The 455,852-nt window shown below is 70.4% G+C and carries 382 protein-coding genes, 9 tRNA genes and 6 pseudogenes; 196 read left to right on the plus strand and 201 right to left on the minus strand.

Features of this window, described 5'->3' with window-relative positions; genetic code table 11:
* Positions 1 to 48: 48 nt before the first annotated feature.
* Positions 49 to 525, minus strand: coding sequence for a hypothetical protein (locus EHO50_RS04110; RefSeq protein WP_128428405.1), 477 nt, complete (start codon positions 523 to 525; stop codon positions 49 to 51).
* 406 nt (positions 526 to 931) lie between these two features.
* On the opposite strand from EHO50_RS04110, the gene EHO50_RS04115 reads away from it, so the two are divergent.
* Genes EHO50_RS04115 through EHO50_RS04130 form a run of 4 tightly spaced genes read left to right on the plus strand, consistent with a single transcriptional unit; the run spans position 932 to position 5,249 of the window.
* Positions 932 to 3,076, plus strand: coding sequence for a PhoH family protein (locus tag EHO50_RS04115; protein WP_128428406.1), 2,145 nt, complete (start codon positions 932 to 934; stop codon positions 3,074 to 3,076).
* 15 nt (positions 3,077 to 3,091) lie between these two features.
* Complete coding sequence (ybeY, locus tag EHO50_RS04120) at positions 3,092 to 3,589, plus strand: rRNA maturation RNase YbeY (RefSeq protein ID WP_128428407.1); 498 nt, start codon at positions 3,092 to 3,094, stop codon at positions 3,587 to 3,589.
* Entirely contained in the window at positions 3,586 to 4,893 is a 1,308-nt protein-coding gene (locus tag EHO50_RS04125; protein WP_128428408.1) for a hemolysin family protein, read from the plus strand. The genes ybeY and EHO50_RS04125 overlap by 4 nt, the downstream gene beginning before the upstream one ends.
* On the plus strand, positions 4,890 to 5,249 hold the full coding sequence (locus EHO50_RS04130; RefSeq protein ID WP_128428409.1) for an MmcQ/YjbR family DNA-binding protein: 360 nt from the start codon (positions 4,890 to 4,892) through the stop codon (positions 5,247 to 5,249). Before EHO50_RS04125 ends, EHO50_RS04130 begins: the two co-directional genes overlap by 4 nt.
* On the opposite strand, the gene EHO50_RS04135 is transcribed toward EHO50_RS04130, so the two are convergent.
* Positions 5,211 to 6,659 (minus strand): MFS transporter, encoded by a 1,449-nt coding sequence (locus EHO50_RS04135; protein WP_128428410.1) that lies wholly within the window; start codon positions 6,657 to 6,659, stop codon positions 5,211 to 5,213. The two genes, EHO50_RS04130 and EHO50_RS04135, sit on opposite strands and share 39 nt — an antisense overlap.
* Before the next feature lie 148 nt (positions 6,660 to 6,807).
* Here EHO50_RS04135 and EHO50_RS04140 point away from each other — a divergent pair, with 148 nt between their 5' ends.
* The 3 genes from EHO50_RS04140 (at position 6,808) to EHO50_RS04150 (ending at position 9,099) form a co-directional block, all read left to right on the plus strand.
* Positions 6,808 to 7,632, plus strand: a complete 825-nt coding sequence (locus tag EHO50_RS04140; RefSeq protein WP_128428964.1) for a helix-turn-helix transcriptional regulator — start codon at positions 6,808 to 6,810, stop codon at positions 7,630 to 7,632.
* 29 nt (positions 7,633 to 7,661) lie between these two features.
* Complete coding sequence (locus EHO50_RS04145) at positions 7,662 to 8,015, plus strand: cytidine/deoxycytidylate deaminase family protein (RefSeq protein ID WP_128428411.1); 354 nt, start codon at positions 7,662 to 7,664, stop codon at positions 8,013 to 8,015.
* Positions 8,016 to 8,298: 283 nt separating this feature from the next.
* Entirely contained in the window at positions 8,299 to 9,099 is an 801-nt protein-coding gene (locus EHO50_RS04150; protein WP_128428412.1) for a VOC family protein, read from the plus strand.
* A gap of 50 nt (positions 9,100 to 9,149) precedes the next feature.
* On the opposite strand, the gene EHO50_RS04155 is transcribed toward EHO50_RS04150, so the two are convergent.
* From EHO50_RS04155 to EHO50_RS04165, 3 genes are all read right to left on the minus strand, one after another.
* Entirely contained in the window at positions 9,150 to 10,250 is a 1,101-nt protein-coding gene (locus tag EHO50_RS04155) for a carbohydrate kinase family protein (RefSeq protein ID WP_128428413.1), read from the minus strand.
* Between the two features lie 228 nt (positions 10,251 to 10,478).
* Positions 10,479 to 11,768 carry a glucarate dehydratase family protein gene (locus EHO50_RS04160; RefSeq protein WP_128428414.1) on the minus strand — a complete coding sequence of 430 codons (1,290 nt, stop codon included), beginning with the start codon at positions 11,766 to 11,768 and terminating at the stop codon, positions 10,479 to 10,481.
* Positions 11,765 to 12,703: a 5-dehydro-4-deoxyglucarate dehydratase gene (locus tag EHO50_RS04165; RefSeq protein WP_128428415.1), complete on the minus strand. Its 939-nt coding sequence runs from the start codon at positions 12,701 to 12,703 to the stop codon at positions 11,765 to 11,767. Before EHO50_RS04165 ends, EHO50_RS04160 begins: the two co-directional genes overlap by 4 nt.
* A gap of 121 nt (positions 12,704 to 12,824) precedes the next feature.
* Here EHO50_RS04165 and EHO50_RS04170 point away from each other — a divergent pair, with 121 nt between their 5' ends.
* The gene (locus tag EHO50_RS04170; protein WP_128428416.1) at positions 12,825 to 13,619 is read left to right on the plus strand and encodes an IclR family transcriptional regulator; all 795 of its coding nucleotides are present in this window, start codon (positions 12,825 to 12,827) and stop codon (positions 13,617 to 13,619) included.
* 186 nt (positions 13,620 to 13,805) lie between these two features.
* Positions 13,806 to 14,990 (plus strand): MFS transporter, encoded by a 1,185-nt coding sequence (locus tag EHO50_RS04175; protein ID WP_128428417.1) that lies wholly within the window; start codon positions 13,806 to 13,808, stop codon positions 14,988 to 14,990.
* Positions 14,991 to 15,082: 92 nt separating this feature from the next.
* Here the strand turns inward: EHO50_RS04175 and EHO50_RS04180 are convergent, their stop codons facing one another.
* From EHO50_RS04180 to EHO50_RS04205, 5 genes are all read right to left on the minus strand, one after another.
* Positions 15,083 to 16,075 carry an adenosine deaminase gene (locus tag EHO50_RS04180; protein ID WP_164904745.1) on the minus strand — a complete coding sequence of 331 codons (993 nt, stop codon included), beginning with the start codon at positions 16,073 to 16,075 and terminating at the stop codon, positions 15,083 to 15,085.
* 20 nt (positions 16,076 to 16,095) lie between these two features.
* A complete protein-coding gene (locus EHO50_RS04185; RefSeq protein ID WP_128428419.1) occupies positions 16,096 to 17,001 on the minus strand; it encodes a ribonuclease Z in 906 nt (301 codons plus the stop codon).
* Between the two features lie 52 nt (positions 17,002 to 17,053).
* Positions 17,054 to 17,407 carry a histidine triad nucleotide-binding protein gene (locus tag EHO50_RS04190; RefSeq protein WP_128428420.1) on the minus strand — a complete coding sequence of 118 codons (354 nt, stop codon included), beginning with the start codon at positions 17,405 to 17,407 and terminating at the stop codon, positions 17,054 to 17,056.
* 350 nt (positions 17,408 to 17,757) lie between these two features.
* Positions 17,758 to 20,976 carry a S41 family peptidase gene (locus tag EHO50_RS04200; protein ID WP_246101010.1) on the minus strand — a complete coding sequence of 1,073 codons (3,219 nt, stop codon included), beginning with the start codon at positions 20,974 to 20,976 and terminating at the stop codon, positions 17,758 to 17,760.
* Between the two features lie 74 nt (positions 20,977 to 21,050).
* Complete coding sequence (locus EHO50_RS04205) at positions 21,051 to 21,608, minus strand: hypothetical protein (protein WP_164904746.1); 558 nt, start codon at positions 21,606 to 21,608, stop codon at positions 21,051 to 21,053.
* A gap of 150 nt (positions 21,609 to 21,758) precedes the next feature.
* On the opposite strand from EHO50_RS04205, the gene EHO50_RS44485 reads away from it, so the two are divergent.
* Positions 21,759 to 22,307, plus strand: coding sequence for a hypothetical protein (locus EHO50_RS44485; protein WP_181449547.1), 549 nt, complete (start codon positions 21,759 to 21,761; stop codon positions 22,305 to 22,307).
* Here EHO50_RS44485 and EHO50_RS04215 read toward each other — a convergent pair.
* The 5 genes from EHO50_RS04215 to hrcA all read right to left on the minus strand — a co-directional run bounded on the left by EHO50_RS04215 (position 22,249) and on the right by hrcA (position 26,851).
* Positions 22,249 to 22,641 (minus strand): VOC family protein, encoded by a 393-nt coding sequence (locus tag EHO50_RS04215; RefSeq protein ID WP_128428423.1) that lies wholly within the window; start codon positions 22,639 to 22,641, stop codon positions 22,249 to 22,251. The genes EHO50_RS44485 and EHO50_RS04215 overlap by 59 nt on opposite strands.
* A 20-nt stretch (positions 22,642 to 22,661) precedes the next feature.
* Positions 22,662 to 23,411 (minus strand): 16S rRNA (uracil(1498)-N(3))-methyltransferase, encoded by a 750-nt coding sequence (locus EHO50_RS04220; RefSeq protein WP_128428424.1) that lies wholly within the window; start codon positions 23,409 to 23,411, stop codon positions 22,662 to 22,664.
* On the minus strand, positions 23,408 to 24,493 hold the full coding sequence (locus EHO50_RS04225) for a nitronate monooxygenase (RefSeq protein ID WP_128428425.1): 1,086 nt from the start codon (positions 24,491 to 24,493) through the stop codon (positions 23,408 to 23,410). Before EHO50_RS04225 ends, EHO50_RS04220 begins: the two co-directional genes overlap by 4 nt.
* 204 nt (positions 24,494 to 24,697) lie before the next feature.
* On the minus strand, positions 24,698 to 25,834 hold the full coding sequence (dnaJ, locus tag EHO50_RS04230) for a molecular chaperone DnaJ (RefSeq protein ID WP_128428426.1): 1,137 nt from the start codon (positions 25,832 to 25,834) through the stop codon (positions 24,698 to 24,700).
* Positions 25,835 to 26,851 (minus strand): heat-inducible transcriptional repressor HrcA, encoded by a 1,017-nt coding sequence (gene hrcA, locus EHO50_RS04235; RefSeq protein WP_128428427.1) that lies wholly within the window; start codon positions 26,849 to 26,851, stop codon positions 25,835 to 25,837.
* A gap of 162 nt (positions 26,852 to 27,013) precedes the next feature.
* On the opposite strand from hrcA, the gene EHO50_RS04240 reads away from it, so the two are divergent.
* Together EHO50_RS04240 and EHO50_RS04245 are read left to right on the plus strand one after the other, a co-directional pair.
* Positions 27,014 to 27,748 (plus strand): MBL fold metallo-hydrolase, encoded by a 735-nt coding sequence (locus EHO50_RS04240; RefSeq protein ID WP_128428428.1) that lies wholly within the window; start codon positions 27,014 to 27,016, stop codon positions 27,746 to 27,748.
* Positions 27,749 to 27,791: 43 nt separating this feature from the next.
* Entirely contained in the window at positions 27,792 to 28,607 is an 816-nt protein-coding gene (locus tag EHO50_RS04245) for a DUF3097 domain-containing protein (RefSeq protein ID WP_128428429.1), read from the plus strand.
* On the opposite strand, the gene EHO50_RS04250 is transcribed toward EHO50_RS04245, so the two are convergent.
* The 3 genes from EHO50_RS04250 to EHO50_RS04260 form a co-directional block, all read right to left on the minus strand.
* Positions 28,585 to 29,175, minus strand: a complete 591-nt coding sequence (locus EHO50_RS04250; RefSeq protein ID WP_128428430.1) for a Uma2 family endonuclease — start codon at positions 29,173 to 29,175, stop codon at positions 28,585 to 28,587. The two genes, EHO50_RS04245 and EHO50_RS04250, sit on opposite strands and share 23 nt — an antisense overlap.
* Before the next feature lie 104 nt (positions 29,176 to 29,279).
* Positions 29,280 to 30,512 (minus strand): radical SAM family heme chaperone HemW, encoded by a 1,233-nt coding sequence (gene hemW, locus EHO50_RS04255; RefSeq protein WP_128428431.1) that lies wholly within the window; start codon positions 30,510 to 30,512, stop codon positions 29,280 to 29,282.
* Between the two features lie 42 nt (positions 30,513 to 30,554).
* Positions 30,555 to 32,495, minus strand: coding sequence for a SpoIIE family protein phosphatase (locus tag EHO50_RS04260; protein WP_128428432.1), 1,941 nt, complete (start codon positions 32,493 to 32,495; stop codon positions 30,555 to 30,557).
* A 192-nt stretch (positions 32,496 to 32,687) separates the two neighbouring features.
* Between EHO50_RS04260 and EHO50_RS04265 the strand changes: the two genes are divergently transcribed.
* Together EHO50_RS04265 and EHO50_RS04270 are read left to right on the plus strand one after the other, a co-directional pair.
* Positions 32,688 to 36,770, plus strand: coding sequence for a HAMP domain-containing protein (locus tag EHO50_RS04265; RefSeq protein ID WP_425472126.1), 4,083 nt, complete (start codon positions 32,688 to 32,690; stop codon positions 36,768 to 36,770).
* 12 nt (positions 36,771 to 36,782) lie between these two features.
* Positions 36,783 to 37,343 (plus strand): response regulator, encoded by a 561-nt coding sequence (locus EHO50_RS04270; protein ID WP_128428434.1) that lies wholly within the window; start codon positions 36,783 to 36,785, stop codon positions 37,341 to 37,343.
* Between the two features lie 98 nt (positions 37,344 to 37,441).
* Here EHO50_RS04270 and EHO50_RS04275 read toward each other — a convergent pair whose 3' ends face one another.
* Positions 37,442 to 39,316: an AMP-dependent synthetase/ligase gene (locus EHO50_RS04275; RefSeq protein ID WP_128428435.1), complete on the minus strand. Its 1,875-nt coding sequence runs from the start codon at positions 39,314 to 39,316 to the stop codon at positions 37,442 to 37,444.
* 273 nt (positions 39,317 to 39,589) lie between these two features.
* Entirely contained in the window at positions 39,590 to 41,458 is a 1,869-nt protein-coding gene (lepA, locus tag EHO50_RS04280) for a translation elongation factor 4 (protein ID WP_128428436.1), read from the minus strand.
* Positions 41,459 to 41,703: 245 nt separating this feature from the next.
* Between lepA and rpsT the strand changes: the two genes are divergently transcribed.
* Positions 41,704 to 41,970 carry a 30S ribosomal protein S20 gene (rpsT, locus tag EHO50_RS04290; RefSeq protein ID WP_128428438.1) on the plus strand — a complete coding sequence of 89 codons (267 nt, stop codon included), beginning with the start codon at positions 41,704 to 41,706 and terminating at the stop codon, positions 41,968 to 41,970.
* 218 nt (positions 41,971 to 42,188) lie between these two features.
* Here rpsT and EHO50_RS04295 read toward each other — a convergent pair whose 3' ends face one another.
* The 11 genes from EHO50_RS04295 to leuS form a co-directional block, all read right to left on the minus strand.
* Positions 42,189 to 42,587 carry a nuclear transport factor 2 family protein gene (locus EHO50_RS04295; RefSeq protein ID WP_128428439.1) on the minus strand — a complete coding sequence of 133 codons (399 nt, stop codon included), beginning with the start codon at positions 42,585 to 42,587 and terminating at the stop codon, positions 42,189 to 42,191.
* 83 nt (positions 42,588 to 42,670) lie between these two features.
* Positions 42,671 to 43,066: a nuclear transport factor 2 family protein gene (locus EHO50_RS04300; RefSeq protein ID WP_128428440.1), complete on the minus strand. Its 396-nt coding sequence runs from the start codon at positions 43,064 to 43,066 to the stop codon at positions 42,671 to 42,673.
* 287 nt (positions 43,067 to 43,353) lie between these two features.
* Entirely contained in the window at positions 43,354 to 44,343 is a 990-nt protein-coding gene (gene holA / locus EHO50_RS04305) for a DNA polymerase III subunit delta (protein ID WP_181449548.1), read from the minus strand.
* A 211-nt stretch (positions 44,344 to 44,554) separates the two neighbouring features.
* On the minus strand, positions 44,555 to 44,800 hold the full coding sequence (locus EHO50_RS04310) for a hypothetical protein (RefSeq protein WP_128428442.1): 246 nt from the start codon (positions 44,798 to 44,800) through the stop codon (positions 44,555 to 44,557).
* 128 nt (positions 44,801 to 44,928) lie between these two features.
* Positions 44,929 to 45,768, minus strand: coding sequence for an arylamine N-acetyltransferase family protein (locus EHO50_RS04315; RefSeq protein ID WP_128428443.1), 840 nt, complete (start codon positions 45,766 to 45,768; stop codon positions 44,929 to 44,931).
* A 4-nt stretch (positions 45,769 to 45,772) separates the two neighbouring features.
* Positions 45,773 to 48,625 (minus strand): ComEC/Rec2 family competence protein, encoded by a 2,853-nt coding sequence (locus EHO50_RS04320; RefSeq protein WP_246101011.1) that lies wholly within the window; start codon positions 48,623 to 48,625, stop codon positions 45,773 to 45,775.
* Entirely contained in the window at positions 48,622 to 49,620 is a 999-nt protein-coding gene (locus tag EHO50_RS44490; protein ID WP_246101012.1) for a ComEA family DNA-binding protein, read from the minus strand. Before EHO50_RS44490 ends, EHO50_RS04320 begins: the two co-directional genes overlap by 4 nt.
* Positions 49,621 to 50,401: 781 nt before the next feature.
* Positions 50,402 to 51,247 carry a DegV family protein gene (locus tag EHO50_RS04340; protein WP_128428444.1) on the minus strand — a complete coding sequence of 282 codons (846 nt, stop codon included), beginning with the start codon at positions 51,245 to 51,247 and terminating at the stop codon, positions 50,402 to 50,404.
* 93 nt (positions 51,248 to 51,340) lie between these two features.
* Positions 51,341 to 52,084, minus strand: a complete 744-nt coding sequence (locus EHO50_RS04345) for a hypothetical protein (protein WP_128428445.1) — start codon at positions 52,082 to 52,084, stop codon at positions 51,341 to 51,343.
* Positions 52,085 to 52,191: 107 nt separating this feature from the next.
* Positions 52,192 to 52,320 (minus strand): hypothetical protein, encoded by a 129-nt coding sequence (locus EHO50_RS45555; RefSeq protein WP_281288150.1) that lies wholly within the window; start codon positions 52,318 to 52,320, stop codon positions 52,192 to 52,194.
* Positions 52,321 to 52,347: 27 nt separating this feature from the next.
* Entirely contained in the window at positions 52,348 to 55,242 is a 2,895-nt protein-coding gene (leuS, locus tag EHO50_RS04350; RefSeq protein ID WP_128428446.1) for a leucine--tRNA ligase, read from the minus strand.
* A gap of 469 nt (positions 55,243 to 55,711) precedes the next feature.
* On the opposite strand from leuS, the gene EHO50_RS04360 reads away from it, so the two are divergent.
* Together EHO50_RS04360 and EHO50_RS04365 are read left to right on the plus strand one after the other, a co-directional pair.
* Positions 55,712 to 57,028 (plus strand): ferric reductase-like transmembrane domain-containing protein, encoded by a 1,317-nt coding sequence (locus tag EHO50_RS04360; protein ID WP_181449550.1) that lies wholly within the window; start codon positions 55,712 to 55,714, stop codon positions 57,026 to 57,028.
* On the plus strand, positions 57,025 to 58,635 hold the full coding sequence (locus EHO50_RS04365) for an NADH-quinone oxidoreductase subunit NuoF family protein (RefSeq protein WP_128428448.1): 1,611 nt from the start codon (positions 57,025 to 57,027) through the stop codon (positions 58,633 to 58,635). Before EHO50_RS04360 ends, EHO50_RS04365 begins: the two co-directional genes overlap by 4 nt.
* A 126-nt stretch (positions 58,636 to 58,761) precedes the next feature.
* Here the strand turns inward: EHO50_RS04365 and EHO50_RS04370 are convergent.
* Positions 58,762 to 58,834, minus strand: a tRNA-Ala gene (locus EHO50_RS04370).
* Between the two features lie 112 nt (positions 58,835 to 58,946).
* Here EHO50_RS04370 and EHO50_RS04375 point away from each other — a divergent pair.
* Positions 58,947 to 60,155 (plus strand): glycosyltransferase 87 family protein, encoded by a 1,209-nt coding sequence (locus EHO50_RS04375; RefSeq protein ID WP_425472127.1) that lies wholly within the window; start codon positions 58,947 to 58,949, stop codon positions 60,153 to 60,155.
* 6 nt (positions 60,156 to 60,161) lie between these two features.
* Here the strand turns inward: EHO50_RS04375 and EHO50_RS04380 are convergent, their stop codons facing one another.
* From EHO50_RS04380 to EHO50_RS04420, 8 genes are all read right to left on the minus strand, one after another.
* Complete coding sequence (locus EHO50_RS04380; RefSeq protein WP_003976229.1) at positions 60,162 to 60,395, minus strand: hypothetical protein; 234 nt, start codon at positions 60,393 to 60,395, stop codon at positions 60,162 to 60,164.
* A 440-nt stretch (positions 60,396 to 60,835) separates the two neighbouring features.
* A tRNA-Ala gene (locus EHO50_RS04390) sits at positions 60,836 to 60,908 on the minus strand.
* A gap of 104 nt (positions 60,909 to 61,012) precedes the next feature.
* Positions 61,013 to 61,684 carry a histidine phosphatase family protein gene (locus tag EHO50_RS04395; RefSeq protein WP_128428450.1) on the minus strand — a complete coding sequence of 224 codons (672 nt, stop codon included), beginning with the start codon at positions 61,682 to 61,684 and terminating at the stop codon, positions 61,013 to 61,015.
* Positions 61,681 to 62,127 (minus strand): ribosome silencing factor, encoded by a 447-nt coding sequence (gene rsfS / locus EHO50_RS04400; RefSeq protein ID WP_128428451.1) that lies wholly within the window; start codon positions 62,125 to 62,127, stop codon positions 61,681 to 61,683. Before rsfS ends, EHO50_RS04395 begins: the two co-directional genes overlap by 4 nt.
* Before the next feature lie 107 nt (positions 62,128 to 62,234).
* Complete coding sequence (locus EHO50_RS04405; RefSeq protein WP_128428452.1) at positions 62,235 to 63,944, minus strand: LCP family protein; 1,710 nt, start codon at positions 63,942 to 63,944, stop codon at positions 62,235 to 62,237.
* A 25-nt stretch (positions 63,945 to 63,969) separates the two neighbouring features.
* The gene (gene nadD, locus EHO50_RS04410) at positions 63,970 to 64,608 is read right to left on the minus strand and encodes a nicotinate-nucleotide adenylyltransferase (RefSeq protein ID WP_128428453.1); all 639 of its coding nucleotides are present in this window, start codon (positions 64,606 to 64,608) and stop codon (positions 63,970 to 63,972) included.
* 89 nt (positions 64,609 to 64,697) lie between these two features.
* The gene (locus tag EHO50_RS04415) at positions 64,698 to 64,862 is read right to left on the minus strand and encodes a hypothetical protein (RefSeq protein ID WP_128428454.1); all 165 of its coding nucleotides are present in this window, start codon (positions 64,860 to 64,862) and stop codon (positions 64,698 to 64,700) included.
* A gap of 131 nt (positions 64,863 to 64,993) precedes the next feature.
* Positions 64,994 to 65,155, minus strand: coding sequence for a hypothetical protein (locus tag EHO50_RS04420; RefSeq protein WP_093909385.1), 162 nt, complete (start codon positions 65,153 to 65,155; stop codon positions 64,994 to 64,996).
* A gap of 134 nt (positions 65,156 to 65,289) precedes the next feature.
* On the opposite strand from EHO50_RS04420, the gene EHO50_RS04425 reads away from it, so the two are divergent.
* On the plus strand, positions 65,290 to 66,399 hold the full coding sequence (locus EHO50_RS04425; protein ID WP_128428455.1) for a M48 family metallopeptidase: 1,110 nt from the start codon (positions 65,290 to 65,292) through the stop codon (positions 66,397 to 66,399).
* Positions 66,400 to 66,548: 149 nt separating this feature from the next.
* Here the strand turns inward: EHO50_RS04425 and EHO50_RS04430 are convergent, their stop codons facing one another.
* From EHO50_RS04430 to proB, 5 genes are all read right to left on the minus strand, one after another.
* A complete protein-coding gene (locus EHO50_RS04430; protein ID WP_128428456.1) occupies positions 66,549 to 67,619 on the minus strand; it encodes an SCO2583 family membrane protein in 1,071 nt (356 codons plus the stop codon).
* A gap of 121 nt (positions 67,620 to 67,740) precedes the next feature.
* Entirely contained in the window at positions 67,741 to 68,316 is a 576-nt protein-coding gene (locus tag EHO50_RS04435; RefSeq protein WP_484422062.1) for an SCO2584 family spore wall biosynthesis protein, read from the minus strand.
* A gap of 167 nt (positions 68,317 to 68,483) precedes the next feature.
* Positions 68,484 to 69,770, minus strand: coding sequence for a glutamate-5-semialdehyde dehydrogenase (locus EHO50_RS04440; RefSeq protein WP_128428458.1), 1,287 nt, complete (start codon positions 69,768 to 69,770; stop codon positions 68,484 to 68,486).
* A 119-nt stretch (positions 69,771 to 69,889) separates the two neighbouring features.
* Entirely contained in the window at positions 69,890 to 70,354 is a 465-nt protein-coding gene (locus tag EHO50_RS04445; RefSeq protein WP_128428459.1) for a hypothetical protein, read from the minus strand.
* 303 nt (positions 70,355 to 70,657) lie between these two features.
* Positions 70,658 to 71,764: a glutamate 5-kinase gene (proB, locus tag EHO50_RS04450; protein ID WP_128428969.1), complete on the minus strand. Its 1,107-nt coding sequence runs from the start codon at positions 71,762 to 71,764 to the stop codon at positions 70,658 to 70,660.
* A gap of 212 nt (positions 71,765 to 71,976) precedes the next feature.
* Between proB and EHO50_RS04455 the strand changes: the two genes are divergently transcribed.
* On the plus strand, positions 71,977 to 73,386 hold the full coding sequence (locus EHO50_RS04455; RefSeq protein ID WP_128428460.1) for a polysaccharide pyruvyl transferase family protein: 1,410 nt from the start codon (positions 71,977 to 71,979) through the stop codon (positions 73,384 to 73,386).
* Between the two features lie 305 nt (positions 73,387 to 73,691).
* Positions 73,692 to 75,764, plus strand: coding sequence for a hypothetical protein (locus tag EHO50_RS04465; protein WP_128428461.1), 2,073 nt, complete (start codon positions 73,692 to 73,694; stop codon positions 75,762 to 75,764).
* On the opposite strand, the gene EHO50_RS04470 is transcribed toward EHO50_RS04465, so the two are convergent.
* The 15 genes from EHO50_RS04470 to EHO50_RS04540 all read right to left on the minus strand — a co-directional run bounded on the left by EHO50_RS04470 (position 75,733) and on the right by EHO50_RS04540 (position 100,162).
* Positions 75,733 to 76,959, minus strand: a complete 1,227-nt coding sequence (locus EHO50_RS04470) for a glycosyltransferase family 2 protein (protein WP_128428462.1) — start codon at positions 76,957 to 76,959, stop codon at positions 75,733 to 75,735. The two genes, EHO50_RS04465 and EHO50_RS04470, sit on opposite strands and share 32 nt — an antisense overlap.
* A gap of 248 nt (positions 76,960 to 77,207) precedes the next feature.
* Positions 77,208 to 79,292: a hypothetical protein gene (locus EHO50_RS04475; protein ID WP_128428970.1), complete on the minus strand. Its 2,085-nt coding sequence runs from the start codon at positions 79,290 to 79,292 to the stop codon at positions 77,208 to 77,210.
* A 157-nt stretch (positions 79,293 to 79,449) separates the two neighbouring features.
* Positions 79,450 to 80,949 (minus strand): bifunctional cytidylyltransferase/SDR family oxidoreductase, encoded by a 1,500-nt coding sequence (locus tag EHO50_RS04480; protein WP_128428463.1) that lies wholly within the window; start codon positions 80,947 to 80,949, stop codon positions 79,450 to 79,452.
* Between the two features lie 182 nt (positions 80,950 to 81,131).
* Positions 81,132 to 81,869, minus strand: coding sequence for a hypothetical protein (locus tag EHO50_RS44795; protein WP_246101014.1), 738 nt, complete (start codon positions 81,867 to 81,869; stop codon positions 81,132 to 81,134).
* Positions 81,870 to 82,390: 521 nt separating this feature from the next.
* A complete protein-coding gene (locus EHO50_RS04490; protein WP_128428464.1) occupies positions 82,391 to 83,950 on the minus strand; it encodes an alkaline phosphatase D family protein in 1,560 nt (519 codons plus the stop codon).
* A 167-nt stretch (positions 83,951 to 84,117) separates the two neighbouring features.
* The gene (locus EHO50_RS04495; RefSeq protein WP_128428465.1) at positions 84,118 to 85,602 is read right to left on the minus strand and encodes an FG-GAP-like repeat-containing protein; all 1,485 of its coding nucleotides are present in this window, start codon (positions 85,600 to 85,602) and stop codon (positions 84,118 to 84,120) included.
* A gap of 92 nt (positions 85,603 to 85,694) precedes the next feature.
* Positions 85,695 to 87,233 (minus strand): FG-GAP-like repeat-containing protein, encoded by a 1,539-nt coding sequence (locus tag EHO50_RS04500; protein WP_128428466.1) that lies wholly within the window; start codon positions 87,231 to 87,233, stop codon positions 85,695 to 85,697.
* Between the two features lie 70 nt (positions 87,234 to 87,303).
* Positions 87,304 to 88,686, minus strand: coding sequence for an FG-GAP-like repeat-containing protein (locus tag EHO50_RS04505; RefSeq protein ID WP_128428467.1), 1,383 nt, complete (start codon positions 88,684 to 88,686; stop codon positions 87,304 to 87,306).
* Between the two features lie 265 nt (positions 88,687 to 88,951).
* Positions 88,952 to 90,397 (minus strand): GTPase ObgE, encoded by a 1,446-nt coding sequence (obgE, locus tag EHO50_RS04510; RefSeq protein WP_128428468.1) that lies wholly within the window; start codon positions 90,395 to 90,397, stop codon positions 88,952 to 88,954.
* A 125-nt stretch (positions 90,398 to 90,522) separates the two neighbouring features.
* Complete coding sequence (gene rpmA / locus EHO50_RS04515) at positions 90,523 to 90,777, minus strand: 50S ribosomal protein L27 (protein ID WP_010041940.1); 255 nt, start codon at positions 90,775 to 90,777, stop codon at positions 90,523 to 90,525.
* 14 nt (positions 90,778 to 90,791) lie between these two features.
* A complete protein-coding gene (gene rplU / locus EHO50_RS04520; RefSeq protein WP_004931419.1) occupies positions 90,792 to 91,112 on the minus strand; it encodes a 50S ribosomal protein L21 in 321 nt (106 codons plus the stop codon).
* A 266-nt stretch (positions 91,113 to 91,378) separates the two neighbouring features.
* Positions 91,379 to 95,590: an Rne/Rng family ribonuclease gene (locus EHO50_RS04525; protein WP_128428469.1), complete on the minus strand. Its 4,212-nt coding sequence runs from the start codon at positions 95,588 to 95,590 to the stop codon at positions 91,379 to 91,381.
* A gap of 262 nt (positions 95,591 to 95,852) precedes the next feature.
* Positions 95,853 to 96,635 carry a TIGR03936 family radical SAM-associated protein gene (locus tag EHO50_RS04530; protein WP_128428470.1) on the minus strand — a complete coding sequence of 261 codons (783 nt, stop codon included), beginning with the start codon at positions 96,633 to 96,635 and terminating at the stop codon, positions 95,853 to 95,855.
* 48 nt (positions 96,636 to 96,683) lie between these two features.
* Entirely contained in the window at positions 96,684 to 97,796 is a 1,113-nt protein-coding gene (locus EHO50_RS04535; RefSeq protein ID WP_128428971.1) for a hypothetical protein, read from the minus strand.
* Positions 97,797 to 98,089: 293 nt separating this feature from the next.
* Positions 98,090 to 100,162 carry a TIR domain-containing protein gene (locus EHO50_RS04540; protein ID WP_128428471.1) on the minus strand — a complete coding sequence of 691 codons (2,073 nt, stop codon included), beginning with the start codon at positions 100,160 to 100,162 and terminating at the stop codon, positions 98,090 to 98,092.
* Between the two features lie 375 nt (positions 100,163 to 100,537).
* On the opposite strand from EHO50_RS04540, the gene EHO50_RS04545 reads away from it, so the two are divergent.
* The 4 genes from EHO50_RS04545 to EHO50_RS04560 all read left to right on the plus strand — a co-directional run bounded on the left by EHO50_RS04545 (position 100,538) and on the right by EHO50_RS04560 (position 103,465).
* On the plus strand, positions 100,538 to 100,918 hold the full coding sequence (locus EHO50_RS04545; protein WP_128428472.1) for a type VII secretion target: 381 nt from the start codon (positions 100,538 to 100,540) through the stop codon (positions 100,916 to 100,918).
* Between the two features lie 65 nt (positions 100,919 to 100,983).
* Entirely contained in the window at positions 100,984 to 102,600 is a 1,617-nt protein-coding gene (locus tag EHO50_RS04550) for a WXG100 family type VII secretion target (protein WP_128428473.1), read from the plus strand.
* A gap of 17 nt (positions 102,601 to 102,617) precedes the next feature.
* Positions 102,618 to 103,058 carry a protease inhibitor I42 family protein gene (locus tag EHO50_RS04555; RefSeq protein WP_128428474.1) on the plus strand — a complete coding sequence of 147 codons (441 nt, stop codon included), beginning with the start codon at positions 102,618 to 102,620 and terminating at the stop codon, positions 103,056 to 103,058.
* Entirely contained in the window at positions 103,055 to 103,465 is a 411-nt protein-coding gene (locus EHO50_RS04560) for a hypothetical protein (protein WP_246101015.1), read from the plus strand. Before EHO50_RS04555 ends, EHO50_RS04560 begins: the two co-directional genes overlap by 4 nt.
* A 286-nt stretch (positions 103,466 to 103,751) precedes the next feature.
* Here the strand turns inward: EHO50_RS04560 and EHO50_RS04565 are convergent, their stop codons facing one another.
* The 14 genes from EHO50_RS04565 to EHO50_RS04630 all read right to left on the minus strand — a co-directional run bounded on the left by EHO50_RS04565 (position 103,752) and on the right by EHO50_RS04630 (position 125,937).
* Positions 103,752 to 104,567, minus strand: coding sequence for a S1 RNA-binding domain-containing protein (locus EHO50_RS04565; RefSeq protein WP_128428475.1), 816 nt, complete (start codon positions 104,565 to 104,567; stop codon positions 103,752 to 103,754).
* Positions 104,568 to 104,947: 380 nt separating this feature from the next.
* A complete protein-coding gene (locus EHO50_RS04570; RefSeq protein ID WP_128428476.1) occupies positions 104,948 to 107,575 on the minus strand; it encodes an NACHT domain-containing protein in 2,628 nt (875 codons plus the stop codon).
* A 255-nt stretch (positions 107,576 to 107,830) separates the two neighbouring features.
* Complete coding sequence (locus EHO50_RS04575; protein WP_181449551.1) at positions 107,831 to 109,888, minus strand: restriction endonuclease; 2,058 nt, start codon at positions 109,886 to 109,888, stop codon at positions 107,831 to 107,833.
* Positions 109,889 to 110,231: 343 nt separating this feature from the next.
* Positions 110,232 to 112,196, minus strand: a complete 1,965-nt coding sequence (locus tag EHO50_RS04580) for a TIGR03960 family B12-binding radical SAM protein (protein ID WP_128428477.1) — start codon at positions 112,194 to 112,196, stop codon at positions 110,232 to 110,234.
* 88 nt (positions 112,197 to 112,284) lie between these two features.
* Entirely contained in the window at positions 112,285 to 113,787 is a 1,503-nt protein-coding gene (locus EHO50_RS04585) for a CYTH and CHAD domain-containing protein (RefSeq protein ID WP_128428478.1), read from the minus strand.
* 165 nt (positions 113,788 to 113,952) lie between these two features.
* A complete protein-coding gene (gene rodA, locus EHO50_RS04590) occupies positions 113,953 to 115,152 on the minus strand; it encodes a rod shape-determining protein RodA (protein ID WP_128428479.1) in 1,200 nt (399 codons plus the stop codon).
* Positions 115,149 to 117,410 (minus strand): penicillin-binding protein 2, encoded by a 2,262-nt coding sequence (mrdA, locus tag EHO50_RS04595; RefSeq protein ID WP_128428480.1) that lies wholly within the window; start codon positions 117,408 to 117,410, stop codon positions 115,149 to 115,151. Before mrdA ends, rodA begins: the two co-directional genes overlap by 4 nt.
* Positions 117,411 to 117,574: 164 nt before the next feature.
* A complete protein-coding gene (gene mreD, locus EHO50_RS04600; RefSeq protein ID WP_128428481.1) occupies positions 117,575 to 118,267 on the minus strand; it encodes a rod shape-determining protein MreD in 693 nt (230 codons plus the stop codon).
* A gap of 14 nt (positions 118,268 to 118,281) precedes the next feature.
* Positions 118,282 to 119,235, minus strand: a complete 954-nt coding sequence (mreC, locus tag EHO50_RS04605; RefSeq protein ID WP_128428482.1) for a rod shape-determining protein MreC — start codon at positions 119,233 to 119,235, stop codon at positions 118,282 to 118,284.
* A 228-nt stretch (positions 119,236 to 119,463) separates the two neighbouring features.
* On the minus strand, positions 119,464 to 120,483 hold the full coding sequence (locus EHO50_RS04610) for a rod shape-determining protein (protein WP_004931372.1): 1,020 nt from the start codon (positions 120,481 to 120,483) through the stop codon (positions 119,464 to 119,466).
* Between the two features lie 269 nt (positions 120,484 to 120,752).
* A complete protein-coding gene (ndk, locus tag EHO50_RS04615) occupies positions 120,753 to 121,166 on the minus strand; it encodes a nucleoside-diphosphate kinase (RefSeq protein WP_128428483.1) in 414 nt (137 codons plus the stop codon).
* A gap of 86 nt (positions 121,167 to 121,252) precedes the next feature.
* Positions 121,253 to 121,609 (minus strand): DUF4233 domain-containing protein, encoded by a 357-nt coding sequence (locus tag EHO50_RS04620; RefSeq protein ID WP_128428484.1) that lies wholly within the window; start codon positions 121,607 to 121,609, stop codon positions 121,253 to 121,255.
* An 8-nt stretch (positions 121,610 to 121,617) separates the two neighbouring features.
* Positions 121,618 to 123,120, minus strand: a complete 1,503-nt coding sequence (gene folC, locus EHO50_RS04625) for a bifunctional tetrahydrofolate synthase/dihydrofolate synthase (RefSeq protein WP_128428485.1) — start codon at positions 123,118 to 123,120, stop codon at positions 121,618 to 121,620.
* Positions 123,121 to 123,312: 192 nt separating this feature from the next.
* Positions 123,313 to 125,937, minus strand: a complete 2,625-nt coding sequence (locus tag EHO50_RS04630; RefSeq protein WP_128428486.1) for a valine--tRNA ligase — start codon at positions 125,935 to 125,937, stop codon at positions 123,313 to 123,315.
* A gap of 136 nt (positions 125,938 to 126,073) precedes the next feature.
* Between EHO50_RS04630 and EHO50_RS04635 the strand changes: the two genes are divergently transcribed.
* The gene (locus EHO50_RS04635) at positions 126,074 to 127,054 is read left to right on the plus strand and encodes a hypothetical protein (protein ID WP_128428487.1); all 981 of its coding nucleotides are present in this window, start codon (positions 126,074 to 126,076) and stop codon (positions 127,052 to 127,054) included.
* Positions 127,055 to 127,126: 72 nt separating this feature from the next.
* On the opposite strand, the gene clpX is transcribed toward EHO50_RS04635, so the two are convergent.
* The 5 genes from clpX to EHO50_RS04660 all read right to left on the minus strand — a co-directional run bounded on the left by clpX (position 127,127) and on the right by EHO50_RS04660 (position 131,859).
* Positions 127,127 to 128,413: an ATP-dependent Clp protease ATP-binding subunit ClpX gene (clpX, locus tag EHO50_RS04640; RefSeq protein ID WP_093908449.1), complete on the minus strand. Its 1,287-nt coding sequence runs from the start codon at positions 128,411 to 128,413 to the stop codon at positions 127,127 to 127,129.
* 181 nt (positions 128,414 to 128,594) lie between these two features.
* Entirely contained in the window at positions 128,595 to 129,275 is a 681-nt protein-coding gene (locus EHO50_RS04645; RefSeq protein WP_128428488.1) for an ATP-dependent Clp protease proteolytic subunit, read from the minus strand.
* 50 nt (positions 129,276 to 129,325) lie between these two features.
* On the minus strand, positions 129,326 to 129,931 hold the full coding sequence (locus EHO50_RS04650; RefSeq protein WP_128428974.1) for an ATP-dependent Clp protease proteolytic subunit: 606 nt from the start codon (positions 129,929 to 129,931) through the stop codon (positions 129,326 to 129,328).
* Between the two features lie 246 nt (positions 129,932 to 130,177).
* A complete protein-coding gene (gene tig / locus EHO50_RS04655) occupies positions 130,178 to 131,572 on the minus strand; it encodes a trigger factor (protein ID WP_128428489.1) in 1,395 nt (464 codons plus the stop codon).
* 210 nt (positions 131,573 to 131,782) lie between these two features.
* Positions 131,783 to 131,859, minus strand: a tRNA-Pro gene (locus tag EHO50_RS04660).
* Between the two features lie 165 nt (positions 131,860 to 132,024).
* On the opposite strand from EHO50_RS04660, the gene EHO50_RS04665 reads away from it, so the two are divergent.
* Positions 132,025 to 132,095 (plus strand) — tRNA-Gly (locus EHO50_RS04665).
* Between the two features lie 82 nt (positions 132,096 to 132,177).
* On the opposite strand, the gene EHO50_RS04670 is transcribed toward EHO50_RS04665, so the two are convergent.
* Together EHO50_RS04670 and EHO50_RS04675 are read right to left on the minus strand one after the other, a co-directional pair.
* Positions 132,178 to 134,328, minus strand: coding sequence for a protein kinase domain-containing protein (locus tag EHO50_RS04670; RefSeq protein WP_128428490.1), 2,151 nt, complete (start codon positions 134,326 to 134,328; stop codon positions 132,178 to 132,180).
* 79 nt (positions 134,329 to 134,407) lie between these two features.
* Positions 134,408 to 134,602, minus strand: coding sequence for a hypothetical protein (locus tag EHO50_RS04675; protein ID WP_030044846.1), 195 nt, complete (start codon positions 134,600 to 134,602; stop codon positions 134,408 to 134,410).
* A 539-nt stretch (positions 134,603 to 135,141) separates the two neighbouring features.
* On the opposite strand from EHO50_RS04675, the gene EHO50_RS04680 reads away from it, so the two are divergent.
* Positions 135,142 to 136,353 (plus strand): acyltransferase family protein, encoded by a 1,212-nt coding sequence (locus tag EHO50_RS04680; RefSeq protein ID WP_128428491.1) that lies wholly within the window; start codon positions 135,142 to 135,144, stop codon positions 136,351 to 136,353.
* A 30-nt stretch (positions 136,354 to 136,383) separates the two neighbouring features.
* Here EHO50_RS04680 and EHO50_RS04685 read toward each other — a convergent pair whose 3' ends face one another.
* The gene (locus tag EHO50_RS04685) at positions 136,384 to 136,857 is read right to left on the minus strand and encodes an HD domain-containing protein (RefSeq protein ID WP_128428492.1); all 474 of its coding nucleotides are present in this window, start codon (positions 136,855 to 136,857) and stop codon (positions 136,384 to 136,386) included.
* 465 nt (positions 136,858 to 137,322) lie between these two features.
* A complete protein-coding gene (locus EHO50_RS04690; protein ID WP_128428493.1) occupies positions 137,323 to 138,504 on the minus strand; it encodes a PP2C family protein-serine/threonine phosphatase in 1,182 nt (393 codons plus the stop codon).
* A gap of 243 nt (positions 138,505 to 138,747) precedes the next feature.
* Here EHO50_RS04690 and EHO50_RS04695 point away from each other — a divergent pair, with 243 nt between their 5' ends.
* Positions 138,748 to 139,959 (plus strand): GNAT family N-acetyltransferase, encoded by a 1,212-nt coding sequence (locus EHO50_RS04695; protein WP_246101049.1) that lies wholly within the window; start codon positions 138,748 to 138,750, stop codon positions 139,957 to 139,959.
* Between the two features lie 48 nt (positions 139,960 to 140,007).
* Here EHO50_RS04695 and EHO50_RS04700 read toward each other — a convergent pair whose 3' ends face one another.
* Entirely contained in the window at positions 140,008 to 140,817 is an 810-nt protein-coding gene (locus EHO50_RS04700) for an Fpg/Nei family DNA glycosylase (RefSeq protein ID WP_128428495.1), read from the minus strand.
* 235 nt (positions 140,818 to 141,052) lie between these two features.
* Entirely contained in the window at positions 141,053 to 141,538 is a 486-nt protein-coding gene (locus EHO50_RS04710; RefSeq protein WP_164904747.1) for a ribose-5-phosphate isomerase, read from the minus strand.
* A 217-nt stretch (positions 141,539 to 141,755) separates the two neighbouring features.
* Between EHO50_RS04710 and EHO50_RS04715 the strand changes: the two genes are divergently transcribed.
* Complete coding sequence (locus tag EHO50_RS04715) at positions 141,756 to 143,222, plus strand: amino acid permease (RefSeq protein ID WP_128428497.1); 1,467 nt, start codon at positions 141,756 to 141,758, stop codon at positions 143,220 to 143,222.
* A 142-nt stretch (positions 143,223 to 143,364) separates the two neighbouring features.
* Here the strand turns inward: EHO50_RS04715 and EHO50_RS04720 are convergent, their stop codons facing one another.
* On the minus strand, positions 143,365 to 145,542 hold the full coding sequence (locus EHO50_RS04720) for a serine/threonine-protein kinase (RefSeq protein WP_246101016.1): 2,178 nt from the start codon (positions 145,540 to 145,542) through the stop codon (positions 143,365 to 143,367).
* A gap of 276 nt (positions 145,543 to 145,818) precedes the next feature.
* Between EHO50_RS04720 and EHO50_RS04725 the strand changes: the two genes are divergently transcribed.
* A complete protein-coding gene (locus tag EHO50_RS04725; RefSeq protein ID WP_128428499.1) occupies positions 145,819 to 146,544 on the plus strand; it encodes a hypothetical protein in 726 nt (241 codons plus the stop codon).
* A gap of 135 nt (positions 146,545 to 146,679) precedes the next feature.
* Here EHO50_RS04725 and EHO50_RS04730 read toward each other — a convergent pair whose 3' ends face one another.
* Positions 146,680 to 147,261 carry a biotin transporter BioY gene (locus EHO50_RS04730; RefSeq protein ID WP_128428500.1) on the minus strand — a complete coding sequence of 194 codons (582 nt, stop codon included), beginning with the start codon at positions 147,259 to 147,261 and terminating at the stop codon, positions 146,680 to 146,682.
* A gap of 428 nt (positions 147,262 to 147,689) precedes the next feature.
* Here EHO50_RS04730 and EHO50_RS04735 point away from each other — a divergent pair, with 428 nt between their 5' ends.
* The 8 genes from EHO50_RS04735 to EHO50_RS04775 all read left to right on the plus strand — a co-directional run bounded on the left by EHO50_RS04735 (position 147,690) and on the right by EHO50_RS04775 (position 156,518).
* Entirely contained in the window at positions 147,690 to 148,928 is a 1,239-nt protein-coding gene (locus EHO50_RS04735) for an ROK family transcriptional regulator (protein WP_128428501.1), read from the plus strand.
* A 237-nt stretch (positions 148,929 to 149,165) separates the two neighbouring features.
* Entirely contained in the window at positions 149,166 to 150,233 is a 1,068-nt protein-coding gene (locus EHO50_RS04740; protein ID WP_128428502.1) for an ABC transporter substrate-binding protein, read from the plus strand.
* On the plus strand, positions 150,230 to 151,090 hold the full coding sequence (locus EHO50_RS04745; protein ID WP_425472128.1) for an ABC transporter permease: 861 nt from the start codon (positions 150,230 to 150,232) through the stop codon (positions 151,088 to 151,090). The genes EHO50_RS04740 and EHO50_RS04745 overlap by 4 nt, the downstream gene beginning before the upstream one ends.
* Entirely contained in the window at positions 151,066 to 151,782 is a 717-nt protein-coding gene (locus tag EHO50_RS04750; RefSeq protein WP_128428504.1) for an ABC transporter ATP-binding protein, read from the plus strand. The genes EHO50_RS04745 and EHO50_RS04750 overlap by 25 nt, the downstream gene beginning before the upstream one ends.
* A 221-nt stretch (positions 151,783 to 152,003) precedes the next feature.
* Positions 152,004 to 153,344, plus strand: a complete 1,341-nt coding sequence (locus EHO50_RS04760) for an LLM class flavin-dependent oxidoreductase (protein ID WP_128428505.1) — start codon at positions 152,004 to 152,006, stop codon at positions 153,342 to 153,344.
* A gap of 12 nt (positions 153,345 to 153,356) precedes the next feature.
* Positions 153,357 to 154,253, plus strand: a complete 897-nt coding sequence (locus EHO50_RS04765; protein WP_128428506.1) for a TauD/TfdA dioxygenase family protein — start codon at positions 153,357 to 153,359, stop codon at positions 154,251 to 154,253.
* A gap of 120 nt (positions 154,254 to 154,373) precedes the next feature.
* Positions 154,374 to 155,768, plus strand: coding sequence for an amino acid permease (locus tag EHO50_RS04770; RefSeq protein WP_128428507.1), 1,395 nt, complete (start codon positions 154,374 to 154,376; stop codon positions 155,766 to 155,768).
* Positions 155,769 to 155,876: 108 nt separating this feature from the next.
* Positions 155,877 to 156,518 (plus strand): superoxide dismutase, encoded by a 642-nt coding sequence (locus tag EHO50_RS04775; RefSeq protein ID WP_128428508.1) that lies wholly within the window; start codon positions 155,877 to 155,879, stop codon positions 156,516 to 156,518.
* A 131-nt stretch (positions 156,519 to 156,649) separates the two neighbouring features.
* On the opposite strand, the gene EHO50_RS04780 is transcribed toward EHO50_RS04775, so the two are convergent.
* The 3 genes from EHO50_RS04780 to EHO50_RS04790 form a co-directional block, all read right to left on the minus strand.
* The gene (locus EHO50_RS04780; protein WP_128428509.1) at positions 156,650 to 157,429 is read right to left on the minus strand and encodes an SAM-dependent methyltransferase; all 780 of its coding nucleotides are present in this window, start codon (positions 157,427 to 157,429) and stop codon (positions 156,650 to 156,652) included.
* A 12-nt stretch (positions 157,430 to 157,441) separates the two neighbouring features.
* The gene (locus tag EHO50_RS04785) at positions 157,442 to 158,071 is read right to left on the minus strand and encodes a histidine phosphatase family protein (RefSeq protein WP_128428510.1); all 630 of its coding nucleotides are present in this window, start codon (positions 158,069 to 158,071) and stop codon (positions 157,442 to 157,444) included.
* Positions 158,072 to 158,286: 215 nt separating this feature from the next.
* The gene (locus EHO50_RS04790; protein ID WP_128428511.1) at positions 158,287 to 159,747 is read right to left on the minus strand and encodes an FGGY-family carbohydrate kinase; all 1,461 of its coding nucleotides are present in this window, start codon (positions 159,745 to 159,747) and stop codon (positions 158,287 to 158,289) included.
* A gap of 185 nt (positions 159,748 to 159,932) precedes the next feature.
* Between EHO50_RS04790 and EHO50_RS04795 the strand changes: the two genes are divergently transcribed.
* The 10 genes from EHO50_RS04795 to EHO50_RS04840 all read left to right on the plus strand — a co-directional run bounded on the left by EHO50_RS04795 (position 159,933) and on the right by EHO50_RS04840 (position 170,693).
* A complete protein-coding gene (locus EHO50_RS04795) occupies positions 159,933 to 161,354 on the plus strand; it encodes an ABC transporter substrate-binding protein (RefSeq protein WP_128428512.1) in 1,422 nt (473 codons plus the stop codon).
* Between the two features lie 4 nt (positions 161,355 to 161,358).
* Positions 161,359 to 162,246 (plus strand): carbohydrate ABC transporter permease, encoded by an 888-nt coding sequence (locus EHO50_RS04800; RefSeq protein WP_128428513.1) that lies wholly within the window; start codon positions 161,359 to 161,361, stop codon positions 162,244 to 162,246.
* The gene (locus tag EHO50_RS04805; RefSeq protein ID WP_128428514.1) at positions 162,243 to 163,073 is read left to right on the plus strand and encodes a carbohydrate ABC transporter permease; all 831 of its coding nucleotides are present in this window, start codon (positions 162,243 to 162,245) and stop codon (positions 163,071 to 163,073) included. Before EHO50_RS04800 ends, EHO50_RS04805 begins: the two co-directional genes overlap by 4 nt.
* Positions 163,070 to 164,164: an ABC transporter ATP-binding protein gene (locus EHO50_RS04810; RefSeq protein ID WP_128428515.1), complete on the plus strand. Its 1,095-nt coding sequence runs from the start codon at positions 163,070 to 163,072 to the stop codon at positions 164,162 to 164,164. Before EHO50_RS04805 ends, EHO50_RS04810 begins: the two co-directional genes overlap by 4 nt.
* The gene (locus EHO50_RS04815) at positions 164,161 to 165,015 is read left to right on the plus strand and encodes a DeoR/GlpR family DNA-binding transcription regulator (RefSeq protein ID WP_128428516.1); all 855 of its coding nucleotides are present in this window, start codon (positions 164,161 to 164,163) and stop codon (positions 165,013 to 165,015) included. The genes EHO50_RS04810 and EHO50_RS04815 overlap by 4 nt, the downstream gene beginning before the upstream one ends.
* Positions 164,993 to 166,072: an ABC transporter ATP-binding protein gene (locus EHO50_RS04820; protein ID WP_128428517.1), complete on the plus strand. Its 1,080-nt coding sequence runs from the start codon at positions 164,993 to 164,995 to the stop codon at positions 166,070 to 166,072. The genes EHO50_RS04815 and EHO50_RS04820 overlap by 23 nt, the downstream gene beginning before the upstream one ends.
* Positions 166,069 to 167,097, plus strand: coding sequence for a 2-hydroxyacid dehydrogenase (locus EHO50_RS04825; protein WP_128428518.1), 1,029 nt, complete (start codon positions 166,069 to 166,071; stop codon positions 167,095 to 167,097). Before EHO50_RS04820 ends, EHO50_RS04825 begins: the two co-directional genes overlap by 4 nt.
* 269 nt (positions 167,098 to 167,366) lie before the next feature.
* A complete protein-coding gene (locus tag EHO50_RS04830) occupies positions 167,367 to 168,791 on the plus strand; it encodes an FGGY-family carbohydrate kinase (RefSeq protein WP_128428519.1) in 1,425 nt (474 codons plus the stop codon).
* 40 nt (positions 168,792 to 168,831) lie between these two features.
* Positions 168,832 to 169,920, plus strand: a complete 1,089-nt coding sequence (locus tag EHO50_RS04835) for a glycerophosphodiester phosphodiesterase family protein (protein ID WP_128428520.1) — start codon at positions 168,832 to 168,834, stop codon at positions 169,918 to 169,920.
* 542 nt (positions 169,921 to 170,462) lie between these two features.
* A complete protein-coding gene (locus EHO50_RS04840) occupies positions 170,463 to 170,693 on the plus strand; it encodes a hypothetical protein (protein ID WP_128428521.1) in 231 nt (76 codons plus the stop codon).
* 3 nt (positions 170,694 to 170,696) lie between these two features.
* On the opposite strand, the gene EHO50_RS04845 is transcribed toward EHO50_RS04840, so the two are convergent.
* The gene (locus tag EHO50_RS04845) at positions 170,697 to 171,335 is read right to left on the minus strand and encodes a mycothiol-dependent nitroreductase Rv2466c family protein (RefSeq protein ID WP_128428522.1); all 639 of its coding nucleotides are present in this window, start codon (positions 171,333 to 171,335) and stop codon (positions 170,697 to 170,699) included.
* A 137-nt stretch (positions 171,336 to 171,472) separates the two neighbouring features.
* Between EHO50_RS04845 and pepN (EHO50_RS04850) the strand changes: the two genes are divergently transcribed.
* Both pepN (EHO50_RS04850) and EHO50_RS04855 read left to right on the plus strand, forming a co-directional pair.
* Positions 171,473 to 174,067: an aminopeptidase N gene (gene pepN, locus EHO50_RS04850; RefSeq protein WP_164904748.1), complete on the plus strand. Its 2,595-nt coding sequence runs from the start codon at positions 171,473 to 171,475 to the stop codon at positions 174,065 to 174,067.
* 209 nt (positions 174,068 to 174,276) lie between these two features.
* Entirely contained in the window at positions 174,277 to 175,335 is a 1,059-nt protein-coding gene (locus tag EHO50_RS04855; protein ID WP_128428523.1) for a hypothetical protein, read from the plus strand.
* A gap of 80 nt (positions 175,336 to 175,415) precedes the next feature.
* Here EHO50_RS04855 and EHO50_RS04860 read toward each other — a convergent pair whose 3' ends face one another.
* Complete coding sequence (locus EHO50_RS04860; RefSeq protein WP_128428524.1) at positions 175,416 to 175,643, minus strand: hypothetical protein; 228 nt, start codon at positions 175,641 to 175,643, stop codon at positions 175,416 to 175,418.
* Positions 175,644 to 175,721: 78 nt separating this feature from the next.
* On the opposite strand from EHO50_RS04860, the gene pdxR reads away from it, so the two are divergent.
* Positions 175,722 to 177,143 (plus strand): MocR-like pyridoxine biosynthesis transcription factor PdxR, encoded by a 1,422-nt coding sequence (gene pdxR, locus EHO50_RS04865; RefSeq protein ID WP_128428525.1) that lies wholly within the window; start codon positions 175,722 to 175,724, stop codon positions 177,141 to 177,143.
* 16 nt (positions 177,144 to 177,159) lie between these two features.
* Here the strand turns inward: pdxR and EHO50_RS04870 are convergent, their stop codons facing one another.
* The 4 genes from EHO50_RS04870 to EHO50_RS04885 all read right to left on the minus strand — a co-directional run bounded on the left by EHO50_RS04870 (position 177,160) and on the right by EHO50_RS04885 (position 182,211).
* Positions 177,160 to 178,326 (minus strand): glycosyltransferase, encoded by a 1,167-nt coding sequence (locus EHO50_RS04870; protein ID WP_128428977.1) that lies wholly within the window; start codon positions 178,324 to 178,326, stop codon positions 177,160 to 177,162.
* Positions 178,327 to 178,399: 73 nt separating this feature from the next.
* Positions 178,400 to 179,626 (minus strand): serine hydrolase domain-containing protein, encoded by a 1,227-nt coding sequence (locus tag EHO50_RS04875; protein WP_181449552.1) that lies wholly within the window; start codon positions 179,624 to 179,626, stop codon positions 178,400 to 178,402.
* A gap of 101 nt (positions 179,627 to 179,727) precedes the next feature.
* The gene (locus EHO50_RS04880) at positions 179,728 to 181,518 is read right to left on the minus strand and encodes a TIGR03767 family metallophosphoesterase (RefSeq protein ID WP_128428526.1); all 1,791 of its coding nucleotides are present in this window, start codon (positions 181,516 to 181,518) and stop codon (positions 179,728 to 179,730) included.
* 231 nt (positions 181,519 to 181,749) lie between these two features.
* Positions 181,750 to 182,211: an NUDIX hydrolase gene (locus EHO50_RS04885; RefSeq protein ID WP_181449553.1), complete on the minus strand. Its 462-nt coding sequence runs from the start codon at positions 182,209 to 182,211 to the stop codon at positions 181,750 to 181,752.
* A gap of 226 nt (positions 182,212 to 182,437) precedes the next feature.
* On the opposite strand from EHO50_RS04885, the gene EHO50_RS04890 reads away from it, so the two are divergent.
* Positions 182,438 to 185,725 (plus strand): S8 family serine peptidase, encoded by a 3,288-nt coding sequence (locus EHO50_RS04890; RefSeq protein WP_128428527.1) that lies wholly within the window; start codon positions 182,438 to 182,440, stop codon positions 185,723 to 185,725.
* A 49-nt stretch (positions 185,726 to 185,774) separates the two neighbouring features.
* Here the strand turns inward: EHO50_RS04890 and EHO50_RS04895 are convergent, their stop codons facing one another.
* Both EHO50_RS04895 and EHO50_RS04900 read right to left on the minus strand, forming a co-directional pair.
* Positions 185,775 to 186,530, minus strand: coding sequence for a hypothetical protein (locus EHO50_RS04895; RefSeq protein WP_246101017.1), 756 nt, complete (start codon positions 186,528 to 186,530; stop codon positions 185,775 to 185,777).
* 1 nt (position 186,531) lies between these two features.
* Positions 186,532 to 187,059: an RNA polymerase sigma factor gene (locus EHO50_RS04900; protein WP_128428528.1), complete on the minus strand. Its 528-nt coding sequence runs from the start codon at positions 187,057 to 187,059 to the stop codon at positions 186,532 to 186,534.
* Between the two features lie 309 nt (positions 187,060 to 187,368).
* On the opposite strand from EHO50_RS04900, the gene EHO50_RS04905 reads away from it, so the two are divergent.
* On the plus strand, positions 187,369 to 188,385 hold the full coding sequence (locus tag EHO50_RS04905) for an aspartate-semialdehyde dehydrogenase (RefSeq protein ID WP_128428529.1): 1,017 nt from the start codon (positions 187,369 to 187,371) through the stop codon (positions 188,383 to 188,385).
* 24 nt (positions 188,386 to 188,409) lie between these two features.
* Here EHO50_RS04905 and EHO50_RS04910 read toward each other — a convergent pair whose 3' ends face one another.
* Positions 188,410 to 188,886, minus strand: coding sequence for a DUF1203 domain-containing protein (locus tag EHO50_RS04910; RefSeq protein ID WP_128428530.1), 477 nt, complete (start codon positions 188,884 to 188,886; stop codon positions 188,410 to 188,412).
* A gap of 112 nt (positions 188,887 to 188,998) precedes the next feature.
* Here EHO50_RS04910 and pepN (EHO50_RS04915) point away from each other — a divergent pair, with 112 nt between their 5' ends.
* A complete protein-coding gene (gene pepN, locus EHO50_RS04915; RefSeq protein WP_128428531.1) occupies positions 188,999 to 191,575 on the plus strand; it encodes an aminopeptidase N in 2,577 nt (858 codons plus the stop codon).
* 115 nt (positions 191,576 to 191,690) lie between these two features.
* On the opposite strand, the pseudogene EHO50_RS44800 reads toward pepN (EHO50_RS04915), so the two are convergent.
* From EHO50_RS44800 to EHO50_RS04930, 4 genes and pseudogenes are all read right to left on the minus strand, one after another.
* Positions 191,691 to 191,843 (minus strand): annotated as a pseudogene (locus EHO50_RS44800) (LysR family transcriptional regulator); the annotation flags it as partial.
* Positions 191,844 to 191,869: 26 nt separating this feature from the next.
* Positions 191,870 to 192,790, minus strand: a complete 921-nt coding sequence (locus EHO50_RS04920; RefSeq protein WP_128428532.1) for a LysR family transcriptional regulator — start codon at positions 192,788 to 192,790, stop codon at positions 191,870 to 191,872.
* Positions 192,791 to 192,804: 14 nt separating this feature from the next.
* A complete protein-coding gene (locus tag EHO50_RS04925) occupies positions 192,805 to 193,761 on the minus strand; it encodes a DMT family transporter (RefSeq protein WP_128428533.1) in 957 nt (318 codons plus the stop codon).
* A 35-nt stretch (positions 193,762 to 193,796) separates the two neighbouring features.
* The gene (locus EHO50_RS04930; protein ID WP_128428534.1) at positions 193,797 to 194,765 is read right to left on the minus strand and encodes an EamA family transporter; all 969 of its coding nucleotides are present in this window, start codon (positions 194,763 to 194,765) and stop codon (positions 193,797 to 193,799) included.
* Positions 194,766 to 194,860: 95 nt separating this feature from the next.
* Between EHO50_RS04930 and EHO50_RS45955 the strand changes: the two are divergent.
* Together EHO50_RS45955 and EHO50_RS04940 are read left to right on the plus strand one after the other, a co-directional pair.
* Positions 194,861 to 194,956, plus strand: a pseudogene (locus EHO50_RS45955) (hypothetical protein); the annotation flags it as partial.
* The gene (locus tag EHO50_RS04940) at positions 194,953 to 195,465 is read left to right on the plus strand and encodes a MarR family winged helix-turn-helix transcriptional regulator (protein WP_128428535.1); all 513 of its coding nucleotides are present in this window, start codon (positions 194,953 to 194,955) and stop codon (positions 195,463 to 195,465) included. The pseudogene EHO50_RS45955 and the gene EHO50_RS04940, both read left to right, overlap by 4 nt.
* 33 nt (positions 195,466 to 195,498) lie before the next feature.
* Here the strand turns inward: EHO50_RS04940 and EHO50_RS04945 are convergent, their stop codons facing one another.
* Positions 195,499 to 196,992 (minus strand): FAD-dependent monooxygenase, encoded by a 1,494-nt coding sequence (locus EHO50_RS04945; protein ID WP_128428981.1) that lies wholly within the window; start codon positions 196,990 to 196,992, stop codon positions 195,499 to 195,501.
* Positions 196,993 to 197,144: 152 nt separating this feature from the next.
* Between EHO50_RS04945 and EHO50_RS04950 the strand changes: the two genes are divergently transcribed.
* Positions 197,145 to 197,732, plus strand: a complete 588-nt coding sequence (locus EHO50_RS04950; protein WP_128428536.1) for a TetR/AcrR family transcriptional regulator — start codon at positions 197,145 to 197,147, stop codon at positions 197,730 to 197,732.
* 117 nt (positions 197,733 to 197,849) lie between these two features.
* Here EHO50_RS04950 and EHO50_RS04955 read toward each other — a convergent pair whose 3' ends face one another.
* From EHO50_RS04955 to EHO50_RS04965, 3 genes are all read right to left on the minus strand, one after another.
* Positions 197,850 to 198,107, minus strand: coding sequence for a hypothetical protein (locus EHO50_RS04955; protein ID WP_031476771.1), 258 nt, complete (start codon positions 198,105 to 198,107; stop codon positions 197,850 to 197,852).
* An 85-nt stretch (positions 198,108 to 198,192) separates the two neighbouring features.
* Positions 198,193 to 200,337 carry a 4-alpha-glucanotransferase gene (gene malQ, locus EHO50_RS04960; RefSeq protein ID WP_246101018.1) on the minus strand — a complete coding sequence of 715 codons (2,145 nt, stop codon included), beginning with the start codon at positions 200,335 to 200,337 and terminating at the stop codon, positions 198,193 to 198,195.
* A complete protein-coding gene (locus EHO50_RS04965; RefSeq protein WP_128428983.1) occupies positions 200,338 to 200,559 on the minus strand; it encodes a hypothetical protein in 222 nt (73 codons plus the stop codon). It abuts the gene before it with no gap.
* Positions 200,560 to 200,807: 248 nt separating this feature from the next.
* On the opposite strand from EHO50_RS04965, the gene EHO50_RS04970 reads away from it, so the two are divergent.
* The 4 genes from EHO50_RS04970 to EHO50_RS04980 are packed head-to-tail and all read left to right on the plus strand — an operon-like array spanning position 200,808 to position 203,549.
* A complete protein-coding gene (locus EHO50_RS04970) occupies positions 200,808 to 201,341 on the plus strand; it encodes a PadR family transcriptional regulator (RefSeq protein WP_128428537.1) in 534 nt (177 codons plus the stop codon).
* Entirely contained in the window at positions 201,338 to 202,036 is a 699-nt protein-coding gene (locus tag EHO50_RS04975; RefSeq protein WP_128428538.1) for an ABC transporter ATP-binding protein, read from the plus strand. The genes EHO50_RS04970 and EHO50_RS04975 overlap by 4 nt, the downstream gene beginning before the upstream one ends.
* Positions 202,033 to 202,188 carry a hypothetical protein gene (locus EHO50_RS43870; protein ID WP_164904749.1) on the plus strand — a complete coding sequence of 52 codons (156 nt, stop codon included), beginning with the start codon at positions 202,033 to 202,035 and terminating at the stop codon, positions 202,186 to 202,188. Before EHO50_RS04975 ends, EHO50_RS43870 begins: the two co-directional genes overlap by 4 nt.
* Positions 202,185 to 203,549 (plus strand): FtsX-like permease family protein, encoded by a 1,365-nt coding sequence (locus EHO50_RS04980; RefSeq protein WP_128428539.1) that lies wholly within the window; start codon positions 202,185 to 202,187, stop codon positions 203,547 to 203,549. The genes EHO50_RS43870 and EHO50_RS04980 overlap by 4 nt, the downstream gene beginning before the upstream one ends.
* Positions 203,550 to 203,665: 116 nt before the next feature.
* Here EHO50_RS04980 and EHO50_RS04985 read toward each other — a convergent pair whose 3' ends face one another.
* Positions 203,666 to 204,202: an HNH endonuclease gene (locus EHO50_RS04985; protein ID WP_030049754.1), complete on the minus strand. Its 537-nt coding sequence runs from the start codon at positions 204,200 to 204,202 to the stop codon at positions 203,666 to 203,668.
* Positions 204,203 to 204,519: 317 nt separating this feature from the next.
* On the opposite strand from EHO50_RS04985, the gene EHO50_RS04990 reads away from it, so the two are divergent.
* The gene (locus EHO50_RS04990; RefSeq protein WP_128428540.1) at positions 204,520 to 205,614 is read left to right on the plus strand and encodes a mechanosensitive ion channel family protein; all 1,095 of its coding nucleotides are present in this window, start codon (positions 204,520 to 204,522) and stop codon (positions 205,612 to 205,614) included.
* A 12-nt stretch (positions 205,615 to 205,626) separates the two neighbouring features.
* Here the strand turns inward: EHO50_RS04990 and EHO50_RS04995 are convergent, their stop codons facing one another.
* Together EHO50_RS04995 and EHO50_RS05000 are read right to left on the minus strand one after the other, a co-directional pair.
* On the minus strand, positions 205,627 to 205,887 hold the full coding sequence (locus EHO50_RS04995; protein ID WP_128428541.1) for a hypothetical protein: 261 nt from the start codon (positions 205,885 to 205,887) through the stop codon (positions 205,627 to 205,629).
* Positions 205,888 to 205,931: 44 nt separating this feature from the next.
* A complete protein-coding gene (locus tag EHO50_RS05000; RefSeq protein WP_128428542.1) occupies positions 205,932 to 206,861 on the minus strand; it encodes a LysR family transcriptional regulator in 930 nt (309 codons plus the stop codon).
* A gap of 125 nt (positions 206,862 to 206,986) precedes the next feature.
* Here EHO50_RS05000 and EHO50_RS05005 point away from each other — a divergent pair, with 125 nt between their 5' ends.
* The 14 genes from EHO50_RS05005 (at position 206,987) to EHO50_RS05070 (ending at position 226,591) form a co-directional block, all read left to right on the plus strand.
* Positions 206,987 to 208,267 (plus strand): MFS transporter, encoded by a 1,281-nt coding sequence (locus EHO50_RS05005; protein WP_128428984.1) that lies wholly within the window; start codon positions 206,987 to 206,989, stop codon positions 208,265 to 208,267.
* Between the two features lie 160 nt (positions 208,268 to 208,427).
* The gene (locus EHO50_RS05010; protein ID WP_128428543.1) at positions 208,428 to 209,639 is read left to right on the plus strand and encodes an ROK family transcriptional regulator; all 1,212 of its coding nucleotides are present in this window, start codon (positions 208,428 to 208,430) and stop codon (positions 209,637 to 209,639) included.
* 151 nt (positions 209,640 to 209,790) lie between these two features.
* The gene (locus tag EHO50_RS05015) at positions 209,791 to 211,128 is read left to right on the plus strand and encodes an ABC transporter substrate-binding protein (protein WP_128428985.1); all 1,338 of its coding nucleotides are present in this window, start codon (positions 209,791 to 209,793) and stop codon (positions 211,126 to 211,128) included.
* A gap of 8 nt (positions 211,129 to 211,136) precedes the next feature.
* Positions 211,137 to 212,078, plus strand: a complete 942-nt coding sequence (locus EHO50_RS05020; protein ID WP_128428544.1) for a carbohydrate ABC transporter permease — start codon at positions 211,137 to 211,139, stop codon at positions 212,076 to 212,078.
* A gap of 2 nt (positions 212,079 to 212,080) precedes the next feature.
* Entirely contained in the window at positions 212,081 to 212,971 is an 891-nt protein-coding gene (locus tag EHO50_RS05025) for a carbohydrate ABC transporter permease (protein WP_128428545.1), read from the plus strand.
* 7 nt (positions 212,972 to 212,978) lie between these two features.
* The gene (locus tag EHO50_RS05030; protein WP_128428546.1) at positions 212,979 to 214,244 is read left to right on the plus strand and encodes a 6-phospho-beta-glucosidase; all 1,266 of its coding nucleotides are present in this window, start codon (positions 212,979 to 212,981) and stop codon (positions 214,242 to 214,244) included.
* On the plus strand, positions 214,235 to 215,203 hold the full coding sequence (locus EHO50_RS05035; protein WP_128428547.1) for an N-acetylglucosamine kinase: 969 nt from the start codon (positions 214,235 to 214,237) through the stop codon (positions 215,201 to 215,203). Before EHO50_RS05030 ends, EHO50_RS05035 begins: the two co-directional genes overlap by 10 nt.
* A gap of 199 nt (positions 215,204 to 215,402) precedes the next feature.
* Positions 215,403 to 216,860, plus strand: a complete 1,458-nt coding sequence (locus EHO50_RS43875; protein WP_164904750.1) for a hypothetical protein — start codon at positions 215,403 to 215,405, stop codon at positions 216,858 to 216,860.
* 14 nt (positions 216,861 to 216,874) lie between these two features.
* Positions 216,875 to 217,975, plus strand: coding sequence for a glutamate ABC transporter substrate-binding protein (locus tag EHO50_RS05045; protein WP_128428548.1), 1,101 nt, complete (start codon positions 216,875 to 216,877; stop codon positions 217,973 to 217,975).
* A 56-nt stretch (positions 217,976 to 218,031) separates the two neighbouring features.
* Positions 218,032 to 219,363, plus strand: coding sequence for a coiled-coil domain-containing protein (locus EHO50_RS05050; RefSeq protein WP_128428549.1), 1,332 nt, complete (start codon positions 218,032 to 218,034; stop codon positions 219,361 to 219,363).
* 22 nt (positions 219,364 to 219,385) lie between these two features.
* The gene (locus EHO50_RS05055; protein WP_128428550.1) at positions 219,386 to 221,926 is read left to right on the plus strand and encodes a serine/threonine-protein kinase; all 2,541 of its coding nucleotides are present in this window, start codon (positions 219,386 to 219,388) and stop codon (positions 221,924 to 221,926) included.
* 3 nt (positions 221,927 to 221,929) lie between these two features.
* Positions 221,930 to 223,492, plus strand: a complete 1,563-nt coding sequence (locus tag EHO50_RS05060; protein WP_128428551.1) for a PP2C family protein-serine/threonine phosphatase — start codon at positions 221,930 to 221,932, stop codon at positions 223,490 to 223,492.
* 110 nt (positions 223,493 to 223,602) lie between these two features.
* Positions 223,603 to 224,949, plus strand: coding sequence for a vWA domain-containing protein (locus EHO50_RS05065; RefSeq protein WP_128428552.1), 1,347 nt, complete (start codon positions 223,603 to 223,605; stop codon positions 224,947 to 224,949).
* A gap of 103 nt (positions 224,950 to 225,052) precedes the next feature.
* A complete protein-coding gene (locus EHO50_RS05070; RefSeq protein ID WP_128428553.1) occupies positions 225,053 to 226,591 on the plus strand; it encodes an FHA domain-containing protein in 1,539 nt (512 codons plus the stop codon).
* Between the two features lie 69 nt (positions 226,592 to 226,660).
* On the opposite strand, the gene EHO50_RS05075 is transcribed toward EHO50_RS05070, so the two are convergent.
* Positions 226,661 to 227,656 carry a methyltransferase domain-containing protein gene (locus EHO50_RS05075; protein WP_128428554.1) on the minus strand — a complete coding sequence of 332 codons (996 nt, stop codon included), beginning with the start codon at positions 227,654 to 227,656 and terminating at the stop codon, positions 226,661 to 226,663.
* Positions 227,657 to 227,766: 110 nt separating this feature from the next.
* Between EHO50_RS05075 and EHO50_RS05080 the strand changes: the two genes are divergently transcribed.
* The 4 genes from EHO50_RS05080 to EHO50_RS05095 all read left to right on the plus strand — a co-directional run bounded on the left by EHO50_RS05080 (position 227,767) and on the right by EHO50_RS05095 (position 229,922).
* Positions 227,767 to 228,180, plus strand: a complete 414-nt coding sequence (locus EHO50_RS05080; RefSeq protein ID WP_128428555.1) for a globin — start codon at positions 227,767 to 227,769, stop codon at positions 228,178 to 228,180.
* A gap of 82 nt (positions 228,181 to 228,262) precedes the next feature.
* Positions 228,263 to 228,904, plus strand: coding sequence for a FadR/GntR family transcriptional regulator (locus tag EHO50_RS05085; protein WP_128428556.1), 642 nt, complete (start codon positions 228,263 to 228,265; stop codon positions 228,902 to 228,904).
* Positions 228,905 to 228,969: 65 nt separating this feature from the next.
* Positions 228,970 to 229,281: a four-carbon acid sugar kinase family protein gene (locus tag EHO50_RS05090; RefSeq protein WP_246101019.1), complete on the plus strand. Its 312-nt coding sequence runs from the start codon at positions 228,970 to 228,972 to the stop codon at positions 229,279 to 229,281.
* Complete coding sequence (locus EHO50_RS05095) at positions 229,266 to 229,922, plus strand: GntT/GntP/DsdX family permease (protein ID WP_246101020.1); 657 nt, start codon at positions 229,266 to 229,268, stop codon at positions 229,920 to 229,922. Before EHO50_RS05090 ends, EHO50_RS05095 begins: the two co-directional genes overlap by 16 nt.
* 6 nt (positions 229,923 to 229,928) lie before the next feature.
* Here EHO50_RS05095 and EHO50_RS05100 read toward each other — a convergent pair whose 3' ends face one another.
* The 4 genes from EHO50_RS05100 to EHO50_RS44620 form a co-directional block, all read right to left on the minus strand.
* Positions 229,929 to 230,597 (minus strand): DUF8010 domain-containing protein, encoded by a 669-nt coding sequence (locus EHO50_RS05100; RefSeq protein ID WP_128428558.1) that lies wholly within the window; start codon positions 230,595 to 230,597, stop codon positions 229,929 to 229,931.
* A complete protein-coding gene (locus EHO50_RS05105) occupies positions 230,594 to 231,013 on the minus strand; it encodes an acyl-CoA thioesterase (RefSeq protein ID WP_128428559.1) in 420 nt (139 codons plus the stop codon). Before EHO50_RS05105 ends, EHO50_RS05100 begins: the two co-directional genes overlap by 4 nt.
* A 6-nt stretch (positions 231,014 to 231,019) precedes the next feature.
* Positions 231,020 to 232,684: an energy-dependent translational throttle protein EttA gene (ettA, locus tag EHO50_RS05110; protein ID WP_128428560.1), complete on the minus strand. Its 1,665-nt coding sequence runs from the start codon at positions 232,682 to 232,684 to the stop codon at positions 231,020 to 231,022.
* A gap of 205 nt (positions 232,685 to 232,889) precedes the next feature.
* Positions 232,890 to 233,204 (minus strand): hypothetical protein, encoded by a 315-nt coding sequence (locus tag EHO50_RS44620; RefSeq protein WP_220096415.1) that lies wholly within the window; start codon positions 233,202 to 233,204, stop codon positions 232,890 to 232,892.
* Between the two features lie 296 nt (positions 233,205 to 233,500).
* Between EHO50_RS44620 and EHO50_RS45775 the strand changes: the two are divergent.
* Positions 233,501 to 233,717: pseudogene (locus tag EHO50_RS45775) on the plus strand (Tn3 family transposase); the annotation flags it as partial.
* On the opposite strand, the gene EHO50_RS05125 reads toward EHO50_RS45775, so the two are convergent.
* Both EHO50_RS05125 and EHO50_RS05130 read right to left on the minus strand, forming a co-directional pair.
* Positions 233,636 to 234,247 carry a DinB family protein gene (locus tag EHO50_RS05125; RefSeq protein WP_128428561.1) on the minus strand — a complete coding sequence of 204 codons (612 nt, stop codon included), beginning with the start codon at positions 234,245 to 234,247 and terminating at the stop codon, positions 233,636 to 233,638. The pseudogene EHO50_RS45775 and the gene EHO50_RS05125 sit on opposite strands and share 82 nt — an antisense overlap.
* 99 nt (positions 234,248 to 234,346) lie before the next feature.
* Positions 234,347 to 235,657 (minus strand): MFS transporter, encoded by a 1,311-nt coding sequence (locus tag EHO50_RS05130; protein ID WP_128428562.1) that lies wholly within the window; start codon positions 235,655 to 235,657, stop codon positions 234,347 to 234,349.
* Between the two features lie 89 nt (positions 235,658 to 235,746).
* On the opposite strand from EHO50_RS05130, the gene EHO50_RS05135 reads away from it, so the two are divergent.
* Complete coding sequence (locus EHO50_RS05135; RefSeq protein WP_128428563.1) at positions 235,747 to 236,727, plus strand: winged helix-turn-helix domain-containing protein; 981 nt, start codon at positions 235,747 to 235,749, stop codon at positions 236,725 to 236,727.
* Positions 236,728 to 236,973: 246 nt separating this feature from the next.
* On the opposite strand, the gene EHO50_RS05140 is transcribed toward EHO50_RS05135, so the two are convergent.
* The 6 genes from EHO50_RS05140 to EHO50_RS05165 all read right to left on the minus strand — a co-directional run bounded on the left by EHO50_RS05140 (position 236,974) and on the right by EHO50_RS05165 (position 244,920).
* A complete protein-coding gene (locus EHO50_RS05140) occupies positions 236,974 to 237,714 on the minus strand; it encodes a VOC family protein (protein ID WP_128428564.1) in 741 nt (246 codons plus the stop codon).
* A gap of 93 nt (positions 237,715 to 237,807) precedes the next feature.
* Positions 237,808 to 238,341 (minus strand): chloramphenicol phosphotransferase CPT, encoded by a 534-nt coding sequence (gene cpt / locus EHO50_RS05145; RefSeq protein ID WP_128428565.1) that lies wholly within the window; start codon positions 238,339 to 238,341, stop codon positions 237,808 to 237,810.
* 72 nt (positions 238,342 to 238,413) lie between these two features.
* On the minus strand, positions 238,414 to 239,832 hold the full coding sequence (locus EHO50_RS05150) for a Cys-Gln thioester bond-forming surface protein (protein ID WP_128428566.1): 1,419 nt from the start codon (positions 239,830 to 239,832) through the stop codon (positions 238,414 to 238,416).
* A gap of 273 nt (positions 239,833 to 240,105) precedes the next feature.
* Positions 240,106 to 240,570, minus strand: coding sequence for a single-stranded DNA-binding protein (locus EHO50_RS05155; protein ID WP_128428567.1), 465 nt, complete (start codon positions 240,568 to 240,570; stop codon positions 240,106 to 240,108).
* Positions 240,571 to 240,891: 321 nt separating this feature from the next.
* Positions 240,892 to 243,309, minus strand: coding sequence for a YfjP family GTPase (locus tag EHO50_RS05160; RefSeq protein WP_128428568.1), 2,418 nt, complete (start codon positions 243,307 to 243,309; stop codon positions 240,892 to 240,894).
* Positions 243,310 to 243,312: 3 nt separating this feature from the next.
* Positions 243,313 to 244,920 (minus strand): dynamin family protein, encoded by a 1,608-nt coding sequence (locus EHO50_RS05165; RefSeq protein WP_128428569.1) that lies wholly within the window; start codon positions 244,918 to 244,920, stop codon positions 243,313 to 243,315.
* Between the two features lie 322 nt (positions 244,921 to 245,242).
* On the opposite strand from EHO50_RS05165, the gene EHO50_RS05170 reads away from it, so the two are divergent.
* Positions 245,243 to 245,315 (plus strand) — tRNA-Arg (locus tag EHO50_RS05170).
* Positions 245,316 to 245,378: 63 nt separating this feature from the next.
* On the opposite strand, the gene EHO50_RS05175 is transcribed toward EHO50_RS05170, so the two are convergent.
* A complete protein-coding gene (locus EHO50_RS05175; RefSeq protein ID WP_164904751.1) occupies positions 245,379 to 246,155 on the minus strand; it encodes an SDR family oxidoreductase in 777 nt (258 codons plus the stop codon).
* Between the two features lie 120 nt (positions 246,156 to 246,275).
* A complete protein-coding gene (locus EHO50_RS05180) occupies positions 246,276 to 247,232 on the minus strand; it encodes an NAD-dependent epimerase/dehydratase family protein (RefSeq protein ID WP_128428570.1) in 957 nt (318 codons plus the stop codon).
* Between the two features lie 105 nt (positions 247,233 to 247,337).
* Between EHO50_RS05180 and EHO50_RS05185 the strand changes: the two genes are divergently transcribed.
* On the plus strand, positions 247,338 to 248,297 hold the full coding sequence (locus EHO50_RS05185) for a D-2-hydroxyacid dehydrogenase family protein (protein ID WP_128428571.1): 960 nt from the start codon (positions 247,338 to 247,340) through the stop codon (positions 248,295 to 248,297).
* 43 nt (positions 248,298 to 248,340) lie between these two features.
* Here the strand turns inward: EHO50_RS05185 and EHO50_RS05190 are convergent, their stop codons facing one another.
* The 5 genes from EHO50_RS05190 to EHO50_RS05210 all read right to left on the minus strand — a co-directional run bounded on the left by EHO50_RS05190 (position 248,341) and on the right by EHO50_RS05210 (position 251,821).
* Complete coding sequence (locus EHO50_RS05190) at positions 248,341 to 248,937, minus strand: DUF2087 domain-containing protein (RefSeq protein ID WP_128428572.1); 597 nt, start codon at positions 248,935 to 248,937, stop codon at positions 248,341 to 248,343.
* Between the two features lie 98 nt (positions 248,938 to 249,035).
* Entirely contained in the window at positions 249,036 to 249,896 is an 861-nt protein-coding gene (locus tag EHO50_RS05195; RefSeq protein ID WP_128428573.1) for a tyrosinase family protein, read from the minus strand.
* Complete coding sequence (locus EHO50_RS05200) at positions 249,880 to 250,377, minus strand: tyrosinase family oxidase copper chaperone (RefSeq protein WP_128428574.1); 498 nt, start codon at positions 250,375 to 250,377, stop codon at positions 249,880 to 249,882. The genes EHO50_RS05195 and EHO50_RS05200 overlap by 17 nt, the downstream gene beginning before the upstream one ends.
* A 101-nt stretch (positions 250,378 to 250,478) precedes the next feature.
* Positions 250,479 to 251,090 carry a vitamin K epoxide reductase family protein gene (locus tag EHO50_RS05205; protein WP_425472130.1) on the minus strand — a complete coding sequence of 204 codons (612 nt, stop codon included), beginning with the start codon at positions 251,088 to 251,090 and terminating at the stop codon, positions 250,479 to 250,481.
* Entirely contained in the window at positions 251,084 to 251,821 is a 738-nt protein-coding gene (locus tag EHO50_RS05210; protein ID WP_128428576.1) for a glycoside hydrolase family 16 protein, read from the minus strand. The genes EHO50_RS05205 and EHO50_RS05210 overlap by 7 nt, the downstream gene beginning before the upstream one ends.
* Before the next feature lie 233 nt (positions 251,822 to 252,054).
* Here EHO50_RS05210 and EHO50_RS05215 point away from each other — a divergent pair, with 233 nt between their 5' ends.
* The 4 genes from EHO50_RS05215 to EHO50_RS05230 all read left to right on the plus strand — a co-directional run bounded on the left by EHO50_RS05215 (position 252,055) and on the right by EHO50_RS05230 (position 254,020).
* Positions 252,055 to 252,447, plus strand: a complete 393-nt coding sequence (locus EHO50_RS05215) for a hypothetical protein (protein ID WP_246101021.1) — start codon at positions 252,055 to 252,057, stop codon at positions 252,445 to 252,447.
* A 473-nt stretch (positions 252,448 to 252,920) separates the two neighbouring features.
* The gene (locus tag EHO50_RS05220) at positions 252,921 to 253,256 is read left to right on the plus strand and encodes a hypothetical protein (RefSeq protein WP_128428577.1); all 336 of its coding nucleotides are present in this window, start codon (positions 252,921 to 252,923) and stop codon (positions 253,254 to 253,256) included.
* 62 nt (positions 253,257 to 253,318) lie between these two features.
* Positions 253,319 to 253,639 (plus strand): hypothetical protein, encoded by a 321-nt coding sequence (locus EHO50_RS05225; protein ID WP_128428578.1) that lies wholly within the window; start codon positions 253,319 to 253,321, stop codon positions 253,637 to 253,639.
* 60 nt (positions 253,640 to 253,699) lie between these two features.
* Complete coding sequence (locus tag EHO50_RS05230; RefSeq protein WP_062714413.1) at positions 253,700 to 254,020, plus strand: hypothetical protein; 321 nt, start codon at positions 253,700 to 253,702, stop codon at positions 254,018 to 254,020.
* 359 nt (positions 254,021 to 254,379) lie between these two features.
* Here the strand turns inward: EHO50_RS05230 and EHO50_RS05235 are convergent, their stop codons facing one another.
* Positions 254,380 to 254,682, minus strand: a complete 303-nt coding sequence (locus EHO50_RS05235) for a hypothetical protein (protein WP_128428989.1) — start codon at positions 254,680 to 254,682, stop codon at positions 254,380 to 254,382.
* Between the two features lie 392 nt (positions 254,683 to 255,074).
* Between EHO50_RS05235 and EHO50_RS05240 the strand changes: the two genes are divergently transcribed.
* From EHO50_RS05240 to EHO50_RS05275, 8 genes are read left to right on the plus strand one after another with little or no spacing between them, the layout of a single operon-like run.
* The gene (locus EHO50_RS05240) at positions 255,075 to 256,214 is read left to right on the plus strand and encodes a glycosyltransferase (RefSeq protein WP_128428579.1); all 1,140 of its coding nucleotides are present in this window, start codon (positions 255,075 to 255,077) and stop codon (positions 256,212 to 256,214) included.
* Entirely contained in the window at positions 256,211 to 257,677 is a 1,467-nt protein-coding gene (locus EHO50_RS05245; protein ID WP_128428580.1) for an exopolysaccharide biosynthesis polyprenyl glycosylphosphotransferase, read from the plus strand. Before EHO50_RS05240 ends, EHO50_RS05245 begins: the two co-directional genes overlap by 4 nt.
* A gap of 6 nt (positions 257,678 to 257,683) precedes the next feature.
* The gene (locus EHO50_RS05250) at positions 257,684 to 259,063 is read left to right on the plus strand and encodes an O-antigen ligase family protein (protein WP_425472131.1); all 1,380 of its coding nucleotides are present in this window, start codon (positions 257,684 to 257,686) and stop codon (positions 259,061 to 259,063) included.
* The gene (murJ, locus tag EHO50_RS05255; RefSeq protein ID WP_246101022.1) at positions 259,060 to 260,949 is read left to right on the plus strand and encodes a murein biosynthesis integral membrane protein MurJ; all 1,890 of its coding nucleotides are present in this window, start codon (positions 259,060 to 259,062) and stop codon (positions 260,947 to 260,949) included. The genes EHO50_RS05250 and murJ overlap by 4 nt, the downstream gene beginning before the upstream one ends.
* On the plus strand, positions 260,939 to 261,742 hold the full coding sequence (locus tag EHO50_RS05260) for a polysaccharide deacetylase family protein (RefSeq protein WP_128428581.1): 804 nt from the start codon (positions 260,939 to 260,941) through the stop codon (positions 261,740 to 261,742). The genes murJ and EHO50_RS05260 overlap by 11 nt, the downstream gene beginning before the upstream one ends.
* Positions 261,739 to 262,878 carry a glycosyltransferase gene (locus EHO50_RS05265; RefSeq protein ID WP_128428582.1) on the plus strand — a complete coding sequence of 380 codons (1,140 nt, stop codon included), beginning with the start codon at positions 261,739 to 261,741 and terminating at the stop codon, positions 262,876 to 262,878. The genes EHO50_RS05260 and EHO50_RS05265 overlap by 4 nt, the downstream gene beginning before the upstream one ends.
* The gene (locus EHO50_RS05270; protein WP_128428583.1) at positions 262,878 to 263,549 is read left to right on the plus strand and encodes a YveK family protein; all 672 of its coding nucleotides are present in this window, start codon (positions 262,878 to 262,880) and stop codon (positions 263,547 to 263,549) included. The genes EHO50_RS05265 and EHO50_RS05270 overlap by 1 nt, the downstream gene beginning before the upstream one ends.
* Positions 263,546 to 264,661 carry a GNAT family N-acetyltransferase gene (locus EHO50_RS05275; protein ID WP_128428584.1) on the plus strand — a complete coding sequence of 372 codons (1,116 nt, stop codon included), beginning with the start codon at positions 263,546 to 263,548 and terminating at the stop codon, positions 264,659 to 264,661. The genes EHO50_RS05270 and EHO50_RS05275 overlap by 4 nt, the downstream gene beginning before the upstream one ends.
* Here the strand turns inward: EHO50_RS05275 and EHO50_RS05280 are convergent.
* Together EHO50_RS05280 and EHO50_RS05285 are read right to left on the minus strand one after the other, a co-directional pair.
* Positions 264,658 to 265,950, minus strand: coding sequence for a glycoside hydrolase family 26 protein (locus EHO50_RS05280; protein ID WP_128428585.1), 1,293 nt, complete (start codon positions 265,948 to 265,950; stop codon positions 264,658 to 264,660). The genes EHO50_RS05275 and EHO50_RS05280 overlap by 4 nt on opposite strands.
* A gap of 138 nt (positions 265,951 to 266,088) precedes the next feature.
* Positions 266,089 to 268,008 carry an AMP-dependent synthetase/ligase gene (locus EHO50_RS05285; RefSeq protein WP_128428586.1) on the minus strand — a complete coding sequence of 640 codons (1,920 nt, stop codon included), beginning with the start codon at positions 268,006 to 268,008 and terminating at the stop codon, positions 266,089 to 266,091.
* Between the two features lie 153 nt (positions 268,009 to 268,161).
* Here EHO50_RS05285 and EHO50_RS05290 point away from each other — a divergent pair, with 153 nt between their 5' ends.
* Positions 268,162 to 268,767: a chorismate mutase gene (locus EHO50_RS05290; protein ID WP_128428992.1), complete on the plus strand. Its 606-nt coding sequence runs from the start codon at positions 268,162 to 268,164 to the stop codon at positions 268,765 to 268,767.
* A 16-nt stretch (positions 268,768 to 268,783) separates the two neighbouring features.
* Here the strand turns inward: EHO50_RS05290 and EHO50_RS05295 are convergent, their stop codons facing one another.
* From EHO50_RS05295 to iolC, 9 genes and pseudogenes are all read right to left on the minus strand, one after another.
* Positions 268,784 to 270,367 (minus strand): vWA domain-containing protein, encoded by a 1,584-nt coding sequence (locus EHO50_RS05295; protein ID WP_128428587.1) that lies wholly within the window; start codon positions 270,365 to 270,367, stop codon positions 268,784 to 268,786.
* A gap of 144 nt (positions 270,368 to 270,511) precedes the next feature.
* Positions 270,512 to 271,378 carry an ABC transporter permease gene (locus EHO50_RS05300; RefSeq protein ID WP_128428588.1) on the minus strand — a complete coding sequence of 289 codons (867 nt, stop codon included), beginning with the start codon at positions 271,376 to 271,378 and terminating at the stop codon, positions 270,512 to 270,514.
* Positions 271,375 to 274,026: a CocE/NonD family hydrolase gene (locus EHO50_RS05305; protein WP_128428589.1), complete on the minus strand. Its 2,652-nt coding sequence runs from the start codon at positions 274,024 to 274,026 to the stop codon at positions 271,375 to 271,377. The genes EHO50_RS05300 and EHO50_RS05305 overlap by 4 nt, the downstream gene beginning before the upstream one ends.
* A gap of 186 nt (positions 274,027 to 274,212) precedes the next feature.
* Positions 274,213 to 275,616: an APC family permease gene (locus EHO50_RS05310; RefSeq protein ID WP_128428590.1), complete on the minus strand. Its 1,404-nt coding sequence runs from the start codon at positions 275,614 to 275,616 to the stop codon at positions 274,213 to 274,215.
* A 206-nt stretch (positions 275,617 to 275,822) separates the two neighbouring features.
* On the minus strand, positions 275,823 to 277,325 hold the full coding sequence (gene mmsA / locus EHO50_RS05315) for a CoA-acylating methylmalonate-semialdehyde dehydrogenase (RefSeq protein ID WP_128428591.1): 1,503 nt from the start codon (positions 277,323 to 277,325) through the stop codon (positions 275,823 to 275,825).
* 14 nt (positions 277,326 to 277,339) lie between these two features.
* Positions 277,340 to 279,223 carry a 3D-(3,5/4)-trihydroxycyclohexane-1,2-dione acylhydrolase (decyclizing) gene (iolD, locus tag EHO50_RS05320; RefSeq protein ID WP_128428592.1) on the minus strand — a complete coding sequence of 628 codons (1,884 nt, stop codon included), beginning with the start codon at positions 279,221 to 279,223 and terminating at the stop codon, positions 277,340 to 277,342.
* A 107-nt stretch (positions 279,224 to 279,330) separates the two neighbouring features.
* Positions 279,331 to 279,441 (minus strand): annotated as a pseudogene (locus EHO50_RS44805) (5-deoxy-glucuronate isomerase); the annotation flags it as partial.
* A 19-nt stretch (positions 279,442 to 279,460) separates the two neighbouring features.
* On the minus strand, positions 279,461 to 280,342 hold the full coding sequence (locus tag EHO50_RS05330; protein WP_128428593.1) for a Cgl0159 family (beta/alpha)8-fold protein: 882 nt from the start codon (positions 280,340 to 280,342) through the stop codon (positions 279,461 to 279,463).
* On the minus strand, positions 280,339 to 281,289 hold the full coding sequence (iolC, locus tag EHO50_RS05335) for a 5-dehydro-2-deoxygluconokinase (RefSeq protein WP_128428594.1): 951 nt from the start codon (positions 281,287 to 281,289) through the stop codon (positions 280,339 to 280,341). Before iolC ends, EHO50_RS05330 begins: the two co-directional genes overlap by 4 nt.
* A gap of 151 nt (positions 281,290 to 281,440) precedes the next feature.
* On the opposite strand from iolC, the gene EHO50_RS05340 reads away from it, so the two are divergent.
* From EHO50_RS05340 to EHO50_RS05350, 3 genes are all read left to right on the plus strand, one after another.
* On the plus strand, positions 281,441 to 282,358 hold the full coding sequence (locus EHO50_RS05340) for a sugar phosphate isomerase/epimerase family protein (protein WP_128428595.1): 918 nt from the start codon (positions 281,441 to 281,443) through the stop codon (positions 282,356 to 282,358).
* A 380-nt stretch (positions 282,359 to 282,738) separates the two neighbouring features.
* The gene (locus EHO50_RS05345) at positions 282,739 to 282,939 is read left to right on the plus strand and encodes a helix-turn-helix transcriptional regulator (RefSeq protein ID WP_128428596.1); all 201 of its coding nucleotides are present in this window, start codon (positions 282,739 to 282,741) and stop codon (positions 282,937 to 282,939) included.
* A 60-nt stretch (positions 282,940 to 282,999) separates the two neighbouring features.
* On the plus strand, positions 283,000 to 283,620 hold the full coding sequence (locus EHO50_RS05350; protein WP_128428597.1) for a GNAT family N-acetyltransferase: 621 nt from the start codon (positions 283,000 to 283,002) through the stop codon (positions 283,618 to 283,620).
* Between the two features lie 72 nt (positions 283,621 to 283,692).
* On the opposite strand, the gene EHO50_RS05355 is transcribed toward EHO50_RS05350, so the two are convergent.
* Positions 283,693 to 284,736, minus strand: a complete 1,044-nt coding sequence (locus tag EHO50_RS05355) for a zinc-dependent alcohol dehydrogenase family protein (protein ID WP_128428598.1) — start codon at positions 284,734 to 284,736, stop codon at positions 283,693 to 283,695.
* Between the two features lie 52 nt (positions 284,737 to 284,788).
* The gene (locus tag EHO50_RS05360) at positions 284,789 to 287,062 is read right to left on the minus strand and encodes an MMPL family transporter (RefSeq protein WP_128428599.1); all 2,274 of its coding nucleotides are present in this window, start codon (positions 287,060 to 287,062) and stop codon (positions 284,789 to 284,791) included.
* A gap of 169 nt (positions 287,063 to 287,231) precedes the next feature.
* On the opposite strand from EHO50_RS05360, the gene EHO50_RS05365 reads away from it, so the two are divergent.
* From EHO50_RS05365 to EHO50_RS05375, 3 genes are all read left to right on the plus strand, one after another.
* Positions 287,232 to 287,915 carry a TetR/AcrR family transcriptional regulator gene (locus tag EHO50_RS05365; RefSeq protein WP_128428600.1) on the plus strand — a complete coding sequence of 228 codons (684 nt, stop codon included), beginning with the start codon at positions 287,232 to 287,234 and terminating at the stop codon, positions 287,913 to 287,915.
* Positions 287,916 to 288,124: 209 nt separating this feature from the next.
* Positions 288,125 to 288,364, plus strand: coding sequence for a heavy-metal-associated domain-containing protein (locus tag EHO50_RS05370; RefSeq protein WP_128428601.1), 240 nt, complete (start codon positions 288,125 to 288,127; stop codon positions 288,362 to 288,364).
* A gap of 74 nt (positions 288,365 to 288,438) precedes the next feature.
* Entirely contained in the window at positions 288,439 to 290,700 is a 2,262-nt protein-coding gene (locus tag EHO50_RS05375) for a heavy metal translocating P-type ATPase (protein ID WP_246101053.1), read from the plus strand.
* A gap of 679 nt (positions 290,701 to 291,379) precedes the next feature.
* On the opposite strand, the gene EHO50_RS05380 is transcribed toward EHO50_RS05375, so the two are convergent.
* From EHO50_RS05380 to EHO50_RS05390, 3 genes are all read right to left on the minus strand, one after another.
* On the minus strand, positions 291,380 to 292,669 hold the full coding sequence (locus EHO50_RS05380) for a citrate synthase (RefSeq protein WP_128428602.1): 1,290 nt from the start codon (positions 292,667 to 292,669) through the stop codon (positions 291,380 to 291,382).
* Positions 292,670 to 292,933: 264 nt separating this feature from the next.
* Entirely contained in the window at positions 292,934 to 295,189 is a 2,256-nt protein-coding gene (recD2, locus tag EHO50_RS05385) for an SF1B family DNA helicase RecD2 (RefSeq protein WP_128428603.1), read from the minus strand.
* A gap of 65 nt (positions 295,190 to 295,254) precedes the next feature.
* Positions 295,255 to 295,620: a cupin domain-containing protein gene (locus EHO50_RS05390; RefSeq protein WP_128428604.1), complete on the minus strand. Its 366-nt coding sequence runs from the start codon at positions 295,618 to 295,620 to the stop codon at positions 295,255 to 295,257.
* A 228-nt stretch (positions 295,621 to 295,848) separates the two neighbouring features.
* On the opposite strand from EHO50_RS05390, the gene EHO50_RS05395 reads away from it, so the two are divergent.
* From EHO50_RS05395 to EHO50_RS05445, 12 genes and pseudogenes are all read left to right on the plus strand, one after another.
* Entirely contained in the window at positions 295,849 to 296,868 is a 1,020-nt protein-coding gene (locus tag EHO50_RS05395) for a LacI family DNA-binding transcriptional regulator (protein ID WP_128428605.1), read from the plus strand.
* Positions 296,865 to 298,418 (plus strand): sugar ABC transporter ATP-binding protein, encoded by a 1,554-nt coding sequence (locus tag EHO50_RS05400; RefSeq protein ID WP_128428606.1) that lies wholly within the window; start codon positions 296,865 to 296,867, stop codon positions 298,416 to 298,418. The genes EHO50_RS05395 and EHO50_RS05400 overlap by 4 nt, the downstream gene beginning before the upstream one ends.
* A complete protein-coding gene (locus EHO50_RS05405) occupies positions 298,408 to 300,357 on the plus strand; it encodes an ABC transporter permease/substrate-binding protein (RefSeq protein WP_128428607.1) in 1,950 nt (649 codons plus the stop codon). Before EHO50_RS05400 ends, EHO50_RS05405 begins: the two co-directional genes overlap by 11 nt.
* Positions 300,358 to 300,452: 95 nt before the next feature.
* Complete coding sequence (locus EHO50_RS05410) at positions 300,453 to 301,355, plus strand: ribokinase (RefSeq protein ID WP_128428608.1); 903 nt, start codon at positions 300,453 to 300,455, stop codon at positions 301,353 to 301,355.
* Positions 301,352 to 301,741, plus strand: coding sequence for a D-ribose pyranase (gene rbsD / locus EHO50_RS05415; protein WP_128428609.1), 390 nt, complete (start codon positions 301,352 to 301,354; stop codon positions 301,739 to 301,741). The genes EHO50_RS05410 and rbsD overlap by 4 nt, the downstream gene beginning before the upstream one ends.
* Before the next feature lie 240 nt (positions 301,742 to 301,981).
* On the plus strand, positions 301,982 to 302,368 hold the full coding sequence (locus EHO50_RS05420) for a DUF937 domain-containing protein (protein WP_128428610.1): 387 nt from the start codon (positions 301,982 to 301,984) through the stop codon (positions 302,366 to 302,368).
* A 97-nt stretch (positions 302,369 to 302,465) separates the two neighbouring features.
* The gene (locus EHO50_RS05425; RefSeq protein ID WP_128428611.1) at positions 302,466 to 302,864 is read left to right on the plus strand and encodes a CU044_2847 family protein; all 399 of its coding nucleotides are present in this window, start codon (positions 302,466 to 302,468) and stop codon (positions 302,862 to 302,864) included.
* Positions 302,865 to 302,867: 3 nt separating this feature from the next.
* Positions 302,868 to 305,060 (plus strand): VMAP-C domain-containing protein, encoded by a 2,193-nt coding sequence (locus EHO50_RS05430; protein WP_128428612.1) that lies wholly within the window; start codon positions 302,868 to 302,870, stop codon positions 305,058 to 305,060.
* On the plus strand, positions 305,057 to 306,007 hold the full coding sequence (locus tag EHO50_RS05435; protein WP_128428613.1) for an AAA family ATPase: 951 nt from the start codon (positions 305,057 to 305,059) through the stop codon (positions 306,005 to 306,007). The genes EHO50_RS05430 and EHO50_RS05435 overlap by 4 nt, the downstream gene beginning before the upstream one ends.
* A 3-nt stretch (positions 306,008 to 306,010) precedes the next feature.
* Positions 306,011 to 309,490: an SAV_2336 N-terminal domain-related protein gene (locus EHO50_RS05440; protein ID WP_128428614.1), complete on the plus strand. Its 3,480-nt coding sequence runs from the start codon at positions 306,011 to 306,013 to the stop codon at positions 309,488 to 309,490.
* Between the two features lie 84 nt (positions 309,491 to 309,574).
* Positions 309,575 to 309,745: a hypothetical protein gene (locus EHO50_RS43880; protein ID WP_164904752.1), complete on the plus strand. Its 171-nt coding sequence runs from the start codon at positions 309,575 to 309,577 to the stop codon at positions 309,743 to 309,745.
* A gap of 84 nt (positions 309,746 to 309,829) precedes the next feature.
* Positions 309,830 to 310,694, plus strand: a pseudogene (locus EHO50_RS05445) (maleylpyruvate isomerase family mycothiol-dependent enzyme).
* A 126-nt stretch (positions 310,695 to 310,820) separates the two neighbouring features.
* On the opposite strand, the gene EHO50_RS05450 reads toward EHO50_RS05445, so the two are convergent.
* A complete protein-coding gene (locus EHO50_RS05450) occupies positions 310,821 to 311,867 on the minus strand; it encodes a LacI family DNA-binding transcriptional regulator (protein WP_128428615.1) in 1,047 nt (348 codons plus the stop codon).
* 297 nt (positions 311,868 to 312,164) lie between these two features.
* Between EHO50_RS05450 and EHO50_RS05455 the strand changes: the two genes are divergently transcribed.
* The 3 genes from EHO50_RS05455 to EHO50_RS05465 are packed head-to-tail and all read left to right on the plus strand — an operon-like array spanning position 312,165 to position 315,300.
* On the plus strand, positions 312,165 to 313,322 hold the full coding sequence (locus EHO50_RS05455; RefSeq protein ID WP_128428616.1) for a Gfo/Idh/MocA family protein: 1,158 nt from the start codon (positions 312,165 to 312,167) through the stop codon (positions 313,320 to 313,322).
* The gene (locus tag EHO50_RS05460) at positions 313,319 to 314,470 is read left to right on the plus strand and encodes a dihydrodipicolinate synthase family protein (RefSeq protein ID WP_128428617.1); all 1,152 of its coding nucleotides are present in this window, start codon (positions 313,319 to 313,321) and stop codon (positions 314,468 to 314,470) included. Before EHO50_RS05455 ends, EHO50_RS05460 begins: the two co-directional genes overlap by 4 nt.
* 32 nt (positions 314,471 to 314,502) lie before the next feature.
* Positions 314,503 to 315,300, plus strand: coding sequence for a sugar phosphate isomerase/epimerase family protein (locus EHO50_RS05465; RefSeq protein WP_128428994.1), 798 nt, complete (start codon positions 314,503 to 314,505; stop codon positions 315,298 to 315,300).
* A 48-nt stretch (positions 315,301 to 315,348) separates the two neighbouring features.
* Here EHO50_RS05465 and EHO50_RS05470 read toward each other — a convergent pair whose 3' ends face one another.
* Positions 315,349 to 315,951 (minus strand): DinB family protein, encoded by a 603-nt coding sequence (locus EHO50_RS05470; RefSeq protein ID WP_128428618.1) that lies wholly within the window; start codon positions 315,949 to 315,951, stop codon positions 315,349 to 315,351.
* Positions 315,952 to 315,966: 15 nt separating this feature from the next.
* Here EHO50_RS05470 and EHO50_RS05475 point away from each other — a divergent pair, with 15 nt between their 5' ends.
* The 3 genes from EHO50_RS05475 (at position 315,967) to EHO50_RS05485 (ending at position 318,600) form a co-directional block, all read left to right on the plus strand.
* Positions 315,967 to 316,830 carry a hypothetical protein gene (locus tag EHO50_RS05475; protein ID WP_128428619.1) on the plus strand — a complete coding sequence of 288 codons (864 nt, stop codon included), beginning with the start codon at positions 315,967 to 315,969 and terminating at the stop codon, positions 316,828 to 316,830.
* A gap of 166 nt (positions 316,831 to 316,996) precedes the next feature.
* Positions 316,997 to 317,593 carry a dihydrofolate reductase family protein gene (locus tag EHO50_RS05480; protein WP_128428620.1) on the plus strand — a complete coding sequence of 199 codons (597 nt, stop codon included), beginning with the start codon at positions 316,997 to 316,999 and terminating at the stop codon, positions 317,591 to 317,593.
* A 74-nt stretch (positions 317,594 to 317,667) separates the two neighbouring features.
* A complete protein-coding gene (locus tag EHO50_RS05485) occupies positions 317,668 to 318,600 on the plus strand; it encodes a bifunctional helix-turn-helix transcriptional regulator/GNAT family N-acetyltransferase (protein WP_128428621.1) in 933 nt (310 codons plus the stop codon).
* 11 nt (positions 318,601 to 318,611) lie between these two features.
* On the opposite strand, the gene EHO50_RS05490 is transcribed toward EHO50_RS05485, so the two are convergent.
* Together EHO50_RS05490 and EHO50_RS43885 are read right to left on the minus strand one after the other, a co-directional pair.
* Positions 318,612 to 320,762 (minus strand): caspase, EACC1-associated type, encoded by a 2,151-nt coding sequence (locus EHO50_RS05490; RefSeq protein ID WP_164904753.1) that lies wholly within the window; start codon positions 320,760 to 320,762, stop codon positions 318,612 to 318,614.
* A gap of 8 nt (positions 320,763 to 320,770) precedes the next feature.
* A complete protein-coding gene (locus tag EHO50_RS43885) occupies positions 320,771 to 321,157 on the minus strand; it encodes an effector-associated constant component EACC1 (RefSeq protein ID WP_164904754.1) in 387 nt (128 codons plus the stop codon).
* A 237-nt stretch (positions 321,158 to 321,394) separates the two neighbouring features.
* Between EHO50_RS43885 and EHO50_RS05495 the strand changes: the two genes are divergently transcribed.
* Positions 321,395 to 322,195, plus strand: a complete 801-nt coding sequence (locus EHO50_RS05495; protein WP_128428623.1) for a sugar phosphate isomerase/epimerase family protein — start codon at positions 321,395 to 321,397, stop codon at positions 322,193 to 322,195.
* 127 nt (positions 322,196 to 322,322) lie between these two features.
* On the plus strand, positions 322,323 to 323,561 hold the full coding sequence (locus EHO50_RS05500) for an MFS transporter (protein ID WP_128428624.1): 1,239 nt from the start codon (positions 322,323 to 322,325) through the stop codon (positions 323,559 to 323,561).
* On the opposite strand, the gene EHO50_RS05505 is transcribed toward EHO50_RS05500, so the two are convergent.
* From EHO50_RS05505 to aroA, 3 genes are all read right to left on the minus strand, one after another.
* Positions 323,542 to 324,123: an RBBP9/YdeN family alpha/beta hydrolase gene (locus tag EHO50_RS05505; RefSeq protein ID WP_128428625.1), complete on the minus strand. Its 582-nt coding sequence runs from the start codon at positions 324,121 to 324,123 to the stop codon at positions 323,542 to 323,544. The two genes, EHO50_RS05500 and EHO50_RS05505, sit on opposite strands and share 20 nt — an antisense overlap.
* 332 nt (positions 324,124 to 324,455) lie before the next feature.
* Entirely contained in the window at positions 324,456 to 325,097 is a 642-nt protein-coding gene (locus EHO50_RS05510) for a GNAT family N-acetyltransferase (protein ID WP_128428626.1), read from the minus strand.
* Between the two features lie 13 nt (positions 325,098 to 325,110).
* Positions 325,111 to 326,349 (minus strand): 3-phosphoshikimate 1-carboxyvinyltransferase, encoded by a 1,239-nt coding sequence (gene aroA, locus EHO50_RS05515; RefSeq protein WP_128428627.1) that lies wholly within the window; start codon positions 326,347 to 326,349, stop codon positions 325,111 to 325,113.
* Between the two features lie 474 nt (positions 326,350 to 326,823).
* On the opposite strand from aroA, the gene EHO50_RS05520 reads away from it, so the two are divergent.
* Both EHO50_RS05520 and EHO50_RS05525 read left to right on the plus strand, forming a co-directional pair.
* Complete coding sequence (locus EHO50_RS05520; RefSeq protein ID WP_128428628.1) at positions 326,824 to 328,704, plus strand: glycoside hydrolase family 3 protein; 1,881 nt, start codon at positions 326,824 to 326,826, stop codon at positions 328,702 to 328,704.
* A 159-nt stretch (positions 328,705 to 328,863) separates the two neighbouring features.
* A complete protein-coding gene (locus EHO50_RS05525) occupies positions 328,864 to 329,505 on the plus strand; it encodes a hypothetical protein (protein ID WP_246101023.1) in 642 nt (213 codons plus the stop codon).
* Positions 329,506 to 329,558: 53 nt separating this feature from the next.
* Here the strand turns inward: EHO50_RS05525 and EHO50_RS05530 are convergent, their stop codons facing one another.
* The 4 genes from EHO50_RS05530 to EHO50_RS05545 all read right to left on the minus strand — a co-directional run bounded on the left by EHO50_RS05530 (position 329,559) and on the right by EHO50_RS05545 (position 335,749).
* The gene (locus tag EHO50_RS05530; RefSeq protein WP_128428630.1) at positions 329,559 to 329,948 is read right to left on the minus strand and encodes a cupredoxin domain-containing protein; all 390 of its coding nucleotides are present in this window, start codon (positions 329,946 to 329,948) and stop codon (positions 329,559 to 329,561) included.
* A 79-nt stretch (positions 329,949 to 330,027) separates the two neighbouring features.
* Complete coding sequence (locus tag EHO50_RS05535; RefSeq protein ID WP_128428631.1) at positions 330,028 to 333,750, minus strand: ABC transporter ATP-binding protein; 3,723 nt, start codon at positions 333,748 to 333,750, stop codon at positions 330,028 to 330,030.
* 92 nt (positions 333,751 to 333,842) lie between these two features.
* Positions 333,843 to 334,898, minus strand: a complete 1,056-nt coding sequence (locus tag EHO50_RS05540) for an esterase-like activity of phytase family protein (protein ID WP_128428632.1) — start codon at positions 334,896 to 334,898, stop codon at positions 333,843 to 333,845.
* A gap of 53 nt (positions 334,899 to 334,951) precedes the next feature.
* Entirely contained in the window at positions 334,952 to 335,749 is a 798-nt protein-coding gene (locus EHO50_RS05545) for a serine hydrolase (protein ID WP_246101024.1), read from the minus strand.
* 174 nt (positions 335,750 to 335,923) lie between these two features.
* Between EHO50_RS05545 and EHO50_RS05550 the strand changes: the two genes are divergently transcribed.
* A complete protein-coding gene (locus EHO50_RS05550) occupies positions 335,924 to 336,352 on the plus strand; it encodes a nucleotidyltransferase domain-containing protein (protein ID WP_246101025.1) in 429 nt (142 codons plus the stop codon).
* Here EHO50_RS05550 and EHO50_RS05555 read toward each other — a convergent pair.
* Positions 336,318 to 336,632, minus strand: a complete 315-nt coding sequence (locus EHO50_RS05555; protein WP_128428995.1) for a hypothetical protein — start codon at positions 336,630 to 336,632, stop codon at positions 336,318 to 336,320. The genes EHO50_RS05550 and EHO50_RS05555 overlap by 35 nt on opposite strands.
* Positions 336,633 to 336,640: 8 nt before the next feature.
* Positions 336,641 to 336,784, minus strand: a complete 144-nt coding sequence (locus EHO50_RS43890; protein ID WP_164904755.1) for a hypothetical protein — start codon at positions 336,782 to 336,784, stop codon at positions 336,641 to 336,643.
* A gap of 106 nt (positions 336,785 to 336,890) precedes the next feature.
* Here EHO50_RS43890 and EHO50_RS05560 point away from each other — a divergent pair, with 106 nt between their 5' ends.
* Both EHO50_RS05560 and EHO50_RS05565 read left to right on the plus strand, forming a co-directional pair.
* Positions 336,891 to 337,685 carry a helix-turn-helix domain-containing protein gene (locus EHO50_RS05560; protein WP_128428634.1) on the plus strand — a complete coding sequence of 265 codons (795 nt, stop codon included), beginning with the start codon at positions 336,891 to 336,893 and terminating at the stop codon, positions 337,683 to 337,685.
* Entirely contained in the window at positions 337,678 to 337,899 is a 222-nt protein-coding gene (locus tag EHO50_RS05565; protein ID WP_128428635.1) for a DUF397 domain-containing protein, read from the plus strand. The genes EHO50_RS05560 and EHO50_RS05565 overlap by 8 nt, the downstream gene beginning before the upstream one ends.
* Here the strand turns inward: EHO50_RS05565 and EHO50_RS05570 are convergent.
* A complete protein-coding gene (locus tag EHO50_RS05570) occupies positions 337,896 to 338,630 on the minus strand; it encodes a DUF899 domain-containing protein (protein ID WP_128428636.1) in 735 nt (244 codons plus the stop codon). The genes EHO50_RS05565 and EHO50_RS05570 overlap by 4 nt on opposite strands.
* A 149-nt stretch (positions 338,631 to 338,779) precedes the next feature.
* Between EHO50_RS05570 and EHO50_RS05575 the strand changes: the two genes are divergently transcribed.
* The 3 genes from EHO50_RS05575 (at position 338,780) to EHO50_RS05585 (ending at position 342,494) form a co-directional block, all read left to right on the plus strand.
* On the plus strand, positions 338,780 to 341,107 hold the full coding sequence (locus EHO50_RS05575) for an ArnT family glycosyltransferase (protein ID WP_425472133.1): 2,328 nt from the start codon (positions 338,780 to 338,782) through the stop codon (positions 341,105 to 341,107).
* Positions 341,108 to 341,314: 207 nt separating this feature from the next.
* On the plus strand, positions 341,315 to 342,124 hold the full coding sequence (locus EHO50_RS05580) for an endonuclease I family protein (protein ID WP_128428637.1): 810 nt from the start codon (positions 341,315 to 341,317) through the stop codon (positions 342,122 to 342,124).
* Between the two features lie 127 nt (positions 342,125 to 342,251).
* Positions 342,252 to 342,494, plus strand: a complete 243-nt coding sequence (locus EHO50_RS05585; RefSeq protein WP_128428638.1) for a DUF2147 domain-containing protein — start codon at positions 342,252 to 342,254, stop codon at positions 342,492 to 342,494.
* A 4-nt stretch (positions 342,495 to 342,498) separates the two neighbouring features.
* Here the strand turns inward: EHO50_RS05585 and EHO50_RS05590 are convergent, their stop codons facing one another.
* Genes EHO50_RS05590 through EHO50_RS05600 form a run of 3 tightly spaced genes read right to left on the minus strand, consistent with a single transcriptional unit; the run spans position 342,499 to position 346,685 of the window.
* The gene (locus EHO50_RS05590; protein WP_128428639.1) at positions 342,499 to 344,199 is read right to left on the minus strand and encodes a thiamine pyrophosphate-binding protein; all 1,701 of its coding nucleotides are present in this window, start codon (positions 344,197 to 344,199) and stop codon (positions 342,499 to 342,501) included.
* Positions 344,196 to 345,176, minus strand: a complete 981-nt coding sequence (gene speB / locus EHO50_RS05595; RefSeq protein ID WP_128428640.1) for an agmatinase — start codon at positions 345,174 to 345,176, stop codon at positions 344,196 to 344,198. Before speB ends, EHO50_RS05590 begins: the two co-directional genes overlap by 4 nt.
* Positions 345,177 to 345,230: 54 nt before the next feature.
* Complete coding sequence (locus tag EHO50_RS05600) at positions 345,231 to 346,685, minus strand: sodium:solute symporter family protein (protein ID WP_128428641.1); 1,455 nt, start codon at positions 346,683 to 346,685, stop codon at positions 345,231 to 345,233.
* A 128-nt stretch (positions 346,686 to 346,813) separates the two neighbouring features.
* On the opposite strand from EHO50_RS05600, the gene EHO50_RS05605 reads away from it, so the two are divergent.
* The 3 genes from EHO50_RS05605 to EHO50_RS05615 all read left to right on the plus strand — a co-directional run bounded on the left by EHO50_RS05605 (position 346,814) and on the right by EHO50_RS05615 (position 349,938).
* Positions 346,814 to 348,316 (plus strand): PucR family transcriptional regulator, encoded by a 1,503-nt coding sequence (locus EHO50_RS05605; RefSeq protein ID WP_128428642.1) that lies wholly within the window; start codon positions 346,814 to 346,816, stop codon positions 348,314 to 348,316.
* Positions 348,317 to 348,407: 91 nt separating this feature from the next.
* Positions 348,408 to 349,199 (plus strand): phosphatase, encoded by a 792-nt coding sequence (locus EHO50_RS05610; protein ID WP_128428643.1) that lies wholly within the window; start codon positions 348,408 to 348,410, stop codon positions 349,197 to 349,199.
* 133 nt (positions 349,200 to 349,332) lie between these two features.
* A complete protein-coding gene (locus tag EHO50_RS05615) occupies positions 349,333 to 349,938 on the plus strand; it encodes a VTT domain-containing protein (RefSeq protein WP_128428997.1) in 606 nt (201 codons plus the stop codon).
* Between the two features lie 21 nt (positions 349,939 to 349,959).
* On the opposite strand, the gene tesB is transcribed toward EHO50_RS05615, so the two are convergent.
* The 4 genes from tesB to EHO50_RS05635 all read right to left on the minus strand — a co-directional run bounded on the left by tesB (position 349,960) and on the right by EHO50_RS05635 (position 353,254).
* Positions 349,960 to 350,826, minus strand: a complete 867-nt coding sequence (gene tesB, locus EHO50_RS05620) for an acyl-CoA thioesterase II (RefSeq protein WP_128428644.1) — start codon at positions 350,824 to 350,826, stop codon at positions 349,960 to 349,962.
* A gap of 46 nt (positions 350,827 to 350,872) precedes the next feature.
* Positions 350,873 to 352,030 carry an acyl-CoA dehydrogenase family protein gene (locus tag EHO50_RS05625; RefSeq protein ID WP_128428645.1) on the minus strand — a complete coding sequence of 386 codons (1,158 nt, stop codon included), beginning with the start codon at positions 352,028 to 352,030 and terminating at the stop codon, positions 350,873 to 350,875.
* 103 nt (positions 352,031 to 352,133) lie between these two features.
* A complete protein-coding gene (locus tag EHO50_RS05630; RefSeq protein WP_128428646.1) occupies positions 352,134 to 352,628 on the minus strand; it encodes a pyridoxamine 5'-phosphate oxidase family protein in 495 nt (164 codons plus the stop codon).
* Between the two features lie 29 nt (positions 352,629 to 352,657).
* Positions 352,658 to 353,254, minus strand: a complete 597-nt coding sequence (locus EHO50_RS05635; RefSeq protein ID WP_128428647.1) for an SACE_7040 family transcriptional regulator — start codon at positions 353,252 to 353,254, stop codon at positions 352,658 to 352,660.
* A 96-nt stretch (positions 353,255 to 353,350) separates the two neighbouring features.
* Here EHO50_RS05635 and EHO50_RS05640 point away from each other — a divergent pair, with 96 nt between their 5' ends.
* The 10 genes and pseudogenes from EHO50_RS05640 to EHO50_RS05685 all read left to right on the plus strand — a co-directional run.
* Complete coding sequence (locus tag EHO50_RS05640; RefSeq protein WP_128428648.1) at positions 353,351 to 354,967, plus strand: carboxyl transferase domain-containing protein; 1,617 nt, start codon at positions 353,351 to 353,353, stop codon at positions 354,965 to 354,967.
* Between the two features lie 50 nt (positions 354,968 to 355,017).
* Positions 355,018 to 356,961 (plus strand): acetyl/propionyl/methylcrotonyl-CoA carboxylase subunit alpha, encoded by a 1,944-nt coding sequence (locus EHO50_RS05645; RefSeq protein WP_128428998.1) that lies wholly within the window; start codon positions 355,018 to 355,020, stop codon positions 356,959 to 356,961.
* Positions 356,958 to 357,899, plus strand: coding sequence for a hydroxymethylglutaryl-CoA lyase (locus tag EHO50_RS05650; protein ID WP_128428649.1), 942 nt, complete (start codon positions 356,958 to 356,960; stop codon positions 357,897 to 357,899). Before EHO50_RS05645 ends, EHO50_RS05650 begins: the two co-directional genes overlap by 4 nt.
* 6 nt (positions 357,900 to 357,905) lie before the next feature.
* Complete coding sequence (locus tag EHO50_RS05655; RefSeq protein WP_128428650.1) at positions 357,906 to 359,066, plus strand: acyl-CoA dehydrogenase family protein; 1,161 nt, start codon at positions 357,906 to 357,908, stop codon at positions 359,064 to 359,066.
* Positions 359,067 to 359,259: 193 nt separating this feature from the next.
* Positions 359,260 to 360,303, plus strand: coding sequence for an ABC transporter substrate-binding protein (locus EHO50_RS05660; RefSeq protein WP_128428651.1), 1,044 nt, complete (start codon positions 359,260 to 359,262; stop codon positions 360,301 to 360,303).
* Between the two features lie 110 nt (positions 360,304 to 360,413).
* The gene (locus EHO50_RS05665; RefSeq protein ID WP_128428652.1) at positions 360,414 to 361,223 is read left to right on the plus strand and encodes a siderophore-interacting protein; all 810 of its coding nucleotides are present in this window, start codon (positions 360,414 to 360,416) and stop codon (positions 361,221 to 361,223) included.
* A gap of 151 nt (positions 361,224 to 361,374) precedes the next feature.
* On the plus strand, positions 361,375 to 362,817 hold the full coding sequence (desA, locus tag EHO50_RS05670) for a lysine decarboxylase DesA (protein WP_128428653.1): 1,443 nt from the start codon (positions 361,375 to 361,377) through the stop codon (positions 362,815 to 362,817).
* The gene (locus EHO50_RS05675) at positions 362,801 to 364,084 is read left to right on the plus strand and encodes a lysine N(6)-hydroxylase/L-ornithine N(5)-oxygenase family protein (protein WP_128428654.1); all 1,284 of its coding nucleotides are present in this window, start codon (positions 362,801 to 362,803) and stop codon (positions 364,082 to 364,084) included. Before desA ends, EHO50_RS05675 begins: the two co-directional genes overlap by 17 nt.
* On the plus strand, positions 364,081 to 364,623 hold the full coding sequence (locus EHO50_RS05680) for a GNAT family N-acetyltransferase (protein WP_128428655.1): 543 nt from the start codon (positions 364,081 to 364,083) through the stop codon (positions 364,621 to 364,623). The genes EHO50_RS05675 and EHO50_RS05680 overlap by 4 nt, the downstream gene beginning before the upstream one ends.
* Positions 364,620 to 366,389: pseudogene (locus EHO50_RS05685) on the plus strand (IucA/IucC family protein); the annotation flags it as partial. The gene EHO50_RS05680 and the pseudogene EHO50_RS05685, both read left to right, overlap by 4 nt.
* 160 nt (positions 366,390 to 366,549) lie before the next feature.
* Here EHO50_RS05685 and EHO50_RS05690 read toward each other — a convergent pair.
* Positions 366,550 to 368,070, minus strand: coding sequence for a beta-N-acetylhexosaminidase (locus EHO50_RS05690; RefSeq protein ID WP_246101027.1), 1,521 nt, complete (start codon positions 368,068 to 368,070; stop codon positions 366,550 to 366,552).
* A gap of 158 nt (positions 368,071 to 368,228) precedes the next feature.
* Here EHO50_RS05690 and EHO50_RS05695 point away from each other — a divergent pair, with 158 nt between their 5' ends.
* Complete coding sequence (locus EHO50_RS05695; RefSeq protein ID WP_128428657.1) at positions 368,229 to 369,113, plus strand: DUF4429 domain-containing protein; 885 nt, start codon at positions 368,229 to 368,231, stop codon at positions 369,111 to 369,113.
* 52 nt (positions 369,114 to 369,165) lie between these two features.
* Here the strand turns inward: EHO50_RS05695 and EHO50_RS05700 are convergent, their stop codons facing one another.
* Positions 369,166 to 370,731: a purple acid phosphatase family protein gene (locus EHO50_RS05700; RefSeq protein WP_128428658.1), complete on the minus strand. Its 1,566-nt coding sequence runs from the start codon at positions 370,729 to 370,731 to the stop codon at positions 369,166 to 369,168.
* Positions 370,732 to 370,917: 186 nt separating this feature from the next.
* Here EHO50_RS05700 and EHO50_RS05705 point away from each other — a divergent pair, with 186 nt between their 5' ends.
* Positions 370,918 to 371,175, plus strand: a complete 258-nt coding sequence (locus tag EHO50_RS05705; RefSeq protein ID WP_055521645.1) for a hypothetical protein — start codon at positions 370,918 to 370,920, stop codon at positions 371,173 to 371,175.
* A 12-nt stretch (positions 371,176 to 371,187) separates the two neighbouring features.
* Positions 371,188 to 373,005 (plus strand): glutamine--fructose-6-phosphate transaminase (isomerizing), encoded by a 1,818-nt coding sequence (glmS, locus tag EHO50_RS05710; RefSeq protein WP_128428659.1) that lies wholly within the window; start codon positions 371,188 to 371,190, stop codon positions 373,003 to 373,005.
* Between the two features lie 172 nt (positions 373,006 to 373,177).
* Here glmS and EHO50_RS05715 read toward each other — a convergent pair whose 3' ends face one another.
* A complete protein-coding gene (locus tag EHO50_RS05715; protein ID WP_128428660.1) occupies positions 373,178 to 373,744 on the minus strand; it encodes a GPR1/FUN34/YaaH family transporter in 567 nt (188 codons plus the stop codon).
* Positions 373,745 to 373,893: 149 nt separating this feature from the next.
* On the minus strand, positions 373,894 to 374,421 hold the full coding sequence (locus EHO50_RS05720; protein WP_128428661.1) for a universal stress protein: 528 nt from the start codon (positions 374,419 to 374,421) through the stop codon (positions 373,894 to 373,896).
* Positions 374,422 to 374,768: 347 nt separating this feature from the next.
* Between EHO50_RS05720 and EHO50_RS05725 the strand changes: the two genes are divergently transcribed.
* From EHO50_RS05725 to EHO50_RS05745, 5 genes are all read left to right on the plus strand, one after another.
* Entirely contained in the window at positions 374,769 to 375,068 is a 300-nt protein-coding gene (locus EHO50_RS05725) for a hypothetical protein (RefSeq protein ID WP_128428662.1), read from the plus strand.
* A gap of 395 nt (positions 375,069 to 375,463) precedes the next feature.
* On the plus strand, positions 375,464 to 376,690 hold the full coding sequence (locus tag EHO50_RS05730) for a GlxA family transcriptional regulator (protein ID WP_128428663.1): 1,227 nt from the start codon (positions 375,464 to 375,466) through the stop codon (positions 376,688 to 376,690).
* A 96-nt stretch (positions 376,691 to 376,786) separates the two neighbouring features.
* Positions 376,787 to 377,389 (plus strand): oligoribonuclease, encoded by a 603-nt coding sequence (orn, locus tag EHO50_RS05735; RefSeq protein ID WP_128428664.1) that lies wholly within the window; start codon positions 376,787 to 376,789, stop codon positions 377,387 to 377,389.
* Between the two features lie 107 nt (positions 377,390 to 377,496).
* Positions 377,497 to 377,569, plus strand: a tRNA-His gene (locus tag EHO50_RS05740).
* 90 nt (positions 377,570 to 377,659) lie between these two features.
* Positions 377,660 to 378,175 (plus strand): GNAT family N-acetyltransferase, encoded by a 516-nt coding sequence (locus tag EHO50_RS05745; RefSeq protein WP_128428665.1) that lies wholly within the window; start codon positions 377,660 to 377,662, stop codon positions 378,173 to 378,175.
* A 228-nt stretch (positions 378,176 to 378,403) separates the two neighbouring features.
* On the opposite strand, the gene EHO50_RS44810 is transcribed toward EHO50_RS05745, so the two are convergent.
* Both EHO50_RS44810 and EHO50_RS05755 read right to left on the minus strand, forming a co-directional pair.
* A complete protein-coding gene (locus EHO50_RS44810) occupies positions 378,404 to 378,685 on the minus strand; it encodes a hypothetical protein (RefSeq protein WP_246101028.1) in 282 nt (93 codons plus the stop codon).
* Positions 378,686 to 378,692: 7 nt separating this feature from the next.
* The gene (locus EHO50_RS05755; RefSeq protein WP_128428666.1) at positions 378,693 to 379,748 is read right to left on the minus strand and encodes a LacI family DNA-binding transcriptional regulator; all 1,056 of its coding nucleotides are present in this window, start codon (positions 379,746 to 379,748) and stop codon (positions 378,693 to 378,695) included.
* Positions 379,749 to 380,120: 372 nt separating this feature from the next.
* Between EHO50_RS05755 and EHO50_RS05760 the strand changes: the two genes are divergently transcribed.
* From EHO50_RS05760 to EHO50_RS05780, 5 genes are all read left to right on the plus strand, one after another.
* Positions 380,121 to 381,446, plus strand: coding sequence for an ABC transporter substrate-binding protein (locus tag EHO50_RS05760; RefSeq protein ID WP_128428667.1), 1,326 nt, complete (start codon positions 380,121 to 380,123; stop codon positions 381,444 to 381,446).
* Positions 381,443 to 382,471: a carbohydrate ABC transporter permease gene (locus EHO50_RS05765; RefSeq protein WP_128428668.1), complete on the plus strand. Its 1,029-nt coding sequence runs from the start codon at positions 381,443 to 381,445 to the stop codon at positions 382,469 to 382,471. Before EHO50_RS05760 ends, EHO50_RS05765 begins: the two co-directional genes overlap by 4 nt.
* Positions 382,468 to 383,379 (plus strand): carbohydrate ABC transporter permease, encoded by a 912-nt coding sequence (locus EHO50_RS05770; protein ID WP_181449557.1) that lies wholly within the window; start codon positions 382,468 to 382,470, stop codon positions 383,377 to 383,379. The genes EHO50_RS05765 and EHO50_RS05770 overlap by 4 nt, the downstream gene beginning before the upstream one ends.
* A 142-nt stretch (positions 383,380 to 383,521) precedes the next feature.
* Positions 383,522 to 384,952: a GH1 family beta-glucosidase gene (locus EHO50_RS05775; RefSeq protein WP_128428669.1), complete on the plus strand. Its 1,431-nt coding sequence runs from the start codon at positions 383,522 to 383,524 to the stop codon at positions 384,950 to 384,952.
* 159 nt (positions 384,953 to 385,111) lie between these two features.
* Positions 385,112 to 386,677, plus strand: a complete 1,566-nt coding sequence (locus EHO50_RS05780) for an oxidoreductase (protein WP_128428670.1) — start codon at positions 385,112 to 385,114, stop codon at positions 386,675 to 386,677.
* A gap of 123 nt (positions 386,678 to 386,800) precedes the next feature.
* Here the strand turns inward: EHO50_RS05780 and EHO50_RS05785 are convergent, their stop codons facing one another.
* From EHO50_RS05785 to EHO50_RS05795, 3 genes are all read right to left on the minus strand, one after another.
* Complete coding sequence (locus EHO50_RS05785) at positions 386,801 to 388,276, minus strand: glycoside hydrolase family 18 protein (RefSeq protein ID WP_128428671.1); 1,476 nt, start codon at positions 388,274 to 388,276, stop codon at positions 386,801 to 386,803.
* Positions 388,277 to 388,383: 107 nt separating this feature from the next.
* Positions 388,384 to 389,802 (minus strand): HAMP domain-containing sensor histidine kinase, encoded by a 1,419-nt coding sequence (locus tag EHO50_RS05790; RefSeq protein ID WP_128428672.1) that lies wholly within the window; start codon positions 389,800 to 389,802, stop codon positions 388,384 to 388,386.
* Positions 389,799 to 390,503: a response regulator transcription factor gene (locus EHO50_RS05795; protein ID WP_164904756.1), complete on the minus strand. Its 705-nt coding sequence runs from the start codon at positions 390,501 to 390,503 to the stop codon at positions 389,799 to 389,801. Before EHO50_RS05795 ends, EHO50_RS05790 begins: the two co-directional genes overlap by 4 nt.
* Positions 390,504 to 390,649: 146 nt before the next feature.
* On the opposite strand from EHO50_RS05795, the gene EHO50_RS05800 reads away from it, so the two are divergent.
* Positions 390,650 to 391,180: a hypothetical protein gene (locus tag EHO50_RS05800; protein WP_128428674.1), complete on the plus strand. Its 531-nt coding sequence runs from the start codon at positions 390,650 to 390,652 to the stop codon at positions 391,178 to 391,180.
* A 29-nt stretch (positions 391,181 to 391,209) separates the two neighbouring features.
* Here the strand turns inward: EHO50_RS05800 and EHO50_RS05805 are convergent, their stop codons facing one another.
* Both EHO50_RS05805 and EHO50_RS05810 read right to left on the minus strand, forming a co-directional pair.
* On the minus strand, positions 391,210 to 392,079 hold the full coding sequence (locus tag EHO50_RS05805; protein ID WP_128428675.1) for a spermidine synthase: 870 nt from the start codon (positions 392,077 to 392,079) through the stop codon (positions 391,210 to 391,212).
* A gap of 78 nt (positions 392,080 to 392,157) precedes the next feature.
* Positions 392,158 to 392,595 (minus strand): hypothetical protein, encoded by a 438-nt coding sequence (locus tag EHO50_RS05810; RefSeq protein ID WP_246101054.1) that lies wholly within the window; start codon positions 392,593 to 392,595, stop codon positions 392,158 to 392,160.
* 266 nt (positions 392,596 to 392,861) lie between these two features.
* Between EHO50_RS05810 and EHO50_RS05815 the strand changes: the two genes are divergently transcribed.
* Positions 392,862 to 394,340: an NsdA family TPR-like regulatory protein gene (locus EHO50_RS05815; protein ID WP_128428676.1), complete on the plus strand. Its 1,479-nt coding sequence runs from the start codon at positions 392,862 to 392,864 to the stop codon at positions 394,338 to 394,340.
* Between the two features lie 40 nt (positions 394,341 to 394,380).
* Here EHO50_RS05815 and EHO50_RS05820 read toward each other — a convergent pair whose 3' ends face one another.
* Positions 394,381 to 394,977 (minus strand): histidine phosphatase family protein, encoded by a 597-nt coding sequence (locus EHO50_RS05820; protein ID WP_128428677.1) that lies wholly within the window; start codon positions 394,975 to 394,977, stop codon positions 394,381 to 394,383.
* A gap of 186 nt (positions 394,978 to 395,163) precedes the next feature.
* On the opposite strand from EHO50_RS05820, the gene EHO50_RS05825 reads away from it, so the two are divergent.
* From EHO50_RS05825 to EHO50_RS05855, 7 genes are all read left to right on the plus strand, one after another.
* Complete coding sequence (locus EHO50_RS05825) at positions 395,164 to 396,198, plus strand: phosphatase PAP2 family protein (RefSeq protein ID WP_128428678.1); 1,035 nt, start codon at positions 395,164 to 395,166, stop codon at positions 396,196 to 396,198.
* A complete protein-coding gene (locus EHO50_RS05830) occupies positions 396,149 to 397,306 on the plus strand; it encodes a hypothetical protein (protein WP_128428679.1) in 1,158 nt (385 codons plus the stop codon). The genes EHO50_RS05825 and EHO50_RS05830 overlap by 50 nt, the downstream gene beginning before the upstream one ends.
* The gene (locus tag EHO50_RS05835) at positions 397,297 to 398,901 is read left to right on the plus strand and encodes a hypothetical protein (RefSeq protein ID WP_128428680.1); all 1,605 of its coding nucleotides are present in this window, start codon (positions 397,297 to 397,299) and stop codon (positions 398,899 to 398,901) included. The genes EHO50_RS05830 and EHO50_RS05835 overlap by 10 nt, the downstream gene beginning before the upstream one ends.
* Complete coding sequence (locus tag EHO50_RS05840) at positions 398,898 to 400,235, plus strand: AAA domain-containing protein (RefSeq protein ID WP_128428681.1); 1,338 nt, start codon at positions 398,898 to 398,900, stop codon at positions 400,233 to 400,235. The genes EHO50_RS05835 and EHO50_RS05840 overlap by 4 nt, the downstream gene beginning before the upstream one ends.
* A gap of 160 nt (positions 400,236 to 400,395) precedes the next feature.
* Positions 400,396 to 400,761, plus strand: a complete 366-nt coding sequence (locus EHO50_RS05845) for a hypothetical protein (protein ID WP_128428682.1) — start codon at positions 400,396 to 400,398, stop codon at positions 400,759 to 400,761.
* A gap of 151 nt (positions 400,762 to 400,912) precedes the next feature.
* Positions 400,913 to 401,488 carry a bifunctional DNA primase/polymerase gene (locus tag EHO50_RS05850; protein WP_128428683.1) on the plus strand — a complete coding sequence of 192 codons (576 nt, stop codon included), beginning with the start codon at positions 400,913 to 400,915 and terminating at the stop codon, positions 401,486 to 401,488.
* Positions 401,479 to 401,552 (plus strand) — tRNA-Lys (locus EHO50_RS05855). Before EHO50_RS05850 ends, EHO50_RS05855 begins: the two co-directional genes overlap by 10 nt.
* 135 nt (positions 401,553 to 401,687) lie before the next feature.
* Here EHO50_RS05855 and EHO50_RS05860 read toward each other — a convergent pair.
* Positions 401,688 to 403,100 (minus strand): M6 family metalloprotease domain-containing protein, encoded by a 1,413-nt coding sequence (locus tag EHO50_RS05860; RefSeq protein WP_164904757.1) that lies wholly within the window; start codon positions 403,098 to 403,100, stop codon positions 401,688 to 401,690.
* Between the two features lie 345 nt (positions 403,101 to 403,445).
* Between EHO50_RS05860 and EHO50_RS05865 the strand changes: the two genes are divergently transcribed.
* The gene (locus EHO50_RS05865) at positions 403,446 to 405,278 is read left to right on the plus strand and encodes a putative bifunctional diguanylate cyclase/phosphodiesterase (RefSeq protein ID WP_128428685.1); all 1,833 of its coding nucleotides are present in this window, start codon (positions 403,446 to 403,448) and stop codon (positions 405,276 to 405,278) included.
* 27 nt (positions 405,279 to 405,305) lie between these two features.
* On the opposite strand, the gene EHO50_RS05870 is transcribed toward EHO50_RS05865, so the two are convergent.
* The gene (locus tag EHO50_RS05870) at positions 405,306 to 406,412 is read right to left on the minus strand and encodes an LLM class flavin-dependent oxidoreductase (protein ID WP_128428686.1); all 1,107 of its coding nucleotides are present in this window, start codon (positions 406,410 to 406,412) and stop codon (positions 405,306 to 405,308) included.
* 393 nt (positions 406,413 to 406,805) lie between these two features.
* Positions 406,806 to 407,111: a MazG nucleotide pyrophosphohydrolase domain-containing protein gene (locus EHO50_RS05875; protein ID WP_128428687.1), complete on the minus strand. Its 306-nt coding sequence runs from the start codon at positions 407,109 to 407,111 to the stop codon at positions 406,806 to 406,808.
* 304 nt (positions 407,112 to 407,415) lie between these two features.
* Here EHO50_RS05875 and EHO50_RS05880 point away from each other — a divergent pair, with 304 nt between their 5' ends.
* The 9 genes from EHO50_RS05880 to EHO50_RS05915 all read left to right on the plus strand — a co-directional run bounded on the left by EHO50_RS05880 (position 407,416) and on the right by EHO50_RS05915 (position 417,337).
* The gene (locus EHO50_RS05880) at positions 407,416 to 408,843 is read left to right on the plus strand and encodes an amidase (protein WP_128428688.1); all 1,428 of its coding nucleotides are present in this window, start codon (positions 407,416 to 407,418) and stop codon (positions 408,841 to 408,843) included.
* A 91-nt stretch (positions 408,844 to 408,934) separates the two neighbouring features.
* The gene (locus EHO50_RS05885; RefSeq protein WP_128428689.1) at positions 408,935 to 410,338 is read left to right on the plus strand and encodes a type I glutamate--ammonia ligase; all 1,404 of its coding nucleotides are present in this window, start codon (positions 408,935 to 408,937) and stop codon (positions 410,336 to 410,338) included.
* Positions 410,339 to 410,340: 2 nt separating this feature from the next.
* Positions 410,341 to 411,534, plus strand: coding sequence for a saccharopine dehydrogenase family protein (locus EHO50_RS05890; RefSeq protein ID WP_128428690.1), 1,194 nt, complete (start codon positions 410,341 to 410,343; stop codon positions 411,532 to 411,534).
* Positions 411,531 to 412,883: a lysine N(6)-hydroxylase/L-ornithine N(5)-oxygenase family protein gene (locus EHO50_RS05895; protein WP_128428691.1), complete on the plus strand. Its 1,353-nt coding sequence runs from the start codon at positions 411,531 to 411,533 to the stop codon at positions 412,881 to 412,883. Before EHO50_RS05890 ends, EHO50_RS05895 begins: the two co-directional genes overlap by 4 nt.
* A complete protein-coding gene (locus tag EHO50_RS05900; protein ID WP_128428692.1) occupies positions 412,880 to 413,281 on the plus strand; it encodes a cupin domain-containing protein in 402 nt (133 codons plus the stop codon). The genes EHO50_RS05895 and EHO50_RS05900 overlap by 4 nt, the downstream gene beginning before the upstream one ends.
* Positions 413,274 to 414,905, plus strand: a complete 1,632-nt coding sequence (locus tag EHO50_RS05905; protein ID WP_128428693.1) for a class I tRNA ligase family protein — start codon at positions 413,274 to 413,276, stop codon at positions 414,903 to 414,905. Before EHO50_RS05900 ends, EHO50_RS05905 begins: the two co-directional genes overlap by 8 nt.
* 76 nt (positions 414,906 to 414,981) lie before the next feature.
* On the plus strand, positions 414,982 to 415,773 hold the full coding sequence (locus tag EHO50_RS43895) for a hypothetical protein (RefSeq protein ID WP_164904758.1): 792 nt from the start codon (positions 414,982 to 414,984) through the stop codon (positions 415,771 to 415,773).
* A gap of 5 nt (positions 415,774 to 415,778) precedes the next feature.
* The gene (locus EHO50_RS43900; RefSeq protein WP_164904759.1) at positions 415,779 to 416,081 is read left to right on the plus strand and encodes a PqqD family protein; all 303 of its coding nucleotides are present in this window, start codon (positions 415,779 to 415,781) and stop codon (positions 416,079 to 416,081) included.
* 2 nt (positions 416,082 to 416,083) lie between these two features.
* The gene (locus EHO50_RS05915) at positions 416,084 to 417,337 is read left to right on the plus strand and encodes an MFS transporter (protein ID WP_164904760.1); all 1,254 of its coding nucleotides are present in this window, start codon (positions 416,084 to 416,086) and stop codon (positions 417,335 to 417,337) included.
* 66 nt (positions 417,338 to 417,403) lie between these two features.
* Here EHO50_RS05915 and purB read toward each other — a convergent pair whose 3' ends face one another.
* Genes purB through EHO50_RS05930 form a run of 3 tightly spaced genes read right to left on the minus strand, consistent with a single transcriptional unit; the run spans position 417,404 to position 421,083 of the window.
* Positions 417,404 to 418,711: an adenylosuccinate lyase gene (purB, locus tag EHO50_RS05920; RefSeq protein WP_167517969.1), complete on the minus strand. Its 1,308-nt coding sequence runs from the start codon at positions 418,709 to 418,711 to the stop codon at positions 417,404 to 417,406.
* A 16-nt stretch (positions 418,712 to 418,727) separates the two neighbouring features.
* On the minus strand, positions 418,728 to 420,563 hold the full coding sequence (locus tag EHO50_RS05925; RefSeq protein WP_128428697.1) for an AfsR/SARP family transcriptional regulator: 1,836 nt from the start codon (positions 420,561 to 420,563) through the stop codon (positions 418,728 to 418,730).
* A gap of 46 nt (positions 420,564 to 420,609) precedes the next feature.
* The gene (locus tag EHO50_RS05930; RefSeq protein ID WP_128428698.1) at positions 420,610 to 421,083 is read right to left on the minus strand and encodes an NUDIX domain-containing protein; all 474 of its coding nucleotides are present in this window, start codon (positions 421,081 to 421,083) and stop codon (positions 420,610 to 420,612) included.
* 257 nt (positions 421,084 to 421,340) lie between these two features.
* Between EHO50_RS05930 and EHO50_RS05935 the strand changes: the two genes are divergently transcribed.
* Positions 421,341 to 422,642, plus strand: a complete 1,302-nt coding sequence (locus EHO50_RS05935; RefSeq protein WP_164904762.1) for an MFS transporter — start codon at positions 421,341 to 421,343, stop codon at positions 422,640 to 422,642.
* A 6-nt stretch (positions 422,643 to 422,648) separates the two neighbouring features.
* Here EHO50_RS05935 and EHO50_RS05940 read toward each other — a convergent pair whose 3' ends face one another.
* Positions 422,649 to 423,866 (minus strand): GNAT family N-acetyltransferase, encoded by a 1,218-nt coding sequence (locus EHO50_RS05940; protein ID WP_128428700.1) that lies wholly within the window; start codon positions 423,864 to 423,866, stop codon positions 422,649 to 422,651.
* Positions 423,863 to 424,855, minus strand: a complete 993-nt coding sequence (locus EHO50_RS05945; RefSeq protein ID WP_164904763.1) for a methyltransferase — start codon at positions 424,853 to 424,855, stop codon at positions 423,863 to 423,865. The genes EHO50_RS05940 and EHO50_RS05945 overlap by 4 nt, the downstream gene beginning before the upstream one ends.
* A gap of 236 nt (positions 424,856 to 425,091) precedes the next feature.
* Here EHO50_RS05945 and EHO50_RS05950 point away from each other — a divergent pair, with 236 nt between their 5' ends.
* Complete coding sequence (locus EHO50_RS05950) at positions 425,092 to 426,084, plus strand: nucleoside hydrolase (protein WP_128428702.1); 993 nt, start codon at positions 425,092 to 425,094, stop codon at positions 426,082 to 426,084.
* A gap of 9 nt (positions 426,085 to 426,093) precedes the next feature.
* On the opposite strand, the gene EHO50_RS05955 is transcribed toward EHO50_RS05950, so the two are convergent.
* On the minus strand, positions 426,094 to 426,534 hold the full coding sequence (locus EHO50_RS05955) for a hypothetical protein (protein ID WP_128428703.1): 441 nt from the start codon (positions 426,532 to 426,534) through the stop codon (positions 426,094 to 426,096).
* Positions 426,535 to 426,769: 235 nt separating this feature from the next.
* Between EHO50_RS05955 and EHO50_RS05960 the strand changes: the two genes are divergently transcribed.
* The 4 genes from EHO50_RS05960 to prs all read left to right on the plus strand — a co-directional run bounded on the left by EHO50_RS05960 (position 426,770) and on the right by prs (position 430,134).
* Positions 426,770 to 427,732, plus strand: a complete 963-nt coding sequence (locus EHO50_RS05960) for a nucleoside-diphosphate kinase (RefSeq protein WP_128428704.1) — start codon at positions 426,770 to 426,772, stop codon at positions 427,730 to 427,732.
* 136 nt (positions 427,733 to 427,868) lie between these two features.
* On the plus strand, positions 427,869 to 428,522 hold the full coding sequence (locus EHO50_RS05965) for a ribose-5-phosphate isomerase A (RefSeq protein WP_128428705.1): 654 nt from the start codon (positions 427,869 to 427,871) through the stop codon (positions 428,520 to 428,522).
* A complete protein-coding gene (locus tag EHO50_RS05970) occupies positions 428,522 to 429,193 on the plus strand; it encodes an orotidine 5'-phosphate decarboxylase / HUMPS family protein (protein WP_128428706.1) in 672 nt (223 codons plus the stop codon). Before EHO50_RS05965 ends, EHO50_RS05970 begins: the two co-directional genes overlap by 1 nt.
* Positions 429,190 to 430,134, plus strand: a complete 945-nt coding sequence (prs, locus tag EHO50_RS05975) for a ribose-phosphate diphosphokinase (protein ID WP_128428707.1) — start codon at positions 429,190 to 429,192, stop codon at positions 430,132 to 430,134. Before EHO50_RS05970 ends, prs begins: the two co-directional genes overlap by 4 nt.
* 73 nt (positions 430,135 to 430,207) lie before the next feature.
* Here prs and EHO50_RS05980 read toward each other — a convergent pair whose 3' ends face one another.
* From EHO50_RS05980 to EHO50_RS43905, 4 genes are all read right to left on the minus strand, one after another.
* Positions 430,208 to 430,828 carry a histidine phosphatase family protein gene (locus tag EHO50_RS05980; protein WP_128428708.1) on the minus strand — a complete coding sequence of 207 codons (621 nt, stop codon included), beginning with the start codon at positions 430,826 to 430,828 and terminating at the stop codon, positions 430,208 to 430,210.
* Between the two features lie 2 nt (positions 430,829 to 430,830).
* Positions 430,831 to 431,715, minus strand: coding sequence for a metallophosphoesterase family protein (locus tag EHO50_RS05985; RefSeq protein ID WP_128428709.1), 885 nt, complete (start codon positions 431,713 to 431,715; stop codon positions 430,831 to 430,833).
* Between the two features lie 130 nt (positions 431,716 to 431,845).
* On the minus strand, positions 431,846 to 434,104 hold the full coding sequence (asnB, locus tag EHO50_RS05990) for an asparagine synthase (glutamine-hydrolyzing) (RefSeq protein WP_128428710.1): 2,259 nt from the start codon (positions 434,102 to 434,104) through the stop codon (positions 431,846 to 431,848).
* A gap of 85 nt (positions 434,105 to 434,189) precedes the next feature.
* Complete coding sequence (locus EHO50_RS43905; RefSeq protein ID WP_164904764.1) at positions 434,190 to 434,345, minus strand: hypothetical protein; 156 nt, start codon at positions 434,343 to 434,345, stop codon at positions 434,190 to 434,192.
* A 112-nt stretch (positions 434,346 to 434,457) separates the two neighbouring features.
* Here EHO50_RS43905 and EHO50_RS05995 point away from each other — a divergent pair, with 112 nt between their 5' ends.
* Positions 434,458 to 434,886, plus strand: coding sequence for a GNAT family N-acetyltransferase (locus EHO50_RS05995; protein WP_246101030.1), 429 nt, complete (start codon positions 434,458 to 434,460; stop codon positions 434,884 to 434,886).
* 8 nt (positions 434,887 to 434,894) lie between these two features.
* On the opposite strand, the gene EHO50_RS06000 is transcribed toward EHO50_RS05995, so the two are convergent.
* Together EHO50_RS06000 and EHO50_RS06005 are read right to left on the minus strand one after the other, a co-directional pair.
* Complete coding sequence (locus tag EHO50_RS06000) at positions 434,895 to 435,626, minus strand: maleate cis-trans isomerase family protein (protein WP_128428711.1); 732 nt, start codon at positions 435,624 to 435,626, stop codon at positions 434,895 to 434,897.
* Between the two features lie 10 nt (positions 435,627 to 435,636).
* Positions 435,637 to 436,449: a maleate cis-trans isomerase family protein gene (locus EHO50_RS06005; RefSeq protein ID WP_128429002.1), complete on the minus strand. Its 813-nt coding sequence runs from the start codon at positions 436,447 to 436,449 to the stop codon at positions 435,637 to 435,639.
* A 207-nt stretch (positions 436,450 to 436,656) separates the two neighbouring features.
* Between EHO50_RS06005 and EHO50_RS06010 the strand changes: the two genes are divergently transcribed.
* Positions 436,657 to 437,652 (plus strand): D-2-hydroxyacid dehydrogenase, encoded by a 996-nt coding sequence (locus tag EHO50_RS06010; protein ID WP_128428712.1) that lies wholly within the window; start codon positions 436,657 to 436,659, stop codon positions 437,650 to 437,652.
* Between the two features lie 50 nt (positions 437,653 to 437,702).
* Positions 437,703 to 439,103, plus strand: a complete 1,401-nt coding sequence (locus EHO50_RS06015; protein ID WP_128428713.1) for an amidase — start codon at positions 437,703 to 437,705, stop codon at positions 439,101 to 439,103.
* Here EHO50_RS06015 and EHO50_RS06020 read toward each other — a convergent pair.
* Positions 439,084 to 439,578 (minus strand): DUF3830 family protein, encoded by a 495-nt coding sequence (locus tag EHO50_RS06020; protein ID WP_128428714.1) that lies wholly within the window; start codon positions 439,576 to 439,578, stop codon positions 439,084 to 439,086. The two genes, EHO50_RS06015 and EHO50_RS06020, sit on opposite strands and share 20 nt — an antisense overlap.
* Before the next feature lie 47 nt (positions 439,579 to 439,625).
* On the opposite strand from EHO50_RS06020, the gene ehuB reads away from it, so the two are divergent.
* The 6 genes from ehuB (at position 439,626) to EHO50_RS06050 (ending at position 443,881) form a co-directional block, all read left to right on the plus strand.
* Complete coding sequence (gene ehuB / locus EHO50_RS06025) at positions 439,626 to 440,558, plus strand: ectoine/hydroxyectoine ABC transporter substrate-binding protein EhuB (protein ID WP_181449558.1); 933 nt, start codon at positions 439,626 to 439,628, stop codon at positions 440,556 to 440,558.
* Positions 440,555 to 441,277 carry an ectoine/hydroxyectoine ABC transporter permease subunit EhuC gene (ehuC, locus tag EHO50_RS06030; RefSeq protein WP_128428715.1) on the plus strand — a complete coding sequence of 241 codons (723 nt, stop codon included), beginning with the start codon at positions 440,555 to 440,557 and terminating at the stop codon, positions 441,275 to 441,277. Before ehuB ends, ehuC begins: the two co-directional genes overlap by 4 nt.
* Complete coding sequence (gene ehuD, locus EHO50_RS06035; protein ID WP_128428716.1) at positions 441,274 to 441,924, plus strand: ectoine/hydroxyectoine ABC transporter permease subunit EhuD; 651 nt, start codon at positions 441,274 to 441,276, stop codon at positions 441,922 to 441,924. Before ehuC ends, ehuD begins: the two co-directional genes overlap by 4 nt.
* A gap of 10 nt (positions 441,925 to 441,934) precedes the next feature.
* Positions 441,935 to 442,711, plus strand: coding sequence for an ectoine/hydroxyectoine ABC transporter ATP-binding protein EhuA (gene ehuA / locus EHO50_RS06040; protein ID WP_128428717.1), 777 nt, complete (start codon positions 441,935 to 441,937; stop codon positions 442,709 to 442,711).
* 207 nt (positions 442,712 to 442,918) lie between these two features.
* Positions 442,919 to 443,677 (plus strand): IclR family transcriptional regulator, encoded by a 759-nt coding sequence (locus tag EHO50_RS06045; protein ID WP_128428718.1) that lies wholly within the window; start codon positions 442,919 to 442,921, stop codon positions 443,675 to 443,677.
* Positions 443,678 to 443,804: 127 nt separating this feature from the next.
* Positions 443,805 to 443,881: transfer RNA gene (locus EHO50_RS06050), tRNA-Lys, on the plus strand.
* Positions 443,882 to 444,265: 384 nt separating this feature from the next.
* Here the strand turns inward: EHO50_RS06050 and EHO50_RS06055 are convergent.
* From EHO50_RS06055 to EHO50_RS06075, 5 genes are all read right to left on the minus strand, one after another.
* Positions 444,266 to 445,936: an AMP-binding protein gene (locus EHO50_RS06055; RefSeq protein WP_128428719.1), complete on the minus strand. Its 1,671-nt coding sequence runs from the start codon at positions 445,934 to 445,936 to the stop codon at positions 444,266 to 444,268.
* A gap of 67 nt (positions 445,937 to 446,003) precedes the next feature.
* Complete coding sequence (locus EHO50_RS06060; RefSeq protein WP_246101031.1) at positions 446,004 to 446,519, minus strand: DUF3592 domain-containing protein; 516 nt, start codon at positions 446,517 to 446,519, stop codon at positions 446,004 to 446,006.
* Positions 446,520 to 446,625: 106 nt separating this feature from the next.
* A complete protein-coding gene (locus tag EHO50_RS06065) occupies positions 446,626 to 447,231 on the minus strand; it encodes a lytic polysaccharide monooxygenase auxiliary activity family 9 protein (protein WP_128428720.1) in 606 nt (201 codons plus the stop codon).
* Positions 447,232 to 447,372: 141 nt separating this feature from the next.
* Positions 447,373 to 448,509, minus strand: coding sequence for an SPFH domain-containing protein (locus EHO50_RS06070; protein WP_128428721.1), 1,137 nt, complete (start codon positions 448,507 to 448,509; stop codon positions 447,373 to 447,375).
* 29 nt (positions 448,510 to 448,538) lie between these two features.
* Positions 448,539 to 449,984, minus strand: coding sequence for a peptidoglycan-binding protein (locus EHO50_RS06075; protein ID WP_128428722.1), 1,446 nt, complete (start codon positions 449,982 to 449,984; stop codon positions 448,539 to 448,541).
* Between the two features lie 185 nt (positions 449,985 to 450,169).
* Here EHO50_RS06075 and EHO50_RS06080 point away from each other — a divergent pair.
* From EHO50_RS06080 to glxA, 4 genes are all read left to right on the plus strand, one after another.
* Positions 450,170 to 450,243 (plus strand) — tRNA-Lys (locus tag EHO50_RS06080).
* 512 nt (positions 450,244 to 450,755) lie between these two features.
* Positions 450,756 to 451,472: a FadR/GntR family transcriptional regulator gene (locus EHO50_RS06085; protein ID WP_128428723.1), complete on the plus strand. Its 717-nt coding sequence runs from the start codon at positions 450,756 to 450,758 to the stop codon at positions 451,470 to 451,472.
* Positions 451,473 to 451,796: 324 nt separating this feature from the next.
* Positions 451,797 to 453,803, plus strand: coding sequence for a glycosyltransferase family 2 protein (locus tag EHO50_RS06090; RefSeq protein WP_128428724.1), 2,007 nt, complete (start codon positions 451,797 to 451,799; stop codon positions 453,801 to 453,803).
* Positions 453,800 to 455,737, plus strand: a complete 1,938-nt coding sequence (gene glxA, locus EHO50_RS06095) for a radical copper oxidase GlxA (RefSeq protein WP_128428725.1) — start codon at positions 453,800 to 453,802, stop codon at positions 455,735 to 455,737. Before EHO50_RS06090 ends, glxA begins: the two co-directional genes overlap by 4 nt.
* The last annotated feature ends 115 nt before the right edge of the window (positions 455,738 to 455,852 follow it).

Consider the following 455,852-nt stretch of genomic DNA (forward strand, 5'->3'; position numbering starts at 1 on the left):
GCCGGGCGTCAGACGCCGGGACCGCGCTCCGTCAGCGCGTCACGCGCCTCAGTCGAACACGAACGGGCCCGGCGACTGCGGCCCGGTCGCCGTGCAGGTGATGGTGATGCCGAAGACGGTCATCTGCAGCGAGCCGCCGAAGGCCTCCAGGCTGTCGCCGGAGGCCACGGTGCCGCTGAGCGGACCGACCTGGACGGGGTCACCGGCGGCCATCGCCGGGTTCTCAGTGCCGGTGAAACTGGTGGTGCCGCCGCTCGCCTTCACCAGGGTGAGTGTCGAGGAGATCGAGTCCTCCCCGAGCGCTATCGGCGCGGTGATCGCGGAGGAGTTGACGGTGATGGTGGCGGCGGTGCCGTCCTGTGTCGCCGTGAGGGTGGCCTCGCCACCGCCGAAGCTGCCGCAGTCGGCGGTGATCGTGGCGGTGCCGGGGGCGACGGCGAGGGCGGCGGGGGCGAAGGCGAGGCCGGTGACCGCGAGTACTCCGGTCACCAGTGCCGCACCTGCTCCGATGCCTATGCGTCTCATGGGGATCCGCTCCGTTTCGAGGTGGGGGAATTCCTGGTGTGGGGGTGGGGGAATTGCTCGGCAGGTGGATGCGGACACACTGCGTGGGCAGCTGAAGTGCACAGTTGACGTGGAGAATCGAATCTGACGGTCCGTCGGAACCGCCGTTTCCATTGATGCGCGTGGGACGAGGGTCGGCAAGGGTGATTTCCGGCCTCAACTACCGACGAGTCATCTACCGGGCGCCGCATCCCAAGCGGAGCGTCACGCGATCCGTACTGGCCGTGAAGCCCTGCGCCCGTGAACCCTCCCCGGCGAAAAGGCCTACGGCCTTGTCAGTCCCCCGGCGTACCCTGGAAATCGCCAGGCCGCCCAAGTGGCAGGCGAGTCGTATCGAGGAGGACGAGCAAGGCCTACGAGCCGGCCCATGACTCAGACACCCACAGCTCAGACACCCGCGCACGGGCAGGCGAGAGCACAGTTCACCGTCCCCGCCCAGCACCCCATGGTGACCGTGCTGGGGTCCGGCGACTCGCTTCTGCGCGTGATCGAGAAGGCCTTCCCGGCGACCGACATACACGTCCGGGGCAACGAGATCAGCGCGGTCGGCGACGCTCACGAAGTCGCCCTCATCCAGCGCCTGTTCGACGAGATGATGCTGGTGCTCCGCACCGGGCAACCGATGACGGAGGACGCAGTGGAACGCTCGATCGCCATGCTCAGGGCAAGCGAGAACGGAGAGAGCGACGGCCAGGAGACCCCAGCCGAGGTTCTGACCCAGAACATCCTCTCCTCGCGCGGCCGCACGATCCGCCCCAAGACCCTCAACCAGAAGCGGTACGTCGACGCGATCGACAAACATACGATCGTCTTCGGAATCGGTCCCGCCGGTACGGGCAAGACGTACCTCGCCATGGCCAAGGCGGTGCAGGCCCTGCAGTCCAAGCAGGTCAACCGCATCATCCTGACCAGGCCTGCGGTGGAGGCCGGTGAGCGGCTGGGGTTCTTGCCGGGCACGCTGTACGAGAAGATCGACCCGTACCTGCGGCCTCTTTATGACGCGCTGCACGACATGCTGGACCCGGACTCGATTCCTCGGTTGATGGCGGCGGGGACTATCGAGGTGGCGCCGCTGGCATATATGCGGGGACGCAGCCAACCTGTGTTTACGAACGTGCTGACACCGGACGGCTGGCGCCCCATCGGCGACCTCCAGGTCGGTGACCTCGTCATTGGATCGAACGGTGAGCCGACCCCGGTTCTCGGCGTCTACCCGCAGGGGGAGCGGGACATCTACCGCGTCACCGCCCAGGACGGTTCCTGGACGCTGTGCTGTGGCGAGCACTTGTGGACAGTCAGGACACGTGACGACGCGCGTCGCAACAAGCCTTGGCGGGTCCTGGAGACTCAGGAGATGATCGGCAACCTGCGGGCGGCGCACTATCGCCGGTACGAGCTGCCGCTGCTCACCTCTCCGGTCGAGTTTCCTGAGCGCGAGGTTCCGATGGATCCGTATGCGTTGGGATTGCTGCTCGGGGACGGATGCATCACGGGCAAGATCACCCCTACGTTCACCACAGCGGATCCGGAGCTCGTCTCCGCGCTGGAAGTAGCCCTTCCAGGGGTGAGGCTGCGGCACAAGGGACGGTATGACTACTTCCTCATCCGGGACAGGAAGCCCGGCGCCCCGGGGGGCCGGGTACCGAATCCAGTCACAACGTCGCTGCGCTCGCTGGAACTCCTCGGCACCCGATCGGTATCGAAGTTCGTTCCGGACGACTACCTCTTCAACACGGCCGAGATCCGCCTCGCCGTTCTCCAGGGGCTCCTCGACTCCGACGGCGGCCCGGTGACGCAGAAAGACCGCACCTGCCGGATCCAGTTTTCGACCGCGTCCATCCTCCTCCGCGACGACATCATCGCCCTGGTCCAGTCGCTTGGCGGCGTCGCATACGCCCGGCGTCGTTTGGCCAAGGACCGCAAGCAGGGCACAGCCCTGGCGGCACACCGCTACGACAGCCACGTCATCGACATCCGCCTCCCCGAGGGCATCGAGCCCTTCCGCCTCGCCCGCAAGCGGGACAGGTACCACGCGGCCGGAGGGGGCGGTCGCCCGATGCGGTTCATCGACAGCATCGAGCCCGCGGGTCGTGAGGAGACCGTCTGCATCCAGGTGGCGGCGGAGGATTCGCTGTACGTCACCCAGGACTACCTGCTGACGCACAACACCCTCAACGACGCCTTCATCATTCTCGACGAGGCCCAGAACACCAGCCCCGAGCAGATGAAGATGTTCCTCACCCGTCTCGGCTTCGACTCGAAGATAGTCATCACCGGTGACGTGACCCAGGTCGACCTCCCGGACGGCACCAAGTCCGGTCTGCGGCAGGTGCAGGACATCCTGGAGGGCCTCGAGGACGTCCACTTCTCCCGGCTCTCCTCCCACGATGTCGTCCGGCACAAGCTCGTCGGCCGTATCGTCGACGCGTACGAGTTGTACGACAGCAAGCACGGCACCCAGAACGGCTCGCACAAGGGCCGGGGCGGCAAGGCCGGGCACAAGGGGAAGTAGAGACACAGCACGACCATGTCGATCGACGTCAACAACGAGTCCGGAACCGAGGTCGACGAGCAGGCGATCCTCGACATCGCCCGCTACGCGCTCGCGCGGATGCGCATCCACCCGCTCTCCGAGCTCTCGGTGATCGTCGTGGACGCCGACGCCATGGAGCAGCTTCATATCCAGTGGATGGACCTGCCCGGGCCGACCGATGTCATGTCCTTTCCGATGGACGAGCTGCGGCCGCCGTCCAAGGACGACGACGAGCCTCCGCAGGGGCTCCTCGGTGACATCGTGCTGTGCCCCGAAGTCGCCGCCAAGCAGGGGGCGGAAGCGCCCACGCAGCACTCCATGGACGAGGAGCTCCACCTGCTCACCGTCCATGGAGTGCTGCATCTGCTCGGGTACGACCACGAGGAGCCCGACGAGAAGGCCGAGATGTTCGGTCTGCAGGCCGCCATCGTGGACGGCTGGCGTTCGGAGAAGGGGCTGACGGGGCCCTCCCCGGCCCCGACCGTGTCATGAGCCTCCCCCTCGTCCTCGGTGCGATCGCCCTGGTGGTCGTCGCCTGGCTCGCCGCCTGCGCGGAGGCGGGCCTGGCGCGCGTCTCCAGCTTCCGCGCCGAGGAGGCCGTACGCAGCGGCCGGCGCGGCAGCGAGAAGCTCGCGCTCGTCGCCGCCGACCCGACCCGCTATCTGAACGTGGCGCTGCTGGTGCGCGTGGCCTGTGAGATGGCCGCCGCCGCGCTCGTCACGTACGCCTGCCTCCAGGAGTTCGACAGCACCACCGAGGCCCTGCTGGTGGCGATAGCGGTCATGGTGCTGGTGTCGTACGTCGCCGTCGGGGTGTCCCCGCGCACCATCGGCCGCCAGCATCCGCTGAACACGGCGACGGCGGCGGCGTATGTGCTGCTGCCGCTCGCGCGGATCATGGGTCCGATCCCGTATCTGCTGATCCTCATCGGTAACGCCCTCACGCCCGGCAAGGGCTTCCGCCGCGGCCCGTTCGCCTCCGAGGCGGAGCTGCGGGCGCTGGTCGACCTCGCCGAGAAGGAGTCGCTGATCGAGGACGATGAGCGCCGTATGGTGCACTCGGTCTTCGAGCTGGGCGACACGCTGGTGCGCGAGGTCATGGTCCCGCGCACCGACCTGGTCGTGATCGAGCGCTACAAGACGATCCGTCAGGCCCTCACCCTCGCCCTGCGCTCCGGTTTCTCGCGTATCCCGGTCGTCGGGGAGAGCGAGGACGACGTGGTGGGGATCGTGTATCTGAAGGACCTGGTCCGCAAGACGCACATCAGCCGGGACGCGGAGAGCGAGCTGGTGTCCACGGCCATGCGGCCCGCCGCCTTCGTCCCGGACACCAAGAACGCCGGCGACCTGCTGCGCGAGATGCAGCAGGAGCGCAACCACGTGGCCGTCGTCATCGACGAGTACGGCGGAACCGCCGGCATCGTCACCATCGAGGACATTCTCGAGGAGATCGTCGGTGAGATCACCGACGAGTACGACCGTGAGCTGCCGCCGGTGGAGGAGCTGGGCGAGGACCGTTACCGGGTCACCGCCCGCCTGGACATCACCGACCTCGGCGAGCTGTACGGCCTCGACGAGTACGACGACGAGGACGTGGAGACGGTCGGCGGGCTGCTGGCGAAGGCGCTGGGCCGGGTGCCGATCGCCGGGGCGTCGTCGCTGGTCGAGCTGCCGGACAGCCGTGAGCTGCGGCTGACGGCGGAGGCGGCGGCCGGGCGGCGGAACAAGATCGTGACCGTGCTCGTGGAGCCGGTGGCCCCCGCCGGGTCCCTTCAGGAGGAGACGAAGCCGGAGTGACCCCTCAGGAGCTGCGCACGTTCTGCCTGTCGTTCAACGCGACCGTGGAGGACTTCCCGTTCAACCCGGAGACCTCGGTCTTCAAGGTGCTGGGCAAGCTCTTCGCCCTGACGAACCTGGACGCGCGGCCCCTGACGGTCAATCTGAAGTGCGACCCGGATGACGCGGTACGCCTGCGCGGTGAGTACCCGGGCCTGATCGTCCCCGGCTGGCACATGAACAAGCGGCACTGGAACACGGTGACGGTCGACGGCGAGCTCCCGGACCGTCTCGTCCGGGAGCTCGTCGAGGACTCGTACGACCTGGTCGTGGCCGGTCTACCGAGAGCCGACCGGCTCCGCCTCGACCGCCCCTGAGCCGGCCGACCGCCAGGTCCGCAGGCCGAGTGCGATCAGGGCCGCGCCGACCAGGAGGATCGCCGCGTCGATCCCCATGACCAGGCGGGTGCCGGACAGCAGGTCGTCGGAGGTCGTCGCGAGGACGCCCAGCAGCGGGATGCCGATGGTGATGCCGACCTGCTGGGTGGAGGTGACCAGGCCGGTGGCCAGGCCCTGTTCCTCGTCGGGGACGCCCGAGGTGACCGTCAGGCCGTAGGAGATGATCGCGGCCACGTGGGGCATGCTCGCCAGCGAGACGGCGACCGCGGCGAGCCAGACGGACCAGCTGTGCTCGTTCAGGAACAGCAGGGCGATCATGAAGGCGCCCTGGCCGGTGAGCCCGGCGACCAGGGTGCGGCGGGCGCCGAGCCGGCTGACGACCCTGGGGGTGAGCGAGCCGGCGATCACCGCCATGATCCCCTGGACGCCGAAGACCAGGCCCGTCTCCCAGGCCGACAGATGCAGGATCTCCTGCAGGTACAGGGTGAGGACGAACACCACCGTCGACATCATCGAGAAGGTGATCAGCCCGCCCAGGTTGCCCCACGCCACCGTGCGGCGGCGCAGCATGGAGAGGGAGACCAGGGGGGCGTCGGTGCGGGACTCGACCACCGCGAAGGCCGTCAGGAGCGCGATGCCCGCGATCAGCGTCACGACGACGTCGGCGCGGCCGAAGCCGTGGTCGGCGGCCGTCGTCAGGGCGTAGATCAGGGACAGCAGACCACCGGTGACGGTGATCGCGCCGGGCACGTCCAGGTGCGGGCGGTCGGGGGTACGGGACTCGGGCAGCAGGCCGGGCGCGAGCGGCAGCACGATCAGCGCGAAGAGGGCGAGCAGGCCCATCGTGGAGCGCCAGCCGAGCGCGTCGGTCAGGACGCCGCCCGCGACCACGCCGATGGTGAAGCCGAGGGACATCAGCGTCCCGGAGATGCCGAGGGCGCGGTCCCGGGCGGGGCCCTCGGCGAAGGTGGTGGTCAGCAGGGACATGCCGGACGGGACGATGACCGCCGCGCCGAGGCCCTGCAGGGCGCGTCCCGTGAGGAACGACGCCGGGTCCCAGGCGAACGTCGCGAGCAGTGAGGCCGCGGCGAACAGGACGAGTCCGGTGAGGAACAGTTTGCGGCGGCCGTACAGGTCGCCGATGCGGCCGAACAGGAGCAGGAAGCCGCCGGACGGCAGCGCGAACGCCGTGACCGCCCACTGCAGTGCCGACTGGCTCATGCCGAGGTCGGCGCCGAGGACGGGGAGGGCGACGTTCAGGACGGAGAAGTCGAGCGCGACCATGAAGTTCGCGGCGCACAGGACGAACAGGATGAGTTTGTCGCGCGTCGATAATCGGGGGGTGTCGCGCGGCGGGGACGTCGGGGGACTGGTGGGATCGATCGCCATGGGCTAGAGCCTGGGGGTGGTGGAATAGCCGTGGGGAGCGGGAAGTTGTCCTGGTGGTGGCACCACCAGCCAACAGGATGAGGGGGATCCTTTCGTGTCGAAGGGCACGCTGAAGAGCCAACGGCAGCGCGAGTTACGCGAGTTCCTGATGAACAGGCGGGCCCGGGTGACACCGGCCGAGGCGGGACTGCCGGACGGCGGAGCGCGGCGCCGTACGCCGGGGTTGCGGCGCGAGGAGGTCGCCGTGCTCGCCGGGGTGGGCGCTTCCTGGTACCAGTGGTTGGAGCAGGGGCGGGACATCTCGGTGTCGCCCCAGGTGCTGGACGCGGTGGCCCGTGTGCTGCGGCTGAGCGACGCCGAGCGCCGGCATCTGTATCTGCTGGCGGGGCTGAATCCGCCGGCGCCCGAGGTGGCTGCGCCGGCGCCGCAGGACATGTGCGACGGGCTGCGGCGGCTGATCGACGCGTGGATGCCGCATCCGGCGTACATCATGGACAAGTACTACAACGCCGTGCTGCACAGCGAAGCGGCCGCTGCGGTGCTGGGCATGCGGCCCGGCGAGAGATGGAACTGCCTCATCGAGTTCTTCGCGAACCCGATGTACCGGTCGCGGCCGAGGAACTGGGACGCGAACGCCCGTACGCTCGTGGCGCAGTTCCGCGCGGCCTGTTCGGCCTCTCCCGACGACGAGGGGTTCCAGGCCGTACTGGCCGAAGCTAAGGCGTCCAGCCCGGAGTTCAGCACGCTGTGGGAGTTGCGGGACATCGAGGACGCCGGGCAGATCCGCACGGAGCTGGACCATCCGCTGGTCGGGCTGCTGTGCCTGGAGTCGACGGTGCTGCAGATGCCGGTGCGGCCGGATCTGTCGATCGTCCTGCACACGCCGCTGGACGAGGCCGACACGGCGGCGAAGTTGGAGTGGCTGGCGTCGCCGGAGGGGCGGCGCGGGGCGATGTACCCCGTGGCCGGTTAGGCCGGCAGGTCGCTACGTATGCTCAGGTCATGACCGACAACAGCGCGCTCGACCCCGAGGACCGCAAGATCATCACCCTGGCCCGTTCCGCGCGGGCCCGCAACGGTGTGCCCGAGGGGGCGGCCGTACGGGACGAGACCGGCCGTACGTATGTCGCCGGGACCGTTGCCCTGGACTCCCTGAAGCTGAGCGCGCTGCGGACGGCGGTGGCGATGGCGGTGGCGTCGGGGGCGAAGTCGTTGGAGGCGGCGGCGGTGGTGACGGAGGCGGAGTCGGCGTCGGCGGAGGATCGGGCGGCGGTGCGGGATCTGGGCGGGGCTGGGACGCCGGTGTTGGTGGCGGGGCCGGACGGGGTGGTGCGGGTTACCGTGACGGCGGGCTGAGGTCGGGGGTTCCTCGCCCCCGCCGCCCCTACCCGTCCCGTCCCCGGGGGCTGCCGCCCCCGGACCCCCGCTTCGGCCCTGAACGGGCCTCGTCCTCAAACGCCGGACGGGCTGAAATACCTGGACGGGCGTTGAGAAGTGATCGCCCGCGCCGGGCTGGAATACCTGACCGGTGCCCAGAGAGTGACCGCCCCGCACTCCCCCGACGTGTTCCCATCCGACGCGCGAGTGTCAGTGGCCGGTGCCACGCTGGGGGCATACCGGTCTGCGAAAGGGCATCGTCATGATCACCACTGACCTCTCCCCCGGCTCCCCCTGTTGGCTCGACCTCGGTGCCCCGGACGTCCGGGCCGCCGCGGCCTTCTACGGTGCGGTGCTCGGCTGGGAGTACGAGTCCATGGGGGAGGCGGAGGACTTCGAAGGCGGGATGTTCAAGAAGGACGGCAAGACCGTCGCCGGGCTCGGCAAGCTCACCGAGGAGGGGGCGCGTTCGGCCTGGATGATCTACTTCACCGTCACCGACGCGGACGCCACGACGCAGGCGGTGGAGCGGGCGGGCGGCACCGTGCGGGTGGCGCCGCGGGACCTCGACGACTGGGGTCGGATGGCGCAGTACAACGACCCGCTGGGCGGCCAGTTCGCCGTCTGGCAGCCGGGGAAGAACTCGGGCTTCGAGCTGGCGGACGAGCCGGGCTCGCTGTCGTGGACCGAGCTGTACACGAGTGACGCCGCGGGTGCGAAGGAGTTCTACGGCGGTGTCTTCGGCTGGCAGTACAGCGACATGGAGCTGCCGGGCGGTGGGGGCGCCTACACCCTCATCACACCGGACGGGCTGCCCGAGGAGCGCATGCAGGGCGGGCTCATGGAGCTGCCCGAGGAGAACCTCGTGCTGGCGAACGGGCGGCCGTACTGGCACCCGGTCTTCAACGTCACCGACTGCGACGCCGCGGTCGCCAAGGTCACCGAGAACGGCGGCAGCGTGCAGATGGGCCCGGAGGACGCGGAGGGCGTCGGCCGACTGGCGGTCTGCGTCGACCCGGCGAACGCGGACTTCGTGGTGCTGACGCCGGCCACGCCGAGCTGACCCCGCAGCGCCGCGTGCCCCCCGGCAGGGCGCTGCGTCCGGGCCGGGCGTCACGCCGAGCGGCGGAAGCCGATCGTCGGCACTGCCCGCCGCAGCGGCCAAGGTCTCCCCTGTTCCTCCGGCACCAGATCCGCCAGGAACGCGTACCGGCGCAGGGCCTCGGGGTCCTGCCGGTCGAGGGACTGGACCTTGCGCCACCAGGCGCCGATCTCGGCCCAGCCGGGGGCGGACAGGGAGCCGCCGAACTCCTGGACCGAGAGGGCCGCCGTCAGGCCCGCGAAGGCGAGGCGGTCGGCCAGGGGCCAGTCCGCCAGGGTGCCGGTGACGAAGCCGGCCACGAAGACGTCGCCGGCGCCGGTCGGGTCGAGCGCCTCGACGGCGATCGCGGGGACCTCGGCCGTCTCCCCGGTCCGTCCGTCCACCGCGTACGCGCCCTCCGCGCCGAGGGTGACCACGGCGACCGGGACGTACGCGGTAAGGGCGTGGGCCGCCTCGCGCGGGCAGTCGGTGCCCGTGTACCGCATCGCCTCCTGGGCGTTCGGCAGGAACGCCTCGCAGTGCTCCAGGTCGGCCAGCCCAGCCAGGTCCCACGCCCCCGTGTCGTCCCAGCCGACGTCGGCGAAGATGCGGGCGCCCTTGCTCGCGGCCTGCGCGATCCAGGGGGCCCGCTTGCCCGGGACGAGGGAGGCGACTGCGGCACGCGCGCGTGGCGGGCAGTCGGGGGCGGGCTCCTCCGGGGGCGGCTCGTGGCCGTGGGAGACCATCGTGCGCTCCCCCTCGTACGCCATCGAGACCGTCACCGACGAGTGCCAGCCCGGCACCGTGCGCGACGGCGAGAGGTCGATGCCCTCGCCGTGCTCCAGCGCGTCCCAGCAGTACTCGCCGTAGTGGTCGTCGCCGAAGGCCGCCGCGAGTGAGGTCCGCAGGCCGAGGCGGGCCAGCGCCGTCGCCATGTTGGCCACGCCGCCGGGGCTCGACCCCATCCCGCGCGCCCAGGACTCGGTCCCGCGCACCGGGGCCGAGTCGAGGCCGGTGAAGATGATGTCGAGGAAGACCGGGCCCGTGAGGTACACGTCCCAGGGCGGGTCGGCGGTCGTGCGCAGGCCGGCGAGGGGGTCGACCTGGGCCCGGCGGTACGGCGCCCCTGTCATGGACGACTTCCCTGCCTTGGACGACTTCCCTGCCCTGGACGACGGCCCCTGGGGCGAGGGTCCCTTTCCGTTGGGCGCGGTGGGCGTGGTCACGGTGCGCTCCCTGACGTGGTGCTGATCTGGCCAGTGTGCACCACAGCACCGACAACGCCACCTCACCACTGACAACGCCACCGCGATCCGGCCCGAGCCCCGCTGGACGAACTCACCGGGGCGGCAGGCGAGCCGCTACCAGCGAGGCACCGACGGCGTCACCCAGCCGGGGTCGGCGACCCGCATCGCGGCCGCGTCGTCGCGGTCCCGGAGCGAGCCGTCGTCTTCCAGCCACCGCCGGTGCAGCTCCGCCAGCTTCTCGCGGTCCAGCTCGACACCGAGGCCGGGCGCGTCGGGCACGGCGAGCTTGCCGCCCTCGAAGGTGAGGCGCTCGGTGAGGACGTCCTCCAACTGCCAGGGGTAGTGGGAGTCGCAGGCATGGTGGAGGTTCGGGACGGTCGACGCCACGTGGGTCATCGCGGCGAGGGAGATGCCGAGGTGGGTGTTGGAGTGCATGGACACCCCGACGCCGAAGGTGCGGCAGATCGCGGCCAGTTGCTGGGTGTTGCGCAGCCCGCCCCAATAGTGGTGGTCGGAGAGGACGACCTGGACGGCGTCCCGCGTGAACGCCTCCTTGATCTCCGCGAACGTCGTCACGCACATGTTGGTCGCCAGCGGCACGTCCGTGCGCGCGGCGACCTCGGCCATGGCGGCCGTGCCGAGGGCCGGGTCCTCCAGGTACTCGAGGACGTCCCCGAGCTCCCGCGCCACCCTCAGCGAGGTCTCCACGGACCAGGCCCCGTTGGGGTCGAGGCGCAGTGGGTGCCCGGGGAAGGCCTCCGCGAGGGCCCGTACGGCCGCGATCTCCTCGTCCGGCGGAAAGACACCGCCCTTGAGCTTGAAGGAGGTGAACCCGTACCGCTCGGTGAACTTCCGCGCCTGCTCGACGACCCCGGCCGGGTCGACGGCGGCACCCCAGTCGTCCTTCTCGGCCGCGACGCCCTCCGGGTGGTCGGCCCACTTGTAGAAGAGGTACGCGCTGTACTCGACCGCGTCGCGCACCTTGCCGCCGAGCAGCGCGTGCACGGGCAGCCCGAGCGCCTTGCCGAGCGCGTCGAGGCAGGCGACCTCGAAGCCGGAGACGACGGACAGCCGCAGTTTGTCGGCGGTCTGGACGCCGCGCAGCCCGCCGACGTCGACCTGCCCCAAGACCCGGGACTGATCGACGGCCACCTCGTCGGCGACGACGAACAGGCCGTTGAGGTCATTGACTTGACGACCGATCAGCTTCTTGGCGAAGGGGCGGGCCAGCTCAAGGTACTTGGTGTCGCCGTACGTCTCACCGACGCCGATGGCCCCTCCCGCCGTCTCGACCTCGACGATCAGGCGGGGTGTGTACGGCTGGTGGACGCCCTGGGTGTTCAGCAGCGGCGGGTCGGCGACCAGGATCGGCGTCAGGCGGACATCGGTGATCGTGAGGTTCACAGTGCGGCTCCTACGAGGTCGAGTCCGGCGGCGAGCAGGGTGCGGAGGTCGGCCAGGTCGGCGGCCGACGGGTCGGTGAGGGGGGCGCGTACGGGGCCGACGGGGCGGCCGCGCAGCCTGGCCGCTGCCTTCACCAGGGAGACGGCGTATCCCGGCACCCGGTCGCGGAGTTCGACGAGCGGGACGTAGAAGTCGCGCAGCAGCTTGTCGACCGTGCCGTGGTCGCCGCCCTGCAGGGCGGCGAAGAAGGTGTTCGCGATCTCGGGGGCGAAGGCGTGGACGGCGGAGGAGTAGGCCGGGACGCCGACGGCGGCGTAGGCGCGGGCCTGGATCTCGGCGGTGGCGGCGCCGTTGAAGAAGAGGAAGCCCTCGGGGGCGGCGAGGGTGAGGCGCTGGAGGCGGTCGAGGTCGCTGTGGCCGTCCTTGAGGCCGATGACGTTCGGGGTACGCGCGATGCGCTTCAACGACCCGGCGGTGAAGGCGACTTGGCCGCGCTGGTAGGCGACGAGGGGCAGCCGGGTCCGGGCCGCGAGCTGCTCCAGCTGGGCGACCAGGCCGTCCTGCGGGGCGGCGACGAGGTAGTGCGGCAGGACGAGGAGGGCGTCGGCGCCGGCCTCCTCGGCGATGCGGGCGAACCGGGCGGCCTGCGCCCAGCCGTAGCCGGTCCCGGCGACGACGGGCACGCGCCCGCCCGCTTCCTCGACGGCGATCGAGACGACCTGCCGGTACTCGTCCTCGTCCAGCGAGAAGAACTCGCCGGTGCCGCAGGCGGGGAAGACGGCGCCGGGGGCGGTGGCGATCTGGGCGGCGACATGGGCGCGGAAGCCGTCCGGGTCCAGCGAGCCGTCCTCGTGGAAGCTCGTGAGCGGGAACGACAGCACCCCTTGCGCCATGCCGTCCCGCAAGCGCCGGACCGTGTCCGTCTCGAGACTCACCGAGCCCACCTCGCTATCTCCCCATGTAGACATCATCCACGTATGAAAATGGAGATTAGATACGCGAACGGTGACAGTCAATGGCGCGGTCGATCCGATTCGAGCCGATTACGATCGCCCCATGTCAGAGACAGGCGGCGTCCGCGAGGTGAAGTCCGCGGCGCGGACGGTCGAGTTGCTGGAGCTCCTCGCCGCGCGCGGCGACCGCCCCGCACGCCTGCAGGAGCTGGCGGACGCCCTGGAGGTGCCCCGCAGCTCCATGTACGCGCTGCTGCAGACCCTGATCTCCCGCGGCTGGGTCCGCACCGACGTCACCGGCTCGCTCTACGGCATCGGCATCCACGCCCTGCTCACCGGCACCAGCTACCTGGACTCCGACCCGCGCGTCCGCGTCGTACGCCCGTACCTGGACGAGGCGTCCGAGGCGCTGGGCGAGACGATCCACATGGGGCGGCTGGACGGCCGGGACGTGGCGTATCTGGCGACGCGGGAGTCGCACGAGTACCTGCGGACGATCAGCCGGGTGGGCCGCCGCCTCCCGGCGCACGCGGGAGCCCTGGGCAAGGCGCTGCTGGCCGAACGCCCCGACGGCGACCTGCCCGAGGGCCCGTACGAGTCCCTCACCCCCAACACCCACACCACCCGTGAGTCCCTCGCCGCCGATCTCGCCGAGGTGCGGGCGCGCGGCTACTCGGTCGACCGCGAGGAGGGCGTCCTCGGCATCGTCGGCTTCGGCTTCGCCCTGCGCTACGACTCCCCGGCCCAGGACGCGATCAGCTGCTCGGTGCCGGTGGCCCGGCTGTCGGCGGGGCATGAGGAGCGGATCGTCGCGGTGATGCGGGAGATCAGGGCGAAGATCGAGGCGACGGTTCCCGGCGGGGTCGGCGGCAGCGGGTCGGTGCACTGGCGCAGCTGAAGCGCCAGGCGAGGGCACCTTCTACCCGCACTATCCCTCCCCAAACAGAACGTGCCCCAGATCACACCCCCCTCCCTTCTTCACTCCTGTCCCTGCTTGATACAAATTCCTCGCGCGTTCCTGTCCGTCGACGGCCTGCGCCCTCCCCTCTTCGAGCCGCTTCTTTCGCATGCCCTGGGAACGCCCGTGTTCGCCCCCCGCACCACCCCCTGGCCCCTCGTTGCCCTTTTCACGGCCGGGTACCTCGCCCCGTATCTGCTGCCGACGGTCGTCGGCAGGCTCGACTCCGGGCTTCCGCTCTCCCCCACCCAGGCGGGCGCCGTCGGCAGCGCGCTGCTGCTGAGCTCGGCGTCGGCGGGGTTCGCGCTGGCCTCCCGCGTCGAACGGATCGGGGCGCGGACCCTGGCACGCATCGGACTCGTCCTCGCCGTCGTCGGCTACGGCGGGGCGGCGCTCACCCACGCCGTACCGGCCGTCGTGCTCGGCACGCTCGTCGGCGGGTTCGGCTCGGGTACGGCGACGGCGGTCGCCGCCACCGGAATCGCCGCCCTGCGCGACCCCCACCGAGCCACCACCCTCGGCCTCCTCGGCGTCTCCGCCCTCGCGGGCGCCGTCTATCTGACGGTCCCCCACCTCGGCCCCGGGCACGGCCTCCCGCTCGCCGCGATCGCCCTCACGGCGCTCGCCGTAGGGCCGCTGACGGGACGGCTCCCCGCCGCCACGGCCACCTCACGACAGGGCTGGGACACCTCCCCCGTCCCCCACCGCCGCCAGGGCCTGATGCTCGCCGCCTGCATGCTGTGCTGGTCCCTCGCCCAGAACTCCCTCTGGGGCGTCAGCGGCCGAATCGGCCTGAACCAGGCGCATCTGACGGAGGCCACGGTCGGCGCGGTGTTCGCCGTGGCGCTCGGCGCCGGGCTGCTGGGCGTCACCGGGGCGGGCGCGCTCGGCCCGCGCCTCGGCCGCGCGCTGCCCATCGGCGCGGGCACGGCCCTCATCGCGGCCTGCATCGCGCTCAGCGCGTCCGCCACCGACCTGACGACCTTCGCCACCGGCGAGATCGCCTGGAACACGCTCTACCCGATCGTCCTGTCGTACGTCATCGGCCTCGCCGCCTCCCTCGACACCCGCGGCCGCTGGGCGGTGCTCGTCGGCTCGGCGTCGTCGCTGGGCACGGCGGCGGGCCCGCTGACCGGAAGCGTGCTGTCGGCGCAGGCCGGGTTCCCGGTCATGGGCGCGGTGCTGGCGGTCGGGCTGCTGGTGATCGCCGTACCGATGACGGCGGTGGCGCTGGGCACGGGCAGGCGCCCGATGCCGGTGGTGGAGATCGCGGTGGAGGCACCTGCCTACGACAAGGCAACAGCAGCCTGAGCGCCCTGAAGGGGCGCGGGGCTGTGCTGGATTTGCGGCTACCGCCACGTGGGCGCGACCAGCCCCCACCGGCCCGCAGCGTCGTCACTCACCTACGAGAACTCGTACGCCTCGACCTCCGCGAGATACCTCTCACGCCTCGCCTCGTCATCCTCCAGGAAGGCCGCCAAAAAGGAGTTCCGAGCCAGCTCGCGCAGCCGGTCCTCGGTCAGGCCCAGCGCCGAGCGCACCGCGTCGAAGTTGTCGCCGGCGTACCCGCCGAAGTAGGCCGGGTCGTCGGAGTTGACCGTGCACATCAGCCCGGCGTCCAGCATGGCGGGCAGGGGGTGCTCGGCGAGGACGTCGACGGTCCGCAGCCGCACGTTCGACAGCGGACACAGCGTCAGCGGCACCCGCTCCCGCACCAGCCGCTCGACCAGCGCCGGGTCCTCCATGCACCGCAGCCCGTGGTCGACGCGCTCGACGCCGAGGACGTCGAGGGCCTCGGTGATGTAGGCGGGCGGCCCCTCCTCACCCGCGTGCGCGACGCGCCGCAGGCCGAGGGCGGCGGCGGCCTCGTACACCTCGCGGAACTTCACCGGCGGGTGGCCGACCTCGGCCGAGTCCAGGCCCACGCCGACGATCCGGTCGAGATACGGCTCGGCGGCCCGGAGCGTCTCCATGGCCGACTCGGCGGAGTCGTCGCGCAGGAAGCACATGATGAGCCGCGTGGAGACGCCGTGGTTGGCCTCACTGCTCCCCAGCGCCCGCCACAGCCCCTCGACGACCGTCCCCAGCTCCACCCCCCGCTTGGTGTGGGCCTGCGGGTCGAAGAAGATCTCCGCGTGCCGCACGCCCTGCGCGGCGGCGCGGGCGAGGTAGGCGTTCGCGAGGTCCTCGAAGTCCCGCTCGGTGAGCAGGACGGCCATGAGCTCGTAGTACAGGTTCAGAAAGGACTGGAGGTCCTCGAACTGGTAGGCCTTGCGGAGCTCGTCGGTGTCGCCGTAAGGCAGCTGGACGCCGTTGCGTCCGGCCAGTTCGAAGGCGAGCTCGGGTTCGAGGGTGCCTTCGATGTGGAGGTGCAGTTCTGCTTTGGGGAGGGACATCGAAGCATCGTACGGCGGTCTCATCGACGTTTCGGTAGCGGCACCCGGAGCAGGTCGTGTGCGACCGTCAACTCCCCGTCGAAACCGGCGTCCCGTGCCTGCCGCTCGAACTCGTCGGGCTCGGTGTAGCGCTGACTGAAGTGGGTGAGCACGAGATGCCGTACGCCACAGTCGAGCGCGACGCGGGCGGCTTGACCGGCGGTCAGGTGACCGTGCTCGACGGCGAGTTCGACATCCTCGTCCAGGAAGGTGGACTCGATGACGAGCATGTCGCAGCCGTCGGCCAGGGTGTACACCCCGTCGCACAGCCGAGTGTCCATGACGAACGCGAACCGCTGCCCGCGCCGCACCTCACTGACGTCGTCGAGGCAGACCCCGCCGAGCACCCCCTCCCGCTGGAGCCGCCCGACGTCCGGCCCCTTGATGCCGTGCGCGGCGAGCCGTTCGGGCAGCATGCGGCGGCCGTCGGGCTCGACGAGGCGATAGCCGTACGACTCCACGGGGTGCGACAGCCGGGCGGTCTCCAGCCGGTAGCCACCGGTGTCGGTTATGACGCCGTCGGCGCTGACCGGGGCCTGCGCGAGGTCGACGGTCTCGCGGTAGGCGGTGGCGTAGCGCAGCCGGTCGAAGAAGCGCTGGCCGGAACGCGGGTAGTGGGCGGTGACGGGATGCGGAACCTTGTCGAGGTTGATCCGCTGGATGACGCCGGCGAGGCCGAGGGAGTGGTCCCCGTGGAAGTGGGTGACGCAGATCCGATTCAGGTCGTGCGCGGCGACTCCGGCACGCAGCATCTGCCGCTGCGTGCCCTCGCCGGGGTCGAAGAGGATGCCCTCCCCGTCCCACCGCAACAGATAGCCGTTGTGGTTCCGGTGACGGGTCGGCACCTGGCTCGCTGTCCCGAGGACAACCAATTCACGCACGGACAAGGCGACTTCGACCTACTTCGAGTTCTTTCGACTTACTTCGACTTACTTCGACTTATCCGGGGGGCCACTGCAGGCCGCGGCCGCCGAGGATGTGGGCGTGGGCGTGCCAGACGGTCTGGCCGGCGCCGGGACCGGTGTTGAAGACGATGCGGTAGCTCTCCAGCTTGTCCTCGTCGGCGACGGCCTGGGCCTCGCGCAGGACGTCCGCGGCGAGGGTCGGTTCGGCGGTGGCGAGGGCGGAGGCGTCCCGGTAGTGCGCCTTCGGGATGACCAGGACGTGGGTGGGCGCCTGGGGGTTGATGTCCCGGAACGCGACGGTCGTGTCCGTCTCCCGCACGATCGTCGCCGGGACATGTCCCTCGGCGATCTTGCAGAACAGACAGTCGTCCTGCGGCTCCCCTGCCATGCGTTGCCTCCTGACGCCGGGTGATCTCTTACGGGGGCATGCTATCGCCGGGCCGCCAGGGTTCCTCGCCCCCGCCGCCCCTACCCTTCCCGTCCTTGAAGGGGCTCCGCCCCTTCGACCCCACCAGGGGGCTCCGCCCCCTGGACCCCCGCTCCTCAAACGCCGGAGGGGCTGAGTTTTCCAGCCCGCCCGGCATTCGAAGACGAGGGGGCTTCACCTCTCAGCGCCGGCCAGCATCATCCAGCCCGTCCGGCGTTTGAGGACGAGGCCCGTTCAGGGCCGAAGCGGGGGTCTGGGGGCCGCAGGCCCCCAGGGACGGGACGGGTAGGGGCGGCGGGGGCGAAGAGGGCTCAGTGGTCCGGCAGCGGTGGCGCTGACTTCGCCGGGCGTTCCTCCAGCCCCGCCAACGCGATCCGCACCGCCTCGTCCAGCTGAGCATCCCGCCCCGCCACCCAGTCCTGCGGACGCTGCACCACCTCCACGTCCGGATCGACCCCGTGGTTCTCCAAGTCCCAGCCGTACCCCTCCAGCCAGATGGCGTACTTCGGCTGGGTGATCAGCGTGCCGTCGACCAGCAGATACCGACTGTCGATCCCGATCACACCGCCCCACGTCCGCGTCCCCACCACCGGCCCCAGCCCCAACGCCTTGATCACCGCGTTGACGATGTCCCCGTCGGAGCCGGAGAACTCGTTCGCCACCGCCACCACAGGCCCCCGCGGGGCGTCCGCCGGATAGCTGTACGGGCGCATCCCGCGGGGCACCTCCCACCCCACGATCCGGCGTGCCAGCTTCTCCACGACCAGTTGCGAGGTGTGCCCGCCGCCGTTCTCCCGGATGTCCACGACGAGCCCCTCCCGGGCCACCTCGACCCGCAGGTCGCGGTGGATCTGGGCCCAGCCCGGCGCCTGCATGTCCGGCACATGGAGGTAGCCGAGCCGCCCGCCGGACTTCTCGTGGACGTACGCCCGCCGGTCCGCCACCCACGCGTGGTACCGCAGGGGCTCCTCGTCGGCGATCGGGACCACGACCGCATGCCGTACGTCCCCACCCCCGGTCGGCGAGATCGTCAGCTCCACGGCCTTACCCGCCGTACCGACTAGCAGCGGCCCGGGCCCGGTCACCGGATCCACCGGCACCCCGGCGACCGCCACGATCGCGTCCCCGGCCCGCACCGCGACCCCCGGCGCGGCCAGCGGCGCCCTGGCCTCGGGGTCGGACGTCTCGGACGGCAGGATGCGGTCGATCCGCCAACTGCCGTCCGGATGGCGGGAGATGTCGGCGCCGAGCAGCCCCTGCCGGGCCCCGCCGCCGTACCCGCCGCGCGACGCGACGTACGCGTGCGAGGTGCCCAGCTCGCCCTGTACCTCCCACAGCAGATCCATCAGGTCGTCGTGGGTGGCGACCCGGTCGAGCAGCGGGCGGTAGCGGTCCAGCACCCCCGTCCAGTCCACGCCGTTCATGTCCGGCCGCCAGAAGTGGTCGCGCATGATGCGGCCGGTCTCCTCGAACATCTGCCGCCACTCCGCCGACGGGTCGACGCTCTGCCGTACGCGCGTCAGGTCCACGGTGATGTTCGAGTCGCTGTCGTCGTCGCCGGAGGCCCGCCGGTCGCTGGGGACGACCTTGAGCCTGCCGTCGGTCCACAGCAGCAGCCGCTTGCCGTCGCCGCTGACCTCGAAGTGGTCGGCGTCGTCGGCGAGATGCTCCACGCGCCGCTGGAGCAGGTCGTAGCGCTCCATCTCGGTCTTGGGCTCGGGGTCGTCGGGTGTGGCCCGGGAGGCACCGAGGGCGCCGCGTACGGGATGCCGTAGCCACAGCACTCCGTCCTTCGCGGCCCGCAGATTGGTGTAGCGGGCGGCCTCGACCGGGAACGGCACGATCCGGTCGGCGAGCCCTTCGAGGTCGATCCGGGTGGCCGGGGTGCCCTCGCTGTCGGGTGTCTCGTCCTTGTCGGGCGCGTCGAAGGGGCGTCCGTGCCGCTGCGGACCGAAGGGGGACGGGGTCGTCGCCGCCAGGGTGATCAGGTGGGGGCGGGAGCCGACCACGAAGGCGAGGTCGAAGACGTGCTCGTCGTAGACGGGGTCGAAGGCCCGCGTCGACAGGAACACCAGGTGCTTGCCGTCCTGGGTGAACGCGGGCGCGTAGTCCTGGAAGCGCAGCGGGGTCGCCTCGGAGACCGACAGGTCGGTGGTGTTGGCGAGTTTCAGCTGGCTCAGCGGGCGCGGGCCGGGGTGCGACCAGGCGAGCCAGGCCGAGTCGGGCGAGAAGACCAGCCCGGAGACGTCCCCGTCCTCGCTGCGGTCGACCTCGCGGACCTCGCCGGTCTCCCGTTCGACGAGCAGCAGCCGCCCGTCGTGTGCGGCGACCGCCGCCCGGCTCCCGTCGGGCGCCATGGCGAGCTCCAGGACCCGGCCCAACTGCCCGGCGCCGAGCCTGCGCGGTGTGGCCCCCGGTGCGAGCCCGGTCGCGGGCGCGAACTCCAGCGCGTCGTCGCCCTCCGCGTCCGTCACCCACACCACCCACTCCTCGCCCTCCGCCCGGAAGGTGCGCGGCAGCCGGGCCCGTACGCCGGGCTCGGCGGCGAGCGCACGGGCGGGACCGGAGCGATGGGTGACCCAGTGCACGGCGCCCCGGACACAGACCGCGCTGCCGCGCGCGGTGTGGTCGGGCGCCGCCGCCCCGAACGAGCGGGCGGCGTTCAGCGGGTAGGGCTGCCGGTCGGTGCGCTGCCCGCCGAGCCGGATGTCGAGCGGGCGCGGCTCGGCGCCGTCGAGGTCGTCCAGGAGCCACAGTTGCCCGGCGCAGGCGTACACGACCCGGGTGCCGTCGCTCGCGGCATGCCGGGCGTAGAAGCCCTCGAGGGGCGTGTGGCGGCGTAGATCGGACCCGTCGGCGAGGGACGAGTACACGGCCCCGACGCCCTCATGGTCGGAGAGGAACGCGATCCGCTCCCCCACCCACGTCGGGTACTCGATGTTCCCGTCCAGCTCCTCGTGAAGCCGTACGAAGTCACCGTCGCCCTCGGCTCCCCGATCGATCCACAACTTGCCCGCCGTACCGCCCCGGTAGCGCTTCCAGCGCGCCGCCTCCAGCCCCATCGGCGCCGACGCGAGCACCAGGTGGGGCCCGTGGACGACATCGGCGACGGGGCCGTACGGCAGCACGGTGGCCGGTCCGCCGTCGAGCGGGACCGTGTGGGCCCAGGTGCGGCGGCTGCCCGCCTGGCCCTGGGCGCTGATCGCGAGGACCTCGCCGTCAGGGGTCCAGCCTCGCACCCGGGTCTGCCAGCTGCCCCAGTACGTGAGGCGCTTCGAGGGGCCCCCGTCGACCGGCGCGATGTGCACCTCGGGGGCGCCGTCACGGGTGGAGGTCCAGGCGACGGTCGTACCGTCGGGCGAGATGCGCGGCAGGCTGACCGGCACGTTGTCGGCACTGACCCGCCAGGCCCGGCCACCGTCGAGGGGGGCGAGCCATACGTCGTCCTCGGCGGTGAAGGCGACCAGGTCGCCGTGCAGATGCGGATACCGGAGATACGAAGACGATCCGGGCGTCACGGACTGAGTCACCCGATCACCATAAGCAGGGGCAGCGTCCGGGGACAGACCTTTGGATCACTTGCCCAACTCCCGGCCGGGTGCGCTCACTTGCCCTCCGGCCAGCAGTTCGGGCGCTCCTGGCAGTAGACGGTCTTGGTGACGGTCACCGTGACCGTGGGCCCGGGCTGCTGTCCGTTGCCGGGCGGGTTGACGGGCGAGGGCGTGGCATTGCAGTTGCCCAGCCCGTTGACGTGGAACCACTCCTTGCCGTCGATCTTGGCGACGAGGTCGCCGCGCACACAGGCGCCGCTGACGGCCCGGGTGATCCTGCCGGTGACGGTGATGTCCTTGCCGTCCTTGGTCTCGCCTTCGCAGTCGACCTTGACCACGGTGTTCTCGCTCGCCGTCGGCGCGGCGGAGCCACCGTTGCCTTTGCCGTCCGCGTTGTCGTACGAGCCCGTGCAGTTGAGCCACTGCACGTCGGCCTTCTGCCGCTCCAGCTCCGCGGTCACGGTCTGGTCGGTCGTGAAGGCCACGGTCGCACTGCTCAGCCCGCCCGGATCACAGGCGACCGCCCCGCCGACGGCGACCACGGCGAGACCCGCCACGCCTGCCACGCGCACCACATGCGTGCGACGACCTGCGCGACCCGTGCGCTCCATGCGACCGGCGCGATCCCAAATCCTCCTGAACGCCCCCATGGACGGCAGCCTGCCACTGTCCCCGCCGACGCGGTAGAGCGCATACGGCCACTGACTGCTCTCGCACGTCACAATCGAGCTGTCGCTCAACCCACCCTGCCCGGAGGACCGTTGCCCCCCTCACGGATCCCCGCCCGCGCCCTGCCCGCGCCGCGCACCCCGGACGACGCCGATCAGGTCGGCGCGGACACGGTGACGGACCCGGCGGGACCGCCCGCGCCACCGCGCCGGCGCCGGGTGCGAATGCTCGTCGACGTGGTCGACCATCCGGATGAAGTCGCCTATGTGACAGCCCTGTTCGAGGAGCGCGGCTGGGCCGTACGCCTGGCGGAGGGCGACGAGGCGGCGCCCGGCGTGGCGCACCGCACCACGCTGGTCGTCGAGGTCCGCCTGCACGGAGCCCGCCTCGGCGCCCTGCGCACGGCCACCCGCGGCATCTCCAACGGCTACTCGTACGTCGGATGCGTGGCGACCGGCCCCGGGCGGCTGCTCAATCTGCGCGAACCCGGTGTGGTACGCGGGATCGTCGACGAGGCGACGGCCCGCCGACTCCTGCCAGGGGGCGCGGAGTTGGACGGCTGGGAGCTGTTCGACGCCGTCCTCAGCCGCGCAGCAGCAGCCACTCCTGCAGCTCCACCAGGTTCCCCTCCGGGTCCTTGAGGTGGGCGACGCGCATGCGGTCGGTCATCGGGGCGGGGCCGTGCAGGAGGGTCGCACCGCGTGAGGTGATCCGCTCGCAGCAGGTGTCCAGATCGTCCACCCGCAGCACCACCAGGGAGCGGTGCCCGTTGGCGGCATCACCCAGCTCGCCCAGCACCTCGGCCATCATCGCCCGGTCCTGAAGGGCGATGCCCGCCGAGCCGACGGCGGGGCTGAACTTCTCGTACGGCCCGTTCGTCGCCCCCGACTGCGGCTTGAGGCCGAGGACGTCGGCGTAGAAGCGGTAGCAGGCGGCGAAGTCGCCGACCAGCAGCCGTACTTGGGCGAGTTCCAAGGCGAACGTCCCTCCCGGGGTCAGGACCAGCGGCCGGTGCGGCCGAGGAGCAGTGCCGTCGCCGCGGTTCCGGCGGTGGAGGTGCGCAGGACGGTACGGCCCAGACGGTACGCCTTGGCGCCCGCCTCCTCGAAGAGGGCCAACTCCTCGGGGGCGACGCCGCCTTCGGGGCCGACGACGAGCACGATCTCGCCCTCGGCGGGCAGCTGGGCCGTCGCCAGCGGCTCGCTGCCGTAGTCGCGGTCCTCGTGCAGTACGGCGGCGAAGTCGGCCTGGGCGAGGAGGGCCGCGACCTGCTTGGTCGTAGCCGCGTCCGCGACCTGGGGGAAACGCACCCGGCGTGACTGCTTGCCGGCCTCACGGGCGGTGGCCCGCCACTTGCCGAGGGCCTTCGCGCCCCGCTCGCCCTTCCACTGCGTGATGCACCGGGCGGCCGCCCAGGGCACGATCGCGTCGACGCCGGTCTCGGTCATGGTCTCGACGGCCAACTCACCGCGGTCCCCCTTGGGAAGGGCCTGGACGACGGTGATACGGGGCTGCTGCGCGGGTTCCTCGGCCACCGCACCCAGCCGCAGAACCAGCCGGTCCTTGCCCTCGGTGTCGACCACCTCGCACTCGGCCCAGCGACCGTCGCCGTCGGTGAGGACGACGGCCTCCCCCGCCCGCAGCCGCTTCACGGAGACGGCATGCCGTCCCTCGGGCCCGTCGAGCACGTACTGCTGCCCGTCCCCGGCCGGGAGGTGCTCGACCACGAACACGGGAGCGGTCATGAGCCCGCACCGCCCTTGGGCAGAGCCGACAACGCTGTCGCCGCGGCGTCCAGCTCGGCGGCCAGCACCTCCACCAGCTGCCCGGCGGGCAGTTCACGCGCCATCCGGTGCCCCTGCCCCGCCCACAGGGCCATGCCCTGCGCGTCGCCGGACGCGGCGGCCTTCTTGCGCAGGGGCGAGGTGAGGTGGTGGACCTCGGGATAAGCGGCGGGGGCGTACGGCCCGTGCTCGCGCAGGAAGCGGTTGACGAGGCCGCGGGCGGGCCGCCCGGAGAAGGCGCGCGTCAGCTCGGTCCGTACGAACAGGGGGTTGGTCAGCGCCTGCTTGTGCAGGGCGTTGGCGCCGGACTCCGGGGTGGCGAGGAACGCCGTCCCGAGCTGGGCGGCACTGGCGCCGGCGGCGAGCGCGGCGGCGATCTGGCTGCCGCGCATGATGCCGCCGGCGGCGACGATGGGCAGGCTCACGGCCTCACGGACCTGCGCGATGAGCGACAGCAGCCCGATGCCGGTGCCGTCGGTCTCGGGGTTGTCGCGATGCGTGCCCTGGTGGCCGCCGGCCTCGATCCCCTGCACGATCACGGCGTCGGCACCGGCCCGCTGCACGGCGAGGGCCTCGTCCGGGGTGGTGGCGGTGACGAGGGTGAAGGTCCCGGCACGCCGAAGCGACTGCAGCACCTCACTGCTGGGCGCACCGAAGTGGAAGGAGACGACGGGCACGGGATTGTCGAGCAGCACGGCGAGCTTGGCGTCGTACCCGTCGTCCCGCCCGCTGTCCGGGTCCCCCAGCTCGATCTCGTACCAGGCGGCCTCGCCGGCGAGCTGATGGGCGTAGACGTCGACCGCGGCCGCGTCGGCATACTCGGGCTGCGGCATGAACAGATTGACCCCGAAGGGCCGCCCGGTCAGCCCCCGCAGCTGCTTGATCTCCTGGTACATCCCGTCGGCGGTTTTGTACCCGGCGGCGAGAAACCCCAGCCCACCGGCCTCGGACACGGCAGCAGCGAGCTGCGGCACGGAGACGCCGCCTGCCATGGGGGCCTGCACGATCGGAAGCGGGAAGAGATCGGTCAGTGCGGAGGACATGACGGCATGTTGTCACGTCCTCCGAACAAGTCCGAATCGACCCTTCCCCTTGGCATAGGCCAACATATTCCCAAGGGGAACAGCACGGGCTCAGCGCCCGTTGAACGCATCCTTCAGCCGCGAGAACAGCCCCTGCTGCCCAGGCTGACTGTGCCTGCCCGGGGGCCGACCCCCGGACCCCCAGCAGCGTCCCCGCAGCTCACGTCAGCGCCCGTTGAACGCATCCTTCAGGCGCGAGAACAGCCCCTGCTGCCCAGGCTGGAACTGCCCCGTCGGCCGCTCCTCGCCCCGGAGCTTGGCGAGCTCGCGCAGCAAGCGCTCCTGTTCGGGGTCCAGCTTGGTCGGTGTCTGTACCTCGACGTGCACGATGAGGTCGCCGCGGCCGCCGCCGCGCAGGTGTGTGACTCCGCGGCCGTGCAGCGGGATCGACTGGCCGGACTGCGTACCCGGCCGGATGTCGACCTCCTCCAGGCCGTCCAGCGTCTCCAGCGGCACCTTCGTGCCGAGCGACGCCGCCGTCATCGGGATGGTCACCGTGCAGTGCAGGTCGTCGCCGCGCCGCTGGAAGGTCGGGTGCGGGAGTTCATGGATCTCGACGTAAAGGTCACCGGCCGGACCGCCGCCCGGGCCGACCTCGCCCTCACCGGCGAGCTGGATCCGTGTGCCGTTGTCGACACCGGCCGGGATCTTGACCGTCAGGGTGCGGCGCGAGCGCACGCGGCCGTCGCCCGCGCACTCCGGGCACGGCGTCGGGACGACGGTGCCGAAGCCCTGGCACTGCGGGCAGGGGCGGGACGTCATGACCTGGCCCAGGAAGGACCGCGTCACCTGCGACACCTCACCGCGGCCGCGGCACATGTCACACGTCTGGGCGGAGGTGCCGGGGGCAGCCCCCTCACCGTTGCAGGTGTTGCAGACGACGGCCGTGTCGACCTGGATGTCCTTCGTCGTACCGAAGGCCGCCTCGTCGAGCTCGATCTCCAGCCGGATCATCGCGTCCTGGCCCCGCCGCGTACGCGACCGCGGACCGCGCTGGGACGCCGTACCGAAGAACGCGTCCATGATGTCCGAGAAGTTCCCGAAGCCGCCCGCGCCGAAGCCGCCGGCTCCCGCGCCGCCCGCCTGGGACAGCGGGTCGCCGCCCAGGTCGTAGACCTGCTTCTTCTGCGGGTCCGACAGCACCTCGTAAGCGGCGTTGATCTCCTTGAACCGCTCCTGGGTCTTCGGATCCGGATTGACGTCCGGGTGCAGCTCGCGCGCGAGCCGCCGGAAGGCCTTCTTGATCTCTTCCTGCGACGCGTCGCGACGCACGCCGAGAACGGCGTAGTAGTCCGTGGCCACTTACGACTCCGCCAGGATCTGTCCGACGTACCGTGCCACTGCGCGTACCGCTCCCATCGTTCCCGGGTAATCCATGCGGGTCGGTCCGACCACGCCGAGCTTGGCGACTGCCTCGCCGCCCGAACCGTAGCCGACCGACACGACAGACGTGGAGTTGAGTCCCTCATAGGCGTTCTCGTGCCCGATGCGCACGGTCATGCCCGAATCCCCCGCCTCGCCAAGGAGTTTGAGGAGTACGACGTGCTCCTCCAGGGCCTCCAGGACGGGCCGGATGGTGAGGGGGAAGTCATGCCCGAAGCGGGTGAGATTGGCGGTGCCGCCGATCATCAGCCGCTCCTCGTTCTCCTCGACGAGCGTCTCCAGGAGGGTGGAGAGCACGGCCGAGACGGTGCCGCGGTCCTCTATGTCGAAGGCCTCGGCAAGGTCCTCGACGAGCCGCGGCACATCGGTGAAGCGCCGCCCCGCGACCCGACTGTTGAGCCGCGCGCGTAGATCCGCGAGCGAGGCCTCACCGAAGGGTGCGGGACAGTCGATCATCCGCTGCTCGACCCGTCCGGTGTCCGTGATCAGCACGAGCATCACGCGCGCGGGCGCGAGCGACAGCAGCTCGACGTGCCGGACGGTGGACCGGGTCAGCGACGGGTACTGCACGACGGCGACCTGCCGGGTGAGCTGCGCGAGCAGCCGCACGGTCCGCGCCACGACGTCGTCGAGGTCTACGGCGCCCTCCAGGAAGTTCTGGATGGCGCGCCGCTCCGGCGGGCTCATCGGCTTGACGCCGGCGAGCTTGTCGACGAACAGCCGGTAGCCCTTGTCGGTCGGGATCCGCCCGGCGCTGGTGTGCGGCTGGGCGATGTAGCCCTCGTCCTCCAGGGCCGCCATGTCGTTGCGAACGGTCGCCGGGGAGACGCCGAGGTTGTGCCGCTCGGTGAGCGCCTTAGAGCCCACCGGCTCCTCGGTCCCGACATAGTCCTGGACGATGGCGCGCAGCACCTGAAGCCTGCGTTCACTCAGCATCCGCGCACACCTCCAGTTTCGTCCCCTTGGCGCCTTGCCTGGCACTCTGTCCGCCCGAGTGCCAGCCGTCCCCGGCCCAGTGTACGGCGGTGGGGTACACCCCGGGCAAGGCCGGTCCAGCACCACCGTGCCGGACGGTGGTGTCTTGGTTAGCGTCGCCGTATGACGGTGACTTGGGAAGAGCTGGGGTGGGAGCGGCTGGCGGCCGGGGTGGGGCGGTGCCGGCTTCCGGGCTGGGACTGCACGGCGGGGCTGGTCGTCGGGGAGGGCGGCGCGCTGATCGTCGACGCCGGGTCGAGCCTCGCTGAGGGCGTGCGGTTGCGGACGCAGGCGCAGTGGCTCGCCGGTCACCGTGTGACTCATCTCGCGCTGACGCATCCCCACTTCGATCATGTCTTCGGGGCGGCGGCGTTCGCCGGCGCGCAGGTCTACGGGGCGGTGGGCCTGGACACGGTGTTCGCACACGAGCGGGCGGAACTGCGCGCGGACGCCGTACGCAACGGCCTGGACCAGGACGCGGCGGACGAGGCGATCGACGCCCTGGTCCACCCGCACCACCAGGTGAGCGGCGAGTGGACCCTCGACCTGGACGACGGCCGCCAGGTCCTGCTGGCGAACGTGGGCCCGGCCCACACGGCCCATGACCTGGTCGTGCTCGTGCCGGGCGCTCCCGGCTCCGCCGAGGTGGTCTTCTGCGGCGACCTGGTGGAGGAGTCCGGCGAACCCCAGGCCGGCCCCGACGCCGTACCGTCGCACTGGCCGGCGGCCCTGGACCGCCTGCTGGACCTGGGCGGCGAGGACGCGCTGTACGTGCCCGGTCACGGAGCGGTGGTGGACGCCGAGTTCGTACGACGCCAGCGCGACACCTTGGCGGCCCGATTCGGCGTGTCGCTGTGATTCCGCGGGACGCGCGGGCGGGGCTTCTCCTATCGTCACTCGAATGCGCCAGTACTCACCCGACCTCACCCCACCCTGGAAGAAGCCCAAGCCCGTCCCCGAGGTCCCGGCGGAACCGGGCCTGGTGGTGGAGGAGCCCGGCACCGGTTTCTGCGGCGCGGTGATCCGTTGTGAGGCGGGCACGGTGACGTTGGAGGACCGCTTCGGCAAGCATCGGGTGTTCCCGCTGGAGCCGCGCGGGTTCCTGCTGGAGGGCAAGGTGGTGACCCTCGTCCGGCCGACGTCCTCCGCTCCGGTGCGCCCCACCCGTACCGCATCCGGTTCGGTCGCCGTCCCGCAGGCACGCGCGCGCGTGGCCCGCGCCGGCCGTATCTATGTCGAGGGCCGGCACGACGCCGAGCTGGTCGAGAAGGTGTGGGGCGACGACCTGCGCATCGAGGGCGTGGTGGTGGAGTACCTGGAGGGCGTCGACGACCTGCCGTCGATCGTCGCCGACTTCGCGCCCGGGCCGGACGCGCGGCTGGGTGTGCTGGTGGACCACTTGGTGCCGGGCAGCAAGGAGTGGCGCATCGCGGAGGCGGTGACGAGCGAGCACGCGCTGGTCGTCGGCCACCCGTACATCGACATCTGGGAGGCGGTGAAGCCGTCGTCGCTGGGGATCGCGGCGTGGCCGCGGGTGCCGCACGGGCAGGACTGGAAGACCGGGGTGTGCCGGGCGCTGGGGTGGCCGTCGGAGAACACCGGGGCGGTGTGGCAGGCGATTCTGGGGCGGGTGGGGTCTTACAAGGACCTGGAGCCGGAGTTGTTGGGGCGGGTGGAGGAGCTGATCGACTTCGTTACGGGTAGCGGTGGGGCTTGACGTCAGGAAGCGTTCCGAACTCGCTGGTGTCCAGTTCGACCCCCAGAGCCTCCAACGGGACTGGATCGCCGAACTTGATGATCTCCTGGCTGAGGTAGTCGGCGTCGTCACCCTGGCCCGCGGGCTTCGTCAGCAGCACGCAGTGCCCCATGATCGGGTCGAGAATTAGGTAGGTGGGGATCTTCCCGGCGGCATAGATCGAACGTTTGATCACATAGTCCTGATGGACGCTGGACTTGGAGACGACCTCCACGACCATCGTGACCAGCTTGGAGGGCAGCAGACGGCCCGAGTCGGGTAGGGCGTCCCGCTCCACGACCACCAGGTCCGGTACCGGCTCGCTGGCCTCGTCCAGGATGTCCACGTCCTGGGTCTGAAGGCGAAACCAGTGCTGTCGCGGGATCTGGTCCTGGACATCGGCAACGATCATGTTGTGCACGATGTCAGGGCTGGCCATCATCACGATTACCCCCCGGAGGAGCTCCATCTTGACGCCCTCAGGGGGCTCAAGCTCCTCGAAGATCTTCACCATGCCGGTGGTCATCGGTCGGTCGTCCACAGCGGTCATCTCCGCAGCCCTCCGGTTTCCGCCACCGTGCAATTACGGGAGCAGCCTACGAATCAGGTTAGGGATCGAACCGGCGTTCCGCACCGATTCACTCGCCCGAGTGATCAGTCCACCAAATCCCTGACCACCGCATCCGCCAGCAACCGCCCCCGCAACGTCAGCACCGCACGCCCCTCCCCATACGGCCCCTCCTGCAACAGCCCCTCCCCCAACGCCCGCCGAGAAGCCGCAAGCCCCTCCTCCCGCAGCAGCTCCAGCGGCACCCCCTCCCGCAGCCGCAGCTCCAGCAGGATCCGCTCGACCCTCCTGTCCTCCTCCGACAACAGCTCCCGCCCCGCCCCCGGCGACCGCCCCGCCGCCAGAGCCGCCGCATACGCCCCCGGATGCTTCACGTTCCACCACCGCACCCCGCCCACGTGCGAGTGCGCTCCCGGCCCCGCGCCCCACCAGTCGGCGCCCCGCCAGTACAGCTCGTTGTGCAGGCAGCGGCCGGCCGCGGAGGTCGCCCAGTTAGAGACCTCGTACCAGTCGAAACCGGCCGCTGTGAACGTCTCCTCGGCGATCAGGTACCGGTCCGCGTGGACGTCGTCGTCGGTCATCGGGACCTCGCCCCGGCGGATACGACGCGCCAGCTGCGTGCCTTCCTCGACGATCAGGGCGTACGCCGACACATGGTCCGGCCCGGCACCGATCGCCGCCTCCAGGGACGCCCGCCAGTCGTCGTCCGACTCGCCCGGTGTGCCGTAGATCAGGTCCAGATTGACGTGCTCGAAGCCCGCCGCACGGGCCTCCGCCACACAGGCCTCCGGGCGCCCCGGCGTGTGCGTGCGGTCCAGCACCTTCAGCACATGCTGCCGGGCGCTCTGCATGCCGAAGGAGATCCGGTTGAAGCCGCCCCGGCGGAGGGTGGCCAGATACCCCGGGTCCACCGAGTCCGGGTTCGCCTCCGTGGTGATCTCCGCGTCCGGCGCCAGGCCGAACTCGTCACGGATCGCCCCCAGCATCCGTACGAGGTCGTCGGCGGCCAGCAGCGTGGGCGTACCGCCGCCGACGAAGACCGTGCGGACCTCGCGCGGGTCGTCGCCGAGGACCTTGCGGGCCAGGCGGATCTCGTCGATGAGGGTCTCGGCGTAGTTGTCGCGGGACGCCAGGACGCCGCCCGTGCCGCGCAGCTCGGTCGCCGTGTAGGTGTTGAAGTCGCAGTAGCCGCAGCGGGTCGCGCAGTACGGGACGTGCAGGTAGAAACCGAGGGGGCGGTCGGCGGACCCGGTGAGCGCGGACGCGGGGAGCGTGCCGTCGTCGGGGACGGGCTCGCCGTCGGGGAGTGCGGAGGGCATGGGTTCCATTGTCCAGCACGCGCGCGTACTCCCCGGAACCCGCTACTCGGCCTGCAGTACCAGCAGCGCCAGATCGTCCTCCGGCGGACGGCCGCTGAACTCGTGCACCAGCCTTCGGATGCGTTCCGCGATCAGCTCGGCGTTCAGGCCCGTGCACCCGGCGAGCGCGGTCGCGAGGCCGTCGCCGTCGTCGAACTGGCGGGAGCCGCTGCGTCGCTCCGTCACCCCGTCGGTCACGCACAGCAGGGTGTCGCCGGAGCGCAGCTCGAAGGTCTCGCTGGTGTACGTCGCGTCCTCGACGACCCCGAGGAGGGTCTGCGGGTGCGCGGCCGTGTGGACCTCGCCGCCCGCGCCCAGCAGCAAGGGGAGCGGGTGTCCGGCGGAGGCGAGGGTGCAGCGGATGCCGCCGTCGAACGGGGTCAGTTCGCCGTAGAGCAGGGAGAGGAAGCGGGTCTGCGGGCCGTCGCCGGGTGGGACCGGGCCGACCAGGGCGCGGGCGGCGGCGTCGGCGGCCTCCGTGGCGTCGTCGAGGAGGAGCTGGTTGAGGCGGTCGAGGACGTCGGCGACGCGGTAGCCCTCGCGGGCGAGGAGCCGCAGCCAGGGCCGGGCGATGCCGATCACCACGGCCGCCTCGGGGCCCTTGCCCTGGACGTCGCCGATGGCGAAGCACCAGCGGCCGTCGCCGGCCGGGAAGAGGTCGTAGAAGTCACCGCTCGGGCCGCCCTTGTCGCACGGCTCGTACACCAGGGCGCTGGCCACCCCGGGGATCTCCGCGACGGCACCGGGCAGCAGACCGCGCTGCAGGACCCGGCTGATGGTGGCCTGCCGGGCGTACTGGCGGGCGGCGCCGATGGCGAGGGCCACCCGGCGGCTGAGGTCCTCGACGAGCCCGGTGACCTCGTCGGGGAAGCGCATGAGGTCGGCCCGCCCGATGACCAGCGTGCCCAGCGGGCGGCCGCCGGCGATCAGGCGGTACGCCAGCGCCGTGCCGCGCACCCCGCGCGCGCCGAGCGCCTCACCGGGCCAGGGATAGGGGACGGGCCCGGTGCGGTGGTTGTCGGGGGAATGCGGCGGCTCCTTCTCCAGGGCGCGGCGGAGTTCCTCGATGAGGTTCTCGGAGCCGTGCCAGACCCGGGCCAGCCGGGGCCCGGTGCCCACGACGGCGTCCGCCGTCCAGCCTCCGCCGCCCTCGGCGTCACCGGATCGGGGGTATCCCCAGCGTCCGGCCATCTCGTCCTCCAGCCACACCGCGCACCAGTCCGCCAGCCGAGGCACGATCAGCTGGCCGGCCAGCGCGGCGACCAGGTTCTCGTCGAGCTGCCCGGCGAGCAGGTCGGAGGCCTCGGCGAGGAACGACAGGGCGCCCCGGTTGAGCCAGTCCCGGTCCCGCTCGGCGCGCTGGGGCTCCGGGGCGAGGATCTCGGCGACGCGCAGCCCGCGCTCCAGCGCACGCTCCTCGGCGTACGCCTCGACGTCGTCCCTGGCCGCGATGGGGTCCTCGGCGGGCAGCCGCGCCCACACGATCTTGGCGCCGGTGCGATAGGTGACGCCCCAGGACTCGGCGAGGCGGGACACCAGCCGCAGTCCGCGCCCGTACTCCGGTGTCTCGTACGGCGCCTCGATCTCCGCGTCGCGCGGGGCCCGCGAGGGGTGGTGGTCGAGGACCTCGACGACGAGGGCGCCGGTGTCCTCCTCCAGTCGGCAGGTGAGCTCGACATCGGTACCGGCGTGCACGACGGCGTTGGTGACGAGCTCGCTGACGGCCACGACGGCGTCGTCGACGAGACGTTCGGTGAGGTGCTCGGTGCCGGGGATGCCGGAGGCGGCCCATTCGGTCAGGGTGTTGCGCACGAGGGTGCGGGCGGAGCCCGGGGAGAGCGGGCTGCCGGGGAGGGTGGTGCGGGTCTCGGGGTGCCCCGGCTCGTGCGCAGGCGCACCACAGGCACGGGTAACGGTCTCCCGTTGTGCCGGAATGGCCCCCATGGACAGCTCCCCGAACGGTTCGGACGAATACGCCTCAGTCGACGCCGACAGAGTGACAGACTGGCCACGCCCATAAGCACCGAGTTACCGAAGTGGGCCGCCATGAGTGAGAACCGTGCTACGCGTGTGCTCGAAGACGGACAGAAAGACGGTCAAATTCGAGCATCGGATCTACGCCCGCTGCTCGCCGCGATGACCGCGGCCCGAGACGGCGACTTCCGCAGGCTGCCGGAGGCCGGTGAGGGAGTGGTGGCCGAGCTGACGGCGGTCTTCAACCAGATCATGGACCGCAGTACGCACTTCAACCGTGAAGTGCAGCGGGTCAAGCGGGAGTTGGTACGCCACGGCCGACTCGACGAGCGGCTCTCGGCGAGCCCGGGGCCGGGCGACTGGACGACCCGCGTCAACGACGTCAACCACGTGCTCGACGCCTTGGTGGCCCCGGCGGCGAACGCGACGCGTGTGCTCGACGCGGTGGCCGGCGGCGACCTCACCCAACGGGTCGATCTGCACGACGGCAGCCGCCAGTTACGCGGCGACCTGCGCCGCCTGGGCCGGGCCGTGAACAAGATGGTCGACCAGCTCTCCCTGTTCACCGGCGAGGTCACCCGCGTCGCCCGCGAGGTCGGCACCGAGGGCCGGCTGGGTGGCCGGGCCAAGGTGCAGGGCCTGTCGGGCAGTTGGCGGGACGTGACCGAGGCCGTCAACACGATGGCGTCCCGGCTGACGGCCCAGGTGCGTGACATCGCCCTGGTGACCACGGCGGTGGCCCGCGGCGACCTGACCCGCACGGTCACCGTCGAGGCGACCGGCGAGCTGCTCGAACTGAAGCTGACCGTCAACACGATGGTGGACCAGCTCTCCGCGTTCGCCGACGAGGTGACGAGGGTCGCCCGTGAGGTGGGCACGGAAGGGCAGCTGGGCGGGCGGGCTCAGGTGCGGGGCGTCTCCGGCGTCTGGAAGGACCTCACCGACAACGTCAACTTCATGGCGTCGAACCTGACCTCCCAGGTCCGCAACATCGCCCAGGTGACGACGGCCGTGGCCAACGGCGACCTGAGCCAGAAGATCACCGTCGACGCCCAGGGCGAGATCCTGGAGCTCAAGTCGACCATCAACACGATGGTGGACCAGCTCTCCGCCTTCGCCGACGAGGTCACGCGCGTGGCCCGCGAGGTCGGCACCGAAGGAAACCTGGGCGGGCGGGCTCAGGTGCGGGGCGTCTCCGGCGTCTGGAAGGACCTCACCGACAACGTCAACTTCATGGCGGACAACCTGACCTCCCAGGTCCGCAACATCGCCCTCGTGTCCACCGCCGTGGCCCAGGGCGACCTCGGCAAGAAGATCACGGTCGAGGCGAAGGGCGAGATCCTCGAACTGAAGTCGACCATCAACACGATGGTGGACCAGCTCTCCGCCTTCGCCGACGAGGTGACGAGGGTCGCCCGCGAGGTCGGCACCGAAGGAAACCTCGGCGGTCAGGCCCAGGTCCGAGGCGTCTCCGGCGTCTGGAAGGACCTCACCGACAACGTCAACTTCATGGCGCTGAACCTGACCTCCCAGGTCCGCAACATCGCCCAGGTGACGACAGCCGTGGCCAACGGCGACCTGTCGAAGAAGATCACCGTCGACGCCCGCGGCGAGATCCTCGAACTCAAGGACACCGTCAACACGATGGTGCAGCAGCTGCGCGCCTTCGCCGACGAGGTCACCCGCGTGGCCCGCGAGGTCGGCACCGACGGCCGGCTCGGCGGGCGGGCGCAGGTGCTGGGCGTCTCCGGGGTCTGGCGGGACCTGACCGACAACGTCAACTACATGGCCGACAACCTCACCTCACAGGTGCGGAACATCGCCCAGGTCACCACGGCCGTCGCCAACGGCGACCTCTCCAAGAAGATCGACGTGGACGCGCGCGGCGAGATCCTGGAGCTGAAGACCGCCATCAACACGATGGTCGACACCCTGTCCTCCTTCTCCTCCGAGGTCACCCGCGTGGCCCGAGAGGTCGGCTCCGAGGGCCAACTCGGCGGTCAGGCCCGGGTCGAGGGCGTGTACGGCACCTGGAAGCGCCTGACGACGAACGTGAACGAGCTGGCGTCGAACCTGACCACCCAGGTCCGCGCGATCGCCGAGGTCGCCTCCGCCGTGGCCCAGGGCGACATGTCCCGCTCGATCACGGTCGAGACGCGCGGCGAGGTCGCCGAGCTGAAGGACAACATCAACCTGATGGTGGCCAACCTCCGCGAGACGACCCGCGCCAAGGACTGGCTGGAGTCCAACCTGGCCCGCCTCGCGGCCCTGATGCAGGGCCACCGCGACCTGATGGAGGTCGCCGACCTGCTGCTGCGCGAGCTGACCCCGCTGGTGAACGCCCAGTACGGCGCGTTCTTCCTGGCCGACCCGGACGAGGAGAGCGCCGCGCTGCGCACCACGATTCCCGCGAAGGGGCTGGCCTTCATCGCCGGGTACGGCTCGGCGCAGGGCGCGACCGTCGAGACCGGCGGACTCCCGGTGCACGGCCTGGTCCGGCAGGCGGCCCGCGAGAAGAAGCGGATCCTCGTCGAGGAGGCCCCGCCGGACTACATCAAGATCAACAGTGGGCTCGGTGAGGCGGCCCCCACCAGCGTCGTCATCATCCCGATCCTCTTCGAGGACAAGCTCCTCGGCGTGATCGAGCTGGCGTCCTTCTCCCGCTTCTCCGACGTGCACCTGGCGTTCTTCGACCAGTTCGTGAACACCATCGCCGTGGCGATCAACACGATCATCGCCAACTCCCGTACGGAGTCACTGCTCGGCGAGTCCCAGCGCCTGGCCATGCAGCTCCAGGAACGCTCGGACGAACTCCAGATGCAACAGGCGGAGCTGCAGCGCTCCAACGCCGAACTGGAGGAGAAGGCAGCACTGCTGGCGACCAGCTCCCAGTACAAGTCGGAGTTCCTGGCCAACATGTCCCACGAACTGCGCACCCCGCTGAACTCCCTGCTGATCCTGGCGAGGCTGCTCTCGGACAACCCGGACGGCCACCTCTCCGACCAGGAGGTGCAGTTCGCGACGACGATCCACCGCTCCGGCTCCGACCTGCTCCAGCTGATCAACGACATCCTGGACCTGTCGAAGATCGAGGCGGGCCGGATGGACGTACGCCCGAAGAAGCTGCCGCTCATCAAGCTCCTGGACTACGTCCACGCCACCTTCCGCCCCCTGACCCTCGACCGGGGACTCGCCTTCGAGGTGTCGGTGGGCGAGGACGTGCCGCGCGAGATGTACTCGGACGAGCAGCGCCTGCAGCAGATCCTGCGCAACCTGCTGTCCAACGCGATCAAGTTCACCGCGACGGGCCGGGTCGAGCTGCGGGTGAACCGGGTGAAGGACCCCGAGCACCACTACGTCCACGAGGGCGACGAGGTGATCGCGTTCGCGGTGACCGACACCGGTATCGGCATCGCGGCGGAGAAGCTCCCGGTGATCTTCGAGGCGTTCCAGCAGGCCGACGGCACGACCAACCGCAAGTACGGCGGCACGGGCCTCGGTCTGTCCATCAGCCGGGAGATCGCGGGCCTGCTGGGCGGCCGTATCGTCGCCGAGAGCGAGCCCGGCAAGGGCTCCACGTTCACGCTGTACGTCCCGGTCGTCAGCCCCGGTCACGCGGCGACCGGCCCGGTGCCCGAGGACCGTCCGCTGCCGGTGCCGGAGCAGCTGTCGGCCGAGCGCTTCTCGACCACCCACGACGCGGACGACTCCTGGCCGACGCCGACCAAGCTGGAGGCGTGGCAGACGGGCCGGGCGGGCCAGGTGCTCCCGGGCCGACGGGTGTTGATAGTGGACGACGACATCCGCAACGTCTTCGCGCTCACCCATGTCCTGGGCCGGGTCGGCATGCCCGTCCTGTACGCCGAGAACGGCCGCGAGGGCATCGAGACGCTGGAGCGGAACCCGGACGTCGAACTCGTCCTGATGGACATCATGATGCCGGAGATGGACGGCTACGAGACGATCTCCGCCATCCGCCGCACCCCGCGCTGGACGGACCTGCCCATCGTCGCGCTGACCGCGAAGGCCATGCCCGGAGACCGGGAGAAATCCATCGCGCGGGGCGCCAACGACTACGTACCGAAACCGGTGGACGTGGATCAGCTCCTGACCGTCGTCTGCGACCTCCTGGACCCCGAGGGCGCGGAGCGGCAAGAGCGTGCCGCGGAACCGGACACCACCACAGCGCCGGGACCGAGCACTTCCGACGAGGAAGAGGTCGTCCCGCCGACGATCACCGAATGAGGCCACTTCACCATGAGCGCTGAGGCAACGACCGACGAGCGTGCCGGCATCCTCCTCGTCGACGACATGGAGGACAACCTGATCGCGCTGGAGGCCGTCCTGGGGTCCCTCAACGAGCCGCTCGTGCGCGCGCGTTCGGGCGAGGAGGCGATGAAGGCGCTGCTACGGCAACGCTTCGCGCTGGTCCTGCTCGACGTCCGCATGCCAGGCATGGACGGCTTCGAGACCGCCACGAACATCAAACGGCTCGACCAGACCAAGGACGTCCCGATCATCTTCCTGACCGGCGCGGAGGACGAGCCCGGCTACGCCTTCCGCGGCTACGCGACGGGCGCCGCGGACTACTTGACCAAGCCGTTCGATCCGTGGGTACTGCGCGCGAAGGTCAGCGTCTTCCTCGACCTGCACCGCAAGAACCAGCAGCTGGAGCGCCTGCTGAGCCGCGAGCACGTACACAGCCGAGAGCTGAGCGCTCAGCTGGCGGCTTTGGAGGACCAACTCTCCGGTGACACTCCCGCGAACCTGACGGACCTGCGCGCCAGGGTCCACGAGATACGCCGACTTGTCGGTTAGGGATGCGCGTCCCGCCCCGAAGGGGCGCGGGAACTGCGCGAGCAACCACGTACCACCCGCAGCCGCCGGCAGTCCTCCGCCACCCCTCCGTTACGGCGCTACGCCTCGCGCGTACCCGCGTACATCTCCTCGATCAGCCCCTTGTACTCCCGCTCCACCACCGGCCGCTTCAACTTCAGGCTCGGCGTGATCTCCCCGTGCTCCACATCGAGGTCCCGCGGCAGAAGCCGGAACTTCTTGATGGTCTGCCACTTCTGAAGCCCCTCGTTGAGCTTCCTGACGTACCCGTCGACCATCTCGACGGTGACCGGGGCGGCGACGACCTCCGCGTACGACTTCCCGGCGAGCCCGTTCTCCTCGGCCCACGCCAGGATCGAGGGCTCGTCCAGCGCGATCAGCGCCGTGCAGAAGTTCCGGTCGGCCCCGTGCACCAGGATGTTGGACACGTACGGGCACACCGCCTTGAACTGCCCCTCGACCTCGGCCGGCGCGATGTACTTGCCGCCCGACGTCTTGATGAGGTCCTTCTTGCGGTCGGTGATGCGCAGGTACCCGTCCGGGGACAGCTCGCCGATGTCGCCGGTGTGGAACCAGCCGTCACTCTCCAGCACCTCGGCGGTCTTGTCGGGCAGCCCGTGGTAGCCCTCCATGATGCCGGGACCCCGCAGCAGGATCTCCCCGTCCTCGGCGATGCGGACCTCCGTGCCGGGCAGCGGCTTGCCGACCGTGCCGGTGCGGTACGCCTCACCCGGGTTCACGAAGGACGCGGCCGAGGACTCCGTGAGCCCGTAGCCCTCCAGGATGTGGATGCCGGCGCCGGCGAAGAAGTAGCCGATCTCCGGGGAGAGGGCGGCGCTGCCGGACACACAGGCGCGCAGGTTGCCGCCGAAGGCCTCACGGATCTTGGCGTACACGAGCGTGTCCGCGACCTTGTGCTTGGCGGCGAGGCCGAACGGCGCGGAGTGGGTGCCGGTGCGCCGGAAGTTGTCCTGGGTGACCTTGGCGTACTCGCGGGCGACCCCGGCGGCCCACTGGAAGATCTTGTACTTGGCGCCGCCGGCCGCGCGGGCCTTGGCGGCGACCCCGTTGTAGACCTTCTCGAAGATGCGCGGGACGGCCGCCATGTACGTCGGCTGCACGACCGGCAGATTCTCGATGATCTTGTCGACACGGCCGTCGACGGCGGTGACGTGGCCGACCTCGATCTGCCCCGAGGTGAGCACCTTGCCGAAGACGTGCGCGAGCGGCAGCCACAGGTACTGCACGTCCTCGCTGCTGATCAGCCCGGTCGCGGCGGTCGCCTTCGCCATGTACGACCAGTTGTCGTGCGGCAGGCGTACGCCCTTGGGACGGCCGGTGGTGCCGGAGGTGTAGATGAGGGTGGCCAGCTGGTCCTTGGTGATCGCGCCGACCCGCTCCTTGACCAGGTCGGCGTCCTTCTCCAGCCGGGCCGCGCCGCGCTTCTCCAGCTCGTCGAGGGTGAGGATCCAGTCGGCGGTCTCGACGCCGGCCGGGTCGATGACGACGACGTGCGTGAGGTACGGCAGCTCGGCGCGCTTCTCCTGCGCCTTGGCCAGCTGGGACGCGTCCTCGGCGATGAGCACGCGGCTCTCGGAGTCGGCGAGGATGAACGCCGACTCGTCGGCGTTGGTCTGCGGATACACGGTGGTGGTGGCTGCGCCGGCGCACATGATGCCCAGGTCGGCGAGGATCCACTCGATCCGGGTCGAGGAGGCGAGGGCAACCCGCTGCTCGGGCTGGACGCCCAGCTCGATGAGGCCGGCCGCGATCGCGTAGACCCGCTCGGCGGCCTGCGCCCAGCTCAGCGACTTCCACTCGTCCGGGCCCTCACCCGAGGCAGCCGGTACGGGATGGCGGTATGCCTCGGCGTCCGGTGTCGCCGCCACGCGCTCCAGGAAGAGGGCCGCCACGGTCGGCGGACGGTTCTCGATCAGTGTCTGTGTGTCGCTCACGACATCCTCCGGGGGCCCGCGACTGTGCGGCTGGCTCAAAAGCCGGCTCTTCGGTCGGCTCATAACGGCGGTTTTCACTCGCGAGCCGTTGTTTAACTCGCGAGTAACTATCGAGCAGGGATCAGAGTAAAGGCCGACCGGCCACCGCGTAAGGGGCAACGGCCTGTCACTTCATCCAGAGACCTACCCGCTGTACGCGCAGGGGCCCGCCGCACTTGCGTACGACGGACCCCTGATGCACCGGTTTGCCAGGCCACCCTGTGTTACCGGCGGTTACTTCTTGCCCTTGCCCGACCCCGCGCTGTCATCGCTGCTCAGCACGGCGATGAAGGCCTCCTGCGGAACCTCCACGGAACCCACCATCTTCATCCGCTTCTTGCCTTCCTTCTGCTTCTCCAGCAGCTTGCGCTTACGGGAGATGTCGCCGCCGTAGCACTTGGCGAGGACGTCCTTGCGGATGGCGCGGATGGTCTCGCGGGCGATGACCCGGGAGCCGATGGCGGCCTGGATGGGCACCTCGAAGGCCTGCCGCGGGATGAGCTCGCGCAGCTTGGCGACGAGCCGCACACCGTAGGCGTACGCGGCGTCCTTGTGGGTGATCGCGGAGAAGGCGTCCACCTTGTCGCCGTGCAGCAGGATGTCGACCTTGACCAGGCTGGAGGTCTGCTCGCCCGTGGGCTCGTAGTCCAGCGACGCGTAACCACGCGTCTTCGACTTCAGCTGGTCGAAGAAGTCGAAGACGATCTCCGCGAGCGGCAGGGTGTAGCGGATCTCGACCCGGTCCTCGGACAGGTAGTCCATGCCGAGGAGGGTGCCGCGCCGGGTCTGGCACAGCTCCATGATCGAGCCGATGAACTCGGTCGGCGCCAGGATCGTGGCGCGCACGACCGGCTCGTACACCTCGTTGATCTTGCCCTCGGGGAACTCGCTCGGGTTGGTGACGGTGTGCTCGGTGCCGTCCTCCATCACGACCCGGTAGACCACGTTGGGCGCGGTGGCGATGAGGTCGAGGCCGAACTCGCGCTCCAGCCGCTCACGGATCACGTCGAGGTGCAGGAGTCCCAGGAAGCCGACGCGGAAGCCGAAGCCGAGCGCGGCGGAGGTCTCCGGCTCGTAGACGAGGGCGGCGTCGTTGAGCTGGAGCTTGTCCAGGGCCTCGCGCAGCTCCGGGTAGTCGGAGCCGTCCAGCGGATACAGGCCGGAGAAGACCATCGGCTTCGGGTCCTTGTACCCGCCGAGGGCCTGGGTGGCGCCCTTGGCCTGGCTGGTGACGGTGTCACCGACCTTGGACTGGCGGACGTCCTTCACACCGGTGATCAGATAGCCCACCTCGCCGACGCCGAGACCGTCGGCGCCGAGCATCTCGGGCGAGTTCGTCCCGATCTCCAGCAGCTCGTGCGTGGCACCCGTCGACATCATCTTGATGCGCTCGCGCTTGTTGAGCTGGCCGTCGATGACACGGACGTACGTGACCACGCCCCGGTAGGAGTCGTAGACCGAGTCGAAGATCATCGCGCGGGCGGGGGCGTCCTTGACGCCGACCGGCGCGGGGACCTCCTTGACCACCCGGTCGAGCAGGGCGTCGACACCGACACCGGTCTTGGCGGAGACCCGCAGCACGTCGTCCGGGTCGCACCCGACCAGGTTGGCGAGCTCCTCGGCGAACTTCTCGGGCTGCGCGGCCGGCAGGTCGATCTTGTTCAGTACGGGGATGATCGTGAGGTCGTTCTCCATCGCCAGGTAGAGGTTGGCGAGGGTCTGGGCCTCGATGCCCTGGGCGGCGTCGACGAGGAGGATGGTCCCCTCGCAGGCGGCGAGCGACCGCGAGACCTCGTAGGTGAAGTCGACGTGCCCCGGGGTGTCGATCATGTTGAGGATGTGCGTGTTGCTCTTGTCGTGGGTCGGAGCCCACGGCAGCCGCACCGCCTGGGACTTGATCGTGATGCCGCGCTCGCGCTCGATGTCCATCCGGTCGAGGTACTGAGCACGCATCTGCCGCTGCTCGACCACACCGGTCAGCTGGAGCATCCGGTCGGCGAGCGTGGACTTGCCGTGGTCGATGTGCGCGATGATGCAGAAATTGCGGATCAGAGCCGGGTCGGTACGGCTCGGCTCGGGCACATTGTTAGGGGTCGCGGGCACGCAGGGTCCTGTCTCTTGAGGCGCCTTATGCCTCGGGTCGGATCGATACGTAGCTTCCATGGTCCCACGGGCGGCGACCGGCGACCGTTTTGGGCCGTCGGCCGGGCCACTGGTAGTCTGGGTGGCTGTGTCTCATGCCCTCTCAGCGCGAGGCACAACTCCAAGAAATCACCTGGTACGGGACCCGGATCCTTCCTTGTACGGAATCCTCCTGGCCCCGTGCCTGAACCTGAAAAGGCTCATCAGTGGCGAACATCAAGTCCCAGATCAAGCGGATCAAGACCAACGAGAAGGCTCGGCTGCGCAACAAGGCCGTCAAGTCCTCCCTGAAGACCGCGATCCGCAAGGCCCGTGAGGCCGCTGCCGCGGGTGACCTCGAGAAGGCCACCGAGTACCAGCGCGCTGCCGCGCGTCAGCTCGACAAGGCCGTCTCCAAGGGCGTCATCCACAAGAACCAGGCTGCCAACAAGAAGTCGGCGCTGGCTTCGAAGGTCTCTGCTCTCAAGGGCTGACACTTGATTTGATCGCCGGAGGGACTCGAGCGGGCCCTCTCTCATCCGCTCCCGTCCGGCACCCCGAGCCTGTACGCGGCCTGCGTTCGCCACGCGGGTACGGGCTCAGAAGCTTCAACCGAAGGCCCCGGCACCTCGCCCTTCCCCAGGGCGGGCGCCGGGGCCTTCGGCATGGCTGCGTCACGATCACATGGCTGCGTCACGGCACCATGGCCGGCTCACGACCAGAAGTCGTTGCCCTTGTCGATGTCGGCGACGCACTCGTCGAGATCGGTGATCTTGTCGCCGACGATCCGGAAGACGATGCCGCCGTCCTCGTCGATGTGCTTGTCGCCCCGGTCAGCGGTGAAGCGGTGCACGGACATGGCGTGCCCGCGGCCGTCGACGAATATGCCGCGCAGCTCGACCTGGAACGACCCGCCCGTCTCCGAATAGAGCCGGCCGTAGTAGCCGTCGAGGATCGAGTCGATCCCTTTGAAGTCCCCCGACAGCGGATGGGAGCCGGGCACGTGGTGCGCACAGTCCCCGGTCATCATGGAGCGCAGGGTGTCCATGTCTCCGCGTTGGAAAGCTTCGTAGCCCTTGCGGACGAGCGCTGCGTGCGGATGTTCAGCCATGGCTGTCGCCACCTCTCCATCGCATGGATGCGTTACGGCTGATACCCCTGATTGTCCTCTGCGATGGTGGCGAGGCCAGTGGATCACGACCAGAAGTCGTCGAGCTTGTCCAGTTCGTCGAAGCACTCGTCGAGGTCGGTGACCTTGTCCCCGACGATCCGGAAGACGATGCCGCCGTTCAGCTCGATGTGCTTGCCCCGGCGCTCAGCCGTGGAGCGGTGCAGGGACATCGCATGGCCCCGACCGTCGACGAGGACGTTCCGTAGCTCCGCCCGCAACGTCCCGTTCGTCTCCTCGAAGAACCGCCGCAACACGTCGAGGATCGCGTCCTGCCCCTTGTAGTCGCCCGACAGCGGGTTATTGCCTGGGAAGTGATACGTGCAGTCCCCCGCCAGCAGCCCACGCAGGCCGTCCAGGTCGCCGCGTGTGAAGGCCTCGTAGCCCTTGCGGACGAGCGTCGCGTGCGGGTGTTCAGCCATGGCCGTCGCCACCTCTCCATCACATGGATGCGTTACGGCTGACACCCCGATTCTCCTCTTCACCGACGTGCAGTCGACTCGATCACGTCGATCAGTCACGTCGATCAGTCCGATCACGTCGATCGCCTCAAGGCGGAGGAGGGCAGTGCCGCTGCTGGGGGCCCCGGCTCGAAGAAGCTTGGGGGAGGGCATGGAACCTCGGGTGGGCTCGGAGGGCTCGGAGGGCTCGGAGGGGCTGGGAGGGCGTGCCAAGCACCCGGCGGCCCCGGCAGGATCCGCCGGTCGGCCTAGGCCCGCCCCCGCGACCGCGCCGCTCGCGCGATGGCGACGACGGCCTTCTCCAGGGCGTACTCCGGGTCGTCCCCGCCACCCTTCACGCCGGCGTCGGCCTCGGCGACCGCCTGCAGCGCGACCGCCACTCCGTCGGGCGTCCACCCCCGCATCTGCTGCCGGACGCGGTCGATCTTCCAGGGCGGCATGCCCAGCTCGCGAGCGAGGTCGGCGGGGCGGCCGCCGCGCGCGGAGGACAGCTTGCCGATGGCCCGTACACCCTGCGCGAGTGCACTGGTGATCAGGACGGGTGCCACGCCGGTGGCAAGGGACCACCGCAGCGCCTCCAGCGCCTCGGCCGCCCGCCCCTCCACGGCCCGGTCGGCGACGGTGAAGCTCGACGCCTCGGCGCGGCCGGTGTAATACCGCCCGACGACGGCCTCGTCGATCGTCCCCTCGACATCGGCGACCAGCTGACTCACCGCGGACGCCAGCTCCCGCAAATCGCTCCCGATGGCGTCGACCAGCACCTGGCAGGCCTCTGGGGTCGCGGACCGCCCGGTCGCCCGGAACTCACTGCGCACAAACGCCAGCCGGTCCGCCGGCTTGGTCATCTTCGGGCAGGCCACCTCCCGCGCCCCCGCCTTGCGCGCGGCGTCGAGCAGCTTCTTGCCCTTGGCCTGACCGGCGTGCAGCAGCACCAGGGTGATCTCCTCGGCCGGCGACACCAGATACGCCGTCACGTCCTTGATCGTGTCCGCCGACAGATCCTGCGCATTGCGCACGACCACGACCTTGCGCTCCGCGAACAGCGAGGGGCTGGTCAACTCGGCCAGCGTGCCCGGCTGCAACTGGTCCGGGGTCAGCTCCCGCACATCCGTGTCCGCATCGGCGGCCCTGGCCGCAAGCACCACCTCCCGCACGGCACGATCGAGCAGCAGCTCCTCCTGACCCACGGCTAGGGTCACGGGAGCGAGGAGGTCGTCAGTCGCACTCTTCCTGGCCATCGCGACAAGCATGGCACGGGCCACTGACAACGCGGCTCGCCCGGGTCACCACCAGCCCGCACCTGCCCCTGGGCTTGCGCCTGGGCCTGGGCCTGGGCCTGGGCCTGGCGCAACGGCACGGGCACCGCACCGGCACCGGCACCGGTAGCGGGCAGGACGAGCGGCGCCGCCCAGCGCTGCCCCTTCTATCTACAAGGCTGCAGCGATCGGCCTACGGCTCCTCCCGCCAGCCGTCCCACTCCCCCGCGAACTCGTCCAGCTCCCCCGGGTCCAGCCGCCCTTCCTCGTCCCGCAGCACCACCAACCACTGCGCATCCTCGGCATCGTCCTCCCCGGCCAGCGCATCCCGCACCAGCCGCGGCTCCTCATCGATCCCGAACCGCGCCCCGAGCGCCTCCGCGGCCTGCTCCGCCGCGTCACGATCGGGTAGCACCAGCACATGTCTCACATCGCTCACGGAGCAATTCTCAGACACCCTCGAGAGACGAACCTGTGCCGGGTCCCGGACGAGCCGCTCCGTGGCCCCGAGTGGCCCGAGTAGCCCCGCGGTAGCGCCGAGCGGCCTGGGTGGCCCCACTCCCCGAATCAGCCGCCACGGTCGGGCTTGCGCACCGTCGGCACCTGATCCAGCTCGATCCCGAACCGCTCCCGGTACGCCCGCAGCACCTCCTCGTCCGTGCCCAACTCCCGCTCCTCACGTGTCCCGTCGGCCGCCGTCGCCTTGAGCGCGCGCCCGCTGAGTGTGATCCGCCCTCCCTCCTCCGTCACCCGCGAGCACACCAGCGACTGCGTGAAGTGCGAGCTCGGCGAGGTGCTGTGCCACCACGCCCCGGCCACGAAGTCGCCGAGCACCCGTGGCCGCCGCTCCAGCCGGTACTCCGGTCTGCCGTCCATGACGACGTCCAGGTCCGCCGCCTCCGCCACGTCGTGCCCGCCACGTACCCCGGCCGCGTCCGGCCCGGCCTCGACGATCCGGAACACACCCGCCGGATCCACCTGCTCACCCCGCGCCTCGAACGCCAGCGGATAGTGACTGTGCGCCCCGAAACCGACGTCCGCCAGCCATGTGCCCCCGTCCACCGTCCGCACCTTCAGCGCCATGTGGTCGTAGGGAATCCCGAGCCGCCCCTCCTTCCCGTGGACCCGCGCCGCGAGCAGCGTCACATCGAAGCCCAGCGCGGTGAGCAACGCCCCGAACACCCCGTTCAGTTCGTAGCAGAACCCGCCCCGTCCAGCCCCCACCACCTTGTCCAGCAGCCGCTTCTCCTCCAGCACGAGCTCCTCGCCGAGGTGGATCGACAGGTTCTCGAAGGGCACGGTCTGCAGATGGCGCAGATGCAGCTCGCGCAGCACGTCCACGGTCGGCCACGCCGGGTGCTCGCCCCCCAGGCGGCGGAGATAAGCATCAACCTCAACGGAATCCATGCCCTCAGTCTCCCGCCACCCGCAGCTCCGCGCCCGTACCCGCGACCGCCAGCGCCCCGTCCTCGTCCGTCCGCAGCACCACAGCGCCCTGCGCCCGCAGCGCCGCGACAGTGCTGGGAGCCGGATGTCCGTAAGGGTTGTCCGCACCGCAGCTGATCAATGCCAGCCGCGGCGCCGCCCTGCGTATGAGCTCCGGGTCCTGGTACGCCGAGCCGTGGTGAGCGACCTTGAGCACGTCCACCCCGCCCAGCAGCGCCCCCGCCGGTGACCTCAACAACGCCCGCTGGGCCGGGGGTTCCAGATCCCCGAGCAGCAGGAGCCGCAGCCCGGCCGAACGGACGAGCAGGGTGACACTGGCGTCGTTCGGCCCGTCCGGGGCCAGGGCGGGCTGTGCCGGCGGCCAGACGACCTGCCAGCTCAGCGCCCCGGTACGCCGCTCCTCCCCGGCGGCGGCCCGCGTCACGGGAATGCGCCGGGCGGCCGCCTCCCTGCGTACGAACTCCACCTGATCCACGGGCTCTTCGTGCCCCGTCGTCTCGATGGCACCCACCGCGCGCCCACGCAGCACGCCGGGCAGGCCCGCCACATGATCGGCGTGGTAGTGGGTCAGCACGACGAGCGGGATCCTGGTGATGCCGAGCGTGCGCAGGCACCGGTCGACCAGCGTCGGGTCGGGTCCGGCGTCCACGACCACGCCCGTCCCCTCGCCCGCCGCGAGCACCGTCGCGTCGCCCTGCCCCACGTCGCACATCGCGAACCGCCACCCGGGCGGCGGCCACCCCGTGACCACCCTGGTCAGCGGCGGTGGCTGCAGGACCACCAGCAGGAGCAGCGCGCCGCAGACACCGCACCACCAGGGGTGCCGCAGCAGTCGCCGGCCGATGAGCAGGGAGACCACCGTGGCGAGGGCGAGCAGCGCCGCACCGGTCCAACTGCCGGGCCAGTCCACGCCGGCCCCGGGCAGCGCGGCGCCCGTCCGGGCGACGTCCGCGATCCACCCGGTCGGCCAACTCGCGCACCAGGCCAGCACCTTGGCCAACGGCATCGCCGCCGGTGCCGCCGCCAACGCCGCGAAGCCCAGCACCGTGGCCGGCGCGATCGCGAACTCCGCGAGCAGATTGCACGGCACCGCCACCAGGCTCACCCGAGCCGACAGCACCGCCACGACCGGCGCGCACAGCGCCTGCGCGGCAGCCGCGGCCGCCAGCGCCTCGGCCAACCGTGGCGGCACCCGGCGCCGCCGCAGCGCAGTGCTCCAGCGGGGCGCGAGGGTGAGCAGGGCGCCCGTGGCCAGCACGGAGAGCAGGAAGCCGTAACTGCGGGCCAGCCAAGGGTCGTACAGCACCAGCAGCAGTACGGCCGTCGCCAGCGCCGGGATCAGTGATCTGCGCCGTCCGGTCGCCAGGGCCAGCAGCGCTACGGCCCCGCAGGCCGCGGCCCGCAACACGCTCGGGTCCGGTCGGCACACGACGACGAACGCGAGAGTGAGCGCTCCGCCGAGCAGCGCGGTCGTCCGCAGGGAGATGCCGAGGCGGGGCGCGAGCCCACGGCGCTCGACCCGCTGGGCCAGGCCTGGCGGGCCGATGAGCAGGGCGAGGATGATCGTCAGGTTGCTGCCGGAGACGGCGAGCGTATGCGCGAGGTCGGTCTCCTTGAACGCCTCGTCCAGCTCCGGAGTGATCCGCGAGGTGTCACCCACCACCAGCCCCGGCAGCAGCGCCCGCGCGTCCGTCGGCAGCCCGTCGGTCGCCTCCCGCAGCCCGGCCCGCAACCGCCCCGCCAACCGCTGCGCCCCCGACGGCTCCCCCACCACCTCCGGCACCCCCGGATCCCGCACCCGCAGTACGGCAGCGATCCGGTCCCCGTCGGCCAGTGCGGGCGCCAGCGTCGCGGTCACCCGCAGCCGCGTGGAGGGAAGGAGCCCCAACCAGGGCGAACGTCGGTCATCAGCGGGCTGCGACGCCCCGCTGACGATCCCAGACCCAGGAGGCCTCGGCGCCCCGTCGGGGTGTCCAGACCCAGGGAGTCTCGGCGCCCCGTCGACGTCCCCAGCCCCAGACCCAGCCCCAGCCCCAGGGGACCTCGACGCCCCATTCACGTCCCCCGCCCCAGAAGACCTCGACCTCGCGTCGACGATCATCAGCACCGGCGCCCGCGTCACCACCGCCGTGCCGTGCGCCTCCTCTACGCGCCGTACGTCCGCGTTGATCAGCACGGAGGTCGGCGCCATGTGATCCCCCTTGACCCGGGGCCGGGTGAGCCGGGGGTCGGAAGTGATCTCGACCTCGGCGGTCACGGTGGCGTACTCCCGCGCCAGCCCGGGCACCGGCCCACGCCGCAGATCGGCCCCGTGCAGCCCGGCGGAGACAGCGGCCGCGGCCACGCAGAGCAGGACAGCGGCGACGGAAATGCGCGGCCAAGCGACCGAGGTACGCGGCCAGGTGAGTCGCAGGGGCGTTGAACCCTGCCTACGCGGCCGAGTGAAGTGCCCCGGCACAGAGTCCCGTCCTGGCACGGAGTCCCGCGCGGGCACAGAGTCCTGCCCGAGCACGGAATCCACCCCAGACACGGAATCCACCCCAGGCCCCGCCGCCCGACCATGACCCACCCCACCGCCCCGCACCAGCAGCAGTACGCCCGCCGCGACCAGGCATACGACCGCCGCACCGCCCACCCACACCGTCGGGGCGTCCAGCATCAGCGCCGCCGTCGCCCAGGCGGCGAGCGCAGGTGGGACGAGTCGGAGGTCCGTCGGCCCTTCCTGTCGGGGGTGGGAGGCACCCAGCCGGTTTCCGGAGGCAGCGTGAACGGCGGCGCGGGAAGGCGCGAGGTCGGGTGCGCGGACGTCGTGCCTCATGGCTGCACGAGATTCCGCAGATCGGCGAAACGACGGTCGCCGATGCCATTGACCTCACGCAGCTCGTCCACCGAACGGAAGCCACCGTGCTGGGTGCGGTAGTCGATGATGTGCTGCGCCAGCACCGGACCGACGCCCGGGAGGGTGTCGAGCTGGTCCACGGTGGCCGTGTTGAGGGAGACCGGCCCGGCAGGTGCGGCTCCCGCGACCGCCGCACCGCCCGAGCCCGTGCCCGCAGCTGCCCCGGGGGCGGCAATCGGCCCACCGACGATCACCTGCTCGCCGTCCACCAGGAACCGGGCCCGGTTGAGACCGTCGGTGTTCGTGCCGGGACGCACCCCACCGGCCACGCGCAGCGCGTCGGCGACCCGCGAGCCCGCCGGCAGGCGATGGATCCCCGGCTCACAGACCTTGCCACTGACGTCCACGACAATCTCCGCCGCAGCCGTACCCACGGCACCCGGCGCATCGGTCGCCGACGCACCCGCGACGGCCTCCGCACCCGGCTCCCCTCCTCCGTACTGGGCCGCCGCCCGCACCACCTCGGGCGCCCGCACGGACTGCGTCCGACCGGCCCAGAAGTGCTGCACGGCGAACCCGGCGGCGAGAACGAGCACCACGGTGAGCGCGACCACGCCCCGCCGCTCCAGCCCACACCTCGCCTGCAACCACACCGGCATCCGCTCCCGCAAAGCCGGCCCGACCCGCGCCCGCCAGTCCCCAGCGCCCGCTTCACCAGCCCCGGCCCCGGCACTGGCGGTGGCATCGGCGATGCAGGCACTGGCACCCGCGCCGGCATCCGGCATGTCCGGGCCAACTGCCGTGTCATCGCGCCGAACATCGGAGTCCAGCAGCGCACCGGAGCCCAGCTGCACATCAGCCCGCAGGACATCCGGACCGGTCGCCACATCGGCCCGCGGAACATCCGGACGCCTCGCCGCATCAACACGCGGCACACCCGAGCCCCCGGACCAGTCGCCGTACAGATCGTCCATGCCGACGCCCGCCCGAGCGCCCAGCGCGCCGCTCAGACCCGCTTCCGACTCCTCAGCCCCTGCACGCCAACCGGGCTCCTCCCAAGCGAGTCCACGCTGCTCACGCGGCTCACGCGGCTCACAGGGCTCATGCGGATCACGCAGCTCACGTGGACCACGAGGTCCCCGCCACGCAGGCTCCTCCCCCGCCCCTGAACCCGGGACATACTCCTCCCCCCTCAGCGGCGGCCCCGCTCCCGACTCCCGCCATTCCCCGGCCCGTTCAGCGAAAATCACCTCCGCCCTGCGCCGCAACTCCTCCGCCGACGCATGGCGCTGCCGTGCCCGCCCCCGGACATGCATGCGTCGTCGGGGGCGAGCGCGGCCGTCGGAGTGGGGGCCGCGGCCCGGGCCGCTGGTTGCCGTCGTGGTGCGTGTGCGTGATCGAAGTGCCATGCGACGAGGATCGGGCACCCGCCCCCACCCGCGATGATCTTGCTCAATTCCCGGGGATTACCGCCCAGTTGTGGATAACTCCGCCACCCACACGAGTGACGCACCCACCCGAAGAGCCCGCCACCCCGGCCAATCCGCCCCCACCACGAACCGCCACCGTGGCCAGACCTTCACCACGCCGAATCGGCCACCGCGGCCGAAGCCTCACCGCGCCGAATCCGCCACCGCAGCCAAAGCCCTCACCACACCGAATCCGCCACCGTGAACGAGCCCTTCGCCGCGACCGACCCCTCCACCACAGCCAGCCCCTTCACCGCGGCCAAACCCTTCACCACAGCCAAACCCTTCACCGCGGCGAAACCACAACCCCCAACAACCCAGGCCCCGTATGCGCCCCGATAACCGCCCCGACCTCACTCACATGCAGCTCAGCCAACCCCGGCACCCGCGCCCGCAAACGATCCGCCAGCGCCGACGCCCGGTCGGGGGCGGTGAGATGGTGCACCGCGATGTCGACCTGCGCGCTGCCCGCCCGCTCGGCCGCGATCTCCTCGAGGCGGGCGATCGCCTTGGACGCCGTCCGTACCTTCTCCAGCGGTCCGATCCGGCCGCCCTCCAGCTGCAGCAGCGGCTTCACCGCGAGCGCGGACCCCAACAACGCCTGCGCGGCGCCGATACGGCCACCGCGGCGCAGATAGTCGAGGGTGTCGACGTAGAAGTAGGCGGCCGTGCCCCCGGCCCGCTTCTCCGCGGCAGTGACGGCCTCGTCCACCGTGCCGCCGCTCTCCGCCGCCTCGGCCGCGGCGAGCGCGCAGAACCCGAGGGCCATGGCGATCATGCCGGTGTCCACGACCCGCACCGGCACCGGTGCCTCGCGCGCCGCGAGGACCGCCGCGTCGTAGGTGCCGGAGAGCTCGGCGGACAGGTGCAGGGAGACGATGCCGGTGGCGCCGGACTCGGCGACCTTGCGGTAGTGCTCGGCGAAGACCTCAGGGCTGGGACGCGAGGTGGTGACGGGGCGTCGCTTCTGCAACGCCTGGGCGAGGGAACGGGTCGAGATCTCGGTGCCCTCGTCCAGCGCCTGGCCGCCGACGACCACGGTCAGGGGTACCGCGGTGATGCCGTGGCGCTCCATCGTCCGTGGCGGCAGGTAGGCCGTTGAATCGGTGACGATCGCGACATGGCGGGACATGAGCTGGAGGTTACCTGGCGTAGCGCCCGGGCGGCAGTCCGACCCCGTCCACCTGGGAATGCCTTGACCGGATCAGCGCGTGCTCAGTCGTCCTCAAGTCGTGCTCTCGGGGCGGGGTTTCTTCTGCCAGGGGTACGTCGGGCGAGGGCCGGGCGGCGTGATGGCGGGCCGCGTAGGCTCCTCGGCCCGCTGCGGCTGAGGGCTGTCCGGCCACGTCTGTTCGGTCGTCGCGGCGGCCTCGGCGGCGGGGGCCTCCGGCCACGGGGGCGGCGGCGTCGACGACGAGGGCTCCGTCGTCTGCCAGTGCCGCAGGGCGCCGGTCTCCACGTCGATCTGCGCGCTGAGGCCGTCCAGGTCGTCGTCGGCGAAACGGTGGGCCCGGTCGCGGGCCGCCCAGCGCAGCGCGTCCGCGGACTGGACGATGCGCTCGGTGCGCTCGCGCAGGTCGGGCAGCCGCTCGGCGAGCGTGGCGCGGTCGGGCTCGGACTCCAGGCGCCGCAGTTCGGCGTCCAGTTCATGCCCGTGCGCGCTGAGGCGCCGGAAGAGGCCGAGGGACTCCTTGAGGGACTCGTCCTCGGCCGCGCCCGCGTGCAGCGCGTCCTGGGTGGCCCGCATGGAGGTGCGCAGCTTCAGCCGCAGCTGGGCGAGCTCGCCGGCCGGGCCGGGCTGGGCGAAGGACTTGGCCCGCAGGGTGTGGTCCTCGACGGTGCGCCGGGCGTGGGTGATGGTCTCGTCGACCCGTCGCTTGGCGGCGCCGACCACCTTCACGGTGGCATACGCGCCGAGCACGACGAAGAGCACGAAGAGCAGGGCGAAAACTGCGATCACTGCTTCCACGAGCTCCTCCTCAGACCGGCCGCGACACACACCGCGTCACTCTTCAACGGTAAACGCAGCAGGCAGGCCCGGAGTTCCAGCAGAACCCCGAACCTGCCCGTAGAGGATCACCCCGAGCCGATCACCATGCTCACGGCAGCACCTGAGCCGTCGCCCGAGCTCACGGCAATCACCGAGCTCACGGCGATCACCGAGCTCACGGCGATCACCGACTTCACGGCGATCACCGAGCCCACGTCCGAACCGGCCCAACCGCCCAAGGGCTACGCCGGAACGATGTTCACCAGCTTCGGGGCCCGCACGATCACCTTGCGGATCCCTGCGCCGTCCAGCGCCGCCACGACCTTCTCGTCGGACAGCGCGACCTTCTCCAGCTCCTCCTCGGAGATGGCCGGCGAGACCTCCAGGCGGGCCTTGACCTTGCCCTTGATCTGCACGACACAGGTCACGGTCTCGTCCACGACGTACGCCGGGTCGGCCACCGGGAAGTCCTGGTGCACCACCGAGTCCTCGTGGCCCAGCCTGCGCCACAGTTCCTCGGCGATGTGCGGGGCCAGCGGCGCGGCCATCAGCACCAGTGCCTCGGCGACCGAGTGCGGCAGCGCTCCGCCCGCCTTGGTCAGATGGTTGTTCAGCTCGGTGACCTTGGCGATCGCGGTGTTGAACCGCATGCCCTCCAGGTCCCCGCGCACCCCGTCGATCGCCTTGTGCAGGGCACGCAGCGTGTCCTCGTCGGGCTCGGCGTCGACCACCGTCACCTCACCGGTGGTCTCGTCGACGACGTTGCGCCACAGCCGCTGCAGCAGCCGGAACTGGCCCACCACCGCGCGCGTGTCCCACGGCCGGGACACGTCCAGCGGGCCCATCGCCATCTCGTACAGGCGCAGCGTGTCGGCGCCGTACTCGGCGCAGATCTCGTCCGGAGTGACCGCGTTCTTCAGGGACTTGCCCATCTTGCCCAGCAGCCGGGAGACCTTCTCGCCCTGGTAGTAGTACGCGCCGTCGCGCTCCTCCACCTCGGCGGCCGGCACCGCGATGCCACGGCTGTCGCGGTAGACGTAGGCCTGGATCATGCCCTGGTTGAACAGCTTGTGGAACGGCTCCGCGGACGAGACGTGCCCCAGGTCGAACAGGACCTTGGACCAGAAACGGGCGTACAGCAGGTGCAGTACGGCGTGCTCGGCGCCGCCGACGTACAGGTCGACGCCGCCGTGCGGCTGGCCCTCGCGCGGGCCCATCCAGTACTGCTCGATCTCCGGGTCGACCAGCTGCTCGCTGTTGTGCGGGTCCAGGTAGCGCAGCTCGTACCAGCAGGAACCGGCCCAGTTGGGCATGGTGTTGGTCTCACGCCGGTACCGCTTCGGGCCGTCGCCCAGGTCCAGCGTGACGTTGACCCACTCCTCGTTGCGCGACAGCGGCGTCTCGGGCTCGGTGTCGGCGTCGTCCGGGTCGAAGGTGCGCGGCGAGTAGTCCTCGACCTCGGGCAGCTCCAGCGGCAGCATCGACTCGGGCAGGGAGTGGGCGATGCCGTCCTCGTCGTAGACGATCGGGAAGGGCTCGCCCCAATAGCGCTGACGGCTGAACAGCCAGTCGCGCAGCCGGAAGTTGACGGTGCCCTCGCCGATGCCCTTGGACTCCATCCACTCGGTGATGCGCGCCTTGGCCTCGGCGACGCCCAGGCCGTCCAGGGAGATACCCTCACCGGTGGAGTTGATGATCTTCGCGTCGTAGGACGAGAAGGCGTCCTCCCACGTCGAGGTGTCCGTACCCCGTCCGTCCGTCGGCTCGACGATGCAGTGGATCGGCAGCTCGAAGGCGCGCGCGAACTCGAAGTCGCGCTGGTCGCCGGCCGGTACGGCCATGATCGCGCCGGTGCCGTAGCCCATCAGGACGTAGTCGGCGATGAAGACGGGGATCTTGTCGCCGTTGACCGGGTTGGTCGCGTACGAGCCGATGAAGACGCCGGTCTTGTCCTTGGCCTCGGCCTGGCGCTCGACGTCGGACTTCGAGGCGGCCTGGGCGCGGTAGGCGGCGACGGCCTCGGCCGGGGTCGCGTGACCGCCGGTCCAGACGTCGTGGGTGCCCTCGGGCCAGGCGTCCGGGGTGAACTTCTCGACCAGCGGGTGCTCGGGCGCCAGCACCATGTAGGTCGCGCCGAACAGGGTGTCCGGGCGCGTGGTGAACACGGTGATGCGCTCGCCGTCGATCGGGAAGTCGACGCGGGCGCCCTCGGAGCGGCCGATCCAGTTGCGCTGCTGCAGCTTGATGGCCTCGGGCCAGTCCAGCTCGTCCAGATCGTCCAGCAGCCGGTCGGCGTAGGCGGTGATGCGCATGTTCCACTGGCGCAGCTTGGCCTTGAAGACCGGGTAGTTGCCGCGCTCGGAGCGGCCGTCGGCGGTGACCTCCTCGTTGGCCAGGACGGTGCCCAGGCCGGGGCACCAGTTGACCGGCGCGTCGGAGGCGTACGCCAGGCGGAACCCGCCCAGGACGTCGGCGCGCTCGGCGGCGCTCAGCTCGCTCCACGCACGCGTGCCGCCGTCAACGCTGCCGTCGGCACTCGGTACGGCACGCTCACCGGACTCGAAGGCGGCGACCAGCTCGGAGATCGGGCGGGCCTTCTTGGCCTCGTCGTCGTACCAGGAGTTGAAGATCTGCAGGAAGATCCACTGGGTCCACTTGTAGTAGTCCGGGTCGATCGTGGCGAACGACCGGCGCTTGTCGTGGCCCAGGCCCAGCCGGCGCAGCTGGGACTTCATGTTCTCGATGTTGGCCTCGGTGGACACCCGCGGGTGCGTGCCGGTCTGCACGGCGTACTGCTCGGCGGGCAGGCCGAAGGCGTCGAAGCCCAGGGTGTGCAGGACGTTGTGGCCGGTCATGCGCTGGAAGCGCGCGAAGACGTCGGTGGCGATGTAGCCCAGGGGGTGACCGACGTGCAGGCCCGCACCGGAGGGGTACGGGAACATGTCCATGATGAACTTCTTGGGCCGGGCGACGATCTCGGGGTCGCCCGCCAGGTCACCCTTGGGGTTCGGCGCCGCGTACGTGCCCTCGGCGTCCCAGAAGTCCTGCCAGCGTGCCTCGATGTCGGCCGCCATGGCGGCCGTGTAGCGGTGCGGCGCGGCCACCTCGGCGGCGGCAGCGGGGTTCGTCTCGCTCATGATCCTCAAAGCTCCATCGATCGTCTCTGCCAGCGGCTGCGGTTCTCCGGAAACGAAAAATCCCCTCGCACAGGAGGGGACGCCGCGCCGATTCCGACCATCCGATTCGCCCGGTGGTCGGGACTGATCAGCGCGGCCCGCTAAGCAGAAGGCGTACGGCACGCATGGCGTCAGGGTACCGCAGCGCCGGAGCGCGTCGCGACGGACTTCCGGTGGGGGTCGCCACAGGCTCAGACAGGGGGCGCGCGTGAACAACGGCGCCCCCGGTTCCGTACCTGAGAGTTGTGAAGACCTCGAAAAGCTGAGCAACGTTCAATTGTTACCTGGCGTAACAGTCGCTATGGGACATCGCCAGTCCCTCGCAGCCCGTAGATAACAACGCAATAACTCAAACGCCGTACCCCCCGGTATGGAGCCACTTAGAGTGCGGCAGCGGGACCGCCTTCCCGAACCGCTCGGAGTTGCCCCCATGAACCCTCGTCGTAGTAACAGTTCGCTCCCCAGGACGGGCCGGTCGGCCTACGGGGTGGCGACCGCTGCTGTTCTGCTGCTCATACCCCTGGTCGTGCTGCTCGGCGGCACCTGGCTCCAGGAGTTCCTCAACTTCGGCGCCGGCGTCCTGTCGCTCGTCTGCCTCACCTGCTCGGTGATCTGGGGCCTCGTCGCCCAGGACCGGATGATCCTCAACACCCGCCAGCGGATCATCGCGCAGGGCATCCACCGGGTGACGGCCGTGGCCTCGATCGCGTTCCTCCTGGTGCACATCGGCGTGAAGCTGGCACTGGACCACGCCAGCCCGATCGCCGCCCTGATCCCGTTCAGCCTCGTGTTCTTCGGCGGCGACGAGATCCCGGGCAGCGCCTTCCTCATCGGCCTGGGCTCCCTGGCCGCCCTGCTCATGATCTTCGTGGGCGTCACCGGCGCCCTGCGCAACCAGTTCGCCTCCCCGGCGCCGGTCGCCGCCCGCTGGCGCGCGATGCACATGCTGGCCTACCCGGCCTGGTGCGCGGCCCTGATCCACGGCCTGTTCGCCGGCCGCCCCGCGAAGACGTTCTTCATGGTCTGCTACGAGCTGTGCGTGGTCGCCGTCGCCGCGGCCCTCGCGCTGCGCGCCTCCCCGCGCCCCGTCAAGCGCAAGTTCGCCGACCGGCTCGCCCAGATCATCGGCAACGAGCCGGGGGCGCGCGAGGACCTGGAGGAGAGCCGCGCCCGGGCGGCGTCCGGGTCCGCGCTGCCGGGCTACGAGAACCAGCGCCCGTCACGGTCGGCGCGCGACGAGCGGACGGGCCCCCTGCCCGGCATGCCCTCCCAGGCCCCCGCCTCGGCGGAATCCACGGGCGGCTTCGCCGCCGCCTACCGCGCGGTCTCACCCCGCTCCCAGGGCCGGCAGCAGCCCTACATGGCCGACCAGACCTCACGCATGGACCTGCCCCTGGACATGCAGCCGACGGAGGCGATCCCACGCATCGACGGCTCGGGCAGCACCTCGGGCAGCTGGCCGATCCCCTCCCCGCCGCCCGTGGGCGAGGCGCCCCCGTCGTCCTACGACCCGCTCAACGACACGGGATACAACATCCCGGTCTATGGCAATTCGGGCGCCGCGGGCTACGGCTCGAGTGATGTGTACGACACCTCTGAGACGAACGCCGTCTTCGGTACGTACAACCAGAACGACACGTACAACAACAGCGGTCCCGCCACTGAAACATTCCCCGGTGCCTCCTACGACTTCGACGCACCGGGTTCGGGCGAACCTTGGAACACGCCTTCCGGAGGCTTTAAGTGAACGAGGCCCTGCCCGACGTGCCCGAAGTCCGCGTGGTCGGTCTTCCCCAGCTCACGTCGGGCTTCGACCTTGTCGAAAGACTCGATCTGCCCATGCATCTGAAGGTGCACGGGCCGCTCGAACCGATGGGCGGCGAGCAACTCGCGAAACTCGCCGAGAACATCAACCTCAAGGGCCGCGGCGGCGCGGGCTTCCCCTTCCACAAGAAGCTGCGCTCGGTCGCCGAGGCGGCGATCAAGCGCGGCGTACGGCCGGTCGTCGTCGTCAACGGCAGTGAGGACGAACCGGCCTGCCGCAAGGACACGGTGATGATCAACCGTGCTCCGCATCTCATCCTGGACGGCGCGCTGCTGTGCGCCGAGGCCCTCGGTGCCCGCACGCTCGTGGTGGCGGTCACCCGGGAGTCCACCCAGCGCTCCATGGAGGCCGCCCTCGCCGAACGCGGCCTCAGCAACAGCCGCCGCTCCGCTCTACGCGCGTTCGTGCAGCGCAACCCGGTGCGCATGGTCACCGGCGCCGCCGCCTCCGTGATCCGCTCCATCGACGGCGGCCCGGCGATCCCCTCCGGCCGCAAGGTCAGCGCCTCGCAGAACGGCGTCGGCGGCGCCCCGACCCTGCTGTCCAACGCCGAGACGTTCGCGCAGCTGGCGATCGCCGCCCGCATCGGCCCGGAGCGCTACGGCAACACCGGTCTCTACGACGAGCCGGGCACCGTCATGCTCACGGTCTCCGGCGCGGTCGCCCGCCCCATGGTCATCGAGGTCCCCACGGGCGTGCCGCTGCGCTACGTCCTCCAGCTCGCCGGCGCCCCGCCCGTCCCGCAGGGCGTGCTGACCGGCGGCTACCACGGCAAGTGGATCGACGCGGCGACGGTCAACGAGGCGATCGTCTCCCGCAACTCCCTGGACGCGGTGGGCGGTTCGCTGGGCGCCGGCGCGATCCTGCCGATCACTCAGGAGACCTGCCCGCTGGGCGAGTCGCTGCGGGTGGCCCAGTGGCTGGCCGAGGAGAGCGCGGGCCAGTGCGGCCCCTGCTACCTCGGTCTGCCGGCCGCCGCGCGCGGCATGGAGGACATCCTCAACGGCGGTGGCCCCGCCGCCCTGGAGGCGCTCAAGCAGGTCGCCAAGAACGTGAAGCGGCGCGGCGCGTGCTCGCACCCGGACGGCTCCGCGATGTTCCTGGAGTCGACCATCAAGGCGTTCACCGACGACCTTGCGGCACACGTCCTCGGCAATGGCTGCGGACGGCCCGTGGAGGGCGTTCTGCCGCTCTTCGAGGGCGGCAGGGCACCGTCGGGCATTCCTGGCGGCGCCGAGGCGGAGGAGAACGGCCCCAGCCGCCAGAAGATCTACGTCGACTGGACGCTGTGCCGCGGCCACGGCCTGTGCGCGGACATCCTGCCGGAGGTCTTCCAGCTCGGCGCCGACGGCTTCCCGACCGTCGCCCAGGCGAAGGTGCCGCGCTACGCCGAGGCCAAGGCCCTGCGGGCGGTGCGCCGTTGCCCCGCCCTCGCCCTGCGCATCGAGGAGGACACGCGCTCGCAGGAGTCGTCGCGCAACCTGCCGGTCCTCTCCCAGGGCCGCGGCAGGCGCGCGTTGGGACGCTGAGTCCGGGCACGCGCGCGTGAAGGGGCCTTCCTCCGCGGACGGCCCCTCAATCGCCCCTGAAACCAGGGGTCTCCGCAAACGAAAAAGATCCCGCCGGATCAAAACCCATCCGGCGGGATCTTGCTGTGGAGCTAAGGAGAATTGAACTCCTGACCTCCTGCATGCCATGCAGGCGCTCTACCAACTGAGCTATAGCCCCTTGCTTTCTTCCGGCGGGTCTCCCCGGCGGCGACGCCAACATTACCGGTCGACCTCGCGCAGCACCAAATCGTTTCCGGGCCGCGCCAATACGACCACTAATGTCGGATTCCGTGACCGTGATCGCGCCCTCCGGAGTCCGCCCCCGTGTGCCGGTCGCCCTGGGCGCCTGCCTGGTCTCCTTCGCCGCGTTCTGGGTGGCCCAGCGGGCCGCGCACGTCTCGATGATCGACCTGATGGTGTACCGGGCCGAGGGCGCGACCGTAAGGGCCGGAGGCGACCTGTACGCGCTGCGGACGACGGCCGCCCGACTGCCGGCCACCTACCCGCCGTTCGCGGCCCTGCTGTTCACCCCACTGACGTTTCTCGACACGGCGACCATGCGCACCCTGGGCACGGCCGGGAACCTCACGCTGCTCGTGGTGTTCGTCCGGCTGTCGCTGCGTCTGGTCGGGCACGCGCGCGTGGAGAGCGTGTGGTGGGTCGCGGCGGTGACCGTGTGGTGCGAGCCGGTGTGGACGACGCTGCGGTACGGGCAGATCAACCTGCTGCTCGCCGTCCTGGTGCTGTGGGATCTGTCACGGCGTCCGGGAGAGCGCTGGGCCGGCGTCGGCCTCGGGCTCGCGGCGGCCGTCAAGCTGACGCCCGCGCTCTTCGCGGTGTTCCTGCTCCTCACCGGTGTCGTGGCCCGGCGCCGATACGGCCCAGGCGGCCCCTGGCTGCGGCACGCGCGCGTGGCGGCCGTCTGGTTCACGGGGGCGACCCTGCTGGCCGCGGCCGTACTGCCGTACGACTCCTGGCGCTTTTGGAGCCGCATGGTGTTCGCGGCGGGGCGCGTCGGGCACGCCGAGGACACCGCGAACCAGGCCCTGCGCGGCGTTCTCGCGCGACTGCTGCACACTCCGGAGCCCGGGGCCGCCTGGGTCGCCGCGGCGGCCGTGGTGGGCGTGGCAGGGCTGGGCGTGGCCGTGGCGGCGGAGTTGCGTGGGCAGCGGGCCTGGGCGGTGACCTCGTGCGCGGTCACGGCACTGCTCATCAGCCCGGTGTCCTGGTCGCACCACTGGGTGTGGGGCCTGCCGGTCGTCCTGCTCCTCGGCACGCACGCGTACCGGGCCGCCGCCGTGAGCGCGCTGCTGGTCTTCTGCTCGTACGCCCTGTGGTGGGTGCCGCACGGCCCGGGGCGGCACGAACTGCACCAAAACGGCATCGAGTTGATGTTGTCCGCCCTCTATGGAACGGCGGGTTGCCTTTTCCTCGCGATCGCCGGGGCCGCCCTCAGGAGCCCCGGCCTCGGTCAGGCCCTGCCGAAGCTCAAGCCGTGACGAAGGTCAAGCCGTGACGAAGGAATAGAAGCGCTTGAGCGTGCAGTGTTCTTCGAGGAGACGGCCGTAGATCGGTTCGCCCTCGAGTTCACGGTACGTCTCGATCGGATCGCCTTTTATGATCAGCGCCCGCGCGCATTCCTCGCACCAGTACTGGTAGTCGGGGTTCACCGGTTCCATGTCACGGACGATCGGCGTTCCGCTGCCGCACCAGTCGCACTTTCGCCTGTGTGCACCCATCGATCAGCTCCAGCTGTGGCCGCAGGCCGTGCACACGTAGGAAATTCCGCCGTTGTCGCCAAGGAGCTGGGCGACATGGACGGAGCCGCAGGAAGGGCAGCTGAGGCGGGTGATCGTATCCCGAGTCAATGCTGCTTCGAAGAGGTGACCGACCTCTTCGAGGATGCTCGCAGGCATCGCTACTCCCTCCCGTCGGGCCGCGCTCCCTTCCGGCCGTTTGATTCTGCCACGGCCGGACCAATACGGTCAGCGACGCCTCAGTACCAGTCCGGACACGGCAGCCTCCGCGACCCGTACGAACCGTGCGAACACGCACCCCAAAGCGCCTCCTGAGAGGTATACGCCTCCGAGGCCCAAGTGACTCAAGACGGACCCGAACAGTTCGGATACCAGAAGATCCCGCCGATCGAAGGGATCGGCGGGATCTTGTTGTCTCGCTGTGGAGCTAAGGAGAATTGAACTCCTGACCTCCTGCATGCCATGCAGGCGCTCTACCAACTGAGCTATAGCCCCTGGCGTTCCTCCCGCTCGGGCGGGCGAACAAGAAGAACTCTAGCCTGCGACCTGCCGGAAAGTGAAATCCAGGTCCCGGGTCGTCCCGGCCGGGACCTCCGGCGTCAGTCGTCGTCGCCGAGCACCGGCTCCGGCAGCGTGCCGGCGTTGTGCTCCAGCAGGCGCCAGCCGCGGGCGCCCTCGCCCAGGACGGACCAGCAGCAGTTGGTGAGGCCGCCGAGGCTCTCCCAGTACCGGGCCTCCAGGCCCAGGAGGCGGCCGATGGTCGTACGGATCGTGCCGCCGTGGCTGACCACGACGAGCGTGCCGTCGTCGGGGAGCTTCTCGGCGTGCCGGAGGACCACCGGGGCGGCGCGCTCGGCGACCTCGGTCTCCAGTTCGCCGCCGCCGCGGCGCACCGGCTCACCGCGCTTCCACGCGGCGTACTCCTCGCCGTACCGCTCGATGATCTCCTCGTGCGTCAAGCCCTGCCAGACGCCCGCGTAGGTCTCGCGCAGGCCCTCGTCGTGCGTCACCTCCAGGCCGGTGAGCGCGGCCAGCTCGGCGGCCGTGTTCGCGGCGCGCTGGAGGTCGGAGGCGATGATCGCGTCGGGCTTGAGGGAGACGAGCAGCCGGGCGGCGCGGCGGGCCTGGGAGATGCCGGCCTCGGTGAGGGCGACGTCGGTGGTGCCCTGGAAGCGGCGCTCCACGTTCCAGGACGTCTGGCCGTGCCGCCACAGGATGACGCGGCGGCCCCGGCCGGGCCGGCCCGTGGTCACCTCGCCGGTGGCGCTCACCGCCACTCACCACCCAGCTCGGCGGCCTCCTCCGCGGCCTGCAGCTTGGCGTGCTCCGCGGCCTTGCCGCGGGTGGCCTTGGCGTCCTCGGGCAGCTCGAGCTCGGGGCAGTCCTTCCACAGTCGCTCCAGCGCGTAGAAGACGCGCTCCTCGCTGTGCTGGACGTGCACGACGATGTCGACGTAGTCGAGCAGCACCCAGCGGGCCTCGCGGTCGCCCTCGCGGCGCACCGGCTTGGCGCCGAGCTCCTTGAGGAGCCGCTCCTCGATCTCGTCGACGATCGACTTGACCTGGCGGTCGTTGGGCGCGGAGGCCAGCAGGAAGGCGTCCGTGATCGACAGGACGTCGCTGACGTCGTAGGCGATGATGTCGTGCGCGAGCTTGTCGGCGGCCGCCTGGGCGGCGGTGGTGACGAGCTCGAGGGAACGGTCGGTAGCGGTCACTACAAGGCTTTCGGTCGGCGGACACTTGACATCAAGGGTCTCACGGACCGCCGACAGCACCCCACGTGATTATCGGCTCACGTGGGGTGCCCCGGGTGTTGTGCCCGCTAAGAGGCCGACGGTTCGTAGTCCTGGCCGAGGACCACCGAGACGTCCGCGTTCGCGGACACGTCGCCCTTGGCGACCGCTGCGGAGGACAGGCCCAGGGTCTTGGCGACCTCGGTGGCGTTTTCCTTGTCGGCGGCGTCGGCGTAGACGACCTCGGACGTGGCCGCGGTGGACGCCGAACCGCCCTCCAGGAAGGTGAAGCCGCCGTTCAGCAGCACGACCCGGGCCTTGTCGGTGTTGCCCTTGGCGCCGCTGGCGTTGCGGACGGACACGCGCACGGCGGCGTCCTTGTCGGGGCTCTTGGCGGTGCCGCCGAGGACGTCCTTGACGACACTGGCGCTCGCCTGTGCGCTCAGCGTGCCGTCGGTCTGGACGGGCAGCAGGGCCGTCTTGTAGTCGCCGCCCTTGGCGAGGTCGGCGAGCTTGGCGAGGAAGGCGCCGAGGTCCTTGTCGGTCAGCGGCGGCTCGATGATCATCCCGAGCGTCTGCACGGTGGTCGTCGCACCCTGCGTGTCCGAGGTCAGCTTGCGCAGCACGGCCTGCATGACCTGCCCGAACCGCTCCAGCTGGGCGTTCGGGGCCTCGCCCGAGCCGCTGTAGGTGGCGTAGGCGACGGCCATCTTGCCGCTGAGGGACTGGTCCTGGCCCTTGCGTACGAGGGGCGCGGCGCCCTTGGACTTGGCGGCCGGGTCGGGCACGTCGACGTTGGTGTCGACCTCGATGTTGCCGACCAGGTCGACGAGGTTCTGCAGATACGGGGTGTCCAGCCGCCAGGTGCCCTGGATCTCGGTGCCGAGGACGGTGTCGATCGCGTCGCGCGTCCCGGAGGAGCCGTCGTCGTCGACCGACTTGGCGAGGGTGGTCGTGCTGCCGTCGTCGCCGGTCAGGGCGAGGGAGTTGGGCAGCAGGACGGTGGTGCCCTGCTTGGTGGTGGTGTTGTCGACGAGCAGCGCCGTGGAGGTGCCGCCCTTCTTGGTGTTGTGCAGATGGACGACGATCACGTCCCGCTTCTGGGCGCCCACGGCCGTCGCCGTGCCCTCCTTGCTGTCGGACGACGACAGACCGGGCAGCTTCCCGGCGTACCAGAGGTAGCCGACGCCGCCGGCCGCGGCGACCGCCAGGACGACCACGAGCGCGATCACACGCGCGCGTGCCCGTCGCCGGGCCTCCTCGCGCCGCTCGGTGCGGTTCTCGGTGAACTTCAGCCAGTCGATGACGTCCTCGGAGTCCGAGTCGGGCTCCTCGACGAAGGCGAACTGCTCGGTGCGGTAGTCCCGGTCCCCCCGGTCCTGGGCCATCGGCTCCTCGACCGGCCCGGCCTGGTGCGGGATGTACGCGGTCTGCTCGGCGACGCGGTGCTGCTGCCCACTGGTGGCGGTACGGCCGTACGGGTCGTACGGCGCCGAGTGCCCGCCGGCCTGCTGCTGGTGGTGCGTGCCGGTGCCGTACGGGTCGTAGCCGGGCGTGGTCGGCTGCTGGCCGGTGTCGCCGCTGCCGTAGGGGTCGTACGGCGGGGCCGGCTGCTGTCGGCCGGTCGCGTACGGGTCGTAGCCGTACCCCTGCTGTGCGTAGGGGTCGTACGACTGCTGGGGCGGCTGCTGCGGTGGCGGGACCTGTCGGTACATCGGCCGCCCGTACTCGTCGTAGCCGACGAGTTCGTACTGGTCGGCCTCGTATCCTGCGGCCCCCGCGTCGTATCGGTCGTTCACCGGTAGCCCCTCTCGGCTCACTGCCTCACTCGCCGCGGTACAGCTCACGTTTGTCGATGTAGCGCACGACTCCGTCGGGCACCAGATACCAGATGGGATCTCCCTTTGCGACTCTCGCGCGGCAATCGGTGGACGAGATGGCCAGCGCGGGAACCTCGACCAACGACACGCCGCCCTCCGGGAGCCCGGAGTCGTCGAGGTGGTGGCCGGGCCTGGTGACCCCGATGAAGTGCGCGAGGGAGAACAACTCTTCCGAGTCCCGCCAGGTCAGGATCTGGCCCAGGGCGTCGGCGCCGGTGATGAAGAAGAGGTCGGTGTCCGGGTTGAGCACGCGCAGGTCACGCAGGGTGTCCACGGTGTACGTCGGGCCGCCGCGGTCGATGTCGATGCGGCTGACGGAGAACTGCGGGTTCTCGGCGGTGGCGATGACCGTCATCAGATAGCGGTCCTCGGCCGGGGAGACGTGCCGGTGGCTCTTCTGCCACGGCTGGCCGGTCGGCACGAACACGACCTCGTCGAGGTGGAACTGCGCGGCGACCTCACTGGCCGCGACGAGGTGGCCGTGGTGGATCGGGTCGAACGTTCCACCCATGACGCCGAGGCGGCGCTTGCCGGGGTTCGTGGGGCCGCTTCCGGGGCCGGTAGGCATGTCCTGCTCTCCCATGCGTGCAGACCCTACCGGCCCCGCCTGAGGGGCCTCGGCCGACAGCTGCGGCAACTGCCCGGGCGGACCGGGAAAGGCCTGGTCGCAGCTCAGCGGTCGCGGTTGAAGCGGGTCGTGATCCACAGCAGGAGCAGCAGGATGACGAAGGCGCCACCCCCGGTGAGCCACGGGCTGATGCTGTCGTGGTTGCCCCCGTGCTCCTCGCCCTCGGCGGCGAGGGTGACCAACTGGGCAGCGGCGCTGTGGAAGCTCATCTTCGGCGTGACCTATCGGGTGTGGGCGGGATAAAGATGTCGGCCCATCGTAAGCGGGCGCCATGACGGCGATCACGCCGACTCCACCGTTGGGGCGCCTGCGACGGCCCGCGGGGAACCTTCCCGGGGGCTCACTCGTCCTTCCGCCTGTAGCCCCGCAACAGGAACCACGCGGTCAGCACACAGCCCACGACCATCACGATCAGTACGACCCGGAGCAGATTCCCCGCCCCCTGCTGCTCGGCTGCGCTCGCGGCCTCGGTGAGCCAGGCGGCGGCGGGGTTGTGCTCCATGGCGCGGAACTCCTTCGCTGTAGTGCCCGTCCACGGTAACTCCGCCTAGGCTGGGCTCTGCTTCGGGGGTGCAAAGGGCGGAACAAGGCTCAGCAAAGGGCCGCAGAGAGCCATAGAGAGCCATCCACACGCACATGGGGGAAGACATGTCCGACGGCCACGAGCACAACGGGCACGAGAACGTACCGAGCAGGCAGCGCAGGCGCTTCCCGGGGATCTCCTCGCGCGCGTACGAGCACCCGGCGGACCGTTCGGCCCTGGTGGCCCTGCGCAAGCTCAGCGGCTTCGACACGGTCTTCAAGGCCTTGAGCGGCCTGCTGCCCGAGCGCAGCCTCAGGCTGCTGTTCCTGTCCGACTCGGTGCGGGTGTCGGAGCAGCAGTTCGCGCACCTCAACGACATGCTGCGGGACGCCTGTTACATCCTGGACCTGGAGAAGGTCCCGCCGATGTACGTCAACCAGGACCCGGTGCCGAACGCGATGTGCATCGGCCTGGACGAGCCGATCATCGTGGTCACGACGGGGCTGCTGGAGCTGCTCGACGAGGAGGAGATGCGGGCGGTGGTCGGCCACGAGGTGGGCCACGCCCTCTCCGGCCACTCGGTCTACCGCACGATCCTCCTCTTCCTGACCAGCCTGGCCGTCCGGGTCGCCTGGATCCCGCTGGGCAACATCGCGATCATGGCGATCGTGACGGCGCTGCGCGAGTGGTTCCGCAAGTCGGAGCTGTCCGCCGACCGGGCCGGCCTGCTCGTCGGCCAGGACCTCCAGGCCTCGATGCGCGGCCTGATGAAGCTCGCGGGCGGCCACCATCTGCACGAGATGAACGTGGACGCCTTCCTGAAGCAGGCCGAGGAGTACGAGGCGGGCGGCGACCTGCGCGACTCGGTCCTGAAGATCCTGAACGTCCTGCCCCGCTCCCACCCCTTCACCACGGTCCGCGCGGCCGAGCTGAAGAAGTGGGCCGAGTCCCGCGACCACCAGCGGATCATGGACGGCCACTATCCGCGCCGCTCGGAGGACAAGGACACGTCGGTCACCGACTCCTTCCGCGAGTCGGCGTCCCACTACGCCACCCACGTGAAGTCCTCCAAGGACCCCCTGATGAAGCTGGTCACGGACATCGCCGGCGGCGCGGGAGACCTGGGCGGCCGGGTGCGAAGGGGCTTCGGCGGCTTCACAAGCGCCCCACCGAAGGACGAGCCGAGGCGCGACGACACGGACGACGAAGGATCCGGCAGCTGAGCTATTCAGCCCGTCCGGCGTTTGAGGACGAGGCCCGTTCAGGGCCGAAGCGGGGGTCTGGGGGCCGCAGGCCCCCACCGGGGTCGAAGGGGCGGAGCCCCTTCAAGGACGGGAAGGGTAGGGGCGGCGGGGGCGATAAAACTCCCCGCTCAAACCTTCGGCTGGGCCCCCGCCGCCAGCGACCCGCACAGCGCCGTCGCCCCGCCCGTGGCGTACGGGTCGGTCCCCGCCGGCCCGCCCTCCTTCGCCGTCTGCCCCGCCAGCAGCGGATGCAGCCGGTTCGTGGAGTCCTCGGCGCAGGACAGCGGCCCCGCCTGGACATAGGACACGACCAGCTGGACCTGATTCAGCCGCAGGTCCTCACGGTCGAACCGGAACTGCAGCTCCCGACGCACGGTGAAAAGTGAGGCCTGATCCGCACCGGCCCCCACCGCCCGCAGCGCGTACACAAACGTGTGATCGGCCGTGACCTCCAGCGTCGAGGAGTCGGTCTCCGCGGCCTGCAGCGTCCCCTGCACCCGGATCTTGCGATCGGCCAGCTCGGCCTGAGCCGGATCGAACCGAACCAGCCACCCGGTCGGCGCATGCCGCCCGTCCGCGGCCGGATGGCGGAAGCTCTGGTCGAACTGGTCCAGTTGGTCGGGATCGAGCAGGACCCGCACCGGACGGACCTGGTCCCCGGTGAGCACCTCGGGGTACAGCGAGGACCGCACGATGTAGTCCTTGGCGATACTCAGCGCGTTCGTCACCTGACTGTCCGAGAAGTGCGCGGTACGCCGCGCGGCCGGCAGCGGTATGCCCTCCGCGCCGATGCGGAACTGCGCGGCGGGACTCTGCGCGTACAGGTGGTCGGTGTCGCTCGCCCCGGGCACCTTGCCCTGCGGGGCGAGCGGGATGACGGTCATCCGCAGGGGCTCGGCGGGCGGCCCGGAACTCGCGGGGTTCTGATAGGGGTGCCGTACACCCATATAGATCGCCGTACCGAAGGCAACGGCGATCAACAGGACCAGGATCAGCGCCTGCCGGGACAGGCCCCGGCGCAGCGGTGGACGGCGGCGTACGGCGGGCGCGTGGTCGGCGATGCGCTCCTGCGCGGAGAACTCCTGAAGGCGGGCAGCACGGACGAACGACTCGTCGAAGACGACGGATCGGTACTCGTCCTCACCACCTCCGGGGCCGCCCTCGGGTGCCCCCTCGGGTGGGTCTCCAGGCCCTCCCATATCTTCAGGGTAGGTCGCGGGGAGCTCCGGTAAACGCCCTGGTACACGACAAGTTCTGACAGGTTCTCACCAGGATGGTGAGGCAGCTCTCAGCAATGCTCAGGCCCTCGAACAGCTCCGTTCAGGGCGTGCGCGGGATGGCCGAAATGGCGGGCTGGGAGTGATCGGCGGAGGCGGAGGGAGCCGCTCCGCTGCCCTGTTCCAGCCCGGTGGACGCGGGCGGCGGGACCTGGTCCCGGTTGCCGGAGGAAGCGCCGCGGTAGACCGCCGTGAAGGCCAGCGCGACCATGCCGATCCCCATCACGAGGGCGAGCACCCAGGCGACGGGACGGTGCCAGCGGACCTGCTTGCCGTATGCCCAGGGGGCGCCGTAACGGTCCTCGAGTATGTCCGTGTCGTCCAGATCGTCGAGCTCGGGATCATGGCCGAAACCGGTGCGGCCGTCGGGGCCGTACCCGTCGTCGAACCGCTCGCCCCGGCCGTGTGCCCGGCGCGCTTCCGCCTCGGAGGCCTCCGCTCTCGCCTGGGCGGCGGCCAGGAGGCGCTCGACGGCAGTCGGCTCGTGCACCACGGCCGCCCGTACGAAGGCCTCGTCGAAGACCACGGAGGCGAACTCTTCGTCCGACACCCCGCGGTCGTGGTCGTCGTCGGGCTCCCAGCCGTCAGGGAACGGCGTGCCCCCCACGTCCTCCGGCACGGATCCAGAGTAGTCCTGGGGGGTCAATTTGGGCAGACGGTATGGAAATTCATCCGCCTTGTGAGACACCTCTGGTGCGGCACGGGGGCAGTCCGGGAGCGCGTGTCGGGCGCATATGCCCTGGCCGCGCGCCCCGCGCCGGGGAGTCCTTCAATGCGCCGGGCGACTCAGCGCCGTACGTGCCCGTCCCCGGTGACGATGTACTTCGTGCTGGTCAGTTCCGGCAGTCCCATCGGACCGCGGGCGTGCAGCTTCTGCGTGGAGATGCCGATCTCCGCGCCGAAACCGAACTGGCCGCCGTCCGTGAAGCGGGTGGAGGCGTTCACCGCGACCGTCGTGGAGTCGACCAGCTGGGTGAACCGGCGGGCGGCCTGCTGCGAGGTGGTCACGATGGCCTCGGTGTGCCCGGAGGTCCACAGGCGGATGTGCTCGACGGCCTTGTCCAGCGAGTCCACCACCGCGGCGGCGATGTCGTACGACAGGTACTCGCTCTCCCAGTCCTCGGTCGTGGCCTCGACGACGGTCGCCTTGGAGTCCTTGGCGTACGCCAGCACCCTCTCGTCGGCGTGCACGGTCACCCCGGCCTCCGCGAGGGCGTCCAGGGCGCGCGGCAGGAACTCGGGGGCGATGTCCTGGTGGACCAGGAGGGTCTCGGCGGCGTTGCAGACGCTGACCCGCTGGGCCTTGGAGTTGATCAGGATCTCGACGGCCATGTCGAGGTCGGCGTGGGCGTCGACGTACACATGGCAGTTGCCGGTGCCGGTCTCGATGACGGGGACGATCGACTCCGACACGACGGTCTGGATCAGCGAGGCACCACCGCGCGGGATCAGCACGTCGACGAGGCCGCGGGCGCGCATCAGCTCGCGCACGCTCTCGCGGCTCTCCCCGGGCACCAGCTGCACGGCGTCGGCGGGCAGCCCGGCCCCGCCCACGGCATCCCGGATCACCCGGACGAGGGCGGTGTTCGACTCGTACGCCGAGGCCGAGCCGCGCAGCAGCACGGCGTTGCCGGACTTCAGGCAGAGGGCGGCGGCGTCCACGGTGACGTTCGGGCGGGCCTCGTAGATGATCCCGACGACGCCCAGCGGGACGCGGACCTGGCGCAGGTCGATGCCGTTCGGCAGCGTGGACCCGCGGACGACCTCGCCGACGGGGTCGGGCAGGGCGACGACGTCCCGCACGTCGGCGGCGATGGCCCGCACCCGCTCCGGCGTGAGCGTCAGCCGGTCGATGATCGCCTCGCTGGTGCCGGCCTCGCGGGCCTTGGCGATGTCCTTGGCGTTGGCCTCGACGATTTCGCTCGTACGGACCTCCAGGGCGTCCGCGATGGCGAGCAGCGCGTCGTCCTTCTCGGCCCGCGGGAGGGGGGCGAGGTCGGCGGCGGCGGCCTTGGCGCGGTAGGCGGCCTGGGTGACCGGGGACATGGAGTCGTACGGCGAAAGCGTGGTCATGAAAGAAGGGTAGTGCGACCGGGGCCGGCGTCCTTCCGCTGTCCCATCTCCCGAGACGGAACCGATACGCGCCTCTCGTCCTCTTTTGCCCCGACGTGCCGCCGGACCCCCACGTGGCGCTAGAAGGGATGGACGCCGACGGGGGTCGCCGGTGGCGGCCCGTACCCTTCCGCGATCCGCTGGTGGTAGGTCTCGCGGTCGATGACCTCCAAGCCGACGATCTCCCAGGCCGGCAGCCCCGCGCTCTGTCGGTGCTCGCCCCACAGGCGCAGGGCGACGGCGGCCGCGTCGTGCAGGTCGCGGGCCTCTTCCCAGTAGCGGATCTCGGCGTGGTCGTGGGCGTACCTGCTGGTCAGCAGAAAGGGGTGGTCGTGGGCGAGCTGTTCGAGGGCGCGCCGCAGCTCCTTCAGCGGGGCCTCCTGGCCGGAGACGCTGAGGGTGACGTGCCACAGGCGGGGCAGGTCCTCGGGCTCCTCGTAGCGGTCGCCGGCCGAGACGCTGGTCAATGCGCGCTCCTCACCGGCCGCACGGGACGAGGCCCCAGCGGCACTGCGGGGCGCCGTCCCAGGGCGCACTCGTCTCACAACGGCCTCCTCCACGCAGTGACCGACTCGGTGGTCGTACGGAATGTCCCTGAGACAAAGTTGAGCAGGCCGCAAGGTCTCGCGGGGCGCTTTTGCGGAACGTCCACCTCAGGGCGACTCGTATTGCAGGGCGTTCACCCCGTTTTCGGCCGGGGGTCCGGGGGTTGGCCCCCGGGGCAATGCAGCGCGGAACGTCCACCTCAGGGCGACTCGTATTGCAGGGCGTTCACCCCGTTTTCGGCCGCGCCGTCACCAGGTGGTACTCGACGTCACCGAGCACCACCCCACGTCACCGGACCGCGCTCAGGGGTGCAGGATCACCAGGTCGTCCCGGTGGACGACCTCCCGCTCGTACTCCGCCCCCAACTCCCGAGCGAGTTCCCGCGTCGACCGCCCGAGCAGTTGCGGGATCTCCTTGGCGTCGAAGCTGACGAGCCCGCGGGCGATCGCGCGCCCCGTGCTGTCGCGCAGCTCGACCGGGTCGCCCGCGCTGAACTCGCCCTCGACCGCGGCGATTCCGGCGGGCAGCAGCGACTTGCGGCGTTCGACGACCGCCCGTACCGCGCCGTCGTCCAGCGTCAGCGAGCCCTGCGGAGTGGACGCGTGCTGGAGCCACAGCAGCCGGTCGGCGGAGCGCTTGCCGGTGGCGTGGAAGTAGGTGCCGGTGTCGCCGCCGGAGAGGGCCTCGGCGGCGTGGATGGCGCTGGTCAGGACCACGGGGATGCCCGCGGCGGCCGCGATCCGGGCCGCCTCGACCTTGGTGACCATGCCGCCGGTGCCGACCCCGGCCTTGCCCGCGCTGCCGATCTCGATCCCGGCCAGATCCGCCGGCCCGCGCACCTCCGCTATCCGCGAGGTCCCCGGCTTGCTGGGGTCGCCGTCGTAGACGCCGTCCACGTCGGACAGCAGCACCAGCAGATCCGCCCGCGCCAGATGCGCCACCAGGGCGGCGAGTCGGTCGTTGTCGCCGAAGCGGATCTCGTCCGTGGCGACGGTGTCGTTCTCGTTGACGATCGGGAACGCACCCATCGCGAGGAGCTTGTCGAGGGTGCGCGAGGCGTTGCGGTGGTGGGCGCGGCGGCTCATGTCGTCGCTGGTCAGCAGCACCTGGCCGACGCGGACGCCGTAGCGGGCGAAGGAGGCGGTGTAGCGGGCGACGAGGAGGCCCTGGCCGACGCTGGCGGCGGCCTGCTGACGGGCCAGGTCCTTGGGGCGCCGGCGCAGGCCCAGCGGGGCGAGTCCGGCCGCGATGGCACCGGAGGAGACGAGGACGATCTCCCGCTCCCCGCCGCTGCGGCTCTTGGCGAGGACGTCGACGAGCGCGTCGACCCGGTCGGCGTCCAGGCCGCCGGACGCGGTGGTCAGCGACGAGGACCCCACCTTGACGACGATCCTGCGGGCGTCGCGCACACCCTGCCTTGCCCCTGCCACCTGTGCTCTTTTCCCTCGCATACGTCCGGTTCCCTGCTCGGCAATCTACGCGAAGTGGATCGTGCGGCGCGCGGGGATTCCAGCCCCCGGACAGGCGAGCGGTAACTGTTTGCTCACGGGTCGCATACGGCAAAAAGGTTGCGTTGGTTGCCTATAGAAAACAACGACAGTGCAAACTTATTTTGAACGCTGTGTCACACAATGCCCATCATGGTCACCGCGAGAAGCGCATCCTGCTCCGCTCGGGTAAGAGCCCCTACGACGTCGTTTCCGTGGAGGAGGCCCTCCACCGGGACGTCATCGCCACCAACTCCGGCAACCTGATCTTCAGCGACGCCACCCACAAGATCCTCGAGACCCCGCACACCGAGGTCGTCTCGAACGGCATCCGCACCGAGGTCTCGGCGGCGGACCGGATCAACGAGGAGTACGACGCGTTCGTCGTCCCGCTCGCCAACGCGTTCCGGCCTTCCTTCGAGGCGCAGTTGAAGCGGCTGACGCGGCTGATCACCAAGCTGAAGATCCCGGTGGTCGTGGTCGGCGTCGGCGCGCAGGCCGGGCTCGGCTACAACGCGGCGCGCCTGAAGGGCATCGAGCCCTCCGTGCGCGAGTTCGTCTCCGCGGTGCTCGACCGCAGCGCCTCGATCGGAGTCCGGGGCGAGTTCACCGAGAAGTACCTCAAGGACCTGGGCTTCCGGGACGTCGAGGTCATCGGCTGCCCCTCGCTCTTCATGTACGGCAAGGAGCTCACCGTCACCAAGCGGGAAGCCTCCCTCGGCGCCGGCTCCCGGATCGCGGTCAACGGCTCGCACAACGCGGTGAAGTCACAGGGCCTGGAGCGGGTCATCACCCGCGCCCACGCCCGCTACCCGAACCTGCGCTTCATCGGCCAGAACATCAGCGACGCACGGCAGTTGCACTGGCGGGACCTGTCCGACCCGAACGGCCTGGTGACGGCGATGCCGACGCACCCCGAGCACCCGATGTACCGGGAGGACAAGGTCCGCGTCTACGTCGACCCGGTCACCTGGATCGACGACCTGCGCGCCTTCGACTTCTCCTTCGGCTCCCGCATCCACGGCAACATCGCCGCGCTGCTCGCCGGCACACCGGCGACGGTGCTGTGCGGCGACTCGCGCACGCTGGAGCTGTGCCGCTACTTCGGCATCCCGCACCGCCGGATCGACAAGCTGCCCGAGGACCTGGACCCGGCGTCGCTGTACGAGGAGGCCGACTTCGGCGCCTTGACGAGCGGCCACCAGGAGCGGTTCGAGCGGTTCACGGGGTTCCTGGACCGCAACGGCCTGGACAACACGTTCACGCACGGCGACGGCGGCGCCGCCTTCGAGGAGCGCATGCGGTCGCTGGCCTTCCCGGCGGGCATCCGCCCCTGGAACGACGCCGACCTCGCCTCGCTCACCACCAGGTTCGGCTGGCTGCAGAGCCGTATCAGCGAACTCACCACGGACAACGACCGGTTGAGACGCGAGATGGCCCGCGCCGGCAAGGGAGGCGGGGCGCTTCCGGCGGCGTCCGTCTACCGCCGGGCCCGCCGGGTGGTGGGCGGGCCGATCCGGCGGGCGCTGCAGTCGGGACGCTAGGCCCTGTCGTTTGGATCAGGCCGGCTGTGAGGTGCAGTGCCTTCAGCCGGCCCGAGCGGGGTCTGGTGCGTGCAGCTGCAAGGCGGAGGAGGGAGTCGACGCGGAGCGTCGGCGAGTGACGACAACGCGGCAGATGCGCGTGCCAGACCCCGCGACGCCGGGATGATCCAAACGACAGGGCCTAGGGGCAGGGTTCCGGCAGCTTCGGCCACTCCAAACCATCCGGACACTCGCGTGTCGTCCGGAGGTCGGTGCGCGTTAACCCGGGCGCACCACGTCCCGCCCCGACCTTGGAGTGACCGCAGTTGCCCACACCCCTGTCCCGCCTCCCGGTGAGAGCGCTCGTCACGGCTCTCCTGGCCGCCGCCTTCGGTGCCCAGGCCGTGGCGGCGCTGCGCCCGCACGTCCCGCTGCTGCTCGCGGCGACGGTCATGTCCCTGGCCGTCGAGGCTGTGCTGTTCCGCTGGCAGCGCGGCATGCTGTCGGTGTTCGCCAAGTCGCACGCGGACATCACCGTGCGGCATGTGCTGCGGGACCTGCTGCTGGTGGTGGGCCTGCTGCGGCTCGGCGAGCAGCACCGGGAGACGGTGTACGCCCCGCTGGTCGCGGGCCTCCTCGCCTTCTACGCGTTGCACTGCGCGATCCAGGCGGTCTCGGTGCTGGTCCGCCGCACCCGCACCCTGCCGGTGGTCACCCGCAACATCGACGCCCGCGCACTGCGCCTCTCCCCCGCCCCGCCCCTTCTGCTGCGCCGCCCCGGCCACCGCCTGCTGGTCTTCGGCTTCCCGGCCACGGCGGGCCTGCTGACCACGGTGGCCACCGACGATCCCCGCTGCGCGGCCCTCGGCATCGCGCTGTCCCTCGGGCTCGCCCTGCTGGGCCTGCACGACCTTCTCGTACGGCTGCTGCCGAGCCGTCGTCCGGCGGGCGAGCGGGAGGCGCTGGAGTGGCTGGACGCCTGGCTGGCCGAGTACCGGCCGACGGTCGGCCTGTACTTCTCCGGCGGCGCGTCCTCGGCGTACCAGGCGAACATGTGGCTGGAGCCGCTCGCGAAGCTGGACGGCCGTCCGCTGATCGTGCTGCGGGAGCGGTTCATGGTGCAGAAGATCGCGCCGACCGACGTCCCGATCCTGTGCCTGCCGAAGGTCTCCACCCTGATGCACCTGGAGCAGTCCACGCTCCGGATGCTCATCCACCCCTCCAACTCCGGCAAGACCTCCCAGGTCCTGCGCATCCCCACGCTCAAGCACACCTTCGTCAACCACGGGGAGAGCGACAAGCTGTCGTCCTGCAACCCGTACGCGAAGGCCTACGACGAGGTGTGGGTTGCGGGGCCCGCGGCGCGCGAGCGGTATGCGTACGCCGAGGTCGGCGTCGAGGACAAGGACATCGTGGAGATCGGCCGCCCGCAGCTGGATGCCGTACAGCCGTACGCGGGCCCGCCGAGCGGGGACCGCGACGGAGCCGCCGACGGGCACCGCACGACCGTCCTTTACGCGCCGACCTGGGAGGGCTGGGACGGCAACCCCGGCAACACCTCGGTGATCGAGGCCGGCGAGAACCTCGTACGGGCGCTGCTCGCGGACCCCGGCGTACGGCTGCTGTACAAGCCGCATCCGCTGACGGGGTCGGTGGATCCGCGCGCCGGGGCGGCCGATCTGCGCATCCGCGAGGTGATCAGGGCGGCGAACCGGGAGCGGACGGGGGAGCGCCCGCGCGACACCGGCGAACTCGCCCTTCTCGCACAGGAGCTGGACGCCCTGACCACGACCGTCGTCCGGGCGAGCGCCGATCAGGTCGAGCGGATGATGCTCCAGTCCGCGCCGGAGCCGGGGCGGGCGGAGGCGGTGGCACGGGCCACGGCGGCCTGGGAGGAGGCGTACTGGGCCTCGCTGCCGGAGTGGGAGCACCAGGTCGTGACGGACGCGCGGCCGGCGCTGTACGCCTGCTTCAACCGGGCCGATCTGCTCATCAGCGATGTGTCGAGCGTGATCAGCGACTTCCTGGCGAGCGGCAAGCCGTACGCCGTGGCGAACACCAGTGGCCTCGCGGAGGACGTGTTCCGCAAGGCCTTCCCGACCGTGCGCGCGGCGACCGTGCTGACGCCGGACGCGGCCGGGGTGCCGGAGCTGCTGGATGCGGTCCGGCACCCGGAGAAGGACCAACTCGCCGAGGCGCGGGAGGAGTTGAAGCGGCATCTGCTGGGGCCGGCCGAGCCCACGTCACAGGTGCGCTTCAACGAGGCCGTACAAGCGCTGTGTTCGGCCGCGCAGGAGCACCGGGAACGGATGGAGGAGCGGCTGGCGGCGGAGCTCCCTGCCGAGATCCCGGATCAGCGACGGTCCCTCACGCGGGAGCAGCCCGCCCACCCGGCGTAGCCTCGCGCGAGGACTTCAGCATCCGCCGCGCCTTGCGCACCGCCCGCCGCAGGAACGAGTCCACGCCGCCCTCCCGGTAGCCGGGGAAGGCGCGGGCCTCGCGCGGTTCGGCGAGGTACACGGAGTCGGGTATTCCGGCCGCCGCGTCCCGGAAGTGCGGGTAGGCGAGGTAGACACGGCGGCCCTTCTTCTCCAGGAGGGCCGCCGCCTGCTTCTTGGCCTTGATGAACTCCACGACGGGCAGCAGGAGTTCGGGGCGCTGCTCGGCGACCAGGTGCAGCCGCAGGCGCTCCTCGACCTTGAGGCGGCGGGCGATGTCCGGCGTCCAGTGCGCGTCCATCAGGGGCTTGGCCAGTTCCAGCTTGTGCTGCCTGACCTTCTCGCTGTCCTTGGCGTACTTGGGCCCGAACTGCGGCAGCAGGGTGATGAGGAAGGGGCGGACCATGAGCAGGTCGCGCCGGTCGCCCGCGGGGACGTGCTCGGCTATCAGGTTCATCAGGGCGCGCGCGGAGTCGAAGCGCAGGGTGTAACCGCCGGTCTTGGTCACGTGCTTGCCGTCGTCGCGGCCCACCAGGTAGTAGCAGGTGTAGTCGGCGACCACGGAGATGCCGTCGGCCCGTAGATAGGCCTCCATCGTGAACAGGGCGTCCTCGCCGGTCCACAGGGACTCGTCGAAGCGCATGTTGTGCCGGGTCAGCAGTTCGCGGCGGAACAGCTTCTGCGCGCTGAGCGTGAACTTGATGTTGGAGGAGAAGACGTCTGTCCGGTCCAGCGTCTTGCCCCACATCGACTTCGGCGCGGTGCGGTTGACGCCCTCGACCCGGCCGAGGACGACGTCGGTGCCGTTCTTGTCGCCCATCGCGACCATGCGCTCCAGGGCCTCGGGGCCCAGCCGGTCGTCGGCGTCCAGGAAGAAGACGTAACGCCCGGCCGCCTTCCCCAGACCGACGTTGCGCGGGCCGCTGGGGCCACCGGAGTTGTCCTGCTGGATCACGGTCACCGGCATGGGGGCGCGGGCCGCGAATTCCTCCAGGCACTCCCCCGTGCCGTCCGTCGAGCCGTCGTCCACCGCGATGACTTCGATGCGCCCTGGGTCGATGGTCTGTGCCTCGACGGACGCGAGGCACTCGACCAGGTACGGCATCGCTTCGTACGCCCCGATGATCACAGTCACATCAGGCTGCGTGACGGTCACGTTTCCCCCTTGTCAACGGGATATTTCCCCCGTATCGCATCATTCGCTACCTAGTAGACGGCTGGGCGTTGCAAGCGGTTGCCTCACGGCCATGGTTTGGTGAGTCAGATCACAAAAGGGAACTGACATGGAGTCACGCTATTCGGGCAACGTAAGAGGCCCACTAGAAACGGCGCGGCCCCCGAGGATTCGCTCCTCGGGGGCCGCGCCGTGAACCTTTCAAATGGCCTTGCAAGTGGCCTTGCGGGTCAGGCCGTCACATCGTCCTCGGCCGCCGACAACCGCTGCCCGGGTACGGCCGCCAGGTCGCCTTCGGCGGCTCCGGCCGCCGCCCGTGACTCCTGGCCGACGTTGCGCGCGTCGGCCTTGATCGCGAGGTTCGCCACCGCGGTGTTGAACTGCTCGATGGACGTCGGCTCGTCCGGTCCGAGCAGGTACCGCTTGAGGTCCCCCCGGTCCTCGGCCAGCGGGTCGGCGGACGGGTCGCGTACGGCGTCCAGCAGGCCGCCCAGCTCGGCTGCGCTGTTGGACAGGATCGTCGCGGCGCGCACCGCCGTGTTCTGCCGCTTGAACTCCTCCACGCCCAGCTCGGCGGAGTCCGTGACGGCGTACGGCTTGCCGCTGGCGATGAAGTCGGAGACCACGCTGGAGATGTCGGAGACCATCGCGTCGGAGACGTTGAAGCAGTCGTACAGGCGCGGCTCGGCGCCCGTGATCAGGCGGTGCTCGTGGCTGCCGAAGGAGCGCCAGTACGCGGTGTTCCACTCGGTGCGCAGCCGGGCGATCTCCTCGTGCTTGGCGACGTCGACCAGCCCGTCGCGGGTGGCCTCGGCCTCGTCGCCCTTGCTGTTGCCGCTGCCCTTGCCCTTGCCCTTGCCGGACAGCTCGGCGAGGCGGGCCTCGATGCGGGCGAGCTCGGCCTTGGCGGCGGTCTGCGCGGCGGCGTCGGCCGTGAAGCGCGGGTCGGTGGCGCGCTCGGTGGCGGCCTGCTGGACCAGCGCGGCGATCCGCTGGTGGGCGGCCTTGGCCTCGGCGCTGACGGTGCCGGTGAAGGGGTGCGGCTTGTACAGGACGCGGACCGGCGGGTCGGCCTTGACCAGCTTCTTCACGATGTTCTCGCCGGCCAGCACGATCGAGGTGTTGCCGGGGTTGCCGTCCCAGCCCTCCCAGGTGGGGGCGTAGAGAACGGTCGGGATCCGGCCCTCGGGCACGCCCTGCCAGGTCTGGATCGGCGCCAGCTGCGGGCGGCCGACCTCGACGATGTCCTCGTCGCGGACACCGACGTCGGCTATGGCGTACCGGTCGCGGCCGGCGCGCCCGGCGGTCCACACCTCGTCGTAGACCTTGCTGTACGGGTTGACGCTGGCGAGCTTGTCGCTGTCGCCGTGGCCGATGAAGACGTGCTTCATGGTGGGGACGCGCAGCAGGTGGATGTTCTTGCCGACGTTCGCGGCGTACAGCGCGACGCGCACGTTCGACAGGTCCAGGTTCATCAGGTGCACCCCTCCGGGCACGCAGATGACGGGGACCGTGGTGGGCGCCAGGTTGTTCAGGATGACCCGCTCGCGCAGGATGATCAGCGGCTTGGAGTCCAGCTGCTCCATGGTTTCCAGCCACATGTTGACCTGGTACGCGGAGTCCTTGGAGCCGGAGAAGTACAGCACCGTCTCCGGCCGGTACTCGGCCAGCCAGTCGTCGACGGCGGCCAGGACCTTCTCCGCGTTCGGCGGGGTCTTCGCGCCGCGGACGTACGGGACGAGCGCCAGCACGTACAGGCAGCCCAGGCCCACCGTGACGCCGATGCCGATGAAGCCGGCGACGGCCGACTCCAGGGACGCCGAGACGAGGATGCCCGCGACGGCCGCGAGATCGAGGTGCAGCATCTTCTCCGCGGAGCGGTGCAGCAGCCGGCGCGGCGGGGCGTCCGGGATACGGATGCGCGAGGCGAGGTCGATGTTGCGGGTGGCGACCGGCATACGGCGGCGGTTGCGGATCAGGGTGACCAGCGCGCCGTGCGGGGCCTGGAGGCCGTAGAACGCTATGAAGCAGGCGATCGCGCCGTAGTAGATCAGGTCGTCCGCGAAACCGAGCCGGGCCAGCAGCAGGATCAGCAGCAGTTGTCTGATCAGGAAGCGGATCGACAGACCGGCCCGGACCTTGCTCAGGCGGTTGACCAGATAGCTGCTCTTGCGGTGCAGATAGTGGTCCGCCAGGTACGTCACGGCGGCCGCGGCCGCGAAGGCGGGGACGCTCGGGACGAGCGCGGCCAGCATGAGCGCCGGGAAGCCCAGGATCATGAGGGCCGCCGCGGCCAGCTCGGCCGGGCTGCCCACCCGGGCGACGCGAATAGCGGTGGATATCACGGAGAACCTGCTCAGGGAGAGGGGCCGGTCTGAAGGAGTGAGAGGGGTGAAGGACTCAGGCCCCTGTGAATTCTTCGTGAACGAAGAATCGCAGAGGCCTGAATTCCCTACGGCTATTAACTGCTGATTATGCCACGCCGTCCTGGCGGTCCAGAACACTGGCCAGCGCCTGCTCGAAGCCGGACGCCTTTCCGGCGGGCGCCGTCGGGTCCTGCTGGCGGACGTCGATCACATGGCCGGTCAGCTCGGAGAGCAGCACGTCGAGGGAGGTCCGGGCGACGGCCTCGGAGGAGAGCAGGCTGCCCGCGGGCTCCTGGCCGAAGGCCTTGGTGCGCATCGGGGTGGCGGTGCGCTCCGGGTTGATGCAGTTGACGCGGATGCTGTCGCCGGCCCACTCGTCGGACAGGGCCTGGGTGAGGTTCACCATGGCGGCCTTGGTCGAGGAGTACAGGCTGTACTCGGCGCGACCGCGGGTGTAGCTGCTGGACGTGTACAGCAGCAACTGGCCCTTGGTCTCGGACAGGTACTTGTACGAGGAGCGCGCGATCTGCACCGGGGCCAGGTAGTTGACCTTCAGCGCCTCCTCGATGGTGGCGTTGTCGGTCTCGGCGAGCTTGCCGATGCGCAGCACGCCCGCCGTGTTCACGACGTAGTCGATGCGCCCGGTCTCGGCGTACGCCTTGGACAGCGCGTCGTCGACCTCCTCCGGGTTCTCCACGTGCGTGCCGGTGGTGGAGCGGCCCAGCGCGTACACCTTGGCGCCGTAGGACTCGGCGAGTTCGGCGATGTCCTTGCCGATGCCGTACGAGCCGCCGAAGACGACGAAGGTCTTGCCGGTGAGCAGCTGGCGGTAGGCCTCCTCGCTGACCTGCTCGGGAGCGGCGGTGGAGGCCAGCTGGAAGAGCTTGTCGGCGATGAAGACGTCGACGGGCTGGGTGACCTTCATGTTGTACTCGTCACCCGCGACGACGTGGATCGGCACGTCCGGCAGGTACTTGAGCACGACGGAGCAGTCGTCCGTGGCCTGGAAGTTGGGGTCACCGGCGGCGACCTCGTAGGCCCGCTTGATCGTGGACAGCTTGAACGCCTGCGGCGTCTGGCCGCGGCGCAGCCGGGAGCGGTCCGGGATCTCGGTGATGAACTCGCCGTCCTCGCCGTGCGTGCGGGTCACGATGATGGTGTCCGCGGACGGGATGGCGACGTCGACGGCCTGGAAGCGCTCCAGCGCCACGACACAGTCGTCGATGACGCGCTGTGACAGCAGGGGGCGTACGGCGTCGTGGAAGAGGACGTTGAGGTCCTCGCCCTCGGCCAGGCCCTCGCCGAGGGCGTCGATGGCGCGCTCGGTCGTCTCGTTCCGGGTCGAGCCACCCTCGATGATCTTCTTCACCTTGGTGAACCCGGCCTTGGCGACGACCTTCTCGATGTCCGGCACATAGCCGGGCGCCATCAGCACGATGATGTCGTCGATCGAGTCGGCCTTCTCGAAGGTGGTCAGCGTGTGCTCGATGACTGCCTTGCCGGCGATCTTCAGCAGCTGCTTGGGGATCGACAGACCCACCCGCTGACCGGTACCACCGGCCAGGATCACTGCGGTGGTACGGGGCTTGGCTATGTGCTGGGACACAGGTGACCTACCTTGTGGCGACTGGGAACTTCGAAATGGTCCCACTTGGGGTTACCGCAGTGCAAGGTGAGCGTCCCCGGCTGCATATGTGCGCGCAACCTGTCATTCACCTTGTACGCATGGTCATTGTGGAGGGTGCCCTCCGGGCGTCCTGGCGAATTGCTGTGAGTAACCGCACAGGTTCACCGAAGCCGTAGCCGCTTGAGGCAGCGGTGGCCGAGTACCCGCACCAGCTCCGCCGACGACGTCTGGTGAACCGTACGCGACTTGGCGGGCGCGGTGTGCCGTACGGGCGCGGCGGCCGCGGCGGCGAGAGCCCCGTACAGGGCCTGCGCGGCGGCCTCGGGGGCGATGCGCGGCTCCGCGCCGGTCAGGGTCGCGGACTTCTGCACGGCGGACAGCTGCACCGCGGACAAAAGGCGCATGTCGCCGAGGATCCGTACCCCGGTTCTCTCGATACTCTCCGCCATCTCCGCGCCGATCCCGGCGGCGGCTTCGACGGCCCACTGCGGAGTGCGGATCTTCACGTCGCCGGGACCGGGAGTGCACGTGTTCTTCATATGCATCACGGCGCCGTTCCGGACGAGCTGTGAATAGAGCTCCTCGGGCAGTTCATTGGTGCGGAATTCCTTATTAAGATTCCGCAGCATTTCGGTCTCGGCGAGGGTGAGTGACCGATTCGCGGCATCCGGAACGGGCCGCAGAAGATGCGCGGGCAGTCCGAGCAGCGCCTCGAAGGTGCGCATCAGGCCCTCCCGGTCCCGGTCGTCGACCACGACGACGGTGACCCACTCCGGGCCGACCACGCGGGCCCAGCGCTCGACCAGCCGGTCGTGCCGGTGCCGGCGCCAGAAGCTGGGGTTGGGCTTCTCGTACGGCGGCTTCCTGAGCATGTGCCGCAGCCAGTCCTCGTAGCCCATGCGCAGGCCGTTCTGCGTGCACGCGGTCGCCGCCGAGCTGTGCGACGATCCGCTCGATCGTCGCGTCGTCCGGGGCGTCGGCGAAGAACTCGCTGCTGATCACGGACGTACGCCGCCCCGAGGCGCGCACCCGCTCCAGCAGCCGTTCCCAGTGCCGCGCGGTGGGCGCGGTGTCGCCCATCATCCCGGTGCGGGCGCAGGCCGCCAGGACCGCCTCCATGGGATGCCGGGTGCCGGCCGGCCACTCGACGCCGTGCCGGGCCATCTCCTCCCGCGCCTCGAACAGCGCGCCCTGGATCGAGGTGGTGCCCGTTTTGTGCGGGCCGATGTGCAGCAGGCGGGTGCCGGTGGGCAGCGGGGTGATCACGCCGCCGTTCGCAGGGATTTCATCTCTCGTACAGTCCGTCTCCATGGTCAGAGGACGGTAAGAGCACTTCCTGAGACTGTGCTGAGAGTGACCTGGGACACGGATGAGTCCCAGGTCCCATCAGGAGTGACGGGTGTTGCCGGTGTGACAGGAGCTACACGACCTCGACGCCCGGCTGCCCCGCCTCGACCCGCAGCGACGCGAGCGTGCTCGGCGTAGCCGTCTGCTGGCGGACCGTGTCCACGATCCGCACCTGCGCGTCGATGCCGTCGCGGCGGATGTCGAAGAGGTGGTAGCCGCGGTGGGCGTCGAGCAGCTTCCAGTGCGGGTTGTCCGGCAGTCGCGGGTCCCACTCCCGGTGGAAGGCGGCCTGGTCCTGGTCGCCGTTGCTGGAGATGGACGTCCCCACGAACTCGGCGCCCACGACGGCGGAGTCCGGATCGGCGTAGTCCTCCTTGAGGTCGCTGATCATCGTGAGGTGGCGGTCGCCGGTGAACACGACCGGGTTGCGGACCTGCTTCAACTCCTGCATCAGGGCGTTGCGTTCGACCTGGTAACCGTCCCAGGCGTCGTAGTACCAGAGCTTGCCCTCGCCGACCTTGAGGTCGGTCTCGGCCATCATGATCTGGGAGCCGATCATGTTCCAGCGGGCCGGCGAGTGGCGCAGTCCGTCGAGCAGCCACTGCTTCTGCTCGGCGCCGAGCATGGTGAGCGAGGGGTCCTGGGCGCCTTCCTGGCTGGTGGCCTGGTCGCTGCGGTACTGCCGGGTGTCCAGCACGCTGAGCCGGGCGAGGCGGCCGAACTCCAGGCGGCGGTACATCTGGATGTGCGGGCCGTTCGGGATGGCGCTCGCCCGGACCGGCATGTGCTCGTAGTACGCCTGGTAGGCCGCGGTGAGGCGGGCCACGAAGGCGTCGTGCGGCTGCTTGTCGGGGTCCTGCGGGATCTCGCCGGCGAAGTCGTTGTCGACCTCGTGGTCGTCGAAGGTGACCACCCAGGGCGCGTTCGCGTGCATCGCGGCGAGGTCCGGGTCGGTGCGGTACTGGGCGTACCGGTTGCGGTACTGGACCAGGCTGTACGGCTCACCCGTGCCCTCGTGCTTGCGCAGGGCCGTCGCCGAGGGTGTGGACTCGTAGATGTAGTCGCCGACGAACAGGACGAAGTCGGGGTCCTGGGCCAGCATGTCGGCGTACGGCGTGAAGTAGCCGTGCTGCCAGTTCTGGCAGGAGGCCAGGGCCATGCGCAGCCGGCCGCCGGAGCTGTGCGGGTGGGGCGCGGTGCGGGTGCGGCCGGTGGGCGAGATCTGGCCGCTCGTGCGGAAGCGGTACCAGTAGGTACGGCCCGGGCGCAGCCGCCGTACATCCACGTGAACGCTGTGCCCCAGCTCGGGCCGGGCCTGGGCGACACCGCGGCGCACCGGTTTTCCGAACTGCTCGTCCTCGGCGATCTCCCACTCGACCGACACGACGCGGTCGGGCATGCCCCCGCCGTTCAGCGGGTCCGGGGCGAGCCGCGTCCACAGCACGATGCCGTCGGGCAGCGGGTCGCCGGAGGCGACGCCGAGGCTGAACACGCCGTCGGGCAGCGGTGTTTCGGCGGCTCGGGCGGCGGTCGGCAGCCACAGCTGGGCGGAGGCCGCGGCGCCGAGCACCGCGGCGCCCGCGGTCAGAAAACGACGTCGGTCGGGCGATACGGATCCGGAAACACCGGTCATCGGCGAACTCCCCTGTCTCGCTGGCCTCTTGGACACTTTGGATGCTCACGCCCGTGGGCGGTCTGTCGGCTGAACTGCGAGCTTCGCGTGCATGACAAATAGGAAGACAACAGAAGACCCGTTGCGGCACGGGAACGTGCCCTTGCCACAACGGGTCTGGCGGTGGATCAGGAGTTGAACCCGGAGCCGAGCTTCGCGTTCGCCGCGACCGTGCCGAGGGTGCCGGCGCCGAAGGTGACCGAGCCGGTCGGGGTGATCCCGGCCGACGTCGACTTGAACACCCACACCGACCCGGCGTTCGCGTTCTCCCCCGGTGCGCCGACGACGAGTTCGGCGCGGCCGTCCTGGTCGGCGTCCACGAGGTGGGTGGTGCGGCCGAAGGCGTCGTTGGTCTCCGCCGCGCCCGGCACACCGGTGGTGTCCTGGTTGACCCCCGTGGCGCCGGTGCCGGTCAGGCCGCTCGCGCCGCCGCGCAGCACGATGGCCCCGCCGGCGTTGCTCAGCCCGCTGAAGTCCTCGCCGGGAACGCCCGTCGAGACATCGGCGTACCCGTCGCCGTTGACGTCGGCGACCGAGACGTCGGAACCGAAGCCGTCCATCCGCTCGGCGGCGCCCGGGACTCCGGCGCTGTCCTGGTTGACGTACATCGCCTTGGTACCTATGGGCCCGCTCGCGGAGCCGGGGACGAAGGCGACCCGGCCGCCCAGGGGGATCGGGGTGTCGAGGTCGCTGTCGTAGCCGTCGACGGGGCGGCCGACCACGATGTCCTCGTAGCCGTCGCCGTTCACATCACCCAGGCCGAGCGACTCGCCGCCCTGCACCCGCCAGCCCCTGCTGTCGCGGAGCACGACCCCCTCGGCGAGGCCGTCCCGCGCGCCCTGCCAGTAGGTGATGCGGCGGGCGTCGTACTCGTCGCCGTCGTTCATGGTGGCGACGACGTCGTCGATGCCGTCACCGTTCACGTCACCGGTGGCCAGGTCCAGGAAGCGCGGGTCGGAGTCGTCCTGGACGATCTGCTCCCCGCCGCTCGCCGAACCGTCCCGCCCGAAGGGCCCCTTGACGACCCGCAACTTGATGAGGCTCTCCACGACGACCAGGTCCGGCGCCCCGTCACCGTTCACATCACCGACGGTGAGCTCGTCCTTGGCGCTGAGCCGGTCGTAGGTGTTGTGCCCGTACGCCAGCGCCGCCCCGCCCGACAGCCCGTTCGCCCCGCCCCAGACGACCTGCACGAGCCCGGTCTCGGCGCCGCCTTCGACGGAGTCCTCGCCGGTGACACCGACGATCAGGTCCGCGTACCCGTCCCGGTCGAGGTCGGCGGTGCTGACCGCGCTGCCGAACCGGTCGTCGGTCTCGGCGGAGTCGGTGACACCGGCCGTGTTCTGGCTGATGACCTGCTTGGAGGCGGTGTTGAGCCCGCTCGCCGAGCCGTACACCACGGCGACGTACCCGGCGCGCGTCTTGCCGTCGACGGTCGCCTCGGGCGCCGCCACGGCGAGGTCGGCGTAGCCGTCGCCGTTGAAGTCGTCCTGGGGCTTCGCCGTGGCGGACGGAGTGTCCCCGGCGGCGTGGGCGGCGGGCAGCACGGCCGCTCCCGTCACCGCCATGACGACGGCGAGTCCCGTGCGCCAGGTTCCCTTACGCCTGTTCATGGTGCTGTCTCCTGTCGTTTTCGTGGGGGGATGGTCGTACGGAGAGTGGTCGTCCTACGGGGATGTATGCGTCGTACGAGACGTCATCGCCGTCAGTCCGCCAGTGAGGCACCGAACTTGGCCCCGGTCGCGGGCAGGCCCATGGTGGCCGAACCGAAGGAGAAGGAGCCGTTCGCGGTGATGCCTGCGGAGGTGGCCGAAAAGACCCACACCGAACCGTTGCCGGCGTTCTCGGCGGGGTCGCCCACCACCAAGCCGTCCTTCTTGTCGGCGTTGGCGTCGACCAGTGCGGTCTCGGCGCCGAAACGATCCAGCTTCTCGGCGGTGCCGGGCACGCCGCTGGTGTTCTGGCTGAACGCCTTGTATCCGGTGGCGGTCAGGCCGTTCGCACTGCCGCGCAGCACGAGCACGGTGCCGGCGTCGGTGAGGCCGTCGAAGTCCTCGCCGGGCAGCCCGGTCGCCACGTCGAGGTAGCCGTCGCCGTTGGTGTCGCCGATGGACAGGCCCGAGCCCATGCCGTCCCCGCGCTCGGCCGCGCCCGGCACACCGGCCGTGTCCTGGTTGATCCACACCGGCTTGCGGGTACTGGAGACTCCGCCCGGGCCGCCGTAGACGACGGCCAACGCGCCGCCCTTCGTGGGCAGTTCGACATCGCTGTCGTAGCTGTCGCTGGAGTGACCGACGACGATGTCTCCATAGCCGTCCTTGTTCAGGTCGCCGACCTCGACGTCCTCGCCGCCCACGAGGCGGCCCTGAGCGTCCTTGAGCATGCCCTTGTAGGTGAAGCCGTCGGCTCCGCCCAGCAGCAGCTCGACCCCCCGCGAGTCGGACTCGTCGACGAAGGTGGACTGCACGGCGAGGTCGGCGATGCCGTCGCCGTTGACGTCGCCGGCCGTGATCCCCTGGTAGTTCTGGGGGTCCTCGGGATTGATACGGAAGTAGTCCTTCTTCGCGGGCCCACCATCGCGGTCGAACGGGCCGTGGAACACCGTGCCGTCCGGGCTGTCCGCCCCGTCGGGCTCCCCGCTCATCCAGGTGTCGTTGCTCAGGGTCACCAGGTCCGGGTGCTTGTCGCCGTCCACGTCCCCGACCGTGAACTGGCCGCTCCAGGGGCCCATCGGGGCCCAGGTGAGCCTCGTCGAGGTCGCCGAAAGTCCGTTGGGTCCACCCCAGTTGACCTCGACCGCATAGCCGTCTTCGACATCCATCACGTAGGCCTTGAGGGACGAGAGCAGATCGGCGTATCCGTCCCCGTCGAGGTCCGCGCTCTGGAGGTTCGTACCGTACAGGCCCTCCCACGACTCCGGGTCAGGTACGCCCGGCCCCTTCAGTACCTGTCTGCGGGACATCGACAGGCCGCTCGCGGAGCCGTACAGCACGCTCACCGACCCGGCGCCGGCCTGGGTGTTGACGGTGGTGCCCGGCGCGCCGATCGCCAGGTCGGGATACCCGTCCCCGTTGAAGTCGTCGTGCAGCCGCTCGGCGCTCGGCGTAGCGGCCCCTGCCCCGGCCTCGGTGGCGGCGTTGACGGCGGGCACCGCCAGCGCACCGGCGACGACCGCGACGCCGGTGGCGAGGACGAGGCGTCTGCGGCGGGTGAGGGGAGTACGGCGGTGGGAATGCGAAGCCATGTGATTCCTGACGCGGGGAAGACGGGTGGGTTGGTGTGAAGGGGCTGATCAGCGGGGGAACCCGGGATGATCAGCGCGGGAACCGGTGACCGAGCCAGGCCCCGCTCGCGACCGTCCCGAGGGTGCGGGCACCGAAGGCGAAGGAGTTCTTGGCCGTGACTCCGGTGGGGCCGGACCGGAAGACCCACACGCCACCGGCGTACGAGTCCTCCGCGAACGCGGCAACGACGGGCTCGGCCCGCCCGTCGCCGTTGCCGTCGACGAGATGCACGCGCTCGCCGAAGCGGTCGCCCTTCTCGGCGGTGCCGGGAACGTCCGGACTGTTCTGGCTGAGGAGTTTGCCGCCGGCGCCGGTGGGTCCGTCCGGTCCGCCGGGTACGACGACGAAGGCGCCGGCCTGCGTCAGCGTGCCCAGGTCCTCGTGCGGGTTGCCGGCCAGGACGTCGCCGTAGCCGTCGCCGTCGATGTCGCCGACCGCGAGGTCATGGCCGAGCATGTCCTCGGGCTCGTCGACGCCGGGCATGCCGGGGGTGTCCTGGGTGATGCTCCGAGGGGCGACGGAGTCGGCCGGGCCGTTCGCCGTGCCGTAGAGGAACCTGAGCCGTCCGCCGCCCATGACGATGTCCTCGCGGTGGTCGCCGTTGACGTCGCCGACCGCCAGGGAGTAACCGGGTCTGATCTTCTCGCCCTGTGCGTCCTTGAGAACGACCAGCGGCCGCAGACCGTCGCGGCTGCCGCGCAGGAAGTTCAGGTGCTCGCCGCGATCGCCCTGGTCGTCCCCGTCGAAGGAGCGGGCGACGGTGACGATGTCGGTGATGCCGTCGCCGTCCACATCACCGGCCACCACGTCGACCAGGTCGAGGTCACCGTCGACGAGCTCCACCCCGGTCACCTCGGCGGGCACACCGTCACGCCCGAAGGGTCCGTACTCCACGCGGCCGTTGTCGAGCAGGTCCTGACGCCCGTCGCCGTCGAAGTCGCCGGTGACGGTCCCGCCGCCGCTCTGGTACCGGCCGTCGCCGACGGCGGGCCGCACCTTCCCCGAGGTGAAGCCGCCGGGGCCGCCCCACAGCACGGTCCGGCTGCCCTGCCGGGCGATGCCGCCCTGCTCCCACTGCTCACCGTCGGCCGACACCTGCAGGTCGCTGTATCCGTCGCCGTCCAGGTCGGCGATCACGAGGTCCGAGCCGAAGCGGTCACCGGCCTCGACGGTGCCGGCAATGCCGGCGGAGGCCTGCGTGTACACCTTCTCGGCAGTGCCGCGGAGCCCGTTCGCGGACCCGTACAGCACGGCGACGTAGCCGGCCCTGGCCTTGCCGTTCACAGTGGCGTTGGGAGCGGCGACGGCCAGATCGCCGTACCCGTCGCCGTTGAAGTCCTGCCGCACGGTGGCGGTCGCCGCCTGGGCGTACCCGGACGGCAGCACACCGGCGCTCGCAGCCACCAGGGCCACAGCTATGGCAACGGTACGCCGCGTCCTGAACGAAACAGCCTCGACCACGTCGACTCCGGGAATCCGATGGGCAGTTGACGGTGGCGAGGTCCCGAAAATCCAAGATCCTCATCCACGCCGCCCAGTACGACTCACAGAGGGACGAAGGGGTTGCCCTGAGATACGCCGGAAATCTTCCCGGCGTTAACCGATCCAGCCAAAGCGAAGGGCCGGGGGCAGCAGCCCCCGGCCCACAGTCACGACGACGCCACGCGCCTGCTCAGAATCAGAACGGCTCGAAGTCGTCGAACTCCTGCGCCGCTTCATCACGCTCGGCCTGCCTGTCACGCCGACGCTGCGCGGCAGGACGCGGCTCCTCGAAGCGATGGTCCTCGCCCCGGCGACCCAGCATCTCCGCACCGGCCACCACGGTCGGCTCCCAGTCGAAGACGACGGCGTTGTCCTCGGGCCCGATGGCGACGCCGTCGCCGGAGCGGGCCCCCGCCTTCATCAACTCCTCTTCCACACCGAGGCGGTTGAGCCGGTCGGCGAGGTAGCCGACGGCCTCGTCGTTGTTGAAGTCGGTCTGCCGCACCCAGCGCTCGGGCTTCTCGCCGCGCACCCGGAACAGCGGCTCGCCGCCGATCTCCTCGCGGGTCACGGTGAAGCCCGCGTCGTCGACGGCCTTCGGCCGGATCACGATCCGCGTCGCCTCTTCCTTCGGCTTCGCGGCCCGCGCCTTGCCGACCAGTTCGGCCAGCGCGAACGACAGCTCCTTCAGCCCGATGTGCGCCACCGCCGACACCTCGAAGACCCGGTACCCACGGGCCTCCAGATCCGGGCGCACCATCTCGGCGAGGTCCTTGCCGTCCGGTACGTCGATCTTGTTCAGGACGACGATCCGCGGCCGGTTGTCCAGCCCGCCGTACTCCCGCAGCTCCGCCTCGATGATGTCCAGGTCGGAGACAGGGTCGCGGTCGGACTCCAGCGTCGCGGTGTCCAGCACGTGCACGAGTACGCTGCACCGCTCGACGTGCCGCAGGAACTCCAGGCCGAGGCCCTTGCCCTGGCTGGCGCCGGGGATGAGCCCCGGGACGTCGGCGATGGTGTACACGGTCGAACCGGCGGTCACCACGCCGAGGTTCGGCACGAGGGTCGTGAAGGGGTAGTCCGCGATCTTCGGCTTGGCTGCGCTCAGCACGGAGATCAGCGAGGACTTGCCGGCGCTCGGGTATCCGACGAGCGCCACGTCGGCGACGGTCTTCAGCTCCAGGACGATGTCCTGGAGGTCGCCCGGCTCACCGAGCAGCGCGAACCCGGGCGCCTTGCGCCGCGCGGAGGCGAGGGCCGCGTTGCCGAGCCCGCCCCGGCCGCCCTGCGCGGCGACGTACGACGTGCCGTGGCCGACCAGGTCGGCGAGGACGTTGCCGGCCTTGTCGAGGACGACGGTGCCGTCCGGGACGGGAAGGATCAGGTCCTGCCCGTCCTTGCCCGACCGGTTGCCGCCCTCGCCGGGCTTGCCGTTGGTGGCCTTGCGGTGCGGGGAGTGGTGGTAGTCGAGCAGGGTCGTGATCGACTGGTCGACGGTCAGGATGACGTCGCCGCCACGCCCGCCGTTGCCGCCGTCGGGCCCGCCGAGGGGCTTGAACTTCTCACGGTGGACGGAGGCACAGCCGTGACCTCCGCTACCCGCGGCGACATGCAGTTCGACGCGGTCCACGAAGGTGGTCATGGGGTGTGCCTCCAGAACGTGCGGGAATGTCTACTACGTAACACGCGAAAGGCGGACCCGCCTTCCCACCTGGGAAGTGAGGTCCGCCTCGCGAAGCGTTCGGTCGAAGCCTTGAGTCAGGGGACTCAGGCGACCGGAACGATGTTCACGACCTTGCGGCCACGGTGGGTGCCGAACTGCACCGAACCGGCCTGCAGGGCGAACAGCGTGTCGTCGCCGCCACGGCCGACGCCCGCGCCGGGGTGGAAGTGGGTGCCGCGCTGGCGGACCAGGATCTCACCCGCGTTGACGACCTGACCGCCGAAGCGCTTCACGCCGAGCCGCTGGGCATTCGAGTCGCGACCGTTCCGGGTGGACGATGCGCCCTTCTTGTGTGCCATCTCTCCTCAGTCCCTTACTTCGCAGCCGCGGGGATCTCAGTGACCTTGATCGCCGTGTACTGCTGGCGGTGGCCCTGACGACGGCGGTAGCCGGTCTTGTTCTTGTAGCGCAGAATGTCGATCTTCTGGCCCTTGTGGTGGTCCACGACCTCGGCCTGGACCTTGATGCCGGCCAGCACCCACGGGTCGCTGGTCACAGCGTCGCCGTCGACAACGAGCAGGGTCGAGAGCTCGACCGTGTCGCCAACCTTGGCAGTGGAAATCTTGTCAACCTCAACGATGTCGCCGACAGCAACCTTGTGCTGGCGACCACCGCTGCGCACGATGGCGTACACGCGGATCTCACTCTCTCGCTCAAAAACGGCACCCCCGAAGTCCAGCCACCACGCACGCGGGCGGCCTCTCCGGAACACCCTGTGCTCCGGAGGAAGAGGTTTACGGGGATGTGGCGTGCCTATATCCACGGACACGCCGACGGTCAAGGTTACGGGGCCATGGCCGAGGGGGTCAAACCGGGCCGGGCTCCAACGGAGTGCGGCCGGTCACAGAGACCGGCCGCACTTCGTATCACTCGTCGCTGAGCGTCACTCTTCGGTGAGCGTCACTCGTCGGTGGCGGCCGAGACCGTGGTCTTCTTCGCCGTCGACTTGGCCGCGGCCGTCTTGGCGGTCTTCGCCGCCTTCTTGGCCGTCGCCTTCTTCGCGACCGTCTTCTTGGCCGCGGTCTTCTTGGCGGCGGCCTTCTTCGCCGTGGCCTTCTTGGCCGTCTTACGGGCCGTCTTCTTGGCCGGAGCCGTCTCCTCGACGCCCTCCTCGGCGGCCGGGGCCTCCGCAGCGGCGCCGGGCTCCGCCTCCGTCGCCGGGACGACCACGACGGCCGTCTCCTCGGACGCGGTCGGCGCGGTGGCCTTGCGCACGGCACGGCGGCGCGGACGGGCCGGAGCGGCGCTCTCGGCGACCGCCTCGGCCGGGGCCTCCTCGGCCTGCTCCGCCGGAGCCGCGGCCGGGGCCTCGACCTCCGGCTCGGGCGCGGACGCGGCCTCGCTGACCGTGACCACGGCGGCCTCGGCCCCCGCGGGCGACCCGGCGGGCGCGGACACCTTGCGGGTCGCACGACGCCGCGTACGCCCCTTGGGCGCGGCCTCCTCGGCGACCGGTGCGGCGGCCGGGACCTCCGCAGCCGGAACCTCAGCGGCCGGGGCCTCGACGACCGCGTCCTCCGCAGCCATGGGCTCGGCCTTCGCCTCGGCGGCCGACTCCGGCTGCACCGGACGCGCCACCTCCTCGGCGACGGTCACGTCCTGAGCCGTGGGAACCGCCTCGGGCTTCCTGGGCGCACCCGCCGGAGCGGACACGCGCCGACCGCCGCGGCGCCGCGAACGACCGCCACGGCCGGCCGCGGCCTCCGCCTCGGCGATGCTGCTGTACAGCTCCTCGTCCGGCGCGAAGGCCGGCTCGGGCAGCGCGGCGGGCTCGGCGACCTCGGCAGCGACCTCGATCTCGGTCTCCGCCTCCTCCTCGGCCGTCTCGACCGGCTCGGCGGCGACGGCGGCCTCGTGCACCTGCTCGGGCCCGGCACCGGCACGCGCGCGCTTCTTGCGCTTGCCGCCGCCACCGACGGCCGTCGGCTGTTCCATGTGCACGATGACGCCGCGCCCGTTGCAGTGGACGCAGGTCTCGGAGAAGGACTCCAGCAGGCCCTGGCCGACCCGCTTACGGGTCATCTGGACCAGGCCCAGCGAAGTGACCTCGGCGACCTGGTGCTTCGTACGGTCCCGGCCCAGGCACTCCAGCAGACGCCGCAGCACCAGGTCCCGGTTGGACTCCAGCACCATGTCGATGAAGTCGATGACGATGATGCCGCCGAGGTCGCGCAGCCGCAGTTGGCGGACGATCTCCTCGGCCGCCTCCAGGTTGTTCCTGGTGACCGTCTCCTCGAGGTTGCCGCCCTGACCGGTGAACTTGCCGGTGTTGACGTCGACGACGACCATCGCCTCGGTCCGGTCGATCACCAGCGAGCCGCCACTGGGCAGCCAGACCTTGCGGTCCAGCGCCTTGGCGAGCTGCTCGTCGATCCGGTAGGTGGCGAAGACGTCGACCTCGGAGGTCCACTTGGACAGCCGGTCGGCCAGATCGGGTGCGACGTGCGAGACGTATCCGTGGATGGTCTCCCACGCCTCGTCACCACTCACGACGACCTTGGTGAAGTCCTCGTTGAAGATGTCGCGGACGACCCGGACGGTCATGTCCGGCTCGCCGTACAGCAGCGTCGGGGCGTTGCCGTTCTTCGACTTCTTCTGGATGTCCTCCCACTGCGCCTGCAGTCGCTCGACATCACGGCGCAGCTCGTCCTCGGAGGCGCCCTCCGCGGCCGTACGGACGATGACGCCCGCGTCCTCGGGGACGATCTTCTTGAGGATGGTCTTCAGACGCGCGCGCTCGGTGTCGGGCAGCTTGCGGCTGATGCCGGTCATGGAGCCCTCGGGGACGTACACGAGGTAGCGGCCCGGCAGGGAGACCTGGCTGGTCAGACGCGCGCCCTTGTGTCCGATCGGGTCCTTGGTGACCTGGACGAGCACGGACTGGCCGGACTTCAGGGCGGACTCGATGCGCCGCGGCCCGTTGGCCATGCCCAGCGCCTCGAAGTTCACCTCGCCCGCGTAGAGGACCGCGTTGCGTCCCTTGCCGATGTCGATGAAGGCGGCCTCCATCGACGGCAGCACGTTCTGGACCTTGCCCAGGTAGACGTTGCCGACGTACGAGGTCGACTGCTCCTTGTTGACGTAGTGCTCGACGAGCACGTTGTCCTCGAGGACGCCGATCTGCGTACGGTCGCCGTGCTGACGGACGACCATCACGCGCTCGACGGCCTCGCGGCGGGCCAGGAACTCGGCCTCGGTGATGATCGGAACGCGTCGGCGGCCCTGCTCACGGCCTTCCCGGCGGCGCTGCTTCTTGGCCTCCAGGCGGGTGGAGCCCTTGATGGACTGCACCTCGTCGGACGGCTCGGCACCCTTTTCCCGCACGGGACGGGGCTCGCGGACCTTGACGACGGTGCGCTCGGGGTCGCCCTCGCCGGGCTCGGTGTCGACACCGGTGTCACCGGCGCGACGACGACGGCGACGGCGGCGACGGCTGCTGGCGCTGGAACCGCCGCCCTCTTCGCCGCCCGCCTCCTCGGCGTCCTCTTCCTCCTGCTCGGCGGTGTCCTCGGCGTCCTGCGCGGCCTGCGCCGCGGCGAGCTCCTCGCCCTCGCCTTCACCGCCCTCGGCCTCCGCGGCCTCACCGCGGCGACGACGCCGGCCACCACGCCGACGACGGCGACGCGACCCGGTCTCCTCGGCCTCCTCGGCCTCTTCGCCCTCGACGACGTCCTCGACGTCCTCGGCGGCCTCTTCGGCTTCCTCGGTCTCGTCCTCGGCGGCGGCCTCGACGACCTGGGCCTCGGTCTCCTCGCCGAACGCGCCGCCCCGGCGCCGACGACGACGCCGCGAGGCGCCCGCCTGCTCCTCCGGGAACTCCTCGACGTCCTCGGTCTCCGCCTCGGCGGCGGCCTCGGCGGCGGCCCGCTGGGGCGTCTGGAACTGCGGCTCGGTGAACACGGGCGCCTGGAACACGGCCACGGCGGGCCGGGCCGGGCGCGGGGCCTCGGGCGCCTCGGAGGCGGGGGCCTGAGCGGGCGCGGCGAACCCGGCGGCGGCGCGTCGGACGACCCGACGACGACGGCGGGGGGTGGCTTCCTCGTCGGCCTCGGCCGTGGGCGCCTCGGCGGGCGCTCCGACACCGGTCACCGCGGCGCTCTCCGCCTCGATGCCGGGGGTCACGGGGGTCTCCGCCGTCACCGGCGTCTCGGCCGGAGTCTCGGCAACCGCGGCCTCGGACGCCTCGTCGGGCGCGGACACACGCCGCGTGGCGCGACGCCGGCGACGCGGGGCGGCAGCCTCGGCGGCCTCGCCGGAGTCGGCGGACGCAACGGGCACGGCAGCCTCGACCGGCTCCTCCGCCTCGGCGGAGATCTCGGCACTCACGGCCGCCTCAGCGCCGGCGTCAGCCGCCGCGGGCGTGGCGGCCTCGGCAGCGGCCGGGCCACCGGCAGGCGCGGAGGCCCGACGCGTGGCGCGCCGACGCGTACGACGCGGCGCAGTCTCCTCGGTTTCTTCGGCACCCTCAGCCGCAGGCTCTTCAGCAGCGGCCGGCACCTCGGCGGCGCCAGGGCTCTCGGCACCGGAGACCACGGTCTCGGCGGCCTCTGCCTTCTCCGGGGAACCGGCAGGCGCCGACGCGCGACGCACCGCACGCCGACGCGTACGGGCGGCAGGCGCGGCCTCCTCGGTCACCTCGGCGCTCTCAGCCGCAGGCGCTTCAGCAGCGGCCGGGCTCTGTTCGGCCACGGGCGCGGCGGCAGCCACCGGCACCACGGTCTCGGCCGCCTCGGCAGCCGCGGGCGCCCCGGCGGGCGCGGACGCACGACGCACCGCGCGCCGACGCGTACGACCGGCGGGCGCAGCCTCCACCGTCTCTGCGGTCTCTTCAGCCTCTGCGGTCGCTTCGGCTTCTGCAGCCTCAGGAGTCACCTGGGCCTCGGCGGCCTCGATGCTCTCCTCGGCCGTCTCGGCCTCGTCAGTCAGCGCTGCGACATCCGCGGCATCGGCGACCGGTATGGCCGGCTCGACCATCTCTGTGGCCTGTGCCTCGGCGGCGGCCGACGGCGGCCCCGCCGGACGCGACGCGGCGCGGCGCCGGCGGCGCGGCGGCAGGGTGTCGCTGGGGGTGTTCAGTTCGGAACCCTCAGTGGGTTCGGTCGGTTCGAGCATGCGGGCGTTTCTCCCGTCAGGCTCCCGGGCGCCGCACCTGGTCCGGCGATATGCCGGTGACGTCCGCGGCTCGCGCATCGCGCGACTGCCGCCGTCCGGGGCGCGGGCGCCGCACGGGAGCTCTCTGTGTCCTGTCTCGCCGGTTCCGTACGCCGAATGCGTACGGCCTGGCGAAAGTCTTCTGGTCGGTGCGCTGCCCGACCCAGGTGGCTCCCGAGTACGAGGGCGGCGCTTCGACGTCCGTCCCTACGCGGAACCTTCCTTACGCCGGCGCCGTCGCGGCGGCAGCGGTCTCGGCCTCGGTTGGGGCCGTCGCTGCCTCGCGGTCGGGCGCGAGCGGGTCGGTCACCGTGCCGGTCTCTTCATCGAACAGCCCCTGCGCCAGCCTGGTCACCGCTGCGGGGACCGGCGGCGCCAGGTCGGCCACGGCGCGGAGACCGGACAGGACGTCGTCGGGTCGTACGGCAGGCGTCACGTGCCGAACAACCAGCCGCAGTATCGCACAGGGCTGGTCGGTCGGCCTATCAGCTGCCGAACTGTGTGTTTCCGTTCCGTCGGTGCTTTCGAGGTGGACGACCGCCGGGCGGGCGTCGAAGGTGCGCACGCCGTTCTTGGTCATGCGCTGGACCTCGACCGTCCCGGCGGCGTTGAAGGCCGCGACCGCGCGCTCGGCGTCCGCCGGGTCCACGCCGTCGAGCCGCAGCTCCCAGACGGACGCCGTGAGCCGGTCGGCGAGCCCGGAGATCCGGGCCTCGACCGCCTCGATGACGTCGAGCCCGGCGGGCAGCGACTCGTCGAGGAGCACTCTCAACTGCTCCGGATCGCGCGCCTCGGTGAGCGCGATCTCCAGGTACTCCGCCTCACTGCCCGTGCCGGTGGGTGCGGCATTGGCGTACGACACCTTCGGATGCGGCGTGAACCCCGCCGAGTACGCCATCGGCACCTCGGCGCGGCGCAGCGCACGCTCGAAGGCGCGCTGGAAGTCACGGTGGCTGGTGAACCGGAGGCGGCCGCGCTTGGTGTAGCGCAGTCGGATGCGCTGCACCGCGGGTGCGGGCGGCGGGCCTTCGGGCTGTCGCTTGCCCAGTGTCGTTCAGTCCTTCGTGAGAGCGGTCGTACTGCTACCAAGAGTACGTGTCTCGCGTCCCGGAGGTTCCCGCCGGGCCACTGCCTCCCGCTGCTTCGGTTCCCCGAACAGCATCCGCCGGAAGTCGGCTCGCGCCTGCCGTACGGATTCACGGGCGGCGGTGAGCGCCTGCCGGGTGGCGCGTCCCACACTGCGGGCGGCCTGGGCGACGGGTCGCAGCACCGCGTCCCGGACGACGTGCCCGACCGGTGTGAGCACCGTCCGGTACGCCCAGCGCACCGGCTCCACGAAGACCCACCGGAAGAGGTTCGCGAGGAACCGGCCGACGGCGAGCGAGATCCGCCCGGCGACCCGCCACGCGTGCCCGAGCGCGTCCCAGATCTCCCTGCCGATGACGGCGAGCACACGGCCGACGGGCGCGAGCACCCACCGGTACAGGCCCACCGCGGGCAGCACGAACAGCACGCGCGCGATCCAGTACAGCGCGACACCGATCCCGGTGGCGACCGTGCTCACGAGCCACACGAGGCCCCGGCCGCACCAGGCGATCGCCCGCCCCACCGGCGCGAGGATCCACTCGTACACCCACAGAGCGGGCACGACGAGGAGATACCGCACCAGCCACGCCACCACGCCGAACACCCCGAGCCCGATCGCGGCGAGCACCGCCCCGAGCCCCCTCAGGACCCACATCACCGCATGCCCGACCGGCGTGAGCACGCGCGCGTAGAGCCACTCCAGCCCGGCCCCGATCCCTCGCGCCAGCCACGCGCACGCGTGCCCCACGGGCGTCAGCACGTACCGGTACAGCCACACCGCAGGTATGACGAAGAGCACGTTCCCCAGCCAGGCGAGCCCCTTCGCGACGGGCACGACGACGTACCGCCACAACGCCACGAACGGCCAGACGAACAGCGCCCGCCCGAGCCACAGCAACGCCCGCCCGAGCGGCCGGAGCACCGTGTCGTTCAGGAAGCGCCCACCGACGACGAGCGCATCCCATGCCATCCGCACCGGCACGACCAGCACGAGTACGACGATCCGCACCGGGATACGGATCGCGACGACCAGGCACCCTTCGGGGTCCTGGCGCTGCGGTGGCGGTTTTTCGAGGTCCATGTCGTCGTAGACGCCGGAACGGGCCGGGCGGATGCCGGGCCGGGGACACGATCCGGCATCGACCGGGCCTGTTCGAAGAGAAGCGGGAGCCGGGATCGGGATCATGGGCGGGCGGCTCCGGCCGCCGGTGACGGGCGGGCCCGGCCGGCGCCATGTACGGCACGGCGTTCCCGGACGACGACGTCGGCCTGGTCACCGCAGGGCGCTTTCCGCGACGAGCACGGTCTGGCCGACTTCCTCACCCACGAACGGGCCCATGGCCACCTCGGCCACCTCGGCACCCTGACTCGGGCTCACCTCTCCCGATCCAGCAGTTCCCGGACGAGCGCGACCAGGGCATGGGGGGACCTTGCCACGGTCTGCGGCAGCTTGCGAGCCGCGGGAGGGACGATGTCCGAGCCGTCGAGATTGATGATCCAGAGCTGGAGTTCACCCACCTGGTGTCGGCGCAGAGCCAGTTCGAGTTCGTCGTAGCAGAACCTGCTCAAGGCGTACGACCGGCTCCACAGGGCGATGAACAGATCGGCGGAGAGCAGCGCGTCCTCGATCGTCGGCTTGACCATGCGGTCCGGCCGCAGCTCTCGCTCGCCGATCAGCGGTGTGATCCCGACACCGGAGAGTTGCACCTCCAGGGCCTGCGCGAATTCCGAGTCGGGCGACGCACGGCTGATGAAAGCGCGAGTCGGCGGCCATCTGTAGTTGTGCGGATTACGCAACCGCGCGGTCACCAGATACTCCGCGATCTCCATGACGTCGACGACCGCTTCCTTGTCCTTGAGCCGACTGTGATCCAGCCCGGGATGGACACCCGCCCAGTTGCGCCGCTCGAACGCCCGTCGGGACGCACCACCGAGGAATTCGAACGGCACGATCGGCTTCCCCCTGGCCTCGGCCAGGTGCAGCAGGGTGTTGGCGGTCTTCGCGACACGGCCGCCGACCGAGATCAGCACATCGGCTTCCTCGAGCGCCTGGATCTGGCAGAGCAGCCACGCCTGCTCCCAGGAGTCGTCGTCCTCGGGGCCGGGGTAGTACCAGTTCTTGATCTCGACGCTGTGGCCGGTTCCCAGCATCTCCAGCAACTCTTTCTGGTTCTGGGCGACGCGTGGGTGACGGGGACTGTGCAGATGGACGACGCGCCCCACGCCGGACTGGACGTAACCGATGATCGTGTGTAGATCGGCGGAGTCAGGAAACGGGCTGCACACGATGAGTTCCGCGCCGGCCTTGGCCACGGCTTCCCCCAACTGCGTACAGACGTGCGCGACCTGGGACTTCTCGTAGTCGGGGTAGGTGGTCTCCCCGGTGACGCCGCCGATGACATGGACCGACCTGACCCGCGACGTCGCTCTGACCTGTTCACGGCTCCTCTGCGTAGCCATCCGCAGCGCCAGCAGCTTGAACAAAACCTCCGCGGAGGAACGGGCCGCGAACCGCTTGTAACGGTCGTCCTTGCGGGGGTCGGCATGATCCATGACGCCCTTGGCGACCACCCAGTCGGAAAGGTTCAGCCTGTGCGCGACATGCGCGATGGTGGCGGATTCCATCTCCAGACCGGTGACGGAGCGAACGCCCCACCTCTTCAGCTGGTCCCAGGTGAGGCCGTCCTTCACCACCACGTTCCCACTCGCCATCGGCCCCACGGCGACGGCGTACGGCAGCTTGGCGGGTCCGTTGAGGTCGTCATAGACGGCCTGTTCGATGAAGGAGTAACCCGCGTCCGTCAGAGACAGCGCGGCGCCGTCGCGCGTGACCAGGCCGTCCGATTGCAGGGCCTGGATCTGTTCGACCCACGATCGCCCGGACAGGTAACGGGACCGTGCCGGGTGCCGTCTGGGGTCGTCGCCCGCGTAGAGACGCTCCAGCAGCCAGATCCTCGCCTCCGTCCCCGACACCTCGCCGTAGCTCGGGAGATCTGTGGTGACCAGATCCTGCGCCGCACGGACCCAGACGTCCTGCGCGGGAATCTGGCGGTGGTCCCCCTCGAAACCGTCGGGGGTGCGCCGGCCCTCGTCGTAGGCGTACGCCAGCTCGGCCACGACCACGTCGCCGAGCGCGACCTCGGCCGGATTGCCCGCGCACACGCCGCACATGGCGAGGCATCGGGGACGCAGTCGCTCGACGAGCGACGACACCACAGGCGCCGTGGCGGCGGATCCCATCCGCGTGGGGCGCGCGAGTCCGACGGTCATGTGGGAGCCGTCGGCCAGAAGGTACTTGCCGACCAGGTAGGGGGTCGTGGACTCCCGCTCGCGCTCTTCCCAGGCCATGACCCCCGGGTTGTCCGCGTACCCCGCCGAGCCGGCCGCCCGGGCGGCGTCGTACTCGTCCTTGAGCGCCGTGATGACCAGTGCGTCGACCTCGCCCATCCCGCCTCCCCCACCGGGCCCCCGGGCCTACAGCACTCGACCCCGCGTCCACCCTATGGTGCACACGGGGCCGAACATCCGCTTGACGCCTACTTGTTGACCACGCTCAACGGCAGCAGCTTCTTGCCCGTCGGCCCGACCTGGATGTGCGTGTCCATCTGTGGACACGCACAGCAATATTCACGACGCCCTCCCAGCTACTCCACTTCGATGCCGTAGTCCTGGACAAGCTGCTCCAGGCCTCCCGCCTCCACCTGCCGGTTCTCCCGGTACCCGTCCTGGAAATCAACTGCGCGGGGGCGGTGAGGGTCGCTGTGTTCATGCCACCGGCCCCTGCTACATTGCGCCCTCAAGATCAGAAAACGGGGGCCGAGCATGACCGTGCAAGGGCACGCCGGGGGCTATCAAGTCCAGACGAGCGCGATGAACAGCGAGGCGCAGACACTCGACACGGCGGGTGACGACGTCGGTGCCATCGCCAGGGCGGTCAAGGACACCGCCTGCTACCCCTCGGACGTCCTCGGCGGCTCCGACGCGGGCCCCGCGTACAACAACTTCGCCGGTGACTGGCAGGCAGAGGCCAAGGTCCTCGAGAGCGCCCTGCACGAGCTGGCCGACAAGGTGCGGGTGTCCAAGGCGAACTACCAGGGCGCCGAGCACGCCTCCATCCGGGGCATGAGCGCGGCGGGCGGCGAGGGCGTGACGACGACGCCCGCGCCCGGCACGCCGCCGCGCGGCCTGTCCGACTTCGGCTGAGCGTCCTACGTACCGCGTACGAGTCCGCACTCCTGCCCTCACCACGACAGAAGGCCGCACCCGTCATGTCCGACGCAGGCGAATCCACCACCGACCGCCGCCAGAAGCTCGCCGAGTACCACGACTCCATCTCCTCGGCCGACAGCAAGAACGATCTCATCGGGGCAATCAACAACGCCCTGGGCGTCTCGGCGCCGGTAGGTGACCCCGGGGTCATCGAGGGTCTCGCCAAGACCTACCGCAAACAGATCGACGACGTCGCCGACGTGCACCGGCGGGTGCAGAAGGTCGCCAACGAGGGCCTGCCCGACGCCTGGGTGGGCAGCACCGGGGCGCGGGCGTCCGAGGTGGTGATGGCGGCGGCGCGCTCCGCCGAGCAGATGGAGCAAGCGTTCAGCGGCGCGGCCGGCGCCCTGTTCCGCCTGGCCGACGCGCTGACCAACGCCAAGGCCCAGGACAAGGGTGGCCGCGAGCAGTTGCGCGAGGCGCTCGGCATGCTCGGCGGTGAGGACGGCTTCTTCGACGACATGGTGGAGAAGGACGCCGAAGAGGCGGAGCGGCTGCGGGCCCGCAGCATCGCGGCCGCGGGCGCCAAGACGATGCACACCGCCGCGGAGGTGGCCGACGACGCGGCGCGGGCCGCGGCGCGCGACCTCAACAAGCTGGCGTCCGAGGCCCGGGCGGGCCAGATGAAGACCGACAACATCTCCGCCGCCGACCGCCTCGTACTCGCCGACATCGCGGGCCCCGGCGGCCCGGCGGAGATGAACGAGCTGCTGACCGCGAACGACCTGGAGCGCTCGGGCCGCGCGATGGAGCGCCTCGACGCCCGTGAGGAGGCCGAGTTCGAGCGGATGCTCGCCGAGGCGAAGACCCCGCAGGAACGGGCGTACCTCGTGAAGGCACTGGCCGCCGGGTACGACGTCAAGGAGGTCGGCGAGTTCCGCGACAAGATCCACGGCAAGGACCCGGACTGGCTGCAGCGGCACTTGACGCCGGTCACCACGGCCGGGGACAGCATGAACGACGAGGGGATCAACACCAGCGGCCCCAAGGAGGGTTCCAACCACAATACGGACGAGCAGAGGTTCAACGGCGAGAGGTGGTCGCAGGAAGGCAACACCTGCGTGCCGTCGACCGTCGTCACCGGGCGCGCCATGGTCGATCCGGTGTACGCCCTCGAACTCACCGGCGGCCCGTCCGGGCAGGAGGACGACCCTGGCGCCTTCCGGGAGCGGCTGCGCGACGAACAGCTGCGGATGCACGACGAGGGCGACGGCAACGACGCGTACGACTTCCCCTTCGGCTCGACACCCGACGGCATGGACAACGACGGCAAGACCGAGATCTCCAACAAGGAGATCAGCCCGCACACGGGCGGCGAGTACGAGTTCCAGGAGGTCAGGAGCGCCGACGACCGCCGGGACGCGCTCCCCGACATCCAGCGGGCCGTCGCCGAGGGCAGACCGGTGCCGATCGGCGTCGAGGGCAAGGACGAGGACGGCGACCGGGTCGGCCACTCCATGATGATCATCGGTCAGGAGGGCGACATGCTGCAGGTCTACAACCCCTGGGGAACGACGACGTGGGTCAGCGAGGACGACTTCGTCAACGGCAACATGGGCAAGGCCTCCGACAAGGACCTGCCCGACGCCTACGGCGTCCACCTGCCCGCCCAGTGAACGGAAGGCCGATCCCCGTGAAGTCCAACCACCGCCTGTCCGCCGCCCTGGCCCTGCCGCTGACGGCCGTGATGCTGTCCGGGTGCGGCCTCGTCGGCCCCGAGACGTTCGAGGCCGACGAGCGGTCCATCGAAGTGGAGGCGGGCGACACGTTCGAGCTGACGCTCCCGGCCAACCCCTCGATGGGCCAGGACTGGAGCATCGTGCGCCCCGGTCCCGACCATGCAACGGTGCGCCAGGAGGGCGACCGGGAGGACGACTTCGAGGGGGACAGCGGTCTCGACGGGGGTGGTGACGGTACGCAGACCTTCACCTTCCAGGCCGTCGCCGCGGGCACCACGAAGATCAAAATGAGCTACTGCGTGCTGGGCGAATGCCCCGACGGCGACGACCGCACCGCGACGGGCAACCCCGGCAACGACCCGGCGTACTTCATCTACACGGTCACCGTGCGATGACCGGAACGGAGGTACCGATGAACCCCGGCAAGACCGACGAAGAGTCGGCGCAGGCCGACGTCGCCATGCTCCTGCGCTACGGCATCGGCGCCCCGGGCCCGCGTCGCAGCGCCCTGTTCGGCGACGGAGCCGTGGGCGCCGCGGTCACGCTCGACCGCCTCGGGGTCCAGCCCCGCTCGGTGGCGTTCCTCGGCAGGACCGTCCGCAGCGGTGGCACCGGCTACACCGCCCGGCTGCCGGAGCTGCTGCCCGAGCCGGCGGCCTCGGACCTGATGCGCGGCTGGCTGGATGCGGCCACGTCGGTGGCCCGGCCCGTGGAGGGCGACGAGGTCGTGGCCCGGTGGCTGGAGGCGGTCGCCGAACTCATCGGGCTGCGCCGCACCACCCGGGAGCGCGCCGCCCGCTGAGCCCAGCCCCTGCGGCCCCGTGGGGACTGCGTCCACATCGGTTGTCAGACGCGACCCGACAGTCGCTCCTGTACCGGCGGGGCGGCCGCCGCGCCGCAACAGATCGCTCGGCGACGCCCCGCCGGACTCGGCGCTGTCGTCTCCTTGGGACTGCTGCCAGCGGCGCCTGGACCAAGAGGCGCCGGGACTCCTGGGCCCCTCCTCCCGTTCCCTGCGGTCTGGTCGGTCTTGATGAGGTGATCCAGTACGGCCTGCCGGATGGCCTCACAATCCGAACCGCAGTCGCTCAGGCTTGTCGACGAGAGAGCGACAGTCGGCGTCGCTCTCGGTCGACGTTCGTGACGACAACCGTTAGCTGATCGCCGATCTGTACGACATCCTCCGGCGCCTCCACGGGCACCGAGCTCAGCTCGGACAGGTGCACCAGGCCCTCAATGCCCTCGGCGACCTGCACGAAGACGCCGAACGGGACCAGCTTGGTCACCCGCCCGCTCAGCCCTTGGCCCACCACGATGCCTTCGGCGAATTTCAGGAAGGGGTCCGGCTGGGTAGCCCGCAGGGACAGCCGAGCCTCCCCGTTCCATGTGTCGAACTGCAAGAACTCGCACGACACCCGCTGCCCGACCTCAACGACATCGGTCGCCGCCTCGAAACGACGCCACGACAGCTCGGGATACGTGATGAAGCCGACGCCGGGATAGACCGGATGGCCGGGACCCTCGTCCAGCGCCACGAACACTCCGAACCGCTCGATCGCCGCCACCGTGCCGACCAGGATCTCACCACGGCGAAGCCGCTTGAGGAACGCCCAGAGCTCCGGGTTCTCAGTGGCCGCCATCGACAACCTGATCCGGCCCGCATCCAGATCCACAGCGATCACCTCGCCGGTGATCCTCTGTCCGACCACGGCAACGTCGGCGAAGCTCCGCCGCCAGGAACCATCCAACGTCCCCACCGTCCCGAGCGGCTGGTCGGGGAAGCCGTCCAGGGTCACCGACATCTCAGACCGAGAAACCGCGGTGACCGTCCCATGGCAGACGTCACCGACACGGAACGCCGCCAGAAACCTTCGGACGACCTGTCCAGCCGACGCATCCCCCATACAGCAAAGGCTCTCACGGAGAGATCGTCAGACCTACTCCACCTCGGATTGAAATGGCTGCGCTGCTCCCCAGCACGGGCAAGGCGTACGGGAGGAGACCGTCGGCACTGGCGGACGCGGAGGCCCGACCTGGATGTGCGTGTCCATCTGCGGACATAAGCCAACGAGCTTAAAACCATGCACGGATCGCGCCCGCTCATGTACTGCTTGCACTTCCCGGACGAATGTCCGGACTCACAGACGAGCCCGGCGCGAGGAGCCATGCGGCGATCGCATCGTGCTCCCAGGGGCACTGGCCGCATCCCGGCACCGGCGGTCAATCTCTCCCTCTCTCGGATGGCAGGCCGTCAGCACCGAGTTATTCGACCCGTGGGAGCCGTTCAACCAGCACCGATGATGATCTCCAGGCCTGGAGACAACCGTTCCACTCCAACCACCCTCGTTCCGGCGGGTAACTGAAGAGTGCGGAGGGAAAAGACTTGCCGCAACGAAGTCACATCGATCTCGGGCAGGGAAGTCTCCAGTGTCAACTGCGTAAGACGGGGAAAATCACCGAGCCACTCCCAAGAACAACGCAGTTCCGCCGCGATGCACAGCCCTACGAGGCGATCAGCAACACAATAGCGTTTAATCTCCTCGGGACTGATAGGCGAGACTATCTTCAATAGTGATCTTCCACCGAATCTGCGCAGGGCCTGAAGTTCTCGACTGCTTGAAACCACGAAATAGAAGTCGTCCTCCTGTAAATGGGCGATGACTTCTTCAGCGTAGCGTTCAGTGTCGAATCGACTCCACGCTAGGGCTAGTTCAGCACGCACCCGTAAGTCATCTACGGCCCGGAAACGAGTCAACACAGAAATAGCTGCATCGGTCCCGACCCGAACAGCGGCCAGGACGGTGAAGTAGGCTTCGTCTGAAGTGAGACCTTCCGGACCTTGCAGCAGTTCGAGCACAACCGGGCCGACCTCTGCGAGGCCGCGAGCCTGGGCGATGGAACGCGGGGGAATAAGCTGCTCGGCACGCCGCTGAACTTCGGTTCGCACAGAAGGATCAAGCTCTGTGGCGTCGTCCAAGCACGCCGCAGCCAGCAGATGCAGGCGGTGGCGAATATCTGCGGAAGAGTCGCCGCGTTCGACCAGACTAGTGAGTAATCGGGTACGTTCTGCCGGGCGCGCGTGAGCCACAGCCATTCGGATGACGTCCTCCCACTGGTCAAGGTGGGCGCTACCACCTAGGAAGTCGAAATCGAGGCTCTCCACCGCCGCTCTCGCTCCGAGGTAGTCTTGAAATGTTCTGTGAATGAACTGCATAGTGCCTTCAATGGGCTCGATAAGCAGGCCACTTCGAACTAGAAGATGTTGGTAGATCTGCTTCACCGTGCCCTGCTCCGCGACACGTGGCATCGCCGTCAGTGCTTGGGACAGCAAGTCCAGCACATCACTTTTATCCATCTCCGAACGACCATTGCGGATCAACCAATAAGCCAGCTTCTGGATCAGCTGAACCTGGTGTGTTTCGCCGATACGCATGTCGCCCGCTTTGTAGACACCACGCTCCCGGTCTCGTCTGGACAGCAGCATGGACAGAGCCGCGTCATAAAGTTCTTTACGCCCATCGGGAAGGTAGCCCCTACGGTCACGATGCAGCGCACAAATCAGTGCGCACATGAGTGGGTTGGTGGCAAGCCGGGCAAGTTCCTGTTTAGCCCGTATTGCGTAGAGTAATTCCTTGCCATAGGCATCTGCACTTCCGGCCGCCTTGTGCCAACGTTCGATAAACGCAGCGACATCGTCGCGACTCATGGGCGACAGATCCAGTTCCGAGAACCCCTCGTCTGCTAGCCAGTGTTCTCGCACGGCCGAGGGACGTGAAGTCACAAGCCAATGATTCTTGGGGTAGGAATCGATGAGATCCTTCAACCAGTTGCGGGCTTCCTCGCGTTCCCCCTCGGGCATCTCGTCGATTCCGTCGACCAACATCAACCCACGCCCCGCAGTGAGAACACGGTCGTACCAGCCTGTGGGCTGGGCATGGGCGATCGGACATCCTACGGCAGCAAGCAACTCGTCCGGGGCGGGCAGCCTTGCCCCGGCTCGGGTCAGTGACCGCAGAGGCAGTACGAACGGCACCAAGCCATGCAGATATAGGAGCCGCTCATCGAGGTCGTTACGAACGGCACTGACCGCCAACCACTGCACCAGCGTGGTTTTTCCGGAACCTGCCACTCCTCGCAACAGCACCCGATCACGCCCGGCAAGGACTTTTTCGGCGGGGAGCACCAGCGGAACCTCGCCAACCGCAGTCTCGGTCGCTTCTAAGCTCAAATAGGCCGCGTCGAGAGGCCAGGAAGCCGACGATTCGGACAGATCAAGGCCGAAAATGGTTAACTTGCCATGTTTTTTGGAGATGTAGCGCGCATACCGTTCCTCAAAACCGCCGTCCGCCGGGGAAGGGCTCCGCAGAATAAGTGCATCGATCTTCGAAGAGAGTTCTTCGATCCTGCGACTTTGCTCAACTAATGTGCGCGGCACGAAGGTAGATCTCGTGGTGAAGAAGTGCAGGATGTGCAAGCAGGCCGTATCTACGACGCTTGCATGCAGGAGCACTGCATCGCTCGAGAGACCAAGTGTGGCTGCCTGGTTTCTCGACCGCAGGAGTCGAGACAGTTCCAGATAGCCGAGCCGGACGGCTTGGACATCGTCCATTTCGATATGCCCCAGGGAGCTGAGTGAGTGTGTGACCGCGTTCACCACTGCACTTTGCTCGTAACCAGGAAGGCGCTCCGACACTCCGGTCGACTGCGCTGCGCGATCCACCAACTCTTCTGCGACCTTGCGGAGATCAGAGTCCGAGAGAGTCCGTTTCTCTCCGCGAAATGAGACTAGTTGGGAGACGCGCACGGGGCGGTCTACCAGACCTGCACCGGACCCGTCCACCACAAACAGCTTCTTCACCAACGGGACAACGACGCTCGATGCGAGTCGAGCCCCAATGCTCACCGGTTCCATGATGCTTCAGCATAGAACTCCGAGGCCGACCATGGCCGTTGAATGCACGACTGGGGCCAAAGTGAAAGGATCACCCCCCAGGGGCAGAGGTCCACCGTTTCGAGGCCGTTGGAGGTCATGTTTCATCTGACGGACAGCTAAGCCTTGGCGCGGTCGCCTTCATCGTCAACGGCAACACCTTCTTCCCGGTCTGGTCGACCTGAATATTGGTGTCCACGGCCGGGCACGCCCGGAACTACACAGGGCGTGGTGGTGCTACTCCACCTCGATGCCGTAGTCCTGGAGGAGCTGTTCCAGTCCTCGTGGGTAGCCCTTTCCGCCGAGGACGAAGTCCCAGTCACCATTCGGCCGGTGCCGGAAGGAGCCCAGTACCAGAGCCGTCTCCCCGGAACGGCCATCCGAGACGTCAAGTCGGCCGAGCTCTGCCCTTGCCGGGTCCAGCAGCCGGATACAGGCGTCGGTGAAGCCTGACAGGTCCGCGTCCGGGTTCACCTCTGGGTCAACAGCAGCCACGAGCACGAACCGATCGGCCTCCTGCGGGAGCGCGTCGAAGGAAACACGAATCGCTGCCTTGTCCGGCGCTTGCGCCGGCACTGCTCGCACCGAACCATCCGGAGTCTGCGGGTTGTTGAAGAACACGAAGTGCTCCTCACTCAGAACCCGGCTGCCACGGCAGACGAGTGCGCACACGTCCAATGCGACGTTCCCGGACCACGTCATGCCCAACACGTTGTAGTCGTCAGTCGGGGTTGCCGGCCCGGACGGCGTCGTCTGCGTGGAAGCCGCTCGCCCTCCCTGCCCCAAGCGGCCACGAAGACCATGCCTGTGCAGCAGATCGACAAGCTCACTGCCCGAGATGAGCTCCAGGGGCTTACCCCGGGCGAAGGTGTGCGAGCCCGGTCCGAATGCCGAGGTGGTCACCAGGACGCCTTTGTTGGCGCCGCGGTCCTGGACAGTGCCGTACAAGTCCCGCACAGCGGTTGGAGGCACCGTTGCTCGGTAGCGCTTCACCTGTACGACGATCTTGCCGCCTCGGATGGGTGTGGGGTCCAGCGCGTCGACATCAACGCCCCCGTCGTTCGAGCGCTGAGTCGTCACCGCCTGCATGCCCATGGCACGGAACAGCTCCGCGACCAGAGACTCGAAGGCGATCGGATCCATGTCATACAGATCCGGCTCCTCATCCCCACCGTGGGTGACGACGTGGTTGCCGACCTCCTGAGGCTGACGGCTCGGCCGCACCGAGGTGAGCTGATCGGGGCGAGTGGCGAGCTGTCCGCGCAAAGCGTCGGTCAGACAGCTGACGGGATCCACCTGCTCCAGATGCAGCTCGGTGAAGCCCGACCGTCCAGCCATGACAGTCGCCAGAAAGATGTGCGATTGCCTTCCCGTCGCCGGGTCGGGCGCGTCCACGAAGCCGTTCAAAGCGACCGAGTCGAGGATGCCGTACTCATCCGCGGCGAACAGCTGATGCAACACCAGCAGCATGCTCTGCGCCAGCACCTCCCGGTACAGCGCCCGACGCTGGGTCACAGGACGAGCGGTCTCCTTGTCTTGGTCCTGAGAGGGGACGTACCTCACCGTTTTCGCCTCGGGCACGACGTCGTACGTGGGCATCTCCCAGTCCAGGACGAGTTGCCGCGCCGCTGGGTCAAAAGCTGCGGCCACCTGCCGCGGGAACCCTTCGGGCCAGGCAGTCGACGAGTAGAGCGCGGCCGAGAAGTACTCGATCACGGAGTCCGGCTCGCCTCGCCTCACCCCCGCGGTCACCTCGACAATGCCGGCGTTGTGCCGACGTATTTCCGACCGCTGAGCCTCCGCCCCTCGCTCGTACTCCCGCTGTGCGGCCGCTAACTGCTGCTGGCGCTGCGCTTCGGCAGTCTGCGCCGCGTGCCAGTCGCGTTCGAAATGAGCCCGCGCCTCGGCCTGAGCTTGTGCACGCCGACTTGCGGTCCAGCCTCCCTGCGCCTGGTACTGGCTCTGATCCGGCATACGCACAGGCCACGCAAGCGGCCCTGGATCGAACGGCGCAACCTCCTCGAGGTGCATCAAGGACGACGCTCTGAAGACCGTGGCCTGGCAACCAGCGACCAGCAGCCCTTGTAGGGACGCGACCTGGGCTTCGATCTCCTCCGTACGCCGCCTGGCCTCCGCCTGCCGGAACTCTCGATGCCCCTGAGCAGCGAGCCGCTGGTAAGCCCGCGCCTGCCGAGCTTCCTCCCTGTGCTGTCTCCCCTCGGCTTCCATCTGGCGCTGTTGCTGACGCTGCATCTCAGCCCAGACGCCGACCAAACCAGCAGAGCGACGACTCATGCGTTACCTGCCCTCCCCAGGGACGTCGGCACCGCCGACCAAGACCTGGTTGCCCCCGCAACCAGTAGTAACAATCCGACTTTATCCAGCAATCACCATCCTGGATATCAACTTGCCAAAGGCAAGCTGAGCCGACTCTTCAGGCAGCTCACCGGCGTCGGACAGCATTGAGCCCCCTCTGTATCAAGAGGGGGCTCAACATCGCCGTACGGGCCTCAGAAAGGTCTGAGCACTCAGACCCACTCAAAGACCAAAAACCCCGACAGCAGCCAGCGCGGCGGCCACCTGTTTTTCGCTCGCCCCAGCCAGGGCCGCAATCACCCGATCGAGTGCCTCGCCCACCTCAGTGAGAGTGACCGCTAGGCGCCGACGCAGCGTTCTTGACCGTCAGAGGCAACAGCTTCTTCCCGGTCGGGCCGATCTGAATGGAGGTGTCCATCTGCGGGCACACCCCGCAGTCGAAGCACGGCGTCCACCGGCAGTCCTCCACCTCGGTCTCGTCGAGGGCGTCCTGCCAGTCCTCCCAGAGCCAGTCCTTGTCGAGGCCGGAGTCGAGGTGGTCCCAGGGCAGGACCTCCTCGTACGTGCGCTCGCGCGTCGTGTACCAGTCGACGTCGACGCCGAAGGGGGCCAGCGCCTTGTCGGCGCAACTCATCCAGCGGTCGTAGGAGAAGTGCTCGCGCCAGCCGTCGAAGCGGCCGCCGTCGTCGTAGACCGCGCGGATGACCGCGCCGATGCGGCGGTCTCCCCGGGAGAGGAGGCCTTCGACGATGCCGGGCTTGCCGTCGTGGTAGCGGAAGCCGATCGAGCGGCCGTACTTCTTGTCGCCGCGGATCTTGTCGCGGAGCTTCTCGAGGCGGGCGTCCGTCTCCTCGGCGGAGAGCTGCGGCGCCCACTGGAACGGGGTGTGGGGCTTCGGGACGAAGCCGCCGATCGAGACCGTGCAGCGGATGTCGTTGGACCGCGAGACCTCACGGCCCTTGGCGATCACGTTCATCGCCATGTCCGCGATCTGCAGGACGTCGTCGTCGGTCTCCGTCGGCAGGCCGCACATGAAGTACAGCTTCACCTGGCGCCAGCCGTTGCCGTACGCCGTCGCGACCGTACGGATCAGGTCCTCTTCCGAGACCATCTTGTTGATGACCTTGCGCATGCGCTCGGAGCCGCCCTCGGGGGCGAAGGTCAGGCCCGACCTGCGACCGTTCCTCGTGAGCTCGTTGGCCAGGTCCACGTTGAACGCGTCCACGCGGGTGGAGGGGAGGGACAGGCCGATCTTGTCCTCCTCGTACCTGTCCGCCAGGCCCTTCGCGATGTCGCCGATCTCGCTGTGGTCGGCCGAGGAGAGGGACAGCAGGCCGACCTCTTCGAAGCCCGTCGCCTTCAGGCCCTTGTCGACCATCTCGCCGATGCCCGTGATCGAGCGCTCACGCACCGGGCGCGTGATCATGCCCGCCTGGCAGAAGCGGCAGCCCCGGGTGCAGCCGCGGAAGATCTCCACCGACATGCGCTCGTGGACCGTCTCGGCGAGGGGGACGAGAGGCTGCTTGGGGTAGGGCCACTCGTCGAGGTCCATGACCGTGTGCTTGGACACGCGCCACGGGACGCCCGACTTGTTCGGCACGACGCGGGCGATACGGCCGTCCGCGAGGTACTCGACGTCGTAGAACGCCGGGATGTACACCGAGCCGGTCTTCGCGAGGCGGAAGAGGACCTCCTCGCGGCCGCCGGGCTGCCCCTCGGCCTTCCACTCGCGGATGATCTTCGTCATGTCCAGCACGGCCTGCTCACCGTCGCCGATGATCGCCGCGTCGATGAAGTCCGCGATCGGCTCGGGGTTGAAGGCCGCGTGGCCGCCGGCCAGCACGATCGGGTCGTCGATCGTCCGGTCCTTCGACTCCAGCGGGATGCCCGCAAGGTCCAGGGCCGTCAGCATGTTCGTGTAGCCGAGTTCGGTGGAGAAGCTCAGCCCGAACACGTCGAAGGCGCGTACCGGCCGGTGGCTGTCCACCGTGAACTGCGGGACGCCCTGCTCGCGCATCAGCGCCTCCAGGTCCGGCCACACGCTGTACGTGCGCTCGGCGAGGACGCCCTCCTGCTCGTTCAGGACCTCGTAGAGGATCATGACGCCCTGGTTGGGCAGGCCGACCTCGTAGGCGTCCGGGTACATGAGCGCCCAGCGGACGTCGCAGGACTCCCACGGCTTGACCGTGGAGTTGAGCTCTCCGCCGACGTACTGGATCGGCTTCTGCACATGCGGGAGCAGAGCTTCGAGCTGCGGGAACACCGACGCAGCGACTTCGGCAGGCATCTCGCGAACCTTCGTGAGCTGGACTGAAATGACAGGGGTGACCATCTAGCCTAACGCGGCCGCGGACACCCCCAGCACCTCCAAGGGCTCACAGGACGTCCGCCCCGCCCTTGTTCCCGTCCCAGAACGCGGGCAGCTCGGCCTCCACGGCCGCCGCCCGCTGCTCCTCACGCCCGTACAGCAGCCCGTATGTGAAGGCGCTCTCCCCCGCCGCGTGCGCGACCGCGGACAGCTCGCGCAGGGTCTGGCGGGCCATGACGCTGTCCTGATGCTCCCCGAGCAGGTTCTGCAGGGACTTCATGGACTTGGTCAAGGACTTGGCCGACTTGCCGAGGGCCGGGGTGGCCGCCTCCGCCGCGTAGCGGGTGCGCTTGGTCTTCTTGCGAGCCTCGTGAATGGCGACGTCCCGGTCGGTGCCGGGCTCCAGCTCCAGAGCTTGCTCCACGAGCGCGGTGACCTTGCCGAAGTCCTTCCGCACGGCCTTGGGGAGCACCTTGCCCGGCTTCTTCCCGGCCGCCTTCAGCAGGGGCGGGTCGGTGAGCACCCCGTCCAGGGCGTCGAGCAGCGCCAGGTAGCGGCGGGAGTCGAGGACCCCGATCAGCCGGCCGCTCGCCCCGCCGGGCCTGTCACCCGCCCAGTGGCTCAGCCGCTCGGCGACCGGACCGGAGACCAGCGCGTGGGGCACCTCGTCGAGAGCCGCCGACAGCCGTTCGTTCAGCACCTCGCGATCCCGGTCCACCCCCAGCTCGCCGGCCAGCCACTTCAGCTCGTCGCCGATCGGATCGGTGACCGCCCGGTCCAGGACCTTGCCGAAGGACTTGAAGGTGCTGCGCATCCGACGGGTGGCGACGCGCATGCTGTGGACGGAGTCCTCGACGTCCTGGCGTACGGCCGGGTCGAGCCCGACGATCGCGTCCCGCTGGACGCGGACGTACGCGAGCACGTGGTCGCCCGCGGTCACGGGGTCCTCGACGGACGCGAGGTCGGGCTTCTTCGGCGCGGTCTCCGCCAGGGCGCGCGCGAGCTTCGACGCCGACTTCGACGGCCGTACCCCCGCCTTGCGCAACCGCTTCTCCACCTTGTCGAGGAAGGCCGGGTCGACACCGTCCGCCAGCTCCACCTCGATCTCGGTCCACTGGGCGCTGCCGTCCCCTCCGGCGAGCCGTTGCGCGAGTACGGCGTCCACGCTGACCTCGGCCAGCAGCCGGCCGTCGGCGTCGACGAGGTCGCGCACATCGCGGTCGGAGCGCAGCCGGACCACGGGCACCAGCTCGGTGTCCCGGACCCGGGAGCGGACGAGGCCGGCAAGGGTTTTGGGCAGGTCGTCGGACAGCGGTGCCTGGATCTCGTCCCGCACCCCCTGGGCCACGGGGAATTTCAGATGCCAGCCGGCGTCGGACCCTCCCGTCCTGCGACGCAGGGTGATCGACGACGCGGCGAGTCGCTCGTCCGCGGTGTCGTAGTACGTGGCGTCCAGCTGCGCGACACCCTTGTCGATGACGGCCGCGACCCCGGCGACGCCGGTCAGGTCGGGCAGGCCGCTGTCGTCGGATTCATACTTCCGCTCGATTTCGCGCTTCGTGTCCGCCATGAACCGAATCTAGTGGGAGCGACGACGGGATGACAGGGCTTACCAGCCATGAACCCCAGGTAAACCAACTCAGCCGAAAGCGGGCGCCTGAGGGCAACCCCGAGCGACCCAGCGACGGCCACCTCGGCCACCTGTCACCGCCCGAACGGCCCCACCGCCGAAGGCCTACGCGGACATCGGACGCTGCACCCGGATCGACTGCAGCAACCCCACCGCCACCCACACCGCGAACATCGACGACCCGCCGTACGACACGAACGGCAGCGGCAGACCGGTCACCGGCATGATGCCCAGGGTCATCCCGATGTTCTCGAACGCCTGGAAGGCGAACCACGCCACGATCCCCGCCGCGACGATCGTCCCGTACAGCTCGGTCGTCTCGCGCGCGATACGGCAGGCCCGCCACAGGATCACGCCGAGCAGCAGGATGATCAGCCCGCCGCCGACGAAGCCCAACTCCTCCCCCGCCACCGTGAAGACGAAGTCGGTCTGCTGCTCCGGCACGAACTGGCCGGTCGTCTGCGAGCCGTGGAACAGCCCGGCGCCCGAGAGCCCGCCCGAACCGATCGCGATGCGCGCCTGGTTGGTGTTGTAGCCGACGCCCGCGGGGTCGAGGCTGGGGTTGGCGAAGGCCGCGAAGCGGGCGATCTGGTAGTCGTCCAGGACGCCCAGCTGCCAGACCGCGATGGCGCCCGTCGTCCCCGCGCCGATCAGCCCGAAGACCCAGCGGTTGGAGGCCCCGGACGCGAGCAGCACGCCCAGCACGATCACCACCATCACCATGACCGAGCCGAGGTCGGGCATGAGCATCACGATCAGCATCGGTACGGCGGCCAGGCCCAGCGCCTGCACCACCGTGCGGTGGTCGGGGTACTGCTTGTCCCCCGCGTCCACTCTCGTCGCCAGCAGCATCGCCATGCCCAGGATGATCGTGACCTTCACGAACTCCGAGGGCTGGAGGGAGAAGCCACCGGGGAGCTTGATCCAGGAGTGGGCGCCGTTGATCGTGGAGCCGAGCGGGGTGAGCACCAGCAGGATCAGGAAGACCGAGAGGCCGTACAGGATCGGCACCGCGGTGCGCAGGGTGCGGTGGCCGAGCCAGACCGTGCCGACCATCAGGGCGAGGCCGATGCCGGTGTTCAGCAGATGCCGGACCAGGAAGTAGTACTGGTCGCCCTGGTTGAGCTCGGTGCGGTTGCGGGTCGCTGAGAAGACGAGGAGCGAGCCGATCAGCGACAGGGCCGTCGCCGCCAGCAGTATCGGCCAGTCGAGCCGACGGGCGAGCGAGTCGCGGGCGAACAGGCGGGTCCAGCCCGCCCGTTCGGGCCCGTACCCGGAGACCTGGAAGCTGTTGACGCCGGTCATGTGAGCAACCTCCGGCTGCCGCGCCTGCGGCTCCTGCTTCGCCTGCGCCGGGTGTCCCGGTTCTCGGCCGTCGGCGTCGCGACCGTCCCGGCGAGCTGCTGCTCGTCCGGCGCGGCCTTGTTCTCCTGGCTGGCCCGCTGTTCCTTCGCCGGGTCCTTGGAGACCTTCGGCGAGGTGATGGTCCCGTCCGTCCGGACCTTCGGCAGGCTCTTCTGCGGTGTCGGCAGCAGCGCGTTCTTCTTGTTGATCGTGCCGTCGTCGGAGACGCCGTACAGCGCGTCGTAGATGTTGCGCACGGCCGGGCCCGAGGCTCCGGAACCCGTACCACCCTGGGAGATCGTCATGACGACCGCGTAGTCCTTGGTGTACGTGGCGAACCACGAGGTCGTCTGCTTGCCGTAGACCTCCGCCGTACCCGTCTTGGCGTGCATCGGGATCTTGTCCTGCGGCCAGCCGACGTCGGCGAACCGCCAGGCTGCGGTACCGCGGGTGGCGACACCGGCGAGGGCGTCGTCCATCTCGGCCAGCGTCTGCCGGCTTATGGGCAGCTTGCCGTGCGACTTGGGCTTGATCTCCTGCACGCTCTTGCCGTCGGCGCTCAGGACGGCCTTGCCGACAGTGGGGTCGTACAGGGTGCCGCCGTTGGAGATGGCCGCGTAGATGGTGGCCATCTGGATGGGGGTGACGAGGGTGTCGCCCTGTCCGATGGAGTAGTTGACGGAGTCACCGGCGCGCATCCGGTTGCCTTCGAGGCAGTTCTCGTAGGCGATCTGCTCGGCGTACGTGCCGCCCTTCTTGCCGTACTTGCACCAGGCGTCCTTGTTGGCCTTCCAGTAGTCCTGCTTCCACTTGCGGTCGGGGATGCGGCCGGTGACCTCGTTGGGGAGGTCGATGCCGGTCTCCGCGCCGAGGCCGAACTGGTGGGCGGTCTTGTAGAACCAGTCCTTGGCGTTCTTCTTCGGCTTGGTGCCGCCGTCACGCTTCCACTCCTCGTGCGAGAGGCGGTAGAAGACGGTGTCGCAGGAGACCTCCAGGGCGCGGCCGAGGCTGATCGGGCCGTACCCCTTGGACTCGAAGTTCTTGAAGACCTGGCCGCCGATCGAATACGAGCTGGAGCACTGGTAGGGGCCGTCGAAGGAATAGCCGGCGTTGACCGCGGCGGCGGTCGGGACGACCTTGAAGATGGAGCCGGGCGCCGACTGGCCCTGGATCGCGCGGTTGAGCAGCGGGTAGTTGGAGGCCTTGCCGGTGAGCTTCTTGTAGTCCTTGGCGGAGATGCCGCCCACCCAGGCGTTGGGGTCGTACGTCGGGTTGGACGCCATGGCGACGATGCGGCCGGTCTTGGCCTCCATCACGACGACCGCGCCCGAGTCGGCCTTGTACCGCTCGTTGGTGTTGCGGTCCCACTCCTGGCGGGCCTTCTTCATCGCGTCGTTCAGCTCGTACTCGGCCACCCGCTGCACGCGGGCGTCGATGCTGGTGACGAGGTTGGAGCCGGCCTGAGCGGCGTCGGCCTCGGCCTGGCCGATGACCCGGCCGAGGTTGTCGACCTCGTAGCGGGTGACGCCGGCCTTGCCGCGCAGTTCCTTGTCGTACTTGCGCTCCAGGCCGGAGCGGCCGACCTGGTCGGAGCGCAGGTAGGGCGAGTCGGTGTCCTGGGCCTGCTGGAGCTCCTCGTCGGTGACCGGGGAGAGATAGCCGAGGACCTGGGCGGTGTTGGCCTCGCCGGGGCTCGGGTAGCGGCGCAGGGCCTGCGGCTCGGCGGTGATGCCGGGGAAGTCCTCGGCGCGCTCACGGATCTGCAGGGCCTGCTTGGGCGTGGCCTCGTCGGTGATGGGGATCAGCTGGTACGGCGAGCCGTTCCAGCACGGCTGCGGGGTCTCGGCGTCGCACAGCCGGACCTTCTCCATGACCTCCTTGGGCGTCATGCCCAGCACACCGGCCAGCTTGGTGAGGACGGCCTTGCCGTCGTCCTTCATCTTCAGCAGGTCGGTGCGGGAGGCGGAGACCACGAGCCGTGTCTCGTTGTCGGCGAGCGGCACTCCGCGCGCGTCCAGGATCGAGCCGCGGACGGCGGGCTGGACGACCTGCTGGACGTGGTTGCCGGACGCCTCCTTGGCGTAGGCGTCGCCCTCGCGGATCTGCAGGTACCAAAGGCGCCCGCCGAGGGTGCCGAGGAGGGAGAGGACGAGGACTTGGATGACGATGAGCCGGATCTGGACGCGTGGCGTCCGGCCGGTCTCGGGGATGTTGGTCACTGCGGCTGCCTCCCCCTCTCAGTGCGAGTGCCGGTGCGGATACGACGGTGCGTGCGGACACGACGGTGCGTGCGGATACGACTGTCTGTGTACGAGTGATGAACGAAGGGCCCCCGAGGCCGGGTTCCACCTGGCCTCACTCGTTCCGGTGAACTCCGCTGCCCTCACAGCCGCTTGACCCCCTTGATGCGCCCGGCGCGCGCCGTCCGCGCCCGCCCGGCCTTCACCTTCAGGCCGTTCTTCATCCCACCGAGCCCGCCGCGCTGGCCACCGATGCGCAGTCCGGTACCGCCGGAGAGCCAGCCGGAGGAGATGCTGGGCTTCTTCGCCTGGGAGTTGGTCTCGGCGAGCGGGTCGTTCTCCGCGCGCCGGGCCAGCGCCATGATCCCGGGGACGACGAACGGCGCCAGCAGCAGGTCGTACAGCGCGGCCGTGAACAGCAGGCCGGCGAGCCCCACATGGCGGGCGGCGGTGTCGCCGACGAGGGCGCCGACACCGGCGTAGAGCAGAGTCGCTCCGATCGCGGCGACGACCACGACCACCATCGGCCCGGTGGCCGACTTGAGCCGGCCGTTCTCCGGCTTGACGAGCCCGGCGAGGTAGCCGATCACGCACAGCACCAGCGCATAGCGGCCGGCGGCATGGTCGGCGGGCGGGGCGAGGTCGGCGAGCAGGCCCGCGCCGAAGCCGACGAGGGCGCCGCCGACATGGCCGTAGACCATGGCGAGGCCCAGGACGGTGAGGAGCAGCAGGTCGGGGACGGCGCCCGGGAGGTGGAGGCGGGAGAGGACGCTCACCTGGAGCACCAGGGCGACCACGATCAGGGCGGAGGAGAGCAGGATCCGGTTGACGCGCATGTTGGCTTCAGCTCCTACTGCTCTTGCTCGTACTGGTACTGGCCGTCGACCGGGGGCACGCCGGACGGCGTGACGGTCACCGTCACGGTAGGCGTGGGGGTCGGCTCGGGCTTGTCGGGGAGCACCGTGTCGCGCGGGTCCTTCGCGGGGGCCTGGACGACGACACCGACGATGTCGAGCTTGCTGAAGCCGACGTACGGCGTGACGTACAGGGTGCGGGTCAGGTTGCCGCCGGACGGGTCGACTCGGGAGACGACGCCGACGGGGACGCCGGGCACGAAGGGCTTGTCGGCCTGGGAGCCGAAGGTGACGAGGCGGTCGCCCTTCTTCACCTCGGCCTTGCCGTTGAGGAGTTCGACGCGCAGCGGTCGGTCGCCCTGGCCGGAGGCGAAGCCGAGTTCGTCGCTGGCCTCCATGCGGGTGCCGACGGTGAAGTCGGGGTCGTTGGCGAGGAGCACGGTCGCGGTGTTCGGGCCGACGGTGGTGACCCGCCCGACCAGCCCGTCCCCGTTCAGGACGGTCATGTCGCGCTGGATGCCGTCGTTCGCGCCGGCGTCGATGGTGATCGTCCAGGAGAAGCCCTGGGCCGCTCCTATGGCGATGACCTCGGCGCCCTTGATGCCGTACTGGCCCTTGCCCGCGATCTTCAGCATGTTGTCCAGCTGCCGCAGTCGGCTGCGGTCACGGTCGTCGCTGCCCAGCTTCGCCTTGAGGGCGGCGTTCTCCTGCTCCAGCCGGGCGAGCCGGTCGTGGCGCTCACCGGAGTCGCGGACCGCGGCTACCGCGTTGCCGACCGGGTCGACCGCCGCGGACACGCCGTTCTCGATCGGGCCGAAAACCGCGGCGGCGGCGGACCTGGCGCCGTCGACAGGGGAATCCTCACCGCCGCGGATGTCCACCGTGATCAACGCGAACGCGATCGCGATCAGCAGCACCAGGAGCAGCCGGCTCTCTCGTGTGTCCCTCACGTGCGGCGGCCGTGCCCTTCCTCATAGGAATTGCGGAAACCCCTGGGAAACCCGAGGGGTTCTGTATACGGAGTTTGTACGGGAGCTTGTATGCAGAGGTTGTACGCAGAGCTTGTGGGCGGAGCTTCTCTGCAAGGTTTCGAGGCTCTTCGGGGAGCTTATGCCTCTATATCAACGATCCGCCGTACGAGAGGAGATCATCCCGTACGGCGGAATCGAAGAGTTACGTCATCTGCGCGGCTGGGCGTCCAGCACCTGCTGCAACGCCTCGAACTCCTCGACGCACTTGCCGGAGCCGAGCGCCACGCTGTCCAGCGGGTCCTCGGCGATGTGGATCGGCATGCCGGTCTCGCGGCGCAGCCGCTCGTCGAGGCCGCGCAACAGGGCGCCGCCGCCGGTCAGAACGATTCCTCGGTCCATGATGTCGCCGGACAGCTCCGGCGGGCACTTGTCGAGGGTCGTCTTCACCGCGTCGACGATCGCGTTGACCGGCTCCTCGATGGCCTTGCGCACTTCGGCCGCGGAGATGACGACGGTCTTCGGCAGCCCGGAGACGAGGTCCCGGCCGCGGATTTCGGTGTGTTCGTCAGCATCGAGGTCGTACGCCGAACCGATCGTGATCTTGATCTGCTCGGCCGTCCGCTCACCCAGCAGAAGGGAGTACTCCTTCTTGATGTGCTGGATGATCGCATTGTCCAGCTCGTCGCCCGCGACGCGGATGGACTGGGCGGTGACGATGCCGCCGAGGGAGATGACCGCGACCTCCGTGGTGCCGCCGCCGATGTCGACCACCATATTGCCCGTGGCCTCGTGGACCGGCAGGCCGGAGCCGATGGCCGCGGCCATGGGCTCCTCGATGATGTGCACCTGGCGGGCGCCGGCCTGGGACGACGCCTCGATGACGGCGCGGCGCTCGACGCCGGTGATGCCCGAGGGCACACAGACGACGACCCGCGGACGAGCCAGATACCGCCGCTTGTGGATCTTCAGAATGAAGTAGCGGAGCATCCGCTCGGTGATCTCGAAGTCGGCGATCACGCCGTCCTTCAACGGACGTACGGCAACGATGTTGCCGGGCGTGCGCCCGATCATCTTCTTCGCTTCGGCACCGACCGCGAGGATGCCACCGGTGTTGGTGTTGATCGCGACGACGGACGGCTCGTTGAGTACGATCCCGCGACCCCTGACGTACACCAGCGTGTTGGCGGTCCCGAGGTCGACAGCCATGTCACGGCCGATGAACGACATTGAGTTCCCCATCAGGATTCGTCTGGCCTTCCTGGGAGCTTTTGATGGCTTATCAGGTCGGCGAAGTGGGTGCTGTGACGTGAAGGCTTCTATCGTAGACGCGCCTTCGCGAACACTGCGGGAGGGTCTTCGCCATTGTCATCAGATGGCGAGTCGCCCCGCTTGTGGAGACGGGCCATCGGGGGCACTCGTTCCCTCGATCGCCGCGCATATGCACTCGGGTGTGGAGACTTCAGTCCCCACACCCTTTCTGCTCAACCGCCGCAGCGCTACGCGCGGCCCGGAAAGAAGATCTTCACCTCGCGCTCGGCGGACTCCTCGGAGTCGGAGGCGTGGATGAGGTTCTCGCGGACGATCACACCGTAGTCACCGCGGATGGAGCCCGGCGCGGCGGCGATCGGGTCGGTCGGCCCGGCGAGCTGGCGCAGCCCCTCGATGACCCGCTCACCCTCGACGATCAGGGCGACGACCGGACCGGAGGCCATGAACTCCACCAGCGGCTCGTAGAAGGGCTTGCCCTTGTGCTCGCCGTAGTGCTGCTCCAGCGTCTCCTGGTCCAGCGTGCGCAGCTCCAGCGCGGTGATCTGCCAGCCGGCCTTGCGCTCGATACGGCTGATGATCTCGCCGGTCAGGCCTCGACGGACGGCGTCGGGCTTGAGGAGGACGAGGGTGCGCTGGCTCACGGGAGGGCTCCTTCTTACTGCCGGTGTGCGGTGGGATGAGGTTACAGGGCGTGTACAGGAGCTTGTTACGCAGTGTCAGCTTGCCCTCAGGCGCCGGACGGGCTGCTTTCGCCCGCCTGCGCCGCGAATCTCGCCTTCGCCTCGTCGACCTTCCTGCCGAAGTGCACCGAAGCCCACCACAGCGCCGCGAAGACCACGCCCAGGAAGAACATCGTCGGGACGATGAAGCCGGAAGCGATCAGCGCGATCTGCAGGGCCCAGCCGAGGGCCACACCGCCGGGCCGGGTCACCAGGCCGCACAGCAGCACGCACAGGAACATCGCGATGCCGCTGACCGTCCACACCGTCGACATGGACAGGTCGGGATCCTTCATGGCGACCAGACCGGCGAAGCCGATGACGAACAACTCGCCGATCAGGGTCGAGGAACAGAGCGTACGCATCTTTCGACTCAGCCCTTCCCCAGCAGCAGCCGGGCTTCGCCGACCGTGATGACGGACCCGGTGACCAGCACACCGCCGCCCGCGAACTCGCCCTCCTCCTCGGCCAGCGTGATCGCGGCCTCCAGGGCGTCCGGCAACCGCGGCTCGACCTGCACGCGCTCGTCGCCGAACACCTCGACGGCGATGGCCGCGAGTTCGTCGGCGTCCATGGCGCGGTGCGAGGAGTTCTGCGTGACGACGACCTCGGCGAAGATCGGCTCGAAGGCCTCGAGCAGCCCGCGCACGTTCTTGTCGCCGCTCGCGCCGACGACTCCGATCAGTCGGCTGAAGTCGAAGGCCTCCCCGATCGCCTCGGCGGTGACCCGCGCGCCGGCCGGGTTGTGGGCCGCGTCCAGCACGACGGTCGGCGACCGCCGTACGACCTCCATCCGCCCCGGCGAAGCGACGGCGGCGAACGCCTTGCGGATGGTGTCGATGTCCAACGGCTCGGCCCGCGCGGCGCCGACGCCGAAGAACGCCTCCACGGCGGCGAGGGCGACGGCCGCGTTGTGCGCCTGGTGCGCGCCGTGCAGCGGCAGATACACCTCGGCGTACTCACCGCCCAGCCCGCGCAGGGTCATCAGCTGTCCGCCGACGGCGACCTGCCGCGACACGACCCCGAACTCCAGCCCCTCGCGTGCGACGGTGGCGTCGACCTCGACGGCCTTCTTCAGCAGCACCTGTGCCGCGTCCACCGGCTGCTGGGCCATGATCACGGTGGCGTCCTGCTTGATGATCCCGGCCTTCTCACCGGCGATCTCGCCCGGAGTGCCGCCGAGCCGGTCGGTGTGGTCCAGGTCTATGGGCGTCACGACGGCGACGTCACCGTCGATGACGTTCGTCGCGTCCCAGGAGCCGCCCATGCCCACTTCCACGACGGCGACATCGACGGGCGCGTCGGCGAAGGCGGCGTACGCCATGCCCGTGAGCACCTCGAAGAAGGACAGCCGGTACTCCTGCTGTCCGTCGACCATCTCGACGTACGGCTTGATGTCGTTGTACGTGTCGATGAAACGCTCGGCGGAGATCGCGGCGCCGTCCAGGCTGATCCGCTCGGTGATCGACTGGACGTGCGGCGAGGTGTAGCGGCCGGTGCGGAGCTCGAAGGCGCCGAGGAGGGCCTCGATCATGCGGGCGGTCGACGTCTTGCCGTTGGTGCCGGTGATGTGGATCGAGGGGTACGACCGCTGCGGCTCGCCCAGCACGTCCATGAGCGCGGCGATCCTGCTGACCGAGGGCTCCAGCTTGGTCTCGCCCCAGCGGGTGGCGAGCTCCGCCTCGACCTCGCGCAGCGCCTTGTCGACCTCGGGGTCTTCGGGGCGCGCGGGCACGTCTGCGCTGGGCGGGCCGCCCTGGGTGCGCAGGGTTCGGCTGCCGGCCTCGATGACCGCGAGATCGGGGTCGCGGTCGGTTTCTGCCGCGACGATCTCTTCGAAGGGGTCGAGGGGGTCGGGCTCGTTCTGGTCGCTCACGGGGCCAGTCTACGGAGGGGGACTGACAGGGCGCCCAGGGACTGGGGTGGCATGTCTTGTCAGGCGGGTGCGGGTGCGTTGTGGCTGGTCGCGCCCACGCGGCGGAGCCGCATATTGATACAGCCCCGCGCCCCTAGGGACGCCAAGGCCCCCGGCGCTTACACAGCACCGGGGGCTTCGCCGTACAAACACCTACGCCTGCGGCAGGCGGTCCAGCTGGGCGGCGATCCGGGCGATGTCCTCCTCGGCCTTCGCCAGGCGGCCGCGGATCTTCTCCACGACGTTGTCCGGCGCCTTCGCCAGGAAGGCCTCGTTGCCGAGCTTGGCGGTGGCCTGGGCCTTCTCCTTCTCGGCAGCCGCCAGATCCTTCGCGAGGCGCTTGCGCTCGGCCGCGACGTCGATCACGCCGGACAGGTCGAGCGCGACCTCCGCGCCCGCGACCGGCAGGGTCGCCGTCGCCGAGAAGCTCTCGCCCTCCGGCTGGAGGCGCAGCAGCTGGCGGATGGCCGGCTCGTGCGCGGCGAGGGTCGTGCCGTCCAGGGTCAGGCGGGCCGGGACGCGCTGGCCCGGCTGCAGGCCCTGGTCGGCACGGAAGCGGCGGACCTCGGTGATGACCGACTGGAGCGACTCGATCTCCCGCTCGGCGCCCTGGTCACGGAAGCCGCTGTCGCTCGGCCACTCGGCGATCACGAGCGACTCGCCGCCGGTGAGGGTGGTCCACAGGGTCTCCGTGACGAACGGGACCACCGGGTGCAGCAGCTTCAGCGTGACGTCCAGGACCTCGCCGAGGACGCGCTTGGAGACCTCGGCCGCCTCGCCGCCCGCCTGGAAGGTGGTCTTGGACAGCTCGACGTACCAGTCGAAGACCTCGTCCCACGCGAAGTGGAAGAGCGCGTCGGACAGCTTGGCGAACTGGAAGTCGTCGTAGAACGCGTCGACTTCGGCGACAACGGAGTTCAGGCGGGACAGGATCCAGCGGTCCGTCGACGACATCGCCGACGGCTCCGGGAGCGGGCCCTCGACCGTCGCGCCGTTCATGAGCGCGAAGCGCGTCGCGTTCCAGATCTTGTTGGCGAAGTTCCGCGAGCCCTGGACCCAGTCCTCGCCGATCGGGACGTCGACGCCCGGGTTGGCGCCACGGGCGAGGGTGAAGCGGAGCGCGTCGGAGCCGTACTTGTCCATCCAGTCCAGCGGGTTGACCGCGTTGCCGAAGGACTTCGACATCTTCTTGCCGAACTGGTCGCGGACCATGCCGTGCAGGGCGATGGTGTGGAACGGCGGGGTGCCATCCATCGCGTACAGGCCGAACATCATCATCCGGGCGACCCAGAAGAAGAGGATGTCGTAGCCGGTGACCAGGACGGAGTTCGGGTAGAACTTCGCGAGCGACTCGGTCTGTTCGGGCCAGCCGAGGGTCGAGAAGGGCCACAGGCCGGAGGAGAACCAGGTGTCGAGGACGTCGGTGTCCTGACGCCAGCCCTCACCGCTCGGCGGCTCCTCGTCGGGGCCGACGCAGACGACCTCGCCGTTCGGGCCGTACCAGACCGGAATGCGGTGACCCCACCACAACTGCCGCGAAATACACCAGTCGTGGAGGTTGTCGACCCAGTCGAAGTACCGCTTCTCCATCTCCTGCGGATGGATCTTGACCTTGCCGTCGCGGACCGCGTCACCGGCGGCCTTCGCGAGCGGACCGACCTTGACCCACCACTGCATGGACAGGCGCGGCTCGATGGTGGTCTTGCAGCGCGAGCAGTGGCCGACGCTGTGGACGTACGGCCGCTTCTCGGCGACGATCCGGCCCTCGGCGCGCAGCGCACCGACGATGGCCGAGCGGGCCTCCAGGCGGTCCAGGCCCTGGAAGGGGCCGTGGGCCGTGATGACGGCGTGCTCGTCCATGATGGTCAGGGACGGCAGGTCGTGGCGCTGGCCGATCTCGAAGTCGTTCGGGTCGTGCGCCGGGGTGACCTTGACGGCGCCGGTGCCGAACTCGGGGTCGACGTGCTCGTCGGCGACCACGGGGATACGGCGGCCGGTGAGCGGCAGCTCGATCTCGCGGCCGACGAGGTGGCGGTAGCGCTCGTCCTCGGGGTGGACGGCGATGGCGGTGTCGCCGAGCATCGTCTCCGCGCGGGTCGTCGCCACGACGATGGCGTCGTCGCCGTCGCCGTACCGGATGGAGACGAGCTCGCCGTCGTCATCCTGGTACTCGACCTCGATGTCCGAGATGGCGGTCAGACAGCGCGGGCACCAGTTGATGATGCGCTCGGCGCGGTAGATCAGCTCGTCGTCGTACAGCCGCTTGAAGATGGTCTGGACGGCCTGGGACAGACCCTCGTCCATGGTGAAGCGCTCACGCGACCACGCGACGCCGTCACCGAGGCGCCGCATCTGGCCGGAGATCTGCCCGCCGGACTCGCCCTTCCACTGCCAGACGCGCTCGACGAAGGCCTCACGGCCCAGGTCGTGCCGGGACTTGCCCTCCTTGCCGAGCTCACGCTCGACGACGTTCTGCGTGGCGATACCGGCGTGGTCCATGCCGGGCTGCCACAGCGTCTCGTAACCCTGCATGCGCTTGCGGCGCGTGAGGGCGTCGATGAGGGTGTGCTCGAAGGCGTGCCCGAGGTGCAGGCTGCCCGTGACGTTCGGCGGCGGGATGACGATGGTGTACGGCGGCTTGTCGCTCTTCTCGTCCGCCTCGAAGTAACCCCGCTCTACCCAGCGCTCGTACAGCGGCCCCTCTACATCGGCCGGCGCGTACTGGGTCGGCAGTTCGGTGTCGGGCGCTGGTGGCTGCTGCTGAGCGTTCTCGGTCACCCGCTCAGTTTAGGGGTGTCCCGGGCGTGTCCCGAAACGCGTTTGTTCTGTAACGGTGGGCACCCCGATGCCGTGCGTCCCCTGGGTTTGCGCCAGGATGTCGTGAACGCATAAGCATCTGGAGGGGAACCCAGAAATGAGTCACAACCAGCCGGGCCCGTACGGCGGGCAGCCCCAGCAGCCCGGACCGTACGGCCAGCCCGGTCCGTACGGCCAGCAGCCCCAGGCGCCCCAGCCCGGCTACGGCTACCCCCAGCAGGCCCCTCCGGCCCAGCCCCAGCCCGGTTACGGCTACCCGCAGCAGCCCCCGCAGGGCGTCCCGCCCCAGCAGCCGTACGGCCAGCAGCCCCCGTACGGTCAGCAGCCGCCGTACGGCCAGGCCCCGTACGGGATGCCGCAGCCGCCGGCGCCGGGTGGTGGCAACAAGAAGACCGGCCTGATCATCGGCGCGGTGGCCGTCGTGGCCGCGATCGGCGTCGGGGCCTACTTCGTGTTCGGCAGCAGCGGTGGCGGCGCGGGCAACCTCGAGGACGACGGGGCGCACAAGCTGGCGACGCCGCAGAAGCTGCTCAGCGACTACACGCGAATCGGCAACGAGGGGGCGTCCAGCAGCGGCTCGGCGTCGGAGCTGGAGAAGAGCGGCATCAAGAACGGCACCGACGTGACCGGCGCCTACTCGACCGCGGACCTCTCGAGTTACGACCCCAGCGACCCGAACAGCACCACGCCCGATCTGGGCGCGTTGGCGAAGGCCAAGAACATCTATTTCGCGGGCGCCTACGGCGAGATCGCCGACCCGGAGAAGGCTCTGGACGCGTTCTTCGCGTCCTTCAAGAAGTCCGCCGAGGAGGACTCCTCCGGCAGCAGCAGCGCCCCGAAGACCGAACTGGTCGGCGAGCCCGAGTCCGCCGACCTCGACGGCGCGGTCATGAAGTGCCAGTCGACCAAGGGCCAGAACCTGATGACCAAGCAGGAGCAGACCAACTGGTTCTGCGCCTGGGCCGACTACAGCACCATCGCCCTGGTGTCGCCGACCGACGCCACGACGGGCATCACCAAGGACGTGGCCATCGACGTCACCACGAAGGTGCGCGCGGAGGTCCGGGTCAAGGCCTGACGCCCGGCTCATCGACTGCGAAGGGGCCCCGGTCGGTCGACCGGGGCCCCTTCGTATGTGGCTGTGCTGCGGCTAGGCCGTCTTCTGCTCGCCCGGCCCGCGTCCCCGCGCATCCCGCGGAATCAGCGTCGGGTTCACGTTCGAGTGAACGACGTCCGCCGTGATGACGACCCGGGCGACGTCCTTGCGGGACGGCACCTCGTACATCACCGACATCAGGACCTCCTCCATGATGGCGCGCAGGCCGCGCGCGCCGGTCTGGCGGAGGATGGCCTGGTCGGCGATGGCCTCCAGGGCCTCGCGCTCGAAGTCGAGTTCCACGCCGTCGAGTTCGAAGAGGCGCTGGTACTGCTTCACCAGCGCGTTGCGCGGCTCGACGAGGATCTGGAGCAGGGCCTCGCGGTCGAGGTTGTGGACCGAGGTGATGACGGGGAGGCGGCCGATGAACTCGGGGATCATGCCGAACTTGACCAGGTCCTCGGGCATGACGTCCTCGAACTGGTCCTTGGCCTCCAGCTCGCGCTTGGAGCGGATCGTCGCGCCGAAGCCGATGCCCTTGGCGCCGGCCCGGGACTCGATGATCTTCTCAAGGCCGGAGAACGCGCCGCCCACGATGAACAGGACGTTCGTCGTGTCGATCTGGATGAACTCCTGGTGCGGGTGCTTGCGGCCGCCCTGGGGCGGGACCGAGGCGGTCGTGCCCTCCAGGATCTTCAGCAGGGCCTGCTGGACACCCTCACCGCTGACGTCCCGCGTGATCGACGGATTTTCACTCTTCCGCGCGACCTTGTCGATCTCGTCGATGTAGATGATCCCGGTCTCGGCCTTCTTGACGTCGTAGTCGGCCGCCTGGATCAGCTTCAGCAGGATGTTCTCGACGTCCTCGCCGACGTACCCGGCCTCCGTCAGGGCCGTCGCGTCGGCGATGGCGAACGGGACGTTCAGCATCCGGGCCAGGGTCTGGGCGAGCAGCGTCTTGCCGGAGCCCGTGGGGCCCAGCAGCAGGATGTTGGACTTCGCCAACTCGATGGCGTCCTCGCGGCTTTGACCGCCGCCGTTCTCGCCGGCCTGGACGCGCTTGTAGTGGTTGTAGACGGCGACGGAGAGGGCCTTCTTCGCCGCCTCCTGGCCGACCACGTACCCCTCGAGGAACTCGTAGATCTCGCGCGGCTTGGGCAGTTCCTCCCAGCGGACCTCACTGGTCTCCGCGAGCTCTTCCTCGATGATCTCGTTGCAGAGATCGATGCACTCGTCGCAGATGTACACACCAGGGCCTGCGATGAGCTTCTTGACCTGCTTCTGGCTCTTGCCGCAGAACGAGCACTTGAGCAGATCGCCGCCGTCACCGATGCGTGCCACGGTGTGCTTCCCCTTCGCCGTGGAGACGACTGGACGTTTTCGAATCCAGCGGCTCCTGGTGCTGCCTTATGTCCGACGGTACCTTGCCTGGCCCCCCGTTCGGGCCCCCCTTGGCGCGGTTCACTTTGACGTGCACCGTCCCAAACCGTGCCAAGGGGCAGCAGACACTACCGGGTCCGCGTCAGCGAACGTCGGCGTTGTTCATCTTCCGGGTGGAGATGATCTGGTCGATCAGCCCGTACGACAGCGCGTCCTCGGCCGTGAGGATCTTGTCGCGCTCGATGTCCTCGCGGATCTTCTCGATCGGCGTGGTGGAGTGCTTGGCCAGCATCTCCTCCAGCTGCGAGCGCATCCGGAGGATCTCGTTGGCGGCGATCTCCAGGTCGGAGACCTGACCGCGGCCCGTCTCGCTGTACGGCTGGTGGATCAGCACACGGGCGTTCGGCAGCGCCATGCGCTTGCCGGGCGTGCCGGCGGCCAGCAGGACGGCGGCGGCGGAGGCCGCCTGGCCCATGCAGACCGTCTGGATGTCCGGCTTCACGAACTGCATCGTGTCGTAGATGGCCGTGAGCGCGGTGAAGGAGCCGCCCGGGCTGTTGATGTAGACCGAGATGTCGCGGTCGGGGTCCATCGACTCCAGGCACAGCAGCTGCGCCATGACGTCGTTGGCCGAGGCGTCGTCGATCTGCACGCCGAGGAAGATCACGCGCTCCTCGAAGAGCTTCGCGTACGGGTCGTACTCGCGGATGCCCTGCGAGGTGCGCTCGACGAAGCGCGGGATGACGTACCGGGACTCGGCCACGGGGCCCGCGTACTCGGCGCGCGTGCGGTCGTACAGGCCGTTGCCGGGGAAGTCGTTCACTATCTGTCTCCTAGGGGCTGAGGCGGTCGGCTGGGGGCTGTCCTGGGGCCTCAGGCCCCGGTGCCGCCGCCACCAGGCATACCGGCGGCCGTTTCCATCACGTCGTCGATGAGGCCGTACTCCTTGGCCTCGTGGGCGTCGAACCAACGGTCGCGGTCCGAGTCCCGGGTGATCTGCTCGATCGTCTGACCGGTGTGCTGCGCGGTGAGCTCGGCCATGCGCTTCTTGGTGTGCAGCAGCCGCTCGGCGTGGATCTTGATGTCGGAGGCCGAGCCGGCCAGGCCCGCGGAGGGCTGGTGGATCAGGATCTCGGCGTTCGGCAGCGCGAAGCGCTTGCCGGGGGTACCCGCGCTGAGCAGGAACTGGCCCATCGAAGCGGCGAGGCCCATGGCGATGGTCACCACGTCGTTCTTGATGTACTGCATGGTGTCGTAGATCGCCATGCCGGCCGTGATCGAGCCGCCGGGGCTGTTGATGTAGAGGTAGATGTCCTTTTCCGGGTCAGCGGCAAGGAGCAGCAGCTGCGCGGTGATCTTGTTCGCGATGTCGTCGTCGACCGGCTGGCCGAGGAAGATGATCCGCTCGTTGAGCAGCCGGTTGTAGACCTGGTCGCCGAGGCCACCACCGATGGAAGGCTCGCCGGCGGCGGAGGGCATCAGATTCGTCACGTATCCACCTGCTCGTCTTACGACGGCGCCGGGCCGTCTTACGTCTTCTGCGGGCAACGGGGGCTCCCCTGCCCTCATATTCATGGACCCTAACGCGCAGGCCGGGCAGTGCCATCCCGGTTCCGTGAGTGTTCGCCGGGGGCGTAGCGCGGTGTGCTCCGCCGGTACGACAGAAGGGCCCCGGGGACGGTGCATCCCCAGGGCCCTTCCTACGAGCTACAAGGCGCCGTGGGCTCAGCCCTCGGTCTTCTCCTCGGCGGCCTCGTCGGCGGTGCCCTCGGCGGCCTCCACCGTCTCCGTGGCCTGCTCGACCTCGTCCTCGTCGTCCAGGTCGACGACCTCGCCGTTGGTGTCCTTGACCGTGGCCTTCTCGACCACGACGGCCAGGGCCTTACCGCGGGCGACCTCGCCGACCAGGAGCGGAACCTGACCGCCCTCGACGACCGCCTGGGCGAACTGGTCGGGGGACATGCCGGAGGAGGCGGCGCGGCGCATGAGGTGCTCGGTGAGCTCCTCCTGGTTGACGTTCAGCTTCTCCTGCTTGACGAGCTCGTCGAGGACGAACTGCGTCTTGATGCCCTTGACCGCGGCTTCCTTGGTCTCGGCGTCGAACTCCTCGACCGTCTTGCCCTGGATCTCGAGGTACTTCTCGAGGTCGAGGCCCATCTGGCCGAGCTGGTGGTGCTCGAGGTTGTGCTTACGGGTGTTGATCTCGTCCTCGAGCAGCTTCTCGGGGACGGGCACCTCGACCAGCTCCAGCAGCTTCTCCAGGACGCGCTCCTGGGCCTGCGTGGCCTGGTCGTACTGCTTCATGTTCTCGAGGCGCTTGCGGCTGTCGGCCTTGAGCTCATCGAGGGTGTCGAACTCGGAGGCGAGCTGCGCGAACTCGTCGTCCAGCTCGGGCAGTTCGCGCGCGGCGACCTGGGTGACCTTGACGGTGACCTCGGCCTCCTTGCCGGCCGCCGAGCCGCCCTTGAGCTCGGAGGTGAAGGTGGTCTCGCCACCGGCCTCCAGGCCCTTCACGGCGTCGTCGATGCCGTCCAGCAGCTCGCCGGAGCCGATGGTGTAGGAGACACCCTCGGCGACGCCGTCCTCCAGGACCTCGCCCTCGACCTTGGCCTGCAGGTCGAGGGTGACGACGTCGCCGTCCTCGGCGGCACGCTCGACCGGGGAGGTCGACGCGAAGCGCTCGCGCAGCTGCTCGACCGACTTCTCGACGTCCTCATCGGTGACCTCGACGGCGTCGACCTCGACCTCGATGCCGGAGTAGTCCGGGATCTCGATGGTCGGGCGGACGTCGACCTCGGCGGTGAAGTTCAGCGTCTCGCCGTCCTTCAGCTCGGTGATGTCGACCTCGGGCTGGCCCAGGACGTTGAGCTCGGCCTCGTTGACCGCCTCGGTGTAGAACTTCGGAAGCGCGTCGTTGACCGCCTCCTCCAGGACCGCACCGCGGCCGAACCGCTGGTCGATGACGCGGGCCGGGATCTTGCCCTTGCGGAAGCCCTTCACCGTGACCTGCTGGTTGATCTTCTTGTACGCCGCGTCGAGGCTGTCCTTGAGCTCCTCGAAGGGCACCTCGACAGTGAGCCGAACCCGGGTCGGGTTCAGGGTCTCCACGGCGCTCTTCACGGTTCGGTCTCCTTGTGGCTGACTTCTTGGGTTCTGCCGGAGCCAGACTGGTCCGGCGGATTCGCCGCCCGGAGGACTTCGTGACTTCGTTACGGAGAGACACACGGGCGTGCAGCTTGCATAGTAACGGCAGCGGGGACACGCCCCAAAGGCGATCAAGGGACGCGATCACCCGAGGTCGTCGCGCGTGTGGCCGGTGTGGACCGGTCGTGGTCGGGGTGGCGGGATTTGAACCCACGGCCTTCCGCTCCCAAAGCGGACGCGCTACCAAGCTGCGCCACACCCCGTGCTGGTGCGACACGTAGGGTACATGCCCGCAGGCAGTGGGGCCGCCGCATTTCTCCGGCACCGGCCGACGGGCGGCGCGCGTGGCAATCGGGTGTGCGTCGAGGGGGCGTGACCCGCTACGATGCCTGCAGTGCCGCGGTCACCTGACCTGCGGCGCGTCCTGTGCGGGCGTAGCTCAATGGTAGAGCCCTAGTCTTCCAAACTAGCTACGCGGGTTCGATTCCCGTCGCCCGCTCTGTACGGCTCAGGGCCAGGTCAGAGGGTTAGTCCCCGACCTGGCCCTGATCGTTTTGCAGGGGGCCGTCGGCCGCCGGGATTCACAGGGTGCGTACGTCCACGGTGTAGACCGAGCGGATGCCGTACGGGATGTACAGGGCGTCGCCGACCAGGACGAGGGGGGCGCCGGTGGTGCCGGTGAAGTCGAGGAGGCCGCTGTCGTCGCGGCCCGGGCTGGTCGCGACGACCGTGCCGGTGCGCCGGTCGATGGCGGCGAGGCGGCCGCTGGGGGACGCCAGGTACAGGCGGGTGGCGGACGCGGTGGGGGCGCCCGACTTCTCCACCGTGGAGTCGGTCTTCCAGAGCTGGCGTCCCGTGCTCGGGTCGACCGCGCGGACGCTGCCGCCGGGGAGGGTGAAGTACAGGGTGCCGCCCAGGAGGTAGACGGTCGATTCCTCGGGCTGGGCCGGTGCGAGCCGTACGGTCGTCAGGACGTGTGACCTGGCGTTGATCAGGGTCACTGTGCGGTGGTCGCCGAGCGCGCTCACCAGCACGAGGCGTCCGTCCGCCTGTCCGGCGATGTCCTGATCGCCCTTCGCCTTGACGGTCCAGTCGGGCCGTCCGGTGGTCGGGTCGAGTTGCGTGACGCTCGTGCTGGTGATTTCGGTGCCGGTGAAGTGCGCGCAGACCAGATACGCCTGCCGGTCAGCGCTGCGCAGCAGGCAGGGCTGCTCCTCCGGGCTGGGCAGGGGGCGCTTCCAGCGGACCTTGCCGTCGTCGGCGCCGAGCAGGGCGTAGTACTTCGAGTCGTTGCCGTAGGTGGTGATGATGCCGGCGGGTACGGCGACGGAGGCGCCCCGTTCGCTGCTCGGCTCCGTGGCCGCGTCGCCGTCGCCGGTGACCCTCTTCCAGATCACCTTGCCGGTCTCGGCGTCGAGGGCCTGGACCGTGTAGCTGGTACGGGACAGCCCTTCGTCGCCGATGGGCCGGTCGTCGGCGCCGTAGACGTACACCCGGCCGCTGCGGGCGGTGATGATCGTGCCCGCGGAGCTGCCGCCGAGGTCGTCCGCCGTCTCGTCGATGGGCCGGGCCCAGGTGTTGCGGCCGTCGGCGAGGGCGAAGCGGGTCGCCATGACGTCGTCGCCGGCGCAGACCAGGGACCTGCCGGTGGCGGCGCAGCGATTGAAGGGGTTGCTGGCGCCCACCGGCTCCTTGTCGACGCTCGGGTCCTTCGACATCTTGCGCCAGTTCTGCCAGCCGGTCGGCAGGTTGCCCGGGGCGGGGTCGTCACCGCCTGTGACGGCGACCGTGGTCGCGGTGACGGCGGTGAGGAGGGCGGCGCCCAGTGCGGTGGCCAGCCACAGGCGCCTGCGGCGCTTGGGCCGTCGTACGGGACGGGTCTCCTCGGCCGCGGGCGTCGGCTCCGGCCTCGGCTCGGGGACGTGGCCGTCGCGCAGCAGCGTCAGCAACTCGTCCGGTGTCGGGCGGGACTTGGGGTGCTTTTCCAGACAGAGGCGGATGAAGGGGAGCAACTCGGGCGGAACGTTGTCGAGTTCCGGGGCGCCGTCGACGACGCGTACGGCCGTCTCGTAGGGGCTCGGGCTGTCGAAGGGGCCGCGGCCGGTGGCGGCGTACGCGACGACCGAGCCGAGGGAGAAGACGTCGGCGGCCGGGCCCACGTCCTGGGGGGAGGAGAACTGTTCCGGGGACATGTAGGGCGGGGTGCCCATCACGCGGCCGGTCTGGGTGAGAACGTCCTGGGCCGCGAACTCGGCGGCGCGGGAGATGCCGAAGTCGATGACGCGGGGGCCGTCCTCGGCGAGCATGACATTGGCCGGTTTCAGATCACGGTGGACCATGCCGGCGCGATGGATGTCACGCAGGGCCTCGGCGAGGCCGGCGGCGAGTTCGCGCAACTTCGGCAGCGGCAGGGGGCCGTGGCTGCGGACGTGACTGCCGAGGTCCTCGCCCGCGATGTAGAGCGTGGCCATCCAGGGGCGCGGCGCGTCGGCGTCCGCGTCCACGACGGGGGCCGTGAAGGCGCCGCTGACCTGGCGGGCGGCGGCCACCTCGCGGCGGAACCGGGTGCGGAACTCGTCGTCGTCGGCGTACTGCGCGTGCACGACCTTGAGGGCGAGGCGACGACCGGAGGCGGAGCGCGCCAAATAGACCACGCCCATGCCACCGGAGCCGAGGCGGTCCTCGATCCGGTAGCCGCCCACCTCCACCGGGTCCGACTCGCGCAGCGCCATCCCGTACGTTCCCCCGTTCCGTACCGTTCGACGATCTCGAACGAGGGTATCCGTACCCTTCCGGGCCGCCCCACGGACCCTAGAACTGGATGGAGTTGATCGTCTCGGCTATCGAGTTGAGGAACCGCTGGATGTCGTCGGCCATGCCTGTAGAGGCGAGGAAGAAGCCGAACAGCACGGCGACGACGGCGGGGCCGGCCTTCAGGGATCCGCCACGGATCAACACCACCAAGATGATCGCCAACAGCAACACCACTGACAGCGAAATGGCCACAACAGATCACACCCTCGGTCGGTCCGCTCTCCCGGCCCGGGGATGCACCCCGCGCACCCCCGCCAGAACCATCGTGCCACCAACCGGGCCCCGCTATGCGGCACGTGACGTTTCGTTCGCCACACCTGTGCTGGATCTGTGCGGGCCCTCCGCCCCCACCGACCTCTCACGTCGTGCCCGTTCAGCATTTCCTGGGGACACCCGCGCAGGGAATTCGACGGGATCGTTTCCATCGACACACAACGTGTTCGCCGGCATTTCGAATTCTGCGCACTCTGATCATTCCACCGGTGTCAGCTCCTGCACATATGCACCCCTTAGTCCGGATGAATCCAGACAAGACGGGCGTCCAACAGGTGTCCGGCAGGTGCATGTTCGTCGTACACCCGTGGTCGAGCGCAATAACCAGGAATGACCTGGCGGGTTTTACGAAATCACACAGACAACGCTAGGGTGCCTCAGATGTTCCACGCTGCCTCGTCCCCCGCATGCGCAGCAAGGTCCTGGATCGTCTCCCCCGGATTCCGGCGGGAGGGTCTGTGACGGACTCGCTGCGACCGCACGGCCACAACAGAGCGCCACTCCCCCCGGCACAGTCGCCGGTGGACGGAGTGCCGAGTCCGCGCTCGCCGCAGAACCAGCAGAGCAAGAAGGCTCAGGCGACCGACAGACCAGCGTCCAGCGGTGCCAAGCAGCGCGACGCGTTCTTCGACAACGCCAAGTACCTGGCGATCGTGCTCGTCGCCATAGGCCACGCCTGGGAGCCGATCAAGGGTGACAGCCGGATCCTGGAGGGCGTGTACACCGTCGTGTACACCTTCCACATGCCGGCGTTCATCATCATCTCCGGCTTCTTCTCGCGCAGCTTCGACGCCAGCCCGAACCGGCTGAAGCGCCTGATCACCGGCGTCGCCGTGCCGTACATCGTCTTCGAGACGGCCTATCCGCTCTTCAAGCGCTGGATCGACGAGGACCCGGGCCAGGACATCAGCCTCCTGGACCCCTGGTACCTGACGTGGTTCCTGTGCGCGCTGTTCATCTGGCGGATGACCACTCCCATCTGGAAGATGGTGCGCTGGCCGCTGCCGATCGCGCTCGGCCTCGCCATGGCGGCGACGGTCACCCCGGAGATCGGCGACGACCTGGACCTGCAGCGGGTGCTGCAGTTCCTGCCGTACTTCGTGCTCGGCCTGATCATGAAGCCCGAGCACTTCCACATGGTGCGCACGCGTACGGTGCGGATCCTGTCCGTGCCGGTGTTCGCGGTCGCGCTGGCCTTCGGCTGGTGGGCGGTGCCGCGTATGAACACGGCGTGGTTCTACCACCGTGACGCCGCGCAGGAGCTGCACGCGCCGTGGTGGAGCGGGCCGGTCATGGTGCTGGCGATGTTCGGCTGCTCGCTGCTGCTGACGGCCTGCTTCTTCGCCTGGGTGCCGCGCCGCCACATGTGGTTCACGGCGCTCGGTGCGGGGACGCTGTACGGCTATCTGCTGCACGGCTTCGTCGTGAAGGCCGGGGACTACCAGGGCTGGTTCGACCACGCCTGGCTGCAGCGCCCGCTCGGCGAGATCTTCGTCACCGTCTGCGCGGCCATCGGGGTCACGCTGCTGTGCACCAAGCCTGTGCAGCGGGTGTTCCGGTTCGCGATGGAGCCCAAGATGGAGTGGGCGTTCAAGCGGGACGCGGCGGAGCTGGCCCGTGAGCGCGAGAAGCGCGAGGGGGCGGCCAAGCGGGAGAAGGTCAACGCCTGAGCTGACTCGGAGCGTTCCCCTCGCGGGGCATCACTCGCCGAACGGACCGACCAGACCGAGAAGTGCGCGCATCCGTGCGTACTTCTCGGTCAGTCGTTTGCGGGTGCTTTCGTCGAGGACCGCGAGGCGTGCCGGGTTCGCGTTGTGCGCCAGGTCCGCCTCCTTCACCAGTAGTGCGCCCTCGGTGGCGAGGATGCGTGCGGCGTAGGTCTCGGGTGGCTCGCCGGGGCGCTTGGTGAGGGCCAGCACGATGTCCTTGGTGCGGCGGCTGAGCGCGGCTTCTTCGAGCCACTGTTCGGTCAGTGCGGCGTCCTCCACGGCGTCGTGCAGCCAGGCTGCGGCGATCTGGGCGTCGTCGCCGCCGCGGGCGTGTACGCCTTCGGCTACGGCCTGGAGGTGTTCGGTGTATGGCCGTCCGGCCTTGTCCGTCTGGGCGGCGTGGGCGGCTCGGGCGATGGCCTCCACGGCTGTGAGGGACAGTGGGGTTCGGTCTGTTTCGGTCACCCGTCCAGTGTCTCGCCCCCGCCGCCCCTACCCGTCCCGTCCTTGAAGGGGCTGCCGCCCCTTCGACCCCGCTCCTGGGGGCTGCCGCCCCCAGACCCCCGCTTCGGCCCTGAAGGGGCCTCGTCCTCAAACGCCGGACGGGCTGGAATGCCTGGGCCGACGCTGAGAAGTGACCGTCAGCACCGCCAGGCACAGCCCCCAGCGGGTGGGTGGGGGATCGGGATGGTGCGTCCTCAGCCTCGAACGCCGGACGGGCTGAAATGCCTGGACCGGCGCTGAGAAGTGACCGTCAGCACCGCCAGGCACAGCCCCCAGCGGGTGGGTGGGGGATCGGGATGGTGCGTCCTCAGCCTCGAACGCCGGACGGGCTGAAATGCCGGGCCGGCGTCCAGAAGCGCAGGCCCGGACGGGCTGGAGGATGCCGGCGGGTGGGTGATGGCTGCACGTGGCCTGTGTCGGGTCGGGTCAGCGGGTTGTTGTCGTTGTCGTTGGGCCCTCGCGGCAGATCAGTAGGAGGGCTCTGTCGTCGTTGACGTCTCTCGCTACCGCTTCGATGAGGTGCCAGGCGGCTCCGTGGAAGCCGCCGGCGACGTAGCGGTCGGCCTCGCCGGTGAGGCGGTCGATGCCCTCGACGATGTCGCGGTCGGACGTTTCGACCAGGCCGTCCGTGAAGAGCATCAGCACGTCGCCGGGGCGGAGCGTGCCCTTCACGGGGTCGAACTGGGCGCCGTCGTATACGCCGAGGAGGGGGCCCTCTGCTGCCTTCTCCTCCCAGCGGCCGCTGCCCGCGCTCAGCTGCAGGCCCGGCGGGTGGCCCGCCGAGTAGAGCTCGTAGTCGCCCGAGTCCAGGTCCAGGACCAGGTGGATCGAGGTGGCGAAGCCCTCGTCCCAGTCCTGGCGGAGCAGGTAGCCGTTGGCCGCCGGCAGGAACGCGTGCGGGGGCAGGCTGCCCAGGAGGCCGCCGAACGCGCCCGACAACAGCAACGCCCGGGAGCCCGCGTCCATGCCCTTGCCGGAGACGTCCGTGAGGACGACCTCCAGGGTGCGGCCGCCGTTGGTGCGGGCCGCCACCACGAAGTCGCCGGAGAAGGACTGGCCGCCCGCCGGGCGCAGCGCCATCTCGCGATGCCAGCCGTGCGGCAGGCTCGGCAGCTTGCTCTGGACGCGGATGCGTTCGCGCAGGTCGAAGAGCATCGTGCCGCCGCGCCGCCACGGCACGCCCACCCTGCTGCGGAACTGCGCGATGAGCAGGCCGAAGAAGCCGCAGGCGGCTACGACGAGGACCACGCCCGGGGTGACGCGGGACGGGCCCTCCGTGTACGGGCCGAGCTGCACCGACTCCACGATCAGGGCCGTGGCCGCCGCCGCGTACAGGCCCAGCAGGCTCGCCGGGCGCAGCAGCAGGCCGCCCGCCACGATGGGGAGGACCAGCGCGGCCGGGGAGAACCACACCGGGTTGGCCATCGTCACGGCACAGATCAGGGGGACTGTGAGGAGCAGGCCGGCGAGTGCGATCCAGTCCGAGCCGTCGCCGCGGAAGTAGTCCACCGCGCTTCTGCGCACGCCGACGCGGACCCGGTGCCACCACATCTTCAACCGGGCCGTGAACGTCTCGGCCGCCGTGCGCCGCTCTCGTCCTGCTGCCATTAGTTCGGGACCCTATCCATCGGACCAGCTGCTTGGCACGGGAGGTCCCACTTGTCCCCCGTCCGAGGTTCAACTTCACAGTGAACTTCACGGAAAGCCGTCCCGCCGCCGCCAACGAGAAATTCCCTCGCTCGTCCCGCAATGCCCTGGTAGGCATGGTTCATGGCGAATGACAGTGCGAGCCACCCCGGGTACTCCGGGTACTCCGGGTACTCCGGGCACTCCGGGCCTCCCGAGCTGCGGGTGCTGCGGCAGGGGGAGTGGGACATCTGGTACGACACTCTGATCCGCGCCTTCGGCGGGGTTCCGGAGTCGTCCGAGGAGCGGGAGTTGTGGGACTCGCTCACCGAGTTCGACCGTTCCATCGGCGCCTGGGACGGGGACGCCTGTGTGGGCACGGCGGGCACGTTCAGCTTCCGGCTGACCGTGCCGGGCGGCGCCTCGGTGCCCGCGGCCGGCGTCACGATGGTCAGCGTCGCCGCCACGCACCGCCGGCGCGGTGTCCTGACGTCGATGATGCGGCGGCAGCTGGACGATGTGCGTGAATGGGGCCGGCCGCTGGCCCTGCTGACCGCCTCCGAGCCGGAGATCTACGGCCGGTTCGGGTACGGCGTCGGCACCTTCCATGTGAACGCCGAGATCGACACGACCCGCGTCCGGCTGTCCGTGCCGCCCGGCACCGATGACGTACGTCTGCGGTACGCCGTACCGGCCGACGTCCTCGACGCATGCGAGGCGGTGTACGCGCGCAAGGTGTCCGGCCGGCCGGGGATGCTCGCGCGGCTGCCCGGCTGGGAGCGGCTCGGGCTGCTCGACCCGGAGAGCGAGCGGAGCGGCGGGTCGCCGTTGCAGTGCGTGGTCGCGGAACGGGACGGGGAGGTCGTCGGGTACGCGCGCTTCCACGTCAAGCCGGAGTGGGACGCCAGTGGGCCCAAGGGTGCTGTGCGTCTGCGGGACGTACAGGGCCTCGACCCGGCGGCGGAGGCCGCGCTGTGGCGGTTCCTGTTCGGCATCGACCTGACGTCCACGGTGAAGGCGTACGGGCGGCCGATGGACGAGGCGTGGCTGCACCAGGTGTCCGACATCCGGCGGTGTGCGCTCCGGGTGCGGGACTCGTTGCACGTACGGCTGGTGGACGTCGGGGCGGCGCTTCAGGCGCGGACGTATCAGGCGCCGGTGGACGTGGTGTTCGAGGTCGAGGACGCCTTCTGCCCCTGGAACGCGGGGCGTTGGCGGCTGTCCGGGGACGCCAAGGGCGCGTCGTGCGAGCGTACGACGGACGCGGCGGATCTGGCTTTGTCCGTACGGGAGTTGGGCGCGGCCTATCTCGGGGGCGTGAGCCTGGGTGCGCTGGGTGCGGCGGGGCGGGTGCGGGAGCTGCGGCAGGGGGCGCTGGCGGAGGCGTCGGTGGGGTTTGCTTCGGCTGTGGCGCCGTGGTTGCCGCATGGGTTCTGATGCGCGCCGCGGGTCGGACGGCCGGTCTGAGAGGTCGGCCGACCCTGCCTACGGTGTCTGGCAGTTCGGGCACCAGAAGAGGTTGCGGGCGGCGAGGTCGGCGGTGCGGATCTCGCCGTCGCAGATGTGGCAGGGCAGGTTCCCCCGGCGGTAGACGTAGACCTCGCCGCCGTGGTCGTCGACGCGCGGTGGGCGGCCCATCGCGTCCGGGGTGTGCTCCGGGCGGACCGTGTCGATGCGGTTGTTGCGTACGCCCTCGCGCATGAGGTCGACGAGGTCTGTCCAGATGGCGTCCCACTGGGTGGGGGTGATGTCCTTGCCCGCACGGTAGGGGTCGATGCCGTGCCGGAAGAGGACCTCTGCGCGGTAGACGTTTCCTACGCCCGCGATGACCTTCTGGTCCATGAGCAGGGCGGCGATGGTCGTACGGCTGCGGGAGATCCGTCGGTATGCCTGGTGCGGGTCTGCGTCCTCGCGGAGGGGGTCGGGGCCGAGGCGGTCGTGTATCGCCTGCTTCTCGGGGTGCGTGATCAGGGCGCAGGTGGTGGGGCCGCGGAGGTCGACGTATGCGGTGTTGTTCGCGAGGCGGAGGCGGACGGTGTCGGTGGGTGGGGGTGCGGGGGTGTCGCCGAAGTTGACCTTGCCGAAGAGGCCGAGGTGGATGTGGATCCAGTCGGTGGCTCGGAAGCCCAGGAAGAGGTGTTTGCCGTGGGCTTCGGTGTGGGTGAGTTCTGCGCCGGTGAGGAGTTGTGCGGCGGCTGAGAACTTGCCCTGGGGGCTGGTGACGTGGGGGGTTGTGCCGAGGAATGCGGCGGCGTAGTCCTGGGCCAGCCGGTGGATGGTGTGGCCCTCGGGCACGGTGACTCCTTCTTTGTCTGAGGGTGGGTGGGGGTGGGCGGCAGGGTTTCGCCCCCGCCGCCCCTACCCTTCCCGTCCTTGAAGGGGCTCCGCCCCCTGGACCCCCATCGGCCTGAACGGCCTCGTCCTCAAACGCCGGACGGGCTGAAATGCACGGACCGGCGCTGGGAAGTGGTCGCGACGTGGAGCCCCCAGCCGGGTGGGTGGGGGCTTGGGGTGGAGGTTTCTTCGGGCGTTACTGCTGGGGGTGGTGCGGGGGGATGGGGGGCAGGTCGCCCGTCGTTTCGTAGTCCGCCAGCATGTTGATGCGGCGGGTGTGGCGCTCGTCACCCGAGTAGGGGGTGCTGAGGAAGGTCTCCACGAACTTCGTCGCCTCGTCCTGCGTATGCATGCGCGCACCCACCGCGACGACGTTCGCGTTGTTGTGCTGGCGGCCCAGCGACGCCGTCTCCTCGCTCCAGGCCAACGCCGCGCGGACGCCCTTCACCTTGTTCGCGGCGATCTGCTCGCCGTTGCCCGAGCCGCCGATCACGATGCCGAGGGAGTCGGGGTCCGCGGCCGTCTTCTCCGCCGCGCGGAGGCAGAAGGGCGGGTAGTCGTCCTGGGCGTCGTAGATGTGGGGGCCGCAGTCGACCGGGTCGTGGCCCGCCGCCCTGAGCCACTCGACGAGGTGGTTCTTGAGTTCGAAGCCCGCATGGTCGGAGCCGAGATACACGCGCATGGAACGAGTGTGACACGGCTGTTTCGGGGCAGCAGCGTCGGGTGTCGACCGGGTTAATTGTGACGCATGCCATGGAAGCTCAAGGGAACCTCAAGTAACAATCACGAATCAAAGGTTCCCGAATCTGTTCTCCTCGGATTCACTGGTCCGACTCGTACGCCGCTCCACTACCGCTCGTACGAGAACCGCTCCCCACGGCTCAAAGGAAATCCGTTCCATGACTTCGCAGCCGACTCAGAAGACGGCCGGACCGGCCGCCGGCGGCCACGGCCTACAGGCCGGACTCAAGAACCGCCATCTGTCCATGATCGCCATCGGTGGCGTCATCGGCGCCGGACTGTTCGTTGGGTCCAGCTCCGGTATCGCCACCGCCGGCCCCGGCATTCTCCTGTCCTACGCCCTCGTCGGCACGCTCGTGGTGCTGGTGATGCGGATGCTCGGTGAGATGTCCGCCGCCAACCCGACGTCCGGGTCGTTCTCCGCCCACGCCGACCGGGCGCTCGGGCCCTGGGCCGGTTTCTCCATCGGCTGGCTGTACTGGTTCTTCTGGGTGGTCGTGCTGGCGGTCGAGGCGACCGCCGGTGCGGAGATCCTCGAGGGCTGGATCCCGTCCGTCCCGCAGTGGGGCTGGGCGCTGATAGTGATGGTGGTGCTGACCGCCACCAACCTCGTCTCCGTCGGGTCGTACGGCGAGTTCGAGTTCTGGTTCGCGGGCATCAAGGTCGTCGCGATCGCCGCGTTCATCGTCGTCGGCGGACTGGCCGTGTTCGGGCTGCTGCCGGGCGTCGACAGCGACCAGGCCGGGCTGGCGAATCTGACCGACCACGGCGGCTTCCTGCCCCACGGCGCCGGCGCCATCCTCACCGGTGTGCTGCTCGTCGTCTTCTCCTTCATGGGCAGTGAGATCGCCACCCTCGCCGCCGGTGAGTCCGAGAACCCGCAGCGTGCCGTCACCAAGGCCACCAACAGCATCATCTGGCGGGTCGCCGTCTTCTACCTCGGCTCGATCTTCGTCGTGGTGGCCCTGCTGCCCTGGGACAGCAAGGCCATCGCCGACAAGGGCAGTTACGTCGCCGCGCTGGACTCGCTCGGCATCGCGCACGCCGGTCAGATCATGAACTTCATCGTGCTGACCTCGGTGCTGTCCTGTCTCAACTCCGGCCTCTACACCGCCTCCCGCATGGCCTTCTCGCTCGGCCAGCGCGGGGACGCGCCGAAGGCCTTCGCCCGCACGACCGGCAACGGCGTGCCGCGCACCGCGATCCTCGTGTCCGTCGTGTTCGGCTTCGTGGCGGTGTTCTTCAACTACAAGTTCCCGGACTCCGTCTTCCTCTTCCTGGTCAACTCCTCCGGTGCGGTCGCGCTGTTCGTCTGGCTGGTGATCTGCTTCTCGCAGCTGCGCATGCGGAAGATCATCCAGGCCGAGGCGCCGGAGAAGCTGGTCGTGAAGATGTGGCTGTACCCGTATCTGACCTGGGCGACGGCCGCGCTGATCGTGTTCGTGCTCGGCTACATGCTGACCGACACCGAGCACGACGGGCGCACGACCGTGCTGCTGTCGCTGCTGGTGGCGGCGGTCGTGCTGGTCATCGCCTTCGTGAAGGAGAAGGTCGGCTTCGGGCGCGCGGCGGGTGCCGGGGCGGCTGCCTCGGATACGGCGCGCGACGAGGTCAAGACTGGCTGAATACGGCTCCGTGGCTGAGAGTCTCGTGGACTGATCGCCATAGTCGTTCCTGGCCGTCCTGGTCTGGTGGGCCCTGAGGTGCGTGCTTACGCCCCTCAGGGCCCGACCCATGTTCCGGCCCGAGTTCGGCGCCCATGTGCTGTCACAGCACTGTGAAGCTGTCCCTCACCTTCTCGTAGGTGCTGAGAGCCTGTGCCTCGATGTCCGGCTGGTACCACGTGTTGATCTGGTACGACTTGCCGTCCACGGTGAAGCCCAGCAGCTGGGCGTGCCAGGGGTCGCCCTGGAGGGTGAAGGTGTACTCCCAGACGACCGCCGGGTGCCCGCGGAACGTCGTCCGCTCCAGGCGGATCTTGCGGTACTGGCCCTGCTGGGCGTTCTCCTCCGACTTGGTCCAGGAGTCCATCAAGTCGTCGCGGGCCAGGGACGACTTGGCGGCGAGTTCCTGTTTGGCGTCCGGTGAGGTGTAGTGCACCTCCGAACCCGTCTTGACGTCCCGCCGCCAGCCCTCGGGCGGCACCCACGCGAACCCGCCCGCCTCCCGGCGCGCTCCGGGCGGCAGGCTCTGCGGTCTCGATGTGCCCTCGACCGTGGAGGACGGGGTGCCGCCCGGGGAAGACGCGGCCGTGGATGGTGGTGATGGTGAGGATCCGGCCTGACTGTCCTTCGGCGAACCGGAGTTGGTCGCCAGGACGACCGCCACGACAGCGCCCGCTGCGACGATTCCGACGGCGGCGACGATCGGGCTACGGCGCCGCCCGCGCCGGGGTTCGGCCGGCACCGCGGGGCCGGGGAGCTCGCCGGGCGGCATGGCGCTGTGAGAGTGGGAACCGGCGGGCACGGGGCCTGGTCCGGGGGCCGGGGCCGGCCGCCGCTCGGTCACCGCTTCCGAGCGCGCCAGGGAGACGCCGGCGCGGCGGGGTACGGCGCCGCGGGAGTTGCTGGTCGGGGTTGCCGAGCGCGGCTCCGAACGGGGCTCGGAGGCGAGTTCGGTGGAGGAGTTGGGGGGTCGGTGGGGCTCGCCGGCCGGGGTGCGGTGGATCTCGGGCGCGGGAGTGGGAGTGGGAGTGGGCGCGGTGTCTCGCCGGGTGCCAGGGGTGGTGTTTCGTACGTCCTCGGTTCGTACGTCCTCGCTTTGTACTTCCTCGCTTTGTACGTCCTCGGTCGGAGCTGGAGGCTGTGGCGGTATCGCGTCGCGTATGTCGTCCGGCTGCCGGGGATCTGGTCGGGCCGGGACGCGGGAGGCCTCCAGAAAGGCGGGGGTGGGCGGCAGCATCGGCTCAGGCCCATGGGGAGGTGATGGAGCGGGTTCAGGCGCAGGGTCACGGGCGGGCTCGGGCTCGGACTCGGACTCGGACTCGGACGCCGAACCAGTCACACTCCCCGCAGGCACCGCAGGCACCGCAGACCCCGCACCCAAGCGCCCAGGGCCAGCCGCACTCCCCGCCTCCCCCAGCTCACCCGTCACCGGTGTGGACTCACCGCCCCCACCGCCCCGCTCTCCGACCTCCTCCCAGGGCACCCCTCCCCCGACCACCGGCATCGTCGGCGTAGGCACCGGGAACGCCACCGGCTGCAGTGCCGTCTCCAGGTCGTCCAGGCCGGGGCGGATCGACGGGTCCTTCTCCAGCAGGGCGGCGAGGATGGCCCGCAACGGGCCTGCTGTCGGGGGGAGTTCGGGCTCCTCGTACAGGACCGCGTGCAGGGTTGCGAGGGTCGTGTCCCGGGAGAACGGGGAGCGGCCGGCGAGGGCCGCGCTCAAGGTGGCGCCCAGGGACCAGATGTCGGACGGGGGGCCCTGGGGGCGGCCGGAGATCCGTTCGGGGGCCATGTAGTCGGGGGAGCCGACCAGCATGCCGACCATGGTGAGGGCCTTCGCGTCCTGGATCGCCGCGATGCCGAAGTCGGTCAGGACCACCCGGCCCCGCCCGCTCACCACTTCCGACTCCACCAGGACGTTGCCTGGCTTGATGTCCCGGTGGAGCACACCTCGGGCGTGGACCTGGCGCAGTGCCGCCACCAGGCCCAGGCCGATCCGGGCCGCCTCGCACGGGCCCAGTGGGCCCTCCTCGGCCATGATGCGTTCCAGGGAGCGGCCGGCCACCAACTCCATGACGATCCACAGGCGTTCGCCTTCGTCGACCACGTCGTAGACCCGTACGACATTGGGGTGGTCGATCCGCGCCGTCGCCCTCGCCTCGCGCAGGGTGCGTTCACGGCGCGTGCGTGTGTCCTCCGGGTCGAGGCCGTCGATGCGCATCTCCTTCACGGCGACCAGGCGATCGAGTATTTCGTCGACCGCTCGCCACACGCGCCCCATTCCCCCCTGGCCGATACTCTCGACCAGGCGATAGCGCCCCGTCACCAGTAAACCGGGAAGCCCACCGCTCCTCGTATTTCCCGCGCTTCCCGCGTTTCCCGCATATCCCGCGTCACCCGCATTACCCGGCAATCCGCTGCACCCCCTCTGCCGCGCCTCAGACATCCCCGACTGAAACACAATGGTCACACTTCATGCGGTAACAGCATAGTGCGGAGAAATCTTGTGGTAGCTCTTCAAGTACTGCGAATTCAGGCGCAGGCAAGGGGGACGAACATGAGTTCTCGTCGCACGACGGCCATCGCGGGATCGCTGGTCGCGACATCATTCTCGGCAGTGATGATCCTTTCCTTCACTGCCAGCGCGGACGACCAGGGCCCCGGAAGCAACAAGGGGGGAAAGGTCATCGACGAGGCACCGGCAGGGGTCAAGCTAACCACTCTGCTGCCCGAAAAAATCTCGGTGGACAACAGTTCGCAAGAGACCGACATCACCGCCACGGTGAAGAACGAAGGGACCGAGGACAGCGGAAAGATCAGGCTTTTGGTCGTCGGATTCGACGGCCTGACGGTCAAGAATGTCGAGGGCTGTTCAGCGATCGAGAAGAGCGGTCTTCCCGAAGGCTCGAACAGCGGTTTCAACTGCGCCATCGACAATCTCCCGGCCGGTGAGTCGAAGTCGTACGCCGTCGACGCGACGTACGACCTGAGCAAGGCCGGGAAGATCTGCCTTCCCGTCCAGACCAGTGACGGCAAGAAGACGTACTGGCAGCAGGGCCCGGTGCCGTTCGGTACGACGAACCCGTCGCCCGACGCCCCGGCCACCCCGCTGCTCCTCGGCACCGACAACAAGCCGGTCGCACCGGGCGCCGACGAACTGCCCAAGACCGGACTCGGCCGTGACGTCCTGCCGTTGGGCGCGGCCGGCACGACGCTGATCGCGGCGGGAGCGGCCGGTCTGTGGTGGTCGCAGCGCCGGCCGCGGCGATCGCAGGAGGGCTGACACGCAAAAGAGGCTCGCCGGGCTGACGTCGCAGCGCGACCCGGCGAGCCTCTTGTGCAGGAACTACGGCGCAGGAACTACAGCGCGGGAACTACAGCGCAGGAATTCAGGAACTGCGGCACAGGAACTACTGCGTCAGCGGTTGAGCAGCTTCCAGGCGGTGGGCAGCGCGCCCATCGCCAGGGCCGCCTTCAGGGCGTCGCCGATCAGGAACGGGGTGAGGCCGAGCGCGATCGCGGTGGACGCCGACATGTCGCGGGCCAGAGCCAGGTAGGGCACGCCGATGGCGTAGATGATCGCCTCGCCCAGCAGCATCGCGCCCGCCGTGCGCAGCGCGGTGCGGTCGGCGCCGCGGCGGGCCAGGGCGCCGACGACGGTGGACGCCAGGATCATGCCGAGGATGTAGCCGAAGGACGGGGCCGCGGCGCCGGAGGTGCCGTCGGCGAACCACGGCACGCCCGCGATGCCCGCCAGCGCGTAGAGCGCGAGGGAGAGGAAGCCGCGGCCGGCGCCGAGGGCCGTGCCGACCAGCAGCACCGCGAGGGTCTGGCCGGTCACCGGCACCGGGGAGCCCGGCACGGGCACGGAGATCTGGGCCGCGAGGCCGGTGAGTGCGGCGCCACCGAGGACGAGGGCTGCATCCCGGACGCGGGAGGCCGGGAGCAGGTCGGCGAGGACCTCTCCAGTGCGGGCGGGGGCGACGGCAGCGGTGCTCATGGGGACTCCGCGGGTGAGTGGGCAGGTTGGGACTCCGTGACGCTAACCCGGGGAGCACACGCCACTCTCCGTCGGCGCTCGACAAAGGGTGGAGCGACGGCTTGGTGGGCTCTGCACAAAGCGTGCCGGTTACACCGGGTACGGCGTGACACCGGTCACGGAGGCAGGGACGTTTCGCTCACTTCACGGGCTGTCGGCCGGACTGTTGGATCTCACCAAACGAATCCTAGTGGTCTGGTCGGATTCACCTTTTCTGCCCTACCCTTCGAGCCATGGTCGCCCAGTCCCGGAACTTCTCGTCGCGTCGCCATGTCGACCTGCGACGTGTGGGCGCGGCCGCCTGTCGCCACCGGCGGTGAGTCGCGCTCCGGTACGACTCGCCCGCTTCAGACGGCGCAGTGTCGGACCGGCTCCCGAGGAAGTTCCCCATGCCCCGTACCGCGGCACCCACCCTTTCGTCCCCCTCATCTCCCTCATCTCCTTCGTCTCCGATCCCCCGTGTCGCCGACCGCGACCGGCGCCGGACCAGCGCCAGCGTCATCCTGCGGTCCGTCCTTGAGCACGGGCCGGTCGCGCGCAGCACCATCGCCCGGCTGACCGGGCTGTCGCCGGCCTCGGTGACCGACTACTGCGCCCGCTTCACCCAACTCGGGCTCATCCGCGAGGCCGCCGCACCCCGGCAGTCCGGAGGTGTGGGGCGGCCACATGTGCCTGTCGACCTGGACGATTCGCGGTTCGTGGTGGGCGGCGTACATGTGGCGGTGCCCTACACCACGGTGGCACTGCTCGATCTGCGCGGACGGGTCGTCGCCGAGCGGGAGTTGAAGCACTCGGGGGCCACGGATCCGTACGGTCCGTACGGTGTCCTGGCCCGGGCCGCCGAGGGGCTGGCCGCTCTGCTGGACGAGGTGCCGGGCAGTCGGCCGCTCGGCGTCGGGTTCGCCGCGGGCGGCTGGGTGGACCGGGACTCCGGGACCGTAGTCGAGCACCCACTGCTGGGCTGGAGCGAGGTGCCGGTGCGGGATGTGCTCGGCGCACACACCGGGCTGCCGGTCCATGTGGACGGGCACGCGCGGGCGTTGGTGAACGCGGAGCGGCTGTTCGGGCGGGCGCGCGGCAGCCGGAGCGTGCTGCATCTGTTCGTCGGCAACGTGGTCGACGCGGCGTTCGCGACCAACGACGAGGTGCACCACGGCCCCCGCTCCCAGGCCGGATCCATCGCCCATCTGCCGGTGCCGGGCGGTACGGAGACCTGCGACTGCGGGCGGGTCGGCTGCCTCCAGGTCGAGCTCAGCGAGCGGACGCTGTGCCGGCGGGCGCGGGACGCGGGCGTCATCGAGGGGGTGAACCCCCTGCATGTGGTTGCGGCCGCGGCTACCGGCGACCGAGAGGCCGTACGGCTGCTGGTGGAGCGGGCGGGTGCCGTCGGGCGGGCGGCGCGGCTGCTGCTGGACGTGCTCAACCCGGAGACGGTCGTGGTGACCGAGATGGGGGTCGTGCACCGGGAGGACTGCCTCGCCGCGTTGCGCGCGGGGGTCGGGGACGATCGCGCGGCGGCCGTCGTGCCGACGAGTTTCCCGCATTCCGTGCTCGCCGTGGCCGGTGGTTCGGTGGCGCTCGACGTGCTCTACCGGGATCCGCTGGCCGCGTCACCTGAGGCTATTTAATTCAGAAACTCGGAATGTTGACAGGGGCCATCGATGGCCAGGAACATGCTGGTCATGAGCCTGTTCGTGAGCTGTCGCACTCTTTGTTGCTGACGCGTGTTGCTGACACGTTGCCGCGTGTGAAGCGCTCATTTCGTTCTGCGTGAATTTCCCCCGCCCTGGCTTTTCCTGCCCGGAATTCCGCACGCATCTCCATCACTTCGGCATTCCCATCACTTTGGCCTACGGAGTCCTGCCATGCCGTCTCTGCCTGCCCCGGGCATCGATCGCCGTCTGTTCCTGACCTCGCTGCTCGGCGTCACCGCCGCTGCCGCCGGCCTCACCGGCTGCGCCGAGAGCAGCGCCGCCGACGCGGCCGAGGGTGCCTCCACCGCCCCGCTCGCCGCCAAGGTTCCCGCCGGAACCAGCCTGAAGATCGCCTCGTATCAGGGCACCCAGCAACTCCAGTTCAGACTGGCCAAGTTGGGCGATCCGCCCTTCAAGGTCGGCGGCTGGCTTAACATCGGCGCCGGGCCCGATGTCATCAACGCCTTCCGCTCGGGGTCACTGGACCTCGCCAACAACGCGGGCATCCCGCCGATCCAGGCGTACTACCAGGGCTTCGACGCGAAGATCGTCGCCATCAACATCACCCGCAGGCCCAACTACCTCTTCGCCACCAAGCCCGGCAGCGACATCCGCTCGGTCGAGGACTTCAAGGGCAGGCGGCTCGCCTTCTCGCAGGGCCAGGCACAGGGCGTGGTGCTGCTGCGGGCGCTGAAGAAGGCCGGTCTGAAGTACGACGAGGTGGAGCTGGTCCCGCTGACCAGCAACCAGTTCCTCACCGCCCTGCAGTCCGGCCAGGTGGACATCGCGCCGCTCGGCAACACCCAGGCGCCCGCGTATCTGGCGCAGTACGAGGCCAAGGGCGCCCGCACCATCACCACCGACGTCGTCGACCTGCTCAACCTGCTGTGGGCGCCGGTCTCCGTGCTGAACGACCCCGCGAAGGCGGCCGCGGTCGCCGCGTACATCCCGTACTGGGCCAAGGGCCAGGTGTGGACGTACGAGAACCCCGACATCTGGAACGAGGAGTTCTACGTCAAGACCCAGAACCTGACCCTCGCGCAGGCGAAGTCCATCTCCGAGCTCGCCAACAAGCCGCTGTTCCCGCCGAGTTGGGACGAGGCGATCAAGTGGGAGCAGGAGACCGCGGATCTGCTCGCGGAGGGCGGCTTCGTGAAGAAGTTCGACGTCGGCTCTCTCTTCGACCACCGCTTCGAGGGCATCGCCGCGAAGTCCGTACCCGCGCAGTACCGGAGGTGACGGCCATGACCACCACGACCGTGAGCACAGCACCGCCCCTCGCAAAGCCGGATCCGCGGCCGGACCGCCGCGTCCGCCGGCGCCGCTCCCTCTCCCCCGGCAAACGCGTCCCCGCCGCCCGCCTGGTGGGCCCCGCCCTCCTCATCGTCCTGTGGGCCGCCGCGTCCGCCGCCGGGGCACTGGACCCCGGCGCGATCCCCGCGCCCTGGACGGTGCTGGACACCGGCGCCCACCTGTGGACCGCCGGGACCCTGCCCGACGACATCCTGACCTCGCTGCAACGCGCCGGGACCGGGTTCGTCCTCGGCCTCGCCGCCGGGGTCACCCTCGCGCTGGCCTCCGGGCTCAGCCGGACCGGGGAGGCACTGATCGACGGGACGGTGAACCTCAACCGGGCGATCCCGACCCTCGGTCTGATCCCCCTGTTCATCCTCTGGCTGGGCATCGGCGAGACCTTCAAGATCGCCATCATCGCGATCGTCGTCTACATCCCGATCTACCTCAACACGCACGCCGCACTGTCCGGCATCGACAGCCGCTTCGTCGAACTCGCCGAGGTGCAGGGGCTGAACCGGCTGCAGTTCATCCGTCAGATCGTCGTCCCCGGTGCCCTGCCCGGATTCTTCGTGGGGCTCCGGCTCGGGGTGACCGGGTCCTGGCTGGGCCTGGTGGTCCTGGAGCAGATCAACGCCACCAGCGGACTCGGCTACATGATGTTCCAGGCGCAGAACTACGGCCAGACGGACGTCATCCTCGTCGGCCTCGTCGTCTACGGCATCTTCGGCCTCGTCTCCGACAGCACGGTCCGCATCGTCGAACGGAGGGTGCTGTCGTGGCGCCGCACACTGAGCAGCTGACCCGCCCCGCCGTCCAGCTCCGCGGACTGACCCGCTCCTTCGGCGGACGTACGGTCCTCGACGGCATCGACCTCGATCTGCCGGCCGGTCAGTTCACCGCGCTGCTCGGGCACAGCGGCTCCGGCAAGAGCACCCTGCTGCGGGCCGTCGCGGGCCTCGACCACGAGGTGGCCGGGAGCGGGCAGCTCACCGCGCCGGGCCGGGTGTCCGTGGTCTTCCAGGACTCGCGGCTGCTGCCTTGGCGGCGGGTGCTGGACAACGTACTCCTCGGTCTCGATGGCAAGGACGCGGAGCGGAAGGGGCGCGAGGCCCTCGAAGAGGTGGGGCTGAAAGGCCGCGAGCGGGCCTGGCCGAGCGAGCTGTCGGGTGGTGAGGCACAGCGGGCGGCGCTGGCTCGCTCGCTCGTCCGGGAGCCCGAACTGCTTCTCGCCGACGAGCCGTTCGGGGCGCTGGACGCCCTGACCCGCATCAAGATGCACGCGCTGCTGCGGGAGCTGTGGGAGCGGCATCGGCCCTCGGTGCTGCTGGTCACCCATGACGTGGACGAGGCGATCGTGCTGGCTGACCGGGTGCTCGTGCTGGAGCAGGGGCGTATCGGGCTCGATCTGACCATCGACCGTGATGCGCGGGCGCGCGGTGAGTACCGGTTGCGGCTGCTTGCGGCGCTGGGCGTGACCGAAGACGTCCGGTGACCGGCGGCTGTCGCGAGCTCGGGTGTTTTTCGCCCCCGCCGCCCCTACCCGTCCCGTCCCCGGGGGCTGCCGCCCCCGGACCCCCGCTTCGGCCCTGAACGGGCCTCGTCCTCAAACGCCGGACGGGCTGAAATACCTGGACCGGCGCTCGTCAGTCCCCCCCCCACCCCGCCCCACCTGTCCAAAAACGTCCCCCCACCTGCCCAAGCCAAGGGACACCCATGACCAGACAGCTCCACCTCAACGCCTTCCTCATGAGCACCGGCCACCACGAGGCCTCCTGGCGGCTCCCCGAGAGCGACCCGCACGCCCACGTGGACCTGGCGCACTACGTCAATCTGGCCCGCATCGCCGAACGCGGCACCTTCGACTCCCTCTTCCTCGCCGACGGCCCCCAGCTGTGGAGCAACCTCGCCCAGCGACCCGCCGGCGCCCTGGAGCCGCTCACGCTGCTGACCGCCCTGGCGACGGCCACCGAGCACATCGGGCTCATCGCCACCGCCTCCACTTCCTACAACTCCCCCTACAACCTGGCCCGCAAGTTCGCCTCCCTCGACATCATCAGCGGCGGCCGGGCGGGCTGGAACATCGTCACCACCGCCGGTGCCGAGGCCGCCCGGAACTTCGGTCTGGACGCCGAACCCGCCCACGCCGAGCGGTACGCCCGTGCCGCCGAGTTCCTGGACGTCGCCCGGAAGCTCTGGGACAGCTGGGAGGACGACGCGATCGTCGCCGACAAGGCGGCCGGCGTATGGGGCGACGACGCCAAGATCCATCCGCCCCGGCACGCAGGGACGTACTTCAGGGTCGAGGGTGCCCTCAACGTCCCCCGCTCACCGCAGGGTTATCCGCTGCTCGTGCAGGCGGGGTCCAGCGAGGACGGAAAGGCCTTCGCCGCCCGGTACGCGGAGGCGGTGTTCACCGCACAGCAGACCATCGAGGACGCGCGGGCCTTCTACGCCGACCTCAAGGCACGTACGGCCGCCGCCGGCCGGGACCCCGAGCACATCAAGGTGCTGCCCGGCATCGTCCCGGTGATCGGCTCGACGGAGGCCGAGGCGCGGGCGGCCGAGCGGGTTCTGGAGGACCACATCGTGTACCGGCACGGTGTCGGCCGCTTGGAGAGCCTGCTGCAACTCGACCCCGGGACCCTGGAGTTGGACGGCAGGCTGCCCGTCGATCTACCGCCCGAGGACGCCATCGAGGGCGCCAAGAGCCGCTACACACTCGTCGTCGAACTGGCCCGGCGTGAGCGGCTCACCGTGCGGCAGCTCATCGGGCGGCTCGGCGGGGGCCGTGGTCACCTCACCTTCGCCGGTACGCCCGAGCAGGTCGCCGACGCCATCGAGACGTGGTTCACGCAGGGCGCCGCCGACGGCTTCAACATCATGCCCCCGGTCCTCCCCTCCGGCCTCGACGCCTTCGTCGACCACGTCGTCCCGATCCTGCGCGCCCGCGGCCTGCTCCGCACCGAGTACGGCCCCCGCCAGACCCTCCGGGAGCGCTACGGCCTCCCCCGCCCCGCCAACCAGTACACCGTCCGGGAAACCGCCCTCGTCTGAAAGGACCCACCCATGTCCGGCATCGAGATCCACAAGGTCACCGCACACATCGGCGCCCGTGTCCTTGGCGTCGACATCTCCCAGCCCCTCGGTGAGGAGACGGTCGCCGCGCTGCGCGAGGCCCTCAACGTCCACAAGGCGCTCGTCTTCGACGACGTGAACCTCGACGACGAGAGCCAGCAGGCCTTCGTCCGCCACTTCGGCGACGTCACCACCGCCCACCCGACGGTCTCCTCCGTCGCCGGTGTCCCGAACGTCCTGCCCGTCGACAGCGAGCGCGGCCGCGCCGCCAACCACTGGCACACCGACGTCACCTTCGTCCTCAACCCGCCGCAGGCCACCACCCTGCGCAGCATCACCATCCCGCCGTACGGCGGTGAGACCCTGATCGCCAGCTCGGCGGCCGCCTACCGTCAGCTGCCCGAGCCGCTGCGGCAGCTGGCCGACACGCTGTGGGCGGAGCACACCAACGACTACGACTACGCCGTGCCGGACGAGGAGGTCGACGACCAGCAGGCCGCCCAGCGCGCCCAGTTCACGTCGATCAAGTACCGCACGGTCCACCCGGTCGTCCGCGTCCATCCGCTGACCGGTGAGCGCGGCCTGTTCATCGGTGGGTTCGCGCAGCGGATCGTGGGGCTCTCGCCGGGCGAGTCCCGCAAGATCCTTGACCTGTTCCAGGCGTACGTCACCCGGCCGGAGAACGTCCTTCGCCACCGCTGGTCGGAGAACCAGCTGGTCGTCTTCGACAACCGCATCACCCAGCACTACGCCATCGACAACTACGACGGCCTGCCGCGCCGTCTGCACCGGGTGACCGTCGCCGGTGACGTGCCGGTCGGCATCGAGGGCAAGGAGAGCTACTCGATCGAGGGGGACGCGTCGCACTACACGCCGGTCGCCGCGTGAGCGTGGCTTCACGCACAGTGCGGCGAGTGTCCGCATAGTGGACAGCCTCTCCTTCTGAGCGGAGAGGCTGCCCAGACTGTGGGCGTTTTTGCCCTCTCACGCATTGGACGAGCCGCGCCCATGCAGAACAGCACCACGGAGACACCCGCTCAGACGGCGGACGTCTCCCCCGGACTGAACCACGGCCTCAAGCAGCGCCACCTGTCGATGATCGCCCTCGGCGGTGTCATCGGCGCGGGCCTGTTCGTGGGCTCCGGCGCCGGTATCGCCGCCGCCGGCCCCTCGATCGTCATCGCCTACGTCCTCTCCGGCCTCCTCGTGATGCTGGTGATGCGGATGCTCGGCGAGATGTCGGCCGCGTACCCCTCCTCCGGCTCCTTCTCGGCGCACGCCGAGCGGGCGATCGGCCCGTGGGCGGGCTTCACGGCCGGGTGGTCGTTCTGGGTCCTGCTCTGCACGGCCGTGGGCCTGGAGGGCATCGGCGCCGCGAAGATCGTCACGACCTGGCTGCCTCAGACGCCCGAGTGGGGCTGGGTGGCCCTGTTCATGGTCGTCTTCTGCGGCGCGAACCTCGCCGCCGTGAAGAACTTCGGCGAGTTCGAGTTCTGGTTCGCGGCGCTGAAGGTCGGCGCGATCAGCCTGTTCCTCGTCCTGGGCGGGCTGGCGATCGCGGGCGTCCTGCCGGGCACGGACGCCCCGGGCACCGCGAACCTCACGGGTGCGGGCGGCTTCCTCCCGAACGGCACCGAGGGCCTGATCATCGGCCTGCTCGCCTCGGTCTTCGCGTACGGCGGCATGGAGACGGTCACCATCGCCGCCGCCGAGTCGGAGAACCCGGTCAGCGGCGTCGCGAGCGCGGTCCGCACGGCCATGTGGCGCATCGCCCTCTTCTACATCGGCTCGATGGCGGTCGTCGTCACCCTCGTCCCCTGGGACTCCAAGGAGATCGTCGACAAGGGCCCGTACGTCGCCGCCCTCGACCACCTCGGCATCCCCGGCGCCGGCCAGCTGATGAACGTCGTGGTCCTGGTCGCCCTGCTGAGCGCCATGAACGCCAACATCTACGGCTCCTCGCGCATCGCGTACTCCCTCGTCCAGCGCGGACAGGGACCTGCGGCGCTGGGCCGCGTGTCGGGCGGCGTCCCGCGGATCGCCGTACTCGCCTCCTGCGTGTTCGGCTTCGTGTGCGTGGTGCTGAGCTACTGGCGTCCGGACGACGTCTTCCCGTGGCTGCTGAACATGATCGGCGCGGTCATCCTCGTCGTCTGGATCTTCATCGCCGTCTCCCAGCTGCGGCTGCGCAGCCGGCTGGAGCGCGAGACGCCGGAGAAGCTGGTCGTACGGATGTGGGCGTTCCCGGTGCTGACCTGGGTCGCGCTGGCGGGGATGGTGGCGATCTTCGTACTGATGGCCCGGGAGCCGGACACGCGGGTGCAGCTGTACTCGACCGGGGGGATGACGGTGGCCCTGGCGGCGGTCGGGTACGCGTGGCAGCGGGCACGCGCCAAGAGCTGACACCCCCTCCTACGGCGTGAAAGCCCCCGTGTGATCCACACGGGGGCTTTTTGCTGTTAGCTTGTTGTTGCAAGCCACTTGCAATAAGAGGATCTGAGGGGACCCGTCATGCCCGTCTACACACTCCCGGAACTGCCCTACGACTACTCCGCGCTCGCGCCCGTGATCAGCCCCGAGATCATCGAGCTGCACCACGACAAGCACCACGCGGCCTATGTGAAGGGCGCCAACGACACGCTGGAGCAGTTGGCCGAGGCGCGGGACAAGGAGTCGTGGGGGGCGGTCAACGGCCTGGAGAAGAACCTCGCCTTTCATCTGTCGGGGCACATCCTGCACAGCATCTACTGGCAGAACATGACCGGCGACGGCGGCGGCGAGCCGCTCGCGGCCGATGGGGTGGGTGAGCTGGCGGACGCCATCGCCGAGTCCTTCGGGTCCTTCGCGGGCTTCAAGGCGCAGCTGTCCAAGGCGGCCGCGACCACGCAGGGTTCGGGCTGGGGTGTGCTGGCGTACGAGCCGCTGAGCGGGCGGCTGATCGTCGAGCAGGTCTACGACCACCAGGGCAACGTCGGGCAGGGCGCCACGCCGATTCTCGTGTTCGACGCCTGGGAGCACGCCTTCTACCTCCAGTACAGGAATCAGAAGGTCGACTTCATCGAGGCGATGTGGGCCGTCGTCAACTGGCAGGACGTGGCCAGGCGTTACGCGGCCGCCAAGTCACGTACGGACGTCCTGCTGCTGGCGCCGTGACGGCGAGCCGCCCGTAACAGTCGTCCTGCCTCGTGATCGTCTTCTCACCCTTCACGAACGGCAGGCGGAAGGAAGGAAGCCCCCGCGAGGACGTGACTCGCGGGGGCTTCCCGTTGCCGGAGGGGCGGACGTCAGGGCTTGCGGCCCAGTCCGCCGTGCTGGCCGATCGGCCGGGCGTTCTCGTCGCCCGGCTCGGGGTGCCACAGCGGGACGGAGACGATGCCGGGGTCCACCAGGTCCAGGCCGTCGAAGAAGGCGGCGATCTGGTCGACCGGGCGGAGGAAGTACGGGACGGCGCCGGTCTCGTTGTAGGTGTCCTGGGCGTGTTCGTAGGCCGGGTCGGTGCCTCGGGAGCCCTCGTTGAGGGAGAGGTAGCTGCCGGAGGGGAGGCCGGCCAGGAGGCGGCGGACGAGGTCGCGGGCCTGGTCGTGGTCGGCGACATGGCCGAGGATGCCGCTGAGGATCAGGGCCGTGGGGCGGGTCAGGTCGAGGGTCCGGGACGCGGCCTCGAGGATCTTGTCCGGCTCGTAGAGGCTCAGGTCCTCGTACGCCGTCACGCCCTGCGGGGTCGAGGCGAGCAGGGCACGGGCGTGCGCCAGGACCAACGGGTCGTTGTCAACGTAGACGATCTTCGACTCGGGGGCGAGGCGCTGGGCGACCTCGTGGGTGTTGTCGACGGTGGGCAGCCCGGTGCCGACGTCCAGGAACTGGCGGACGCCCGCCTCCGTGACCAGGTACCGGATGCTGCGGCCCAGGAACGCGCGGCTGCTGCGGGCGATGGTGACGATGCCGGGGAAGACGGCGGTGTAGGCGTCGCCGGCCGCCTCGTCCACCGGGTAGTTGTCCTTGCCGCCCAGCCAGTAGTTCCAGATGCGGGCCGAGTGCGGTACCGAGGTGTCGATCTCCGTCATGGGCACATGGTGCTACGGGACGTCCGGCTCACAGGGCACATTGAGGGAGAGAAGTGCGGCGGATCCGTCGGATTTTACGAGGAGTTCGCTGATCGCCGCGTTGCGCAACCGCGGGAACACTCTGCGGTACTCCCCGGCCGGGATGGACAGCAAGGTGCACAGCACCAGACGGAACAGGGTGTTGTGGGCCACGACCAGGACGCGTTCGCCCGGGTGCGCGGCGGCGATGCGGCGCAGGGCGGCCGCCCCGCGGTCGGCGGCGGCTGCAGGGTCCTCCGCCGCCGGGAACGGGTGGGCCACCGGGTCGGTGCGGAAGGCCTGCGCGGCCGCCGGGTCCTCGGCCGCGAACTCCGCGAGCGTACGGCCCTCCAGCACCCCGAAGTCGCATTCACGCAGACCGGGTTCGCGGTGCGGGGTGAGACCGAGGGCCTTGCAGGCGGGTTCGGCGGTGATGACGGCACGGGACAGGGGCGACGTCCAGATCGCGTCGACCGGGTGGGCGGCGGCCCAGCGGCCGAGGGCCTCGGCCTGGGCGCGGCCCGTGTCGGTGAGGGGCACCTCGCTCACGCCGGCGTAGCGGTTCTCGGCGTGCCAGATGGTCTGTCCGTGACGGGTGAGGAGGAGGGTCGTGCCGGTGGTCATAGGGCGTGGTCCTTGGGGGCGTTGGCCGGTGCTCGGAGTCGGTGCGGGCGCGAGGTTGGGGCGCTCGCCCGCGCTTGCGGGGTGCCGCCTCTCTTCGGGACGGGTGCCGCCCCAGGCGGCACGAATGCCCGCAGCTGGGCGGGGGGACCCGCAGCTGGGCGGGCGGCGGAGCCGCAGCTCGGCGGGAACGGCTGGGGGGCGCGGCAGCCGCGTACTCACGAGCCAGCAGTATCCACCTCCACGCGTGCATGTGCGTGCGCCGCGACCGGGGGAGGGAGCCAGCCCCGGGTCGTGAGCTCGTCGATGAGGCGGGCGTACGGCTCCGCGAAGCGTGCGGTGCGGTCGGGGTGGGGTTCGACGGTCACGCCGGTGCGGACCATGGCCTCCGCGGCCTCCGGCAGACCCGGCGCCGCGCCCGCCCCGTACGCCGCCAGCGCCGCCATCCCCAGGGCCGGTTCCGTCTGCTGCGGTACGCGGGCCGGGCGGCCCAGGATGTCGGCGCGCAGTTGGTTCCAGTACGGGCTGCGGGCGGCGCCGCCCGTGAAGGTGAGGGGGCCGTCGAGGGGGGCGCCCAGGTGGTGCAGGTAGTCCAGGCACAGGCGTTCCGTGAAGGCGACGCCCTGGAGGAGCGAGGCCCACAGGTCGCCGTCGGACTCCGGTTCGCCCAGGGCGAGCGCGGAGGCGTCCGGGGCGAGGAAGGGGAAGCGCTCGCCGGGGGAGACCAGGGGGTAGGTGATCGCGCCGGACGGCTCGTACGCGGCGGCCAGCTTGTCCATGGCCGCCGGGTCGGCGCCGGGGAACGCCGCCGTGAGCACGCCGGCGCCCACGCTGGAGGCGCCGCCGGGCAGCCAACTCCCGTCCGGCGCACGGTGGTTGTAGACCACGCCGGTCGCGTCCCGGACCGGGGTCGGGGACGCGCCCTTGAGGACCAGCGTGGTGCCGAGCACCGAGTTCCAGGAGCCGGGGCGCAGGGCGGCGGAGGCGATCTGGGCCGCGCAGCCGTCGGTCATCCCGGCGATGACCGGGGTGCCGGCGGGGATGCCGGTGGCCTCCGCGGCCGTCGGGGAGACCTCACCGAGGAGGCTGCCGGGGCGTACGACGTCGGGGAACGCCCGCTCCGGGAGCCCCAGCTGAGGCAGCGCGGTCGGCCAGGCGTCGCGCTCCAGGTCGTAGCCGGTCTTGAGGGCGTGGCTGGAGTCGGCCGGGGGGAGTTCGCCGGTGAGGAGGGAGACGATCAGGTCCGGCTGGTGGGTGATCCGGCCCTGACCGTAGGCCTCGGTCAGCCACAGCGCCTTCGGAAGCGCCCAGGTGTCCTGCACCGCGAGCCCCGTCGCCCGCGCCCGTGCCGCCTCCTGCGTCGCGCGCCGGTCGTCGTACATCAGCGCCGGGCTCATCGGCCGCCCCGCCCCGTCCGTCAGCAGTACGGTCCCGGACGTCCCGCACACCGCGAGCGCGCCGACCCGCACCCGGGAGTGCCCCCGCAGCGCGGCCCGGGACGCCGCGCACAGCCCCTCCCACCACTCCCCCGGATCCTGCTCGTGCCGCGCCCCGTCCCGCCGCCCGGCGAGCGGGGCCGAACCGCCGCCGAGGACGGTGCCGTCCCCGGTGACCAGCAGGGCCCGGACACTCTGGGTCCCCAGGTCGATCCCGAGCCACGCCTCCTGCTCGTCCGCCATCCGGACCTCCTGCCCTTGCGGGCCGTTCGCACATCCCGATCCGTGAACTTCTCACTCTGCACTGAGATTTTCCCGTGCGCGAGGGATTGACGCCCAACTTCCGCCGTTCCACCCTCGGTTAACGAGTCGACTCGCCGTGTTAACCCAGCACACCCGGATGGCCGAACCCCACGTGGAGGTCACGGATGGACATGCACGTGCCCGATCGCCGCCGCTTCCTCGCCCTGACCGCCGCGGCCGCCGCGACCCCGCTGCTCGCGGCCTGCGGGGCCGGGTTCGGCGGTGACGACAACAAGAGCGACGGCTCGGCCGCGGACGACGTCACCGGCTCCTTCGACTGGAAGCGGGAGAAGGGAACGACCGTAAAAGCGCTGCTCAACAAGCACCCGTACACGGACGCGCTGATCGCCGACCTGAAGTCCTTCACCGAGAAGACCGGCATCAAGGTCGAGTACGACGTCTTCCCCGAGGACAACTACTTCGACAAGCTCACCGTCGACCTGTCCAGCGGGCGTGCCTCGTACGACGTCTTCATGCTGGGCGCGTACATGGTCTGGCAGTACGGCCCACCCGGCTGGCTCGAAGACCTCGGCCCCTGGATGCGCAACTCCTCGGCCACCGGCGCCGAATGGGACCAGGCCGACTTCTTCCCGAACCTCCTCCAGGCCGACCAGTGGTCCCTGAAGGCGGGCGCGCCGCTCGGGCAGGGCGGGCAGTACGCGCTGCCGTGGGGCTGGGAGACGAACGTCGTCGCCTACAACACGGACGTCTTCACCAAGCTCGGCCTCAAGCCCGCCGAGACCTTCGACGAGCTGCGCGAACTCTCCGGGACCATCAAGCGGAAGGCGCCGGGCGCGGGCTTCGACGGCATGTACGGGATCGCCGTACGGGGGTCGCGCAGCTGGGCCACCATCCACCCGGGCTTCATGACCATGTACGCCCGCAACGGCCTGCGCGACTTCACAGTCCAGGGCGGGAAGCTCACACCCGCCATGAACACCCCGGAGGCCGTCGCCTTCACCGAGGACTGGGCCGGCATGGTCAAGCAGGGCGGGCCGCCGTCCTGGACGTCGTACACCTGGTACCAGTGCTCCAGCGACCTCGGTGCGAAGAAGGCCGGGATGCTGTTCGACGCGGACACGGCGGCCTACTTCCAGGCCGTCGAGGGGGCGAGCCCCGCCTCCGGGAAGATCGCCTTCCACCCCGGTCCGAAGGGGCCGGACGGGTCACTCGCCACCAACATGTGGATCTGGTCGCTCGGCATGAACGCCAAGAGCAAGAAGAAGAGCGCCAGTTGGCTGTTCCTGCAGTGGGCGACCGGCAAGGAGCACCTGCTCAAGAGCGCGATCACGCACAACCACATCGACCCGGTACGGAAATCGATCGCCGATGACGCCGCCTACAAGAACAAGATGAAGAACCTCCCCGGCTTCATCGAGACCTTCGAGACCGTCGTCGACCAGACGAAGATCCAGTTCACCCCGCAGGCCCAGTTCTTCGACGCGACCACCAGCTGGGCCGCCGCCCTCCAGGAGATCTACGGTGGGCAGGGCGCGGAGTCGGTGCTCGACGGGCTGGCGGGCGACCTGGCCGACAAGGTGGGCTAGCGCGATGGGATGGCGGCTGACCCTGCGCCCGTACGTCCTGATCGTCCCCGCCCTGCTGCTGACCTGCGGGATCCTCTACCCCTTCGGACTCGGCCTCTACTACACGCTGTTCGACTTCTCGGCGAGCAAACCGCAGCCGGACATGGTGCGGTTCGAGAACTACGAGACCGTCTTCACGCAGGAGGCCTTCTGGAACTCGGCATGGGTGACGGTGCTGTACGCGGTCGGGGCGGCTGCCGTCGAGACCGTCCTCGGGGTCGCCGTGGCCCTGCTGCTGCACCGGTCGACGATCGTCGGGCGGGTGCTGGAGAAGATCCTCATCCTGCCGCTGATGATCGCCCCCGTCATCGCGGCGATCATCTGGAAGCTGATGCTCCAGCCGTCCGTCGGGGTGATCAACTACCTGCTGAAACCCTTCGGGCTGGGCGGAGTCCAGTGGACGGACACCCCGACCGGCGCACTGCTGTCGTCCATCGCCGTGGACGTCTGGGTCTACACCCCGTTCGTGGCGATCCTCGCCCTCGCCGGCCTGCGTTCGCTGCCCACCTCCCCCTTCGAGGCGGCCGCCGTCGACGGGGCGGGCTGGTGGTACACCTTCCGGCGGCTGACGCTGCCGATGCTGTGGCCGTACGTCCTCGTCGCGGTGATCTTCCGGTTCATGGACTCGCTGAAGGTGTTCGACATCATCTACGCCCTGACGGAGGGCGGCCCGGGCGACTCGACCGTCGTCCTGCAGATCCGGGCGTATCTGGAGGCGATCCGCTTCCAGCGGTACTCCTTCGGGATCAGCTACACGATCGTGCTGTGGGCCGTGGTGTATCTCGCCGCGATGGTGCTGGTGAAGCACCTGGGGAAGATCCAGCGGAAGGCGGCGGAGGTGGCTGCCAAGTGACGCTCAGGAAACGGCTGTCGGGGTGGCTCGCGGACGCCGCCCTCATCCTCTACTTCGTCTTCGCGCTGTTCCCGATCGCCTGGATGGTGATCCTGTCGCTGAAGCCCACGAACCAGCTCTTCTCCACCTACTTCTCCTTCTCGCCCACGCTCGACGGCTACCGCACGGTCCTCGGCGACAGCGAGGGCATCCCGTTCGTCCGGTTCTTCGTCAACAGCCTGGTCGTGTCGCTGGGCGCGGTGGCCCTGTCGCTCCTCGTCGGCCTTCCGGCGGCGTACGCCTCGGCGCGCTGGCGGTTCAAGGGCTCCGAGAACCTGATGTTCACGCTGCTGTCGTTCCGGTTCGCGCCCGAACTGACCGTGATCATCCCGCTGTTCGTGCTGTACCAGAAGCTCGGGCTGTTCGACACGTACGTCGGCATGGTGTGGGTGCTCCAGCTGGTCACACTGCCGCTGATCGTGTGGATCATGCGGTCGTACTTCGCCGACCTCACACCCGAGCTGGAGCAGGCGGCGCTGCTGGACGGCTACAGCCGCAAGCAGGCGTTCTTCAAAGTGGCGATCCCACTGGTCAAGCCCGGTATCGCGGCCGTGTCGCTGCTCGCCTTCATCTTCGCCTGGAACAACTTCGTCTTCCCCCTCATCCTCACCTCCAACGAGGCCCAGACCGTGACCGTCGGCGCCCTGTCCTTCCTAGGCGGCGACCGGCCCAAGTACAACCTCACGGCCGCGGCCGCGCTGGTCTCCGTCGTACCGCCGCTGCTGCTCGCGCTGACGATCCAGCGGTATCTGGTGCGGGGGCTGTCGTTCGGGGCGGTGAAGTCATGAGCACGGCCATCGCGCTGCGCGGGATCCGCAAGACGTACGGGAAGAACACGGCCCTCGACGGACTGGAACTGGACGTGGCGGAGGGCGAGTTCTTCTGTCTGCTCGGCCCGTCCGGCGCGGGCAAGACAACCACCCTCAAAACGGTCGCCGGCCTCGAACAGCCCGATGCCGGCACGGTCGAACTCGACGGCAAGGACATGCGGGGCGTCGAGCCCTACGACCGTGGCGTCGCGATGTGCTTCGAGAGCTACGCCCTCTACCCGCACAAGTCGGCCTACGACAACCTCGCCTCGCCGCTCCGCTCCCCGCGCCACCGCCTCCCCGCCGCGCAGGCCCGGGAGCGGATCGGTGAGATCGCCGAACTCCTCGGCATCTCCGCCCTGTTGGACCGCCCGGTCGGCCGGCTCTCCAACGGCCAGCGGCAGCGCGTCGCCCTCGGCCGGGTCCTGGTCCGCCCCGCCCGCGCCTTCCTCCTCGACGAGCCCCTCTCCCACCTCGACGCCAAGCTGCGCCAGCAGATGCGGGCCGAGCTGAAGGCGATCGGGGCCGTGCAGCGCACGACCACCCTGTACGTCACCCACGACTCCGTCGAGGCGCTGGCGCTCGGCGACCGGATCGGGGTCATCCGGGACGGGCGGCTCGTGCAGACGGGCACGCGGGAGGAGATCTGGTACCGGCCCTCCGACACGGAGGTCGCGCGGGCCTTCGGACGGCCGCGGATCAATCTGCTGCCGGGAGTGGTGACGCAGGACGGGGGGTTCCGTTCGGCGGACGGGACGATCGAGCTGCCGGTCGGTGCGCAGGCGGCTCCCGGCACCGACGTACTGATCGGGCTGCGCCCCCGCGACATCACCCTGCACGGCCCCGGGCACGAGCTCACCGGCACCGTCTATGTCACCGAGGTGCTCGGGCGGTCCGTCGAGGTCACCGTCCGGCTGGGCGAGCAACAGGTGTCGCTGGTCGCCCCGCGCTCCGACACGACGGGGCTGCGGCCCGACGATCCGGTCCGGCTGTCGGTCCGGCCTGAGAACCTGCTGCTGTTCGAGGCCGACCGGCCGGAGCGCCCAGGACGACGGATCGAGACACGATGAGCACCAGCAACAGCACCCCGCAACAGGGTCCCGCCGCCCGTCAGGCCGCCATGGCCGAGCGGGTCCTCGCCGACGGCTCCGCGACGGCCGCCGAGCTGGCCGAGCACTTCGGGGTGAGCCTGATGACGATCCACCGCGACCTCGACGAGCTGGAACGGCAGGGCATCGTAAGGAAGTTCAGGGGCGGAGTGACGGCCCAGCCGTCCGGTGTCTTCGAGTCGAACGTGCAGTACCGCCTGAAGACCATGCGCGCCGAGAAGGCCGCCGTCGCCGACCGCGCGCTGAAGCTGATCGAGCCCGGCATGGCGATCATGCTGGACGACTCCACCTCCACCCTGGAGATAGCCCGCAGACTGCGCCTCGGCGAGACAACCCCCCTCACGGTCGTCACCAACTTCCTGGAGGCGATCAATCTCCTCTCCGACCAGCGCGGCATCCACCTGATGGCCCTCGGCGGCGACTACGACCCGCTGCACTCGTCGTTCCTCGGCGTGTCCTGCGTCGAGGCGATAGAGCAGCTGCGCGTGGACGTCTGCTTCGCGTCGACGTCGGCCGTGCGCGGGGGTTACGCCTACCACCAGGAGCAGCACATCGTGTCGGTGAAGCGGGCCATGCTCGACGCGGCCGCCCGCAACGTCCTGCTGATCGACCACACCAAGCTCGCCAGGGTCGCCCTGCACCGGGTGGTCCCGCTCTCCCGCTTCGACCTGCTCCTCGTGGACGACGGGGCGTCGGCTCAGGCGCTGCGGGACCTGGACGAGCACAAGGTCACCTACGAAGTCTGCGCCCGGACAGGTCCTGGGGCACCGACCGTGACGAAGGGCAGCGATGACCGAGCTGGAGCTACGTGATCTGCGCAAGACCTATTCGGCGCGGGGCCGACCGTCGGTGGAGGCCGTACGCGGCATCGACCTGACCCTGCGCTCCGGCGAGCTGCTCGGCCTCCTCGGCCCGTCGGGCTGCGGAAAGTCGACCACCCTGCGGATGATCGCCGGCCTGGAGACGGTGACCGGCGGGGACATCCTGGTCGGCGGTTCGTCGGTGACCGCCCGCCCGGCGCAGCAACGCAACATCGGCGTCGCCTTCGAGAACTACGCCCTCTACCCACCCCTGACGGTGGCGGAGAACCTGGCCTTCGGCCTGAAGGCCCGCAGACGAGCCGACCGGGGCGACGTCGACCGCAAGGTCAAGGAGATCGCCGAACGAGTCGACCTCACCCCCCTTCTCGACGCCCGCCCCGCCGGCCTCTCCAGCGGCCAGAAGCAGCGCGTGTCCCTGGCTCGCGCCCTGATCCGCGAACCGGACGTGCTGCTCCTGGACGAACCCCTGTCCCACCTCGACGCGGCCCAGCGCGACACGACCCGCCGCGAACTCAAACGCATCCAACGCGACCTGGGCCACACCACCATCCTGGTCACCCACGACCAGGAGGAGGCCCTCTCCCTCGCCGACCGGATCGCCGTGATGAAGGACGGCGTCATCCAACAGCTCGGCACCCCCTACGAGATCTACGACAGCCCGGCCAACGTGTTCGTCGCGGACTTCGTCGGCGAGCCCGCGATCAACCTCCTGCCCGGCATCGCGGACACCGACGCCCACGCCCGCCTCTCCGACACCCTGCGGATCGCCCTGCCGGTACCGGTGACGGCAGGCCGGAAGGTGATCGTCGGGATCCGCCCGGAGGACCTGGCACTCACCGGCGCCGACGGCCTTCCGGCCCGCGTCGTGGCCCACGAGCCCCTCCTCGAATCGGGCATCGCGACCCTCGCCCTCGACGGCGTCGAACGCCCCCTCGTCGTCCTCACCGCCCCCGAGGTACGCCTCGCCCACGACGACCGCGTCCACGTCACCGCCGACCCTCACCTCACCCATGTCTTCGACGCCGAGACAGGAGACTCCCTTCGATGACCAACGGGAACAGCGTGCGCGTGGTGGCCGCAGGCGATCACTTCATCCTGCCGTCGCTCATCACCGAGGCGCTCGGTCACCAACTCACCTGCGACGTGGACGAATTGACTCTCGGCTGGCCCCTTGATCCCTTCGGCCCGGTGGCCGAGGTGACGGAGGCGAGTGACGCCGAGGACGAGCTGATCGACGCGCTGGCGGGTGCGCAGGTGCTGGTCACCCAGATGGGCCCGGTGACCGAACGCGTCCTCGACGCCTGCCCGGACCTGCGGCTGGTGGTCGTGTGCCGGGGCGGCCCGGTCAACGTCAACCTGGACGCGGCCAAGCGACACGACGTCCGCGTCTGTTACGCCCCCGGCCGCAACGCCGCCGCCACCGCCGAGTTCACCGTCGGCCTGATGCTGGCGGCCCTGCGCCGGATCCCGCAGGCCCATGACCTCCTGGCCCGGCAGGGCAGTTGGGAGGGGGCGACGTACTACACGTACGAGCACAGCGGCCTGGAGCTGGAGGACCTGCCGGTCGGACTCGTCGGCTACGGGGCGGTGGGCAGCAGGGTCGCACGCGTGCTGTGCGCGTTCGGTGCGCGGGTCATGGTGTACGACCCGTACGTCCACGGCGAGATCCACGGCCTGCGGATCACCTCCCTCGACGACCTCCTGCGCCGCTCCCGCGTCATCACCCTGCACGCCCGCCTCACCACCGAGACCCGCGACCTGATCGGCGCCCGCGAACTCGCCCTGCTGCCCCAGGGCTCGGTGGTCGTGAACGCGGCACGGGGGCCGCTGCTGGACGAGGAGGCGCTGTGCGACGCGCTGGAGAGCGGGCACTTGTCGGCCGCGGCCCTGGACACCTACGTACAGGAACCCCTGCCCCCGCACTCACGGCTGCACGCCCTCGCCGACCGCGTGGTCCTTACCCCACACCTGGGCGGAGCGTCCCGCGCGGTGGCGGAGAAGGCGGCGGCGATCGCGGCGGCGGAGGTGGGCCGCTGGGCGCGTGGAAAGCCACTCGCGCACTGCCTGACCTGAGAGCCGGTTGCGCGAGAGCCGGTTTCGGGCGCGTGCCCACCAACCTCACCGGGCCGACGACACCGGCCGCGAGGGAGCCGAAGGGCGCGCCGGTGTCGAGACGGCTGGGGGTACCCCCTCTGGGGGAGCGCGGAGGCGCGAAGCGCTGAGCACGATCGCCGTCTCGACACCGGCTGAAAGCGCCCGGAGGCGACCGAGCCAAACATTCGGCACACCGGCTGCAAAAGGTACGTCCAAGCCGACCGAGCAAAAACATGAGGAGCCGCGTCATGTACGTCGGTATCGATGTAGGCACGTCCACGGTGAAGGCCGCAGCCTTCGACGCCACCGGCCGTGAACTGGCCGTCGCGGCCCGCCCGGTGGGCCTCGCGCTGCACGGCGGGGTGGTCGAGCAGGACATGGACGAGCTGTACGGCGCGGTCGTCGCCGTGCTCCAGGAGGTCACGGAACGCGCCCCGGACCCGGTCGCCCTGGCCGGCCTGACCGGACAGGGCGACGGCGTATGGCTGGTCGACGGGGACGGGCGACCGGTGCGGCCCGCCGCCTCCTGGATGGACGGGCGGGCGCATGAAGTGGTCGACCGCTGGCTGGCGGACGGCACGTTCGAGACGGTGTTCCGGCGGACGGGGAGCGCGATGTTCCCAGGGTGTCCGGGGCCGCTGCTGGCGTGGCTGGACAGTCACGAGCCGAAGGCGCTGGATGCCGCGAGGGCCGCCCTGTACTGCAAGGACATGGTGTTCCAGCGGCTGACCGGGACGGGGCCGACGACGGACGTCTCGGACGCGTCGATGCCGTTCCTGGACCCACACACCCGGACGTACGACAACCGGGTCGTCGAACTGCTCGGTCTGACCCACCGCCGCGGACTCCTCGCCCCCGTCAGCGACCCGATCGCGACCGCGCGGACCCGCGGGGAGGGACTGCCGGCCGGGACGCGGATCGCGAACGGGCCGTACGATCTGCCGGCCTGCGCGCTCGGCGCCGGGGTGACGTCGCCGGGCGACGGTCTCCTCATCGTCGGCACCTGCCTGGCCAGCCTCGTCGCGACCACCGACCTCGACCTGACCGGTGAGCCGGCCGGCCTGTACATCAACACCGACCGCCCCGGGCACTGGCTGCGTGCGATGCCCGCGATGGTCGGTACGGCGGCGCTGGACTGGGTGCTGTCGACGACGGGCGTCCGGCACGAGGAGGTCGACGGGCTGCTGGCCGAGACCCCTCCGGGGGCGAACGGCGTGCGCGTACTGCCGTACTTCGCCCCCTCCGGTGAACGCGCCCCGTTCGTCGAACCCCGCCTGCGCGCCGAACTGTCCGGTGTCTCCCTGGAGTCGACCCGCGCCGATCTGGTCCGGGCGACCTGCGAGGGCATCGGCTACGCGGCCCGGCACTGCCTTCAGGCGGCGGGGCTCACCGGGTCGCTGGCCGTGTGCGGGGGCGGTACGCGCAGCCCTGCCTGGATGCGGCTGCTGGCCGACGTCCTCGGGCGGCCGCTCAGGGTCGTCGAGGGCGAGGTGGGCGCGCGGGGCGCGGTGCTGGCGGCGGCCGAGCGGTACGGGGTGGCGCTGGACGCGCGGGCGTGGACGCGGCCGACGGCGGTCGTCGAGCCGGACGCGGGCCGGGCGGCGTACTACACGAAGGGCTATGAGGAACACCTGACCCGGCTGACGGAGGCGCGCGGCCGGGCACGTGCCTGAAGAGCTGCCTGCCCTCTGCCGTACGACGAAAGGGAGTTGCATGCACCCGAGAGGTAGATCCCGTCGATCCCTGCTGCTCGCGGCCGCGGGCACCACGGCGGCCGCGGCCGTACCCGTGACGGCGGCGGCCGCCGAGCCGGCTGCGGCGAACACCGTCTCCCGCCCGCCGGGGCGGCCGATCGTCATCGGCCACCGTGGCGCGGCCGGCTGGCGCCCGGAGCACACGGCGGCCTCGTACACGTACGCCGTGCAGACCGGCGCCGACTGGATCGAGCCGGACCTGGTGCCGACGAAGGACCATGTGCTGGTGGTGCGGCACGAGAACGAGATCTCGCAGACGACGGACGTGGCGTTCCACCCGGAGTTCGCGGACCGCCGTACGACGAAGACGGTGGACGGGCGGTCGGTGACCGGCTGGTTCACGGAGGACTTCACGCTGGCGGAGCTGAAGACGCTGCGGGCGGTGGAGCGGCTGCCGCAAGTCCGCAACCGCAACACCGTGTTCGACGGCCGTGAGGAGGTGCTCACCTTCCAGGAGGTGGTCGACCTGGCGCGCGGGCTGTCGAAGGCATACGGCCGGACGATCGCCGTCTTCCCGGAGACCAAGCATCCGACGTACTTCCGCGGGCTGGGCCTGGCCCTGGAGCCGAAGCTGGCGGCCGCGATCCGGCGGGGCCGCCTCGGCCCGCGCGAGTGTGTCGTGCAGTCCTTCGAGCCGACGAGCCTGAAGCGGGTCGCGGCGGAGCGGCTGGGGATACCGCTGTGGCAGGCGCTGGGGACGACGGGTGGACCGTACGATCTCGTCTCGTCCGGTGATCCGACGACGTACAAGGACATGATGACGCCGGCGGGGCTGCGGGGGATCGCCGAGTACGCGGACTGGATCGGGCCGGACAAGTCGTCGGTGGCCGGTACGTCCCTCGTCGCGGACGCGCATGCGGCGGGGCTGCGGATCGGGCCGTACACCTTCCGCGCGGAGAACCAGTTCCTGCCGGCGGACTTGCGACGCGGTACCGGAGCCAATGATTTCGGGGACGCGTTCGCGGAGTACGCGCTGTACTACGGGCTGGGGGTCGATGCGGTGGTGACCGACTTCCCGGATCTGGCGGTGATGGCGAGGAGGGGTTGATGACGACGTTCAGACTGTCCGGCCCGACCTGCGGCGGGGTACCAGAGCGAACGATTTCGGGGACGCCTTCGCGGAGTACGCGCTGTACTACGGGCTGGGGGTCGACGCGGTGGTGACCGCCCGCGGCGGAGCCGCTGTTCGATGCAGCCCGGATCTGGCGGTGATGGCGAGGAGGGGTTGATGACGACGTTCAGACTGTCCGGCCCGACCTGCGGCGGGGTACCAGAGCGAACGATTTCGGGGACGCCTTCGCGGAGTACGCGCTGTACTACGGGCTGGGGGTCGACGCGGTGGTGACCGCCCGCGGCGGAGCCGCTGTTCGATGCAGCCCGGATCTGGCGGTGATGGCGAGGAGGGGTTGATGACGACGTTCAGACTGTCCGGCCCGACCTGCGGCGGGGTACCAGAGCGAACGATTTCGGGGACGCCTTCGCGGAGTACGCGCTGTACTACGGGCTGGGGGTCGACGCGGTGGTGACCGCCCGCGGCGGAGCCGCTGTTCGATGCAGCCCGGATCTGGCGGCGATCGCGAGGAGGGGTTGATGATCAGAAGCCGGGCATGCCCGACCTGCGGCACGATGCAGGAGTTCCGCAGGCTCGACGACAAGGAGAGGGCGGCGGTTCGTGCGGCGAAGGGGGACCGTCACTTCGTGAACGACCTCTGGCGCTGTACTGCCGTGGGCTGTCTGACGTATTTCCGCGCCGGCAACCTGGGCGACCGCGACCTCCTCCCCGAGACGTTTCGCAAGGAGGAGGCCGCTGCCGAGGAGTGACCCCTACAGGTTGGAGAAGTCCGGCCCCTTGGTGCGGGTGCGCTTGATCTCGTAGAAGCCCGGCACGGAGGCCACGGCGAGGGTGCCGTCCCAGAGCCTTGCGGCGTCCTCGCCCTTGGGGGCGGGGGTGACGACCGGGCCGAAGAACGCGATCTGCTCGCCGTCGGCGCCGGGGACGGCGATGACCGGGGTGCCGACCTCCTGGCCGACCTTGTCGATGCCCTCCTTGTGGGAGGCGCGCAGCTGCGGCTCGTAGGGGGTGCCGTCCCAGTGGTCCAGGAGGGAGTCCGGCAGGCCGACGTCCTTCAGGGCGGCGGCGACGGTCTCCTTGCCGGGGCCCTCTTCCTTGTTGTGGATGCGGGTGCCGAGCGCGGTGTAGAGGTCGCCGAGCACCTCGGCGCCGTGCTCCTCCTGTGCCGCGATGACGACCCGGACGGGACCCCACGCCTTGGTCTCCAGCAGCTCCCGGTACTGCTCGGGCAGTTCGTCGAGCTTGTCCTCGTTGAGGACGGCCAGGCTCATCAGATGCCAGCGGACCTCTATGTCGCGGACCTTCTCGACCTCCAGCACCCAGCGCGAGGTCATCCAGGCCCAGGGGCACAGGGGGTCGAACCAGAAGTCGACGGGGGTCTTGTCCGACATGTCTCTCCTCAAGGGGAAGCGTTTCCCCGGGGAACGTTCCTGGTCGGTCCGCCCATTCCCGCCTGCTGTGCGTCAGGTGCGCATGACAGGATCGGGGCTGTCCGCATACTGAACATCAACTCAAGGGAGTGCTGCCCGTGCCCGGTGAGAATCTGTCCCGCGACGAGGCCCGGGAGCGGGCTGCCCTGCTGTCCGTCGACGGGTACGACGTGTCCCTCGATGTGCGCTCCGCGCTCGGCGACACAGACCCGGAGGGCGGGGCGCCGCGCACCTTCCGCTCGGTCACCACGATCCGCTTCCGCTGCGCCGAGCCCGGCGCGACCAGCTTCGCGGACCTGATCGCGCCGAGTGTGACCGCCGTCTCCCTCAACGGCAAGGACCTCGACCCGAGCGAGGTCTTCGACGGTGCGCGGATCGTCCTGGAGGACCTCGCCGCCGACAACGAGCTGATCGTCGACGCCCAGTGCGCCTACTCCCGCACCGGCGAGGGCCTGCACCGCTTCGTCGACCCCGAGGACGGCGAGGTGTACCTGTACACCCAGTACGAGCCGGCCGACTCCCGCCGTGTCTTCGCGAACTTCGAGCAGCCGGACCTCAAGGCGCCGTTCCGCTTCGAGGTGCGGGCGCCCGAGGGGTGGACGGTGTGGAGCAACGGGGTGGGTGAACTCGCCGACGAGGTGTGGCGGTTCGCGGAGACCAAGCCGATCTCGACGTACATCACCTGCGTCGTCGCCGGCCCGTACCACTACGTCACGGACTCCTACTCCCGCACGTTCGCCGACGGCACGACGCTTCAGATCCCTCTCGGTGCCATGTGCCGCAAGGGCCTGGCCCCCTACTTCGACGCCGACGACGTCTTCCTGGTGACCAAGCAGGGCCTGGACTTCTTCCACGACCACTTCGACTACCCGTACCCGTTCGGGAAGTACGACCAGGCGTTCGTGCCCGAGTACAACCTCGGCGCGATGGAGAACCCGGGCCTGGTGACCTTCCGGGAGGAGTTCATCTTCCGGGGGAAGGTGACGCGGGCGTCGTACGAGGGCCGGGCGAACGTCGTCCTGCACGAGATGGCGCACATGTGGTTCGGCGACCTGGTCACCATGGAGTGGTGGGACGACCTGTGGCTGAAGGAGTCCTTCGCGGACTTCATGGGCACCTTCGCGAACGTGGGCGCGACCCGCTTCAAGGACGCCTGGATCACCTTCGCCAACCGTCGCAAGGCGTGGGCCTACCGCGCCGACCAGCTGCCCTCCACGCACCCCATCACGGCCGACATCCGCGACCTGCAGGACGCGAAGCTGAACTTCGACGGCATCACCTACGCCAAGGGCGCTTCCGTGCTGAAGCAGCTCGTCGCGTACGTCGGCCAGGACGCGTTCCTGGCGGGTGCGCGGCGCTACTTCAAGCGGCACGCGTACGGCAACACGCGCCTCGGCGATCTGCTGTCCGCGCTGGAGGAGACCAGTGGGCGGGACATGGGGGCGTGGGCGCGTTCCTGGCTCCAGACGGCGGGCGTGAACTCGCTGACGCCGCAGGTGCTGCTGGACGCGGAGGGCCGGATCGACGAGCTGGCGGTGGTGCAGGAGGCCGCCGAGTCGCACCCCGAGCTGCGCCCGCACCGGGTGGCGGTCGGCCTGTACCGGCGGGGTGAGGGCGGCGCGCTGGAGCGGTTCGCGCAGGCCGAGGTGGACGTCGACGGTCCCCGGACGGTCGTGGGGGAGCTGGCGGGCGCTCAGGCCCCGGAGCTGGTGCTGGTGAACGACGACGACCTGACGTACTGCAAGACCCGCTTCGACGAGACGTCCCTGGCCACGCTGCGGGAGCACCTGGGCTCGGTGACCGACCCGCTCGCCCGTGCCCTGTGCTGGTCGGCGCTGTGGAACATGACGCGGGACGCGCTGCTGCCGGCGCGGGAGTTCATCGAGCTGGTCCTGAAGTTCGCGGGGCGCGAGTCCGACATCGGTGTGCTGCAGATGCTGCACGCGTGGGCGAACTCGTCGCTGGTCCACTATGTGGCGCCGCAGTGGCGGCCGACCGGCGAACGGCTGCTCGCCGAGGGCGCGCTGCGGGAGCTGCGGGCCGCCGAGCCGGGCAGCGAGCAGCAGCTGGCGTGGGCGCGGTTCTTCGCGTCGGCGGCGTCGGGAGCGGAGGAGCTGGGACTGCTGCGGGATCTGCTGGAGGGCACGGAGAAGATCGAGGGCCTGGACGTCGACCAGGAGCTGCGCTGGGTGTTCCTGGGGCCGCTGGCCGAGCACGGGGTGGCGGACGAGTCGGTGCTGGCCGCCGAACTGGCCCGCGACGACACCGCCTCCGGCAAGCGCCACCAGGTGCGCTGCCTCGCCGCCCGGCCGTCGGCGGCGGTGAAGGCGCAGGCGTGGGCGCAGGTCGTCGAGTCCGACGCGCTGTCCAACGCGCTCGTCGAGGCGACCATCGCGGGCTTCGCCAAGCCGTCGCAGCGGGAGCTGCTCGCGCCGTACACCGACAAGTACTTCGCGGCGATCGAGCGGGTGTGGGCCGAGCGGTCGATCCAGATCGGCATGGACGTGGTCCGGGGTCTGTTCCCGGGGCTGCAGCAGTCGCAGGCCACGCTGGATGCGACGGACGCGTGGCTCGCGGCCCACGAGGACGCGGCGCCGGCGCTGCGGCGGCTGGTGCTGGAGGCGCGGGACGACCTGGCGCGGGGGCTGCGGGGGCAGGCGTGTGATGCGGCGGCGGCCGCGTCAACCGCATAAGACCTTTGGCCAACGATCACGGCCCTCCGTGACCGTTACGGAATTCAGGCAATAGCAGCCGTAACCCCTGGTCCAACCCGAACGGACCAGGGGTTTTCCGTGCCTACTCGGCATCCGAACACCCGTCCTTTAGTGCCGGGTTGTCCGTATTTGTCGACGGGCGTGTAACAGCGGTTAAAGGGCGGACGGGACGCGGGAACCTCCCGGTCATGAACCACAACACCCCGCTCCCCCCGGCCTCCCCCCGCCCCCTGCGCCACCTCTCCGAGGTGCACCGCCGTGTCATGACGACCGCACAGCTGAAGTCGCACGGCATCTCGCCCGCCGAGATGAACGAGCAGTGCCGCGCCGGCGGCCCCTGGCAGCAATTCCTCCCCGGCGTCTTCCTGCTCCACCCCGGCCCGCCGACCAGCGAGGAGCGCCTGCACGCGGTGCTGATGTACGCGGCGCGGGAACGGTCGCCGGGAGTGCCGTCCCAGCCGAACGCCGGCGAGGGACACTCCCCTGCCTACCCCGACGCGATGATCACGGGCCTCGCGGCGCTGACCCTGCACGGCTTCTCGGCCACGCCGCCGCTCACCGCGCTGGACCAGATCGACGTCCTGGTCCCCCGTATGCGCCGGCTGCGCTCCACGGGCTGCGCCCGCATCCTGCGCACCCCCGCGCTGCCCACCCCCCAGCAGGTGACGGGCCTCCCGGTGGCCCCAGTGCCGCGCGCCTTGGCCGACGCGGTGGCCGAACTGACGGACGCGAGCGCCGTACGCCGGCTGCTGACCGAAGCCGTCCGCGGCGGCCACTGCGAACCGGCGTCGGTGGTGCGGGAGTTGAACCAGGCGAAGCTCCTGTCCCGCCCGCACGTGGTGGACGCGGTGGACTCCCTGCTCGCCGAGGGCCGCGCGATCGCGGAGGACCGTCTGTACGAGATGGTCCACGTCCACGGCCTGCCCGACCCCGTCTGGAACGTCGACCTGCGCCTGCCCGGCGGCCCCCACCTCGGCGGCCTGGACGCCTACTGGCCGGAGCAGGCGGTGGCGGTGGAGCTGGACACCCGCGCGCCCCGCCAAGGCCATCGGCAGGACGACGACGCCCTGTGGTCGGAGTACGCCCGCAAGCGCGAACACCTGGAGCGCCTGGGCATCACGGTCGTGTACATCACCCCGAAGAAGCTGCGGGACGCCCTGGAGCAGCAGGCCGCGGTGGTCCGTACGGCCCTGATGGCGGCGGCGGACCGGGATCCGGCCGCGTATGTCGTGGTGCTGCCCCGGTAGTGACGGACCGGGAAGGCAGCGCCAGGAGGGGAGAGGAGGGGCCGCCGGGTCGTCGGCGGCCCCTCTTCGTGTCGGCGCTGTCAGGCGGCCGGACAGTCGATGGCGACGGCCCGGCGGGCTCCCGCGGTCCGGGCGAAGTGGGTGCGCAGCCGGTGCCACGCGGTCCGGCCCCGCCGGGTGTCGTCCGGCACGACCGGTGCGTCCGGCAGGGCCGACAGGGCACCGGCCCTGATCTGCCAGTCCTCGAACACGCCGCGGAACACCTGGTGTTGCTCCTGGAGCGGCACCGAGCGCCTCACTGCAGCCACGACGGCCTCCTTCACATCCACGCACTCGTCGATGGATCGAAGGTAACGAGGAATGGCTCGCTGATACCGTCCAATGGCATGCGGGAATCACAGACCAATCTGGCGGGCGATCTGCTGCTGCACCTGGGACGGCCCGGCGAGGGACCGCTGCACGAGCGGGTGAAGCGGGCGCTGCGTACGGCGATCAGGGACGGGCGCATCGAGGTCGGCACCGCTCTGCCGCCGAGCCGGCAGCTCGCCTCCGATCTGGGCTGTTCGCGCTGGGCGGTCACGGAGGCGTACAGCCAGCTGGTCGCCGAGGGATATCTGGAGGCGCAGACCGGCTCCGCCACCCGGGTGCGCTGGACGAACGACGCGGACGCCGCCGCCGGGCGCCGCGCACCGCGCCGGGCTCCCGAGGCGCGCTTCGACCTCGGACCGGGTCTGCCGGACCTGCGCGCGTTTCCGCGCCGCCGGTGGGCCGAGGCGGTACGGGCGGAGGTGACCACCACGGCGTTCACGGAGTTCGGATACCCGCCGGCCGGCGGTCACCCCCGGCTCAGGCGGCTGCTCGCCGAGTATCTGGGCCGCTCCCGCGGTGTCTTGGCGACCCCGGAGGACGTGACGGTGTGCACGAGCGTGACCGACGGGGTACGGCGCCTGTGCCACGCCCTGCGCGCCGAGGGCATCACCGCGGTCGGTTGTGAGGAGCCGGGCTGGACGCGGCTGCGCGACGTGATCCGCGCCGCGGGTCTGGACCCGGTGCCCGTGCGCACGGACGGCGGGGGTCTGCGCGTCGCCGACCTCGCCGGACACGGCGGCCTGCGGGCCGTACTGACCAGCCCTGCGCACCAGTTCCCGCTGGGCAGCGTGCTCGCCCCCGAGCGGCGCGCCGCCCTGCTGCAGTGGGCTCGCCAGGTGGACGGTGTCGTACTGGAGGACGACTACGACGCGGAGTTCCGCTACGACCGTCGTCCGGTCGCGGCCCTGCAGGGCATGGACCCGTCTCGCGTCGTCCTGTTCAAGTCGCTCAGCAAGATACTGTCCCCGGCGCTCGGCATCGGGTGGATCGTGGCACCGCCCCGCTGGACCCGGCACCTGCACCGGTCCGACCAGACGGCGACCCAGCCGCCGACTCTCGACCAGCTGGCCTTCGCCACGCTGCTGGAGTCGGGCGCGTACGACCGTCACCTGCGCGCCTGCCGGAAGCGGTACCGCGACCGGCGCGACGCGCTCGTGCGGGCCCTCGCCGACGAGTTGCCCGGCGCGCCGGTCTCCGGCATCGCCGCCGGGCTCCATCTCATTCTCCGGCTGCCTGCCGACGTGGACACCGCCGCCGTGGTCCGGGCGGCGGGCGCCCGGTCGTTGCGCATCGCCGACCTCGCGGCTTGTCACGCCACCGAGGACCACGCCGATCACGGCCTGGTCCTCGGGTACGGGAATCTCGCGGACGGGGCGGTGGAGGAAGCCGTACGGCATCTTCGCGAGGCGATCGACGAGTGCGGGGGGCTCCGCCGGTGATTCAGCCCCGCGCCCCTCAGGGCGTTCGGCCGGCCGTCGGTACAGCGGTGTGCAGACGGTCCATGAGGGCCGCGTAGGAGGCGATCATGCGGGTGCGGCTGAAGAGTTCGCGGCTCGCCGCCAGGGCCGGGGCGTACGCGGCGCGGTCGGTCACCGCGGCCGTCCAGGCGGCGGCGATCGTGTCGGGGTCCGGTGCCGTGACGATGCCGCGGCCGGCCACGATCGCCGCGCTGTCGCCGACGTCGGTGGTCACGGGTACGGCCCCGCACATCATGCCCTCGATCAGGCACAGGGGCGCCGCCTCGCCCCAGGTCGAGGTGAGGGCGACCACGTCGGCACCGGCGTAGACGGTCTCCATGTCGCGGCGGACGCCGAGCAGGTGCAGTCGGCGCCGGTCGGGTCCGAGCGCGGCCGCGATGTCGGCGTCGAGCGCCGGGTTGGCCGCGGTCATGCCGGCGCCGCACATCAGGACGTGACCGTTCGGGGTGCGGCGCAGCCACGCCGCGGCGGCGCGGAGGAAGAGCGGGACGTTCTTCATCGCGTCGTAGCGGGCGGCGTAGACCACCACCGGCGCCGGGTGCTCGATGCCGAGGTCCGTGCGCAGGGCCAGCCGCCGGGCCGGGTCGGGGCGGAAGCGGAGCAGGTCCACGCCGTTCGGGATCACGTGCAGCAGGTCGGACGGTATGCCGGCCGCCTCGTACGCGGCCCGTGTCGACTCGGCGCAGCAGACGCAGGCGGCCACCGTGCCGTCGGCGATGGCGGCCTTGAGGTCGGCCAGGGACGAGCCCTGGTTCTCCGGGTCCGAGCGGTGCAGGCAGACCACGACCGGGCGGCGCGGCAGGCCCGCCTGGTTCAGCAGGGCGAGGGGCTGTTCCTTCAGGGAGAGGATGACGTCGGCCCCGGCCATGGCCCGCGCGGTCTCGGCCAGCTCCGGCCCGGTGAATATGGCCGGATCACCACTTGCGGGAAGGACCCGGCCCAGTGAGGTGACGCCCACCCCGGTCGCCGTCAGCGACCGGTAGCAGGCGTCGTCCTCCATGCGCTGGCGGGTCGCCTCCCGGTGCACCTCGCCGTGAATGCTCAGCACGCGGTGGTGCTGGCCGCCCTCCATGAGCCCCAGCACCACGTCGCTGTGCACGATCCTGGCCCCGCCGGAGAAGAAACCGTCGTAGACCGACAGCACACGCAGTCCGTTTTCCGCGCGCACATGATCACCCGCCTTGCACACATATCAAGCCATCCCCGTGAAGTCCGGGTTAGCCGATATGAGGCGGTACGGACATTACATCCGAATTAACGCGGTGCTTCGTCTCCGTGTCCGCTCGATTGCCGGCCCTCACCGGCTCCTTTCCGCAGAACTCGGCCTCGATCACCGCGGCCGTGTCGCCCGACCAGTCCCCGTTGAAGTTGAAGGCGAGGGAACGGCGGCCGTCCTTCGTCGTGATCGCCTCGGATATGGAGCCGTGGATGCCGCCACCGTGGCCCCAGACGGTGACGCCGCAGCTCAGCGTGGCCTTCATCAGGCCGAGCCCGTAGCCGTTGCCCTCGTCCAGGGGGACCGTCGTGGTCATCTCGGTCAATTGCTCGCGCGGGAGGAGCTTGCCCCGCAGGAGCGCCGCGTAGAAGCGGTTGAGGTCGCTCGAGTCGGAGATCATCTCGCCGGCCGCGTAGGCGATGGACGGGTTGATCTTCGTGACGTCGTACGTCGGGCCCGTCGCCGTCTCGGCCAGCTTGGAGTACGCAAGGCTGCTGGGCTGCGGCACCGTCACCCGCGTGCCGGGGACCGACGTGGCGGTCAGGTGCAGCGGCTTGATGATGCGCTCGCGGATCGCGTCGCCGTACGGGCGGCCCGTGGCCTTCTCGATCACCATTCCGGCGAGCACGAAGTTGGTGTTGGAGTAGTTCCAGGACGTCCCCGGCTCGAAGTCCGGCTTGTGGGTCATGGCGAGCGCGACGAGTTCGCCGGGCTTCTTGGTGTCGTAGCGGTGCTCGAAGAAGCCGTCCTTCAGGAAGTACGTACGGCCGAAGTCCTCGTCCGCCGTGTAGTTGAAGATGCCGCTGGTGTGGTTGAGAAGCTGACGGAGGGTGATCCGGCTGCCGTCGTGGCCGTTGCCCCGGACCACTCCCGGCAGCCACTCCTCCACCGTGTCGTCCAGCGACAGCCGCCCCTCCGCCTCCAACTGGAGCAGCACGGTGGCCACGAAGGTCTTGGTGATGCTGCCCACGCGATAGCGGTCCTGCGCCGAACGCGGTTTCCCGCTCTTGAGGTCGCCGACGCCCTCCGTGGCCGACCATTCGCCTCGGCCGTCCTTCGCGGTCGCCGTCACGCCGGGGACGCCGGCGTCGACCGCGGCCTCGATGGCTTTGCGGGTCGCGTCGTGGCGGGACGTGTCGGGTGCGGCCACCGCGGGTGCGGCGAGGGCCACGGACAGCGCCACCGCCGTCGCCGCCACCAGGCTCATGCGTGTCGTACGTACGCTCATGTCTCTCCCCCTTGTCCTCCGCTCACGTCGAGCGGCGTCGGGGGAAGAGACCCGGGCCGGTGCTGCGAAGGTTGAAGAGGGATACGGGAGTTGAGCGTGTTTCAGCCCTTCTTCAGCACCAGTTCCGTGTTGCGGTCCTTGCGGTCGCCCGCCAGGGTCGAGCGGGCGCCGGGGGCGTTGAAGGACAGCTCGCGGTAGAGGGCGGCCAGGCCCGTCTGGGAGTGGTCGGTGAAGTCCGTGGCGTGCGGGGCCGAGGACTCGATCAGGGTGGTGAAGAGGGAGATCGTGCCGTCCTTGTTGTCCACCACCTCGATGATCCGGGCGAGTTGGGGGAAGTCGACGTGGGAGGCGGTGGAGATCTCCCAGAAGGAGCCGCCGCCGGCGCCGGAGCGCGGGGTGATGACGTTCTTGTGGATGTGGCCGTTCACCCAGGCGAGGACGTTGCGGTGACCGGTGAGCAGCTTGACCACCTCGGCGCCGCCCACGCGCCGCTCGTTCGGGCGGGCCGGGTCGCGGCGGAGGTTGCCCATCGTCTCGCTGGTGTGATGGCTGAAGATGATCGCGTACGAGTCCTTGTTCTCCCGCAGCGTCCGGTCCAGCCAGTTGAACTGGGCCGCCCCGATGGACCCTTCGTAGTGGCCGCCGGGATCGGTGGTGTCGAGGCTGATGCCGATGACGTCGTCGGCGATGCGGAAGCTGTAGTACTGGGTGCCCGCGTCCAGGTTGGCCGTCGAGTAGCCGTGCCCCACCGGGCCGAGGCCCCGGTGGGCCGGGTTCAGGTGGGCATGCAGATACTCCCTGGGCGTGAACGGGGCCCGGCTCTCGTCCGGCGTGACCGAGCGCATCGAGCGGGCGTGGGCCTTGAGGAAGTCCTTGAAGACGGTGCCGCGCGGGTCCTTGTCCTGCTTGAGGGAGTCCTGGAGCTTCTTGGCGTCCGCGGCCGAGACGTTCATCAGCTTCTTGCCGCCGACGGCGAGGTCGGTCAGGTAGGAGTCGCTGTGCGAGGCGTAGGTGCCGAGCGGCATCGCGTCGTGGTTGCCGACCGTCGAGTACCACGGGATGTTCAGGCCGGGGCTGCGCAGTTCGCGGATCGCGGCGGCGAGGAAACCCTCGATGTACGGGAAGCCGAGCTGCTTGTCGGCGTCGCGGACGCTGTCGTCGGCCTGCCAGTACAGCTTCAGGCCGCTGTTCTGGACGCCCTCGTAACTCCGCGGGTCACCGGTGTTGGGGGTGACACGGCCGCCGCTCATCACCGTCAGGAACCACTCCAGCTCGGACTTGGCGTTGTTGTCCGTGTTGTCGCCGGTGGTCATGGCGAAGTGGAACGGGGCACCGGTGACGGGGGCGCCCCGCAGCGCGTTGATCCGCTCGACGAGCGCGACGGCGCCCGGCACGGTCAGCGCCTCCTGCGGCCGCCAGGCGTGCACGTCGGTCGAGCGCAGGTACTCCAGCCGCAGCGGGTGCTGGGCGTCGATCAGGTGCAGGTCGGTGAGCTGGACGAAGGCGGCGAGCGCCGTACGCCGGCTCTCGCGCCCCGACTTGGCCGCCGCCAGGTTCTCGCGGACGACCCGCTTCCAGCCGGGGCCGTGGCCGAGCCGCCGGTAGCCGGAGGTGCCGCGCGGGGTGGCGACCGAGGTGAGGGTGGTGCCCCGGGTGTACGGCGCGAGCGCGACCGGCAGTCTGCGGGAGGCACCGACGGGCGCCTCGGCGGCGGCGTTGCCCGCGGCGGCGCCCGGTGCGCTCGCGGGGGTCGTGGTGGTGGCGGCCTGGCTTTCGGTGGGCCGCAGGGCGTAGCCGACGCCCGCGGAGAGGGTCACCGCTCCGGTGGCGGCGAGCAGGGTACGGCGGTGGACCCCCAGCGCGGAGCTGGCGACAGAGCGTATGCGCGACATGGCGCGGTCTCCCCGAGTGCGAACGCGTCGGCAGTGGTCGCGGGTGGTCGCCGAGGCGAACCTCCCGCTCACTGTGGATCGTTGGCACCGGGGATGACCTGTGCATGAACATGGCGGCAACGGGCAGCGCCGATCACCGTACGTGGATCTTGGCCCACCCTCCGCGTCCACGGCCGCTCCTTCAACGGCCGGAACGCGGTCACTCAGTGTTCATCTTCCGGGGTAGTGAAGCTATTTCCCGGCGGTTTGGATCCGCCCCGCGGCCGGCCGTTCGCGCCACAGCGCCAGCCCCTTGTCGACCATGGAGACGCGGGTCAGACCCGTCACATCGTCCAGGGGGTGCCAGGCCGCCATGTCGGTGGAGCCGTTGGCCTCGTAGCGCAGATCGCCGCCGGTGATCCGGGCCTCGTAGACGAGCCGTACGCCGTGGTGGTCGACGGCCCGGCCGAAGCGGCGGATCGGGAACACGCGATGGGAGGAGTCGATGCCCAGCAGGCCGGTGGGCTCGACGAGGTAGCCGGTCTCCTCCTCCACCTCCCGCACGACCGTGTCGTAGGGATCCTCACCGTGCTCCATGCCGCCGCCGGGCAGGACCCACTCGTAGCCGCCGCCGGGCGCCGGGGAGCGCGCGAGGAGGAGCTGTCCGTCACGTACGCAAATGGCGTAGGCCGCCACCCTCAACTTCTTTTGCACGTAGGGACGTTAGTCGCCCGGGACCGAATCGGCAGGTGAATATCCAGCATTACGGGCGCCTTGCCCTCTTCGTTCCCACTCACCCCAATTGCATAGGGGGTTTCCCCCATCCCTCCATTTCGATTCGGTCAACTCTTCCCAAACATCCTTCCCTTGCGTAAGGCTGTGCGGTCGTCCGGTATCGCATACCGGACAGCCGATGCTCCTTTACCAACAAGGGATGCCGATGACCCTCACCCCCCAGCGCGAACCGAAGCCGGGCGCGAGACGCGCGGCCCGCATAGCCGTGGCCGCAGGTCTCGTCGCCGCGCTCTCCGCGGCCGGGCCGATACCCATGGCCATGGCCGGGGACCCCGCGCCCGCCGCGGCGGACCCGAGCGTCAAGTCCGCGCACGACAAGCTCGGTTCGGCCGACGCCGATCTGCTCGCCGAGGCCAAGGCCGACGGCGACAAGAACGTCACGATGATGGTCGCGACCGCGCCCGGCCAGACCGAGAAGGTCGCCGAGCAGCTGGACGCGGTCGGCTCTGTGGGCCGTACCTACGACAAGCTCGGCTACGTCCGGGCCACCGTCCCCACCGGCAAGGCCGACTCGGCCATCGCCGCGGCGGCGAAGCTCTCCTCGGTGCACGGCATCGACCTGCGCGAGGAGATACCCCTGGAGGACCCCGCCGTCGACACGAAGGCGTCGACGGCCGCCGCGACCTCGTACTCCGCGCCGAACAAGAACACCCCGGCCGAGAACCCGTACAACCCGTCCTTCGAGACGGGCGCCGTCGACTTCGTGGATGACCACCCGAAGGCGGACGGCCGCGGCATCACCATCGGCATCCTCGACTCGGGCATCGACCTCGGCCACCCGGCGCTGCAGAAGACCACGACCGGTGAGCGGAAGATAGTCGACTGGGTCACCGCCACCGACCCGCTCCTCGACAGCGACCGCACCTGGCGCCCGATGGTGACCTCCGTCTCCGGGCCCAGCTTCACCTACGGCGGCAAGACCTGGACCGCACCCGCCGGCTCCTACCAGGTCAGCACGTTCCTGGAGTCGTACACCACCGGCGGCGACGCGGCGGGCGACGCCAACCGCGACGGCGACAAGACCGACTCGTGGGGCGTGCTGTACGACGCCGCGGCCGGCACGGTCCGTGTCGACCTCAACAACAACAACGACTTCGGTGACGACACCCCGATGAAGCCGTACAAGGACGGCTTCCAGATCGGCTACTTCGGCACCGACAACCCGGCCACCGATGTGGCCGAGCGGCAGCCGTTCGTCGTGCAGATCCGCAAGGACGTGCCGATGGACCCGCTGGGCGGCGACTGGGTCGGCCAGAAGCGCGACTTCGTCAACATCGGTGTCATCGAGTCCGAGCACGGCACGCACGTCGCCGGCATCACCGCCGCGAACGGCCTGTTCGGCGGCAAGATGAACGGCGCGGCCCCGGGCGCGAAGCTCGTCGCGTCCCGTGCCTGCACCTGGACCGGCGGCTGCACCAATGTCGCGCTCACCGAGGGCATGATCGACCTCGTCGTCAACCGTGGCGTCGACATCGTCAACATGTCCATCGGCGGTCTCCCGGCGCTGAACGACGGCAACAACGCCCGCGCCGAGCTGTACACGCGCCTCATCGACACCTACGGCGTGCAGCTGGTGATCTCGGCCGGCAACTCCGGCCCCGGCGCCAACACCATCGGCGACCCGGCGCTGGCCGCCAAGGTCATCTCGGTCGGCGCGACCATCTCCAAGGAGACGTGGGCCGCCAACTACGGCTCGGTCGTGTCCAAGCCGTACGCGATGATGCCGTTCTCCTCGCGCGGCCCGCGTGAGGACGGCGGCTTCACCCCGACGCTGTCCGCGCCGGGTGCCGCGATCAACACCATCCAGACCTGGCTGCCGGGCGCCCCGGTCGCCGAGTCCGGCTACTCGCTCCCGGCCGGCTACGGCATGCTCCAGGGCACGTCGATGGCGTCCCCGCAGGCGGCGGGCGCGTCCGCGCTGCTGCTGAGCGCCGCCAAGCAGAAGGGCATAGCCCTGACGCCGGCGAAGCTGCGCACGGCCCTCACCTCGACTGCCGACCACATCAAGGGCGTTCAGGCGTACGAGGAGGGTGCCGGGCTCATCAACATCGAGGACGCCTGGGACTCGATCCGTGACGGCGCCACCGCCCACGAGTACACCGTGAAGGCGCCGGTCGACACCGCGATCGACCAGTTCCTGAAGACCCCGGGCTTCGGCACGGGCGTATACGACCGCGAGGGCGGCCTCAAGGCCGGGCAGAAGAAGACGTACGACGTCACCATCACCCGTACGTCCGGTGCGGACAAGGCGATCCGGCACGAGCTGCACCTGGAGAACAACGCCGGGGACACCTTCCGGATCGTCGGCGACGACGAGATCAGCCTCGGCCTGAACAAGCCGGTCACCGTCAAGGTCGCCGCCAAGCCGTCCTCGGCCGGCATCAAGAGCGCGATCCTGGAGGTCGACGACCCGCGCACCGAGGGCATCGACAAGCAGGTCCTCAACACGGTCGTGGTCTCGGCGCCGCTGAAGTACACCTACTCGGCGGCCGGTTCGGTGCAGCGCAACAGCACCAAGCACTACTTCGTGACCGTCCCCGAGGGCGCCAAGTCGCTGGAGGTCGCGATCGGCGGGCTGAAGGACAAGAGCCAGACCCGGTTCATCGCCATCCACCCGTACGGCACCCCGTCCGACCCGACCGGCACGCCGAACTGCTACAACAACTACCTCGCCGGCAACGGCTGCAAGCCGGACGTGCGTGCCTACGCCGACCCGCAGCCCGGCGTCTGGGAGATCGAGGTCGAGTCGCGCCGTACGTCGCCGCTGCTCGACAACCCGTACACGCTGGACGTCACCGTCCTGGGCGCGGCCTTCGACCCGGAGACCGTGACCGTCCCCGAGGCCAAGGTCGGCACCCCGGCCGCCGCCTCCTGGAAGGTGACCAACGGCTACGCCGCGATCGACGGCAAGCTGGCCGGCGGCCCGCTCGGCTCCTCGAAGACGGCCCGTCCGACCATCGCCGAGGGCGCCACGCAGACCACCACGGTCGAGGTGCCCGAGGGCGCGACCTCGCTCGACGTCTCCATCGGCAACGTCTCCGACGCGGCCGCCGACCTCGACCTGGTCGTCCGCAACGCGGCCGGCACCGAGGTGGGCAGCTCCGCCGACGGTGACTCGGAGGAGGCGGTCTCGGTCGCGAACCCGGCCGCCGGGAAGTACAGCATCGAGGTCGTCGGCTACGCGGTGCCGAGCGGCTCGACGGCGTACGACTACCTGGACGTGTTCTTCTCCGCCACGCTCGGCACGGTCAAGGTCGACGAGTCGGCGCCGGTGAAGCTCGGCACGGGTGACTCGGCCACCGTCACGGGCAGCGTCACCGCCCAGGCGGCCGCGCCGGAGGGCCGCGAGTTCTTCGGCCAGGTCCAGCTGCTGAACGCGCGCGGCACGGTCGCGGGCATCGGCAGCGTGAAGATCGAGAAGGTCACGCCGTAGTCCCTGGTACGACCATGGGGCGGGCGTCCGTACGGGCGCCCGCCCTTCGTCATTCGCAGGTGACCTCGCCCGCGTCGGACAGCGCGTCGGTGATCCAGGCCCGTTCGAGGGCGATGTCCTTCTCACCGACGGCCCAGACGTCCGCTGCCGCGGCATGCCGCGGGACGCCGACCAGGATGTGTTCGCCCTTGTGGACGATGCCCTCCTCCATCAGGAAGGTCACCTCGTCGTCCTTGCTCTTCTTCGGGTGGTAGAAGCGGGTCACCCGCAGCGTGATCCGCTCCTGCGCCGTCGCGGGCAGCGGCTCCACGGCGGTGACGTCTCCCTCGGCGACCAGGCGGGCGCAGGCGAGGTAGAGAGGGCTCATGACGTCGGTGTCGGCCTCCTTGGAGCTCGACTGGTCGGCGCTGCCGCCCGAGGCAAGGCCGGCGTCCCCGCCCTGCGACACCAGCCAGCCCAGGCCGGCCACCACGGACGCGACGGCGGCCACCGCGAGGGTGCCGAAGGCCAGGGTGAACGCACGCCGCCGGGCGCGGGAAGGGCGTCGTGGGGGAACGGGCTCGGGGGCCTGGACCTGGGCCTGGGGCGGTTCGGCGAGCGCCTGACCGATGAGTCCCAACTGCTCCCGCAGCAGCGCCACATCGGCGGCGGCCGACCGGTGCTCGGCCATGAAGGCGGCGTCCGCGCGCGCCTCGTCCGGCAGCGGTTCGCCGGTGATCGCGGCCATCAGCGCGTCGGCGCGGGCACGGCCCTCGTAGCCGTCGTTGCCGTCGCGACCGTTGCGGCTTTCGTTCTCGGCGGTCACGTCACACCACCTCGTCCTCGTGCAGGCGGGCGCGCAGGGCCCGTACCGCCGTGTGCAGCCTGCTCTTGACCGTTCCCTCCGGTATGCCGAGCTCCTCGGCGATGTCGCGCACCGGCAGGTCGCCGTAGAAGCGCAGGACGAGGACCTGACGCTGGGCGTCGGGCAGGTCGTCCAGGCCCCGGGCGACGGCGAGGGAGAGCAGGCTGGTGTCCTCGCCGGAGGGGTGTTCGAGCTGGCGCAGGGAGGCGAGCCGCTCCCCGAGCCGCTCCTGGCGCTTCTTGGCCCTGTGCCAGTCCATGGCGAGGTTGGAGGCGACGACCGCCGCCCACGCCGAGACGTCCCGCGGCGCCTCCCGCCCGCTCGCGGCCCGCTCCAGCAGCCGTAGGCGGACCTGCTGTACCCCGTCCAGCAGGTCCGCCTGTGGCACCCCGCCCAGCGCGAGCACCGCCCGCACCCGACGCTCCTGGGCCGCGTCCAGAGGATCTCCGTGAGCGTCCTCTTGGGCCCGGCGGGCCTTTCTGCGCAGCACAAGCCACCCCCCTCACCGCGTTTCTTCTAGGACGCCGCAGTGCACGGAAACGTTCGACCGGGTTTCCGGGAGTTCTGCGAGGCGTACGTCACACCGACGCACGATGCAGCACAGCTTGCGGCACGAGGGCCTCGTAGGGTGAATTTCTGCAGCTCAGAGTGGGTGCGCACGGGAGTTCCGGAACCGGCGGGGCGCGCAGGGTGTCCCAGTACCCGGGCATGGACGGCAAAGAATTGGACAGGTGGACCAGGGTCGGCCGCATGATGGAAACGCCGCAGACACACACATGAACGCGTAAAGGGAGTCGCCGTGAGGGTCGGAATCGTCGGAGCCACCGGTCAGGTCGGCACGGTCATGCGCAGGATCCTCAAGGAGCGGAACTTCCCGGTCACCGAGCTGCGCCTGTTCGCCTCGGCCCGCTCGGCGGGGACGGTCCTGGACGGGGTGACCGTGGAGGACGCGACGACGGCCGACTACAGCGGCCTGGACATCGTCCTGTTCTCGGCGGGCGGCTCGACCTCGAAGGCCCTGGCGCCGAAGGTCGCCGCCCAGGGTGCCGTGGTGATCGACAACTCCTCCGCCTGGCGCCGCGACCCCGAGGTCCCGCTGGTCGTCTCCGAGGTGAACCCGCACGCGATCGCCGACCGCCCCAAGGGCATCATCGCCAACCCGAACTGCACGACGATGGCCGCGATGCCGGTGCTGAAGCCGCTGCACGCCGAGGCGGGCCTGGAAGCCCTCGTGGTCGCCACCTACCAGGCGGTCTCGGGCTCGGGTCTCGCGGGCGTGGACGAGCTGTTCGAGCAGGTCAAGAAGGTCGGCGACGACGCGCCCAAGCTGACCCACGACGGCTCGGCGGCGGAGTTCCCCGAGCCGAACAAGTACGTGGCCCCGATCGCGTACAACGTCCTGCCGATGGCCGGCTCGATCGTCGACGACGGCCTGAACGAGACCGACGAGGAGCAGAAGCTCCGCCACGAGTCCCGCAAGATCCTGGAGATCCCCGGGCTGAAGGTCTCCGGCACCTGCGTGCGCGTCCCGGTCTTCTCCGGGCATTCCCTCCAGGTCAACGCCCGCTTCGCCCGCCCGATCAGCGTGGAGCGCGCCAAGGAGCTGCTCGCCGGCGCCCCCGGCGTGGCCCTCACCGAGGTGCCGACCCCGCTCCAGGCGGCCGGCCAGGACCCGTCGTACGTCGGCCGCATCCGCACCGACGAGACGGTCGAGCACGGCCTCGCCCTGTTCCTCTCCAACGACAACCTCCGCAAGGGCGCCGCGCTGAACGCGGTGCAGATCGCGGAGCTGGTGGCGGCGGAGCTGAAGGGCTAGCCCCGCGCACCTCATGGCTGAGGGCTAAGCCCTGCGCACCTCGTAGAGGAAGCAGCCGTACTCGACGGCCCGGACGTGGACGAGCGCCACGGCCGGGTCGTCGAACGCGTTCTGGAGGGCCCCGGCGAACCCGTTCGCGTCCTCGACCAGCTGTCCGCCGAGGATGTGCCCCTCGGCCGAGTAGCGGCGCACCGTGCGGTGGGCGTTCGTGAAGGGCAGGGCGGCCCTGTCCGGTCCCGCGCACTCCTCGGCGTGGATGAAGACGGGCCCCTGCTCGTCGTACGCCCCGGGGCGGGCCCCGTTCTCCGCCGCCCAGCGGCGCAGGGGAGCGTACGAGACGAGGGCGATGAGCTCGCCGGGCGCGCTGTGGCGCAGGCAGCAGCGCAGGGGCGACCCGCCCTCCTCGTCGGTCACGGGAACCATTTGGCGCCCCGCGTCGTCAGCAGAGCGCAACTCCTTCAGGGCCGTCGCAGAGACGGGGCGTGCGAAGTAGGTCGTCATGTCCCCAGCGTCACGCGCGTCCGCCCCGCCCACCGGCGGTTAACGGACATCGCGCTCCGTGCTGGTCCCGTGGAAGGATGGCGCAACCCACACATATCGAGGAGATGACCGCGTGCCTGGCACAAACCTGACTCGCGAAGAGGCGCAGCAGCGGGCGAAGCTGCTCACCGTTGACTCGTACGAGATCGATCTCGACCTCTCCGGCGCGCAGGAGGGCGGCACCTACCGGTCCGTGACCACGGTGCGCTTCGACGTCGCCGAAAACGGCGCCGACTCCTTCATCGACCTCGTGGCCCCGACCGTCCACGAGGTGACCCTCAACGGCGACCCGCTCGACGCGGGCGAGGTGTTCAAGGACTCCCGGATCGCGCTGCCGGGCCTGCTTCAGGGCCCCAACGTCCTGCGGGTCGTCGCCGACTGCACGTACACCAACACCGGCGAGGGCCTGCACCGCTTCGTCGACCCGGTCGACCAGCAGGCCTACCTCTACACCCAGTTCGAGGTGCCGGACGCCCGCCGCGTCTTCGCGTCCTTCGAGCAGCCCGACCTGAAGGCCACCTTCCAGTTCACAGTGAAGGCGCCCGAGGGCTGGACGGTGATCTCCAACTCGCCCACCCCGGAGCCGACGGACAGCGTCTGGGTCTTCGAGCCGACGCCGCGCATCTCGACGTACGTCACGGCGCTCATCGTCGGCCCGTACCACTCCGTGCACAGCGTCTACGAGAAGGACGGCCATTCCGTCCCGCTCGGCATCTACTGCCGTCCCTCGCTCGCCGAGTACCTCGACTCGGACGCGATCTTCGAGGTGACCCGGCAGGGCTTCGACTGGTTCCAGGAGAAGTTCGACTACGCGTACCCGTTCAAGAAGTACGACCAGCTGTTCGTGCCGGAGTTCAACGCGGGCGCGATGGAGAACGCGGGCGCGGTGACCATCCGCGACCAGTACGTCTTCCGGTCCAAGGTGACGAACGCGGCGTACGAGACGCGCGCGGAGACCATCCTGCACGAGCTGGCCCACATGTGGTTCGGCGACCTGGTCACCATGGAGTGGTGGAACGACCTGTGGCTGAACGAGTCGTTCGCCACGTACACGTCCATCGCCTGCCAGGCGTACGCGCCCGAGTCGCGCTGGCCGCACTCGTGGACCACCTTCGCCAACCAGATGAAGACGTGGGCGTACCGCCAGGACCAGCTGCCGTCCACCCACCCGATCATGGCGGAGATCCGCGACCTGGACGACGTGCTCGTCAACTTCGACGGGATCACCTACGCCAAGGGCGCCTCCGTCCTCAAGCAGCTCGTCGCCTACGTCGGCATGGACGAGTTCTTCCAGGGTGTCCAGGCGTACTTCAAGCGTCACGCGTTCGGCAACACGCGCCTGTCCGACCTGCTGGGCGCCCTGGAGGAGACCTCCGGCCGCGATCTGAAGACCTGGTCGAAGCAGTGGCTGGAGACGGCGGGCATCAACATCCTGCGCCCGTCCATCGAGACGGACGCCGACGGTGTGATCACGTCCTTCGCGATCCGCCAGGAGGCCCCCGCGCTGCCGACCGGCGCCAAGGGCGAGCCCACCCTGCGCCCGCACCGCATCGCGGTCGGCCTGTACAACCTGGATGCCGACTCCGGCAAGCTGCTGCGCTCCGAGCGCATCGAGCTGGACGTGGACGGCGAACTGACCGCCGTACCGCAGCTGTCGGGCACGCGCCGCCCGGACGTGGTCCTCCTCAACGACGACGACCTGTCGTACGCGAAGGTCCGCCTGGACGAGGAGTCACTGGCCTTCGTCACCGAGCACCTCGGCGACTTCGAGGCCTCGCTGCCCCGGGCCCTGTGCTGGGCGTCGTCCTGGGACATGACGCGCGACGCGGAGCTCGCCACCCGCGACTACCTCTCCCTGGTCCTGTCGGGCATCGGCAAGGAGTCCGACATCGGCGTCGTGCAGTCGCTGCAGCGCCAGGTGAAGCTGGCGATCGAGCTGTACGCCGACCCGGCGGCCCGCGAGGCCCTGCTGACCCGCTGGACGGACGCCACGCTGGCCCATCTGCGCGCGGCTGAGCCGGGCGGCGACCACCAGCTGGCGTGGGCGCGGGCGTTCGCGGCGACGGCCCGTACGCCGGAGCAGCTGGACCTGCTGGAGGGCCTGCTGGACGGCTCCCAGTCGGTCGAGGGCCTGGCCGTCGACACGGAGCTGCGCTGGGTGTTCGTGGAGCGCCTGGCGGCAGTCGGGCGCTTCGACGAGACGGAGATCGCGGGCGAGTACGAGCGGGACAAGACGGCGGCCGGCGAGCGCCACGCCGCCACGGCCCGCGCCGCCCGCCCGACCGCCGAGGCCAAGGCCGAGGCCTGGTCGTCGGTCATCGAATCCGACAAGCTCCCCAACGCCCTCCAGGAAGCGGTGATCGGGGGCTTCGTCCAGACCGACCAGCGCGAACTCCTCGCCCCCTACACGGACAAGTTCTTCGAGGTGGTCAAGGACATCTGGGACGCCCGCTCCCACGAGATCGCCCAGCAGATCGCGGTCGGCCTGTACCCGTCGCTGCAGGTCTCCGAGGAGACCCTGAGCAAGACGGACACCTGGCTGGAGTCGGCCGAGCCGAACGCGGCCCTGCGGCGCCTGGTCTCGGAGTCCCGGTCGGGTGTCGAGCGGGCGCTGAAGGCGCAGGCGGCGGACGCGGCGGCCGAGCAGTAGCCGAGTAGTAGTCGTACCTACGCCGATCGGGGCGCCCGGTGCTGCAGCACCGGGCGCCCCTTCGCATGCGGTCAGCCCGTCGGGCGGATCAGGTGGGTCCGGGCGCACTTGCGGAAGGGACGGTGGTGAGGTCGGGGCGGAGGGTGTGGCCGCGGGCGCCGGCCGCGATGACCAGGGCCTGTCCGTCGGCGACGACCTCGAACTTGTCCTCCAGGGCCGCGATGAGGGGACCGTCGGGCGCCGGGCTGCCGTCCGGCCGGGGGTCGATGGTGTCCGGGCCCGCCGCCCTGCGCGTCAGCGCGACGGCCCGTCGGCGAGTCCGGCCGCGACCGCCCGCAGGGCATCCAGCACCCTGCCCACCGCCGCCCCCTCCTCGGCCCCCTTCCGCACCGCCGCCACCACATGCCGCCGAGGCCGGTCCGCGGTCAGCTCCCGCATCACCACGCCGCCCTCCCTGCGCACCGCCGCCGTGCGCGGCACCAGCGCGACCCCCATCCCGGCCTCCACCATCGCCAGGATCGCCGTCCAGCCGGCCGCCGAGTGCCCCTGGACAGGGCTGAACCCGGCCGCCTCGCAGGCCCCGCGGGTGATGTCCGACCAGGGCCCGCTCCCGCCGAAGATCCACGGCTCCCCCGCGAGATCGGCGAGCCGCAGCCCGTCCGCGTCGGCGAGCGGGTGGTCGCGGGGCAGCGCGACGTCGAGGGGGTCGGCGAGCAGCGGGACGCGGGTGAAACGGGGGTCGGCGGCCGTCGGGGCCTGCGCGGCGAGGGACAGCGCGAGGTCGACGTCCCCGGCGGCCAGCAGCTCGTACGCCTCCCCGGCCTCCGCCTCCCGTACCCGTACGACCACCCCGGGATGCGCCTCCCGCAGGGCCCGCACGGCCGGTACGACCAACGCGGGCACCGCCGTCGAGAAGGCGCCCACCCGCACCTCTCCCACCTCGCCGTGCACGTAGGCCGCCAACTCGGCGTCCGCCCGCTCCAGTTGCTCGAACAGGGCCTCGGCGTGCCGCAGCACCAGCCGTGCCGCGTCCGTCAGCCGCACCCGCCGCCCCTGCGCCTCCAGCAACGGCACCCCGAGCTGCTTGGCGAGATTCGTCAGCTGCTGCGACACGGCCGACGGCGTCATCCGCAGCGCCTCGGCCGTCGCCGTCACGGTCCCCCGCTCCCTGAGCGTCCGCAGGATCTGCAGCTTCCGGATGTCCCACTCGACCATGGCGGCAACCTACGTCACCGACGCGCCCCCGCCCCCAGGACGACCCCGCCGAGGATCAGCGCCATGCACAGCGCCTGCGTCCAGCCGGTCGCCTCGCCGAGCACCGCCCAGGACAGCAGGGACACGCACACCGGTTGGAGGTAGTAGACGGCCCCGGCACGGCTCGGGCCGACCAGTGCGATCGCCCTGTTCCAGGCGAAGAACGCGACGGCGGAGGAGACGACTCCCACGTAAAGGATCGGCAGGACGGTCCCGGGCGTCGGCTCGAAGCCGCCCTGCACCGCCAGGCTGACCCCCTGCGCGGGCAACAGCAGGACCGTGCCCAGCAGGAACGTGGTGAACAGGAAGGCCACGGCGCCGAGTTCGGCCGGCTTGCGCCGCAGCAGACCGCTGTACGACGCGAAGCAGCAGGCCGCGGCCACCATCCACAGGTCCCCTGCCGCGAACCCGGCCCCGCCCGCGCCACCCCCGATCAGCAGCACGACGCCCGCACACGCCGTCAGCAGTCCCGCCACCCGGCGCGCGCCCAGCCGTATCCCCGCGGCCCGCTCGAACATGGCCATCAGGACCGGCGAAGCGGCCATGATCATGCCCATGTTGGCGGCGGACGTGGTCGACCCGGCCTGGTTGACGAGGGTGTTGTAGGTGGTGACGCCGAGGAGGGAGGCGAGGAGCACGAACTTGAGGTGACGGCGGATCACCTTCCGCTGCCGCCATGCCTGCCGGGCACCGAAGGGAGCCACCGCGGCCAGCGCCACCAGCCATCTCCAGAACGCCTGCTGCACCGGCGGCACGCTGTCGTGCAGCGCGCGGGAGGTGACGAAACTGCCCGACCAGACGACCGTGGCGAGGGCGGCGAGGGCGATGCCGAGGACGGTCGCCCTGGGGAGGGAGGCGGGGATGGGAGTAGTGAGGGTGGTGGGGGTGGCGGGGATGGCGGGGGTGGCGGTCCTGGGGAGGACGACGGTCACAGAGGTCCTTTCGACGGTCGGTGATCGGGCTCGATCTACCGTCGCAGCGCCGGATCTGTAACGTCCATCGAATCTTTTCGACCATTCCTTTCAGGAATGCTGAACGATCGGCGGCTGCCCACGACGACCCCGGTGCGCGGCCGAAGCTGACCCGCCACCGTCGCCCCGAACGCCAGCACCATGCCGGCCACCTGGACCGGCGTCAGCGCCTGCCCGAGGGCCGCCCAGCCGACGACGGTGGCGGTCAGCGGCGACAACGGGCCGAGAAAGGTGACCTGGGTGGCGGTGAGGCGGCCGATGCCGCGGAACCAGAACCAGTACGCCAATGCCGTGTTCGCCAGCGCCAGGTACAGGTAGCCGACGGTCGCCCGGCCGTCCAGCGCGGGCGGCGCACCCTCCACCAGGAGGGCGAGGGGTGCGATGAGCAGGCCGCCGGCCGTCAACTGCCAACCGGTCAGGGCGAGGGGGCCCACCCCGTCCGGGCGCCCCCAGCGCTTGGTCAGCACGGTCCCGGTGGACATCGAGGCGGTGGAGGCGAGCGCAGCCAGCAGGCCCAGCGCGTCCAGCGCGCCGGCCGCCTTCAGCACGACGAGGCTGACACCGAGCGCGGCCACGACCCCGGTGAGCAGCGTCCGTACCGTAGGCCGCTCCCCCAGCAGCACCGCCGCGAGCCCCGCGACGAACAGCGGGCCGACCGAACCCACGACCGCCGCCATACCGCCGGGCAGCCGGTACGCGGAGAGGAAGAGGAGGGGGAAGAAGGCGCCGATGTTCAGCGCACCCAGCACCGCCGACTTCCACCACCAGGCGCCGCGCGGCAGCACACGGGCGAGGGTGAGCAGCAGCAGACCGGCGGGGAGGGCGCGCATCAGACCGGTGAACAGGGGGCGGTCGGCCGGCAGGAACTCGGTGGTGACCGCGTAGGTCGTGCCCCAGGAGATGGGCGCGAGGGCGGTGAGGAGTATCAGGGCGGGAGAGACGCTGCCGGCACGGTCGGCGGCCATGGGAGGCACCCTTCGAAGGAGTAGGTCGGCGGAAAGCAGGCCAGTGGTGGGTAGCTTGCCAGTGGAAGGTAGCTTAGCGCTAAGCAACTTTCCATCAAGCCACTTTCCGTCGAGCCACTTTCCGTCGAGCCACTTTTCACCAAGCTACTTTCTTGCAGGCCAGCATCAGACCGCCGATACTCGACCCATGAGCGAACGCCCCCAGCGCAAGGACCCCGTCGACGCGATCGTCGACCAGTGGGCGGCCGTGCGGCCCGACCTCGATACCAAGGCGATGGAGGTCTTCGGGCGGATCTACCGCCTCTCGCGCACGCTGGGCGACCGCACGGAGAAGGCGTACGCGCCCTACGGCATCTCGCGCGGCGAGTTCGACGTCCTGGCGACCCTGCGCCGCTCCGGTGAGCCCTACACACTCTCGCCCCGCCAGCTCTCGGCGACGCTGATGCTCACCACCGGAGGCATGACCGGCCGCCTCGACAAGCTGGAACGGGCCGGCCTGCTGCGCCGCTCCCCCGACCCGCACGACCGCCGCGGCCTGCAAGTCACGCTCACCGAGAAGGGGTTGAGCATCATCGACCAGGCGGTCGGCGCCGGTGTGGCCGTCCAGACGGAGGCCCTGTCCGCCCTCGACGACGAACAGGCCGACCAACTGGCCGACCTGTTGCGGGAGTTGCTCGCGGGGACACCCGAACCGCGGTAGCGGACACCCGGCCCCCGACAGGAGAGGCTTCACTCACCCCACGTGGGCGGCGAGCGCAGCCTCTACGGCCGCCGGGTCCGCGGCGTCCGCCGCCCAGGCCACGTATCCGTCGGGCCGCACGAGCACGGTCGTACGACGGCCGCTCGCCCAGCGCTCCACGGTCAGCCGGTCCCTACGGGCGCTCCGGCCCTCGGAGACATCCCCGGCCTGCGGCGCGATCAGCACGAACCGTCCACCGCGCAGGGCCTCGTAGAGGCGGCCGCTCCGCAGAGCCACGTCCGGGACGCGGGTGCCGACGAGGCGGTGGGAGCCGCGCGGGGCGGGGTACCGGTAGCCGATGCCCGAGATCTGGGCCAGCGCCTTCGCCCGGGCGGGCCGGGCCGCGTTGACGAAGGCGGAGACGAGGGCGCGGACGGCGCGCAACGCCGGGTTCTGCGCCCTCGCCAGCCGGACCAGCCCGCCGCTGCTGCGCAGTACCGCCTTGCCGACCGGGTGACGCTCGGTCTGGTAGGTGTCCAGGAGGCCCTCGGGCGCCCGGCCGGCTAGGACGGCGGCGAGTTTCCAGCCGAGGTTGGCCGCGTCCTGGAGACCGGTGTTCATGCCCTGGCCGCCGGCCGGCGAGTGGACGTGCGCGGCGTCACCGGCGAGGAAGACCCGCCCGACCCGGTACTGCGGCGCCTGCCGCTCGTCGCTGTGGAAGCGGGAGAGCCAGCGCGCGTCGTGCATGCCGTAGTCGGTGCCGAGGGCGCGGCGGGTGACCTCCTTGACCTCGTCGAGGTCGAGCGGGGCGTCGTCGGGGACCTCGTGGCGGCGGTTCCAGCCCATGACGCGGTACCAGCCGTCGCCGAAGGACGCGATCATCGCGAAGGCGTCACCGGCGCCGTTGACGGTGAGCACGCTCTCGGGCTGCTCGGCGAGCCGAACGTCCGCCAGCAACAGGGACTTGATGACGGAGACCCCGGGGAAGGACAGGCCGACGGCCTCGCGTACGGCGCTGCGGTGACCGTCCGCGCCGACCACGTAGGCGGCGCGACGCGTGACGACCGCCCCGTCCGGGCCGCGCACATCGAGGTCGACCCCGCTGTCGTCCTGCCGCAGCCCCACGACCTCGCTCTCGAAGAGGAACTCGACACCGAGCTCACGCGCCCGCCGCTCCAACAGCCGCTCGACCTCGTACTGCGGGGTGATGAGCAGGAACGGGAAGCGGGACGGCAACGTGCCAAGGTCGAGGGAGAGGCGGCGGAAGAGCCGCAGCTCGGTGATGGTGCTGCCGGTGGCGAGCAGTTCGTCGGCGAGGCCGCGGGCATCGAGCTGCTCCAGGGTGCGGGCGTGCACACCGAAAGCGCGGGAGAGGTTGCTGATCTTGTGGGGGCGCTTTTCGAGGAGGGCTACGGGGACGCCGGCGGCGGCGAGGTCACCGGCCAGGAGGAGACCGGTGGGGCCGGATCCGACGACGAGCACGGGGTGAGTGGAGGGAGTGGCGGGGGTGGAGTTGGTGCCGCTGGTGCCGGTGTCGGTGCCGTTCATGGTGCTCATGGTGGCCTCCTGGATGCCAACACTCGTGGGCCAACATTTGTTGGTCAACGTTTGTGGGTCAACGCTTGTTGGTAACCGTAGAGCCGCGCCGTCGAGTATGTCAACGCTTGTGGGCCCACATACGTTGGCCTACGCTTGTTGACATGAGCCAGAGCCAGAGCAAGCCCCCCACCCCGGCCCGCCGCTCCGAGGCCACCCGCACGGCGATCCTCGACGCGGCCCGCGAGCGCTTCGCGGCCGACGGTTACGAGCGCGCCACCATCCGCGCCATCGCCAAGGACGCGAACATCGATCCGTCGATGGTGATGCGCTACTACGGCAACAAGGAGGGCCTGTTCGCGGCGGCCGTCGCCATAGATCTGAAGCTGCCGGACCCGGCGTCGTTCCAGCGGGACGAGGTCGGCCGGGCGCTCGTCACGCACTTTCTGGCCATGTGGGAGGAGAACGAGGTCCTCACGGCCCTGCTCCGCGTCGGCGCGACCAACCAGGCCGGGGCCGAGCGGATGCGGGGCATCTTCGGGGAGCAGTTGCTGCCGCTCGCCCGCCGGGTGTGCCCCGACCCCGAGCAGGCCCCGGCGCGGGCCGCACTGGCGTCGTCGCAACTGCTCGGGCTGGCGCTCACGCGCTATGTCCTGCGGTTCCCGCCCGCCGTGGCGCTGGCCCGCGAGGAGGTCGTGGCATGGCTGGCGCCCACGGTGCAGCGGTATCTGACCGCGCCGCACCCGGCGTGAACACCGAGGGCGCCGACCTCGTCCACGTACGGCGGATGCGCGTACGTGCGACAGGGTCGACGCCCTCGGGGAAGCTGTGACCGGACGGAAAAGTCCTGGTCAGGCAGATCGGGCCGGTCAGGCCTTCGCCTTGGCCTTTGCCTTCGGCTGGCGGTCCGTGGAGCGGTCCAGGACCATCACGAGGCCCGCGATGACCGCGAACAGCACGATCGGGGCCAAGACGAACTGGCCCAGCGTCTCCATGACGCTCAGGCCCTGGCCGGGGTCGTCGCCGTCGTCGCGCGTGAGCGCGAGCGCGGGGGACGACATGAGCAGCATCATCAGCGTCGTACCGGCAGCCAGGGCGCCGGCGCGCAGGGCGTTCTTCTTGTCCACGGGGCCAAAAGTATCGAACGACGGGAAGGGCCGCGCGCTCGGGGTGCCGTATGAGACGCGGCCCCGGGGAATCGTCACCCGGGCCCTAGCCCCGCAGCACCTCCAGCAGTGCCCGCAGCCGAGCCGACGCCGCCAGTTCCTCCAGCGTCACCGCTCTCCCCTCCGCGTCCGCGATCGGCAGCCGCCAGTTCGGGTACTGGTCCCACGTCCCCGGCAGGTTCTGCGGGCGGCGGTCGCCCACGCCGTCCGGGAGCCAGATGCCGACCATGCGGGCCGGGGTGCGCAGCAGGAAGCGGTGGACGGCCTGGATCTCGGCCTCCTCCTCCGAGGTGCAGTGGCCGCCGTGCGAGCCTTGCAGCAGTCCGAGCCGGGAGAGCAGCTCCAGCCACTCGCCGGTGTCGGCCGAGGCCTCCGCGCGCTCCTGCTCCAGGGGGCGGGTCAACAGGCCCAGGCTGTCGCGGAGTTGGACGTGTTCGCCGGTGAGGCGGGCCGCGGTGGGCGGCAGGTCGTGGGTGGTGGCGGTGGCGAGGCAGTCGGCGCGCCAGGACTCCGGCGGCAGCGGACGGCCGTCCCCGTCCCAGTCGCGCTCGAACCACAGCACCGAGGTGCCGAGCACGCCCCGCGCGCGCAGCGTCTCGCGCACTCCGGGCTCCACCGTGCCGAGGTCCTCCCCGATCACCACCGCGCCGGCCCGGGAGGCCTCCAGCACCAGGATCGCGAGCATGGCCTCGGCGTCGTAATGGACGTACGTCCCCTCCGTCGGCGCATGCCCCTGCGGCACCCACCACAGCCGGAACAGCCCCATGACGTGATCGATGCGCAGCGCGCCCGCGTACCGGAACAGCGCCCGCAGCAGTCGGCGGTACGGCTCGTACCCCGACTCGGCCAGCCGATCCGGTCGCCAGGGCGGCAGCCCCCAGTCCTGGCCGCGCGCGTTGAAGGCGTCCGGCGGTGCGCCCACCGACATCCCGGCCGCGAAGTACTCCTGCTGCGCCCAGGCGTCCGCGCCCCCGGGATGCACGCCGACCGCGAGGTCGTGCACGATGCCGACCGGCATCCCCGCCTCCCGCGCGAGCCGCTGCGCGGCGGCCAGCTGGCCGTCGGTGAGCCATGCGAGACGGCAGTGGAAGTCGACCCGGTCCATCAACTCGCCCCGCGCGCGGGTGGTTTCGGGTGATCGCGGGTCCCGCAGCCCCTCCGGCCACCGCTGCCAGTCCGAGCCGTGCAGCTCGGCCAGCGCGCACCAGGTGGCGTGGTCCTCCAGCGCGTCCCCCTCCTGCGCGAGGAAGTCGACGTACGCGGCTCGCCGCCCCGGCCCGAGCGGTACCTCGCGCACCAGCTCCAGCGCCTCGCGCTTGGCCTCCCACACCGCGTCCCGGTCGATCAACTCCCCCTTCTCCAGTACCGCTTCACGCAGCCGCCCGGCCCGCTCCAGCAAGGTCCGCACGCGCTCACGGTCCTCGACGTGGGCGAACTCGGGCACGTCCTCGACCCGCAGGTGCACCGGGTCGGGGAAACGGCGGGAGGACGGGCGGTAGGGGGAAGGGTCGGTCGGGGATCCGGGTACGGCCGCGTGCAGCGGGTTGACCTGCACGAATCCGGCGCCGAGCGCCCGCCCGGCCCAGGTGGCCAGCTCGCCGAGGTCGCCGAGGTCGCCCATGCCCCAGGAGCGCCGGGAGAGGAGGGAGTAGAGCTGGACGAGGAGGCCGTAGGAGCGTCCGGTGGGTGTGGGCAGGCGGGGCGGGGCGACGACCAGGTGACTGGACGCCGTACGGCCGTCGGGGGCGGTGGCCGTCAAACGGTGGACGCCGGGCGGGAGTTGGTCGGCCGTGGTGCGGCTCTCGCCCTGCTCGGTCTCGATGTGCAGGTGGGTGCCGGACGGCAGCGCGGCCAGCGCCTCGGGCTCGGCCCCGCCCCAGCACACCACGGTCGGCGGCAGCAGCCGCTCACCCAGCTCCCGCTGCCGCGCGGCGAGCGCGGCACCGACTGCGCCGGGTGTGCTCGTGTCGACGTCGAGGGCGGCCAGGGCGAGGGTGAGCGCGGTGGCGGAGGCCGTGACCGTACGGTCCGCGGACGGCCGGTAGGAGGTGGCGACGCCGTGCAACTCGGCGAGCCGGGCCAGGTCGTCGGAGGGGAGATCCTCGGGGCTCTCGGGGCTCTCGGGGTTCTCGGGACCCTCAGGGCCCTCAGAACCCTCGGCAAGGGCTTCGGCCGACCGCTCTGCTGTCATCTACGGCCTCGGGAAATCCATGTCCATACCGGTGTCCATACCCGCATCCCAGACGGCTGCCTCACTCGTCAGCGGCGCGGCGTCGGCGAGCGGCGGCTCGCTGGTGAGGGGCTCGACGTCGGGGAGGGGAGGTTCGCTGGTGAGGGGGGTTTCGGCGGAGGCGCCCTCGGCGCTGAAGACGCAGGCGTGCATCTCCGGTTCGGTGAAGACGCCTGCGTACATCGCGGGCTCGCTGGGCGCCTCGGGTTTGGACAGGGCCGATGCTGTGGGCACGGGTGCCCTCCTCTGCTAGTACGGCGTGCGGGTTACCGCAGCCCTACCCACCGGGCGCGGGGACAGACGTCCAGAAACGAACAACGTGCCTCGTCTCACATTCTGTTCCGCACATTCTGCTCCACAGGCCGCCCTTCTCGAACTATTTTTCTGATCACTATTCACTCAGTACATGTACGCAGTACATAATGGTCGGCATGAGCACCCGCCACATCCTGCTGGGGCTGCTCGCCACGGGGCCGAGCCATGGCTACGACCTCAAGCGACGCCACGACGAACGTTTCCCGCAGGCCCGTCCGCTGGCCTACGGGCAGGTGTACACGACCTTGCAGCGGCTGGTCCGCGACGGGCTCGCCGAGGTCGACGGCACCGATTCGGACGGCGGTCCGGAGCGCACCGCGTACCGCTCGACGGACGACGGAGCGCGCGAACTGGCCAAGTGGGCCGGGGAGATCGCGCCACCCGCGCCGTTCGTGACGAACGAGATCTTCGCCAAGGTCGTCGTGTCGATCCTGTCGGGCGGCGACCCCGAGGCCTATCTGCGCGCCCAGCGCACCGCCCACATGGCGCGGATGCGGGAGCTCACGGCGGTCAAGACCGCGCCGGGCACCGATCTCGCGACCGTGCTCTCGGCGGACTACGCCCTCAACCACCTCGACGCCGACCTCCGCTGGATGACGACCACGGCGGCCCGGCTCACCACCCTGACCGCGGAGGTCGACGCAGCATGAGCAACACAGGGGGAGGCGCGGTGCCGCTGCTGGCGGCCCGTGACCTCGTCAAGGCACACGGCAGGACCGAGGCCCTGCGCGGCGCCTCCGTCGAGCTGCGGGCCGGCGAGATCCTCGCCGTCACCGGCGCCAGCGGCAGCGGAAAGTCCACGCTGCTGCACTGCCTGTCCGGCATCGTTCGCCCGGACAGCGGCTCGGTGACGTATGCCGGGGAGCGGCTGGACCGGCTGCCCGAGCGGCGGCTGAGCGAGCTGCGGCGTACGGAGTTCGGCGTGGTCTTCCAGTTCGGGCAGCTGATCCCGGAGCTGACGGCTCTGGACAACGTGGCGCTGCCCCTGCTGCTCGCCGGCGCGCGCAGGCAGGAGGCGCAGGCGAAGGCCGGTGAGTGGCTGGAGCGGTTCGGGGTGCGCGGGCAGGAGGAGCTGCGGCCCGGCGAGATGAGCGGCGGCCAGGCCCAGCGGGCGGCCCTGGCCCGGGCCCTGGTCACCGGCCCGAAGGTGGTCTTCGCGGACGAGCCGACCGGGGCGCTGGACTCGCTGGCGAGCGAGCAGGTGATGACGGCACTGACGCACACGGCCCGCGAGTCGGGCACGGCGGTGCTGCTGATCACGCACGACGCCCAGGTGGCGGCGTACGCGGACCGCGAGCTGCGGCTGACCGACGGGACCGTGACGCCGCTGGAGGTGGCGGCATGAGGTTCGAGTTCGAGCTCTGCGGTGGCGGGAGGATCGCCGCCCGACCGGAGGCGGCGACAGCCACGAGGCCCGCCGGACTCGGCGACGGCTTCCGGCTCCCCGGCACGACAGTGACCGGCACAACGGTGACCGGCCCGGAGGTGACCGCATGAGGGCCGACCTCCGGCTGGCCTGGCTGCTCACCCAGGGATCCGACCGGCGCGAGTGGTGGCGGGTCGTTCTCACGGCGGTCGGGGCGGCGCTCGCGACCGGGATCGGGCTGGCGGTGGCCGCGATCGCCTCGATCGAAGGGCAGTACTCGGTCTCCTTCGGCGCCGGACTCCTCGACCACCCCAGTGACCGGCAGGGCGTGATCATCGCCCTGTTGCTGCTGCTGGTCCCGGTGCTCGGGTTTCTCGGGCAGTGCGCCCGCGTGGGGGCGGTGCACCGTGACCGCCGACTGGCCGCGCTGCGGCTCGCGGGGGCCACGCCCCGCCAGGTCCGTCGGATCGCGGCCCTGGAGGCGGGGCTGGCCTGCCTGGTCGGTTCAGCGGTGGCCACGGTCTTCTCCGTCCTGCTTCTGCTGCGCCTGTGGCAGCACCCCGAGCCCCTGGCGTGGCTCGGCATCGCCCTGGTCGCCGTGGCCGTACCGGTGCTGGGCGCGGTGGTGAGCGCGCTGTCGCTGCGCCGGGTGGTGGCCTCGCCGCTGGGCTGGGTGCGGCGGGTGCGGCCGACGCAGGGGCCGGGGCGGGCATTCCTGGCGGTGACCGTGCTGCTGGCGGTGATGGCGGTGGTCGTCGGCCTGGCCGCGACCCTCGGCGATCCTCTGTTCGTCGGCCGCCCCCTCAAATTCGCCCTCGCCCCGCTGACGGTGTTCGCCCTGTGCCTGCTGATCGGCGTCTCGGCGGTGTGGCTGGCGGGCTGGTCGTCCCGGCGGCTGGGCACCGCGCTCGCCGCCCGCGCCCAGCGCCCGGCGCTGCTGATCGCGGCGGAGCGGCTGCGCGACGACCCGTGGGCGACGGCCCGTACGCATGCGGCGGTGCTGCTGGTGACGGTCGTGGGCACGGCCTTCGTCGGCATCCGCGCGGTGCTGTTGCAGGTGGTGGAGAACACCGAGCACCTGGCCGAGAACAGGTCGTACTACACCACCGGCCTGGACCTCTCCGGGGCCGCGATCCTGATCGCCCTGGCGCTGACCCTGTCGGCCCTGGCCGTGGGCACCGCCGAGTCGCTGGCCACCCGGCGCCGGGGACTGGCCGCGCAGGCCGCGGCGGGGGTGCCGCAGAGTGTGCTCGGCCGGGCGCTGCTGCTGGAGACCGCGCTGCCGCTCGCGCCGTCGCTTCTGCTCGCGGGCGCCGGCGGCACGGCGATCTACGTGGGCTGGGCCACGATGATCGACGACGCCGTCGGGTCCGTACCGCTGATGCCGGTGGTGGTCCCGGTGGTCGTGTACGCCGCATGTCTGCTGGCGGCGGCCACCTCACTGCCCCTGCTGCACCGCTCGGTGCGCCCGGCGGAGCTGCGGTACGTGTGAGCTGCGGGTGAGGACGGCCCGGCGGCCACGTGACCGTCCGGCCCCGGGGGCACGGGGGACCCTCGGGGCCGGACGGTCACACGCACGGCACGCCGGGTATGCGAAAGCCCGGATCGTCAGGCGGAAATGCCGTCGATCCGGGCCATGGCGTCCTCCGCGCCGAACGGCTGCAAGTACGGCAGCCAGCGCGGGTCCCTATGGCCGGTGCCGATGATGCGCCAGGCCAGACCGGTGGGTGGGGCGGGTTTGTGGCGCAGCCGCCAGCCGATCTCGAAGAGGTGTCGGTCGGCCTTCACGTGGTTGCAGCGGCGGCACGAGGCCACGACGTTGTCCCAGACGTGCTTGCCCCCGCGGCTGCGCGGAATGACATGGTCGACGCTGGTTGCGACGCCACCGCAGTACATGCACCGGCCCCCGTCGCGCGCGAAGAGCGCCCTACGGGTAAGAGGAACGGGCCCCCTATAGGGAACCCGGACGAATCGCTTGAGCCGGACCACGCTGGGTGCGGGGACTGTGACGGTTGCGCTGTGCATGAAGGCGCCGGACTCCTCGAGGCATACGGCCTTGTTCTCGAGGACGAGGACGAGCGCGCGGCGGAGCGGTACGACGCCGAGTGGCTCGTACGACGCGTTGAGGACCAGGACATGCGGCACGGATGCCTCCTTGGGCGTCGGCGGCGCGTGGCTCGCGCCGGGACGATCTGGACTCAGTCTCCCCTCTTGCCTGGTGAAACCGCCACCATCTCCCGGTAACGGGCTGGGAGTGTTTTCGACCACATCTGATTCATCCCCAGGACGACGAACTGTTCATCCCACCAGTTCATCCCCAGGTGGGCACCATTCCTCCCTCGAACATGGCGCCGATCCACACACGATGCCCCGATAGTGTGGTGGGCCTGCCCTGCCGGTGACCTTTTCGTGACCTTGACCATCTGCCGGTGGGGCGGGCCGCTGCACTGGAGGTACCAGCCGTGTCCTTGCCCGCCGTCCTACTGGCCGTCGGTTCGACCCCGTCGCCGTCCCCGTCGGAGACGACGACCCCGGCGGTCCCCACGATCCAGGACGCCCAGGAGAGCGCGACCAACGCCGCGAGCTGGGTCGAGCAGAACTGGTCGACCTGGCTCGCCATAGGTCTCAAGATCCTGCTGATCCTGGTGATCGCGGCGGTGCTGAGAATGGCGATCCGGCGGGCGATCACCAAGCTCATAGACCGGATGAACCGCACGGCACAGGCGGTGGACGGCACGGCCCTCGGCGGCCTGCTGGTCAACGTCGAGCGGCGCCGTCAGCGCTCGCAGGCGATCGGCTCGGTCCTGCGCTCGGTGGCGAGCTTCCTGATCATGGGCACCGCGGCCCTGATGGTCCTCTCCACCTTCGACATCAACCTGGCCCCGCTGCTGGCCTCCGCCGGTGTCGCGGGCGTGGCGATCGGCTTCGGCGCCCGCAACCTGGTCACCGACTTCCTCTCCGGTGTCTTCATGATCCTCGAGGACCAGTACGGCGTCGGCGACTCGATCGACGCGGGCGTCGCCTCCGGCGAGGTCATCGAGGTCGGCCTGCGCGTGACCAAGCTGCGCGGCGACAACGGCGAGATCTGGTACGTCCGCAACGGCGAGGTCAAGCGGATCGGCAACCTCTCGCAGGGCTGGTCGACGGCCGGCGTGGACGTCACGGTCCGCTCCTCCGAGGACCTCGACAAGGTCAAGCGCAGCATCGACCAGGTCGCCGAGAAGATGAGCAAGGAGGAGCCCTGGAACGAGCTTCTCTGGGGCCCGATCGAGGTCCTCGGCCTGGACAGCGTGCTGCTGGACTCGATGGTCGTACGGGTCTCCGCGAAGACGATGCCCGGCAAGTCCCTGACGGTGGAACGCGAGCTGCGCTGGCGCATCAAGCGCGCCTTCGACGCCGCCGACATCCCGATCGTCGGAGGCGCCGTCCTCACCACGGAGGAGGCTGCCGCGAGCGACCCGACGGCCGGCATGGCGGCGCCGTCGGCGTACTCCAACACGTCCTCTCCGCAGGCCCAGGCGGCTACCCCGCTGACGCCGCCGAGCGTGACGAAGTAGGCACCGCCCACCTCAGTCGACCCACCCCCGCCACCGCGGCCACGGCGCCTCGCACCGCCCCTCGGCGATCGCCTTCTCGTACTCCCGCCGGCCGAGCTCGTCCAGCTCACGCTCGGTCAGCGGCTTGCTGTCGATGGTGGTGACCCGGGAGAAGGCGATCCGGCACTCGCCGTGCGGCACGGGCCGTGTCGCCCAGAAGACGAAGGACACGCCCGCGATGATCACGGCGAGCGAGGCGAGGGCGAGCAGGGCACGGCGACGGTCACGCGTCATCCGCGCAGCCTAGCCCCGGCCGTTCACGACACCGCCGGAACCGGTCACCGCGCCCAGGCGGGCGTCCAGGTCTGCGCGTGCGGGCGCTGGGTCCGGGTCGCGGCGAGGTGGGCGCGAAGATCCGCGAGGGTGGGGTGGGGGTTGTCGCCGCGCCAGAGCAGGGAGTGCGGGTAGACCGGGGCCGGGTCGCGCAGCGGGATGCGGCGCAGGTCCTGGTCGGCGGGCCAGACCAGGCGGGTGTCCGCGCCGACGAAGGTCGCCAGTACGGCGGAGTCGGCGATCGTGTCGACGAGCGGCTCGGTGCCGAAGTCGGGGCCGGTCGCCTCGATGGTGAGCCCGAACCGGGCCGCGAGGGCGTCGTAGAAGGCGGCCCATTCGGTTCCCTCGACGATGCCCGGCATCCAGATCCGGTGTCCGGCGAGCTGAGCGGGTGTCACCGAGCGGGCTGCGGCGAACGGGTGCCCCGGTCCGGTCAGGAGCTGCACCGGCTCGTCGTGGACACGGACGGCCTCGATGCCGTCGGGCAGCTGCCGCGAAGGCACGGTCACGGCTCGGAAGGAGGCGTCGATGGTGCCTGCTCGCAGGGCCGCGACGGCCGCGTCGGCGGCGAAGAGGGTGACGACGTCGAGCTCGGTGTCGGGGTGGGCGCGGTGGAAGCCGTGCAGCAGAACCGCCGGGGCGAGGCGCCGGCCGATCACGTCGACGCGCAGCGCACGGCTGCCGGGCCGTACGGAGGCGACGGCCCGTTCCTCGGCCTGGAGGAGGGCGCGGGCGTGCGGCAGGAAGGCCTGGCCGTCGATGGTGAGCCGCGCCCCGCGCGGGGTGCGGGTGAACAGCTGTACCCCGAGGCGCTTCTCCAGCGTGGCGATGCGTTTGGAGACGGCTTGCTGGGTGATCGACAGGGTCGCGGCGGCGTCCTGGAACCGGCCCGCGTCCGCTGCGGCGACGAAGGTGCGCACGGCGTCGAGGTCCACGGCCACAGCCTAGGCATACAACCCTTGGTTGTATCCACGGACGCCGTGGACGCCCGTTGGTTGTTTGATCTGGGGAATCGCCCCTCGCTTGGATGGCTCCGGTCAACGTGAGGTTGGGGCTGGGCATGACGGGCGAGCGGTCGTTGGGGCGGGAGTTCGGGTGGCTGTGGGCGGCGTACGGGGTCAGTGCGTTCGGGACCCGGCTCGCCTTCGACGCGTTCCCGATCATCGCGGTCGTCGTGCTGCACGCCGGCGCGAGTGACGTGGCGCTGCTGGCGGCCTCGGGGCTCGCGGTGGGGGCGGCGGTGGCGGTGCCGCTCGGAGCGTGGGTGGAACTGCGCCGGAAGCGGCCGGTGATGATCGCGGCGGACCTGGTCCGATGCGCGGCACTGCTGTCCATCCCCGTCGCCTTCGCGCTGGACGGCCTCGGCCTCGGCCAGCTGCTGGTGGTGTCGGTGGTGGTCGCTGCCGCGGACATCACGTTCACCGCGGCGAGCGGGGCATATCTGAAGTCCCTCGTGCGGCCGGAGGAGCTGCTCGTGGCGAACAGCCGCTTCGAGGCCACGACGTGGACGGCCACGGCGCTCGGCCCACCGCTCGGCGGGGTCGCGGTCGGCGTGTTCGGCCCGATGACGACGGTGCTGGCGGACGGGGTCAGCTATCTGCTGTCGGCGCTGGGGATCCGGGCGATCGGCGGTAAGGAGAGGCAACAGTCCGCAGGGGAACAGTCGGCAGAGCAGCAGCCCGGAAAGCAACAGACCGCCCGTCCTGGCTCGCCCTCAGGCCTGCGACTGAGCGATCTCCCGGCGGGCTGGCGGCACCTCCTCACCCACCCCACACTGCGCCCCCTGTTCCTCAACACGATCCTGGTCAACGCCCTGATCATGGCGCCGTCCCCGGTGCTCGCCGTCCTCATGCTCGGCCAACTCGGCTTCGCCCCCTGGCAGTACGGCCTCGCCTTCGCCGTCCCGTGCCTGGGCGGCCTGCTGGGCTCCCGCCTGTCGCGGCGCCTGGTCACCCGGTACGGCCGACGCCGGGTACTGCTCACCGCCGGCACCCTGCGCGCCTGCTGGCCCCTCGGCCTGGCCTTCGTCGGCCCGGGCACGTCCGGCCTCGTGCTCATCATGGCCGTCGAGTTCGGCTTGATCACGTGCGTGGGCGTCTTCAACCCGGTGCTCGCCACCACCCGCCTCGAGCAGATCCCACCGGACCGGATCACCCGCACCTTGTCGGCATGGCAGATCACGGGCCGGACGACGACCGCGGCCATGACGGCGCTGTGGGGCCTGCTGGCGGCGCTGGCCGGACCGCGCGCCGCCATCGCCCTCGCCGGGGTCCTGCTGCTGGCGACCCCGCTCCTGCTCCCCCGACACGAGCGCGCACCGCAGCACAGCACCACCGGGTAACGACTGGGTTGCCTGGTATAGACCTCTCTTGACGCCGCCTTCCCCTCGGGTCTACCTTCCTGGACAACTCGATAGGAAACTTTCCTAACAGTGATCCTGGATGGACTTCCGTCGTAGATCGCTGAGAAGCTGGTCAGCCGAAAGGCAGGTGTCGATTCCCATGGCAGGAACCGCCGGTACGCCGGGCACCCCGCGCGTGCTGCGCGCCATGAACGACCGTGCCGCTCTGGACCTCCTCCTGGAGCACGGGCCGCTGTCCCGCACGCGGATCGGCAAGCTCACCGGCCTGTCCAAGCCGACCGCCTCCCAGCTGCTCGCCCGCCTCGAAGCCGCCGGCCTCGTCCTGGCCACCGGCACGACGGAGGGCCGACCCGGCCCGGGCGCCCAGCTGTACGAGGTCAATCCGGCCGCCGCGTACGCCGCGGGGCTCGATGTCACCCCCGAACGCATCCTCGCCGCGGTCGCCGACATCACCGGCCGCACGGTGGGGTCGTACGAACTGCCCACCCCCGGCAGACGCACGGGCCGGCTCGTCGTGCGGCAGGTCACCGACGCCCTCGACGGCGCGGTGAAGGCGGCAGGCCTCGCCCGTGACGACGTCCACCGCCTCGTCATCGGCACCCCCGGCGCCTTCGACCCCAACACGGGCCGGCTGCGCTATGCCTCCCACCTCCCCGGCTGGCACACCCCCGCGCTGCTGGACGAACTCGCCGCCGCCCTGCCGATGCCGGTCGAGTACGAGAACGACGTCAACCTCGTGGCGGTGGCCGAGCAGCGGCTCGGCGCGGCCCGCGGCCACGAGGACTTCGTGCTGCTGTGGAACGAAGGGGGCCTGGGTGCCGCCCTGGTCCTCGGCGGCCGGCTGCACCGCGGCTGGACCGGCGGCGCGGGCGAGGTAGGTTTCCTGCCGGTTCCCGGGGCACCCCTGGTCCGGCAAGTAACCAAAGCCAACAGTGGCGGCTACCAGGAACTGGCCGGTTCGCAGGCGATCCCCCAACTCGCGCGCGAACTCGGTATGGCGAACATCCCCTCAGGGTCGTACGCCGAGGCCGCCGCCACCCTCGTCGAACGGGCCGCCACGGAGGACACGGTCCTGGGCCGGCTCCTGCTGGAGACCTACGCGACCCGGCTGGCAACCGGCCTCGCCTCACTGGTCTCCGTGCTCGACCCCGAACTGGTCGTCCTCAGCGGCGCCTCCCTCGCCTCCGGCGGCGAGGTGCTGCGCACCCTCGTCCAGGCCGAGCTGGAGGAGCTGGCCGCGTCCAGGCCCCGGCTCGTAGTCGGCGACGTCCGTGAGCACCCCGTGTTGCGGGGCGCGTTGGAGAGCGCGCTCGCGACCACGCGCGACGAGGTCTTCGACACCGCACGCTGACCGCCCCGCCCCCGCAGCCAAGCCCTTTGCCCCGGTAGCTCAGCCCTCCAGCTCGGCAGCCGAGCCCTTCTGACCCACCCCCCGCCTTCCCTCACCCACCCCTGTCCCGCCCTTGGGAGACCTCGCCATGTCCGGAAAGTCCAGGAACGTCATACCTTCAGCGTCCCGCAAGGCAGCCACCGCCCTCGCCGCCACCGCCTCCCTGGCCCTGTTCGCCACGGCCTGCACCGGACAGTCGGAGGCCGGTGCCACCGACGACCCCAACGCCAGGACGACGATCACCTTCTGGCACGGCTGGAGCGCACCCGCCGAGGTCAAGGCGATCCAGGCGAACGTCGACCGCTTCGAGAAGGCCCACCCGAACATCACCGTGAAGGTCGTCGGCAACATCAACGACGACAAGCTCAACCAGGCGCTGCGCGCGGGCGGTTCGAACGGACCGGACGTGGTGTCGTCGTTCACGACCTCCAACATCGGCAAGTTCTGTTCCTCCGGCGCCTTCCTCGACCTCAAGCCCTTCATCGAGAAGTCGAAGCTCGACCTCGACAAGCTCATCCCGAAGCCGATGCTGGACTACACCCAGTTCGAGGGCACCCGCTGCGCCCTGCCCCTGCTGGGCGACGCCTACGGCCTCTACTACAACAAGGACGCCTTCGAGAAGGCGGGCATCAAGTCCCCGCCGAAGACCTGGTCGGAGTTCGCGAAGGTCGCCGAGAAGCTGACCGTGAGCAAGGGTGACAGTTACGAGCAGCTCGGCTTCATGCCGACGTACCACGGCTACGAGACGGTCGTGGACCACTACATGTCCCAGTGGGACCACGCCTACTTCGACGCCGACGGCAAGTCCAACATCGCCAAGGACCCGGCCTTCGCCGAGATGTTCACGTACCAGAAGAAGCTCATCGACGACCTCGGCGGCTTCGCGAAGCTGGAGAAGTACCGCAACACCTTCGGTGACGAGTGGGGCGCCAAGCACCCCTTCCAGACCGGCCAGGTGGCCATGCAGCTCGACGGCGAGTGGCGCCTGGGCATGGCGAAGGACGCCGGCGTCGACTTCGAGATCGGCACCGCCCCGATGCCCGTCGCGGACGACGAGGCCGACGAGTACGGCAAGGGATTCCTCTCCGGCACGATCATCGGCATCGCGCCGCAGAGCGAGAAGCAGAATGCGGCCTGGGAGCTGGTGAAGTACCTGACGACCGACACCGAGGCCGTGGTCTCCTTCGCCAACGCCATCCACAACGTGCCCTCCACCTTCGCCGCCCTGAAGTCGCCCGACCTGAAGGTGGATCCCGGCTTCAAGACGTTCCTGGACATCGCCCAGAACCCGGAGTCGAACACCCCGCCGGCCTCCGTCAACGGCTCGACGTACCAGACGACGCTGCAGGACTTCGGCTACCAGTACGAGTCGGGCAAGGTGAAGGACCTGAAGGCCGGTCTGGCGAAGACCGCCGAGCAGATCGACACCGACATCGAGCAGGCGAAGTAGCGCCGTCGATGTCCACGCACACTCTCCGCGCGAAGCGCCGCAGGTCGGCGCTTCGAACGGTGGCCTTCCTGTCACCGTGGCTCATCGGTTTCGGCGTCTTCTTCGCCTATCCGCTGGTGTCCACCGTGTACTTCTCGCTGATGAAGTACGACGGCTTCGGCACACCGGTCTTCCGCGGCCTGGGCAACTGGGCCTACGTCTTCAACGACTACCCGCTGTTCTGGCCGGCGCTGCGCAACACGCTCTGGCTGGTGCTGGTGATGGTGACCTGCCGGGTGGTGTTCGGGCTCGGCATCGGTCTGCTGATCACGAAGATCAAGACCGGCACGGGTGTCTTCCGCACCCTCTTCTACCTGCCGTACCTCGCGCCGCCGGTCGCCGCGACGCTGGCCTTCGTCTTCCTCCTCAACCCCGGCACCGGCCCGGTCAACTCGGTCCTCGACGGCCTGGGTCTGCCGACGCCCGGCTGGTTCACGGACCCCGCCTGGTCCAAGCCGGCCCTCACCGCGCTGGCGCTGTGGGGCGTGGGCGACCTCATGGTCATCTTCATGGCCGCGCTGCTCGACGTACCGAAGGAGCAGTACGAGGCGGCGGAGCTGGACGGGACGTCGGCCTGGCAGCGGTTCCGGTTCGTCACCCTGCCGAACATCTCGCCGATCGTGATGTTCGCCGTCGTCACGGGCGTGATCCAGACCATGCAGTACTACACACAGCCGCTGGTGGCCGGGAAGGTCGCCTCGGGCATCATCGGCGGCTCCGGCCAGCAGTTCGAGCCGGGCTACCCGGACAAGTCCACGCTGACCCTCCCCCAGCTCGTCTACAACCTCGGCTTCCAGCGCTTCGACTACGGCTCGGCCTGCGTGGTCGCGCTGGTGCTGTTCGCGCTGGCCATGGCGTTCACCGCGCTGCTGATGCGACGCAGGGGCGGACTGATGCAGGCAGGTGACTGACCATGACCCAAGTGCTGGATAAGCCCGTTCAGTTGGGAAACCCAACAGTCGCCGAACGCACGGCCCGCCGCAGGGCGCTCCTGGAATGGATAGCGATCCACTCCCTCGGCATAGCGGCCGCGCTCTTCTTCACCCTGCCCTTCGTGTTCGTCGTCCTGACCTCGCTGATGAGCGACCAGCAGGCGCTCACCCGCGACCTGGTCCCGGACACCTGGGAGTGGGGCAACTACACCAAGGTCTTCGACACGCCCGGCTTTCTGACCTGGTGGAAGAACACCCTGATCTACGCCGGTCTGGGCACGGTCCTCACCGTCGTGTCGTCCGTCCCGGTGGCGTACGCGCTCGCCAAGTTCCGCTTCCGTGGCCGTAATTTGTCCCTGATGCTGGTCATCTCGATGATGATGCTGCCGCCCCAGGTGATCATCATCCCGATGTACCTGTTCTGGGCGAAGCAGCTGGACCTCTCGGGGACCCTGTGGCCTCTGATCATCCCGATGGCCTTCGGGGACGCGTTCTCGATCTTCCTCCTGCGCCAGTTCCTGATGACGATCCCGAACGAGTACCTGGACGCGGCGAGGGTGGACGGCTGCGGCGAACTCCGCACACTCCTGCGGGTCGTCCTCCCCATGGCGAAACCGGGCATAGCCGCAGTGGCCCTCTTCCAGTTCTTCTACGCGTGGAACGACTACTTCGGCCCCCAGATCTACGCGTCCGAGAACCCGGGCGCCTGGACGCTCTCCTACGGCCTGGAGTCGTTCAAGGGGGCACACCACACCGACTGGAACCTCACCATGGCCGCCACTGTTCTCGTGATGGCCCCCGTGATCCTCGTGTTCTTCTTCGCGCAGAAGGCGTTCGTCGAGGGCGTCACGCTCACCGGAGTAAAGGGTTGACTCACACATGAAACTCACCGTGGTCGGCGGAGGCTCGACCTACACCCCCGAACTCATCGACGGCTTCGCCCGCCTGCGGGACACCCTGCCGATAGCGGAACTGGTCCTGATGGACCCGGCGACGGACCGTCTGGAACTGGTGGGCGGCCTTGCCCGACGTATCTTCGAGCGCCAGGGTCACAGCGGCACGATCACCACCACGACCGACCTGGACGCGGCGGTGGAGGGCGCGGACGCGGTCCTCCTCCAGCTCCGTGTGGGCGGTCAGGCGGCCCGCGAGCAGGACGAGACCTGGCCGCTGGAGTGCGGCTGCGTGGGCCAGGAGACGACGGGCGCCGGCGGCCTGGCGAAGGCCCTGCGCACCGTCCCGGTGGTCCTGGACATCGCGGACCGGGTCCGCCGTACCAACCCCACCGCCTGGATCATCGACTTCACCAACCCGGTCGGCATCGTGACCCGGGCCCTGCTCCAGGCGGGCCACAAGGCGGTCGGCCTGTGCAATGTGGCGATCGGCTTCCAGCGCAAGTTCGCGGCCATGCTCGGCGTGACCCCCTCCGACGTCCACCTCGACCACGTGGGCCTCAACCACCTCACCTGGGAGACCGGGGTACGCCTGGGCGGCCCCGAGGGCGAGAACGTCCTGCCGAAACTGCTGGCCGACCACGGCGACACCATCGCCGCCGACCTGCACCTCCCCCGCCCCCTCCTGGACCGCCTGGGCGTGGTGCCGTCGTACTACCTGCGCTACTACTACGCCCACGACGAGGTGGTGCGAGAACTGCGCACCAAACCGTCGCGGGCCGCGGAAGTGGCGGAAATGGAAAGAAGGTTGCTCACCCTCTACGCCGACCCGGCCCTCGACGAGAAGCCGGAACTGCTCTCCAAGAGGGGCGGCGCGTACTACTCGGAGGCCGCGGTGGACCTGGCGGCCGCGCTGCTGAACGGCGCGGGCAGCCCGTACCAGGTGGTCAACACCTACAACAACGGCACGCTTGCCTTCCTCCCCGACGACGCGGTGATCGAGGTACAGGCCGGGGTGGGCACGAGGGGCGCAGCCCCTCTCCCGATGTCGCCCCCGGACCCCCTGTACGCGGGCCTGATGGCCCAGGTGACGGCCTACGAGGACCTGGCCCTGGAGGCGGCCCTGCACGGCGGCCGCACCCGGGTCTTCAAGGCGCTGCTCTCCCACCCTCTGATCGGCCAGTACGCGTACGCGGAGAAACTCACCGACCAACTGATCGCACACAACCGGGAGCACCTCGCGTGGGCATGACCGCACGTGTCCTCGCCGTAGACGCGGGCAACAGCAAGACCGACGTGGCGGTCGTGGCGGCCGACGGAACCATCCTGGCCACGGCCCGCGCAGGCGGATTCCGCCCGCCGACGGTAGGCGTGGAGCCGGCGATGGACACCCTCGCCGAGGCGGTGCGGGAGGCCTTCACCGCGGCGGGCGTCACCCGCGCCGACCATGTCTCGGCGTGCCTGGCGAACGCCGACTTCCCGGTGGAGGAGGAGGAACTGGCGACCGCGCTGCACGCACGCGCGTGGGGCACGACCGTCGAGGTCCGCAACGACACCTTCGCCATCCTCCGGGCCGGCGTGGCGGAACCCCGCGGTGTGGCCGTCGTCTGCGGCGCCGGCATCAACTGCGTGGGCATGCGCCCCGACGGACGTACGGCCCGCTTCCCCGCGCTGGGCCGTATCTCCGGCGACTGGGGCGGCGGGTGGGGCCTGTCGGAGGAGGCCCTGTGGCACGCGGCCCGGGCGGAGGACGGCCGCGGAGTGCCCACGGCCTTGGCGCACGCGCTCCCCGCCCACTTCGGCCTGCCGACCATGTACGCCCTGATCGAGGCCCTGCACCTCGAACACATCGCCCCCGTCCGCCGCCACGAACTGACCCCGGTCCTCTTCGCCACCGCCATGGCCGGCGACCCGATCGCCCGCGAGATCGTCGACCGGCTGGCCGACGAGGTGGTGACGATGGCAACGGTCGCGCTGACCCGACTGGACCTGCTGGAGGAGGAGACGCCGGTGCTGTTGGGCGGGGGTGTCCTGGCGGCAGGTCACCCCCAACTGATCGACGGCATCCGGGACTTGCTCACGGCCCGCGCCCCCAAAGCGGTACCGGGTGTGGTCACGGCGAGTCCGGTGCTGGGGGCGGCGTTGCTGGGGCTGGACCGGGTGGGGGCGGGGGCGGAGGTGCATGAACGGGTACGCGCCCACTTCGCATAGGGGTCCGGCGGCCGCAGGCCCCCAGGGGGAACCGAACTGATTCCCGCCGCGTGTTCATGGGCAGGGGTGGTGCGGGGATCCTGCCCAGCCGCCGGCAGGCGTTCCGCTGCGATCCGATCAAGATCCAGCCAAGCCCGGTGCGGATGTCAGTCCCGGCAGCGATACTTGCGGCGACGGATGACCACGGGGGAGGTCAGCAGTGACACAGACGCCGAAGAGCAGCACGGCACCACCACCGGGACACGCCCCGGCATCCGGCGCCCCCACCATGCCGTCCGTGCCCCCGCAGCCCGTCCGGCCCGCCACGCCCACCCCCACCCCGCCGGCCGCGAGACCCCGCCGCACCGCCTTCGCCGAGGGCTTCGACCAGCTCCGCGCGGCCGCCACCACCGAGCCCGGCCGCCTGCGGATCATCGGCGCCCTCCTCGCCCTCTTCGTCGTCGCCTTCGGTGCCGTGGCGGCCTGGCAGATGACCGAGCGGGCGGCAGCCGCCGACGACGTCCTGGGCCGCAGCCAGCCCCTGACCTCGGACGCGGCCGACATCTACCGCTCCCTGGCGGACGCCAACACCGCGGCGGCGAGCGGCTATCTCGCGGGACTGCAGGAAAAGCCCGCCATGCGCGAGGGCTACGAGCGGGACATCCGCACGGCGGCCTCGAAACTCGTCACCGCCGCCGCCAACTCCGAACCGGGCTCCGCCTCGGCGCACACCATCGCCGAACTCAGCGAGCTCCTCCCGGAGTACAAGGGCCTGGTCGAGACGGCGAGGGCCAACAACCGTCAGGGCTACCCCGTGGGCGGCGCCTATCTGCGCGCGGCGAACGAGATGATGCAGCAGAAGATGCTGCCGGCCGCCCAGAAGCTCCACCAGACGGAGAACCAGCGCCTGCGCGACGACTACGCGGACGCGAAGTCGTTCCCCTGGGCCGCGGCCGGCCTCGGCGTGCTCGCCCTGGCCGCCCTCGCCTGGGCCCAGCGCCGCAACTACCAGCGCACGAACCGGGTTCTGAACCACGGCCTGGTCACCGCCACGGCCGCCTCCACCGTGGTCCTGCTGTGGCTGGCCGTGGGCCACACCGTCGCGCGCGCGGGCCTGAACGACTCCTACGACCACGGCGTCCGCTCGCTGAACGTGCTGCACGAGGCCCGCATCGCCTCCCTGACCGCCCGCAGTGACGAGAACCTGAACCTGGTCCGCCGCGGCGCGGACACCAAGAAGCTCGACGACGGCACGGTCGTGGACGCGTACGAGTGGGGCTACGACCAGGAGATCGAACAGCTCGGCAAGGCGCTCGTCCGGGCCGAGGGCCTCGCCGACGACACGGCGGGGAAGAAGCCCGTGCAGGACGCCAACGGCTTCATGAAGGTCTGGAAGGACCGCCACGCCATCGCCCGCGACGACAACAACTCGGGCAACTACCAGGCCGCCCGCGACCGTGTCATCGGCGCCGCGAAGGAGCCGACGAGCGTGTGCTTCGACAACGTCGACGAGGCCTTGGCGAAGGCGCTCAAGCACGAGCAGATCGAGTTCAGGCAGGCCGCGGGCGACGGCCGTGACTCGCTGACCGGCCTCCCGACCGGCGCCGCGGTCCTCGCGGTCCTGGGCGCGGCCGGCGCGGTCCTCGGCATCGGCCGCAGGCTGTCGGAGTACCGGTGAGAGGGGGCAGGGCGATGAACGCACGCGGCACGACGACGAACGCACGCGACGACTCGGTTCGCCTCCGGGGCGGCGCGGGCCGCCCGTGGCGGCGTCTGCGGGCCGGTCTGCGCGGCTGGGGCGGGGTGGGCGCGATGGCGCTCGTCTGTGCCCTGGCGGTGACCTTCGCGCTGCTGCTGCCCCTGTCCCAGCCGTACGACGGGGACGGCGGTGCGGTCATCGGCGGCCAGGGCGTCGCCCACAGCAGCCAGGTGCGGGCGGAGGACTGCAAGAAGCCGCAGGACCAGAGCCTTTCGCCGTCCGGCGGCGACGGGAAAACCCCGACCGTCGACGCCATCAAGGCCCGCAAGGACCGGCGCCTGATCGTCGGCGTCGACACCAACAGCTACCGCTGGGGCTACCTCGACCCGAACAACCCCTCCGGTGAGCTGGAGGGATTCGACATCGACCTGGTCCACCGGATCGCCCAGGACATCCTCGGCGACCGCGACGCGGTGCAGTTCAAGGCCATCCCGACCAGCCGGCGTATCGAGGCGATCCAGAAGGGCGAGGTCGACATGGTGGTCCGCACCATGACGATCAACTGCGACCGCATCGGTCAAGTCGCCTTCTCCGCGCCCTACTTCGTGACCGGCCAGCAGGTCCTGGCGCCCAAGACGTCGACGATCACCGGGTACAACAAGACCCTCTCCGACAAGAAGGTGTGCTCGGCCAAGGGCTCCACCGCGTACGACAACCTGGAAGCGGGCCGCAAGAGCGGCGACCTCCCCGCCTCCGCCGACATCAGGACCACCGTCCCCAACCAGCTCGACTGCCTGGTGAAGTTGCAGCTCGGCGAGGTCGACGCGGTCGTCACCGACGGCGCGCTCGCCGCGAGTCAGGCCGCGCAGGACCCCGCCGTGGAACTCAAGGGCGGCCTGTTCACGGACGAGTACTACGGCGTGGCGATGAAACTGGGCTCCGAGGATCTGGTACGCCAGGTCAACCGGACCCTGGAGAACTACATCAAGGACGGCGGCTGGGAGGCGTCGTACGAGAAGTGGCTGCACCCGACCATGGACCAGGGCGACAAGAAGTCGGCCTCGGCGACCCCTCCCGCAGCCCGGTACAAGTGACCGACCATCAACTGACGAAGACCACTGACGGAACACAACGCAGCGAGAGGTGATCGATGGGCGTCACGGACCCCGCCGGGCCGGTGATGGACCGGGACGAGGTGGACCGTGCGCTGGCGCGGCTCGGCGCGGAGCACGAGGCGATCGAGACCTCGCTCCTCGCCCTGCAGGACCACGCGGGCCGCAGACTTCTCGAGGGCGCCGAGCTCACGGGCATCACCAAGGAGCGCTGGACGGCCGCGGAGGCGTCGATCACGCTGCTGTGGGCGTACTTCGACGCGTACACGGACGCGTTGCGCTCCGCCCGCGAGATCCGCTCCCGCCGTCGCTGGTCCAGCCGCGACGACCTGGTGGAGCTGACGGAACTGCTGCGCGGCCAGTCCGTGACCGTGGCGGGATCGGCGGCCGCGACCCCCAACGCGCCCACCCTGCACGGCGGTTCGGGCAAGCTCAGCGAACAGTTCACGCTCGTCACCCTGGTCGACCGGATGAACGAGCTGTACGCGACCTCACTGGACATGGTCGTCGCCGCCGACGCGGTCTGGTCGGCGCTGCCCGCCCGCATCGATTTACTGGCCGCGGAACTCCAGCGCACCCGCCGGCTCGCGCACTCCGTGGGCGTACGCCCCGGCGAGCACCCGGCCGGCGACGACCTGGAGCGCATCACGCGCACGCTCACCAACCTGCGCGCCCAAGTGGTGTCCGACCCGCTCGCGTACTGGGTCCCCACGCAGGGGAGTTCGGCCCCCGGCGGGGGCAAGCCGGACACCACGGTCTACGACCGGGAGGCGCGCGCCCTGGAGGACGTACGACGGGAGATCGACGCCGTGCTGACGGTCCGTCAGGATGCTGAGCAGCGTCTGGTCAAGCTGCGTGACGTGCTGTCCCGCGCGGACCGTACGCTCGCCGAGGCCCGCACCGCGCGCGGCGAGGTGCTGGCGAAGATCGCCGCCACGGAGGTGCCGGTCGTCAGCGGCCCGCCGACCGTGCTGCAGGAGCAGCTGGCGACGGCCGCCGAGTACCGCAGACACGCCCAGTGGCACCGCCTGTCGCCGCTCCTGGAGTCGCTGGAGCAGAAGGCGGAGGACGAACTGCTGCGCGCCCGCGAGTCGTTGACCGCGGTCACCGCGCCCCTGGCGGTCCGCGCCGAGCTGCGCGGCCGCCTCGACGCGTACAAGGCGAAGGTGGCCCGGCACGGCCTCGCGGAGGACCCGTTCCTCATCGAGCGCTACGACGCGGCCCGCCGCATGCTGTGGAGCGCCCCCTGCGACCTACGCGTCGCCGAACAGGCGGTCCTGCGCTACCAGCACGCGGCGGCCGAGCTGCTCGGCGGTCCGCGCGTGCCGGGACCGCGCGACCCCGAGGACCGGAGGGGGCCGGGATCATGAGGGACAGGGGGGAGCCGTCGTCATGAGTCAGGCACAGCAGACCTGCCAGCGACCGGACTGCGGCGGGGCGTACGAGGACGTGGGCGGCGGCGAGCTGTACTGCGACACCTGCGGCCTCGCCCCGGTCGTCTCGGCGACCGGCACGGTCGGCTCGCCGCCCACCGGGGTGACGGCCGGCGGCAAGGACTCCCGCGGCTCGGCGGGCAGCGGCAGCTCCCGCTCCACCGGCCGCGGCAGCTCGCGTACGTCGTCGCAGTCGTCGAAGTCCCGGCGCTCGGTGTCGGGACGGCTGTCGCGCTCACTGTCGGGCCGTTCCTCGGGCCGCTCGGTGTCGGTGCGCAGCTCCGGCTCGACCGCCGGCTCCAGCGGCCGCGGCCGGCTCGGTGTCGGCCTGGTCCAGGTCCCGGACGTGCCGCGCCCCGACCCGCGCGCGATGGTGCTGGAGAACCCGGAGGTGCCCGAGCGCAAGCGGTTCTGCTCCCGCTCGGACTGCGGGGCGCCCGTCGGCCGGGCCCGCGGGGAGCGCCCGGGCCGCACCGAGGGCTTCTGCACGAAGTGCGGGCACCCGTATTCCTTCGTCCCGAAGCTGAAGTCCGGCGACATCGTGCACGGCCAGTACGAGGTCGCGGGCTGTCTGGCGCACGGCGGCCTCGGCTGGATCTACCTCGCCGTGGACCGCGCGGTCTCCGACCGCTGGGTGGTGCTCAAGGGCCTGCTCGACACCGGCGACCAGGACGCGATGGCGGCGGCGATCTCCGAGCGGCGCTTCCTCGCGGAGATCGAGCACGCCAACATCGTGCGGATCTACAACTTCGTCGAGCACCTCGACCAGCGCACGGGCTCGCTCGACGGCTACATCGTCATGGAGTACGTCGGCGGCAAGTCCCTGAAGGAGATCGCGAATTCGCGCCGTACGCAGACGGGCAAGCGCGACCCGCTCCCCGTCGAGCAGGCGTGCGCGTACGGCATCGAGGCGCTGGAGGCCCTCGGCCACCTGCACAGCCGGAACCTCCTCTACTGCGACTTCAAGGTCGACAACGCCATCCAGACCGAGGACCAGCTCAAGCTGATCGACATGGGCGCGGTGCGCAGGATGGACGACGACGAGTCGGCCATCTACGGCACGGTGGGCTACCAGGCGCCCGAGGTCGCGGAGGTCGGCCCGTCAGTGGCGTCCGACCTGTACACCGTCGCGCGCACCCTGGCCGTCCTGGCCTTCGACTTCCAGGGCTACACGAACGTCTACGTCGACTCCCTGCCCGACCCCGACCACATCGAGGTCTTCCGCCAGTACGAGTCCTTCTACCGCCTCCTGGTCCGCGCCACCGACCCGGACCCGGCCCGCCGCTTCGCCTCCGCGCAGGAGATGACGGAGCAACTGACCGGCGTCCTGCGCGAGGTCGTGTCCCTGCAGACGGGGCGCGCGAGGCCGTCACTGTCGACGCTGTTCGGCCCCGAGGTGCGGGTCACCGACACGGAGCTGTTCCCGAAGCCGGCCGGCGAGGTGTCGCGGTTGGGGGCGCGGGTCGTGCGCACCCGCAAGCAGCAGCTCTCCCTCCCCGCGGCCGGCCTGCCTGCCGTTTCCGCCGCCAACCTGCCTGCCGTTTCCGGCGGCATCGTCAAGGTCGTCGACGCCGCCGTCGCCGCCCTCGCGCTTCCGGTCCCCCGGGTCGACCCCACCGACCCCAACGCCGGTTTCCTCGCGGGTCTGATGACCACCGCGCCGGCCGAGTTGCTCGGTGCCCTCGCCGCCGCTTCGGCGCCCTCGACCGAGACACGGCTGCGGCAGGTGCGGGCCTGGCTGGAGAACGGCGACACCGGCACCGCGCACGAGGCGCTGCTGAAGCTGGAGGACGAGCGGCCCGACGACTGGCGGGTCGTCTGGTACCGCGGCGTGGCCGCGCTCGTCACCGGCGACCACGAGGGCGCCGCGCTCGCCTTCGACGCGATCTACGACGCCTTCCCCGGCGAGCCCGCCCCCAAGCTGGCCCTCGGCCTGTGCGCGGAGGTGCTGGGCCAGCTGGACAACGCCGCCGAGTACTACCGTCTGGTGTGGTCGACCGACCCGAGCTATGTGAGCGCCGCCTTCGGTCTCGCCCGCGTCCAGCTCGCGGCCGGCGACCGCCGCAGCGCGGTGCGGACCCTGGAGTCGGTTCCGGAAAGCTCCATTCACTACACGGCCGCACGCGTGGCGGCCGTCCGCGCCCGGCTGCGTGGGCGCACGGCGGTCGCCGCTGACGTACCGTTCCTGGACGACCTGACCGCGGCCGCGGGCCAGGTCGAGGCGCTGGACGCGTACGGTCTGGACCCGGCGCGCCGGGAGCAGTTGTCGACGGAAGTCCTCGGCTGCGCGCTGGACTGGATACTCTCCGGTGGCCAGGGTTCCGCCCCTCCCGCCGCCACCGGAGGACGGACGCTGCTCGGCAGCGGCCTGGACGAGCGGGGACTGCGTTTCGGACTGGAGCGTTCGTACCGCACGCTGGCTCGGCTCGCACGGGGCGGCGAGGAGAGGATCGACCTGGTGGAACGTGCCAACCGTTACCGCCCCCGGACGTGGGTGTAGTTGATGTCGCAGATGCCCCAACTGTCCGCCTGCCCGAGCTGCGAATGGCCGCTCGAGTCGGGTGACCGTTTCTGCGGTGCGTGCGGATACGACCTGTCCGCCGTACCCGTACGGCCGGACGACAACCCGACCATCGTGATGAACGGCTCGACGCCACCCCCTGCCGCGGGCGCGCCCGGCATGGGCTGGCCCGGCGCCGCCACGCCGGACGCCTCCGGCAGCCACGAACTGCCTCCGGGCACGCCCCCGCTCCCCCAGTCACCACCGCCGCCCGCAGCACCGGTGCCGCCGGCGGCGAGCGGGGCCGACGGGGTGCCCGGCGCCCCGACCTCCCCCGTTCCAGGCCCCGAGGGCATCCCGCCGGGCTCCGCCGATCCCGGCTTCCCGGGTGGTTTCCCGGCCCCCGGCCACCCGGCACGGCCCGGCTTCCCCACCGTCCCGGCACCCGGCGGCCACGGTGCGCCGGCCGGCCCGCAGACGGCGCCCGGCCTCGCCGGTCCCACCGGCCCCGCGGGTCCCCCCGCCCCGACCGGCTCCCCCGTCTCCCCGGCCTCCGGCGTCCGTTTCGATCACCCTCCCGAGCCCGAGGAGTACCCCTTGCAGGCGCCCGATCCGCGCGTCGTCACCGACCTGCCGACCCCGCCCGAGGGCACCAAGGTGTGCGTGGCCTGCCGTGCGGGCCGCGTGGACCACGACGGGTACTGCGAGAACTGCGGGCACGCCCAGCCGCGCGAACGCGACCACATGGAGCTGGACGCCGGCCCGGTGGCCGCCGTCAGCGACCGCGGTCTGCGCCACCACCGCAACGAGGACGCGTTCGCCGTCGCCGGCACCGCGCTGCCCGACGGCCGGCCCGCGGTCCTGGCGATCGTCTGCGACGGCGTGTCCTCGGCGACCCGCCCCGACGACGCCTCGATGGCCGCGTCCCGGGCGGCGAGCGAGTCGCTGCTGGCCGCACTGCCGCGCGGCACGCACCCCCAGCAGGCCATGCACGACGCGATCGTCGCCGCCGCGAACGCGGTCAACGCGCTGGCCGCCGAGCCCGCCACGGCCCGCGAGCAGGGCCCCCACCAGAACGCCCCCGCCTGCACGATCGTCGGCTCCGTGGTCACGCCCGAGCTGCTGATCGTCGGCTGGGTCGGCGACAGCCGCGCCTACTGGGTCCCGGTGGACCGCAGCACGCCCCCGGCCCGGCTCACCGAGGACGACTCGTGGGCCGCGCAGATGGTCGCGGCCGGTCTGATGAACGAGGCCGAGGCCTACGCCGACGAGCGCGCCCACGCCATCACGGGCTGGCTCGGCGCGGACGCCTACGAACTGGAGCCGCACACCGCTTCCTTCAAGCCGGACCGTCCGGGTGTAGTGGTGGTGTGCACGGACGGGCTGTGGAACTACGCGGAGGCGGCCGCCGAAATGGCCGAGGTCGTGCCCCTCGACGCCGCCGCGCGCCCCTTGCACAGCGCCCAGGTGCTCGTCGGTCACGCCCTCGACGGCGGGGGCCACGACAACGTAACAGTGGCCGTCCTGCCGTTCCCGGCGCCGCCGATGGGGGCAGGATCGGCCTGAGGCCGCACCGCGGGGACAGCCTGGACGGACGGCCTCATCGGACCGGAGGGGACCGGTCCGTCGACAGCCATGGCCCCATCACGGGGTTCTTTAGGGGGATTTGAGAACACATGGCCAATTTCTCGAAGTCGAACGTGCCGCAGTTCTCGGTGGACGTGTACCAGAACGAGTACCTGCCGGAGGGCGGTCGCGAGGTCAACGCGATCGTCACGGTGACCGCGACCGGCGGCGGCACGGTCGGAAGCGCGGTCGCGGCGCCCCACCTCTACTCTCCGGGGCAGGGCCCGTCCGCGGCTGTGGCGATCATGGTCGACTGCTCGGGCTCGATGGACTACCCGCCGACCAAGATGCGCAACGCCCGTGACGCCACGGCCGCCGCGATCGACACCCTGCGCGACGGTGTGCACTTCGCGGTGATCGGCGGCACGCACGTGGCCAAGGAGGTGTATCCGGGCGGCGGCCGCCTGGCCGTGGCCGACGCCACCACCCGCGACCAGGCCAAGCAGGCCCTGCGCAGGCTCAGCGCGGGCGGCGGCACGGCGATCGGCACCTGGCTGCGGCTCGCCGACCACCTGCTGTCCTCGGCCGACGTCGCCATCCGGCACGGCATCCTGCTCACCGACGGCCGCAACGAACACGAGTCGCCGGAAGACCTCAAGGCCGCGCTCGACGCCTGTGCCGGACGCTTCACCTGTGACGCCCGTGGCGTGGGTACGGACTGGGAAGTGAAAGAAGTCACAGCAATCGCCTCGGCCCTGCTCGGCAGCGCCGACATCGTCGCCGACCCGGCAGGTCTCGCCGCCGACTTCACGCAGATGATGGAGACGGCGATGGGCAAGGAGGTCGCGGACGTCGCCCTGCGGGTGTGGACGCCGGTGGGCACGACCATCAAGTTCGTCAAGCAAGTCGCGCCGACGGTCGAGGAGTTGACCGACCGCCGCACCGAGGCCGGCCCGCGCGCCGGGGACTACCCCACCGGCTCCTGGGGGGACGAGTCCCGTGACTACCACGTCTGCGTCGAGGTTCCCGCCGCCGACCTCGGCCGGGAGATGCTCGCCGCCCGGGTCTCGCTGGTCATCCCGCAACCTGACGGCACCGCGCAGAACTTGGGCGCCCAGGGTCTCGTACGGGCCGTATGGACCGACGACATGGTCGCCTCGACCTCGATCAACCCACAGGTTGCCCACTACACGGGCCAAGCCGAACTGGCACAAGTCATCCAGCAAGGTCTGGATCTACGCAAAGCGGGGGATATGGATGGAGCAACGGCCAAACTGGGCCGGGCCGTTCAGCTCGCCAGCGTCTCCGGAAACGCGGATACGGCGAAACTCCTTGCGAAGGTGGTGGACGTGGTCGATGCCGCGGCAGGTACTGTGCGACTGAAGGCGAAGGTCGCGGAGGCCGACGAGATGACTCTCGAGACACGGTCGACAAAGACTGTTCGTGTAAAGAAGTGACCTAGTAGCGCCCCAGCAGGACCCTGAAAAGCATCGAGCCTGACCCCTTGGGGTTGGAGAAATCCGGTCGAAGCGGCCGGAAAGGAGAGGGGGAAGCGCCGACATGCCGACCTGCCCGAACGGACACCAGTCGGGTTCCGACGACTGGTGCGAGGTCTGCGGTCACCGCATGGCCGGTGCCGTACCTCCACCCCCTCCGCCGCCGCCCCCGCCCGGCGGTGGCTACGGCTTCCCGCCCCCCGGCGGTCCCGGTGGCCCTGGCGGCCCCGGCGGTCCGTTCGGCGGCCCGAACACCGGTCAGCCGGGCGGCCCGCCGCCCATGTCCGCCGTACCGGAGCCGGAGCTCTGCCCGCAGTGCCGTACGCCGCGTGAGGGCGGTGCGCCGTTCTGCGAGGAGTGCCGGTGGAACTTCCTGACCAACACGGCGACGTCGTACACCCCGGCCGCCCCGCGCACCCAGGCGCCCGGCGGCCCGGCCCTGCCCTCCCACTTCCAGCAGCAGTCGGCGCCGCCTCCGTCGTTCGGTGGCGGTGACTCGTACGAGTACCAGGGTTCGCGCCCGTCCCAGGTGAACCGCCCGGCAGAACCGATCCCGCCGTTCGGCGCGGAGCCGCAGGGTCCGGGTGGCCCTGGCGGTCAGGGGGCTCCTGGCGGTCCTGGGCCCGGTGGTCCTGGCGGCATGGGCCCCGGCGGCCCCGGTCCCGGCCCTGGCGCGCCGGGCGGCTTCGGCGCGGGCCCCGGCGGTCCGGGCAACCCCAATCCCGGCGGCCCTGGTGGGCCCGGTGGCCCCGGCGGCTTCGGCCCAGGACCCGGCGGTCCGGGCAACCCCAACCCTGGCGGGCCCGGTGGCCCCGGCGGCCTTGGTGGTCCGGGAGGCCATGGTGGGCCGGGAGGCAACGGCCCCTCCGGCTTCGGCGGCGACCCGTCGCGGCCCGTTCCACCGCCGCCCGGTCCCACCCCGCCCGGCGGTCCGGGCGCGACCAGCGGTGCTCCGCAGGCGTTCCAGCAGGGCGGCCCGCCGGCCCCGCCCGGGTTCCCGCAGGAGACCCACCGTCCGCCGCAGCAGGGCGGCCCGTCCTTCGGTGGTGGTGACGACTGGGTGATCTCGCCGCCGTCGTCGGGCCCCGGCGCACCGGGTGGCCCCGGCCCCGGGCCCGCTCAGGGCGGCTACGGCTATCCGCAGCCCGGCTCGAACCAGGCCCCGCCGCCTCCAGGTCCGGGCTACCCGCAGCAGCCGACGACCTGGACGGCGACCATCGGGCCGGACCGCGACTACTTCATGGCGATGATGCAGCGCTCCGGCCCCGAGGCCGCGGGCCTGAACCTGCCCGCGTACTCGCCCGAGCAGCAGCGCGCCCTCACCGGCAACCAGATCACCATCGGCCGCCGCCGCCACTCCACCGGCGACACCCCCGACATCGACCTGTCGGTGCCGCCGGAGGATCCGGGCGTCTCGCACCAGCACGCGGTCCTGGTCCAGCAGCCGGACGGCACCTGGGCGGTCGTCGACCAGAACTCGACGAACGGCACCACGGTGAACGGCTCCGAGGAACCGATCCAGCCCTTCGTACCGGTACCGCTGCAGGACGGCGACCGGGTGCACGTGGGCGCGTGGACGACGATCACGATCCGGCGCGGCTAGGTCTCTCGCTACCGGGAGGGGGCGGTCGTACGGCGAGCAGGTGCCGTACGACCGCCCCCTCCCGGCGTTTCAGCCGGGCAGCGCCCATGCGTACGGTCCCTCGGGATCGTCCAGCCACGCCCACTCGTGCTCGCCGCTCACGGTGATCCCGTACCGCTCCCGCTGCGGCTGTCCCTCGCGCTCCCACAGCGCGTACGCCTCCTGCGGATCGAGGCTGCCGCGGGTCAGGGCCAGCAGGAAGCGGAACAGCTCGTGCTCCCTGGCGTGGCGGGGCAGCCCGCCCACGTGCGCGGGCTCCGTTTCGGACGGGCTCCCGCCGCGCAGCGGCACGAAGTAGGCGGGCGTGTGCAGGAAGCGCCCTTCGGCGTGCTCGGCGTCGCGCACGGCGAGGGCGACCAGGCCGGTGGCGAGCGGTGTCAGGATGCGGGCGCCGGGGCGGCACTGGGCGAGCCAGGCGCGTGGGATCGAGCGCAGGGTGCAGGTCGCGATGATCCGGTCGAAGGGGGCGCGTTCGGGTACGCCGCGTGCGCCGTCGCCGGTGACGACGACGGGGTGGTGTCCGGCGGCGGCCAGGTGCTGCCGGGCCGACTCGGTGATGTCCGGCTCCAGGTCGACGGTGGTGACGAGGTCGTCGTCGCCGAGCCGGTGGGCGAGCAGAGCGGCGTTGTAGCCCGTGCCGGCCCCGATCTCCAGGACTCTGTTGCCGTCCTCCACCTCCAGCGCGACCAGCATCATCGCCATCAGGGACGGCTGGCTGCTGGAGGAGAGCAGCTCGCCGTCGCGCAGCCGGGTGGCCAGCGGGATGTCCGCGTACGCACCGCGCACCCAGCGCTCTCGCGCGGCCGGGTCGGGACTCTGGCCCCATCGGCGCTCGTAGCCGCCCGCGACGCCGACGTAGTAGTACGGGACGAACAGATGCCGCGGAACGGCGGCGAAGGCCTCCCGCCACACCGGGTCGTCGGCCCATGCGCCGCTCGCGTCGATCTCACCGACCAGTGCGGCCCGCGCCGAGGCGGCGAGGTCGGCGAGTTCCTCGGCGTCCCTGCCGAGATCCTGCGCGCTCATACGTCCACTGTGCTGCGGCGGGCGGCACGAGGCGAGCCCCGGCGACCGGAATCGGTGGCTCGGTGCGGGTGGTCCTAGGCCTTGAGTCCTGGGCCGCCCGGTCTGAGACCATGGACGACGTGAATGAGATTCGGCGCGGCACGCTTCAGGAGCAGACCTTCTATGAGCAGGTCGGCGGGGAGGAGACCTTCCGCCGGCTCGTCCACCGTTTCTACGAGGGGGTGGCCGAGGACCCGATCCTCAAGCCCATGTACCCCGAGGAGGACCTGGGCCCGGCCGAGGAGCGCCTCACCCTGTTCCTGATCCAGTACTGGGGCGGCCCGACGACGTACAGCGAGAACCGCGGCCACCCCCGGCTGCGGATGCGCCACGCCCCCTTCACCGTCGACCGCGCGGCCCACGACGCCTGGCTGAAGCACATGCGGGTCGCCGTCGACGAGCTCGGCCTCTCCGAGGAGCACGAGCGGACGCTGTGGAACTACCTGGAGTATGCGGCGGCGTCGATGGTGAACACGGCGGGCTGAGCCTGCCGCTTGCCGAATTCGGGCATTGATCGCTTCCCCTAGCCAAACAGAAACACGGAACGGGTATTGCCATGGCACCGGGATGGAGACGCCCGACGCCGCCCTTCCCCCGGAGGGCGAGCTCGCCGAGCAGTCCGCCGTGAGCCGGCTGACGGTGCGCGAGGCGGTCAAGCAGCTGCGGGCGCAGAACGTCGTACGGGTGGTCCGGGGCCGCGGCACCTACGTGAACCCGCCGGACCGCTGGACGGCGCTGGAGCCCGTGATGCGCGCCGCCTCCCGCTCCTCCCACACCTCGCTGTCCCAGCAGCTCATCGAAGCCCGCCGCCTGATCGAGAACGGCGCGACGGAACTGGCCGCCGAGCGCCGCGACGAAACCCACCTCGCGGAGCTGCGCGAGCATCTCGCCACCATGCGGGACGCGGCGGACGAGGCCGACACGGAGAAATTCGTCCAGGCCGACATCGACTTCCACGCCACGGTGATGCGGGCCACGGGCAACCTCTTCGTCCCGCTCCTCTTCGAGCCCTTCGGCACCCTCCTCGCCGAGGGCCGCCGCGAGACCTCCGCGGTCCCCCAGATCCGCGTCAACGCCATCGCGCACCACGAGGCGGTCCTGGCGGCCCTGGAATCCGGCGCCCCGGACAAGGCCCGCGAGGCGATGAACGCCCACATGAACCAGACGGTGGACGACTACCGCACCTACGTACTGAAGTCCGCCGAATAACTCCCCCAGCGTCCCTACCCCGCCATGCCCTCCCGGAGCCCGAAGTGCTCCGCAATGCCCCACCCGTGAAGAATGTCAGCCCGTCCGAGGTGGCCGCCCGTCTGCGCACGGCCCCCCGCCTGGCCGTCCTCGACGACGACCCCACCGGCACTCAGACCGTCAAGGACATCCCGGTCCTCACCACCTGGGCCGTCGAAGACCTCCGCTGGGCCTCCCGCGGCGACTCCACCCTGCGCGGTCACTTCCCCCTCGAAACCGACGTCCTCACCGAGGAGCTGACGGCAGCCGGCGCCGCCCCCGACGGCGTCGTCCTGGTCCCCGCCTACATTCGGACCCGGCGCTGCGCCCGCCCTCCTTCGGCATGGTCCTCGCCCTGATCGTCACCCCGATCCTGCTGATCCTGGCCGGCACCCTCGGTCAGAACCTCCTCGCCGAAGGCTCGACCTTCCGCGCCGTCCTCACCGTTCTCGGCGCCCCGATGGTCGCCCTGCTCATCGACGTGACGCTGTGCGCCTGGCTCCTCGGCGCCCGCCGCGGCTGGGACCGTACGCACATCGCGAACGTGATGGGCTCGGCCCTCCCCTCCGTCGCGATGGTGATCCTCGTGGCGGGCGCGGGCGGCGTCTTCGGCAAGGTGCTGGTGGCGAGCGGCATCGGCGACGCGATCGCCGACGTCCTGGACCGGACCGGACTCCCGGCGCTCTTCCTGGCCTTCCTGACGGCGCTGGCCCTGCGCGCAGCCCAGGGCTCGACGACGGTGGCCCTGATCACGACGGCGGGCATCCTCACGCCACTGCTCCAGCGCGCCGACCTGTCGACCGGCCAGCTGTCCCTGGTCGCCCTGGCGATGGGCGCGGGTGGTCTGGCCGTGTCGCACATCAACGACGCGGGCTACTGGATGTTCACCAAGCTGGCCGGCCTGGACGTGGCGAGCGGCCTGCGCACCTGGACGGTCCTGACGACCACGATGGGTGTCATCGGCTTCGGTCTGACGGCAGCCCTGTGGCCCCTGGTGTGACCGGCGTCAGCGCACGCTGACGTCCAACGCCCCAAGTCCCGCACGCCGTACGGCGATCGACCCGTACGGCGTGCGCAGCCGTAGCCACGCACCGGACGAGAGCAACGCCAGATCCCCGGTGCCCCGCAGGAACCCCAGCGACTGGGCCGCGTGCACCGCCCGCACCGGCAGCTGCGTGTCCCCGACGGTCCGGGACCAGATCTCCCGCCCGATCCGGTCGAGTTCGCCGCGCGTACGCCGCTCGGACGCCAACTCCTGTGTACGGGAACGGAATTCGGTGATGCCTGCGCCGACCATCGCCAGCAGCTCAGCCGACGCGGGCAGCCCCGGCACCGCAAGCCAGCCTCCGCGCGGCGGAAGCACCCCGGCCCAGGGCGGACCGGTGACGGCCGCCGGAACGACAGCCGTGGCCGCCGCCTCGTCGACGGACTCCAGCAGCTCGCCCGCGGAGACGGTCACGTCCAGCGTGACGTCGAGCCCGTTCTCGTACGGCTTCGCCAGCCGTACCGCGCGGATCGCCAGTACCTCGAAGGACGGCGGCCGCCCGAAGACGGCGAGCGCGGTGCCGGCTGCCTGGAGGCGCACCGCCGCTGAACGGTCGTAGTGGAGCAGCCGGGAGAGGAAGGCCGCGAGGTCCGCCGCCTCCCCCTCGTCGGCGAGGTGGAGCACCGTCATGCGGCGACGGCCTCCTCCTCGTCGGCCGCGTCATCCATGTACTCCCGGAGGAACTCCTTCTCCTCCGGGGTGATCCGGCGCGGCCGCTCCGCCTCGAAGTCGAACGGCACGACCACCGTCGAGGCCCGGGCGTAGACCACGTCGTCGTCCTTCACCTCGCAGGTGATGGTGAAGGACGCGGCCCTGATCTCGGTGATCCACAGCTCTATGTCCACCGGGTGGTGCCGGTGGACGAGCTGCCGCTTGTAGTCGATCTCGTGGCGCGCCACCACCGACCCCTGCTTGAAGTTCTTCTCCGGACGGAACAGGAAGTCGATACGGGCTTCCTCCAGGTAGCGGACGAAGACCGCGTTGTTGACGTGTCCGTACGCGTCCATGTCGGACCAGCGCAGGGGGCAGCGATAGATGTGGCGCAAGATCGATCAGCCCCGGGTCAGCTTCTTGTAGGTGGCGCGGTGCGGACGTGCGGCGTCCGGTCCGAGCCGCTCGATCTTGTTCTTCTCGTACGACTCGAAGTTGCCCTCGAACCAGAACCACTTGGACTCACCCTCGTAGGCGAGGATGTGCGTCGCGACTCGGTCCAGGAACCACCGGTCGTGGGAGACGACCACGGCGCAGCCCGGGAAGTCGAGCAGCGCGTTCTCCAGGGAGCTGAGGGTCTCGACGTCGAGGTCGTTGGTCGGCTCGTCGAGGAGCAGCAGGTTGCCGCCCTGCTTGAGGGTGAGGGCGAGGTTCAGCCGGTTGCGCTCACCGCCGGAGAGCACGCCGGCCGGCTTCTGCTGGTCGGGGCCCTTGAACCCGAAGGCGGAGACGTACGCACGGGACGGCATCTCGACCTGGCCCACATTGATGTAGTCGAGCTCGTCGCTCACGACCGCCCAGAGGGTCTTCTTCGGGTCGATGTTCTCGCGGCTCTGGTCGACGTACGAGATCTTGACCGTCTCGCCGACCTTGATGTCGCCGGAGTCGGGCGTCTCCAGACCCTGGATCATCTTGAAGAGGGTCGTCTTGCCGGCGCCGTTCGGGCCGATGACACCGACGATGCCGTTACGAGGCAGCGTGAAGCTCAGATCATCGATGAGGACCTTATCGCCGAAGGCCTTGGAGAGGTTGTTGACCTCGACCACGATGGAGCCCAGTCGCGGGCCCGGCGGGATCTGGATCTCCTCGAAGTCCAGCTTCCGCATCTTCTCCGCCTCGGCGGCCATCTCCTCGTAGCGAGCCAGACGCGCCTTGGACTTGGCCTGCCGCCCCTTGGCGTTGGACCGCACCCACTCCAGCTCTTCCTTGAGCCTCTTCGCCCGCTTGGCGTCCTTCTGCCCCTCGACCTTCAGACGGGTCTGCTTGGTCTCGAGGTAGGTGGAGTAGTTGCCCTCGTACGGGTAGGCACGCCCGCGGTCGAGTTCGAGGATCCACTCGGCGACGTTGTCGAGGAAGTACCGGTCGTGGGTGATGGCCACGACAGTCCCCGCGTACTTGGCGAGATGCTGCTCCAGCCAGTTCACGGACTCGGCGTCGAGGTGGTTGGTGGGCTCGTCGAGGAGCAGCAGGTCGGGCGCTTCGAGCAGCAGCTTGCACAGCGCCACACGCCGCTTCTCACCACCGGAGAGGTTGACGACGGGCCAGTCGCCGGGCGGGCACCCGAGCGCGTCCATGGCCTGCTCGAGCTGGGCGTCGAGGTCCCAGGCGTTGGCGTGGTCGAGGTCCTCCTGCAGCTTGCCCATCTCGTCGAGGAGCGCGTCGGAGTAGTCGGTGGCCATCAGCTCGGCGATCTCGTTGAACCGGTCGAGCTTGCCCTTGACCTCGGCGACGCCCTCCTGGACGTTCTCCAGGACGGTCTTGTCGTCGTTGAGCTTGGGCTCCTGCATCAGGATGCCGACGCTGTATCCGGGCGACAGGAACGCGTCACCGTTCGACGGCTGCTCCAGCCCCGCCATGATCTTCAGAACGGTCGACTTACCGGCGCCGTTCGGGCCGACGACGCCGATCTTCGCCCCGGGGAGGAAGTTCAGGGTGACGTCGTCGAGGATCACCTTGTCGCCGTGCGCTTTGCGCGCCTTGCGCATGGTGTAAATGAACTCAGCCAAGAGAAACCGTCCGGCAGCTTGAAATCTGGCAGTGGGCAGATACACCCCATCTTGCCGGATCGCCACCCCTGGGGGGAAACGGGTATGGGCGGGTGGCTCTGACCTGGGGTTTCACTGTTGGCTGCGCTGACTCGACCGTCAATGTCGGCCGCCGCCGGTCGACCTCGGGCACCCTCGCACGGCCCAGGGACGGCCCAAGAAGCGATCACTCGGCAGACGTCCGCCACTCATCCAGCCTGACCCTCACCTGATGGTTGTGGCCGTGCCAGAGCACTTCCCCCTTCACGGAGGCCCCGAGAGCGGGCAGCTCCATCCCCAGAGGCATGGCCGTTATCTCGGCCAGCGCCACGGTGTCGGGTACACCTTCTATACGTAGGAAGACGCCAAAGGGCTGGCGGCCAATGACCTCTCCAGTTATGTGGGTCCCCACTGGTAGAGCTGCGATGGTCGCCGCCCAGCTCCCGATGACTATGTCTGCGTCCGGCAGGTCCGGGCCCGTGGGCCACGCATACTCATCCATCAACAGATCATGATGCAGTGAGCGACAGGGGCTTAGAAGGAGCTTGGCGTGTCCACCAGGAATCCGCCACAGGCTGGGACAGCTACCCCTTCAGATGGCGGCTAGTCACCTGTCGTCCACACGCATTCGGCACGGCTCGGTGCCGGTTCACGGTCGCCGGTAGGCCGCTCCAACTCGTCGTCCGACAGCCGCTCATCGTGCCGCTCGTTGCGCATGCGGTCACGATACGAGCGGAGGAGCTACGACCTGACGCGGAGCTGTCCTGCCAGGGGTTGACGGGGATCTCGTAGACGATCTCCATCGTGCTCTGGACGACCCGTTACGTCGACGCCGCCGTCGCCCAGCTACCAGGCCGAGGGCCACGCGATCCGCGAGGAGGACATCACCAGGCTCTCCCGTCTCAAGCACCGCAACCTGAACCTGCGCGGCCGCTACAGCTTCACCGCCTCGCCCCCGGCCGCCGGCGCCCTGCGCCCGGCCGACCTGGCAGCCTGCTCGATCTTCGCGCAGTAGGCTGCACGGGCTTCCTCGTCGATCTGCTGCTCGTATTCGGGGCGCACCCCGGTCCGGCCGTCGAGGCCCTCGCGCAGGATATCGGCGTGCCCGGCATGCCGGTTGGACTCGCCGAGGACGTGGACCATGATGGCGAACAGGTTCGTGTTGGGATAAGGCTCCGACCACCACGGCACGTGGCCGGGGGCGTCGAGGGGAAGCTCGTTGATCGTCGCGTCCGAGTGTTCCCACGTGCGCCGGTAGAACCCGATGATCTGATCGCGGGTCTCGTCCTCGGTCGCCCACTGATCGCTGCCGTCGTAGTCCTGCCACCGGCACAGCGGTTCCGGGGACGGGCGGTCGAAGACCTCGCCGAAGTACCTGGCCTCGACGGTGGCCACGTGTTTGACCAGGCCGAGGAGGTTGGTCCCGGTCGCTGTCAAAGGTCGGCGGGCGTCGTATTCGGACAAGCCGTCGAGTTTCCAGAGCAGCGCCTCGCGGTCCCGCCGCAGTCTCCTGTGCAGGTTGTCCTTCGCGAATTCATCGATCATGCGGCATGAACCTTCCATGGGCTGTTCGTGGTCTCAGACGTGGGGGTGGGGGTGGGGTGCGTGACGTCTCGCGGCTGACCCGACCCGCGACGGTGACGGTCACTGCGCAGGAGAACTACACGCATGCTGTTCGGTGCCGTTCTCTGATCCCGTTGAGTAGTTCGGGACCGGGGAGGGGGGCGGGTGCCAGGTGAGAATCCAGCCGGCGGTAAGCACCGCCGCGCCGCCTGCCAGGGCGATTGCGCCGCCTGTTCCGATGCCTGCGGCCACCGAGCCGAAGCAGGCCGGCCCGACGCCCTGCAGCGTCATGCTGCCGGAGCCGAGCAGACCGAAGGCCTGGCCCTGGCCATCCTGCGGCAGAGCGTCCAGGAACGGCCGTTGCAGGCCGAGACCGTAGGCCAATCCGAAGCCGCAGAGCAGCAGCAGACAGGACGAGACGCCCACTCCGGGCTGGGTGGCGAAGCCGACCAGCGGCAGTCCCGTCAGCGCAATCAACGGGACTACCAGTCGCTCCCGGGTGGGTGGCCGTAGCAGTCGACCCACCAGCAGGTCACCGACAAGCATGCCGACCGGCAGACAGCCCATCAGCACCGCGTACCAGCCGGGCGCGAAGTGGCGTCCTCCCGCGTAGGCGACGATCAGACCTTCCGCGCCCGCTACGAACGCGGGCGGTAGCCACTGGGCCAGCATCAGTCGTCGTACCGTGTGTCCGCGCAGCAGCAGGCCGGCACCGTGCAGGCTTGCCCGGACGGCCCCGCCATCGCCCCGAGCGCTGCCGGGTGTGCCGCCGAACTCTGCCGGCTCCAGCCGGGGTAGCCGGATGCGGACAGCGAGCGCGCAGCCGAGGTAGAGGGCGGCGCTTACCGCGAGCGCCCGGTGCGGGCCGAGTACCGCGACGACCGCACCTCCCAGCGCCAGACCGAACAATTGCGCGCCAGAGGAGGCGATGTTGTTCAGCGAACGGCCCAGTACATAGGCGTCGCCCTTCAGCCACTGCGCGACCAGCCGACTCGACGCGCCGCCGTACACCGGTGTGGCGAGGGCGACCAGCGCCACGACACCGAGGCTTGCCGCGATCGGCATCCGCACCAGGGCGAGCAGCAGGGCGGCGGCGCACTCCAAGGCGTAACCGCCGGCGATGAGCGCGCGGGGCGGCAGTTGGTCGGCCAGTGAGCCCAGCAGCAGCGAGCCGAACAACTGCGGGAGAAAGCCGATGCCGAAGGCCAGTGCGCTCAACAGCGCGGAGCCGGTGGCCGCGAAGACCAGCACCGAGAACGTGGTGATGCGCAGCGAGCCCGCAGTGATCGCGACGGCGCGGGTCGAGAAGAGCAGCCGGAATCGCGGCTCGGCCAGCACCTCCCGGTAGGTGGCACGGTGGTTGCCCTGCGCGGGTTCGGCGGTCGGGGTCATGACGCGCAGCCTCGCCGCGCGCCCACGCCACTCACCAATGATTCGTCGCTGGACGAATCGGAACAGACGTCCGGCGGTAGCCTCGCAGGGTGCTCCGCTTCGAAGTCTCCGTCGAGGACCTGCTGCGCAGCCGCTTCGCACTGTCGCCCGCGATGGACCTCTGCTTACTGCTGCGCTCGCTCGCCGGCCAAAACCGGCCGTTGCCGCGAGCCTGGGCCACCCGGCTCCTGCCGGCCTTTGAACGGCTTCGCCGCGAGACCGAACTGGACGCCGCCCTCGCTCTGCACACCCCGCAGTCCGGACCGAACTTCGTCGCCCCGCCCCCGCGCGGCCTCAACCAGACCTGGGCAGACGACCTGGCCATGATCCGGGCCACACCGCTGGAAGCGGCCCGCCACGAATTCGCCACCACCGCGACCGGCCCGTCCGCCCATGATCCCCGCGTACGCGCAGTGCTGGACTCCACGGACGCCGTCTCCAGGATCGCCGAGGCGATGGACCAGGCGTGGCACGAGCTGCTCGCCACGGACTGGCCGCAACTGCGCGCGATCTGTGAGCGCGATGTCGTGCACCGGGTGGGTGTGATCGGCGAACACGGATGGGCCACGACCATCGAGAGCCTGCACCCGAGCATCGCCTGGCGCGCCGGCGGTATCGAGATCGGCTTCTTCCCCCCAGTCGGAAACGTCCGCCTCGTCGGCGACGGGCTGCTGCTGATCCCTTCGGTCTTCGTCGGGAATATCGCCGCCCACCTGGAAGACCCCTGGCCCAGGACCTTGGTCTACCCTGCCCGCGGCACCGCCGCCCTGTGGGGCGAACAGGCGACCGTCCCCCAACCGGACGCGCTGACCGCTCTGGTCGGCCGGGCCCGAGCCCGGCTGCTGTTGGCGCTGGACGCCCCGGCCAGTACGAGCCACCTCGCCCGAAGCCTCGCCATGGCACCCGGCGCGGTGGGAGACCACCTCGCCATCCTGCGAGGCGCGGGGCTGCTCGTCCGCGCCCGGTCCGGACGGTCGGTGCTCTACCGGCGCACCCCGCTCGGCGAGGCGCTGGTCGCCGGTTCGGGCTGAGGGCTCAGATCAGCACTGTTCACGATGTGGGGCGTGCTCGCGTCACTCGCTACCTTCAGCAGGGCTGCGTGCGCACGGGAATCGTCCGTTGCGCCGTGAACTGTACGGAGCGTTCCTCAGCGCCCTGACCAAAGCGCGAGGTGAGCATCCAAGAGCCTGATAGCGAAGACCTCGGACATGCGCTCCGAGACCTCGTCGGGCGTGAGCCACGAGACTGCCGTCGACTCACTCGACGTGCGCTCCTCGTCAGGACGGGGCGAGGACGCAGAACTCGTGGCCCTCCGGGTCGGTCAGGCACGTCCACGGGACGTCGCCCTGGCCGACGTCGAGGTCGGTGGCACCGAGGGCCCGCAGCCGGGCCACCTCCGCCGCCTGGTCGTCACCGGGGTACGGCAGCAGGTCGAGATGGACGCGGTCCGGCACGGTCTTCACGTCGGGCGTGCGGAGGAACTCGAGATACGGGCCGACAGCCTTGGCGGAGCGCAACACCGCGTGTTCGTCGGTCACTTCGTGCACGGTCCAGTCCATCGCCTCACCCCAGAACCGGGCCATGGCCCGCGGATCCGCGCAGTCGACCACCACCGCGGCGATCGGCCCGGTGTCCCGGTAGCTCTCCCGAGGCTCCAGCACGCAGAACTCGTTGCCCTCCGGGTCGGCGAGGACCGTCCACGGCACTTCGCCCTGGCCCACGTGGGCGGGCGTCGCACCGAGGGCCTTCAGTCGCGCGACCAGCTCCGCCTGATGGGCCGCGGAGGCGGTGGCGAGATCGAGGTGTACACGGTTCTTCGTCGCTGTTTTGGGTTCCGGGACGGGAACGACGTCGATGCCGATGGCGACCGGGTGCGGCCAAACGAGGCCGCCCGCGGGTCCGACGTAGGTGGCCACGCCGGGGCTGTAAGCACTCCAGCCGAGCGCTTCCGCCCAGAACCGGCCGACCGCCGAGCCATCAAGAGCCTTCATGATCACATGAACGGGTCGCAGCGCCATGTCGGCGATCCTATGCATCCGCTCTGCAACGACATCCGCAGGCGATGCTGCGTCGGCGCCGGCACACCGCAGGGTGCGGAGCCGCTCCGGCGGTCAGGTGACCCGGCCCGCGATGGTTTGCGCGCACGCCAGGGACTCGGTGTGTGTGGTGTCCACCTCCAGGTCGTAGGCAACGCCCTCGTGGACCACATCCGCCTGCAGCGCTGCCATCCCCTGCACCCGGTCTCCCCGGGCGATCTCACGGCCCGCGGCGACCGCGCTCTCGCACCTGACGCCCACCCACAGCACGGTCAGTCCGTCGAGAGCCTTCTGCCAGCGCTTCTGGGACGCCGCTCCGCCGAGGAAGACGTCGTCGACGATGATCCTGGCGCCCGCCCGGGCCATCGCCACGATGCCCTGCGCCCAGGCCGCCTGCAGCGCCATGAAGTCCGCTCCGACGCTCACGCCGCCGTCGGCAGCGAACGTGATTCCCGAGTCCGACGCCTGCATCTTGGCGGGCAGGGCGTCGACGAACGAGTCCACCCCGAACGCCGGCCACGGATCCGGCAGTACGGCCTGCAGGCACCGTACGATCCCGGACTTCCCCGAGCTGGAACCGCCGTTGAGAATGATCACCTGAGTCGCCATCGCGCCACAGTAGGGCGCCTGCCGCTCGGGCACGAAGCTGATTTCGGCAGGCGCTCGCTGCTGCGTCGGCGCTCAGTCCTGCGGCCGCGCTTCCTTCTTCCGTACGAGGACCAGGGCCGCGCCGCCGATCAGGACCAGGCCGATGGCGATGCCCGCGATCAGGGGGGTCATGGTGGAGCCGCCGGTCGCGGCGAGGTTGGTGTCGTCGGACGTGGTGCCGACCGTGGCGGGGCTCGGCTCGCTGACGGTCTGGGTGACGGTGCCCGCCTGGTCGGCCTCGGTCGCCTGCGTCATGCAGTCCAGCACGCCGGTGAAGCGCTGCTCGAAGCCGGCCGGGCCCTGGATGGTGAAGTCGTAGGCCTGGTCCTCCTGCAGCGGGATCGTCACCGTGCGCGACTCGCCCGCCGGGATGCTGTACTCGATCCCGAGCAGCTCGAAGGTGAAGGCGGCGTCGCCCTTGTTGGCCGCGGTGATGTCGACACCGCCCTTGGCGCAGTTCTCCGCCGCGGACAGTGCCGGTATGGCACCGGTCCCCGCCCAGGCCGCGCTCGCCGTAGCCGAGACGGTCGACTCGCTGGAGCCGGCCAGGATCTGCGTCTGGCTGCGGCTCTCCGCGGCGAAGGCCCGCCCCACCGGCACGGTCGTCGAGGCCTGCACGGTCAGCTCGGCCTGGCCGTCCGCGGCCTTCTCGGGCACCTCGAAGAACACCTGACCGCCGTCGGCCGCGGAGGTGACGGCCTTGCCGTCCCTGTCCACGATCCGCACCCCGCTGGTGGCGGCGTCCGCAGGCGGTGTCACGGTCACGCTGTCGGCGTTGGTGTGCACCGTCACCGGGCCGAGCCGCTCGCCGGGGTGGCCGGAGACCGCGGGCGGGTCGAGCGTCAGCGACGCCTGCGGTTCGGCCACGGCGCGTGCGCTGTGCTCCAGGTAGTCCGCGAGCTTCTCGGCCTGCGGGTCGACGGCGTCGACGTCCACGGCGTCGGAGTAACGCCAGATGGCCACCTGGGTGCCGGCCGCCGCGTCCTGCTCGGTGAGGCCGCCCTCGACGCCCGCCTTGCGGGCGAGTGCCGCGAGGTCGTTCACCTGCGGGTAGGAGTTCTGCAGGATCCAGCGGATCTTGCCCGCGTCCTTGTTGGCGCCCAGCGAGGTGCCGCTCCAGGACGTCTCGTGGTACTTGGCGTCGCGCTGCGTGGGGTTGTGGATGTCGACGCAGTACGTCTGGAGAGTGCCGCCGCCGTCGACGGACATCTCGAACAGACCCGCCGAGATCTCCTGGTCACCGGAGTCGGCGTGGACAACCGCCGCGCCGTATGTCTTCAGGCCGCCTATGGTGGCGGTCGCCCCGCCCTGGCTGCGCGCCGTACCGTCGGCCGCGGCCGCGCCCGTGCCGGTCATCACCGAGGCGGCGACGAGCCCGGACACCAGGGTCGCGGCGGCGAGACGGGTCGCCTCTCGTCCGCGCACCGACAGCGCGGAGAACGCAGAAAACACAGAATTCCCCTTCGAGCAGGACCCGTTGACGTGGGGGATAAGGTCCCACCAGCAGAATCAGAAGCCCCGAGAGCTATGTCCGGCATCCTAGGGACGCGCCGCACCACGCTTCCCTGTGATCCCGTCGGAGGGCCGATCCGACTCGGAATCGTTATCGCCAAGATCCCTTGCGAGCAGGGCTTATCGACAAATCCACCGGGGTCGTTCGGAACGCATTCGTCGATAAGCCGCAGTTCGGTCAGCTCTGGTGTCGGCAGTTGCGAGTGACTGACGTCACGTCACCGCAGCTGGTTCCGGGGCCTGTTGGGATCCGCCCTCCGCGGGTGGCGTCTCCCAGTCGGGCTCGGGGCGGTCCGGTGCCGTGACGGCTCCCGCCTCCGGCCTGGGGGTGCGCCGGAAGGCCGAGGTGCCGCGGGCCAGGTCATGGCCGATCGCCACCGCGTCGATGTCGGCCGAGGTCCAGCTCTGGCCCTCGCGTACGTCCGAACGCACCTTCAGCCTGCCCTGCACCACGACGGGATCGCCCACGTTCAGTGACCCGGCGGCGTTCGTGGCCAGCTGCCGATTGGCCCACACCGTGAAGAAGTTGGTGTGCCCGTCGGTCCACTCGTTCTTCCCGCGGTCCAGATAGCGCGAGGTCACCGCCAGCCGGAAGCGCGCGGACGGTCCCGTCGCCAGTTCCCGGTACACGGGCTGCGTCGCCACGTTGCCCACCGCGCAGATGGTCGTCTCGTTCATCTCGAACCCCTCCCTCACCCGGCCGCACGGCCGGGCGGATACGCGCACGGGCCCGTCCCGTACGGCTGCGTCCGACATGACGGCCGCGCGCCCCCGGAACGTCCCCGGTACGTCTCTCGTACGTCCCCGGTACGTCCCTGCCGCCGCCGTCACCGCGATCGACCGCGTCCGTCGCGATCGCCGCGAAGCCAGACTGCCTCCGCCGGGCCGAGCCCGCTGAGCCCTGTGGATCACCGCCCGCCTGTGGATATCTCCGCCACCCGAACGGGTGAGCCACCGGCCCCGACCCGAGGTCGCCCCGAAGGCCCCAGGCCCCTCAGTTCACCTCGCCGCGACCCCCGCCCCCATCACTCGCCCGTACTGCTCCCGAACCTCCCGATAGCGCAGCAACTCCGCCGCCACCGGATCCAGCACCCGGGCCCGCCCGCACCCGGCCGCCGCCTCCCGCAACCGCCGTTCCGCCTCCAGGCCGTACCGCCGTGCCGGGCCCCGTGCCGCGATCCGGCACCCCCACTCGACGAACGGACCGCCGACGATGCCCGCCACCATCAACAGCACCGGCACGCCCAGGTTGGGTGCCATGACCCCGACGATCTGCCCCACCAGCCAGAGCCCGCCGATGACCTGAAGGATCGTCATGGCGGCCTGCACCAGGACCGCCGCCGGCCACCAGCCCGGCCGCGGCGGCCGCCCCGGCGGCAGTCCGGCCCGCGCGGCCAGCTCGTCCAGCGCCTCGGGCAGCCCCTGGGCCCCGCGTACGGCCGCCTCACGCACCGCCTGCGCCCAGGCCGTGGGCAGCCCGGCCGACGCACGGTCGGCGACCGTCCGCACCGCCTGTTCGACGCGCTGGCGCGCGGTGGCCTCCTCGTCCGTCTGGCCGCGCAGAGTCAGGCGTCCCGTCGGCGGTTCGCCCCGGTCCTGGTACCAGCGCCACAGCCGTAGCCAGGGCGTCCCGCACGCGCGGTTGGCGTTGCGCAGCCAGGCCCGCTCTGCGGCCTCGCCCGCGGCCGTGGCGCCGATCGCGTCCGCGAGCCGGGCGGAGAACTCGTCCCGCGCCTCCTCGCTGAGCCCGGTCCGCCGCCGCGCCGCGTACACGGGCCGCAGCCGCCACCCGGCGGCGTCCACGTCGGCCGAGATCCGGCGTGCGGCGGCCCCGCGTTCCGCCACGAACTGGCCGAGTGCCTCGCGCAGGTCGCCGATGCCGTCCCCGGTGAGCGCGGACAGCGCGAGCACGGTCGCGCCCGGTTCGCCGTGCTCGCCCAGCGCGATGCCGTCCTCGTCGAGCAGCCGCCGCAGGTCGTCGAGGACCTGGTCGGTGGCCTCCCCGGGCAGCCGGTCGATCTGGTTGAGGACGACGAACATGATCTCGGCGTGCCCCGCCATCGGCCGCAGATAGCGCTCATGCAGCATCGCGTCGGCGTACTTCTCGGGGTCGACCACCCAGATGACCGCGTCGACGAGCGCCAGAACGCGGTCGACCTGCTCGCGGTGCTGTACGGCCGCCGAATCGTGGTCGGGCAGGTCGACCAGGACGAGCCCGCGCAGCTGCCCGTCCGCGGTCGCGTTCTGCGCCGGGCGCCGCCGCAGCCGTGGTGGGATGCCGAGCCGGTCGATGAGGCCGGCCGCGCCGTCGCTCCAGCTGCACGCGAGGGGCGCGGCGGTCGTCGGACGCCGTACGCCGGTCTCCGAGATGGTCACTCCGGCGAGCGCGTTGAAGAGCTGCGACTTGCCGCTGCCGGTGGCGCCGGCGATCGCGACGACGGTGTGCTGACCGGAGAGCCTGCGCCGTGACGCCGCCTCGTCGAGCACCTTGCCCGCCTCGGCGAGCGTCTTGCTGTCGAGCCGGGTGCGGGAGAGCCCGACCAGTTCACGCAGCGCGTCGAGCCGGGACCGTAGCGCCCCGTCGTACGCGAGCGGCGTCACGACCGGCGAGCCGACGGCCCGGGGCTCCACGACAGCGGGCTGCTCCGCGGCGGCGCTCTCATTCACCCGCCGTGCGATGAGCCCGTCGTCCCAGGGGGTCGCGGATTCCGTGCCGGAAGGGGAGTCCGCGCGTGAGGGGGGCTCCGTGCGCGAAGGGGACTCCTTGCGGGAGGCGGGCTCCGCGCGGGACGAAGACTCCGGACGCGAGGAGGACTCCTTCCGCGAAGAGGGCTCCTTGCGCGATGGGGGCTCCGGACGTGAGGAGGACTCCGTACGGGACGAGGGTGGCTGCGGACGCGAGGAGGATTCCGTACGGGACGAGGACGGCTCCGTACGAGACACCGACTGCGTACGAGGCGAGGACTGCGTACGACGTGAGGTGTCGCCGGCGTCGTGGCCGCCACCCTCGTGGCCGCCGGCGTCGGGGCGGCCCCCGCGCGCGTCGGTGTCGGCATCCCCCACGCGCGCGTGGTCGTCGTTGGGCCGCCCCTCCCGCTTCGCCGGCGTCCTCCAGAGAGCCCGCTTGTCCGGCTCCTCGGCCGCAGCGGGGCTCTCGCCGTCGCCGGGGCCTGCCTCCGCGCGGCCCTCTGCGGGGAGGGCGCTTTCGGAAGGCTTCTCCGCACCGCGGGCGTCCGCCGCGTCGCGTGCGCCCGCGGCATCGGGAGCGCCCTCCGCAGAGACGCTCATTGGGACGTCCACGGGGACGTCCCTGTGGACGTCCGCAGGGATACCGGCTTCGCGTTCGTCGTCCATGGTGACGACGTCCTCCCGCTGATCGGCGTGCTCCGTGTGGTCCTGGTCAGTGACGGCAGTCACCGGTCACCTCTCCTTCAGCAGTACGGACAGCGCGGCGATGAGTTCGGCCTGGGGGTCCGGATGGATCTCCAGGGCGTCGAGTGGGGCGAGCCGGCGCTCGCGTTCGTGGTGCATGACCCGGTCCAGGTGCTCGGCGAGCAGCCGCCCGGCCCGGTCGCGCAGCCGCAGCGCGCCGTGTGCCCCGATCCGCTCGGCGAGCCCCTCCCCCGCGGACCGCGCCCGGCGGGCGCCCAGCAGCGCGGTGGCGACGAGGGCGGTGACGACCTCGGCATCGGGAACGACGCTGCGGTCATGGACGCTCACCTCGTCCTCGGCGTACTCCTCGAGCTCCCGCCGCCAGCGCCGTACGGCCAGCCCGATGCGGTGCTCGACACTCTCCGGCCTCGGTTCACGGCCCGTCAGCTCGGGGGCGGCGGCGGCCGGTTCGCGCTGCCAGGCGTCGTCGACGCGCTCGTCGGCGGCGGTGACGGCGCACAGCAGGAGGGTGCTCAGGCTGTCCACCAGCGAGTCGAGGAGCTCCCCGGCGGAGCAGTCCAGCGGGAAGGCGCGCCAGCGCTTCAGGGCGTCGCCGGCGAGTACGGCGCCGGCCTGCAGTCGGCTGCGCACGCGCGCGTACTCGCTGTCGTACGCGCTGTCCACGGCGGCCGTGAGCCGCAGCGCGGCCGCGTACTGGGCGGCGGCGGCACTGGCGAGCTCGGGCATGCGGGCCTTGAGGGAGTCGAGAAGCCCGTATGCCGTACGGGCCACGACGTGCTCCCGGGCCGCCGGGTCATGGGCCTGCTGCACGAGCCAGGTGCGCAGGGCCGCCACGGCGCTGGCCGGCAGCAGTCCGCCGCCCCAGGCCGACTCGGGCAGCTCGGGCACGGTGAAGCGGGGTACTTCGCCGAGGCCGGCCTTGGTGAGGAGCGCCCCGTACTGCCGCGACACCTCGGACACGACCTGATGGGGAACCCTGTCGAGAACGGTCACCAGGGTGGCGTCGTACTCCTTGGCGGTACGCAGCAGGTGCCAGGGGACGGCATCGGCGTAGCGCGCGGCCGTGGTGACCATGACCCAGATGTCGGCCGCGCAGATCAGCTCGGCGGCGAGGGCGCGGTTGTCGGCGAGCAGGGAGTCGATGTCGGGCGCGTCGAGGAGGGCGAGCCCGGCGGGCATCGTGTCGGCGGTCTCGACGCGCAGCACGCGCGCGCCGTCCTCGCCTGGCAGCATCAGTTCGTCCGCCGGATCGTGCTCGGGCACCCACACACGTGTGAGATCGGGCAGTACGCGCATCCCGCTGAACCAATGATGATCCTCCGGATGGCAGACCAGCACCGGGTTTCGCGTCGTCGGCCGCAGCACGCCCGCCTCGGTCACGCGTCTGCCCACGAGGGAGTTGACGAGCGTCGACTTCCCGGCGCCGGTGGATCCTCCCACCACGGCCAGCAAGGGCGCTTCGGGCTCTCTCAAGCGGGGCACCAAATAGTCGTCGAGCTGCGCGAGCAGTTCGTCGCGGTTGGCACGCGCGCGTGGGGCCCCCGCCAGGGGCAGCGGGAAGCGTGCGGCGGCGACACGGTCGCGCAGGGCGGAGAGTGCGTCGAGCAGCTGAGGCCGTACGTCCAAGGTCACCACATGCGAAGAATGCCCAATTTTAGGGGAATTCTGAAGCATATGAGCATGTCTGCGCGCCGACGGGACACAAGGGATGGAAGGGGCGACTGGGACACAGGCACAGTCCAGGCATAACGAGTGCACAACACCCGGGGCGTACGAGGCCAAAAGCGGTGCACGATTCGCACCTGCCTGCGATTATCAGGACCGCTTCACCGAACCTCCACATCGAGCCACGGAGGCGAAGCAACTGGGACATGGACGCGGGAGCCCTATCCTTGTCCCCGGCATCGTCACGGATCAGCCCGCACCCCGGGCACCACGACCGAGGCCACCACAACCGGCCCCCGTAGCTCAGTGGATAGAGCAGGCGCCTTCTAAGCGCTTGGCCGCAGGTTCGAGTCCTGCCGGGGGCGCTCATGCTCCGCCCTCCTTCGGGAGGGCGTTTTTGCTGCCGCTCCCTCACGTCCGGGGCGGCGTCACAGGTCGGTGCCCCCGCTGACGTCGAGGTACTGACCGGTGATCCAGCGGGAGTCGTCGCAGGCGAGGAACGCCACCACGTCGGCCACGTCGGAGGGCCTGCCGATGCGGTCGAAGACGGACCGCGCGGCCAGGGCGGCCCGTGCCTCGGGCGTCGCTCTGCGCCGGGCGTTCATGTCCGTCTCGATGAACCCCGGCCCGACCGTGTTGACGGTGATGCCGCGGCCGCCGAGCTCCTTCGCCAGACACAGGGTCATGGTGTCCAGCGCACCCTTGGACATGGCGTACGCGACGGACTCGGGGAAGGCCCGTCGTGTGGCGAGCGAGGAGATGTTGATGATGCGCCCACCGTCACGCATCCGCGGCAGCGCGCCCTGCACGAGGAAGAACGGTGCCTTGGCGTTGACGGCGATCATGCGGTCGAAGACCTCGGGAACCGCCTGCCCCACCGGCCCCGAACCGCTCACCCCCGCGTTGTTCACCAGGATGTCGAGCGAGCCCTCGACGCCGCTCTCCGCGCGCAGCCCGGCGTCGAAGGCCGCGAACACGGCGTCGGCATCGCCCGGCACGCCGAGTTCCGCCTCGACCGGGAAGGCTCGTCCGCCGTTCTTGCGTATCTCCGCCACGACCTCCTGGGCGGCGTCCGCGCTGTGCCCGTAATGGACGCCGACGAGCGCCCCGTCGTGCGCGAGCCGCCCGGCGATGGCTCTGCCGATTCCCCGGCCGGCCCCGGTGACCAGTGCGATCTTGCCCTTCAGTGCGCGTTGGGTATCCACGAAGACCTCACGAAGACCTTGTGTATCGAAGGAAGCAGGAACGAGGGAGAGAGTAGGAACGAAGGAGAGAGCAGGAACGGAGGAGGGAGCAGAGGAGAGAAAGCGTGCCGGACCGACGCCTCACCGGCCCATGAACTCCCGGTACCACACGGCGTGTTCGGCAAGGCTCCGCGCGAACCCCGTTCCGGGATCGGCCCCGACGGCGCCCCAGAACCTGTCGTCCGCGAACCAGTGGTCCACGGCGAGCATGCCGAGGTGGTGCAGCGCACGCGGCCGGCCGGCGAGCCGGGTCCGGGCCTCGTCGATGTCCACGGGCGGGCCCGGCAGGCGCAGGCCGAGCCGGTCGGCCAGCGTGTCCAGCAGTTCCGAACAGTCCACCGGCTCCGGGTGGTTGACGTGATGCGCGCCCGTCAGGTCCCGGTCCGACAGCCCGGCGGCGACCACCGCACGCCCCAACGCCCGTACGTCGACGACGGAGTGCCGGGCGGTGCAGCCCTTCAGGCCGGCCGACAGCAGCCCCAGCAGGCCGGCCAGCCCCGGCACCACCCATCGGTCGCCGGCCCCGAGCACGAGGTGCGGGCGCAGCACGACCCCGCCGGCGTCCAGTACGTGCCGCTCGGCGGCGGCGCGGGACCGGCTGGTCGGCGAGACCGGCGCGAGCGGCAACTCGCCGGGGAGCGCTCCGGTGAAGGGCCCCCGGCCGTATACGGCGGCCGTACTCACGTAGACGACCCGGGCCGCACCTGCGCGCGTCGCCTCCTCGACGAGGGCGCGGGTGCCGTGGTCGTTGACGGTCTCGGTGAGGCGTTCGTCGTCGCCGATGTGGGAGGCGCAGTGCAGTACGACGTCGATGCCGTCGCAGACACCGCGCAGGGACGCCGGGTCGGCGAGGTCCGCGCGTACGACATCCGCCGCCGGGGCGCCGGCGACGGGGCCGCCGGCCGGCGGCAGGCTCCCGGGGTGGCGCAGCAGCAGCCGGATCCGGGACGGCGTCACGTCCCGCGACTCACCGAGAGCCGCGACGACATGACCTCCGATGAAGCCGCCGGCACCGGTGACGAGTAAGCGTGGTGACAAGGTGAGTTCCTCCCTGCCGGCCCACGGACCGGCTCGGCGGCCAGGTCCTTCACGGTACTGCGCGTTCCGTACAGTCGTTCCACCTGGCCATGGAAAGGAACCACCGTGCGGCTGCGCTGTGCTGTGCTCGACGACTTCCAGAGCGTGTCGACCGAGGTCGCCGACTTCTCGCCCCTCGCGGACGACGTGGAGGTCGTCCCCTTCACCACCCACCTCCCCGACGAGGACGCCCTCGCCGCGGCCCTCGCCGACTTCGACATCGTCGTCACGCTGCGGGAACGCGTCCCCTTCCCCGCCTCCCTGATCGCCCGTCTGCCCCGGCTGAAGCTGCTGATCGCCTCCGGCATGCGCAACTCGGTCATCGACTACGCCGCCGCCGAGGCGCACGGCGTCACCGTCTGCGGTACGGCGAGCTCCTCGACCCCGCCCGTCGAACTCACCTGGGCCCTACTGCTCGGCCTCGCCCGCGGCATCGTCGAGGAGAGCAACGCCCTGCGCTCCGGTGGCCCCTGGCAGCACACGGTCGGCGCCGACCTGCACGGCCGCCGTCTCGGACTGCTCGGCCTGGGCAAGATCGGCAGCCGGGTGGCCCAGGTCGGCCTCGCCTTCGGCATGCACGTCACCGCCTGGAGCCAGAACCTCACCAAGGAGTACGCCGACGAGGTGGGCGTCCAACTGGCTCCCTCCAAGGAGGAGTTGCTCGCCGAGAGCGACTTCGTCTCCGTCCACCTGGCCCTGAGCGACCGCACCCGAGGCCTGCTCGGTGCGTCGGAACTCGCCCTCCTCAAGCCGACGGCGTACCTGATCAACACCTCACGCGCGGCGATCGTCGACCAGGACGCCCTGCTCACCGCCCTGCACGAGGGCCGCATCGCCGGTGCCGGCGTCGACGTCTTCGACATCGAGCCCCTCCCCGCCGACCACCCGATGCGCACGGCCCCCCGCCTGCTCGCCACACCCCACCTGGGCTATGTCTCGCAGGCCAACTACGCCACGTACTACGGCCAGGCGGTCGAGAACATCCAGGCGTACCTGGCGGGTTCACCGGTACGACGGCTGCCTTGAGGCCGGCGCTGCCGCGGCGCTCCGGCGGGGGGTCAGTCAGCGGTCAGGCGATGTCGGCGTCCCCGTCGTGCGCGGCCTCGACCGGCCGCCGGTAGATCCCCTCGCTCCGGCTCAGATGGTGCAGGTCCACCAGATAGCGCCGGAGCGCCACATGGTCGATGTCGTCGCTGTCCTCGCACCAGACGCGCAGCTTGTCGTCGACGGTCCGCTCCGGGTACTCGACACCCGGCTCGAAGGTCTGCTCGGCGATGTGGCGCAGCACCAGCTTCTTGCGGGTCCACCGCGCGGGCAGCCGGACCAGCCGCCCGTCCCGGACGAAGGTGCGCAGGACCAGGTCGGTCCGGTCGTCCCCGGAGGCAGGGCTCCCGGCGGCCGCGGCGTCGTTCTCCCGCCGCGCCGCCTCCCGCGCGTACTCCTTGAACAGGCCGTACGCCACGCCCAGTTCCCCGTCGTCCCCAGCCGTCACCACGCCCTGCTCCCGCAGTCGGAGCAGCGCCACGGCCGTCTCCTTCGGGGACAGCCCCGCCGCCCGGGCGACCTGCTCACTGCTCCCCGCGCCCAGCGCCACGGCGGCGAAGGCCCGCACCCGGCTCTCCTCGGCGAACAGCCGGACCAGTTGTTCCGTCGGATCGGTAGCCATGCCCGGAGGCTAGTGGACATCGGCCGCGGAGCTAACCGATTTTTCCGCGAACCGAAACGAGGCGAGGCGAGGCGACGCAGGACATGGCGAGGCGGGCCTCAGGCGTACCGGTAGATCGCGGACATGTCCTCCAGCTCGTCCGGAGTCACGTCCCACGGTGGCAGTCGCTCGTGCCGGGCGACGATCCGGCCGTACTGCGCGCTGCCCCGGCCGGGCGGCTTCGCCGGCAGATAGCGGTGTTTGCGGTGGCGCCGCTGCCAGCGTTGCCACTGCATGTCCATGAAGGCGTGGACCAGCCAGAAGACGGGGTCGTTGACGGACGCGCCGCCGAGCATGACGCCCCCGACCCAGCGATGCACCCGGTTGTGGTTGCGCCAGACGACCCTGCCGCTGCCCCACCCCTCCATCTTGTTGCGGAAGCCCTTGGTGACCGTCGAGTCCCACGGGGCGACGTCGTAGACGGGGTCCTTCAGCGCCCAGTTCAGATCGTCCCGGGTGGGCAGGTCGATCGGATCGCGGGGGCGGCCCAGGTTCCGGGTGAGGAACTCGACGTTGGTGATGCTCTCCGTGATGGTCCAGTTGCCCGTCCGGTAGGCGAACGGCCCGGTCATCACCTGCCGGTCCACGGGCCGCCCGGTGCCGCCGAGCAGATCGTCGGTCCACGGCACCGAGGTGGTCGAACGGTCCCGGGTCCAATCCCAGTACGGCACCGTCACCGAGGGGTCGACACGCTGCAGGGCGCTCTCCATGTCCAGCACGAACCGGCGGTGCCAGGGCAGGAAGGAGGGCGTCATATGGGCGGCGCGCAGTCCGCGGTCGCCGTCGCCGACGAAGTGCTCGATGTGCAGCCGTACGAACTCGTCGTACTCGCCACTGCGTTTGAGCTCGAGCAGCGCCTCGACGAACCGCCGCCGCTCGGTGCGCGTCAGCTTGCTGACGTTCTTACGCACGTACACCATGCTCCGCCTCCATGTGCAGGTGCCCGCCGTGGAACGGCCCGGGAGCCAGGTCGAGCAGCCGTCGGCGGGGTCCGAGTTCGTCGACAGCCGCGCGGGTCGCCTCCAGCGGCGTCCGGTACCAGCTGTAGTGGTCGATCATGCTCAGCCAGGTGCCGTCGGCGCGGCGCATCAGGTGCAGCGGGCGGCCGTCCACGGTGACCCGCCATTCGACGCCGAGGGCGCTGAGGCCCTCGAAGGGAAGCGGGGCGCCCTGGATACGGCGGCCGCGGTAGGTCTCGTCGAAGGGGGTGCCGGTCTCGTGCTGCCCATCCGCGGACTGCGAGGGCCGGGAGGCGGCGAGCACCGGCGTGAACGCCACGGCGACGGAGGCGAACAGCAGCCGCGCCGCCTCCCGCCGTGTCCACCGCCCCGTCTCGCCGCTCACCGGGGCGCCCGCCCCCTGTACAGCACCCACCGACACTCCGTCTGCGCTGACGGCCATCGCTCACTCCTCGTACGGTTCGGCTGTTCGTACGAGTAACCGTCCAGGACGCCCCACGGTCACCGCCGGAACGCCCATACGGCGGTGTCACCCGGTCGGCCTCAACTCGTCCAGAAGTCCCACCAACGGGTCAGGATCAGCATCCCGACGATCCCGATGTGCAGCAGCGGAAGTACCCAGGTGAACTCCGCGAGGAAGGCCTTCACCGGCCCCGGCGCGGGCAGGAAGCCGTTGCGCACAAGAAAAGAAGTGACGTACCAGAACAGCGGGATCGTCGCGAGCCAGGCCAGGCAGCACCACAGGCACAGCGCGTTGATCCGGTACAGGGACTCGAACTGCAGCCAGGAGACGAACCCGATCCCGAAGAGGCATCCTGCCCCGAAGGCCAGCCAGTACCAGCGCGGGAAGGCGGCCCCGGCCAGCAGACTGACGCCGACGCAGATCACGATGCCGTAGGCCACCAGGCCCAGCATCGGGTTGGGGAACCCGAAGGCCTCGGCCTGGTCGCTCTCCATCACGCTGCCGCAGGACAGCACGGGGTTCAGGCTGCAGCCCGGGGTGAAGTCCGGGTCCTCGAGCAGCTTGAACTTGTCGAGGGTGATGACCCAGGAGGCCAGCAGCCCGGCCGCCCCGGTGAGCACGAGCAGCAGGGCGAACGCCCGGCCGCCGCCCACGGTCCGCCGCGCGCCCGGGGCCGGGGTCGGGGTCACCACCGCGCTGCCTCGCGGTGGACGCGGAGGTAGTCGACGCCGAAGGTGATCGGAGCCGGGCCGCAGGGCGCCGGGTGGTGCTCGCCGGCGCACACCGACAGGTTCAGGATCAGATACGCCGACCAGTCGGCGCCGACGCCGGTGCCGTCGGAGAAGACGCACGCGCCATTGACGTACCACTCGACGGAACACGCGCCGTAGCAGGTGCCGATGGTCACCCAGCTGTCCGGGGCGATGGCGTCCTCGTCGGTGTAGTACGTCGAACCGCAGTTGACGTGGTTGGACAGCTCCAGCAGATGCGGGTTGTCCGGGTGGTACTCGAAGGAGTCGACCTCGTTCTCGCCGTCTTTCCAGGTCCACAGCGCCGGCCAGGCCCCGAGCCGGGAGGGCAGTTGGAGGCGGGCCTCGACGTAGTCGCCGGTCCTCACCCGGAAGCCCTCGTCGGAGTACTCGGTGGTGAGCAGGCCGGTGCGCCAGGCCTGGCGGCCGTTCTCCAGGGTGTGGCCGGAGGGTGTGGCGGTGAAGGTGGCCGTGCCGCCCGAGACGGTCACGCAGCCGGGGTCGAGTCGGTCGAGCTTGTTGTCGTCCGGGTTGTGATCGCAGTAGCGGTAGGCGCTCGTTCTGTCGCCGACCCATTTGGCGCCCCAGGCGATCGGTGTGCTGAACTCCTCCGACCAGATGAGCGACCTGTCGGCGGTCGCGGCCGGCGTGAACTTGACGCTGTCGGTGGTCATGGCGGCGAGGGTAATTCCTCTTTCGGGTCGCGCATGCGGTCGACCGGGCTGGACGAACCATACGATCAATCGATTCGCCGACCAGATGTCAATCCCTCCGAATGCCTCTGTGCATTCCATTCTTCACCCCTGCGAATTTCACGCGTATGGAGCAACGTGTCTCTTTTGCAGCGGCCTTGGACTGCTATGTTCTCCAACCGTCGGATCAGAGGTACTTTCAAGCGAGGTGAATCATGAAGAAGGCAGTTTTCACCACTGCTGCGTTGGCCATCGGTGCGGGTCTTGTGGGTGGCTCGGCCGCTGCGGCGTCGGCCGCCGGGGGATCGGGAATCTCCACCAGTCCGATCGGGGGGCTCATGTCCCCGACCAAGGTGAGCCCGGCGATCCTGCCCGCGGCCGATGCCGTGACACGGCTGGCCCGCGAAGGCGGTGTTGCAAAGGGCAGCGCGTTCGACAAGAACAAGTCCGGGGGAATGTCCGGCGTTTACCTGGACGGAATGGACCCGAATGCCGCCAAGAAGCCCACGATTCCGGTGAAGAACCCGGTCGGAACCGGATCGGTCCAGGTGCACCCGCTGCATGCGCCGACCGCTTCGGGGCTCGGCACCTTGCTCCCCAAGAAGTGAAGACCTTGGTCCCGTATGTTCGCGGGACAGAGCTGTTCCCGGAATTCTGAGACTCTGATCCGGTTCTCGGGAGCCGGAGACCGACAGCAGGCCCAGACGCTGGATCCGGACCCGCAGCTCCCCCTCCGCACACGGCGGGCCCGAAGCCCACTGCACCCGCGAACCATCTGTCCGGCCCACCGGCCCTCCCCCTGCCGGTGGGCCGGACGCATGTCGGCCGCCGTTCCGGCCGGCTCCATTCGGCCCAATGCACCCGCATTTTCCCGGAACACCAGGTGATTCGCGCCGGTTCCCGCATGGCCGGGACCTTCTCCCGGAATGAACGTAAAGCGGGTTGTGACGGCGGGTCAGGCTCCGTTGCGCCATCCGAAGGAATCTGGCCACGTTTGATTGTTCCCGCCGTGACTTAGGCGCGCATATACGGGTTTCCTTTTCGTAAGCGTGCGCAACCGTGAATTCAGGAAGGAACCGAGTTGTCCAAGAAGTTCGCGGTCATCACGGCCCTCGCCCTCAGCACCGTCGTCGGAACTGCAGGCCTGGCCTCTGCTGGTGAATACGACGGCAACGGCAAGACCACCACCGTCAAGGGCGGTAGCGGATTCTCGACGGCCCCCGTCGTCGTGAACGCTCCCCAGCAGGGCATTCTCGTCGTCAACGGCACCGTCGTCGACGGTCGCTGCCTCGCCCCGTGGTCCAACGGAGCCGTCCTTGGCGGCGTCGTCCCACCGAACTCGCACTACGCCGCCTGCAACACGGCCGAGGTCAACCAGGCGCAGAACGCCCCGTACGCGGGCGGCCTGCTGTTCTGACCTCTGCTCCGAACTATTCGCAGCACCTGAATCACCCCAACGCAGCCCGAAAGGCGCAACTCATGCGTAAGAAGGTTACGGCCATCTCCGCGCTCGCGGCAGGCATCGCCCTCGCGACCGGCGGCACCGCCGCGGCCGACGCTGACACCACCACCGTCAAGGGCGGTAGCGGCTTCTCGACGTCCCCGGTCGTCGTGAACGCGCCCCAGCAGGGCGCCGTCATCGTGAACGGCACGGCCGTCGACCTGCGCTGTGCCGTGCCGTGGTCCAACGGAGCCGTTCTCGGCGGCGTCGTCGCGCCGAACTCGCACTACGCCTCCTGCAACACGGCCAAGATCGACCAGTCGCAGAACGCCCTGTACAAGGGCGGCCTGCTGTTCTGACTCCTGCTCCGAGCATTCGGAGCAGGTAAATCCCGAACGCAGCCCGGAAAGGCTCAACTTATGCGTAAGAAGGTTACGGCCATCTCCGCCATCGCCGCGGGCATCGTCCTCGCGACCGGCGGCACCGCCGCGGCCGACGGTGACACCACCACGGTCAAGGGCGGTAGCGGCTTCTCGACGTCTCCGGTCGTCGTGAACGAACCCCAGCAGGGGATCGCCGTCGTCAACGGCGCCCTCCTCGACGCTCGCTGCCTCGCCCCGTGGTCCAACGGAGCCGTTCTCGGCGGCGTCGCTGCTCCGAACTCGCACTACGCGGCCTGCAACACGGCCAAGGTCGACCAGGCGCAGAACGCCCCGTACGTGGGCGGCCTGCTGTTCTGAGCAGTGCTCCAGCCGATGGCGGTCCGCCGGAAACCCGGCAGGCCGCCATCGGCTTTTGTGCACGGTGATTTCGGAGATCTCGGCACCAAACTCGTGGGCCCTGTCTGCAGCGGTACGCAGACAGGGCCCAAATGAGGGAGCGCCAACAAGGAGGAATGAGCGCCCATTCGATTGGACCAACGGTGCTGGGCCGTCTGTGGTCACCCTGGTTCCTTCGTTTGGCCCAATGCGGCGAAGAATAAAAGAACATGACGATAAAAGAACATGACGAAGGGCCGGCTCCGAGAGATACGGAGCCGGCCCGGAACGTCGAGCCGATGGGCGACGAAGTCGAGGAAACGAATCGCCTACCTGATCGCCTACCTGATCGGGAGTCCGCCGAGCAGCTGGCCGTCGACGGGGTTCGGCAGCGTGCCGCCGAAGACGGGGGTCTTCACCACGGACGACTTCTTCACGCCCTGCTTCACACCGTCCGTCGTGCGCTTCACGTTGTTGCCCACGTAGCCCGTCGGCAGCTTGGCGGCGTCGGGGAGGCTACGGGCCACCGTCTTGCCGTTGTCTACGAGGCCCTGCGCCGGCATGTCCACCGCGGCGGCGGGGCCGGCGACTCCGGCGACAGCGAGGGAGCCGGCGACGACGGCAGCAGCCTTCAGGTTCTTCATCATGTTCCTTTCGTGGGGACTCGACTTCAGTAACTCGCGCCCGCCGGACGGGATTTCACGCCTCGGGCGTCGCGAGTGACTCGGTCTCGGTTCTCCTGGGCTAACGACAGGGGATCGCCGTGGAAACTCTGCTGCCGACAAGTTCCAGGAACTCATACGAAAAGACCCGCTGCGCCGCGGGCACGGGCCCCGAACGGCCCATGGCACCAAACGGGTGGTCCCGTACGAGAAACCACTCAGAAAACGCGATCATTCCACCATCGTTCACCGGATGGGAGATAAATATGGATAAGTGGCTGGTGCTGCTCGTCCCATGACTCCAGGAAGCCGAACGCGAGCCACACATCGTGTTGCTGGTTCGGACTCTTTTCGTCGGAAGGGCGGCCTCGGTCATGCGCAGTTCCGTGCCGCACATTCTGCATGTCGCTCAGCCCGTCGAGGGCGGAGTCGCGCGGGTCGTGACGGACCTGGTGGCGGCACAGCTCGCCGCCGGGCTGCGGGTGACGGTGGCCTGTCCGGAGGGCGGCACGCTGGCGGACGGCCTGCGCGGGCCGGGCCGCACAGTGCTCCGCTGGGACGCGACCCGCTCACCGGGGCGTCGACTCCCGGGCGAGGTACGGCAGTTGGCGCGGCTGGTGCGCGAGGTGCGGCCGGACCTGGTGCACGCGCACAGCGCGAAGGCGGGGCTCGCGGCCCGGCTCGCGGTGCACGGCCGCCTTCCGACCGTCTTTCAGCCGCACGCCTGGTCGTTCGAGGCCGCTGACGGCGTCATGGCGCATCTGGCGCGGGGCTGGGAGCGGTTCGGGGCGCGGTGGGCGACACGCGTGGTGTGCGTGAGCGAGGCCGAGCGGCGTACCGGGGAGCGGTGCGGGATCGCCGCCGCGTGGCGGGTGGTCCCCAACGGGGTGGACACGCACAGGTTCCGGCCGCAGGGCGACCGAGCGCGGTCCGGGGCGGGGCCACTCGTCGTGTGCGTGGGCCGGCTGTGCCGCCAGAAGGGGCAGGACGTGCTCCTGGCGGCCTGGCCCGAAGTGGTGCGGCAGGTGGCCGGCGCGCGGCTGGTGCTGGTCGGCGACGGCCCGGACGCCGACAGGCTGCGCTCGGGGGCGCCCGCGTCGGTGGAGTTCGCCGGGGCGAGGTCCGACACCGCCCCCTGGTACCGGGCCGCCGACGTCGTGGTCCTGCCGTCCCGCTGGGAGGGCATGGCGCTCGCCCCGCTGGAGGCCATGGCGTGCGGTCGGCCGGTCGTCGTCACGGACGTGGACGGTGCGCGCGAGAGTCTTCCGCCCGGCCGGCCGCCGTCCTGTCTGGTGCCGCCGGAGGACCCCGGCGCGCTGGCACGGGCGCTCACGGAGCTGCTGCGGGACGAACCGCTGCGCACGGCGCTGGGCGCACAGGGCCGGGCACATGTGCTCGCCGCCCACGATCTGCGGCACGCCACGGACGCCATGACCGACGTGTACCGCGAGCTGCTCGGCGTCGCCGGCACGCCGGTCGTACCCAACGAGGGCAGGAAGTGCATCACCACATGACCGCGGACAGCACCGTTGCCTCGCCTGCGGGGCAGCAGCCGGCGCCCGAGGGCGCCTGCTCCGTTCTCGGCCCGCGCGGTCTCGCCGCCGGACGCCGGGGGCCCGCCGGCCGGGGTGCCCGGCGTCCGCGGTGGGCCTGCGGGGCGTTCCTGGGGCTCGTCGACGGCGGCGCCGCCCTGCTGGCCGCTCTGGTCGTGCCCGCACCGCACAGGTATCCGCTGGTCTTCGCGCTGCTGGCGCTCGGTGTGATCGGTCTGAACCGGCGGGCCTCGCTGTACGACACCTCGGTCGTCCCCGGCGTATTCGACGAACTCCCGGCCGTCTGTGGCCGGATCGCCGTCGGCTGGGCGGCCGTTGTGGCGCTCTCCCCGCTGCGGTCGCTGTCGATGAGCATGCTGGTCGGCGCCGTCGCCGTGCACTGCGTGGCGGCCTGCGCGGGCCGCGCGGTGGTGCACGGGAGCCGGCACCGGGCACTGCGGCGCCGGCCCTGCCCGGCCCTGGTGGTCGGGCCGGTCGCGGCGGCCCGGCGGGTCGCGGCCGCGTTGCTGCGCCAACCGGGCTGCGGAGTACGGCCGGTGGGTGTCGTCGCCGACGACCCGGAAGTCCTCGGCGACATCGACGACGCGCCCGGTCTGCCGGTACTCACCACCACGCAGGACGCACGTTTGGCGCTCATCCAGAACGGTGTGGAGACGGTGCTCGTCGTGGGGGCCGCGACCCGGGTGGAGAAGGCCGCCTTGCTGCGGAGGCTGGCCGCGTACGGATGTGTGCTGTGGGAGCTGGACGCCGACTCCCCCGGGTACGGGCTCGGCGGGTGTCACGAGGGGGCGGGGCAGCTGGCCGGCTTCCCGCGCAGGTTGCTGTGGCCGAGGGGCGGACGGCGGCGCGGCAGTGCGGGCAAGCGGATGCTCGACGTGGTGCTCTCGGGCTCGCTGCTGGTGCTGACCGGCCCGGTGCTGCTGGTGTGCGCGGTCGTGCTGCGGGTCATGGACGGGCCCGGCGTGGTGTTCCGGCAGGAGCGGGTCGGCAAGGACGGGCGGCCGTTCACGATGCTGAAGCTGCGCACCCACCGGCCCGCCAGCGCACACGAGGCGGCGACCCGCTGGAGCGTGGCGGACGAGCAGGACATGAGCCGCTTCTGCCACTTCCTGCGCCGCACCTCGCTGGACGAGCTGCTGCAGCTGTGGAACGTCTTCCGCGGTGACATGAGCCTGGTCGGCCCGCGGCCCGAACGGCCCTACTTCGTCGCCAAGTTCAGCCAGGCCCATCCGGGCTACCCGGCCCGCCACCGGATGCGGACCGGGATGACCGGGCTCGCCCAGATCCACGGGCTGCGCGGTGACACCTCGATCGAGGACCGGTGCCGCTACGACAACGCCTACATCGACAACTGGTCGCTGTGGCAGGACGTCTGCATCCTGCTGCGCACGGCGGCACAGTTCGTACGGCCGACGGGGAGCTGAGCGCCGGTGACCACTTCCTCGGCGGCCTCTCCCCCGCTGGCACCGCCGCTGCCGGCGCCGCCGCCGTCGCCGCTGCGCCGGGCCGGCCCCGTCCTGCCCGTCCTGCCGGTCGTGGCCGTCGTCGTCCTGCTGGGGCTGCCGGTCGCGCCGGACAGCGCCGCCACACCCGCCGACGCGGCCTCCGGGCTGGTCGTGCTGTGGGCCGCCGTGGACACCGTACGGCGGGCGCGGCGCCCGCTGACGCGGACGGCGGCTCTCGTGCTGGGGCTGCCCGTGGTGGGCATCGCGGTCGCCGCGGCGGGGGCCGTGACCACCGGCGACGCGATCACGGGACTGGCCCGCCACCTGCAGGTGTTCGTACTGGTCCCGGTCGCGGTGGTGCTGCTGGTGCGCGACCGGCGGGGCGCGCGGCTGGTGCTGTGGTCCCTGGTCGGCCTCGCGCTGTGGCAGGGCGCGGTCGGAGTGCACCAGTACCTCACCGGGACCGGGGCCCTGTACCAGGGTGCCGGCATCCGGGCGGTGGGTACCTTCGGCCCGTCCGACGTGATGGGGATGGCGAGCGTCGTCGCGTACGGCGTGGTGGCCGCGACCGGTCTCGCCCTCGGGACGCGGGCGCGGCGGCTGGGGGTACCCCCGCCCGAAGGGTGGGGGAGGGTCGTGGCGGCCGGATGTGCGCTGGTACTGCTCGTGCCGCTCGCGCTGTCCTTCAGCCGGGGCGCCTGGATCGCCACGGCGGTCGCCTGCGGGGCGCAGCTGTTGCTGGCCGGGATGCGGCGGGCGGTGAAGGTGCTCGCGGCGGCGGCCGCGGCCTCGGTGGTGCTGGTGGGCGGACTCGGCGTGGGCGCCGCGGCGTTGCAGGAGCGGCTGACCAGCATCACCCAGGTCGCCGCGGCGCCGGACCAGTCGGTCGTGGACCGGTACACCATGTGGGCGGCGGCCACCGACATGTGGCACGGGCACCCGGTGACGGGCGTGGGGCTGAAAGCCTTTCCCGCACACCGGGACGGCCATGCCTCGCTGGCGCTGTCGTCGGGCAGCGACACCCAGGGAGCGGGCCAGGCCTTCCGGCGCCAGCCCCTGCTCTCCCCGCACAACATGTACCTGCTGCTGCTCAGCGAGCAGGGCCTGCTGGGTCTGCTCACGGTGGCGGGCAGCTGGCTGGCCCTGCTGGTGTGCGCACTGCGCCGCCTGCGACACAACGGCCACGCCTGGGACTGCGCACTCCCGGCCTGCGGGCTGCTGCTGTGGCAGCTCGTCAACTTCCTGTACGCCGACATCGGCGGCCCCTCCACCGTCCTTACGGGGATCTGCTTCGGCCTCGCCGCCTGGTGGGCGCTGGCACGCGACGGGGCGCCGGCCCCGGCTGCGGAAGCAGGCCAGCGATGACGCGCGCCGAGGGCGTCCGCCCCGAACACCCGACCGCCGTGACGACCCCGCTCCCCACCGACCACCGCCCCGACCACAGGCTCGACGTGAAGGCCCCGCACCCGATCAAGGCCCTCCCCGACCCCGCACCCGCACCCGCACCCGACACGCAAGCCCCCCACCCGACAGGCGCCCACTCCGGCCCCACGACCGACACGCACACCCCCCACCCGCCCGCGCCCCCCACCCGCCCCGGCCCACCGGCCGCCCGGCGAACCGCCGCCCCCTCGGGCCGCTTCCTCGCCAGGGCCACGTTGCTGTCCGCCGCGCTGTCCATGGCCGGGGCGCTGCTCGGGCTGGGGCGGGATCAGGCGTTGGCGCATCTCTTCGGTGCCGGTATGGAGACCGACGCGTTCCTGGTGGCCTGGACGTTGCCCGAGATGGCGTCGACGCTGTTGATCGAGGACGGTATGGCGTTCGTGCTCGTGCCCGCGTTCAGTGTGGCGTTGGCGCTGCGGGCGAGCGGGATCGGCGCCCCCGACCCGGTGCACGCCCTGGTCGCCGCCACGCTGCCGCGGCTGTGCCTCGCGCTCGCCGGTGCGGCCGCCCTGCTCGCGGCCGGGGCGCCGCTGCTGGTCTCCGTGCTGGCGCCCGGGCTGCCCGACCCGTCCCTGGCCGTGTCCTGCACCCGGCTGACCGCGACCTGCGTGCTGAGTTTCGGGCTGGCCGGGTACTGCAGCGCGGCGCTGCGGGCTCATCGCAGCTATTTCGCGCCGGGCTCGATCTACATCGCGTACAACGCCGCGATCATCGCCACGATGTTCGTTCTCGCCGCCCGCTGGGGTGTGCGGTCCGCGGCACTCGGGGTCGCGCTCGGCGGGTGCCTGATGGCCGCCGTACAGGCGCCGTTCCTGTGGCGGCGGCTCGCCGGGCGACCCGGCCGGTCCGCGTCTGCGTCTGCGTCTGCGTCTGCGTCTGCGTCCATGCCCCCCTACGACGGGGACGGTGGGCGGCGGCTCGCGGTCGGTCTCGTCTGTGCGGTCCTGCTCTTCGCCCTGTGCCGGCAGTCGCAGGTCCTCATCGAGCGCTACTTCGCGTCCGGGCTGCCCGCAGGTGCCATCTCGCACCTCAACTACGCCCAGAAGGTCGCCCAGTTGCCGATGTCGCTGTCGCTGATGGTGTGCGTCGTCACCTTCCCGGTGGTGGCGCGGGCCATCGCCGAGGGCGACATGCGGCGGGCCAGGGACCGGGTCGAGCGGGACCTGGTGCTGACGGCGTGTCTGGTCCTGCTCGGTGCGGCCGTGGTCGTGGCCTGTGCGCCGCAGATCGTCCAGCTCCTGTTCCAGCGCGGCGCGTTCACGGCCGAGGACACCGCCGCGACCGCCGCCGTCATGCGGGTGTACGCGGTGGGACTGCTCGGGCACACGCTGGTGGGGGCGCTCGTGCAGTCGTACTTCTCGGCCGGCCGTACCACCTGGTACCCGCTGGGCGCGATGGGCGTGGGCACGCTCGCCACCGTCGTCATCAGCGTCTGGGCGGTGGGCCCCTGGGGAGCGCGCGGCATCGCCGGGGCCAACGCGGCCGGCATCACCCTCACCGCGCTGCTCCTGCTGCACGGCCTGGGTCCGCGCACCGTGCCCGTGCGCGTGCGCCGGGTCGTCGCCGGACTGGCCGGACCGGTGTACGCGGCCCTGTGCGCCACCGCCGCCGGACTGGTCTGCGCGGGGCTGTTCGCCTCGCCCGCTGCGGCCGTCGCCGCCTGCTGCACCTGCGTTGCCGCCGTCTTCCTGCTGCTGACCTGGATCCTCGACACGGCGGACGCCCGGTCCCTCCTCCTCTCCGTCGCACGTTCTGTCGCGCATTTATTCCGTCGCTCCGTCACACGAAAGCCTCGCCATGGTCGCTGACATCCTGGCCGCGCCACGCGCGGACGAACCCGATCCCCCACCCCCACCCCCACCGGTCGCGGGGAGCCGCCCCAAGCGGCGTCCCGCCGCCTGGGTGGCCATGTACCACTCCGTCTCGGACTGCCGGGACGACCCGTACAACGTCACCGTCACCCCCGCCCGGCTCGATCGGCAGCTCGCCTGGATGGCCCGCCGCGGCCTGCGCGGGGTGAGTGTGCGTGAGCTGCTCGCGGCGCGCGCCCGGGGCGCCGAGGGCGGGCTGGTGGGGCTCACCTTCGACGACGGGTACACCGACTTCGTCACCACCGCGCTGCCCGTGCTGCGTCGCCGGGGTTTCACGGCGACCGTGTTCGTGCTGCCCGGGCGGCTCGGCGGCGAGAACGCGTGGGAGCCGACCGGCCCGCGCAAGCCGCTGCTCGACGTGGACGGCATCCGCAGCGCCGTGGCCGCGGGCATGGAGGTCGCCTCGCACGGTCTGACCCACCTCGATCTGACCAGGGCCACGGATCGGGTGCTGCACACCGAGGTCAACGACAGCCGTCACCGGCTCGCCGGGATCATCGGCGTCGGCATCGAGGGGTTCTGCTACCCGTACGGCCGACTCGACGAGCGTGTCGCCGACGCCGTACGCCGGGCCGGTTACCGCTACGCCTGCGCGATCGGCCCCGGCCCGGCCGGCTCCGGCGACTTCGCGCTGCCCCGCATCCACGTCGGGGAGGCGGACACCGCGGTGCGGCTGGAGCTGAAGCGGCGCCTGGCCCGATGCTACGGCCGTGCCCTGGAGGCCGCATGAAAGCCCTGCACGTCATCACCGGCCTCGGCGTGGGCGGGGCGGAACAGCAACTGCGGCTGTTGCTGCGTCACCTCCCCGCGCAGTGCGACGTGGTGGCGCTGACCAACCCCGGCGCCGTCGCCGCGGGCCTGACCGCCGACGGTGTCCAGGTCACCCACCTCGGGATGGACGGCAACCGCGACCTGCGCGCGCTGCCACGTCTGTCCCGGCTGATCCGCGACGGCGGCTACGACCTCGTCCACACCCATCTGTACCGGGCCTGCTTCTACGGCCGTATCGCGGCGCGGCTCGCGGGAGTTCGGACCGTCGTGGCCACCGAGCACTCGATCGGCACCACCCGGCTGGAGGGCCGGCCGCTGAGCCGGGGCGTGCGTGCGCTGTACCTGGCCGGCGAGCGCCTCGGCCACACCACGGTCGCCGTCTCGCCGACGGTGGCCGAACGGCTGCGGCACTGGGGCGTGCCCGGGCCGCGCATCCGGGTCATCCCGAACGGCATCGAAGCGCCCCGGTTCCAGTACGACGAGGTGCGCCGCAAGGAGGCACGGGCGTTCCACGGGCTGCCCGACAACGCGTACGTCGTCGGAGGCGTGGGGCGCCTCGCCCCGGGCAAGCGCTTCGTCCTGCTCCTGCAGGCACTGGCCCTGCTGCCCGGCAACGTATGGCTGCTGCTGGTCGGCGGCGGGCCCGAGGCGGAGGTGCTGCGGCGCACCGCCCGGGATCTGGGCGTCGCGAACCGGGTGGTGCTGACGGGCGAGCGGCCGTATCTGCCCGACCCGGGCGATGCCGCACCCGACCTGGTCGCCCTGCTGTCCGCGATGGACGTGCTCGCCTCGCCGTCGCCGGAGGAGTCCTTCGGCCTGGCCGTGGTGGAGGCGCTGGCGGCCGGGCTGCCCGTGCTGTACGCGAGCTGCCCCGCCGTGGAGGACCTGCCGCCCGACGCGGTACCCGGCGCCCGGCAGGTCCGGGGCGGCGCCGGGGCGTTCGCGCGGGAAGTGCTGCGGCTGCGGGCGGCGGGACCGGGCGAGCGGACCGTCCCGGACGTCGTACACCGCTACGACATCGCGTGCACCGCCCGGCAGCTGATGGATCTGTACACGGCCGTTGTGTCCGGCTCGACTTCGGAAGTGAGTTCGTGATGACCGACACCCCCGATCGGCGTACCCCGCTGCCCGACCGTGCGGGCGCCCGTGTGAAGCGGCTGCCCGCGTGGTGGCTGCTGCCCGCCGGCGCGCTGCTCGGTGCGGTGGCCGGCGGCGCGTACGGCCTGCTGCGGCCACCGCAGTACACGGCGACCAGTTCCGTCGTCGCTGTGTCGACCGGCGAGACCGACGCCGACTGCACCGACGCGCTCGGCTTCGCGCAGGCGTACGGCCGGGTGGCCCCCCAGCTCGCGGTGCTCGGGGACGCCCAGATGTGGGCGGGTGTGCCGGTGACGACGCTGCGCGAGAGCGTGCAGGTCGCGACGTCGCCGGACGCGCCGATGGTCGCGGTCTCGGCGACGTCGTCGAGCCCCGGCCAGGCCGTCGACATGGCCAACGCCGTGTCCCGCGCGCTGGTGACACAGGCGGACCACACCAAGGGCGACACCGGCATCAAGCTGGAGCGTCTCGCCCGTGCCCTGAAACCCACCGAGCCGTCGTCCGCGTCACCGGCGCTGACCTCGCTCGTCGGCGCGAGCGCCGGCGGTCTGCTGGGCGGCCTCGCGCTGCTGGCCCGGCCGCGGCGGTCCGCCGAGGACGACGACCGGAGCGTGGCGTCGGTACCCGGCCCGGCAGGCGCCGCCGACGCCCGCGGGACGCTTGGATGACCGCGTCCGGCCGCGCGCTGTCGGTGGAGGTGTGCACCGAGGAGCGCGCCTTCGCGGAGCTGGCCGGGGAGTGGGAACGGCTGTACCGGGCGTGCCCGTCGGCGACGCCGTTCCAGAGCCATGCCTGGCTGCACTCGTGGTGGCTGTCGTACGGCAGCCCCGGCAGGCTGCGGCTCGTCCTGGTGCGCCGGAGCGGTGAACTGGTGGCGGCGGCACCGCTGATGCGGGTGCACCACCCGCTGCCGGCACTGGTCCCGGTCGGCGGTGCCATCACCGACTTCTGCGATGTGCTCCTGGACCGGGCGGTGGGCCCGCAGGGCGCCGGGGCGCTGGCGGACGCCCTGGCCGACCTGGCCCGCACCGCCCTGATCGACTTCCGTGAGGTGCGGCCGGGCGGCGCGATGGAGCGGGTCTACCTCTGCTGGCGCGGCCCGCGTCACCGGGTTCGCGACTCGGTGTGCCTGGAGTTGCCGGCCGTACCCATGGGCGAGTTGGTCGAGCGGCTGTCGTCGAGGCACGCCCAGCGAGTCCGCAACAAGGTGAACCGGCTCGCCCGGCTCGGCATCCAGTGGCACGAGGTGAGCCCCGACGACGCCGGGGCCGCGCTGCGCCGGCTCCTCGAACTGCACCGGCTGCAATGGCAGGGCAGAGGGATGTCGCCGGAGCACGCCCGACCCCGATTCCTGGAGCACCTGGTCCGCTCGGTCGTCCCCATGGCCCGGTCCGGCGAGGCGACGGTGACGCGGTTTCTCCTCGACGGGGAGGTGGTGGCGGTCAATCTGAACGTGCTGTCAGGAGGCCTGGCGGGCACGTACCTGTACGGCTTTCATCCGCGGTTGCGGGAGGAGCGGAAGGTGGACGTGACGGCGATGCTGCTGCACGCGTCCACCGAGCACCTCACGTCCCGCGGCGGGCCCCGGGTGCTGAGCCTGCTGCGCGGCGACGAACCGTACAAGTACCGCTGGCACCCCGAGACCGTCCCCAACCAGCGCTTTCTGCTGGCCCGGCGGCGCACCGTCCCGCTGCTGGCGGCCGCGGCCGGCGAGGCGGCCGCGCGACGCCGGGCCAAGCAGGTCCTGCGCCCGAACGCCGCTCCGCCCGATCACCGTTAGCGCTCCGCCCACTGCAGGCAGACGGTGAGCTTGCCGCCGACCTGCTCCTCGAACCACTTCGCCAGGTCCAGCGGCGCGCAGTACGGCAGCTTGGAGGGCATGGGCGTGGGCGTCACCGGCCCGTCCGGCGCCGGGGTCGGGGTCGGGGTCGGGTCCGAATCGGCGGGGGCCGTGGGCGCGGTCGGGACGGGTACCGACGGCCCCGGTTCCGGCTGTGGGTGCGGCTGCGGGGCGAAGGGGCTGGACAGCAGCAGGCGGTACAGGGCGGAGGCGCGGGGATTGTCGGAGCACAGCCATACGCCGTGCGGGCAGTAGTCGGTGATCGTGTTGTACAGCGGCTTGTGCTCGTCCATCCACGCGAGCATGCGCAGCATCCACGTGATGTTGTCGCCGTTGCGGAACAGGCCCCATTCGGGATACGAGATCGGCTTGTCGTGGGCCCGGGCGAAGTCCACGTGGTGTTGGAGGCCGTAGGGCTCGGACACCTGCTGGTCGAAGGTGAGTCCGCGCGGCTGGTCGTACGCGTCCATGCCGACGATGTCGACGAAGTCGTCGCCCGGGTAGCACTGGGTCCAGGGAATCGCGTCCCTGCCCCGGCTCGGGGCGAAGTCGAACCTGAAGTCCTGTCCGGGCACGGAGCGCATGACGGTGACGATGCGCCTCCAGTACCGCTTCCAGCTCTCCGGGTCGGGGGCGCAACGATGGGTGTAGGTGACGCCGTTCATCTCCCAGCCGAGCACGATGACCGTGTCCTCCGCGCCCAGCTCGACCAGGCGCTCCGCCAGCACCTCGAAGTGGTCGTCGAACTCGCCGTCCGCGGCGCGCCGCAGCAACTGCCTGACTTCCCCGTCAGGGACGTTCTCCTCGTTGCGCTCCATCATCGGAACGTTGAGCACGAGCATCCGGTCGGCCTTGTCCTGCCGCCACTTGGCCCAGCTGTCGAGGAAGCCGTGCCCGCCCTCGATGTTGCGCCACAGGTCCCCCGGCAGATACGTGTGCCCCACGCGCGGTTCATGGCCGCCCAGCCAGCGGCCGAGCTCCTTCATGCGCTCCAGCCCGGCGGGCCCGTAGTCGAGGTACGCGCCGAATGCCGGCAAGCGCGCGATCCTTCCCTCAGGGGGCTCGGCCGGAGTCGCCGAATGCGTCACGGGCGCGGGGCGCGGCGGGTCGGGGTGGGAGGCGGTCTGGACCGGGAAGGCCGGGCCCGGAGCGAGGGCCGCCGACACGACCAGTGCGGCGGCGACGAACGCCAGCCGTCTGACGGCGGACCGGCGGTGTTCAGGGGCCATGCATCCTCCTCGGGCGGCTCCTCCTTCATAGTGACGCATAGCCATATATACGCTTATTGCACCGATTGAGTGCGGTGACTCGAACGCAATCGTCCGCAAGAGTGACCGGCGACCGCGAACGGGTCGGCTGAGGGGCCCTCAGTTGCCGTACAGCGCCTCGATCTCCTGCGCGTACGCCGCCGTCACCGCATGCCGCTTGACCTTCAGGGACGGGGTGAGCATGCCGTTCTCCTCCGTGAACTCGCCCTCGACCAGGGCGAACGCGCGGATCGACTCGGCCCGGGAGACGGCCTCGTTGGCGTAGTCGACGGCCTTTTGGACGGCGGCGCGCATCCGGGGGTCCTGGATCAGGTCCGCCATCGGGGTGTCGGCGGGCAGTTTGCGTACGGCGAGCCAGTGGGCCACCGCGTCCGGGTCGAGGGTGATCAGGGCGGCGACGAAGGGGCGGTTGTCGCCGACGACGAAGCACTGGCCGACGGGCGGGCGGCTGCGCAGACGGTCCTCCAGGACGGCAGGGGAGACGTTCTTGCCGCCGGAGGTGACGAGGATGTCCTTCTTGCGGCCGGTGATGGTGAGATAGCCGTCCTCGTCGAGGGAGCCCAGGTCGCCGGTGGCGAACCAGTTGTCCTGGAGTACGGCGTCGGTGGCGGCCGGGTTGTTCCAGTACGAGCCGAAGACGATGCCGCCCTTGATGAGCACCTCGCCGTCGTCGGCGATGCGGACGGCGGTGCCGGGGACGGGTTGGCCGACCGTGCCCGGGCGGGGTTTCAGGGGCGGGACGATGGTGGCGGCGGCCGTCGTCTCGGTCAGGCCGTAGCCCTCGTAGACGAGGATTCCGGCGGCGTAGAAGAACAGGTTGAGGTTGCGGTCGAGCGGGGAGCCGCCGCTGATGGCGTAGCGCATGCGGCCGCCCAGCTCCTTGCGGACGCGGCGGTAGACCAGCAGGTCGTACAGGGCCCAGGCGGCGTAGAGGCCGACGCCGGGGCCCTTGCCCGTGCCGAGGAACTTGTTCAGGTACGCCTCGCCGAAGCGGACGGCGATGCGGTCGGCTCGGTCGAAGGAGGAGCCGCGGCCCATCTTCTCGGCCGTCGCGCGGCCGGTGTCGTGGATCTTCTCGAAGAGGTACGGGACGCCGACGAGGAACGTGGGGCGGAACTCCTTGAGCGCCGGGCGGAGTTCGTCGGGCTTGATGCTCGGACAGTGGCCGATCTCTATGCGGGCCATCAGACAGGCGATCTGGAGGGTGCGGCCGAGGATGTGGGCGAGGGGCAGGAAGAGGAGCGTGGAGGCGTCCTGGTTCGTGACCTCCTTGAAGATGGGGTGCAGCAGCTCGACCGTGTTGGCCGCCTCGGCGTGCAGGTTGGCGTGGGTGAGGACGCAGCCCTTCGGCCGGCCGGTGGTCCCGGAGGTGTAGCAGACGGTGGCGATGGTGTCGGGGGTGAGGGCGGCGCGGCGCTTGGTGACCTCGTCGTCGGGGAGGTGCCGGCCGAGGGCGGTGAGATCGGTGAGTGCGTCGGCCTCCAACTCCCAGGTTCGGGGCGGGGCTTGGTGACGGGCGGTGGCGGTGGTCACCGTGGCGGTGTTCTCGGCGGTCTCGGTGACGACGACTCGGGCGCCCGAGTCGCGGACGATCCACTCGACCTGATCGGCGGAGGAGGTCGCGTATATGGGGACGGTCTGGCCGCCTGCCGCCCAGATCGCGAAGTCGAGGACGGTCCACTCGTAGCGGGTGCGGGACATCACGGCGACGCGGCCGCCTGGTTCGAGGCCGGCCGCGATCAACCCCTTGGCCACGGCGGTGACTTCGTCGGCGAAAGCCGCGGCCGTCACCGGCTTCCAGGTGCCGCCCCGTCTACGCCGGAGGGCCACCGCGTCGGGGGCCTCGGCCGCGTTGGTGAAGGGGAGGTCGGCGGTGCTGCCGGTGGCGGGGTGCGGTGCGAGGGGCGGGGTGCGGGCCTCGCGGACCACGCCCTCGGCGTCCTTGACGACCTCGACCCTGGTGCGGTCCATCAGATCGGTGCGCTGCTTCGCCCGCTTCAGATCCTTGCGTACGCCCATGACGGCTCCCGATGCCAGCCAGACTTACCGGGAAGTCAACTTACTCGCGCGTAACAGAAGGTCAATGGTTCACGCGCCGTGAAGGCGTCAGAGCCTGGTCTGTAGGTTGCTGTCCGACCACCCCCCACGGAAGGAACCCCTGTGCACTCCCCGATGCACCCCCGACGTCTCCGGTCCGCCCTGGTCGCCGTCTGCGCCCTCGCGGCCGTGTCCCTCGCCGGCGCCGCACCGGCCGCCGCGCACTCCTCGCCTCCGGCTCACGCGGCCGCCGTCGCCCCCGGACTCGCCCCGCTGACCGAACTGTTCGCCGAGCGGCTGCTGGTCGCCGACAAGGTGGCTGCGGCCAAGTACGGCACCGACAAGCCGATCGACGACCCGGTGCGCGAGCAGCAGATCCTGGACGACGTCGCCGCGCGGGCGACCGCGCTCGGACTGGACCCGGCGGCCGTGCAGGCCGTCTTCCGGGACCAGATCGAGGCGAACAAGCTGGTGCAGCGCGGGCTGTACGCGCGCTGGGACGCGCATCCCGAGGAGCGGCCCACCGAGCGGCCCGACCTGGTCAAAGAGGTGCGGCCGGTGCTCGACCGCATCACCACCCAGCTGCTGGACGCCCTGAAGGACACCCAGCGGCTGCGGACGTCGCCGTCGTGCGAGCCGCGGCTGGGTCTCGCCGCCCTCCGGTCCGCGTACGGCCATGAGCTGGACGCGCTGCACGCGGAGGGGCTCGTGCGGGCGCTGCCCTCGGTCTGCGCGGACTGAGCCACCGGCCCGTACCTCAGTCCATCGCCCAGCCCGCCTGGCCGATGGCCTCGGCGAGCTGCCGCACCGCCCGGTCCTCCGTCTCCTTCGCCAACTCCTCGGCGGTCTCCTCGAGTTCGCGCAGGGACGGGGTACCGGGCAGGGAGCTTCGGGTGTCGTCGCCGTCACGCAGGACGTCGGCGAAGTAGGCGGCGGTCGCGGTCACCTGGAACCTCGGGGAGGCGACGCCCAGGGAGTCGTGCAGGGAGCCGGTCTCCAGCCGGCCCGACTCCTCGTGCGGGGCGCGGGTCTTCGGGTCGAGCCAGCGCACGCTCGCCGTGGCGAGGTGGCCTGAAGTGCCGGGCCTGGTGTGGACCGCGTAGAGGGCGGTGACCGTGTGGCCGGGGCCGATCTCGCCGCCGTCGACGCTGTCGTCCCGGAAGTCCTCGTCGGCGACCTGGCGGTTGTCGTAGCCGATGAGGCGGAAGTCGGAGACGGTTGCCTCGTCGAAGGCGATCTGGGCTTTGGCGTCGCGGGCGGTCAGGTCGATGTTGCGGGGGAGGTCGTCGCAGAAGACCTTTCGGGCGTCGGCTTCGTCGGAGACGTAGACGGTGTGGCCGTCGCCCTTGTCGGCCAGGCGTTCCATCAGGGCGTCCCCGTAGTCGCTGCCGACGCCCACGCCGAAGAGGGTGATGCCGTGTTCACGGCGCTCGGAGGCGATGCGTTCGAGGATGGTGTCCGCGTCGGTGTCGCCGGTGTTGGCCAGGGCGTCGGAGATGAGGACCACGCGGTTCGTGGCGCCCTCCCGCAGCCCCTCCACGGCCGTCTCGTAGCCGGTTTCCATGCCCGCGCCGAGGTTGGTGGAGTCGGTGGGCTCCAGGCTGTCGATGGCGTCGTGGATCTCGTCGCGGTTGCCGTCCAGGCGGGTCATCGGCAGGACCGTCTCGGCCTCGTCGCTGAAGGTGACGATGGCGACCGAGTCGTCGTCGCGCAGCCGGTTCGCCATCACGCCGAGGGAGTCCTTGGCGAGGTCGAGGCGGCCCGGTTCGGCCATGGAGCCGGAGATGTCGATGACGAAGGTGAGGGCGGCGGACGGGCGTTCGCCGGGGTCCTCGGCGGGCCGGGTGGCCAGGCCCACGCGGACCAGGGACCAGTCCTCGCGGTCGGTGCGGGCGCCGTCGACGGTGACCGTGAAGCCGTTGCCGTCGGGGCGGTCGTAGTCCTGGCGGAAGCTGTTGACGAACTCCTCGGGGCGGACCGTCGAAGGATCGGGCAGCCGGCCCTCGGCGAGGGTGCGGCGGGCGTAGCCGTAGGAGGCGGTGTCGACGTCCAGGGCGAAGGTGGAGAGGTAGTCGGGGGCGGGCGCGAACTCGCGGGAATCCGGGTCGTCGGAGCCGTCGGAGTCGTCGGAGTCGTCGGTGCCCTTCTGCTCGCCCGTTCCGCCGCTGCTGTTGTGGTAGTCGGGGGCGGGCAAGGCGTTGCCGTTGCTTGCGTCGTCCGCCTTGTAGCCCCCGCTGTTGCTGCCGTCCCCGGCGCTGCAGCCGGTGAGCAGCAGGCCGCCTGCCGCGGTGAGTGCGAGCAGGGCGGCGCGCAGCCTTCGTACGCGGTACCGCTCCAACATCCGTGCCCCCTTGGTCCGTTGACGTCGCCTTCTGTGACTGTGACGGGCCAGGGGGCCGGAACGTGCGCTACGGAGCGTTGCGGATGAGTCTCGAAGAGGGCACGGGAACGGGCCGTCGAGACCGGTAGGTGATCTTCCGTTGACCTACGACACGATGTCCTTGCGGGCGAAACCGCGGAAGGCCAGGGCGAACAGCACGAGGGCGTACGTTACGGAAATCGCCGTGCCCTGGATCATGCCGGACCACTCCAGGCGGGCCTGCACGGCGTCCGCCCAGGCGAACTGCCAGTGCGCGGGCAGGAAGTGGCGCCAGTCACCGAGGGCGGTCACGGCGTCGAGGACGTTGCCGACGATGGTCAGGCCGACCGCGCCGCCGACCGCGCCGAGCGGGGCGTCCGTCTTGGTCGAGAGCCAGAACGCCAGGCCCGCGGTGACCAGTTGGGACACGAAGATGTACGCCACGACCACCACCAGCCGCTGCGCCGCCGTGCCCGTGTCGAGCGCACCGCCGGTGGGGATCTGCAACGGACCCCAGCCGTACGCGGCCGTACCGACCGCCAACGCCACCACCGGCAGCAGCACCATCGCGGCCAGGCTGAGACCCAGCCCGACCACGAGCTTGGACCACAGCAGGCGGGCCCGGGGCACGGGCGCCGCGAGGAGGTAGCGCAGAGAGGACCAGCCGGCCTCCGACGCCACCGTGTCCCCGCAGAACAGTGCGACGGGGATGACCAGCAGGAAGCCCGCGGAGACGAAGAGGTTGACGGCGGCGAAGTTCGCGCCGGACGCCGTGGCCGTGTCCATCAGGTTGATGCGGTTGCCGGAGCCGTCGTCCGTGTCGCCGCCGATCGCGAAGGCGATGACCAGCACGAACGGCAGCAGGGCCAGGATCGCGCCCATGACCAGCGTCCGTCGGCGCTTGAGCTGACGGACCAGTTCGACCCGGAGGGGCAGCGTATGGCCCGCCCGGTAACCGGAGGCGACCTCGGTGCGCTCGGTGAGCGTGCTCATGCGGAACCTCCGATCAGGGTGAGGAAGGCGTCTTCCAGGCGGCGGTGCGGGCCGACCGACTGGACGGGCACCTCCAGCCGTACGAGTTCGGCGACCAGGCGCGTCGCGTCGCCGTCGGCGTCGAGCCGGACCAGGAGTCCGTCGTCGGTGCGCACGGCCGAAGCCACGCCGGGCAGGGCGGCGACCTTGTCGACGACCGGCTCCTCCACGGCGGTGGGGGTGCCGACGAGCAGCGTGTCGCCGGAGCCGACGATCTCGCCGACCGGGCCCGCCTGCACGAGGCGGCCGCGGTCCATCACCACGAGGTGGGTGCAGGTCTGCTCGACCTCCGCCAGCAGGTGGCTGGAGACGATCACCGTGCGGCCGGCGGCCGCGTAGCGGATCATCACCTCGCGCATCTCGCGGATCTGTGGCGGGTCGAGGCCGTTGGTCGGTTCGTCGAGGATGAGCAGGTCCGGCAGGCCGAGCATGGCCTGGGCGATGGCCAGGCGCTGGCGCATGCCCTGGGAGTAGGTGCGCACCGCGCGGGCGAGCGCGTCGCCGAGTCCCGCGATCTCCAGGGCCTCGTCCAGGTGCGCGTCCTGCGGCGGGCGGCCGGTGGCCTGCCAGTACAGCTCCAGGTTCTCCCGGCCGGACAGGTGCGGCAGGAAGCCCGCACCCTCCACGAAGGCGCCGACCCTGGACAGGACGGGCGCGCCCGGGCGGATCGCGTGGCCGAAGACGCGGATCTCACCGGCGTCCGGCTTGATCAGGCCCATCAGCATGCGCAGGGTCGTCGTCTTGCCGGCGCCGTTCGGGCCGAGCAGGCCGAGGACCTGGCCCTTCTCGACGCGGAAGGACAGATCCCGTACCGCGTAACGGTCCTCCGACCCCGCGTACCGCTTGCTCAGGTCCGTGATCTGGAGCGGTACTTCGGCCAGCTCGGGGTCGGGCGCGGGGGTGGCGGTGCGACGGCGGGCCGTCAGCAGCAGGGCCAGCGCGATCACCGCGCCCGTGAGCGGCAGCCACCACACCCAGGACGGCAGCGGAGCGGCGGCGGTGCTCACGCCGGGGGCCGTCGGGACCGACAGGTCGCCCTCGAGGGAGACCGTGTACGTCGCCGGGGCGAGGGGGGAGGCGTAGCCGAGGTCCGTGGAGGACAGGACCAGGCGCAGGCGGTGGCCGCTGTCGATGTCGTGGTCGATGGCGGGGAGCGTGATCGTCACGTCCTTGCCCGCCTTGGCGTCCTCGACGCGCAGGGGCGTCACGAGCTGGGACGGCAGCACCTGCTGGGTGCCGCCGGGGCCGACGTCGTAGACCTTGGCGAAGAGCACGGCGTCCTCGCTGGTGGACTTCACGTGGACCGTCGCCGTCGGGGAGCCGGTGATGCGCAGGTCGTCGCGGACCGGCGCCGACTCGAACCGGGCGAACTGGCCCGGGAAGTCCAGTGACACCCCGACCCCGAGCGAGGACAGCTGGGCGAGGCCGCCGGAGCCGCCGAGGCCGGGCAGGGCCGAGACGGCGGGCGGGTTGGCGCCGGCCGGGTTGGCGAAGCTCTGCTCGCCGCCGGTGAGGGAGACGGACTGCCGGCCGCTCTCCAGGCCGGGGTAGGAGTCCGCGCTCGCGCCCCTCAGCGTGGCCTGGCCGTCGGTGGAGTCGACGCCTCCGGTGCGGGTGACGCGGAAGGCCGGGCCGGTGTCGACGCTCTTGTCGTCCTTGAGGTAGCGGTCGAACCAGGACCGCACGCGCTCCTGGATCCGGCCCGTCTCCATGTCGCCGCCGTCGTGGCCGCCGGCGATCCAGTCGACGTCGACGGGGGCGCCGTTGGCACGGATCGCCTTCGCGGCGGCGTCGGCCTGGCCCAGGGGGAAGAGGGAATCGGACTGGCCCTGCATCAGCAGGGTGGGTACGTCGATGCGGTCGCCCACGGCGGACGGCGACCGCTCCTCCAACATCGTGCGGGCGTCGGCGTCCGGGGTGCCGGACTCGGCGACCCGGTCGTACATCTCGCAGATCTGTGTCTCGAACTTGTCGCAGCCGCCGCCGGAGTTGACGAATATGCCGGCCCAGAGCTTCTTGAAGACGCCGTTCGGGAAGAGGGCGTCCGCGAGGTTCCAGTACGTGATCGCCGGGGCGATGGCGTCCACCCGGTCGTCGTGCCCGGCGGCCAGCAGCGCGATCGCGCCGCCGTAGGAACCGCCCGCCATGCCGACCCGCGGGTCGCCGGCCTTGTCGAGCTCGACCTGGGGCTGCTTCGCCAGCCAGTCGAGCAGCTTGGAGACGTCGGCGACCTCGCCCTTCGGGTCGTTCAGCCCGATCTTGCCGGTCGATTTGCCGAAGCCGCGGGCCGACCAGGTCAGGACCGCGTACCCGTCCCGGGCGAGGTCCTCGGCCTGCTGCCGTACGTCGTCCTTGCTGCCGCCGAAGCCGTGTCCCAGCAGGACGGCCGGGCGGCGTCCCGAGCTGCCCGAGGTGAAGTACGAGGTGTCGATGCGTACCCCGTCCCCCATGTCCATGACCCGGTCGGTGCTGCGCACCGGCGGCGCGTCGTCGTCGGCGACGGCCGTCCATGTACCGGCACCGGCGAGGACGACGACGGAGGCCGCGGCGGCGAACCACCGTCGCGGCCTCCGTACGCGCCCTCGCAGGCCGGGCAGTCGAAGATCCATGTTTCAACGGTACGGGGTGAACCTGTCGGTCAGTTATCGACCGAGGGCTGAATCCCGGCCCCTTCCGTGGGGGTACGGAGGGGGATTTGTCTACCGCGTTCGTGGTAGGGCGGGTGGGAGCTCGGGGGGGTCTGTTGTCGGCCGACTGCGGGTTCGTTGTGGTTGATCGCGCAGTTCCCCGCGCCCCTAAAGGGGCGCCTGCTCGTCCGTCGGTATCGACACCAGCCACCGAGTGGACCGGCGCGGGCGGAGATACAGCGCCCAGTACAGGGTTGCGACCGCCGTTATGCCGCCCGTCCACAGCAGGTAGCTCGTCTCCTGTTGGCTCAGGATGTACAGGAGGACCGCGATCAGCAGGACCGGCATCGCGGGCCACAGCGGCATGCGCCATGCCGGGCCGTGTTTGTGGGGGCCTCGGCGGGACCGTAGCGCGGCGACCGCGACGAGCAGGTACATGCCGGTCACCGAGACGCCTGTGATGCCGTACAGCGTGTCGAGGTTGACGAAGCACAGGGCGGCGCCGGGGATGCCGACCGCGAGGGTGGCGACCCAGGGGGAGCCGAAGCGGCCGAGTTTGGTGAGGAGGTTGTTGACCGGCTGAGGCCAGGCCTTGTCGCGGGCCGAGGCGAACAGGACGCGGGAGTTCTGGATGACCATGACGATGCCCGCGTTGATGATCGCGAGGGCCACGCAGAGGCTGACGAAGGTGCCGACCGCGGAGTTGGACCAGGCGGTGACCATGGTGCTGATGTCGCCGCCGGTCAGTTCGTCGATGTTCGAGGCGCCCAGGGTGATGGCGGCGACCGGGACCAGGATGATCACGGTGGAGATGGCGAGGGTGGCGAGCACCGTGCGGGCGACGTTGCGGCGCGGGTTCTCCAGCTCCTCGGAGAGGTAGACGGCGGTCGAGAAGCCCTGGGTGACGAAGAGGGCGATCGCGAGTCCGGAGACGATCAGCAGAGCCGTCACGGTGTCAGTGCCGCCGTCCGCGCCGGCCACCTCCATCGAGACCAGGCTGCCGGGGCCGCGCTCGGCGTGCGCGAACCCGAGCACCGCCACCACGGCCGCGGCGATGACCTCGAGGACCAGGAAGACGCCGGTGATCCAGGCGTTGGCGCGCAGGTCGAGCAGGCCGGCGAGGGTGGCGAGCAGCATGACGCCGGCGCCGGCCATGGACGGGTCGAGATGGACGATCGGTGCGAGGTAGTCGGCCGTGCCCATCGCGATCACCGGCGGGACGATCATGACGACCAGCAGGGAGAGCACGAAGACCAGCCAGCCCGCCAGCCGTCCGGCCAGCGTGGACACCATCGCGTACTCGCCGCCCGCGCTGGGGACGAGAGTGCCCAGCTCCGAGTAGCAGAACGCCACGGCGATGCACAGGAGGGAGCCGATGGCGATCGTGAGGGCGGTGGCGGTGCCGAGCGAGCCGAACAGGTCGGGGACGACCACGAAGAGGGTGGAGGCGGGGGTCACGCAGGAGAGCGTGAGCAGGGTGCCGCCGAGGACGCCGATCGAGCGCTTGAGCTTCTGAGGGCTGTCCGACGCCTCGACGACGGCGCCCTCGGCTGGGGTGAGGGTGTCGGTCACGAGGGGGATGCAACATTGACGGAAACCATCACGTCAATGGCTCATTACCTACGGAATTCGTTGCCGAAAGGCATCTTGACGCGTGTTAGCGTTGCGTCAAAGCCGTGTACAGCACGACTTTCGAGCATGCGGGAACCGCAGCCCGGGCCCGCAAAAAAATGGGGCCGTCCGCGATCCGGACGGCCCCACACGCTCAAGTCGGTGCGTCAGTGGTTGCGCGGGAACCCGAGGTCGACGCCGGACGGGGCGTCCGCCGGGTCCGGCCAGCGGGTGGTGACGACCTTGCCGCGGGTGTAGAAGTGCGTGCCGTCGTTGCCGTAGATGTGGTGGTCGCCGAAGAGCGAGTCCTTCCAGCCACCGAAGCTGTGGTAGCCGACGGGGACCGGGATCGGGACGTTCACGCCGACCATGCCGGCCTCGATCTCCAGCTGGAAGCGGCGGGCGGCGCCGCCGTCCCGGGTGAAGATCGCGGTGCCGTTGCCGAAGGGCGAGGCATTGATCAGCGCCACGCCGTCCTCGTAGGTCTCGGCGCGCAGCACGCACAGGACGGGGCCGAAGATCTCGTCCTGGTACGCCTTCGCCGACGTGGGCACCTTGTCGAGGAGCGAGATGCCGATCCAGTGGCCGTCCTCGAAGCCGTCGACCGTGTAGCCGGTGCCGTCGAGGATCACCTCGGCGCCCTCGGCCGCGGCGCCGGTGACGTAGGAGGCCACCTTGTCGCGATGCGCGGCGGTGATGAGCGGGCCCATCTCGGAGGTCGGGTCGTTGCCGGGGCCGATCTTGATCTTCTCGGCGCGCTCGCGGATCTTCTCCACCAGCTCGTCGCCGATCGCGCCGACCGCGACGACGGCGGAGATGGCCATGCAGCGCTCGCCCGCCGAGCCGTACGCCGCCGATACCGCCGCATCCGCGGCCGCGTCCAGGTCGGCGTCCGGCAGGACCAGCATGTGGTTCTTGGCGCCGCCGAGGGCCTGGACGCGCTTGTGGTTGGCGGAGGCGGTGGTGTGGATGTAGCGGGCGATCGGGGTCGAGCCGACGAACGACACCGCCTTGACGTCCGGGTGCTCCAGGAGGCGGTCGACGGCCACCTTGTCGCCGTGGACGACGTTGAAGACGCCGTCCGGCAGTCCGGCCTCCGCCAGCAGCTCGGCGATCTTGATCGACGCCGAGGGGTCCTTCTCGCTCGGCTTCAGCACGAAGGTGTTGCCGCACGCGATGGCGATCGGGAACATCCACATCGGGACCATCGCCGGGAAGTTGAACGGCGTGATGCCCGCGACGACACCCAGCGGCTGGCGGATCGACGAGACGTCCACGCGGCTCGCGACCTGCGTGGACAGCTCACCCTTCAGCTGCACGCTGATGCCGCACGCCAGGTCGACGATCTCCAGGCCGCGCGCCACCTCACCGAGGGCGTCGGAGTGCACCTTGCCGTGCTCGGCGGTGATCAGCTCGGCGATCGCGTCCCGGTTGGCGTCCAGCAGCGCGCGGAACTTGAACAGGATCGAGGTGCGCTGGGCCAGCGACGACTGGCCCCAGGTCACGTACGCCTCCTTGGCGGCCGCGACCGCCGCGTCCACCTCGTCGACCGAGGCGAACGCGACCTTCGTGGTGACAGCGCCGGTAGCCGGGTCGGTGACCGGCCCGAACGTGCCCGACGCGCCTTCGACGGTCTTGCCGCCGATCCAGTGGTTGACGATCTTCGTCATGACCGGTTTCTCCTTCACAGATGGCGGCGTCGGGTCGAGACGTGCCGTTCGTACAGCTCACGTGCCTTGACCGCCGACGGTCGGGTCGCGGTCTCGGCCACAGGAACATCCCACCAGGCGTGCGCGGGCGGCGGGCCCGACACAGTGTCTGCCGTTTCGGTCTCGACGTAGACACATGTGGGTGTGTCGGCCGCGCGGGCCTCGGCGAGCGCCTCGCGCAGGTCCCGTACGGTCTTCGCGCGCAGCACCCGCATGCCCAGGCTCGCGGCGTTGGCGGCCAGGTCGACGGGGAGCGGGGCGCCGCTGAAGGTGCCGTCGGCCGCGCGGAAGCGGTACGCGGTGCCGAAGCGCTCGGCACCCGTCTCCTCCGACAGGCCGCCGATGGACGCGTACCCGTGGTTCTGCACGAGCAACACCTTGATCGCGACGCCCTCCTGCACGGCGGTCACGATCTCCGTCGGCATCATCAGATAGGTGCCGTCGCCGACCAGCGCCCACACGGGCCGGTCCGGGGCGGCCAGCTTCACGCCGATCGCGGCCGGGATCTCGTAGCCCATGCAGGAGTAGCCGTACTCCAGGTGGTACTGGTCCCGTGAGCGCGCCCGCCACAGCTTGTGCAGGTCGCCGGGGAGGGAGCCGGCCGCGTTGATGATCACGTCCGACTCGTCGACGATCGCGTCCAGCGCGCCCAGCACCTGCGGCTGGGTCGGCCGTACGTCGGGCTCGTCGGCCTCGTAGCAGGCGTCGACGCGGTGCTCCCAGCGGTCCTTGTCCTCGGTGTACTCGGTGACGTAGGAGTCGGCGACCCGGTGGTCGTGCATCTCCAGCCGCTCGGTCAGCTCCTCCAGGCCGGTGCGCGCGTCCGCGATCAGCGGCATTCCGGCGAGCTTGTGGCCGTCGAAGGGGGCGATGTTGAGGTTGAGGAAGCGGACGCCCTCGCCGGTGAAGAGGGTGCCGGAGGCGGTGGTGAAGTCGGTGTAGCGGGTGCCGACGCCGATCACCAGGTCGGCGGTGCGGGCGAGTTCGTCGGCGGTGGCGGTGCCGGTGTGGCCGACTCCGCCGACGTCCTGGGGGTGGTCGAAGCGCAGGCAGCCCTTGCCGGCCTGGGTGGAGGCGACCGGGATGCGGGTGACCTCCGCGAACTCGGCGAGGGCCTCCTCGGCGCGGCTGTGGTGGACGCCGCCGCCCGCGATGACCAGGGGCCTGCGGGCGGACCTGACCGCCCGGACGGCCTCGGCGAGCTCGGTCGGGTCGGCGCCCGGGCGGCGGACCACCCAGGTGCGCTCGGCGAAGAAGTCGTCGGGCCAGTCGTACGCCTCGGCCTGCACGTCCTGCGGGAGCGCCAGCGTGACGGCGCCGGTCTCGACGGGGTCCGTCAGCACCCGCATGGCGTTCAGGGCGGAGGGGATGAGGGCTTCCGGACGGGTGATCCGGTCGAAGTACTTCGACACCGGGCGCAGACAGTCGTTGACCGACACATCGCCGGCGTACGGCACTTCGAGCTGCTGGAGGACCGGGTCGGCGGGGCGGGTGGCGAAGATGTCGCCGGGCAGGAGCAGGACCGGGAGGTGGTTGATGGTCGCCAGCGCCGCGCCGGTGACGAGGTTGGTCGCGCCCGGGCCGATGGAGGTGGTCACCGCGTGCGTGGAGAGCCGGTTGGACTGGCGGGCGTACCCGACGGCCGCGTGCACCATCGACTGTTCGTTGCGGCCCTGGTGGTACGGCATGACATCGCCGTACTCGATGAGCGCCTGGCCGATCCCGGCGACGTTGCCGTGGCCGAAGATGCCCCATGTGGCGCCGATCAGGCGCTGCCGTACGCCGTCGCGCTCGGTGTACTGGGCGGACAGGAAGCGGACGAGCGCCTGTGCGACCGTGAGCCTCGTCGTTGAGGTCATCGGGAACCCTCCGTGTGGTTCGGGCGGAAGCAGATCCGCCACTCCCGTACGGCTCCACCGCCCGGTACGACTCGACCGCCGCCCGGTACGACTCGACGGACCATGTCGGGGACCTCCGGCGCGGGGCCGTAGCGGGCGGGGAGTCTTCGCTCGCACTTCGCTCCTGCCAAAGCAAAGCGGCTACCCGCGCCGGAGGCGATCTGTGGGCGGAAGGTACGGCTCGTGGTCATGGGGACCTCACAGCAGTCCTACGGCAGTGTCCACCGCGGCGGCAACGTCCCCGTCCGCCGGGTAGAGCAGCGAACGGCCGACCACCAGGCCCCGCACGGTGGGCAGTTGGAGGGCGCCGCGCCACTTCTCGTACGCGCCGTCCTGATCGTCGCCGACCTCGCCGCCCAGGAGTACGGCGGGCAGTGTCGAGGTCGCCATGACCTCGGCCATGTCGTCGGGGTTGTCGGTGACCGGCAGTTTGAGCCAGGTGTAGGCCGAAGTGCCGCCCAGACCCGAGGAGATGGCGATGGACTTGGTGACGGCCTCGGCGGAGAGGTCGTTCTTCAGCCTGCCCTCTTCGCTGCGGCGGCTGATGAACGGCTCGACGAAGACCGGGAGTCGGCGTGCGGCCATCTCGTCGATGGCGCGGGCGGTGGACTCCATGGTGGTGAGGGAGCCCGGGTCGTCGTAGTCGATGCGCAGCAGCAGCTTGCCGGCGTCGAAGCCGAGGCGCTGGATGTCCTCGGGGCGGTGGCCGGTGAAGCGGTCGTCGAGTTCGAAGCTCGCGCCCTGGAGGCCGCCGCGGTTCATGGAGCCCATGACGACCTTGCCGTCGAGGGCGCCGAGCAGCAGCAGGTCGTCGAGGATGTCGGCGGTGGCGAGGACGCCGTCGACGCCGGGGCGGGAGAGGGCCAGGCAGAGGCGCTGAAGCAGGTCGGCGCGGTTGGCCATGGCGAACTTGCGGTCGCCGACGCCGAGGGCGCCGCGGGCCGGGTGGTCGGCGGCGACGATCATCAGCCGGCCGGAGTCGCCGAGGAGGGGCCGCCGGGTGCGGCGGGCGGCGGCCTCCGCGATCGCCTCGGGATGCCGGGTGCGGATGCGGACGAGTTCCGCGATGTCGACGGTCACTTGACGGCCCCCGCGGCGATCGCGGTCTCGATCTCCTGCGGCGTCGGCATCGCGGAGGAGCACTCCAGGCGGGAGGCGACGATGGCGCCGGCCGCGTTGGCGTGCCGCATGATCTTCTCCAGGTCCCAGCCTTCGAGCAGCCCGTGGCAGAGGGAGCCGCCGAAGGCGTCACCGGCGCCGAGGCCGTTGAGGACGTTCACCGGGAGCGGCGGGACCTCGGCCTGCTCGCCCTTGCTGTTGACGGCGAGGACACCCTTGGGGCCCTGCTTGACGACCGCGATCTCGACACCGGCGTCCAGCAGTGCCTGGGCGGCGGCCTTCGGCTCCCGGACACCCGTCGCGACCTCCACCTCGTCGAGGTTGCCGACGGCGACGGTGGTGTGCTTGAGCGCCTCCGCGTAGAAGGGGCGCGCCGCGTCGGGGTCCGTCCAGAACATGGGGCGCCAGTCGAGGTCGAAGACCGTCGTACCGGACTTGGCGCGGTGGGCGAGGGCCGCGAGCGTCGCCGTACGGCTGGGCTCCTCGCTCAGGCCGGTGCCGGTGATCCAGAAGATACGGGCGTCACGGATGGCGTCCAGGTCGAGCTCGTGGGCGTCGATCTCCAGGTCCGGGGCCTTGGGCCGGCGGTAGAAGTACAGCGGGAAGTCGTCCGGCGGGAAGACCTCGCAGAAGGTGACCGGGGTGGGCAGGCCCGGGACCGGGGTCACCCAGCGGTCGTCGACGCCGAAGCCCTGGAGGGCCTCGTGGAGGTAGGTGCCGAAGGGGTCGTCGCCGGTGCGGGTGATCACCGCGGTCCGCCGTCCCAGACGGGCCGCCGCGACCGCGACGTTCGTCGCCGAGCCGCCGAGGAACTTGCCGAAGGACGTGACCTGCGGCAGCGGGACGCCGGTCTGCAGCGGGTAGAGGTCCACTCCGATGCGCCCCATGGTGATCAGGTCGTACGCCATCGCGTTCCCTTCGTCCCTTCGCTCGGCTCGTATCGGCTCGTACCGGCTCTCCCGGCTTTGTAGTCCGAGGCACACAGCCCTGTCAATGTTTTGTCCAGACATTCGGACCAGACCTTGACAGCGCTTGCCATGCGTGCCGAAGCTGAGCGCCATGACGTCGTTGTCACCTCAGTCCTCACTGTCCCGCATCCGTATCGGGTCGGCGCCCGACTCGTGGGGCGTCTGGTTCCCGGACGACCCCGCCCAGGTCCCCTGGCAGCGCTTCCTCGACGAGGTCGCGCAGTCCGGCTACGAGTGGATCGAGCTGGGCCCGTACGGGTACCTGCCGACCGATCCCGCCGTCCTCACCGAGGAGACGGCGAAGCGTGGCCTGAAGGTGTCGGCCGGGACGGTCTTCACGGGGCTGCACCACGGTGAAGCCGTGTGGGAGAAGACCTGGGCGCACGTCGCGGACAACGCGGTGCTCGCGCAGGCGATGGGGGCGAAGCACCTGGTCGTCATCCCCTCCTTCTGGCGGGACGACAAGACCGGTGAGGTGCTGGAGCCGGACACCTTGACGCCGGAGCAGTGGCGGAACCTGACCTCGCTGACCGAGCGGCTGGGGCGGGAGGTGCGTGAGCGGTACGGGCTGCGCATCGTCGTCCACCCGCACGCGGACACGCACATCGACAGCGAGGAGAACGTCGTCCGGTTCCTGGACGGGACCGACTCCGACCTGGTGTCGCTGTGCCTGGACACGGGGCACTACGCGTACTGCGGCGGGGACAGCGTCAAGCTGATCGAGACGTACGGTTCGCGGATCGGGTATCTGCATCTGAAGCAGGTGGATCCGGAGATCCTCGCCGACGTGCGGGCGAAGGGGACGCCGTTCGGGCCGGCCGTGGCTCAGGGTGTGATGTGTGAGCCGCCGGGTGGCGTGCCTGCGCTGGGGCCGGTGCTCGAGGCTGCGCAGAAGCTGGACGTCGACCTGTTCGCGATCGTCGAACAGGACATGTATCCGTGTGAGCCGGACAAGCCGTTGCCCATTGCTCAGCGGACTCGGGCCTTCTTGAGGTCGTGCGGGGCGTAACGGGCGCCTGGCGGGGCGCCGGGTGCTGTGTGCGAGTGCGGGTTGCGGGTTGCGGGTGGCTTGTCGCGCAGTTCCCCGCGCCCCTGAAGGGGCGTTGCAGTACGAGCTCGCCGATCGCGGCGGCGTCTGTCAATGCGCCACGCCCTCGCGCCCGCGCGCGCCTTTGCGGCACCTGTGTCACAAACGCACCTTTCCTGTCACGCATGTCGCACCTACGCGGGCCTTGCGTCACACCCCGTGCACAGGCCCTTTCCCCTCCTCGAACCGCGTCGTTCACGGGGCACAGGCTTTGTGATCGCCTGTGATCGCCAGCGCAGCGCACGGTCCCCCCGACGACCGCACCTGGTCGCCGCCGCGGCGCGCGCAGGGAGGTGCAACTGATGACCGACCGAATGCTCTGGTCCTACAAGGAGATCGCGGCGCACATCAAGGTGCAGCCGGACACCGTGCGGTCGTACCGCAAGCACGGGTTGCTGCCGCCGCCGGACCATGTGGAGCACGGCAAGCCCTTCTGGTACGCGGATACCGTGCGGGCCTGGGTGGAGTCCCGGCCGGGGAACCGAGGGCGCAGATCGGACTGACCTCCCGGCCTCCGGGAAAACAAGCTGTGCCCCACCAGCCGCGTGGGGCACAGTCGCTCCATGAGCGACTTCTCCGTGAAACCTGTACTCCGTGGCGAGCGGGCGCTGTTGCGCCCCTTCACGGAGGAGGACGTGCCCGTGATGGCGCGGATCCTGTCCGACCCCGAGGTGGTACGGCTCACCGGCAGCCCGGAGGAGGAGTTCGGACTGGACCGGCTGCGCGCCTGGTACGGGAGCCGGAACGACCAGACCGACCGGCTCGACCTCGGCATCGTGGACCGGGCGAGCGGCGAACTCGTCGGCGAGGCCGTCCTGAACGACTGGGACGAGCCCAACCGCAACTGCAGCTTCCGCATACTGATCGGCCCCGGCGGACGCGACCGTGGCCTGGGCACGGAAGCGGTCAGGCTGATGGTGGGCCACGCCTTCGAGCAACTCAAGCTGCACCGCGTCTCGTTGCACGTCCTGGCCCACAACCCCCGGGCCCGGCGCGCCTATGAGAAGGCCGGATTCGTCGCCGAGGGTGTCAACCGGCAGTCGGTGTGGCAGTGGCAGTCGGGCGAGTGGATCGACGAGGTACGGATGTCGATCCTCGCACCCGAGTGGGCCGACCACCGCGGTCGCCCCGACGCACGCCCACCGCTCGACGGCGGGATGACCGTCAGTTCGAGGGCCGGATGACCGTCGACCCCACGGCTGGATGACCGTCAGCCCTACGGCTGGATGACCGTCGGCTCCACGCCGTGGTGACCCTCAATTCCACGGCTCGATGACCGTCACCCCCGCCCCCGGCGCCGTCCCCATCGCCGCCAGCGCCGCCGGCACCGCGTCCAGTCCGATCGTCGACGTCACCAGCAGATCCGGGCGCAGCACGCCCGCCCGTACCAGCTCCAGCATCGGCGGGTAGGTGTGCGCCGCCATGCCGTGGCTGCCCAGCAGTTCCAGTTCGAGGGCGATCGCGCGGGCCATGGGGACGGGGGTCGTGCCGGACGTCGAGGGCAGCAGGCCCACCTGGATGTGCCGGCCTCGGCGGCGCAGGCCGTTGACGGAGGCGGCGCAGGTGGTGGGTGAGCCGAGGGCGTCCAGGGAGAGGTGGGCGCCGCCGTCGGTCAGGGCATGGATCGCCGCCGCCGTGTCCGGTGTGCTCGAAGCGTCCAGGCACTGCGCCGCGCCGAACTTCCTTGCCAGGTCCAGGGCCTGTGGTGAGACGTCCACTGCGACGACCCTCGCGCCCGATGCCGCCGCGATCATCACCGCCGACAGGCCCACCCCGCCGCAGCCGTGCACCGCGACCCACTCCCCCGCCGCCACCCGGCCCTGCTGCACGACCGCCCGGAACGCGGTGGCGAACCGGCAGCCGAGCGAGGCGGCGGTCGCGAAGGACATCTCCTCGGGGACGGCGACGAGGTTGACGTCGGCGTGGTCCAGCGCCACGTACTGGGCGAAGGAGCCCCAGTGGGTAAAGCCGGGCTGGGTCTGGCGCTCGCACACCTGCTGATCGCCGGCCGCGCACGCCCCGCAGCTGCCGCAGGCGCACACGAAGGGCACGGTGACCCGGTCGCCGGGACGCCAGCGCGTCACCCGGTCGCCCACCGCCTCGACGACGCCGGCGAGTTCATGGCCCGGCACATGCGGCAGCGTGATGTCCGGGTCGTGGCCCTGCCAGCCGTGCCAGTCACTGCGGCACAGCCCCGTCGCCTCGACGCGCACGGTCACTCCGTGGGGAGCGGGGCGGGGGTCGGGCACCTCACGCACCTCGGCCACTTCCCCGTACCGCTCGAACACCACCGCCTGCATGCCCGTCCCCTTTCGGCCGCGTCCCTCCGGCTCTCACGCGACCGGCGCAACGCTATCTCCGCGCGGCCACCTTGTCCCGTTCCTCGTTCCGCTCCTCGTCCCGCGCCTCCACAGTGGCCGGCTCGGGTTCGCCGCCCGACTCACTCAGCCCGAACCGCTCATGGAACCGCCGCAGCGGACCCGGGGCCCACCAGGTCGCCCGGCCCGTGAGGCGCATGACCGCCGGGACCAGGAGGCTGCGGACGATCATCGCGTCCATCAGCACCGCCAGGGCGATACCGAGGCCGAGCATCTTGGTGTTGGTCACCCGGGAGGTGCCTATCGCGACCATCACCACCGCAAGGATCACGGCGGCCGCGGTGATCAGTCCGCCGGTGCGCTGCAGGCCGTGCCGGACCGCCTGGTCGTGGTCGCCGGTCGCGTCGTACTCCTCCTTGATGCGGGACAGCAGGAACACGCCGTAGTCCATCGACAGGCCGAAGGCGACGCAGAACATGAGCACCGGCAGGGTCGTCTCGATCGAGCCGGGGCTGGTGAAGCCGAGCAGGCCGGACAGATGGCCGTCCTGGAAGACCCAGACCACGGCACCGAACATCGCCGTCAGGCTCAGCGCGTTGAGCACCACCGCCTGGATCGGGATCAGCACGCTGCCCGTCAGCAGGAACACCAGCAGCAGGGTGACGATCGCTATGAAGGCGGCCGCCAGGGGCAGGCGTTCGGCTATCGCGTCCTTGGAGTCGACCAGGACCGCGGCGGCGCCGGTCACCTTGGTGTCGAACGGCGCCTGGGTGGCGCGCAGTTCATCCACCAGGCCCTGGGCCGGGTCGTCCACCGCCTCGCCCTTCGGCAGCACCGTGAAGTACGCCGAGTCGCCCTTCACCAGCGGTCCGTCGACCCGCAGCACCTCCGGCAGCTCGGCGATCCGCTCCTTGTAGGCGGCGTACTGCGCCGGAGTGGCCCGGCCCTCGGCGAGCACTTCCAGGCCTCCGCCGGGGCTGCCCGGGAAGCCGTCGCGGATGTGCTGCTGTACGACATGGGACTCGGCGCTCGACGGCAGCTGACGGTCGTCGGCGGTGCCGAACTTCACGCCCAGGAAGGGCAGTCCGAGCAGAACCAGGACGGCGGTGGTGCCCAGGGCGAAGAAGGGGGCGCGGCGCATCACCAGGTTCGCGGTGCGGGTCCAGGCCCTGCCCTGCGTCGCCTCGGATGCCTGAGCGGACGTCTTCGGCTCGTCCGGGTCGCTCGCCGGCCGCCCGCGCCGGAACATGCGACGCAGGTCCAGGGAGTTGACCCGGTGGCCGAGCAGGACCAGGGCCGCGGGGAGGAGGATCAGCGCGGCCGCGGCGGCCAGCAGCACCACCGCGATTCCGGCGTAGGCGAAGGACCGCAGGAAGTACTGCGGGAAGACCAGCATCGCCGCGAGGGACACCGCGACCGTGAGCGCCGAGAACAGAACCGTACGGCCGGCCGTGCGCAGGGTGGTGCCGACGGCCGTCAACGGTTCGGCGCCGGTGGCGAGTTCCTCGCGGAAGCGGCGGACGATGAACAGGGCGTAGTCGACGGCGAGGCCCAGGCCCAGGGCCGTGGTGAGGTTCATCGCGAAGACGGACACGTCGGTGAACTCGGTCAGGCCGCGCAGCACCGCGTTCGTGCCGAGGATCGCGACGATGCCGATGCCGAGCGGCAGCAGGGCCGCGACCGCGCTGCCGAAGACCATCACCAGCAGCACCAGGGTGACCGGCAGGGCGATGACCTCGGCGCGGACCAGGTCCTCCTGGATGATCGTCTGCATCTCGTGCCGCACGGCGACCGGACCGCCGACGCTCACCTCCACCGGCCCGTGCGCGCCCCGGAACTCGGGCGCGATGCGGTCCAGGGTCTCCCCCATCTGCTTCTCTTCGCCGGTGATGCGGGCTGCGATCAGCGCCTCGTGGCCGTCCTCGGCACGCAGGGCGGGAGCCGCCGAGGAGTCCGCCTGCCAGTAGGAGCCGACCCCTGTGACGCCCTTCTCGCCGGCCAGCCGCTTCGCCAGCCGCCGGGCCTCGGCGGCGACCGCGGGGTCGTCCACCGAGGCGCTGCCCGCGTCCACCAGGAGCAGGAGGTTGGGCTGGGAGGCGGGGAACTCGCGCTCCAGTGCCTTGGTCGCGTAGGTCGACTCGGCGTCCGGGTCCTCCCAGCCGCCGCTGCCCAGCCGGTCGGCGACCCCGCTGCCGGCCAGCACGGCGAGCGCGGTGATCACCAGGGCGATGAGCAGCGACAACCGTGGACGGGCCGTTACGAAACGGGTCCAGCCTCCGACTCGGGGCGGCCTGTTGACTTCGGTCATTGTGCGGTGTCCCCTTCACCCTGATCCGTGCTGTGCGCTGGTGTGCAGCCGGGCAGCATGGAGCCGTCACTGCCATAGACTGGCAAACACGAGACATCGCTCGCGTTTCTCCAGAATGCGAGCGACCACTCGCGTTTGTCAATCGCGTTCGGAGAACTGGGGATAACGCGTGCCCGCCAACCGGGAGAAGGACCACCAGGAGAAGGACCAGCCGCGCCGCCGCCAGGCACGCGGCGAGCGTCGTATCGCCCAGCTGCTCGAGGCCGCGGCCGCCGTCTTCACCACCACCGGCTACACGGCCGCCAGCACCAACGCCATCGCCCGCGAGGCAGGCGTCTCGCCCGGCACGCTGTACCAGTTCTTCCCGAACAAGGAAGCGATCGCCATCGAGCTGGGTGACCGGCTCATGCACGAGATGCGCGAGACGTTCGGCGAGGCGCTCGCCCCGGTCGATCCCACGACACCGCTGGAGGAGGCCGTCGGTGCGGCCGTGGACCGGTTCATCGCCTTCAACTGCGAGCACCCGGTGTTCTTCGCCCTGATGCACGGCCCCGACATCCCCGGCCGCATCGCCGAGGAGCACGACGCCCTGCACGCGACCCTGCTGTCCCGGATCGAGGGCCTGCTCGCCTCGCTCCTGCCCGACGTCGCCCCGGCCGACCTCATCCGGACCGCCCATATGTGCCTGGGCCTGTACAAGGCGGGCCTGGAGCTGGTGCTCGCCCACGAGGGCGCCGAGCGCGAGGCCTACATCCAGGAGCTGAAGTACGCCCTGATCCGTTACCTGGACCCCCTGGTGGGCACCCGACTCGGACGCCGCGACACGACCCGAGCGACCCGAACTGCGAGCTGACGCACATCGTCTTCCGCAAGGGACGCATGAATGAGCTCCCGGGTTCGAGGCGACCCCGCCGTGATCCACTCTCCACCGCCCGGCACACCCCCGCATCTCGAGCTTGGAGAAATACCCCGTAGGGGTATAGCGTGGAGAAATAGAGGTACCCCGTGGGTCCCGTCGACCCCACATGCCTCGACCGCACACGCCTCGACGAGGAGAACGACATGACCGCCCACACCGACACCCCGGGTTCCGTCACCGCCGTCTACAAGGTGAGCGGCATGAGCTGCGGGCACTGCGAGGGGGCCGTCTCCGGCGAGATCTCCGAACTCCCCGGTGTCAGCTCGGTGAAGGCCGTCGCGACGAGCGGCGAGGTCACCGTCGTCTCCGCTGCCCCGCTGGACGAGGAAGCCGTACGCGCGGCCGTCGACGAGGCGGGCTTCGAACTGGTCGCCAAGGTCTGAGTCCGGCCATGGCCCGCACCACCGACCAACCGCCGATAGCCGGGACGCCCGACACGACCACCGGCACAACCGGCATGACCGCCGGCACCTCCGGTGTGCCCAACGCCACCACCACCGCCACCACCTCCGCCGCCACCTCCGAAGTCGAGCTGCTCATCGGCGGGATGACCTGCGCCTCCTGCGCGGCCCGCGTCGAGAAGAAGCTCAACCGCATGGACGGCGTGACCGCCACGGTCAACTACGCCACGGAGAAGGCGAAGGTCAGCCACCCCGCGGACATCGAGGTCGCCGACCTGATCGCCGTGGTGGAGAAGACGGGGTACACCGCGCAGGAGCCGGCGCCCCCGGAACCCGCACAGGAAGAGTTCCAGGAGACCGCGGAAGACCCCGAACCGGCCGCCTACCGTCAGCGCCTCACCGTCTCCGCGCTGCTCGCCGTCCCCGTCGTCCTGCTGTCGATGATCCCGGCCCTGCAGTTCGACAACTGGCAGTGGCTCGCGCTCACCCTGGCCGCACCGGTCGTCGTCTGGGGCGGGCTGCCGTTCCACCGGGCCGCGTTCACCAACGCCCGGCACGGTGCGGCGACCATGGACACGCTGATCTCGATGGGCACACTGGCCGCGTTCGGCTGGTCGCTGTGGGCGCTGTTCCTCGGCGACGCGGGCATGAGCGGCATGCGCGACGACTTCGAGTTCACGGTCGCGCGCGTGGACGGCGCCTCGCAGATCTACCTCGAAGTGGCGTCCGGGGTCGTCACCTTCATCCTCCTCGGCCGCTTTCTGGAGGCGCGCGCCAAGCGCCGCGCGGGGGCCGCGCTGCGGGCGCTGATGGACCTGGGCGCGAAGGACGTGTCCGTGCTGCGGGACGGCCGCGAGATCCGTATCCCCGTGGATCAGCTGGCCGTGGGCGACCGGTTCGTCGTACGGCCCGGCGAGAAGATCGCCACCGACGGCACCGTCGTCGAGGGCGCCTCCGCCGTGGACGCCGCCATGCTGACCGGCGAGTCGGTGCCGGTGGACGTGACGGTCGGGGACGCGGTCACCGGCGCGACGATCAACGCGGGCGGGCGGCTCGTCGTCGAGGCGACCCGGATCGGCGCCGACACCCGGCTCGCGCGGATGGCGAAGCTGGTGGAGGACGCGCAGAACGGCAAGGCCGAGGTGCAGCGGCTCGCCGACCGGATCTCCGCGGTGTTCGTGCCGACGGTCATCGTCCTCGCGGTCGCCACCTTCGGGGCCTGGCTAGGCGTCACCGGCGACATGGTCGCCGCGTTCACCGCGGCCGTCGCGGTCCTGATCATCGCCTGCCCGTGCGCACTGGGCCTGGCCACCCCCACGGCCCTCATGGTCGGCACGGGACGCGGGGCGCAGCTCGGCATCCTCATCAAGGGGCCCGAGGTACTGGAGTCCACGCGCCGGGTCGACACCGTCGTCCTGGACAAGACCGGCACGGTCACCACGGGCCGTATGACCCTCCAGAAGGTGTACGCCGCCGAGGGCGAGGACGAGGAACAGGTCCTGCGCCTCGCGGGCGCCGTCGAGCACGCCTCCGAGCATCCCGTCGCCCGGGCGGTGGCCGTGGGCGCGCAGGAACGGGTCGGGCGGCTGCCGGAGGTCACGGAGTTCGAGAACGTACCCGGGCGGGGTGTACGCGCACGCGTGGAGGGCCGTGACGTGGCCGTGGGGCGCCTTTTCGACGCGCTGCCCACCGGGGTTGCCCGCGCCAAGGAAGAGGCCGAGAGGGGCGGTCGTACGGCCGTCGTGGTCGGGTGGGACGGAGTGGCACGTGGTGTCGTCGCCGTCGCGGACGCGGTGAAGGACACCAGCGCCGAGGCGGTGCGCGAGCTGCGTGCGCTGGGGCTCGCTCCGGTGCTGCTGACCGGGGACAACCGGGCGGTCGCCGAGGCGGTGGCGGCCGCGGTCGGTATCGATCAGGTGATCGCCGAGGTCCTGCCCGAGGACAAGGTCGAAGCCGTACGGCGACTGCAGCGCGAGGGGCGGTGCGTGGCCATGGTCGGTGACGGCGTCAACGACGCGGCCGCGCTCGCCACCGCCGATCTGGGTCTTGCCATGGGCACCGGGACTGACGCGGCGATCGAGGCGGGCGATCTGACGCTGGTGCGCGGGGATCTGCGGGTGGCGGCGGACGCGATCCGGCTGTCCCGGAAGACGCTGGCCACCATCAAGGGCAACCTCGTGTGGGCCTTCGGGTACAACGTCGCCGCGCTACCGCTGGCCGCGGCGGGGTTGTTGAACCCGATGATCGCGGGGGCCGCGATGGCCTTCTCGTCGGTATTCGTGGTGACGAACAGCCTGCGGCTGCGGACGTTCCGGTGAATTCGTAGTAAGAACCCCACGGGGCCCCTCTGGAGTCCGAAGCCCAGCTCACATAAGCTCTTCACAAGGCTCACGCATCATCCTTACGCTTGGGTCCCGATCGCCATATCGGGGCTCTTGCGTATCTAACGGACATATGCAAGAGACGCAGATCACAGTGATGTGAACGTAACCATCGAAGGGGTTCGAAGGTCTAAGTTGACGATGTCAGGCAGCGTCTTGGGGGGCGCTTACTGGCATCTGGGGATGTCTTGGGGGACTTCCTCAGAGTTGCGTTGCCGGGGCACGCACTTCGGGAAGCTTTGAGCGGCCCTCCCGAGGGTGCGCTGTCCCGGCAGACCGCACACACATGAGTACGTCGAGTTTTGCCCGTTCTGCTCAACGGCAGTACCGAAAGACAGCGATTCAGGCGCTGCTCTCTCAGACGCCCGGCCGGATCCCGTGGGGGGAATCCGCACCGGGACATGGGAAGGCGCCCTGGACGTCGGCCCGTGGGGGGACCGCCGCCAGGGCGCCTTCTGCTATCCGCGCACCGTCGTGCGCGCACATCTGCGCACCGCACACACACAAGAGCCCCACACCCGGCCGAAGCCGTGCGCAGGGCTCTGTACGCGAGTCACGAGACGCGAGTCCCGAGCGGGACGGACACCGGCACCCCGGCGTCCCTCACCGGCAGGTGTCAGCGCGCCTCGACCGGAACGAAGTCGCGCTCGACCACGCCCGTGTAGATCTGGCGCGGGCGGCCGATGCGGGAGCCCGGCTCCTTGATCATCTCGTGCCACTGGGCGATCCAGCCCGGCAGGCGGCCGAGGGCGAACAGGACCGTGAACATCTCGGTCGGGAAGCCCATGGCCCGGTAGATCAGGCCGGTGTAGAAGTCGACGTTCGGGTAGAGGCTGCGCGAGACGAAGTAGTCGTCGGAGAGCGCGTGCTCCTCCAGCTTCAGCGCGATGTCCAGCAGCTCGTCGGACTTGCCGAGGGCCGAGAGGACGTCGTGCGCGGCGGCCTTGATGATCTTGGCGCGCGGGTCGAAGTTCTTGTAGACCCGGTGGCCGAAGCCCATCAGGCGGACGCCGTCCTCCTTGTTCTTCACCTTGCGGATGAAGGAGTCGACGTCACCGCCGGAGGCCTGGATGCCCTCCAGCATCTCCAGGACGGACTGGTTGGCGCCGCCGTGCAGCGGGCCCCAGAGCGCGGAGATACCGGCGGAGATCGACGCGAACATGTTCGCCTGCGACGAGCCGACCAGACGGACCGTCGACGTCGAACAGTTCTGCTCGTGGTCCGCGTGCAGGATCAGCAGCTTGTCGAGCGCGGCGACGACGACCGGGTCGAGCTCGAACTCCTGCGCCGGCACCGAGAAGGTCATCCGCAGGAAGTTCTCGACGTAGCCGAGGTCGTTGCGCGGGTAGACGAAGGGGTGGCCGATCGACTTCTTGTACGCGTACGCCGCGATCGTCGGAAGCTTGGCGAGCAGACGGATCGTCGAGAGGTTGCGCTGCGTCTCGTCGAACGGGTTGTGGCTGTCCTGGTAGAACGTGGACAGCGCGGAGACGACCGACGACAGCATGGCCATCGGGTGGGCGTCGCGCGGGAAGCCCTTGTAGAAGTTCTTGACGTCCTCGTGCAGCAGGGTGTGCTGCGTGATGTCGTTCTTGAAGGTCGAGAGCTCGTCGACGGTCGGCAGCTCACCGTTGATCAGCAGGTAGGCCACCTCCAGGAAGGTGGAGCGCTCGGCCAGCTGCTCGATCGGGTAGCCGCGGTAGCGGAGGATGCCCGCCTCGCCGTCGAGGTAGGTGACGGCGGATTTGTAGGCGGCGGTGTTGCCGTAACCGCTGTCCAGCGTCACCAGACCGGTCTGGGCGCGGAGTTTGCCGATGTCGAAGCCCTTGTCGCCGACGGTGCTGTCAATCACCGGGTAGGTGTACTCGCCGTCGCCGTACCGCAGTACTACAGAGTTGTCGCTCACGTCTTCCCTCACCGACGTTGTGCCTCATCTTCGAGGTTGCCCTGACTGTCTCTACCCTCCCCCATTCGGCTCAGGAGAGTGCACTCGGGGTCGACCATTGGGCCTATTGGCGGCACTGAGTGCCGCCAACTTGTCATCCTGCCCCCTGTTTTCCCCATCCGGAAGTGCTCTGTGACCTTCACGACTCGTTTGATCGATCATTTTTTTCGATGCCTCACGAACCGCCAGGTCAGAAGGGGGTCCGCCGACGGGCCGGAAACGGGGTCAGGAGCCCGCGAGCCGGAAGTCGAGGGCCGTGCAGCGCCGTCCCGCCGACACCGTGCGCACCGCCTGGCCGATCGCTTTGCGTGAACCCACGAGGACGACCAGTTGCTTGGCGCGGGTCACCGCCGTATACAGCAGGTTCCGCTGGAGCATCATCCATGCTCCGGTGGTGACGGGGATCACCACTGCGGGATATTCACTTCCCTGTGAACGGTGGATCGTCACCGCGTACGCATGCGCCAGTTCGTCCAGTTCATCGAATTCGTACGGCACCTCCTCGTCCTCGTCCGTCAGCACCGTGAGCCGCTGGTCGACCGGGTCGAGCGAGGTGACCACGCCCACGGTGCCGTTGAAGACGCCGTTCTTGCCCTTCTCGTAATTGTTGCGAATCTGGGTGACCTTGTCGCCGACACGGAACACCCGGCCGCCGAACCGCTTCTCCGGCACATCGGGGCGCCCGGGGGTGACGGCCTGCTGGAGCAGTCCGTTCAGGTTGCCCGCGCCGGCCGGCCCGCGGTGCATGGGGGCCAGGACCTGGACGTCCCGGCGCGGGTCGAGGCCGAACTTGGCCGGAATGCGACGGGCCGCCACGTCCACCGTGAGCCGTCCGGCCTCCTCCGTGTCGTCCTCGACGAAGAGGAAGAAGTCCTTCATGCCGTCCGTGACCGGGTGCTGCCCCGCGTTGATCCGGTGCGCGTTGGTCACCACGCCGGACTGCTGGGCCTGGCGGAAGACCCGGGTCAGCCGTACGGCGGGGATCGGGCCGCCGTCCGCCAGGAGGTCCCTGAGCACCTCCCCCGCGCCGACGCTCGGCAGCTGGTCCACGTCCCCGACGAAGAGCAGATGGGCGCCCGGCGGTACGGCCTTGACCAGCTTGTTGGCGAGCAGCAGGTCCAGCATGGACGCCTCGTCGACCACCACCAGGTCGGCCTGGAGCGGGCGGTCCCTGTCGTACGCCGCGTCGCCGCCCGGCTTGAGCTCCAGGAGGCGGTGGACGGTGGAGGCCTCGGCGCCGGTGAGCTCGGCGAGGCGCTTGGCGGCGCGCCCGGTCGGGGCGGCGAGCACGACCCTGGCCTTCTTCGCGCGGGCCAGCTCCACGATCGAGCGCACGGTGAAGGACTTGCCGCAGCCGGGGCCGCCGGTGAGCACGGCGACCTTCTCGGTGAGCGCGAGGCGGACGGCCTGCTCCTGCTCGGGGGCGAGGTCGACCCCCGTACGGCCCTTGAGCCACCCCAGCGCCTTGTCCCAGGCCACGTCACGAAAGCCCGGCATCCGGTCCTCGTCGGTGCGCAGCAGGCGCAACAGCTGGGCGGCGAGGGAGAGTTCGGCCCGGTGGAAGGGGACGAGGTAGACGGCGGTCACGGGCTCCGAGTCGCCGTCGGGGCCGGGCACCTTCTCCCGTACGACACCCGGGTCGCCGCCGTCCTCGGGGACCTGCGCCAGCTCTCCGAGGCACTCGATGACTAGCCCGGTGTCTACCTGGAGGAGCTTGACCGCGTCGGCGATCAGCTTCTCCTCGGGGAGATAGCAATTGCCCTGGTCGGTGGCCTGTGACAGGGCGTACTGCAGGCCCGCCTTCACTCGCTCCGGGCTGTCGTGCGGGATGCCGACGGACTGGGCGATCTTGTCGGCGGTGAGGAAGCCGATGCCCCAGACGTCGGCCGCCAGCCGGTACGGCTGGTTCTTGACGACCGAGATCGAGGCGTCGCCGTACTTCTTGTAGATGCGCACCGCGATCGACGTCGAGACCTCGACCGTCTGCAGGAAGAGCATGACCTCCTTGATCGCCTTCTGCTCCTCCCAGGCGTCGGCGATCTTCTTCGTCCGCTTCGGGCCGAGGCCGGGGACCTCGATGAGCCGCTTGGGCTCCTCCTCGATGATCTTCAGGGTGTCCAGGCCGAAGTGCTGGGTGATGCGGTCGGCGAAGACCGGGCCGATGCCCTTGACCAGGCCGGAGCCGAGGTAGCGGCGGATGCCCTGGACGGTGGCCGGGAGGACGGTGGTGTAGTTCTCGACGGTGAACTGCTTGCCGTACTGCGGGTGGGAGCCCCAACGGCCCTCCATCCGCAGCGACTCGCCGACCTGGGCGCCGAGCAGCGCGCCGACGACCGTGAGGAGGTCGCCGCCGCCTCGTCCGGTGTCGACCCGGGCGACCGTGTAGCCGTTCTCCTCGTTGGCGTACGTGATCCGCTCCAGGACGCCTTCGAGCACCGCCAGTCGCCGCTCGCCCGTGGAACTCCCCGCCTGATTGGACATGATCCGACGCTACCGCCCGGGTCCGACAACGCGGGCGGCCTGTGGACAAGGCGGCGCCCCGCCGGTCACCCCGCCTGCGCCGTCACGTGGTCGATCACCTGCTGGAAGTCCTCGGTCGGCGAGAACTCCACGAACTCGCAGTCCTCCAGGGCCACGGGGACGTGACCGGGCGCCCAGTAGTAGGCCTGCCCCGCCTCGTAGTACTCCTCGCCGTCGGGGGTCAGCATCCGCAGCCGGCCCTTCAACAGGTAGCCCCAGTGCGGGCACTGGCAGGCGTCGCCGTCGAGGCCCTTGAGGGCGGGGCCCATGTCCGTGCCCTCGGGCAGACGGATGTAGCCGACGGACATGCCGCCGCCCATGGGCTTGGTGCGCACCTCCACGCCGTCACCCGCGAGGGCGACGGGTACGTCGTCGCGAGTCGCTGCCGTCATGACTCCTCCGCTCCGGCCCGCGCGGGCCTCGAGGAAACGCCCGGTGCACTTCCAGCCTGGACCGGCCCGGGGTACGCCGCGACATCACGATCCGGTCTCGGGATGTGGTTGAGGGCTTGATTAACCCCCGTGTAATCGATTCCAATCCTCCGTACACAGTCGATGTAATCGATTCCACGAGGATCGGCCATCGACTCCACGAACGATCCACAAGGAGGTGGAGCGGCGATGGCGAGCATCAAGGACGTCGCTGCCGAGGCGGGCGTCTCCGTCGCCACGGTCTCGCGCGTCCTGAACGACCATCCGTCGGTCAGCGCCGAGGCACGCACGCGCGTGCTGGCGGCCGTCGAGACGCTGGGCTACCGCCCGAACGCCGTCGCCCGCTCCCTGCGCACCGACCAGACCCACACCCTCGGCCTGGTCATCAGCGACGTGCTGAACCCCTACTTCACCGAACTGGCCCGCTCCGTCGAGGAGGAGGCCCGCGCGCTCGGCTACAGCGTCATCATCGGCAACGCCGACGAGCGGCCCGACCTCCAGGACCACCACGTACGGAACCTGCTGGACCGCCGTATCGACGGCCTGCTCGTCTCCCCCACCGACGGCGGCTCGCCGCTGATGCTGGACGCCGCGCGCGGGGGGACGCCGATGGTCTTCGTGGACCGGTGGATCCCGGGCGTGGACGTGCCGGTGGTGCGCTCGGACGGGCGGGCCGCCGTACGGGATCTCGTGGCGCATCTGCACGGGCTCGGGCACCGGCGGCTCGCGATCATCGCGGGTCCGGCGGCGACCACGACCGGGCGGGAGCGTGTGGAGGCCTTCCGGGAGGCGCTCGGGGCGTACGGCCTCGAACTCCCCGACGCCTACATAGGGCAGGGCGACTTCCAGGCCGAGAGCGGGCGGCGGGTCACCGAGGGCTTCCTCGACCTGCCCGAGCCGCCCGAGGTCGTGTTCGCGGCCGACAACCTGATGGCGCTCGGCGCCCTGGACGCCGTACGGGCGCGTGGGCTGCGCGTGCCGGACGACCTCGCGCTCGCGGCGTTCGACGACATCCGGTGGTTCGTGCACACCGATCCGCCGATCACCGCGATCGCCCAGCCGACGGGCGAGCTGGGCCGGGCCGCCGTACGGGCCCTGGTCGACCGCATCGAGGGCCGGCCCGGCCAGTCCGTCACCCTCCCCGCCCGTCTCGTCGTACGCCGCTCGTGCGGTGAGAACCCCACCCCAGTGCAAAGGAGCACGACGTGAGCAACCCTGATGAGTTGCTGCGCATCGAGGGCATAAGGAAGACCTTCCCGGGCGTGGTCGCGCTGGACGGCGTCGACTTCGATCTGCGCCGGGGCGAGGTCCATGTGCTGCTCGGTGAGAACGGCGCCGGCAAGAGCACCCTCATCAAGATGCTCTCCGGCGCCTACACGCCCGACGCCGGGCGGATCCTGGTCGGCGGCGAGGAGACGCGCATCCACGGTGCGCAGGACTCCGAGCGCCTCGGGATCGCCACCATCTACCAGGAGTTCAACCTCGTTCCCGATCTGACGGTCGCCGAGAATATCTTCCTGGGGCGCCAGCCGCGCCGCTTCGGGATGATCGACCGGAAGAAGATGGACGCCGACGCCGAGGTCCTGCTGAAGCGGGTCGGCGTGAACGTGTCGCCACGCGCGCGTGTGCGTGAACTCGGCATCGCCCGCCTGCAGATGGTCGAGATCGCGAAGGCGCTCAGCCTGAACGCGCGCGTGCTGATCATGGACGAGCCGACCGCCGTGCTCACCTCCGAGGAGGTCGACAAGCTCTTCGCGATCGTGCGCAAGCTGCGCGAGGACGGCGTCGGGATCGTCTTCATCACGCATCACCTGGAGGAGATCGCCGCCCTGGGCGACCGGGTGACGGTCATCCGGGACGGCAGGAGCGTCGGGCAGGTCCCGGCCGCCACGCCCGAGGACGAGCTCGTACGACTCATGGTGGGGCGCTCCATCGAGCAGCAGTACCCGCGTGAACGGGCCGACCGCGGCGCCGCGTTGCTCACCGTCGAGGGGCTGACCAGGGACGGCGTATTCCACGACGTCGACTTCGAGGTGCACGCCGGTGAGGTGGTCGGCATCGCCGGGCTCGTCGGCGCCGGCCGTACCGAGGTGGTGCGGGCCGTGTTCGGGGCCGATCCCTACGACAAGGGGGCCGTGAAGGTCGGCGGCACAGACCTCAAACGGCATGACGTGAACGCCGCCATGGAGGCCGGCATCGGGCTGATCCCCGAGGACCGCAAGGGCCAGGGCCTCGTGCTGGACGCGTCGGTCGAGGAGAACCTCGGCCTGGTGACGCTGCGTTCGGCCACGCGCGCGGGGCTCGTCGATCTCAAGGGCCAGCGTGCGGCGGCGGCGCGGATCGCGGGGCAGCTGGGCGTGCGGATGGCGGGCCTCGGGCAGCATGTGCGCACGCTCTCCGGCGGCAACCAGCAGAAGGTCGTCATCGGCAAGTGGCTGCTGGCCGACACCAAGGTGCTGATCCTCGACGAGCCCACGCGCGGCATCGACGTCGGCGCCAAGGTCGAGATCTACCAGCTCATCAACGAACTCACCGCTCAGGGCGCCGCCGTCCTGATGATCTCCAGCGATCTGCCGGAGGTCCTCGGTATGAGCGACCGGGTCCTGGTGATGGCCCAGGGCCGGATCGCGGGCGAACTCACCGCCGCCGAGGCCACCCAGGACGCCGTGATGGCGCTCGCCGTCAGCAACCCCACCGCTGAGAAGAACTCTGAGAAGAACTCCGAGAAGACCGGAACGGAGGCCTCCCGTGGCCACTGACACGCTCAAGAGCACGACGGGCGCGAGTGGCGCCTCGGGGCTTCGCCGCCTCCTCCTCGACAACGGCGCGCTGACCGCGCTGATCGTCCTCGTCATCGCGATGTCGGCGCTGTCCGGCGACTTCATGACGACGGACAACCTCCTCAACGTCGGCGTCCAGGCGGCCGTGACCGCCATCCTCGCCTTCGGCGTCACCTTCGTGATCGTCTCCGCGGGCATCGACCTGTCGGTCGGCTCGGTCGCCGCCCTGTCGGCCACGGTCCTCGCCTGGAGCGCCACTTCGGAGGGCATGCCGGTCTTCCTCGCCGTCCTCCTCGCCGTCGCGACCGGCATAGCGTGCGGCCTGGTCAACGGCATCCTGATCTCGTACGGGAAGCTGCCACCGTTCATCGCGACGCTGGCCATGCTGTCGGTGGCCCGCGGTCTGTCCCTGGTGATCTCGCAGGGCTCCCCCATCGCGTTCCCCGACTCGGTCTCGCACCTCGGCGACACGCTCGGCGGCTGGCTGCCGGTGCCGGTGCTCGTGATGGTCGGCATGGGTCTGATCACGGCGTTCGTGCTGGGGCGGACGTACATCGGCCGCTCGATGTACGCGATCGGCGGCAACGAGGAGGCGGCCCGCCTCTCCGGTCTGCGGGTGAAGAAGCAGAAGCTCGCGATCTACGCGTTCTCCGGGCTGTTCGCGGCCGCCGCGGGCATCGTGCTCGCCGCCCGCCTCTCCTCCGCGCAGCCGCAGGCCGCGCAGGGCTACGAGCTCGACGCCATCGCGGCGGTCGTCATCGGCGGCGCCTCGCTGGCCGGTGGCACGGGCAAGGCGTCCGGCACGCTGATCGGCGCGCTGATCCTGGCGGTGCTGCGCAACGGCCTCAACCTCCTGTCGGTGTCCGCGTTCTGGCAGCAGGTCGTCATCGGCGTCGTCATCGCGCTGGCGGTGCTCCTGGACACGGTGCGGCGCAAGGCGGGAGCGACTCCGGCTCCCGCGGGCGCCTCTCAAGGTGGCAAGGGCAAGCAGGCGGCTACGTACCTCCTCGCGGCTGTGGTCGCGGCGGCGGTCGTCGGGGCCACCTCCCTCCTGCACAGCGGCACGTCGGAGGCGAAGAGCCAGAAGATCGGGCTGTCGCTGTCGACCCTCAACAACCCGTTCTTCGTGCAGATCCGGGCCGGTGCGCAGGCCGAGGCGAAGAAGCTGGGCGTGGACCTGACCGTCACCGACGCGCAGAACGACGCCTCCCAGCAGGCCAACCAGCTGCAGAACTTCACCAGTGAGGGCCTCGGCACGATCATCGTCAACCCGGTGGACTCCGACGCGGTGACCCCGGCGGCGAAGGCCGTCAACAAGTCGGACATCCCGCTCGTCGCCGTCGACCGGTCGGTCAACAACGCCACCACCGCCGCGCTCGTCGCCTCCGACAACGTCACCGGCGGCAAGCTCGCCGCCAAGTCGCTCGCCGAGAAGCTGGGCGGCAAGGGCAAGATCGTGATCCTGCAGGGCCAGGCGGGCACCTCCGCCAGCCGTGAACGCGGCTCCGGCTTCGCCGAGGGCCTGAAGGCCTACCCGGACATCGAGGTCGTCGCCAAGCAGCCCGCCGACTGGGACCGCACCAAGGGCCTGGACGTCATGACCAACCTGCTCCAGGCCAACCCCGACATCGACGGCGTCTTCGCGGAGAACGACGAGATGGCGCTCGGCGCGATCAAGGCGCTGGGCTCCAAGGCCGGCAAGTCCGTCCAGGTCATCGGCTTCGACGGAACCGCGGACGGTCTCAAGGCCGTCGAAGCGGGCACGCTGTACGCGTCGGTGGCGCAGCAGCCGACGGAGCTCGGCAGGATCGCCGTGCAGAACGCGGTGAAGGCCGCCGAGGGCGACAAGGTCGAGAAGTCGGTGATGGTGCCGGTGAAGGTGGTCACGAAGGAGAACGTGGCCGGCTTCACGGGCTGAGACCGAGGGGCGGGCGGGTCCTGGGTGGGATCCGCCCGCTTCGGGTCACTGCCCGGCGGCAGCTCACTACGGGGATCTATCAGGGGAGCAACCTCATGTACGACTACGACCTCCTGGTCGTAGGGTCGGCCAACGCCGACCTGGTGATCGGCGTCGAGCGTCGGCCGGGTGCCGGCGAGACCGTGCTCGGCTCCGATCTGGCCGTCCACCCGGGCGGCAAGGGCGCCAACCAGGCGGTCGCGGCCGCCCGGCTCGGTGCCCGTACGGCCCTGCTGGCCAGGGTCGGCGACGACGCGTACGGCCGGCTGCTGCTCGACTCGCAGCGGGCGGCCGGCGTCGACACGGTGGGCGTCCTGGTCGGCGGCGCGCCGACCGGGGTCGCGCTGATCACGGTGGACCCGTCCGGGGACAACAGCATCGTGGTCTCGCCGGGGGCCAACGGGAAGCTCACGCCCGAGGACGTAGGGGCCGCCGCGAGCCTCTTCCAGGCCTCGCGGGTGGTCTCGGCCCAGCTGGAGATCCCGCTGGAGACGGTCGTCGAGGTCGTCCGCAGCCTGGCGGACGGCGGCCGCTTCGTCCTCAACCCCTCCCCGCCCCGCCCGCTGCCCGCCGAGGTGCTCGCGGCCTGCGACCCGCTGATCGTGAACGAGCACGAGGCGAAGGTCATCCTGGGCGACTCGGCGGTCGGCGAGACCCCCGAGGACTGGGCGCGGATCCTGCTGGCCAAGGGCCCCCGCTCGGTGGTCGTGACCCTGGGCGCCGAGGGTGCGTTGGTGGCCTCCGCGGAGGGCGTGGCGCGGGTTGCGTCCGTGGAGGTGGACGCGGTGGACACGACGGGGGCGGGCGACGCGTTCACGGCCGCGCTGGCCTGGAAGCTCGGGACGGGCTCGGCCCTGGCCGACGCGGCGGCGTACGCGGCCCGGGTCGGCGCGGCGGCCGTCACGAAGGAGGGCGCGCAGGAGTCGTTCCCGACGGCGGCGGAGGTCGAGGCGCCGTGAAGAAGGCCGGAATCCTGAACCGCCACCTCTCCGGCGCCCTCGCCGAGCTGGGCCACGGCGACGGCGTCCTGGTGTGCGACGTCGGTATGCCGATACCCGACGGTCCCCGGGTCGTCGACCTGGCCTTCCGGGCCGGGGTGCCGTCGTTCGCCGAGGTGCTGGACGGTCTGCTGGCCGAGCTGGCGGTGGAGGGCGCGACGGCGGCGCAGGAGGTACGCGAGGCCAACCCCGCGGCGGCCGCGCTGCTGGAGGGCGAGTTTCCCGAGCTGGAGCTGGTCACGCACGAGCGGCTCAAGGAGCTGTCGGCCGGGGCGCGGCTGGTCGTACGGACCGGCGAGGCACGGCCGTACGCGAATGTGCTGCTGCGCTGCGGGGTCTTCTTCTGACCTGCCGACCGCAGGAAGCCGTAGGAACGTTTCGAGGGGCCCGGTCAGTCGACCGAGCCCCTCGGGTTTCCCTCCCCATCAGAACCCCCGCGATCCCCCCAGATCCCCCTCCAGAAGTCCTGATGCCAAGTACGACCCGCAAGGTGGGGGAAGGGTTGTACGGCCTCAGCGAATTTTTTTTCCGGCGCGTCCCGGCACCTTCAGAATGCCCCGAAATCAGGACAGACGTAGCGTTCAGATATGTCAGAGGTAGACGAAAACCCCCTCGCATCCCTCCAGAACGACGTGCTCGACGAGCTCGGCGACGACCGGATCGGCGACATCGCGGTGCTCCTGGGCACCGACGAACCAGGTGCCCGGCAGATGGTGTGTACGACGGTGTCGGCCCTGTCCGGCGAGGCGGAGACCGTGGCGACCCCGCACGATGCCCCGCTCACCGGCGTGGCCACTGTGGGCGGCTTCGCCACCGGCGGTCTGATGGCCGGGGTGCTGGCGGAGGAGGCCGGGTCGGTCGCGAACGCGGTCGCCGAGCGGACGGGCCTGTCACCGGCCGCCGTGTCACGGGTCGTGGAGACGTTGATTCCGGCGGTGCTGGCGGTGCTCACCAAGAGGGCGGCGAAGAAGTAGGCGAATCGGCAGGCGCAGAAGCAGGCGAAGAAGCAGCGGCCCTCGGATCTCGTCGAACAGGGTCTCCTTTCGACCCGTGATCGGCACAATGGCAAGGGTGTCGGACTTCAGCGAACTCCACCTCGCCGACGGGACTTCCGTGCGGTTCCAGCTCGCCCCGGGGGACGGATGGGCCGCCCCCGAGGAACCGGACGCCGACCTCCCGGACGGCATGGGCAGCACCGTGCCCGTGTCCCGTGGCGGTCGTACGGCGGCCTCCATGGCGGTCGACACGCTGCGCAGCACACTGCGGCCGCTCGGACCGTTCCTCCAGGAGGTGCACGAGGCGGTGGTGGCCTCCGAGCGTCCGCCGCAGGAGGTGAGCGTCACCTTCGGTGTGCAGGTCGGGCACGACCTCAGGCTCGGCATCGTCGGGGGCAACGGGCAGGCCCATCTGACCGTCTCGGCCACCTGGCAGCCCGCGCCGGCCACGCAGCCCACGCCGGCCGCGGACTGACGCATGGGCTGGTTCGTGAGGGCGGACCGGTCGGCCTCCGCCGATCCACGGCACTGTGTGGTCTCCGTGCTGAAGTCCGCCGGCGGACGGAGTGTGGGGGCGGGCGTCCTGCTCACCCGGGACCAGCTGCTGACCTGCGCCCACGTCGTCAATGACGCGCTGGGCCGGGCCCCGTTCGACCCCCGTCACCCGGCCGACGACAAGGTCCCCATCGCGCTGCACGGCCCGGCCACGACGGTCCGCTACGACACCCGCGTCGCCTATTGGGTGCCCGCCCGCCGCCGGGACGGCACCGCGGGCGTGTCGGAGACCGAGGACCACGAGTGGCTCGGCGACCTGGCCGTCCTGCGGCTGGAGACCGTACCGAGCCGGCAGGTCCCGGCACCGCAGTGGCGGCCGATGACCGTCGGCCAGTCACTGCGCGCCTGGCACGGCACCGGGTTGAGCCACACCTTCGCGGACGTGCGGGTCAAGACCTGCGACGAGGCCTTCGGCTACCTGGACGGCGACGCCACCGGCATGGCCATCGGCCCCTCCTACAGCGGCAGTCCGCTGTGGTCGGTCGGGGACAACGCCGTGGTGGGCCTCGTGGCGGGCCATGTCATGCCGCCCGCCGAGCGGACGACCGGACGGCCGCTGCCGTACAGCTCCCAGCACATCGCCCGGCGCAGCTGGGGCATCCCCTGGCAGCGCGTCGAGGAGGAGTTACGGGCCGCCGGCGCGGCCGAGCTCTTCGAGGCACCGGAGCCCGATCCGGACGACCCGGCGCTGTCGCCGCTGGTCGACCTCCTGTACCGCCTCATGCCGTCGCCGACGCTGCGCGGCGACCACGCCCGCGCCGTGGCGGAGCGCTGTGGCTACGACCATCCCGGCGGCAGCCTCACCGCGCCCACCCCGGAGGAGTTCGCGAGCCTGCTGCTGACCGAACCCCGGGCGCTGGCCGCGCTCGTCGAGGCGCTGCACCGGCAGGAACCGGGCGCCGTACCGGACCTGATCGCCGTCGGCCGGATGTCCCAGGTGCCGAAGCTGCTGTCGCCGCGCGAGCACCACAGACTGGTGAACCAGCTGGACGGCCTGCACCCGGAGCTGCGGGCCCGGCTGCCCGAGGTGGTACGGGCCGCCCTGCCGCTGGCCGCCCCCTTCCCCGGCGGCGACACGGTCAAGGGGCTCCTCGACCACCTGGAGCGTCTGTCGGGCGACAGCCGCACCGACACGGACGGACTGCGGGTACCGGGACTGCTCCGGGTGATCGAGTACCTCGCCGCGCTGTGTCCGCTCGGGCCGCAGGCGTCCCTGCGGCTGTGGACGGACGCCGTCGTCGACCGGATGGGCATTCCCCGCACGTCCCTCGCGGAGCGCCGTACCGACGCCGAGGAGTGGGCCCGGGCGCAGCGCGAGCTGACCACCGCGGCGTGGGTGTCGGCTCAGGTGGAGCGGGTCGGCGCGGACCGCTACCGGCTGCGGGTGTGGTGCGACGAGGGCACCGGTCCGCGGCAGACCTCTGTGGACGGCGAGACGGTACGCAGCGGGGCTCAGGCGGCGCAGGAACTGCTGAAGGCCCTGGAGTCGCTGCACCGAGCCGCTCCCGACCGCGGCCGGCCCGTCCTGGAGGTGCACGTAGACCGGGACGGGCTGGACCTGCCGGTCGACGAGTGGGGCGGGGGCGGCTGCGACGAGGGGCCGGGCGCCCTCGGGCCCGCCGACCTGCCCGACCTGCCCGGCGTGCTCGGCGCCGAGTTCCCCGTGGTCGTCACCTGCCCGGAACTCCTGCACCGGCACGAGCGTTTCCATCCCGACTGGCGCCACCGCTGGAGACGCCTCGACTCGGACGCCGCCCTGACGTTCGCCGACCCCACCCAAGGCCGGAACGAGGTGTACGGCGCCCTGTTGGCGGACAAGGACGCCGTCCGGGTCTGCGTCGACGTCCCCCCTCGCTCACGTGCCGAGATCGTGCAGACGTGTCTGATGATGGGGGTGCCCGTGGTGATCTGGGACCGCGGACCGCGGCAGGGCTCGCATGCCGTGGCCCGGCTGTCCGCCGTACACGTACACACCCTGCCGGAGGGTGTGCGGGCGTACCGGGCGATGAGCCTGGGCAGTCCGCGGCAGTTCTCCGGCCGCCCCGTCGTCGCCTGGTCGGACGCGGACCGTTCGGTGCCCCGGCTGCATCTGGCAGAGCCTCAGGAGAACCCATGAGCACCTCCACGAACGGCAGTTGGCGGATCTTCCGCGGAGACGGTGTGCCGCGCTCGGTCACCATGCCGCCCGCGCCGCCCTGGCGCCGCTTCCGCACCTCGGACGGGTCCGAGGCACCGCTGCCGTATCTGATCGCCCACGAGCACGCGGACGTCGTCAACGCGGCACTGCATCTGCGCCGGCCGCTGCTGGTGACAGGTCCCGCGGGCACCGGAAAGTCGTCGCTGGCGCGAGCCGTCGCGCATGAGCTGAGCCTCGGCGAGCTGCTGCGCTGGCCGGTCAACAGCCGCTCCGGCGTGAAGGAGGCGCTGTACGAGTACGACGCGATCGGGCGGCTGCGGGAGACCACGCTGAGCCGGGACCGGGGTGAGGTGGAGCCCGGCATCGGCAGCTTCATCCGGCTCGGACCGCTCGGCACGGCACTGGCGCCGCAGGCCACGCCGCGTGCGCTGCTGGTCGACGAGATGGACAAGGGCGACGTCGACCTGCCCAACGACCTGCTGACGGTGTTCGAGGAGGGCGTCTTCGAGATACCCGAACTGGCCCGGCTGCCCGAGGACATGGCGGACGTCGACGTCCTCACCGCCGACCACCAGGGCTGGGTGACGGTGCATCAGGGCCGGGTGCAGTGCACCGAGTTCCCGATCGTCGTCATCACCAGCAACGGCGAGCGGGACTTCCCGCCCGCCTTCCTACGCCGCTGCATCCGCCTGGACCTGCCGGTGCCGGACGAGGAGCGCCTGCGGGCCATCGTCGCCGCCCATCTCGGCCCCGAGCTCCTCCCCGAGGTCGACGACCTCCTCCAGGCCTTCCTGCGCCGCCGCGCCCCCGGCGAACTCGCCACCGACCAGCTCCTCAACGCCGTCTTCCTGCGCACGAACGGCGTGGACCTCGATGCCGACGGCCTCCTCGACGCGGTGCTCCACCAGCTGACGGGGACGGTGTGATCCGTGCGGCAGCGGTGGGGGGCCGCCGGGGAGGGGCCACAGACACCGGCGACAGGAGCCGACCGTCTGGGCGCGGTGCTCGGTGTGCTCAAGGGTGCGGGGTACGACCTCGACGCCCATGAGGTGCTGGACGTGCTGTGGCTGGCCAGTCGGCTGCCGCGAGACGACCGTGAGCTGCCGCTGCGGCGCCTGCTGCGCGGTGCCGGGATCCCCGCGCAGCCGTCGCCCCCGCAGGAGCCGCTCCCCGACGAGCGCGTCACGGAGCCCGACGGCGAGGTCCCCGGCTCCGACCTGCCCGACCTGACGATGCCCGAGCTGCACGCCGCGCCGCTGCCCCAGGAGTTGCCCCAGCAGTCGCCCGGGCTGCCCCGGCTGCCCCCGGCGGCGGACCCCGGCAAACCGGCTCTCCCCCTGCTCGTGCCGGAGGAGAAGGCCCTGCGCGACGAGCTGGTGATCGGGCGGGCGCTGCGCCCCCTCAAGCGGAAGCGGCCGAGCCCCCGGCTGCGTGAGCTGGACGAGGCGGCCACGGCGGCCCAGCTGGCCGAGACCCGGTTGCCCGACGTGGTGCTGCGGCCCACGCGGGTGCGCTGGCTGAACCTCGTCGTGGTGGTCGACGACGGTCTGTCGATGCTGCTGTGGCACCGGCTCACGGCCGAGCTGCTGACCACCCTGCAACGACTCGGCGCCTTCCGGTCGATCCAGGTCCGCGGCATCGACACCCGCTCCGTCGACGGCCCCGTGCTGCGCGGCCACCCCTTCGACCCGGACAGCTCCGTACTGTCCCCCTCGGTGCTGCTCGACCCCTCCGGCCAGACCCTCGTCCTCGTCGTGAGCGACGGCATGGGCTCCGGATGGCGCGGCGGCGCCGTCCACGACGTCCTGCTGGAGTGGGCCACCAAAGGCCCGGTGGCCGTCCTGCACACCCTGCCGCCGGCCCTGTGGGGCGGCTCCGGCATCCAGGCCGACCGATGGCAGGCCACCACCCGCAGGCCGGGCGGCGCCAACACGTCCTGGCACATCACCGACCGCGTACTGCCCAAGGAGCTCGCCGAGTTCACCGGCGTCCCCATCCCGGTCCTGCAGCCCACGGCCGCCTCCCTGCGCACCTGGGCCGAACTCCTGACGTCACCGGGTACGACCGTCGAGCTGCCGCTGCTGGCCCGCCCCTGGCAGCGCGGTCCCGTCGCGCCGCCCCGCGAGGTGGGCAGCCTCCAGCACTTCCGGGACGCGGCCTCCCCCGAGGCCTACCGGCTGGCCGCCCATCTGGCCGCGGTCTCCCCGGTCTCCGTCCCGGTGATGCGCCTGGTGCAGTCGGCGGTGCCGTGGGAGGCCCGCACCACGCATCTCGCGGAGGTCTTCCTCGGCGGTCTCATCCACCCCTACCCCGCCCCCGTACCGGGCCCGCTGCCCGCCAAGCACCGCGTCTTCGACTTCACCGAGGAGAGCAAGACGGCCCTGCTGGACGCCGTACCGAGCGGCGAACTGCTGCGCACCGGACGCCGTATCGGGCGGCGTCTGGAACAACTGGCGGGCCGCTCCCCGGACTTCCCGGCCTGGCTCGCCCACCCCGAGGGCGTGGACCGGCTGCCGGCCGCCTTCCCGTCCTTCACCGCCGTCGAACGCCGGCTGATGGCCCGGTTCGGTGTGACCGTGCCCGGCCCGGCGGCCGAGCCGCCACCCCGGGTGGTACGGCCCCCGGTGTGGAACCCCCTCACCCCGCAGGACCCCACCCGCCTCGGCCACTACGAACTGCGCGGGCGCCGCCTGGGCCGCCGTACCGTCGTCTACCTCGGCGTGGACCAGCGGGGCGCGGAGGTGGCGCTGCGCACCGTACGGCCCGAACTGCCCGCCTCCACCGCCCAGTTGCTGGACACCGAGGCGGAGGCGCTGGCCCGGCTGGACGGCCGTTACGCGCCCGATCTGCTGGACACCGGCCAGGACGGCCGGACCCGGTGGATCGCCGTACGGCTGTTTCCGTCGGCGGGCGGCTCCAACGCCCAGCCGCCACGCCTGAGCGACCTTCTCGCGTACGTCGGCCCCGACCAGGCCGGCGCCTTCGACATTCTCACCAGCCTCCAGCTCGGATGGCATCTGGCCAGCGCGCTGAGCGTCTGTCACCTCAACGAGCTGGTGCCCGCGGACCTCTCGGCCGACTCGGTGGTGGTTCTGGAGCGGACGGTGCTGCTGACGGGGCTGGCGGACTGTGCCATCGACGGCGAGTTCCACGGCTCGGGCGTCCCGCCCACGAAAGAGGGCAACATCAGGGACCTCGGCGAGCTCCTGAGGCAGGTCAGCAGCCGTCCGCGGCCGCCGCTCCCCGGCTCTCCCGAGGGCATGCACCGCTGGTCGGGCGACACCTGGCAGCCGCTGCGAGAGCTCGTCCTCAGGTGTCTGGACCCCGATCCCGCGGCGCGCCCCGCGGCCGGCGAGGTGGCCGACAAGCTGGCGCAGTACGTGGCGATCGCGCAGGCGATGCGCGGCGGGGCGGCGACGGGGGCCGCCCCGCCGGTGCCGGTACGCGGACCGGCCGGGGCGCCGCCGCTGACGCCGAGCCCGGCACCGGCACCGTCACCGGAACAGGGCGGGCTGCCGGCGCGAAGGCCCGGCGTGCCGTCGCGGGCCACCGTCTCCCGGCAACGGCAACCGTCCTTCGGCCGCTTCGGCAACCGCGAGCGCGCCCCCAGACTCGCCGTGGTGCGTCGCCCGCTCGCCCACAGCAGGCGCATCGCCCTGGTCGGCGCCCAGTCCAACTCCGGCCGGGTGACCACGACGGTGGTCCTGGGCTCGCTCCTCGTCGCGCTGCGCGACCAGGCCGTGCTGGCCCTGGACGGCGCACCTGCCGCCGGTGACCTGCACGTCCACCTGCCCCCGGACGCGTCCTCGACCCCGCGCCAGCTGACGCGGCTGGCGGCGGACGCCCCGTACGAGGAGATCCGCCGGCACACGAGCCTGCTGCCGTCCGGTCTCCAGGTGCTCGCCCATCGCGCCCTGCGCGCCACGCCGAGCCCCGCGTACGCAGACGAGTACCGCCACATCATGACGCTGGTGACCCGGCACTACCCGGTCGTCCTCACCGACTGGGCGGCCAGCCGGCTCGACGCCCCCGCGAACGTGGTGCTGGAGCACACGGACCAACTCGTCGTCTGCTGCACCGCCCGGGAGGACGCGCTCGCCATCGCCGGGGACATCCTCGACGACCTGCGCGGCCGCGGCTGGGGCGCCCTCGCGGACCGTGCCGTCGTCGCCGCGACACTCACCGGGGTCAACCAGTCCGCGGCCGAGATCGCGCGCTCCGACGCCCTGGACCGCTTTCCGGCCGCCACCGTCATTCCCTACGACCCCCACCTGGCCGACCCCCGCCCGATCGACCTCACCCGCCTCAAGTCCCGTACCGCCAACGCCTTCCTGGAGCTCGCGGCCCTCGTCATGGCCGGCCCGGAGCGACCGCTCGAGCGCACCGACGTCCCCGACCGCTCCAAGTGACTCCCGCTCGGACCGGCGACCGGTAAATCCCTTGGCCGCTAAATCCGTTGGCCGCCCGAACACCGGGACGCCAACCTGGAGTTCATGGACCCGCAGCGCACAGCACCGCCCGACCACCCCTGGCTCGGCCCTCCGATCGACCTCACCCGCCTCAAGTCCCGTACCGCCAACGCCTTCCTGGTACTCGCGGCCCTCGTCATGGCCGGCCCGGAGCGACCGCTCGAGCGCACCGACGTCTCCGACCGCTCCGAGTGACTCCCGCTCGGACCGGCGACCGGTAAATCCGTTGGCGCCTAAATCCGTTGGCCGCCCGAACACCGGGACGCCAACCTGGAGTTCATGGACCCGCAGCACACAGCACCGCCCGACCTCACCTGGCTCGGCCCCCCCGATCGACGCCCGCCCCCTCTTCGCCCCCGAGCACACCGCCCTGATCGCCACCCTGCGCGCACTGGCCCCGGCCGACTGGGCCCGGGAGGCGGTGCCCGGCTGGAGCCTGCACGATGTCGCCGCGCACCTGCTGGGCGACTGCTACGGGCGCCTCGCCCGGCACCGCGACGGGCACAGGGAAAGCCCCGGCTTCGCGCCCGGCGAGGACTTGGCGGCGTACATCCACCGCATCAACCAGCAGTGGGTCGACGCCAACGCCAGGGTCAGCCCCGCCGCGCTCACCGACACCCTGGAGCTGGTCGGCGCTCAGGTGGCCCGCCTCTTCGAGGGCACCGACCCTGCGGCGCCCTCGATCGGGGTCTCCTGGGCCGGTGTCGATCCGGCGCCGTTGTGGCTGGACACCGCACGGGAGTTCACCGAGTACTGGACTCACCGCCAGCAGATCCGCCACGCCACCGGCCAGGACACCGACCCCGACCCGAGGCCCCTCTCCATGGTCCTGGACACCTTCCTGCGCGCCCTGCCGCACACCCTGCGCGACACCACCGCCCCCGCCGGCACCCAGCTCCAGGTCCACGTGGACGGCCTCGCCGGCGGAATCTGGACGGCCACGGCCACCACCACCAGGGGCGATTGGTCCCTGGCCGAACCGACCGTCGGCCGCCCCGCCGCCCTCGTCCACCTGGACCCGGAGACGGCCTGGCGCCTGTGCGTACGCGGCATCGAACCGGCCGACGCGCTCACCCGTGCCCGCACCGACGGCGACCGCAGGCTCGCGGAAGCCGCCTGCCGGATCGTGTCCATCGTCCGCTGACGGGACAGCCCCCGAGACCGCACCCCGCGAACCCCATACGGAGTCGGATCCCATACGGAGTCGGATCCCATACGGAGTCGGACCCCATACGGAGTCGGACCCCACAGGAGCAGCTCCCAGCAGCTGCTACCCCCGAGGCCCCCCGGAAGACCCCCGGACCATCAGCTCCCCCCGAATCGTCGCGATCCCCCCGGGCGGCGGCTCCTCCCGCCCCATGGCGATCCGCCCGGCCCGCGCCCCCGCCTCCGACAACGGCAACCGCACCGTCGTCAGGGAAGGCACCGCATCGATGCTGAACGGAAGGTCGTCGAAGCCCGCCACCGACACATCGTCCGGAATCCGCAGCCCCGAGTCCCGCAGCGCCGCACACGCCCCGAGCGCGACGGAGTCGTTCGCCGCGACCACGGCCGTGAGCGACGGATCCCGGCGCAGCAGCTCCAGCGTGGCCTCGTAGCCGGACTGCCGGTCGTAGCGGCCGTAGACCGTCCAGCGCGGGTCCTCCTGGATCCCGTGCGCCTCCAGCGCCGCCCGGTGGCCCTCCAGCCGGTGCCGGGTCGTCGTGCGCTCCTGCGGGCCCGCGATGTAGCCGAGGCGTCGATGCCCCAGCCCGATCAAGTGCTCGGTCAGCTCACGGCCGCCGCCGCGGTTGTCGAAGGTCAGCGCGATCGCACCGGTGTCCGACGCCGGCGGCCGACCGCACAGCACCACGCGCGTCCCGGCGTCCGCCAGCTTCCGCAGCTTCGCCGCGACCGCCGCCGCGTGCGGCGCGTCCTCGACCGCGCCGCCGGTCAGGACGACCGCGGCCGCCCGCTGCCGCTGGAGCAGGGTCAGGTACGTCAGCTCGCGCTCCGGGGAGCCGCCCGTGTTGCAGACCACGGCCAGCCGCTCGCCGCCGGCCCGGCCGCCCGGCCCTCCGATCTCCAACTGGATCGCGCTCGCCATGATCCCGAAGAAGGGGTCGGCGATGTCGTTGACCAGGATGCCGACCAGGTCGGAGGTGGCCGCGGCCAGCGCGCTCGCGGGACCGTTCAGTACGTAGTCCAGCTCGTCCACCGCCCGCAGCACCCGCTCACGGGTGGAGGCGGCGACGGGGTAATTCCCGTTCAGCACGCGCGACACCGTCGCGGGGGAGACCTGGGCGCGGGCCGCCACGTCCGCCAGGGTCACCGTCATCTCGTCGTCCTCCGGTCGCGCATCTCGTCGTACCACCTCGTACTGCTCACAGACAGGCCTGCCTCCTCGTAGACAGGCCGTCGGCGGCCACGGTTCCGTGTATGTCGAGCAGACCTTACGGCCAAGAACCCCCGTTGTTCGTCCCCTCGAACAACTCAACCCGGTCACGGTCTTGTCCGGACCCCTGGTCAGAGGCTAGCTTCTTATCGGATAGAAAGCGCTTGCTGTGACGCTCATCAGGTTGGGGGGGCGTACGCGGCACGCAGAACCGCGTACGACGCCTACGAAGGGAACGACGTGACACGCAAGACGGTGCGTATCGCCATGAACGGTGTGACCGGGCGCATGGGCTACCGCCAGCACCTGGTCCGCTCCATCCTGGCCATCCGTGAGCAGGGCGGCCTCGACCTCGGTGACGGCACCGTGCTGTGGCCGGAGCCGATCCTGGTCGGCCGCCGCGAGCACGCCCTGAAGGCGCTCGCCGAGCAGCACGGCCTGGGCCTGGAGAACGTCTCGACCGACGTCGACGCGGTCCTCGCCGACCCGACCGTCGACATCTACTTCGACGCCCAGGTCACCTCCGCCCGCGAGGAGGCGATCAGGAAGGCGATCACCGCGGGCAAGCACATCTACACCGAGAAGCCGACGGCCACCGGGCTGGAGGGCGCCCTGGAGCTCGCCCGCCTGGCCGCCGACGCCGGCATCAAGCACGGCGTCGTGCAGGACAAGCTCTTCCTGCCGGGCCTGCTGAAGCTGAAGCGGCTCATCGACGGGGGCTTCTTCGGCCGGATCCTCTCCATCCGCGGCGAGTTCGGCTACTGGGTCTTCGAGGGCGACTGGCAGGACGCGCAGCGCCCGTCGTGGAACTACCGGGCCGAGGACGGCGGTGGCATCGTTGTCGACATGTTCCCGCACTGGGAGTACGTGCTGCACGAGCTGTTCGGCCGGGTGAAGTCCGTCCAGGCCATCGCCACCACCCACATCCCGCAGCGCTGGGACGAGAACGGCAAGCCGTACGACGCCACCGCCGACGACGCCGCGTACGGCATCTTCGAGCTCGAAGGCGGCGCCCTCGCCCAGATCAACTCCTCCTGGGCCGTGCGCGTCAACCGCGACGAGCTGGTGGAATTCCAGGTGGACGGCACCGAGGGCTCCGCGGTCGCGGGCCTGCGCAACTGTCGCGTCCAGCACCGCTCCCTCACCCCCAAGCCGGTCTGGAACCCGGACATCCCGGCCACCTACTCCTTCCGCGACCAGTGGCAGGAGGTCCCGGACAACGCCGAGTTCGACAACGGCTTCAAGGCCCAGTGGGAGCTGTTCCTCAAGCACGTCTACGCCGACGCCCCCTACCACTGGGACCTCCTCGCCGGCGCCCGCGGCGTCCAGCTCGCCGAGCTGGGCCTGAAGTCCTCGGCCGAGGGCCGCCGTATCGACGTACCGGAGATCTCGCTGTGACGATCCGACTGCCTGACTTCAAGGGCGGCGTGCGGGCGTACGAGCCCCGCAGCGAGCCGCTCACCCTCACGCCGGGGGCGCCCCTGACCTCCCGTACGGTCTTCTCGGCGGCGCACGTCGTCGCCGACCCGTACGCCGATGTGTCGCCCGACTCGCCCGCCGCCGTCGACTGGGACGCCACCCTCGCCTTCCGCCGTCACCTGTGGTCCCACGGGCTCGGCGTCGCCGAGGCCATGGACACCGCCCAGCGCGGGATGGGCCTGGACTGGGCGGGCGCGGCCGAGCTGATCCGGCGCAGCGCCGCCGAGGCGAAGGCGGTCGGCGGCCGGATCGCCTGCGGTGTGGGCACCGACCAGATCGCCGGCGGTTCGCTCGCCGAGGTCCGGGCCGCCTACGAGGAGCAGCTCGCCCTCGTCGAGGAGTCCGGTGCGCAGGCCATCCTGATGGCGTCCCGGGCGCTGGCCGCCGCGGCCTCCGGGCCCGAGGACTACCTGGAGGTCTACGGCCACCTCCTGCGCCAGTCCGCCGAGCCGGTGGTCCTGCACTGGCTGGGCCCGATGTTCGATCCGGCGCTGGAGGGCTACTGGGGGTCGAGCGACCTCGACGCGGCCACCGACACCTTCCTGGAGGTCATCGCCGCGCACCCCGACAAGGTGGACGGCATCAAGGTGTCGCTGCTGGAGGCGCAGCGGGAGATCGACATCCGCCGCCGCCTCCCGCAGGGCGTGCGCTGCTACACCGGCGACGACTTCAACTACCCCGAGCTGATCGCGGGCGACGAGCAGGGCTTCAGCCACGCCCTGCTCGGCATCTTCGACCCGCTGGGCCCGCTGGCGGCCGAGGCGGTGCGCGTCCTCGACACCGGGAACGTGGCCGGCTTCCGTGAGCTCCTCGACCCGACGGTCGAGCTGTCCCGCCACCTCTTCCAGGCGCCCACCCGCTTCTACAAGACCGGCGTGGTGTTCCTGGCCTGGCTGGCCGGCCACCAGTCGCACTTCACCATGGTCGGGGGCCTGCAGTCGGCCCGCTCCCTGCCGCACTTCGCCCGCGCCTACGAACTCGCCGACGGACTGGGCCTGTTCCCTGACCCCAAGCTGGCCGAGGAGCGGATGAAGAACCTGCTCGCCCTGTACGGAGTGGCCCAGTGAGCACCGGACTTGAACGCTTCTCCATCAACCAGATGACGGTGAAGCAGCTGAGCATGCCCGAACTGGTCGAGATCTGCGGCGATTTGGGCGTGGTGAACGTCGGCCTGTGGCGCGAACCCGTCCAGACGTACGGCCTGGAGGCGACGGCCAAGCTGGTGCGCGACGCGGGCCTTACGGTCACCACCCTGTGCCGCGGCGGCTTCTTCACGGCGATCGACCCGCAGGAGCGGGCGAAGGCGCTGGACGACAACCGCCGGGCCGTCGACGAGGCGGCGACGCTGGGCACGGACGTGCTGGTCCTGGTCTCGGGCGGCCTGCCGGCCGGCTCCAAGGACCTGCACGGGGCGCGGGAGCGGATCGCCGACGCGCTCGGCGAGCTGGGCCCGTACGCCGAGGAGCGCGGCGTGAAGCTGGCCATCGAGCCGCTGCACCCGATGTACGCCTCCGACCGCTGCGTGGTCTCGACCCTGGCCCAGGCCCTGGACCTCGCGGAACGCTTCCCGGCCCACCAGGTCGGCGTCACGGTGGACACGTACCACATCTGGTGGGACGACACGGCTCCGGAGCAGATCGCACGGGCGGGGGCGGGCGGCCGTATCCACACCTTCCAACTCGCCGACTGGACGACGCCCTTGCCGGAAGGCGTCCTGACCGGCCGCGGTCAGATCGGGGACGGGGCGATCGACATGCGGGAGTGGAAGGGGTACGTCGAGGCCGCCGGTTACCGCGGGGCCATCGAAGTCGAGCTGTTCAACGACGTGCTGTGGGCGCGGGACGGACGGGAAGTGCTGGCCGAGACCGCGCGGCGTTTCGTGGAGCACGCCGCGTAGTGAGGCGGGGTGGTCCGCCCGCGCCGGGAGGGCGGACCACCCTGTGCTTCAGCGGCCGATGCGCTCCCGCTGGGCCGCGAGAGCCGCCTCCTCCACCCGCTCCCGGTGCTTGTCCCACCACTCCACGTCACCTGGCGCCATGTTGGAGTCCCCCGTGCGCAACCCCGTTGCCCCGTCGACGAGTTCGCGCACTATGTCCGCGTGGCCGGCGTGACGGTGGGTCTCGCCGATCATGTGGACGAGAACCCGGTGGAGCGTGATGTCGATCGGCGTCTCCCCGGGGATTCGGCCGACCGCGTCGAGAGGCAGGGTCTCGATCGTCACGTCGGCGTGGGCGCAGACCCGGCGGTAGTCGTCGACGATCTGTTCGCGCGTCTCGTCGGCGGTCGCCCACAGGTCGGCATTCGGCTCGGGGGCGTCGCCGGTGATCCATAGTGGGGGTGCCGGGCAGGGGCGGCCGAAGGTGTCGCCGAAGTAGAACGCCTCCGCGCCGGTCACGTGCTTGACCAGGCCCAGCAGATTGGTGCCGGTGGGGGTCATGGGGCGGCGGACGTCGTACTCCGACAGGCCTTCGAGCTTCCAGAGGAGGACGTCGCGCGCGTCCTGGAGGCAGCGGCGGAGGTCCGCCGTGAGGTCCGATCCGGTCGTCATCGGGCCAGTCTGGCCATGGAGATGATCCTCCGTCACCGTCTTTTCGGGGCCGGTGACTTCCCCGCCGGCGACGGCGGCTGGTACATCATCCGGATGAGCAACGGGGGAAGACCAGAGGGTGCCGGACCCGTAACCCGGCGTGCCGCCAGCTGCTGTCTGGTGCTGCTGATGATTCCGGCTGCCCTTGTCGCGTACTTCTGGTACACGGTCTGGCACGCCGACCAGGTGAACAGCGAGCGGCAGCAGGACACCCTGAACTCCATTCTCCGGCGCGCCCATGAGCAGGCGGACGACACCAGCCATGCGCTCACCGCGAGCGGTTCCGGCGCCGATGCCGACACGCTGACCGGGGTGATCTGGCGGCACAGCGAAACGCCGCTCATCAGCTACGACCCGGCACATCACCGGTTCACCGCCACCGCGCGCAGGGCCGACTTCTACGACAGCGAGGGGGTGATTCTGGGAAGCGGCTCCGTTCAGATCGCACGCTGCCTGCGCTTCACCTTCACCCGGGACTCCGGTTCGGACTGGACGTCCACCGTGGCCGTGCGGGACTACGAGGAGTGCCTGCCGGGCACGCGGATCGGCACCTGGGCCGGCACCGCGCGGAGCCGCATCGCGCAGATGAGCACCATGGAGCTGACACCCACCGGAGTGCAGCGCGCCCTCGACCCCACCGGCAAGCTCGGCCACTTCGACGTCAGGACCGTCCAGCGCAGGGGGCGTACCGCCACCGTCACCGTCCTGATCGAAGACGTATACGGGGCAAAGGCGGACGCCCCGGCCAAGCAGTGCTATCGGTTCGTCCGGGACCTCGGCGGCGAATACGGCGACGACGTGACCAGCGTTCCGCTGAGCGCCTGCCCGAGGGCCGCTTGAGAGCCGCTTGAGGGCCGCACCCCCTGCCGAATCCCTCGTTCCGCGTCTATCACTGGCCCCACCGATGATTTCCGGGCCCCGCTCCGGTCTCCATTGCCGTAATCACCCGAGCAGCACCCCGCAGCACCCGAGCAGCACCCGAACGCAAGAACCAGGAGTGTCTTCCATGCGCATCGTGATCACCGAGTTCATCAGCCTCGACGGCGTCGTGCAGGCCCCCGGCGGACCCGAGGAGGACACCGACGGCGGGTTCGCACACGGTGGCTGGTCGCACCCGTACTTCGACCCGGAGGTGCTCGGCGCCACGTTCACCGAGGGGCTGGAGAAGGCCGAGGCGCTGCTGTACGGGCGTCGCACGTATCTGACGATGGCCGCAGCCTGGCCCGAGCGGGCCGGTGACCCCTTCGCCGACCGGCTGAACTCCCTGAAGAAGTATGTCGTGACCGACACCCTCGGCGACGACGAGCTGACCTGGGACAACACCACCCGCATCCCGGGCGGCGAGGCCGTCGCCCGGATCCGCGAACTGCGTGAGCGCGAGGGCGGCGACCTGGCGATGATGGGCAGCCCCACCCTCGTGCGGACCCTCATCCAGGAAGGTCTGGTCGACGAGCTCCAGCTCGTCGTGATGCCGGTGCTGCTGGGCGGCGGCAAGTCGATCTTCCCCGAGGACGGCGGGAAGCGGCCGTTCGAGCTCGTGTCCACGGTCACCGGGAAGACGGGCGTACAGGTGTGCGTCTACCGGCCGGCCGCCGAGGACTAGCAGCGAAGGCGCGGGCGTCCTACGCTCGACCCACGGTATCTCTGACTGAGTCAACCATCCGGGGGTCGACGATCATGACCGTCCATGACATCCGCGCCTTCAACCGCTTCTACACGAACGTCATCGGCGCCCTCGACTACAGCCGCCACCTCTACGCCCCGTACACCCTCACCGAGTCCCGCGTCCTGTACGAGCTCGCGCACTCCCCGCGGACCGACGCGGCCGATCTGCGGGCCGAACTCTCCCTGGACGCCGGGTACTTGAGCCGGATCCTGAACAAGTTCGAGCAGGACGGGCTCATCGAGCGCACGCCCTCCCGGGAGGACCCCCGGCGCCGCCGCGTCACGCTCACCGCGCGCGGCCGGGAGACCGGCAAGCTGTTGGAGGAGCGGGCGACCGAGTCGGTCGGCTCGCTGCTGTCGACGGTGCCGGCCGACGAACGCCCGCGCCTCGCCGAGGCGATGACGACCGTCCGTACGATCCTGTCCCACGGCCGCCCGCCCCAGCGCGAGGACGTCCTGCTGCGTGAGCCCGGCCCCGGCGACCTCGGCTGGATCGTGCAGCGCAACGCCGCGCTGTACGCCGCCGAGTACGGCTTCAACGCCGACTACGAGGGGCTGGTCGCGAGGATCGTCGCGGACTTCGCGCAGGACCACGATCCGCATCTGGAGCGGGTGTGGATCGCCGAGCTGGACGGGCGGCCGGTGGGCTGCGTGATGGTCGTACGGGACGAGGCCCCCGCCACGGCTCGGCTGCGGCTACTGCTGGTCGAGCCCGACGCCCGCGGGCTCGGCATCGGCGACCGGCTCGTCGCGGCCGTCGTCGACTTCGCCCGCGGCGTCGGCTACCGCGACCTGGTCCTGTGGACCAACGACGTCCTGGCCGCCGCCCGCCGCATCTACCAGCGGCACGGCTTCACCCTCGTCGCCGAAAAACCGCACCGCTCCTTCGGCAAGGACCTGAACGGCCAGGACTGGCGCCTGGATCTGCAGGGCACGCCGGAGTGAGACCTGCCCGGTCACACGGGTTTCCAGGCGGCGTCGCGCACTTGGTAGACCTGGACCCGCTGGGTGACGGCGTCGCCGTAGCCGTCGAAGCCGACCCGTCCCATCGCTCCGTCGAACTCGACCTTCTGCACAGCTTTCCGCAGGTCCTCGCGGGCCGTCGACGGCAACTTCTCGCCGGTGACGGGCACGCCCTCCTTGAAGGCGCGGATCAGCGCCCAGGTGGCGTCGTAGGCGTACCCCCCGTACGGGCCGTAGGGGGCCGCATAGCCGGCCTTCTTGTAGTCGGTGACGAACTGCTCGGCGGACTTGAGCGACTCCGCGACAGCCCCGCCGAGGGTGCAGATGTCTCCTGCTGCGCCGCTGCCCGCCTGGGAGGCGTACGTGTCGTCCAAGAGACCGTCACCGCCCGCGACCCGGATGTCGGGATCAGCGGCGTGCACCTGCTTGCTCAGCGGAGCTGCGGCAGGATACTCGCCGCCGAAGTACACGACGTCGGCACCGAGAGAACGAGCCCGCTCCACCTCGTCGGTGAAGTCACGCTGTTCGTGGTCCACCTGAGCCTGACCCACGACGGTTCCGCCCTTCTCCCGGAAGGCCGCCTTGAACATCTCCGCCATCGACCGGCCGTAGTTGAGCTTGTTGTCGATGACGAAAGCCCTGCGCCGTCCGTCCTTTCCGTACAGGTATGCGGCCGCAGCGGGTGCCTGCGCCGTGTCGTTGGCCACCGTGCGGAAGTAGGTGTCGTACGGCCTGGACCGTGTGCCGCCCAGCCAGTCGGTGCCCAGAGTGAGCTGGGGAGCGGAGTTCGCAGGAGAGATCTGGGGCAGGTGAGCCTCGAAGAAGACCTTCTGCATGCTCCCCGCGACGCCCGCGTTGAGCGGCCCCACGACTCCGACCACGTCGGGGTCGGCGACAAGTTGCGTGGCGTTCATCTGCCCCGTGGCGGGCTGGGCCTTGTCGTCCAGGGCCTGGACCTTGAACGTGACACCGGGGACGAAGGCGTCCTCGTTCGCCTTTTCCACGGCCAGCTCCGCCGAGTTCTTGATGCCCTTGCCCAACTCCGCGAGGTCACCGCTCAAGGGGACGCTCACGCCGATGCCGACGACGAGGTTGTCCTTCCTGTTCTTCGCGCTCGCGGAGCCCCCGGATCCGCCGCCGTCCGACGATCCGCCCTTCCCTCCCTCGTCGAAGAAGGCGTCCAACGTCACGGGCAGTGTTCCCAGCGCGGCGGCCAACACGGCGGACAGCACCACGACCGTGCGGCGACCGAGCCGCCCCCGACGTCTTCTCGCCGACGCGGAGTCGGCCGTGTCCGCTGCCTTCTCGGCCGCGGCGTCGCCGGCCGGCTCGTCCTCGGCCGACGGGTCCGACGTGTCTTCGGGCGGCTCGTCCTCGGCCGATGAGTCCGACATGTCTTCGGGTGGTCGGTAGCGATTGCGGGCCAGGGCGATCGCGCCCGCCGTGTTGCCGTTGCGTTGCTGGGGAGTCGGCCGGCCCTTGGCCACCAGGGAGCCGTACAGATGCTGGTACAGCGTCATCATGGTGAGCAGGGGCGGCGCCTGCGGGATCCCGTCTTCGAGGGCGCCGATCAGCTCACCGGTGAACGCGGTGTACGTCTCCCCCGGCGGGGCCAGCGCCGTCCTGGTCTCCGACGTCGCGGTCAGCACGAACGTACCGCTGATGTCGGACATCCCGCCGAGCCCCGAGGACGACATCGCGCCGTGCAGGGCGAGGCCGCTCCAGCAGCAGTCCAGGATCACCACTTTGCGGCGCGCCCGGGTCTGCGGGCTCAGCAGGAGCTCGCGGATGTCCTGGTAGCGCAGGGCGCTGTAGAGGCGTCGGGGGTTGGTGCGGGGGAGGGCCAGATAGAGCTCGTTGGACAGCTCGTGCACGAAGCCGTGTCCCGCGTAGTAGACGAGGAGGGTGTCCTCGGCCTCGTCGGCGAGTCGGGCGACCTCCTCCAGTGCCTGGTCGCGGTCGGGTTCCGCGAGCACACGTACATGGTCGGCGGCCAGGCCCCACACGCTCGAGTCACTCAGGAGTTCCGCGAGCCGGGTGAGGTTGCGGGATACGGCGGGCAGCGGTTCGAGGCCGGGATCGGCGAAGGAATGCGCGCCGATCAGCAGTGCCCTGCTGCGTGCGGGTTCGGACAGTTCACTCATGGCCGAGGTCAATCGGGCGTGGTGGTCGCTGCCGGGGTGCCGTTGCTCGGTTCGGCGGCCGGCGGCGCGGTCAGCTGCCGCACCAGCCGTTCGATCTGCTCGGCGTCGGTGCCGCTCACGGTGACGGTGACGCCGTCGCGTTCCACCCGGACGCTCGGCCTGTTCCCCCGCGACTGGCGCCAGCTCGCCACGGCCACGAGCAGTCCGCCCAGGCTCACCGCATTGCTGAGCACGACGTCGATCAGATCGAGCCCGGGGCCCATGGCGCCGGGCGCCGCGTTCCTGCCGCGCAAGGTGAGAGTCGCGCCCGCCGTGTCGGGGTCCCGCAGCAGCCAGCGCTGCAGTGCGCGAAGCTGTCCCCCGTCGTCGTCGAGCACGGTGATACCGAGCCGCATGCTTCCCCCTCGCACGCTCGCACGCCGCCGATTTCGGCATCATGCAGGTGATTTTCGGCATCATAGCGACGCCACGAGCACCCGGCGCCGACTGTGGAAAACCTCGTGCGGAACAGTCCGCACGCAGTATCCCGGGCCTCCCCGGGCTCTCCACGGGCTCTCCCCGGGCTCTCCCCGGCCTCCCCCGGACCCCTTGCCGGATGTGCCTCCCCCCATTTCCCTGGCAAGGTGGGATGCATGAAACTGGCGTTCTCCACCCTCGGCGTCCCCGGTCTCCCCCTCCCCGACGTGCTGCGGCTCGCGACCGCGCACGGGTATCACGGCGTCGAGTTGCGCACGCACCCGGAGGAACCGGTGCACACCGGCCTGGATGCCGCCCAGCGGGCGGACGTGGTGGGCGAGTTCAAGGCGGCCGGCATCGAGCTGCTGGGTCTCGCCGGGTACGCGCGCGTGGCCGCACCGGGTGACGACGGGCCCGTGATCGAGGAGATCCGCACCCTCCTCGACCTCGCCCACGACCTCGACGCCGGCTTCGTCCGCGTCTTCCCCGGCGCCGACCCCGAGCAGAGCCCGCAGTCGGCGGACGCGATCGCCGCGCGCCGCCTCGGTACGGCCGCGGAGTACGCCGCCGACCTGGGCGTACGGATCCTGCTGGAGACCCACGACTCGCACCGCACGGGCGCCGACGCGATCCGCGTCCTCGGCCTGGTCGGCCACCGCCACGTCGGCTCGCTGTGGGACGTGATGCACACCTGGCTGGGCGGCGAGCAGCCCTCGGAGAGCTACGCCGCCCTCTCCCCGTACCTCGGCTACGTCCAGGTCAAGGACATCGCCTCCGCCGACGACACGACCCCGCTCCCGCTCGGCACAGGGGTGCTGCCGCTCGCCGAGTGCGTGGAGGCGCTCTCCCGGCACGGCTGGGACGGCTGGCTGTGCTGGGAGTACGAGAAGCGGTGGTACGAGGCCGCCGCGCCGCTCGACGGACTGCTGGACGCGGGCCGCGAGCACCTTTCCCGGCTGCTGAACGAGTCGGCCTAGGCCCGGCCCGTAATCGAGTCGGCCTGGGCCCGGGCCCGGGACCCGTTAATTCGGTGGCCCGGCACGAGGGGCGCCGTATAACGTCCCCCCTCGTGCCCGAATCCATACCGCGTTCAGCCATGCCCTCATGAGCCTCGCCCGTACGTTGATCGACGTACGGCCGCTGCGTACCTCCCCCGTCTTCCGGCGGCTGCTGATCGGGCGGACGGTGTCCGTGCTCGGCAGCTTCATGACCATGGTGACCGTCATGTACCAGGTCTGGGACATGACGCACAGCACGGTCTGGAGCGGTGCGGTCGGTCTCGCGCAGGCGCTGCCCATGGTGGGCGTGGGCCTGTTCGCCGGGTCGTGGGTGGACCGGGGCGACCGGCGGCGGATCTTCCTGGTCGCCACCGTCGGGCAGGCGGTCTGTGTGCTGCTCCTCGCGGTGCAGGGCTTCACGGGACATGTGCCGGTGGCCGGGATCCTCGCCCTGGTGGCGGCCGGCTCCTGCTTCGGCGCGGTCGGCGGCCCGGCGGCGGGCGTGTTCGTGCCGCGGCTGCTGCCCAAGGAGCAGGTGGCGGCCGGGCTGGCCCTCAACCAGGTCACCGGCCAGGCGATGATGCTGCTCGGCCCGGCGCTGGGCGGGCTGTTCCTCGGCTGGTTCGGCATCGGCGTCTGCTATCTGCTGGACACCCTGAGCTTCGGCCTCGCCTTCTACGGCGCCTTCGGCCTGCCCGCGCTGCCGCCGGAAGGCGAGCCGTCGCGGGCCGGGCTGCACGGTGTCCTGGACGGTCTGCGCTTCCTGGCCGGCGACCGGGTGGTGCGCGGCGCGCTGATCACCGACCTCGCCGCCACGATCCTCTCCATGCCGGTCAGCCTCTTCCCCCTGGTCAACGCCGAACGCTTCGGCGGCAACCCGCGCACCCTCGGCCTGTTCCTGTCGGCCGTCGCGGTGGGCGGTGTCACGGCGACGGCCCTGTCGGGTTCGGTCACCCGGCTGGGCCGCCCCGGCCTGGTGATGCTGTGCGGGGCGGCGACGTGGGGCACCGCGCTGGCGTTGTTCGGCCTGGCGAGCAGCCCGTGGGTGGGGCTCGGGCTGCTGGTGGTGGCGGGTGCCGCGGACGCCCTGTCGGTCGTCTCGCGCACCACGATCGTCCAGACCCGTACCCCGGACGCCCTGCTCGGACGGGTGACGGCCGCCGAGCAGATCGTCGGCCAGGCGGGGCCGCACGTGGGCAATCTGCGCGGCGGCCTGGTCGCGGGCTGGTCGTCCGGCGCGACCGCCCTCGTCACGGGCGGGCTGCTGTGCGTGCTGGCCGTGGCGTACGTCGGTGCGAGCACGCCGGAACTGCGTGACGGTGCCGCTATGCCGGACGAGCGATGATCTCCGCGGTGGGGTCCAGGCACCATCCCAGTACGGCGGGCCAGGGGCCGTAACCGGCGTCCAGGTCGAGGTGGGCTGCGCCGGGGAGGATGTCGGTCGGGAGGGCGAGGGGGCGGCCGTAGAGGGTGTCGGCGCCCTCCTCGCAGTACGGGTCGTCGTCGCCGGCGACTAGGCGGGTGGGGCCGGGGAGGGTGAACTCCAGGGGCGGCGGGGCGAATTCGGCGACCTCTGGGTGCCGTGCGAGTACGGTGCCGGACGGCGGGGCGACGAGCAGTACCCGGTCCATGGTGTCGAGTCCGGGTAGCCCGCGCGCGACGGCGTGCAGCCACAGCACGGCGGACAGGCTGTGGGCGACCACGACCCGCTCCGAGGTCGCGTCGAGGGTGGCGAGATGCCGGGGCAACTCCTCCAGCCAGACCTCGAGTTCGGGGTCGTCGGGGTTGGGTAGCTGCGGGTAGGTGACCTGGTGGCCGAGGTCGGTGAGGTGGTCGGACAGCCAGTGCTGCCAGTGGTCCTTGGGGCGGTGGTTCTGCCAGCCGTGGAGGATGAGGTAGGCGGTCATGGCGTCGATGGTTTCCGATCATCGACGTGCCGGTCCAGTGATTCTTTCGCCCCCGCCGCCCCTACCCGTCCCGTCCTTGAAGGGGCTCCGCCCCTTCGACCCCGCCAGGGGGCTCCGCCCCCTGGACCCCCATCGGCCCTGAACGGGCCTCGTCCTCAAACGCCGGACGGGCTGACATTGCCTGGACCGGCGCCGGGAGGTGACCGTCGCCGCCGCGAGGCAGAGCCCCCCGCGGGCGGGTGGGGGATCCGGAAGGCAGAACTCGTCCTCAAACGCCCCACGGGCTGCATGATGCCGGCCGGCGCCGGGAAGTGACCGCCGGACGTGCTGGACTAGGGAGTTGACCGCACCCGCGGCAAGTACCCGGCCACCCGCTTCTCCAGTCGCTCCCGGCACTGCGGCCACTCGCCCGTCGTGATCGAGAAGATCGCGGAGTCGCGCAGCCGTCCCTCCTCCCCCGGGGCCCAGGAGCGGGACCAGTTGCGCAGGACGCCCTCGAAGCGGGCGCCTACGCTCTCGATGGCGGCGCGGGAGCGGTCGTTGCGGGCGTCCGTCTTCAGGTCCACCCGGGACACGCCCCACTCCTCGAAGGCGTACCGGAAGAGCAGCAGCTTGGCCTCGGCGTTCACGCCCGTGCCCTGGGCCGAGCGGGCCAGCCAGGTGAAGCCGACCTCTATGGCGTCGAGTCGGTCGTCGGAAAGCCAGTAGCGCGGCTCCCAGTAGGAGGTGGCGCCCACCGCACGGCCCGAGGCGACGGAGACCTGCGCGTACGGCGCCAGCCGTCCCGCCGCCGCGCGGGCGTGCTGCGCGTCGATGTAGTCGCCGACCTCATGGGCCCTCGGCACCAACGTGAACGCGTAGGTGCCGCGCTCCTCCTCCGCCGCCACCGCCAGATCCGCCGCATGCCGGTGCTCCAGCGGCTCCAGGCGCACCAGCGCGCCCTCCAGGACCGGCCCGACCAGCTTGAAGCTCACCCGACAACCCCCGTCACAACCTCGCGCGCAGCGCCCCGAACTCCTCGTGGAATCCCGGGAAAGTCTTCCGCACGCACCCGGGGTCGTCGAACGAAATACCGGGCACGCGGAGCCCGGTCACCGCGAAGGACATCACGATGCGGTGGTCGCCGTACGTCTTGATCTCCACTGCGCTCGCGACCGGCGCACCCGGCTGGATCTCGATCCAGTCCGGACCGGTGGTCACCGCCACCCCCAGCCTCCGCAGGTTGTCCGCGCACGCCTCCAGCCGGTCGCACTCCTTCACCCGCGTGTTCGCCACGTCCTCGATCCGCACCGGTCCGGAGGCGAACGGCGCGATGGCGGCGAGGGTCGGCATGGTGTCGGAGATGTCGCGCATGTTGACCGTGACGCCCCGCAGTTCGCCCGTGCCGCGGACCGTCGTCGACTCCGCGCCCACCGACACCTGCGCGCCCATCCGCCGCAGTACGTCGACGAAGCCCAGGTCGCCCTGGAGCGCGCCCTCGCCCAGGCCCGGGACCGTCACCTCGCCGCCCGTGACGGCCGCCGCCGCGAAGAAGTAGCTCGCGGTCGACGCGTCGGGCTCCACCGCGTACGTCGTCGCGCGGTAGCCGCCCGGCGGGACGACGAAGACGTCCCCCTCGCGCCGCACCTCCACGCCGAACGCCCGCATCATCGCGATCGTGATCTCGACGTACGGCACCGAGACGAGGTCGGTGACGGTGATGCGCAGGCCGTTGCGGGTCAACGGCCCCAGCAGCAACAGCGCCGTCAGGTACTGCGACGACTGTCCCGCGTCCAGCGTCACGTCCCCGCCCTCGACGCCGGCCGCCGTCACCGTCAGCGGGTGGTGGCCCTCCTTCTGCGCGTGCCGCAGGTCCACGCCCAGGTCGCGCAGGGCGCGGGTGAGCGGGAGCAGGGGGCGGCGGCGCATCTGGGGCGAGGCGTCGAAGCGGTAGGTGCCGTGGCTGGCGGCGGCGGCCAGGGTGGGCAGGAAACGGGCCGTCGTCGCGCCGTCCCGGCAGTAGACGTCGGCCTCGGAGACAGCGGGGCCCTGCGGGCGGCCGTCGACCTGCCAGGTGTCCGGGGTCCGGCCGACGCGGTAGCCGAGCCGTACCAGCCCCTCGGCGAAGCCCTCCGTGTCGTCCGAGCGGAGCGGGCGCAGGAGGGTGGTGACACCGTCGGCCGCGGCCGCCAGGAAGAGGGCACGGGCGGTGATGGACTTGGAACCGGGGATGTCGACTGCGGGCATGCCCTCATGATCACTCGGGCGTCGGCCGCGGCGCCGGGACGTCCACGGGATGGACCCGAACCGGCCCTCGCCCGTCGCCCCACCCCGCCTCCCGCCCGACCTCGCGCCCGTTGCCCACGCGTCACGTGGAACCCGGTGTCCCCGGCCTTACCGACTTCGTGGATTCCGGCCAACCCCGGGAACCCAGCCCCACCCCCGCTCGTCCAACCCGCAAGCTGCCGGAGAGTCACCGTGGTGCGGTGTCGGCCCTCGCTGCTGGCTGCGATCGCTGACCACCCTCTCCGCCGCACCGCGGCCGGCAGCACGCCGTCATCGGCGCGCCCCCCTCCAACTGCGCCGATGGCGGCCCCTCTCCGGTTACGGTCCATGTTCCGGTTCCGCTTGCGCCCCATTCCCTTGACTGGCAGAAACTTCCCGGTTATTGGTGACTTCTCGGAAGTTTCCTTCAGCGCACCACCTCCGGAAGGAGCGCACGTGCCCGACACCAGCACGGGAAGCACAGGAAGCACCGGAAATACAGGCAGCACGGGAAACACCGCGAACCCTTCAAGACGTACGGTCCTCGCCGCCGGCGCCGGCCTCACCACCGCCCTGGCCCTCGGCGGCACCGCCCACGCCGACGCCCGGGACGACAGGAAACTGCGCGCCCTCATCGCCCGGATGACCCTGCCGGAGAAGGTCGGCCAGCTCTTCGTGATGCGGGTCTACGGCCACTCCGCCACCGCCCCCGACCAGGCCGACATCGACGCCAACCTCAAGGAGATCGGCGTCCGGACGGCCGCCGAACTGATCGCCAGGTACCGGGTGGGCGGCATCATCTACTTCACCTGGGCGCACAACACCCGCAGTCCGCATCAGATCGCCGACCTGTCCAACGGCATCCAGAAGGCGTCCCTCGCCCAGCCCCGCGGCCTGCCCGTCCTCGTCTCCACCGACCAGGAGCACGGCATCGTCTGCCGCGTCGGCGAGCCCGCCACCCTCTTCCCGGGCGCCATGGCCATCGGCGCCGGCGGCTCGCACACCGACGCCCGTACGCTCGGCCGTATCGCCGGACAGGAACTCAAAGCGCTCGGCATCCGGCAGAACTACTCCCCCGTGGCCGACGTGAACGTCAACCCGGCCAACCCGGTCATCGGCGTCCGCTCCTTCGGCGCCGACCCGGACGCGGTGGCCGGCATGGTCGCCGCCGAGGTGGCCGGATACCAGCGCTCGCCACACGACCGGCAGGTCGCGGCCACCGCCAAGCACTTCCCCGGGCACGGCGACACCGCCGTCGACAGCCACTACGGCTTCCCGGTCATCACGCACACCCGTGAGCAGTGGGAGGCCCTGGACGCACCGCCCTTCAGGGCCGCCGTCCGCGCCGGCATCGACTCCATCATGACCGCCCACATCATGGTCCCGGCCCTCGACGACTCCGGCGACCCGGCCACCCTCTCCCGCCCGATCCTCACCGGCATCCTGCGCGAGGAACTGGGCTACGACGGGCTGGTGGTGACCGACTCGCTCGGCATGGAGGGCGTACGGACGAAGTACGGCGACGACCGCGTCCCCGTCCTCGCGCTCAAGGCGGGCGTGGACCAGCTCCTCAATCCGCCGAACCTCGACATCGCGTGGAACGCGGTCCTCAAGGCCGTCCAGGACGGCGAGTTGACCGAGGCGCGGCTCGACGAATCGATCCTGCGGATCCTGCGGCTGAAGGCGAAGCTGCGGCTTTTCGAGGAGCCGTACGTCAGTCAGGGCGGGGTCGACCGCAACGTCGGCACCGCCTCCCACCTCAAGACCGCCGACCGCATCGCCGAGCGGACGACGACCCTGCTGGTCAACGAGGGGTCGCTGCTCCCGCTGTCCCGCAAGACCCACCCCAAGGTCCTGGTCGTCGGCGCCGACCCGGCCTCCCCGTCCGGCACGACGGGACCGCCGACCGGCGTGCTCGCCGCCGCCCTCACCGAACTGGGCTTCACGGCGACCGCCCTGTCCACCGGTACGGCACCCTCCGCCGGCACCGTCGCCCGGGCCGTCGCCGCGGCACAGGCAGCGGACGCGGTGGTGGTCGGGACCTACAACGTCACGGCGAGCAGCACGCAGAAGACGCTGGTCGAGCAGCTCCTCACGACGGGGAAGCCGGTGCTGGCGGTCGCGATCCGCAACCCGTACGACGTGGCCCATCTGCCCGCCGTCCCCGCCTACTTGGCCTCGTACTCCTGGACCGACGTCGAGCTGCGGGCGGCGGCGCGGGTGATCGCCGGGCGGGTGGCACCGCGCGGGAAGCTGCCGGTGCCGGTGCAGCGGGCGGACGATCCGACGCGGGTGCTGTATCCGATCGGGCACGGGCTGTCGTACCGGAGCAGTTAGCGCGGTGTAGCACTTTGGACGTAGCGCCCGTACGCCACACAACGGGCGTACCCACCCCCAACCGACGCAAAGGACCCCACACGTCTGGCGTGCGCCCGCCGCATCGGGTCACGCTGGACGGGGGTACCCGGGGGGAGTGCGATGCGCGGGAGAAGTGCCATGGGGGTGGCCTTTGCGTTGGTGGCGCTGTTTGTCGCGTTGCTGACGGGGTGTCATGGTTCGTCGGGGGCGGCGGAGGAGGACGGGCAGCTCGGCGAGAGCCGGAGCGCGAACGCGAGCGAGCAGCAGGCGACGACGCCGACCGTGCCCGTCGGCTTCGGCGCGGTGTTCCTCGGCGTCGACGAGTGCAGTTCCTTCGGGACGACGAGCTTCACCGAGGTGTCCTGCACCAGTGAGCGGGCGGCGGCGCGGGTCGTGGCGCGGCACGACGGCAAGGTGGGCGACGGGCCGCTGTGCCCCGGGACCACGGACTTCGTCCTCCACATCAGCGAACAGAGCCGCACGTCCGACGAGGACGGCGACGGCGCGATCCCGCAGGGCTACGCCTGCATGCGCAACCTGACCTCGCCCCACCCCGGCGACCCCGGCGGCGGAGGCGGCCCCCGCACGATCGTCGGCGACTGCGTCTACAGCTCCGGCGACGGCCAGGTCCGCGAGACGTCGTGCGACGGCAAGGGCGAGCAGAAGCCGCAGTACAAGGTGACCAAGTCCGTCGCCGAGCGAGCCGACTGCCCCCTGTCGACGGCCCTGTACGTCCAACTGGGCGGCGAGAAACCGGTGGGGTGCGCGCGGCCGGTGTGAGGCCGCAGTCGGGACTGATCAGGCGAGGCCGGTCAGCCGCTGCCCGGGACCGGTCAGCACAGAATCCAGCCCTTGCTCACCGAGCCGCTGCCCACCCGCCCCTTCACCCACACGCACCGCTGCCCGGCGTGCACGGTCACCGGTCCCGCGTGGTGGCTGTAGTACCACTCGTCGACGACCGCGTTGGCGCGGCGCGCCTGCACGCTGACCATCATCCACTGCTTGCGGCCGGGATCCTTGGGCTTGGTGACGGCGCAGACGTAGCCGCCCTTCTTGTAGACGTACAGCGTGCCGGTGGCGAACGGGTACGTCTTGACCTTGCGCCCCTCGCAACGCGTGGGGGCCGCCTGCGCCTCGGCCGGGGCCGCGACCGCGAGCAGTCCGGACGCGGTCAGCAATGCCAGGCCGACCGCCACTCGTCGGCGTATCGCTCCTCTGTCCACAGTGTTGTCCTCCCCGCACACCGGCAATGAGCGTACTGGTGTACGGACGCACGGCGTATGCCGGATGGTTGCACGGCCGTCACGCCGCAGCGGCCTCGGACTCGGACTCGCCGATGAACGTCCGCCACAACTTCGCATACAGCCCGCCCCGCGCCAGCAGTTCCTCGTGCGTGCCGTCCTCGGCGACCCGGCCGTGGTGCATCACCACCACCCGGTCCGCCCGCGCGGCGGTCGTCAGGCGGTGGGCCACGACGAGTGTCGTACGGCGGCCCGCGAGCCGGTCCGTCGCCTGGTTGACCTGGGCCTCGGTGGCCAGGTCCAGCGCGGCCGTCGCCTCGTCGAGGAGCAGGATGTCGGGGTCGACCAGCTCGGCGCGGGCGAGGGCGATCAGCTGGCGTTGCCCGGCGGAGAGGTTGCGGCCGCGCTCGGCGACCTCGTGGAGGTAGCCGCCGTCGAGGGTGGCGATCATCTCGTGGGCGCCCACCGCCCGCGCGGCGGCCTCGACCTCGGCGTCCGTGGCGTCCGGGCGGCCGTAGGCGATGGCGTCGCGGACGGTGCCCTGGAAGAGGTACGCCTCCTGCGGGACGACGCCGAGACGGTGCCGGTACGAGGTGATGTCCAGGGAGCGCAGATCCGTGCCGTCGACCGCGACCCGGCCGCCGGTGGGGTCGTAGAAGCGGGCCACCAGCTTGACGAGGGTCGACTTGCCGGCGCCGGTCTCGCCGACGAAGGCGACCGTCTGCCCGGCGGGGATGCGCAGGTCGATCCCGCCGAGTGCCTCCTCCTCGTCGCCGTACTTGAAGTGCACGTCCTCGAAGGCCACCTCGCCCCGCAGCGACAGCACCTCCAGCGGCTCCTCGGCGGCCTTCGTCGAGGTCGGTTCCTGGAGGAGCTCCTGGATGCGGCCGAGCGAGACCGTGGCCTGCTGGTAGCCGTCGAAGACCTGGGAGAGCTGCTGGACCGGGGCGAAGAACAGGTCGATGTAGAGCAGGTACGCCACCAGCGCACCGGTCGTCAGCGTCGCGTCGTCGATCCGGGCCCCGCCCGCGATCAGCACCGCCGCCGCGGCCGCCGACGACAGGAACTGCACGAAGGGGAAGTAGATCGAGATCAGCCACTGACCCCGGACACGGGCCTTGCGGTAGCTGTCGCTGCGCTCGGCGAACCGCGCGCCGCCGTCCCGCTCGCGCCGGAAGGCCTGCACGATGCGCAGCCCGGACACCGACTCCTGGAGGTCGGCGTTCACCGACGACACGCGCTCACGGGCGAGTTCGTACGCCTTCACGCTCGCCCGGCGGAAGAAGAACGTCGCGACGATCAGCGGCGGCAGCGTCGCGAAGACGACGAGCGCCAGCTGGAGGTCGAGCACCAGCAGGGCCACCATGATGCCGAAGAAGGTGACGACGGAGACGAAGGCGGTGACCAGGCCCGTCTGCAGGAACGTCGACAGCGCGTCGACGTCCGTCGTCATCCGCGTCATGATCCGGCCGGTCAACTCCCGCTCGTAGTAGTCGAGTCCGAGCCGCTGGAGCTGGGCGAAGATCTTCAGCCGGAGGGAGTACAGGACGCGCTCACCGGTGCGCCCGGTCATCCGCGTCTCGCCGATCTGCGCCACCCACTGGGCGGTGACGGCGAGCAGCGCGAGGAGGGACGCCGCCCAGACGGCGCCGAGGGCGGCCTGGGTGACACCCGAGTCGATGCCGTGCCGGATCAGGACCGGGAGCAGCAGTCCCATGCCGGCGTCCACGGCGACGAGGCCGAGGCTGATCAGGAGAGGCAGCCCGAAGCCGCGGAGCAGCCGCTTGAGTCCGTACGACTCCTCCGGGCGCACCGCACGGCCCTCGTCGATGTCGGGGGTCTCGGCCGCCGGGGGCAGCGCCTCCACCTGGGCGAGCAGCTCGGGGGTGGCCGGGGACTCCGTCAGCGCCAGGTCCTTGCGCTCGCGGTCGCCGGTCCACAGCCGCGGGGTCACCCCGCGCTCGGCGTCGAACTCGGCGTCCAGTTCGTCCCGTACGGAGGTGTCCTCCCGGGGGCAGGCGGGCTGGGCGTGGCCGGGTGAGACGCCGCCGAGTTCGTCGGGGTCGGTGAGCAGGCGGCGGTAGAGAGCGGACCGCTCCTGCAGCTCCTCGTGGGTGCCGATGTCGGCGAGGCGGCCGGCGTCGAGGACGGCGATGCGGTCGGCGAGGCCGAGGGTGGAGCGGCGGTGGGCGATGAGGAGGGTGGTGCGGCCCTCCATGACGTGCTTGAGCGCCTCGTGGATCTCGTGTTCGACACGGGCGTCCACCGCCGAGGTCGCGTCGTCGAGGACGAGGAGCCGGGGGTCGGTGAGGATCGCGCGGGCGAGCGCGACGCGCTGGCGCTGACCGCCGGAGAGGGTGAGGCCGTGCTCGCCGACCTTGGTGTCGTAGCCCTCGGGCAGCTCGGCGATGAAACGGTCCGCCTGGGCGGCGCGCGCGGCGGCCTCGATCTCCTCGTCGGTCGCTTCGGGGCGGCCGTACGCGATGTTGTTGCGGACCGTGTCCGAGAAGAGGAAGGAGTCCTCGGGCACCAGCCCGATCGCGGCACGCAGCGAGTCCTGGGTCAGCTCGCGCACGTCGTGGCCGCCGACGAGGACGGCGCCGTGTGTGACGTCGTAGAAGCGCGGGAGGAGGAGGGAGACGGTCGACTTGCCGGAGCCGGAGGAGCCGACGACGGCGAGGGTCTCGCCGGGCTGGATCTCGAAGGAGAGCCCGTCCAGGACCGGACTGGTCCTGCCGGAGGCGTCCTCGTATCCGAAGGACACGTCGTCGAACTCGACGGTCGCGGGCGCGTCGGCGGGCAGCGTCTTGGTGCCGTCCTTGATCGACGGCTCGGTGTCGATCAGCTCCAGCACGCGCTCGGTACCGGCGCGGGCCTGCTGCCCGACCGTGAGGACCAGGGCGAGCATCCGGACCGGTCCGACCAGCTGGGCGAGGTAGGTGGAGAAGGCGACGAACGTACCGAGCGTGATGTGCCCGCGCACGGCCAGCCAGCCCCCCAGCGCCAGCATGGCGACCTGCCCGAGGGCCGGGACGGCCTGCAGCGCCGGGGTGTACCTGGAGTTGAACCGGATGGTGCGCAGCCGCCCCGCGAAGAGCCGCCGGCTGACCTCCCTGAGCTTCCCGGTCTCCTGCTCCTCCTGCCCGAAGCCCTTCACCACGCGTACGCCGCTGACGGCCCCGTCGACCACGCCCGCGACGGCGGCGGCCTGGGCCTGGGCGTACCAGGTGGCCGGGTGCAGCTTGGTGCGGCTGCGCCCCGCGATCCACCACAGGGCGGGGGCGACCGCGAGGGCGACCAGCGTGAGCGGCAGCGACAGCCACGCCATGACGACCAGGGAAATCAGGAAGAGCGCGAAGTTCCCGATGGTCATCGGGAGCATGAAGAGCAGGCCCTGGATCAGCTGGAGGTCGCTGGTGGCGCGCCCGACGACCTGCCCGGTGGACAGCTCGTCCTGCCGCCGCCCGTCGAGCCGGGTGATCGTCCCGAACATCTCCGTCCGCAGATCGTGCTGGACGTCGAGGGCGAGGCGGCCGCCGTAGTAGCGGCGGACGTAGGCGAGGACGTAGACGGCGAGGGCGGCGGCGATGAGCAGACCCGCCCAGACGGCCATGCTGCGGCGGTGGTCGCCGATCACGTCATCGATGATCACCTTGGTGATCAGCGGGACGAGGGCCATGACGGCCATGCCGGCGAGGGAGGAGCCGAGGGCGAGGATCACATCCTTGGGGTAGCGCCACGCGTAGCCCCACAGTCGTCGTGCCCATCCCCGTTGCGCTGCCACGCCGGTGCCCTCCGTCGGTCCTGACCTGCCGGAAGGCACCAACGCCGACGAGCTCCGATTTCATCCCACCGCAACAAACGGGGGCGGTGGGCTCAGATGCGTACGCGCAGGTAATAGAACCGGGTCGTCTGTACGGCGTTCTGGTTGTCGTCGCTGACCAGCAGCACCTTCAGGCGCCCCTTCGAGTACCCCGTGATCGCCATGCCCTCGATGTTGTCCAGCAGCGGGTTCGGCTGGGGCTGCTTGGCGGTCGCTCCCAGTGACGGGCAGTTCACGATGTCGGCGAGGAGCGTCTTCTTGATCAGACGTACGCCGTCCTGGCCCGTGGGGTCCGTGAGGTTCTCGATGCCGCTCGTGTCCGTGGCGCGGCGCGGGTCGGCCAGGTAGAGGCGGACCGTGTTGCCGACGCCGGCGGTGAAGCCGCGCTCCAGGACGAGGAGGCGGCCGTCGGGGGTCGCCTGGACCTCGGGGACGCCGAGGCCGGTGTCGGCGCGGTAGGCGTACTGGGCGCCGAGCTCGAAGTGACCGCCCGTCGCCGGCGTCCGCTGCCAGGTCTGGAAGCGGACGATGCCCGCACTGTCACCGGAGAGGGCGTACTCCATGGAGGCGAGCAGCGTACGGCCGCCGGGAAGCAGGGTGAGGCCCTCGAAGGTGCCGTTGGAGACGGCGCGGCCCGCCGGGGCGACCTTCAGGGCCTGCGGCACAGGCAGGCGGTCGAGGATCTTGCCGTCGCGGGAGTAGCGGCGTACGGACGGCTCGGTCTCGGAGGAGATCAGCCGGGTGCCGTCCCGGTCGACGACGAGGCCCTCGGAGTCGAGGGCGGCGCCGCTCTCGTCGGCGAGCGGGACGACGCCCTTCGGCGCGAGCGTCTGCGAGTCCAGGCTGAACAGGGACGAGCGATCGGAGACAGCCGCGAGCGATCCGTCGCGGTGGTCGACGGCGAGCGCGGAGAAGTTGCCGACGAAGGTGCCCTCGTACGTCGTCTTGTCGAGCGCGTCGGAGAAGCGGTCGAGGGAGACGGACGGCGAACAGGCATGGGTGTACTGCGAGTCGGCGTGGGCGTTCGCCGGGACGGTGGCCGTGGCGGTCAGGCAGGTGGCCGCCGCCAGGCCCGCGGTGGCGGTGGCGAGTACGGTTCTCAGGCGCATGGGGGTCACCGTAGGGCGGGTGGGTGACGCGAGGTAGGCCGCCGCGTTAAGGGTCAGCTCGCCGCCAGGTCCTTGTGGATGACCTTGGCGACGCCCTGAATGGTCGCGATGCCGTAGTTCATGGTGCTGTTGCCGTGCGTGAGCACCGTGATCATGTAGTCGTGGCCGCCGCCCTTGAACGCGCCGACGCTGTGCACCCGCCAGCCGTGGGTGGAGCGCTGCAGCCAGCCGTTCTTGACCGCCACGGAGACACCGGACGGCACTCCGTACGGCGTGCCCCAGCGCTGTGAGGACACCACCTGGCCCATCAGCTTCAGGATGTAGGCACGGGAGTTGTCGCTGAGCACCGCGTTCCTTGCGGTGATGAGCTTGAGCAGCTTCTGCTCGTCGGTGACGGTGATCTGGGTCAGACCCCAGTAGCCGTTAGCGCCGGGCTTGGTCTGGGTCATGCCGGCGGCGGTGAGGAATCCCTTGATCTTCGTCAGACCGAGCTGCCTCCAGAGCGTGCTGGTCGACGCGTTGTCCGACTTGGTGATCATGGCCTTGGCGAGGGACGTCTCACGGTCGGTCAGATACCGGTTGTGCTTCTTCGCGTCCCACAGCAGCGTGGCGAGGACGGTGACCTTGACGACGCTGGCGGAGTCGTAGGCGCTGGAGGCCCTGAGCGCGCAGGTGGTGTTCGTGGAACGGTCGTAGAGGCCGACCGCGATGGTCCCCTTGCGGTTGGCCAGGGCGGCGGTGATGTCCCTCTTCAATTTGTCGGCGAGGCCGGCCTTGGCCGACGTACAGCTGACGGTGGGCGTGGTCGCCGCGGCGGCGGGCGTGGCGGCGGCGACGGCCGATATGAGCACACCGGCACCCACACCGGCCGCGACGAACGCTCTCGCACGCCTGGAAACGCCTCTTGACGTCCCGCTCGGCGTCCCGCTCGACGTCCCCTGAGTCCTTGATGTCCCGTGAGTCATGCCCTCTTGACTCACGAGGCCGGACGAAAGGTTGTACGCGCGTGAGAGGTTGTGAGAGTGATGACTGCCGCCGACGTGTTGACCGTCATCTCCCTGCTGCACGAGGCGAGGACCGACATCTGGATCGGCGGCGGCTGGGGCGTCGACGCGCTGCTCGGCGAGCAGACCCGCGACCACCGTGACCTGGACCTGATGCACCGCCAGGAACAGGAGCCGGCGGTGATGGCGGCCCTCGCGGACGCCGGTTTCGCGGAAACCCTGGACTGGCGGCCGGTCCGGTTCGTGGTCACGGCGCCGGACGGGCGGGAGATCGATCTGCATCCGCTGATCTTCGCCGAGGACGGCTCGGCGATGCAGCCATCACTTCAGCCGTCGCGTCCGTTCGTCTACCCCGCGTCGTGCTTCGTGACGGGCACGACATGGTTCAGCTGCGGCGGGTGTTCGGAATCGCGACTCACTTCTGATCCCGGTCGGACTCTTCACAGATGAGTACGGGAAGACGCGCGCCCCGGCTCTCCGCGATGCGCCGGACATCGGCCAACGCCTCGCCCATCCGGGCGAGCAGGAACCGGAGCTGCGCGGGTGTCGCCCGCCGGTCGGCGAGCATGTCGGCCACGTGGTCGAGGAGGTCGTCAGCCATTCCGAGCTGCACGCTCTCGACGGTGTCGGCCACGCGAGAGACATGGCCGGTGCCGTCGCCGACGAGGTAACAGGGCTTACCCTCCGACCCCGTCCAGGGCAGCAGTCGCGCGCCACCCGCGTCGTTCATGTCTCCCATCACTTGGCGCCCCTCACGACCTTCGAGGGCATGCCGCACGATCCCATGCCGATCCCGAGCAGGACGGTCGGCCCGTCCGCGTACCGGGGCGCTCGATCACGCCGTAGCAGCAGTGCGAAGAGGCGGGCGATGCGGTGACGCATGTCGTGAACTCCGTTCCGTAGCGATCCACTCACAGAGTGAGACGTCCCGGTCTAGGCTCGCCAAAGGGTCGCGTGTGACCAGGCATTCGTCACAAGGGAGTTGGCCATGAGCAACACGTACGGTGACTGGCTCAGGCAGCAGCGCGAGGCAGCGGGGCTGACGCAGGAGGAGTTGGCCGACCGGGCGATCATGACGCGTTCGCATATCGCGCATATTGAGGCGGGGCGGCGGGTGCCGTCGAAGGAGGATGCGCGGCGGCTGGACAGTGCCCTAAACACGGGGAATGTGCTGAGTACCTTTCTGCCGCAGGACGACGTGGCGGTCGCTGACTACTTCGAGGCAGTGCTCGCACTCGAACAACAGGCGGTGATGATCCGCGAGTTCGCGTTGGCGTACTTCCCGGGCATCCTCCAAACGAAAAGGTACGCGCGTGCGGTCCTGGGCTCGGCGTTCCCTCGCGTGAGCGAGGAGGAATGTGACAGGCGCCTCGTCACACGCCTTGAGCGCGCGAAGATTCTCGAAGACCCGGTGACGCCCGTGGTGTGGGTGCTGCTGGACGAGACGGTACTGCGACGCCCTGTGGCCAGTGAGGACGTCATGGCGGAGCAGATCATGCACGTCGTTCGTCTCGCCGAGACTGGACGCATCCGCGTCCATGTGATGCCGTTTGGTGTAGGCCATCACCCACTCATGCGGAGCATGCTCACGCTGATGTGCTTCGAGGACCAGCCGCCTCTCGCGTACACCGAGGGGCAGGAGATGGGGAAACTGCACGACTCCCCGTCCGTGGTCGGCCAGTTGCAGAGTCGCTACGCTCTCGCACTGAGCGACGCGATGCCGTTGAAGGAGTCACTGGCCCAGCTCAGGGCCACTGCTAAGGAGTACGGACACCATGACTGACCGAGCCATCCCGGACGCGGCCACGCTGAGCGGCTGGCGCAAGTCGTCCTACAGCGGCCCCAACGCCGACAGCTGCCTCGAAGTCCTCGACCACCACCCCTCCGGCGTACCCGTCCGCGATTCCAAGAACCCGCACGGCCCCGCCCTGCTCTTCCCGGAATCCAACTGGTCGGCATTCATCAGTGCGGTCAAGGGCGGCGACCTCCGCCCCTAGCCGTTGCCGTACTCGTCATGGCGGCGCAGCCAGTGCATCTGCTCGCCCTCCTCGTGGCGGCCCAGCGGCGCACGGTCGAGGAGGCCGTAGTAGGCCATGGCAGGCTCAAGGCCGCGCGCGGTGGTGACGTACGTCCGGTACACGGTGCTGTCCGAGAGGGTGTAGGCACTCAGCCCCGGTCCCTCAGTGACGTAACTGGCCACGTCCGTGCCGCACGCCTGCGCCATCTGGCGTACGGTCGCCGGGTAGCCGCCCTCCAGGAACGGCTTCAGCTCCTCTGCGGTGTAGACGAACCCCAGGTCGCGGTGGAAGTCGCTGCCGCCGCTGGAGACCCAGTCGAAGTTCCAGCCCATCCGCCGCCGGTAGCCGAGGAGTTTGTCGAGCGGTGCGCGTGAGGAGCAGATCAGCGTCACGTCACGGGCCTTGAGATGGACCGCGTTGGGGCTGAGGGTGTCCGCGATCGAGGAGCAGACCGGGCAGCCCGCCTCGTACGGCGGACCGAACATGAAGTGGTAGACGAGCAGCTGCGAGCGCCCGTCGAAGAGGTCGCCGAGCGACTTGGGTCCGTCCTCGGTGTCGAAGCCGTAGTCCTTCTCGACCGGCACCCAGGGAAGCTCCCGCCGCTTGCGGGCGAGCTCGTCGCCGCGACGGGTGAGCTCCTTCTCTTGGGCGAGCAACTCGGCTCGGGCTGCGTCGAACTCTTCCTGTGTGCCGACCCTGTGCTCGGGCATCGTCCTATCCCTCCTGTAGGGAGGTCATACGTCCACCGTACGCGCGCGGCGAAAAATTCTCTTTCCGGACTCCTATGCGTTGTCCTTTGCGTTGTCCTTTGCGTTGTCCTTTGCGTTCTCCTTTGCCTTTTCACAGCCGGGTGCCAGGTATGACACAGCGCGCACCCACCCCCGATTTGCACGATGCGGCCGTGACCTCTGCGACTTCTGCCACCGATACGCACGCCCACGCGACAATGCCCCCGCAGCCGCCGTCCCACGACACCGCTCCGCGCTGGTCGCTCCCCGCGCTGATCGCGATCCTGATCCTGGCGGCGGTGCTGTACTCCTGGAACCTGTCCGGCTCCAGCCTCAACAGCTTCTACAGCGCGGCCGTACTGAGCGGCACGCAGAGCTGGAAGGCGTGGTTCTTCGGCTCGCTGGACGCGGGCAACTTCCTGACCGTGGACAAGCCGCCGTTCGCCCTGATGGTGATGGGGCTGTCGTGCCGGGTCTTCGGCTACGGCACCTGGCAGATGATGCTGCCGATGATCCTGGTCGCGCTGGCGACGATCTGGATCGTGCACGCCTCGGTGAAGCGGGTGTGGGGCCACGGCGCGGCGACGGTCGCCGCGCTGGTGCTGGCCCTGACCCCGATCACGGTCGCCATCAACCGTGACAACAACCCCGACACTCTGCTGGTGTTCCTGATGGCCGGCGGCGCGGCGCTCGCCCTGCGGGCCGTCCACAACGGCAAGTTGCTGCCGCTGGTCGGCTCCGCGGTGTGCTTCGGCCTCGCGTTCAACACGAAGATGCTGCAGGGCTACATCGCGCTGCCCGCCGTCTTCGCGGTCTACCTCTACGCGGCCGAGCCGAAGCTCGTGAGGCGCATCGTGAATCTGCTCATCGCTGGTGTCGCGCTCGCCGTCTCCAGCTTCTGGTGGGCCGCGGCGGTCTCGCTCGTACCCGCCGACGAGCGCCCCTACATCGGCGGTTCGACGGACGGTACGGCCTGGGACCTGATCATGGGCTACAACGGCCTCGGCCGGATCCTCGGCGGCGAGGGCAACGGCGGAGGCGGGGGTGGCGGAGGCGGCGGCTTCTCCGGGACCGCCGGGATCGGCCGACTCTTCAACGACATCCTCGGCGGCCAGATCTCCTGGCTGATCCCCTTCGCGGCCCTCGCCTGCATCGGCGGACTCGTGCTGTGCGGGCGCGCCCCGCGCACCGACCTCACCCGCGCCGCGCTGCTGCTGTGGGGCGGCTGGACCGCGCTGCACTACCTGACCTTCGCCATGGCCGAGGGCACGATGCACCCCTACTACACGACCGCGCTCGCCCCCGGCATCGCGGCGCTGTGCGGAGGCGGCGGCGTGATGCTGCTGCGCGCGTTCCGCGCCGACAAGCGGTGGGCATGGGCGCTGCCGACGGGGCTGGCGGTCACGGCGATCTGGGCGGTCGTACTCCTGCGGCGGGCCTCCGGCTGGAACACCTGGCTGTGGCCGGCGATCGCCGTCGTCATGGCGCTGGCGATCGTGGGGCTGCTCGTCTCCCGGTCCGCGTCCGGCAACCGGCTGCGGCTGCTGGCGGCTTCCGTGACGGCGGCGATCGTCGCCGCGGTGGCGGGTCCGGCGGCGTACGCCTGGTCGGTGCCGTCCGGTTCGGGCGGCGGCATGGGCGGTACGAACCCGACGGCCGGGCCTTCGACGGGGAGCGGCTTCGGCGGCGGCCCCGGTGGGGGCGGCGGCCGAGGCGGCTTCGGCGGCGGGCAGATGCCGGGCGGCACCCAGCAGGGCGGCCAGAACAACCAGGCCGGCGGCCAGTACGGCCAGAACGGCGGCGGACAGATGATGCCGGGTGGCGGAAACGGCGAACTGCCCGCCGGCCAGAGCGGGCAGAGCAGTCAGAACGGCCAGGCTCCCGGCGGCACCGGCGAGATGGGCGGTACCCCGCCGAACGGCACCGGCGACGGCGGTACGGCCCCCGGCGGGACAGGCACCGGCAACGGCGGGGGAGGTGGGGCCCTGCCGGGCGGCATGGGCGGCGGCCGCTTCGGCGGAGGCGGCGGGATGGGCGGCGGCGCGAGCAGCGAGCTCATCACGTACCTCAAGAAGCACCAGGACGGCGCCAAGTGGCTGCTGGCGGTGTCGAGTTCGCAGAGCGCGGCGCAGCTGATCCTGAGCAGCGGTGAGCCCGTCATCTCCATGTGGGGCTGGTCCGGCAGCGACAAGGCGATGACGTTGGCCAAGCTCAAGGAGCTGGTGAAGAAGGGCGAGTTGCACTACGTCCAGATCGGTGGCGGCGGCATGGGCGGGGGCCCCGGCGGCGGCAGCAGCGTCAGCTCCGAGGTCACGGAGTGGGTGCAGAAGAACGGGACGGCGGTGAAGGAGAGCGAGTACAGCTCGGCTTCCAGCTCGGACACGGACTCCAACTCCAGCAACTCCTCCCAGAGCAACCAGTCGACCGTCTACCGCCTGGACCCGTCGGACGTCAGCTGACCCCGACCGACTCCACGTTCAACGGCCCCCAGCCCACCCGCCGGGGGCCGTTCCGCATTCCCGACCACGCGTCAACTCGCGTAGACAGCCCCGATTTGCCGTTTCCCGTCACCCAATGGACACGCGCAAGCCCTCGACACCACCGCATGTCCATGCCACTCTCCCGTTTGCCGCCTCCATTCAACCCGCGTAGATGGGACACCCCACATGCTGGCGACACGCATACGCCGCAGCCGCTGGAAGTCAGTGGCGCTGACGACGGCAGCCGTCCTGGTCGGCCTCACCACCCCGGCGCTCACCGCTTCCCCGGCCGCCGCGACGACGACGGAGTACGACGACACGTACTACGCCGACGCGATCGGCAAGTCCGGCACGGCCCTGAAGGACTCGCTGCACACGATCATCAGCGACCAGACGAAGATCTCCTACTCGGCAGTCTGGAACGCGCTGAAGGTAGCCGACCAGGACCCGAACAACAGCAGCAACGTCCTCCTGCTGTACAGCGGCGTCTCCCGCAGCAAGTCCCTCAACGGCGGCAGCACTGGCAACTGGAACCGCGAGCACACCTGGGCCAAGTCCCACGGCGACTTCGGCGAGGTGACCGGCCCCGGCACCGACCTGCACCACCTGCGCGCGTGCGACGTCCAGGTCAACAGCATCCGCGGCAACCTGGACTTCGACAACGGCGGCAGCGCCGTCACCAACGGCGGCGGCAGCACCGTCGACTCCGACTCCTTCGCGCCGCGCGCCGCGGACCGGGGCGACGTGGCCCGCATGATCCTCTACATGGCCGTGCGCTACGAGGGCGACGACGGCTTCGCCGACCTGGAGCCCAACGAGAGGGTCGGCAACGGCTCCGCCCCCTACATGGGCAAGCTCTCCGTCCTCAAGGCGTGGAACGAGGCGGACCCGCCGAGCGCCTTCGAGGAGCGCCGCAACGAGGTCATCTACGACAGCTACCAGCACAACCGCAACCCGTTCATCGACCACCCGGAGTGGGTCGAGGCGATCTGGTAGGCGACCGGGCCCTGCTCAGTCACCGTAGAGCCGTGGACGCGCCAGGGGCCTCGTCGGCCCCTGGCGCGCTCGGGCACCACCTGTGCAGCCGAATAACCTGCGCCGATCCGATGCCGTTGACCCGGCTATGAAGAAGATCAGCGCGCTCGCCGCGTTCACCATGGCAGCCCTCGTACTAGCCGGCCCGGCCCACGCCGACGACGGCGACCGGGGCCGTATCAACATCGCCGGCCACCGGGACCTCTCCACCGCCTACCTCTGCAGGCAGGCACTCGCGCTCGTACCGGTAGCCGTGCCGTGGACCGGTCCCGCGCTGGACGACGCCTGCTACAACCGCGACCACATCGACGACACGCGCGACGGCCGCTGAGGCATCACGTCGTGAGGTGCGTCGGCGCGAACATCCGCAGCACCGCCGGGAGGACGACCACCGACGGGCCGGGCTCGGACAGCGCCTTCGCCAGGTCGGCCTCCAGGGTCTCCGGGGTCGTACGGACCCCGGGGACGCCGAAGGACTCGGCCAGCGCCACGTAGTCCGGTCGCGTCAGTTCCGTTGCCGTGGCCTGGCCGAAGGCGTCCGTCATGTATTCGCGCAGGATGCCGTAGCCGCCGTCGTCGACGATGAGCCAGGTGACGTTCAGGTCGTACTGGCGTGCCGTCGCGAGCTCGGCGATCGAGTACAGGGCCCCTCCGTCGCCGGAGACCGCGAGGACCGGTCGGGTCGGGTCCGCGGCCGCCGCGCCGAGGGCTGCCGGGAAGCCGTAGCCGAGACCGCCGGCGCCCTGGGCGGAGTGCATGTGGTTGGGGCCCTTGGCGTCGAAGGCCGACCAGGCCCAGTAGGCCAGGATGGTCATGTCCCAGAAGGACGGGGAGTCGGCGGGCAGGGCACGGCGTACGGACGCCAACACTCCCTGTTCCAGGGTGAGTTCCTGGGCGGCGATGCGGTCGGCGACCTTCGCGAGGACCTCACGGACGCGCTCCGGCGCCGACGGGCCCGCCCGGCCGTCCTCGCGCTCCGTCACCGTCTCCAGCAGTGCCTGCAAGGCGAGCCGCGCATCCGCGTGGATGCCCAGCGCCGGGTGGTTGGACTCCAGCTTGCCGAGGTCGGCCTCGATCTGGATGACCCGGCCTCGCGGCTTGAACGTGTGGTAGTTCGAGGAGAGTTCGCCGAGGCCCGAGCCGACGACGAGGAGTACGTCGGCGTCCTCCAGGAAGTCGGTGGTGTGCCGGTCCTCGATCCAGGACTGGAGGGACAGGGGGTGCGTCCAGGGGAAGGCGCCCTTGCCGCCCGGCGTCGTGACGACCGGGGCCTGGAGCGTCTCCGCCAGCTGACGGAGCTTCCTCGATGCGTCCGCCCGTACCACTCCCCCGCCCGCGATGATCGCCGGGCGAGCGGCTCGGGACAGCAAGTCGGCTGCCACCGCCGTCAGTTCCGGGCGCGGCGGCAGCTCCTCGGGGAAGGCGTCGCCGCCCGTCACCACCGGGATCGACGTCTGCGCCAGCAGCACGTCCTGCGGGATCTCCACCCACACCGGCCCGTGCGGGGCCGTGAGCGCCGACTTCCAGGCCGCCTCGACGGCGGAGGGGATCTGGGACTGGGTGCGGACCGTGTGGACCGACTTCACCACGCCCCGGAACGAGGCCGCCTGGTCGGGGAGTTCGTGCAGGTAGCCGTGGCGGCCGCCGCCCAGGCCGGCCGTCGGGATCTGGCTGCTGATCGCCAGCACGGGGGCCGACGCCGCGGCCGCCTCCTGCAGCGCGGCCAGCGAGGTCAGCGCCCCCGGGCCCGTCGACAGCAGCAGCGGGGCAGCCTCGCCCGTGATCCGGCCGTACGCGTCCGCCGCGAACCCGGCGTTGTTCTCCACCCGCAGCCCGATGTACCGCAGGTCGGAGCGGCGCAGCGCGTCGAACATGCCCAGTGCGTGCTGGCCGGGCAGCCCGAAGACCGTCGTCGCGCCGAGCCCGGCCAGCGTCTCCACGACCAGGTCTCCGCCGTTGCGGCCGGCGGGAGGATTCAGAGCGGCTGCAATCTGCGCCTCCGTCGGGCGGAGTACCAGGTCGTGGTCGTGGGTCACTTGCCCTCGTTCTCCTTACGGGCCGCCGCGATCTGGCGGGACATGATCGTGGTCAGTTCGTACGCCGTGTGGGACGCGGCCACCGACGTGATCTCGGCGTGATCGTACGCGGGCGCCACCTCGACGACGTCCGCGGAGACCAGGTTGCAGGACGCCAGGCCGCGCAGGATCTCCAGCAGCTCGCGGGAGGTCATGCCGCCCGCCTCGGGGGTGCCGGTGCCGGGGGCGTGCGCCGGGTCGAGGCAGTCGATGTCGATGGAGATGTAGAGCGGGCGGTCGCCGATGCGCTGGCGCAGCTGGTCGGCGACCTCGTCGGCGCCGCGCCGGTAGACGTCAGCGGACGTGACGATGCCGAAGCCCATCTTCTCGTCGTCGGTCAGGTCCTGCTTGCCGTACAGCGGGCCGCGGATGCCGACGTGGGAGAGCGCCTCGGTGTCGAGGATGCCCTCCTCGACCGCGCGCCGGAACGGGGTGCCGTGGGTGTACTCCGCGCCGAAGTACGTGTCCCAGGTGTCGAGGTGGGCGTCGAAGTGGAGCAGCGCGACCGGGCCGTGCTTCTTGGCGACCGACCTCAGGAGGGGCAGCGCGATGGTGTGGTCGCCGCCCAGGGTCATCAGGCGGGCGCCCGTGCCGAGCAGGTCGTCCGCGGCAGCCTCGACCGTCTCGACGGCCTCGTTGATGTTGAACGGGTTCACCGCGATGTCCCCGCCGTCCGCCACCTGCGCGAGGGCGAAGGGAGAGGCGTCCTGCGCCGGGTTGTACGGGCGCAGCAGCCGGGAAGCCTCCCGGATCGCGTTGCCGCCGAAGCGGGCGCCCGGCCGGTACGAGACGCCCGAGTCGAACGGCACACCGACCACGGCGACATCGGCGCGGCCGACCTCGTCGAGGCGGGGCAACCGGGCGAAGGTCGCGGGTCCGGCGTACCGAGGGATACGGGAGGAGTCGACGGGGCCGCGGGGCGTCTCGTTGCCAGTCATCGTGAAATGCCTTCTTTCCTACGCTTCGTCGCGTATGTACTTCTGCCTGTGACTCTACTGGGGAGCCGGCACCGGTTCGGACACGAGTTCGGGGTTCCGCCCGGCAAGGCGCTCACGCCAGGCAGCGAGTACGGCCGCGTCGGTCGGCCTTGTCATCAAGGAGACGGCTATGTAGACGGCGAGGGAAGAGAGCAGGCCGTAGTAGACGGGCTCGTTGGCCAGGATGCCGTAGGTCGCCATCAGGCCGATGACGGCGAGACCGCCGACCGCGACGGAGGCGAGCGCGCCCTGGGCCGTGCCCCGCTTCCACAGCAGTCCGCCGAGGATCGGGACGAGGAGTCCGCCGACGAGCAGGTTGTACGCCACCGTCAGCGCCTCGACGACATTGTTCAGCGCGATGGCCGTAGCGATCACGGCGAGGCCCATGATGAGGATGAAGGCGCGGTTGCCCTGCACCTCGTCTCGCTCACCGGTCGTGATCCTCCCCCGCAGCCGCGACCAGATGTCGTTGTTGGCGACGGTCGCGCAGGCGATGAGCGCGCCGGAGGAGGTGGACATCACTGCGGCGAGGGCGGCGGCGAGCACCAACCCGCGTACGCCGACCGGGAGTTCGTCCTTGACGATGGTCGCGAACGCGTCGTCCGCACTGGCGAGCTTGGGGTAGAGCACCTTGGCCGCGGTGCCGATGACGGCGCCGGCGAGGGCGTAGGCGAGACAGTAGGTGCCGGCGACGGTGCCGCCCCACTTGGCGGTCCTGTCGCTGCGGGCGGTGAAGACGCGCTGCCAGATGTCCTGCCCGATGAGCATGCCGAAGGTGTAGATGAGCACGTAGGTGAAGATCGTCTCGCCGCCGATGCCGAGCGGGTCGAAGTACTCGGTCGGGAGCTTGGCCTTCATCTCGCTGAAGCCGCCCGCCTTGACGACGGCGATGGGCAGCAGGAGCAGCAGCACCCCGACCGTCTTCACCACGAACTGCACCATGTCGGTGAGGGTGATCGACCACATGCCGCCGAGCGTGGAGTAGGCGACGACGATCGAGCCGCCGAGGATGATCGCGACGGTGCGGTTCATGTCGAAGAGGACGTCGAAGATCGTGGCGTACGCGATGGTCGACGTGACCGCGAGCATGAGGGTGTACGCCCACATGACGACACCGGAGATGACACCGGCCCGGCCGCCGTAGCGCAGGTCGAGCATCTCGGAGACGGTGTAGACCTTCAGGCGGGCGATGCGGGCGGAGAAGAAGACGGAGAGGGCGAGGAGCCCGAGGCCGATGGTGAACACCATCCAGGCGCCGGAGAGCCCGTACTGGTAGCCGAGCCCCACACCGCCGATGGTGGACGCGCCGCCGAGGACGATCGCGGCCATGGTGCCGGAGTACATCGTCGGGCCGAGCCGCCGCCCGGCGACCAAAAACTCGCTCTTGGACTTGGCGCGGCGCATGCCCCACCAGCCCATGGCCAGCATGCCGGCCAGATAGACGACGATGACTGTGTAGTCGACGGCCACGGGGACCTCCCTCAATCGAACGCTCTAGTCGCCGGGGGGTGACAGACGTCGACACTAGGTGGCCGGAAAGCGACTGCGAAGTGTACGTTTCATCCATCCGCGGTTGCGTGACTGGAGGAAACATCCACATGCCGGACCCAGCCGTTCCGCCCACCCCACCGGTACCGCTCGCGGCGCTCCTGGCCCGCGAGGACCTGGGCCTGCGCCAGATCGCCGGCCCGCGGGACACGGACACTGGCACGGACACAGGCACAGGCACGGACACGGGCACGGTCATCCACTGGGCGCACACCTCGGAAATGGCCGATCCGTATCCGTATCTGCTGGGCGGCGAGCTGCTGCTGACGGCCGGGGTGCACATCCCGGAGGCGGCGGGTTCGGGGACCTACTTCGACGACTACGTGTCGAGGATCGTGGCGGCGGGCGGCGCGGCGCTCGGCTTCGGGCTCGCCCCCGTGCACGACACGGTGCCGCGCGCCCTGGTGGCGGCGTGCGACATGTACGGTCTGCCGCTTCTGGAGGTCCCGCCCCGGACGACGTTCTCGGGCGTGGCCCGCGCGGTCTGGCAGCTCATGGCCCAGGCCCGCCACGCCGAACTGCGGCGCGTGACGGAGGCCCAGCAGAGCCTGGCGGCAGCGGCCTCCCGCCCGGATCCGGTACGTGCGGTCCTGCGGCAGCTGGCCCAGCGGGTGGCGGGCTGGGCGGTGCTGTACGGGCCGGAGGGGGCGGTGATCGGGGAGGCGGGTCGGGGGCCCGAGGAGGCGGTGAGCGGGGCACTGGCCGAGCTCGCGGTGGTCGTACGCCCCTCGGGTCCGGGAACCCCCACCTCCGCATCCGACACCATCGCCGGCACCCACCTCGCCACCTACGCCCTCGGCGCCGGCCAGGGCTTCGTCCTCGGCGTCGCCGCCCCGCACCGCGACCCCGGCGACCACACCATCGCCTCCGTCGCCGCCGTACTCCTCTCCCTGCTCACCGGCGAGCACCAGAGCGGCTCGGGAGCGGACCGTTCGTCGGCTCTCGTACGGCTGCTGCTGGGCGCCGAGCCGCAGGCGGTGGCCCCGCTGCTCGGCGCCGACCGGTGGCTCGTGGTGCACGGCCGCCCCGACACCCAGCCCTGCGATCCGGTCGCGGCCTCGGCGCTGGGCGCGGCGCTCGGCTCCCCGCTGGTCGACCTGGCGCGGGACGTCGTACGCGTCCTCGTCCCGGCGGACCGCGAACCGGTCCCGCAGTCCGGCTGGACCCTGGGCGTCAGCGCCCCCACGACCCCGCACGACTGGCCGACGGCCGACACCCAGGCGGCCCGGGCCCTGTCCCGGGCGAGGGCCACCCGCACGCCCCTGTTCCGGCACGGCACCCACCGCCCGGCCCTCACGGACCTGCTCTCCCCCGACGAGGCGGAGGCCCACGCCCGCGCCCTCCTCGCGCCCCTCACCGGTCCCCTCACGGAGACCCTGCGCACCTGGCTCTCCCTGCACGGCAGTTGGGACCGCACGGCCGTCGCCCTGTCCGTCCACCGCAACACCGTCCGGCAACGGATCGCCCGTTGCGCGGTGCTCCTCGACTCGGACCTGGACGACCCGGACGTACGCATGGAGTTGTGGTTCGCCCTGCGTCACAGCGAACGGTGATCCACACCGAACGGTGATCTACACAGTGACCCGCGTCGCACGCGCACCGGACGCGGGCGTTCCGACAGTTGTCTGCCTCACAATGGGGACCATGCCGATACCCGGGACACCCAGCCGCGCCGAGCTCGTCGACCACCTCGTCAGAACCCGTATCGCGGGTGACGTCGCCACTCCCCGCGAGAACAACCTCTCCCACTACCGCAAGCTGGCGAACGGCGACCGCCACTACTGGCTCGGCCTGGAACTCGGCGACCGCTGGACCGACGAGCAGGACGTCCTCGCGGTGATGGCGGAGCGCGTCGGGGTGAACGACGACGCGGAGCACCGCCATGGCCAGGACACCATCGACCCCGAGCTGACGGTGGCCGCCCTGGAGCGCATGGCGGGCCGCCTGCGCAAGGCGGCGGACGGTCAGCAGCGGGTGCTGTTCGCGACCGGCCACCCGGGCGGCCTGCTGGACGTCCACCGCGCCACGGCGGCGGCGTTGCGCACGGCGGGCTGCGAGATCGTCGTCATCCCGGAGGGCCTGCAGACGGACGAGGGCTACGTCATGCAGTTCGCCGACGTGGCGGTCCTGGAGCACGGCGCCACCCTCTGGCACACCCACTCCGGCGAGCCGATGAAGGCCATCCTGACGGGACTTGAGCGCGCGGGCCGTCCGCTGCCGGACCTGGTCGTCGCGGACCACGGCTGGGCGGGATACGCCGGCCAGCACGGGGTGGACTCCGTCGGTTACGCCGACTGCAACGACCCGGCGCTGTTCCTCGCGGAGTCGGAGGGCACGGTGCAGGTGGTGGTCCCGCTGGACGACCACGTCATCAGCCCGCGTTTCTACGACCCGATGACGGCGTACCTGCTGGGCGAGGCGGGCCTGGTCGAGTAGGGGTTGCATTCGCTTCACCGCAGCCCCTCCTGACGCCGCCCTTAGGTCAAGACTTCGTAAAATGGCGCGCATGATCATCGCTGTTGCGCCCGAAGCGCCCGTCGGCGGAGTCGCCGGATGGGCCGCCGACCTGATGGAGAAGCTGGGCGGGCCGGGCGCCGGGCTGGCCATCGCCCTGGAGAACCTCTTTCCGCCGCTGCCGAGCGAGGTGATCCTGCCGCTGGCGGGGTTCACGGCGAGCCAGGGCCGGATGGACGTCGCCGCCGCGGTCGCCTGGACGACGGTGGGTTCGCTGGTGGGCGCACTCGCCCTGTATCTGCTCGGCGCGCTCTTCGGCCGCGACCGGCTGCTCGCGGTGGCGGCGCGGCTGCCGCTGGTGAAGGTCGCGGACGTGGAACGCACCGAGGCGTGGTTCGTCCGGCACGGCACCAAGGCCGTGTTCTTCGGCCGCTTCGTGCCCATCTTCCGCAGCCTGATCTCGATCCCGGCCGGCGTGGAACGCATGCGGCTGCCCATATTCCTGGCCCTCACCGGGGCGGGCAGCCTCATCTGGAACACCGCCTTCATCGCCGCCGGTTACGCCCTCGGCGCCCGCTGGCACGAGGTCACCGACCTGGTGGGGCTCTACTCCAAGGTGTTTCTGGCGATCGTGGGCGTGCTGGCTGTCGGGCTCCTGGGCGTACGACTGTCCCGGGCGCGACGGGGCGCGGCGCGAGGTGAGGCGAGTGAGGCGAGCTGAGGCGAGGTGACGGATGAGCCGTCACCGCGGAATCCGGACCACACCCTCCTGGATCACCGACACCGCCAGTTGCCCGTCCTGCGTGTAGATGCGGGCCTGTCCGAGCCCTCGTCCGCCGTGCGCCGAGGGTGACTCCTGGTCGTACAGCAGCCACTCGTCCGCGCGGAACGGCCGGTGGAACCACATCGCGTGGTCCAGCGAGGCGCCGACCACGTCCCCGACGGCCCAGCCGCCCCGCCCGTGCGCCAGCAGCACCGAGTCGAGGAGGGTCATGTCCGAGACGTACGTGGCGAGTACGACGTGCAGGAGAGGGTCGTCGGCCAGCTTGCCGTTGGTGCGGAACCAGACCTGGGAGTGCGGTTCGCGGGGCTCGCCGAACTTGCCGTACGGCGGCTCGTCGACGTACCGCAGGTCGACGGCCTCGCGTGCCTCGAGGAACCTCTCGAGGATCTCGGGCGCGATGTGGTCGTAGCCGCGCAGCCGTTCCTGGGAGGTGGGCAGGCCGGCCGGGTCGGGCGCGGGCGGCATCGGGGTCTGGTGGTCGAGGCCCTCCTCGTGCGTCTGGAAGGACGCCGACAGGGAGAAGATCGGCCGGCCGTGCTGGACCGCCACCACGCGACGGGTGGTGAAGGAGCGGCCGTCGCGGATGCGCTCGACGGTGTACACGATGGGCGCGCCCGGGTCACCGATGCGCAGGAAGTACGCATGCAGGGAGTGGGCGTGCCGGTCCTCGGGGACCGTACGCCCGGCGGCGACCAGCGCCTGGGCCGCGACCTGCCCGCCGAAGACACGCGGGACGACGGCGGACCGGGACTGGCCGCGAAAGATGTTCTCCTCGATCTGCTCCAGGTCGAGCAGATCGAGGAGATCTTGTAGTGCCTGGCTCATGGCAGACAGTTGTACCCGCCAGTCATTTCCTGGGGTTTCGAGGCCCTTACAGACCCATGTCCTTGGCGATGATCGTCTTCATGATCTCGCTGGTGCCGCCGTAGATGCGGTTGACGCGGTTGTCCGCGTACAGGCGGGCGATCGGGTACTCGTTCATGAAGCCGTAGCCGCCGTGCAGCTGCAGGCAGCGGTCGATCACGCGGTGCGCGACCTCGGTGCAGAAGAGCTTCGCGGACGCGGCCTCGGCGGGGGTCAGCTCGCCCGCGTCCAGCGCCTCCAGCGCGCGGTCGGCGACGGCCTCGGCCGCGTCGACCTCGGCCTGGCAGGCGGCCAGCTCGAACTTGGTGTTCTGGAAGGCGGCGACCGGCTTGCCGAAGACGGTGCGCTCCTGCACGTACTGCTGAGCGAACCGGACGGCGGCCTTGGCCTGCGCGTAGGCACCGAAGGCGATGCCCCAGCGCTCGGAGGCGAGGTTGTGGCCGAGGTAGTAGAAGCCCTTGTTCTCCTCGCCGAGGAGGTCCTCGACGGGGACCTTCACGTCGACGAACGCCAGCTCGGCGGTGTCGGAGGTCTTCAGGCCGAGCTTGTCGAGCTTGCGGCCGACGGAGTAGCCCTCGGACTTGGTGTCCACGGCGAACAGGGAGATGCCGTGGCGGCGGTCCTCGGCGCTGGGCGCGTCGGTGCGGGCGCAGACGATCACGCGGTCGGCGTGCACACCGCCGGTGATGAAGGTCTTGGCGCCGTTGAGGACGTAGTGCGTGCCGTCCTCGGAGAGCTTGGCGGTGGTCTTCATGCCCGCGAGGTCGGAGCCGGTGCCCGGCTCGGTCATCGCCAGCGCCCACATCTCCTCACCGGAGACGAACTTCGGCAGGAACCGCTTCTTCTGCTCGTCGGAGGCGAGCATCTTGATGTACGGCAGGCCGAGCAGCACGTGCACGCCGGAGCCACCGAACTGGACGCCCGCGCGAGACGTCTCCTCGTACATCACGGCCTCGAACTTGTACGAGTCGATGCCGGCGCCGCCGTACTCCTCGTCGACGCGGATGCCGAAGACGCCGAGCTCGGCGAGCTTGTAGTAGAAGTCGCGCGGCGCCTGGCCGGCCGCGAACCACTCGTCGTAGACCGGGACGACCTCGGCCTCGATGAAGGCGCGGATGGTCTCCCGGAACGCCTCGTGATCCTCGTTGAACACCGTACGGCGCACGCCGCCCACCTCCACCGGTACATGTCTAAGCGCTTGCTCACTCAACCGTACCGGCGAGTATCAACGGGCGTCCAGGGGTCAAGGTCCGTAACGCTCGTCACGCTCAGAGCCGTACGTCACCCCGGTGCTCGTAATCCAGCCCGTGCTCGGCGCAGGGCTGCCCCGCATCACGCGGGCAGATCATCGAGTACGCGGCGACCCGCGCCCGGTACACCCGCCACGGCGCCGGCGGGCGCACCTCCGCCAAGGCGAGCTTGCGTCCACCGCGCTCACCGGGGCCCGGAATGACCCGCAGGCCCTCCAGCATCTCGTCGCCCTGCACTTCCACGGCCATGGCGGTCATATACAGCGCACGGGGGCTCGCCGTGCCGACACGCGCGCGTGAGTCGTGGATGACGATCCCGATCCGGGGCTCATGGGCGATATTGCGGGAGTGCGTGACCTCGGGGGACGAGACCCAGTAGAAGTCCCGTCCGTCCTCGGTGGAGTAGTAGACGGGCGAGGCCCAGGGAGCGCCGTCCGAGCCCACGGTGGCCAGCACCATGTACAAGTTCTCGTCGATGATCACACGTGCGGCACTGCGGGTGTCGTCAGCCATACATCCCCCTTGCTCATCCGATCGGAGCCCTACTCCACCCCGGCCGCCCCGAACGCCCCCCGAGCCATCCGGTGCAGCAGCTCCGCCGTGCCCCCCCGCCCCGGCAGCGACCCCGGCCGCCCCAGGTGCGGCGTCGAGTTCAGCAGCCCGAACACCGAGTGCACGGCCGAGCGGGCCGTCGGCTCGGTGAGGTCCGGGTAGACCTCGCGCACCACCTCCACCCACAGCTCGACGTACTGCCGCTGCAGCTGCCGTACGAGCTTGCGGTCGCTGTCGCGCAGGCGGTCCAGCTCGCGGTCGTGCAGGGTGATGAGGGGGCGGTCGTCGAGGGCGAAGTCGATGTGGCCCTCGATGAGGGAGTCGAGGACCGCCTCGGCCGGCACCCCGTCGGCCTCCGCGAGGCGTCGCTTCGCGCCCGTCAGCAGCTGGCCGCTGATGCCGACCAGCAGCTCGGCGAGCATCGCGTCCTTGCCGGCGAAGTGCCGGTAGAGACCGGGGCCGCTGATGCCCACGGCGGCGCCTATCTCGTCGACACCGACGCCGTGGAATCCACGCTCGGCGAAGAGCCGCGCGGCCTCCTTGAGGATCTGTTCGCGGCGGGTCGGGGCGTCGGTTCTGGTGGCCATGCAAGCAATTCTAGACAGGGAGGTTAGCGGTCGTTAACCTGAAGGAAATGCGTTAACGCTCATTAACTGGTGGACCACTGGTGAGGGGACCGCAGGATGCACGAGGCACCGGAGCTTGTGAGCGCGGCAGATCCCGCGTCTCAGGCCTGGCGGGCCAACGAGGAGGCCCATCGGGCGCTGGTGGAGGAGCTGCGCGGCAAGCTCGCCGCCGCCCGGCTGGGAGGCGGCGAGAAGGCACGCGCCCGGCACACCGCGCGCGGGAAGCTGCTGCCCAGGGACCGGGTGGACACCCTCCTCGACCCCGGCTCCCCCTTCCTGGAGCTCGCTCCTCTCGCGGCCGACGGCATGTACGAGGGACAGGCCCCGGCCGCCGGCGTCATCGCCGGGATCGGGCGGGTCGGCGGGCGCGAGTGCGTGATCGTCGCCAACGACGCCACGGTCAAGGGTGGGACGTACTACCCGATGACCGTGAAGAAGCATCTGCGGGCTCAGGAGGTCGCGCTCGACAATCGCCTCCCCTGTCTCTATCTCGTCGACTCCGGCGGTGCCTTCCTGCCCATGCAGGACGAGGTCTTCCCGGACCGCGAGCACTTCGGGCGGATCTTCTACAACCAGGCCCGGATGTCCGGGGCCGGGATCCCGCAGATCGCCGCCGTGCTCGGCTCGTGCACCGCCGGGGGCGCCTACGTCCCCGCCATGAGCGACGAGGCCGTCATCGTCCGCGACCAGGGCACGATCTTCCTCGGCGGTCCCCCGCTGGTGAAGGCCGCCACCGGTGAGGTCGTCACGGCGGAGGAGCTCGGCGGCGGCGACGTCCACGCGCGCGTGTCGGGTGTCACCGACCATCTCGCCGAGGACGACGCGCACGCCCTGCGGATCGTGCGGAACATCGTCGCCACGCTCCCCGCGCGCGGGACCCTGCCGTGGGAGGTCCAGCCCGCCGTCGAGCCCAAGGTCGACCCCTACGGCCTCTACGGCGCCGTTCCCGTCGACTCCCGCACCCCCTACGACGTACGCGAGATCATCGCGCGCGTGGTCGACGGCTCCCGCTTCTCGGAGTTCAAGGCCGAGTTCGGCCAGACCCTGGTCACCGGCTTCGCCCGCATCCACGGCCACCCGGTCGGCATCGTCGCCAACAACGGCATCCTGTTCTCCGAGTCGGCCCAGAAGGGCGCCCACTTCATCGAGCTGTGCGACCAGCGCGGGATCCCGCTGGTCTTCCTGCAGAACATCTCCGGGTTCATGGTCGGCAAGGACTACGAGGCGGGCGGCATCGCCAAGCACGGCGCCAAGATGGTGACGGCGGTGGCCTGCACGCGCGTGCCGAAGCTGACAGTGGTGGTCGGCGGGTCGTACGGCGCGGGGAACTACTCCATGTGCGGGCGCGCGTACTCCCCCCGCTTCCTGTGGATGTGGCCGGGCGCCAAGATCTCCGTCATGGGCGGCGAGCAGGCCGCCTCCGTCCTCGCGACCGTCAAGCGGGACCAGTTGGAGGCGCGGGGCGAGGACTGGCCCGCGGAGGCCGAGGAGTCCTTCAAGGCGCCGATCCGTGAGCAGTACGAGCGCCAGGGGAACGCCTACTACGCGACGGCCCGCCTCTGGGACGACGGCGTGATCGACCCGCTGGAGACCCGTCAGGTGCTGGGCCTCGCCCTGACCGCCTGTGCCAACGCGCCCCTGGGTGAGCCCCAGTTCGGCGTCTTCCGGATGTGAGGGGGACTGTGACGATGACGATGCCGACGACAACGACGACGCCGCAGACCATGTTCGACACGGTCCTCGTGGCCAACCGGGGCGAGATCGCCGTCCGCGTGATCCGCACGCTCCGCTCGCTGGGCGTGCGCTCGGTGGCCGTCTTCTCCGACGCGGACGCCGACGCACGGCACGTCCGGGAGGCGGACACGGCGGTACGGATCGGTCCGGCGCCGGCCGCCGAGAGCTATCTGTCCGTGGAGCGGCTGCTGGAGGCGGCGGCCCGCACGGGCGCCCAGGCCGTCCACCCCGGCTACGGCTTCCTCGCGGAGAACGCCGGCTTCGCGCGCGCGTGCGCCGACGCCGGGCTCGTCTTCGTCGGGCCGCCCGCCGACGCCATCTCCCTGATGGGCGACAAGATCCGCGCCAAGGAGACGGTGAAGGCGGCCGGGGTGCCGGTCGTGCCGGGCTCCAGTGGCAGCGGGCTCACGGACGGCCAACTCGCCGACGCCGCCCGTGAGATCGGCATGCCCGTACTGCTCAAGCCCTCCGCCGGTGGTGGCGGCAAGGGCATGCGGCTGGTGCGGGACGCGGCCGTGCTGGGCGACGAGATCGCCGCCGCCCGCCGCGAGGCCCGCGCCTCCTTCGGTGACGACACGCTCCTCGTCGAGCGGTGGATCGACCGGCCCCGGCACATCGAGATCCAGGTGCTGGCGGACGGACACGGCCACGTCGTCCATCTCGGCGAGCGCGAGTGCTCGCTGCAACGGCGGCACCAGAAGATCATCGAGGAGGCGCCGAGTGTGCTGCTCGACGAGGAGACCCGGGCGGCGATGGGCGAGGCGGCCGTGCAGGCGGCGCGCTCGTGCGGCTACCGGGGCGCGGGCACGGTGGAGTTCATCGTGCCGGGCGGCGATCCCTCCTCGTACTACTTCATGGAGATGAACACCCGCCTCCAGGTGGAGCACCCCGTCACCGAGCTGATCACGGGCCTGGACCTGGTGGAGTGGCAGCTGCGGGTGGCGGCGGGTGAGCAACTGCCGTACAAGCAGGACGACATCACGCTCACCGGGCACGCGGTCGAGGCCCGCATCTGCGCCGAGGACCCCTCCCGTGGATTCCTCCCCTCGGGCGGCACGGTCCTCAAGCTGCACGAGCCCCAGGGCGACGGCATCCGCACCGACTCCGGGCTCAGCGAGGGCACCGAGGTCGGCAGCCTGTACGACCCGATGCTGTCCAAGGTGATCGCATACGGCCCTGACCGCGCCACCGCGCTCCGCAAGCTCCGGGCGGCCCTCGCGCAGACGGTCACGCTGGGCGTGCAGACGAACGCCGGGTTCCTGCGGCGGCTGCTCGCGCATCCTGCGGTCGTCGCGGGTGAGTTGGACACGGGGCTGGTCGAGCGCGTGGTGGACGACCTGGTCTCCACCGACGTACCGGACGAGGTGTACGAGGCCGCGGCGGCCGTGCGCCTGGACGCTCTGCGGCCTAGTGGTGAGGGGTGGACCGATCCGTTCTCCGTGCCGAGCGGATGGCGCATGGGCGGCGAGCCCAGGCCCGTCGGCTTCCCTCTGCGGATCACCGACCCCGTGGAGTACGTCCCGCGCGGCGCCCACACCGTCACGGACGACCGTGTGGCCGTCACCCTCGACGGTGTCCGCCACACCTTCCACCGCGCCGCCCTGCCGGACGGCACCTGGCTGGGCCGCGACGGCGACGCCTGGCACGTGCGCGACCACGATCCGGTGGCCGCCTCGCTCACCGGCGCCGCACACGCGGGCGCCGACTCGCTCACCGCGCCCATGCCAGGGACCGTGACGGTGGTGAAGGTCGCCGTCGGGGACGAAGTGGCCGCCGGGCAGAGCCTGCTGGTCGTCGAGGCGATGAAGATGGAGCACGTCATCTCCGCCCCGCACGCCGGCACGGTCGCCGAACTGGACGTCACGCCCGGCACGACGGTCGCCATGGACCAGGTCCTGGCGGTCGTCGCACCTCACGAGGAGGCGGCGGAATGACAGTCGAGGGTCTCCCCATGGCCGTACCGGCGGCGGGTCTGCCCGCCCGCGTCCGCATCCACGAGGTCGGCGCGCGCGACGGCCTGCAGAACGAGAAGTCGACCGTGCCGACCGAGGTCAAGGCGGAGTTCGTCCGCCGCCTCGCCGACGCGGGACTGACGACCATTGAGGCCACCAGCTTCGTCCACCCCAAGTGGGTGCCCCAACTCGCCGACGCCGAGCAGCTGTTCCCGCTCGTCGCCGGCCTGCCGGTGGACCTGCCGGTCCTCGTGCCGAACGAACGCGGCCTGGATCGGGCCCTGTCGCTGCACGCGACCCGGGTCGCCGTCTTCGCGAGCGCCACCGAGTCCTTCGCGAAGGCCAACCTCAACCGCACGGTGGACGAGGCGCTGGCCATGTTCGAGCCGGTGGTGACGAAGGCGCAGGCGCAGGACCTCCACGTCCGCGGCTATCTCTCGATGTGCTTCGGCGACCCGTGGGAGGGGGCCGTCCCGGTTCCCCAGGTCGTCCGGGTCTGCCGGGCGCTGGTCGACATGGGCTGCGACGAGCTGAGCCTCGGCGACACGATCGGGGTCGCGACCCCGGGGCACGTGACAGCGCTTCTGGCGGCGCTGGAGGAAGCCGGCATCCCGGCGGCAGCTGTGGGTGTCCACTTCCACGACACCTACGGCCAGGCACTGGCCAACACCTACGCCGCCCTCCAACACGGAGTCACCACGGTGGACGCCTCCGCGGGCGGCCTCGGCGGCTGCCCGTATGCCAAGTCCGCCACCGGCAACCTCGCCACCGAAGACCTCGTGTGGATGCTGCGGGGCCTCGGCATCGACACCGGAGTCGACCTCGACCGCCTCGTCGCCACGAGCGCGTGGATGGCCGAGCAACTGGGCCGACCCAGCCCGTCCCGCACCGTACGAGCCCTCTCCCACAAGGAGCAGTGACCAACCATGGACCACCGTCTCTCCCCCGAACTGGAGGAACTCCGCCGCACGGTTGCGGAGTTCGCCCACGACGTCGTGGCGCCCAAGATCGGCGACTTCTACGAGCGTCATGAGTTCCCGTACGAGATCGTGCGGGAGATGGGCCGTATGGGCCTGTTCGGTCTGCCGTTCCCGGAGGAGTACGGCGGCATGGGCGGCGACTACCTGGCGCTGGGCATCGCGCTGGAGGAGCTGGCCCGCGTGGACTCCTCGGTCGCGATCACCCTCGAAGCGGGCGTCTCGCTCGGCGCGATGCCGATCCATCTCTTCGGCACGGACGAGCAGAAGCAGGAGTGGCTCCCGCGTCTGTGTTCCGGTGAGATGCTCGGCGCTTTCGGGCTGACCGAGCCCGACGGCGGCTCGGACGCGGGCGCGACCCGTACGACGGCCCGGCTCGACCCGGAGACCGACGAATGGGTGATCAACGGCACCAAATGCTTCATCACCAACTCCGGCACGGACATCACCGGCCTGGTCACGGTCACGGCGGTCACCGGCCGCAAGCCGGACGGCAAGCCGCTCATCTCGTCGATCATCGTCCCGTCCGGCACCCCCGGCTTCACGGTCGCGGCCCCGTACTCCAAGGTCGGCTGGAACGCCTCCGACACCCGTGAGCTCTCCTTCGCGGACGTCCGCGTCCCGGCGGCCAACCTCCTGGGCGAGGAGGGCCGCGGCTACGCCCAGTTCCTGCGCATCCTGGACGAGGGCCGCATCGCCATCGCGGCGCTGGGGACGGGCCTCGCGCAGGGCTGCGTCGACGAGTCGGTGAAGTACGCCAAGGAGCGCCACGCCTTCGGCCGCCCCATCGGCGCCAACCAGGCCATCCAGTTCAAGATCGCCGACATGGAGATGAAGGCCCACACGGCCCGCCTGGCCTGGCGCGACGCGGCGAGCCGCCTGGTCGCCGGCGAACCCTTCAAGAAGGAGGCCGCGCTGGCGAAGCTGTACTCGTCGACGATCGCGGTGGACAACGCCCGCGACGCGACGCAGATCCACGGCGGCTACGGCTTCATGAACGAGTACCCGGTCGCCCGCATGTGGCGGGACTCCAAGATCCTGGAGATCGGGGAGGGAACGAGCGAGGTGCAGCGGATGCTGATCGCGCGGGAGTTGGGGCTGGCGGGCTGATCCCGTCGCGGCGAGGCCCAACAACCCTTGATTTCAAGGAAGTTGGGCCTCGCGGGCTGAGCGCACATCCCGCACAGCCCGCACACAGCTTCGATCACAAGGGCCCCCACCCCTGGGACATCAGATGAGGTTAGGCTAACCTATCTTCGAATTGTCCGGCCGGTGATCCGCCCTGTTCGAAAGCAGCGTACTCATGTCCAACGCAAGAGCCACCCACCTCACCCGCCGCGGCATCCTCGCCGCGGGTGGCGCCCTCGGCCTCGGTGCCGTGCTCGCGGCCTGCGGAGACGACGACGCGAAAAGCGAGGGCTCCAGCGAGGCCACGACCGCTGCCAAGTCCGGCCCCTGGACGTTCAAGGACGACCGCGGCACCACCGTGAAGCTCGACAAGGTCCCGACGAAGATCGTCGCCTTCGTCGGTGTCGCGGCCGCCCTGTACGACTACGGCATCGAGGTCAAGGGCGTCTTCGGCCCGACGAAGACGCAGGACGGCAAGGCCGACGTCCAGGCCGGCGACATGGACGTCAGCAAGCTGACCGTCTTCGGCAACGTCTGGGACCAGTTCAACGTCGAGCAGTACGCGGCGTTCGCCCCCGAGGTCCTCATCTCCACGACCTTCGACAGCGCCGGCACCCTCTGGTACGTCCCCGAGGCATCCAAGGACAAGATCGCCAAGCTCGCCCCGAGCGCCGCGATCTCCGTCTACGACCGCCAGCTGACCAAGCCGCTGGAGCGGATGTGGGAGCTGGCCGAGTCGCTCGGCGCGGACATGAAGGCCGACAAGGTCGCCCAGTCCAAGAAGGACTTCGAGGCCGCCGCCGAGCGGCTGCGCAAGGCCGCGAAGGCTCGTCCCGAGATCAAGGTGCTGGCCGGTTCCGCCAGCCAGGACATCTTCTACGTCTCCGGCACCAACCTCTCCATCGACCTCGAGTACTTCAAGGCCCTCGGCGTGAACTTCGTCGAGCCGCCGGAGAAGGCCAAGGAGGAGGGCGGCTGGTACGAGACCCTCAGCTGGGAGAACGTCGACAAGTACCCGGCCGACATCATCATGATGGACGACCGGTCCTCGACGATTCAGCCGGCCGACATCACCGAGGCGACCTGGAAGAAGCTGCCTGCGGTGAAGGCCGGGCAGGTCATCGCGCGTTCGCCCGAGCCGATTCTTTCCTACGCCAAGTGCACGCCGCTGCTGACCAGCCTGGCCGAGGCCATCGAGAAGGCCAAAAAGGTCGCCTAAACAAGGGCCACTTGAGGTTGCGGGGCGACTGCGGGCCGGTTGTGGCTGGTCGCGCAGTTCCCCGCGCCCCTGAGGTTGGCACCCCTGACGTCGATTCAGGAGTTACCCCCATGACCACGGCTGTCGCCGCCCCGTTCCGTTTCTTCTCCCTCCAGGTCGTACGGACGAGGCGGCTCGGGCCGTCTCTGGTCCGGGTCACCTTCGGCGGGGACGATCTGCAGTACTTCTTCTCCGACGGGCGTGACCAGTCCCTGTCGCTGTTCCTGCCGCATCCGGGGCAGAGCGAGCCGCAGGTCCCCCTTGAGTTCGGTGACGGCTGGTGGCAGGGGTGGCGTGAACTCCCCGACGACGTACGGGCCGTGATGCGGTCGTACACGCTCCGCGCTCTGCGCCGGAACCCCGACGAGATCGACATCGACTTCGTGCTGCACACCCCGGCCGGCCCCGCCTCCCACTGGGCCTCCCGTGCCGCCGCCGGCGATCGCGTCCTGCTGCTCGGCCCGGCGATCGCCGACAACCGGGCGATCCGGTTCCGGCCGGCCGACGACACCGACCTCGTGGTGATCTGGGGCGACGAGACCGCCGTACCCGCCGTCTCCGCCATCCTCGAATCCCTCCCGGCCGGCACCCGTGCCCGGGTATGGCTGGAGGTGCACGACGCCGGGGACATCCAGGACCTGGAGACCGACGCCGACGCCGAGATCACCTGGCTGGTCCAGGAGGAGGCCGTCAGCGCCATCCGCGCCGCTCAACTCCCGCCCGCCAACCACCCGTACGTCTGGATCGCGGGCGAGTCCGGCTCCGTGAAGGCGCTGCGCCGGCACTTCGTCCAGGAGCGCGGCGTCGACCGTCGCCGGGTCACCTTCGTGGGGTACTGGAGGCAGGGCCTGACGGAGGAACAGCTGCGCGCGCAGGAGTAACTGCCCCTGGCTGCAAGGCGATCGGGCAGCCACTGCGACCACAAGTGACCGTAGTCACCCTTGATGCTGCCCAGATCCAAAGTTAGTTAGGTTAGCCTTGCCTAAGTTGAACCCCGCACTTCACGGCCCGTCCCCACCGGAGGACCTCCCCATGCGCTCGCACCTGCTCAATGACACGACCGCGGAGCAGTACCGCCGCTCCGTGACCGAAGGTATAGAGCGGGTGGCAGCCAAACTCGCCGCCACCGACCGTCCGTTCACCGGCGTCACGGTCGACGCCCTCGCCCCCACCATCGACGCGATCGACCTCGACCAGCCGCTGCTCGACACCGCCGCGGTCCTGGACGAGCTGGAGGACGTCTACCTCCGGGACGCGATCTACTTCCACCACCCCCGCTACCTCGCCCACCTCAACTGCCCGGTCGTCATCCCGGCCGTGCTCGGCGAGGCGATCCTCTCCGCCGTCAACTCCTCCCTGGACACCTGGGACCAGTCGGCCGGCGGCACCCTGATCGAGCGCAAGCTCATCGACTGGACGACCGCCCGAATAGGCCTCGGCGAGAACGCCGACGGTGTCTTCACCTCGGGGGGAACCCAGTCCAACCTCCAGGCCCTGCTCCTCGCCCGTGAGGAGGCGAAGTCCGACAGCCTGGCCAAACTGCGCATCTTCGCCTCCGAGGTCAGCCACTTCAGCGTGAAGAAGTCCGCGAAACTGCTGGGCCTCGGCCAGGACTCCGTGGTCTCCATCCCCGTCGACCACGACAAGCGCATGCAGACCGTCGCCCTCGCCCACGAGCTGGAGCGCTGCCGCAAGGACGGCCTGATCCCCATGGCGGTCGTCGCGACCGCCGGCACCACCGACTTCGGTTCCATCGACCCGCTGCCCGAGATCGCCGAGCTGTGCGAGCAGTTCGGCACCTGGATGCACGTCGACGCCGCCTACGGCTGCGGTCTGCTCGCCTCCGTGAAGTACCGGGGTCGCATCGACGGCATCGAGCGCGCCGACTCGGTCACCGTCGACTACCACAAGTCCTTCTTCCAGCCGGTGAGTTCGTCGGCCGTGCTGGTCCGGGACGCCTCGACGCTCCGCCACGCCACCTACCACGCGGAGTACCTCAACCCGCGCCGTATGGTCACCGAGCGCATCCCCAACCAGGTCGACAAGTCCCTGCAGACCACCCGCCGTTTCGACGCCCTGAAGCTGTGGATGACCCTGCGCGTGATGGGCGCCGACGGCATCGGGCAGCTCTTCGACGAGGTCTGCGACCTGGCGGTGGAGGGCTGGAAGCTGCTGGCCGCCGACCCGCGCTTCGACGTGGTCGTGGAGCCCACGCTCTCCACCCTCGTCTTCCGCTACATCCCGGCCGCCGTCACCGACCCCGCCGAGATCGACCGCGCCAACCTGTACGCCCGCAAGGCCCTGTTCGCCTCCGGCGACGCGGTGGTCGCGGGCACGAAGGTCGGCGCCCGCCACTACCTGAAGTTCACCTTGCTCAACCCCGAGACGACGACCGAAGACATCGCCGCCGTCCTCGACCTGATCGCCGGCCACGCCGAGCAGTACCTGGGAGAGTCCCTTGACCGCGCGTCCTGAAAACCCGACCAGAACCCATGACTTCGTGGGCATCGGGCTCGGCCCGTTCAACCTCGGCCTGGCCTGCCTGACCGAGCCGATCGCCGAACTCGACGGTGTCTTCCTGGAGTCGAAGCCCGACTTCGAGTGGCACGCGGGCATGTTCCTGGACGGCGCCCACCTCCAGACGCCGTTCATGTCGGACCTGGTCACCCTCGCCGACCCGACCTCGCCGTACTCCTTCCTCAACTATCTGAAGGAGAAGGGCCGGCTGTACTCGTTCTACATCCGGGAGAACTTCTACCCGCTGCGGGTCGAGTACGACGACTACTGCCGCTGGGCCGCGAACAAGCTGAGCAGCATCCGGTTCAGCACGACGGTGACGGAGGTGACGTACGACGAAGGGGCCGAGGTCTACGTCGTGAAGACCGCCGCCGGTGAGCTCTTCCGCGCCCGCCACCTGGTCCTCGGCACCGGCACCCCGCCGTACATACCCGAGGCCTGCCAGGGCCTGGGCGGCGACTTCCTCCACAACTCCCGCTATCTGCAGCACAAGGCGGAGCTGCAGAAGAAGGAGTCGATCACCCTGGTCGGCAGCGGTCAGTCGGCCGCCGAGATCTACTACGACCTGCTCAGCGAGATCGACGTCCACGGCTACCGGCTGAACTGGGTCACCCGCTCCCCGCGCTTCTTCCCGCTGGAGTACACCAAGCTCACGCTGGAGATGACGTCGCCGGAGTACATCGACTACTTCCGCGAGCTGCCGGAGCCGACCCGCTACCGTCTCACCGCCGAGCAGAAGGGCCTGTTCAAGGGCATCGACGGCGACCTGATCAACGAGATCTTCGACCTGCTCTACCAGAAGAACCTCGGCGGCCCGGTCCCGACCCGTCTGCTCACCAACTCCTCGCTGAACGGCGCGACGTACGAGAACGGCACGTACACGCTGTCCTTCCGCCAGGAGGAGCAGCAGAAGGACTTCGAGCTCCACTCGCAGGGCCTGGTCCTGGCCACCGGCTACAAGTACGCCGAGCCGGAGTTCCTCAAGCCCGTGCGCGACCGCCTGGTCTACGACTCCCAGGGCAACTACGACGTCGCCCGCAACTACGCCGTCGACGTCACCGGCCGCGGTGTCTTCCTCCAGAACGCCGGCGTCCACACGCACAGCATCACCAGCCCCGACCTGGGCATGGGCCCGTACCGGAACGCGTACATCATCCGCGAGCTGCTCGGCACCGAGTACTACCCGGTCGAGAAGACGATCGCCTTCCAGGAGTTCGCCGTATGAGCATCGGTACGTTCACCTTCCGCCCGCTGGACCCCCTCGAGGACGCCGAGCTCCTGCACGCCTGGGTCACCCACCCCAAGGCCGCCTTCTGGATGATGCAGGACGCGAAACTGGAGGACGTCGAGCGCGCCTACATGGAGATCGCGGCCGACGAACACCACCACGCGCTGCTGGGTCTCGACGAGGACGGCGTGCCCGTCTTCCTCATGGAGAAGTACGACCCCGCCCACCGCGAACTGGTCGGCCTGTACGAACCGCAGCCCGGCGACGTCGGCATGCACTTCCTCACCCCCGCGACCGACACGCCCGTGCACGGGTTCACGCGGGCCGTCATCACCGCCGTCATGGCACACCTCTTCGAGGACCCGGCGGTGCAGCGGGTCGTCGTGGAGCCGGACGTCACCAACAAGGCCGTCCACGCCCTGAACGAAGCCGTGGGTTTCGTGCCCGAGCGCGAGATCCAGAAGCCGGAGAAGAAGGCGCTGCTGAGCTTCTGCACACGTGAGCAGTTCGTGGCCGCCCGAGGAGTAGCCGTATGACCCTGTCCGACGCCGTAGCGCATCTGTCCCCCCACCGCTGGGCGCGGGCCAACCGCCTCCTGATCCGCAAGGCGCTCGCCGAGTTCGCCCACGAGCGCCTCATCACACCGGAGGCCACCGGTGACGGCACGTACGTCGTCCGCAGCGACGACGGCCTGACCCGGTACACCTTCACGGCCACGACCCACGCCCTCGACCACTGGCAGGTCGACGCCGACTCGATCACCCGCCACCGGGACGGGGCCGAACGCCCGCTCGCCGCCCTGGACTTCTTCATCGAACTCCAGAAGTCCCTGGGCCTGAGCGACGAGGTCCTGCCCGTCTACCTGGAGGAGATCTCCTCCACCCTCTCCGGCACCTGCTACAAGCTCACCAAGCCGCAGGTCCCGGTCGCCGAGCTGGCCACGGCCGGCTTCCAGGCCATCGAGACCGGCATGACCGAGGGCCACCCCTGCTTCGTCGCGAACAACGGGCGGCTCGGCTTCGGCATCCACGAGTACCTGTCGTACGCCCCCGAGACCGCGAGCCCGGTCCGGCTGGTCTGGCTCGCGGCACACCGCTCGCGCGCCGCGTTCACGGCCGGTGTCGGCATCGACTACGAGTCCTTCGTACGGCAGGAGCTGGGCGAGGAGACCGTGGAGCGGTTCCACGGCATCCTGCGCGAGAAGGGCCTCGACCCCGCCGACTACCTCCTCATCCCCGTCCACCCCTGGCAGTGGTGGAACAAGCTCACCGTCACCTTCGCCGCCGAGGTCGCCCAGCAGCACCTGGTCTGCCTGGGCGAGGGCGACGACGAGTACCTGGCCCAGCAGTCCATCCGGACGTTCTTCAACAAGTCCAACCCCGAGAAGCACTACGTGAAGACGGCCCTGTCCGTCCTCAACATGGGCTTCATGCGCGGCCTGTCGGCGGCGTACATGGAGGCGACCCCGGCCATCAACGACTGGCTGGCCCAGCTCATCGACAACGACCCCGTGCTGCGGGAGACCGGCCTGTCGATCATCCGCGAGCGCGCCGCCGTCGGCTACCGGCACCTGGAGTACGAGGCGGCGACGGACCGCTACTCGCCGTACCGCAAGATGCTGGCCGCGCTGTGGCGCGAGAGCCCGGTGTCGTCCCTCGGGGACGGCGAAACCCTGGCCACCATGGCCTCCCTGGTCCACGTCGACCACGAGGGCGCGTCCTTCGCGGGCGCGCTGATCGAGCAGTCGGGCCTGACGCCGACGCAGTGGCTGCGCCGCTACCTGCGGGCGTACTTCACCCCGCTCCTCCACAGCTTCTACGCCTACGACCTGGTCTTCATGCCGCACGGCGAGAACGTCATCCTCGTCCTGAAGGACGGCGTCGTCGAGCGCGCGATCTACAAGGACATCGCCGAGGAGATCGCCGTCATGGACCCGGACGCGGTGCTGCCGCCGACGGTCGAGCGGCTGCGCGTGGAAGTCCCGGAGGACAAGAAGCTCCTGTCCATCTTCACGGACGTCTTCGACTGCTTCTTCCGCTTCCTCGCCGCGAACCTCGCCGCCGAGGGAATCCTGGAGGAGGACGACTTCTGGCGCACGGTCGCCGAGGTCACCCGGGACTACCAGCACTCGGTGCCCGAACTCGCCGACAAGTTCAAGCAGTACGACATGTTCGCCCCCGAGTTCGCCCTGTCCTGCCTCAACCGCCTCCAGCTGCGCAACAACAAGCAGATGGTCGACCTCGCGGACCCGGCGGGCGCCCTGCAACTGGTCGGCAACCTGAAGAACCCCATCGCGGGGCGGTCCGGCCCCTCAGCCCGGCGGGCCCCCCCGGAGTACGGTCCTCCGGGGGTGCACGTCTATGCGTCCGGGGCGAGCACGCCCTTCTTTTAGGGGCGCGGGGCTGTGTCAATTTGCGGCTCCGCCGCGGGGCGCGACCAGCCACCACCGGCCCGCAGACGAATCACCAAGGAACCTGCGGCGATCGGTAGTAGATAATGCCCAACGCCTCCCACCGCTCAGCCTGCGCAGCAAGCCGCACCTTGTACCGCTCCCAATCATGAGTGGAAGCCGGCGACCACCCGAGCTCCGCCGCACCGGCCAGCCTCGGAAATGCCATGTACTCGACGTCCGCAGACTTCGTGATCGTCTCCGTCCACAGCGGAGCCTCCACGCCCTTGATCGCCGAAGCAGGCGCCCCGGGAAGGTAGTTGCCCGGATCCCAGTCGTACGACCGCTTCACCTCGACCAGCCCGGCCCAGTCCAGCCCCAGCGGGGTGTCGGCCGTGTACTTCATGTCGAGGTAGATCCGGTCGGCCGGAGACAGGATGACCCCGGTCCCGTTCCGCGCGGCGGCAGCGACCTGCGCCTTCTCCTCGGCACTGGTGCCGTCCAGCCCCCAGTACTGCGCCAGAGCCCCCGGCGAGGGCGTCGCCCCGGTCAGCTGGTGCCAGCCCACCACCGTCTTGCCGTACTTGGCGACGATCGGCTGCACCCGGTCCATGAACTTCACATAGTCCTCGTGGCTGGTGGAGTGCGCCTCGTCACCCCCGATGTGCAGGTACTTGCCCGGCGTGAGCGCGGCGAGCTCCCGGATCACGTCGTCCACGAAGTCGTACGTGATCTCCTTGCCGACGCACAGCGAGCTGAAGCCGACGTCGGTGCCGGTGTAGAGCGGGGGCGCCACGCCGTTGCAGTTCAGCTCGGCGTACGAGGCCAGCACCGCGTTCGTGTGGCCGGGCATGTCGATCTCGGGGACGACCTCCAGGTGGCGGGAGGCCGCGTAACGGACGATCTCCTTGTAGTCGGCCTTCGTGTAGTAGCCGCCGGGGCCGCCGCCGACCTGGGTCGAGCCGCCGTAGGTCGCCAGGCGCGGCCAGGAGTCGACGGCGATGCGCCAGCCCTGGTCGTCGCTGAGGTGCAGATGCAGCTTGTTGATCTTGTAGAGGGCGAGCTGGTCGACGTAGCGCTTGACCTGGTCGACGGTGAAGAAGTGCCGGGAGACGTCGAGCATGGCGCCGCGCCAGCCGTAGCGCGGGGTGTCCTTGATCGTGCCGCCCGCGACCAGCCAGGGACCGGGCTGGACGGAGTCCTTCTCGACGGCCGCAGGGAGGAGCTGGCGCAGGGTCTGAACGCCGTGGAAGAGGCCGGCGGCCCTCGCGGCGGTGATGGTGACGCCCTTGCGGCCGCTGTCGAGGCGGTAGCCCTCGGCGCCGAACGGGCCCTCGGCCAGGCGCAGGTGGATTCCGCCGGCACCGTTGGCGGTGACGGGCAGGCGGTAGCCGGTGGAGGGGCGGAGGACGGTCGCGAGGTACTCGCCGACGCGGCGGGTCTCGCGGGAGTCGTCAACGCGTATGTGTGTGTCGCGGGTGATCCGGTAGGGGGATCCGCTCGGGGCGACCGAGGCGGGCGCGGGGACCACCCGGTCGAGCGGGGTGGGCGACGCCGCCTGCGCGGGGGCGGCCCCGGTCACCGAGGCGCCCATCGCGACCAGCAGCAGGGAACCGAGAAGGCGAAACGTTCTGTGGTGCTGTCTGTGCTGTCCGACACAGCCGACTCTCACAAGCGTGTCCCTTCCATGAGCAGTTGCGCTCCAAGAGGTCTGGACCACTCTCTCGTGAGACGGGTGGAACAATCCACCCCATGGCGGAAATCATCCAGAAGGACGGCACGTGGGTCTTCGACGGCGACGCCCTGAGGCTGACCCCCGGCAGGGACAAGAACGTCAGCCTGTTCCGCAAGACGCTGGGTGAACTCGTCGTCCCCCTGGGCGCGTTGGCGGGGGTCTCCTTCGAGCAGGGCAAGAAGGCCGGACGGGTGCGCCTGCGTCTGCGCGACGGCGCCGACCCGCTGCTGCACGCCACGGGCGGCCGGCTCACCGAGCCGAACGACCCGTACCAGCTGATCGTCGAGTCCGACCGCTACGGCGTCGCCGAGTACTTCGTGGACGAGGTCCGAGGCGCCCTGCTCCTCGACGAGGTCCCCGCCGGCCCGGTCGACGAGTACCTGCTGCCGGGCCCTTCCCTGCCGCTGTCGGTCTCCGCCGGTGACGGCACCGCCAGCTTCGACGGCGACCACGTCCGCCTGGAGTGGAACTGGAAGACGGAGGACGCCAAGGCCGCCGCCGGCAGCCGCTCCCTCACGCTGACCGACATCGCGGCCGTGGAGTGGCATCCGGCGGCGGGCCTGGAGAACGGCCACCTCCGCTTCACCGTCCGGAACGCGCCCACCAAGGCCCCGCCCAAGTACGACCCCAACTCGGTGGAACTGTGGGGCTTCAAGAAGGACCCGCTGATGGCCCTGATCGCGGCGGCGGTCCAGGCCCGCCTCCCGCACCCGGCCAGGGCCGGCGCCACGGACGTACAGGACGGGCGACCGGAGCTGCCTTCCGCTCCGGTCGCGTCCGCCGAGGACGGCCACGACGCCCTCCTGCGCCGCCTGCGCGAACTCGGCGAGCTGCGCCGCACGGGCGTGCTGACGGACGAGGAGTTCACGATGGCCAAGCAGGCGATCCTCAAGCGGATGTAGAACCCGTCACAGGAACCGCTTCGGACTTCTTCGACTACTTCGACTACTTCGACTACTTGGCCCTGCGCGCCACCGTGAAGTGGTCGATCCGGTCACCGGTCTCGGCGATGCCCGACACCTTCAGCTTGGCGTAGTGACCGCGCGCCGCGGGCTCGACGTCCACCCGCAGGAACGAGTAGTTGAGGTAGCGCACCCGGGACCAGGCGACCGTCTCGTTCTGCTTGCCGTCCTTGAGGTTGACGAACGAGGCCACGGAGTCCTGCTCGTGCTCGTGTCCCTCGTACGAGTCCGGCGCGGTGAACGCGTACAGGCTGCGGCCCGCGGCACCCGCCGTCACGTACACCACGCCTTCGGTCTCGGGGTACGCCGTGCCACCGATGGGCAGCTTCTTGGCGACCTCGTTGCCCTTGATGACGTCGGTGCGCTCGTACTGGTGGTTGTGGCCGTTGATGACGAGGTCGACCGTGTACTTCTCGAACAGCGGCACCCACTCCTGTCGCACGCCGCCTTCCGAGGCGTGCGCCGTGGAGGTGCAGTACGCGCAGTGGTGGAAGAACACGACGACGAAGTCGATGTCCTTGGCCGCCCGGTACTTCTTCAGCTGCGCCTCGAACCACTTGGTCTGGGTGCCGCCGGAGATGCCGAGGTTGGCCGGGATCTCGAAGGAGACGTCGTTCGGGTCCAGCGAGATGATCGCCGTGTTGCCGTGGACGAAGGAGTAGACGCCCGGCAGGTTCTTCTTGTCCGGCCCGTTGTCGGGGAGCGTGAAGCGGGCCTCCTCGCCGCCGTAGCCGTTGGGCGAGTACCAGGCCTCCATGTCGTGGTTGCCGTAACTCACCATCCACGGCACGGACTTGGCGACCGACTCGGTCTGGGCGAGGAACTGGTCCCACACCCGCGAGTCGAAGCCCGTGTCCGCCGGCTTGCCGGCGCCGGACGGGTCGGCGTACGCGATGTCGCCGGCGTGCAGATGGAAAGCCGGGTTCTGGCCGAGGAGCAGGCTGTCGTTGGCCAGGCCGTGGTAGCTGACGCCTTGGTCGCCGAAGGCGGTGAAGGTGAAGGGCGCCTTGTGGGCGGGGGCGGTGGTGAAGGTGCCCAGGGTGCCGAGGAGGTGCGGCTCGGCGGGGTCGAAGCCCGCGTGGCCGACGCCGTAGTAGTACGTCCGGCCGGGGCGCAGGTGGGTCAGCTTGGCGTGGACGTAGTACTGGGTGTGGTCGGCGCTCGCGCCGACGCCGGCCGGGGTGTGGAGGGTGCGCACTTCGGCCTCGATCTTGCGGGAGAGGTCCCAGGGGTGCGCGCCGATGCGGATGAACGGCTTCTTCACGGCGACCGGGACCTGCCAGGAGACGGTCATCTCGGTGCGCGGGTCGTTGCCGTAGGCGAGGTGGCGGCCGAAGGGGGCGACGAGGGCGCCGTCGACGGTCTCGGTGGCCGGGGCGGTGTGCTGTGTCGGTACGGCGGCCTGTGCGGTGGCGCCCGGTACGAACGCGCCACCCGCGACGGCGCCCAGTGTGACGGCGCCGCCTCTGATCATGCTGCGCCGCGAGAACTTGGAGCGCAGATATTCGTGCTGCTCGGCCATGCTCATGCGCTCGGCGAGCTGCTCGGGTACTCCCATGCGAGGAATGTCCATGGCGACTGAAACTCGTCCCCTCAGGCGACGAACCGCAAGACGCGGGATGGACAGCTCGCGAACAGGCACTCATGAGAGATTCAATGTTCGGCTAAGGATTATCCACAGGCGCGTGCCCGAAATCGGGCAGGTTTCTTGCGAAACCGTCGCCGGTACCCCAGGATCTACCGGGTGCACGACGAACTTGTTGATCATCTGACGCGGTCCACGCCCCTGAGCCGGGGCGAGGCGCTGCGCGTGATCCAGGACGTGCTCGCCTACTTCGACGAGACGACCGAGGACTACGTCCGTCGCCGCCACCGCGAGCTGCAGGCCCAGGGTCTGGTGAACGCGGCGATCTTCGAACGGATCGAGGCGGACCTCAAATACCGGGCGGTGGCACCGCCGGAGCTCACGCTCAGGCAGCTGCGCCGCATCGTCTACGGCTAGGAATACCTATATATGTGCGGAATCGTCGGATACATCGGGAAGCGTGACGTGGCGCCCCTGCTGCTGGAGGGCCTGCAGCGCCTGGAGTACCGCGGCTACGACTCGGCGGGCATCGTCGTGACGTCCCCGAAGGCGGCGGGCCTGAAGATGGTCAAGGCCAAGGGCCGGGTCCGTGACCTGGAGGCCAAGGTCCCGGCGCGCTTCAAGGGCACGACCGGCATCGCCCACACCCGCTGGGCCACCCACGGCGCCCCCTCCGATGTGAACGCCCACCCGCACATGTCGGCCGACCTCAAGGTCGCCGTGGTCCACAACGGCATCATCGACAACGCCTCCGACCTGCGCCGCAAGCTGGAGGCGGACGGCGTCGAGTTCCTCTCCGAGACCGACACCGAGGTCCTCGTCCACCTCATCGCCCGCTCCCAGGCGGAGAAGCTGGAGGACAAGGTCCGCGAGACGCTCCGCGTCATCGAGGGCACGTACGGCATCGCCGTGATGCACGCCGACTTCAACGACCGCATCGTCGTGGCCCGCAACGGCTCCCCGGTCGTCCTCGGCATCGGCGAGAAGGAGATGTTCGTCGCCTCGGACATCGCCGCGCTGGTGGCCCACACGCGCCAGATAGTGACGCTGGACGACGGCGAGATGGCCACCCTCAAGGCCGACGACTTCCGCACGTACACGACGGAGGGCACCCGTACGACGGCGGAGCCCACCACGGTCGAGTGGGAAGCGGCGTCCTACGACATGGGCGGCCACGACACCTACATGCACAAGGAGATCCACGAGCAGGCCGACGCCGTGGACCGCGTCCTGCGCGGCCGCATCGACGACCGCTTCTCCACCGTGCACCTCGGCGGCCTCAACCTGGACGCCCGCGAGGCCCGCCAGATCCGCCGCGTGAAGATCCTCGGCTGTGGCACCTCGTACCACGCGGGCATGATCGGCGCCCAGATGATCGAGGAGCTGGCCCGCATCCCCGCGGACGCCGAGCCGGCGTCGGAGTTCCGCTACCGCAACGCGGTCGTCGACCCCGACACCCTGTACATCGCCGTCTCCCAGTCGGGCGAGACGTACGACGTCCTGGCTGCCGTCCAGGAGCTGAAGCGCAAGGGCGCGAGGGTCCTGGGCGTCGTCAACGTGGTCGGCTCGGCGATCGCCCGAGAGGCGGACGGCGGCATCTACGTGCACGCGGGCCCCGAGGTCTGCGTCGTCTCGACGAAGTGTTTCACCAACACCACGGTGGCCTTCGCCCTGCTGGCCCTGCACCTCGGCCGCACCCGCGACCTCTCGGTCCGCGACGGCAAGCGCATCATCGAGGGCCTGCGCAAGCTCCCCGCCCAGATCGCCGAGATGCTGGAGCAGGAGGAGGAGATCAAGAAGCTGGCCCAGGAGTACGCCGACGCCCGCTCGATGCTCTTCATCGGCCGCGTCCGGGGCTACCCGGTCGCCCGCGAGGCTTCCCTCAAGCTCAAGGAGGTCTCGTACATCCACGCCGAGGCCTACCCGGCCTCCGAGCTCAAGCACGGCCCGCTGGCCCTGATCGAGCCCGCCCTCCCCACGGTCGCGATCGTCCCCGACGACGACCTCCTGGAGAAGAACCGCGCCGCCATGGAGGAGATCAAGGCCCGCAGCGGCAAGATCCTCGCGGTGGCCCACCAGCCCCAGGAGAAGGCCGACCAGACGATCGTCGTCCCGAAGAACGAGGACGAGCTGGACCCCATCCTGATGGGCATCCCCCTCCAACTCCTCGCCTACCACACCGCATTGGCACTCGGCCGGGACATCGACAAGCCGCGCAACCTCGCAAAGTCGGTAACGGTCGAGTAGAGGCCTTTTGGTCTTTTGGTCTTTTGATCTTTAGGGGCGCGGGGAACTGCGCGACAAGCCCCCACGCACCCGCAGAGGCCGACGAACGAGGACGGACCCCCACGTGCTGCCACCACGCACGGGGGGTCCGTCTCTGTCGCCGGGGAGCCGCCCAACCCCCCAGCCGGCGCAGCTAACCGGTGGCCGTCACCCCCCGGCCCGCAGCGCGTCGAGGAAGAACCGTCGGCCAGTGAGCCAGCGCCGCGGTCGCCGCGTACCAGGCGACAGCCCCCGCAGCCACGGCGAACCACCCACCGACCTTGCCCAGCCCGCCGTTGTCGGAGAAGACACCGATGGCGAGCAGCACGAGGGAGACGAAGAACAACCCGTACGCCCCCTGACCGAGCTGGTCCCCACCCGCAAGGGTGAGCGACAGGGCCACGAGGGCGAACAGCAGCAGGAACAACCCCGCCGCATTGTCGGAGACCTGCGCGTCGGCGGAGACGGCCCAGGTGAACCAGAAGGCACCGAGGGCCACATACGCCGTACCTGAGGCTGCGTCACGGTCCCGGAACGCCAGCAGACCGGCGACGAAGAGGGCAATGCCGCCCACATACTGGGCGATTGATATGGCGTCAGCGGTGGTGACCCCGTCGATCACATCGGTGTGCCCCAGCCCGAAGGCCAACAGGGTGATACCCAGGGCAAGTCGGCCGACCACGGTGGTGATCCAGTTTCCCGCAGAGACGTCATTGTCCACGGCGGGCTCCCTTCATGCTGTGCAGTTGTGCGGTGTGCGATATATGCCCTTCACAAAGGCACAAACACCTCTACGCGCCAGTAGATTTGCCCGCTGCACAAAGGGGGCCGACGGTTCCCAGGTGGCATCTCACCTGGGCCAACGGCGAGTTACGGAATGACAACGACGGGCCGCTTCGCCCGCTTCGCGAGCCGCCCCGCGACCGACCCGAAGATCCGCCCGACGATGCCGTGCGTGGAGCCGACGACGATCGCGTCCGCCTCGTACTCCCGCCCGACCTCTTCGAGTTCGTGGCAGATGTCACCGCCGCGCTCGACGAGGATCCACGGCACCTCGGCGAGGTAGTCGGCGCAGGCGAGTTCGAGGCCGAGCACCTCGGTGCGGTGGTCCGGCACATCGACGAAGACCGGCGGCTCACAGCCGGCCCACACCGTGGTGGGCAGCCGGTTGGCGACGTGGACGATGATCAGGCCCGACCCGGAGCGATGGGCCATGCCGATGGCGTACGCAAGGGCGCGCTCGCTGGAGGTGGAGCCGTCGAAGCCGACGACGACGCCGTGCTTGAAGGCGGGGTCGCAGGACTGGCGGGACTCGTCCGCCGCCAGGGGATCAGCCGCCGTCGGGTCGGCGACCTGGCGCTTGCGGTCTGCGGGTTCGAAGAATTCGTGACCGGCCATGGCTGTCTCGGCGTATTGATCCTTTATGGGTGGCCCGCGAGCGGAGCTCGCCGACGGATCCAGCAGTGTGTGGCGGAGCTGTGTCCGGGAATGGTCTTCCCAACCCCATACCCCCAAGGGTACGGCGGCACGCCTCCTTAGCCCAGATCCCCGCTCACGGTCGGTGCGGGTTCCAGGGAGCATGCACGAGGGGACGCCCGTAACGCAATGGTTGCTGCGGTGTACAGGCGGTTTGCACAGGATTCACTTGCGCCCGCGGCCGGGACCGCCCCGCACCAGTGACCGACCGCTCGAACACGCGTTGATCCATGAGCCACAGCCCCAGGGAACCCAGGGAGTACCCACCCATGCCCGGACCCCGCACGCCCTCCGACGACAGCGCCACCGATGTGGTCCGCTGGGCGGCCTTCAGCTGCGTCCTGGTCCCGGTGGTCCTCCTCTGGTACGGCACTTCCCTCGCCGGGGCCGCCGGCACCGCATTCGGACTCGCCGCCGTGACGGCCGTCTGCCGACTGCTGCTGCGCCAATCGGAACGCGGCGCGGCGCGGCTGAAGGACGAGGAGCGCACCCCGCCGCCGCCCTCGCGTCGCGGACGCCACCACCGGACCGGAACCGGGGCCCATAGAGGCGGACGTCACACTGGTTGAAATACACCGGTCAGCTGACCGGTTTCCGCGCACGGGCACGCTGCTTTTCAGCCAACTTCTGGCGCGCATGCATCCCCCGCCCAGAGCACCCCCCAACCCCCGTTCCACCTGCACGGAAAGGGCCTCAGGGGCCCTGCGCACCCTACGTGGATTGGCCACTGCGACGAGGCGCACTTCCCTGCACGGCCCGTGAGTGCAACGCTTCGTGATCGAATGCTTCACGCCAAGTTGCCAAGTCGACAATGTGCCGAGTGCCGAACCGGCCACTGCGGCGCGATGCGACACAGTAGATTCGATCTTGACTGTCTACGGCGGGGGACTCGTGCAGGACCGAGGGGAAACGTGCAGGAGCGACACAACCGAGGAGCCGCGACCACCGAGGGGGGCTTAGCAGGATGAGCCACGACTCCACTGCCGCGCCGGAAGCCGCGGCCCGGAAACTTTCCGGGCGACGCCGCAAGGAGATCGTCGCGGTGCTGCTGTTCAGCGGCGGTCCCATCTTCGAGAGTTCCATACCGTTGTCGGTGTTCGGGATCGACCGCCAGGACGCCGGCGTGCCGCGCTACCGCTTGCTGGTGTGCGGCGGCGAGGAAGGCCCACTGCGGACCACAGGGGGCCTGGAACTCACCGCGCCACATGGCCTGGAGGCGATCTCACGGGCGGGCACGGTCGTCGTGCCGGCCTGGCGTTCGATCACCTCTCCACCGCCTGAGGACGCGCTCGACGCACTGCGCCGGGCGCACGAGGAAGGCGCCCGCATCGTCGGGCTGTGCACCGGCGCCTTCGTCCTCGCCGCGGCGGGCCTGCTGGACGGCCGCCCCGCGACGACACACTGGATGTACGCACCGACGCTGGCCAAGCGCTACCCGTCGGTGCACGTGGATCCACGCGAGCTGTTCGTCGACGACGGCGACGTCCTGACATCGGCGGGCACCGCGGCCGGAATCGATCTCTGTCTCCACATCGTGCGGACGGACCACGGCAACGAGGCGGCAGGGGCCCTGGCCCGCCGACTGGTGGTCCCGCCGCGCCGATCCGGCGGTCAGGAGCGCTACCTCGATCGATCTTTACCAGAGGAGATCGGCGCCGACCCGCTGGCCGAGGTCGTCGCCTGGGCGCTGGAGCATCTGCACGAGCAGTTCGACGTGGAGACGCTGGCGGCACGCGCGTACATGAGCCGCCGCACCTTCGACCGCCGCTTCCGCTCGCTGACGGGCAGCGCCCCGTTGCAGTGGCTGATCACCCAGCGGGTCCTGCAGGCACAGCGCCTGCTGGAGACGTCGGACTACTCGGTGGACGAGGTGGCGGGCCGCTGCGGGTTCCGCTCGCCGGTGGCGCTGCGCGGCCACTTCCGCCGCCAGCTCGGCTCGTCGCCGGCCGCGTACCGGGCGGCGTACCGCGCGCGGCGCCCCCAGGCCGACCGGCAGCCGGACGCGGAGCCCACGACGGGCCCCGCCGTCCAGCAGGGCCCACCGCTCACCCCGTACCCGGAGGGCGGCCCGGTCCCGCTGCAGACCCGCCGCACCCCGGCCCCCGTAGGCACGTCCGCGCCCTCCGAGAACGGGCGCGAACTGTACGTCGGAGGCCGGGCGACCCTGCCGGGGCAGCGCAGCGGAGCGTGACCTCGTGACGCCGGGCGGGCATCTCGGCCCGTCCGGCGTTCGAGGACGAGGAGCGCGGGGCGCCCCAAAAGCGGACGTCAGCTTTAGGGTGGTCGCATGAACGATCGCATGGTGTGGATCGACTGCGAGATGACCGGCCTCTCGCTGTCCGACGACGCGCTCATCGAGGTTGCCGCCCTCGTCACCGACTCCGAGCTGAACGTCCTCGGCGAGGGCGTGGACATCGTCATCCGCCCGCCGGAGGCGGCGCTGGAGACGATGCCGGAGGTGGTGCGTCAGATGCACACCGCGTCCGGGCTCCTCGACGAACTCGCCGGCGGCACGACGCTGGCGGACGCCGAGGCGCAGGTCCTGGCGTATGTACGCGAGCATGTGAAGGAACCCGGCAAGGCCCCGCTGTGCGGCAACTCCGTCGGCACGGACCGCGGCTTCCTGCTGCGCGACATGCCGACGCTGGAGGACTACCTCCACTACCGGATCGTCGACGTCTCGTCGGTCAAGGAGCTCGCCCGCCGCTGGTATCCGCGTGCCTACTTCAACAGCCCCGAGAAGAACGGCAACCACCGCGCCCTCGCCGATATCCGCGAGTCCATCGCCGAACTCCGCTACTACCGCGAGGCCGTCTTCGTACCGCAGCCCGGCCCGGACTCGGAGACCGCGAAGTCGATCGCGGCCAAGCACGTACTGCCTGCTCAGTAGGAGTGTGAGGGGGGTGCCGGGGGGCGCCGCGGAAACCGTGCGCGAGCACCCCTTCGGACCCTGTACACTTTTTCTCGGCCGGTCGGGGAAACCCAGAGCCGGTCATGGTGGGTGTAGCTCAGCTGGTAGAGCACCTGGTTGTGGTCCAGGATGCCGCGGGTTCGAGTCCCGTCACTCACCCTGGTGATCAGCCGGTGACTTCCGAAGAGAAGTCACCGGCTGATCCTTTTTCCGAGCAGTGCAAGAGACGCTCGGCTTAAGCTGCGCACGATGTCCGAGCCCCGTGTACACGCCGAGCCCATCCCCACCGACCGCCTCGAACTCCTCCCGCTGCGCGTCGAGCACGCCGAGGAGATGGCCGTCGTCCTGGCGGATCCGGCGCTGCACACCTTCACCGGCGGCACGCCCCACTCCCCCGGCGAACTGCGCGCCCGCTACGAGCGGCTCGTCGCCGGATCCCCCGCCCCCGGCGTCTCCTGGTGCAACTGGGTGCTGCGGCTGCGCGCACAGTCACGTCTCGTGGGCACGGTCCAGGCCACGGTCACCGAGAACGAAGGCGCCGAGATCGCCTGGGTCGTCGGCACGCCGTGGCAGGGGCGCGGGTTCGCGTCCGAGGCGGCGCGGGGGCTGGTCACCTGGCTCGGGCGACAGTCCGTCCGTACGGTCGTCGCCCATATCCACCCCGACCACCTGGCCTCGGCGGCGGTCGCCGCGGCGGCCGGGCTCGCCCCGACCGAGGAGGAGCAGGACGGGGAGACGCGGTGGCGGCTGGTGCCGCATCTGTGAGGAACAGGACGGCAGGACCGGCCGGCGAGCGCTGCTACTCCTCTGACGTCGCCTGCCGCCACGCCCGCACCAACTCCCGTACGCTCCCGCAGCGTTCGCCGGGGTCGGCGCGCGTCACCCGGTCGAGCACCGCCAGCTGTGCCGCCGTCCCCCGCCAGGCTCCTCCGGGGCCATGAAGCGGTCGACGGCGACGTGTTCCGCGGCCTCCACCGCCTGGGGGTGCCCCCTCTAGGGGAGCGGGCGCCCTGCCGCTCGACCGAGGACCTCGCCGGCGTGCCACGGCATCACCACCGCCGTACCGCCACCGTCCCGCACCCCGAACCGGTGCAGCTGCGGGACGATCACCGGATGGCGTACCGCCCGGTGGAACGCCCAGGCCCGGTCCAGGGAGCGCCGGGCCTGGCCCGTCGCCGCCTCCTTCACGAACCAGCACTCGCCGTCCGGGAGTCGGACGCCGTACGAGACACAGCCCGACTCCTGCTCGCGGAAGGCGCGCAGCACCTCGCCCACGCAGCGCTCACGACGACGTCCGCACCACCAGTTCCGTGGCCAGCACCTCCTGGGGGCGTTCCAGGCCCCGCGACACCGCCGGCCGGCGATCCGCTATCTCGGCGAGAAGGAGGTCCAGCATCCGGCGGCCCATGTCCTCGATCGGCTGGCGGACGCTGGTCAGGGGCGGGTCCATGTGGCGGGCGATGGCCGAGTCGTCGTAGCCGACGAGGGCCACGTCCTCGGGGATGCGGCGGCCCGCCTCGCGCAGCACCTGGCGGGCGCCCGCGGCCGTCACGTCCGACGCCGCGAAGACCGCGTCCAGGTCGGGGCAGCGCTCCAGGAGCACTTTCATCGCCTGGGCGCCGCCCTCCTCCGTGAAGTCGCCCGCCTCGATCAGCCGCTCGTCCGCCTCGTACCCCGCGTCGCGCAGGGCCTCGCGGTAGCCGTCCACTCGGCGCTGGGCGCCGTAGACGTCGAGGCGGCCGGTGATGTGGGCGATCCGCGTACGGCCGCGGGACAGCAGGTGCTCGACGGCCGAGCGGGCGCCGCCGTAGTTGTCGGAGTCCACCGAGGTCAGGGTCTCGGCCGCCGACCTCGGGCCGCTGATCACCGCCGGGATCTCCAGCTGGGCCAGCAGATCCGGCAGGGGGTCGTCCGCGTGGACCGAGACCAGCAGCACGCCGTCGACGCGGTGGGCCGCCAGGTACTGGGCCAGGCGGCGGCGTTCCCGGTCGCTGCCCGCGAAGATCAGCAGCAGCTGCATCTCCGTCTCGGAGAGCTCGGCGCCCACGCCCTTGAGCATGTCCGAGAAGTACGGTTCCGCGAAGAACCGTGTCTCCGGCTCGGGCACGACCAGCGCGATCGCGTCCGTACGGTTCGCCGCCAGGGCTCGGGCCGCCGTGTTCGGGACGTAGCCCAGCTCCGCCACCGCCGCTTCCACCGCCGCGCGGGTCGCGTCACTGACCCGGGGCGAGCCGTTGATCACCCGGGAGACGGTGCCCCGGCCCACGCCGGCGCGGGCCGCCACCTCTTCGAGGGTGGGCCGACCGCCGCTTCGGCCCCGCGCTCCGTGGGTTGCCATGGGCTCCGCCTTCCCGCCGATCCTTACGCTGGCCTGGAATCTAACAGTCCCGTCTGCTCCACTGACCCCACATGACGGCTGCCGCCCCCAGACCCCGCTTCGGCCCTGAACGAACCTCGTCCTCAAATGCCGGACGGACTGAAGGGGGTCCAGTTAACGGCCCGATAACTGAACGCATCTCTCCGCTCCCACTCCCTTGACACCCCCGCCCGGACCGACGAACCTTCAACTCATCACCTGTGGGAGCGCTCCCACAGTACCTGACACATACACATCCCGCACGTTCCCCGCCCGAGCCGCAGCGAGAACAACGAACGGGCCCAACAGTGCAGTTGGCCGGGGGGTCGGCACGTCAGGCAACAGGAGGACGCAATGCGCACGAGTACCCGTGGGTCCCGCCGGCTGGTGGCCCTCGCGGCCGCGGCCGCGCTGACGACAGGGCTGCTCGCCGGCTGCGCCGAGGACTCGGACGACGGCTCTCCGAACGAGGGCGGTGGCAACGGAGGCGGTGGCAAGACCACGCTCACCGTGGGCACTTTCGGCACCTTCGGCTACAAGCAGGCCGGCCTCTACGACGAGTACATGAAGCTCCACCCCGACATCAGCATCAAGGAGAACGTCACCACCCGTACCGACGTCTACTGGCCGAAGGTCCTCACCCGCCTGCAGGCCGGGTCCGGTGCCGACGACATCCAGGCGATCGAGATCATGAACGTCACCGAGGCCGTGCAGACGCAGGCCGACAAGTTCGTCGACCTCGGCAAGGAGGTCGACAAGTCGCAGTGGCTGGGCTGGAAGAACGCCCAGGCCACCACCAAGGACGGCAAGCTGATCGGCCTCGGCACCGACGTCGGCCCGATGGCGATCTGCTACCGCAAGGACCTGTTCGAGAAGGCCGGCCTGGAGACGGACCGCACCAAGCTCGCCGCGCAGTGGAAGGGCGACTGGGGCAAGTACGTCGACCTGGGCAAGGAGTACATGAAGAAGGCGCCGAGCGGCACCAAGTTCGTGGACTCGGCCTCCTCGGTCTACAACGCGGCCCTCGGCGGCGCGGCCGAGCGCTACTACAAGGACGACGGCACCGTCGACTGGGACAAGTCGCAGGGTGTCAAGGACGCCTGGGACGTCGCCATGGACGTGGCGACCAGCGACATGTCGGCGAAGCTGAAGCAGTTCGACAAGCCGTGGGACCAGGGCTACGCCAACGGCACCTTCGCCACGGTGGCCTGCCCGGCCTGGATGATCGGCTACATCCTGGAGAAGTCCGGTGACTCCGGCAAGGGCAAGTGGGACGTGGCGGCGGCGCCGACCGCGGCCAACTGGGGCGGTTCGTTCATCGGCGTGCCGACCTCGGGCAAGCACCAGAAGGAGGCCATCGCGCTGGCGAAGTGGCTGACCGCGCCCGAGCAGCAGGCGAAGGTCTTCGCCAAGCAGGCCAGCTTCCCGTCGACGCCGTCGGCGTACCCGACCCTGAAGCCGGCCGCCGCCACCACGGAGTACTTCTCGAACGCGCCGATCACGCAGATCTTCTCCGACTCGGCGAAGACCATCCCGAGCCAGTACTTCGGGATCAAGGACCAGGCGATCAACACGGCACTGACCGACATCGGCATCCTCCAGGTCGAGCAGAAGGGCAAGACGCCTGACCAGGGCTGGGACGCCGCGTCCAAGGAGATCAAGGACGTGCTCGGCCAGTGAGCAGTTCCAAGCAGGCCCTCGCGCACGCCGCGAGCGCCGACGCCGCGCCCGGTGACCAGCCGGGCGCGGCCGGCCGCGCGCACGGTCGCGGTACGCCGCCTGAGCCGGGCCCGGATTCCTGGCGCAGCCGGCTGTACCGCTGGGACATGAAGGCGTCGCCGTACGCGTTCATCGCCCCCTTCTTCATCGTCTTCGGGGCGTTCTCGCTGGTCCCGCTGCTCTATACGGCCTGGTACTCGCTGCACAACGTGCAGTTGTCCAACCTCGACGGCCAGACCTGGACCGGCCTGGACAACTACCAGAACCTGCTGTCCTCCGACTTCTTCTGGAACGCGCTGTGGAACACCTTCACCATCGGCGTGATCTCCACGGTGCCGCAGCTGCTGATGGCGATCGGCCTGGCCCATCTGCTCAACTACAAGCTGCGCGGCTCGACCGTGTGGCGGGTCGTGATGCTCACCCCGTACGCCACCTCGGTTGCGGCGGCGACGCTGGTGTTCGTGCTGCTGTACTCCTGGGACGGCGGCATGATCAACTGGCTGCTGGAGTTCGTCGGCATCGATCCGGTCAACTGGCGTGAGTCCGACTGGGGTTCGCAGTTCGCGGTGTCGTCGATCGTGATCTGGCGCTGGACCGGCTACAACGCGCTGATCTACCTGGCGGCGATGCAGGCGATCCCGGCCGACCTCTACGAGTCCGCGGCGATCGACGGCGCCAGCCGCTGGCAGCAGTTCCTCCATGTGACGATCCCGCAGCTGCGGCCGACGATCCTGTTCACGGTGGTCGTCTCGACGATCGGCGCGACCCAGCTCTTCGGTGAGCCCCTGCTGTTCGGCGGGGTGAGCGGTTCGAAGGGCGGCTCCGAGCACCAGTACCAGACGCTCGGCCTGTACATGTACGACCAGGGCTGGATCATCGGCAACCTCGGCAAGGCGTCCGCGATCGCCTGGTCGATGTTCCTGATCCTGCTGATCGTCGCCGTGATCCAACTGCTGGTGTCCCGACGGCTGAGGAAGTCCCAATGAGCACTGGTGAACTGATGACTCCTCAGACATCGAAGGGCACGGCGGCCTCGAAGCCGCGGCGCGAGCGGACCCGGGTGATGGGCGCCGGCAAGCAGCTGCACGCCGGCCCGCTCACCTACGTCGTCCTGACCGTCTTCGCGCTGGTCTCGCTGGCCCCGCTGGTGTGGACGGCGATCGCGGCCTCGCGCACGGACCGGCGGCTCGCTCAGACGCCGCCGCCGCTGTGGTTCGGCGGGAACCTGTTCAAGAACATGGAGCGGGCGTGGGAGGAGGGCGGGCTCGGCACCGCGATGTTCAACACCACGTTCGTCGCGGCCACGATCACCATCAGTACGGTGGTGTTCGCCACCCTCGCCGGCTTCGCCTTCGCCAAGCTGCGGTTCCGGTTCTCCGGTCTGCTGCTGATGCTGACGATCGGCACGATGATGGTCCCGCCGCAGCTGGCGGTCGTACCCCTGTATCTGTGGATGGCGGACCTCGGCTGGTCGAACCAGCTCCAGACGGTCATCCTGCCGACGCTGTGCACGGCCTTCGGTACGTTCTTCATGCGCCAGTACCTGCTGCAGGCGCTGCCGACCGAGCTGATCGAGGCGGCGCGGGTGGACGGCGCGAGCAGTCTGCGGGTCGTCTGGCACGTGGTCTTCCCGGCCGCCCGACCCGCGATGGCCGTCCTCGGCCTGCTGACCTTCGTGTTCGCCTGGAACGACTTCCTGTGGCCGATCATCGCCCTGAACCAGGAGAACCCGACCGTGCAGGTCGCCCTCAACTCCCTCGGCACCGGCTATGTCCCCGACCAAGCGGTGATCATGGCGGGCGCCCTGCTCGGCACGCTGCCACTGCTGATCGCCTTCCTGCTGTTCGGCAAGCAGATCGTGGGCGGGATCATGCAGGGCGCGGTCAAGGGCTGACGCCTGGTCATACCGGTTTCCTTCTTCGCACGACCTTCCCGTACGTCCCTCAGGGCCGCGTCACCGCCGCCTCGGCCCTGAGGCACCTTCCCCCCTCCCCTCCTACCCGTCGGTCTCCACGACCCCCTATGGGAGCGCTTCCATGCCTGAGCCCATGTCCTCCGTGTCCTTTCCCCCCGCCTTCCTCTGGGGCGCGGCGACGTCCGCGTACCAGATCGAGGGGGCGGTGCGGGAGGACGGCCGTACCCCGTCCATCTGGGACACCTTCAGCCATACGCCGGGCCGGACGGCCGGCGGCGAGCACGGTGACATCGCTGTCGACCACTACCACCGCTACCGCGAGGACGTGGCGATGATGGCCGAGCTGGGGCTGTCGGCGTACCGCTTCTCGATCTCCTGGTCGCGGGTGCAGCCGACGGGCCGGGGCCCGGCCGTGCAGCGGGGCCTGGACTTCTACCGCCGCCTGGTGGACGAGCTGCTGGCGCACGGCATCAAGCCCGCCGTCACCCTCTACCACTGGGACCTCCCCCAGGAGCTGGAGGACGCGGGCGGCTGGCCGGAGCGCGACACGGCGTACCGGTTCGCCGAGTACGCGCAGATCGTCGGCGAGGCGCTCGGCGACCGCGTGGAACAGTGGATCACGCTCAACGAGCCGTGGTGCAGCGCGTTCCTGGGCTACGGGTCGGGTGTGCACGCACCGGGCCGCACCGAGCCGGTGGCGACACTGCGGGCGGCCCACCACCTCAACCTGGCGCACGGGCTCGGCACTTCGGCCCTGCGCTCGGTGATGCCGGCTCGCAACTCGGTGGCCCTCAGCCTCAACTCCTCGGTGGTTCGCCCGGTTTCGCAGGACGCCGCGGACCTGGCGGCGGCCCGGAAGATCGACGACCTGGCCAACGGGGTCTTCCACGGCCCGATCCTGCACGGCGCGTACCCGGAGAGCCTGTACGCGGCGACGGAGCTGGTGACCGACTGGTCGTACGTCCTGGAGGGCGACCTGGCGGCGATCAACCAGCCGTTGGACGCGCTGGGGCTGAACTACTACACCCCGACGCTGGTGTCGGCGGCCGAGACCGAGGTCGACGGCCCGCGGGCGGACGGCCACGGGGCGAGCGAGCACTCGCCGTGGCCCTGCGCGGACGACGTGATGTTCCACCAGACCCCCGGCGACCGCACCGAGATGGGCTGGACCATCGACCCGACCGGCCTGCACGAGCTGATCATGCGGTACACACGCGAGGCACCGGGTCTGCCCCTGTACATCACCGAGAACGGCGCGGCCTACGACGACAAGCCGGACCCCGACGGCCGCGTCCACGACCCGGAGCGCATCGCCTACCTGCACGGCCACCTCTGCGAGGTCCGCCGCGCGATCGCCGACGGCGCCGATGTCCGGGGCTACTACCTGTGGTCCCTGATGGACAACTTCGAGTGGGCGTACGGCTACGGGAAGCGGTTCGGGGCGGTGTACGTCGACTACTCGACGCTCACGAGGACGCCGAAGTCGAGCGCGTACTGGTACGGCAAGGCGGCGCGGACGGGCGTGTTGCCGGCAGTGGACGAGGAGATCTAGAGGGATCGGCCGGGATCCGGGATCCCACGGGGGCTCTCGCCTGGGGACGGGGCGCGGCATGTGGAGGGGACGTGCCGTGCCCCGCGGTTCTCGCTCACTCAGAACGTGAGAGCGGGTACTGAGAACGTGGGAACGAGTGGAGATCACTACTCTTCTCGGGTGCTCTCATACGACGAGTTGACGCCGCCGGAGCGTGAGTTGTGGAACGCGTTTCCCGAAGGGCGCCAGGTCGACCTGCGCCCGGGCGAGGCCGACGGCGACCCTCCCGTGGCAGGCGGGCAGTGGGGACCCGAACGCACCGTACGGGCATCCGTGATCGCGGCACTGCTCCTGGGTGCGAACAGCGGGGAAGCCGGCGCCGTCGCCCGGCTGAGACTGACCGGCGCGCGCGTCACCGGGCCCCTCGATCTCGCCGGAGCGCAGATCGGTCACGCCCTGTGGGTCGCCGGCTGCTGGTTCGACGAACGGATCGACCTCTACGGGGCGTCCACGCAGTCGATCTCGATCGTGGGCAGCCGGGTGCCCGGCCTCGAAGCCGGTACCAGCCGCATCGAGGGGAGCCTGGACCTGCGGAGTTCCCTCGTGGAGAGCACCACGCCCTCGCGCTACCACGGCAGCGTCACCGCCCTGTCGCTCATCAACGCCCGGGTGTCCGGCGCCGTGATCCTCAACGGGGCCCGGATCAACGCGCCCGGCGGTTGGGCCGTGGGTGCCGGTGGCCTGGCCTTGGAGGGGGGCTTCTTCTGCCGGGGCGGCCTGGTCACACGGGGTGAAGTACGGCTCCTGGGAGCGCAGTTGCCGGGTGGGCTCTTCATGAAGGGCGCGCGGCTGGAGAGCCCCGGCCCGCGCGGAGTGGCGCTCGCACTGGACAGCGCGGTGGCGTCGACGCTCGACTTCTCGCAGGGGTTCACCGCGAACGGGACCGTACGGCTGCGCGGCGCCCGGATCTCGGACAACGTGACCTTCGAAGGTGCCGTCCTGAACGGGCCGCCCGACGGCCACGGCCCCGCCCTGGTGGGGATGCTGATGCAGGCCGTCGACTTCGACTTCCTCCTCGCCCGGCCACCGTCCGGTTCCGTGGACCTGCGAGGCGCGCAGGTGTCGTACCTCCACGAAGGCGAGCACAGCTGGCCGGAGGTGGTGGAGCTGGACGGCTTCGTCTACGGCTCCATCAAGGTGGCCGACGCGGGCGAGACCGGCGAGCGACGGGAGGCGGTCGGGCCGCGGGGATCCGTCGCCCACCGCATCGCGTGGATACGGCGGGGGCGGGGCTACAGTCCGCAGCCGTACGAGCAGTTGGCGAGCTGGTACCGGACGGTCGGCCACGACGACGACGCCCGCCGGGTCCTCCTGGCCAAGCAGCGCCACCGCCGCAGCACCCTGCATCCGGCAGCGCGGGCCTGGGGTCATCTGCTCGACGCGACCGTCGGCTACGGCTACCGCCCCTGGCTGGCCGGTGTCTGGCTGCTGACGCTGACCCTGCTGGGCGCCCTGGTCTTCGGTACCCACACCCCGACCCCGGTGAAGCCGGGCGAGGGCGCGCCGTTCGCGCCGCTCGTCTACACGCTCGATCTGCTGATCCCCATCGGTGGCCTGGGCCAGCGCACCAACTGGTACTGGACGGACGGCGGTGTGCAGGGGCTTGCCTATGCCCTGATCGCCTTCGGCTGGGTGCTGACCACGGCCGTCATCGCGGGCGTGACGCGGGCCTTGCAGAAGAGCTGAACCCGGGGGGCGACGGTCGTGCGCGCCCCGGCCGGATGGGGGAGGCCGGCCGGGGCGCGCTCCCCCGTGGCATGGGTGGTCGGTCGGCTGCCTGCCCTTGGTTGCCGTAGGCCGCGAGCGCCTTTACTTGCCGTAGGCCGCGAACGCCTTCGAGAACGCGAACTTCTCCTGGAGGATCGAGCTGCATGTCGCGTCGGCGGCCGGCTTCTCGCCGCCCGCGCACTGCTTGTCGCGGGTCGCCGACCACATGGACAGCCAGCCGAGGCCCTTGGACTTGGCGAAGTTCACCAGCTGGGTGGCGTCGTCGACCTTGAAGATCTCCGTGGTGACGTCGTTGACGCCGATCATCGGGGTGACGGCGACCGTCTTCCAGGCCGCGCTGTCGGAGAGGCCGAGCACGCTCTTGACCTGGGCCTGGGTGGCGGTGGCCGCCTGCTCGGCATAGGTGCCCATGTCGCCGCTGTACGCGGGGCCGTAGTCCATCGCCATGATGTTGACCGTGTCGATCTTCACGCCGTTCTGCTTGGCGTTGGACAGGAGGTCGACGCCCGGCTGGGTCAGGCCCTCGGGCATGACGGGGAGGGTGAAGGAGACGTCCAGGTTCGGGTGCTGCTGCTGGAGCTTGGCTATCGCCTGGGCTCGGCGCGTGTTGGCCGCCGTGTCCGGCAGTGCGCCGCCCTCGACGTCGAAGTCGACCTTGGTCAGCTTGTACGCGTCCACGACCTTGCCGTACGCCGCCGCCAGCGCGTCCGCCGAGGAGCAGGTCGTCGCCAGCTCGCTGCCTGCCGCGCCGCCGAAGGAGACACGGACGTCGCCGCCCTTGGCACGCAGGTCACCGATCTGCGCGGCCACCGCGTCGCCGCCGAGGTCCGTGACCCCGCCCCACTTCGGGGTGCAGCCGCCGCCGTCGGTGATGAAGGCGAGGTTGTAGTTCTTCACGCCGGTCGCCTCGGCGCTCGCCGCCATGTCGAAGGCCGGGTAGAGGGAGGTGTCGATGTACGGGGCGAAGCCGGCGGTCGTTCCCGTGCCGGTGCCGGGGGTCTCCGACGGCGTGGCGGTGGGGGTCGCCGACTGGGTGGGAGTCGCGGTGGGCTTGGAGGTCGCGGTCGGGGTGGGGGTCGGCGTCGGCTTGGGCGGCTGGGTCGGGCGGCCGCTCGGCTCGGGTGTCGCGGTGTCGTCCGTGGAGCACTTCGCGTCGTCGATCAGACAGCTCGCCGGGGCGCCCGTGCCGTTGACCACGAAGCCGACCGTCACCGACTCACCGGCCGCCAGCCCGTCCGTGTCCCACTTCGGCGGCGTCACGGTGACATGCTGCCCGCGCACGCTCGACTCGGCGTTCCACAGGGAGCTCAGCTTCGAGCCCGACGGCAGGTCGAACTCCAGCGTCCAGTCCTTCTTCGTCTGCCCGCTGTTGTTCGTGACGACGTACTGCGCGGTGTAACCCGTCGACCAGTCACTGGTCTTCGTGTACGCCGCCCCGATCCCGGCCGCCTGGGCCGTACCGGTGAACACGATGGCGCCACCGCCGACCGCGGCCGCGGCAACGAGACCGCCGATCGCCTTGTACCTGCCGCTGATCCTGCGCCGGTGGGTGCTCATCGCGTGTCTGCCTTTGCTGTTCGGGGGTGGGGTGCGGCAGCACGCTAGCGACCTCGAATCGGGCAAAGCGCCTGATCCGGGCGGCTGTTGGGGACCTTAGGGTGCGCTTAAGGAAGGGATCGGGGACGGTTAAAGGTAGAGACCAATTTGCCGGGCCGGCGTCTGCGGACCGACCCCCGATGACCGCGGCGCACGGGTGCCCGCGCGTCCAGCTGGATCCAGATCCGCACCTCGGTCCCACCCAGCACCGACGACCCGATCCGCACGTCCCCGCCCGTCGACTCCGCGAGGCGCCGCACGATGTCGAGCCCGAGCCCGGTCGAGCCGGCGCTGCCCGAACCCCGCCCGCGCGCCATCGCCGCCACGGGGTCGGAAATGCCGGGCCCGGCGTCCGAGACGAGCACGATCACCGCGTCCTCGCCGTTGTGCACGTCGACCGCGAAGGCCGTGCCCTCGGGGGTGTGCCGGAAGACGTTGCCGAGCAGGGCGTCCAGCGCGGCCGCCAGATCCGCCCGGGCCACGGGTATGCGCACCGGACGGTCCACGCCGGCCACCCGCACCTTGCGGTCCTCGTCCTCCGCCAGCGCCGACCAGAACGCCATGCGCTCGCGCACCACCTCGGCCGCGTCGCATCCCGCGCCGGGACCGGCCGCCACCGTCTGCGGCTTGGCCTCCCGGGCCGTACGGATGATGGTGTCGACCTCGCGCTCCAGCTGGGCCACGGCAGTCCGGGTCTGCTCGGCGGCCGGACCGTCTCCGAGCGAGGCCGCGTTCAGCCGCAGCACGGTCAGCGGCGTGCGCAGGCGGTGGGACAGGTCGGCCGCCAACTCGCGCTCGTTCGCCAGCAGTTGTACGACCTGGTCGGCCATCGAGTTGAACGCGACCGCCGCCAGCCGCAGTTCGTTCGGCCCCTCCTCCGGCACCCGGGCGCCCAGCTTGCCCTCCCCCAGTTCGTGCGCGCCCTCGACCAGGCGCTGCGCGGGCCGCACCATCCGTACGCCCAGCCGGTCGGCGACCGCGACCGACCCGACGATCAGCGCGATGCCGACCCCGGCGAGCACCGCCCAGGCCGTGGTGAGGCCGTTGGTGACCTCGGAGTCGGGGACGTACACCTCGACGACGGCGATCTCGCCGGAGCTCAGCGCGACCGGCTGGAGCAGCGTGGACCCGCCCGGCACCTCGCTGGTCGAGGCGCGGCCCAGCCGCCGTACGGTCGCGATGTCGTCGGCGGCGGCGCGCTGCCGGCCGAGGTCCACGGCGGCCGTGTCACCTGAGGCCGTGTCACCGGAGGCCGGTATGTGCACGGCCATGCCCGCGTCCGACCCGGCCGAGGCGACGACCCGCTCCAGCTGGTCCCGGTCGGTGGTGATGGACAGCGCCGGGGCGACGGCCGCGGCCTCCCGCTCGGCGTTGGAGAAGGCGCGGTCGCGGGCCATCTCCCGGATGACGAGTCCGAGCGGGACGGCGAAGGCGACCACGACCATGGTGGTGACCGCCAGACAGACCTTGACCAGTGCCCACCTCATAGCGGCGGCTCCCCAACGGGTGGTTCCAGCTTCACGCCGACGCCCCGCAGGGTGTGCAGATAGCGCGGACTCGCGGCCGTTTCGCCCAGTTTGCGGCGCAGCCAGGACAGATGGACGTCGATGGTCTGGTCGTCGCCGTACGACTGCTGCCACACCTCGGCGAGCAGTTCCTTGCGCGGGACGACGACCCCCGGCCGCCCGGCCAGGAAAGCGAGCAGGTCGAACTCGCGGCGGGTGAGGTCCAGGTTCACGCCGTCCAACTCGGCCTGGCGGCGCAGTGGATCGACGGTCAGGCCGCCGACGCGGAGCACGCTCGACGGGGCGGCCTCCGCGCTGCCCGACCGGGCCCGGCGCAGGACGGCGGCCATCCGGGCCGACAGGTGCTCGACCGAGAACGGCTTGGTCAGATAGTCGTCCGCCCCGGCGTTCAGCAGCCGGACGATCTCCGCCTCGTCGTCCCGTGCCGTGGCGATGATCACCGGCACGTCCGTGATGCCGCGCAGCATCTTCAGAGCCTCGGAGCCGTCCAGGTCGGGCAGTCCGAGGTCCAGGATCACCACGTCGAAGCGGAAATGGGCGACCTCGCGCAGCGCCTCCAGTGCCGTACCGACGCTGCGCACCGTGTGGGCGGCGTCGGTCAGGTGCCGGATGAGCGCCGAGCGTACGAACTGGTCGTCCTCGACCACGAGCACACTTGCCATGCGCCGCACCGTACGCCATGCGAGCGAGCCCGGTCCGGGCCTGTGGACAACTCACCGCTTGTGGACAACCGCACCCCTGTGGGCAACTCCACCCCGGCGCACAACCGCGCGACACGCCTGGGACGCGTGCGGCAGTATGGCCCGCGATGCGCAGAGGACTCGTACACGTACTGGCTTGGTCGCTCGCCACGGGCGCGGCGGTCACGCTGTCGTGGTGGGGTGTCCACACGGTGATGGCGGGCACGGTGTACGACCGGCCGCGTGCCCTGCCCATCACGGCGGCCGACGCGACGACCCAGGGGTCGAAGCCACTGGCGTCGTCGACGAACCGGCCGACCCCGTCGAAGGGCCCCTCGGACCCCTCGACCCCCTCGCCGAAGCCGACCGGGCCCCCCAGCACGCCGCCCCCCTCGAAGGCTCCGCCGAAGAGCACCAGCCCGTCTCCCACCACGTCCGGGCAGGTCAAGAGCTACGACACCGACGGCGGCCGCGTGGTCTTCGACATCGGCGAGACCTCCGCGACCCTCGTCTCCGCCACCCCGGGCGCGGGCTGGTCGATGCAGGTGTGGAAGACGGAGACGTGGATCCGGGTGGAGTTCGGCTCGGGCGCGGACCGGGTCTCGGTGTTCTGCACGTGGCACGACGGGCCGCCGCGGGTGGAGATCGGGAACTACTGACGTCCCTTGAGCCGGTGCCGGGTCCCGACTCACCTGAAGACGGACGCCGGTGGCGCCGGTGAGGCCACCGCCGCCGCGTCCGTCACCGGTACGGCACCACCCGTGAAGTCGGTGAGGGACCTGCCGTGTTCGACCCGGCCCGGGTGTGGGTCGGACGCGGCGCGGCGGGTCAGTTCGGCGACCGGGAGCGGCAGGTCGGCGGCGACGAGGACCGCGTTGCCGAAGCGCTTGCCGCGCAGCACGGTCGGGTCGGCGACCAGTGCCAGCTCGGCGAACCGGGCGGCAGCGGTGGCGATCTGGCCGCGCAGATGCGCGAGCGGCGGCCCGTCGGCGAGGTTGGCGGCGTACCAGCCACCGGGTTTCAGCGCCCGGCGGACCTCGTCGAGGAACTCGGCGGAGGTGAGGTGGGCCGGGGTGCGGGCCCCGCTGAAGACGTCGGCGATGACGAGGTCGGCCCAGCCGTCGGGCACCTTGGTGAGCCCTTCGCGCGCATCGACGGACCGCACCCGGATGCGGGCGTTCCGGTCCAACGGCAGCTCTCGGCGAACCAGTTGGACCAGGGCCGCGTCGCGCTCGACGACCTGCTGGGTGGAGCGGGGACGGGTGGCGGCGACGTAGCGGGCGAGGGTGAGGGCGCCTCCGCCCAGGTGCACGGCCTGTACGGGTTTGCCGGGTGGGGCGACGAGGTCGATGACGTGCCCGAGGCGGCGCTGGTACTCGAAGGAGAGGTAGCCGGGGTCGTCGAGATCCACGTGCGACTGCGGGGCTCCGTCGATCAGCAGCGTCCAGGCCCGCGCGCGGTCCCGGTCGGGTATGAGCTCGGCGAGCCCGCCGTCGACGGTCTCGACGACGGAGGCGACGGCCGCGCCGGAGCGCCGGGGGTTCCTGGACTTTCCCACGAGGCCATTATCAGGGGGTACGGGCACTCCCACCCGCTGTCGAGCCGTGCCGTGCGGCAGCGCACCGGCGACCGCACGTCACCGACAGTTGTCGGCCGCCTCGATCAACCGCGCCGCCTCTCCCAGCGCCGCCCGCAGCACTGCGGGATCGGTCGCCAGGTCCGCCTCCCCGGGCGGCAGGAGCCAGTCCGAGCCCTCGACCGGCGGCTCGGGGTTCAGGTTCAGGCTGAGCCCCCGGCCGTCGGTCTCCGTACAGGTGCTGCCCGGCACGTCCCAGGCGGCCGCCGTGCCGGGCGGGACCACGAAGCCCAGCGTGTCGCCACCGTCGTCGTGCAGCACGGGCCCCACCCCGTCGCCGGCGCCCCGCCGCAGGATGTCGACCGCCTCCAGGCCCTGCCGCGCCGGAACGGTGACCACGTCGCAGCCCACCTCCGGCGGCTCGCTGAACTCTGCTGTCGGCGCATGCCCCGCCGTCGTCGATGGCGTCCGAGGAACGACGCTCTGGCTGGTCTCCATCTCGACCTCCACCACGGAACCCCTTTTGCAGTCCGAAGAGTTCAACGCGGCGCGATGGCAACGGCTACGGCGGAAGTCAGCCGCAAAGGATGGCAGTTCATGGCAGATCACGTATGAGATATCCGGTTTGTAGCTAAACACTGCGTGGCGACTCCGCTACAGCAGGTACGTTCTTGCCCGCCGGAGACAAGGGCACCACACGGATATTCGGTTCAACTCGTCCTCGTTCCGGCATGGTTCGACGGTTCGCACGAGAGGACCCGGCCATGGCGTCGTCAGAGCTGACCTCGTCCCAGTACCCCAGGCCCCCGCGGCCGAATCTCGCGTTCCGGCAGTTGCGTGGACAGCGCTCGCCGGCCGAGTTCGCCGCGGTGGTACGACGGGCCGCCCGCGAGATCGGTGAGCGGGTCAGCTGTGACGCGCGTTACGTCGGACGGGTCGAGGCCGGCGAGATTCGCTGCCCCAACTATGCGTACGAACGGGTGTTCCTGCACATGTTCCCCGGCCGCACGCTCACCGACCTCGGCTTTGCGCCCCGCTCGTCCGTACGCGGGCGCCGGGCGCACACCGACGAGGACGCGCCCCTCGTACACACCACGAGCCCGGCGCACACCCCGAGTGAGACGTGGGGGGCCGACGAGCCGTATGTCCCACGAGACCCGCAGGACCCGTACGAGCCGTACGGCGCACAGCAGAACCACGAGAACGACGAGATCCACGAGGAGAGCGACGTGCTGCGTCGCGCATTCATGACCGGCGGGGGCGCCACGGTGGCCGCCGCCTCGCTGGGCCCCCTGGGGCTCACCTTCGACGCCGCGGCCGCGGCGCGTCCCGTCAGACGTGTCGGGGGGCACGAGGCGGAGGCGCTCGAGGAAGCCGTACGCCGCATCCGGCTGCTCGACGACCGGCACGGCGCCGACGGCCTCTACCGGCGCGCGGCCGCCCCGCTGCGTGCCGCCTACGCGCTGCTCGACGCCGGTACGACCCGGCAGGCGACCGGCGAGCGGCTCCACTCGGGCGCGGGTGAGCTGGCCATCTCGGTGGGGTGGCTGGCGCACGACTCGGGGCGCTTCGACGACGCGCGCTCGCACTACGCGGAGGCGTTGGCGACCGCCCGGATGGCGGGCGACCCGGCGCTGGAGGCGCACGCCTTCTGCAACACGTCGTTCCTCGCGCGCGACGCGGGCCGGCCCCGCGAGGCGGTCCGGGCGGCGCAGGCCGCGCAACGCGTCGCGCGTCCCCTGGGGTCCCCCCGCCTGATGTCCCTGCTCGCGCTGCGCGAGGCGGGCGGCTGGGCGGGGCTCGCCGACCGCACCGGATGCGAACAGGCCCTCGCCCGCGCGGTGGCGTTCTACGAGCGGGGCCACTCGGACGCGGACCCCGAGTGGATGACCTTCTACGGCGAGGCCGAACTGGAGGCCCTGGAGGCGCAGTGCTGGTCGACGCTGGGCAACTGGCGGCGGGCGGCGCGGCACGCCGGGCGGGCGGCCCAGCTCCAGGATCCGCACTTCACCCGCAACATCGCGCTGTACACGGCGGAACTGGCGGACGACCTGGCTCGCGGGGGCCTTCCCGACGAGGCCGCCGCGGCCGGGATGCGGGTGCTGGACCTGCTGGACCAGGTGCAGTCGTCGCGGGTGCAGACGATGCTGGCGGGAACGGCACGGGTGCTGCTGCCGCACCGTCGGGCGAGCGGGGTGTCGGCGTTCCTGGAGAGGCACGCGAGCGTGCCTCGCACGGCGTAGTCGGCGGCGGCATCCTGCCGACAGCGACGCCGGGCGACCGTTACGCCGCCAGGTGCCCCAGGTCGTTCCAGCTCTCGATCGCCGGCTCCCCGTAGGCCCATCCCAGCACCGACAGCGACGTGGGATTGAGCCGGATCCGTGCCGCGAAGTCGAGCGGCAGGCCCAGCCAGCGCGCGCCTATGGAGCGGAGTATGTGCCCGTGTGCGAACACCAGCACGTCCCGGTCCGCCTCGCGCGCCCACGTCACCACCTCGTCGGCCCGGGCGGTCACCTCGGACAGGCTCTCGCCCTCGGGCACGCCGTCGCGCCAGATGAGCCAGCCGGGCCGTACGGCCTGGATGTCCGCCGGGGTCATGCCCTCGTACGCGCCGTAGTCCCACTCCATGAGCGTGTCCCAGGTACGCGCGCGGTCGCCGAAGCCGGCGAGTTCGCACGTCTCACGCGCGCGTGACAGCGGGCTGGTGCGGACCTCGATCCCGGCCAGCCCGTCCAGCGGCGGCCGGTGCAGGCGTTCGCCCAGCAGCTTCGCGCCCCTGCGACCCTCCTCAAGAAGCGGCACATCGGTCCTGCCCGTGTGCTTGCCGGCCAGCGACCATGCCGTCTGTCCGTGCCGGGCCAGCAGGATGCGCGGTGCCATCGAAGGGACCTTCCGGGAGAAACGAGAGGCGGAACCGGTCCATCATCGCGCACGCTGTGTGCGGGCAACCCGGGGGGCGATCTCTGCGTCTTGAGGGCCGGGGTGCCCGAAGGGGGCGCACGCGTACACCGTAAAGTGGTTCGACCGGTCCACCGGGCGCCGCGACGAGAAGGGGGAGGCGATCGGATGCCGCACGCCGAGACAGCTGGCGTGGAGGCGACGCCGCGGACCCGCCTGCGATGGTGGACCGAGCTGCCGCTGATACTGCTGGTCTACGCCTGCTATTCGGCCGGCCGGCTCCTCGCCCGGGGCGATGTCAGCAGCGCCGTCGACCACGGCCTCGCGATCCTGGACATCGAAAAGGCCCTGCACCTCAACGCGGAGCACCCCCTCAACCGCCTCTTCACCCGCGAGCCCTGGATCGGCGTCCCGGCCGACTTCTGGTACGCGTCCCTGCACTACCTGGTCACGCCCGTGCTCCTGGTCTGGCTCTTCCGCTCGCGCACCGTGCACTACCGCGCGGCCCGCACCTGGCTGATGACGTCGACCTTCATAGGCCTGATCGGCTTCACCCTGCTGCCCACCTGCCCGCCCCGGCTGCTCGCCGAGAGCTACGGCTTCGTGGACACGATGGCCCAGTACAGCTCCTACGGCTGGTGGGGCGGCGAGGCGAGCGCGCCCCGGGGCATGGGCGGCATGACGAACCAGTACGCGGCCATGCCGAGTCTGCACGTCGGCTGGGCGCTGTGGTGCGGGGTGATGCTGTGGCGGTACGGCGGGACGCGCCTCACGAAGGTGGCGGCCGTCGCCTACCCCCTGATCACCACGATCGTCGTGATGGGCACCGCCAACCACTACTTCCTCGACGCGGCCGCGGGCGCCGCGGTGATGGGTGTCGGGCTGCTGCTGGCGCCGTACGTCCTGCGGACCGCGGACCGGGTCAGGGCGCGGTTCGGGGCGGAGGTCGCGCCGGTCGCCACGGCCTCCCGCGACGCGGTCGCGACGGGCGCGACGGGCTCGGGCGACACCGTCCCGGTGGGCTCCGGCGGCTCCGTCCCCGTCGGCTCTGGTGACGCATCTTCCTCAATTGTCAGTGGCGGATGCCAGACTTCCGCGGGTGAGCGAATTCCACGGCAGCGCGAGTCCCGGGTCGCAACCGGAGCCGAGCCGAGTGCCTCTCCCCAGGACGCGGGGGACGGCGCTCCGGCACCGGCTCGCTGAGCTGCGCGGTCCCGACGTACCGGCCAAGGCGCTGGACGCGCGCGCCCTGGCCGCCCTCGCCGCCAACCCGGGCTGCAAGCGGCGCGCGATCCTGGACGGTGCCGGGGTGAACAAGGCGGCGCTGGCGGGCGCGCTGGGCTCGCCGTCGGTGTTCGGGCAGTCGCAGTTCGCCTTCACCCGCGGGAACGCCTTCGAGGCCAAGGTCAAGGCGGACGGCGGCGCGGAGCTGCTGCGGCTGGTGCACGAGAAGCTGGACCGCACCGCCGAACCGCCCGCCCACGCGCACGTGCCCGAGCTCACCGCGACCGGCCCCGAGGGCCGCACGGCCCGTACGGCACTGGCGCTGCGGGAGGCCACCGAGGCGAGCGGCGAGTGGACGCTGCTCGACCATCCGATGCTCGCGCTGGACGTCGCCGGCTCCCCGGCCTTCCTGGAGCCGGACGCGGTGGTCGTGCACCCGGACAGCAGCTGGACGGTCGTGGAGATCAAGTCGTTCCCGATGCTGGACGGTTCGGCGGACCCGGCGAAGGTGGGCGCGGCCGCGCGGCAGTCGGCGGTGTACGTGCTGGCACTGGAGCAGATCGCCGCCCGGCTCGGCTCGGGACCGGAGGGGGGCGCCACCCCCGCCCCGCGCGTGCGCCATCGCGTCCTCCTGGTCTGCCCCAAGGACTTCTCCAACCTCCCCACCGCCTCCGCCGTCGACGTCCGTAAGCAGCGCGCGGTGACCGCCCGCCAGCTGGCCCGTCTCACCCGCATCGAGGACATCGCCGACACGCTCCCCGCCGGCACCTGCTTCTCCCCCGACCTGCCCACCGCCGACCTGACGGCAGCCGTCGAGTCGGTCCCGGCGACGTACGCGCCCGAGTGCCTGTCCGCCTGCGAACTGGCCTTCCACTGCCGCGCCCGCTCCCGTGCGTCCGGCGCGGTGACGTCGCTGGGCCGTTCGGTGCGGGCCGAGCTGGGCGGCCTGACGACGGTCGAGGACGTCCTGTCGGCGGCCCGGGGCGAGACCGGCGACCCGGACGACCCGGCGGTGGCCGCTCTGCGCAGGGCGGCGCGGCTGCGTGCGGAAGCCCTCGGCACGGAGGCGGTGGCCCCGTGTCACTGATCGCCACCCTCGCCCGCCTCGAGGCCGTCAGCACCGGCCGCGCCCAGCCGGCCGCCACCGTCCGCCACCGGCGCCTGTCCGAGCGGCCCCTGGTCTTCGTGCCCCTCACCACCGCCGGTGAGGCCGGCGCCCCGCTCGGCGCGCTGGTCGGCACGGACCGGGACGCCCCGCACCTGCTGGTCGTGCCGCAGCCGCGCGACCGGGACCTCAGGTTCGCGTTCCTGTCCGAGCTGGCGGACATCGTCCTGCCGTACATCGACACCTACGCCGATGACGTCGAGGCCGCCGAGCGCAACGAGACCGATCCGGAGACCGGCAAGCGGGTCAAGGTCGAGGTCGAGCTGTGCGCGGACGCCCCGCAGCTCATCGTGCCGAGCCGCGCGGGCATCGACTTCGTAAGGCTCCTGGGCCGCTCCATGCGCTTCAGGCGTACGGCGGAGCAGGACCCCGAGGCCCCCTACCCCGCGCCCCCGCGCGTGCCGCTGCTCGGCCGCTGGCTGACCCACTTCGGCGAGCGGGCCCGCGTGCCCGGCTCCTCGCTGCTGCTGGCCATGACGGACGTACTGTCCCGGCACTGGGCGACCGGCCAGTCCACCCTGGAGGACCAGCATCTCGGCGCGCTGCTGGCCTGGATCGCGCCGCCGGAGGGTGAGACGGGCGCCGAGGCGGCACTGCGGGCGGAACTCGCGCGTGACCGGGAGGGGCAGTTGCTGTGCCCGCCGGCCGGCCCCGCCACCGACCCGGCGTTCGACAACAAGCTGCTCGCCCCCGCCATCGAGCGCTACGACCGGGCCCGCACCGCCCTCGCCGCTGCCGAGGACGGGCTGGAGGCCGACGACCGGCTCGGCGACCTCACCGCCGCCGAGCGGGAGATCCGCGCCCTCGTCGAGAGCCGGACCCGGCCCACCTGGGACGCGGTGTGGCGCGGCCTGGAGCTGCTGCGGGAGTTGCCCGAGGCCGGGCGGGTCGAGGAGCGGTGGACCCGCGACCGCTGGTCCTTCACCGGCCACCGCGACCGCGTCGTGGCCGGCGAGCCCCCGCAGCCGCGCCGGGACGACGCGGTCACCGCTGCCAACAAGCTCGCCGCGCGCGAGCGCGAACAGGCCCGGCTGGAGGCCCAGGAGGCGCTCGACGACCCGCTGGTGATGGCGGGGCGGCGGCTGGCCGGGGAGGCCTTCGCGGGCGAGGTCACCGAGGTCGTCATGGCGTACAGCGAGGGCAAGCGGCCGAGCCCGCGCCCACTGGTCACCGTCCGCACGGACGACCGGCCGCATCTGGGCGAGCGGGCCAAGGTGTTCCGGTCGCTGGGCGGGAAGCCACAGGCGGCGGAGTTCGTCGGGTACGAGGGGGAGCTGGAGGACGGCGGCGCGCTGGTCGTGCTGCGCGCGCTCGACAAGATGGGCCGCGGCAAGGAACCGGAGGAGGGGTCCGTGCCGGAGAAGGGCGACCTGATCTGCTTCACGACGTTCGAGCACGAGCAGCGGGGCGGGGCCAAGCTGCCCGACCCCGAGCAGACACCGTGGACGCACGGCGGGCCGCCCGGGGAGCAGGAGTCCGAGACCGCCGATCCCCTGACCGCGGAGGACGTGCTGTGACCAGCGCCTTCGATCCGGGCGCCGCGGCCACCCGTGCCACCGACGCGATCCTCCGCGACACCCTGCACGGCACCGCGCGCGGTGTCGTCGTCGACTCCCCACCCGGCGCCGGCAAGTCCACGCTCGTCGTCCGGGCGGCCCTGGAACTCGCCGACGCCGGACGCCCGCTGATGGTGGTCGCGCAGACCAACGCCCAGGTGGACGACCTGGTGCTGAGGCTCGCCGAGAAGAACCCCGAGCTGCCGGTGGGCCGCCTGCACAGCAGCGACGCCGACCCGTACGACAAGGCGCTGGACGACCTGCCGAACGTACGCAAGTCGGCGAAGGCAGGTGACCTGACCGGCCTCTCGGTCGTGATCTCCACGGCGGCCAAGTGGGCGCACGTCAAGGTCGACGAGCCCTGGCGGCATGCGATCGTCGACGAGGCGTACCAGATGCGCTCGGACTCGCTGCTCGCCGTGGCGGGGCTGTTCGAGCGGGCGCTTTTCGTGGGCGACCCGGGCCAGCTGGACCCGTTCGCGATCGTGGGCAGCGAGCAGTGGGCGGGCCTGTCGTACGACCCGTCGGCGTCCGCCGTGACCACCCTCCTCGCCCACAACCCCGAGCTGCCGCAACACCGCCTGCCGGTGTCCTGGCGGCTCCCGGCCTCCGCCGCGCCCCTCGTGTCCGACGCCTTCTACCCCTACACCCCCTTCCGCAGCGGCACCGGCCACGACGACCGTCGGCTCGCCTTCGCGGTCCCGTCGGACGGCTCGGGGCCGGACCGGGTGATCGACGAGGCGGCCGAGGCGGGCTGGGGCCTGCTGGAGCTGCCCGCCCGGCACACGCCGCGCACCGACCCCGAGGCGGTACGGGCGGTGGCGACGGTCGTACGACGCCTCCTGGACCGTGGCGGCGCGGCCACGTCGGAGCGCTCGCCCGATCCCGCGCCCCTCACCGCCGACCGGATCGCGGTCGGCACGGCCCACCGGGACCAGGCGGCGGCGGTCCGGGCGGCACTGGCAGAGCTGGGCGTGACAGACGTCACCGTCGACACGGCGAACCGTCTCCAGGGCCGCGAGTACGACGTCACGGTCGTCCTCCACCCCCTCTCCGGCCGCCCCGACGCCACCGCCTTCCACCTGGAGACGGGCCGCCTGTGCGTCCTCGCCTCCCGCCACCGGCACGCCTGCATCGTGGTGTGCCGGGCCGGGGTGAGCGAGCTGCTGGACGACTATCCGTCGACGGAGCCGGTGCAACTGGGGACGCTGGTGAAGTTTCCCGACGGCTGGGAGGCGAATCACGCGGTGTTGGCGCGGCTCGCGGAGCATCGGGTGGCGTGGCGGCCTAGCTGACGGCAGCCCGCCTGACCTGTCCCGACGCCCACTTGCGCGGGCGCGGGACAATGGACGGTGGACCGGTCCGCTGGGGGGGTGCCCGGTTGCGGGGGTTGGTCGCCGGGGAGCAATCAGATCGGTGACGTACCAGATCGGTGATGTAAGAGAAGGAGAAAACATGGCGGAGCCCACGCCGCGTCGGAACGAACCGCGGCTACGCCCCGCGCCCTTGCTCTTCGAGCCCGCGGAGGTGGCCGCCGACCCGGAGCACTTCTTCGACCTGGAGTCGATCGACGACCCGCGGGCGCTGCTGGCGCGGGCGACCGAGCTGACGCAGGCGTTCCGGGCGGCGACGGACCGTGCGGTGGAGTTCCAGGCCATGGCGGCGGCCCAGCTGGCGGACCCCCGGCGGTTCGACCGGCTGACGCCCGCCGACATCGCCGCGCAGGCCGAGTGGACCGAGGACTACGCCAAGAAGATGGTCGAGTTCGGCAGGGATCTCATGCGGGGGGTCGAGGGGCCCAGGCACGTCGACCCGGTGTGACCGACACGGCCCGACGTGGCTCGTCGCGGCCCGACGTGGGTGCCCCACGGGCATATGCCAGGCGGGCAAGATACGCCCTGGCACCCCACCCTGTCCCGATTTCCGGGAACTCTCGGGAACGGCGCGCTCACCGTCGGTAGATGTATCTGCCATGAGCAGCACACGCAACGCCCCGTCCTCCCCCGCCTCCCTCACCGCGGACGGCGCCGCCTGGCTCGCCTCCGCAGAACCGTATCCGCGCAGCACCCGGGCGCTCTGGGACGAGCACCCTGAGGCCCCCGTGGTCCTGGCCTGCGGCCATGTCTTCGACATCGTGAGCGCGCCCGCGATCTTCGGGCGCCGGATGGTCGACCAGCTGTGGGAGGAGGGGCCCGGATCGGGACCGGTGGCGATGTTCCGGGGCCGGATGCTGGTGTTCGCCGCGCCCGGCACGGCCCAGCGGCTGCCGTCGCTGCTGCGGTGGGAGGAGTTCGGCCGCGCGGGCGACGTCCCGCCGCTGCTGTGCCACGGCACGGGAGACGCGGTGACCGTTCCGGCCCGGTCCGGCACCGCCGCCCCGTCGGGGTCCCGCTGGCTGGTCGCCCCGGACACCCGTAATCCCTGGCTGCCCGGCCCCGAGGTACTCCTCTGGGCGGCCGTGCGGGCGGCTCGCGCGGCCGTTCGGATATCGATTTTTCCCCACGCCGACCAGGATGCTAAGGTCTACGACGTCAGCAGGCGCCGCTAGCTCAGTTGGTTAGAGCAGCTGACTCTTAATCAGCGGGTCCGGGGTTCGAGTCCCTGGCGGCGCACAGACAGTAAAAGCCCCTCGCGGAAGCGAGGGGCTTTTCGCGTGCGCCCCGGCGTACCGTTTCGCCCCGGCGCACCGCCCGGCCGCCACGCACCCCCAGCCCCGGCGCGAGCGTTACCCGAACCCGGCGCAGGCGCTACCCGACCGCCGTGATCTTCACCGTCCACGCCCCCGAGGCGGTACGCCCCTCCACCTCCACCCGCACACCGTCCCCGGGCACCGTGAAGCTCTCACCGAGCCCGACCGGCGCGTCCGCGAGCGGCGGATACACGGACTCCTCCCAGCAGGCCTCGCTGCGCGGGTGGGCGTCGATCACCTCGACCGGCCCACCCCCGGACTCGGCCCGGCTGCGCACCCGGTACACCAGCACACCCTGCCGACAGGTCTGCACATCGTTGCCCACCGGCCCGCGCACCTCGAAGGCGAGGGCGCTTTCGGGGCCGGTGCGCACGACCGCGAGCTTGGTGCCGTTACCCAGCCCGAAGCCCGGCACGGCACCGACGGCGCCGACCCCGCCGTACGCCCCGGAGGCACTCGACGCACCGGACAGCCAGCGCGCCCCCGCCGCACCAGCCGCACCCGTCTGGACAGGCGTGCCCCCCGGCCCCACGGACAGCGGCTCCAGCGTCAGCCGCGTACCCCGGGTTCCCTTCCCCCGCACGCACACCACCTGCCGCGGCTCCAGCCACCCCAGCTTCCACTTGTGCCAGCCGAACAGGTCCGGTGCCATTCCGAACTGGCTGCCCATCAGGTCCCAGTCGCCGACGTAGGTGTCCCAGTCGCCCTTGCCGTCCGCCGGGCGGTGGTACAGGTCCGGCAGGTCGAAGACGTGGCCGGTCTCGTGCGCGAGGACCAGCCGGTCCGGCGGATGGTTCTCGAACACCGTGACGACGCGCCGGATGTCCGTGCCGTCGGCCCGCAGCGGGGCGTCCAGGTTGACGACCTTCGTGGCGTCCGAGTCGACGCCGGGCGCGTCCGGGTCGGCGACGAAGTAGACGACGTCGTAGCGGGAGAAGTCCACCTTCCGGTCCGCCGCGGCGAGCGCGTCGCGCAGATAGGCGGCCCGGTCGGCGACGCGCCAGTCGCGCTGTATGGCGTACGCCGTGGACGGCTTCGGCATCCGGATCCAGTGCCGCAGCGGATGCGGGCGCAGGGTGAATCTGCCGTAGGAGGCGCGTTCGAAGAAGCGGGTGGTGGCCGGAAAGTGGTCGGCCGTCAGTTCGGCGGGTGTCGTCCGCGGGACCGAGTCCGGGAAGGAGAGGAACACCATGACCGCGTCGAGTTTGCGGGCCGGGCGCGGATAGGAGGCGTTCCAGGTGTCCAGGCCCTCGGAGTGGTGGGCGTCGGTGCGCGTCAGGGCGCAGGGCGTCGTGTCGAACGGTTCGGCGACCGAGGGGCCGGCCACCAGGGACGTCGCGGTGAGTGCCGACATCGTGGTGAACAGTGCGGCGGTGCTGCGCAGTCGGGGCCACTCCCACAACCGGCTCATCCCAGGGAGCAGGGGGAACTGACGCGGCACGTCGACCTCCGGGAGCGGTTCACGGGACACCGCACCCAGCCTCAGTCAGATTGTCGTACTACGCCCTGTTTGCCTGCACCGGATGGGTGAGAGGGCCGAGGGGTCGTCAGAACCAACACCCCCGAATCGCTCACGGAACGTCACAATCGGTCGGGGGCCCGAAGAAGCCGTCCAGGTGCGGGCAGAAACGATCTGTCAGAAGGTCGGGTCACATGGGAACACTGAACAGTGGCTGGAAGGGCCCGGGACCAGCCTCTATGATCGGCACACTTTCCTGACACTTTCCTGCACGGACACGGCCTGGCGGCCGACCGCCCCCCGGCCGGCCATTCCGATGAGACCCATCCGAGATCGAGTGCACTGCGGGAGCGAGCGGTGAGCGGAACGTCCGAAGGGCCGACGCCTACGGCAGACCTCATCCAGCCGGCCGTCACAGAGAGCAACGTACAGCCATCCCCCCGTACCGGGGCGCCGCCTCTGGTACCCCCCTACTCCTCCGCCTTCTCGGCCGCACCCCTGGCGATGGCCGTGGTCGACCGCGAGGGCTTTGTCACCGACACCAACCCCGCCTTCGCCGACCTGCTCGGTAAGGCTCCCGGGGAGCTGGCCGGCTGCGTCGCCGCCGATCTGGTGGACCTCACCTCCGACGCCCGCGCCTGGCACGCCTACCGCGAGGTGCTGCGCGGCCGCCAGGCCCAACTGCGCTGCACCCGCCGCCTCAAGCACCCGGACGGACACTCCCTGTGGGTCCAGGTCACGGTCGCGCCCCTGCCCGCCGAGGAGCCGGGCGGCGTCCTGCTCTCCGTCGCCGACATCAGCGCCCACCGCGAACTCCAGGCGAAGCTGCGGCACTTGCAGATGCACGACCCGGTGACCCGGCTGCCCAACCGCACGCTGTTCTTCGAGCGGCTGTCGGCGGCGCTGGAGGCGGAGTCGTACGACGAGAACGGCACGACCGGCCGAATCGGCCTGTGCTACCTGGACCTTGACGGCTTCAAGGCGATCAACGACACCCTCGGCCACCGTGTCGGTGACAGCCTGCTGGCCGCGGTTGCCGAACGGCTCACGCGCTGCGCGGAGGAGGCGGGGCAGACCAGGTCGATCCCGCCCCTGGTCGCCCGGCTCGGCGGTGACGAATTCGCCCTGCTCGTCGAGGACTCGACGGGCACCGAGCAACTCGCCGACCTCGCCGAGTCGGTCCTGGAAGCCCTGCGGACCCCCTTCGACCTCTCCGGCCGACGCCTGTCGGTGGCCGCCTCGATCGGCGTGGTGGAACGCCAGGCGGCCGGCACCACACCCACCGCCCTGATGCAGGCCGCCGACACCACGCTGTACTGGGCGAAGGCCGACGGCAAGGACCGCTGGACGCTCTTCGACCCCGAACGCAATGCCCACCGCATGACCCGCCAGGCCCTCGCCTCCACCCTCCGCCCGGCCATCGACCGCGGTGAATTCGCCCTGGAGTACCAGCCGTTGGTGAGCATGGAGGACGGCCTGCTGCGCGGCGTCGAGGCGCTTGTCCGCTGGAAACATCCTCAGTTCGGCGTACTGGCGCCGAATCGGTTCATCGGACTGGCCGAGGAGGACGGCTCGATCGTGCCGCTCGGCCGCTGGATCCTGGCGACCGCCTGCCGCCAGGCCCGCGACTGGCAGTTGACGCACCCCGACGAGCCGCCGATCTTCGTGAGCGTGAACGTGGCCGTACGCCAGGTCTGGGACTCCGACCTGGTCGCCGATGTGGCGCGGATCCTCGAGGAGACGGAACTCGCCCCGCACCTGCTCCAGTTGGAGCTCACCGAATCGGCGGTGATGGGTTCGGCGGGCAGACCGCTCCAGGCCCTCCAGGCGCTCAGCGACATGGGCGTACGCATCGCCATCGACGACTTCGGCACCGGCTACTCCAACCTGGCCTACCTCAGCCGCCTGCCGGTCTCGGTCCTGAAGCTGGACGGCTCCTTCGTACGGGGCTTCCAGTACGAGAGCGACAACAGCACCGCCGTTCCGCCGAACCCCGCCGACGAGGTCGTGGTCGAGGCGATGATCCAGCTCGCCCACCGGCTGGGGCTGACGGTCACCGCGGAGTGCGTGGAGACCCTGGCCCAGGCCTCGCGCCTGCGCCGGATCGGCTGCGACACCGGCCAGGGGTGGCTGTACTCACGGCCGGTGTCGCCGGATCGTATCTCCGAGTTGCTGGGGGTGCGGGTGTGAGGATCGGCTGGGTGTACAGGGCGAGGATCAGGAGGCCTTGGGCAACCCGTAGGCGTCCGCGATGAGTTCGTACGAGCGCAGGCGTATGTCCATGCCGGGCGCGTTGCTCGTGATCATCAGCTCGTCGGCACCGGTGCGCTTCTGGAGGTCGTCCAGGCCGGCGCGGACCTCGTCGGGGGTGCCGTGGACGACGTTGGCGTTCCAGGAGTCGGCGAACTCGCGCTCCAGCGGGGTGAATTCATAAGCCTCGGCCTCCTCGGGGGTGGGGATGAGGCCGGGGCGGCCGGTGCGCAGGCGGATCATGCTGAGGGCGCCGGCCTTGACCTGGCGGCGGGCCTCCTTCTCCTCGTCGGTGGCGAGGGCGGAGACGCCGATGAGGGCGTACGGGCGGTCGAGCACGGCGGACGGCTGGAACGACTCCCGGTACAGGTCCAGGGCCGGGATGGTGTTCCGCGCCGAGAAGTGGTGCGCGAAGGCGAAGGGCAGGCCGAGGACGGCGGCGAGGCGGGCGCTGAAGCCGGAGGAGCCGAGCAGCCAGATCGGCGGGCGGTGCGGGGACTGCACACCGCCGGGTGACGTCGCCTGGACCGGGCCGGGAACGGCGTGGATACGGCGGTAGGGGTGGCCGTCCGGGAAGTCGTCGTCGAGGAACCGGGTGAGCTCGGCGAGCTGCTCGGGGAAGTCGTCGGCGCCCTCGCTCAGGTGATCGGTGCGGCGGAGGGCCGCTGCGGTGGCGCCGTCCGTGCCGGGGGCGCGGCCGAGGCCGAGGTCGATGCGGCCGGGGGCCATGGCCTCCAGCGTGCCGAACTGCTCCGCGATGACGAGCGGGGCGTGGTTGGGGAGCATCACGCCGCCGGAGCCGAGGCGGATGCGGTCGGTGTGGGCGGCGATGTGGGCGAGGATCACGGCCGGGGACGAGGAGGCCACGCCGGGCATGGAGTGGTGTTCGGCGACCCAGTAGCGGTGGAAGCCGCGGGACTCCGCGAGGCGGGAGAGGTCGACGCTGGTGCGCAGCGCGTCGGTGGCGGTGCGGCCGGAGCTGACTGTGACCAGGTCCAGTACGGAGAGGGGGACGGGGGCGGTGCCGTGGGTGGTGCCCCGGATCTCTTCGGACTGGGTTTCGTCTGCAGCCACGGGTGGTGCCTCCTGTTGCGGTGCTGTGAGCTGTCCTGCCCGGCGTTAACAGGAGGGTGTCTCCGGTTATTCCCCAAGAGGCGGCACCGCCTGAGGGCCACGGCCTTGTCGATGAGGCCGTCCGCGTCCGCGCTTCGGTATCGGGTGAAGTTGTCGTCACCGATCGACGCCGAATGGAAGAGCGGATGGAGAAAGTTGCGCGGAGCCGGCAGACAGGCCGAACTCAGGACATTGATGCGTTTCAGCTCCGACGGTGGTGAAACCTGCCGGGCCAGCACGAAACTGGCGGATCGGTACTGCGGCCGAATGAATGCGGATACGGCGAAGGCGATCACCAACGGCAACGCCTTCGAGGGCCGATCTCGACATCCGAGACAACCAGGGTCAGGATGGTCAAGCTTCCTCGACGCGCACGAGCACACCGTTCTCGTCACGCCGGTACCGGCGGCGGGCATTCTTCTCGATCTTGAGTCCGACCTCGTGGTCGAGATCGATGCCGTTCATCTCCGCCAGCGCAACCAAGTACAGGAGCACGTCGGCCAGTTCCTCCCCCAGCTCGGGACAACGCGTGCGCCAGGCAGTGAAGGCTTCGCCCACCTCCGCGCTCAACAGGCCGAACTCCAGCGGGACATCAGTAGTGTTGAAGCCTTTGTCGAGCTTGTTGCGCCATGCGAGCTGCTGGGCCGTACGGATGTCCAAGGCTCCTCCGAGGGCGGGCGCCGACCATACCTCGCAGCCTAACGGGAGACCCCTGGTGACCGATGACACGCGACCCCGCGACCTGGGCACGGAACCTTCACAGCAGGCAAATGCTGGACCAACTGTCCCCACACTCCTTAGAGTTCTCAGCCGTGACCAGGCCGAACGCGCGTAGCAATTTTGCTCGCGTCGGGGCCGACGATCTTGGGGGGATGAGGGACCGCTGCTGCCGACAGCCCGATCGTTCGACCGCTCTCATGTGACGGGTCCCCAGCCCGCAGTTCACCACGCAGACCGAGGAGCCATGCATACCCAGGGCACCAGAAGCTTCAGCAGTCTGCGGACAGCACTCACCTCGGGCGAATCGACCGTCGAGGAGGCGGTCGATTCGGCTCTGTCCCGGCTGGCGGCCGTAGAAGCCCTCAATGCCGTGCGCCATACACGGATCGACGAGGTGCGGCGGGAGGCCGCGGAGGCGGACCGGGTCATCGCGCAGGAGGGCGAAAGGGCATGGCGCACAAGGCCATTGCTCGGGTTACCACTGACCGTGAAGGAACTGACTGCCGTTGCCGGTCTGCCCTACAGCCGGGGCAGCGACGGGCCGGCCGGCATCGCGCAGCAGGACGCGCCGGCGGTACGCCGGCTCCGCGACGCCGGTGCTCTCGTCCTCGGCTCCACCACGTCCCCCACTGGCGGATGGTGCGGAGCGGGTCTCAACGGAACGAGGCCGCCGACGACCAACCCCTGGAACGGCCACTTGACTGCGGGCGGCTCAAGTGGCGGTGCCGCCGCGGCGGTTGCGACGGGGTTCGGCCTCGCGGCAACGGGCACGGACGGCGCGGGTTCCGTGCGGATACCCGCCTCGTTCTGCGGAGTGGTGGGGTACAAGCCGACATACGGGCTCGTCCCCTATGCGCCACTGAGTTCGGAAGGGCTCTCGCACATCGGGACCCTGGCGAACACCGTGGCTGACGCCGCCGCTCTGCTGCGTGTCATGGCGGGCCCCGACTCCGCCGATCCGGCGAGCCTGGGAGTGCCTGCCTTCGGAGCCGCGGACGTCGCCGACGACGGCGAGCCCCTTCGGATCGCCTGGGCCACGACGCTGGGAACGCCGTCCCCCGATCCCGCCGTGGCCACGGTGTGCCGCACGGCGGTCGAGCGGCTCGCGGCCCGCGGTCACCTCGTCGAGGAGATCGATCCGCCCGCCCCCGACGGCTACGGTTCGCTCGCGACGATCCTCGCCACCGCGGAGGCGCGTTCGGCCGCCCCGCAGGACGACGACCGGCTGCACCCGGTGCACCGGGAGGTGGTGCGCTGGGGGCGCGGCCTGAGCGGCATCGATCTCGCCGCGGCCATCGAGGAACGCGCTCGCCTCTGCGTAGCCTACGACGCACTGCTCGACACGTTCGACGTCCTCGTCACCCCGACCGTACCGGTGCTGCCGTTCGACTCCGGCCTGCCGGCCCCCGCCGAGTACCTGGCGCGCGGCTCGACGCAGTGGCTCGCCTGGACGCCGAACACCTACACGTTCAATCTGTCCGGCCAGCCGGCCGTGACGGTCCCCGTGGGCCGCTCGGCCACCGGGCTGCCGATCGGACTGCAGATCGCGGCAGGACGACACCGGGATCGCAAAGCCCTGCGCATCGCCTCCGAGGTGCACGGAGCCGCTGCGGACCAGTTCGCGTCGCTTCCCCCACAGACACCCGAGGTTGGAGCAAGCTTTGGCCATTGACGGTTCTCGCATCCCCTCCACCGGCCGACCCGGATTCGTCGCACGCCACGCGCAGTGGACGGACCGTCAAAAGGACGAGGCAGAAAGGCTGTTGGCTGCCAAGGCCGACTTCGACTTCGTCCGCGTCGGGTTCGCCGATCCGCACGGGCTGCTGCGTACGAAGGTGCTGACCCCGCAGACCTTCCGCGGCGCGCTCCTGAACGGGCTCGACATGAGTCCGGGCCCCTTGATCTTCGACAGTGGCCACGCCCTGCCCAACGACATCTTCGCAGCCGGCGCCGGGCTGGGGTTCCAGGAGCTCACCGGAGCGGGAGACTTCGTCGTCGTCCCCGACCCACTGACCCTGCGGGTGAGCCAGGTCGACGGGATACGCACCGCGGTGATGCTGGGCGACGAGTACACCAGGTCCGGCGATCCGCACCCGCTCTCCTCGCGAGGAGTCCTCAAGCGGCTGCTGGCCCGCGCCGCGCAGAAGGAGCTGTACCCCGTCATCGGGCTCGAGCTCGAGTGGTACCTGCTGCGTCTCGTGGATCCCCTGGACCGCGGCGGCATCGGCGGCTTCGGCGTCCAGGGCCGGGCGCCGAGGGTCGAGACGGTCAACGGGGGGTACCAGTTCAACTCGGATCTGCTGATCACGGACCTGCTCCCGTTGCTCGCGCCACTCGGTCGGCACCTGGCGGAGGACCTCCGGCTGCCCTTGCGCACGATGGAGCACGAGTCCGGCCCGGGGCAGATCGAGTTCACCTTCGACCCGCTGAGCGCGCTCGAAGCCGCCGACGGCGTTCTCCTGGCCCGATCCGCGCTCAAGCAGGCCACCCTGCGCAGCGGGCACCTGGCCTCGTTCATGGCCGTCCCCGGCTTCGCCGGAGCCGACCCGAGCGGTTGGCATCTCCACCAGTCGCTGGCCGACGCCGCGGGCGACAACCTGTTCGTGTCGGACTCCACGCAGGTCCTCTCCGACCTCGGGCTGGCCTATGTCACCGGGCTCATCGAGCACGGTGCCGAGACCACCGCTCTCGCGATACCTACGGTCAACGGCTACCGCCGGCTGGATCCTGTGAACTCCCTCTCGCCGGACCGGCTCGTGTGGAGTCACGAGAACCGTGGTGCCATGATCCGAGTGCTGGGTGGCCCGCACGACACGGCGTCGCACGTGGAGAACCGGATCGGCGAACCCGCCGCGAACCCCTATCTCTACCTCGCGTCCCAGATCGCGGCGGGACTCGCGGGAGTCGAGCAGGGCAGGGCCACCGCGCCCACGCTCCACCCGCACGACGCCGCGGCGGCCCCTCTCCCGGTCGACCTGGGCGAGGCGCTCACCGCCGTACGGCAGAGCACGCTCGTGTCCGAACTCCTCGGCGAGACCCTGCTGAAGAACTTCGTGGCCCTGAAGTCCAGCGAGTGGGAGCGCTACACCAAGTGGGCCGCTGACCGCAGCCAGGAAACGGCCGGCGTCACGGAGTGGGAGAACAGCGAATACCTGATGGTGTACTGACGATGACTCAGTCACCTGACGCGAAGACGGACGGCCCCGCGGAAGGGAGAGACGACGCCCTGCGCCTGATGGTCGTCGGACTGGGCATGATGGGCAGAGCCGCGGCTGCCGTGGCAGTGGCGGAACTGCCTCTGGCCCACCTTCACCTGGTGGACGTGGACCAAGGCAGGGCCCGGGCGGTGGCCGACGAGTTGGCTCGTCACGGTGTGCCCGTGACGGCAGGCACTTCCTGGCAGGACGGTCTCGGCAGCTGCGACGTCGCGCTGCTCGCCCTGCACTGGCCCCAGACGGAACAGTTCCTCGCCGAAACCCGTCACAGCGGTCTCGGCGTGGTGAGCATCACCCGCCCACCGGTCAGTCCCGAGCCGTATGTCCCGGAAGTGGTGCGTGAGCGCACCGGACCGGCCGTGCTCCCGGTGGGGCTGGAACCCGGCCTCACCGAGATCCTGCTCGGCCATGCGGTGCGTGGGCTCGACCGGGTGCACGCCGTCGAGACCCTGTGCGGCGGGCTCACGACACAGCCCCCGGACGGCTTTCCCTACCGGCTGTTGTTCGGCGGCACGACGCTGCCGTTCACACAGCGTCCCGCCTTCGCCCTCGACTCCGGGCGCAGACGCACGCTGGAGAGGTTCTCCGCCGTTCGGCCGGCTTCCCTTCCCGGGCTGCCCTCCCTCGAGTCGTACCACGACGGAATGGTGCCCTGGTTGTGCGAGTTACCCGGTCTCGACGGCGCCGATGTCGAACAGCGCTCGGTTCGCTGGCCGGGCTTCGTCTCCGCCGTCGCGCTCCTGCGTGCGGGCGGACTGCTCGACGAGGACGACATCGAGGTGGCGGGAACGAAGCTCACGCCCCGCCGCGTCACCGATGAGATCGTCGGGCGGAAGCTGCAACGCGGGTCCCACGAACGCGAGGTCACCCATCTTCAACTGACCGCGCACGGGGTCGCCGGAGGCAGGGAGGTGACCCGTCGCATCAACATCTGGTGCCGTGACGACGAGACTCCGTTGGACTCCGGCATGGCCTGCATGACGGCGGTACCAGCGGTCGTCGCGGCCGGCCTGGTGGCGGGACACCCGGGAGGCTGGCGCCGTCCGGAAGAAATCTTCGACACATCCACGATGGAGGTGCTCTTCACCGCGCTCGAGCGCCACGGCGCTCACATACGTGATCGATTCATCGAAGGTGAGCCGACATGACACGGGGGGACGACCTGATCACGCACCGGCTGATCGGAATCGGCGTGGGGCCTGCGAATCTCAGCCTGGCCGCACTGCTCGACACATCGGAGAACTCCTCCGACGATGTTTTCTTCGAAGCCAAAGAGAGCTTTCAGTGGCATGCCGGGATGATGCTTCCGGACGCCGAAATGCAGGTTCACTTCCTCAAAGACCTCGTCACACCCGTCGATCCCACCAACCCTCACTCGGTCCTCGCGTACGCCGTGAGCCGAGGTGAGCTCTACACGCTGCTGAACACGCGGCGGCAACGGGTCTCCCGGCGGGAGTTCGAGGCGTACTGCTCCTGGGTCGCCAGGCGGCTGCCCAGCGTCAGATTCGGTTCCGAGGTCCTCGACGTGCGCTGGGACGGCGCCTTCGAGGTGACCACCACGGACGGAGCCTACCGAGCGCAGCACCTCAGCATCGGTACCGGGGTCGTACCGAAGGTCCCTGCGTGCGCCCAGGGCCGCGGCCTGCCCGGTGTCATCCACTCCGCCGACTTCCTGCACCACTCCATACCGGCGGACGCCACGACCGTCGTGGTCGTCGGTGGCGGCCAGAGCGGCGCCGAGGTGGTCGCGCACCTGCAAGAGACCCTGGCGCCGGACGTGGCCGTCGAATGGGTCACCCGCAGGAACAACTTCCTGCCGCTGGACGAGAGTCCGTTCGTCGAGGACATCTTCACGCCGGAGGCGAGCGAGGAGTTCTTCCACCGTCCGGCCGGCGTGCGCATGCGGTTGCTCGCCGACCAGCAATTGGCCAGCGACGGCGTCTCGGACTACCTGCTCGAACGGATCTACCGACGGATGTACGACGTCCGTAACGGCTATCGGGAGGGACCGAGGGTACGGACCAGTGCCGCGACCGAGCTGATCGGCCTGGAAACCGCGGGCCCCCGTGGCACCGATCTCACCGTGCGGGACCGGCTCACCGACGAACAGCGCACCGTCCGCGCCGACTTCGTCGTACTGGCCACGGGGTACGAACAAGCCCTGCCCGAGGCCGTGCGGCCGCTCCTGCCCCTGATCTCCCTGGACGACGGCCGCCCGAACCTGCGCCCGGACTTCTCGGTCGAGTGGGACGGTTCGGCGTCGAGCAGGATCTTCGTACAGAACGGAGCCCGGCACGCGCGCGGCGTCGCCGACCCCAACCTCAGCCTGCTGGCCTGGCGTTCCGCCACGATCGCGGTGGCGGTCGCCGCCGACCTCGGCAAGCGGCTGCTGGAGCCGCATCTGCCTCCGGACCGCCGCGCGGGCGCGTCGCCTCACTCATCCGGCAGCGAGGACACCCAGGACTGGGCACGAGAACCCCGAAGGAGCGCTGAATGAGCACGGCACAGGAGCCGGATCTCACTGGTGTGCTGCCGGTCGAGCAGCTCAAGGTCACGCCGAGCGGGCCGGTGGAGGGATTCTGCTTCCCGGAGATCGACCACCGCCCGTCGGCTCCGTTCAAGGCGTCCCGATGGCGCCTCGACCCCGGTCTGTGGAGCAACTGGGACCAGCACGAGGTGCTGGAGGCCTGGATGGTGGCCTCGGGAACCGGATCCGTCTGGCGGGAGGAGGAGGAAACCCCTGTCGGCCCCGGTGACGTCGTCCTCATGCCCAGCCAGGTGAGGCACCGGCTGCACAACACCGGCTCGGTACCGATGACCTTGTTCAGCGTCTGGTGGCCGCCCACCGCACAAGCCTCCACGGCAACCGACTCAGGAAGGACGCAGCGTGCTTGATTCCGTGAGCAGGGCTCTGGACCGGATCCGGACGGATCAGCCCGTGAAGCCCTCGTACTTCTTCTTCGCCGGCTATCTCACCCCCAACGGTGAACTGCACCTGGGCCATCTCGGCGGGCCCTACCTGCGTTCCGACGCGGCGGCCAGGTGCATGGGGATGTACGGCGCGCGGGTGGCCTGTGCCACCGGATCGGACGCCTTCGAGAGCAGCGTGACCTACGCGGCCGCGGCGAACTCGGCTCCAGAGACGGCCGCTTCGATCGCCACCCACTTCACCGACCGCGCCGCACAGGCACTGCGGTCCATGCGGATCCGGCAGGACGACTTCGTCAACCCCTGCCAGGAGCCGGTGCGCGGGGAAGCCGCCGAGGCATGCCACCGGCTCGCGTCCGCTCTGGGGGACGCCGGCCGGCTCACCGTGCGGGAGGAGCAGTTGTTCCTCGGGATCCCGCCGGCGCCTCCGGCGGCGACCGGCGCCTTCCTCTCCGGTCAGTGCACGTACTGCGAGGTTCCGCAGTCGGGCAACGTCTGTGAACAGTGCGGGCGTTGGATGCACCCTGAGCGGATGACGTCGGCGTGGGTACCCGACGGGACATCCGGCCCGGCCGAGCGCGGAGGTGTCAGCTCCGTCTTCGTGCGCACGGCCGCGGAGATGAACGCCGAGGCCATGCGGGAGGTCCTGGAACCCGAGTTCGCCCATCTCGTGCGGGACTATCCCGAGGTCTTCGGCGACACCCTGCGGCTCAGTCACCCGTCGTGGTGGGGGCTTCCGTGGAGCACGCGGCTGACGCCCGCGCCACACCCGGAGTCGGTGTTCTCCAGCTATGTGATGGGCAAGTACGGATCCACCAGGGTGCTCGGCGCACGTCAGCGCGAGCGGACCGGGGTCGACCCCTTCAGCTCCGGGAGCGGAGTGACCACCGTCGCCGTGGGCGGCCTGGACAGCGCCTTCGGCTGGATCTCGCTGCAGGCCCTGGTCGACCCCACGGTGGATTTCGCGCCGTTCGACCACATCGTGGTCAACCGGTTCATGCTGCTGCGCGGCGAGAAGTTCTCCACGTCGCGCAAGCACGTCATCCGGGTCAACGACGCGCTCGCGCACGGGCTGTCGCCGGACGCACTGCGGCTCATGCTGGCCCGGGTCTCGCCCAGCCACGAGGAGTCGGACTTCGTGCCCGAGAAGGCCGCGGCACAGTCGGGCGACGACTGCGCCACTCTGCTCGGCGCGCTGCGGCAGTCGCAGATCGGCGGCGGCGTGGAGCCCGAGGCCGCACCGCAGTTCCTGGACGCGGCCGTGGCCCACCTGAGGCGACAGCGGGCGGCTTTCACACTGCCGAGCGTGGACCTGCCCGCGGCGGCCGAGGCGCTGCTGGACTGGGGATCGCTGCTCTGTGAGGGCGCTTTGGAGGGGCATCCGCGTTTCGCGCGGCAGGTCCTGGCGCTGCTCGCCCTTCCCCTGATGCCCGGCTGGGCCGTCGGAGTCTGGCGCACGGCCGCAGAAGGGCTCCCGCCCGGTCTCGACCACGAGCCGGGAGCCGAGGAACACCCCGTGGACCCCTTCGATCTCCCGGCCGTCTCGGCGGCCGACCTCGACGCCCTCGCGGAGCAGGGCCGTACGTCCTGACCGGCCCGTACCGAACCAGACCGTCCGGCGCGGCCCGGACCCGTGCCGTCCTCAACTCGTCCTGGAGGCTTACTGCATGAGTGATCAGACACTCGACCTCACCGCGATCGTTCCCGAACTGCGCACCCGGGGCCTCCTGCCTGCGGACACGGCAGGAGTCTTCGCCAGCGGTTCCATGGTCCGCGGCTGGGGCAACGAGACCAGTGACGTGGACGTGCACGTCATCACCGGGTCGCTGCGCGAGTCCTCGATCGCGGAAACGGGGCACGTCTCCCTCGAACCGAACGTCCTGACGTACGAGCGCGTCTACGTGAACGGCCGCAGGTGGGACATCGAGTACTGGACGCAGAGCCAGGTCGACCAGCTGCTCGCCAAGGTCACCTGGGAGGCCTACAACAGCCCGGACTCCCCCTGGTCCACGCTGAGCAGGACGGAACTCGGCATGCTCGAGCGGCTGCCCTACGCCGCCGCGGCCGACGACGGTGGCTGGCTGTCCGACGTGCAGCAGCGCCTGCGTGACTCCGCGCACCGGGTCATCCTGGTCGGCATCTCGCTGCGGGAGTCCGACGGGCTGGTGGAGGACGCGGCGGGACAGCTGGCGGCCGGTGACGTGCACAGCGCCGTCATCGCGGCTCGCCTCGCCTTCAACCACATCGTCGACGCCCTCCAGGCGCAGGAGGGCCAGTTCGGCAGTCTGTGGCCCAAATGGCGGGCGCGGCGCATGACGTTGATCAACTCCAAGGTCCTGACATTCGAGACGTACTGGGCGACGGAGACCATGGCGAACTTCGACAGCGGGAATCCCGGCGCCTGGGTGGAGGACACCATCGGGCTGTGCCGAAAGATCTCGTCCGAGCTGGAGGTGTGACACCCATGACCGAGCAGAACGACAGCGCGCCGGTTCCGCGGATTCCGCTGAACGTCCGACTGAGGAAGCACCGTGGCCGGCACCTCGCCATCGGCTACGAGCACGCCCTGGAGCTGTCGCCCACGGCCGTCTTCATCTGGAACCAGATCGACGGCACCACCGACGTCGACGGAATCGCGCAGGCCGTCAGCACCGAGTACGCGATCGATGTGGAGACCGCTCTGGAAGACGTGCGGGCCCTCCTCGACGAACTGTCCGGCCACCAGCTCGTCGTGTGGGATTCGTCCGCACAGCCCAGGCACGGATGACGATGCCGGATTCCGCAGCCGCCCTCGAGCCCACGCGCGGCGAGCGGGCGCGCCTGCTGGCGGCGCTCATGGCCCGGTTCTTCGGATCCGGGTTCTGGGCGCCGTTGCAGGTGCTGTTCTTCGTCAGGATCGCCGACATCCCCGCGTTCACGGTGTCGGTCGGCCTCACGGTCGCCACCGTCGTCGGGCTGGTCGCGGGGCCGTACATCGGTGGGCTCGCCGACCGCCACGGCACCCGGAACGTGGGCGCTGCGGTCTTCGGATTCGCGGCCTGTGCCTCGGCGACCCTCGCGCTGGTCGACTCGGTGCCCACGTTCCTCCTCGCCATCACCCTGATCTCCATAGGCCGGGGCGGACAGGCCGCCGTCTCGGGGGCCCTGGTCGCCGCCGTCGCCGGGGACTCGAAGCTCGATTTCCGGGCGCGGGTCTATTCGATGCAGAACCTGGTGATGACCATCGGCCCCGTCTTCGGCGGCCTCGTCCTTCAGGCGGACGACCGGAGCTGGTACATGGTCGCCGTCGCGGTCGAGGTGGCCGCGTGTCTCGTCGCGTGCGTCCTGGTCGCCAGCCTGTCCCCGCGTCCGTCCGCCGTCCCGAAGACCGAGCACGCCTCGGCCGGTGCGCTGCGCGACCGGCCCTTCATGGTGGTCAGCGGGCTGTCCGGGGTGCTCGTGCTGTTCGACGCGGTGCAAACGGTTCTGCTGCCGCTGTGGATCACGGAACGCACCGACGCGCCCCGGTGGATCGTCTCCGCCGTGTTCATCATGAGCAGCGTGATCGTCGTCGCGTTCCAGCGCCGGGTCTCCGCGGGGACGGAGGACGTGGGCGCCGGCGCGCGAGCGATGCGGCGTACCGCGCCGTTGGCCGTGGTCGCGCTGGTCTTCTTCTTCTCGGCCGCGTACACGGCCGACTTCGTCACCATCGCCCTGCTGCTGTCCGGTCTGTCCTTCCTCACCTGGTCCGAGATGTGCTTCGCGGCGGGCGAGTATTCCCTGTCGTACGGTCTGGCCCGGGACGAGCGTCACGGGCAGTACCAGGGCGCGTACGCGGTGGGTGTGGGCCTCGGCTCGGCGGCCGCGCCGCCTGTCGTCACGGGCCTGTGCCTCGGGCTGGGGCCGGCGGGCTGGGTTGTGCTGGGCGCCCTGCTCCTGGGGGCGGGTGCCCTCGTCCCGGCGGCCACCCGGCACGCGGCCGACGCGATCAGAGCGTCGAGCCGTTCCGTGGACGATCCCCGCGGCCAGAGCGGCAGAGTGTGACGGACCGGCGGGGGCCGGGGCGGCCGTGATTGCCGCCCCGGCCCGTCGTCGTCCGGTGATCCGAGCTCAGGGCCGCGTCACCGTGCCATGCTCTCGCAGTCGCTCGTGCAGCCGCGTACGCACCACATCCTCGTCCTGCAGGAAGACCTTCGGGTCGAGCGCGCTCTCGTCGAAGGCGATCCCGTCCTTGCCGAGTTCGTCGGCGAACTGCGTCCCCTGCTGCAGGCTGCGCAGTGACGCCTGCTGCACCGTGCGGTAGGCGTGCTCTCGCTCGACCCCGTTCCGCGTCATCTGCAGATAGGCCTGCGCGCTGAAGATGCGGCCCCGCGTGGCGCCTAGGTTCTCGGCCATCCGGTCGGTGTTCACCACGAGGCCGTCCACCAGCTCGGTTGCCGCGGTGACCTGGTAGTACGCGAGGTTGCAGGAGTCGGGCAGGACCACCCGCTCGACCGAGGAGTGCGCGAGGTCCCGCTCGTGCCACAGCGCCACGTCCTCCAGCGCCGCACCGACGTTCGCCCGCAGCAGCCGCGCCAGGCCGCAGAGCCGTTCGCTGGTGGTCGGATTCCGTTTGTGGGGCATCGCGCTCGACCCCTGGTAGGCGGAGGTCCGTGGTTCCTCGACCTCGGCGACCTCGGTGCGCTGCAGCAGCCTCATTTCGAGCGCCAGCTGCTCGACGCTCGCTCCCAGGACCGCGAGGGCCGCGACGAGTTCCGCGTGCCGGTCCCGGCAGACGACCTGTGTGGGGGCGGGTTCGGCCGTCAGCCCCAGCCCGGCGAGCACCTCGGCCTCCACCGCCGGTGTGGTGGTGGCGTACGTACCGACCGCACCCGAGATCGTACCGACGGCCACGGATTCACGTACGGCTGAAAGACGCGTGAGGGAACGGTCCACGGCGAACGCGAGCGTGGCGAGCTTGTGGCCGAATCTGATCGGCTCGGCGTGAATGCCGTGGGTTCGTCCCACGCAGATCGTGTCCCAGTGCTCCAGCGCCCGTCGCGCCAGTACCCGGTACAGCTCGCGGGCGGCGTCCAGGACGAGGTCGACGGCGTCGCGCATGGCCAGTCCGAGTCCGGTGTCGACGAGGTCGTAGCTCGTCAGCCCGTGATGCACCCAGCGCGCGCTCTCGTCCGGCATCGCCTTGGTCCATGCGGCCAGGAAGGAGAGGACCTCGTGGTCGCGCGTGCGCTCGGCCTCTCGTACGTCCGAGATGTCCGGCCCGGGCGTGGCCGCGATCGTCTCGGCGGCCTCGGCGGGAATGATGCCGTGCTCGGCCTGTACCCGCGCGACCAGCGACTCGATCGCGACCCAGCGGGCGAAAGTGGCCTCCTCCGTCCAGATCCGGGACATCTCAGGGCGTACATAACGGTCGATCACGTACTTCCTCCTTGGTTCAGGGGAGCATGAGGGGACGAGTGCCTCTCGACTCCCCCCACGGTTGCGAGGCCGTCGGCGGTGCGGGCAGCGCGAAGGGGTTCGACTGCCACGCCCGCAAGGCACGCCGCACTGCTGCGTCGCGCAGTGTCCGGTCGTCGGTGTAGTCGCTGATCTCGCGTGCCAGCGACCGGGCCAACTGGGGTATCCGGTACCGCCGTTCGTTGCCCCGGTAGTCCGCGCGCACCAGCCCGGAGCGGGCCAGTTCGGCGAGCAACCCGCGGGTCTCACTCCCGGGCAGGTCCAGGGCCGCCGATGCCACCGTGTCGGTGAACGAGTGGGCGTCGAGCCACCCCAGGAGCCGGAACGCTCGGCGCGCGGAGTCCCGCAGGCGCCCATAGGGCCCGCGCAGCCGCGCTCGTACGTCGATGGAGCGCGAAGTCAACAGGTCGAGCCGGCGCCTGGGGTCCCGCAGTCGCTCGACGATCTCGTCCCACGTCAGGTCCGGCTCGTCGGTGATCCGCTCGGCCAAGGCATGGACGGCCGCCGGCAAGCCCTCCAGCACCGCGTCGAACACCCGCACCGCGGACTCGGCAAGCCCCGTCGACGGCTGGGCGCGGGCCCGGATGAGCAGATCGAGGACCTGCTCCAGCGGGTAGGGACGGAGCTCGAGCACCTCCAACCGCCGCCCGGCCGGCCGGGACATGGTCGTGCAGACGATCAGCCCGCCGCCCGGCGGCACCGGCAGCATCCCCTCGTACTGGGCCGGGTGCGTCACGTCGTCGAGCACGACCAGCGCCGGGGATCGCGCCCACTCGGCCCTGAGGTCGCCCAGCGGTTCCCCACTGGGCTCGACCCCCCAGGCGCCCAGAACGCGTACGGCGATCTCCTGCGCACTCCGGTCGTCCTGTTCGGCGTTCCGGGCGTGGACCGTCACGGGTGGCCGCTCGGCGGCACTCGACCGGCGGACCCCGTGCACCACCGCGTTCGCGGCCCAGCTCTTGCCGATTCCCGGCGGACCGACGACAGCGATCGCCGCCCCCTCGGCGCGGCGGCGGGTCAGTGACGCGGTGATGAGCGTTTCGGGGCCGACGGGGCCCTCCTCGGCCCCGGACCGCGGTTCCGGGTGTGCGGCCAGCGCGTTCTCCTGGGCCTGACGCAAGGCGGGCCCCGGTTCGATGCCGAGGTCGTCGAGCAGCAGGCGGCGGGCACGGCGATAACAGTCCAGTGCTTCCGCCCTACGTCCCGAAGCCGTCAGGGCCTCGACGAACAGGGCCCAGAGCGACTCCTGATGGGGCCGCTCCGCCGAGGCCTCCCGCAGTGGCCCGACCGCCGCGGCCGGGTCGGCACGGATCTGCTCCCGCGCCCAGTACTCCAGGGCCAACAGCCGCAGATCGCCCAGCACATGGGCGTGCGCCTGGTGGAGGGCCTCCGACGGCACGTCCCCCAGGGGCTCTCCGCGGAACAGGTCCAACGCCCGGGTGAACAGCCGCAGCCGCTCGTCGGGGTCGGCCGAGCGCCGACCCGCGTCGATGCGTGCCCGGGCGAGCCGGACGTCGACCTCGTAGCGTTCCAGGTTCAGGACATACCCGCCGGGGCGCGTCAGGATCGAGTCCGCCCCGAGGAGGCGTCGCAGCCGGGCGATGTAGCCGTGGAGCGTCTTGCGCGCGGAGCGCGGCAGTTCCTCCGGCCACAGGGCGCTGAGCAGGCCGTCCGAGGCCACCCCCTGTTCCTCGGCCGACGCGAGCATGGCCAGCACGATGCGCTGTTGAGCCTGGGGCACCGGGACAACGTCGCCGTCCTCGTCCGTCAGCCGGAAAACACCGAGCAGTTCGATGATCGCGCGTGTCGGCACTACGCGGTTCCCTCCCCCGAAGAGACGTCCGGATCGTGACCTTCACTCACCGATGGGCCGGCTCCCCGGTCGGGAGGGGGCGGCGCACCAGGATGCCGTGCTCGCCCTCGGGCACCATGCGCAGCGCGACCCGCAATCGGTCGGTCATACGGGGTGTCACCATCGTGAGGGCCGTCACAGGATCGTGGTAGGCGACCTCGGTGATCTCACCGTCGGTGAAATCGAAGTCCCGTGGTGTACGTGCGTCCAGTTCCACGAAGAAGGTCATCATCACGATCTCGGCTCCCTCCCAGTCGGAGGCGCCGTAGTCCACGGCACGCAGTTCTCCGACGCGGCAGTCGACGCCGAGTTCCTCACGAATTTCGCGGCGCAGCCCGGTGACGGGGTCCTCGCCGGCCTCCAGGATTCCGCCGGGCAGATCCCACCGTGCTTTGTAACTCGGATTCACCAGTAGGATTCGGCCTTTTTCGTCGAACGAGATCCCGCCCACGGACACCTTTTTACGGTTCGTCACATTCACGCTCCCCCATGTCGATCCCTGCCGACCTCATCGCGACGGTGTGCCGCAGCCCCCGTGACACCCAACTAGTATCGTGGGTCAGCGAATTACCGGCAAGATCATGTTTTCGGCGATGACACCGTTTGTACAAGTACGTCTCGTGCAAGTACGTCTCATGCAAGTACGTCGACCGAGCCGGCGATTCATTCATCCGGCATGTCGGACAGGGGGGTATGTCCATGCGTGGGTTCGGCGATGTCCCACATCGGCTGAAACTGATGCTGCGTCCCGGAGTTCGCAGAACACTCGTCGGCGCGGTGGCGGCCGATTCCGTCGGTCAGGGTGTCCTGATAGCGACCACGACTTTCTACATGCTGCGCGTGGCCGGCCTCACCGCCGTCCAGGTGGGTTCCGGGCTGACCCTGGCCGCCGTACTGGGCATCGTGGTGTCGACACCGGTCGGGCATGCCGCGGACCGCTGGAATCCGTTGAGGCTGACCGTACTCATGACGGCCCTTCAGGCCGGCGCGGTCCTGGGCTTCATCGTGGTCCACAATCTGCTCTCCTACCTCCTGGTGACGGCCTTTCAGGCCATCGCGGTCGCCTCCGCATCGGTCACCGGAGCAGCCATGCTCCCCACGATCGTGCCGCCCGAACAACGGGTACGGACCCGGGCCACCACGCGCGTGACGAGCAACGTCGGTATATCCGTCGGCGTGGGCATCGGCGGCGTCGCGGTCGGGGTGGGGTCCGCGGACCTCTACCGGTCGCTCTTCGCCGTCGCCGCGATCGGTCTGCTGCTGTCGGCCTGGTTCTTCGACCGCCTACGGCGCTACCAGACGCTCACGTCCCCCGTCGCCACGTCCGGTACGGATCAGAACGCGTCAGCCCCGGCGGACACGGAGCCCGCCGCCCCGCAGGAACGATCCGACGACTCGGCGACCGGGGCACTCAAGGACCGGCCCTTTCTGATGGTCACCGTCATCAGCGCCCTGCTGGCGATCAACGACGGCCTCCTGACGGTCGCGCTGCCCCTGTGGATCAGCCAGGCGACCAGCGTTCCGCCCTGGATCTACTCGGTCGCCATCGTCCTCAACACCCTGGCCGTCGTCCTGTTCCAGATTCCGCTCAGCCGCTCCTCCGAGACGACGGCGGGCGCGGGCCGGGCGCTGCGCATCTCGGGGGTGGCGCTGGCGGCGGCATGTCTACTGTGGGCCGTGGCGGGATCGCCGGACACGGCGTGGCCGGCGGCGGCGCTGGTCCTGGTCGGCTGCGTCGCTCACGTCATCGGCGAACTCACCTCGTCGGCCGGTGGCTGGGCGCTGTCGTACGCGCTGGCCCCCGAGCACGCCCATGGCCGGTACCAGGGCGTGTTCGGCACCGGGCAGCAGATCTCCAACGCCGTGGTCCCGGTCGTCACCGGCGTCTTCCTCATCAACAACGGCGTCGGTGGCTGGGCGATCGTGGCCGGCGTACTGCTGGTCGCCGGTCTGGGCGCGCCGCGTGCTGTGGCGTGGGCCGAGCGCACACCGCCGCGTACTTCACCCGTACCGGCGGAGGCGACCGGGCGGATCAGCTGAGACCCGTCACGGCGTGGTCGCCGGGGGCGGCGCCTCGTCGAGGAGCGCTTCCCACCCCTCGCGCTTCGCCACCGCACGCACGGTGGAGGTGACAACCCGCTCGTCGACCGACCGGAAGTGCCTCAGCAGCTCCCACTCCTTCTCCTGGACGGAGCGCACCACGTCGTCCGACCACCGCGGTGCGACCACCAACGCCCACCGGGCGTGCAGCCGACCCCCTCGGATGACCTTCGCGTCGAAGGAGTCAGGGCCGAGGTCGATCCGCTCGTAACCGTGCGCCGCCGCCCATCGGATCGCCGCGTAGTACGTGAGGTTGAAGTAGATGGACGCTGCTCGTCCGTATTCCTCGGCCACTCCGTGACCACGCGCGAACATGGTCCTGCCGCTCAGGAAGAACTGCGTGAAACCGACCATCTTGCCTGCGCGGAAGGCCGCCATCACGATGCAGTCGCTGAGCCGCTCGGCCTGGTCCTTGAGTTTGTCGATCTCGGCCTGGAGCGTCATGTCGTGCCCGTAGCGCAGCGAGACCTGGAGGGCGAGAGCGCCCATCTCCTCCAGGTGTGTGCCCATGGGCAGGATCCGCAGTTCGCACCCCTCGTTCTCGAACCGGCGCATCTCGCGGCGGAACTGCTTCCAGCGGCTCTTGCCCACCACGGCCCGGTAGCCGTCGAGCCCACCGGCCGGCACGGCCAGATCCACGGCACCGTCGAGAAGCACCACACGGTCCTCGGGGTCGAGTTCAGCGAGGACCAGGTCGAGGCTGTCGTCCGTGACATACAGCATGGCACCGGCCTCACCCCGCTCTCGGCACCGCGTCCTGAAGGCGTCCAGCAGGGCGCGGGCCGCCATGGACCTCCGATCGGGGTCGGTCAGTCGGCCGGTGAGGAACTCACTCGTGTATCCCAGCCGGGTACCGGCCACGCAGGACGTCGCCCCGGCAGGTGCGGCCCCCGCGAGACCCAGGACCGCCTCCAGGTCGTAGTAGAAGGGGCGCTTCCGCTCGAAGGCGTAGGTGGGCAGTGCTGAGACCGGGCGGTCGTTCTCGTACAGCACCAGGTGCCCGCAACGGCCGTTCGTCATGAGGTCGGCATGGCGAATCCAGTCCGCGCTCGAGTAGAGGGAGTGCCCGGCGGACATCGCCGTCCAGTCGGTCGCGTCGACCTCGGAGGCCGGCCCGACGTCCTTGACCACCCATGGCCGAGACTGCGGCGGTACCCAGGTCATGCTCTCCCCTCGGTCACCGAGTCGACGAAGCTGATGGCGCCCGCGCCGCCGACAGGCCCGATGTGCAGTACGGCGGTCCTCGCCTCGACCACGCCGCGACGCCGGAACCCCCGGACGATCTCGTCGACACGGTCCGCGAAGTCGTCCTCGTCCTCGGCGACTTCGTCGGCCAGCGTCTGGACGAGGCTCGACTCGGCCTCGACCGGCCAGCTCTCGCCGAGCCGTGCGACCAGGCCACGCCCGGCCCGGTCGCAGAACTCCCGCAGGCCGCCCGGAAGGACGTGCCCTTCCGGCGTCGTCAGCACCAGAGCGGTCAGACACGCCGTTCCGTCGGGCGCCAGACGCGACGGCAGTCGGCGCAGAATCGCGCGCCCCGCGGCGAAGCCGTCGGGTTCGTTGGCCACCCCCGGGAGGAAGGGGATGTTGGCGATCACCTGGTCGTACACCGCCTCCGCCGGCAGGGGGGCGAACAGATCGCCCGTCCACCGGCTCATCCGGTCGGCGAATCCGTTCAGAGCGACATTGACCCCGGCGACCGCGGCTGCCGCCGCGTTGATCTCCACGGTGTGCACTGTGGCACCCCTGCTGGCGGCCGCCAGCCCCTGCAGACCGGTGCCGGAGCACAGATCCAGCACGAACGAGCCGGGGACGATGTCGAGTTGGCGAGCGAGCTGGACGGAGTCCGCCCCGAAATACAGGTCCGTCTCGAACGGAGAAGGCGGTGCCGCAAAGAGCCACAGGCCCAGCGGCCGCATGAGGACCGCATCGATCAACTGGGCTTTCCCGCCCTGATGGTCGAGGATTCCGACCTCGCTCAACTGCGGGAAACACTCCTGCAGCTCAGGCGGGAGAATACGGGTGTCGACGGCTCGTCCGAGCAGAAGGAATTCATGGACGGGACGCACATCGTCGGCGAGCGATGCCGTTGCCGCCGCCCAGTCGGAGATGCTCGGCTGTCCGTCGGGAAACGCGGCCAAGAACTCCGGCATGCCCACGTCCTCCAGAACACGGGCCAGCCGTTCCAAAGGAGCTGTCTGGGCAGGTCCTTGGACGCTGGAGAACAACGCGCTGTGCATGAACCACCTGTTCCTTGGATCATCTTCGCCGATACTTTGAGCATCCACTCCCGGGCGTCATCGCGTCGAGGAGTCTTTGCCGGTCAACGCCCTTGTGGCACCTGGAAGGTGCCCGCTCTCCTGCTTTGTCACGCACCCCGAGGACAAACATGACATCGCTCACGGTGGTCATCGACGCCGATCCTGGAACCGACGACGCCATCGGCATCCTGGTGGCACTGGGCCATGCCGATCTGGAACTGCGGGGGGTCACGACGGTCGGCGGCAACGCGGCTGTGGATGTCACCACCGACAACGCGCTGCGTCTGCTCTCCGCGGTGGACCGGCCGGTTCCCGTGTTCGCCGGATGCGCGACACCGCTCGGGGCGCGCGAGCGCTTCGGGCACGGATTCCTCGCCCGGCCGCACCGTCCGGGCCGTGACCGCGAAGGGCTCGGACTGCCCCCGACGAGCCGCCGCGCGGAGGACGTGTCGGCAGTGGACTTTCTGATCGACACCTTCACGGGCGAACAGGCCGCCAATGCCGTGCTCGTGGCCACCGGGCCCCTCACCAACGTCGCGTCGGCGCTCCTGCGCCGCCCCGACCTGGCGCGTTCACTACGCCGGTTGGTCGTCATGGGCGGCGCCCGTGGTCAGGGAAACGTCACCCCATCTGCCGACTTCAACTTCTGGGCCGACCCGGAGGCCGCTCGTGTGGTCCTGCGGGCCGGGCTCCCGGATGTCGTACTGTTCCCTCTGGACGCCACCCGCAGTGCGCCGCTGACGGAGTCCGACTGTGTGGCGATCGAACGCTCGGGACATGTCGGCGCCCTGGCGGCCGACATCATCCGCAGCCGCATGCCGACCCGCGCGGCCGACGGCTCGGTACCGGACCCTGCTACGACCGCGACCGTCCACGACGCCCTGTGCACCGCCCACTTGGTCGCTCCCGTACTGCAGGCCTCGGAACGCTGCGAGGTGGACGTCGACACGAGTGAGAGCGGCCGGCGCGGCACCTCCGTCATGAAGCGGGCCTCCGGACGGGACTCCCCCGGAGTCGAAGTCGCCCTGCGTGCACGGTCCGACATCCTGGCCCGGACGATCGGCGCGGCCACCCGCCGGATGTCGGCCGACGGCACGCCGACCGGAGCATCATCCCGGTGAACGCAGGGGTCAGGTCCAGGTGTGCCGGTCGTTCCAAGAAGCGCACGCGAGGACCGGGACACCGGTGTTGTCCTCCAGGCGCTTGCGGGCCTGCCGCTCACAGTCGTTGGCACCGTCGAAGATCGTGATCACGCTCTCGACGGCGATGTCCCGGGCCTGCAGGTGCTTGATGACCGTGGCGACGGACCTGCCCGAGTGCATCGAGTTGTCGAGCACGACCACGGCTTCGCCCGGCGCGGCCCGGAGCGCCGGGGAGTCGAAGTCGAAGGCCCGCTTCACGACAGTGACGGAGCGCAGTCGCGAGTCCGACGCGGTCGACGCGGCCGCTATCCCCATGCCGACGCCCCCCGTCGCCACCACGACCAGGTGAGCCGGGCGGTCGGGCGGAATCTGCGCCCAAATCCCCTGCCCCAGCCGCTTGATGATGGATGTGTCGAGCGTCAACGGCATGAACCAGTCACGTTCATCCCCGTGTCCGGTCGCAGATTGGCAGAACTCGCATGGGTTCGCGTCGGATGTCGCCAAGACACCGCTCCTCTCGGGCACTTGATCGAAAGGCCACAGTAGCCGAGACTCCCAAAGCAGGCTCTGGGACTTCGAGTCGCGTCGGCGCGATCTCCAGGTGAAGACTTGCTGACGCTCAGTAGGATGCCGCCCATCCAACAGCCCAACAGGAGTTGAGTAGATGAGCCATCAGGCGCCTCATCCCGAGATCGCGCCGCTGACCCGGAACTCGCTGAAGCCGCCCCTCTACAGCCAAGAGCCCTACTTCCGGGAAGCCTTCCACGACCTGCAGGATCTGATGGGCGATCACACCGTCGACACCGTCCTCAGGTACGGGCTCGTGGTGGTGAAGCCGGACGGGTGCGCCCTTGGTGCCACGAGCACCGTCGTCGACTTCTACGCGCGACACGGCTTCGAGCTGGCCGACATACGCCCGGTCACCTTCAACCGGAGCGTCTGGCGCTCGATGTGGGTGTACCAGATGACCCAGGCCTCACTCGACCGCCTGCTGGTCAACGACCTGGTCATCGACGGTGAAGCGTGGGCGTTGCTGTTCCGCAGCACCACGGACGGCGGCCTGCCCGCCACCGTACGGCTGAGCGAGCTCAAGGGCCCCGCCAGGATGGAGAACCAGACCGAGGACTGCCTCCGGCGGGCCGTCGGTCAGCCGAACCGTATCTTCAGCCTTGTGCACTCCGCCGACGAACCAGCGGACTTCGTCCGTGAGTTGGGGATTCTTTTCAGCCAGGCGACGCGGCGTGCCGTGGCCACCGCGATGGTCTCGGGCACCCTGTCCGAGCGAGGTGCCCGCCTGCTCGGGGAGATCAGGCACTCCGACGAACGGCCCCGCCGAACCTTCGACCGGGAGGCCTCGCGCAAACAGGTGGTCGGCGCGATCGCGCAGCGACTGTCCGACGGGGGCGTGCCGACGGCGCCGCGGGAACTGCTCACGCGCGCGGTCGACGATCTCGAGTCGGGCCGCGTGCTGAGAGTTCCGGAGTTCTTCGCGGCACTTCTGGACGCCGAAGTGCGGGTGGATTCCTGGGATCTTGCGGTCGCCGTGAGCGAAACCATGGAAGATGACATTCCGGGCGCCTCAAAGGTCATTGATAACTTCGGCGCCATCGCATGGGAACGGCCGTGAGATAGGACGCGAAGGGCCGGCTGATTCCATCAAACGCTTGCAGAGCATGTGCCCGCCCGGTTTACTTCCGTCCCAGCGATCACTAGTTCCGCGTGCAGCAACACGGTAGCCACATCTGCGACTTGGGGGAAAATCTATGTCAGTAGCACCTCACCAAGGGCAAGGTGGAAAATCGGCCGCAGGAGCAGCGGCGACCGCCCTGATTCCGCCCGGTTCACGACTGGCTCTGGGAACGGGTTCCACCGTCGAAGCAGCGCTTCCGGCACTCGCCGCAATTCCAGGTCTGGTGGCCACACCGACATCCGAAGTCATCGCCGACCGAGCTTTGGCCGCGGGCCTCAAACTCGTCCCGGTACAGAGCTCGTACGACTTCTATCTCGACGGCGCCGACCAGGTGGCGCCCACCGGCGACGTCATCAAGGGCTCGTGGGGCGCGCACGTCAGGGAGAAGACGCTGGCGGAACTCGCCGAGCGGCGCATCCTCATCTGCGACGAGTCCAAACTGGTCGACAAGCTCGTCGGTCCGGTTCCCGTGGCCGTCGTGCCGTACTTCAGCGGTCTCTACACCTCGGAATCATCCGACACCAAGACTGACGACAACGGACTGACCATCGTCGCCATGAGCCCCGGTGAAGTCATCGACGCACCGGGCGATTGGGACAGCGAAATATGTGGGAAGCCAGGCGTGGTGATGACCGGAATTTTCCCGGTCGGGTTCGTCGAGCAGATCATCGTCGGACATGAAGACGGCTCCCACCACGTCATCGTGACCAAATCCAACGGGGTGTGATGGTCCACATACAGTACGCGATCGACGTCTTTACGGAGGAGCAGGCTCTCGCCTCTGCTGCCTTGGCCACGGAGTCGGGGATTCGATGCCTCGAAGCCGGACACGTGCTTGTCAAGGCCGTGGGGCTCGGCATCGTCACGGAGCTGCGGTCCAGATATCCCGACGCCGAGATCATCGCCGACATGAAGACCATGGACATGGGGCGGGACGAAGTGGCGGTGGCCGCGGACGCCGGGGCGGACCTCGTCATCGTCTGCGCGGCTGCCAGCGACGGGGTGTTGCTCGCGGCGCACAAAGAGGCCCGTTCGCGCGGTGTGGACCTCCTCGTCAGCCTGATGGGGGTGAAGGACCGGGTCAACAGGGCGCGTGCCGTGCTCGACCTGGGGCTGAACCGAATCATCGCCCACCGTGGCATCGACGACGACTTCCTGTGGACCGACCCGGGTCCTCGGCAGCAGCTGGCGGAGATCGCCGCCCTGCCCGATATCGAACTGGCCCTGGCCGGCGGGATCAACGCCCGCAGCCTGCGGGAATTCCCGGACGTGGCGGCAGAGCGCCTGATCGTCGGACGTGGCATCACCGACTCGTCCGACCCGAAGGCCGAGATCCAGGCCCTCCTCGATGCAGCCCGGCACCGTCACACCTCCTCCGCGATCGGGGTAAGCGAATGAGTACCGGGGACGACTACTCCCTCTTCGTCGTACCGGGCACCGGGGACGCGAATCAGACGTTCGCGTCATCGCTGAGCGACAAGCTCGGGCTGCCCGTCACCGATCACGGACGGACCGTGTTCAAGTCGGGCGAGATGATCGTGTCGCTGCCGGCGGAGGTGTCGGAGACCGCGGTCATCGTGCTCGCCCCGTCCTTCCGTCCGTCCGACGCGATCCTGGAGCTGCTGCTCCTGGCCGACGCCCTGCGGCGGCACGGGGTTCGATCGCTGACGTGTGTGCTGCAGTACGTTCCGTACAGCCGGAGCAATCGACTGAACCGCCCGGGTCTGCCCCTGGGGTCCAAGGTCGTCATCTCCATGCTCGAGCAGTCACCGATCGACCGGTTCGTCGTCTTCGACCTGCATGCCCGAGAAACCCTGGGCTACTTCTCCAAGCCCGTCACATGGATCCCGACGCTGCAGCTCATGAGCGACGCGATCCCGCTGCACGCTCCGGAAGTCGTCGTCAGTCCCGACCGCGGCCGATACGACGACTGCATGCAGATCTCCACCATGCGCTCCTGCACGCTGGACATGCTCATGAAGGTGCGGCGCGACGACAGCGGCTCCAGCGAACTGGTGGCCGGTGCCCGTACCGATCTCAACGGTCGCTCGGTGCTGCTGTTCGACGACGAGATCTGGTCGGGCGTGACCGCGGCGCATGCCACGGAGTCGCTCTTCGCGGCGGGCGCGGCACGCATCGACTACCTCACGGTGTACGACTTCACGACCCCGGACATCCGCAAGAACATGCTGGAGAACCTGGGGATCTCCAGCTTCACCACCACCAACCTGGCCCATCACGGCAACGACCCCTTCGACGGCCGCTACCGCATCCTCGACGCGGCGGACCTGGTGGTCCGGGCATGGCCGCGGATCACCGGCGGCTCGGCTCGTCGCTGATCGGCGGGCACGTCGGAAGTCCGGTCGCAGACCACGAGGTCTCCGACCGGACTCCGTGCGTTTCGGTCCTGCTCTACTGGACCGGATTGACCCAGATCTCGTGCACGGTCAGACGCCCTGGCTCCGGCACCTTGCACTTGACATAGCTGGCCTGGAAGACCTTGAACGCCCGCGGATGACGCTCATCGATACCGAGGGCCGCGTACAACAGCGCCTTGATCGTCCCGGCGTGCGAGATCAGACCGACGGACTCACCGGTCGGCACCGAGTCGACAGCGTTCTGCCAGGCCCGTGTCATACGTTCCTGGACATCCCGGATGGGCTCCACATCCGCCAGGTCGGGCGGAAAATATCCCGTCGGATCCTGGTTGTCGAGCCCGAGACCGGCACGCGTCTCCAGCAACGTCGGCCGGTCCATACCGTCGAACGAACCGAAGTCCCGCTCGATCAGGTCCTTCGCCACCACCGCCTCAGCACAGCCGACGGTGTCCGTGAGAATGTGGGCCGTCTGCACGGCCCGACGCAGCGGCGAGGTCCGGAAGGTACGGATACCCTGGTCCTTCAGCCGTTCCCCGAGGGACGCGGCCTGGCGCAACCCGATGTCGTTGAGTTCGTGCTCGCCGTTCCGGCCGATCAGCAGGTTCTGCTGGTTGGCGTGCGATCGGGCGTGCCGTATGAAATAGACGAACTTCATGGTCAGCTCTCCTGCCCCAGCTTCTCGATGACGGCTCGGAGCTGCGGCTCGTCGAGCTCATAGACGGTCTCGCCCACCTGCGGGTCGCGCGCATGGAGGGTGTGGAACATCGGCGAAGTGGGGGTGCCGAGCTGGACGAGGGTCGCCGAGGCACCCCGAACCGCCCGCTCGGTCCGCGCGGGAGCGGTGAGATCGATCCTGCTGACGACGCCCGGGGTCACCCACACCGCGCTCGACTCCAGGTATCCGAAGATCTGCAGATGGAAGTGTCCGCAGAGGATGAGCTGAACGTCACTGCCCCGGATCGCGTCCGCCAGATCGGCGGGGTTTCGCAGCCCCAGGGAGCGCTGCACCTCTACATCGAGGGTGATCGGGGGATGGTGGAAGACCAGGACGGTTCCGTGCGGAGCCGGCTCCTCCAGAACACCGCGCAGCCAGGTCAGTTGCTCTTCGCTGATCCAGCCGTACCCCTTTTCGGGCACGAGTGAGTCGAGGGTGATGAAGCGGTATCCATCGATCACACTCACCGCGGCCCGCTCTCCTCGGCCGGTGGCGATGACCGAATCGGCCCGGTCATTCCCCGACGGGTCGAGATGCCCGCTACCGAGGATCTTCGTAAAGGCTCCGCGCTCGTCGTGATTTCCGGTGCTGTAGAGCACAGGTACATTCCGCGCGGAGGCGAATTCACCCACGATTTCACGCGCGGCACCATAGGCCTCCGGCGATCCGTCATCGGCTACGTCGCCGCTGACGACAACCACATCGATATCACGCACCGCTGCCAGATCCGCAAGCATGCGACGCAAGGACTGGGTGGCGTTCACGCCGTGTTTGTTGGGGCCGTCGAAACGGTCGAGATGGGTGTCTGAAAGATGCAGGATCCGCATACGCAGAAGCTACCGGAAAACCCAACCGGCAAACCCGAATATCAGCCACACACGAGTTCAGCCCCGGAGCGGTGACGTCACTCCCGAGCGGCAGACGGCGGGATCAGCGGCCGCCGCCTGCCGACGCGCTTCAGGACCGGGCGGGTACCGGCTCCTCGACACGTACCAACAGCCCCATGAGAAGGGACTGATCGACGAGTTCGGTCACCGACTCCAGCTCACAGCCAGCCGCCGCGCAGACCGCCCCGAGCTCCGTGCCGCCGTCGATGCCGCGCAGCACCGACAGCCACGCCGCGTCGGTGTCGTGGTCGATGACGAACCGCAACTCACCGCCCACAGCGACGAAGCTCTGCCCCTGCGCCCCGTCCAGGAGCAGGACGTCCTCCCCGAGCCGGAGCACCAGAGCGGGGTCGACCGCGGGCCGCCCGAAGACGACCGCGCGCTGTTCCTCGCGGGTGCGCTCATCGCCCACCTCGACCGGCAGCGCGGCGGACGACGGCTGTGTAGGCGGCAGCGACTGCGTCATCTCGTCGAGCAGACCCAGGTTGACCAACCGGAGCAGCAGTTCGAGGTGAGTGTCGCTCGTGCCGTCGATGATCTCGTTCAGGCAGCCGCGCAGATGGTCCGCCTGCAGGAACTGGGCGGCCCGCGGCGACGCGAGCGCCTGCTCCAGCAGTTCACCGGAGTTCGCCGCGAGCATCCTGGCGAAAGTGAGGTGGGTGTAGCGCACCCCTTCGCCTTCGTAGAAGGCGATCTTCGGCCGCTGGGTGATGTCCAGGGGCAGCAGTTCCCGGAAGGCGGAGCGAATGATCTTCTTGTCCCAGAAGAGTTCCTGGCGGTACTTGCGCGGGACGCCGGCGAGGAGTTCGACGATACGGTGGTCCAGATACGGCACACGCGCTTCGACCGCGTTGCCCGAGGCCGTACGGTCCTCGACCCAGAAGTTGTACTGCTGCCAGTCGCGCACCTTCCACTGGACGAAATCGTCGTACACATCGCCCAGCGCGCCCGGGAAGGCGACCCGTACCGCTTCGTCGCTGACCAGCGGACGGCCGTTCTGCCACCACACGTTCATGGCGGGGGCGTTCGCTGCGAGCGCGCGCCGCCGGGACAGGTCGGTGAGGTTCCTGATGAAGTCGTGCCAGTCACCGCCGCCGGCCAGCATGCGGGAGTAGCCACCGCTGAGTTCGTCGGCACCGGACCCGAGCAGAACGGCCTTCATGTCCGGCCGACCTGCCCGGACGAAGCGGTAGATCTCGCTCTTGAAGTGCTGTTCCGGTCCGCACAGCGGTGATTCCATCAACCACAGCAGGCGGCGCCAATCCTCGGCGGAAGGGTGCTGGCCCACCTCGAAGGCCAGCTCGTGATGGGTGAGATTGAGCGCCTTGGCGGTCGAACGCGCGTAGTCGGCATCGCCGTTGAGCAGCGTGCTCGCGCTGAGCGCGCTGAAACTGTGCTCGATGGAGTCCCCGCCGAGCGCGGCGATTCCCGCCGAGTCGACGCCACCACTGAGCATGATGCCGATCTCCGCGTCGGCCACCAGGCATTCCTGAACGGACTCGGCGAGCAGACCACGGAAGCGTTCGACGAGTTCGTCCGGCGTGACATCGTCGTGCGAGAGCGGCCCCGGCATGGACCAGTACCTCTTCGTTCGGGTACTGCCGTCGCGCAGGCCGTAGGTGACGATGCTGCCCGGCTCTATCTGCTCGACTCCGACGAACCAGTCGCGAGGCGGCGCGTCGGGCATGATCGGCGCGGCGTTCAACCCCTGATCCGCGAGGGCGCCGGCCCAGTCCAACTCCCTGGGACACAAAGGATGCTGAAAAAGCGCCTTGACTTCGGAGCCGAAAATAAGAGTGTCGCCCGCGCGATGGACGAACAACGGCTTGAGGCCGATGCGATCGCGCGCCAGCACGATGCGCTGTTCACGCAAGTCGATGACGGCGATACCGAACATTCCCCGCACCCGCTCGAGAAAGTCCAGGCCGTCTCGTTCATAGAGGTGCAGCAACACTTCACAGTCGGAACGGCTGCGGAAGAGCCCCTCACCCAACTCGCGCCGCAGTTCACGGTGGTTGTAGATCTCACCGTTGGCGGACAATGCCACCAGTCCGTCTCGCGAGACGAAAGGCTGCCTTCCTCCTTCCGGGTCGACGAGCGAGAGCCGGGTGAACGACATGGCCGCCTGGCCGAGTTCGATGAATTGCATGTCGTCCGGGCCTCGCGGCCGTAGAGCTCGCGCCATCGCCTCGAGCACGGGGCGAGTGGATGCGTCGATGTGAGAACCGTTGAGGTGGGCAAAGCCCGCTATGCCACACATGATCCGGCACCTTACATGCGAAGAGGCCCTCAAAACAGGGGTGTTGGGCGAAAACGATCTTCGCTGCAACTTGCTGCCCGAGGGCGGTGAAGACCGCGCGGATAAACGTGAGAGGCGCCACACCGAAGTGTGGCGCCTCCCCTCAGAGCATCGTTCAGCGGACGACCGCGACGATGTCGGGCTGCGAAACCGGCTTGGCGGTCGGCTTGGTGTAGGCCTTCATCGGGAAACACCCCTTTCCGTTCGAGTCGACTAACTCAGCGATCAGATCCTGACAGAGTGGGGTGGTCTGGCGGTGGTTCGGCAGCATCTTGGCTGGTCTCGAAGCTTGTTGACGAACACTCATCCGCTGTCCGACACTGAGCCGCTGATCTGTCAGGCATTGCCCTGGCGCAGCATTAGTGGACCTCATGGGAGCGTGCATGGCCAGCGAGACCTTGTCCAAGATGACCTTCTCGATCGTGAAGTCGGCCGACCTGGAAATCGAGGCGGTGATGAGGGTGTACGAGACCTCAGGACTCGCCGAACGCCGTCCTCTCTCCGAGCCGGGCCGCCTTCAGCGCATGCTCGACGGATCCAACCTGGTCGCGGCCGCATACGATTCCGGCGTACTGATCGGAATCGCCCGGTCGATCAGTGATTTCAGTTATGCCACCTACCTCTCGGACATCGCGGTGGATGCCGCCTACCAGAGGCGGGGTATTGGCAAGGAGCTCATCCGGGTGACCGCGGAAGCGGCGCCGCAAGCGAAGATCGTCCTGCTGTCCGCTCCCGCAGCGGTGGAGTACTACCCGCACATCGGGTTCACCCAGCACAATTCGGCCTGGACCCTCCCTGCGCAGCAGAGCTGAGACAGGTCCTACACCTGCACGATCGGCTCCCGTGTGAACAGTGCCCCCAGTGCCGGCGCGTTCACGCGGCGGTCCGTCAGGCGCAGTGCCTCCCATACCGTGACCTGGTTCGCCGTGAGGACCGGTTTGCCGAGTTCGGCCTCCAGGGCCGGGATGTGGGCTGCCGTGTGGAGGGCCGTGTCGGGCAGGAGTACGGCCTCCGCCTCCTCCGTGTTCGCCTCCTTGGCCAGCGCGAAGACCTCGGCCTCGCCCCAGGTTCCGACCTCCGCCGCGGTGATGATGCCGCAGTCGCGCACCGTGGCCACCTCGGCGCCCCCGGCGGTCAGGAACTGGGCGAAGAGGTCGGCCACGTCGTCCGGGTAGGTCGCCCCGACCGCCACCCGCCGCACCCCGAGCTCCCGCACCGCGTGCACGAAGGCGAAGGACGTCGACGACGCCGGCATCCCGGCCGTGCGGGCGAGGGTGCGCACCTGCTCGTGGGCGCCCTCCCAGCCGTAGACGAAGCTGCCCGACGTGCAGGCCCAGACCACCGCCTCGGCGCCCGTCAGCCGTAGCGCCTCCACGCCCTCGGCGAGGCGCTCGGCCGCGCCCATCCGCCGCAACGCGTCCACCCGGTGCGCGTCCTCGCCGATGTCGGTGTGCACCAGGTCGAGCCGGATGTCGCTGGCGAGGAGTTGCTCGATGCGGGGATAGTCGTCCTCGGCGGAGTGGCCCGGGTAGAGAAATCCGAGTGCGGTCATGTCAGCCTTTCTACTGCTGTTCCTGCTCGGGAACATCCGGCACGTCCGGAAGCACGGGCCCGTTCCGCGTCGCCGGGTCGATCCGCGCCGACGGATCGATCAGCGCCTGATAAGGCCCCACCGCGCGAGTACCCAGCCTGCGCAGCGCAGCCCACATCGTCACCTGGTTGGCCGAGAGAACCGGCATGCGCAGTTCCGCCTCCAGTTGGGGGATCACGTCATAGGTGGGGAGGTTGGTGCAGCTGATGAACAGGGCGTCGGCCCTGCGGCCGCCCACGGCCCTGCGCGCCATGTCCGCCACGTCGCGGTACGGCACCTTCCAGATGTGCCGCGTCAGCCCCATGAACGCGCATCCCGTGACCACGGTCCCCGCCTCCGACACGTACTCCTCCAGGGCCCGCGTCACCGACACGGTGTACGGGGTCACGAGGGCCACGCGCTGTACGCCGAGCTCGGCCAGCGCCTCCAGCAGCGCCCCGGACGTGGTGACCGCCGGTATCGCACCCGCCCGCGTCATCGCCTCGCACATCGCCCGCTCGCCCGCGATGCCGCCGACGAAGCTGCCGGAGGTGCAGGCGTAGGCGACGACCTCGGGCGCGACCGCGGTCAGGGTGCGCACGCCGTCGCCGAGCGTCTCGTGTTCGCTGACCAGTCGGGCGAGGTCCAGGCTGACCTCGACCGGGACGAAGGGCGTCCGGGTCAGGTGCAGCGAGACCTCGTCCGGCACCCAGCGCCACAGCTCCCGGTCCAGCGCGAAGTCGAAGGGGGCGATGACTCCGACGCCGCGCTGCGGGCGAGGGCCGCCGAGGAAGGAGATGTCCATGGCGCTCATGGCAGGGCACCGCCCCTCACTATGAGAAACAGGTGAGTAACGGACCGTACGTACGCCCGTGTTGACGAAGGTAGGTTCGGGTGCGAGCGTGGTCAAACCTCGCATGTCAGACGGCCATCACTTCCAGTAAAAACCCGAGAAACGGCCCTGCGCACCCCCGAAAAGACGACCCCCCGCACCCCCGGAGAGACGACCCGCATGACCGCACCCACCCCCGGTCCGCCGCCCGCCTCCGACACCCCTCCCACTACTCCGCCCACGCTCCTGGTCCTCGACACCGACCCCCTCCCCCGCCTCGGCCGCCTCACCGGTCGCGCCCGCGTCGAGCACGCGGACGAGTCGACCCTCGCCGACCGCCTGCCGTACGCCGACGTGCTCCTGGTCTGGGACTTCACCTCCCACGCCGTACGCCACGCATGGCCCGGCGAGGGCCCCCGGCCGCGCTGGGTGCACACCGCGAGCGCGGGCGTGGACCATCTGATGTGCCCGGAGCTGACCGCGTCCGACACCGTGGTCACCAACGCGCGTGGCGTCTTCGACCAGCCGATCGCCGAGTACGTCGCCGCGCTGGTGCTGGCGATGGCGAAGGACCTGCCGAGGACGCTGGAGTTGCAGCGCGCGCGGGAGTGGCGGCACCGCGAGGGGCAGCGCGTCGCGGGCACGCGCGCGTGCGTGGTCGGATCCGGGCCCATCGGCCGTACGATCGCCCGCACGCTCAAGGCCCTCGATGTCACGACCGCACTGGTCGGCCGGACCCCGCGCACCGGCATTCACGGCCCCGACGACCTCGACCGGCTGATCGCCCGCGCCGACTGGGTGATCGCGGCCGCCCCGCTCACCGAGCAGACGCACGGCATGTTCGACGCCCGCCGCTTCGGCGTCATGCAGCCGTCCGCCCGGTTCATCAACGTCGGGCGCGGGCAGCTTGTCGTCGAGGACGCCCTGGCCGAGGCCCTCGCCAAGCGCTGGATCGCGGGGGCGGCGCTCGATGTCTTCGAGCACGAACCCCTCACCGCCGACAGCCCGTTGTGGGGGTTGCCGGGGCTGATCGTCTCGCCGCACATGAGCGGGGACACGATCGGCTGGCGGGATGAACTCGGCCGTCAGTTCGTGGAGTTGTACGAGAGGTGGGAGGCGGGCAGGCCGCTGCTGAACGTGGTCGACAAGCAGCGCGGGTACGTACCGGGACGCTGAACTCCCCGCGGTTTCGCCCCGATTCCCGCGGATTCGAGCCTGGAGGGCGCATGACGGATCTCACCGAACTGACCGCCGTACAACTCCTCGACGGCTACCGCAAAGGAGAGTTCAGCCCCGTCGACGCCACCCGCGCGACCCTGGAGCGGGCCGAGCGGATCCAGCCGGAGGTCAACGCCTTCACCCGCCTGACCGCCGACGAGGCCCTCACCCGGGCCGGCGAGTCGGCCGAGCGCTGGCGGCGCGGCGAACCGGCCGGCCTCCTCGACGGCGTTCCGGTCACGGTGAAGGACATCCTGCTGATGCGCGGCGGCCCGACACGGAAGGGCTCGAAAACCATCTCCGACAAGGGCAGTTGGGTCGAGGACGCCCCCTCGGTGGCCCGGCTGCGGGCGCACTGCGCGGTCTTCCTCGGCAAGACGACCACCCCCGAGTTCGGCTGGAAGGGCGTCACCGACTCGCCCCTGTCCGGCGTCACCCGCAATCCGTACGACCCGACCCGCACCGCGGGCGGCTCCAGCGGCGGCGCGGCGGCCGCGGTGGCGCTCGGCGCGGGCCCCCTCGCCCTCGGCACGGACGGCGGCGGCAGTGTCCGTATCCCGGCGGCGTTCTGCGGCATCTTCGGCCTGAAACCGACGTACGGCCGCGTCCCCCTGTACCCCGCGAGCGCCTTCGGCACCCTGGCGCACGTCGGCCCGATGACTCGTGACGCGGCCGACGCGGCCCTGCTGCTGGACGTCATCGGCACCCCCGACTCCCGCGACTGGTCGGCGCTCCCACCGGCCCCCGGTTCCTACGCGTCGGGCCTGACCGGCGGTGTGCACGGCCTGCGCGTGGCCTACTCCCCCTCCCTCGGCGGCCAGGTGGCGGTGCGTCCGGCGGTCGCGGCGGCGGTACGGCGGGCGGTGGAGCGGCTGGCGGGGCTGGGCGCGTACGTCGAGGAGACCGACCCCGACTTCACCGACCCGGTGGACGCCTTCCACACCCTGTGGTTCACGGGGGCGGCCCGGGTGACCCAGCATCTGGGGCCGCATCAGCGGGAGTTGCTCGACCCGGGCCTGCGGGAGATCTGCAGCGTGGGCGCCCGGCTCACCGCGCTCGACTATCTGGCCGCAGTCGACGTCCGCATGGAACTCGGCCGCCGGATGGGCCGTTTCCACGACACCTACGACCTCCTCGTCACCCCGACCCTCCCCCTCACCGCCTTCGAGGCGGGCGCGGAGGTCCCCAAGGGCTCGGGCCACCGCCGCTGGACGGGCTGGACGCCCTTCACGTACCCCTTCAACCTGACCCAGCAGCCGGCGGCCACCGTCCCCGTCGGCGTCGACGGGGACGGCCTGCCGATCGGCCTCCAACTCGTGGCCGCCCGGCACCGGGACGATCTGGTGCTGCGGGCGGCGCACGCGCTCTACGAGGCCGGAATCGCCGGGCTCACACCCGCCGGAAGCTGAGCGACTCGCCCAGCGCCCCCGACCGCCACAGGTCGTTGCAGCCCTGGGCCATCGCCTCCAGTCCCTCCACGACCTGGCCCCAGACGATGCCGGGCACCCAGCCCACGTCGCCGTTCAGGAGCAGGTTGTTGCGCTCGTAGAACAGGGCCAGGTCGACCAGCGTCGTGCCGGGGCGGACCTCACGGTCGTAGCCGTAGGACTTGGTGCCGAGTTCCGTGCCGGCGAAGGCGAAATAGCACAGGTCTCCTGGAATGGGGGTGACTGTCGGGTTTTCCAGGGGCGGCTCCGTTTCCGCGAAGGGCGGGAAGAGGGCGTAGATCTCGTTGCGGGCGTATTTGGCGTGGTAGACGTCGCTGGTCAGGGGCAGGGCGTCCCAGACGGCCGCGCAGGTGAGCGGGGCGCGGTCGTCCAGGAGTTTGGCCGTGCAGTGGATTCCCCGCTTGACCAGTGACACCTCGATGAACCGATCAGTCATGCCTTCCAGGGTGCATACATCGCATGGTCTCGGGTAGCCGCGCCGCCATGGCTCCACCACTGGAACATGTCGAAACACATGTCGGACACAGATCGGGCACCCCCACACGCCGGTCGCTGCTCGCGGGGGTGGCGGCGCTCGGCGCGCTGGGCGCGGCGGGCTGCTCACGCGTGGCCACGGCCTCCACGAAGGAGGGTGGCGAGCTGCTCGACCGGCTGCGCGCCGCCGGCGTGGTGCGGCTCGGGATCGCGGGTGAGATTCCCTTCGGGTACATCGACAAGAACGGTGAACTCACCGGTGAGGCGCCCGAGCTGGCGAAGGTGATCTTCAAACGGCTCGGCGTGGACCGGGTTCAGCCCGTGCCCACCGAGTTCGGGTCGCTGATACCCGGGCTGAACTCGCAGCAGTTCGACGTCGTCGCCGCCGGGATGTACGTCAATCCCGAGCGCTGTGAACAGGTCATCTTCTCCGACCCCGACTATCAGATGCTCGATTCCTTCATCGTGCGCAAGGGCAATCCGAAGGGCCTGCACGACTACAAGGACATCGTCGAGAAGAAGGCCAAGTTCGCCACCGGGACCGGCTATGCCGAGATCCAGTACGCCATCGAGGCGGGGTACAAGGAGAGCGACATCCTCATCGTGCCGGACCAGGTCGCGGGGCTGAACGCCGTCGAGGCGGGGCGTGTCGACGTCTTCGCCGGTACGGCGCTGACCACCCGTGAGGTCGTCAAGAAGTCGGCCAAGGCCGAGGCCACCAAGGCCTTCGCGCCCCTCGTCGAGGGCAAACCGCACGTCGACGGCGGCGCCTTCGCCTTCCGGCCGACCGAGACCACCCTGCGGGACGCCTTCAACGTCGAGCTGCACAAGCTCAAGAAGAGCGGGGAGTTGTTCCGCATCCTTCGGCCCTTCGGCTTCACCGAGGCCGAGATGACCGACCTCACCGCGAAGGAGCTGTGCGGAGGAGGGACCGGCGGATGACCTCGGGACTCTGGGAACTCGTACTTCAAGGAATCTGGGTCACCGTCCAGCTGCTGGTGCTGAGCGCGCTGGTGGCGGCGGCGGTCGCCTTCGGGGTCGGCATGGCCCGCACGCACCGGCTGTGGATCGTCCGCTTCCTCGCGGGCTTCTACACCGAGGTGTTCCGCGGCACCTCCGCCCTGATCATGATCTTCTGGGTGTTCTTCGTGCTGCCGGTCGCGTTCGGCTGGCAACTGGTCCCACTGTGGGCCGGCACCCTCGCGCTGGGACTGACCTACGGCGCGTACGGCGCCGAGATCGTGCGCGGCGCGCTGAACTCGGTCGACCCGGCGCAGAAGGAGGGCGGCATCGCCCTCAGCTTCACGCCGTGGCAGCGGATGCGGCTGGTCCTGCTGCCGCAGGCGGTGCCGGAGATGATCCCGCCGTTCTCCAACCTGCTGATCGAACTGCTGAAGGGCACGGCCCTGGTGTCCGTCATGGGCATGGGCGACCTGGCCTTCAGCGCCAACCTGGTGCGCCTCGCGCTGCAGGAGAGCACGGAGATCTACACGTACGTCCTGCTGATCTACTTCGTCATCGCCTTCCTGCTCACGCGCGGGATGCGCGGACTGGAACGCAAGCTCAAGGCAGGGCTGGGCAAGCAGGTCGGGCCCACGCCCGAGCAGGAGCTGCGCCGGCCTGAGACGACCGGCGTGGGCGCGGGAGGTGCTCTCGGATGACCTGGGACTGGGGCGCTGTCGCCGACTTCATGCCGAAGTTCTGGGACGGACTGCTGCTCACGCTGCAGATCCTGGCCCTCGGCTCGCTGATCTCGTTCGCGCTGGGCCTGGTGTGGGCGCTGCTGATGCGCACACCGACCCGCTGGGTGCGCTGGCCGGTCGGGGTGGTCACGGAGTTCATCCGCAACACCCCGCTGCTGGTGCAGCTTTTCTTCTTCTTCTACGTGCTGCCCGAGTGGGGGCTGACGTGGTCGGCGCTGACCACGGGCATCTGCGCGATCGGGCTGCACTACTCGACGTACACGATGCAGGTCTACCGGGCCGGCATCGAGGCGGTCCCCGCCGGCCAGTGGGAGGCGGCGACCGCGCTGAACCTGCCGGTGCGGCGCACCTGGACCGTGGTGATCCTGCCGCAGGCGATCCGCCGGGTCGTACCGGCCCTCGGCAACTACGTCATCGCGATGCTCAAGGACACCCCGATCCTGATGACGATCACGGTCATGGAGATGCTCGGCGAGGCGCGGCTGTTCGCGCAGGAGAACTTCCAGTTCACCGAGCCCCTGACGGTCATCGGTGTGGCCTTCATCTTCATCGCCTACCCGGCCTCCCTTCTCGTACGAGCCCTGGAGCGACGCCTTGTCCGCTGACACGCCTTTGATGAAAGAACCCGACGCGAGCGCCAACCCGCCGGTGGACGGCAGCGAACTGATCCGCTTCGAGAACGTCACCAAGCGCTTCGGGTCCAACACGGTGCTCGACCGGCTCGACTTCTCCGTCGAGTCCGGCAAGCACGTCACCCTGATCGGCCCGTCCGGCTCCGGCAAGACGACGATCCTGCGGCTGCTGATGACCCTGGCCAAGCCCGACGAGGGCACGATCACGGTCGCCGGTGACCAGCTCTTCCCGGCCCCGGAGAAGCAGATCCGCGAGGTCCGTAAGAAGATCGGCATGGTGTTCCAGCAGTTCAACCTGTTCCCGAACATGTCGGTGCTGCGCAACATCACCGAGGCCCCCGTCACCGTCCTCGGCATGTCCAAGGACGAGGCGGAGGCACGCGCGCGTGAGCTGCTGGACATGGTGGGCCTCGCCGACAAGTGCGACGCCCGCCCGACCCAGCTCTCCGGCGGCCAGCAGCAGCGGGTGGCGATCGCCCGGGCGCTGGCCATGCGGCCGCAGGTGCTGCTGCTGGACGAGGTGACCTCGGCGCTGGACCCGGAGCTGGTCGCGGGCGTCCTCGACGTCCTCCGTGACATCGCCCGCACCACCGACATCACCATGCTCTGCGTGACCCATGAGATGAATTTCGCCCGGGACATCTCGGACCAGGTCCTGATGTTCGACTCCGGCCGGGTCATCGAGTCCGGCGCTCCCGAGAAGATCTTCAACGACCCCGAGAACAACCGCACACGGGAGTTTCTCAGCGCTGTGCTGTGAGTCCGGGCCGGGTCATGACTCGCCTCCTGGCCCGGCTCATGACTTTGGCATATGCCAGAGTGCTAGACCGCAGTTGAGGGCGTCGCAATCTCGTCAACAACCGCTCACTACAAGCCTCTTGCCCGTTATCGTGAAGGAGATTGGCTGACTCGACCCCGGCCCGGTGGGCACGGGATCGAAAAGCGACGTGCGACCGCAGGGGGAACCGTGGCGCTGCAGCACGAGCCGACGACGCCGTACCACTCGGCCCAGGACGCCCTCCGCGTCCTGGAGACCGTGGCGCGGCACAGCACCGGAGTCACCGACGCCGAGCTCGCCCGGCACACCGGCATCACCTCGGAGCGCCTGACCAGCCTCCTGCTGATGCTGCGCCGCGAGGGCTACGTCGAGCAGATCGCCGACGGGGCGTACGTCACGGGCGACGCCCTGACCCGCCTCACTTCCGCGCAGGGCCACGAGAAGGCCCTGCGCGACAACCTCCAGCGCACCCTCGACCGGCTGCGCGACTCGGTCGGTGCCGCCGTCTACATCAGCCGGTACGTCGACGGAGAGATCAGGATCGACCAGTACGCCGCCGGCCCGGCCACCCCCGTGGTCAACGAGTGGGTCGACTTCCGCTACTCCGCCCACGCCACCGCGATCGGCAAGAGCCTGCTCGGCCAGCTCGACCACAACGGCCGGCGCGACCACCTCTCCCGCCACCGGATGGCCCGCCTCACCTCGCGGACGATCACCAGCGACAAGGTCCTGCTCTCCCGCCTGGAGTCCCAGCCGCCGACGGTCCCCCACCTCGACCTCCAGGAGTACGCGGTGGGCACGGTGTGCGCGGCGGTCCCGATCACGGCCGGGTCGTCGGTGGGCTGCCTGGCCCTGTCACTCCCGGTCGAGCACGCCCACCGCCTGCGCCAGGCGGCGGACGCCCTGAACCGGAACGCGGCGCCGGTCCTGCTGTCGCTGGCGATCTAGGTCTGCCCCCTGATCCCGGACCATCCGGCACCTGCTCCCACGTGGTCACAAGCACCCCTGCGGACCGGGTAGTATTTTCTTCGTCGCCAGCCGCGAACCCACTCGGAACGCGGTCGGCGAGGGTCATGCGCCGCTAGCTCAGTTGGTTAGAGCAGCTGACTCTTAATCAGCGGGTCCGGGGTTCGAGTCCCTGGCGGCGCACCACCGAAGGGCCTCTCGTGGGAGCGGGGGGCCCTTCGACGTGAGCGGGTTCCGGCGCTCCGGCCCCTCACGGCACCCAAACAGCCGAAGTCGGCCCTCCCAGGCCCTGCAGAAGCGGCTGGGGGTCCGGGGGCCCGCGGCGGAGCCGCTGATGTCACGCCCCGGGAAATACAGCATCAGCGGGTCCGGGGTTCGAGTCCCTGGCGGCGCACCACCGAAGGGCCTCTCGTGGGAGCGAGGGGCCCTTCGACGTCAGCGGATTCCAGGGCTCCGGCCCCTCACCGCACCCAAACAGCCGAAGTCGGCCCTCCCAGGCCCTGCAGAAGCGGCTGGGGGTCCGGGGGCCCGCGGCGGAGCCGCTGATGTCACGCCCCGGGAAATACAGCATCAGCGGGTCCGGGGTTCGAGTCCCTGGCGGCGCACCACCGAAGGGCCTCTCGTGGGAGCGAGAGGCCCTTCGACGTATGCCAGGACGTCCGTCTCGGTCAGCCGCCGGTACGCCCGCTCCCCGGTCGGCCGCCACCACACCGGATCGGCACACCTGAGCCCCTCCCGCCTGAGCCCCGCCCGCTGGATCTTGTTCGTGGCGGTCACCGGCATCCGCTCCACCACCCGCACGAACCGCGGCGCCATCTTCGTCCCCAGATCGGGCTGGGCCAGCAGGAACCCGGCGAAGCCGACCGGATCGAACTCCCCGGCGATCGTCGCCATCACCTGGTCCCCGGTCACCGGATCCGGCACCGCGTACACGGCGACGGCCACGGCACCCTCGTACCGGGCGAGGATGTTCTCGATCATCGCGGCGGACAGATTCTCGCCATCCACCCGCAGCCGGTCGTCGCCGCGTCCCGCGAAGTACAGATAGCCGTCGGCGTCCCGGCAGAACAGGTCCCCCGTCCAGTACCAGCCCTCCCGCCGCCGTTCCGCCTCCGCCTCGGGATTGCGCCAGTAGCCCTCGAAGGGGTTCGGCCCCCGGTTGACCAGCTCCCCGATGGCCTCGTCCCCGTTGACCAGCCGCCCGGCCGCATCGAACACCGCGGGCGGACACTCCTCGCAGGTCTCCGGATCGAGTACGACGAGCCCGGGCGCCGCCCGCCCCACGGCCCCCGGCGGCGTCCCCGGCGACCACTGCACGGCAGCCCCGCCCTCGGAGGAGCCGTACCCCTCGACCAGCCGCGCCCCGAACCGCCGCTCGAAGGCGGCCGCGTCCACGGCGCCCGCCTCCGTCCCGAAGCCGAGCCGCAGCGGATGCTCCCGGTCGTCGGGGCGCGGCTCGGTGGCGAGGAGGTACTGGATCGCCCGGCCCACATAGGTGAAGTACGTCGCCCCGTACTGCCGTACGTCGTCCAGGAACCCCGATGCCGAGAACCGCCGTCGCAGCGCCATCCCCGCGCCGGCCGCGAGGGCGGGGGCCCAGTCGGCGATCACCGCGTTGCCGTGGAACATCGGCATGCAGATGTAGTGCACGTCGTCGGGGCGGACGCCGAACTGGTCGGCCAGCGAACGCCCGGCGGCCGCCAGCCGCCCCTGGGTGCAGATCGCGGCCTTGGGGGCGCCGGTCGAGCCGGAGGTGAAGTAGAGCAGGAGCCGGTCGTGCGGGGTGGCACGGGAGGCGTCGGGCCGGGCGTCGGCGTAAGGCGCGAGCAGGGCGTCGTACTCCTCGCCGTCGGTCAGCAGCAGGCGCACTCCGGGCAGGTCGAGGCCGTCGAGGAGCGGCAGGTGGGCCTGTTCGGTGACCAGGACCCGGCACTCGGTGTGCAGGATGTCGCGGGCGAGTTCGGGGCCGCGGCGGGTGGGGTTGATGCCGGCGACGGCGGCGCGGGCGAGGGCCGCCGCGCTCAACCACAGGGGATATTCAGGGGTGTTGTCGAGCAGCGCCCCGACGTGCGAGCGGGGCGGCACGAGGTCGGCCAGCAGTGCCGCCCGGGCCGCGGCACCCGCTGCCACCTGGTGATGGGTGAGCGCCTGCCCTTCGAACCACAGCCCCGGCCGGTGGTCGTCCCACCGGCCGGCGACGAGTTCCGCGACCGTACGACTGTTGGACTCCTTGGACTCCATGGCGGCGCACGGTAGTTGATGGCCCGTCAGATGTGGAGGGTCACATCAGATGTGGAGGGCCGCGGGGTCACGGAGTCATCGTGACACCGTCGACGACGACCGTGTCGACGGTGTCTCCGGTGTCCTCGCCGAAGCCGAAGCCGTCGGACATCTGGTTGTACGTGACCATGAAGCCGACGCAGAACACCGCAACCACCCCGAAGAACGCCAGGAAGGCGACGGTGGACGCCGCCAGCTTTGCGCGGCCCGGGGACTTGGCCGTGGCGACCACCTCGTGGCCCTCGGCGTAGTAGACGGTGACGAAGTCGCCCTCGAGCGTCGTCGCCGGGCCGTCCTCCTCCTCGAAGCGGACCGTGCGGCCGTCGCGTGCGGTGAACTCGTAGACGTGGTGCAGCGTGGTGCGCACGGACGAGTCGCCGCTGCCTCCATGGGTCGTCGTGAACATCCGCAGACAGCGCGCCTCGGCCGTCAGCCCGCTGTTCCAGGCGCGACGGATCTGCAGCGAGCGGCGCACCACGCGAAACGCGCCGAAGAGGACGACGGCCAGGATGAGGCCGGGCACGGCGTAGAAGAAGGAGTCCATGGCGCTTCCCCCGAGGTCAGGTACTGCTGGTAATGCCGGTCGTGGGGAACCTACCCCCGGGGGAAGCCGGTCTGTCTCAAGTAACGCTCAGAGATCCGCAGCCGGATCAGAACGTGACGTCCGAGCACGCGTAGAACGCGTTGCCCGTGTCGGCAATCGTCCACACCGCGAGGATGACGTGACGGCCGCTCAGCCCGGACGGCAGGGTGCCGCTGTGGGAGAGCGTCGCCGGTGGCCGCTGGCCGTTGTACGGCACCGTCAGGAACGGGGTGAGGTTGAGGTCGGAGCGGGCCAGGTTGTGGTTCTGGTTCCAGCCCGGCTTGGTGACGTAGTACTTGAAGTCGGTCGTGGCGTGCATGGCCGTGAACTGCCAGCGGAACGTGTAGCTCTGACCGCCCGTCACCTTGGTCGCGGGCCAGGCGCCGCCGGACGGCGTCCGTGGCGCGCTGAGCTGGCTGAACTGGCCCAGGCCGGCGTTGCATATCTGACCGTCGGCCGGTCCTGAGCCCGGGAAGCCCTTCGGGCCCTCGACGCTCTGCGGCTCCCACTGGATGGAGCCGCAGTTGGTCACGGTGCCGTTCTGACAGAGCTTCTGCCGGCTGATGGGGAGGTCCGTGTAGCCGTGGCTGCTCGCGCCTCCGGTGGAGAGCGCCAGGGCCCCGGCCGTGGTGAGTCCGAGTGCGGCGGCGTACAGCTTGGTCTTTCTGCGCATGCTGCTGCTCCTGGGAACGTGGGGGAAGTTCGATGAGCTTGCAGGTCTAGACCAAGTCCCAGATTATTGCTGATCGTTGAACATGTCCATACCAATCAGGGGACTTGTTCGACGGGCCGTCAGGGTCAGCCAGGGGGTCCATCAGGGGGCCGCTTCACCTCGCCCCGCACAGAACGCCACCGTCAAGTCCTTGACCAGCGCCTTGCGTTCGTAGTCGTCGAGCTCGACCAGACCCCGCATGGTCAGCCGGGTCACCGTGTCCTCCACCGAGTCGACGACCGAGGTGAGCATGGTCGCCCGCTGCTGCGCGTCCAGCGCGGCGATACGGCGGCGGTGCATGGCGGCGGCGACCTCGGGGGCGTACTCCACCCGCACCGGGCGCACCGAGAACACCTGGAGCCCGACCGCCTCCGCGTCCCGCACCACCAACCGGGTCAGCGCGTCCCCGGCCATCTCGACGGACCCCCGCGAGGCACCCGGCATCTCCACCGGCACCCGGGCCAGCGCCGCCTCGACGCATTCGCGCAGATACGTCTCGTGGTCGTCCACCCCGAGCGTCGCCCGCGCGGTGTCCCGCACCCGCCACACCACCAGCACGACCACGCGCAGCGCGACCCCGTTGCCGTCGGCCGCCGGCATCGGCTCGCTGCGCCAGTGCCGCAGCCGTACGTCGACCCGGCGGCGCAGCAGCAGCGGGTTGACCCACAGCAGACCGGTCCGCCGGACCGTCCCCCGGTAGCCGCCGAACATCCCGAGCACCCAGGCCCGCCCGGTCCGCCCCCGCGCCAGCCCGCCGAGGCCGACGAGCCCGAGGGCCCCGGCGCCCGTGTACGCCGCCCACTGCACGGGCCCCAGCCCCGCCGCGGACACCGGCAACCGCAGCGCCTCCACCAGCAGCGGCGGCAGCACCCCGGCCCACCACGAGGTGGCCAGGCATCCGGCCGCCCCGCAGGCCCCGGCGAACACCCCCGCCGCCCCGGGCAGCACCCGCGCGGGCCGCTCCGCCAGGTCGGGGTCGACCTCCGGCGCGGGACGCGGCTTCGGCTGGACCGGGCGGCGCAGCCGCGGCTGCTCCCCCGTGCCCTGCCGGCGCGCCACGACCGTCGGCCTCAGCGGCACGGACACCGGGTCGGGGCCGTCACGGAACAGCAGATGGACGGGGATCTCGGTGGTCCCCTCGTTCTGGATCAGCCGGGCGGGCCGTGCGGGCCCCTCGCCCGAACCCGCGAGCCCCGCGAGCCCCTCGGGCTCGGGCGTGGGTGAAGTGGTCGTGCTCATGCGTGCCTCCAGCCTCCGCGCCAGATGCGTTACGAGAAGAGCCGTCGCCAGGTCTCCGGCCCCGGATAGCCGTCCGCCGCGCCGCCCCGCCAGCCCTGGGCACGCTGGAACGCCTCGACGCCGCGCCGGTCCGACTCGTCCCAGCGCGGCCCGGGCCCGGTCTTGTAGTGCTTGCCGAACCCCTTCTTCACCAGCTGCTCGCCGAGCTGGGTGACGTACTTGTTGCTGGCGCCCGGCCGGAACATCGCCCGCCCCGGATAGCCCGGCACCCCGTGCGACGCGGGTGACGGGTGCGATGCGGGTGACGGGTGGGATGCGGGCACCGCGTGCGACGCCGGCGACGCGGGGGCGCCGTGCCCGCCCAGCCACATCGCCGGGATGTTCTTGCCCTTGCCGGTCACCAGCAGCGCCCATGTCCGCGGTCCCGGAAACCCGTCCGCGTCCCGGCCCCGCCAGCCCTGCGCCAACTGGAAGGCCCGCGTGGCCCTGCGGTCCATGTCCGACCAACGCGGCCCCGGGCCCGCCGTGTAGTACCGGCCGGCGCCGCGCTCGACGAGCATGCGGCCCAGCTGGGTGACGTACTTGTTGTTGGCCCCGGGGCCGAAATACGCCCGCCCCGGGTAGGGCGTCCCACGGTTGGGGCCCTCCGGGCGCTCGGCGTCCTCCGGCTTCGCGGTGTGTGGCTGCCCGGCGCCGGGCGGATCGCCGTCGGGCCGCCCGATGTCCGGCTTCCCACCCGTCGCGCCGCGCACGAGCCCCTTGGACCGGTAGGCCAGATAGCGGCCGGAATGGCTCCAGTAGGCGTACGGGGTGGCCTGGCGGCGGACATACGGGCGGGTCGCCTCGTAGGCGATGTAGTAGCTGTGCGTGTAGTCCGTCCAGCCGCCGAAAATGACGACGTGCGAACCTTTCTCAGGGTCCGCCGGATTGTGGAACAGCAGAATGTCACCGGGCTGAAGGTCCTCCTTGGAGATGCGTACTCCGTACTGGTCGAGGCTGCCGGTCCATTCGTTCCCGGGCAGCTTCCAGGCCATCGAGACGAAGCCGGAGCAGTCCTGCCGGTATCCGTCCGACCAGTACTTGTACATGCTGTACGGCACCCTCGCGGCGACCCATTTCTTGGCCCGCCTGATGATCTCCGCTCGGGTGGTCGCGGGCGTCTCGACGACGCTGCCCGGCTTGGCCGGCTTCCCGCCCGGGCCGTGCAGGGGGGCCTTGCCACCCTGAGGCGTCTCGGGCTCGTCACCTGCGGGAACGCCCGGACGGTCGGGGGCGTGGGGGGCGGCGAGGGCCGGGGCCGTGTGGCCGACGGCGAGGGTGGTGGAGGCCGCTGCGGCGAGGATCAGCGCCCGGTGCGCCGCCGGGTGGCGGCCGGTCGTGGAATGCGGCAGGACGCGTCGCCAGTGAACACATCCGGGGCAGTCGCAGTCCCGCTCCGGATCGAATTCCTCGAATACCGGAGTCCGAGTCTCCATGCGATTCCCCTCACACTCCGGTTGGAAATGCCCGCGGCTGTACACACCGTCAGTTTCACAACTGTCTTCCCGACGCGCATGTTGACGGTCCGAATGGTTTACGGCGCCCCCGGCACCTCCCGCCCGCCCCTCGCCCGCGGTCAGGAGCACCCCCAGAGGTCATGTAGAGTTACCGACGTCAGCACGCGCCGCTAGCTCAGTTGGTTAGAGCAGCTGACTCTTAATCAGCGGGTCCGGGGTTCGAGTCCCTGGCGGCGCACAGACAGTGAAGGCCCCTCGCAACAGCGGGGGGCCTTCGCTTTTGGGGTGGGCGCTCCCGAGTCCTCGCGGGCCCTGCAGGGGCGGCTGGGGGTCCGGGGGTTATCCCCCGGAAAATGCAGCATCAGCGGGTCCGGGGTTCGAGTCCCTGGCGGCGCACAGACAGCGAAAAGGCCCCTCGCAACAGCGGGGGGCCTTCGCCTTTGGGGTGGGCGCTCCCGAGTCCTCGCGGGCCCTGCAGGGGCGGCTGGGGGTCCGGGGGTCCGCGGCGGAGCCGCTGATGTCACGCCCCCGGAAAATGCAGCATCAGCGGGGCCGGGGTTCGAGTCCCGGGCGGCGCACAGACAGTGAAGGCCCCTCGCAACAGCGGGGGGCCTTCGCCTTTGGGGCGGCGGCGCTTCTGCGCGGCTGCGCCGCGCGTTGTGGGGGCTCCGCCGCCCACACCGCCTCGGACCGGAAGCCCCTCGTGCAAGCGAGGGGCTTCCGGTGTGTTTGGCCGGATACCCTCTGGCCATGGCAGCGCGTGACCTTCAGGAGCGGATCAAGAGGCTCATCATCGACGGCCGGCTGCCCTCCGGGGCCCCACTGCCGACCGAGCCCGAGCTGATGGCGCATCTCGGTGCCAGCCGGAACTCCGTGCGCGAGGCGCTCAAGGGGCTGCAGGCGATGGGCATCGTGGAGATCCGGCACGGGTTCGGGACGTACGTCGGCACGATGTCGCTGGCGCCGATGATCGAGGGCCTCGCCTTCCGCACGGTCGCCGGGCACTACCGGGGCGAGGACACCCTGCTCCAGCTGGTGCAGCTGCGGGAGGCCGTGGAGACGGGGCTGGTGTCCCGGCTCGCGGGGCGGATCCCGGATGCCGACCTCGTTGAACTGGACGCGCTCGTCGACCGTATGGAAGAGCAGGCGGCGCACGGCGGCGACGGCATCGCCGAGACCGACCGGGCGTTTCACGCCACTCTCTACCGAGGGCTGGACAACGCGCTGCTGGGCGAGGTCATGGAGGCGTTCTGGGACGCCTTCCACCGCGTCCACACCGATCTCGGGGGCGCTCCGCAGGATCCGCTGGTCACCTGCCGGCAGCACCGGGAGATCGTGGACGCGGTGCGGTCGGGCGATGCGATACGGGCGGAGGAAGCCATAAGGGAGCACTTCGGCAACATCCGCGCCCGCGTATCCACCACGGGTACACAACACCCCCACAGGTGCCACAATGAGCGCGTATGACCGGTAAACACCTCGTTTCGCATCTTGCGATCATGTGGAACGACGTAGAACCCTGGTGATTGGGTTTTCAAGATGCTGCGGATTCGCGGCAGTTGGGGGGCAAGGAGCCGGTTGCCGGTTTTTCCGGGAGGTAGGGGGCCCGGTTCATGACCGCATGCCGAGGGGGGCATGATGCAACCGGAAGGTCGCAGTTCCATGTCTAAGGTGTGGAAGATGTGGTGACTACGGCCCACCACTGATACGCCTGTGGACGGTCGAGGGGGACCGGAGCAGTCGTAAAGGAACCGACAGACACGCGGTGACCTGCGTGTGGGGGGATGACTCATGACGTCGACGCCGACGGGCGCCCGGCAGAACTTCGACCCGTCTCAGACAACTCAGCTAAGGGTGCCTTCGCAGACCCGGACCGGCGCGTTCCGCCGGATCAAGAAGACGCTGCCGAAGTACGACTACGAGCACTACAGCCGGCTGGCCGGTCCCCTCACCCAGCCCGACCCGAACAAGCCGTACCGGGTCCAGTACCGCTCGCTCATATCGCAGGAGCCGCACCGGATCAGGGTGGCCCTGATGCTGGCGGCCGCTCCGCTGCTGTCGCTGGTCCTGCTGTTCTGGCTGCTGCAGCCCGAGCACTGGACCGAACGGGACTATCCCGCCTTCGACTTCCTGCCGGCGCTCGACGTCGTGATGCTCGTCTCGATCGGTCTGATCGAGTTCTTCCGCTGCATGAACGTGCTGTCCAACGCGCACGCCACGCTGGTCGCCCGCGACCCGATCCCGGTGGTGCCGGAGACCGGCACGAGAGTGGCCTTCCTCACCTCCTTCGTGCCCGGCAAGGAGCCGCTGGAGATGGTGACGAAGACCCTGGAGGCGGCGGTCAAGCTGCGCCACCGGGGTCTGATGCACGTCTGGCTGCTGGACGAGGGCGACGACCCTGAGGTCAAGGAGGTGTGCGCGCGGCTCGGCGTGCACCACTTCTCCCGCAAGGGCATCGCCAAGTGGAACCAGGCCAAGGGCCCGCACCGCGCCAAGACCAAGCACGGCAACTACAACGCCTGGCTCGACGCGCACGGCGACGACTACGACTTCTTCGCCTCGGTCGACACCGACCACGTGCCGCTGCCCAACTACCTGGAGCGGATGCTCGGCTTCTTCCGCGACCCGAACATCGGCTTCGTCATCGGCCCGCAGGTCTACGGCAACTACGACAACTTCGTCACCAAGGCCGCCGAGTCGCAGCAGTTCCTCTTCCACGCCCTCATCCAGCGCGCCGGCAACCGCTACGGCGGCCCGATGTTCGTGGGTACGTCGAACGCCGTACGCATCAAGGCGCTCAAGCAGATCGGCGGACTGTACGACTCGATCACCGAGGACATGGCCACCGGCTTCGAGATCCACCGCCACAAGAACCCGGTCACGGGGAAGAAGTGGCAGTCGGTCTACACGCCGGACGTGCTCGCCGTCGGTGAGGGCCCGAGCGCCTGGACGGACTTCTTCACCCAGCAGATGCGCTGGTCGCGAGGGACGTACGAGACGATCCTCAAGCAGTACTGGAAGGGCTGGTACTCGCTGCCGCCGAGCAAGCTCTTCAACTACACGATGATGATCATCTTCTACCCGATGTCCGCCCTCAACTGGATCCTGGCCGCGCTGAGCTGTGCGCTGTTCCTGGGTCTTGGCGCCTCGGGTGTGAACATCGACCCGACGATCTGGCTGATGCTCTACGGCAACGCCTCCGCGCTCCAGATCGGCCTGTACGTCTGGAACCGCCGCCACAACGTCTCACCGCACGAGCCCGAGGGCTCCGGCGGTGTGGCCGGCATGGTGATGTCCGCGCTGTCGGCGCCGCTGTACGCGAAGGCGCTGATCGACTCCGTGCTGCGCAAGAAGAGCAAGTTCGTGGTCACGCCCAAGGGCGACTCGGCCAGCCCCGACCGGTGGTTCGGGACGTTCCGGTACCACTGGTACTTCATCGTGATCTTCGGCGCGTCGATCACGGCCGGTTTCGTCTACGGTCACTCGCACCCCGCGATGATCATCTGGGCCATGTTCGCCATGCTGATCACCGCGACGCCGATCTTCGCCTGGCGGTACATGCTGCGTCAGGAGAAGAAGAGGCCCGCGGCGACCGTTCCGGCCCAGCCGGCGCCGGCTCAGCCCGCGGCGTACCAGCCGGAGCCGCAGCCGCAGCCGCTGCCCGGGCAGCACGCGCCCCACGCCGGGCATGCCCCGCATGCGCCGCAGCACAAGCCGACTTGGGCCGCGTCGGGCAGTAGTGGTAACGATCAGACGATGCAGATCGCCCTTGGTGGACTTGGGGGACGTAAGGAATGAACGACCGTGCAGGCCGCCGCCGCGCCCGTCGACTCGCGATAGGTACGGCGGTGGTACTCGCGCTGGCCGGAATGAACGGGCCGTGGCTGTATCGCGTCGGCACCGAGAAATACCACCAGTACCAAATCAACAGACCCGAGTACAAAGCCGACAACGGCAAGTGGGAGATCGTCGACTTCCCGGAGGAGTACCGCCAGAACACCATCCACGCGGCGCTTCTACACACCGGCAAGGTGCTGCTGATCGCGGGCTCGGGCAACAATCAGGACAACTTCGACGCGAAGAAGTACGACACCCGGATCTGGGACCCGGTCAAGGGCACGATCAAGAAGGTGCCGACGCCGAACGACCTGTTCTGCACGGGCCACACCCAGCTGTCCAACGGCAATCTGCTGATCGCGGGCGGTACGAAGCGGTACGAGAAGCTCAAGGGTGACGTCACCAAGGCCGGCGGCCTGATGATCGTCCACAACGAGAACCCGGACGAGCCGATCACGCTGCCCGCGGGCACCAAGTTCACCGGCAAGGAGAACGGCAAGACCTTCGTCTCCAAGGACCCGGTGCTGGTGCCGCGCGCGAAGAAGGTCTTCGACAAGGCGACCGGCAAGTTCCTGCGCAACGACCCCGGTCTCGGCCGGATCTATGTCGAGGCGCAGAAGAAGGGCGCCAAGTACGAGACCGGCACCCAGGACAACTACCGGATCCAGGGCCTGACCGGCACCGACGCCCGCAACACGTACGGCATCGCGCAGAAGCTCGCCCTCGACAAGAAGGACTTCCAGGGCATCCGGGACGCCTTCGAGTTCGACCCGGTCGCCGAGAAGTACATCAAGGTCGACCCGATGCACGAGGCCCGCTGGTACCCGACGCTCACCACCCTGAGCGACGGCAAGATCCTCAGCGTCTCCGGTCTCGACGACATCGGCCAGCTGGTGCCGGGCAAGAACGAGGTGTACGACCCGAAGACCAAGAAGTGGACGTACCTGACGAAGGTGCGGCAGTTCCCGACGTACCCGGCGCTGTTCCCGCTGGAGAACGGCAAGATCTTCTACTCGGGTTCGAACGCGGGCTACGGCCCCGACAACGTCGGCCGCGAACCGGGCATCTGGGACGTGGACACCAACAAGTTCAGCAAGCTGCCCGGGCTGAGCGACTCCAAGCTGATGGAGACCTCGGGCACGGTGCTGCTGCCGCCGGCGCAGGACGAGAAGTACATGGTGATCGGCGGCGGTGGCGTCGGCGAGTCCAAGGAGTCCAGCGAGAAGACGCGGCTCATCGATCTGAAGGCGAACGACCCGAAGTTCGTGGACGGGCCGTCGCTGGAGAAGGGCACGCGGTATCCGCAGGCGTCGGTGCTGCCGGACGACACCGTGCTGGTGTCGGGTGGTTCCGAGGACTACCGGGGCCGCGGCGACTCCAACATCCTCCAGGCGCACCTGTACAACGCGGGCACGGGCGCCCTCGACCGGGTCGCCGACCCGCTGGTGGGACGTAACTACCACTCCGGGTCGATCCTGCTGCCCGACGGCCGTGTGATGTTCTTCGGCTCGGACTCGCTGTACGCCGACAAGGCCAACACCAAGCCGGGCAAGTTCGAGCAGCGGATCGAGATCTACACGCCGCCGTATCTGTACCGGGACGCGCAGCCGTCGCTGTCCGGGGGCCCGCAGACCATCAAGCGTGGCGGGACGGGCACGTTCACCTCGCAGCACGCCTCGTCCATCGAGAACGTACGGCTGATCCGGCCGAGCGCGTCGACGCACGTCACGGACGTGGACCAGCGGTCGGTGAAGCTGGACTTCAAGAAGTCCGGCGACAAGCTCACGGTGACCGTGCCGACGAACCGGAATCTGGTTCCGTCGGGGTGGTACATGCTGTTCGTGACGGACGATCAGGGGACGCCGTCGAAGGCGCAGTGGGTTCGGGTGCCGTAGCGCTCCCGCGGGTTTCGTCTTCGACTGCGGGTGCTTCGTGGCTGGTCGCGGGGGGGGCCCCCCCCCCCCCCCGCGCGGGGGCCCCCCCCGCCGGAAGGGGCGGGCCCAACCCCCA

Source organism: Streptomyces cyaneus, assembly GCF_004028635.1.
GTDB lineage: Bacteria > Actinomycetota > Actinomycetes > Streptomycetales > Streptomycetaceae > Streptomyces > Streptomyces cyaneus.

Excerpts from the sequence above, each read along its gene's own strand:
- EHO50_RS04535 (WP_128428971.1), bottom strand. The coding sequence starts at position 97,796 with ATGGACCTCGAAAAACCGCCACCGCAGCGCCAGGACCCCGAAGGGTGC.
- leuS (WP_128428446.1), bottom strand. The coding sequence starts at position 55,242 with ATGAGCGAGACGAACCCCGCTGCCGCCGCCGAGGTGGCCGCGCCGCAC.
- EHO50_RS05575 (WP_425472133.1), top strand. The coding sequence starts at position 338,780 with ATGACACAGCGCGCACCCACCCCCGATTTGCACGATGCGGCCGTGACC.
- EHO50_RS04720 (WP_246101016.1), bottom strand. The coding sequence starts at position 145,542 with ATGGGGCGCGTGTGGCGAGCGGTCGACGAAATACTCGATCGCCTGGTC.
- EHO50_RS04250 (WP_128428430.1), bottom strand. The coding sequence starts at position 29,175 with ATGACCGCTGTGGACGACCGACCGATGACCACCGGCATGGTGAAGATC.
- EHO50_RS05730 (WP_128428663.1), top strand. The coding sequence starts at position 375,464 with ATGAGCCACGACTCCACTGCCGCGCCGGAAGCCGCGGCCCGGAAACTT.
- EHO50_RS04560 (WP_246101015.1), top strand. The coding sequence starts at position 103,055 with ATGACCGGAACGGAGGTACCGATGAACCCCGGCAAGACCGACGAAGAG.
- EHO50_RS05580 (WP_128428637.1), top strand. The coding sequence starts at position 341,315 with ATGCTGGCGACACGCATACGCCGCAGCCGCTGGAAGTCAGTGGCGCTG.
- EHO50_RS04125 (WP_128428408.1), top strand. The coding sequence starts at position 3,586 with ATGAGCCTCCCCCTCGTCCTCGGTGCGATCGCCCTGGTGGTCGTCGCC.
- EHO50_RS05660 (WP_128428651.1), top strand. The coding sequence starts at position 359,260 with ATGTCCAACGCAAGAGCCACCCACCTCACCCGCCGCGGCATCCTCGCC.
- EHO50_RS05100 (WP_128428558.1), bottom strand. The coding sequence starts at position 230,597 with ATGACGGTGCTCCACCTCGCCGACGAGGGGGAGGCGGCGGACCTCGCG.
- EHO50_RS05980 (WP_128428708.1), bottom strand. The coding sequence starts at position 430,828 with ATGAAGTTCGTCTATTTCATACGGCACGCCCGATCGCACGCCAACCAG.
- EHO50_RS05790 (WP_128428672.1), bottom strand. The coding sequence starts at position 389,802 with ATGAGGTGGGCACTGGTCAAGGTCTGTCTGGCGGTCACCACCATGGTC.
- iolD (WP_128428592.1), bottom strand. The coding sequence starts at position 279,223 with ATGACCTCAACGACGAGGCTCACGGTCGCACAGGCGCTCGTCCGCTTC.
- EHO50_RS05940 (WP_128428700.1), bottom strand. The coding sequence starts at position 423,866 with ATGACCTGGGTACCGCCGCAGTCTCGGCCATGGGTGGTCAAGGACGTC.
- EHO50_RS44620 (WP_220096415.1), bottom strand. The coding sequence starts at position 233,204 with ATGGATGAGTATGCGTGGCCCACGGGCCCGGACCTGCCGGACGCAGAC.
- EHO50_RS05370 (WP_128428601.1), top strand. The coding sequence starts at position 288,125 with ATGACCGCCCACACCGACACCCCGGGTTCCGTCACCGCCGTCTACAAG.
- EHO50_RS05155 (WP_128428567.1), bottom strand. The coding sequence starts at position 240,570 with ATGAACGAGACGACCATCTGCGCGGTGGGCAACGTGGCGACGCAGCCC.
- EHO50_RS05500 (WP_128428624.1), top strand. The coding sequence starts at position 322,323 with ATGAGCCTCGCCCGTACGTTGATCGACGTACGGCCGCTGCGTACCTCC.
- EHO50_RS43905 (WP_164904764.1), bottom strand. The coding sequence starts at position 434,345 with ATGCTGCCGAACCACCGCCAGACCACCCCACTCTGTCAGGATCTGATC.
- EHO50_RS05435 (WP_128428613.1), top strand. The coding sequence starts at position 305,057 with ATGAGCACCTCCACGAACGGCAGTTGGCGGATCTTCCGCGGAGACGGT.
- EHO50_RS04525 (WP_128428469.1), bottom strand. The coding sequence starts at position 95,590 with ATGCTCGAACCGACCGAACCCACTGAGGGTTCCGAACTGAACACCCCC.
- EHO50_RS05245 (WP_128428580.1), top strand. The coding sequence starts at position 256,211 with ATGACCGCGGACAGCACCGTTGCCTCGCCTGCGGGGCAGCAGCCGGCG.
- EHO50_RS06070 (WP_128428721.1), bottom strand. The coding sequence starts at position 448,509 with ATGAGCACGACCACTTCACCCACGCCCGAGCCCGAGGGGCTCGCGGGG.
- pdxR (WP_128428525.1), top strand. The coding sequence starts at position 175,722 with ATGCGGGAATCACAGACCAATCTGGCGGGCGATCTGCTGCTGCACCTG.
- tesB (WP_128428644.1), bottom strand. The coding sequence starts at position 350,826 with ATGAGCCAGGCACTACAAGATCTCCTCGATCTGCTCGACCTGGAGCAG.
- EHO50_RS05570 (WP_128428636.1), bottom strand. The coding sequence starts at position 338,630 with ATGCCCGAGCACAGGGTCGGCACACAGGAAGAGTTCGACGCAGCCCGA.
- EHO50_RS05450 (WP_128428615.1), bottom strand. The coding sequence starts at position 311,867 with ATGACGGTGACCCTGGCGGACGTGGCGGCCCGCGCCCAGGTCTCCCCC.
- EHO50_RS04735 (WP_128428501.1), top strand. The coding sequence starts at position 147,690 with ATGCCCCGTACCGCGGCACCCACCCTTTCGTCCCCCTCATCTCCCTCA.
- EHO50_RS05770 (WP_181449557.1), top strand. The coding sequence starts at position 382,468 with ATGAGCACTGGTGAACTGATGACTCCTCAGACATCGAAGGGCACGGCG.
- EHO50_RS04950 (WP_128428536.1), top strand. The coding sequence starts at position 197,145 with ATGAGCCAGAGCCAGAGCAAGCCCCCCACCCCGGCCCGCCGCTCCGAG.
- EHO50_RS04715 (WP_128428497.1), top strand. The coding sequence starts at position 141,756 with ATGACTTCGCAGCCGACTCAGAAGACGGCCGGACCGGCCGCCGGCGGC.
- EHO50_RS04710 (WP_164904747.1), bottom strand. The coding sequence starts at position 141,538 with ATGCGCGTGTATCTCGGCTCCGACCATGCGGGCTTCGAACTCAAGAAC.
- EHO50_RS04500 (WP_128428466.1), bottom strand. The coding sequence starts at position 87,233 with ATGGCTTCGCATTCCCACCGCCGTACTCCCCTCACCCGCCGCAGACGC.
- ehuC (WP_128428715.1), top strand. The coding sequence starts at position 440,555 with ATGACCTCGGGACTCTGGGAACTCGTACTTCAAGGAATCTGGGTCACC.
- EHO50_RS04770 (WP_128428507.1), top strand. The coding sequence starts at position 154,374 with ATGCAGAACAGCACCACGGAGACACCCGCTCAGACGGCGGACGTCTCC.
- EHO50_RS05470 (WP_128428618.1), bottom strand. The coding sequence starts at position 315,951 with ATGACGACCGGATCGGACCTCACGGCGGACCTCCGCCGCTGCCTCCAG.
- EHO50_RS06015 (WP_128428713.1), top strand. The coding sequence starts at position 437,703 with ATGACGGATCTCACCGAACTGACCGCCGTACAACTCCTCGACGGCTAC.
- EHO50_RS04220 (WP_128428424.1), bottom strand. The coding sequence starts at position 23,411 with ATGACCGCTCCCGTGTTCGTGGTCGAGCACCTCCCGGCCGGGGACGGG.
- EHO50_RS04725 (WP_128428499.1), top strand. The coding sequence starts at position 145,819 with ATGAGTTCTCGTCGCACGACGGCCATCGCGGGATCGCTGGTCGCGACA.
- EHO50_RS05355 (WP_128428598.1), bottom strand. The coding sequence starts at position 284,736 with ATGCAGGCGGTGGTGTTCGAGCGGTACGGGGAAGTGGCCGAGGTGCGT.
- EHO50_RS04730 (WP_128428500.1), bottom strand. The coding sequence starts at position 147,261 with ATGAGCACCGCTGCCGTCGCCCCCGCCCGCACTGGAGAGGTCCTCGCC.
- EHO50_RS05655 (WP_128428650.1), top strand. The coding sequence starts at position 357,906 with ATGGACCACCGTCTCTCCCCCGAACTGGAGGAACTCCGCCGCACGGTT.
- EHO50_RS04930 (WP_128428534.1), bottom strand. The coding sequence starts at position 194,765 with ATGGCCGCCGACCGTGCCGGCAGCGTCTCTCCCGCCCTGATACTCCTC.
- EHO50_RS05695 (WP_128428657.1), top strand. The coding sequence starts at position 368,229 with ATGGCGGAAATCATCCAGAAGGACGGCACGTGGGTCTTCGACGGCGAC.
- EHO50_RS05775 (WP_128428669.1), top strand. The coding sequence starts at position 383,522 with ATGCCTGAGCCCATGTCCTCCGTGTCCTTTCCCCCCGCCTTCCTCTGG.
- EHO50_RS05915 (WP_164904760.1), top strand. The coding sequence starts at position 416,084 with ATGCCGGATTCCGCAGCCGCCCTCGAGCCCACGCGCGGCGAGCGGGCG.
- EHO50_RS04785 (WP_128428510.1), bottom strand. The coding sequence starts at position 158,071 with ATGACCACCGGCACGACCCTCCTCCTCACCCGTCACGGACAGACCATC.
- EHO50_RS05850 (WP_128428683.1), top strand. The coding sequence starts at position 400,913 with ATGAGCAGCACACGCAACGCCCCGTCCTCCCCCGCCTCCCTCACCGCG.
- EHO50_RS05890 (WP_128428690.1), top strand. The coding sequence starts at position 410,341 with ATGACTCAGTCACCTGACGCGAAGACGGACGGCCCCGCGGAAGGGAGA.
- malQ (WP_246101018.1), bottom strand. The coding sequence starts at position 200,337 with ATGACAGCAGAGCGGTCGGCCGAAGCCCTTGCCGAGGGTTCTGAGGGC.
- EHO50_RS04295 (WP_128428439.1), bottom strand. The coding sequence starts at position 42,587 with ATGGCTGAACATCCGCACGCAGCGCTCGTCCGCAAGGGCTACGAAGCT.
- EHO50_RS04110 (WP_128428405.1), bottom strand. The coding sequence starts at position 525 with ATGAGACGCATAGGCATCGGAGCAGGTGCGGCACTGGTGACCGGAGTA.
- EHO50_RS05845 (WP_128428682.1), top strand. The coding sequence starts at position 400,396 with ATGGCGGAGCCCACGCCGCGTCGGAACGAACCGCGGCTACGCCCCGCG.
- EHO50_RS04380 (WP_003976229.1), bottom strand. The coding sequence starts at position 60,395 with ATGGGTGCACACAGGCGAAAGTGCGACTGGTGCGGCAGCGGAACGCCG.
- EHO50_RS06090 (WP_128428724.1), top strand. The coding sequence starts at position 451,797 with ATGACGTCGACGCCGACGGGCGCCCGGCAGAACTTCGACCCGTCTCAG.
- ybeY (WP_128428407.1), top strand. The coding sequence starts at position 3,092 with ATGTCGATCGACGTCAACAACGAGTCCGGAACCGAGGTCGACGAGCAG.
- EHO50_RS04430 (WP_128428456.1), bottom strand. The coding sequence starts at position 67,619 with ATGGGAGGGCCTGGAGACCCACCCGAGGGGGCACCCGAGGGCGGCCCC.
- EHO50_RS05895 (WP_128428691.1), top strand. The coding sequence starts at position 411,531 with ATGACACGGGGGGACGACCTGATCACGCACCGGCTGATCGGAATCGGC.
- holA (WP_181449548.1), bottom strand. The coding sequence starts at position 44,343 with ATGGCCAGGAAGAGTGCGACTGACGACCTCCTCGCTCCCGTGACCCTA.
- EHO50_RS05210 (WP_128428576.1), bottom strand. The coding sequence starts at position 251,821 with ATGACCACCGACAGCGTCAAGTTCACGCCGGCCGCGACCGCCGACAGG.
- ehuD (WP_128428716.1), top strand. The coding sequence starts at position 441,274 with ATGACCTGGGACTGGGGCGCTGTCGCCGACTTCATGCCGAAGTTCTGG.
- EHO50_RS04315 (WP_128428443.1), bottom strand. The coding sequence starts at position 45,768 with ATGGATTCCGTTGAGGTTGATGCTTATCTCCGCCGCCTGGGGGGCGAG.
- EHO50_RS04760 (WP_128428505.1), top strand. The coding sequence starts at position 152,004 with ATGACCAGACAGCTCCACCTCAACGCCTTCCTCATGAGCACCGGCCAC.
- EHO50_RS06020 (WP_128428714.1), bottom strand. The coding sequence starts at position 439,578 with ATGACTGATCGGTTCATCGAGGTGTCACTGGTCAAGCGGGGAATCCAC.
- EHO50_RS05265 (WP_128428582.1), top strand. The coding sequence starts at position 261,739 with ATGAAAGCCCTGCACGTCATCACCGGCCTCGGCGTGGGCGGGGCGGAA.
- EHO50_RS05200 (WP_128428574.1), bottom strand. The coding sequence starts at position 250,377 with ATGGCCGTCAGCGCAGACGGAGTGTCGGTGGGTGCTGTACAGGGGGCG.
- EHO50_RS05755 (WP_128428666.1), bottom strand. The coding sequence starts at position 379,748 with ATGGCAACCCACGGAGCGCGGGGCCGAAGCGGCGGTCGGCCCACCCTC.
- EHO50_RS05055 (WP_128428550.1), top strand. The coding sequence starts at position 219,386 with ATGAGTCAGGCACAGCAGACCTGCCAGCGACCGGACTGCGGCGGGGCG.
- hemW (WP_128428431.1), bottom strand. The coding sequence starts at position 30,512 with ATGCCCTCCGCACTCCCCGACGGCGAGCCCGTCCCCGACGACGGCACG.
- hrcA (WP_128428427.1), bottom strand. The coding sequence starts at position 26,851 with ATGCTGAGTGAACGCAGGCTTCAGGTGCTGCGCGCCATCGTCCAGGAC.
- EHO50_RS05945 (WP_164904763.1), bottom strand. The coding sequence starts at position 424,855 with ATGCCGGAGTTCTTGGCCGCGTTTCCCGACGGACAGCCGAGCATCTCC.
- EHO50_RS04300 (WP_128428440.1), bottom strand. The coding sequence starts at position 43,066 with ATGGCTGAACACCCGCACGCGACGCTCGTCCGCAAGGGCTACGAGGCC.
- EHO50_RS04155 (WP_128428413.1), bottom strand. The coding sequence starts at position 10,250 with ATGACAGGGGCGCCGTACCGCCGGGCCCAGGTCGACCCCCTCGCCGGC.
- EHO50_RS04245 (WP_128428429.1), top strand. The coding sequence starts at position 27,792 with ATGCGCCAGTACTCACCCGACCTCACCCCACCCTGGAAGAAGCCCAAG.
- EHO50_RS05810 (WP_246101054.1), bottom strand. The coding sequence starts at position 392,595 with ATGGAGACCAGCCAGAGCGTCGTTCCTCGGACGCCATCGACGACGGCG.
- EHO50_RS04270 (WP_128428434.1), top strand. The coding sequence starts at position 36,783 with ATGAGCGCTGAGGCAACGACCGACGAGCGTGCCGGCATCCTCCTCGTC.
- EHO50_RS05095 (WP_246101020.1), top strand. The coding sequence starts at position 229,266 with ATGGTCCTCGCCCTGATCGTCACCCCGATCCTGCTGATCCTGGCCGGC.
- EHO50_RS05720 (WP_128428661.1), bottom strand. The coding sequence starts at position 374,421 with ATGGCCGGTCACGAATTCTTCGAACCCGCAGACCGCAAGCGCCAGGTC.
- EHO50_RS05955 (WP_128428703.1), bottom strand. The coding sequence starts at position 426,534 with ATGCCGTTGACGCTCGACACATCCATCATCAAGCGGCTGGGGCAGGGG.
- EHO50_RS05965 (WP_128428705.1), top strand. The coding sequence starts at position 427,869 with ATGTCAGTAGCACCTCACCAAGGGCAAGGTGGAAAATCGGCCGCAGGA.
- EHO50_RS05815 (WP_128428676.1), top strand. The coding sequence starts at position 392,862 with ATGGCGTCGTCAGAGCTGACCTCGTCCCAGTACCCCAGGCCCCCGCGG.
- EHO50_RS04440 (WP_128428458.1), bottom strand. The coding sequence starts at position 69,770 with ATGACCACGCTTTCGCCGTACGACTCCATGTCCCCGGTCACCCAGGCC.
- EHO50_RS04620 (WP_128428484.1), bottom strand. The coding sequence starts at position 121,609 with ATGCGTACGCTCTGTTCCTCGACCCTGATCGGCGAGTTGTTCGTCATC.
- EHO50_RS04190 (WP_128428420.1), bottom strand. The coding sequence starts at position 17,407 with ATGGCAGGGGAGCCGCAGGACGACTGTCTGTTCTGCAAGATCGCCGAG.
- EHO50_RS05540 (WP_128428632.1), bottom strand. The coding sequence starts at position 334,898 with ATGCGCCTGAGAACCGTACTCGCCACCGCCACCGCGGGCCTGGCGGCG.
- EHO50_RS05635 (WP_128428647.1), bottom strand. The coding sequence starts at position 353,254 with ATGGCCACCAGAACCGACGCCCCGACCCGCCGCGAACAGATCCTCAAG.
- EHO50_RS05560 (WP_128428634.1), top strand. The coding sequence starts at position 336,891 with ATGAGCAACACGTACGGTGACTGGCTCAGGCAGCAGCGCGAGGCAGCG.
- EHO50_RS05900 (WP_128428692.1), top strand. The coding sequence starts at position 412,880 with ATGAGCACGGCACAGGAGCCGGATCTCACTGGTGTGCTGCCGGTCGAG.
- obgE (WP_128428468.1), bottom strand. The coding sequence starts at position 90,397 with ATGACCACCTTCGTGGACCGCGTCGAACTGCATGTCGCCGCGGGTAGC.
- EHO50_RS05485 (WP_128428621.1), top strand. The coding sequence starts at position 317,668 with ATGACCGTCCATGACATCCGCGCCTTCAACCGCTTCTACACGAACGTC.
- EHO50_RS05690 (WP_246101027.1), bottom strand. The coding sequence starts at position 368,070 with ATGGGCGCCTCGGTGACCGGGGCCGCCCCCGCGCAGGCGGCGTCGCCC.
- EHO50_RS05420 (WP_128428610.1), top strand. The coding sequence starts at position 301,982 with ATGTCAGAGGTAGACGAAAACCCCCTCGCATCCCTCCAGAACGACGTG.
- speB (WP_128428640.1), bottom strand. The coding sequence starts at position 345,176 with ATGACTGGCAACGAGACGCCCCGCGGCCCCGTCGACTCCTCCCGTATC.
- EHO50_RS04855 (WP_128428523.1), top strand. The coding sequence starts at position 174,277 with ATGAACCACAACACCCCGCTCCCCCCGGCCTCCCCCCGCCCCCTGCGC.
- orn (WP_128428664.1), top strand. The coding sequence starts at position 376,787 with ATGAACGATCGCATGGTGTGGATCGACTGCGAGATGACCGGCCTCTCG.
- EHO50_RS04825 (WP_128428518.1), top strand. The coding sequence starts at position 166,069 with ATGACCAACGGGAACAGCGTGCGCGTGGTGGCCGCAGGCGATCACTTC.
- EHO50_RS05825 (WP_128428678.1), top strand. The coding sequence starts at position 395,164 with ATGCCGCACGCCGAGACAGCTGGCGTGGAGGCGACGCCGCGGACCCGC.
- EHO50_RS04995 (WP_128428541.1), bottom strand. The coding sequence starts at position 205,887 with ATGACGCGTGACCGTCGCCGTGCCCTGCTCGCCCTCGCCTCGCTCGCC.
- recD2 (WP_128428603.1), bottom strand. The coding sequence starts at position 295,189 with ATGTCCAATCAGGCGGGGAGTTCCACGGGCGAGCGGCGACTGGCGGTG.
- EHO50_RS43900 (WP_164904759.1), top strand. The coding sequence starts at position 415,779 with ATGACCGAGCAGAACGACAGCGCGCCGGTTCCGCGGATTCCGCTGAAC.
- EHO50_RS05645 (WP_128428998.1), top strand. The coding sequence starts at position 355,018 with ATGTTCGACACGGTCCTCGTGGCCAACCGGGGCGAGATCGCCGTCCGC.
- EHO50_RS04635 (WP_128428487.1), top strand. The coding sequence starts at position 126,074 with ATGAGTCACAACCAGCCGGGCCCGTACGGCGGGCAGCCCCAGCAGCCC.
- EHO50_RS05125 (WP_128428561.1), bottom strand. The coding sequence starts at position 234,247 with ATGATCGATGAATTCGCGAAGGACAACCTGCACAGGAGACTGCGGCGG.
- EHO50_RS05630 (WP_128428646.1), bottom strand. The coding sequence starts at position 352,628 with ATGGCTGACGACACCCGCAGTGCCGCACGTGTGATCATCGACGAGAAC.
- EHO50_RS06000 (WP_128428711.1), bottom strand. The coding sequence starts at position 435,626 with ATGACCGCACTCGGATTTCTCTACCCGGGCCACTCCGCCGAGGACGAC.
- prs (WP_128428707.1), top strand. The coding sequence starts at position 429,190 with ATGAGTACCGGGGACGACTACTCCCTCTTCGTCGTACCGGGCACCGGG.
- EHO50_RS05725 (WP_128428662.1), top strand. The coding sequence starts at position 374,769 with ATGCCCGGACCCCGCACGCCCTCCGACGACAGCGCCACCGATGTGGTC.
- rodA (WP_128428479.1), bottom strand. The coding sequence starts at position 115,152 with ATGACCGGCGTCAACAGCTTCCAGGTCTCCGGGTACGGGCCCGAACGG.
- EHO50_RS05550 (WP_246101025.1), top strand. The coding sequence starts at position 335,924 with ATGACTGCCGCCGACGTGTTGACCGTCATCTCCCTGCTGCACGAGGCG.
- EHO50_RS43890 (WP_164904755.1), bottom strand. The coding sequence starts at position 336,784 with ATGCGTCACCGCATCGCCCGCCTCTTCGCACTGCTGCTACGGCGTGAT.
- EHO50_RS05010 (WP_128428543.1), top strand. The coding sequence starts at position 208,428 with ATGGCAGGAACCGCCGGTACGCCGGGCACCCCGCGCGTGCTGCGCGCC.
- EHO50_RS04650 (WP_128428974.1), bottom strand. The coding sequence starts at position 129,931 with ATGCCCTCCGCCGCCGGCGAGCCTTCCATCGGTGGTGGCCTCGGCGAC.
- EHO50_RS04815 (WP_128428516.1), top strand. The coding sequence starts at position 164,161 with ATGAGCACCAGCAACAGCACCCCGCAACAGGGTCCCGCCGCCCGTCAG.
- EHO50_RS05640 (WP_128428648.1), top strand. The coding sequence starts at position 353,351 with ATGCACGAGGCACCGGAGCTTGTGAGCGCGGCAGATCCCGCGTCTCAG.
- EHO50_RS06060 (WP_246101031.1), bottom strand. The coding sequence starts at position 446,519 with ATGGACTCCTTCTTCTACGCCGTGCCCGGCCTCATCCTGGCCGTCGTC.
- EHO50_RS05610 (WP_128428643.1), top strand. The coding sequence starts at position 348,408 with ATGCCGATACCCGGGACACCCAGCCGCGCCGAGCTCGTCGACCACCTC.
- EHO50_RS44490 (WP_246101012.1), bottom strand. The coding sequence starts at position 49,620 with ATGGACGATCTGTACGGCGACTGGTCCGGGGGCTCGGGTGTGCCGCGT.
- EHO50_RS05820 (WP_128428677.1), bottom strand. The coding sequence starts at position 394,977 with ATGGCACCGCGCATCCTGCTGGCCCGGCACGGACAGACGGCATGGTCG.
- EHO50_RS05880 (WP_128428688.1), top strand. The coding sequence starts at position 407,416 with ATGCATACCCAGGGCACCAGAAGCTTCAGCAGTCTGCGGACAGCACTC.
- EHO50_RS05025 (WP_128428545.1), top strand. The coding sequence starts at position 212,081 with ATGACCCAAGTGCTGGATAAGCCCGTTCAGTTGGGAAACCCAACAGTC.
- EHO50_RS04205 (WP_164904746.1), bottom strand. The coding sequence starts at position 21,608 with ATGGAGCGCACGGGTCGCGCAGGTCGTCGCACGCATGTGGTGCGCGTG.
- EHO50_RS04835 (WP_128428520.1), top strand. The coding sequence starts at position 168,832 with ATGCACCCGAGAGGTAGATCCCGTCGATCCCTGCTGCTCGCGGCCGCG.
- EHO50_RS06075 (WP_128428722.1), bottom strand. The coding sequence starts at position 449,984 with ATGGAGACTCGGACTCCGGTATTCGAGGAATTCGATCCGGAGCGGGAC.
- EHO50_RS04540 (WP_128428471.1), bottom strand. The coding sequence starts at position 100,162 with ATGGGCGAGGTCGACGCACTGGTCATCACGGCGCTCAAGGACGAGTAC.
- EHO50_RS43880 (WP_164904752.1), top strand. The coding sequence starts at position 309,575 with ATGGACCCGCAGCGCACAGCACCGCCCGACCACCCCTGGCTCGGCCCT.
- EHO50_RS05800 (WP_128428674.1), top strand. The coding sequence starts at position 390,650 with ATGCGCAGAGGACTCGTACACGTACTGGCTTGGTCGCTCGCCACGGGC.
- ehuA (WP_128428717.1), top strand. The coding sequence starts at position 441,935 with ATGAAAGAACCCGACGCGAGCGCCAACCCGCCGGTGGACGGCAGCGAA.
- EHO50_RS04810 (WP_128428515.1), top strand. The coding sequence starts at position 163,070 with ATGAGCACGGCCATCGCGCTGCGCGGGATCCGCAAGACGTACGGGAAG.
- EHO50_RS05950 (WP_128428702.1), top strand. The coding sequence starts at position 425,092 with ATGACATCGCTCACGGTGGTCATCGACGCCGATCCTGGAACCGACGAC.
- EHO50_RS05985 (WP_128428709.1), bottom strand. The coding sequence starts at position 431,715 with ATGCGGATCCTGCATCTTTCAGACACCCATCTCGACCGTTTCGACGGC.
- EHO50_RS05935 (WP_164904762.1), top strand. The coding sequence starts at position 421,341 with ATGCTGCGTCCCGGAGTTCGCAGAACACTCGTCGGCGCGGTGGCGGCC.
- EHO50_RS05070 (WP_128428553.1), top strand. The coding sequence starts at position 225,053 with ATGCCGACCTGCCCGAACGGACACCAGTCGGGTTCCGACGACTGGTGC.
- EHO50_RS05345 (WP_128428596.1), top strand. The coding sequence starts at position 282,739 with ATGACCGACCGAATGCTCTGGTCCTACAAGGAGATCGCGGCGCACATC.
- EHO50_RS05045 (WP_128428548.1), top strand. The coding sequence starts at position 216,875 with ATGAACGCACGCGGCACGACGACGAACGCACGCGACGACTCGGTTCGC.
- EHO50_RS04610 (WP_004931372.1), bottom strand. The coding sequence starts at position 120,483 with ATGTCGTTCATCGGCCGTGACATGGCTGTCGACCTCGGGACCGCCAAC.
- EHO50_RS04425 (WP_128428455.1), top strand. The coding sequence starts at position 65,290 with ATGGGGGAAGACATGTCCGACGGCCACGAGCACAACGGGCACGAGAAC.
- EHO50_RS04790 (WP_128428511.1), bottom strand. The coding sequence starts at position 159,747 with ATGGCGGACGAGCAGGAGGCGTGGCTCGGGATCGACCTGGGGACCCAG.
- EHO50_RS05195 (WP_128428573.1), bottom strand. The coding sequence starts at position 249,896 with ATGGTGTACGTGCGTAAGAACGTCAGCAAGCTGACGCGCACCGAGCGG.
- EHO50_RS04145 (WP_128428411.1), top strand. The coding sequence starts at position 7,662 with ATGACCGACAACAGCGCGCTCGACCCCGAGGACCGCAAGATCATCACC.
- EHO50_RS04910 (WP_128428530.1), bottom strand. The coding sequence starts at position 188,886 with ATGACGACCTACTTCGCACGCCCCGTCTCTGCGACGGCCCTGAAGGAG.
- EHO50_RS05795 (WP_164904756.1), bottom strand. The coding sequence starts at position 390,503 with ATGGCAAGTGTGCTCGTGGTCGAGGACGACCAGTTCGTACGCTCGGCG.
- EHO50_RS04415 (WP_128428454.1), bottom strand. The coding sequence starts at position 64,862 with ATGAGCTTCCACAGCGCCGCTGCCCAGTTGGTCACCCTCGCCGCCGAG.
- EHO50_RS05275 (WP_128428584.1), top strand. The coding sequence starts at position 263,546 with ATGACCGCGTCCGGCCGCGCGCTGTCGGTGGAGGTGTGCACCGAGGAG.
- EHO50_RS04575 (WP_181449551.1), bottom strand. The coding sequence starts at position 109,888 with ATGAGTCGTCGCTCTGCTGGTTTGGTCGGCGTCTGGGCTGAGATGCAG.
- EHO50_RS05065 (WP_128428552.1), top strand. The coding sequence starts at position 223,603 with ATGGCCAATTTCTCGAAGTCGAACGTGCCGCAGTTCTCGGTGGACGTG.
- EHO50_RS05030 (WP_128428546.1), top strand. The coding sequence starts at position 212,979 with ATGAAACTCACCGTGGTCGGCGGAGGCTCGACCTACACCCCCGAACTC.
- EHO50_RS04795 (WP_128428512.1), top strand. The coding sequence starts at position 159,933 with ATGGACATGCACGTGCCCGATCGCCGCCGCTTCCTCGCCCTGACCGCC.
- EHO50_RS06065 (WP_128428720.1), bottom strand. The coding sequence starts at position 447,231 with ATGCGCAGAAAGACCAAGCTGTACGCCGCCGCACTCGGACTCACCACG.
- EHO50_RS05525 (WP_246101023.1), top strand. The coding sequence starts at position 328,864 with ATGGGGGTGGCCTTTGCGTTGGTGGCGCTGTTTGTCGCGTTGCTGACG.
- cpt (WP_128428565.1), bottom strand. The coding sequence starts at position 238,341 with ATGGCGACTCAGGTGATCATTCTCAACGGCGGTTCCAGCTCGGGGAAG.
- EHO50_RS05555 (WP_128428995.1), bottom strand. The coding sequence starts at position 336,632 with ATGAACGACGCGGGTGGCGCGCGACTGCTGCCCTGGACGGGGTCGGAG.
- EHO50_RS04780 (WP_128428509.1), bottom strand. The coding sequence starts at position 157,429 with ATGACGGAGATCGACACCTCGGTACCGCACTCGGCCCGCATCTGGAAC.
- EHO50_RS04775 (WP_128428508.1), top strand. The coding sequence starts at position 155,877 with ATGCCCGTCTACACACTCCCGGAACTGCCCTACGACTACTCCGCGCTC.
- EHO50_RS05480 (WP_128428620.1), top strand. The coding sequence starts at position 316,997 with ATGCGCATCGTGATCACCGAGTTCATCAGCCTCGACGGCGTCGTGCAG.
- EHO50_RS04965 (WP_128428983.1), bottom strand. The coding sequence starts at position 200,559 with ATGTACGCAGGCGTCTTCACCGAACCGGAGATGCACGCCTGCGTCTTC.
- EHO50_RS04550 (WP_128428473.1), top strand. The coding sequence starts at position 100,984 with ATGTCCGACGCAGGCGAATCCACCACCGACCGCCGCCAGAAGCTCGCC.
- EHO50_RS05280 (WP_128428585.1), bottom strand. The coding sequence starts at position 265,950 with ATGGCCCCTGAACACCGCCGGTCCGCCGTCAGACGGCTGGCGTTCGTC.
- EHO50_RS04115 (WP_128428406.1), top strand. The coding sequence starts at position 932 with ATGACTCAGACACCCACAGCTCAGACACCCGCGCACGGGCAGGCGAGA.
- EHO50_RS04830 (WP_128428519.1), top strand. The coding sequence starts at position 167,367 with ATGTACGTCGGTATCGATGTAGGCACGTCCACGGTGAAGGCCGCAGCC.
- EHO50_RS05375 (WP_246101053.1), top strand. The coding sequence starts at position 288,439 with ATGACCGCCGGCACCTCCGGTGTGCCCAACGCCACCACCACCGCCACC.
- EHO50_RS05495 (WP_128428623.1), top strand. The coding sequence starts at position 321,395 with ATGAAACTGGCGTTCTCCACCCTCGGCGTCCCCGGTCTCCCCCTCCCC.
- EHO50_RS05785 (WP_128428671.1), bottom strand. The coding sequence starts at position 388,276 with ATGAGCACCCACCGGCGCAGGATCAGCGGCAGGTACAAGGCGATCGGC.
- EHO50_RS04150 (WP_128428412.1), top strand. The coding sequence starts at position 8,299 with ATGATCACCACTGACCTCTCCCCCGGCTCCCCCTGTTGGCTCGACCTC.
- EHO50_RS05650 (WP_128428649.1), top strand. The coding sequence starts at position 356,958 with ATGACAGTCGAGGGTCTCCCCATGGCCGTACCGGCGGCGGGTCTGCCC.
- EHO50_RS05340 (WP_128428595.1), top strand. The coding sequence starts at position 281,441 with ATGACGTCGTTGTCACCTCAGTCCTCACTGTCCCGCATCCGTATCGGG.
- EHO50_RS04800 (WP_128428513.1), top strand. The coding sequence starts at position 161,359 with ATGGGATGGCGGCTGACCCTGCGCCCGTACGTCCTGATCGTCCCCGCC.
- EHO50_RS05290 (WP_128428992.1), top strand. The coding sequence starts at position 268,162 with ATGCACCCCCGACGTCTCCGGTCCGCCCTGGTCGCCGTCTGCGCCCTC.
- EHO50_RS05605 (WP_128428642.1), top strand. The coding sequence starts at position 346,814 with ATGCCGGACCCAGCCGTTCCGCCCACCCCACCGGTACCGCTCGCGGCG.
- EHO50_RS04845 (WP_128428522.1), bottom strand. The coding sequence starts at position 171,335 with ATGTCGGACAAGACCCCCGTCGACTTCTGGTTCGACCCCCTGTGCCCC.
- mmsA (WP_128428591.1), bottom strand. The coding sequence starts at position 277,325 with ATGACGAAGATCGTCAACCACTGGATCGGCGGCAAGACCGTCGAAGGC.
- EHO50_RS05565 (WP_128428635.1), top strand. The coding sequence starts at position 337,678 with ATGACTGACCGAGCCATCCCGGACGCGGCCACGCTGAGCGGCTGGCGC.
- EHO50_RS04940 (WP_128428535.1), top strand. The coding sequence starts at position 194,953 with ATGAGCGAACGCCCCCAGCGCAAGGACCCCGTCGACGCGATCGTCGAC.
- EHO50_RS04320 (WP_246101011.1), bottom strand. The coding sequence starts at position 48,625 with ATGAGGCACGACGTCCGCGCACCCGACCTCGCGCCTTCCCGCGCCGCC.
- EHO50_RS04570 (WP_128428476.1), bottom strand. The coding sequence starts at position 107,575 with ATGGAACCGGTGAGCATTGGGGCTCGACTCGCATCGAGCGTCGTTGTC.
- EHO50_RS04135 (WP_128428410.1), bottom strand. The coding sequence starts at position 6,659 with ATGGCGATCGATCCCACCAGTCCCCCGACGTCCCCGCCGCGCGACACC.
- desA (WP_128428653.1), top strand. The coding sequence starts at position 361,375 with ATGCGCTCGCACCTGCTCAATGACACGACCGCGGAGCAGTACCGCCGC.
- aroA (WP_128428627.1), bottom strand. The coding sequence starts at position 326,349 with ATGCCCGCAGTCGACATCCCCGGTTCCAAGTCCATCACCGCCCGTGCC.
- EHO50_RS43885 (WP_164904754.1), bottom strand. The coding sequence starts at position 321,157 with ATGCGGCTCGGTATCACCGTGCTCGACGACGACGGGGGACAGCTTCGC.
- EHO50_RS04765 (WP_128428506.1), top strand. The coding sequence starts at position 153,357 with ATGTCCGGCATCGAGATCCACAAGGTCACCGCACACATCGGCGCCCGT.
- EHO50_RS04690 (WP_128428493.1), bottom strand. The coding sequence starts at position 138,504 with ATGGCAGCAGGACGAGAGCGGCGCACGGCGGCCGAGACGTTCACGGCC.
- EHO50_RS05505 (WP_128428625.1), bottom strand. The coding sequence starts at position 324,123 with ATGACCGCCTACCTCATCCTCCACGGCTGGCAGAACCACCGCCCCAAG.
- EHO50_RS04975 (WP_128428538.1), top strand. The coding sequence starts at position 201,338 with ATGAGCAACACAGGGGGAGGCGCGGTGCCGCTGCTGGCGGCCCGTGAC.
- EHO50_RS43895 (WP_164904758.1), top strand. The coding sequence starts at position 414,982 with ATGAGTGATCAGACACTCGACCTCACCGCGATCGTTCCCGAACTGCGC.
- mreD (WP_128428481.1), bottom strand. The coding sequence starts at position 118,267 with ATGCGCGTCAACCGGATCCTGCTCTCCTCCGCCCTGATCGTGGTCGCC.
- EHO50_RS06055 (WP_128428719.1), bottom strand. The coding sequence starts at position 445,936 with ATGGAGTCCAAGGAGTCCAACAGTCGTACGGTCGCGGAACTCGTCGCC.
- EHO50_RS05410 (WP_128428608.1), top strand. The coding sequence starts at position 300,453 with ATGTACGACTACGACCTCCTGGTCGTAGGGTCGGCCAACGCCGACCTG.
- EHO50_RS05075 (WP_128428554.1), bottom strand. The coding sequence starts at position 227,656 with ATGAGCGCGCAGGATCTCGGCAGGGACGCCGAGGAACTCGCCGACCTC.
- EHO50_RS04945 (WP_128428981.1), bottom strand. The coding sequence starts at position 196,992 with ATGAACGGCACCGACACCGGCACCAGCGGCACCAACTCCACCCCCGCC.
- EHO50_RS05665 (WP_128428652.1), top strand. The coding sequence starts at position 360,414 with ATGACCACGGCTGTCGCCGCCCCGTTCCGTTTCTTCTCCCTCCAGGTC.
- EHO50_RS05020 (WP_128428544.1), top strand. The coding sequence starts at position 211,137 with ATGTCCACGCACACTCTCCGCGCGAAGCGCCGCAGGTCGGCGCTTCGA.
- EHO50_RS05585 (WP_128428638.1), top strand. The coding sequence starts at position 342,252 with ATGAAGAAGATCAGCGCGCTCGCCGCGTTCACCATGGCAGCCCTCGTA.
- EHO50_RS04740 (WP_128428502.1), top strand. The coding sequence starts at position 149,166 with ATGCCGTCTCTGCCTGCCCCGGGCATCGATCGCCGTCTGTTCCTGACC.
- EHO50_RS04980 (WP_128428539.1), top strand. The coding sequence starts at position 202,185 with ATGAGGGCCGACCTCCGGCTGGCCTGGCTGCTCACCCAGGGATCCGAC.
- EHO50_RS04580 (WP_128428477.1), bottom strand. The coding sequence starts at position 112,196 with ATGCCTGCCGAAGTCGCTGCGTCGGTGTTCCCGCAGCTCGAAGCTCTG.
- EHO50_RS05005 (WP_128428984.1), top strand. The coding sequence starts at position 206,987 with ATGACGGGCGAGCGGTCGTTGGGGCGGGAGTTCGGGTGGCTGTGGGCG.
- EHO50_RS04840 (WP_128428521.1), top strand. The coding sequence starts at position 170,463 with ATGATCAGAAGCCGGGCATGCCCGACCTGCGGCACGATGCAGGAGTTC.
- EHO50_RS05050 (WP_128428549.1), top strand. The coding sequence starts at position 218,032 with ATGGGCGTCACGGACCCCGCCGGGCCGGTGATGGACCGGGACGAGGTG.
- EHO50_RS04880 (WP_128428526.1), bottom strand. The coding sequence starts at position 181,518 with ATGTCGCGCATACGCTCTGTCGCCAGCTCCGCGCTGGGGGTCCACCGC.
- EHO50_RS05130 (WP_128428562.1), bottom strand. The coding sequence starts at position 235,657 with ATGACCCCGACCGCCGAACCCGCGCAGGGCAACCACCGTGCCACCTAC.
- EHO50_RS05190 (WP_128428572.1), bottom strand. The coding sequence starts at position 248,937 with ATGGCTACCGATCCGACGGAACAACTGGTCCGGCTGTTCGCCGAGGAG.
- EHO50_RS05680 (WP_128428655.1), top strand. The coding sequence starts at position 364,081 with ATGAGCATCGGTACGTTCACCTTCCGCCCGCTGGACCCCCTCGAGGAC.
- EHO50_RS05295 (WP_128428587.1), bottom strand. The coding sequence starts at position 270,367 with ATGTTGGAGCGGTACCGCGTACGAAGGCTGCGCGCCGCCCTGCTCGCA.
- iolC (WP_128428594.1), bottom strand. The coding sequence starts at position 281,289 with ATGGCGTACGACCTGATCACCATGGGGCGCATCGGAGTGGACCTCTAC.
- EHO50_RS04890 (WP_128428527.1), top strand. The coding sequence starts at position 182,438 with ATGACCCTCACCCCCCAGCGCGAACCGAAGCCGGGCGCGAGACGCGCG.
- EHO50_RS05615 (WP_128428997.1), top strand. The coding sequence starts at position 349,333 with ATGGAGAAGCTGGGCGGGCCGGGCGCCGGGCTGGCCATCGCCCTGGAG.
- EHO50_RS04585 (WP_128428478.1), bottom strand. The coding sequence starts at position 113,787 with ATGGCGGACACGAAGCGCGAAATCGAGCGGAAGTATGAATCCGACGAC.
- EHO50_RS05240 (WP_128428579.1), top strand. The coding sequence starts at position 255,075 with ATGCGCAGTTCCGTGCCGCACATTCTGCATGTCGCTCAGCCCGTCGAG.
- ehuB (WP_181449558.1), top strand. The coding sequence starts at position 439,626 with ATGGCTCCACCACTGGAACATGTCGAAACACATGTCGGACACAGATCG.
- EHO50_RS05260 (WP_128428581.1), top strand. The coding sequence starts at position 260,939 with ATGGTCGCTGACATCCTGGCCGCGCCACGCGCGGACGAACCCGATCCC.
- EHO50_RS05085 (WP_128428556.1), top strand. The coding sequence starts at position 228,263 with ATGGAGACGCCCGACGCCGCCCTTCCCCCGGAGGGCGAGCTCGCCGAG.
- EHO50_RS05395 (WP_128428605.1), top strand. The coding sequence starts at position 295,849 with ATGGCGAGCATCAAGGACGTCGCTGCCGAGGCGGGCGTCTCCGTCGCC.
- EHO50_RS04340 (WP_128428444.1), bottom strand. The coding sequence starts at position 51,247 with ATGTCCCGCCATGTCGCGATCGTCACCGATTCAACGGCCTACCTGCCG.
- EHO50_RS04420 (WP_093909385.1), bottom strand. The coding sequence starts at position 65,155 with ATGGAGCACAACCCCGCCGCCGCCTGGCTCACCGAGGCCGCGAGCGCA.
- EHO50_RS06010 (WP_128428712.1), top strand. The coding sequence starts at position 436,657 with ATGACCGCACCCACCCCCGGTCCGCCGCCCGCCTCCGACACCCCTCCC.
- rpmA (WP_010041940.1), bottom strand. The coding sequence starts at position 90,777 with ATGGCACACAAGAAGGGCGCATCGTCCACCCGGAACGGTCGCGACTCG.
- murJ (WP_246101022.1), top strand. The coding sequence starts at position 259,060 with ATGACGCGCGCCGAGGGCGTCCGCCCCGAACACCCGACCGCCGTGACG.
- EHO50_RS04565 (WP_128428475.1), bottom strand. The coding sequence starts at position 104,567 with ATGGGGGATGCGTCGGCTGGACAGGTCGTCCGAAGGTTTCTGGCGGCG.
- EHO50_RS04875 (WP_181449552.1), bottom strand. The coding sequence starts at position 179,626 with ATGAGCGTACGTACGACACGCATGAGCCTGGTGGCGGCGACGGCGGTG.
- EHO50_RS05995 (WP_246101030.1), top strand. The coding sequence starts at position 434,458 with ATGGCCAGCGAGACCTTGTCCAAGATGACCTTCTCGATCGTGAAGTCG.
- EHO50_RS04360 (WP_181449550.1), top strand. The coding sequence starts at position 55,712 with ATGAACCCTCGTCGTAGTAACAGTTCGCTCCCCAGGACGGGCCGGTCG.
- EHO50_RS05300 (WP_128428588.1), bottom strand. The coding sequence starts at position 271,378 with ATGAGCACGCTCACCGAGCGCACCGAGGTCGCCTCCGGTTACCGGGCG.
- glmS (WP_128428659.1), top strand. The coding sequence starts at position 371,188 with ATGTGCGGAATCGTCGGATACATCGGGAAGCGTGACGTGGCGCCCCTG.
- EHO50_RS05490 (WP_164904753.1), bottom strand. The coding sequence starts at position 320,762 with ATGAGTGAACTGTCCGAACCCGCACGCAGCAGGGCACTGCTGATCGGC.
- EHO50_RS05960 (WP_128428704.1), top strand. The coding sequence starts at position 426,770 with ATGAGCCATCAGGCGCCTCATCCCGAGATCGCGCCGCTGACCCGGAAC.
- EHO50_RS06085 (WP_128428723.1), top strand. The coding sequence starts at position 450,756 with ATGGCAGCGCGTGACCTTCAGGAGCGGATCAAGAGGCTCATCATCGAC.
- EHO50_RS05760 (WP_128428667.1), top strand. The coding sequence starts at position 380,121 with ATGCGCACGAGTACCCGTGGGTCCCGCCGGCTGGTGGCCCTCGCGGCC.
- EHO50_RS05225 (WP_128428578.1), top strand. The coding sequence starts at position 253,319 with ATGCGTAAGAAGGTTACGGCCATCTCCGCGCTCGCGGCAGGCATCGCC.
- EHO50_RS05475 (WP_128428619.1), top strand. The coding sequence starts at position 315,967 with ATGGAGATGATCCTCCGTCACCGTCTTTTCGGGGCCGGTGACTTCCCC.
- EHO50_RS05970 (WP_128428706.1), top strand. The coding sequence starts at position 428,522 with ATGGTCCACATACAGTACGCGATCGACGTCTTTACGGAGGAGCAGGCT.
- EHO50_RS05430 (WP_128428612.1), top strand. The coding sequence starts at position 302,868 with ATGGGCTGGTTCGTGAGGGCGGACCGGTCGGCCTCCGCCGATCCACGG.
- EHO50_RS44795 (WP_246101014.1), bottom strand. The coding sequence starts at position 81,869 with ATGGGCTACGAGGACTGGCTGCGGCACATGCTCAGGAAGCCGCCGTAC.
- EHO50_RS05360 (WP_128428599.1), bottom strand. The coding sequence starts at position 287,062 with ATGACCGAAGTCAACAGGCCGCCCCGAGTCGGAGGCTGGACCCGTTTC.
- EHO50_RS05215 (WP_246101021.1), top strand. The coding sequence starts at position 252,055 with ATGAAGAAGGCAGTTTTCACCACTGCTGCGTTGGCCATCGGTGCGGGT.
- EHO50_RS05390 (WP_128428604.1), bottom strand. The coding sequence starts at position 295,620 with ATGACGGCAGCGACTCGCGACGACGTACCCGTCGCCCTCGCGGGTGAC.
- EHO50_RS04545 (WP_128428472.1), top strand. The coding sequence starts at position 100,538 with ATGACCGTGCAAGGGCACGCCGGGGGCTATCAAGTCCAGACGAGCGCG.
- EHO50_RS05285 (WP_128428586.1), bottom strand. The coding sequence starts at position 268,008 with ATGGGCGTACGCAAGGATCTGAAGCGGGCGAAGCAGCGCACCGATCTG.
- EHO50_RS04670 (WP_128428490.1), bottom strand. The coding sequence starts at position 134,328 with ATGGCGCTGCGCGAGTCGGACCCGGTGGAGGTGGGCGGCTACCGGATC.
- EHO50_RS04180 (WP_164904745.1), bottom strand. The coding sequence starts at position 16,075 with ATGTCCCTCCCCAAAGCAGAACTGCACCTCCACATCGAAGGCACCCTC.
- EHO50_RS05080 (WP_128428555.1), top strand. The coding sequence starts at position 227,767 with ATGGACGACGTGAATGAGATTCGGCGCGGCACGCTTCAGGAGCAGACC.
- EHO50_RS04920 (WP_128428532.1), bottom strand. The coding sequence starts at position 192,790 with ATGGTCGAGTGGGACATCCGGAAGCTGCAGATCCTGCGGACGCTCAGG.
- EHO50_RS04265 (WP_425472126.1), top strand. The coding sequence starts at position 32,688 with ATGACCGCGGCCCGAGACGGCGACTTCCGCAGGCTGCCGGAGGCCGGT.
- EHO50_RS04140 (WP_128428964.1), top strand. The coding sequence starts at position 6,808 with ATGAACAGGCGGGCCCGGGTGACACCGGCCGAGGCGGGACTGCCGGAC.
- EHO50_RS05700 (WP_128428658.1), bottom strand. The coding sequence starts at position 370,731 with ATGGGAGTACCCGAGCAGCTCGCCGAGCGCATGAGCATGGCCGAGCAG.
- EHO50_RS04490 (WP_128428464.1), bottom strand. The coding sequence starts at position 83,950 with ATGACCGGTGTTTCCGGATCCGTATCGCCCGACCGACGTCGTTTTCTG.
- EHO50_RS04260 (WP_128428432.1), bottom strand. The coding sequence starts at position 32,495 with ATGGGGGCCATTCCGGCACAACGGGAGACCGTTACCCGTGCCTGTGGT.
- EHO50_RS05060 (WP_128428551.1), top strand. The coding sequence starts at position 221,930 with ATGTCGCAGATGCCCCAACTGTCCGCCTGCCCGAGCTGCGAATGGCCG.
- EHO50_RS05140 (WP_128428564.1), bottom strand. The coding sequence starts at position 237,714 with ATGGCGCTGCGACCCGTTCATGTGATCATGAAGGCTCTTGATGGCTCG.
- EHO50_RS04970 (WP_128428537.1), top strand. The coding sequence starts at position 200,808 with ATGAGCACCCGCCACATCCTGCTGGGGCTGCTCGCCACGGGGCCGAGC.
- EHO50_RS05745 (WP_128428665.1), top strand. The coding sequence starts at position 377,660 with ATGTCCGAGCCCCGTGTACACGCCGAGCCCATCCCCACCGACCGCCTC.
- EHO50_RS05270 (WP_128428583.1), top strand. The coding sequence starts at position 262,878 with ATGACCGACACCCCCGATCGGCGTACCCCGCTGCCCGACCGTGCGGGC.
- glxA (WP_128428725.1), top strand. The coding sequence starts at position 453,800 with ATGAACGACCGTGCAGGCCGCCGCCGCGCCCGTCGACTCGCGATAGGT.
- EHO50_RS05305 (WP_128428589.1), bottom strand. The coding sequence starts at position 274,026 with ATGGATCTTCGACTGCCCGGCCTGCGAGGGCGCGTACGGAGGCCGCGA.
- EHO50_RS05465 (WP_128428994.1), top strand. The coding sequence starts at position 314,503 with ATGACGGTGAAGCAGCTGAGCATGCCCGAACTGGTCGAGATCTGCGGC.
- nadD (WP_128428453.1), bottom strand. The coding sequence starts at position 64,608 with ATGGGAGAGCAGGACATGCCTACCGGCCCCGGAAGCGGCCCCACGAAC.
- EHO50_RS05350 (WP_128428597.1), top strand. The coding sequence starts at position 283,000 with ATGAGCGACTTCTCCGTGAAACCTGTACTCCGTGGCGAGCGGGCGCTG.
- EHO50_RS43870 (WP_164904749.1), top strand. The coding sequence starts at position 202,033 with ATGAGGTTCGAGTTCGAGCTCTGCGGTGGCGGGAGGATCGCCGCCCGA.
- EHO50_RS06005 (WP_128429002.1), bottom strand. The coding sequence starts at position 436,449 with ATGGACATCTCCTTCCTCGGCGGCCCTCGCCCGCAGCGCGGCGTCGGA.
- EHO50_RS04225 (WP_128428425.1), bottom strand. The coding sequence starts at position 24,493 with ATGTCCTCCGCACTGACCGATCTCTTCCCGCTTCCGATCGTGCAGGCC.
- EHO50_RS04820 (WP_128428517.1), top strand. The coding sequence starts at position 164,993 with ATGACCGAGCTGGAGCTACGTGATCTGCGCAAGACCTATTCGGCGCGG.
- EHO50_RS04240 (WP_128428428.1), top strand. The coding sequence starts at position 27,014 with ATGACGGTGACTTGGGAAGAGCTGGGGTGGGAGCGGCTGGCGGCCGGG.
- EHO50_RS05235 (WP_128428989.1), bottom strand. The coding sequence starts at position 254,682 with ATGAAGAACCTGAAGGCTGCTGCCGTCGTCGCCGGCTCCCTCGCTGTC.
- EHO50_RS04495 (WP_128428465.1), bottom strand. The coding sequence starts at position 85,602 with ATGAACAGGCGTAAGGGAACCTGGCGCACGGGACTCGCCGTCGTCATG.
- EHO50_RS05230 (WP_062714413.1), top strand. The coding sequence starts at position 253,700 with ATGCGTAAGAAGGTTACGGCCATCTCCGCCATCGCCGCGGGCATCGTC.
- EHO50_RS04170 (WP_128428416.1), top strand. The coding sequence starts at position 12,825 with ATGTCAGAGACAGGCGGCGTCCGCGAGGTGAAGTCCGCGGCGCGGACG.